The sequence below is a fragment of the Citrobacter sp. MNAZ 1397 genome, from assembly GCF_023613995.1.
Taxonomy (GTDB): Bacteria; Pseudomonadota; Gammaproteobacteria; order Enterobacterales; family Enterobacteriaceae; genus Phytobacter; species Phytobacter ursingii.
Genome location: NZ_JAKIVH010000001.1, coordinates 1,956,549 through 2,417,921, shown reverse-complemented (window position 1 = coordinate 2,417,921; position 461,373 = coordinate 1,956,549). Strand labels below are relative to the sequence as shown.

Genomic DNA, 461,373 nt, shown 5'->3' with positions numbered 1-461,373 from the left:
GCGCCTCGGCGAGCTGCTGTTGCCCGATAATACCCTGCTCGAAGACCAGTTTTTTTACCGCTGCGAGGCTATTACCCAGGTTGGCGATGCCCACCTGCAGGCCGGATACCCAGTCATACTTCGCGCCACCTTGTTTGATGCTTTTTGCCCGCTCAATGCAGTCATCCACCAGCGCGGAACAGAGAATATCGTGGACGTTCTCTTCGAGCATGGTGTCGACAACATACTCAATCTCAATTGATTTGCGGGTGTAGTAACGAATCTGCCTGTCCCAGTCGGCCATCACCTCGTCGAAGCGGGTGAAATTGCCTTTCGACAACGCATGTTCCTGCGGCAGGAAGATTTTGCCGCTGGTGGCATCGCGTCCACCTTCCAGCGCCGCCAGCATCACGCGGGCAAAGTTGATAAAACTCATCCCGGTGCAGCGATAACCCCATTTGCCGCCGACGGCGGTTTCGATACAACCAATCGCCGCGTAGTCGTACGCATCCTGCGGTTCGACGCCAAGCTTAATAAACTCAGGGATCACGATTTCATCATTGTTAAATGCCGGCATCCCGAAGCCGCAGCGGATCACCTGTACGCAGGCATCGAGAAAGTCGTTACTCATACCCGCGTGATAGCGCACGCTCAGGTTCGGCTGTGTGGAGCGCAGGCGGCCGCAGGACTCCAGAATCGCGTAAGAAAGCGGGTTGACGGCGTCCATCGGTGCACCGTTTACCAGCATCTGTCCACCAATGGTGACGTTCTGGTACAGCGGGCTGCCCGCAGAGGCTTTGGAGTGCGAGCCGGAGCGGATTTTGTTCACTTCTAACAGTTTCAGCCAGCAGCTGTGCAGCAGTTCAATGGCCGTTTCGCGATCGATGGACTGGTTCAGCTCTACGTCGCGGCGGTACCAGGGGTAGAGATACTGATCCATACGAGCGAAAGAAACCGAGTGGCCGTTGGATTCAATCTGCAGGATTAATTGAATGAAGTAGCACAGCTGCAGTGCCTGCCAGAACGTTTTTGGCGGCTCATGGGCAATCACATCGCAGTTTTCCGCTATCGCCAGCAGTTCATCCCGGCGGCTGGCGCGGGTTTCTGCACCGGCCATCTGGCGGGCGAGGTCGGCGAAACGTTCAATATGCTGGCTGACGGCATTCAGCACGATATCAATCGCTTTCAGGAACTGTTCGCCATGCAAATCTTCCAGCACGGTGAGGTTAATGCGGGAACGGCGCTCATCCACTTTATGGCGCAGGCCGTCCAGCCCTTTTTCCAGCAGCAGCGGGAAGTTCACCGCCAGATGCGCGTCGCCCGAGGTCATATTGCCTTCGGCCTTGATGATGCCGGTTTCCAGCAGCGCTTTTTGCTCATCGGTAAACATGCCATAGCAGCGATCCTGAACGGTCTGGCCACGCCACCACGGGCAGATGGCGTGCAGTACCCGTTTATTTTCTTCGCTCACCGCAAAGCCCGCACCAGGACGATCCGCCAGGTCATCAATCTCTTTTTCAATCCAGGCGACGGTATATTCCGGGAAAATAGGCGCGGCACGCACTTCGCTTGCCTGGTTGCCGACGATCAGTTCGTCGTGTTTGATCCAGATGGTGCGCTCCGCCAGATGATGGGCCAGTGCCAATGCGCGGCGAACCGGAATGGGCTTATCCATATGCTGCTGATACATCTCGGTGTAGTGCTGTGCGCGCTCAGTACAAACCGGCGGTTTTACAATATGCACCAGCGCGTTCTTGTGCGCTTTAATACGGTCGGTCAGGGTCGAGAGTTGCAAAGTTGTCATGAGATTATCCTCGTAATATCGCTGTCAGCCCTTTCTGGCAGGCGTAGTTTCGGGCGAATGCCAGTAACGCCGGTGCATCAAGCGGCTTGTCAGGAGCGGTGTAGGGTTGACTGAGTAAGGTGTATTTATTCATGCCCAGCGTGTGGTAGGGCAAAAAGTGAATCTCGCGAACGTTCAGTTCGTCAGCGGCGAAATTGGTGATATCGGAAATGGATTTTTCATCGGCATTGAAGCCTGGAATCAGTGGCACGCGGATGGTCATCTGTTTACCCGCACGCGCCAGCCGTTTCAGGTTATCCAGCACGCGTCTGGCGCTGCCGTCGGTCCACTGCCTGAACGCGCTACTCTCCACATGTTTCAGGTCGGCAAGAAACAGATCCACATAAGGCAGGGAGGGCTCAATGTAGTGCCAGGGCACATGCAGGCAGGTTTCAACGGCGGTGTGAATGCCCTGTTCATGGCTGGCTTTAAACAGGGAGAAGGCCAGCTCCGGCTGCATAAACGGCTCGCCACCGGAAAGCGTAATACCACCGCCGCTGCGGGTATAAAAGGCTTTGTCGCGCAATACCGTCGCCATGATGTCATCGACAGATTTTTGCTCCCCACAGACGTTCAGCGCCTGGGTCGGGCAGCAATCGGTCAGGGCGTCAAGGTCGGACTCCGTCAGATTTTCACGCGCTATCAGCAGGCCGTTAAGCGCCCGGGTGATGGCCTGTGGGGCGGCCTGCTGGCAAAGATTGCAGCCTTCCAGGCACAGCCTGGCATCAAACAGCACCTCGCGGCCACGAGCGCGGCTCTCCGGGTTTTGACACCAGCGGCAACCTAATGAACAGCCTTTCAGAAAGACGACGGTGCGAATCCCCGGGCCATCATGGGTTGAATAGCGTTGAATATTGAAAATCATAGGTTACCCTCACATTGCATATGAAGATTAAATTACTTTCGAATGAAAGTTATATTGATGAGGGTCAACTCTCGGGCAGATTCTGAACCGATTACACGTCCGCTGAATGCGGCAACCATTTATCAACGCGCCTGCGGCGAAGGTCGCTGTCGCGAAATTCGAACAAGGCTGCTGGCGGTGTTTGAACGGATAGTGATTGAGCCCGGTACGCTCTGTTGCTTCACGGAGAGTGGGCGCGAGGCTGGAGATTGCGCATTAACTTATTTCCCGGATGGCGGCGTAAACGCCTTGTCCGGGCTACAGGCAGTGCCGGTGCCAGGGTAGCCCGGCTAAGCGCAGCGTCAGCCGGGGCGGTGTCTAAAAAGGCAACTCACGTTGCCTTTTGCTGTTTTACCCCCCGCACACCTCACACTGGGGGTTGCGCATCAGCTTCATCTCACGGAACTGGCAGGTCATTGCGTCATACATCACGATTTTTCCCGTGGCGGGCACGCCATAGTGCGTCAGCACTTTTATCGCCTCCAGCGCCTGCAGTGAACCGATCACCCCGACCAGCGGTGCCATCACGCCCGCTTCAACACAGGTCAGCGCGTTTTCGCCAAACAGACGGCTCAGACAGCGGTAGCAGGGCTCGCCGTCCCCCCAGGTGAAAACACTGATTTGCCCCTCCATACGAATGGCGGCGCCGGAGACCAGCGGGATCTTATGCGCAAAACATCCGGCGTTAAGCTGGTTGCGAATGGCGACATTATCCGTGCAATCCAGCACCAGATCGTGGGCGGCAATCTGCGCTGCTAAGGCGCTTTCATCCAGCAGGGCGTTAAGGCTGTCGAGTTGAACATGCGGGTTGATGCGCGCCAGGGCGGTTTTGGCGGATGCCACCTTCGGCTCGCCAATCGTCGCGTCGCTATGCAGCGTCTGGCGCTGAAGATTGGAGAGCGCCACGGTATCGAAATCCAGCAGCGTCATCTGACCAATACCGGCTGCGGCCAAATATTGCGCAGCCGCGCAGCCAAGACCGCCCAATCCTACCACCAGCACGCGCGATGCTTTTAACCGCTCCTGCCCGTCAAAATCGAAGCCGCGCAGAATAATCTGTCGGTTATAGCGCAGCATCTCTTCATCGCTCAGCGCATCTGCCATCTTAGCCCCCGAAGAGATGGTTAAAGGTTTCAACCTCGACCCATTCGCCTGCTTCCACATGGCCACGCTCACGCTCCAGCACCACAAAGCAGTTGCCCTGACTAAACGAACTGAAGATATGTGACCCCTGTGGGCCGGTGGTGCTGACAATCAGCTCGCCGTCGTTATCGCGGCTGAGGATGCCACGCTGGAAATCAAGGCGCCCCGGCGTTTTCTTAAGGCGGGTTGCTGCGCGGGCGCGCAGACGAAGCGGAAGCGGGCTGGCGGTGTTTCCGCTCAGTTTCGCCAGTAGCGGCTGTACTAACTGATAGAAGGTCAGCGCGGCGGAGACCGGGTTACCGGGTAATCCACAGAACCAGCTATGACTGAGCTTGCCGAAGGCGAACGGTTTGCCGGGCTTGATGGCGAGTTTCCAGAAGGTGATTTCACCCACGTCATCAAGGATAGTTTTGGTGTAATCCGCTTCACCCACCGACACGCCGCCAGAACTGATCACCACGTCGGCCTGCCGATCGGCGGTGATAAAGGTCTCGCGCAGAATGGCGGGATCGTCACGCACGATGCCAAGGTTGATGACCTCGCAGCCCAGCTGTTCCAGCATCAGGTGCACCGTCAGGCGATTGGTATCGTAAATTTGTCCATCCGCCAGCGGCTGGCCTGGCAGTTGCAGCTCATCGCCAGTGGAAAAGAGCGCCACGCGGATTTTGCGGATTACCGCCACCTCGGCAATGCCCAGCGACGCGAGTACCGGCAGTTCGGCGGCGGTCAGTTTTTTTCCGGCGCTGAACACGGCGGCGCCCACGCGAATATCTTCACCCAACAGGCGGATGTTTTGCCCGGCTTTAACCTTACCGGTAAAGCGCACGCCGGCGTCGGTTTGCTCGGTATCTTCCTGCATGACCACGGCTTCACAGCCAGCCGGAACAGGGGCGCCGGTCATGATGCGCACGCAGGTGCCTGCTGGCCACTCGCCGTGAAATGGCTGGCCGGCGAACGCTTTTCCGGCAACCGGCAGCGGTTCACCTTTTGCGATATCGGCCAGACGGACGGCATAACCGTCCATCGCGGCATTGTCAAAACCCGGCACATTCAGCGGTGAAATCACGTCCTGCGCCACAATGCGACCAAAACAGCTCAGCAGCGGTAAGGTTTCGCTCTCTGTGAGTGGCGAAACGCGGGACAGCATTTGCGCCAGGGCCGAATCCAGCGGGATCAAGCCTGCGGTATATTCCATAATTTACTCCAGCACCACGCGAGAAAGGGGCCATTATGGCAGAAAACGAGGCATGACTGCATGTACTCCTCAAGTGCCATACTCAGATGCCTGCTTTACATCGCAGGATCGACTTTCTATATTCAAAAATTGTATGAAGCTGTGACGACGATAATGATATTTATAGAAAAAGCAGCAATCTATCCTGACCGGGCGATAAAAAATGACCAAAGCGGTAATTGTAATTCACGGTGGCGCAGGAACCATCTCCCGTGCGCAACGGAGTCCGGAAAAGGAACGGCAGTACATTGCCGCACTCTCGGCCATTGTCGAATCCGGCCAGAAGATGCTCAATGCGGGTGAAAGCGCGCTGGATGTGGTGACGGAGGCCGTACGCTTACTTGAAGAGTGTCCGCTGTTTAACGCGGGCATTGGTTCTGTTTTTACCCGCGATGAAACCCATGAGCTGGACGCCTGCGTGATGGACGGGTATTCGTTGCGCGCAGGTGCCGTGGCTGGTGTGAGCCGTTTACGCAATCCCATTCTCGCGGCGCGCCTGGTGATGGAGCGTAGCCCACATGTGTTGCTGGTGGGAGAAGGGGCAGAGAAATTCGCCTTTGCCGAGGGCATGGAGCCGGTGTCGCCCGATCTTTTTTCCACGCCGGAGCGTTATGCGCAGCTGCTTGCCGCACGCGCGGCCGGGCAAACCGCGCTGGATCACGGCGGTGCACCGCTGGATGAAACGAAAAAAATGGGCACCGTTGGTGCGGTGGCGCTGGATAAGCAGGGAAACCTGGCGGCGGCAACCTCGACAGGCGGGATGACCAATAAATTACCGGGGCGGGTAGGGGACAGTCCGTTGCCTGGCGCGGGGTGTTATGCCAATAACGCCAGCGTGGCGGTCTCCTGTACCGGAACCGGGGAAGTTTTTATCCGCGCGCTGGCTGCTTATGATATCGCCGCGCTGATGGATTATGGCGGTTTAAGTCTGCACGAAGCCTGTGAGGCGGTGGTCATGGAAAAATTGCCTGCGCTGGGCGGTAGCGGCGGGCTGATCGCCGTCGATCGTGAAGGAAATATTGCACTCCCTTTCAATAGTGAAGGGATGTATCGCGCCTGGGGTTATGCCGGAGATGCGCCCAGCGTAGGGATTTATCGTGAATAAGGAGAGTGGGGTGTCGCACGGGTATGAAACAGACGCTGATGTGGTGCTGGATGTCAGCAATCTGAATGTCGCGTTTCGCCATGAAAAACAACTCACCCAGGCGGTGCGTAACCTGTCGTTTACTCTCAAACGTGGTGAAACGCTGGCGATTGTCGGAGAGTCGGGATCGGGTAAATCGGTCACCGCTATGTCGCTACTGCGTCTGCTGGAACAAGCTGGCGGCGAAGTGAGCTGCGATCATATGCGTCTTTTGCGCCGTAACCGGGAGCGTGTTGATTTAGCGACGCTGACGAACTCTCGCCTGCGCGGCGTGCGCGGGGCCGACATCGCGATGATTTTTCAGGAGCCCATGACCTCGCTTAACCCGGTGTTTCCGGTGGGGGAGCAAATTGCCGAATCTATCCGTTTGCATCAGGGGCTGGGCAAAGAAGAGGCGTTAGCGGAAGCCCGGCGAATGCTGGATCTGGTACGTATCCCCGAATCCGAGTCCATTTTGTCTCGTTATCCGCACCAGCTTTCCGGTGGTATGCGCCAGCGGGTGATGATTGCGATGGCGCTCTCCTGCCGTCCGGCGGTGCTGATTGCCGATGAGCCGACGACGGCGCTGGATGTCACTATTCAGGCGCAGATTCTGCAACTTATCGCCGTGCTGCAAAAAGAGATGGCGATGGGGGTGATTTTTATCACTCATGATATGGGCGTGGTGGCGGATATTGCCGACCGCGTGCTGGTGATGTATCAGGGCGAAGCGGTGGAAACGGGTACCGTAGACCAGATTTTTAAGGCACCGCAGCATATCTACACGAAAGCCTTACTGGCGGCGGTGCCGCGCCTTGGGGCGATGAACGGCAGCGATCTACCACGTCGTTTCCCGCTGGTTTCGTTACAACATCCTGAACACCAGGAGCCGGAAACCGAGCAGGATACTGTGGTGCCGGGCGAGCCGATTCTGCAGGTTCGCGATCTGGCGGCGCGTTTTCCGCTCCGCAGCGGGATTTTAAACCGTGTGACCCGCGAAGTTCATGCGGTGGAGGGGGTGAGCTTCGACCTGTGGCCGGGCGAAACCTTATCGCTGGTGGGGGAATCCGGTTGCGGCAAATCGACCACCGGCCGGGCGCTGCTGCGTCTGGTGGAGAGCCAGAGCGGGATGATTACCTTTAAGGGCGAACGTATTGATACGTTGCCTGCCAGTAAGCTGCAGCCGCTGCGCCGGGATATTCAGTTTATTTTTCAGGATCCTTACGCCTCGCTCGATCCGCGTCAAACGGTAGGGTACTCCATTCTGGAACCACTGCGGGTACATGGGGTGATGAATGAAGAAGATGCCCGGCGGCGAGTGCTGTGGTTGCTGGAACGTGTAGGGCTGAAACCGGAACATGCGTGGCGTTATCCCCATGAGTTTTCCGGCGGCCAGCGCCAGCGTATTTGTATTGCCAGAGCGCTGGCTCTAAACCCCCGTGTGGTGGTGGCTGACGAATCGGTCTCGGCGCTGGATGTCTCGATTCGCGCCCAAATCATTAATTTGTTACTCGATTTACAACGGGAGATGGGGATTGCCTTTCTGTTTATCTCTCATGACATGGCGGTCGTGGAGCGAATCAGCCACCGGGTGGCGGTGATGTATCTCGGTCAGATTGTGGAAATTGGTCCACGCCGCGCCGTGTTTGAGAACCCGCAGCACCCGTATACCCGTAAACTTATGGCCGCCGTTCCGGTAGCCGACCCGTCTCACCCGAGGGCGCAGCGGGTGTTGTTGTCGGATGAAATCCCCAGCAACATCCATAAACGCGGCGAGACGGTACAGCGTGTGCAATTACAGAATATCGGCCCGGGTCATTTCGTCGCCCGTACGACGCCGGGCAGCACACAATCGCGTTTTTGACAGAAACAGGCAGGGACACTCAGGAGAACAACATGACACAAGCTTTACCCCGTAAATGGCAAATTGCGTTTGCAGTTGCCATCGCGCTGAGCGCCGCGCCAGCACTGGCTGCCAAAGATGTTGTGGTCGCAGTGGCGTCAAATTTCACCACGCTCGACCCCTACAATGCCAATGACACATTGTCACAGGCCGTCGCCAAATCGTTCTATCAGGGGCTGTTTGGCCTTGATAAAGACATGAAGCTGCATAATGTGCTCGCCGAAAGCTATACGGTGTCGGATGACGGCCTGGTGTATACCATCAAGTTGCGTCAGGGGGTGAAATTCCAGGACGGAACCGATTTTAACGCCCAGGCTGTGAAGGCGAACCTCGATCGCGCGAGTAATCCGGAAAATGCACTCAAGCGCTACAACCTCTATAAAAACATCGCCAAAACCGATGCGGTGGATGCGACAACGGTCAAAATCACTCTGAAACAGCCGTTCTCGGCATTTATCAATATTCTGGCCCACCCGGCGACGGCGATGATCTCGCCTGCCGCGCTGGAAAAATACGGTAAGGACATTGGTTTTCACCCGGTGGGGACCGGCCCTTATGAGCTGGACACCTGGAACCAGACCGATTTCGTGAAGGTGAAGAAATTCGCCGGGTACTGGCAAAAAGGGCTGCCGAAACTGGACACCATCACCTGGCGTCCGGTGGTCGATAATAATACCCGGGCGGCGATGCTGCAGACGGGCGAAGCGCAGTTCGCTTTCCCGATTCCTTATGAGCAGGCGGCGGTGCTGGAGAAAAACAGCAAACTGGAGCTGGTGGCCAGCCCCTCGATCATGCAGCGCTACATCAGCATGAACGTAACGCAAAAGCCGTTCGACAATCCGAAAGTGCGTGAAGCCATCAACTACGCCATTAACCGTCAGGCGCTGGTGAAAGTGGCATTCGCCGGGTATGCGACACCGGCAACGGGCATTGTTCCACCGTCGCTGGCGAATGCGCAAACCTACCAGCCGTGGCCTTACGATCCGGCAAAAGCCCGTGAATTGTTGAAAGAGGCGGGCTATCCAAACGGGTTCAGTACCACGCTGTGGTCATCACATAACCACAGCACCGCGCAAAAAGTGCTGCAGTTTACCCAGCAGCAGTTAGCACAGGTGGGCATCAAAGCACAGGTGACGGCGATGGATGCCGGGCAACGTGCGGCGGAAGTAGAAGCGAAAGGGCAGAAAGAGAGCGGCGTGAGAATGTTCTATACGGGCTGGTCGGCATCGACCGGAGAAGCGGACTGGGCGCTGTCGCCGCTGTTCGCTTCGCAGAACTGGCCGCCCACACTCTTCAACACGGCGTTCTACAGCAACCCGCAGGTTGATAAAGACCTGGCTGATGCGCTGAAAACCACCAATAATCAGGAAAAAACCAGACTCTACAAGGATGCGCAGGATATCATCTGGAAAGAGTCCCCCTGGGTGCCGCTGGTGGTGGAGAAGCTGGTTTCCGCTCACAACAAGAACCTGACGGGGTTCTACATCATGCCCGACACCGGCTTTAGTTTTGATGAGGCCGACCTGAAATAAGAGCGCATGTCCCCTCTCCACGCGGGAGGGGAGTGACGGAAGAGACAATGCTGAATTATGTTTTAAAACGCCTTCTGGGACTCATCCCGACGCTACTGATCGTGGCGGTGCTGGTGTTTTTATTTGTTCACCTCTTACCGGGCGATCCGGCACGGTTGATTGCCGGGCCGGAGGCCGATGAGCAGGTGATTGGACTGGTACGCCAGCAATTAGGTCTCGACAGGCCGCTGTATATCCAGTTCGGGCACTACATTATTAATGTTCTGCAGGGCGATTTCGGTATCTCGATGGCCTCCCGCCGTCCGGTCGTGGAGGAGATAGCCAGCCGCTTTTTCCCGACGTTCTGGTTGACCATTGCCAGTATGACCTGGGCAATGCTGTTTGGCCTGGTGGCGGGTATTGCCGCCGCGGTATGGCGCAACCGCTGGCCTGACAGACTGGGCATGGCACTGGCGGTGACCGGGATCTCCTTTCCGGCTTTTGCGCTGGGCATGCTGCTGATGCAGGTTTTTTCGGTGGAGTTGGGCTGGTTGCCAACGGTCGGGGCCGACAGCTGGCGGCACTATATTCTGCCGTCGATGACGCTGGGGGCCGCCGTGGCCGCCGTGATGGCGCGCTTTACCCGCGCGTCCTTTGTCGATGTGCTCAATGAAGACTACATGCGTACCGCGCGCGCCAAAGGGCTCAGCGAAAAATGGGTCATACTCAAGCATGGCCTGCGCAATGCGCTGATCCCGGTGATTACGATGATGGGGTTACAGTTCGGCTTTTTGCTTGGTGGCTCGATTGTCGTTGAGAAAGTGTTCAACTGGCCCGGCCTCGGGCGTTTACTGGTGGACTCCGTTGATATGCGCGATTACCCGGTTATCCAGGCGGAAGTTCTGCTCTTCTCGCTGGAGTTTATTCTTATCAATTTAGTGGTGGATGTGCTGTATGCCGCCATTAACCCCGCTATCAGGTACAAGTAAGGATGCGATTGTTAAACTGGCGTCGAGCGGCGATTTCAAACGCCATGCCTGGGCTGAAACCGGACCAGGTACGTACCCCGTGGCACGAGTTCTGGCGACGTTTTCGTCGTCAGCCCATGGCGATGACCGCCGGGTTGTTTGTGCTGATTCTGATTGTGTTGGCTATCGTCGCACCGTGGATTGCCCCCTTCGATGCGGAAAACTATTTCGATTATGACCGCCTCAATGACGGGCCATCGGCATTGCACTGGTTTGGCGTGGATTCCCTGGGCCGCGATATCTTCAGCCGTGTGCTGCTGGGGGCGAGGATCTCGCTGGCAGCCGGGGTTCTGGCGGTATTGATTGGCGCGCTGGCGGGGACGGTGCTGGGCCTGCTGGCCGGGTATTACGAAGGCTGGTGGGATCGCATCATCATGCGTATTTGCGATGTGCTGTTCGCCTTTCCCGGTATTTTGCTGGCGATTGCCGTGGTGGCGGTGATGGGCAGCGGAATGGCCAATGTCATCATTGCCGTGGCGGTGTTTTCCGTGCCTGCCTTCGCCCGGCTGGTGCGCGGCAACACGCTGGTCCTTAAACACCAGACCTTTGTCGAGTCGGCGCGCAGCATTGGCGCAAGCGATATGACCATCCTGTTTAGCCATATTCTGCCGGGCACGGTGTCATCGATCGTGGTCTATTTCACGATGCGTATTGGCACCTCTATTATTTCTGCGGCAAGCCTCTCTTTCCTCGGTCTGGGGGCGCAGCCGCCCACGCCGGAATGGGGCGCGATGCTCAATGAAGCGCGCGCGGATATGGTGATTGCTCCTCATGTGGCGCTCTTCCCTTCACTGGCGATTTTCCTGACCGTGCTCGCGTTTAACCTGTTGGGCGACGGGCTACGGGACGCGCTGGATCCCAAAATCAAAGGGTAATGAGTACCTCACTCAGGGCCTTGAGAAACGCGGGAAGGACCGGGTTTGGATTGGCCTTTGAATAGACCAAAAAGTTGTGTGCCTGAATATTGACCCCTTCGATATTCATAAAGGTAACATTAGCCATGCCCAGCGCACGCGATGATGCGGGCACGATGGCGCACCCGAGCCCGGCATTCACCATTCCGAGGATCGTATGGGTCTGGGCAAGCTGATACTTAAAATCCGGCGTGATGTCGTTAAAGACGAACAGGTCGGTAATACGGTCGTAAAAGTGGCGCGCTTCATCCGGGCTGTAAAGGAAAAAGGGCTCATTGTTAAAAGCGCTGAGCGGGATCTTGCGCTTGCGTGCCAGCGGGTGATCGCAATGAAACGCGGCAACAAACGTCTCCCCCTGAAGAGGTTGATACGCCAGCAGCGGGTTGGGTGGGACATGACGCACAAAACCAACGTCAATACTGTTATTTTCGACAGCGCTAATTTGTTTGTGCGAGACCTGTTCAAATAAGCGGAAATCCACCCCGGGTAATTTCACCGATAGCGCTTTGAGCAACTGGGGAATAAAACTCCAGGCAAATACCGCCGTAAATCCCATTGATAACGTGCCGATTTCGCCGGACGCGCATTGCTGAACGGAGGATTCAAGTCGGTCAGCTAATTTGAGTATTAATCGTGACTCTGTCAGCAAATGTTGACCCATATGGGTGAGCTGCACATGACGGTTATTTCGCTCAAACAGCGCCCCGCCCAGGCTCTTCTCCAGAAGTTGTATCTGGCGGCTCAGCGGCGGCTGGGTCATATGCAGGCGGGCGGCGGCGCGTCCGAAGTTCAACTCTTCAGCAACGGCGATGAAGCATCGCAACTGGTGTAAATCCATAATTCAATTCTTATATTAATGAATACCGGATTTATATTAGACATGAATTATTACCCTGTCCATCATCTGCTTAATAACTACTCGACGGAAGATGGACATGACAAATAATATTGCTCAACAAAAAGCACACATTTTATTAACCCAGGCGGTGCCAGCACCGATCGATGAAATATTACGGCGCGATTACGACGTGCATCGTCTTTACCAGACGAGCGAGCCGCAAAAAATGCTGGCTGATATTGGCCCATTGATTGAGGGGGTGGTGACCGGCGGCGCAAAAGGGCTTTCCCGGGAGATGATGGAATGCCTTCCGGCGCTCAAAATTGTCGCCATCAGCGGTATCGGCACGGATGCCGTCGATCTGGCGTATGCTGCGAAGCACGGTATCTATGTCACCACCACACCCGGCGTGCTGACCGACGACGTGGCGGATATGGCACTGGGTCTGTTGATTTCCACCCTGCGACAAATGAGCGAAGGCGAGCAGGTCGTCCGTGCGGGGCGCTGGCCGCAAACCAACCTGCCGCTGGCGCGCAAAGTCACTGGCACTGCGGTGGGGATTATCGGCATGGGGCGTGTTGGTCAGGCCATTGCCAGGCGCGTTGCCGCCTTCGATGCCCGCATTCTGTATACCGACCTTGCCCCGATTTCCGCCCTTGATTACACCTTTATTGCTGATATTCACGCGCTGGCGCAGGAAGTGGACGTGCTGGTGCTTGCGGCCTCTGCTGATAGCGGCAAAGTCATCATCAGTGAGTCGGTGCTGGAGGCGCTGGGGCCAGAGGGTTATTTCATCAATGTGGCGCGCGGCAAGCTGGTGGATGAAGCGGCGCTGCTCGACGCGCTGATCCACAAGCGTATTGCCGGAGCCGGGCTGGATGTGTTTGCTCATGAGCCGCACGTACCGGAAGGTTTTTTCACCCTCAATAACGTCACCCTGCAGCCGCATCGCGCCAGCGCGACCGTTCAGACTCGCCTGGAGATGGGCAACATTGTGTTGGCGAATCTGGCGGCCTGTTTTAGCGGCAACGTGCCGCCACACCGGGTATAGCCATCGTTTCTGAACCCTACAAATAAAAGTGAGAAAACAATGAGCAAACAAATGGATGTCTCGCTGGAGCAGGTCAAACGGGTCGGACATCACCGCTATTGGGTGCTGGGGTTGATTTTCATCATCACGGTTATCAACTATGCCGACCGTGCCACCATGTCGATTGCCGGAACCTCGGTGGTGAAAGAGCTGGGCCTCGATCCAATGATGCTGGGGATGATCTTCTCCGCCTTCGCCTGGGCCTACGCGCTGGGGCAGATCCCCGGCGGCTGGCTGCTGGACCGTTTTGGCGCTAAAAAAGTCTACGGCATGAGCCTGGTGCTGTGGTCCGTGTTCACCATGCTCCAGGGCACCGTGGGCTGGGTCGGGATGACCGGTAGTCTGGCGGCGATGACCCTGTTTCTGATGCGCTTTATGCTGGGGCTGGTGGAATCCCCCGCGTTCCCGGCAAACTCACGTATCGTCTCCAGTTGGTTCCCGACGCGTGAGCGTGGCGTGGCCTCGGCGCTGTTTAACTCCGGGCAATACATGGCGGTAGTGGTCTTCACGCCGATCATGGCGTGGCTGACCCATGCCTGGGGCTGGGAGCATGTCTTCCTGTGGATGGGGGGAGTAGGGCTGGTGCTGGCTGCGGCGTGGTTCGCCTGGTATAAGGAGCCGCATAAAGACCCGCGTCTGACGGAAGAAGAGAAAAACCTGATGCGCGAGGGCGGGGCGCTGGTGGATCTGGACAGTGAAGGGGCGGTAAAGGCGAAGAAAAGCTCACTGCGCGATGCCAAATGTCTGTTTACCAACCGCAACCTGTGGGCTATTTATCTTGGACAATATTGCATTACCGCGTTGACCTATTTTTTTATTACCTGGTTCCCCATCTACCTGATTCAGGGGCGCGGTATGACCATTATGCAGGCAGGGTGGGTTGCCGCACTGCCCGCCATCTGTGGTTTCACCGGCGGTCTGCTCGGGGGGTATCTCTCTGACATTCTGATTAGCCGGGGCATGCATCCTTCCCGTGCCCGTAAAACGCCGTTTGTGCTCGGGATGGGGCTGTCCACCATGCTGGTATTCGCCAACTTCGTTGACAGTAACAGCGCGGTGATTTTCCTGATGGCGATGGCGTTCTTCGGTAAAGGCTTCGCAGCGGTAGGCTGGGCCGTGTTGTCCGATGTTGCGCCGAAAACGATGATTGGCCTGTGCGGCGGCGTGTTCAACGGTATCGGTAATATTGCCGGGATCGTGACACCACTGGTGATCGGTTATGTGGTGACGGTAACCGGTTCGTTTAATAACGCGTTGTGGTTTGTGGCGGCGCACGGCGTGCTGGCGGTGGTGAGTTATGTGTTGATCGCGACACGCTTTGAACGTGTTGAAGCGCAATAACGAGGAAAGACGCCGCCTGGAGACAGGCGGCGGCAGGGTCAGACGCGGCTACCCCACAGATCGTACTCGTCGGCGTTTTCGACTTTCACGCGGAGGATATCGCCCGGTTTCACTTTCGTTTCCCCGTTCAGATAGACCGCGCCGTCGATTTCCGGCGCATCCGCCATGCTGCGACCGATGGCCCCTTCTTCATCGACTTCGTCGATAATCACCAGAATTTCGCGGCCCACTTTTTCCTGCAGACGCTCAGCGGAAATTTGCTGTTGCAGCGCCATAAAACGGTTCCAGCGCTCTTCTTTGATCTCTTCCGGCACCTGATCGGCCAGTTCGTTGGCGGTCGCACCGTCCACCGGGCTGTATTTGAAGCAGCCAACGCGATCCAGACGCGCTTCTTTGAGAAAATCGAGCAGCATCTGGAAATCTTCTTCGGTTTCACCCGGGAAGCCGACGATAAAGGTCGAGCGCAAGGTCAGTTCCGGGCAGATTTCGCGCCACTGTTTGATGCGCGCCAGTTGGCGGTCAACGGAGCCAGGGCGTTTCATCAATTTCAGGATACGCGGGCTGGCGTGCTGCAACGGGATATCCAGATACGGCAGGATTTTGCCTTCGGCCATCAACGGAATGACATCATCAACGTGCGGGTAAGGATAAACGTAATGCAGACGCGTCCAGATGCCCAGTTTTGCCAGTTGTTCGCACAGGCCGACCATGCTGGTTTTTACCGGTTCGCCATTATGGAAGCCCATACGGTGTTTCACGTCCACGCCGTAGGCGGAGGTGTCCTGGGAGATAACGAGAAGCTCTTTCACCCCGGCATCCGCCAGACGTTTGGCTTCACTTAAAACGTCGCCAATCGGACGGCTTACCAGATCGCCACGCATCGACGGAATAATGCAGAAGGTGCAGCGATGGTTACAGCCTTCGGAAATTTTCAGATACGCGTAATGACGTGGGGTCAGTTTCACGCCCTGTTCCGGTACCAGGCTCAGGAACGGGTTGTGTTTCGGTTTCGGCACATAGTGGTGCACATGCTCAAGCACCTGCTCATAGCTGTGCGGACCGGTGATTTCCAGCACTTTCGGATGGACTTCACGAATTTGATCGACTTTGGCGCCCAGACAGCCGGTGACAATCACTTTGCCGTTTTCATTAAGGGCTTCGCCAATGGCTTCCAGCGACTCTTGTACCGCGCTGTCGATAAAGCCGCAGGTGTTGACGATAACCATATCGGCGTCGTTGTAGCTCGGTACCACGTCATAGCCTTCGGTGCGCAGTTCGGTGAGGATGCGCTCGGAGTCAACGAGGTTTTTCGGGCAACCGAGAGAAACAAAGCCGATTTTCGGCTGCGGGGTCACATTGCTCATAGTTCAAAAAGTAATCAGTTATAGTATGTTCAGGGCAGGGATTGTACAGATAACGCCGGGAGATTTATAGAGGATTCTCGGCCGGGCAGAGTGAAAAAACGACTGCCCGCCTGGCAACGGCTTCGATATATTTGGATGTGATGAATATTGGCCGGGCCACCATCAAAATTCATCAATCGTATCCCGGTCAGCGTTAATAACGTTGAAGGCTAAATAGGGCGGATGAACATCGAAGCTGATGGTTGTGTCATAAATATCTTCAATATTCATGTCCTGGCATAAATTAAAGATGAAATAGTTAATTTGATAATAAAGGACGTAAGTATTGTCGTGTAAATACTCAACCTTGCTGATAACGAAATCGTTGGTTGAGCGCGCATGCGGGCTGATGAAGGTTAAATCCATGTTCAGAATGGGGATAAACATCGGATTTTGCCGGTTCTGTTCAAGGAAGTGCTGGAGTTGACGTGCCGATTCCGGACCCGGTTCGCCGATGGAAATTGTCAGGGGAAAAGTGTGCATATAGACCCTCAGAATACGTTGAGGCCTATTAACATAACATGCGTGCGGAGGTAATTCATAAGGCGTTGCTGGGGTATTTTCGGGGTACCAGAAAGGGTGCAAATGAATACGATGAAAGAGGTATTCTGATACCTTTTTATCATGTGGTTATTATCATGCAGGCGTATTTGATTACGCCCGAGGCAAAAAAAAAAGCCGCTCGGACGAACGGCATAGATACAACACGGAAACTATCCAGAAACATAATGATTTTCGAGCTAAATAATAGCTTGCTAATCATCTCGTGTCAGCTCTTTTGATCACAATTGTTAATTATCTGTGCGCGTGTGATATCCGTCAGTATTGAATGAAAATCAACCGAAAGCATGATGTATACCGGGTGACATTCCGGGAATAGTGGCAGCGTAACGCATCATGCACTTGCATGCCCCCATGAGTAGATCCTGGATTTCATGCTTATGGGGGTTTTTCTCTACAGCGGCTTATATCACGCGGTGCCGTTATTTCCGTAGCGCAGGAAGGCAGGGCGCAGATTTAAGCGTTCAAACCATGCGTTCACAGCCGGGAAATCCGGGTGTTCAAACGGCGTCATCTTCCAGCGATTCACCGACAATCCCAGCACGATATCAGCAAGGGTGAATGTCTCTCCGGCAGCCCACGCGCCCGTGCGTTGCAACTGTTGATCGAGAATACCAACGCAGTGATTCCACTCCCTGATACCGGCGGCAATCGCGTTCTTATCGTTGAAGTCAGGGTTTTTACGCACCAGCGCCGGAAAAACGTAGCGCCATGCGCTATTAAAGTCGGTGGCCTGCCAGTCCATCCAGTGCTCGACATTCGCGCAAGCTCGCGGTTCGCCAGGAAGCAGATCGTCACGGCCCGCTTTACGCGCCAGATAGCGGCAAATGGAGTTGGATTCCCAAAGAATAAAGTCACCATCAATGAGTACGGGCACCATCGCATTCGGGTTCATGGCCCGGAAGGCGTCCGTCTGCGTTGAGGCAAAGCCGCTGCCATAATCTTCCTGCGAATACGCCAGCCCGGTTTCCTCGCAGGTCCACAACACTTTACGCACGTTAATTGAAGACGTTTTACCCAATATTTTCAGCATGACGCGAATCGCCCTTTGCGACTTAATCGTTTAAAAACACTACACCAGCAGCGCATGACATGGCTACAGGGCCGTTAAGCACCAGTATGGTGCGCTGCCTCATTCTGGTTCACCAAAATGGGAGTGTTTGCCTCGAATTATCGCTAAGTTACTGAAATGTAATTAATCGCAATCTGGCATAGTGCTTGCAATAACGCTATCGCAGTGCAACACACAATTTGAAAATAGCTGGCTAGGGTTCCGGTTCGCCAAGGCGAATGTCTGGTCCAAGAGCTGGCGACCTCTGAGAGGTTACACGGCGGGACAAAAACCCGGGAGACAGCAGCACCAGTGGGTGTCGCGCTGCCCCCTTTTTTTGTACCAATCAGAGGTCAATAATGAAGAAATCTCCATTACTCCGCTCTCTCGTGCTGTCGCTGGTCATGCTGACCACTCTCCCAACTTTTGCCGCTGTGAAAAAAGAGTTCAATGTCTGCTGGACAATCTACGCAGGCTGGATGCCGTGGGGCACCATCAGCAACAGCAAAATCATTGATAAATGGGCAGACAAATACGGTATTAAAATCAATATCGTACAGCTCAACGACTATATCGAGTCCATTAACCAGTATACCGCGGGCCAGTTTGATGGTTGCACCATGACTAACATGGATGCGCTGACCATTCCCGCCGCCGGAGGCGTGGATAGCACCGCGCTGATTCTCGGCAGCTACTCTGAAGGCAACGACGGCGTGGTGATGAAAGGTGAGGGCAAAACCCTCAAGGATCTGAAAGGCCAGCAGATCTACCTGCCTGAATTGTCCGTTTCCCACTACCTGCTGGTGCGCGGCCTGGAAAAAGCGGGTCTGGCAGAAAAAGATGTCACCGTGGTGAACACTTCCGATGCCGATATCGTCTCTGCCTTCGCCACCCCGAAAGTGCAGGCAGCTGTCGCCTGGAACCCGCAATTGTCGGTTATTAAAGGCACGCCGAAAACCACCGAAGTCTTTAGCTCCTCACAGGTACCTGGCGAGCTTATCGACATGATGGTGGTCAACACCCAGACCCTGAAAGATAACCCGGCGCTGGGGAAAGCCCTCACTGGCGCATGGTACGAAATGATGGCGCAGATGAAGGCGCAGAATAAAGAGGCGCTGAGCGCCATGGCGGCGGCGTCCGGCACCGATCTGGCGGGCTACCAGGCACAACTCAAAACCACTCATCTCTTCTATACCCCGGCAGATAACCTGGCGTTTATCCGCTCGCCTGATTTACCGAAAACCATGCAGCGCGTGGCGACGTTCTCGTTTGAGAAAGGGTTGCTCGGCGACGGCGCGCAGAGTGCGGATTTTATCGGCATGGCCTTTCCTGGCAACCTGTCTGCCGGCGATGCCGCCAACGTGAAGCTGCGCTTTGACGACAGCTTCGTGAAGATGGCTGCCGACGGCAAGCTTTGAGCGAATGACAGGAATTGACGCCATGCGACACATTAACCGCCATCCGACCCGGGGCATGCGTTTGACGCTTGTTCTGCTGCCTTTTGTCATTTTGCTGGCGGCGTACTTTCTGGGCTCTGCGGTACGGCTGGAGGCCAACCCGCAGGATAAGCTGCTGCCTGGCATGCAGCAGATGCTGGACGCCATTTCGCGAATGGCGTTCACCCCGGATAAACGCAGCGGCGACTACCTCTTCTGGATGGATACGCTGGTTAGCCTGGCGCGCCTGTTGACGGGGCTGGCGATTGCCTCGTTGATTGGCCTGTGCCTGGGCATTACCGCCGGGGTTTTTCCGATGTGGCGCGCCTCGCTTTCTCCGTTGATGACCGTGCTGTCGATGATCCCACCGCTGGCAATCCTACCGGTGTTGTTCATCGTCTTCGGGCTGGATGAGCTGTCAAAAGTGATGCTGATTGTGATTGGCATTACCCCGATGCTGGCCCGCGACCTTGAACATCGCGCCTGTGAAATTCCTTCGGAGCTCCTGATCAAGGCGCAAACGCTGGGGGCATCAAGCTGGACGCTTATCCTGCGGGTGGTACTGCCGCAGCTTCTGTCCCGGCTGCTGACCTCGCTGCGCCTGCTGTTGGGATCGGCATGGCTGTTTCTTATCTCGGCAGAAGCCATCTCCTCGACGGCAGGGCTGGGCTATCGCATTTTTCTCGTGCGCCGCTATATGGCGATGGACGTCATCATCCCTTACGTGGTGTGGATAACATTGCTGGCATGGCTGATGGACCTCAGTCTGCGCCAGTTGCATAAAACCTGTTTTCCCTGGGCGGAAGGAGGGAAGGCATGAGTTTTATCGAAATCAACAACATCTGGCAGGAGTACGGCGCGCATGTGGTACTCGAACGCCTCAATTTGCAGGTTAAAGAAGGGGAGTTTTGCTCAATGGTGGGCGCATCCGGCTGCGGGAAGTCCACCTTCCTGCGTCTGTTGCTGGGCCAGGAAGCGCCAAGTCGCGGCACTATTTTGCTTGATGGCAAGCCATTGCAGGCAGAGCCGGACCGCAGCCGTGGGGTGGTCTTTCAGCGTTATTCGGTCTTTCCCCATTTAAGCGTGCTCGACAACGTCACCATCGGCCTTGAGCTGCCCAATGCGCGTTTGCTGGGGCGCTTGTTTGGCGCGGGTAAGCGTGAGGCGCGGGAACGAGCCGTGTGGATGCTGCAAAAAGTGGGTCTTGGACAGGCGCTGGATAAATACCCGGCCCAGCTCTCCGGCGGTATGCAGCAGCGTCTCGCTATTGCTCAGGCATTCATTATGCAGCCGCGCGTGTTGCTGCTGGATGAGCCCTTTGGCGCACTCGACCCCGGCATTCGCAAAGATATGCACGCCCTGTTGTTGCAACTGTGGGGCGAAACCCGGATGACAGTCTTTATGGTCACCCACGATCTCTCCGAGGGCTTTAACCTCGGCACCCGGCTGCTGGTATTCGACAAAGTGCGGATCGACCCGCACGAACCTAACGCATACGGCGCGCGCATTACCTATGACATTCCGCTCAATGAAGCGCGTCTGGCGGAAATGACCCACTCGCAGCCCGATAACGTCTACGCATTAAGGAGTTAACTTAATGACTTTACTCGATAAAGAAACATCACTACTGCGTGAAGAGACGCTGCCAGGCGGCGGCAGTCTCTCCTTTATCCTCAAGCGCGGGCAGATCCTGCGCATGACCGACCTGAAAGGTGGGGCAAATGTCAGCCTGATGATGCTTAATCCGCATGAAAAGAGCGAACGCCTGAACCTGCCTGATACCTTAAAAGGCCAGCACACCGCGCGCCTGACGGCAGGCCACTGTTTTTACTCCGATATGGGACGCGTGCTGGCGGGGATTATCGCCGACACCTGCGGCTGGCATGACCCGTTTGGCGGCGTGCTGAACGCTGCCGAAGTAAAGGAGAAATATGGCCTGGGGCGTTATCAGGATTTGCGTAACGGTTTTTATCGCAACGGCACAGATAACCTGCTCGTTGAAATGGGCAAGTGGGATTTAAACCTTGAAGACCTGCTGATGGTGGTGAATTTCTTTAGCAAAGTCACGGTCGATGAGCAGGGGGCTTTTACCTTCCATAGCGGTGCGTCGAAGGCCGGCAGCTATGTTGATCTGTTTGCGCCAATGGACGTGCTGGTGGTGCTTACCGCGCTGCAACACCCGATGGACCCCGCCGCAGACTATGCGCCGCGCCCGGTGCAACTGACCTGGCGACAGGCGGCAGACGAAAACGTTGCCATCGAGGCTTTGCTGACGCGCCCGGAAAACGAGCGTGCCTTCACTAACACCCGCTTATTTGCCCTGTAAGGAGCCCATGATGACTGTCACCAGCCAGAAACATCCCGACGAGGCCGTTTTTCGCCATGTGATCCCGGCCGGGGAACCGTATCTGTTTGAAGTGAAAAAGGGCCAGACCCTGCGTTTGCTGGATCTGGAAGGCAACCAGGCCGTGGATACGCTGTTTTATAACGCCGACAACGCCCGTGAACGCTACGATCCGCAGCGTACATTGCGCCGCCAGGGCAATGCGTATCTGACCACCGGCAGTGTGCTGTATTCCAATATCGGCAATCCGCTGTTGACGATTGTCGCCGATACCTGTGGCCGCCACGACACGCTCGGCGGCGCGTGCGCCCAGGAGAGCAACACCGTGCGCTATGCGCTGGATAAACGCCACATGCACAGTTGTCGCGATAACTTCCTCTGCGCCTGCCTGCACGATGGTCGTCTGCACAAACGTGATATTGGCGCCAATATTAACTTCTTTATGAACGTCCCGGTGACCCCGGAGGGCGGATTGACCTTCGAAGACGGTATCTCTGCGCCGGGGAAATACGTTGAATTGCGCGCCGAATGCAACGTTATCGTGCTCATCTCCAACTGCCCTCAGTTGAACAACCCGTGCAATGGCTGGAACCCGACCCCGGCAGAGGTGCTGGTATGGAACTGAGCCGTTCTGCGCGTCTGCGCCGCCTGATTTACCGCCTGTTTGCGGTGCGCGCGAACCGTTTACCGCTCAGTCAGACGCGCGAGACACCACCGCGTCCGTAAACGACCTGCCCCTTATGGACGGCCATAAGGCGAGCCGAATTTCGGCGGGACGACCCGCCACGATTGAGTCCTGACTATGTTTACGAAACTCCTTATCGCTAACCGTGGCGCGATTGCCTGCCGTATCCTGCGCACCTTGCGCGCACTCAATGTCACCGGTGTTGCCGTCTGGTCTGAGGCTGACGCCAGCAGTCTGCATATTCGTGAAGCCGATGAAGCCATGAGCCTGGGCGACGGCCCGGCGGCACAGACCTATCTGGTCAGCGAAAAAATTATCGCTGCGGCTCGTCAGAGCGGCGCGCAGGCGATTCACCCCGGCTACGGTTTTCTTTCCGAGAACGCCGCCTTTGCCGAAGCCTGCGAAGCCGCAGGGATTGCCTTTGTTGGCCCGACACCGGAGCAGCTACGGGTCTTTGGCTTAAAACACACGGCCCGTGCGCTGGCCAAAAAGCATGGCGTGCCGATGCTGGAAGGCACCGAACTGCTGGCTAATCTTGATGAGGCCCGGCAGGCGGCGAGCGTTGTCGGTTTCCCGGTGATGCTGAAAAGCACTGCGGGCGGCGGCGGTATCGGGATGCGGGTGTGCTACAGCGCCGATGAGCTGGCCGACGCCTTTGACGCGGTCGTGCGGCTGGGCAAAAACAACTTTAGCGATGCGGGTGTCTTTATCGAGAAGTACATCGAGCGCGCGCGCCATCTGGAAGTACAAATTTTTGGCGATGGCGAAGGCGAGGTAATTGCCCTTGGCGTGCGCGATTGCTCGGTACAACGCCGTAACCAGAAAGTACTGGAAGAAACTCCCGCGCCGAACCTGCCGGATGGCATGGAAGCCGCGCTGTGCGCGGCGGCCATCAAACTGGGAAAAGCGGTGAATTACCGCAGCGCCGGAACCGTCGAATTTGTTTATGACAGCGCGGCAAAACGCTTTTACTTCCTGGAGGTGAACACCCGTTTGCAGGTGGAGCATGGCGTCACCGAGCAGGTCTGGGGCGTGGATCTGGTGCGCTGGATGATTGAGCTGGCCGCCGGCGATCTCCCGCCGCTGAATGAGCTGGCTGCCGGGCTTACGCCGCAGGGGCATGCCGTACAGGCACGCGTCTATGCCGAAGATCCGGGTCGCCAGTTCCAGCCCTCGCCGGGGCTACTGACCGACGTGGCGTTTCCGCTCGACGATCGCCGCACGTTGCGCATTGACAGTTGGGTGGAAGCAGGCTGCGAAGTGCCGCCGTTCTTTGATCCGATGCTGGCAAAAATCATCACCTGGCAGCCTACGCGTGCACAGGCGATTGCGTGCCTGGATGCCGCGCTGGCGGCGACCCGTCTTTACGGCGTGGAGACCAACCGTCAGTATCTGCGCCAGATTTTAGCCTTCTCTCCGTTTGCCAATGGCGAGCCCTGGACGCGTTGTCTGGAAGGGTTGCGCTACGAGGCCACGACCCTTGAGGTTTTGAGCGCCGGAACCCAAACCACGATACAGGATTATCCTGGGCGCCAGGGCTACTGGGCGGTGGGGGTGCCACCGTCCGGCCCGATGGACGATCGCGCACTGCGTCTGGGTAATGCGTTGCTGGGGAATGCCGCCACCGATGCCGCGCTGGAAATCACCCTCACGGGCCCGACGCTGAAATTTAATACCGATGCCGTGGCGGTGGTGACCGGCGCGGCGATGAGCATCACCCTTGAAGATGACGACGTTGCCATGAACAGGGTCTTCACCATCCCGGCAGGCAGCACGCTGCGCCTGGGCGAAGTAAGCGGTGCCGGCGTGCGGAGCTATCTTTGCCTGCGTGGCGGCATTAATGTGCCGGATTATCTTGGTAGCAAAAGCACCTTCACGCTCGGGCAGTTTGGCGGTCACGCCGGGCGTGCGCTGCGTACCGGCGATGTGCTGCATCTCAATCCTCTGGTGGACCGCGCAAGCGGCGCGGTACTCACGCAGGCGTTGCACACCACACTGCCCGCCGTGCGTGAACTGCGCGTGATCTATGGCCCGCATGGGGCACCGGAATATTTCACCCGCGACTACATCAACACCTTTTTTGCCACCGACTGGGAAGTGCACTTTAATTCGAGCCGAACCGGGATCCGCCTGGTGGGGCCGAAGCCGGAGTGGGCGCGTGAGAGTGGTGGGGAAGCGGGGCTACACCCGTCCAATATCCATGACAACCCGTATGCCATCGGCGCGGTGGATTTCACCGGGGATATGCCAGTTATCCTCGGTCCGGACGGCCCAAGTCTCGGGGGCTTTGTCTGCCCGGTGACGGTTATCGAAGCCGACCTGCACCAGCTTGGGCAACTGAAAGCGGGCGACAAAGTGCGTTTCGTCCCGGTGGATGTGGCAACAGCCCGGCTGCTGGCGCAGACCCGTCGCCAGGAGGTGGAAACGCTGCGACCTGTGACCTTTAACTGGCATCCTGCCTCGCTGGCCTCACCGGTGGTGCTGGAGACCGGAGAAGGGGACAAACGGCTGGTGGCGCGTCTTTCTGGTGACACCCATTTATTACTGGAAATTGGCGAGCCGGAGCTCGACCTGGTATTGCGTTTTCGCGGTCACGCCCTGATGCAGGCGCTGGAAACCCGCGCGCTGGACGGGGTTATCGACCTGACGCCGGGGATCCGTTCATTGCAGGTGCATTATCAGCCGGAAACCCTGACGCTGAGCCGTTTGCTTGCGATCATTGGCGAGCTGTGGGCCGATGTGTGCGAGCGCGAAGATCTGGATGTGCCGTCGCGCGTGGTCTGGCTTCCGCTCTCCTGGGATGATCCGGCCTGTCAGAAAGCGATTGAGAAATATATGACCACCGTGCGCCGCGACGCGCCCTGGTGCCCGAGCAACCTCGAATTTATCCGCCGGATTAACGATCTGGAAAATATTGATGAGGTTTATAAAACCGTCTTTGATGCCCGCTATCTGGTGATGGGGCTGGGCGATGTTTACCTTGGCGCGCCGGTGGCGACACCGCTCGACCCGCGCCACCGTCTGGTGACCACCAAATATAACCCGGCGCGTACCTGGACGGCGGAAAACTCCGTCGGCATTGGCGGCGCATACCTCTGTGTGTATGGCATGGAAGGACCGGGGGGATACCAGTTTGTGGGCCGCACCCTGCAAATGTGGAACCGCTATCGCGATGTGGCCGATTTTGGCGGCAAGCCGTGGCTGCTGCGCTTTTTCGATCAGATCCGCTTTTATCCGGTATCTGCCGATGAATTGCTTACCATCCGCCGGGACTTCCCGCTCGGACGCTATCCGCTGCGCATCGAACAGACCACGCTGCGCCTGGCGGAATATCAACAGTTCCTTGCCGATGAAGCGCAAAGCATTGCAGCAAACCGCACCCATCAACAGCAGGCATTTGCCGCCGAGCGCGATCGCTGGATTGCCAGCGGCCAGGCCCATTTCGACAGCAGCGATGTGATTATCGGGGAAGGGGATGATGTCCCGCTCAAAGCCGGGGAACGGGGCGTTGACAGCCCGGTTTCCGGTAATCTCTGGCAGGTCAATGTGACGCCAGGCAGCATAGTGAAAGAGGGCCAGGTGCTGGTGGTGCTGGAGTCGATGAAGATGGAAATACCGTTAACCGCGCCGCATGACGGCGTGGTCAGTCAGGTTCGGGTGCAGCCGGGAACCTCCGTGCGCGCCGGGCAATGCGTAGTGGTGATGGAGAAAGCACAATGACACAGACCTTTGATTTACGCCTCGACACGCTGGCAAAACGCTATCGCAGCGGCGAGATAACGCCGCGTGCGCTCATCACGCAACTGCGTGAGCGGGCGATGGCGCTCAACCCGGAATTTCATCTGTTCATTCATATCCTCAATGATGCCGAGCTGGAGCCGTATCTGGCGGCACTGGAACAGCATCAGCCGGATGAGTTGCCGCTGTACGGCATTCCGTTTGCCATCAAAGACAACATCGATCTTGCAGGCGTCCCCACCACGGCGGCGTGTCCGGCATTTGCGTATATGGCGGAACAGGATGCTACCCTTGTGCGGCAGTTGATTGCTCTCGGGGCTATTCCGCTGGGTAAAACCAACCTCGATCAGTTCGCCACCGGTCTGAATGGTACCCGCTCGCCCTATGGCGCCTGTCGCAACAGCGTACATCCTGATTATCCTTCGGGCGGTTCCAGCGCCGGGTCGTCGCTGGCGGTGGCGCTGGGCGTTGCCAGCTTTTCGTTAGGCACCGACACCGCTGGCAGCGGGCGCGTCCCCGCGTCCCTGAACAATCTGGTGGGGCTGAAAGCCACCAAAGGACTGATTTCAACGGCGGGCGTCGTGCCAGCGTGTCGGACGCTGGATTGTGTCACCTTCTTTACCGCCACGGCCGCTGAGGCCAGCACCTTGCTGGCGCTGACGGCGATCCAGGATCCGGATGACGACTACAGCCGCCACAATCCGCTGTGGAACAGCAAGCAGGCGTTTGGCGTGCCGCAGGCCGGTTTCCGTTTTGGCGTGCCGGATAAGCTGGAGTTTCTGGGGTGTGCCGAGAGCGAAGCACTGTTTTATCAGGCCAAAGCACAGCTGGAAGCGCTGGGGGGAATACCCGTCGAGCTTGATTTCACCCCCTTCCTGGCCGCGGCAAAACTGCTTTATGAGGGGCCGTGGGTGGCAGAGCGCTACCATGTGGCAGGTCAACTGATAGCGCAGCAGCCGGATGCGGTACTGCCCGTTATCCGTGATGTTTTGCAAAAAGCGCCGACCACCGATGCCGTCAGCGCGTTTGACGGACTCTATCGGTTGCAGGGTTATAAACGGCAATGCGATGCCTTGCTCGACGGCCTGGATTGCGTATTGACACCGACCTATCCGCGCCCGGTCACATTGGCTGAGCTGCACGATGAGCCGGTGAAGCGCAATTCTGATCTCGGCTACTACACCAATTTCATGAACCTGCTCGATTACGCTGCCGTGGCGGTTCCGGTTGGGTTTATGTCCAGTGGCTTACCTTCCGGCGTGACCTTATTCGGCCGCGCCTTTACCGATCAATATCTGCTGAGCGTGGCAGATGCCTTGCAGCGCCAAAAACCGCTGAGCTTGCCCGGTGGCAGTACCATCGAGGCTGATTCCCCTACGCATGCCGCCGCAAATGACCGGGTAAACGTGGTGGTCTGCGGTGCACATCTGGACGGTCTTGCGCTCAATTATCAGTTGCGTCAGCGCGGGGGATATCTTGTGGAGGCCGCGCTGAGCGCACCTGCCTATCGTCTGTATGCGCTGGCGGATGGCAAACGTCCTGGCATGGTTCGCGTCGCCGAAGGCGGCAGGGCTATTGCCGTTGAGGTGTGGGCGCTGCCGTCCAGCGAGCTGGGATCGTTTCTGGCCGGTATCCCGGCGCCGCTGGGGTTAGGCAAGGTGGAACTTGAACAGGGACAGTGGTTGACCGGATTCATTTGTGAAAATAATGGATTAGAGGGCGCAACGGACATCACGGAATATGGCGGCTGGCGCGCATGGCTTGCCAGCCGGGAGAATGTTAAGCAGCTCTAAAGTGTAAAGAAGTTTCGTCAGCGGTTAATAATTGACGCCGCGCATGCTTTCGCTCAAAAAACAGCCATACTATAAGTTGTGCCTGATGGCTGACAAGGGGGGGAACGTATGACCGTTGACGAACTTACACAATGTCTGTTGGACAAACTGGTTGATGCCAGAGCTGATCTTGCGATCTATATCCAGATGCGAAAAGCGAAAGGGTATATGTCTGTCAGCGAAAACGATCAATTACGCGAGCACTTCTTCGATCTTGCCAGGGAAATACGTGATAACGGTGTGCAATTGAACACATTGCAGGATGCCGATACCCGAGGGGCATTGTATCGTGCGGAGGAGGCTATCTCCTCCGTGGCGGTTTGCCTGTTAAGCGGGCGTCAGGATTGCCCAACCTATATAGCGGTGAATGTCGAGAAACTGGAAAGAGCCTTTAATGTGCTGAATTTCAGTATCAAATATCTTTGCGAACATGTACCGCTCGCCGAAATCTAAACGAGGGGGAGGCCACTCCCCCCTTTCTTTTTAAGCTTTTGTAAAAATCCCCTTTGGCCCGGCCGTGCTGGCTACCCTTTATGCAAACCATGAATAAAGGAGTGCGTCATGCATCGTTCCGCTGCGTTTATTATTCCTGCGATATTCCTTTCTGCCTCTGTCATGGCGGCACCCGCACCCGTTAAGGTTGAGGTATTACAAACCAAACTCGATCACCCCTGGTCTCTGGCTTTTTTGCCCGGCGATCAGGGCATGTTGATAACGATGCGCGGCGGACAGCTACGGCAATGGCTACCCGGGAAAGGCCTTTCTGACCCGATAACCGGCATTCCGAAGGTATGGGCTAACGCGCAAGGCGGGCTGTTGGATGTGGTGCTGGCGCCGGATTTTCCCCAGTCGCGTCGGGTCTGGTTGAGCTATGCCGAAGCCGGGCAGGACGGCAAAGCGGGCACGGTTGTGGGATATGGCCGCCTTAGCGAGGATGCAAAACATCTTGATGCTTTTCAGGTGGTATTTCGCCAGCAGCCAAAATTGTCGACCGGCAATCACTTTGGCGGACGCATGGTATTTGACGGTAAAGGCTACCTGTGGATTGCGCTTGGGGAAAATAACCAGCGCCCCACCGCGCAAGATCTCGACAAATTGCAGGGCAAGCTGGTTCGCCTGACCGACGAGGGTAAAGTCCCGCCGGATAATCCCTTCGTCGGCAAGGCTGGCGCGCGACCGGAAATCTGGGCATACGGGCTTCGTAACCCGCAGGGGATGGCGCTCAACCCGTGGAGTCATGCCCTGTGGATGCATGAACATGGTCCGCGCGGCGGCGATGAAATCAATATTGCCGGGAAAGGGAAAAATTACGGCTGGCCGCTGGCGACCTGGGGAATAAATTACAGCGGATTGCCTATCCCCGAGGCGAAAGGCGGCAAGGTGGAGGGGACCGAGCAGCCCATTTTCTACTGGAAAAAATCTCCGGCTATCAGCGGCATGGCATTCTATAACGCGGATGTGTTTCCCGAATGGAAAAATAAACTCTTTATCGGTGCGTTGAAAGATGAAGATGTCATCGTGATGAGCGTAAACGGCAATACGGTGCGTGAAGACGGACGCATCCTTAAAGAGCGCAAGGCGCGCATTCGCGATGTGCGCGTCGGGCCGGATGGCTATCTGTATGTGCTGACCGATGCGTCAGACGGGGAACTGCTGAAAGTCAGCCCGGCGCGGTAAGTGGCACCGGGCAGGCTTATCAGGTTACCGGAATCATGACCACGTCACGAAACGCCGGGCGCTGCGTCAGCGTCTGGTACCAGCGCTCAAGGTGTGGGCGTGGCGTCCAGCTCAGACCGATGTTATAGAGGTTATAGATGAAGGGCGCGACGGCAATGTCACCCGGGCCGAATTCCGCGCCGGAGAGCCACGGCTGTTGAGCCAGCGCGTCGTCAAGCATGGCAAAGAGCGCTTCACAGGCGTTGATGCCCGCTTCGATGGCCGCATTGTCGCGTTTTTCGACGGGCGTACGCACCAGGCCTACCAGCAAAATACCGTGCTTCGGCGCCAGCGTGGACAGTGCCCAGTCCATCCATTTTTCCCCCTGCGCGCGTACGGCAGGTTCATCGTTCCACAGGCGACGTTGGCCGTACTGTGCGGCCAGGTAGCGAACAATGGTATTGGATTCCCACAGGAGGACATCCGTTTCGTCATCGCGCAGCAATGGCACCAGACCGTTAGGATTCATTGCCAGAAATTCTGCTTCCCGGTTCAGACCAAACGCACCGCCTGCGAGAATGTGTTCGTACGGCAGTTCCAGCTCTTCGAGTATCCAGCGCACTTTTTTGACGTTAGATGAGTTATTTCTTCCCCATAGCGTAATCATGTTACCCCCTTGCGTTTACCATCCTGTCTGAGGCCTTCCATGTTGAGATAAAGTTAACGTTCTGGCAACGATTTACAAAATTATCCACGCGCCAGAGCACAACAATATGTTATTGCATAAACTTTACTTTCCAGTGCTTTTATTCACGCTGGTTATGCGCTATTACTCACGGCTTGTTGCTGCACGGTGGTGCGACGTTGATTTCAGAATGGATACCTGGGTGGCCTATATGACGCATTTTTCTTTATTTTCACGCGGCCTGGCGGCGGGAGCCGCATTGATCGTTCTCTTTTCACCTTCTTCGTATGCAGTGGAACAAGCGCCGGAGGCTCCGCCTGTCGATGCCCGCGCCTGGATCCTCATGGATTACGCCAGCGGTAAGGTGCTGGCAGAAGGGAATGCCGATGAGAAACTGGACCCTGCCAGCCTCACCAAATTAATGACCAGTTACGTTGTCGGGCAAGCGTTAAAGGCAGGAAAGATTCACCTGACCGACACCGTGACGGTGGGTAAAGATGCCTGGGCCACCGGAAATCCTGCGTTACGTGGCTCTTCACTGATGTTCCTCAAGCCAGGCGATCAGGTTTCGGTGGCTGACCTCAATAAAGGGGTCATTATTCAGTCCGGTAACGACGCCAGTATCGCGATTGCCGATTTCGTGGCGGGTAGCCAGGATTCTTTCGTCAGCCTGATGAACAGCTACTCGCAAAAACTGGGCCTGACCAACACCACGTTTAAGACCGTCCACGGACTGGACGCGCCGGGGCAGTTCAGTACCGCACGTGATATGGCGCTGCTCGGTAAGGCGTTGATTCACGACGTTCCGGACGAGTATGCGATCCACAAAGAAAAAGAGTTTACCTTCAACAAAATTCGTCAGCCGAACCGCAACCGTCTGCTGTGGAGTACCAGCATGAATGTCGACGGGATGAAAACCGGCACGACGGATGGCGCGGGTTACAACCTGGTGGCGTCGGCAACGATGGGTGACATGCGCCTGATTTCCGTGGTACTGGGGGCGAAAACCGACCGCATTCGTTTTAACGAGTCGGAAAAGCTGCTGACCTGGGGTTTCCGCTTCTTCGAAACGGTTACGCCAATCAAACCTGACGCCACTTTTGTGAATCAACGCGTCTGGTTTGGCGCGCAAAGCGAGGCAAAACTGGGGGCAGGCGAGGCCGGCTCTGTCACCATTCCAAAAGGGCAACTGAAAAACCTGAAAGCCTCTTATACCTTAACTGAACCGCAGCTTACCGCGCCGCTTAAACAGGGACAGGTTGTCGGTACCATTGATTTTCAGCTTAACGGACAGACCATTGAGAAGCGTCCGCTTATTGTGATGGAAGCGGTGGAAGAGGCCGGGTTCTTTGGCCGGATGTGGGACTTTGTCCTGATGAAATTCCACCAGTGGTTTGGCTGGTTCGCCTGATATTTATGGCTTGAGCAAAATGCAAAACCCGCCGTCATTTCAGCGGGTTTTGCATGAGTTACTTAAGGGTCAAATGTGAAAGGCAACGCGTTTTCCGGTTGGAAGCTCAACATCTAAACTTAATTTCCCTCCCATTGCCTCGACATAGCGTTTAAGTGTGGCGATTTTGAGATCGTTCCCACGCTGTTCAATCTGAGCGATAGCAGGCTGACGAACGCCCATTGCATCGGCCAACGCCTTTTGTGATAACTGAAGTTCCTCACGAATCATTTGAAGCCCGACCTCTAAAACCCTTTCATCAGTCATTTCTTTAATTCGGGCCTGGCTCTCAGGGGAGCGACCCGCGATTACTTCATCTAAGGTTCTCATTGTTTGCTCTCCTTTTTCTGTTTAGCGAGGTGCGTTGTGAATTCATCATCAGCTATGCGTATCATTCTGTCGTAAAAGCGTTTGTCATTGCTCTTGTCGCCAGCGCACAGCACGATAGCCTGGCGAATGGGGTCAAAAGCATAAAATGCCCGAATGGGTTTGCCTGAAAACTGTACACGCGGCTCTTTCATATTCTTATATTGTGAGCCTTTGATTGTATCAGCATAGGGGCGGGGCAAATCCGGCCCGTACACCTTCAATATTCCCAAATCTGCTAATACCTTTTCCTGAAGATCTTCTTCTTGCTCCTTTAGCCAGTCATCGAAACGCTGGCTAAAAATCACAGTCCACATTTACCTCTCCCTGTATAAGCTGTAACTTATACATGAATATTATAAGCTACAGCTTATAATTTCAAGATGCATGGGGCTGTTTAACATCGACCAGACACCGTGCCCCTTGCGGGCACGGTCAGAAGACCAGTTTGATCTGCTCGGCTTTGGCGAACTCAACCAGCGCCTCGTCCGGGCGGCAGTCGCTGACGATGGCATTAAAATGGCGTAAATCGCCCATGCATGCCGGACGCACTTTGCCGAACTTACTGTGATCGACCACCAGCACATGAAATTGTGCACTGGCCATCGCCCACTGTTTAAGCGGCAACTCTTCCAGATTAAAGCAGGTAACGCCCTGCTCAACGTGAACCCCTGCGGCAGAATAAAAGGCCATATCCGGGCGCAGATAGCTCAGCGTCTCTTTGAAATTGAGCGGCTGAAAAATGGCATTACTGGCGTGAAATTCGCCGCCGCTTAAGATGGCGCGGCACAGCGGCTTTTCCTGTAAGGCAAGAAAAGTATTCAGGGAGTAGCACACCCCGGTGAACGGCAGGTCGGCCGGAATGGCTTCAATAATCCAGGGAGTAGTCGTGCCGCAGTCAAAGAACACCATCTGGTGAGGCTGCACCAGTTTCGCGGCTAACTCTGCCGCACGGCGTTTTTCATCGACCAGACGGGTTTTCTGATCGCTTAGCAGATAATGGCTGGCGATGCGCGGTTCAAGTACGATATAGCCGCCCAGTAGCACAACCGGCGCGCTGTTAGCGCTGAGATCGCGGCGAATCGTCATTTCTGAAACACCCAGAAGGGTGGCGGCTTCTTTCAGATGCAGCTTATCGCTGCGCTTGAGCGCCGACAGTAACTGGCTTATCCGTTCGTCACGTCTTGTTTCCATAGGACCCCTGAATAAAAGAAAGCCCCGCATTTAGCAGGGCGTTCATCTTACCTTTGCCGTCGGGCTTAGTCACGTACCCAGCCCCGGCGAATCGGAAAGGCAAAACAGAGGCGGTAAAGATGCTGTAACGTGCGGTGCAGTCCCGGGCCGAAGATCTGCCACAGTATCTGTGCGCTCAGACAACCACACAGGCCAACAAACAGACCGCCAACCATATCGAGTGGCCAGTGTACGCCCACGTAAACACGAGACCAGGCAATCGCCAGCGCAACCAGCATCAGCACCGCGCCGGACCAGGCCCGATGCCAGGCAATAAAGGCAATGGCAAAGGTAAAAATGACCGTACCGTGATCGCTCGGGAACGAGTAATCCGGTGAATGGGGTAGAAAGTTGTAACCGACATGATCGACAAATGGACGGTTGTGGGGGAAGAGATGCCCCAGCAATAGCGACAGACTCATGCTGATCGCCATCGCCATGGTGACTTTAATGACTAACTGGCGCTGTGCATTGAGCTGTTTACGCGGCCCCCAGAGCCAAAGCGCTACGGCGAGTAGCGGCACGATGCTGATGACATCGTTGGCGATAAACCGTGCGGCGGTAATCATCCATGCGGGGGAATCCGGCGTGGCGTTGATCATCGCGAACAGCGTGTAATTCAGATTTTCCAACATGCTCTTTATGACTCCGGGCCCTGGCTGATGTGAAGATTTGATGACAGCGCTCACCTTAAAAGCGGCGCGATAAACGGTAAAGTCGTTTCAGCTTATTTCACCGAGAGTTAGACGATTCTTAAGCCGTTTATTGCATTGATGTGACACGGTACGCGGGGATGATTAAGGTAACCTTAAGGTTGAAAAAAGTGCTTTCCACGGCGCGAGTAGCATTATTCGCTGTCGTCAACCGGCCGCTTTGATTACACTCTGCGCGATTTTTCACGTAAAAGAGATTGCATGCAAAACCATACCCTTACTGGCCGTCGCCTGGGACGTCAGGCACTGTTATTTCCCCTTTGTCTGGTCCTGTACGAATTCTCAACCTATATTGCCAACGATATGATTCAGCCAGGTATGCTGGCCGTGGTCGAACAATATCAGGCCGGGATTGAGTGGGTGCCGACATCGATGACCGCCTACCTTGCGGGCGGCATGTTTTTACAGTGGCTGCTGGGGCCGCTGTCGGATCGTATTGGCCGTCGCCCGGTAATGTTGACCGGCGTGGTGTGGTTCGTGGTGACCTGCCTGGCCACCTTACTGGCACAAAACATTGAGCAGTTCACGCTGCTGCGTTTTTTGCAGGGGATCAGTCTGTGCTTTATTGGCGCGGTCGGCTACGCGGCCATTCAGGAGTCTTTTGAAGAGGCGGTGTGCATTAAAATCACCGCGCTGATGGCTAACGTGGCGCTTATCGCGCCGCTGCTCGGTCCGCTGGTGGGCGCCGCGTGGGTTCATGCCGCGCCCTGGCAAGGGATGTTTGTTCTTTTTGCGCTGCTGGCCGCGGTGGCGTTTGTGGGTCTGCAGCGGGCGATGCCGGAAACCGCCACCCGGCTGGGTGAACCACTTTCGTTAAAAGCCCTGTGGCACGACTATGCGCTGGTGATGAAAAACATCCGTTTCGTTGCCGGATCGCTGGCTATCGGGTTTGTCAGCCTGCCATTGCTGGCCTGGATTGCTCAGTCACCGATCATTATTATTAGCGGCGAACAGCTCAGCAGTTACGAATACGGCTTGTTGCAGGTGCCGATTTTTGGCGCGTTGATTCTGGGTAATCTGCTGCTGGCGCGGCTTACTGCGCGGCGCACCGTGCGTTCGCTGATTATTCTTGGCGGCTGGCCGATTGTGGCCGGGCTTATCCTGGCGGCCACGGCAACGCTGTTCTCGTCGCATGCTTATCTCTGGATGACGGCAGGATTAAGCCTGTATGCGTTTGGCATTGGTCTGGCTAACGCCGGGCTGGTGCGCCTGACCCTGTTTGCCAGCGAGGTCAGCAAAGGGGCGGTTTCGGCGGCGATGGGTATGCTGCAAATGCTGATTTTCACCGTCGGTATCGAAGTCAGTAAACATGCCTATCTGGCGGGCGGCAATGGCCTGTTCAGCGTCTTTAATCTGCTCAACGGTCTGTTCTGGCTGGGGCTGATGGTAATTTTCCTGCGTGACAAAAGCGTCGGAAACTCGCTCGAAAGCTAAGGCTGTCCGCAGGGTGAAGGGAGAGCATCAATCTGCCCGTCATGATTTTCCTTCGCCCCTGCTAGCCTGAGCCGTTCTCCCGCCTGTGGTTATATCGACATATCTGTTATCACTTCCGGCGTGTCACCTTTACTGAAAACGCGTATCTTTGATAGCGATACCGCTGAGCACGACGCACCTGCCTGTTCGCAACACTATTCAAAGAAAACGTTGGGGATACCATCGATGACCTTCAGAAAGACGCTGATTTCTTTAGTGACCACATATACCCTTCTCCATTTAAGCCCTGTACTGGCTGCCTCTGCGCCGGTATTCACACCGGAACAAGAAGCGCAGATCGGGAAAATCGCCGCCGACTACCTTGTTGCCCATCCGGAGGTGCTGGTGCAGGTCAGCCAGAAATTGCAGCAGCAAGAGCAGGAGCGTCAACAGATGGCGCTGACGCAGAAGGTGATGGATAACCAGGATGCGCTTCTGCGTGACAAAGATACGCCGGTTATCGGCCCGCAGGATGCGAGCGTGGCGGTCATTGAATTCTTCGATTATCAGTGTATTTATTGCAGTAAGCTTGCCCCGGAGCTGGAAAAAGTAATGAAGGCCAGCCCGGATGTGCGTTATATCTTTAAAGAGTGGCCTATTTTCGCATCACGCTGGGAGAACTCAGAGAAAGCGGCGCTGCGCGGCCTTGATGTCTGGAAGCAGAAAGGCGCTGCCGGGTATGCCATCTATCACAACAGCATTTACCATACCGGGCATAATGAAGGTCAACTGACGGTCGAAGATATCAACGCTGCCGCGAAGGCGGCCGGCGCCACGGATAAGCCGCAGGCGGATTACAGCAACATACTTGAGAACACCAATACGCTGGCGCAGACCCTGGAACTCACCGGGACGCCAGGGCTGATTGTCATGCCGGTTAAAGGCGCAAACCCGGAGAACATTACCGTCTTCCCGGGGCTTGCCAGCGCGGAGCAGATTCAGGCCGCGATTAAAAAAGCCAGCCACTGATCTGCAACATTGCCGCCGGAAAACATGACCGGCGGCAATGCCAGGTATTTGTGGGGTGACGAATGAATAAAAAAAGTAAATGTAAAATGCCCTGTTAATTAACTTTATCGAAAAAGTATTCTCAGTGCTTCTGGGCGCGTTTGTCTGCTATTAACTCTTCTTTTTTCGCCATTATCCTGGCGGCGCATTATGGATTTTTTTAAAGTTCTTTGAGAGGCTTTGCTGATCATCAAACCCGTATTTAGAGGTTATTTCAATACCAGGCGTACGGGTTGTTTTTCGGTCTGATGTCAGTTCCATTATTTTTTCTTGTCTGTCTCCGTTTTTGAAGACGCATTATTAAAATGTATAAGTAATGGCACCGGTAAAAGAGAAGGTATTTTGTCTGAAAACGATAGGGCTATTTGCAACATCATCATTCAGCCAGTTATAACCCGCACTTAAGGTTGTCCCCCAATGCGGGTCAAATTGATGGTTCCACATCAGGCTTGTGTTTATTCCGTACAAACCTCCGCCAGGGGTAAAGGTTTCATATCCCGTGCGTTCGCTCTGTTTTTGACTGACGCCATAATTAATTTGCATATATCGACGATCGCCGAACAGGGCCGTGTTCTGCAGTGCAATAGTATCAATGTCATTCTGCAAAGGAATAAGCATAAAGGAAGCCTGATACGCCACCCCCTGGCTATCCGTAACGGGAAGAATCGCTTTTCCTTCAATATTTACCCAGGGGGCTATGGTCCAGCCTACTGCCAGAGCGGTATTCATAGCAGCTTTAATATTGCCCATTCCCTTTAATTCGTTTGCGCCTTCCCGCCAGTTAGAATTACGTTCTGAACGTCCCAGGCTATAACCCAGAGTGTGTTCTAAATACAGGCCGTTGTCAGCCTGAAGGTCATATCCCAGACCTTTTTCTGAATCCACAAAAAATGCACCTTTACGCCCCTGGATAACGGGGAAGACCTGGAAAAATTGCTGATTTGACCCGCTGTAACGTGGGGCATATTGCCCGGCGATACCCATGCTAAATGTGTTTAAATCAGCGGCAGTATCATCTGCAAATGAAGTTATCGGAATAAAGAGTAAACCTGCCATCAACGGTAGTGTTGTTTGGGTGAACATTAATCATCTCCGGATTGATTAAAAGCGTGTTATATCAACGCATGATTTGCTGATGGTTCAGTATGAAGTAATGATATCAATAAACAGTCAGGGAATTGTTAAGATACTGTCAAGTTACGCATTTTGCGGTGAGGTTTCTGATAAATTCAATCCTCGCTACGCAGTGTGTATAATTTGTCATTTTATCGATACGCATATACTGTCACGAAAAGGGTATTGTACGTATTGGCGTAACAGACCGGCAATTACTGTTCTCTAAAAAAACCAGGGTACACAGATGGTTTGTCGAAAAGTTTTGATAATTGAAGATGATACGGATGCTGCCGACGTTCTGGCAAACCTACGCGGCATTGAGTACAGGTTTCAGCAGCCATGAAAAGTCCCGTTCACCCGTCACTCTGGCGCTGGATTTGCGCCCGCATCCTTGCCCTTGCTATCGGGACTGTCATCATCATTGCCCTGTGCATGTGGCTACGTTATGCCATCCAAAATTACTGGGCTTTGCATGACATGCCTGCCAGTGTCAGAGCAGAATTTCTTGCGTTGCGGGACAACCCGCAGGTTAACCCGGAACGCTTCCATTACATTGTCGACACGTGGTGGGGGATCAGTTACTCGACCCCCTCTATTGCCTCGGCCGACTGGATCATGGTTGGCGTACTTGTTCTGGTGATGATCCCTTTTATCGTCATTCTGGGGTTACGCTACGCGCGGCCTTTATCCTCTCAGTTCAGCCGCTTACGAGAGGCGGCAGATAACGTCACGCAAGGGCAATTTGGCAGTCAGGCGGAACTCGTCAGGGATGCGCCGGCTGAAATGATACGTTTCGCCATAGATTTTAACGGCATGACGCAACAACTTGCCCTTTATGAACGCGAACTGCGCGCTTCGCATGTCGCGATGGCACATGAACTTCGTTCTCCTTTAACTGCGGCCATTGGTCGGCTACAGGGGATGCTGGATGGCGTATTTAGCCCTACAGAAGAGCAACTGAGGATGGTGATGAACCAGCTTTTGCTCCTGAGCCGTCTGACCGGGGAGTTACACTTACTTTCACTGGCGGATGCCGGGCAACTGACTCTCGATCGCCAACCTCTGTGCCTGGTGGAGCTATTGCGTGAGCGTGCTGCATGGCTTAAGTTGCAGGCGGATACGTCCGGCGTGAGGATTACGGTTGCGGATACGCCACCTTCTATTGTCAATGGGGATGCTCTACGCCTGGGTCAGGCCTTTACGATTATTATGGAAAATGCCTTGCGCTATGGGCGGCAGGGGGGACATCTGAACATAGGCATTCGTCGCTGTGCAGATGTGTTCAGCATCACCTTTGACGATGATGGTCCTGGTGTGGACCCCGCTTTCTTACCGATCATCTTCGATCGGTTCACGCGAGCCGATGCTTCGCGGGCGCGGCATTCCGGGGGCAGTGGTCTGGGGCTATCCATCGCCAGGGCTATTTGCCTTGCTCACGGCGGGAATATTGACGCGTTTTTACCTGAAAAAGGTGGCCTGCTGATAGAGATAACCCTGCCGTCTGAGGAGATATAAATGCATTCTTGATGAATCCTTGATGAAAAATGCAGAGAATCTCGACTTCATCCCGTTGTAATAACGCCATTACCATTCAGGAGTGGCGTTATGTCAGAACAGCTCACCGTCTTATTTCGTCAAAGCGCGCATCATCTTTTTCATGCCGCACGTCAATGTTCCATCCTTTCTTTGTTGCCGCTTATCGCCCCGGTGGTGTTCATTTTTTTACTGACCGGCTGTGGGGAGAAGGATACGCACAAGAGCGCTCCACCGAGGCCCGTTCGCTACGTTGTTGTTCAGACCTTATCCTCCTTTCCGGTCGATGTACGAACCGGAGAAATACGTGCCCATGATGAAACCTTACTCTCTTTCCGACTGAGTGGCCGAATGGTAAGCCGTCTTGTTGATATCGGCGATCATGTGCATACGGGGCAAGTGCTGGCGACATTAGAAAGCCAGACAGGAACCAATGAACTTGCCAGCGCCCGCGCCGATGTGGAAAGTGCCAAAGCAGCCGAACAGGTCGCGTTGCTGAACTTGAACCGAATGCAAAAACTCTTGCCCTCCGGCGCTATCGCCCGTACTCAGCTTGATAGCGCACGTGCTGACTGGCAAGCGGCGGCATCGCGCCTTAAAAGCAGCATGGCCGCTATGCGCAATGCACAGGATAATCTTGCCTGGACGCAACTGACGGCACCTGCGGATGGCGTGATTACCCGCGTCAGTGTTTCTGCAGGTCAGGTGGTGAGCGCCGGGCAAACGGTCTTTACCCTTGCGACCAGCGAGGCACGTGATGTGGTATTTGATATCGCTGATCCCCAGCGACTTTCTACACCCGATGCCAGGGCGAGGGAATTTCACGTTGCGCTGTTGTCGAATCCCGCCGTAAAAACCACCGGTATACTTCGTGATATCAGCCCCCAGGCCGACCCGCAAACCAGAACCTGGCAAGTCAGGGTTGCGCTTAACAACCAACCTGCCGGGATGGCGTTGGGGGCCAGCGCGACCATTGATATTCCGTCGTCTACGTTGCCCGGTTATCGGATTCCCGCCTCCGCACTGAGTCGTGCTGGCGATAAACCCGCCATCTTTGTTATTGCGGATAACGCACAGGCGCAGTTACGCGAGGTCACTTTATCCGGCTATGTTGCCTCTTCCGTGTTCGTTTCATCCGGCCTTCATCCCGGTGATAAAGTCATTACCGCAGGCGTGAATAAGTTACGTGATGGCGAAAAAGTCATTCCGGGGGAGCGTCAGTCATGAACGCCTCCGATAAAAAACAGCGCTTCAACCTTTCCGCATGGGCGCTTGAACATCAGCAACTGGTAAGCCTGTTTATGATGCTGATTCTTGTGGCGGGGGTCTTGAGTTATGAAAAACTTCCGCGTAATGAAGACCCGGCATTCACCATCAAAACGGCGGTGGTCTCCGCGCAGTGGCCAGGCGCCAATATTGAGGACACAACCCGGCTTGTAACCGATGTCCTTGAGAAAAAACTGCAGGAGACGCCCTGGCTCGATTATATAGAAAGTGAAACCCGGGCAGGCAGTAGCGTTATTTATGTGAACTTACGAGACGACACGCCACCTCAGCAAGTTCAGGGGATCTGGTATCAGGTGCGTAAAAAAATGCAGGATAGCGCAAGCTCTTTGCCTCAGGAGGCGCAAGGGCCAGCTGTGAATGATGAGTTTGATGATACGTTCGGCACTATTTATGCTTTCACTACAGAGGGTTACACTTCGCGGGAGTTACGCGATCGCGTAGAAGCGATCCGTCGTGATCTGATGTCGGTGAAAGATATTGGCAAGATTACGCTTCTGGGTGAACAGCAGGAACAGATTGTTATCGCCTTTTCCCCCCGACAGCTTGCCGGTATGGGTGTAGACGTTCAGCAGGTGAGCGAGGCATTAAAGGCCCAAAATGCCGTTGAACCCTCCGGCACGATCCGTACTGGAAACGATAACATTGCCTTGCGTGTGAGTGGCGCATTGACCTCCGAGGAGAGCCTTCGCGCCGTCACGCTGCATATCAATGACCGGTACATTCCCCTGACGGATATTGCTACCGTCACGCGTAACATTGCCGAACCGGCTACGCCAGCCTTTCGGGTGAACGGGCAGCCTGCGATAGGGCTTGCGATTTCGATGGCCTCAACCGGCAATATGTTGCTTTTCGGTAAGACGCTCAACGCCCGGATGGCGCAGGTCAAAAACCAGTTACCTCACGGTATTGAAATGGTAAAAGTGGCCGATCAGTCTGTTGTCGTGAGCGATGCCGTCAGCGGTTTTGTCCGTGTGCTTATCGAAGCTGTTCTGATCGTACTGGCCGTTTCCTTTATCTCGCTCGGTATGCGAGCCGGGCTGGTCGTTGCTGCTGCAATACCTCTGGTACTGGCAATGACATTTGTCGGCATGATGCTGGCCGGGATTGGTTTGCAGCGCATCTCTCTGGGTGCGCTCATTATTGCGCTCGGGCTTCTGGTCGATGATGCGATGATAACGGTAGAAGCGATGGTGGCGAGGCTTGAAGCTGGCGATACGCGTAAAAATGCCGCCACGTATGCTTTCAAAACCACCGCTTTTCCCATGCTGACGGGAACCCTGGTGATGATTGCGGGGTTTATTCCTGTCGGCTTTGCGGCTTCCAGTGCCGGAGAATACTGCTTCTCACTGTTTGCCGTTGTCCTGATGGCCCTGCTTAGCTCGTGGGTCGTCGCCATCCTGTTCTCGCCGCTGACCGGTACCTGGTTACTTCCTGCGCGTATTAAAAAACATGAAGGGAGCGCAGGCAGACTTGCCCAGGCCTATCGTGCGTTACTGGATCGCGTGCTGCGTTATCGGCTGACCACCATTGGTATTGCCTTGCTGACGCTTATGTTGTCATGCGTTGGGGCGACCTATATGCAGGGGGAATTTTTCCCGGCATCGGATCGCCCCGAATTGCTGGTGAGTCTTTCGCTCCCGGCGAATACGTCACAACCCGAAACCGAGCGGCAGGCTGAGCGTCTTGAACACGCGATAAGGGGCAATGACAATATTGATCATTACACGACGTATGTCGGATCGGGCGCCATACGCTTTTATTTGCCCATGGAAGTCCTGTTAGATAATGAAAATACAGCGCAACTCGTTATTGTGGCAAAGGATCTGGCAGCGAGAGATCGCTTACAACGGCAGCTCACGACGCTTTTAGCCAGTCAGTTTGGCGACCTGACGACGCGTGTTTCTCCCCTTGAGTTAGGGCCTCCGGTAGGCTGGCCGATAAAATACCGCGTGAGCGGGCCTGATTACGCCCAGGTGCGGTTAATCGCTCGTCGTGTTGCCTCTGAGACCGGAGCTTCGCCTTTCACGCGCGAGGTAAATCTGACCGCGGGCGAACCGGAAAGAGTGATCACACTTAATGTCAACCAGACGGCAGCACGGGCAGCAGGCGTCTCCTCAGAGGATATCGCTCAAACGCTGAACACTGTCTGGTCTGGTCGTACCGTCACCACGGTGCGGGATAATGATCGCCTCGTGGATGTGGTGCTACGGGCGAACGATAAGGAGCGTCTGGATATCAGTACGTTATCGTCACTGGTACTGACAACCGCGACGGGAAAGAAAATTCCGCTTAGCGAAGTCGCCACACCCGTCTGGGGTGTTGACGATCCGGTTATCTGGCGTCGCCAACGACTGCCTTTCATCACCGTGCAAACGGACCTGGCGCCGGGCCTTAATGCACAGACCGTATCGTCTGCATTGCGTGCGAAGATTGATCAATTACGCGCGCAGCTCCCTGAGGGATATCACATCGAAGAAGGGGGGACGGTAGCGGAAGCAGAGAAGGGAAATAGCTCCGTTTTTGCGGTATTGCCTGTGACGCTCATCGCAATGCTGATTCTGCTCATGATTCAGTTGCAGCGTTTTTCCCGTATGTTGCTTGCGCTATTTATGGCGCCTTTTGGCTTGCCCGGCATCGTATTAGCGATGCTGCCGACAAGAACGCCGATGGGATTTGTGGCATTGCTGGGCGTGATCGCGCTGGCAGGGATGATTATCCGCAATGCGGTCATTCTGATAAGCGAAGTGGATAACAACCTGGCGCAGGGGATGACCTCGTGCGAAGCTATTGTTGCGGCAGCGGAGCATCGTTCGCGTCCGATCATTTTAACGGCCTGCGCGGCAATACTGGGGATGATCCCTATCTCACACCAGGTTTTTTGGGGGCCGATGGCCTATGCCATTATCGGCGGCCTTCTCGTGGCCACGCTGGTCACGCTGACGGTATTGCCTGCTTCATTGAGCCTGCTGCTCGCCAGAGAAGAGGGGCGTAATAAACAGAAGTAAAGAGAAATGCGCGCGCGTTGTTCTTTTGAAGTTTTAGTGATGATCGTCAATCTGATGTTCGATAATCATCCCTTCACCGACGCTTGCCAGATGACGGGCCCGGGGCGCAACGCGAACAACTGGCGCAGGGGCAACGACCTGCGGGGCAACATACGTCGTTTGCGCTGTCGGGGTGTTGATGGGGACTAGCTCGATTTTGTAACCGTCCGGGACATTGACCGTCACGTTTTGCGCCAGAGCGCCGATGGAGAACGTGCTGAACAGCAGCGCCATGACCAGTTGAGTTTTCATTTTCGCCTCGATAATTGACGGTGGCTGGCAGTACGCCAGCCACACAGAGGGGCGAAGTATGCGTAATCGAACCCGGCGATGTGTTGCCGCGTGTGCGCATTATTCGGTTGCGGATTGCATGTCCCGATCCGGCTTTGCCACCGCTTTAGCAACCAGTGCGGCAACCAGCACGAGGCCTAAGACCACAAGCATTGCGCTGCGCAAACCGTAGTGTTCCCCTAAGAAACCAAGCAGCGGCGGCCCCACCAGAAAAGCCAGATAGCCTGTGGTGGCGACCACGCTGACGCGGGTTGGCGCATCGGGGCCGGTATCGCTGGCGGCAGAAATGGTCAGCGGGAAGCCCAGTGATGCGCCCAGTCCCCAGAAGATCACCGACATCCCGGCAATCCATGCATTATCGACGAAAATAATCAGCCCAATACCCAATGCGCCCATCATTGCGCTGGCGCGAACCACGGCGACGCGGCTGTAGCGGTCGATAAACCAGCCGCCGGTAAAGCGCCCAACCGTCATTCCGAGGGTAAAACCGGCATAGATCAACGAGCCGGAGGTGGGATTAAACCCGTGTCCGTCAACCATTAATAACGGCAGCCAGTCATTGGCAGAGCCTTCGGCAAAAGCCATTGCCAGCACCACTACCCCAATCAGCAGCAGTTGAATATCGCGATAAAAGGGCAGGCCCGCTTTGTTACGTGCTTTATCTTCCGGCGTGTCTTTGCCCGTCCCTTCGGGAATGGCAGAAATAGCCAGTACGATCGGCGTAATGGCGACTATGGCCGCCAGCAGAATATGCAAGGTTGCCGGCGTACTTAACGCCGTCAGGGTCATACCCACGCCTGCGCCAGCCAGCGTGCCAAGGCTGTAGAAGCCGTGCATCATCGGCAGAACGGTTTTGTTCATTTCGCGCTCGACCACGGCGCCTTCAATATTTATCGCCACTTCGCCGGCACCCATACTGCCGCCAAAAAACGCCAGTCCAACGGCAAACAGCAGCGGGGAAGCCAGCCACAGGGCCAGACTTAATACCAGCATGCCCGCGATGGCGGCAGTCATACTGGCACGAATGACTTTGCGCGTACCAAAGCGTTTCACCAGCCAACCGGATGAGAGAATGCCACTCATGGAGCCCACGGAGAGGCCAAACAGCACGGCGCCCATCTCCGCCGTTGAGACAGATAAGATGTCGCGAATAGCCGGAGTACGAGTCGCCCACGACGCCATCAGCAGGCCGGGGATGAAGAAGAAGGTAAATAGCGCCCAGAGCCGGTGTTTTAGCGCATTACGATGTGAAGTGCCTGGCATTACGTCGCATCCTGCAAGGAAAAAGAGAAGACAACACTAGCAAGCATGTGTACATTTGTACACATCTGATTGCGAGGATTTATGAGCCGACGACCGAACGACCCGCAACGGCGTGACCGCATCCTGGATGCCACGCTGGAGACCATCGCACTGCACGGTATTCATGCCGTTACCCACCGAAAGATTGCCAGTTGCGCCGACGTTCCGCTCGGCTCAATGACCTATTATTTTGCGGGTATTGATGCGCTGCTGGATGAAGCTTTTACCCGCTTTACGCAGCAAATGTCCGCACAATATGCGGCTTTTTTTACCCAGGTTGATAGCGCCGCAACCGCCTGTGATGCCGTGACTGAACTGATTTTCAGCGCTCAGGTGACAACACCGCACAATATGGAACTGATGTATCAGCTGTATGCCCTGATGAGCAAAAAACCGATGCTGAAAAGCGTAATGCAAAACTGGATGCGCACCAGTCAGACCACGCTGGAGCGATGGTTCGATCCGGTAACCGCCCGCGCGCTGGACGCCTTTATCGAAGGGATGACATTACATTTTGTGGTGGACCGGGAACCGCTGAGCCGTGCGGATATTCGCAAGATGGTGGGCAGGATCGCGGGCGAGTGAGGGAAGGGCTGATTTTCAGGCAACAAAAAACCCATCAACCTTGAACCGAAATGGCGGGGTTGATGGGCTCCACAAATTGGGGACATCAAAGAAAAGCAGTGGCACTAGTTATGACTAATGCTGAGAAAAAAAGTTCTCAGGGTGTTAAGAATTTTTTTAAGTTCGGAGTTATCCTAAGCCCGGCCAGACAATGATAATCAGGGTCCCCGCCAGCGTAAGCAGTACGTTCGCTATCGCATAGGTACCTGCATAACCCAATGCCGGAATGTTACTGCGCGCGGTATCGCTAATGATCTCCATGGCCGGCGCACAGGTACGTGCCCCCATCAGTGCGCCAAACAGCAGCGCACGGTTCATTTTCAGCACCCAGGCACCAAACAAGAAACAGATCATCACCGGCACCAGGCTGACAATCAGGCCTGCGATCAGCATCTGCCCGCCCACTTCTCCCAGGCTATTGCCAATGCCACTACCGGCGCTTAAGCCGACGCCCGCCATAAAGACCATCAGGCCAAACTCTTTCACCATATTCAGCGCACCCTGGGGGATATAGCCAAAGGTCGGGTGGTTGGCACGAAGAAAGCCGAGCATAATCCCGGCAAACAGCAGGCCCGCCGCGTTGCCGATACCAAAGCTGAACGAGCTGAACTGGAAGGTGATCATGCCGATCATCAGACCAACGATAAAGAAGGCGCAGAAGGCGAGAAGGTCTGTAACCTGACTATGAATAGAGATAAACCCGATGCGGTCAGCGATGGTTTTCACACGACGGGCATCCCCGCTCACCTGCAAGACATCGCCTTTATTGAGCAGGATGTTGTCGTCAATCGGCATCTCAATCTGGCTGCGGATAACGCGGTTGAGGAAACAGCCATGGTCGGTCAGCTTAAGCTGAGCCAGACGGCGGCCCACCACATTATGGTTTTTTACCACCACCTCTTCGGTGACAATGCGCATGTCGAGCAGGTCGCGGTCAAAAACCTCTTTTCCATTACGGAAACTGGGGTCGAGACGCGCATGCGCATCCGGATAGCCAACCAGCGCAATTTCATCGCCCATTTGCAGAACCGCATCGCCGTCCGGGTTCGCCAGAATACCGTTACGACGAATTCGCTCAATATAACAGCCTGTCTGGCGGTAAATACCCAGTTCACGCAGATTTTTGCCGTCCGCCCAGGCCACCAGCTCCGGGCCGACGCGGTAGGCGCGGATGACCGGCAGATAGACCTTCCGGTTGGTGTCAGTGTCGAGTCCACGCTCACGGGCAATCTGTTGGGCGCTGGTCTGCAGATCCTGGTGCTGCAATTTTGGCATATAGCGAGCGCCAACAATCAAACTGACCAGGCCAATAAGGTAGGTCAGGGCGTAGCCGAGGCTTAAGTGATCGAGTGCTTGTGAAAGTTGGCTACTGTCCATACCCGAATGCCGTAGCGTATCACCCGCGCCCACCAGTACGGGGGTCGACGTCATTGCACCTGCCAGCATCCCCGCCGTCAGGCCGATATCCCAGCCGAACAATTTGCCGAGGCCAAGCGCAATCAGCAATGCGCTGCCAACTAATACCAGCGCCAGCATCAGGTAATTTTTGCCGTCGCGAAAAAAAATAGAAAAAAAGTTTGGCCCGGCTTCCACGCCTACGCAAAAAATAAACAACATAAAACCTAAATTGAGGGCATCGGTGTTTATGCTGAAATGTTGCTGACCTAATAATAAGGAAACCACTAAAACGCCAATGGAATTACCGAGTTGTACAGAACCCAGGCGTAATTTCCCCAGACAGAGTCCGAGTGCCAGAACAACAAATAATAACAGTATGTAATTCCCGTTTAACAAATCTGCGACGTTTATATTCACGGAGGCTAACTTCTTGTTTACTTGTAAGCTATTGAAAGAATGGGTTATTTGGGCTACTGTTTTGCGAAGAATCTTAGGTTCAAAAACGCAGTAGTGCGTCTTAATTCCCGGCAACACAATAACTGGCCGCTAGTTTAATCGTATTGAATTGCAACGGCTAGTAAGAATCATCTATTCACGCGGGGGTTTTTCGGCAGGGAGTGCCATAACGCTTTATCTGACCGTTCGTTCTTTGGAACGGATGAAGAGTTTGATAGAGAAAAGTCAGGAGGATTGTTTGAAACATAAACGCGGACTTGCAGGCATAATTTGTTGTTTTTTACTTTTCATTGTCGTCTGTTTTTTAGAAGTGACGAATATGGAAGGTGCCTTTCGTTCGTCCGGGCATCCTGAGCTGGGGTTGCTGTTTTTTACTTTACCCGGCGCCGTTGCCAGTATTTTTTCACGTCGCCGTAAAGTGATGTTGCCGCTGTTTGGCGCGATCCTCGCTGCGCCGCTCTGCTTTGTTGTCATGCGCCTGTTTTTTACCCCAGTGCGTTCTGTCTGGCAGGAGCTGGCGTGGCTGTTTAGTGCAGTATTCTGGTGTGCGCTGGGCGCGCTCTGTTATCTGTTTATCAGCAGTTTTTTCAGCAATGGGGCACGTTAAGGCCGACGTCGTGCCGGGTGTGGCCTGTTTACCTTACTCTACCGAACTGTTTGCGAACGAACTTATCAAACTCGGTAAAGCTGCCAATGTGTTTTTGATCGACAAAAATCTGTGGCACCGTTTCGATGGGTTTGCCCGCAGCGTGTTCCAGCGCTGCGCGGGTGACGCCATCGGCGTGGATATCAACATAACGCCACTCAAAATTATCCTGCGATTTGCTGACTTTTTCAGCCAGCTCTTTTACACGTGCGCACTGCGGGCAGCCTGCGCGACCAAAGATGACGGTATACATACATTCTCCATAAACCAGACGGTAAGCAGGGGATATGATGTCGTTTTTGAGGTCAGGGATAAAACAGGTTGTGCCTGTTATGTTAATTTCCGCAACCTTTCAACACATATTGCTGATAATTCTCGTCGGGACTGTTCGCTATAATGGGGGTTTTGTTTTCAGGGAAAACGACTATGACGCCAGTTATCGATCTGCTCCGTGCCCACCGCTCGATCCGCCATTTCACCCAGGAACCCATTACCGCCGCGCAGCGTGAAGCGATTATCGCCGGTGCTCAGGCCGCCTCCAGTTCCAGCTTTTTACAGTGCAGCTCAATCATCCGCGTGACCGACCCGGCGTTGCGCCAACAACTGGTTACACTGACCGGCGGTCAACAGCACGTGGCCGAGGCCGCTGAGTTTTGGGTATTTTGCGCCGATTTTAATCGTCACCTGCAAATCTGCCCCCAGGCACAACTGGGACTGGCAGAACAACTGCTTCTCGGTGTCGTCGATACGGCCATGATGGCGCAAAATGCCATGACGGCGGCGGAATCACTTGGCCTTGGCGGCGTGTATATTGGTGGGATCCGTAACAGCATTGAGGCGGTGACGGAATTACTCCAACTGCCCCAGCATGTTTTGCCGCTCTTTGGGCTCTGTCTTGGCTGGCCCGCCGATGATCCGCAGGTGAAACCACGTCTACCGGCTGCGCTGGTGGTGCATGAAAACAGCTACCAGCCTGTCGATGCGGATATCCTTGCACAATATGATGAGCAGATTGCCGCGTATTATGCATCGCGGGGCAGTAATACCCGCCAGGATACCTGGAGCGATCATATCCGGCGCACCATCATTAAAGAGAACCGTCCGTTCATCCTCGACTATTTGCATAAACAAGGGTGGGCTGTGCGCTAATTCCCGTTCATCCTGTGTCTTGCTGCGTGTATGATACGCACGTTTTCTACTCGTCATACTTCACGTTGCCCGTGTTTTGGCTGCGTTAGTGCGCTCCGGCGACACAGTGAGCTATGCTCCTGAGGCGTTGACTTGCCGCCTGCCGGCAATGCGAAATATGTAGGGTATTGCCAGACTATTCAGAGAGGTGCAGGGTGAAAATCGCCATATTGTCCCGGGACGGAACGCTCTATTCATGCAAACGCCTGCGCGAAGCTGCCATAGCGCGCGGGCATCTGGTCGAAATTCTCGATCCGCTGTCGTGTTATATGAACATCGACCCCGCGGCCTCGTCGGTCCATTACAAAGGTCGCCAGCTACCCCATTTTGATGCGGTGATCCCGCGTATTGGCTCCGCGATTACCTTTTACGGCACCGCCGCGCTGCGTCAGTTTGAAATGTTGGGCAGTTACCCGCTGAATGAATCGGTGGCGATTACCCGCGCACGTGACAAATTGCGTTCTCTGCAATTACTGGCCCGCCAGGGGATTGATCTGCCGGTGACGGGTATCGCCCATTCACCGGATGACACCAGTGACCTGATTGCGATGGTCGGCGGCGCGCCGCTGGTGGTAAAACTGGTGGAAGGGACCCAGGGGATCGGCGTGGTCCTTGCCGAAACACGCCAGGCGGCGGAAAGTGTTATTGACGCCTTTCGCGGTCTTAACGCCCATATTCTGGTTCAGGAATATATTGAGGAAGCGAAAGGGCGGGATATTCGTTGTCTGGTGGTGGGTAATGAGGTTGTCGCAGCAATTGAACGGCAGGCGAAAGAGGGCGATTTTCGCTCCAATCTGCATCGCGGCGGCGTGGCCAGCGTGGCGACAATCACTCCGCGTGAGCGGGAGATGGCCATTAAAGCCGCACAGACACTCGGTCTGGATGTCGCCGGGGTGGATATCCTGCGCGCCAACCGTGGACCGCTGGTAATGGAAGTCAATGCATCGCCCGGGCTTGAAGGTATTGAAACCACCACAGGGGTGGATATCGCGGGTAAAATGATTGCCTGGATTGAGCATCATGCTACGCCTGGCTATTGTCTCAAAACCGGCGGCTAGTCGATTTTACGCGCTGCGCAATGGTATGCGGCCTGCTTTTTGCGTAAGCTATGACTCCACTTTTTACGTCAGAGGTTGTTTTGCGCATGAATTCACTCGTCGCCCCTGGTCTGGACACGCTTCGTCAATGGCTTGATGAGCTGGGTATCAGTTTCTTCGAATGCGATACCTGCCAGGCGTTGCACCTGCCGCATATGCAGAATTTCGACGGGGTGTTTGACGCCAAAATCGATCTGATTAACGACGTGATCCTCTTTACGGCGATGGCGGAAGTGAAACCCTCCGCATTGCTGGCGCTGGCTGCCGATCTTTCTGCCATCAATGCCAGTTCTTTGACGGTGAAAGCATTCCTCGACATTCAGGATGATAACCTGCCTAAGCTGGTCGTTTGCCAGACATTATCCTCAGGCGCCGGGGTGACGCTCGAACAATTTGCATGGTTCATGCGCCAGAGCGAAGAGCAAATTTCAATGGTGATCCTTGAAGCCCGCGCCCATCAGCTGCTGTTTGTTCCCGAAGATGAAGAGCTCAAAGCCGGCGATGATGCATACAATTTTCTTCACTAAACCTGCCTGACATTAGCGCAGTCGCTGCCAGAGCGGCTGCATAATGAATGTTTTAATTCTGCTTTTAACCTTCTTTTAAAGAATTTTTCACCGCTATTCCCGCCGTTTCGGCTTATCACATAGACAGAATCTGCATAAAAAATTGATAAAAGGCGTTTTTTAATCTGCCCTATAGCCTCTAACCCTGGCTACAGTTATTCTTGCGATGCTTTGATAAGCATGCGGCGTCGGCCGAAAGAATTTTCCTCTTCGACCAGTGCAGACTGACAAAATATGCATGAATTTTGCATATCTTAAATGCGTACACTTAGTTCGTATGGTAACGGACTTTCCAGAAGGAATGAGATATGACCGCTTTGAGTAAAAAATGGTTATCAGGTCTTGTTGCGGGTGCATTAATGGCTGTCTCTGCCAGCACTCTCGCCGCAGAGCAAAAGACGCTGCATGTGTATAACTGGTCTGACTATATTGCGCCGGATACGGTTGCGAACTTTGAAAAAGAGACCGGGATTAAAGTTGTTTACGACGTGTTCGATTCCAACGAAGTACTGGAAGGGAAATTGATGGCGGGTAGTACCGGTTTCGACCTGGTAGTGCCTTCTGCAAGCTTCCTTGAGCGCCAGTTGACTGCGGGTGTGTTCCAGCCGCTTGATAAGAGCAAGCTGCCGAACTGGAAGAACATGGACCCGGATGTGCTGAAAATGGTTGCTCAGCATGACCCGGGCAACAAATACGCGGTGCCGTACCTGTGGGCCACCACTGGCATTGGCTATAACGTTGATAAAGTTAAAGCGGTACTGGGCGATGTGCCGGTTAACAGCTGGGATCTGGTACTGAAACCGGAAAACCTGGAAAAACTGAAAAGCTGCGGTGTCTCCTTCCTTGATGCGCCGGAAGAGATTTTCGCTACCGTGCTGAACTACCTGGGTAAAGATCCGAACAGCACCAAAGCGGACGATTACTCCGGCCCGGCAACCGATCTGCTGCTGAAACTGCGTCCGAACATTCGCTACTTCCACTCCTCTCAGTACATTAACGATCTGGCAAATGGCGACATCTGCGTAGCCATCGGCTGGGCGGGGGATGTATGGCAGGCGGCTAACCGTGCTAAAGAAGCGAAGAACGGCGTGCATGTGAACTACATCATTCCGAAAGAGGGCGCTCTGGCGTTCTTTGACGTCTTCGCCATGCCCGTTGACGCGAAAAACAAAGACGAAGCGTATCAGTTCCTCAACTACCTGATGCGTCCTGACGTTATTGCACACATCAGCGACCACGTCTTCTATGCTAACGGTAATAAAGAATCCAAACCGTTGATCAGCGCAGAAGTGCGTGATAACCCGGCAATCTATCCGCCGGCGGACGTTTTCGCGAAACTGTACACGTTGAAAGTGCAGGATCCGAAAATTGACCGCGTAAGAACCCGTGCGTGGACAAAAGTAAAAAGCGGCAAATAATCAATCACCTGTACAGTGATTGAGTTGCACCAGGGCGGTGCAATTGCCCTAAACCTGGACAGAGGTCATTGGCCTCTGTCCGGTCATTTGTAATCAACTAGCTGGTACTGGTTGAGTTTTTTTGCCGGAGAGCACTTGAGTGAATGACGCTATCCCCCGCCCACAGGCGAAAACCCGTAAGGATTTGACGCCTCTGCTTGAAATCCGCAATCTGACCAAATCGTTTGACGGCCAGCACGCCGTTGATGACGTCAGTCTGACCATTTACAAAGGTGAAATCTTCGCGCTGCTGGGTGCATCTGGCTGCGGCAAGTCCACGCTGCTGCGCATGCTGGCAGGCTTTGAGCAACCGACGACCGGGCAAATTATGCTCGATGGCGTCGATCTGGCGCATGTGCCGCCTTATCTGCGTCCTATCAATATGATGTTTCAGTCCTATGCTTTGTTCCCGCATATGACCGTTGAACAAAACATCGCGTTTGGCCTCAAGCAGGACAGGCTGCCTAAGGCGGAAATCGCCAGCCGTGTTGCGGAGATGCTGAGCCTTGTGCACATGCAGGAGTTCGCGAAGCGTAAACCGCATCAGCTATCCGGCGGCCAGCGCCAGCGTGTTGCACTGGCCCGTAGTCTGGCAAAACGCCCGAAACTCCTGTTGCTTGATGAACCGATGGGCGCGCTGGATAAAAAACTGCGTGACCGTATGCAACTGGAAGTGGTGGATATTCTGGAGCGTGTGGGCGTGACCTGCGTGATGGTCACCCACGATCAGGAAGAGGCCATGACCATGGCCGGACGTATCGCCATTATGAATCGCGGTAAGTTTGTGCAGATTGGTGAACCCGAAGAGATTTATGAACACCCGACCACCCGCTACAGCGCAGAATTTATCGGCTCGGTTAACGTGTTCGAAGGTCTGCTTAAAGCGCGTGAGGATGACGGTCTGGTGATTGACTCGCCGGGGCTGGTTCATCCGCTGAAAGTGGATGCGGATGCCTCTGTTGTCGATAACGTGCCGGTCTATGTTGCGCTGCGTCCGGAGAAAATTATGCTCTGCGAAGAGCCGCCTGCTGACGGTTATAACTTCGCCGTGGGTGAGGTGGTGCATATTGCCTACCTCGGGGATCTGTCGATTTATCACGTTCGTCTGCAAAGCGGACAAATGATCAGTGCGCAATTGCAGAACGAGCACCGCTATCGTAAAGGCACCCCGACATGGGGCGACGAAGTTCGCCTGTGCTGGGATGCCGACAGTTGTGTGGTTCTCACGGTTTAAGGAGCGGTGATGAGTACACTTGAACCACCGACCCGTGTCGAAAAACCGGGCGGATTTAACCTGTGGCTGGCGCGTTTTCAGATGAAGCACGGGCGCAAGTTCGTTATTGCGCTGCCTTATATCTGGTTGATTTTACTGTTTTTGCTGCCATTCCTGATTGTCTTCAAAATCAGCCTGGCAGAGATGGCGCGCGCTATCCCACCCTATACCGATCTGGTGGAGTGGGCTGATAACCAGCTTACCATTTCGCTCAACATCAATAACTTCCTGCAACTGACCGACGATCCGCTCTATTTTGAAGCGTATCTCCAGTCATTACAGGTAGCGGCGGTGTCGACGATCTGCTGTCTGGTATTGGGGTATCCGCTGGCCTGGGCCGTTGCGCACAGTAAGCCATCGACGCGAAATATTCTGTTGTTGCTGGTCATCTTGCCTTCATGGACCTCTTTCCTGATTCGCGTCTATGCCTGGATGGGGATTTTGAAAAGCAACGGCGTGCTGAATAATTTCCTGATGTGGCTGGGGATTATCGATCAGCCGCTGACGATTCTGCACACCAACCTGGCGGTCTATATCGGTATTGTGTATGCCTATCTGCCGTTTATGGTGCTGCCTATCTATACCGCGTTGACGCGTATTGATTATTCGCTGGTTGAAGCATCGTTGGATCTGGGCGCCCGGCCGCTGAAAACGTTCTTTAGCGTGATCGTGCCGTTGACCAAAGGGGGCATTATCGCCGGCTCCATGCTGGTGTTTATCCCGGCGGTGGGCGAGTTCGTGATCCCGGAACTGCTCGGTGGCCCGGACAGCATTATGATTGGTCGTGTCCTGTGGCAGGAGTTCTTTAATAACCGCGACTGGCCGGTGGCCTCGGCGGTGGCGATTATTATGTTGCTGCTGCTGATAGTGCCGATCATGTGGTTCCATAAACATCAGCAGAAACAGATGGGAGATAACGCATGAACAACTTGCCGGTAGTGCGTTCCCCGTGGCGTATTTTGATTCTGGTGCTGGGGTTCACGTTCCTCTATGCGCCGATGCTGATGCTGGTCATTTATTCATTTAACAGCTCCAAACTGGTGACCGTGTGGGCCGGGTGGTCAACACGCTGGTATAGCGAGTTGTTCCATGATGACGCCATGATGAGCGCCGTGGGTCTGAGCCTGACCATTGCCGCCTGCGCCGCCACAATGGCGGCGATCCTTGGGACGATTGCGGCAGTAGTGATGGTGCGCTTTGGCCGTTTCCGCGGCGCCAACGGCTTTGCGTTTATGATTACCGCACCGTTAGTGATGCCGGATGTGATCACCGGGCTCTCGCTGTTGCTGCTGTTTGTTGCCCTTGGTCATGCGATTGGCTGGCCGTCGGATCGCGGCATGCTCACTATCTGGCTGGCGCATGTGACCTTCTGTACGGCTTATGTCGCGGTGGTTATCTCCTCTCGTCTGCGTGAACTCGACAGGTCAATTGAGGAGGCGGCGATGGACCTTGGCGCGACGCCGCTGAAAGTGTTCTTTGTTATTACGCTGCCGATGATCATGCCAGCGATTATCTCTGGCTGGCTGCTGGCGTTTACGCTGTCACTCGACGATCTGGTTATCGCCAGCTTCGTGTCTGGCCCGGGGGCGACAACGCTGCCGATGCTGGTCTTCTCCAGCGTGCGTATGGGGGTGAATCCGGAGATCAACGCCCTGGCAAGCCTGATTCTGGGCGTCGTGGGGATTGTTGGTTTAATCGCCTGGTATCTGATGGCGCGCGCGGAAAAGCAGCGAGTGCGCGATATCCAGCGTGCAAGACAGGGATAATGATTCTAGAATCTTAAACGTTGTGTCGCAGATGCCGCGCTTGTCGCGGCATTTTTCACAGGGAATACAGCACATTGGGATTCTTTACTAAAGCACATCAGTCGCACGCTCGTCCGAATGTACCCGCACTGGTACAGGTGGCGGCTATCGCCATTATTCTGATCCGCTGCGTGGATGTCTTCATGCTCTGCAATGTGCTGGGCGTACGGGGGATGATTGACTTCGTGGTACGCAGTGCGCAAACCTGGAGCCTGACGCTGATTTTCTTCGGCAGCCTGGTGCTGGTCTTCGTTGAAATTCTCTGTGCCTTTTCCGTGGTGAAGGGGCGAAACTGGGCGCGCTGGCTTTATCTGTTGACGCAAATTATTGCCACAGGTTACCTGTGGGCGGCCTCGCTGGGCTATGGTTATCCTGAGCTGTTCAGTATCGCTGGCGAATCGAAACGTGAGATTTTCCGTACGCTCATGATGCAGAAAATGCCCGACCTGCTGGTCCTGTTCCTGCTGTTTGTCCCTTCCCCCAGCCGACGCTTTTTCCGTCTGCAATAACGGGGTACAATCGCCGCCCCGCAATGAAGAAGGTTTTATTATGCAGTGCGCACTCTTTGACGCCAGGCGCTGTCACTCCTGTCAGTGGATTGAACAACCGACTGGCGACCAACTCTGTGCAAAAATGACCGATCTCCGCACCCTGCTGGCGGATTTACCGGTAGCGGAATGGTGCGCGCCGGTTAGCGGCCCGGAACAGGGGTTTCGTAATAAAGCCAAGATGGTAGTGAGCGGCAGCGTGGAGAAACCGCTGCTTGGTATGTTACATCGCGACGGCACACCGGAAGATCTGACCGATTGCCCGCTCTATCCCGCCTCGTTTCAGGCGGTTTTCGCCGTCCTTAAACCTTTTATTGCCCGCGGGGGGTTAACCCCTTATAACGTGGCGCGTAAACGCGGTGAACTGAAATACCTGCTCTTAACCGAAAGCCAGCACACGGGCGGTATGATGCTGCGCTTTGTGCTGCGCTCACAGGCCAAACTTGAGCAGCTACGTGCCGCGCTGCCGTGGTTACAAGCGCAGTTGCCGCAGCTTCACGTGATTTCGGTGAATATCCAGCCGGTACATATGGCCATTATGGAAGGGGAGACGGAAATCTTTCTGACTGAGCAGCAGGCGCTGGCGGAAAATTTCAACGGCGTGCCGCTGTGGATCCGCCCGCAGAGTTTCTTTCAGACCAATCCGGTCGTCGCCAGCGCGCTGTACGCCACGGCACGTGAGTGGGTGAGGGCGTTGCCGGTACGCCATATGTGGGACTTGTTTTGCGGCGTAGGCGGTTTTGGCCTGCATTGTGCCACACCGGAGATGACGCTTACCGGTATCGAAATTGCGCCGGAGGCGATTGCTTGCGCGAAGCAGTCTGCGGCTGAGCTGGGGCTGACCGATTTGCACTTTCAGGCGCTGGACTCCACCCAATTCGCGACCGCTCAGCCAGACGCCCCGCAACTGGTGCTGGTAAACCCGCCGCGTCGTGGGATTGGCCAGGCGCTTTGTGATTACCTGAGCCGGATGGCGCCCCCCTATATTGTCTACTCAAGCTGCAATGCGCAGACGATGGCGAAAGACCTGCAGGCGCTGGCGGGATATCGCATAGAGCGAGTGCAACTGTTTGATATGTTCCCCCACACGGCGCATTACGAAGTGCTGACACTTCTGGTGAAATGTTCTACGGTTTAAGGCATTCGCTCATCAGGGGGACTGACTATGCGCGTGCCATCTCGTTACTTATTTCCTCTTCAGCCTGCCGCACCGGGGGCTGGCGTGGTGGGATTCGCCGTTCTGTTTGCGCTGCTGGCCGGGGGGCTTTACGGTGTTTATTGCCTGGTGCGTGATTTTGTGAACACGGGCAATCCTGTTATTTTCGCCGTTGCGCTGTTTATTGTTCTGCTGAGCGTCTCCGGGGTGATACACGGGCGTAAGCGGCGTGCAAGGCTCGCGGCGCTGGCACAGGCGCGTCAGGGTGAAAGTATCTGTCAGTTTGCGCGGGCGTTTAATCTGCGCGACGTGGACGCCTGGGTCATTCGCGCCGTCTGGGATACGGTGATGGCGTGGGGCGGGAGCGAGCTTGCGCGGCTGAATTTCCCCCTGCAGGCAGATGACAGGCTGGAAATTTTTGCTTTAGACGATGAGGAAGAGCTTTTTGATGTGCTCTCTGATGCGGCGACGAGGGCCGGACGCACCCTCGATAATCTTGAGAATAACCCCTTTCAGCCACTCACTACGCTGCGCGATATGGTGATGGCCTTGAATGCACAGCCCATGACGCCAGAGCGGCAACAAAAAAGAGACGTCGCTCTGGATTAGGGTAAACCGTGGGTGCAGCCCGGCCAGTGACCCCCGGCAATGCTGTCAGGGGGGCAGGCGGAGAGATTATTCGCCCATGCTGTCCGATTTTTTCTTCATCATGTCGTCGTCTTTGCCCATGGTCCCTTTTTTCGCTTTATCGCCGTGCTTCATCGTGCTCTCTTTTTTGGCCATCCCGTCATGTTTCATCGGTGTCTTTTTCTTCATCATGGTGCTGTCATCCTGCTTTTTCATTCCGTCCTGGCTCATCGCGTCGGCGGCATGGGCGCCAGCCATCCCAAAGGCACAGAGGGCGGCGAGGGTGAGGATCATCTTTTTCATGGTGGTTTCCTTGCAAGGTGAGAGGGGTGTCACCTGACTCTCTTGCATGAACCGGGAAAGTATGGGTGACAGGCCGCAGCTTACGCCTGGACTGGTCACAACTTCCTCACGGAAATATAAATTATTTGTGATAACTCAATGCGCGACTATTGGGTAAGCTAATAAAGAGAGACGCTACCGGAACGGGCTATGGAAACCGCAAAAAAAATACTGCTGGTCGAAGATGATCGGGATATTGCTGGCCTGCTGCGGCTTAATTTGCAGGACGAGGGCTACCAGATTGTTCATGAAGAGGATGGGGCACGCGCGCTCGCCCAGCTTGAAAAGACCGACTGGGACGCGGTGATCCTCGATCTGATGCTGCCGAATGTCGACGGACTGGAGATTTGCCGCCGCATCCGCCAGATGACCCGCTATCTGCCGGTCATTATCATCAGCGCGCGAACCAGTGAGACACATCGGGTTCTGGGGCTGGAAATGGGGGCGGATGATTATCTGGCGAAGCCGTTTTCGGTACTGGAACTGGTGGCGAGGGTGAAGGCATTGTTTCGTCGCCAGGAGGCGATGGGGCGTAATCTTCGTCTGGATATGGGTAGCATTGCCTGTCACGGTTTAACCATAGACCCCCTTCCTCGCGAGGTACGTCTGCGCGGCGAGTTGATTGATCTGACGCCGCGTGAGTTCGATCTGCTCTACTGGTTTGCCCGTCACCCTGGCGAGGTTTTTTCCCGTCTGGCGCTACTCGATCAGGTGTGGGGATATCAGCATGAGGGCTATGAGCACACGGTTAATACCCATATCAATCGTCTGCGCATGAAGATCGAAAAGGACGCCGCCGCACCGGAAATTATTCTGACCGTCTGGGGTAAAGGTTATAAATTTGCCGTTTCGGAGCGTGAGGAAGAATGATGCGTCGTTTAAGCCTGACTCAGCGCCTGACGCTGGTTTTTACTGTACTACTCCTGCTCTGCGCCGCCGCAGCCTGTAGCGTGCAACTCTACAGTAGCACCCGTTATGGCGATGCGATGGTGCAACGGCTTTCTGCGGGGCTTGCTCAGCAAATTGCCAGCAGTGAGCCGCTGCTTGATTCGCAGGGCAAAGTGAATCGCCAGACGCTGAAATCCTTGTTTGATCGCCTGATGACGCTCAACCCCAGCGTCGAGCTGTATATGATCTCTCCGGAAGGCGACTTGCTGGCTGATGCCGCGCCACCGGGGCATCTTCGTCGCGAACATATCGATATTGCCCCGTTGCAGCGCTTTTTATCCGGTGCTGCCTGGCCGGTTTACGGCGACGATCCGCGCAGTGTCGACAAACAAAAAGTCTTTAGCGTGTCGCCGATTCGCCTGGATGGTCAGTTGCGGGGTTATCTTTATATTATTCTGCAGGGCGAGAACCTGAACGCGCTGGCGGATACGGCCTGGCAAAAAGCGCTGTGGAGCGCATTGCTGTGGTCTTTGCTGTTAGTGGCGGTGTTTGGCGCGCTGGCAGGCGGTCTTACCTGGTGGTGGGTGACGCGCCCGGTGAAGAAATTGACCCGCGAGGTGCGTGGGCTGGAGCAGGACAGCATCAGCGCCATCAAGCAACTGGCGGCGCGAGTGCCGGATCCGGGAGCGGGAAATGAAGTCGCGGTCCTGGAAAACGCCTTTATCGAGCTTTCCCGGCAGATAGCCAGCCAGTGGGATCAACTGGCGGACAATGACCGCCAGCGACGTGAGTTCGTTGCCAACATTTCGCATGATTTGCGTACCCCGCTGACCTCACTACTGGGGTATCTGGAAACCCTTTCAGTGAAGGGCGGACATGTAACGCCGGAAGAGTCGAAGCATTATTTGGGTATCGCCTTGCGCCAGGGCAACAAAGTCCGGCATCTGTCTCAACAGCTCTTTGAACTGGCGCGGCTGGAACATGGTGGCATCAAACCGCAGCCGGAACCCTTCTCGATGGCGGAGCTTTTGCAGGATGTGGCACAGAAATTCGATCTGATGGCGGAAACGCGCGACATCCGATTACTGCTGGAGTTGCCCACCAACCTGCCGCTGGTGTATGCCGATTTGTCGATGATGGAACGGGTGCTCACCAATTTGCTGGATAATGCGGTGCGCCATACGCCCAACGGTGGGAAGATTTATCTGCGCGCCCGTCAGCAGGATGACCAGCTTATTGTAGAGGTTGAGGACAACGGGTCCGGAGTACCGGGTGCGCTGCGGGCTACGTTGTTCCAGCGCCCGTCGGTGCTGGACAAGGCCAGTGCGGGAGAGTCGCGCGGCGGGCTGGGGCTGATGATTGTCCGGCGTATGCTGCAACTGCACGGTGGCGATATCCGTCTGGTGGATACGCAACCGGGTTCCTGTTTCCGCTTTACGCTGCCGTTTCAGGGAGCGTGAGAGCATAAAAAAAGCCGCAATATGCGGCTTTTTTCTGTTTGATTCTGATTACTGCGGGAACCACTGGTCGCTGATTTTCTGGTAAGTGCCGTCAGCCTTGATGGCAGCCAGGGCTGCATTCAGTTTTTCCAGCAGGGCTTTGTTATCCGGACGTACCGCGATGCCAAGACCCGTACCGAAGTACTGCGGATCGGTTACTTTCGGGGTAGCAATACCCAGTTGCGGGTTGGTTTTCAGCCACTCGTTGACCACTGCGGTATCACCGAACACCCCATCGATACGGCCATTTTTCAGGTCGATAATCGCGTTCTGATAGCTGTCATAAGCGACCGTTTTCACTTCCGGGTGTTTGTCCTGCAGGTATTTCTGATGTGTGGTGCCGTTTTCCATACCAATACGTTTGCCTTTCAGATCGTCGAAGGTTTTATACGCATCTTTTTTGGCGATAACCACGGCGGAGTTGGCGTAGTACGGCTCGGTGAAGGAGACCTGTTTGCTACGCTCCGGGGTGATATCCATGCCGGAGATGACCGCGTCATATTTCTTGAATTTCAGAGACGGGATCAGGCTGTCAAAGGCGTGGTTAGTGAAGGTACAGTCTGCTTTCATCTGCGCGCACAGCGCGTTTGCCAGGTCGATATCAAAACCGACAATCTTGTTATTCGCATCCATGGATTCAAACGGTGGGTAGGTAGCAGAGACACCGAAATTGATTTTGTCTGCGGCGGTTGCGCCAGCAGCGAAAGAGGCAAGCAGTGCGGCCAGAATCAGTTTTTTCATTTTTGGAACTCCTGTCTGTCAATCTTATTGTTTTGCGGTTGCCGTGTCTGAGGCATGAGGCTAACAATGCCATTTAATGAATTTATATGCAATATATTTGATTAATTATTTTATTTTTCACATAAAAAAAGCGAGCACTTAGTAAGTTACTCGCTTTCTTGGTTACTATTTATGCAGTTTCGCCTGATTTAGTTGCGGCGTTCAAATGCCAGTGCTTTACGCTCAATCAGACGCATCATCAGGGTCAGCAGACCATTAACGATAAGATAAATCGCCCCGGCCGCACCAAAGACCATTACGTCGTAAGTGCGTCCGTACAGCAACTGCCCGTGTCCCATCACTTCCATCAGCGTAATGGTATAGGCCAGCGATGTACTTTTGAACACCAGCACCACTTCGTTAGAATAGGACGATAAGGCGCGTTTGAATGCATACGGCAGCAGAATCGCCAGCGTGTCTTTCTTGCTCATCCCCAGCGCGCTACAGGACTGCCACTGGCCTTGCGGAATGGCGCGGATCGCCCCGTAAAACAGCAGCGTGGTATAGGCCGCGCTGTTCAACGAGAGCGCCAGCAAGGCACACAGCCAGGGTTCCGACAGCAGGTGCCAGATAACCGGATATTCCTGCAGCACCGGGAACTGCCCCGGACCGTAGTAAATCAGGAAGATCTGCACCAGCAGCGGGGTACCGGTAAACAGGGTGATGTACCCGCGCACAACCCATGACAGAACGGGCGTTTTCAGGGTCAGCACAATGGTGAAGAGCAGCGAGAGAATCAGCGCGGCAATCAGCGACGCCACGGTCAGCGTCAGACTGGTGTGCAGGCCTTTCAGCAGCTCAGGTAAGTACTCAAGCATCAGTCTGGTCTCCGTTCAAAGCGTGTAGCGCGCAGATCAATACGCTTAAGGATCCACTGACTGAGCAGGGTGACCACCAGATAAATCGCTGCCGCCACGATGTACCAGGTAAACGGCTCCTGAGTACGGGTGGCGATACTTTTGGTTTGCAACATCAGGTCATTAACGCTAATAAGCGACACCAGCGCGGTATCTTTCAACAGCACCAGCCACTGGTTGCCAAGGCCCGGCAACGCATGACGCCACATTTGCGGCATCACCAGACGGAAGAAAATGGCGCTTTTTGACAGCCCCAGCGCCTGGCCCGATTCCCACTGACCTTGCGGTACCGCTTTTAACGCGCCGCGCAAAGTCTGCGAAGCATAGGCGGAGTAGAGCAACGACAGGGCAATCACGCCGCAGAAGAACGGGCTGACGTCAAAATTCTCGATCTGCACCTGAATCGGGATCTGAACGAATCCGAGATTGAGGGTGAAACCGTCAGAAAGGAGTAACAATAGCTGTGACGAGCCGAAATAGATAAACAGCACGACCAGGATTTCTGGTAAGCCGCGCAAAATGGTGACCAGCGCTGAGCCAGCCCACGCAACGGGACGCCATTTGGCTGACTCCCATACCGCAAAGATCATCGCCAGAACCAGGCCGATGACCAGTGCGCAAACGGCAAGGCCGACGGTCATCCCGGCGGCGCTTGCTAATGGAAAAAGTTCATTCATCAAGGATTACTTCTGGAACCATTTGTTGTAGATGGTTTCGTAGGTGCCATCTTTCTTCACTTTTTCCAGCGCAGTGTTGAATTTCTGCTGCAACTCAGTGTTGCCCTGACGAACCGCGATACCCAGGCCGGTGCCGAAGTACTCTTTATCCGTGACTTTGTCGCCAACAGCGGCCAGCTTGTCGTTCGCTTTCAGCCATTCGGTAACAACCGCCGTGTCACCAAAGACGGCGTCGATACGGCCATTCTGCAGATCAAGTTTGGCATTCTGATAGCTGTCGTACGGAACGGTGGTGATTTCCGGGTGTTTATCGTTGATGAATTTCTGGTGAGTGGTGCCGTTCTGCACGCCCACTTTTTTGCCTTTCAGGGCATCAATACTGGTGTATTTCCCGGTTTGACCCACGAACAGCGCGGAGTTGTCATAGTACGGGGTGGTAAACAGAACCTGTTTCTCACGCTCCGGGGTGATGTCCATACCGGCCATCACGGCGTCGAAACGACGGAATTTCAGGCTGGGGATCAGGCTGTCGAACGCCTGGTTGGTGAAGGTACAGGTGGCATCAATCTCTTTACAGAGCGCGTTTGCCAGATCCACGTCAAAACCGACGATTTTGTTGTTGGCGTCGGTCGATTCAAACGGAGGGTAGCTTGCTTCGGTGGCGAAACGGATAGTCTGCGCTGCGGAAGCAGACAGGCTGACGCTTGCAAGCAGCGCGGCGATCAATACTTTTTTCATTGTCATTTCCCCGAGAACTCAGTGAGATAAATAATATTTAAACGCGTCGGTCTGCGGCGTGGCGAAGCAGCTCGCATCCCCTTGTTCGATAATGTGACCGTTTTCCATATAGACCACGCGGCTGGCGGTTTTGCGCGCCACTTCCACTTCATGGGTCACGATAACCTGCGTAATTCCGGTTTCTGCCAGTTCACGGATGATGCTGACGATTTGCGCGGTAATTTCCGGGTCCAGCGCGGCCGTCGGTTCATCAAACAGCAGTACCTGCGGCTCCATCATCAGGGCGCGGGCAATAGCGACACGCTGCTGCTGGCCGCCGGAAAGATGCAACGGATAACGATCGCTGTAGGGCTTAAGACGTAAACGTTCCAGCAGTTTGTCCGCACGGGCGAGCGCCTGATCTTTACTCAGACCCAGCACGCGGCAGGGGGCTTCAATCAGGTTCTGGGCTACCGTTAAGTGCGGCCAAAGATTGTATTGCTGAAACACCATGCCCACGTTTTGACGTAAATCGCGAATCGCTTTGTCAGAAGGGGCTTTAGCAAAATCGAAATGATTGCCTGCGATGCTTAACTGACCGGAGCGCGGCATCTCAAGCAGGTTCAAAACGCGTAATAAAGAGCTCTTACCCGCGCCGCTCGGGCCAAGCAGCACAAGCGTTTCACCCTGCGGGCAGTCAAGCGTAATGTCAAAGAGCGCCTGGTGTGCGCCATAGAAGCAGTTAATGCCGTTTAATTTTATACTCATCGAGGCAATCTAATAGCAATTGAGGCCGCAAATAGTAACGTTCACAGAATAGTTATGCAATATTTGTGCGTTAAAACTTAAATATAAACCGCATTCAGACTTAAACTTAGCACAAAATACCGGGGCGTGATGGAAGCAGGTATAAATGTCGGCATTCACGAGGGAATGCCAGACATTTTGCGGGGATTAATGCATATTCCCCCTTTTCATAGGCATAACGTTATCTATGTTCAACAGACTGACGTAATGTTCCGGCCGGAGCATGGGCTGCCCCGCCGAGGTAACGCACATCATCTACTGCCCAGCACTGACCTTCACGGATCATCAGCACTTCATCCTGCCAGCTCTGAGAACCCTGGGTCAGGGTGACCCGCAGTGGGATGTTTCGCGCATCGGTGTTCGGGATCGTGGAGGCGCTGGCGACGCTGGCTTTCTCTGGCATCACGGTTCTGCTGGAGAACGGATCGGATTTCAGCAGCGTGGTGTTGCGATTATCTTTGCTGGCTGCGGTGAGCGAAGCAGCCAGATCGTCGCTCAGGTAGGGACGCAGTGCGGAAAAATCATTACTGCGGTGCTCAATGCGATAATCGTAAAATTTTTGGGCAACAGTATCGGGGCCGCCTTCGATACAAGGGCCACTGCGGGTACCGATATCCTTAAACGCTGGTGTAACCGTGGTACAGGCGCTCAGCAGCAGCGCGCACGGTAAAACGAGAGTCAAAGCAGAGTAGCGCATATTGATTTCCTTATTTTCTCTTCGGATATAACCACCTTTCAAGAATAGTGTATTGCTTCGATAATGTGCTTTATAACGCACTGAGTATCAAAAAGGAGATAATGATGCAATTTTCAACAACACCCACCCTTGAAGGCCAGCCGATTATCGAATACTGCGGCGTGGTCACTGGCGAGGCGATTCTGGGGGCTAATATTTTTCGCGACTTTTTTGCGGGTATTCGCGATATCGTCGGCGGACGTTCAGGCGCCTATGAAAAAGAGTTGCGTAAAGCGCGTGAGATTGCGTTTTACGAGATGGGCGAACAGGCAAAAGCGCTGGGTGCGAATGCTATCGTGGGTATCGATATCGATTATGAAACGGTGGGCAAAGACAGCAGCATGCTGATGGTGAGTGTAAGCGGTACGGCGGTGAAAACACGTTGATGAGCCGTTTTTTATCCTTACTGCTATTGACGCTGCTCCTGGCGGGATGTGCGGGTGAGAAGGGGATCGTCGATAAAGACGGCTACCAGCTCGATACCCGCCGTCAGGCGCAGGCGGCGTACCCGCGTATCAAAGTGCTGGTGGTGCACTACACGGCGGATGATTTTGATGTTTCGCTGGCGACGCTCACGGATAAGCAGGTGAGTTCACACTATTTAATTCCGGCGCGCCCACCTGTACACCACGGTAAGCCGCGTATCTGGCAACTGGTGCCAGAAAGTGAGCTGGCCTGGCATGCGGGTATCAGCTACTGGCGTAACGCGATGCGAATCAATGACACCTCTATCGGTATTGAGCTGGAAAACCGTGGCTGGCAAAACGTGGCCGGAGTGAAGCGATTTACCCCGTTTGAGCCTGAACAAATTGCCGCGCTGGTGCCGCTGATGAAAGACATTGTCAGCCGTTACAATATCCCGCCGCAGAACGTGGTGGCGCATGCAGATATCGCCCCACAGCGCAAAGATGATCCGGGGCCGCTTTTCCCGTGGCGTGAACTGGCGGCACAGGGGATAGGGGCATGGCCGGATGCCGCGCGTGTGGCATTTTATCTGAATGGGCGCTCGCCGTATGAAGCGGTGGATACCGCCTCACTGCTCGATCTGCTGGCGCGCTATGGTTATGAGGTCAAACCAGACATGACCCCAGCGCAACAAAAAAGGGTGATCATGGCTTTTCAAATGCATTTCCGGCCCGCACTGTGGAACGGGGCTGCTGATGCGCAAACGCAGGCGATTGCCGAGGCGTTGCTGGAAAAATATGGTCAGGGGTGACGATGTGTATGGGAAGTCCGTTTAGCGCGGTAACTTGCCATGGTCGCGCAGCCAGTATGCGGTGCGCGAAATGCCTTCATCAACGCTGATAACCGGCTCATACCCCAGCTCGTCTTTTGCCCGGCGGATATCCAGCGTGAAATCAAAGTTCAGCTTGGATACCCCATAATGGGTGAGGGCAGGTTCTTTCGCTGATTTGTCGCCGAAACGTTCCATACTGCGTGCGATCATATCCAGCATCGCATAAGGCACGGAGCGGATGCGGCAGTCCATCCCCAAATCGTCAATCAACTTTTGCACGATGCTGCGTAAAGTGCGCGGCTCGCCGTTGGTGATGTTGTACGCTCGCCCGGAGGGGAGCGCATCACAGGCGGGCTGGCTTGCCAGCCACATCGCATGTACCGCGTTTTCGTAGTAGGTCATATCGACCAGCGCTTGCCCACCGCGCGGCAATAAGATACTGCGGTAGTGGTGCATCATCTGCGCCAGGCGGGGGATGAAAACTTTATCGTGCGGCCCGAACAGACTCTGCGGGCGTAAAACCGTAAATCGCGTGTTGGGGTTGGCCTGCGCGAGCAGTTGAATCACCTCTTCGCTGGCGGCTTTGCTGCGGGCGAACTCGTTGGCTAAACGCGCCGGACGGAAATCCTCACGGATGTCGTGATGATGGTGGTAGTCGAAATAAAGCGAAGGCGATGAAATATGGATGAAGTTGCGTACGCCCCAGGCCACGGCCCATTCGCCAAGGCGACGGGTTGCCCGGACATTCGCCAGGTCGAACGCTGCCTGAGTACCCCAGGGAGAGGTAAAACTGGAGCAGTGCCACAGGGTATCCACGCCGGCGAGCATCATTTTGGCCTGCGAAGAGACCAGCTCGGTCAGATCGGCGTGAATAAACTCAGCGCCCATTTTTGTCAGCAACTCACCCATGGCTTTGTTGCGGCCCGTTGCGCGTACGCTAATGCCTTTTTGACGCAAATATTCGACGGCGTTTCGGCCTAAACCGCTGGTTGCGCCTGTGACCAGAACCTTCATAGCAATCCACTATAGTGACCCGCAATCATTGCGTGCGCATTCTTCCGTGAAATACGGCGGTATGCAATGGGAAACGTGAAAGAATAATGTCTGAATTTACTTTTTTTCTGCGTTTTGTTCTGCCAGTCGCGCAATACGCCGTGCCATGCCCCGAAAAATAAACAGATGTGCGGGGATCATCAGTAACCAGTAGAGGAGCCCGGGCATACCGTGTGGATGCCACCAGGCGCGCACATCGAGCAGGCGGTGATGGCCTTTGTCCGTGAGGGTAAAGCTCAGGCGACCGAGCCCCGGCGCTTTCATCCCAAACAGCAGTGCCAGTTGCTCTTGCGGCTCGGCGATAATCACTTTCCAGCTATCGACCTGATCGCCAGGCTGCAAAAACGGACGTTGCGGACGGCCTTTCGCCAGACGATGGCCGATCAGATGGTCCAGCGCGGCGCGGGTTTGCCAGAGAATATTGCCAAAAAAGTAGCGCTCTTTACCGCCGATCTGGTTAACCACCGCCCACAGCGCGTCGAGGCTGGCGGCGGTTTCAACAGTAAAGCCCGCCTGTTTGGGAAAATAGCCGTATTGTGGACGCCAGCGCGCAAATGCCTGCGGGGAGTAGCCCCAGTCGCTGGAATTCACCAGTTTCTCTTCTTCGCGAAGCGTGCGACGAACCGCCTCATCGAAAGTGATCAGGGTTTGCGGGATGAGTTCGCGAAGGGGACCATCGTCAGCCAGCAAGTCGTGCTTTAAGCCCTGAATCAGCGCGCGCGCGATGGTCGGCGGCACCGACGTAATGACCTGTAAAAACCAGACAGAGATAAGCCGGGTGGGGAGAGGGATGGGGATCAGCGGCCGGGTCACGCCGCTGACCGCCATAAAGTGTTCAAACTGTTGCTGGTAGCTCAGCGTTTCGGGGCCGGCGGCCTCGAAAACCCGATGCTCCTGCGACGGGTGGTGGCGCAACTCCAGCAGATAGTGCAGCAGATTCTCCAGCGCAATAGGGGTCGTACGTGAACGTACCCACAGCGGCGGCGTCAATACCGGCAGGTTGTAAACCATATCGCGCATCACTTCAAACGCGGCCGAACCTGCGCCAACGATAATTCCGGCGCGCAGTTCCGTAACAGGAACACCCGCGTCACGCAGGATATCGCCGGTGAGCTGGCGGGCAATCAGGTGACTGGAATCACTGGATCCTTTGGCCTGCAGTGAGCTGAGAAAAATCACCTGCCGGACCGGGCATTGCCGCAGCGCATCGCGCACGTTGAGGGCTATTTGTCGCTCCTGGGCGACAAAATCGCCGCTCTCGCCCATGCTATGCACCAGGAAATAGAGCGTATCGATACCCTGAAGCAGCGCCGGCAGATTGTCCGGCCAGATAAGATCCGTTTCATGACAGCTTACCCCCGGCAACTGCTGCTTTTGCAGACGAGAGAGTTGGCGTGCCACCGCGAGAATCTCATGACCCTGCTGACTTAACGCCTGGATCAGGTGCTGACCAATGTAGCCACTGGCCCCGAGCACCAGAATACGTTGCGACACACCCGACTCCTTAACGCTGCAAAAATGCCTGCCAGTGCGAAACGACATTGGCAAGCTGCTCGCGGCTGACGTCCAGATGGGTCACCAGGCGTACAATCGGTGAAGCGTTAATCAGTACATCGCGTTCATGCATAAAGGCACCGAGCGCCGCCGCGTTTTCTTCCCCTACGCGGACAAACAGCATATTGGTGTCATTGCGCATCACGTCGGCGCCAATTTCACGCAACTGCGTCGCCAGCCAGGCTGCGTTGTCGTGATCTTCTTTCAGTCGCTGGACATTATGCTCAAGCGCGTAGAGACCGGCTGCCGCCAGTATCCCGGCCTGACGCATGCCACCGCCGGTCATTTTACGCCAGCGAATGGCGCGCCTGATGTAGTCCTTACTTCCCACCAGCAGTGACCCGACAGGCGTGCCAAGACCTTTGGAGAGGCAAATGGTGAACGAGTCGCAGTATTGAGTGATGTCGCGCAGCGCGCAGCCATATTCCACTACGGCATTGAAAATGCGTGCGCCATCAACGTGCAACGCAAGGTTATGCTGACGGGTGAATTCCCACGCCTGGCGCAGGTAGTCTCGCGGCAGGACTTTCCCGTTGTGGGTGTTTTCCAGGCTTAGCAGCCGGGTGCGGGCAAAGTGGATATCGTCCGGTTTGATCTTCATGGCCACTTTATCGAGCGGCAGGCTGCCGTCAGGCGCAGCGTCGATCGGCTGTGGCTGGATACTGCCCAGTACTGCGGCGCCACCGGCTTCGTAGAGGTAATTGTGCGCGGCCTGACCGACAATGTACTCTTCCCCTCGCTCGCAATGGCTGAGCAACGCCACCAGGTTTGCCTGGGTACCCGTAGGCAAAAACAACGCCGCTTCCTTGCCACCCAGTTCCGCCGCGTAACGCTGCAGTTCATTGACGGTCGGGTCATCCCCGTAAACATCGTCCCCGACCGGCGCTGTCAGCATCTGTTCCAGCATGGCGCGCCCCGGACGGGTAACGGTATCACTGCGTAAATCGATCACGATAATTTCCTTATTTACTGGCGGTAGTGCCTCCTGTTTTACCTGAGCCAGTTCGTTTTCGCCAGTTCCATCACCTCATCGCCGCGTCCGTTGATAATGGCGCGTAACATATAAAGGCTAAAGCCTTTGGCCTGTTCCAGTTTGATTTGCGGCGGGATAGCCAGCTCTTCTTTCGCTACCACCACATCCACCAGCACCGGGCCATCAATCGAAAATGCCCGCTGGAGCGCTTCATCCACATCGGCGGATTTTTCCACCCGGATACCGGTTATCCCGCATGCTTCGGCAATACGGGCGAAATTGGTATCGTGCAACTCTGTGCCATCGGTGAGATAGCCACCGGCTTTCATCTCCATCGCCACAAAACCGAGCACACTATTGTTAAAAACGATGATTTTGACAGGCAGCTTCATCTGCACCACGGAGAGAAAATCCCCCATCAGCATGCTAAAACCGCCATCGCCGCACATCGCCACCACCTGGCGTTGCGGATGCGTCGCTTTCGCCCCCAGCGCCTGCGGCATCGCATTGGCCATCGACCCGTGGTTGAACGACCCCAGCAGACGGCGCTTACCGTTCATTTTCAGATAACGTGCAGCCCAGACGGTAGGCGTGCCTACATCGCAGGTGAAGATGGCGTCGTCGCTGGCGAAGTGGCTAATCTGTTGCGCCAGATATTGCGGATGGATGGCTTTTTCACTGGGTTTTGCCAGATCGTCCAGGCCTTTGCGTGCATCACGGTAATGCTCCAGCGCTTTGTCCAGAAAGCGACGATCGGTTTTTTCTTCCAGCAGCGGAAGCAGGGCGGTGAGGGTGGCATTGATATCGCCCACCAGCGCCATATCTACTTTACTGTGTGCGCCAATGCTGCCCGGATTGATATCAATCTGAATAATTTTGGCATCCGTGGGATAAAAAGCGCGATAGGGGAACTGGGTACCGAGCAGGATTAACGTATCGGCATTCATCATGGTATGGAAGCCCGATGAGAAGCCAATTAACCCGGTCATACCGACATCGTACGGGTTGTCATACTCCACATGCTCTTTACCGCGCATGGCATGCACAACAGGGGCTTTCAGTTTGCCGGCAAATTCAATCAGCGCACGGTGCGCGCCCGCGCAACCGCTGCCGCACATCAGGGCAATATTGCTGGAATAACGCAGCAGCTGCGCCAGTTTTTTTAATTCTTCCTCCGTGGGCACCACGACTGGCTGCGGAGCCGGATACCAGTGGCTGCTGGCGGTCTCCGGCGCCGGTTTCAACGCCACATCGCCGGGTAAGACGACGACGGAAACGCCACGATTAAGCACGGCTTTGCGCATGGCGATGGCCAGCACCTGCGGGATCTGTTCGGGTGTGGAGACAAGCTCACAATAGTGGCTGCATTCACGGAACAACTCGTGCGGGTGGGTCTCCTGAAAATAACCGCTGCCGATTTCGCTGGAGGGAATATGGGCGGCAATCGCCAGCACCGGCACGTGGTTGCGATGACAGTCGAACAGCCCGTTAATCAGATGCAGGTTGCCAGGCCCACAGGAACCCGCACAGACCGCCAGCTCTCCGGTGAGTTGTGCTTCCGCGCCTGCCGCAAAGGCGGCGACCTCTTCATGACGTGTCGACATCCAGTCAATGGTGCCCATGCGGTTAAGGCTGTCACTCAATCCGTTTAACGAATCTCCGGTTACCCCCCAAATGCGTTTCACGCCTGCCTGTTCAAGTGTACTGGCGATATATGCGGCCACAGTCTGTTTCATCGTTACGCCTCCATGTTGTTGTTCCGTCTACAAGCGTAGTCGATGAAATGTCATTAATTGTGCGTAAATTGCCCCTAATTAGTTAGGGCTTTATTTATTTTCATATTAGGAATAATCTGCTTTTGTCGAATAAAAATAGGAATCATTTCAAATGGTTAAATCATTGTTAAATTCTGTTAATAAGATGTTGGCACATGAAGATTTTGGGCGTCTGCTGCTGCGTTTGACGGTGGGTGGATTAATGTTGTTCCACGGCCTTCATAAACTCATTGGCGGCATTGATGGCATTGCGGGGATGCTGGTGGCGAAAGGTTTACCGGGTTTTATCGCGTATGGCGTGCTGATCGGGGAAGTGGTTTGCCCGGCCCTGATTATTCTCGGCATTCTGCTGCGACCAGCGGCCCTGGTACTGGCCTTTACGATGGTGGTTGCATGGCTGATGGTCGACGTAAGCGCCACCTTTGAATTGGAAAAAACCGGCGCATGGGCGATTGAAAGCCTGGTCTATTTCTTTGTTGCGGCGCTGGCACTGGCCTTCCTGGGCGCGGGGCGTTACTCCGTTGCGCCAGCTGAGTGGCGTTGAGGCATAAAAAAAGCCCTTCCTGAAAAGGAAGGGCTTTCGCTTATCAGGATTCTGGCGTTTATGCCAGAACCAGATCGCTTTCCGGGTGGCAGGAGCAGGCCAGAACATACCCCTCAGCAATTTCCTGTGGTGTCAGTGTCATGGTGCTGGTGACGCTGTACTTACCGGATATCACCTTCGTTTTACACGAACCGCAGACACCTGCGCGACAGGCGGCATTGACCGGCACCTTGTTACTTTCGAATGCTTCCAGCAATGTGGTGCCAACCGGGCCGTAAAACGCTTTCGCGGGTTGCAGTTTCGTAAATTTCAGCCCGCTGGTTGCCGCTTCGGCCACGGGGGTGAAGAACTTCTCGTTAAAGAACTGCGTTACGCCCAGCGCCTTAACATCCTTCTCTACCTGGTCCATATACGGCGCAGGCCCGCAGGTCATGACAGTACGCGCGGCAAGGTCCGGGACGCTGCGCAGGATCTCTTGTGTCAGACGACCAGCAAGGTAGCCTGCGGTTGCGTTGTTTTCCGCCACCAGCGTTACCGGGTAGTTTTGCCACTCACCGGCAAAAATCACATCCTGCGGTGAGCGCACGCTAAAAATAACCTGCACATCAGCCTGCGGGCGGTATTTTGCCAGCCAGCGGCGCATCGACATGATCGGTGTTACCCCGCAGCCCGCCGCCAGCAAGAGCAATTTATCGCTGGCCTTGTTGTCGCAGGTAAATTCCCCTTGCGCATCAGACAGCCAGAGATAATCGCCGCGTTTGACGTCTCGCGTCAGCCACTCTGAGCCCAGACCGCCATCGAGACGACGGATAGTCAACGTGATGTACTCACTCACTCCCGGCGTGGAGGAGAGGGTATACGCACGCATCTGCTCAGCGCTGTTGCGAATACTCACCAGCGCATACTGGCCGGCACGGTACGGGTAATAATCATGGCATAACAGCGACAGCGTCCAGACATCCGGTGTTTCTTGTTGGATATGGTGAACCTGCATACGCCACGGACACTGCGGGGTTGGCATCGTCATTCTCTGCTCCTTATGCGCCCAGTAACTGCTGCATATCCTGCTCTACGGTCGTGATGGAACGCAAACCGAATTTCTCATTCAGTACCGCCAGCAGATCCGGTGTCAGGAAGCCAGGTGCGGTTGGCCCAGTCACGATATTAGTCACGCCCAAAGACAGCAGCGTCAGCAGAATGACGATCGCTTTTTGCTCAAACCAGGAGAGCACCAGCGACAGCGGCAGGTCGTTCACGCCGCAGCCCAGTTTCTCTGCCAGCGTGACGGCAAGAATAATGGCCGAGTAGGCGTCGTTACATTGACCGGCATCAATCAGGCGCGGCAGACCTTCGATAGTGCCGAAGTCCAGCTTGTTAAAGCGGTATTTTCCGCAGGCCAGGGTCAGGATCAAACAGTCATCCGGTACGCTGGTGGCGAAATCGGTGAAATAGTTACGTTCACCGCGTGCGCCATCGCAGCCGCCCAGCAGGAAGACGTGACGCAGTTTTTCGCGGCTTACCAGATCAATCAAGGTATCCACTGCACCCAGCAGTGTCTGACGGCCAAAACCAACGGTGATCAAATGTTCGATTTCACTGTACGGGAAGCCCGCCAGTTGTTTTGCCTGATCGATAACCGGAGTGAAGTCATCGCCTTCCAGATGGTTCACGCCCGGCCAGCCGACGATGCTGCGGGTCCAGATGCGGTCATCATAGGCACCGACGGTCGGGTCAATGATGCAGTTAGAGGTCATCACGATGGGGCCTGGGAAACGGGCAAATTCAACCTGCTGGTTCTGCCAGCCGCTACCGTAGTTACCGACCAGATGTTTATATTTGCGCAGTTCCGGATAGCCATGGGCTGGCAACATTTCGCCGTGGGTATAGACGTTAACACCCGTGCCTTCGGTCTGTTGCAACAGGTTATGCAGGTCTTTCAGGTCATGTCCGGAAATCAGGATGCATTTACCGGCAACAGCCTTCACGTTGACCTGAGTCGGGGTCGGGTGACCATAGGCGGTCGTTTCGCCCGCATCCAGAATGCTCATCACTTTAAAGTTCATCTGACCGATTTCCATCGAGCAGTTGAGCAGGACATTCATGTCAGCAGGCCAGGTGCCCAGCCACGCCATAATCTTATGGTACTGCGCGTAAATCTCGTTGTCGTACTGGCCGAGAACATGCGCGTGCTCCATATAGGCTGCGGCCCCTTTCAGACCGTACAGGCATAGCAGGCGCAGGCCGAGAATATTTTCGCCAATCACCGCTTTATCAATATTGGGTGTGAACGCAGCCGCCTGGCGCTGCAGGTCGCCCAGGTCATCGCTGACCAGTTGCAGATCTGCCATCGGGTTATCGACAGCGGCTGCCGGGTCTTTGCTCAGGCACTGTGTTTTTAACGCGTCACGATAAGCAATCGCTTCACGCGCATAGCCGACGATACGGACAGAATCGAAGTTGACGTTGGTCAGCGTGGAGAAGAATGCGCGCGGGGCAAAGTTATCGATTTCGTGATCGATAATGCCATATTCACGCGCTTTGCTGGCCCAGGCAGACAGCCCTTGCAGCGCGGCGATCAGAAGATCCTGGAGGTCCGATGTTTCGGCCGTTTTGCCGCACATACCCTGCGCATACGCGCAGCCGTCACCAGCCGGGGTACGGATGGTCTGTTCACATTGCACACAAAACATAGTCACACCCTATAAATTAAAGTTATATTTGAAATGCATGTTTAAGATTATGCCGCTCCCGAAAGGCTTAAAAGATGTTTTTTATGCAATGTGCAGGGAGATTGATTTAGCGCAATTTTCGTGTCGCCGATCTACCGCTTAGGGAGTAAATGTTAAAAGAGAAGGCGCACTGAATAATAAAGATAATGATTAGCGATACCGCAGATTGCGAAGATACCGGCATTTTTCTTGTGCGAAAAACGCCGGTTGCCGCTTCAATACAGAAGCGAGGGCTGAGATCAGGCAAAGTAAAACGTATACATAAATTAAGCCAATAATTTATTAGCTTAATTTGAATTAATCTCGTTTTTCCAGCAGCGTGCGATACAACATACCGCCAAGGATGCCGCCAATAATGGGCATTGCCCAAAATAGCCATAATTGATTCAACGCCCAGCCACCCTGAAAAAGTGCCACGGCGGTGCTACGAGCTGGATTAACAGAGGTATTTGTTACAGGGATACTGATTAAATGTATCAGCGTTAAAGCAAGACCGATGGCGACAGGAGCAAAGCCAGCAGGTGCATATTTATCCGTTGCACCAAGAATAACTAACAGGAATCCACAGGTGAGTACAATTTCAATAATGATGGCGGAGGTCATAGAATATTGACCGGGCGAATGTTCGCCGTAGCCATTTGATGCAAAGCCGCTGGCGGCAGCATCAAAGCCCGCTTTACCACTTGCAATCAGGTATAGCACGCCGGCAGCAATTATCCCGCCAACCAGTTGAGCAATGATATAACCGATAATCTCTTTTGCCGGGAAACGACCGCCAGCCCATAATCCCAGAGTTACGGCAGGATTAAAATGCCCACCAGAAATATGCCCGACAGCGTAAGCCATCGTTAATACGGTTAAACCAAATGCCAGCGCTACGCCGACAAAACCAATTCCCAGCTCAGGAAATGCAGCGGCTAATACCGCACTCCCGCAACCACCAAATACCAGCCAGAATGTACCGAAACATTCTGCCGCTAATTTTCTAAACATAATATCCTCAATAAATTTTTACGTCCTGTGAAGACAGCCATAAACATTTCGCTGGCTGTTGCGTCACAATTTTAGAAATAATGGCGAGTGAGAACCAGCCAAATAAATGGCTTTAATTTGATTTAGGGCAAGGTGATGATAATAGCGTTACGCTGCACGAAAAAACGCAGTGAATAATAATTTCGAATGAAAGGCCCAATTCGGTAAGAAATAAATCAGAAGCGCGTCGATAAGCTGAATCATGTTCATGGATGCTTAATCTATGATAAATACCGTGTTTTGCCCCGTATCATACCGCTATACTTGAGCTAACTTAATGGAAAAAAGAGATATTTCCTGGAGGGGCTATGATTCTGGAGCGCGTAGAGATTGTCGGGTTTCGCGGTATCAATCGGCTATCGCTGATGCTGGAACAAAACAATGTCCTGATCGGGGAAAATGCCTGGGGTAAATCAAGCCTGCTGGATGCGCTGACGCTGTTGCTCTCGCCGGAGACGGATTTATATCATTTTGTGCGTGAAGATTTTTGGTTTCCACCGGGCGATATCCAGGGGCGTGAACACCATTTGCACATTATCCTGACGTTTCGTGAATCAGAACCGGGACGATACCGTACACGCCGTTATCGACCACTCCTGCCGTGCTGGGTGGCCAGTGATGATGGTTATCAGCGTCTGTTTTATCGTCTGGAAGGAGAGCTGGCGCAAGATGATAGTGTGATGACGTTGCGCAGCTTTCTTGATGCTCAGGGACAGGCGCTGCTACTTGATGATATTGATGATATGGCACGCCATCTTATCCGTCTGATGCCAGTGCTGCGTCTGCGCGATGCGCGCTTTATGCGACGTATCCGCAATGGCTCGCTGCCGGAGACGCTGGAAGTGGAAGCAACGGCGCGTCAGCTGGATTTTCTCTCCCGGGAACTGGTAACCCATCCGCAAAATCTGACGGACGGGCAAATTCGTCATGGATTGTCAGCAATGGTACAACTGCTTGAGCACTATTTTGCTGAACAGGGCAGTGGTCCGTCCCATCAGCGCCTGATGCGCCGTCGTTCTCACGATGAGCAGCGTAGCTGGCGCTACCTCGATATCATTAACCGTATGATTGATAAACCCGGCGGACGTATGTACCGGGTTATCCTGCTGGGCTTTTTTGCGACGTTATTACAGGCTAAAGGGACCGTGCGCCTGGATCGCGATGCGCGACCGCTTTTGTTGGTTGAGGATCCGGAGACGCGACTGCACCCCATTATGCTTTCCGTCGCCTGGCAATTGCTTAACTTACTGCCCTTACAGCAAATTACGACCACCAACTCCGGGGAACTGCTTTCACTCACCCCGGTTGAGCATGTGTGCCGCCTTGTGAGGGAGTCGTCACGGGTTGCCGCATGGCGCCTGGGGCCGGGCGGAATGAACGCGGAGGAGGGACGGCGCATTGCCTTTCATATCCGGTTTAATCGCGCGTCGGCGTTGTTTGCCCGCTGTTGGCTTCTGGTAGAGGGCGAAACAGAGACCTGGGTGATTAACGAACTGGCGCGGCAGTGTGGGCATCATTTCGATGCGGAAGGGATTAAGGTGATCGAGTTCGCCCAGTCCGGGTTAAAACCCTTGATCAAATTCGCCAGACGCATGGGGATAGAATGGCATGTGCTGGTTGACGGTGATGAAGCTGGCAAAAAATATGCGGCTACGGTGCGCAGTCTGCTGAACGAGGAACGTGATCAGGTGCGCGAACACTTAACCGAGCTGCCGGCGCTGGACATGGAGCATTTTATGTTTCGCGAGGGGTTTGACGATGTGTATCGCCGTGTGGCGCAGTTGCCTGAAAATGTGCCGATGAATATGCGCCGCGTCATTATCAAAGCGATTCATCGTTCGTCGAAACCGGATTTAGCGATTGAAGTTGCGATGGAGGCGGGGCGGCGGGGCGTGGAGTCGGTGCCGCTACTCCTGCGTAAGATGTTCTCCCGCGTACTCTGGCTGGCACGCGGGAGAGCTGATTAGCGTTGCAAAATCTGACGCATCTGATTTTGTAATGAATCCAGTAATTCATAGCGGCGGCGGTACTCCGCGCGTTTTTTACTGGCGATCTCTTCCATGGTTTTACGCGCTATAAACATGGGCAGGCGGAAGGTCCCCTCGGCGGTATGCTCTCCGCTGAGCGATTCCCAGAAGCTGTCGTAGTCCGCGTGTAACTTGTCCTGTTTTTTCTTACGGTAGCGCCAGCTTTGATAAATATGCGTGTCATTACCGACGGCAATTATCTGCTCGATATCCAGGTAAGACGCCAGTTCCGTACATGCTTCCAACAGCAGGCGTTTCGGAAATAAGCCATGACAACTCTTGGTTGCGGCCTGGATAGCATCATGGGGAACATTCGCTTTTGCGCCCTGTAAGCCGCCGATAAACAGTGTGCGTTTCCCTTCATATTGACACAACGCGAAGGTCATTCCCGCCAGTTGGGTACGCTGTTCATCGCAGAAAACCAGTGTTGCTTCGCCTTCTTTATCCAGCATCGGGTCCGAATAAAAACGGATGGTGTACAGTTCCCCATTTTTGCCGGTTAATTCGGCAAAAGTGATGCCCTGCGGAGTAAAAAAGCTTGAACGCACAGCGGTGGGTAAGCGCGCACAAAGGGTTGTGTAATGATAATCGAGTGCGGCGAGTGTTTTTTTCTCATCGAAAGTTAATGACAGCCACGGGCGATGTAATCGACATGGCAGGCCAGGCTGTGCATTGAGCATGAGTAATAAATCAGGATGCTGCGCCAGGCTGGAGAGCAGTTTTGCGGTACCAAGCGGTTTGAGTAACGAACGCAGTACAAATTTTTGCCGGTAAGATGGATTTTTCCAGGCAAGGCCTGGCGTTAATTTGCCACTGGCAAGATGAAAAAAAAGTTGCCAGCCTGTTTTAACAGAGAGTACTGGTGAAGTAATTCCAGCGATAGTGGACATGACACAAAACTCGAATTGTTATCGTAGTGCCAATATTTCAACAAAATGTATTTCAACACCGAATAAATGAATTATGTGAAAAAAGAGAAGATTCAGTTTCGTTGAGTAAATGTTTAATGAATACTGGCATCAATAGAGTCAGTTTGGATATCTGGAAAAGTTATGAATTTGAAGGGAAGAAGTCGAAAAATCTGGCTGGTGCTGATAGTACTGTTCGTACTGACGGCAATATGGCTCTTTAAGCAGTTGAATGCACCGGTGCCTCACTATCAAACATTGATCGTTCGCCCGGGCGAGTTGCAGCAGAGCGTACTGGCGACCGGTAAGCTGGATGCGTTACGCAAAGTGGATGTTGGCGCTCAGGTTAGCGGGCAGCTCAAGACGCTGTCGGTCAACATCGGCGACAAAGTTAAAAAAGATCAACTGCTCGGCGTTATCGATCCGGAACAGGCAACAAACCAGATCAAGGAAGTGGAAGCGACCCTGATGGAATTGCATGCGCAACGCCGTCAGGCGCAGGCGGAGCGCAAACTGGCAGCGGTCACGCTCGCGCGCCAGCAACAACTGGCTAAAACGCATCTTATCTCGCGCCAGGATCTGGATACGGCGATTACCGATCTGGCAGTCAAAGAGGCGCAAATTGGCACTATCGATGCCCAGATTCAACGTAATCAGGCGACGCTCGACACAGCGAAAGCCAATTTTGATTACACCCGCATTGTTGCGCCTATGGCGGGCGAGGTGACGGAAATTACCACTTTGCAGGGCCAGACGGTTATCGCCGCTCAGCAGGCCCCGAATATTCTGACGCTGGCTGATATGAGTACCATGCTGGTGAAAGCACAGGTATCCGAGGCCGATGTCATTCACCTCAGGCCGGGACAGAAAGCCTGGTTTACCGTGCTGGGCGACCCGGAAACCCGCTATGAAGGCAAACTGAAGGATATCCTTCCCACGCCGCAAAAAGTGAATGACGCTATTTTTTACTATGCGCGTTTTGAGGTACCTAACCCGCAAGGTATTCTTCGCCTTGAAATGACGGCGCAGGTACATATTCAGTTAACAGGTGTGAAAAATGTCCTCACCGTGCCGCTAGCGGCATTAGGCGATCCGGTGGGTGATAACCGTTATAAAGTGAAAGTGCTGCGTAACGGTGAAGTACGCGACCGTGAAGTGACGTTGGGCGCCCGTAATGATACTGATGCTGAGGTGACAAAAGGGCTGGATGCCGGAGAGGAGGTGGTCATTTCGGAAATCAAACCCGGGGCTAATAAATGACGGCGCTGCTCGAGCTTAAAGATATTCGCCGTAGTTATCCTTCCGGCGACGGGCAGGTGGACGTTCTTAAAGGTATCACCCTTGATATTCACGCCGGTGAGATGGTGGCGATTGTCGGGGCTTCCGGGTCCGGCAAGTCGACATTAATGAATATCCTCGGCTGCCTGGATAAGCCGACCAGCGGCAGCTATCGGGTTGCCGGGATTGATATTTCAACACTCAATGGCGATGCGCTTGCCAGACTGCGGCGCGAACATTTCGGTTTCATCTTTCAGCGTTATCATCTGTTATCACATCTTACTGCTGCGCAGAACGTCGAAGTCCCCGCCGTCTATGCAGGCGTTGAACGTAAGGCGCGGCTGGCGCGGGCAAAGGAGCTGCTGGCGCGACTGGGGCTGGGCGAACGGATGGCGTATCCGCCTTCACAGCTTTCAGGTGGGCAACAGCAGCGCGTCAGTATCGCGCGCGCCCTGATGAACGGCGGGCAGGTTATCCTTGCTGACGAACCGACCGGCGCACTGGATAGCCATTCGGGTGAAGAGGTGATGGCTATCCTGCACCAGCTTCGCGATCGTGGCCACACGGTCATTATCGTCACCCATGATGCGGAAATTGCCGCTCAGGCTGAAAGGGTAATCGAAATCCGCGATGGCGAGATAATCACTAATCCTCCCTCTGCGAAGCATGACAACGCGCCGAAGACGATGCGTACTGGAGCGGAGCCCGGCAACTGGCGACAATTTTCCGGGCGTTTCCAGGAAGCGCTGATGATGGCGTGGCGGGCGATGGCGGCAAACAAGATGCGTACCTTGCTCACCATGCTCGGTATCATTATTGGCATTGCCTCGGTGGTATCGATTGTGGTGGTGGGTGATGCCGCGAAACAACTGGTACTGGCTGATATTCGTGCCATCGGCACCAACACCATTGATATCTATCCCGGTAAAGATTTCGGCGATGACGACCCGCAGTACCAGCAGGCGCTGAAATATGACGATATGGTTGCCATTCAGAAGCAGCCGTGGGTGCGGTCGGCCACACCTTCTGTCTCGCAAAACCTGCGTCTGCGCAGTGGAAATATTGATGTGGCGGCCAGCGCGAACGGCGTCAGCGGTCAGTATTTCAATGTCTACGGCATGACCTTTAGCGAAGGCAATACCTTTAACGGTGAGCAGGAAAAAGGTCGGGCGCAGGTGGTGGTGCTCGACAGCAACACGCGTCGACAGCTGTTTCCGAATAAAGCGCAGGTGACAGGTGAAGTGATTCTGGTGGGAAATATGCCCGCCACGGTGATCGGTGTAGCCGAAGAGAAGCAGTCCATGTTTGGCAGCAGTAAAATTTTGCGTGTCTGGTTACCTTATTCAACCCTCTCAGCACGCGTTCTGGGACAGTCCTGGCTGAACTCCATTACCGTGCGTGTCAATGAAGGTTACAGCAGTGAGCAGGCGGAGCAGCAGCTTACGCGGTTACTGTCGTTACGCCATGGAAAAAAAGATTTCTTTACCTGGAATATGGACGGTGTATTGAAAACGGCAGAAAAGACCACACGTACTCTTCAGCTGTTTTTAACGTTGGTTGCGGTCATCTCTCTTCTGGTTGGCGGTATTGGTGTAATGAATATTATGCTGGTATCAGTAACGGAACGTACCCGTGAGATTGGTATCCGTATGGCGGTGGGCGCAAGGGCGAGCGATGTGCTGGCGCAGTTTTTGATTGAAGCTGTGCTGGTGTGCCTGGTAGGGGGCGCGTTAGGTGTGGCGCTTTCTATGGCTATCGCCTTCACGCTGCAACTGTTCCTGCCGGGTTGGGAGATAGGTTTTTCGCCCGTCGCGTTGTTGACGGCGTTTATCTGTTCAACCTTTACGGGCGTGCTGTTTGGCTGGTTGCCAGCCCGCAATGCGGCGCGACTGGACCCGGTGGATGCGCTGGCGCGAGAGTAAATAAAAATGCCAGTCGACTGGACTGGCATTTTAACTGCGGCATGTACACAATGAAGAAAGCGCCGTCAGGCGACGGCTTCTGCTTCTACAGGCACGATGAGACTGGCATGATTGCCTTTAGGGCCCTGATGTACATCAAACCGGACAGTTTGCCCGGCTTTTAACGTTCTGTAACCATCCATCTGAATGGTGGAGTAATGTGCGAAGATATCTTCGCCGCCGCCTTCGGGGCAGATGAAACCAAACCCTTTGGCATTATTGAACCACTTGACAGTACCCGTTTCCATGCTTCGACATCCTTCGTAAATCTTATTTAAGTAAGATGGAATGAACCGGTGGCAGAGTGTGGGTTTGTTCAAAACCTCGCCAACTCTCGCCTGTACAATTTAGAGAAATCAGGCATCGCGTCAAGCGTTTGGCAGGGGTTCTGCGGGGTGCATCAATCAAAAATTTGAAGCAGTTAACGCTATTGGAGGGGTTTGTGACAGCCGTCGCGGATGACAACGATAGATGATAGTTATCTAACACCTGATGTAGATTAAAAATACATCTAGACTCATGTAATCGGCCGATTGATTTGGGTCGGAACCTGTAACCTAAGATGAAAACTGACGATGGGCAAGACCAATAACTGGCTGGATTTTGACCACCTGGCGGATGAAAAACTGCGTGACGCGCTAAAGCCGCCATCCATGTATAAAGTTATGTTAATGAACGATGATTACACGCCAATGGAATTTGTTATTGACGTGCTACAAAAGTTCTTTTCTTATGATGTAGAACGTGCAACGCAACTGATGCTTACTGTGCACTATCGTGGAAAGGCAATTTGTGGTGTTTTCACTGCAGAAGTCGCGGAAACGAAGGTGTCGATGGTAAATAAATATGCCAGGGAAAACGAACATCCGTTGTTGTGTACGCTGGAAAGAGCCTGAATGCAGGCATAAAACTTGGGGGAGGTGCCAATGCTCAATCAAGAACTGGAACTCAGTTTAAACATGGCTTTCGCCAGAGCGCGTGAGCACCGACATGAGTTTATGACCGTCGAACACCTGTTACTGGCCTTGCTCAGTAACCCCTCGGCCCGCGAAGCGCTGGAAGCGTGTTCTGTGGACCTGGTGGCGTTGCGACAGGAACTCGAAGCCTTCATCGAACAAACCACACCCGTCCTGCCGATGAGTGAAGAGGAGCGCGATACCCAACCGACGCTCAGCTTCCAGCGTGTCTTACAGCGCGCGGTGTTTCATGTTCAGTCCTCCGGCCGTAGCGAAGTCTCCGGGGCGAACGTGCTGGTTGCCATTTTCAGCGAGCAGGAGTCGCAAGCGGCTTATCTGCTTCGCAAACATGAAGTGAGCCGCCTTGACGTGGTTAACTTCATCTCTCACGGCACACGCAAAGACGAGCCGGGACAATCCTCTTCTGATTCAAGCAGTCAGGCGAATAATGAAGAGCAAGCAGGCGGGGAGGAACGTATGGAAAACTTCACCACCAATCTCAATCAGCTTGCTCGCGTCGGCGGAATTGATCCGTTGATTGGGCGTGACAAAGAGCTTGAGCGTACTGTCCAGGTTCTTTGTCGTCGTCGTAAAAATAACCCGCTGTTGGTGGGGGAATCCGGTGTCGGTAAGACGGCCATTGCTGAAGGTCTGGCATGGCGTATTGTGCAGGGTGATGTGCCTGAAATTATGGCTGACTGCACTGTCTATTCGCTGGATATCGGTTCTCTGCTGGCTGGGACAAAATACCGCGGTGACTTTGAAAAACGTTTCAAAGCGCTGTTGAAGCAGCTTGAGCAGGACAGCAACAGCATTCTGTTTATCGACGAAATCCACACCATCATCGGTGCGGGTGCCGCGTCAGGTGGACAGGTGGATGCCGCTAACCTGATCAAACCGTTGCTTTCCAGCGGTAAGATTCGCGTGATGGGGTCGACGACGTATCAGGAATTCAGCAACATTTTTGAGAAAGACCGCGCGCTGGCGCGTCGTTTCCAGAAAATTGATATTACTGAACCTTCTGTCGAAGAGACCGTGCAGATTATCAATGGGCTGAAACCGAAATACGAAGCACACCATGATGTGCGTTATACCGCGAAAGCGGTGCGTGCGGCGGTGGAGCTGGCGGTGAAATACATTAACGATCGTCATCTGCCGGATAAAGCGATTGATGTCATTGACGAAGCAGGCGCGCGTGCACGACTGATGCCCGTCAGCAAGCGTAAAAAAACCATCAACGTGGCGGATATTGAATCGGTTGTAGCCCGTATCGCGCGTATTCCTGAGAAAAGCGTGTCGCAAAGCGATCGCGATACGCTGAAAAATCTCGGCGATCGCCTGAAAATGCTGGTCTTTGGACAGGATAAAGCCATTGAGGCATTAACCGAAGCCATTAAGATGAGCCGTGCGGGGCTGGGCCATGAGCATAAGCCGGTCGGTTCTTTCCTGTTCGCCGGTCCTACCGGGGTCGGGAAAACCGAAGTGACGGTCCAGCTTTCTAAAGCCCTGGGCATCGAACTGCTGCGTTTTGATATGTCCGAATATATGGAACGTCATACGGTCAGCCGTTTGATTGGTGCACCTCCGGGATATGTCGGCTTTGATCAGGGCGGCTTACTGACGGATGCGGTCATTAAACATCCTCATGCGGTGCTGCTGCTTGATGAAATCGAGAAAGCACATCCGGATGTCTTTAACCTGCTGTTGCAGGTCATGGATAACGGTACGCTGACCGATAACAACGGGCGCAAGGCGGATTTCCGCAATGTGGTGCTGGTGATGACCACCAACGCCGGCGTACGTGAAACTGAGCGTAAATCCATCGGTCTTATCCACCAGGATAACAGCACCGATGCGATGGAAGAGATCAAAAAGATCTTTACGCCGGAATTTCGTAACCGTCTGGACAACATTATCTGGTTCGATCACTTGTCGACTGAGGTTATTCATCAGGTGGTCGACAAATTTATCGTCGAGCTCCAGGTGCAGTTGGATCAGAAAGGCGTGTCGCTGGAAGTTAGCCAGGATGCCCGCAACTGGCTGGCAGAAAAAGGCTATGACCGCGCGATGGGGGCTCGTCCAATGGGACGCGTTATCCAGGATAACCTGAAAAAACCGCTCGCTAATGAATTGCTGTTTGGTTTATTGGTTGATGGTGGCCAGGTGACGGTAACGCTGGACAAAGAGAAAGATGAGCTGAAATATGACTTCCAGAGCGCGCAGAAGCATAAACCGGAAGCAGCACATTAATCTTACCGCCTGAAATAAAAAACCGGACTGATGTCCGGTTTTTTTATGCGCAACATACTGACGTTGATGTTGGCTACATCCCAATAAAGTGGGGCGCATCGTATTCAGAAACGAAAAAAGCCGGACTGCGCGTCCGGCTCTCAAATTCTTGCACGTGCGTGCGTCAACAATTAACGGCTACGGAAGACAATGCGGCCTTTGCTCAGGTCGTACGGGGTCAGCTCAACTGTCACTTTGTCGCCCGTCAGAATGCGGATGTAGTTTTTACGCATTTTACCGGAGATATGCGCAGTGACCACGTGACCGTTTTCCAGTTCTACGCGGAACATAGTATTAGGCAACGTTTCCAGAACGGTGCCCTGCATTTCAATATTGTCTTCTTTGGCCATCTAATCCTCGGGGGTATCACTACCATATTTTTTTGAACCGGCAAGATAATGCCGAAGTTCGTCTGTTAAGTAAAGATTTGTGCGATAAAACGCAGCAAAGCGGCTTTTGCGCATTACCCTCACGCCACACTCACGGCACGCAATAAGCGCAACGTGTAAAGGGGAACGAAGAAGGAAATGAAGGACGTCCCTGATACAAGCTTTCCCGAATGGTGGCGGGGTAACAGGCAGAAGCTGCTCTGAGCGTCCATTATAACACCCTGATAAAAAATGTGCCGAAAACATTCATCAGGCGGGTAAAAACAGTTCCCTGGGGACCCAGAAATGGGACGGAAGCTTTTGCAGGCGTAGCTCTCTAAGCCATTCAAGGTACTCGCGTCGCGGGATTTCCACTGCTCCAAGCGAGGCTGTATGGGCGTTCAGCACCTGACAATCAATCAGTTGACCACCATCGCGAGCGAAGGCATGGCTGAATACCATCAACGCGGTTTTGGATGCGTTAACACGGCGACTGAACATCGACTCGCCGCAAAACAGTGTTCCCTGCGACACGCCGTACATGCCACCGACCAGTTCATCCTTCTCCCAGACCTCAATTGAATGGGCATATCCCAGCTCATGCAGACGGTGATAAGCGAGCACCACGTCCGGTGTTATCCAGGTTCCCTCATCGCGATCTTCTGTACAACCGTCGATTACCCGCCCAAAGGCATGATTGATCGTAACGCGATAGGGGGAGGACTTGTGAAAGCGTTTCATACTACGACTGACATGAAACTCTGCGGGCCACAGCACGGCACGTGGGTCCGGCGACCACCAGAGAATGGGATCGCCAGGCGAGAACCACGGAAAGATGCCGCGCTGGTATGCCATCAGTAGACGGGCAGGGCTAAGATCCCCGCCGAGTGCCAACAAGCCATTTGGTTCACGCAGCGCCGCTTCCGGCGAGGGGAACGCTAAGGTATGACGAGACAGCTGGACCAGGCGCATGACACAACGCTCCACAACGCAACAAGGAATACCCCATATATATCGTCACTTCCAGCACAGCACTTTAGCATCTTCCCATGAAGGGAGGCTGAAAAGGACGACATACATCGACTACAGACGTTGCTTAAACTGGTAGTATCGCCCCTGTTTTGCCATTAACGCTGCGTGATTACCTTGCTCAATTATTTGTCCGTTGTCCATCACAATTATCTGATCAAATCGACTCAGTCCGCGCAGGCGATGTGTCACCATGAGCACCGTTTTTCCCTGCATCACTTCTTCAAGCAACTCAAGAATTTGGCTCTCAGTGGCGGCATCAAGCCCTTCGGTCGGCTCATCCAGCAGGACCAGCGGCGCATCGTGTAATAACGCCCGTGCGATAGCCAGACGGCGAAGTTCGCCGCCGGACAGTTGACGACCGCCTTCACCCAGCCAGGCATTCAGGCCGCTGTCATCAAGTAATTTCTCAAGACCCGTGCGGTTAAGTACCTCAGTCAGGATTTCATCACTTGCCTGAGGGGCGGCCAGCAACAGATTATCGCGCAGCGTTGCGCTGAACAGATGTACACGCTGCGGCACCATGCTGATACTCGCACGTAGCGCCGTTTCACTATAGTGCGTAAGCGGCACTTCGTTGAGCAATACTTCCCCGTGCTGTGGATCCCAGGCACGCGTCAACAACTGAAGCAGCGTTGATTTACCGCAACCTGTGCGCCCCAGCACGGCAACATGTTCGCCAGCGCTGATAGACAGATTAATGCCATTGAGCGCCTTTTGCGGTTGCTCAGGATAGCTAAATGAGATCTCCTGCAGGCGTACATTGACCGCTGCAGGCACCATCATTGGGGACTGGGGAAACTGTACTTCGGGAGGGCAGTCGGTAATTTGCGTAATACGTACCGCTGAGGCGATAACCTGTCCAAGATGCTGGAATGCACCTGTGACCGGGGCCAGTGCTTCGAAAGCAGCTAAAGCACAGAACACGAAAAGGGCGATAAGCGCGCCTGGCTGAGTGTTATCACCTACGCTGCCTGAGGCAAACCACAGCATAGTCAGCACGGCAAGCGCACCAATCAGTAACATCACAGCCTGGGACGCAGCGGTCAGATCGGACTGACGGCGCTGGGCGTCATGCCAGCTCAATTCTGTATTTTCCATCTGTTCGCGGTAGCGCTGGCTGGCACCGAAAATTGCGAGTTCAGCTTGACCCTGCAGCCAGGTGGTTAATTGCTGGCGGTATTGCCCGCGAAGCTGCGTCAGACTTTCGCCGGTGGGTTTCCCGGCACGATAAAAGAGCGGCGGCAGGATAATCAGCGTGGCCAGCATAATGCCACCCAACATCAGCGCCAGTGAGACGTCCAGTACGCTGAGCCCCACGGTAACCACGGCAATCACAACGAGTGCGCCGACCAGAGGCGAGATGACGCGCAGATACAAGTGGTCAAGCGTGTCGACATCTGCAACCACGCGATTAAGTAACTCACCTTGGCGAAAACGTGACAGGCCGGCAGGAGAAAGCGGCAACAACTTGCTGAATGTGGTGACGCGCAAATGTTGCAGCACGCGGAATGTCGCGTCGTGACTGACCAGCCGCTCAAAATAGCGCCCGGCAGTACGGGTAATTGCGGCACCGCGGACTCCCGCTGCCGGGAGCATGTAATTAAAACTGTAGAGTCCGGCGGCACCGACCACCGCTGAGGCAGATAAAAACCACCCGGACAAGGTCAGCAGGCCGATACTGGCCAGCAGTGTAACAATCGCGAGGATCACACCCAGTAACAGCAACCAGAAGTGGCGTTTATACAAAGCGAGATAGGGCAGAAGTGCGCGCATTTAAATGTCCTCCTGGCGATGGGCGAGGAGCGCGGCAAAGGCACCCCGCGCAGCGGAGAGTTCCGCGAAAGTCCCTTGTTCGATGATCTTTCCATCATCCATGATCCAGATTGCGCTCCAGTCAGCCAGCCCTTCTAGCTGGTGCGTCACCATCAGCGTTGTCTGGTTCAGGGACGCGTCATTAAGTGCTTGCATCACGCGTTGTTCACTATGCGCGTCGAGACTTGCGGCGGGTTCATCCAGCATCAGTAACTGGCATCGGTTAAGCAGAGCGCGGGCAACGGCAACACGCTGGGCCTGGCCTACGGACAGACGCGTTCCCTGATCGCCACAAGCTGTCTCCAGCCCCTGGGGTAACAGCGGTAAAAATTCGCTCACCCAGGCTTTATCCAACACGGCCTGTAATTCAGCGGCGCTGGCATCCGGGCGTGACAGGAGGATATTTTCCCGTAATGTGGTGGCCGGAAGCTGCGGGTTTTGCCCGACCCAACTGATAAGCTGGCGCCAGCTATCCGGATTCACGTCTCGCAATTCAACGCCGTTCACCCGCAAAGAACCGTCATAGGGCAGGAATCCGGAAAGCGCATTCACCAGCGAACTCTTACCGGAGCCGCTTTTTCCTACCAGCACCACGCGCTGCCCGGCTGGCAGCGTAAAATTCAGTGGTCCGGCAAGTATGCTGCCTTCTGGCGATGTGATAACCAGGTCTTCCGCCGTAATGCTTATCGCCTCATCCGCTTTTAGCGTGATATCACCACGCTGCGGATGGGAAAGCGGAGCTTCCATAAAAGTTTTCAGGCTGTCAGCGGCACCAATAGCCTGGGCTTTCGCGTGGTAGAATGCCCCCAGATCGCGCAGCGGCTGGAAGAACTCTGGGGCCAGAATCAGGGCCAGGAAACCGGCAAACAGCGTTACCCCTGTGCCGTAATGACCAAAATTGAGTTCGCCCAGGTAAGAGAAACCAAAATAGACCGCTACCAGGGCAATGGACAAGGAGGTGAAAAACTCCAGTACACCGGAGGAGAGGAACGCCATACGCAGGACTTCCATCGTACGGCTGCGAAAATCCTCGGAGGCCTGACGAATATTTTCCGTTTCCGCTGCGCCACGATCGAAGATACGCAGCGTTTCCATACCGCGTAAGCGGTCAAGGAAATGGCCGCTCAGACGCGCCAGTGCTTTGAAATTGCGTCGGTTCGCATCGGCTGCGCCCATCCCCACCATCGCCATGAAGATCGGAATAAGAGGGGCGGTTGCCAGCAAAATCAGGGCGGCGGCCCAATTAATCGGAAAGAGAGTAATGACAATCAGTAACGGCACGCTGGCGGCCAGCGCCATTTGCGGCAGATAACGCGCATAGAAATCATGCATATCGTCAATTTGCTCAAGGATAAGCGTAGCCCAACTGCCTGCGGGTTTACCCTGAATCCAGGCTGGACCGGCTTGCTGGAGCCTGTCGAGCACCTGGCGGCGTATTTCGAAACGGATGTGTACGCCAGCATGAAAACCGACGCGCTCCCGCAACCAGACGACCCAACTGCGTAAAACAAAAATCAGCACCAACAAAGCAAAAGGCAGCAGCAATGCTTCGCGCGGGATATTTTCCATAATCATATGATTCAGGATTTTGGCGAGTATCCAGGCCTGGGCAACGATAAGAACGCCACTGACCACGCCCAGCAGGCGGGACATCATAAGCCAGCGACGGGAAATGACACTTTGCTGTTTTAGCCAGCGGGTTAACTCTTGTTGACGGGTTTTATTCATTGCGCGCTTTGCAGGTAAAGTTATCGAAATTTTTGAGCTTCGCAATGTTACATCGACGCAAAAATAAAGGCGACTTATAGTCGCCTTATTTACCTTTGTTACTGAGTTGTAACGATTATTTACTTTGCGCTAACCCATCGAGGTAGCGTTCAGCATCCAGTGCCGCCATACAGCCGGTACCGGCTGAGGTGATCGCCTGACGGTAAATATGATCCATCACGTCACCTGCAGCGAAAACGCCTGGAATACTGGTCTGGGTGGCGTTGCCATGAATACCGGACTGCACTTTGATGTAACCATTTTCCAGTTCCAGCTGACCATCAAAAATGGCAGTGTTCGGGCTGTGACCAATAGCGACAAACAGACCGGCGACATCGAGTGATTCAATGTTATCCGCATTTTCAGTATCGCGAATACGCAGACCGCTCACGCCCATCTGATCGCCCGTCACCTCTTCCAGGGTGCGGTTGGTATGCAGCACGATGTTGCCGCTGGCCACTTTGTCCATCAGGCGTTTAATCAGGATTTTTTCCGCGCGGAAAGAATCGCGGCGGTGGATCAGATGTACCTCAGAGGCGATGTTTGCCAGGTACAGTGCTTCTTCAACGGCGGTGTTACCTCCACCGATGACCGCGACTTTCTGATTGCGATAGAAGAAGCCATCACACGTGGCACAGGCAGAAACGCCGCGGCCTTTAAATGCTTCCTCAGACGGCAGACCTAAATAACGCGCGGAGGCGCCGGTGGCGATAATCAACGCGTCACAGGTATATTCGCCGCTATCACCGATAAGGCGGAACGGACGATTTTGCAGATCAACCTTATTGATATGATCGAACAGAATTTCGGTATCAAATTTTGCGGCATGTTCATGCATCCGCTCCATCAGGAGCGGCCCGGTCAGATCGTGCGGGTCGCCCGGCCAGTTTTCCACCTCAGTGGTCGTGGTGAGCTGACCGCCTTTCTCCATACCAGTAATTAATACTGGCTCCAGGTTTGCACGCGCAGCGTAGACCGCAGCGGTGTATCCCGCAGGCCCTGAACCAAGGATAAGCAGCTTACTGTGTTTGGCCGTACCCATGAGATCCTCATTATTGTTTGGCAGACATGGGGCTGGATTGTAGGGAATTTACTGACGTAAAAAAAGGGCACAGCAGTTTTGTTAACGATATGTGTAATAGATGGCACTAATCATTTAACACTGAGTGAGATCCTAAATATAACAATTTCTACTGAAAATCGGACCGTTATAAGGTGATTAAATGAGTATTGCCTAAGGGTGATGATGAATATCTGGCATGTTGTACTAAAAAAAGATGTTTTGCTTTGACAATCCCCTGCGCTTTTGCGAAAACATCAAAGGAAGAAAAAAAGCAGTGTTTCACGCGTGATGCAAATTCATGCATGTAAATACCATTTTTACCGGGCTAGCGAAATCTACGCATGGCGTGGACAGACGCCATTCGTGATGTCGATAGCTGCCGTAAGGCAACGGACTTCTTAATGCAGACCCTGGGATTACACGCGGTATTTTCATTTTCAACCCGCGAGTAAAGCGACGGGCAAAGACCCTGAACAGTGAAGTGCGCAGGGTCAAGACAGGAGTAGGGAAGGAATACAGAGAGACAATAATAATGGTAGATAGCAAGAAGCGCCCTGGCAAAGATCTCGACCGCATTGATCGCAATATTCTGAACGAATTGCAAAAAGATGGGCGTATTTCCAACGTCGAGCTTTCTAAACGAGTGGGACTTTCTCCTACGCCGTGCCTTGAGCGCGTGCGCAGGCTGGAAAGACAGGGCTTCATTCAGGGCTACACAGCGCTGCTGAACCCGCATTATCTGGATGCATCACTTCTGGTATTTGTTGAGATTACTCTGAATCGTGGCGCACCGGATGTGTTTGAGCAATTTAACGCCGCAGTACAAAAACTTGAAGAAATTCAAGAGTGTCATTTAGTATCCGGTGATTTCGACTACCTGTTGAAAACACGCGTGCCGGATATGTCTGCTTATCGCAAACTGTTGGGGGAAACCCTGCTGCGACTGCCGGGCGTGAATGACACCCGTACTTATGTGGTGATGGAAGAAGTCAAACAGAGCAATCGTCTGGTTATCAAGACGCGCTAATACGGAACAGGTGCAAAATCGGCTTTTTTTGATTACACTCCTGTTAATCCATACAGCAACAGTGCCGGGGTTACCCGGCGCTGTTGTCCGTTTTAGCTGGAGAGCCTTACTTGAGCCAGGAATACACAGAAGACAAAGAAGTCACACTAACCAAGCTAAGCAGCGGGCGTCGACTCCTTGAGGCGTTGCTGATCCTCGTTTCTCTGTTTGCCGTCTGGTTAATGGCGGCGCTCATTAGTTTTAATCCTTCCGATCCCAGTTGGTCGCAAACCGCATGGCATGAACCCATACATAATCTGGGTGGCGCGCCGGGTGCGTGGCTTGCGGATACCTTATTCTTCATTTTTGGCGTTATGGCTTACACCCTGCCGGTCATTATTATCGGTGGTTGCTGGTTTGCTTATCGACACCGTGCCAATGAAGACTTTATCGATTATTTCGCCGTTTCGTTACGTCTTATTGGCGCGCTGGCGCTGATCCTGACCTCTTGCGGCCTTGCGGCCATCAATGCTGACGACATCTGGTATTTCGCCTCTGGCGGCGTCATCGGTAGTTTGCTGAGCACGACGTTGCAACCGCTACTGCATAGCAGTGGGGGCACCATCGCCTTATTGTGCGTCTGGGCGGCCGGACTAACGCTGTTTACGGGCTGGTCCTGGGTGACTATTGCTGAAAAACTGGGCGGCATAATCCTCGGTATTCTCACTTTTGCCAGTAATCGCACGCGCCGTGACGATACCTGGGTTGATGAAGAAGAATACGAAGAAGAAGAGGAATACGACGACGAACCCGCGGCCCCGCGCGAATCGCGTCGTGCCCGAATTCTGCGTGGTGCACTGGCCCGCCGTAAGCGCGTCGCGGAGAAATTCGCCAATCCAATGGGGCGTAAAACCGACGCGGCATTATTCTCCGGAAAAAGGATGGATGATGATGAAGAGGACATTGCCTATAGCGCACGCGGTGTCGCAGCAGATGTTGATGATGTCCTGTTTTCAGGCCATCGCGCCACTGAGCCTGATATCGATGCTTACGATCCGCTTTTAAGCGGACAACGCGCAACCGAACCTGTTTCGGCCGCCGCGGCAGCCATGACAGCGGCACAGGCGTATGCTGCGCCAGCCGCTCCGGTGGTGCAGCCTCCGGTAGAAACCACACCATGGCAGCCCGCTCCCGCCGACTCTGCGGCGCAATATGAGCCCGAGCCAGAACAGGTTCCACTTTCACACTATGCTGCGCCAGCACAGAACAATGAGTGGCAGCCAGAAGCACCGCCGGTTGCGCCTCAGCCGCAGGCATATCAAGCATGGCAGGAGCGTCCATACGAAGAACCCGCTTACGAAGAGCCCGTGCCAGCGCCAGCGGTTGAGCCTCAGGCGGTCGAAGAGGTGAAGCAGACGCGCCCGCCGCTTTACTATTTTGAAGAGGTTGAAGCCCAGCGTGCGCGTGAGCGTGAGCAGCTTGCCGCCTGGTATCAGCCGATCCCGGAACCGGTAGAAGAACCGACACGCTCAGCCCCACCAGCGATGACCTCTGTTCCTGCCGCGCCGACAACGCCCGTTGAATCCAGGGTCATGCCAGCAGCGACCCCTGTTGCAGCGGGAGCAAAAGATGCCGCAGCGGCAATGGCTACTGCCCCGGTATTCAGCCTGGCGGATGGTGGTGCTGCCCGCCCACAGGTAAAAGAGGGCATTGGCCCACAATTGCCGCGCCCGAATCGCGTCCGCGTACCTACCCGGCGTGAACTGGCTTCCTATGGCATCAAACTGCCATCACAGCGCATGGCGGAAGAGCGCGCGCGTGAAGCCGAGCGCCAGCAACATGGTGCGCTGGATGATGACGATGCGGATATGTTGCATCAGCATGAGCTGGCACAACAGTTCGCGACCAGTCAGCAGAACCGTTATGGTGATGAGTATCAGCACGATACGACAGCCCCCATCCTTGATGAAAGTGAGGCCGAACAGGCTGAACTGGCGCGTCAGTTTGCCGCCAGCCAGCAGCAGCGCTATGCCGGTGAGCAGCCCAAAGGTGCGCATGCCTTTGCGGCCGATGATTTTGCGTTTTCGCCGTTTAAAGCGCTGGTGGATGATGGCCCAGGTGAGCCCTTGTTTACGCCAGGCGTGATGCCTGAGGCTGAACCACCAACACAGCAGCCCGCTGCAAATTATTCTGCACAGCCTTCCGCACCTGTACATGCGCAACCTGCCACTGCCAGACCGCAAGCGCCTGCGCCGCAGGAAAGCCTTATTCATCCGCTGTTGATGCGTAACGGTGACAGCCGCCCATTGCCCAAACCGACAACGCTGCTGCCTTCCCTGGATCTCCTGACGCCGCCTCCGGCTGAGGTCGAGCCGGTTGACACCTTTGCGCTGGAGCAGATGGCCCGTCTGGTAGAAGCGCGGCTGGCCGATTTCCGTATCAAAGCAGACGTAGTGAATTACTCTCCGGGTCCGGTTATTACACGTTTCGAGCTGAACCTGGCGCCGGGTGTTAAGGCCGCGCGAATTTCTAATCTTTCGCGTGACCTTGCGCGTTCACTGTCGACTGCGGCGGTTCGTGTTGTCGAAGTGATTCCAGGTAAACCTTATGTTGGTCTGGAGTTGCCAAACAAAAAGCGTCAGACCGTCTATCTGCGTGAAGTGCTGGACTGTGTGAAATTCCGCGAAAGCCCGTCGCCCTTGACTGTCGTGCTGGGCAACGATATCGGCGGTGAGCCGGTGATTGCTGATCTGGCCAAGATGCCGCATCTGTTAGTCGCGGGGACCACGGGTTCCGGTAAATCCGTTGGGGTTAACGCTATGATCCTCAGCATGCTTTATAAAGCACAGCCGGAAGACGTGAAATTCATCATGATCGACCCGAAAATGCTGGAACTTTCGGTGTACGAAGGGATTCCGCATTTGCTGACGGAGGTGGTCACCGACATGAAAGACGCCGCCAACGCATTGCGCTGGAGTGTTAATGAGATGGAGCGCCGCTATAAACTGATGTCGGCGCTTGGCGTGCGTAATCTGGCGGGTTATAACGAAAAAATTGCCGAGGCGGCGAAAATGGGGCGCCCGATCCCCGATCCATACTGGAAACCGGGTGACAGCATGGCGATTGAACATCCGGTGCTGGAAAAACTGCCGTATATCGTTGTGCTGGTAGATGAGTTTGCTGACCTGATGATGACCGTGGGTAAAAAGGTGGAGGAACTGATCGCTCGCCTGGCGCAGAAAGCGCGTGCCGCGGGTATTCACCTGGTGCTGGCGACACAGCGTCCCTCTGTTGACGTCATCACCGGTCTGATTAAAGCCAATATCCCGACCCGTATTGCTTTTACCGTGTCGAGCAAAATCGACTCCCGAACTATCCTTGACCAGGGCGGGGCTGAATCGCTGTTGGGCATGGGGGACATGCTTTACTCAGGGCCAAACTCGACAATGCCGGTACGTGTTCATGGTGCGTTTGTGCGTGATCAGGAAGTGCATGCCGTGGTGCAGGACTGGAAAGCACGCGGTCGCCCGCAATATATTGACGGTATTACCTCTGATAGCGAAAGCGAAGGGGGCGCAGGCGGTGGCTTTGACGGTGGAGAAGAGCTGGATCCGTTATTCGATCAGGCGGTTAATTTCGTCACCGAAAAACGCAAAGCCTCAATCTCTGGCGTGCAGCGTCAGTTCCGTATCGGTTATAACCGCGCGGCCCGCATTATCGAGCAAATGGAAGCGCAGGGCATCGTCAGCGAGCAGGGGCATAATGGCAACCGTGAGGTGTTAGCACCCCCGCCGTTTGAGTGATTGCAAAGATCGGTAAAGCCGTAAAAATTCAGTATTTTCTTCTGTCACTTGTGGCGATGAGCTTTTACAGTGACAGAAGTGTTCTCCCGTATCGGGAGCGACGTTTTTGAGGAAAAACAATGAAAAAAATCGCGATAACCTGTGCGTTACTTGGCAGCTTTATGGTGAGCAGCGTGTGGGCGGATGCTTCCGGCGATCTGAAAAGCCGTCTGGACAAAGTGAGCAGTTTCCACGCAAGCTTTACCCAAAAAGTGACGGATGGAAGCGGTGCGGCGGTGCAGGAAGGTCAGGGCGATTTGTGGGTCAAGCGTCCAAATCTGTTCAACTGGCATATGACGCAACCCGATGAAAGTGTCCTTGTTTCCGATGGCAAAACATTGTGGTTCTACAACCCGTTTGTTGAGCAGGCCACGGCAACCTGGCTGAAAGATGCCACCAGCAACACCCCCTTTATGCTGATTGCGCGTAACCAGAGTAGCGACTGGCAGCAGTACAATATTCAGCAGAACGGCGATGATTTTGTCCTGACACCAAAAAGCAGCAATGGCAACCTCAAACAGTTCACCATCAACGTTGACCGCGATGGCACCATCCATCAGTTCAGCGCGATTGAGCAGGACGACCAGAAAAGCAGCTACCAGCTAAAAGCCCAGCAAAATGGCTCGGTAGATGCGACTAAGTTTACCTTTACTCCACCCAAAGGCGTGACGGTCGACGATCAACGTAAGTAAGAGGCGTGCGTGAGCAATCTGTCGCTCGATTTTTCCGACAATGCGTTTCAACCACTGGCCGCGCGTATGCGGCCAGAAAATTTGGCGCAATATATAGGTCAGCAACATTTGCTGGCGCCGGGTAAACCCCTACCTCGGGCGATTGAAGCCGGCCATCTGCATTCGATGATTTTATGGGGGCCGCCCGGAACGGGAAAAACGACGCTGGCAGAGGTCATTGCACGCTATGCCAGTGCAGATGTTGAACGCATTTCTGCGGTCACGTCAGGTGTGAAAGAGATCCGCGAAGCTATTGAACGTGCACGGCAAAACCGCAATGCGGGGCGTCGCACGATCCTGTTTGTTGATGAAGTCCATCGCTTTAACAAAAGCCAGCAGGATGCCTTTTTACCCCATATTGAAGACGGCACGATCACTTTCATTGGCGCTACCACCGAAAACCCCTCATTTGAACTCAATTCCGCTTTGCTCTCCCGTGCGCGTGTTTATCTGCTGAAATCCCTGACTACAGAAGATATTGAGCAAGTATTAACGCAAGCGATGGAAGATAAGGCGCGGGGCTATGGCGGTCAGGATATCTCTCTGCCGGATGAAACCCGTCGCGCGATTGCGGAACTGGTCAACGGCGACGCGCGCCGTGCGCTCAATACGCTGGAAATGATGGCAGACATGGCCGAGCTGGATGATTCTGGTAAGCGCGTCCTGCAGCCATCGCTCCTGACGGAGATTGCGGGCGAGCGTAGCGCGCGTTTTGATAACAAAGGCGACCGTTTCTACGATTTAATCTCTGCACTGCATAAGTCGGTGCGCGGTAGCGCGCCGGATGCGGCGTTGTACTGGTATGCACGTATTATTACCGCTGGCGGTGATCCGCTGTATGTGGCGCGCCGCTGTCTGGCCATTGCATCTGAGGATGTTGGCAATGCCGATCCGCGTGCGATGCAGGTTGCCATTTCGGCCTGGGATTGTTTCACGCGTGTGGGGCCTGCTGAGGGTGAGCGGGCCATTGCGCAGGCGATCGTTTACCTGGCGTGCGCCCCGAAAAGTAATGCGGTCTATACCGCCTTTAAAGCCGCCATGGCTGACGCACGTGAGCGTCCGGATTATGATGTTCCCGTCCATTTACGTAATGCGCCGACCAAACTGATGAAAGAGATGGGATATGGTCAGGAATACCGCTACGCCCATGACGAACCCAATGCCTATGCGGCTGGCGAGTCATATTTCCCCGAAGAGTTAGCACAAACACGCTATTATCATCCGACAAACAGAGGCCTTGAAGGCAAGATTGGCGAAAAGCTCGCCTGGCTCGCTGAACAGGATCATAAAAGCCCCACAAAACGCTATCGCTGAGAGTGGCGTTGCGGTAATGTTGTCGGTGTATCTCTGTGGCCGCAGGCTGCGGTCGCTTTCTCATTTTTCAATTCGATAAGCACAGGATAAGCATGCTCGATCCCAATCTGCTGCGTACCGAGCCAGACGCAGTCGCAGAAAAACTGGCACGCCGGGGCTTTAAGCTGGATGTAGATAAATTGCGCGCTCTTGAAGAACGTCGCAAAGTTTTGCAGGTAAACACTGAAAACCTGCAGGCAGAGCGTAACTCGCGATCGAAATCCATCGGCCAGGCGAAAGCGCGCGGGGAAGACATTGAGCCATTACGCCTGGAAGTGAACAAACTGGGTGAAGAGCTGGATGCGGCAAAAGCCGAGCTGGAAACGCTGCAGGCGGAAATCCGTGATATCGCGCTGGCGATCCCAAACATTCCGGACGATAGCGTTCCGGTGGGTAAAGATGAAAACGACAACGTTGAAGTGAAACGTTGGGGTACGCCGCGTCAGTTCGACTTTGAAATTCGTGACCATGTTTCGCTCGGCGAGATGCACGCCGGTCTTGATTTTGCTGCAGCGGTTAAACTGACCGGTGCCCGTTTTGTCGTGATGAAAGGTCAGATAGCTCATCTGCACCGTGCGCTGGCGCAGTTTATGATCGATCTGCATACCGAACAGCACGGCTACAGCGAAACCTACGTTCCCTATCTGGTTAACCAGGATACGCTGTACGGTACGGGCCAGTTGCCGAAGTTTGCGGGCGATCTGTTCCATACGCGTCCACTGGAAGAAGAAGCTGACAGCAGTAACTATGCACTGATTCCGACCGCAGAAGTGCCGCTGACCAACCTCGTTCGTGATGAAATCATCGACGAAGATGACTTGCCGATTAAGCTCACAGCGCATTCACCGTGCTTCCGTTCCGAAGCGGGTTCTTATGGTCGTGATACGCGTGGTTTGATCCGTATGCATCAGTTCGACAAAGTCGAAATGGTTCAGATTGTTCGCCCGGAAGATTCTATGGCTGCCCTGGAAGAGATGACCGGTCACGCAGAAAAAGTCCTTGAGCTGCTCGGCCTGCCATACCGCCGTGTTGCACTGTGTACGGGTGACATGGGCTTTGGTGCGTGCAAAACCTTCGATCTGGAAGTGTGGGTGCCGGCGCAAAATACCTATCGCGAAATCTCCTCCTGCTCCAACGTCTGGGACTTCCAGGCACGCCGCATGCAGGCTCGTTGCCGTAGCAAATCCGATAAGAAAACCCGACTGGTACACACGCTGAACGGGTCCGGTCTGGCGGTTGGTCGTACGCTGGTCGCCGTGCTGGAAAACTACCAGCAAGCTGACGGTCGTATTGAGATCCCGGAAGTGCTGCGTCCTTATATGCGCGGGCTCGAGTACATCGGCTAAGCTCTTACATTATAAAAAGCGCCTGCGGGCGCTTTTTTTTTGCCCATCTTGATTTTCGACAATAAGCCTATTATCAATGAGGTTAATACTCACTTTGCCAGGTCAGAATAAAACGCTAAAAAAATGGAATTGCGCAATATAAGTAATTATATAACGGTTTCATATTCTTAATTCTGTAAGCAAAGTGAGAACATATGAAAATCAAGACCCCCGATACACTACTCGGTGTGGAGGTGAGTCGACGTGGGCTGATGAGAACAACCGCCATTGGCGGGCTCGCGGCGGCAGGAAGCGCCTTCACTTTACCTTTTTCCCGACTCGTCAGCGCCGCTGACGCAATCTCCCCACCTTCTACCAGTGAAAAAGTTATCTGGAGTGCATGTACGGTCAACTGTGGTAGCCGATGCCCGCTGCGCATGCATGTTGTGGATGGCGAAATTAAATATGTAGAAACTGACAACACCGGTGATGACAACTACGAAGGGCTGCATCAGGTTCGCGCCTGTCTGCGTGGCCGCTCAATGCGCCGTCGTGTTTACAACCCCGATCGTCTGAAATATCCGATGAAGCGCGTTGGCAAACGCGGTGAAGGCAAATTCGAGCGAATCAGCTGGGAAGAGGCTTACGACACCATCGCGCAGAATATGACGCGTCTTATTAAAGACTACGGCAACGAATCCATCTATCTGAATTATGGTACTGGCACGCTCGGCGGGACAATGACGCGCTCATGGCCGCCGGGAAAAACGCTGGTGGCACGCCTGATGAACTGTTGTGGCGGTTACCTTAATCATTATGGCGACTATTCCTCGGCACAAATTGCTGCGGGGCTCAATTACACATACGGTGGCTGGGCGGCGGGTAACAGTCCGTCAGATATCGAAAACAGCAAGCTGGTCGTGCTGTTTGGTAACAACCCTGGCGAAACACGCATGAGCGGTGGTGGGGTGACCTATTACCTTGAACAGGCGAGGGCAAAATCGAATGCCCGAATGATCATCGTCGATCCGCGGTATACCGACACCGGCGCCGGGCGCGAAGATGAGTGGATCCCCATTCGTCCTGGTACTGACGCTGCACTGGTAAACGGTATTGCATGGGTACTGATTACGGAAAACCTTGTTGATCAGCCATTCCTCGATAAGTACTGCGTTGGTTATGACGAAAAAACATTGCCTGCCAGTGCGCCTGCTAATGGTCATTACAAAGCCTATATCCTTGGACAAGGCAAAGATGGGGTGGCCAAAACGCCAGAGTGGGCCTCAACCATTACCGGTATTCCAGCAGAACGAATTGTGCAACTGGCTCGTGAAATCGGTAGCACCAAACCCGCGTTTATCAGCCAGGGATGGGGGCCACAGCGCCATGCCAACGGCGAGATGACGACCCGCGCGATTTCAATGCTCGCTATCCTGACGGGCAATGTCGGGATCCATGGCGGCAACAGCGGCGCGCGCGAGGGGTCATATGGCCTGCCATTCGAACGGATGCCGACACTGGACAATCCGGTTCAAACCAGCATTTCCATGTTTTTGTGGACGGATGCCATTGAGCGAGGGCCTGAGATGACGGCGCTGCGCGATGGTGTACGCGGCAAAGATAAGCTGGACGTACCGATTAAGATGATCTGGAACTATGCCGGTAATTGCCTCATCAATCAGCATTCGGATATCAACCGCACGCACGACATCCTGCAGGATGATAAAAAATGCGAGCTGATTGTGGTGATTGATTGCCATATGACGTCATCGGCAAAATATGCCGATATTTTGCTGCCAGATTGTACGGCGTCTGAGCAGATGGACTTCGCGCTGGATGCGTCCTGCGGCAATATGTCTTACGTCATTTTTAATGATCAGGTCATCAAGCCTCGTTTCGAGTGTAAAACCATCTATGACATGATGTCCGGGCTGGCAAAACGTCTTGGCGTTGAGCAGCAGTTTACCGAAGGTCGCACGCAGGAAGAGTGGATGCGCCACTTGCACGCACTTTCACGCAAAGCAATCCCGAATTTGCCTGATTTTGATACGTTCCGTCAGCAGGGAATGTTCAAACAGCGCGATCCGGATGGGCATTATGTTGCTTACAAAGGGTTCCGCGATGATCCTCAGGCCAACCCGCTGACCACTCCGTCAGGCAAGATCGAGATCTATTCAGAAGCGCTGGCAACGATCGCAGCAACCTGGGAATTGCCGGAGGGAGATGTTATCGACCCGTTGCCGATTTATACCCCAGGCTTCGAGAATTACAACGATCCACTGAATAAAACATTCCCCTTACAGCTTACTGGCTTCCACTACAAATCCCGCACGCACTCGACCTATGGCAACGTTGATGTATTGAAAGCGTCCTGTCGTCAGGAGATGTGGATCAACCCGATTGATGCGCGCAAACGTGAGATAAACAACGGTGACCGCGTACGTATTTTTAACGATCGCGGTGAAGTTCATATCGAAGCGAAAGTCACACCGCGCATGATGCCAGGTGTTGTCGCGCTGAGTGAAGGGGCCTGGTATGCGCCGGATGCGAAAGGTATAGACCAGGCTGGTAGCATTAACGTCCTGACAACGCAGCGTCCTTCGCCGCTGGCGAAAGGTAACCCGTCGCACACTAACCTTGTTCAGGTCGAGAAGGCGTAAGGAGTAAGAGATGGCTACGCAATATGGATTTTATATTGACTCCGCACGCTGCACCGGCTGCAAAACCTGTGAGCTGGCGTGTAAGGATTACAAGAACTTAACCCCGGATGTCAGCTTCCGCCGCATTTATGAATACGCGGGCGGAGACTGGCAGGAGGATAACGGCGTCTGGCACCAGAACGTTTTCGCCTATTACCTCTCCATCGCCTGTAACCACTGCGAGGATCCGGCCTGTACCAAAGTCTGCCCCAGCGGGGCGATGCACAAACGCGAAGATGGCTTTGTAGTGGTGGACGAAGATATCTGCATCGGTTGCCGTTACTGCCATATGGCCTGCCCGTACGGCGCGCCGCAGTTCAACGCCGAAAAAGGGCACATGACCAAGTGCGACGGCTGCTACAGTCGCGTCGCCGAGGGGCATAAACCCATTTGCGTGGAATCCTGTCCGCTGCGTGCGCTGGATTTCGGCCCGATTGAAGAGCTGCGCAAAAAACACGGTGAGCTGGCGGCTGTCGCCCCGCTCCCGGCGTCGCACTTCACGAAGCCGTGCATTGTGATTAAACCTAACGCCAACAGCCGCCCGACAGGAGATACCACCGGCTATCTGGCAAATCCGCTGGAGGTGTGAGATGGGAAACGGATGGCATGAATGGCCGCTGATGATCTTCACTGTCCTTGGTCAGTGTGTGGTGGGTGGGTTCATTGTACTGGCTGTGGCGCTTATGAAAGGCGATGATCATTTTCAGGCGCAGCAACGTATTGTTCGCGTGATGTTTGGTCTGTGGATACTCATGGGTATTGGTTTTATCGCATCAATGCTCCACCTCGGCACGCCAATGCGGGCGCTGAACTCCCTTAACCGGATCGGCTCTTCGGCGTTGAGCAATGAAATCGCCGCGGGGTCGTTGTTTTTTGCTGTTGGCGGTATCGGCTGGCTGCTGGCCTTGGCGGGTAAACTGTCACAGGGGGGGCGCCAGTTGTGGCTGATTGTGACGGCAGTGCTGGGGGTGCTGTTTGTCTGGATGATGGTGCGTGTATACAACACCATTGATACGGTACCGACCTGGTATACTGTCTGGACGCCGCTCAGTTTCTTCCTGACGCTGTTTATTGGAGGCCCGCTACTCGGTTATTTATTGCTGCGTATGGCGGGGGTTGAGGGGTGGGCAATGCGTCTGTTGCCAGTGATTACCTTACTCGCGCTGGTTGCCAGCACGGTTGTTGTGCTGATGCAGGGCAGTGAACTTGCCTCCATTCACAGTTCTATCCAGCAGGCCTCTGCGTTGGTGCCGGATTATGGATCATTAATGGCATGGCGCGTCGTTGCACTGATCCTGGCTGTGGGATGCTGGGTTGCGCCGCAGCTCAAAGGCCACTACCCTGCGATTCCGCTACTGAGTCTGGCATTTATCCTGGTCGTGGTGGGAGAGATGATTGGTCGCGGTGTCTTTTACGGCTTGCACATGACCGTGGGTATGGCAGTGGCAGGATAACGTTGTAACCGCCGGGGCGGAAGTCCCGGCTTTTCAGGCTTTTTTCGCTGAAAATCATCATGAATTTTTTCGACTGAACACTGCCAACGTATTTCAGACATAAGCCTTTCTAATCAATCAGGTAGTTAAACTTTTAACCTGACGGAAAGTCCGCTGGATTAGTTTTCTATATCGTCCCGCCGTAAAACCAGTCGACGGCCAAAAGTGGCAGATTGACAATGTTTTTACCAGTGGCATGATGCGCACGAATCTTGAACTTCCTCACGGTTTTTTATCCATGCCCACTTATACCCGCCCAGTGCTTTTGTTGCTCTGTGGCTTGCTGTTGTTGACGCTGGCGATTGCAGTATTAAATACGCTCGTCCCGCTTTGGCTCGCTCATGAAAATATGCCTACCTGGCAGGTTGGTATGGTCGGCTCTTCCTATTTTACTGGCAATTTACTGGGCACGCTGTTGACGGGTCGTTTGATCCAGCGGCTTGGGTTTAACCGCAGCTATTACATCGCATCCATTATTTTTGCGGTTGGCTGCGCTGGACTGGGGTTGAACGTAGGCTTCTGGAGCTGGCTTAGCTGGCGTTTCGTTGCGGGTATCGGTTGCGCAATGATTTGGGTTGTGGTGGAAAGTGCGTTGATGTGCAGTGGCACATCCCGTAATCGTGGCCGCTTACTGGCGGCCTATATGATGGTCTATTACGTGGGCACGGTGCTTGGTCAGTTGATGGTAAGCAAACTTTCTACTGAATTGATGCATGTACTGCCCTGGGCTGTGGGGTTAATACTGGCGGGGATTTTGCCGTTACTCTTCACACGCATTATGGAACAGCGCGATGAATCTCATGCAACTACGGCTATCTGGCCTATGTTCCGCTTGCGCCAGGCGCGCCTTGGCGTCAACGGTTGCATTATTTCCGGGATCATTCTGGGCTCCTTGTATGGGTTGATGCCGCTTTATTTGAACCATAAGGGCATCAGTGATGCGGGGATTGGGTTCTGGATGGCGTTAATGGTGAGTTCCGGTATCATCGGACAGTGGCCAATTGGCCGTCTGGCCGATCGTTTTGGCCGGCTGCTGGTGCTGCGCGTTCAGGTTTTTGTTGTGATCCTTGGCTGTTTCGCAATGCTGAGCAATGCGGCAATGGCTCCGGCATTATTTGTGTTGGGGACGGCTGGTTTTACGCTTTACCCGGTGGCGATGGCATGGGCTTGCGAAAAAGTCGAGTACCACCAACTGGTGGCGATGAACCAGGCTTTGCTGCTGAGCTATACGGTAGGCAGCCTTTCAGGACCAACGCTGACGGCGATGTTGATGCAAAGCTATTCCGATAGCCTGCTGTTTATCATGATTGCCAGCGTGTCATTTATCTATCTGCTGATGTTGATGCGCAAAGTGGGTCAGCATCCAACGCCAGTGGCCCATGCCTGATGTTAAGCCTGCATGCGCGGGCTTTTTCTCTTTGCAGATGAAAATCCTCCATTATGGGAGTTGTCCCTATTGTGACCCGTCGAATACCTCAGATATTCTGCGCCTGGATTCACTTTAAGAAGGCTTCCATCATGATGTCTTTACGTCGTTTCAGTACTGCCGCATTGGCTGTTTTTCTCGCGTGTTCCCTCGTATCAATACCTGCTATGGCTAATCCCGGTAATGGGAATGGTAATGGCGGAGGGCAGGGCAATAGCGGCAACCATGGTAATGCCGGCTCACATGGTGATAACGGAAATCATTCGTCAAATAATCAACACAAATCCGCTAAACAAAAAGACGGTAATGATGTTTCAGTGAATGTCAGCTACGACCGTGCACGTACGCTGGCTGTGAATTATGGCCTAACGGGCTATGATTCTTTGCCGCCGGGAATCGCAAAAAACGTTGCGCGCGGTAAAGCATTACCTCCCGGTATTGCGAAGAAGACGGTGCCTGCGCCGATGCTGGGGCAGTTACCTTCTTATCCGGGATATGAATGGCGTATTGTGGGCGACGATTTAGTGTTAGTGGCGCTGAGCACTGCCGTGGTAACGGCAATGATTAATGGTGTATTCAAATAAAATAATAACGCCCGGGAAAACCGGGCGTTATTATTGAAATCAGTACATCACCTTATGACCATATTGTTCCAGGATGCCTTTTACGCGTTCCATGGTCTCTTTCTTCGGTGGATGAACACCATCCAGTTTGTACTCTTCACCCATCGCCACCCATTTGTGTTTACCCAACTCGTGGTAAGGCAGCAGTTCGATTTTTTCGACATTGCCCATATCGCGGGTAAATTCACCGAGGCGGTGTGCAGAGTCGTCATCGTCAGACCAGCCTGGTACAACAACGTAGCGGATCCAGACCTTAATATTTTTATTCGCGAGATATTTTGCGAACTCCAGCGTACGGTGGTTAGAGACACCTACCAGATCCTGATGAATTTCATCGTTCATCTGTTTGAGATCGAGCATCACCAGATCAGTTACTTCCAGTAACTCATCAATCACTGGATCGTAACGGCGAACAAAGCCGTTAGTATCGAGACAGGTATGAATACCCTCTTTTTTGCAGGCTCGGAACCAGTCGCGGACAAACTCCGCCTGCAAAATAGCTTCCCCACCGGAAGCTGTCACACCGCCACCGGATGCATTCATAAAGTGACGATAGGTCACGACATCTTTCATCAGATCTTCGACGGTAATCTCTTTGCCGCCATGGGTGTCCCAGGTATCGCGGTTATGGCAATACAGGCAACGCATCAGGCAGCCCTGGAAGAAGGTAATAAAGCGGATACCCGGGCCATCAACGGTACCACAGGATTCAAAGGAGTGGATGCGACCAATAACTGACATTGCGGTGTTTTCTCCAGATGTGGCCCATCCGGGGCCTGTATTGATGCACAGCTCACCGGCTGTGTTTAAGTCTATTTTGGCTGATATCCATCGTTTTAGTATAGATATCTGGCAAAGCAGACTGGAGAGGGTGTTAAAAAGGCCCCACTTGCGTGGAGCCTTTATTGTACGCTTTTTAAATCGCGATTTCAGTCAATACCCATCGTCTTTCAGGCTGCATCTTTGTGGGCTTCGTTTACTCACCCGAATCACTTACGTGAGTAAGTTCATCGGGATTCGCGCCATTGCCGCCTTGATGTAACCCGAAATCCATTGGGTGACACCCATTACATGGTCTGAGTGAAAGTACGAGTGATAACGTCCTGCTGCTGTTCTTTAGTCAGGGAGTTAAAACGTACTGCGTAGCCAGATACACGGATGGTCAACTGCGGATATTTTTCCGGGTGTTCCATCGCATCGAGCAACATTTCGCGGTTCATCACGTTCACGTTCAGGTGCTGACCACCTTCGATGGACGCTTCGTGGTGGAAGTAACCATCCATCAGACCCGCAAGGTTAGTTTTACGCACTTCATCGTCTTTACCCAGCGCGTTCGGAACGATAGAGAAGGTGTAAGAGATACCATCTTTAGCGTAAGCAAACGGCAGTTTAGCAACGGAGGTCAGAGAGGCGACAGCACCTTTCTGGTCACGACCGTGCATCGGGTTAGCACCTGGTCCGAACGGCGCGCCTGCGCGACGACCGTCTGGGGTGTTACCGGTTTTCTTACCATACACAACGTTAGACGTGATGGTCAGAACAGACTGTGTCGGGATAGCGTTACGGTAAGTAGTCAGTTTCTGAATTTTCTTCATGAAACGTTCTACCAGGTCAACCGCCAGGTCATCTACACGTGCATCGTTGTTACCGAACTGCGGGTATTCGCCTTCGATTTCGAAGTCGACAGCCAGACCGTCTTCATCACGAATCGGTTTAACTTTCGCATATTTGATAGCAGACAGGGAGTCAGCAGCAACGGACAGACCTGCGATACCACACGCCATGGTGCGAATAACGTCACGGTCATGCAGCGCCATCAGAGAGGCTTCGTAGCTGTATTTGTCATGCATGTAGTGGATAACGTTCAGTGCAGTGACATACTGTTTAGCCAGCCAGTCCATGAAGTGATCCATGCGGTCCATCACTTCATCGAAGTGCAGTACATCGCCTTTGATCGGTTCAGATTTAGGACCAACCTGCATTTTCAGTTTTTCATCAACGCCGCCGTTGATGGCATACAGCATGGTTTTCGCCAGGTTAGCGCGAGCACCGAAGAACTGCATTTGTTTACCCACAACCATCGGGCTTACGCAGCAAGCGATAGCGTAGTCATCGTTGTTGAAGTCAGGACGCATCAGATCATCGTTCTCATACTGCAGAGAAGAGGTATCGATGGAGACTTTCGCAGCGAATTTTTTGAAGTTCAGTGGCAGTTTTTCAGACCACAGAATGGTGATGTTCGGCTCCGGAGACGGCCCCATGGTGTACAGGGTGTTCAGGAAGCGGAAGCTGTTTTTGGTCACCAGCGTACGGCCGTCAACGCCCATACCGCCGATAGATTCAGTTGCCCAAATCGGGTCGCCAGAGAACAGTTCATCATACTCAGGGGTACGCAGGAAGCGGACCATACGCAGTTTCATGACCAGGTGGTCAACCATTTCCTGCGCTTCTTGCTCGGTGATTTTGCCAGCTTTCAGGTCGCGTTCGATGAACACGTCGAGGAAGGTAGCGGTACGACCGAAGGACATTGCTGCGCCGTTCTGAGACTTAACAGCAGCCAGGTAGCCGAAGTAAGTCCACTGGATAGCTTCCTGAGCGGTAGTGGCCGGGCCAGAGATATCGCAACCGTATTTAGCGGCCATCTCTTTGATCTGACCCAGAGCACGATGCTGTTCAGCGATTTCTTCACGCAGACGGATGGTCGCTTCCAGGTTTACGCCGTTTTCCATGTCAGATTGCAGAGACAGGAACTGGGCGTATTTGTCTTTCATCAGGAAGTCGATACCGTACAGTGCAACGCGACGGTAGTCACCGATGATACGGCCACGGCCATAGGCATCCGGCAGGCCGGTCAGCACGCCAGATTTACGGCAGTTCAGGATGTCTTTGGTGTAAACATCAAAAACGCCCTGGTTATGCGTTTTGCGGTATTCAGTGAAGATTTTTTTCAGGGCAGGATCCAGCTCGCGGTTGTACGCTTTGCAGGAACCTTCAACCATTTTGATACCACCGAACGGGATAATCGCACGTTTCAGCGGTGCTTCAGTCTGCAGACCAACGATTTTCTCAAGCGCTTTGTTGATGTAGCCAGCATCGTGAGAGGTGATGGTAGAAGCAACAGAGGTGTCGAAGTCAACAGGCGCGTGAGTGCGGTTTTCCTGTTTAACGCCTTCCATTACTTTGTCCCACAGCGTGGTGGTCGCGTCGGTTGCGCCAGCCAGGAAGGACTCGTCACCCTCGTAAGGGGTATAGTTTTTCTGGATAAAGTCGCGTACGTTGACTTCTTTCTGCCAGTCACCTTTCGCAAAACCTTCCCAGGCTGTGGCTAACTTTTCATTAAGCTCGGACATGTAACACCTACCTTCTTAAGTGGATTTTTTATTTACTGCCTGAAACAACCATCAATTAATGATGATTATCGCCACGCAGGTAAATGACCCAGTATGTCAACCCAACTAACAATCCTCCACCAATGATATTCCCAATTGTTACCGGAATCAGATTATCGGTGATGAAATTTGCAATAGTCAGGTGAGAAAAACTTTCCGGGCTGGAACCGATAGCGGTCCAGAACTCCGGGCTCGCAAAGTGACGGATTACGACACCCATCGGAATCATAAACATGTTTGCGATACTGTGCTCAAAACCGCTGGCAACAAACATGGCCACCGGCAGAACCATAATCAGGGCTTTATCGGTCAGACTGCGACCTGAGTAGCTCATCCATACGGCCAGACAGACCATCAGGTTCGCCAAAATACCCAGTGCGACAGCTTCAATAAAGGTATGGTGCAGTTTGTGATCGGCTGTTTGCAGGACATTCAAGCCCCAGCCACCATTTGCTACCATATATTCGCCGGACAACCACATCAGCAGCACGAAGAGCAATGCACCAATCAGGTTACCGATGTAGACGTTTACCCAGTTACGAGCCAACTGGCCCCAGGTGATACGTCCACTGGCTTTCGCCACCACGATCAACACCGTTGATGTGAAAAGGTCTGCGCCGCAGATGACGCACAGAATTAACCCTAATGAGAAGCATATCCCACCAACCAGTTTAGCCATGCCGTACGGCATTGATGCTGTCCCAGTGGTGGCAGTAATATAAAAAACAAACGCGATAGAGATAAAGACACCTGCTGTAATCGCCAAAAAGAACGTTGTCAGCGGTTTCTTTGTTGCTTTGTAGACACCTGCTTCTTCGGCAACTTTGGCCATCGCAGCTGGAAGTATTAGATCAAAAGGGTTGTCAGCTTTCACACTAACTCTCTCTTTATTTAAGTCGGCGACGAGATACTAACAAAGCATTATAGAAGAGAATTTGATATGGATCATATCTCGCCTGGCTTATAGGACCGCAAAGTGCATGGTTTTTCAGCAAGTGCGGAGTAACTTGTTGATTATAAAAATAAAAATAAAGTTTAAAATTTGCAATTACAGTTGAATTTTTTTATAAGGCCTCCCGCACAACGGTTAATTAAAATGGAGTAATTGCCATAAAGAGTAACAATAATCCCTGGGTTTATATAAATATATTCACCCATGGTTAACTTAATTATTACAATTGGCACTCATTGCCGAAATATAAATAAAAAGGGGCAATGAAATTGCCCCGTAATATAACGTAGACCTGTGATTAAGCCTACAGATTGTCGTGTTACTTGTCGTTAATTCGACCAAAAGGCACGTTTGGCCCGTTGTAATTTTTCGTAAGCGGCTAACAACGCCTGATGCGCCGGGAACGCCTTCAACGACCCCTCCGCCGCCTGCAGACCATAGAAGGGCGCTTCACCGCTAAGTGCCGCGCTTGCAGCTTCAACCGCATCCGCGCCATACATGCGCACAAAAGCGTTCAGATATTGCAGCGGCTGGCGCTCTTCTTCCTGAGATAATTGCAGCAACGTTTGCAGGCAGCGGTAGTAATTGATGCGCTCAGCGGTGAATACCGAACCGTTGAATTCAATGGTCCACTCTGTCCAGGAGAGCGCCTGATCCAGGTCACCACCCGCCAGCGCGAGCATGGCTTTCAGTTCACCAATACGCAGCGTAAACCAGCCATTGTCTTTACCGGTCGCCATGCCAAGCAACTCACGTACGCGAGTGAAATCATCGTGGCCTTCTTCATCAAGCTGCTCGATAAGATTGAGATAATCTTCTTTTTCCCACTCGCTACCTGGCAGTGAGAGAATCGTTTCGCGCAGATGGCTACCCATGCTGTTGTTTGCCAGCCAGAGATCTTCTGCCGGATAAATATCGGACATACCCGGAACCAGAATACGGCAGGCATAGACGCCCAGATGCTCGTAGTCGGCGATGTACACTTCTTTATCTTCAGCCCTGAAGATAGCCATCAGGGTGGCAAACTCTTCTTCGGTTGTCCCGGCAAAGCTCCAGTCAGCAAACGGGTAGTCCGCATCTTGCTTAAAGAGGTCCCACGAGATCGAACCGCTGGAGTCGATAAAGTGCGTTTCGAGGTTGGTATGTTCTGCGACTTCTTCATCGTCAAACGTCGGCGGGGTAAAGACATCGAGATCTTTCAGGCTACGACCTTGCAGCAGTTCCGTCACGGTACGTTCCAGCGCCACGCCAAAGTCCGGATGTGCGCCGAAAGAGGCGAAGCAGGTACCGTTAGCCGGGTTAAACAGGACAACGCAAATGACCGGATATTGACCACCCAGCGATCCGTCATAAGCAAAGATCGGAAAACCTTCGGCTTCCAGCTTCTCAATGGATGCTACAACGCCTGGGTAACGTGCGAGAACATCTGCCGGGATTTCAGGCAAACTGATACGTTCGCTGATAATGCGGTTTTTAATATGACGTTCAAAAACCTCTGACAGTCCCTGTACGCGCGCTTCATTACGGGTATTACCCGCTGACATGCCATTAGATACATACAGGTTACCGACGATATTCATTGGAATATAGACGGTTTGTTCATCTGACTGGCGGGTAAAGGGGAGGGCGCAAATCCCGCGAGCTTCGTTGCCGGACTGCAGATCGATCAGCATACCTGCCGTCAGTTCGTTTTCCGGATCGTAAAATTCACGCAGGCGCGGATCGAGAATGCCTTCCGGCAGTGTGTCGTCTTCGGTCAGCGTGAACCACTTTTCATTCGGATAATGGACAAATGGACCGTTAGCCACGTCATCACCTAACCAAAAATCGGCAAAGAAATAGTTGGTGGACAGACGCTCAAAATATTCACCCAGCGCAGATGCCAGCGCTGCCTTTTTGGTTGCGCCTTTACCGTTGGTAAAGCACAGCGCGCAGTCTTTATCGCGAATATGCACGGACCAGACGTTAGGTACCGGGTTCAGCCAGGAGGCCTCTTCAATATTGAAGCCGAGGTCGAGCAGTTTTTGCTGGAAGCGAGCGATGGAATCTTCCAGTGCGGCGTCTTTGCCGGGGATATAGGTTTGCGTCATAGCAGTCACTTTTTTGTACGTAAAGCGGGCAATGATACGGGTTTTACGTGACTGACGCTATCTTTGGGGGCTGACCTGCGAAAATAAAACTTTTGACTATCATTAATGGATCTAACTTATTGTTCGGACATAAAAAAATGAAAGCGTTTGATCTCCACCGCATGGCGCTGGATAAGGTTCCTCTGGAGTTTCTTGGCGAAGTTGCGCTTCGTAGCCTTTATACCTTTGTTTTGGTCTTTATATTTCTCAAAATCACAGGGCGACGTGGTGTGCGTCAGATGTCGCTCTTTGAGGTATTGATCATTCTGACGTTAGGCTCAGCGGCAGGCGACGTTGCGTTTTATGACGATGTGCCAATGCTTCCGGTACTGGTGGTATTTGTTACCCTCGCGGTACTGTACCGCCTGGTGATGTGGTTCATGACGCACAGTGAGAAACTGGAAGATCTGCTGGAAGGAAAGCCCGCCATCATCATTCATGAAGGGGAATTTGTCTGGGAGAAATTAGATAAGCAGAACATGACGGAATTTGAATTCTTTATGGAGCTACGCATTCGCGGCGTTGATCATCTGGGACAGGTGAGGCTGGCCATCCTGGAGACCAATGGTCAACTGAGCGTCTTTTACTATACCGATGAAGATGTAAAACCGGGGCTGTGTATTTTACCGAAGGCGTTTTCTGAACGTTTCACTACCGTACCTGAGGCGGGAGACTACGCCTGTGTTCAATGCAGTAAAATCATGGTCATGCCGGCGGGCTGCCATCAATTGTGTCCACGCTGCGCAAATCCAGAATGGTCGAAGGCCAGCCGGGGAATTCGGGTAACGTGATAGCCATTATGTCGGTTTTATGACGATTAGGCGGAAGAATGTTTTGTGTGACAATGACCGCATTTTTCGGGTCATAAGTTTTAGACATTGCGGCGCGTGTCACTGAATGATAAAACCGATATCCACTGTTATAACTTATTGCTTTTAGCGTGGTGAGGGGAAATGGCTCAGGTCTTTAATTTCAGTTCAGGTCCGGCAATGTTACCGGCGGATGTGCTTAAACAGGCTCAACAGGAACTCTGTGACTGGCACGGTCTTGGTACATCGGTGATGGAAATCAGCCACCGTGGTAAAGAATTTATTCAGGTGGCTGAGGAAGCAGAAAAGGATTTTCGCGATCTGCTGAATATTCCCTCGAACTACAAAGTTTTGTTCTGCCATGGCGGTGGTCGTGGTCAGTTTGCCGGTATCCCGTTGAACATTCTGGGGAATAAAACCACTGCAGATTATGTTGATGCAGGTTACTGGGCGGCGAGTGCAATCAAAGAAGCAAAAAAATACTGCTCCCCAAATGTTATCGACGCAAAAATCTCTGTAGAGGGGCTGCGTGGCGTGAAGCCGATGAGCGAGTGGCAACTGAGCGATAACAGCGCTTACTTGCACTTCTGCCCGAACGAAACCATTGACGGTATTGCCATCAATGAAACGCCGAACTTTGCGTCCGATGTGGTGGTAACGGCAGATCTCTCTTCCACTATTCTGTCCACTCCGCTGGATGTTTCCCGCTACGGCGTGATTTATGCAGGTGCGCAGAAAAATATCGGCCCGGCAGGCTTAACGCTGGTTATCGTTCGTGAGGATCTGCTGGGTAAAGCGCATCAATCTTGCCCTTCCATTCTGGATTACACCATCCTTGCGCAAAACGATTCCATGTTTAACACGCCGCCGACGTTTGCCTGGTATCTGGCTGGCCTCGTCTTCAAATGGCTGAAAAACAATGGCGGCGTTGCAGCCATGGACCGTATTAATCAGCAAAAAGCTGACCTGCTGTACGGTGTGATTGATAAAAGTGATTTCTACCGTAACGATGTTGCCAAAGCGAACCGTTCTCGCATGAACGTTCCGTTCCAGTTGGCTGACAACGCGCTCGACAAAATTTTCCTGGAAGAGTCACTGGCGGCAGGGCTGCATGCACTGAAAGGCCACCGCGTTGTCGGTGGCATGCGTGCTTCTATCTATAACGCGATGCCGCTGGAAGGCGTAAAAGCGCTGACTGACTTTATGGCTGACTTTGAACGTCGCCACGGCTAAATTTGGCTTGCCTCATACCCCGTAGCCTGGCTGCGGGGTTTTTTATTCTGTTTGTTGAGAGTTGAGTTTTATGGAATCCCTGACGTTACAACCCATCGCGCGGGTAGATGGCACTATTAATCTGCCTGGTTCAAAAAGTGTTTCCAACCGCGCCTTGTTACTGGCCGCCTTCGCACAGGGCACCACCGTACTGACCAATCTTCTGGATAGCGACGATGTACGCCATATGCTCAATGCGCTCAGTGCGTTGGGAGTTTCCTTTACGCTGTCTGCGGATCGTACTCGCTGTGAAGTAACCGGCGTCGGCGGGCCGTTAACGACAGAAAAACCACTGGAGTTATTCTTGGGCAATGCAGGAACGGCAATGCGTCCGCTGGCAGCCGCGCTGTGCCTTGGCAGCAATGACATTGTCCTGACCGGCGAACCGCGCATGAAAGAGCGACCGATTGGCCATCTGGTGGATGCACTACGTCAGGGCGGCGCGCAGATTGATTATCTGGAACAGGAAAATTATCCGCCTCTGCGCCTGCGCGGCGGGTTCATCGGCGGCAGCGTTGAGGTTGACGGCAGCGTATCCAGCCAGTTTTTGACTGCATTGCTGATGACCGCTCCGCTTGCGACGCAAGATACCGTTATCTCCATTAAAGGAGACCTGGTTTCTAAACCCTATATCGATATTACGCTGCATCTGATGCACACCTTCGGTGTTGAAGTTGAAAATCAGCAATATCAGCGCTTTGTCGTGCGCGGTAATCAGCAGTATACCTCGCCCGGGCACTATCTTGTGGAAGGTGATGCTTCCTCTGCCTCTTATTTCCTTGCGGCCGGCGCGATTAAAGGCGGCACGGTGAAAGTCACCGGTATTGGTCGCAACAGCGTGCAGGGCGATATTCGTTTTGCCGATGTACTGGAAAAAATGGGGGCGGAGGTGGTATGGGGCGATGATTTTATTGCCTGTACGCACGGTGAGTTAAACGCCATTGATATGGATATGAACCATATTCCGGATGCGGCAATGACGATTGCGACGGCGGCGCTGTTTGCGCGTGGTACTACCACATTGCGTAACATCTATAACTGGCGCGTTAAAGAAACAGACCGTCTTTTTGCCATGGCGACAGAGCTTCGTAAAGTGGGCGCTGAGGTGGAAGAAGGCGAAGATTTTATTCGTGTGACCCCGCCTGCGCAGATCCAATACGCGGAAATTGGCACCTATAATGATCACCGTATGGCAATGTGCTTCTCGCTGGTGGCGCTATCGGATACCCCTGTCACTATCCTCGATCCGAAATGCACGACCAAAACCTTCCCTGACTACTTCGAGCAGCTGGCGCGTATCAGTACGCTGGGCTGATTCTTTTCCTGCAGTTTCTGACGCCGACATCTGTCGGCGTTGTAGATTTTTTCACCTTGCTGCCTTCTCCGTTGAATGCTATTTTTTGCGCATCAACTTATTTTAAGTTGATGATTTATATGTATTTTATATATTCAATCAACGGATGATTCACATGATAAATACAAAGAAATTCCTGGCATTAGCCGTGGCTGCGGTAGTGCTGGTAGGCTGTAAAAATATGAACGGGAATATGCTGGCAAGCTCAGGTGTTGCTGCCTTCAAAGCGGCGACATTATCGGATGCCGATGTCAAAGCGCTATCGAATGATGCCTGTAAGCAGATGGATGCCACCAACAAAGTGGCGGGCGCATCAAGTAAATATACAAAACGCCTGAATACAATCGCGAAAGCATTGGGTAACAATGCTGATGGCGCGCCCGTTAATTACAAAGTCTATCTGACGTCAGAAGTGAATGCGTGGGCAATGGCGAATGGTTGCGTCCGCGTTTACAGCGGCCTGATGGATCTGATGACAGATAACGAGGTTGAAGCGGTTCTGGGCCATGAACTGGGGCATGTGGCGCTGGGCCATTCGAAGAAAGCCATGCAGGCAGAATACGCGACGCTTGCCGCCCGTGACGCAATTTCTGCTACCAGCGGCGTTGCGGCCCAACTGTCCCACTCACAGTTGGGGGATTTGGCGAATGGCGTGATCAATTCCGCCTTTTCCCGCAGTCAGGAGTCGGATTCGGATGATTTTTCCTATGACTTGCTGAAAAAACGCGGCATTAAAACACAGGGGCTTGTGACCAGTTTTGAAAAACTGGCGAAAATGGGCTCCGGCCATGCAAAATCGTTATTTGATTCTCATCCGCCATCAGCGGAGCGCGCGCAGCATATTCGTGATCGTATCGCCGCAGATAAAAAGTAAATAATTGTCACTTTCGGGCTGGTATTCTTCCGGCCCTCTATAATTGCGCAAACCTTCTCCACTCAGAACGATTAATCCCGTTATTTATACCTGGTAGTAACGGTCATTGGCGTTGCAGCGTATAATGCGCGGCGTTCACGTTAACGGTATGCCTTTATGAAGGAGAAAAAGATGACGGCAATTGCCCCGGTAATCACCATTGATGGGCCTAGCGGTGCAGGGAAAGGCACTCTGTGCAAGGCAATGGCGGAAGCGTTGCAATGGCATCTACTGGATTCAGGCGCAATCTATCGTGTGCTGGCGCTGGCCGCGCTGCACCACCATGTTGATGTCACCTCAGAAGACGTACTGGTCCCGCTGGCAGCGCATCTCGACGTACGATTTGTCTCGACTGACGGCAACCTTGAAGTGATCCTTGAAGGTGAGGACGTGAGCGGTGAGATCCGTACGCAAGAGGTCGCTAATGCGGCATCGCAGGTTGCGGCGTTCCCTCGGGTACGTGAGGCGTTGTTACGTCGTCAGCGCGCTTTTCGCGAAGCGCCGGGCCTCATTGCAGACGGCCGCGATATGGGGACCGTCGTATTCCCTGATGCGCCAGTGAAAATTTTCCTTGACGCTTCCTCGCAAGAGCGTGCGCACCGCCGCATGCTACAGTTGCAGGAAAAGGGGTTTAGTGTTAATTTTGATCGCCTTTTATCCGAGATAAAAGAGCGCGATGACCGCGATCGCAACCGCGCCGTCGCCCCACTTGTTCCTGCAGAAGATGCCTTAGTGCTGGATTCTACCAGTTTAACTATTGAGCAAGTGATTGAAAAAGCGCTACAATATGCGCGCCAAAAACTGGCACTCGCGTAATTGCGACAGAATTAGCAGTACCCCCGCTGCAAAGGATTGACGGCGGGTATGTGAAACAACCCCATCCGGCACGGAGCCAGGTGGACGTTAATATTAACCTGAAGATTAAACATGACTGAATCTTTTGCTCAACTGTTTGAAGAATCCTTAAAAGAAATCGAAACCCGCCCGGGTTCCATCGTTCGTGGTGTTGTTGTTGCTATCGACAAAGACGTAGTACTGGTTGACGCCGGTCTGAAATCTGAGTCTGCCATTCCGGCTGAGCAGTTCAAAAACGCCCAGGGCGAACTGGAAATCCAGGTTGGCGACGAAGTTGACGTTGCTCTGGATGCAGTAGAAGACGGCTTCGGTGAAACCCTGCTGTCCCGTGAAAAAGCTAAACGTCACGAAGCGTGGATCACGCTGGAAAAAGCGTACGAAGAAGCTGAAACTGTTACCGGTGTTATCAACGGCAAAGTCAAAGGCGGCTTCACTGTTGAGCTGAACGGTATTCGCGCGTTCCTGCCGGGTTCTCTGGTAGACGTTCGTCCGGTTCGCGACACGCTGCACCTGGAAGGCAAAGAGCTTGAATTCAAAGTCATCAAGCTGGACCAGAAGCGTAACAACGTTGTTGTTTCTCGTCGTGCCGTTATCGAATCCGAGAACAGCGCAGAACGTGATCAACTGCTGGAAAACCTGCAGGAAGGCATGGAAGTTAAAGGTATCGTTAAGAACCTCACTGACTACGGTGCATTCGTTGATCTGGGTGGCGTTGACGGCCTGCTGCACATCACCGATATGGCATGGAAACGCGTTAAGCATCCGAGCGAAATCGTAAACGTTGGCGACGAAATCACTGTTAAAGTGCTGAAGTTCGACCGCGAGCGTACCCGTGTATCTCTGGGCCTGAAACAACTGGGCGAAGATCCGTGGGTTGCTATCGCTAAACGTTACCCGGAAGGTACTAAACTGACCGGTCGTGTAACCAACCTGACCGATTACGGCTGCTTCGTTGAAATCGAAGAAGGCGTTGAAGGCCTGGTACACGTTTCCGAAATGGACTGGACCAACAAAAACATCCACCCATCCAAAGTTGTTAACGTTGGTGATGTAGTGGAAGTTATGGTTCTGGATATCGACGAAGAACGTCGTCGTATCTCTCTGGGCCTGAAACAGTGCAAAGCTAACCCGTGGCAGCAGTTCGCGGAAACCCACAACAAGGGTGACCGTGTTGAAGGTAAAATCAAGTCTATCACTGACTTCGGTATCTTCATCGGCCTGGACGGCGGCATCGACGGTCTGGTTCACCTGTCTGACATCTCCTGGAACGTTGCAGGCGAAGAAGCAGTTCGTGAATACAAAAAAGGCGACGAAATCGCAGCGGTTGTTCTGCAGGTTGACGCAGAGCGTGAACGTATCTCCCTGGGCGTTAAACAGCTCGCAGAAGATCCGTTCAACAACTACGTTGCTCTGAACAAGAAAGGCGCGATCGTCACCGGTAAAGTCACTGCAGTTGACGCGAAAGGCGCAACCGTAGAACTGGCTGACGGTGTTGAAGGTTACCTGCGTGCTTCTGAAGCATCCCGTGACCGCGTTGAAGACGCAACTCTGGTTCTGAGCGTAGGCGACGACGTTGAAGCTAAATTCACCGGCGTTGACCGTAAAAACCGTGTAGTAAGCCTGTCTGTTCGTGCTAAAGACGAAGCTGACGAGAAAGATGCTATCGCAACTGTTAACAACAAACAGGAAGACGGTAACTTCTCCAACGCTATGGCAGAAGCCTTCAAAGCAGCTAAAGGCGAGTAATATTTCGCCATACTTTGGACTGCCAGACGGCTGTTAGTACATCGCCTCGGTAAATCACCGGGGCGATATTGCAAAGCAACCGTGTCTGACACGCGAAGTATGATGAGTATACTTGACAGATTACAGATTTCGTCCTGTAATCAAGCACAAAGGGCGGCTACGGCCGCCCTTGTTCAAGCTGTTAAGCTAATTTGCCTTGAAGGAAACCGGAGGAATCATGACCAAGTCAGAATTGATTGAAAGACTTGCCAGCCAGCAATCGCACATTCCCGCGAAAGCCGTGGAAGATGCGGTCAAAGAGATGCTGGAGCATATGGCCTCTACTCTTGCCCAGGGTGAGCGTATTGAGATCCGCGGTTTCGGCAGTTTTTCTCTGCACTATCGTGCACCCCGCACCGGACGTAATCCGAAAACGGGCGATAAAGTGGATCTGGAAGGGAAATACGTTCCACACTTTAAGCCGGGTAAAGAATTGCGTGACCGCGCCAATATTTATGAAGGTTAAGTTTCAATCTGTATTGAAACCTAATCATCGTGAAAAGCACCGACAGGTGCTTTTTTCATTTCTGCCCCCAGAGCCGTGGAAGACTGCTCGCATAATGCCTGTCTTTGGCTGCAAGTTCGTTTAAATCTGCCCACCTTCGCCGCAAAACAAGAAAATCATGCCAGACGGCTTGCGCAACGCCGGTCACACTTACCGCAACAAGGAGGTGGGCATGCCATTACCTGCGCTAGCGTTTTCCCTGAACGTAGGCATATTGCCACTATTATTTCTCCCAGTACTGCCTGAAATTGAACATGTCTGGATGATAATTGTTGCAGGGTGCCTGCTTGCCAGCAGACATCAGCGCTACATTCGTTATACCGGTTTTACGGTGCTGTTTTTCGCCTGGGGATTGTTAGCAGCATTGCAGGCTATCTGGCCAACTCAACATTTGCCGGGGGCGAATCGGCAGGTGAGGGTGGTGATAACCGGAACCGATCATGCAACAACACACTACGCTGAGATCACCCATCTGGACGGTAAGCGCATCATTCCTGCAGCAGGCATAACGCTCTACGGCGAATATTTGCCGCAGCCTGTGTGTGTTGGCCAGCAGTGGGATATGACTATCAGAGCGCGGCCTGTACACGGGCAACTGAATGATGGAGGATTTGATACTCAGCGTCATGCACTGTCGTCGCATTTACCGCTGACGGGTCGCTTCATTAATGCGCAGATTGCGGATGCCCAATGTAGCTGGCGCGGTCAGTACCTGGATTCGCTGAGCACGCAACTGGAAGCGTACCCCTGGAGGGCAGTCATTCTGGCGCTGGGGCTTGGCGAGCGTTCTGCATTGGATCGCGAGGTGAAAGATATTATGCGTCAGACGGGGACTGCCCATCTGATGGCGATATCCGGTCTGCATATTGCGCTAACGGCAATGCTTGGCGTGTTACTGGCAAGAGGGGTGCAGCGCTTTTTCCCCGCAAGACGAATTAACTGGCATTTACCGTTACTGATTGGCGTGGTCAGTGCTATCAGTTACGCCGGATTGACGGGAATGCAACCACCCGCTTTTCGAACGACGCTGTCCATTGGAATATGGGCGGCGCTACGTCTGTCGGGACGCCAGTGGACACCGTGGCAGGTTTGGCTGTGCTGCATTGCTGGCATACTGTTTATCGATCCTGTCGCTGTCTTGTCGCAAAGTTTATGGCTGTCTGCATTCGCCGTCGCGGCGCTGATCTTTTGGTATCAATGGCTCCCATTACGGATACACACTCTGTGCAGGTGGCAGCGGATTCTCATCGACCTTCTTTATATCCAGGCTGGCATGACATTATTGCTAATGCCGCTGCAGATTTTGTCTTTTCACGGTCTTAGCCTGAGCTCAATGGCGGCAAATTTAATTGCTGTACCGTTGGTTACTTTTATCACTGTCCCACTCGTCCTTTTCGGGATGCTACTGCATCCAACCGGCCTGCAAAGTGTTGAGGCAGTTGTCTGGTATCTGGCTGATGGTTCTCTTGCGATTCTGTTCTGGTTTCTGCAACGCCTGCCGAACGGTTGGCTTGATGTGGATGCACGCTGGCTTGGGTTAGCCTGGCTCCCCTGGCTTTTTCTTGTCATGGGAAAATTGCACTGCTGGCGCTCCTTTCCTGCAATCGGTTTTACAGCAATCATTCTACTGCTGTTCCCTTTTCGTCCGACCCAGCGCGACGGTGACTGGGCTGTTCATATGCTTGATGTAGGCCAGGGGCTGGCGATGGTCATTGAGCGCAATGGTAAGGCTATTCTGTACGACACCGGGCTTGCCTGGCCTGGCGGGGACAGCGCGCAGCAACTGATTACGCCCTGGTTACGTTGGCATCATCTGCAACCGGAGGGCATTATCCTCAGCCATGATCATCTTGATCATCGCGGTGGGCTTAATACGCTTCTCATCGACTGGCCATCGCTTTGGGTTAAAAGCCCATTAGGCTGGGCTGGTCATCAGCCCTGCTTTCGCGGTGAAAGCTGGCAATGGCAAGGGCTGACCTTCACAGCGCACTGGCCACTCAGAGATGCGCAAATGAAAGGAAATGATCGCTCATGCGTGGTCAAAGTTGATGACGGACAACAAAGCATACTGCTTACGGGAGATATTGAAACCGCAGGGGAAATGGGGATGATGAGCCATTACTGGCAGCATCTCCAGGCTACACTTATCCAGGTGCCTCATCATGGCAGCACCACTTCATCCTCGCTTCCTTTTATTCAAAGGGTTAATGGAACGGTCGCGCTGGTGTCTGCATCGCGTTACAACAACTGGCGTTTGCCGTCGGCAAAAGTGCAAAAACGCTATCAGCAACAGGCGTACCGGTGGTTTGATACACCTCATCATGGACAAATAACTGCCTTATTCTCGCGGCAAGGTTGGAAAATCTTGAGTTTACGTGAGCAAATTTTCCCACGTTGGTATCATCAGTGGTTTGGCGTACCTGGAGATAACGGGTAGAATATGCGGCTATTTCAACAAGTGCTGGTTTTTTGAATGCATAACGACAAAGATCTCTCAACATGGCAGACATTCCGCCGACTTTGGCCCATCATTGCGCCGTTTAAAACGGGTTTGATCGTGTCGGGAGTAGCGTTAATCCTCAACGCCGCCAGCGATACATTTATGTTATCGCTTCTCAAACCATTACTGGATGATGGTTTTGGTAAAACGGACCGCTCAGTGTTGCTGTGGATGCCACTGGTGGTTATCGGGCTGATGATTTTACGCGGCATCACCAGCTATATTTCTAGCTACTGTATTTCATGGGTTTCAGGCAAAGTGGTGATGACCATGCGCCGCCGCCTCTTTGGTCATATGATGGGGATGCCCGTATCCTTCTTTGACAAACAATCTACCGGGACACTCCTGTCCCGCATTACCTATGACTCTGAACAGGTCGCTTCTTCTTCTTCCAGTGCGCTGATCACTGTGGTACGTGAAGGGGCATCTATCATCGGTCTGTTTGTGATGATGTTCTATTACAGCTGGCAATTGTCCGCCATTTTGATTGTGCTTGCGCCGATCGTTTCTTTTGCTATTCGCGTTGTGTCAAAGCGTTTTCGCAATATCAGTAAAAATATGCAAAACACGATGGGGCAGGTGACGACCAGTGCCGAGCAGATGCTGAAAGGGCATAAAGAAGTGCTGATGTTTGGTGGTCAGAGCGTCGAGACCAGCCGTTTTGAGAAAGTCAGCAATAAGATGCGTCTGCAGGGAATGAAAATGGTGTCGGCGTCTTCAATATCCGATCCAATCATTCAGCTTATCGCTTCGCTGGCGCTGGCCTTTGTGCTTTATGCTGCAAGCTTCCCAAGCGTGATGGACACATTGACCGCCGGGACCATCACCGTGGTGTTCTCCTCCATGATCGCGCTGATGCGTCCACTGAAATCGTTGACCAACGTCAACGCGCAGTTTCAGCGCGGGATGGCGGCCTGCCAGACGTTATTCGCTATCCTCGATAGCGAGCAGGAAAAAGATGAAGGTACGTTGGTTATTGAACGAGCAAAAGGTGACGTTGAGTTCCGTGATGTCACTTTTACTTATCCGGGGCGCGAGACGCCTGCGTTACGTAATATCAATCTGAGCATTCCGGCAGGGAAAACAGTGGCGCTGGTGGGGCGTTCAGGGTCAGGGAAATCGACCATGGCAAGCCTCATCACGCGCTTCTATGACATTGATAAAGGCCAGATCCTGATGGATGGTCATGACCTGCGTGAGTATAAGCTGACGTCACTGCGTAACCAGGTTGCACTGGTCTCGCAAAACGTGCACCTCTTCAACGATACCGTGGCAAATAATATTGCTTATGCCCGTACGGAAGAGTACAGCCGTGAGCAGATCGAACAGGCGGCGAAAATGGCCTATGCCATGGATTTCATCAATAAGATGGACAATGGTCTGGACACCATTATCGGTGAAAACGGCGTATTGCTTTCCGGCGGCCAGCGTCAGCGTATTGCGATTGCTCGTGCGCTGCTGCGTGACAGCCCTATCCTTATCCTGGACGAGGCAACATCGGCACTGGATACGGAATCAGAGCGTGCGATTCAGGCGGCGCTCAATGAATTGCAGAAAAACCGTACCTCACTGGTGATTGCCCACCGCCTTTCTACGATCGAACAGGCAGATGAAATCGTGGTGGTAGAAGATGGGCGCATCGTTGAGCGTGGAAGCCATAGCGAGCTTCTGGCGCAGCGCGGTGTTTATGCGCAGTTGCATAAAATGCAGTTTGGCGAATGATTGCGCGCATCTGGTCCGGCGAATCACCGCTGTGGCTGCTGTTATTGCCGCTGTCCTGGCTCTATGGTCTGGTCAGCGGCATTATTCGTTTGTGCTGGCGGATGGGGTTAAAAAAAGCCTGGCGCGCACCCGTTCCCGTGGTCGTGGTCGGCAATCTGACCGCGGGCGGCAATGGCAAAACGCCGGTGGTTGTCTGGTTGGTTGAACAATTACAGCAGCGCGGTATCAGGGTCGGGGTAGTTTCCAGAGGGTATGGCGGTAAAGCCGCACACTACCCGCTGCTACTCACGCCTGAAACCACGACCGCCGAGGCGGGAGATGAGCCGGTGCTTATTTTTCAACGTACAGGGGCACCTGTCGCTGTGTCTCCCGCCAGGGTCGATGCCGTCAAAGCGCTTCTGACCGCTTCGCCAGTGCAGCTGATCGTTACCGACGACGGCTTGCAGCATTATCGCCTGCATCGTGATAAAGAAATTGTTGTTATTGATGGCGTGCGGCGTTTTGGCAACGGTTGGTGGCTTCCTGCAGGGCCGATGCGTGAACGGGCATCCCGACTTAAATCCGTCGATGCTGTGATCACGAACGGTGGTATTGCTCAGCCTGGCGAGATAGCCATGCGATTGCAGCCAGGGCTGGCCGTGAATTTGCTCACTGGTGAGCGCCGCAGTGTCAATGCGTTGCAAAATCTGGTTGCGATGGCCGGCATTGGTCATCCTCCGCGTTTCTTTGCTACGCTGCATGAAGCCGGTGCGCATCCGGTGAAAACCGTTGCCCTGGCCGATCACCAGGCGCTTTCCCCGCAGGATGTCTCAGCACTGATTGAGCCGGATCAAACACTTATCATGACGGAAAAAGATGCCGTCAAGTGTCGCCCCTTTGCGGAGCAAAACTGGTGGTATCTGCCTGTGGATGCGCATCTTGAGGATAAGCGAGCAGAGAAGTTGTTGCAGGAACTCTTAATTCTGGTGCGCTGACACTCTTGTCGGGGCGCGCCGTGTTCTACAACCGGGAAGCCTATGTCTGTGCCACAAATCACGCTGCAAACTGCCCGTCATCTTCACCTCGCTGCTCAGGGGTTACTGAGAAAACCATCCCGTCGCGCCACCCCTGGTGACGTCCTGAAGACAATTCAGCGTATGTCATTGCTGCAAATTGATACCATCAACATTGTGGCACGTAGCCCCTATCTGGTGTTATTCAGCCGTCTTGGCAAATATCCTGCGCAATGGCTTGATGACGCGCTGAAAAATGGCGATCTGATGGAATACTGGGCGCACGAGGCCTGTTTTTTACCGCGCAGCGATTTTGCCTTATTCCGTCACCGTATGCTTGCCCCTGATAAGATGGGCTGGAAATATCGCCAGGCGTGGATGCAAGAGCATGCGCAGGAAATTGAGGCGCTCGTCGCACATATTCAGCAAAATGGCCCCGTTCGGTCGGCTGATTTTGAACATCCGCGTAAAGGGGCCAGCGGCTGGTGGGAATGGAAGCCACATAAGCGCCATCTTGAAGGGTTGTTTACCGCAGGGAAAGTGATGGTTATCGAGCGTCGCAATTTCCAGCGCGTTTATGATCTCACCCATCGGGTGATGCCAGACTGGAATGACGAACGCGACTTATTGACGCAGGTAGAAGCCGAGCACCTTATGCTTGAAAAAAGTGCGCGTAGTCTGGGCCTCTTTCGTGCCGAATGGCTTGCGGACTATTACCGTCTGCGCCGACCTGCGTTACCACTGCTGCTTGAGCGCCTGGAGGAAGAGGGCAAGATTGTCCCGGTGGACGTCGAAAAACTGGGCCCCGCCTGGCTACATACAGACCTTTTGTCACAGCTTGACCTCGCGACCGTTGGAAAACTGACAGCAACGCATAGCGCTGTGCTCTCACCTTTCGACCCGGTCGTGTGGGATCGCAAACGGGCGGAGCAATTGTTTGATTTTAGCTATCGTCTGGAGTGCTATACGCCTGCGCCAAAACGCCAGTACGGTTATTTTGTGCTGCCGCTGCTGCATCGTGGCCGTCTGGTCGGGCGAATGGATGCCAAAATGCATCGCAAAGCGTCGATACTGGAGGTCATTGCGCTCTACCTTGAAAACGGTGTAAAACCGGGGCGCACGCTTGAAAAAGGGCTCATCAACGCAATTGGTGATTTTGCGCACTGGCAAGGTGCACAGCGGGTTACCTTTGGGTCTCTGCCGGAAGGGCTTTTTATTGATCATCGCCAGGGGCTGGAAATAGACGCAGCCTGACCACTGAATATGTTAAAATTTACGGATCACGCGTCAGGTTCATCAGGAGGAAATATGGATCATCGGTTACTGGAAATCATTGCCTGCCCGGTTTGTAACGGCAAACTCTATTACAGCCAGGATAAACAAGAATTGATTTGTAAAGTGGATAGCCTCGCTTATCCCGTGCGCGAGGGCATTCCTGTACTGCTGGAAAACGAAGCCCGTTCATTAACAGAAGAAGAGAGTCGGCCATGAGTTTCGTTGTCATTATTCCAGCGCGTTATGCGTCCACCCGTTTACCAGGAAAACCCCTGGTTGATATCAATGGGAAACCCATGGTGGTGCATGTGCTGGAACGTGCTCGTGAGTCAGGGGCGGCGCGCGTGATTGTTGCGACCGACAATACTGATGTTGCGCGTGCGGTAGAAGCAGCGGGGGGAGAGGTCTGCATGACCCGCGCCGATCATCACTCCGGAACGGAGCGCCTGGCCGAAGTCGTCGAAAAATGTGGTTTCAGCGATGATACCGTGATCGTCAATGTGCAAGGTGATGAACCGATGATCCCGCCGGCGATTATTCGTCAGGTAGCTGAAAACCTGGCCGCGCGCGACATCGGTATGGCTACGCTGGCCGTGCCGATTCATCATGCCGAAGAAGCATTTAACCCTAACGCGGTGAAAGTGGTGACCGACGCGCAAGGTTATGCGCTCTATTTCTCCCGGGCAACCATCCCGTGGGATCGCGACCGTTTTGCGGCTTCTCGTGAGACAATTGGCGATACTTTCCTGCGTCATATCGGTATTTACGGCTATCGCGCCGGTTTTATCCGCCGTTATGTAAACTGGGAAGCCAGTCCGCTGGAAAATATCGAAATGCTGGAGCAGCTGCGCGTACTGTGGTACGGCGAGAAAATCCACGTGGCCGTAGCGACGGAAGTTCCCGGTACGGGCGTTGATACGCAGGAAGATCTGGTGCGCGTGCGCGCTGAAATGCGTTAATTTCCCTTCTTAGTCCCCTCGCTCTGAGGGGATTTGCGTTTTTCCCGCAAATTCTCGTAATGATTTGATCTCATCAGGGTGACATCCCGGCATCCGGCGCTCATTATAAAAGCAGTAGTCTTCATGAGGGCAATCTGATATGGAACAACTGCGCGCTGAATTGAGCCACCTGCTGGGTGAAAAGCTGAGCCGCATGGAATGTGTCAGCGAGAGACCTGATACAACGTTATGGTCCTTGTATGACAGCCAGGGAAATCCGATGCCGCTACTGGCGAGGAGTTTTTCCACCCCTGGCCTTGCACGTCAACTGGCATGGAAAATCTCAATGCTGGCACGCAGTGGTACGGTACGTATGCCTGTCGTGTATGGCGTAATGACCCATGAAGAGCATCCAGGGCCAGATGTCCTGCTAATGGAACGCTTGCGCGGCGTACCGGTGGAAGCGCCTGCACGTACCCCCGAACGCTGGGAGCATCTGAAAGATCAAATCGTGGAAGGGCTATTGTCCTGGCACAGACAGGACAGCCATGGCTGTGTGGGAATGGTGGACAATACGCAGGAGAATATCTGGCCCTCCTGGTATCGCCAGCGGGTAGAAGTGCTATGGACCACTCTGAATCAGTACCATAATACGGGGCTCACGATGCAGGATAAACGTATCCTGTTCCGCACCAGGGAGTGCCTGCCGTCGCTGTTCGAAGGTTTTAACGACAACTGTGTGCTGGTGCACGGCAACTTCAACCTGCGTAGTATGTTGAAAGATGCCCGAAGCGATCAGCTTCTGGCTATGGTTGGGCCGGGCATTATGCTCTGGGCACCACGAGAATATGAGCTGTTCCGCCTGGCGGATGGCCCCCTGGCTGAAGGCTTGTTCTGGCATTACCTTCAGCGGGCGCCCGTTGCGGAATCCTTCATGTGGCGACGCTGGCTCTACCTGCTGTGGGATGAAGTGGCGAACCTGGTAAATACGGGCCACTTCAGTCGCCCCAGTTTTGACCTGGCGTCTAAGTCACTCCTGCCCTGGCTGGCCTGAGTCACCTTTCAACCATTGCCAAATCCGTCCAAGCGTTTCATACCCCACCCGGTCGCTGTGCATGAGCCAGACCGGGGAAGGGATGACGCGTTCCCACGGATTAAGAGGGGAAACGATAGCCATCTGGTTCGCGGGAGCGGGAAGAGGATGCAGCCCTGCATTACGGAAGAAAACCATTGCTCTGGGCATATGCGATGCGGATGTCACCAGTAAAAAGGGGACATCGCCAATGGCCTGCCTGACTGCTGTGGCTTCCTCTTCGGTATCTTTCGGTGAATCCAGGGTGATGATATCGCTGCGCGGAACGCCCAGGCTCTCTGCCACTCTGGCCCCGGCTTCTGCTGTACTGACCGGGTTCGTTTTTGCCGCCGCCCCCGTAAAGATCAATTTCGCCCCTGGGTTCAGATGCAACAGACGAATGCCTTCATTCAAACGTGGCAGGCTGTTATTAATAAGATTTGAGCTGGGCGCCCATGCGTCATTCCAGGTATATCCGCCCCCCAGTATCACGATATATTTAACCTTTTCTTCGCCGTGCCAGGTGGGATAACTGTCCTCGATGGGTTTGAGCATGTTATCCGCGACGGGTTGCAAACTCAGTAGCAGAAGAACCAACCAGCTTGCGCTGATAATACCTTTGCCTGTTTTCTGCCAGCGGCTGAACCAGACGAGCAATAGCCCAATTCCAATCAATATGAGCAACGCAGGCAGCGGCAGCATCAGGCCGCCAATGTATTTCTTGAGCGTAAAAAGCACGCGTCCGTCTCCTTTTTAACCATACAGCAGGCGTTTTGCGTGGATCTTACACCAGATGGGTTCATTCTGAGCACGGCTGTGACAAAATAGCGGTTTTGTCAGGATCGCGGAGCGGCCATGCAGGATCGTAATTTCGACGACATCGCGGAAAAATTCTCCCGCAATATCTATGCCACGACCAAAGGTCAACTGCGTCAGGCGATCCTCTGGCAGGATTTGGACAGAGTTCTTGCCGAAGTAGGCGATCGCACGCTTCGTGTACTGGATGCGGGCGGCGGCGAAGGGCAAACTGCGATTCGCATGGCCGAACGTGGTCATCATGTGACGCTGTGCGATGTGTCGCAGGAGATGATTACGCGTGCTACCGCAGCTGCAGAAGAGAAAGGTGTGAGCGGTAACATGCATTTTGTACAATGCCCTGCTCAGGACATTGCGCAACATTTGGAATCGCCTGTCGATCTGATATTGTTCCATGCTGTGCTCGAATGGGTCGCCGAACCGGTGGACGTTTTGCGAACATTGTGGTCGTTTTTGAAGCCCGGAGGGACGTTGTCGCTGATGTTTTACAACGCTAACGGCCTGTTGATGCACAATATGGTGGCGGGGAATTTCGACTATGTGCTGGCAGGTATGCCGAAAAAGAAAAAGCGCACACTGTCCCCGGATTATCCGCGAAATCCGGATGACGTCTATAGCTGGCTGAGTGCGATTGGCTGGCAGATCACGGGGAAAACGGGGGTTCGGGTCTTTCACGATTACCTGCGCGAAAAACACCAACAACGTGACTGTTTTGACTCCTTGCTTGAACTTGAAACGCAATATTGTCGTCAGGAGCCGTATATCAGCCTGGGGCGTTATATCCATGTGACCGCGCTCAAGCCGCAGAGAGATGAAAGGATGAACGATGAGTGAATTTTCCCAGACAGTTCCCGAACTGGTTGCCTGGGCCAGGAAAAACGATTTCTCTATCACGCTTCCGGTAGACAGATTGTCGTTTTTGCTGGCGGTTGCCACGCTGAACGGTGAACGCCTGGACGGCGAAATGAGCGAAGGAGAGCTTGTTGATGCGTTTCGCCACGTCAGCGATGCATTTGAACAAAGCGGCGAAACCATTGCTCAGCGTGCGAACAATGCCATAAACGATATGGTGCGTCAGCGCCTGTTAAACCGTTTTACCAGCGAACTGGCTGACGGTAATGCCATTTATCGTCTGACGCCGCTCGGCATTGGTATTACCGATTACTATATTCGCCAGCGCGAGTTTTCGACGCTGCGCCTGTCCATGCAGTTATCTATCGTGGCGGGAGAGCTGAAACGTGCTGCTGATGCCGCAGATGAAGGTGGGGATGAATTCCACTGGCATCGTAATGTCTATGCGCCGTTGAAATACTCGGTGGCTGAAATTTTTGACAGCATCGATCTCACCCAGCGTGTGATGGATGAGCAGCAGCAGTTAGTCAAAGATGATATCGCGCAATTATTGAATAAAGATTGGCGTGCGGCTATCTCAAGTTGTGAGCTGTTACTCTCCGAAACCTCCGGTACGCTGCGTGAATTGCAGGATACGCTGGAGGCGGCCGGGGATAAGCTGCAGGCTAACTTGTTACGTATCCAGGATGCGACGCTGGCGCATAACGATCTGGAGTTTGTTGACCGACTGGTTTTTGATTTACAGAGCAAGCTGGACCGCATTGTCAGTTGGGGACAACAGGCTATCGATTTATGGATTGGCTATGATCGCCACGTCCACAAGTTTATTCGTACCGCTATCGATATGGATAAAAACCGCGTTTTTGCCCAGCGTTTACGCCAGTCAGTCCAGGCCTTCTTCGATTCACCCTGGGCGCTGACCTACGCCAATGCCGACAGGCTACTGGATATGCGCGATGAAGAGATTGCGTTGAGCGATGCCGAGGTCACAGGTGAGCTTCCGCCTGACCTGGAGTATGAAGAGTTCAACGAAATCCGCGAACAACTTGCGGCCATGATCGAAGAACAGTTGGCGATATATAAAACCAGACAAGCTCCACTGGATCTTGGGCTGGTTGTACGCGAATATCTGGCGCGGTACCCGCGCGCGCGGCATTTTGATATCGCGCGGATCGTCATTGATCAGGCGGTACGCCTCGGCGTAGCGCAAGCAGATTTCACCGGCCTGCCAGCTAAATGGCAGCCGATTAATGATTACGGAGCCAAGGTACAGGCGCATGTCATTGACAAATATTGAACAAGTGATGCCGATCAAATTGGCCCAGGCGCTGGCTAACCCACTCTTTCCGGCACTCGACAGCGCGTTGCGCTCAGGTCGCCATATTGGGCTTGATGAGCTGGATAACCACGCCTTTTTAATGGATTTCCAGGAATTTCTGGAGGAGTTTTACGGACGTTACAACGTTGAGTTAATCCGTGCGCCGGAAGGTTTTTTCTACCTGCGTCCACGTTCAACGACGCTGATCCCGCGCTCCGTGCTGTCTGAACTGGACATGATGGTCGGTAAGATCCTTTGTTACCTCTATCTCAGCCCGGAACGTCTGGCCAATGAAGGCATCTTCACGCAGCAAGAGCTGTATGACGAGCTGCTGACGCTCGCCGATGAAACCAAACTGTTGAAGCTGGTGAATAACCGTTCAACAGGTTCTGACCTGGATCGCCAAAAATTACAGGAAAAAGTGCGCTCCTCCCTGAACCGCCTGCGTCGTCTCGGCATGATTTGGTTTATGGGTAACGACAGTAGCAAGTTTCGTATTACCGAGTCTGTTTTCCGCTTCGGCGCGGATGTGCGTACCGGAGACGATGCGCGTGAAGCCCAGCGGCGTTTGATCCGTGACGGTGAAGCCATGCCTGTTGAAAATCACCTGCAGCTCAATGATGAGAATGAAGACAATCAGCCGGATAGTGGAGAGGAAGAATAATGATTGATCGCGGTAAATTTCGCTCACTGACGCTGATTAACTGGAACGGTTTTTTTGCCCGTACGTTTGACCTGGACGAACTGGTGACCACCTTGTCCGGAGGTAACGGTGCTGGTAAATCCACCACCATGGCGGCGTTCGTCACCGCGCTTATCCCGGACTTAACGCTGCTGCATTTCCGTAACACCACTGAGGCTGGCGCGACGTCCGGCTCTCGCGACAAAGGTCTGCACGGTAAACTGAAAGCCGGGGTCTGCTACTCCGTTCTGGATGTGATCAACTCTCGTCATCAGCGTGTGCTGGTGGGGGTGCGCCTGCAGCAAGTGGCTGGTCGCGATCGTAAGGTCGACATCAAACCGTTCGCTATTCAGGGGCTACCTACTGCTGTTCAACCGACACAACTGCTGACAGAAACGCTTAATGAGCGTCAGGCGCGGGTGCTGCCGCTGCAGGAAGTGAAGGATAAGCTGGAGGCGATGGAAGGGGTGCAGTTTAAGCAGTTCAACTCCATCACCGATTATCACTCTTTAATGTTCGATCTGGGCATCGTGGCACGCCGCCTGCGCTCAGCATCGGACCGTAGCAAATTCTACCGCCTTATCGAAGCGTCACTGTATGGCGGTATCTCCAGTGCGATCACCCGTTCGCTGCGTGACTATCTGTTGCCGGAAAATAGCGGCGTACGTAAAGCTTTCCAGGACATGGAAGCGGCGTTGCGAGAAAACCGCATGACGCTGGAAGCGATTCGCGTTACCCAGTCGGATCGTGATCTGTTCAAGCATTTAATCAGTGAAGCGACCAACTATGTGGCGGCGGATTATATGCGCCATGCCAACGAACGACGTATTCATCTCGATCAGGCGCTGACATTCCGTCGCGATCTGTTCAGTTCACGGCAAAAGCTGGCGGCTGAGCAATACAAACACGTCGATATGGCACGCGAGCTGGCAGAACACAGCGGGGCAGAAGGCGATCTTGAGGCTGACTATCAGGCCGCCAGCGATCACCTGAACCTGGTACAGACCGCGCTGCGCCAGCAGGAAAAAATTGAGCGCTACGCATCGGATCTGGATGAACTGCAAATCCGCCTTGAAGAACAAAATGAAGTAGTGGCGGAAGCGGTCGATCAGCAGGAAGAGAACGAAGCGCGCGCCGAGGCCGCTGAACTGGAAGTGGATGAGCTGAAAAACCAGCTTGCCGACTACCAACAGGCTCTGGATGTGCAGCAAACCCGCGCGATTCAGTACAACCAGGCACAACAGGCCCTACAGCGCGCCAAAGAACTTTGTCAGCTACCTGACCTGACGGCAGAAACGGCGGACGAATGGCTGGAAACCTTCCAGGCGAAAGAGCAAGAAGCCACAGAGAAACTCCTGTCGCTTGACCAACGTATGAGCGTGGCACAAACCGCGCACAGCCAGTTTGAGCAAGCTTACCAGTTGGTCGTCGCTATCAATGGTCCGCTGGCCCGTGATGAAGCCTGGGATGTCGCCCGTGACCTTTTACGTGAAGGGGTAAACCAGCGCCATCTGGCGGAACAGGCGCCATCGCTACGTGCGCGTCTGAACGAACTGGAACAACGTCTGCGTGAGCAACAGGATGCTGAACGCATGCTGGCGGAATTCTGCAGGCGGCAGAATAAACAGTACGACGCCGACGAACTTGAGTCTCTGCATCATGAGCTGGAGGCGCAAATCGCCGCGCTTTCCGAAAATGTGGCAATGGCTGGCGAGCAGCGTCTGGCGCTACGCCAGGAGCTGGAACAGCTACAGTCACGTATTCAAACGCTGACCCAGCGCGCACCGATTTGGCTGGCAGCGCAAAGCAGCCTGACCCAGTTGTGTGAGCAGAGCGGCGAGCAATTTGAATCCGGTCAGCAAGTGACGGAGTACCTGCAACAACTGCTGGAGCGTGAACGCGAAGCGATTGTCGAGCGTGATGAAGTCGGGGCGCGTAAGCGAGCCGTGGACGAAGAAATCGAGCGTCTGAGTCAGCCGGGCGGCTCAGAGGACGGGCGTCTGAATACGCTGGCAGAACGCTTTGGCGGTGTGCTGCTCTCTGAGATTTACGATGATGTCAGCCTGGAAGATGCGCCGTATTTCTCCGCTTTATACGGCCCATCACGTCATGCGATTGTGGTCCCTGACCTTTCCCTTATTGCTGAACAGCTTGAAGGTCTGGAAGATTGTCCGGAAGACCTCTATCTGATTGAAGGCGATCCACAGTCTTTTGATGACAGTGTGTTCAGCGTCGATGAGCTGGAAAAAGCGGTGGTGGTTAAGATCGCCGATCGCCAGTGGCGTTACTCCCGTTTCCCGTCGGTGCCGCTGTTTGGTCGCGCTGCACGTGAAAGCCGTATCGAAGGGCTTCACACTGAGCGTGAAGAGCTTGCTGAGCGTTTTGCCACATTATCATTCGACGTACAGAAAACGCAGCGCCTGCATCAGGCCTTCAGCCGTTTTATCGGTAGTCATCTGGCCGTCGCGTTTGATGCAGACCCGGAAGCCGAAATACGCACTCTCAGTGGCCGCCGTGGCGAACTGGAACGCGCGCTGAGCAATCATGAAAATGATAACCAGCAAAACCGCATGCAGTTCGAGCAGGCGAAAGAAGGGGTCGCTCAGCTTAACCGCCTGCTGCCGCGCCTGAGCCTGCTGGCAGACGAAACGCTTGCCGATCGCGTTGATGAAATCCAGGAGCGTCTGGACGAAGCGCAGGAAGCGGCGCGTTTTGTTCAGCAGTTTGGCAACCATCTGGCGAAACTGGAGCCGATCGTCTCTGTACTGCAAAACGATCCGGAACAGTATGAGCAATTGAAAGAAGATTATGCCTATTCCCAGCAAGTGCAACGTGAAGCACGCCAGCAGGCATTTGCGCTAACCGAAGTTGTGCAACGTCGGGCGCACTTTAGCTATTCCGATTCTGCGGAAATGCTCAGCGGGAATAACGATCTCAACGAGAAGCTGCGTCAGCGGCTTGAGCAGGCAGAACGTGAACGTAGCCGTACGCGTGAGGCGCTGCGTAGTCATGCTGCCCAGCTCAGTCAGTACAATCAGGTATTGGCATCGCTGAAAAGCTCATTCGATACCAAGAAAGAGCTGCTCAACGATTTGCAAAAAGAGCTGCAGGAAATTGGTGTCCGGGCCGACAGCGGTGCTGAGGAGCGCGCGCGAATTCGTCGTGACGAGCTGCATGCTCAGTTGTCAGGCAATCGCGCTCGTCGCAATCAACTGGAAAAAGCGCTGACCTTCTGCGAAGCGGAAATGGATAACCTGACCCGTGCGTTGCGTCGCCTTGAACGTGATTATCACGAGATGCGCGAACAGGTCGCCACGGCGAAAGCGGGCTGGTGTGCGGTGATGCGGATGGTGAAAGATAACGGCGTTGAACGTCGTTTGCATCGTCGTGAGCTGGCTTATCTTTCTGCAGATGAACTGCGTTCCATGTCGGATAAGGCGCTAGGCGCGCTGCGTCTCGCCGTGGCGGACAACGAGCATCTGCGCGATGTGCTACGTATGTCGGAAGATCCGAAACGCCCGGAACGTAAGATCCAATTCTTTGTCGCGGTCTACCAACATCTGCGTGAGCGTATCCGTCAGGATATTATTCGTACTGACGATCCGGTAGAGGCTATCGAACAGATGGAGATTGAACTCAGCCGATTGACGGAAGAGTTGACCTCCCGCGAGCAGAAACTGGCGATCAGCTCACGTAGCGTGGCGAATATCATTCGCAAGACGATTCAGCGTGAGCAGAACCGTATTCGTCAACTTAACCAGGGGTTGCAAAGCGTCTCCTTCGGTCAGGTACACAGCGTCCGTTTGAATGTTAACGTGCGTGAAAGCCATGCCATGCTGTTGACGGTGCTGTCTGAGCAGCATGAACAGCATCAGGACCTGTTTAACAGCAATCGCCTGACCTTCTCAGAAGCGCTGGCGAAACTGTATCAACGCCTGAACCCGCAAATCGATCTGGGCCAGCGCACGCCGCAAACCATTGGTGAAGAGCTGCTTGATTACCGCAACTACCTGGAGATGGAAGTGGAAGTCAATCGTGGTTCGGATGGTTGGCTGCGTGCGGAATCCGGGGCGTTGTCGACCGGTGAGGCCATCGGTACCGGGATGTCTATCCTGGTGATGGTCGTCCAGAGCTGGGAAGACGAGGCGCGGCGTCTGCGTGGTAAAGATATTTCCCCATGCCGCCTGTTGTTCCTCGACGAGGCAGCACGTCTGGATGCCCGCTCCATCGCAACATTGTTTGAACTCTGCGAACGCCTTGAAATGCAACTGATTATTGCAGCGCCGGAGAACATCAGTCCGGAAAAAGGCACCACGTATAAACTGGTGCGTAAAGTCTTTCAGAACCACGAGCATGTTCACGTTGTGGGTCTGCGTGGCTTCGCGGCTCAGCTACCGGAGACATTACCCGGGACGGCAGACGCGTCTTAGCGATTCACCTAAAAAATGAGGGCGGCAGAGATGCCGCCCTTTTTCTTTTCTGAAACACCCCATCCGGCAATCGGTCCCTCTTTAAACTTCTTTACATTTGGCAAGGCAAATGCTTTTTTGTCTTTATATACTGATAGAAAGAGCGTTGTGAGTGTAATGAAGAAACAGGGGGCAAGGGATGTTGCTTAAGAAATCGTATGGTCGTCGGATGTCGACATTAAGTTTATGTCTGGCATTCGCATTTGCTCCGCTGTTTAGCGCTCAGGCCGACGAGCCTGAGGTGATACCGGTTGACAGCTCCGCCACACAGGGCGATCAACCCACGGCTTTATCGCAGCCGCTGGAACAGTCGCCTGCAACGGCGATGATGGCAGGTTTGCAGCCTTATCCAACGGCAGATGCGCCTGCCAACGCGCGTATCGCGTTGCAGGCACTCTTACCTGCTAACTGGACACCCGTCTACATGGATTCGCTCTCCGCGTTGTATGCCGCGCGTGCAATGAAGCCGATGTGGGATAACCGTGAGGCAGTTCAGGCTTTCCAGCAACAGCTCGCCGAAGTTGCGATCGCCGGTTTTCAGCCGCAATTTAACACCTGGGTAGAGTTGCTGACCGATCCGAATGTCTCCGGTATGGCGCGAGACATGGTGCTGTCGGATGCCATGATGGGGTATCTGCATTTTGTCGCCGGTATTTCGGTGAAAGGTAGCCATTGGCTCTACAGCAGTAAACCGTACACGCTGGAGACACCGCCGCTGTCTGTCATTAATCAGTGGCAATTAGCATTGGATAAAGGCAACCTGCCGCAATTTATCGATACCCTTGCGCCTCATCACCCGCAGTATGCGGCGATGCATCAGTCTTTATTAACGGTGGTGGCAGACAATTCACCGTGGCCGCAGTTGACCAGTACCGTTTCGCTGCGCCCCGGACAGAAGAGCAGGGATGTGCCAGCGCTGCGTGAGATTCTGCAGCGTAGCGGCATGATGGAAGATGAACCGAAAATCGCGCTGCCTGGCGATGACGCAACGAGTAGCGTCGTCAGTCCTTCTGCCATTGCGGTTGATACGGTGGGTACAAAAACGGCGCAGTTGAGCAAAAGAACGAAACCAGCCAGCCTGGTCAGTAGCGACTACGATCGCCAGTTAGTTGCCGCGGTCAAACGCTTTCAGTCTGCTCAGGGGCTACACGCTGACGGCGTGATAGGGCAATCGACCCGGGACTGGCTGAATGTTACGCCTGCCCAACGTGCAGGGGTTCTGGCACTCAATATCCAGCGTCTGCGTTTGCTACCGGGGAAACTCTCCACAGGGATTATGGTCAACATCCCGGAATATTCGCTGGTCTATTATCTGAATGGCAATCAGGTGCTGGCGTCCCGCGTCATTGTCGGCCGACCGGATCGCAAAACGCCGATGATGAGTAGCGCGCTGAACAACGTGGTCGTCAACCCGCCGTGGAATGTTCCGCCAACGCTGGCACGCAAAGATATTCTGCCGAAAGTGTGGAATGACCCCGGCTATCTCGAGCGCCATGGTTATACCGTGTTGCGCGGCTGGAACAGTAAAGAAGCGATTGATCCGACGATAGTGGACTGGGCGACAATCACACCGTCGAATCTGCCTTTCCGCTTCCAGCAGGCACCGGGCGCACAAAACTCCCTGGGCCGCTATAAGTTCAATATGCCGAGTTCTGACGCTATCTATCTGCATGACACGCCTAACCATAATCTTTTCCAGAAAGAGGCGCGAGCGTTGAGCTCAGGCTGTGTGAGGGTGAATAAAGCCTCTGAGCTTGCCAATATGCTATTACAGGATGCGGGTTGGAACGATACGCGGATTTCCGATACCTTAAAACAAGGAGATACCCGTTACGTTAATATTCGTCAAAATATACCGGTGAATCTTTATTATTTGACCGCATTTGTTGGTGAAGATGGCCGTACTCAATATCGTACAGATATTTACAATTATGATCTGACGGCGCGATCTGGCGCACAAATTCTGGCGAAAGCCGAACAATTAATCAGGTAAATGAAGCAGTTCGGGAAATAACATTGTCGTAATATTTAGCGAAAACGGGCCGGATCTGCTGTAAGGCCCGTCTTTGCTGGGGTTGGGCTACCTTGACGCCGACGTTTTTGCCCGGTAAGGTGCCTCTCGTGCGCAATAAAAGTGCATAAATTACGATCACTTTGTTATCTTGCAGACCTGATTATCATGGACAAATTTGACGCTAATCGCCGCAAATTGTTGGCGTTAGGTGGTATTGCCCTTGGTGCAGCCATCTTACCTCAACAAGCATTTGCAACCCTTTCCACCCCACGTCCGCGTATTTTAACGCTGAATAATCTCCATACTGGAGAAACAATTAAGGCGCAGTTTTTCGATGGCCGGGGCTATATTCAGGATGAATTAGCAAAACTCAATCATTTTTTCCGTGATTATCGCGCGAATAAAATTACAACCATCGATCCAAAACTGTTTGATCAACTTTATCGCTTGCAAGGTTTGTTAGGAACGAGCAAACCCGTGCAATTGGTTTCAGGATACCGTTCTGTCGATACGAATAACGAACTCCGGGCCCACAGTTCTGGGGTAGCTAAAAAGAGCTATCACACCAGGGGACAGGCGATGGATTTTCATATCGAAGGGATTTCTCTGAGTAATATTCGCAAAGCTGCGTTATCTATGCGTGCAGGTGGTGTAGGATATTACCCCAGCAGCAACTTTGTGCATATTGATACCGGGCCGCTAAGGCACTGGTAAAACTCAGTTAAAAGAGACAGGAGCAGTATGAACTATCGTATTATTCCGGTTACCGCCTTCTCCCAGAACTGTTCGTTAGTCTGGTGTGAGCAAACCCGGCTGGCAGCAATAGTGGATCCCGGTGGCGATGCTGAACGCATCAAACAGGAAGTTGAAGCCTCCGGCGTGACGTTAACGCAAATCCTGCTTACGCATGGTCATCTGGACCATGTCGGTGCGGCTGCCGAGCTGGCGCAGCACTATGGCGTGCCAGTGATTGGCCCGGAAAAAGAAGATGAGTTCTGGCTGCAAGGGCTACCTGCCCAAAGTCGCATGTTTGGTCTGGATGACTGCCAGCCGCTGACGCCGGATCGTTGGTTAAATGAAGGCGATACAGTGAGCGTAGGCAATGTGAAGCTGGAGGTTTTGCACTGCCCCGGGCATACGCCAGGTCACGTGGTTTTCTTTGATGCGCAATCACGGCTGCTGGTGTCCGGCGACGTAATCTTTAAAGGCGGCGTAGGGCGCAGTGATTTTCCGAAAGGCAATCATGGGCAGTTGATTGATGCCATCAAAACTAAACTGTTGCCGCTGGGTGATGATGTAACCTTCATCCCTGGTCACGGCCCGATGTCTACCCTGGGCAACGAGCGGCTACATAATCCTTTCCTGCAGGATGAACTGCCGGTCTGGTAAAACAAAAAAGGTCGCATATGCGACCTTTTTTATTTCGCTTGTCTTTTATAACACTGCGACGATAGCTTCACACAACGGCGACATGTTATCCGGCGTCATACCCGCAACGTTAATACGTCCGGATGCAACCGCGTAGATAGCGAACTCTTCACGCAGGCGGAGCACCTGCTCTTTAGTCAGACCGCTGAAAGAGAACATTCCGTTCTGACGGGTGATAAAGCTGAAATCGCGATCCGCCCCTTTTTCTTGCAGGGTATTCACAAACAGCAGACGCATACGCTGGATACGCTGGCGCATGTCAGTCAATTCTTGTTCCCAGATGGCACGCAGCGCATCATTGCTCAGAATCGTCGCCACTACAGACGCACCGTGAGCCGGTGGGTTAGAGTAGTTAGCGCGAATGGTCGATTTCATCTGGCTAAATGCACGGTCCACGGTCTCCTGATCCGCGGCCACCAGCGTACAGGCGCCGACACGCTCGTTGTACAGACCGAAGTTTTTCGAGAAAGAGCTGGCGATGATCAATTCTTTATGCAGCGCAGCAAACGCGCGCAGACCTTCCGCATCTTCTTCCAGACCGCGAGCGAAACCCTGATAGGCAAAATCGAACAGCGGCAGCCAGCCTTTTTCTATGGATAATTTCGCCAGCGTCTCCCACTGCTCAAGCGTTGGATCGATACCGGTCGGGTTATGGCAGCAACCGTGGAACAGCACGATATCGCCCGCTTGTGCGGCTTCGAGGCTTGCAACCATGCCGTCGAAATCCAGCGCATGGTTTTGCGCGTCATAGTAAGCGTAATCACAGACCTCAAGACCCGCGGAGTTAAACACGCCTTTATGGTTCGGCCAGCTTGGATTACTTACCCAGATACGTTTTGCTGAGGTATTTTTCGCCAGGAAATCAGCGGCAACTCGCAGGCCACCCGTACCGCCCGGGGTCTGCGCGGTGCGCGCACGTTTGTCGTTAATAATCGCACTGCCTTTGCCGAACAGCAGTTCCTGCGTGCAACGACCAAACTCAGGAATACCGTCGATGCCGAGGTAATTTTTTGTGTTTTCGTTTTCCAGCAGATACTGCTCCGCTTTTTTAACGCTGGTCAGTACCGGTGTTTTCCCGGTTTCGTCTTTATAGACGCCAATACCAAGGTTGATTTTGCCAGGACGTTCGTCGGCGCGAAACAGATCGGCCAAACCCAGAATAGGGTCAGCAGGGGCAGCGGTAATATTCTCAAACATGACGAGGTTCCATTATGATGACAGAAGGGAGATCCGCTATCAGGTTAACGGTTGATGTGCCAATTGCCAACCGTTTGCGATAAAAAGCGTGCGTCTTTTTAGCAGTCGGTATATTTGGCGGCGAGAGAATAAAAAAACAGGGCCGAAGCCCTGTTTCTCATGCATATAATAACGAGGTGTGCTGATTAGAACTGGTAAGTCACAGCCATCGCAACCTGGTCGTTACGACCATTCACGATACCAACGCTGTCGCTGTAGTCGCTCTTGTCGATCAGGTTCAGCTGGTAATCAACATAGATGTTGAAGTTTTTGTTGAAGTAGTAGTACGCACCGATTTCAACATATTTCTGCAGATCTTCGTTGCCGCCAGCGAAGGTACCACGTGCAGCCAGGTCCTTGCCTTTAGACTGAACGTAGGACAGGGACGGACGCAGACCGAAGTCGAACTGGTACTGAGCCATTGCTTCGAAGTTCTGAGTTTTGTTAGCAAAAGTACCGTCAGCTTCGCGAGTCATGTTGCGAGTTTCAGCGTAAACAGTTGCCAGGTAGATGTTGTTTGCATCGTATTTCGCACCAACAGCCCATGCTTCTGCCTTCTCACCTTTACCGTCTGCAGTCTGCAGGTTAGTACGGTCAGAGTTGCTGTAAGCGCCGATTACGCTAAAGCCTTCTGCGAAGGAGTAACCCAGAGAGTAACCAACGCCGTCGCCATTAGAGGTTCTAATGTCATTGCGCTCGTTTTTACCCTGATACTGGATACCCATGCTCAGACCATCAACCAGACCGAAGAAGTCGGTGTTACGGTAGGTCAGGACGCCAGTGGTACGGCCAGTCATGAAGTTATCAGCGTAGTTAGCCCAGGTCATGCCAGAATAGGATGGGGCAACGTCAGTGTAAGATTCTACGTCGTAGACGATACCGTAGTTACGACCGTAGTCCAGAGAACCTACGTTGTTAACTTTGATACCAGCAAAAGCCAGACGGTTACGGGTACCCTGTGAACCTTCTGGATCGCTTGCCAGCGCACGGTATTCCCACTGACCGTAACCGGTTACATCGCTGTTGATCTGAGTTTCGCCTTTGAAACCAATCTGAGCGTAGGTGCTGTCGTTGCTGCCAGTGCTGTCACCAGAGGTCACGAAGTCGTGCTCACCAACAACTTTACCGTACAGGTCCAGTTTGTTGCCGTTTTTGTTGTAAACTTCTGCAGCGTTAGCTGCACCAGCTACCAGCAGGGCAGGGATAACCACTGCCAGGATATTGCGCTTCATCATTATTTATTACCCTCATTGGTTTTTTTGTACACCTGCCACTGCCGCCAATAAATTCCGTCAATAAAAATTTACGGAACTATTGATGAGAGTTTGGTGTCTTTCTGTGTCTGAAAGGCATCTTTCCATTCATATAATCGTTTCGCTAGCCTGAAAGTGCTACAAATGTCTTAAAGAGGTTACAGAAAGCAATTATGTGTAAGAATTTATGTATTTTGAGGAACTTTGTGAACCACCTCAAAATTCAGAACCAATCGCTGTCAAAAAGATCGGCTTTATAACTATATATATGAATTGCTTATGTTTAATTAAGATAAGGGTAAATCTTGTACAGGAATTATTCTCATCTTACTTTTTCCTGGCAGGCGTTTAAGCCGTCCGGAATGCTGTGTGATTTTTATCCAGACGTGCTATCAGATGAGGAATTACTAACCCACAATACCGCTGTGGATTATTTTTTGTTCAGTAATATTTCAGCGCGATCTCGCCCAGGAATGGGTAGAAGCGTAAGCCGGGTGAGCCCGGCTACGGTGAAGAAATAAGAAAGAGCGTAAAAAAGCCAGCAAATGCTGGCTTTTATTGTTAAAACGTGGCGCTACGAGGGGTGCGAGGGAACGGGATGACATCACGTACATTTTGCACGCCGGTGACATAAGCGATCAGACGTTCAAAGCCCAGGCCAAAACCGGAGTGCGGCACGGTGCCATAACGGCGCAGATCGCGATACCACCAGTAGTCTTCTTTATTAAGACCCATTTCAGCCATACGCGCATCGAGCACATCCAGACGTTCTTCACGCTGAGAGCCACCGATGATTTCACCAATGCCGGGGGCCAGAACGTCCATTGCGGCAACGGTTTTACCGTCGTCATTAAGACGCATATAGAAGGCCTTAATGTCTTTCGGATAGTTTTTCACCACGACCGGTGCTTTAAAATGTTTCTCGGCCAGGTAGCGCTCGTGCTCAGAAGAGAGGTCAACGCCCCAGTAAACCGGGTTTTCAAACTTCTCACCGCAGGTTTCAAGGATGGCTACGGCGTCGGTGTAGTCCACCTGTGCGAAGTCTGCCGCAACGAAACGTTCCAGACGGGCAATCGCGTCTTTATCTACGCGTTCAGCGAAGAACTTCATGTCGTCCATACGCTCAGTCAGAACTGCGTTGAAAGCATATTTCAGCATTGCTTCCGCCAGACGGGCGTTATCTTCCAGATCGGCAAAGGCCACTTCCGGCTCCAGCATCCAGAATTCCGCCAGGTGACGGCTGGTGTTGGAGTTTTCCGCGCGGAACGTTGGGCCAAAGGTGTAGATTTTGGACAGCGCACAGGCGTAGGTTTCGCCGTTCAACTGACCAGATACGGTCAGGAATGACTCTTTACCGAAGAAATCTTTGTCGAAATCAACTTTGCCCTGATCGTTACGCGGCAGGTTTTCCAGATCCAGCGTGGAAACGCGGAACATTTCACCTGCGCCTTCGGTGTCAGATGCAGTAATCAGCGGCGTGGAAACCCAGAAGAAACCCTGCTCATCAAAGAAGCGGTGCAGAGCCTGCGCCAGCGTATGACGAACACGGGCGACAGCGCCGATCAGGTTGGTACGCGGACGCAGGTGCGCCACTTCACGCAAATACTCGATGCTGTGGCGTTTCGCCGCCATCGGGTAAGTGTCCGGATCTTCAACCCAGCCGGTGACTTCTATCTGAGTCGCCTGCAACTCGAAGCTCTGGCCTTCGCCAGGGGATTCCACCACTTTGCCGGTGACAACAACGGAGCAGCCTGTCGTCAGGCGAAGAACTTCTTCATTGTAATTGGGCAGAGAATTATTAATGACAGCCTGTACAGGATCAAAGCAGGAGCCGTCATAAACGGCGAGGAAGGAGATGCCAGCTTTTGAATCTCGGCGGGTACGTACCCATCCGCGCACGGTGACTTCTTGGTCAACGGTGACGCGGCCCTGGAGTACGTCGGCTACAGGCACAACGCTCATAATATTCTCTCTGTTAATTGTCTGGAAAAGATCATCGTTTGTCCGCCCACAAAGGGGGGATACCTATGTTACCTGGCAAGCGCCATCAGACAAGTAGAATTCGCAGCGAAAAGGGGTATTTCGGAAATTAATCTTTTGCCAGCGCTGAGATAGTGAGCGGTGGGGGGGAAACAGCTCGCAGGTTAGCTTTATATTTATGGCTAAATCGCAAACATTCATCACAAATAAAAAACGCCCCGATTGGGACGCTTTTTAACCTTTCCGGCGATGATTAACTGGCCTTTTTAACCTGCGGCAGGTCGAACGCTTTGCGCAACGCACGCACAAAGGCTTTATCGTGGCAAATGGTTTTGCCGGGGCTGTCAGATAACTTCGCTACCGGTTTGCCATTACACTCAACCAGCTTTATCACGATGTTCAGCGGTTTCACATGTGGAATATCGCAGGTCAGACGCGTACCAATACCGAAGCCCAGCTTGATGCGGGAGGCAAAATGGCAATAGAGATCCAGCGCTTTATTGAGATCAAGATTGTCAGAAAAAATCAGCGTCTTCGACAGGGGATCGATACCAAGCTTTTCATAATGCGCGATGGCTTTTTCGCCCCATTCCACCGGGTCGCCAGAATCATGACGCAAACCCTGGTAACGTTGCGCAAACACAGGCCCGAAATCACGCAGGAAGGCATCCATGGTGATACAGTCTGTCAGGGCAATACCGAGTTGCTCCGGGTACTCTTCCAGCCACGCGGCGAGTGCGGCACGTTGACTGGTAGCCAGATCCGGGCTGATTTGCTGGTGTGCCTGGAACCATTCGTGAGCCTGGGTACCCATTGGCGTGAGCGACAGGCGACGTGCAAGATCGTAATTGCTGGTGCCGATAAACCAGGGCTCTTGCTTGAGGCGTGCCACGATAGCGTACTGCACATCGCGTGAGAAACGGCGGCGCGTGCCGAAATCCATCAGACGGAAACCTGACATATCCAGCTCTGCAGTGCGGGTAGCAAAATCCGCCAGTTTTGTTTCAAGATGCAGCAGGGCCTGCTGAACACCCACCTGCGGAGAGCGGCAGCGATGCACAAGCTCGCTAATCACTGCCAGTAGCGGCACTTCCCACATAATGACTTCACGCCATGGCCCGGACATGCGAATGTTCAACTTGCCATTATCATTTATGACGGTCACTTGCGACGGGTCATAACGGAAATTACGCAGCCACTGCAGGTAATCCGCTTTGAAGAAGGGGAGGCCGGACAGCCACTGGTATTCGTCTTCCTGCAGGCGCAGATGTTGCATTGCGTCAATTTCTTCGCGAATTGCGCTGGCATAAATGCCGAGAAGATCGTCGCCGCGGCAGCGAAATTCAGCTGTAACATGCACATCGTAGTAGTGATGGAACACCGCCTGTTGCATATGCAATTTGTAGGCATCAGTATCCAGCAGCGTCTGCAGAGCAGGGGGAGCGAGTCGTGTCATGGTGCGCCGTAGCATCCTCTCACAGGAGCGTTTAGTACAATAAACAAAGCAGGTGGAAACCGCTGGAGTATACCTTGTTTATTGATTTATTGAACCCCGATCACACCATATCGCGCAAAACGGGTCGAGGGCATTTCGTGCCGCATGTTACTAAAATGTAGCATAGTGAGCTTTTCTCCCTGAAAAGATGAACATTCTGCGTGGCGGGAATTACGCAACAGGAATAGACTGGAGACGTAACCAAACAGAAGATGCTAAAGGTTTTTTATGACACAACAGCCACAAGCCAAATACCGCCACGACTACCGTGCGCCGGATTACCTGATTAGCGATATTGACTTGACCTTTGACCTGGATGCCGCAAAAACCGTTGTCACTGCGCTGAGCACTATTTCACGTCATAGCGCCTCGCCAGTGCCATTGCGTCTGAATGGCGAAGACCTGACGTTAGTGTCAATCCATGTTAACGACCAGCCGTGGACACAATATAAAGAAGAAGACAATCACCTGGTCATTGACGGCCTGCCTGAGCGATTCACATTGCGTATCGTTAATGAAATCAGTCCGGCTGCGAACACTGCACTTGAAGGTCTCTATCAGTCCGGCGATGCGCTCTGTACTCAATGTGAGGCGGAAGGTTTCCGCCATATTACCTGGTATCTGGACCGCCCGGATGTTCTGGCGCGATTTACCACTAAAATCATTGCCGACAAAACCGCCTATCCGTTCCTGCTTTCTAACGGTAACCGTGTGGGCCAGGGCGATCTGGAAAACGGTCGTCACTGGGTACAGTGGCAGGATCCCTTCCCGAAACCTTGTTACCTGTTTGCACTGGTAGCGGGCGACTTTGATGTTCTGCGCGATACCTTTACCACCCGCTCCGGGCGTGAAGTTGCGCTTGAGCTCTTTGTCGACCGTGGCAACCTTGACCGCGCGCCGTGGGCGATGACCTCGCTCAAGAACTCCATGAAATGGGACGAAACCCGTTTTGGCCTCGAATACGACCTCGACATCTATATGATTGTCGCCGTGGACTTCTTTAATATGGGCGCGATGGAGAATAAAGGCCTTAACGTCTTTAACTCCAAATATGTGCTCGCCCGTACAGATACCGCGACCGACAAAGACTATCTCGATATCGAACGCGTCATTGGTCATGAATATTTCCATAACTGGACCGGTAACCGCGTGACCTGCCGCGACTGGTTCCAGCTCAGCCTGAAAGAAGGGCTGACCGTGTTTCGTGACCAGGAGTTCAGCTCGGACCTGGGTTCCCGTGCGGTAAACCGTATCAATAATGTTCGCACCATGCGCGGGCTGCAATTTGCCGAAGACGCCAGCCCGATGGCGCATCCGATTCGCCCGGATAAAGTTATTGAAATGAATAACTTCTACACCCTGACGGTGTATGAGAAAGGGGCTGAAATCATCCGCATGATCCATACCCTGCTGGGCGAAGAGAATTTCCAGAAAGGGATGCAGCTCTATTTTGAACGTCACGATGGCAGCGCTGCAACCTGCGATGATTTTGTTCAGGCAATGGAAGATGCGTCAAATATCGATTTGTCACATTTCCGTCGCTGGTATAGCCAGGCGGGGACGCCGATTGTTACGGTACACGACGATTATAATCCGGCGACCGAGCAGTACACGCTCACTATTAGCCAGCGTACGCCGCCTACAGCGGAACAGCACGAGAAACACCCGCTGCATATCCCGTTTGACATTGAGCTTTATGATAATGAAGGAAAGGTCATCCCATTGCAGAAAGACGGTCATCCTGTGCATCACGTGCTGAACGTTACCCAGCCGGAACAGACCTTTGTCTTTGATAATGTCTACTTCCAGCCGGTACCGTCCCTGCTGCGTGAATTCTCTGCACCGGTGAAACTGGAATATAAATGGAGTGACCAACAACTGACGTTCCTGATGCGTCATGCCAGCAATGATTTCTCTCGCTGGGATGCCGCGCAGAGCCTGCTGGCGACACATATTAAGCTCAACGTTGCCCGCCATCAGCAGGGGCAGGCACTCTCATTGCCACTGCATGTTGCCGATGCATTCCGCGCGATCCTGCTGGATGAACACATCGATCCGGCGCTGGCTGCGGAAATTCTGACATTGCCGTCGGCGAATGAGATCGCCGAATTGTTCGACGTTATCGATCCGGTTGCCATCGTGGCGGTACGCGAAGCGCTGACCCGCACGCTGGCTACCGAGCTGGCAGATGAAGTGCTGGCCGTTTATAACGCCAACAAGCTTGATACCTACCGCGTGGAACATGCGGATATCGGCAAGCGTGCATTACGTAACACCTGTCTGCGTTATCTCGCCTTCGGCGACGCGCAACTGGCCGATAAACTGGTAAGCGAGCAATATCACCATGCTGACAACATGACGGATGCGCTGGCGGCGCTCTCCGCCGCTGTTGCCGCACAACTGCCGTGCCGTGACGCGCTGATGCAGGAATACGATGACAAATGGCATCAGGACGGTCTGGTAATGGATAAGTGGCTGATTCTACAGGCGACTAGCCCGGCAGAGAACGTGCTTGACACCGTACGCGGTCTGCTAAAACACCGTTCATTTACAATGAGCAACCCGAACCGTGTGCGTTCGCTGATTGGCGCGTTTGCCAGCAGCAACCCGGCAGCATTCCATGCGCCAGACGGTAGCGGCTATCAGTTCATGGTCGAAATGTTGACAGAATTGAACAGCCGCAACCCGCAGGTGGCCTCGCGTCTGATTGAACCGCTGATTCGTTTAAAACGTTATGATGCGAAACGCCAGGAAAAAATGCGTGCGGCGCTGGAGCAACTCAAAGCATTGCCGAATCTGTCGGGCGATCTGTTTGAGAAGATCAGCAAAGCGCTGGCATAGCGTTCAGCGGGCAGATCATGCGTGATAACAAGCCGGGTTAGCGTGTACAGCGCGACCCGGTTTTTTATTACGACGCCCTGGCGACATTTGCAATATGAGCGCCGATCGTGGGCACTTGCGTGTCGCGGCGATGTAAGGCCTGCCAGAATGTTTCCAGCGCACCGTCCAGCCGCGTCTGCAAATTCGCTGTGAAGTGGGGTTTATGTTGATAATCCACCACCTGGCTGTCATCGGCGAAGACGCCATGCAAAATTTCCTGGGCTTTCAATGCGCTCAAAACCGGCTTGAGCGCATAATCCACCGCCAGCATATGTGCAATGGTGCCGCCGGTCGCGAAAGGGAGGACGACTTTGCCTTCCAGCGCGCGTTCAGGGAACAGATCAAGCAGGGTTTTCAGCGCGCCGGAAAAGGACGCTTTGTACACCGGGGTGGCGATGATCAGCCCGTCAGCCTCGGTTAATTGTTCGAGCAGTGTCTGCAAGGCAGGGCTGTCGAAGCGGCCATAAAGCAAATCTTCCGGGACAAAGTTATGCAAATGCCAGTGGCATACTTCAACATCAAGGGCCGCCATGCGTTCACGCGCATATTCCAGTAGAGCGCTTGAGCGGGAAGGGTAGCGCGGGCTTCCCGCCAGGGTAACAACTCGCATATTCACTCCTTATAACCATTTGCTTCGCTTTATCAAGCATTGATAACAATATGCTCAGTGTCGCAGAGGTTTTATATTCCGCTAAATGATTTTTTCAGCGAAAAATCGTTAAAAAAAGAATATACGGCAACGATGAGAAAACGATTGCGTCCAGTTGACCTTTTTTTGCCCCAGGTCAATTCCATTTCTTCACTTAATCAAAGATAATACGCCCCCGGTTTGCACACCGGGAATCCAGGAGAGTTCATGTACTACCCCTTCGTTCGTAAAGCCCTTTTCCAGCTCGACCCCGAGCGCGCTCATGAATTTACTTTTCAACAACTACGCCGCATTACGGGTACGCCGCTGGAAGCACTGGTGCGTCAGCGTGTGCCGGAAAAACCGGTACAATGCATGGGACTCACGTTTAAAAATCCGCTGGGACTTGCCGCTGGCCTCGATAAGAATGGTGAATGTATCGATGCGCTGGGTGCGATGGGATTTGGCGCGATCGAAATAGGTACCGTGACGCCGCGTCCGCAGCCTGGCAACGACAAGCCGCGTCTCTTCCGCCTGGTCGACGCCGAAGGGTTGATCAACCGCATGGGCTTTAACAATCTGGGCGTTGATAACCTGGTTGAGAATGTGAAAAAAGCGCATTTTGATGGCGTGCTGGGTATTAATATTGGCAAAAATAAAGATACGCCAGTTGAAAACGGCAAAGATGACTATCTGATTTGTATGGAAAAAATCTATGCCTATGCCGGTTATATCGCTATTAATATTTCCTCGCCAAACACGCCGGGCCTGCGAACATTACAATATGGCGAAGCTCTGGATGACCTTCTGAGCGCCATTAAAAATAAACAGCAAGCTCTTCATCAGACCCATCATAAATATGTTCCTGTTGCCGTGAAGATCGCTCCGGATCTTTCCGAAGAAGAATTGATCCAGGTGGCCGACAGTTTAGTTCGTCACAATATTGACGGCGTCATTGCCACCAATACAACGCTGGACAGGAAACTGGTTCGGGGAATGAAAAATTGCGATGAAGCGGGTGGATTAAGTGGCCGTCCGCTGCAATTAAAAAGCACAGAAATTATTCGCCGCCTGTCTCAGGAATTAAATGGCCGCCTGCCGATTATCGGCGTGGGGGGTATCGATTCTGTGATTGCTGCGCGTGAGAAGATGGACGCAGGGGCATCTCTGGTGCAAATTTATTCAGGCTTTATATTTAAAGGCCCGCAATTGATTAAAGAAATCGTTACCCATATCTGATCTTTTACCCACTATCAGACAACCAGGGCTTTATTTCCGGTCCTGGTTGTTTTATATTCCGTGATTGTTGCTAATTTGTACATTTTAGTCTTTGCTTATTTAGCGTAATAAGCGAAACGGCACAGGATGAAAAAGGCAAAAGGATGTTTACGGGGAGGGGAGAAAGAAATGCGAATTAAACCTGACGATAATTGGCGTTGGTATTTTGATGACGAGCACGATCGTATGATGCTCGATCTGGCCAATGGCATGTTATTTCGCTCGCGCTTTGCCCGCAAAATGTTGACTCCGGATGCGTTTTCTCCCTGCGGGTTTTGCGTAGACGATGCCGCCTTATACTTCTCCTTCGATGAAAAATGCCGCGACCTGATGCTCTCAAATGAGCAACGTGCCGAACTGGTGCTTAATGCACTGGTGGCCATTCGTTTTCTGAAGCCGCAAATGCCTAAAAGCTGGCACTTTACCAGCTACAATACGCCGTGGTCTCCCTGTGCGGGCGAAGCCGCGAGCGTCGTAATGAGTGACAGCGGCGAAGAGGTTAGTTTGCTGGTGGTTGAACCGGGTGATAATGCCGCACTTTGCCTGCTGGCGCAGCCGGGGGTTGTTATCGCCGGTCGTACCATGCAATTAGGCGATCCCATTAAGATCATGAATGACAGGCTGAAACCGCAGCTCAGTGCCGCCAGTTTCAGCTTTGAACAGGCCGTTTAACTTTCCAGGCGAACTGAGGTTTTCGGTACGCAGCTGCAACTCAGGATGGAGCCATCTTGCGCGATAGCTGATTTTTTCAACGGGCTGACCTCACCCTCAATCAGGCGAATGCGACAGCAGCCGCAAATGCCCGCCCGACAGGAATAGGGCACGCGTATCCCCTGATTCTCCAGTTGCTCAAGCAAGATTTGCTGATTGTTCCCGCGAAAACTTTGCCCCTGCCAGACAATATCCACCACGTCCTCTGTTTGCTGTTCTTGTTCTACAGACTCAACAGACTGTCCTGCGCCATAGGGTTTAGCGGGTGCGCGGGAAAGGACCACTACCTCATCACCTACCCGAACGACCCCACTATTGCGGGCAATTAAGTTCTGACCGAAATCAACGTCGCCATTATCTTGCGCAGTGCGAAAACGGGCGAGTGTCGCCAGCGGTTCACCAGTGGGATGTTTTTGCCCACGTTCGGGACTCACAGTGGTAAAAACACAACGGCTGCACGGTTTCACCACGTCAAAGACGACGTCGCCGATGCGTATTACTTTCCAGGTGTCTTCTTCCCATGCACTGGCGCCGGTGACCACCAGGTTGGGGCGAAACTGCTCCATCTGTACACTTGCCGGGCAACGGTTTTGTAAATCACGCAATGAGGCTTCGTTGGTCAATAAAAACGGAAAGCCATCGGCAAACGAGAGCGGAACATCCTCGTAACGTTTTACCCGGCGCGTGGTTTGCGGCCCCACCCAGCGAAGCTGAACGTCTCGTGCAAAAAAGCCGCTGAGCCACTGATTGATGGGTTCTGGCGCAACCCGGGCAGTAAAATGATTCCCCCACACTTCCGTTGGCTCACTCTGAGGCGCAAAATCATTAAAACGCACCACGGCGCTGCTGCCATCGGGTGCGGTTAAATGCAGTCCATCCGTCAGGGGAGAGGGAATAAAGCGTACCATCTGCGGGAATTGTCGCGCAGTAATAAAGGTGCCATCCGCATCGGTCACCATAAAAATGCGATCAAACGATAATCCGCTGGAGTCTGCCAGGGCATGCGTCAGGCCAATACCACGCATGGACTTCACTGGATGGATAAAAAGACGCGAAAGGGTTGCCACGTCATTTCCTCTGTGAACGAAAATAAGCCCTCAACTTTATGACATGAACGCCAGATTGGCTATAATGCGCAACAATTTTCTTCATCGATAAGTGATTTTATGATTTCTCTGTTTGCCAGTACGGCCCGTGGGCTGGAAGAGCTATTAAAAACTGAACTGGAGAACCTGGGCGGGCAAGAATGCCGGGTGGTTCAGGGGGGCGTCCATTTCCATGGTGACACACGGCTGCTTTACCAAAGCCTGATGTGGAGTCGTCTGGCCTCGCGCATCATGATGCCGCTCAGTGAGTGTAAGGTTTACAGCGATCTGGACCTTTACCTCGGCGTGCAGGCGATTCCGTGGACGGAGATTTTCAGCCCGAATGCCACCTTTGCGGTCCATTTTAGCGGCCTGAATGAAGAAATTCGCAACAGCCAGTATGGCGCGTTGAAAGTAAAAGACGCCATTGTCGATAGCTTTACGCGCAAAAATCTGCCGCGTCCGAATGTTGATCGTGAATCACCGGATCTACGCATCAACGTCTGGCTGAATAAAGAGACGGCCAGTATTGCGCTCGACCTGAGTGGGGAAGGCCTGCACTTGCGTGGTTACCGTGACGGCACAGGTATGGCGCCAATCAAAGAAAACCTCGCTTCGGCGATTGTGATGCGCTCTGGCTGGCAGCCGGGTACGCCCCTGCTTGATCCGATGTGCGGTTCCGGCACCTTGCTGATTGAAGCGGCCATGTGGGCGACCGATCGTGCGCCAGGCTTACACCGCAGCCGCTGGGGCTTTGGCGGCTGGGCTCAACATGATGAGGCAATCTGGCAGGACGTGAAAGCCGACGCACAGACCCGTGCACGGGCTGGGCTGGCCAATTACACGTCGCATTTTTATGGCTCCGATAACGATCCTCGCGTCATTGAGCGCGCGCAGCGTAACGCCCGTCGTGCCGGGGTTGGCGAGCTGGTCACTTTCGACGTAAAAGATGTGGCGCAGTTAAGCAATCCGCTGCCGAAAGGGCCGTATGGCACCGTTATCAGCAACCCGCCGTACGGCGAGCGTCTGGAAAGCGAACCGGCGCTGATTGCCCTGCACAGCCTGCTGGGACGGACATTGAAATCGCAATTTGGCGGCTGGAATCTGTCGCTGTTCAGCGCCTCTGTCGATTTACTTAACTGCCTGCAATTGCGCGCTGACCGCCAGTTCAAGGCTAAAAACGGCCCGCTGGATTGTGTGCAGAAAAACTATCACCTGACGGAAAACACGGGCGAAGCAAAAGCGCCGGCAATGGCCGAGGATTACGCCAACCGCCTGCGTAAGAATCTTAAGAAGCTGGAAAAATGGGCGCGTCAGGAAGGCATTGAATGCTATCGCCTGTACGATGCCGATCTGCCGGATTATAACGTGGCTGTCGATCGCTACGGTGACTGGGTGGTGGTGCAAGAGTACGCGCCGCCCAAAACCATCGATGCGCAAAAAGCGCGTCAGCGTCTGTTTGACATTATTGCCGCGACCATTGCCGTGCTGGGGATTGCGCCGAACAAGCTGGTGTTGAAAACCCGTGAACGGCAGAAAGGCAACAACCAGTACCAGAAGATGAGTGAAAAGGGTGAATTCCTCCAGGTTAGTGAATACAACGCCAAACTGTGGGTGAACCTGACGGACTATCTGGATACGGGGCTGTTTCTCGATCACCGTATCGCGCGTCGTATGCTGGGTCAGATGAGCAAGGGCAAAGATTTCCTCAATCTCTTCTCTTATACCGGTAGTGCGAGTGTTCACGCCGGGCTTGGCGGCGCGCGCAGTACCACGACGGTGGATATGTCGCGTACCTATCTGGAGTGGGCGGAACGCAACTTGCGTCTCAACGGCCTGACCGGTCGTCCACACCGTCTGCTGCAGGCTGATGTACTGGCATGGTTACGCGAAACCGATGAACAGTTCGATCTGATTTTTATCGATCCGCCTACATTCTCGAACTCAAAACGCATGGAAGACTCTTTCGACGTTCAGCGCGATCACCTGACGCTGATGAAAGACCTTAAACGTTTGCTGCGCAAAGGCGGCACGATCATGTTCTCAAACAACAAACGCGGTTTCCGTATGGATACTGAAGGGCTGGCTACGCTTGGGCTCAAAGCACAAGAAATTACCCAAAAAACGCAGTCGCAAGATTTCGCCCGTAACCGTCAGATCCACAACTGCTGGCTGATTACCGCAGCCTGAAAGGATAAATAGATGTCATTAATTAGTATGCATGGCGCCTGGCTGTCGTTCAGCGATGCGCCCCTTCTCGATAATGCCGAACTGCATATTGAGGATAACGAACGCGTCTGTCTGGTAGGGCGTAACGGCGCGGGTAAATCGACGCTGATGAAAATCCTCAATCGCGAGCAGGGGCTGGATGATGGCCGCATCGTGTATGAACAGGATTTGATCGTGGCACGTTTGCAACAGGATCCGCCGCGCAACGTCGCGGGCAGCGTTTACGACTTTGTCGCCGAAGGGATTGAAGAGCAGGCGGAGTACCTCAAGGGCTATCACGACATTTCACATCTGGTGATGACCGACCCAAGCGATAAAAACCTCAATGAGATGGCACGCTTACAGGAACTGCTGGACCACCATGGCCTCTGGCAGCTCGAAAACCGTATCAATGAAGTGCTGGCGCAACTGGGGCTGGAAGCCGACATGCCGCTGGCGTCGCTCTCTGGCGGCTGGTTGCGTAAGGCGGCGCTGGGACGTGCGCTGGTCAGTGGACCGAAAGTGCTGCTGCTTGATGAACCGACAAACCACCTTGATATTGAAACCATCGACTGGCTGGAAGGGTTCCTGAAAACCTTCAGCGGCACCATTATTTTTATCTCGCATGACCGTTCCTTTATCCGCAATATGGCGACCCGTATTGTCGATCTGGATCGCGGCAAACTGGTGACCTATCCCGGCGATTACGACACTTATCTGCTGGAAAAAGAAGAAAACCTGCGCGTTGAAGAACTGCAAAATGCGGAGTTTGACCGCAAGCTGGCGCAGGAAGAAGTCTGGATCCGCCAGGGCATCAAGGCCCGCCGTACCCGTAATGAAGGCCGCGTACGCGCATTGAAAGCCATGCGTCGCGAACGTAGCGAGCGCCGCGAGGTGATGGGTAGCGCGAAGATGCAGGTTGAGGAAGCAAGTCGCTCGGGCAAAATCGTCTTTGAGATGGAAAACGTCAACTATCAGGTGGACGGCAAAGTACTGGTCCAGGACTTCTCTGCTCAGGTTCAACGCGGCGACAAGATTGCGCTGATTGGGCCGAATGGTTGTGGTAAAACCACGCTGCTCAAGTTGATGCTTGGCCAATTGCAGGCCGACAGTGGGCGCATTCATTGCGGTACCAAACTGGAAGTGGCCTACTTTGACCAGCACCGTGCGGAGCTCGATCCGGACAAAACGGTGATGGATAACCTGGCTGAGGGCAAACAGGAAGTGATGGTAAACGGCAAGCCGCGCCATGTGTTGGGCTACCTGCAGGATTTTCTCTTCCACCCGAAACGGGCGATGACACCGGTGCGCGCGCTCTCCGGCGGTGAACGTAACCGACTGTTGTTGGCACGTTTGTTCCTGAAACCCAGTAACTTATTGATTCTCGACGAACCCACTAACGATTTGGATGTCGAAACGCTGGAGCTGCTTGAAGAGCTTATTGATAGCTACCAGGGGACCGTCATGCTGGTCAGCCACGATCGCCAGTTCGTCGACAACACCGTGACGGAGTGCTGGATTTTCGAAGGCGCGGGACGGATTGGCCAATACGTTGGCGGTTATCATGATGCTCGTGGTCAGCAAGCGGCATCGCAGGCGCATAAAGCCGCATCCGGGAAGAAAGTTGCCGAAGTATCGGTTAACAAGGCAGAAACTGTTAAACGAGCCAGTAACAAACTAAGCTATAACCTGCAACGTGAGCTTGAACAACTGCCGCAAAAGCTGGAAAAGCTGGAGGCGGAACTGGAGACATTGCAGGCGCAGGTGGCAGATGCCAGCTTTTTCAGCCAGCCTCACGACCACACGCAGAAAGTACTAGCCGAACTGGCTTCGGCGGAGCAGGCGCTGGAGGAAGCGTTTGAACGCTGGGAGTATCTGGAGGCTCTAAAAAACGGCGCATAACTCAGGAAGTCTGTATGTGTGAACATCACCACGCCACCCGACATATTTTGTGCACCCAGTGCGATTTATTGGTGGCTTTGCCACCAATGCAGCATGGTCATAAAGCGGCTTGTCCGCGTTGCGGGGCGACATTAACCACACAGTGGGATGAACCCAGACAGCGTCCCACCGCGTATGCGCTGGTGGCGCTGTTCATGCTACTGCTTTCCAATCTGTTCCCCTTTGTGAATATGAAAGTGGCAGGCGTCACCAGCGAGGTGACGCTGCTGGAGATCCCCGGTGTGATGTTCTCGGAAGATTACGCCAGCCTCGGGACAATTTTTTTACTCTTCGTTCAGATGGTCCCGGCGTTTTGCCTGGTGACCATATTGCTGTTGGTCAATCGCGTGCGGATGTCGCTCCGGGTCAAAACGTTTCTGGCGCGTATCCTTTTCCAGCTCAAGACCTGGGGTATGGCAGAGATTTTTCTGGCCGGCGTGCTGGTGAGCTTTGTCAAACTGATGGCCTATGGCGACGTGGGCATTGGCAGCAGCTTTATTCCATGGTGTCTGTTTTGCCTGTTACAACTGCGTACCATGCAGTGTGTGGACCGTCACTGGCTTTGGGATGATATTTCCCCTGCACCGCTGCCGGTGGCACCATTGCGTGTTGGTGTGGCGGGTATTCACCAGGGATTACGCAGTTGTCCATGTTGCACCGCCATTGTGGCGGCGGACGAACCCCTCTGCCCGCGTTGTCATACCAAAGGCTATGTCAGACGCAGACACAGTCTGCAGTGGACGATGGCACTACTGGTGACGTCTATCCTGCTGTATCTGCCTGCCAATATTTTGCCGATCATGATTACCGATCTGTTGGGTGATCAGATGCCATCGACGATCCTTGCCGGGGTGATTTTACTCTGGAGCGAGGGGTCGTATCCGGTCGCGCTGGTGATTTTTATTGCCAGTATCATGGTGCCAACCTTAAAAATGATCGCCATCGCCTGGTTATGCTGGGATGCAAAAGGTCACGGTCGACGAGACAGTGAACGCATGCACTTTATTTATGAAATCGTAGAATTTGTTGGGCGCTGGTCGATGATTGATGTATTTGTCATCGCGGTGCTCTCCGCGTTGGTGCGCATGGGAGGATTAATGAATATTTATCCAGCCATGGGGGCGCTGATGTTTGCGCTGGTCGTCATCATCACAATGTTTGCGGCAATGACGTTCGATCCCCGCCTGAGCTGGGATCGCGAGCCTGAATCGAGCCATGAGGAGTCGTAAGAACATGGAGAAAACGAGTGGGGAGGCGAAAGTGCAGAAAGTCAAAAACTGGTCGCCGGTATGGATATTCCCGATAGTCACGGCCCTCATCGGCGCGTGGATCCTCTTTTACCATTACAGCCATCAGGGGCCGGAAGTGACGCTCATTACCACCAATGCCGAAGGCATCATCGGGGGTAAAACGACGATCAAAAGCCGCAGCGTGGATGTCGGCGTGGTGGAGAGCACGACACTGACGGACGATCTTACTCATGTTGAGATTAAAGCGCGCCTGAATACAGGGATGGAAAAGTTGCTCTACAACGACTCTGTTTTTTGGGTGGTCAAGCCACAGGTTGGGCGAGAGGGGATCAGCGGGCTGGGGACATTACTTTCTGGCGCCTATATTGAACTGCAGCCAGGAAAAAAGGGCAGCCAGCCGGACAGATATAACCTGCTCGATTCGCCGCCGCTGGCACCACCGGATGCAAAAGGGATTCGAATCATCCTGGACAGCAAAAAAGCAGGGCAACTCTCTCCAGGCGATCCGGTACTTTTCCGTGGCTACCGCGTCGGATCTGTTGAGACCAGCACTTTCGATACGCAAAAGCGTACGATCACTTATCAGCTTTTTATTAACGCGCCAAACGATCGTCTGGTCACCAGCAACGTGCGTTTCTGGAAAGACAGCGGCATCGCCGTGGATTTAACCTCTGCAGGAATGCGGGTTGAAATGGGATCACTCAGTACCCTTTTTGGCGGCGGTGTGAGTTTTGATGTGCCTGAAGGGAATGAACTGGGAGAGCCAGTTGCCGAAAAAACAGCGTTTATGCTCTATGACGATCAGCGCAGTATTCAGGAGTCCCTGTATACCGAACATATCGATTACCTGATGTTCTTCAAAGATTCGATTCGAGGTCTGCAGCCAGGCGCCCCGGTCGAATTTCGCGGTATTCGCCTGGGCACCGTGGCGAAAGTACCGTTCTTCACGCCAGAAATGCGACAGAAATTGAATGACGATTACCGGATACCTATCCTGATTCGTATTGAGCCTCAGCGTCTGATAAGCCAGTTTGGCGGCGATCCGAACGTGGATGAACATCTTACTGAGTTAATGAAACGCGGCCTGCGTGCGGCGCTGAAAACAGGCAACATTGTGACAGGTGCCCTGTATGTCGATCTCGATTTTTATCCGAAAGCACCACCCGTAACCGATATGCCGGAATTTGGTGGCTATCGCATCATCCCGACGGTCAGCGGCGGTCTGGCGCAGATCCAGCAAAAACTGATGGATACGCTGGATAAAATTAACAATCTGCCGCTTAACCCAATGATCGAGCAGGCAACCAATACCTTAACGACGAGCCAGCAGACGATGCGCCGTCTGCAGACGACACTTGATAATCTGAATAAGCTGACAGCCAGTCAGTCTATGCAGCAACTGCCAGCAGATATGCAGAATACTCTGCGTGAGCTTAATCGCAGTATGCAAGGCTTCCAGCCAGGTTCGGCGGCGTACAACAAGATGGTGGCGGATATGCAGCGTCTTGATCAGGTGTTGCGCGAGCTGCAGCCAGTGCTCAAAACGCTGAACGATAAGAGTAATGCTCTGGTGTTTGAAGCGAAGGACAAAGACGATCCGCAGCCGAAGAGGGCGAAAGAATGAAAAAAGGAACAATAGCGCTTCTGGCAGTGCTTCTGACGGCTTGTAGCACGAGTGGTGATAAGAAGAGCTACTATCAGCTACCGTCACCGCCGCAGCCAACGGTGGTGCAAAGCGATGCGCGTGGGCAACACCTGTTGTGGGTTGAGCAGGTGACGGTGCCGGATTATCTTGCAGGCAATGGCGTGGTCTACCAGACAAGCGATGTGCAATACGTGATTGCCACCAACAATCTGTGGGCAAGCCCGCTGGACCAACAGTTGCGCACGACGCTGGTGGCGAATTTAAGCAATCAGTTGCCGGGCTGGGTTGTGGCATCGCAACCGTTAGGTACAGAGCAGGACACGCTGAATGTTACGGTAACAGGTTTTCACGGTCGTTATGACGGGCGGGTTATCGTAAGTGGTGAATGGCTGGTGAATCATCGCGGCCAACTGATTAAACGTCCTTTCCACATTGAGCTCAGGCAACAGCAAGACGGTTATGACGAGATGGTGAAAATGCTGGCCGTGGCCTGGCAACAGGAAGCGGCAAGTATCGCCAGCGAGCTAAAACGTCTGCCATAGTAAAATTAACTGCATTATCTACGCCGTCAGGTCATTTTTGTCTGACGGCTTTTTTTATTTTGGTGCTCAATTCATTACCTGTGCTGGTTCACAGTTTTTGTACAAATGAACTTCTGTTTAGGTCACATTTATGACACTGGCGTGAATTTTGCGCATTGACGACAAACGGTATCCAGGGTATTCGTAGCCTGTGGTTGCATACTTAGTAACCACTGTTTTCTTTTCCACCAGACCAAAAAATGAGGGAAACGAGGCATGAAGAGACAAAAGCGAGATCGCCTGGAACGGGCACATCAACGTGGGTATCAGGCCGGCATCACGGGACGGCCAAAAGAAATGTGTCCTTATCAGACGCTGAATCAGAGATCCGAATGGATGGGAGGCTGGCGAGAAGCCATGGAGGACAGGGCCGTCATTGCCTGATTCTGTCTCTTTAAACAAGAAACCTCCGCATTGCGGAGGTTTCGCCTTATCTGCCCTGAGTCATTCTTTCTGGCTCGTTTACGCGGCAATCAGCATTAGAATGCAGATGTGTCCTGGAACAGGCCCACTTTCAGGTCAGTCGCGGTGTAGATAACACGGCCGTCAACCAGTACTTCACCATCGGCCAGACCCATCACCAGACGACGGTTAATAACGCGTTTGAAATGGATGCGGTAGGTGACTTTTTTCGCGGTCGGCAGAATCTGACCGGTAAATTTCACTTCGCCTACGCCCAGCGCACGGCCTTTGCCTTCACCACCGAGCCAGCCAAGGTAGAAACCAACGAGCTGCCACATGGCGTCCAGTCCGAGGCATCCTGGCATTACCGGATCGCCGATAAAATGGCAACCGAAGAACCACAGGTCCGGATTAATATCTAATTCAGCTTCAACATATCCTTTGTCGAAATTCCCACCGTTTTCGGTCATTAATACCACACGGTCCATCATCAGCATGCTTGGAGCTGGTAATTGTGGGCCTTTTTCGCCAAACAGCTCTCCGCGACCAGAGGCAAGAAGATCTTCTTTTGTATAGGATTCGCGTTTATCTACCATGTTCTATGTAAGCCTTATTGTGAGTTTCGGACGCAGGATAGCTAACACGTGTACGCTGAACAAGTCCGATCAGTTCGGACTGAACCAGCTAAGCCAACGAAGCGGCCACGGATAACGGTGACGAGCGTCTTGTTGCGTCGCCTGGGCGATACGCTCCAGGATGGTCTGCTTCAGTGTAGTTTGTCCTTCTGCATCCCAGACCAGTCTGGTCAATAAGGGGAGTGCATCCATGACATCATCAATGGCCCAGATAGAGAATTGACCTGCCTTAACGGCATCCAGCAACGCCTGGTGTAAACAAAGATGACGCACATTGGCAACGGGTATGATCACGCCCTGGTTGCCGTCCAGGCCACGATTCTGGCAGATAGCAAAGAACCCTTCGATCTTTTCATTGAGCCCGCCAACAGGCTGGGCGCGACCAAATTGATCTACCGAGCCGGTGATAGCGATACTTTGGCTGACAGGAACATCCGCCAGGGCGCTGATCAGGGCGCAAAGTTCAGCCATCGATGCGCTGTCACCGTCCACTTCGCTGTAAGATTGCTCAAAAGTCAGCGAGGCGGAGAAGGGGATTTGTTGCTCAAGCTCCAGCTCGGCCATCAGGAATGACTGCATAATCATCATGCCTTTTGCATGAATGTTGCCGCCCAGTTCCGCTTTACGCTCAATGTCGTTAAATTCACCATCGCCGATGTGCACAACACAGCTGATACGTGAAGGTTCGCCAAACGCACGCGGATGCCCAGGAAACTCAACAACTGACAGGGCGTTGATTTGACCTGTCTGTTCACCTTCCGTCTCAATGAGGATCTGCTCTAACAGAATTTCATCTTGCATGCGCTCGGCCAGATAGCCTTCGCGCCATTCACGCTGAGTAAGCATGGTAGTTAGCTGTTCAGCGTCAAAAGTCTGCGCGTCAGTCATCGCGGAAACTTCACCTAACTGACGGGTCAACCAGAGCGGGCAGAGCGGCAGTGTTTCTTGATCGCCCGTATAACGAACGGCTTCCCGAATCAGGATCGGCCAGGCATCTGCCGACGGGGAGGGCAATTCAGCCTCCCGGGCAACCAGTTGAACCCACTGACACCATTGTGCCAGGGTTTCTGCGTCGCTAACCTGCAGGTTGTCTTCATATTCGCTATAGATAGACTGTTCAGCGAGCTCTGGTTCCATCTCCTGAAAATCCGCCAGAGAATCCCGTTCACCGACGAGGATGACACGAAGATCGAGTGGCAGTGATGGGACTGAAACGGGCAGGGGGCGTGATTCATCAAAGGCGACCCAGTCAAAACGACGACGCGTCACCATGGTTTTTAAACGCATCCACAGCAAAGGCTGCGCCAGCAGGGTGCGCAGAGAGATAATCAGCGTACCGCCATTGGCCTGATGTACCAAGCCTGGCTGCAAGGAAATCTCATTATTGAATTGGCGCAAACAACCAAATAATTGCTCGGCCTCGACCCAGTCAGCAATAACAACCTGGTTTTTACCGGCAAAATTGGCTTCTGTGTTTTGCGCAGGGGTAAGCGTAATCGTCGCGCCATTAACCTGATAGTCGCCGCCGACAACGTCGAATTCCTCGGGCTGTAACGCTGACACAGCCCCGGCGAGGATCTTAAGGTACTCTTCCTCTTCTGGCGCTTTTGCCAACATAAAGCGTGACGTCGCCATAGGATGGAGCAATTGCTCCAGCGCATACTGTAATCGGGGTTGGGTATCGCCCAGTAAGAAGACCGTCTCGTCAGTGAGTGCGGACTGCTTAAACACATCCTGATAGCTTTCGGTATCCGGAGTCAGTTCATTCCATTCAAGTTTTGTAATGGTCAAAGTCGTTTTTTTAGTCTGATGTAAAAGGCGGGATTATACCGTAAACGCCTGTGTAGCACACAGGGAATACTCGTTTTCCCGTTGCAGATGTGTTGTTGGAATAGACAGAATGTGATTTCTTTTCAGCAGAGCAAGAAAAAACTGATATTCTGAACAGAGTTACACGGTAACGTTGAGATCGCAATGAAATATCAACAACTGGAAAATCTTGAAAGCGGCTGGAAATGGAAGTATCTGGTGAAAAAACACCGGGAAGGTGAGCTTATTACAAGATATATCGAAGCCAGCGCGGCCAAAGATGCCGTCGATTTATTGCTAACCCTCGAAAATGAACCCGTACAGGTTAATGCCTGGATTGAGCAGCATATTAATCCGTCTCTCATGAACCGCATGAAGCAGACCATCCGGGCGCGGCGCAAGCGGCATTTTAATGCTGAGCATCAGCATACGCGTAAGAAATCAATCGATCTGGAGTTTGTTGTCTGGCAACGTCTGGCAGCGCTGGCACAGCGTCGGGGGAAAACCCTTTCCGAGACCATTGTGCAGTTGATCGAGGATGCTGAGCATAAAGAAAAATACGCCACGACCATGTCCTCACTTAAACAGGATTTGCAGGCGCTTTTAGGCAAAGAGTGATTTTCTGTGCAAATGCGGTTTATTACCGGCAATAAAAAACCCCGCGATGCGGGGTTTTTTTACAGCACGTGAACTTAAGCCTGAGGCTGAGTTACAACGTCTTTGCTGCCACGAACTTCGATTTCTACGCGACGGTCCGGCGCCAGGCAATCGATCAGCGCAGGGCGCGCTTTCACGTTGTCACAGGTGCTGCCAGTAACCGGCTGGGATTTGCCCATGCCACGTGCGGAGATTTTGTTCGCCGGGATACCTTTAGAAATCAGGTAATCAACAACGGACTGAGCACGTTTCTCAGACAGACCCTGGTTGTAAGCGTCAGAACCGATACGGTCGGTGAAGCCCAGAACCACTACGGAACCGTCTTTCGGATCCAGGTTGCTCAGCTGACCATACAGCTGATCCAGTGCCTGCTGACCTTCCGGTTTCAGGGTTGCTTTGTTGAAGTTGAACAGAACGTCAGACTTCAGAGTGAAGTGCTTGGTCTGTACTTCCGGAGCCGGAGCCGGAGCAGGCGCTACTACCGGCGCTGCTTCTTCCTGCTGGCCGAAACGGTAGGAAACACCTACGCTCAGCATGCCGTTGTCCGGACGGGTACCAACGGTGTTTGCATCACCGATGTTGTTAACCCACTGGTATTCCAGACGGGTAGCGATATCACGGGTAACAGCCCACTCAAGGCCACCAGCGAATACCGGGGAAACACCGGTGTCGTGGTCTTTGAAGTGAGCGTCAGCGCCAGGGACGTTAGCTTTAGCGTCTGCACGCCATACCATGCCGCCCAGACGGGTGTAGATATCCAGATCGTCAGTGATCGGGTAACCCAGTTTAGCGGTCAGCTGTACGCCTTGAGCTTTGAACGCACCGTTTACAGTGTCGCCTTTGTACGGCATACGACCTAACCAGTCGTAACCCATTTCAAAACCAACGTACGGGTTAACCTGATAGCCACCGAACGCACCTGCACCAAGCTGACTTGAATGGGTCGGGCCGTCGTTCGGGATGAAGCCGGTGTCGTGGAACTGAGACCAGCCCAGTTTGCCACCTGCATACCAGGTATTATCTTTCGGAGCGGCCTGCGCTACGGTAGCGAAACCAGCCAGTGCCACTGCAATCGCGATAGCTGTCTTTTTCATTTTTTGCGCCTCGTTATCATCCAAAAATCGCCATGAAAATCTCGATGAGAAGTCACGGTTAAATCCTTCACCGGGGGCATTGCTCATCAGTCCCTATAGAGATATCTTCACGATATCTTTGGCTTATGCCGAGCACCCCTGGCGATGTAAAGTCTACAACGTAGTTGGAAACTTACAAGTGTGAAGTCCGTCAGGCATATGAAAAAAAAGGCTTTGTATACACAATATTTAACACTTTTGCGGAACTATTCGCCAATACAGTTGCCTTGCAAGTCGCCTGAATCGGGCGTTGGCGGCGTATTTCGCTGATTACACGGCAATGCTTGTCAGACAGAAAAATAATACCAGGATTTATCTTAATTTTACTCAATGATACAAATTTGAGTGAATTTTTATCCCCGAATGCTGTCTCGCAGCGAGAGGATTGCATTGTACTGGCCGCATCACGAAGCCAATTGCGTTCCCTTCTTCTGCTGCTAAAGCCAGACGGTGATGTTCGTCTTCGGTTAATTCTTCGGCATGCCAGCCAATCACAACGCTATAGTTACCGGTACGTAATGCGCGAATCATAGATTCCAGAGTGAGGCAGGGAGACAGTTGGCTGATTTGCATAACTTTGGTCAGCGGCAGGCCTGCAGACAACACCCATTCACGGCTTAATTTTTGTTGCGGCGTTAACCAGAGCTGCCAGCGCGATTGTTGACCCAATTGCTGTAATAACGGCAACAGCAGCAATTGCGTCATGCCGGGCTGATCTTCGCGATAAACAACTTCACTGACCAGACCCGTAGAAGCCTCAACGGCCCCTGCGCTGTGTGCGGAAAGAAATTGTGTTGAACGATTTGCACGGTTTAATGAATGGTACATGATCAACCCAGCCCTGTTAGTTACTGTATAAACATACAGTAACCCCTGGACGTTCAAAGATCAACCTCATTTTCTGAAAGCATCTCGCAATTTTGTCTTGTATTGCGATGAAGCCGCAAAATTTTCTTGCCGTGTTGCGCGCACTTGCCTATGTTCCTCTGTAGCGGATCGGTTAACAGAATTAATGTTTTTACTCCATGATTTACAAGGGAATAATCATGAAAAACATATCGTATCAAAGGATCTATCAGTCACGGGAATACCTCGCGCCTTTGGGAAAAATTCGCTTTCGCGCGCATTTTGGCGGCTACAGTTTATCGATAGACAACACGGTGTTTGCGATGATTTCAGAGGGTGAATTATACCTGCGTGCCTGCGAGGAGAGTGCCCAGTATCGGGTAACAACACGTTCACCCCTTCTGACAATCCAGAAGCGTGGTCGCGCCGTTTCCCTTAACTACTACTTTGTTGATGAGCATCTCTGGCGTGACTTGCCAACACTGTTGCGGCTTTCATCGCAATCACTCGCGGCGGCCCGGCAGGAAAAAACGGCGCGCGATACGCCTCATCGTCTTAAGGATCTACCAAACATGAACTTCCAACTTGAGATGATGCTTTTCGATGCCGGTATACCGGACGAACATATGCTGCGACAACTGGGTGCCAAAGCGTGTTGGTTGCGTTTGAAGGCGATGAACAAACACATGGGCATCAAGGTACTCCTGGGCCTGGAAGGTGCGATCATCGGTCTGCACGAAGCCGCACTCCCGGCGTTGAGACGCCAGGAGTTAATCGACTGGTACCACGAGATTGGCCAGAAATAAAAACAGGATAGTCAGGTCATGATCTGCCGCTGTAAACGGCACATTTCTGGCAGAAGTGCGATAAGTAATCCTATTTGTTGCAATACAAGTGGCTCTTTGCTGTCAGGTCGTGGCTCAAGATGCTTAATGCGTCGCGACAAATCTGCCAGCGTTGACTGGACGCGCTCTTCATCAGCGGGCTGGTGGTGAAGGGCGTCATCAACATAACAGACCGCATCATCCAGCAAACGAAGGATGGCAGGGTGGGTAAGTTGTTCGCGATGTGCGCCAAGGGCAGAGATATAGCTGGTACAGGTATGATTCAGGCAAAGTAAACGAAATGCTACTTCACGCAATTCAGGTGTGGCGCCAGGTTCTGACGCCATATTGGAAACTACCGACGCCAGCTCGGCGTCTCTGTTATAGGCGTTTCTGCGGGCAACACGGTACGCCAGGCGGTTGTCGCGGCCCTGATGATATTGTTCAAGAATCGCATCCAGATAACGACAATTGGCATTGAATGCTTGCTCAGTCACACGTGCCAGATTACGAAAACGCCAGTCAGGCCAGATAAAACTCACCGCCGCCCAGGCGATGGCGCACCCGATGAGGGTATCAATCACTCGTGGTATGGCAACTTCAAAACCTTCACCAAGCAAATTAAAGCACAGCAGCACCAGCAATGTGATGAACATAGTGGCCTGCGCGTATTGTACAAGACGAAAGGCGAAAAAAAGTACGCCCGTAACGACGATTAGTATCAACTGCCCTTCCTGCGAGGGAACAAAATAGAGTACGGGAAGGCCGAGGGCGATTCCTGCAATGGTTCCGACGATACGCAGCGTGAGACGGTGGCGCGTGGCGTTATAGTTAGGCTGGCAGACAAACAGACTGGTGAGCAGAATCCAGTATCCGTGATGCAGACCGGTAATTTGGATGATGGCGTAGCCTGCACACAGTACAACAGACATCCGCACAGCATGGCGAAACAGTGCCGATTCCGGTGTAAGGTTATTGCGTAAACGCAGCCAGATATCGCTCAGTCCATGCAGGCTATCATCTGCCAGTAAGTTTTCTGTTTCGTTTCTCTGCGGCGTTGGCGGTTGTCCGGACTCTATACTCGCCAATTGTGCGTCGATAGCGCGAAGATTATCGAGTAAAAACCCCAATGCTTTCAGTTGTTCAGCCGAAGTTGTACCGCTGGCACGAATGCGATCTAGCGCTGCATCAAGGTGTATAAATGCACGCTCGAAGCGGTGGTCATGCTGGTAAGGTGTACGAAGCAGGATGGCGTGAGCGAGCCTGGAGCAGGCCTGAGATTGCAAAGTGATCAACCGCTGAAAACGGAACATCACATCGCTGTAGCGAAAATGTTCCCTCAGTGCCTGGTACTGTATATGAGAAGAACTGGCGCGTTCATGAATATCCTGTGCGGCAAAATAGTAATGCAACGTACGCCGGGTTCCCCGTTGTCCGCGATCGCCGCGAAGGCGGGTTAATAGTGACGCTTTGGTCTGGTTTAGTGTTGACACCAGCTGACCGTTGGCTAAAGCCAGCTCATAAAGCGGGGCCTGGCTTTCCTCCTCGATATCTGGATCAAACAGCCGCGCTTTGAGCTCCAGATACTGAGATAACTGCTCGTAACAGCGAGCCAGATTATCCTGTAGCGGACGGATAGGGAAAACGAGGTGCCCGACCAGCGTCAACACGTTAAACCAGATGGCGCCCGCCAGAAGCAAAAGAGGCTGCTGATACCATGCGGTATATAACGTGGTGCCAAGCATTGTATAAATGGCGATAAGCAATGCGCCAAACGCAATGGTGGCGTAGCGTTGCCCCAGCCCTCCCAACAAAATAAACCCAATGGTCGACGTGATAAGCCCAATGGCAAATAACCACGGCCAGGGGAATAAAAGCTCGACCGATGCCGAGGCGATAAAAAAAGAAATCAGGGTAATGATTAAATTGCGTAGACGGCCGGTCAGACGATCATCGAGATCCGCCAGCGCCGCGGCAACAACGCCCAGGGTTAAAGGAATCGTCAGTTTCGCGTCGCCAAGCAGCCATGGCAAGGCCGCTGTTCCACTCAGCGCAAGGAAGATTCGAATGTTATAAAGCCAGGCACTATTCCAGGTGTACCGGCGAAGAAGGGGGCTTAGCATAGTATTCGTGACTCGTTTACGGGAAACGACGGCGGGCATTGGCTTCGCGCGCGGCACGGGCCACTTCAACCGACACAACACGGCGACCAACCGGCCATATGGCGATTGCCGCAATCTTAAAATTGGCGATACCGACCGGGATTCCGATGATAGTGATGCACTGAGTAATACCTGCCACAATGTGCATCACGCAGAGCCACCAGCCAAAGAGCACGAACCAGAGAATGTTGAGCACGGTCCCGCCAGCATTCATGAGGGTATTTTTACTATCAGGGTTCAGCTCATCGACATGCACAGCTTCATTGCCCCAGGGGATAAGCGAAAGTTTAGTGATTTCCCAACAGGAGCGTGTAAGCGGCAGGGTAATAACCAGGACAACACTCAAAATGGTTGCCAGTAGCCAGCCAAGAGTGGTGGCAAAACCGCCAAGGACAAAGTTCAGTATATTCAGAACGGTACGCATATTACCTCAATGCTATTCTGTCAGGGAATTGACCTGACAATTGTAACGATTTTTTGGGCTGGAGCACGTATTCTCTGGCGGTTAAACTGGCAATCACAGTCATAAGCTGAAAAAGGATGTGTGATGGAACTAAAAGCGACTTCATTGGGAAAGCGGCTGGCGCAGCATCCATATGATCGAGTGGTCATCCTCAATGCGGGCGTGAAGGTTTCAGGCGATCGACATGAATACCTTATTCCCTTTAATCAGTTGCTGGCAATCGAGTGCAAGCGTGGCCTGGTATGGGGCGAACTGGAATTCGTTCTCGCAGATAATAAAGTCGTTCGTTTGCACGGTACTGAATGGAATGAAACTCAGCGTTTTTATCAGCATCTGAATGATCGTTGGGTGACCTGGAGCGCGGAGATGAGCGAGGTGGCTGCGAGAGTGCTCTCTGAACAACTCGCGGACATTTCCGGGCGTATGGATCAGGAAAAATGGCTCACTCGCGCGCAGCTTAAAGGTGTTCAGAAACAACTTCGCCAGGCATTCGATGCGTTGCCTGTCCCCACCAGCCGCCTTGAGTCTTTTAGTAACTGCCGGGATCTGTGGCGGCAGTGCCAGGCCTGGTTAAAAGATACCGAGACTGGCCGGGCGAAACATAATCAAGACTGGACCGACAAAATGCTGGTTCAGTACGAGACATTTTTCAAAAACATCGAAAGCTCTCCGCTCAACCCGGCGCAGGCAAGGGCAGTGGTCAATGGTGAAAACGCGCTGCTGGTGCTCGCCGGGGCAGGCAGTGGTAAAACCTCGGTTCTGGTAGCGCGTGCAGGCTGGTTGTTGCTTCGCGGCGAGGCGGCAGCGGATCAGATACTGCTGTTAGCCTTTGGCCGAAAAGCCGCGCAAGAAATGGATGAGCGCATTCGTGAGCGATTGCACACGGATGACATCACTGCCCGCACGTTTCATGCGCTGGCGTTATACATCATCCAGCAGGGTGGTAAAAAAGCGCCTGAGATTAGCAATCTTGAGAACGATACCCGGGCGCGACAAGCGCTCTTGCTGAAAGCCTGGCAAACCCAGTGTGCAGAGAAAAAAGCGCAGGCTAAAGGCTGGCGACAGTGGCTGGAAGAGGAGTTGCAGTGGACGCTTCCGGAAGGCAGTTTCTGGAATGATGAAAAAATACAGCGTCGAATGGGTACCCGACTGGATCGCTGGGTTAGCCTGATGCGCATGCATGGTGGCAGCCAGAGTGAAATGATAGATTCGGCGCCGGAAGAGGTACGCACGCTTTTCAGCAAGCGGGTCAAACTAATGGCACCTCTGTTGAAAGCCTGGAAAACCGCGCTTAAAGCGGAAAACGCCGTCGATTTTTCCGGATTAATTCATCAGGCGATTAACGTGCTGGATAAAGGACGTTTTGTCAGCCCCTGGAAGCATATCCTGGTGGATGAGTTTCAGGATATCTCACCGCAACGCGCTGCGCTGTTGGCGGCATTACGGCGACAAAACTCACATACCACCTTGTTTGCGGTCGGTGATGACTGGCAGGCTATTTACCGTTTCAGCGGCGCGCAATTATCTCTGACCACCGCGTTTCATGACTATTTTGGCGAAGGCGATCTCTGCGCGCTGGATACCACCTATCGCTTTAACACACGCATTGGCGAAGTCGCAAATGGATTTATTCAGCAGAACCCCCATCAGCTCAATAAACCCCTGAACAGCCTGAGCGCCGGCGATAAAAACGCGGTGACATTGCTGGCGGTGGACCAACTGGATGCGCTTCTTGATAAGCTCAGCGGCTATGCCACGCCGGAAGATCGCATTCTGGTACTGGCGCGTTATCACCATGGCAAACCCGCCAGTCTGGATAAAGCCGCCACCCGGTGGCCCAACCTGCAGCTCGATTTTATGACTATTCATGCCAGTAAAGGGCAGCAGGCGGAGTATGTCATTGTGCTGGGTTTACATGAAGGGCAGGACGGTTTTCCGGCTCCCGCCCGTGAATCCATTATGGAGCAGGCGTTGTTGCCGGTGCCGGAGGACTTCCCTGACGCCGAAGAGCGTCGCTTGTTGTATGTCGCCATTACGCGACCACGTAAGCGCGTATGGCTGCTGTTTGATAAAGAAAACCCGTCGCGATTCGTTGAGGCGCTCAGGCAGCTTAATGTGCCGGTGGCGAGAAAACCCTGAAAACAGGCGGCTTAAGCCGCCTGCAAAAGATTACTTCAGACGTTCAGCGAGGTAGCGCTGGTAATCCGGAATCAGAATTTCCACGCTTTCCGCGAAACCGGGTGACTGGATAATGAAATCAGCGGTGGAAAGGTTCGTAGCCACCGGAATATTCCACACGGTCGCAAGACGCAGCAGCGCCTTAACATCCGGGTCATGTGGTACTGCATTCAGCGGATCCCAGAAGAAAATCAGCACATCAATTTTCCCTTCCGAGATGAGTGCGCCAACCTGCTGGTCACCGCCCATCGGGCCGCTCAACATGGCATTCACTTCAAGACCGGTAGCGCGCTGAATTAAGTTTCCGGTTGTCCCGGTGGCATAGAGCACATGATTGGCCAGTTTGGGCTGATGGCGTTCAACCCATGTCATCAGCATCTGCTTGCAGTGGTCATGCGCAACCAGTGCGATGTGCTTACGCACGGGTAACGAACGTGTTGTGAGTTCCATAATCCGATTCCGTTAATGTAATTTCGCTACAGATTACTGGAAGCGCCTGATGCTGCAAGAGAATGGCGTAAAAAATTATGGGCTAATGCGCGTAATGTTAACTGGCGCGGATCATGACGGGGGTTGTTGCCTGATCCATTGCATAAAACGGTCGCGGGTTTGCGGATCGGCCTGCTGGTACCAGAATTTTAACCGCTGCTCTGTGAGCGTTTGTGAGTGCGTCTGTGGGGTGTCCAGTTCGGAGGCGCCGGAGAGCAAAGCGCTGTCATCGGCCACTATCGTCGCAAATTTGGGTAGCGAAGCATATTTCCCTGCTTTATTGTATTGCTCTGTCTCACGTTCGTAGTCAATGACTTTCGCGTTTGCACTGATCTCAAGAATATCGAGTTTCACCGGAATCGGTGTGGCGTTACCATCCAGCAAAGCCAGATGAGGCGTGGCATTAAATAACTCGGCTGCCTTTTGCGTGTCGATAGCGGGAAGGTTGAAGTTCACCTGGCTTATGCGCTGTGTATCAAAGGTGGCAATCAGTGGTACAGAAATAAAGAGCCGGGGTTCGCGATTCCCGGGCTCCACATTTTTTTCAACCCGGAATACCACCTGATGAACCCCGTTTTCCAGTTCAATACTTTCCGCCCCACGCAGCAGTGAGCTGGATACCTTTTTGCCATCAAGGACTAACAAATCAATATCGCCCGACAGACGAAGCGATGTGGCCAGTACATTAACCGGTATCAAACACGTGATAATGAATACTTTCCACCCGCACTTCATTGCGCGCTCCCATGATCTCTTTGCTAATTCACCTTTCAATATATTTATTAACTTATAGACATATAACCTGTTCTCGCACTCATACTTCTGTATGGGATACATGGTTGTAGCGGAATGTTTGGCATACACTTTGGAAAACCGCAGGAGGAAACCATGAAAGAGACCGATATCGCCGAGATCCTGAAATCGACACGTACCATCGCGCTGGTGGGGGCGAGTGACAAACCTGACCGACCGAGTTACCGCGTCATGAAATATCTGCTTGACCAGGGCTACCATGTTATTCCGGTATCGCCGAAAGTAGCGGGGGAAACGCTTCTGGGACAGCAAGGATATGCCACGCTGGCTGACGTGCCGGAAAAGGTGGATATGGTTGACGTATTCCGTAATTCCGAAGCGGCATGGGGGGTTGCTCAGGAGGCTATTGCCATCGGCGCAAAAACATTGTGGATGCAACTTGGCGTCATCAACGAACAGGCCGCCGTGCTGGCCTGTGAGGCTGGACTAAAAGTTGTGATGGACAGATGTCCTGCTATTGAAATCCCGCGTTTAGGACTCGCAAAATAAAAACACCCCGCAGCGCGGGGTGTTGTCAGTTACGCAGGCGCGGGGCCTGTAGTTGCCTGCGGATCGTCCGCGCCAGCTCATCCATCGAAGGTTGTTCAGGATGTTCTTGCTGGATCTCGCTGGTTAACTGCGCTTCGGCCAGATAGGTATGAACCGGCTGGCCGTCATCATCTTCCATCACCACATGGTACCAGGGCGCAGCCCGTAGTTCATCGTTCACCGCCAGTTCGTCAACTGATGGTTCGTCGAGTGAATACTCAGGGTCAATATCCACCACTACGCCAAGGTAGCCCAGCAGCGAGTGGCGAACCTGCTGACCAATACCGTATTTGCTGGCAATCATTGTCACCTCCCGGGAACCTGTACATAACCCAGATATGCGGGCGAGGCTCCAAAAATCAAGTTACATGACGCGACAGGCAAACCCTTTCAGGTACAGTCCTTCCGGGTAGGGAGCGATCACCGGGTGATCGGCGGCCTGACGGAACTGCTCTATAAATTGTACATCACGACCAGCATCTATTGCGGCGTCGGCGATGATTTTCTGAAATAAATCTGTGGTCATCAGGCCAGAGCAGGAGAACGTCAGCAACACGCCGCCAGGATTCAACAACTGGATAGCAAGCATGTTGATATCTTTATAGCCACGGCACGCGCCCTGCAGCTGACTTTTATTTTCCACGAATTTTGGCGGATCCATGACGATGACATCAAACTTCTCGCCCTGATCGCGAAATTTGCGCAACAGTTTGAAAACGTCATCACGGATGAAGTCAGCCTTGCTGAGGTCAAGCTGGTTTAACTCAACGTTCTTTCTGGCAACATCCAGTGCTTCCTGTGAGGTGTCCACGCTCACCACCTGACGGCAATTGCCCATCAGTGCAGACACGGCGAAACCGCCGGTGTAAGAGAAACAGTTAAGGACGCGTTTGTCGGCGACATAACGGCGGGTCGCCAGGCGACTGTCGCGCTGATCGAGGTAGTATCCGGTTTTGTGGCCGGCCTTGATATCGACATACAGTTTCATGCCATTTTCTTCGATAGGCAGCAGTTCCGGCGGCAATTCACCCACAACCGGACCCTGTGCGAGCTCCAGACCTTCTTTTTTACGTACTGCGACATCGCTGCGATCATAGATGGAGCATTGCGGGTAGAGCGTCTGCAGCGCAGAGATGATGGCTGCACGCTGATATTCTGCACCCGCGCTCAGCAACTGTAGCACCAGGAAATTGCCGAAGCGGTCGATGGTGACACCGGGTAATCCATCGGATTCACCTGCGATGAGGCGATAGCTGTCCAGCCCGTCGCGTTGTGCCAGCCAGTCGCGCCATTGCTGTGCCTGCTGCAGGCGGCGAGTGAAGAACGCGATGTCAATGACCTCGTTTTTGTCGAAAGTCCAGACGCGAGCACGAATTTGTGACTCTGGCGAAAAGGCGCCGCGCGCCAGCCATTTTCCCTGCGCATCGACGATGTCGATAGTCTCACCGAGACGGGCTTTTCCTTCCATACGGCTTACGGCGCCGGAGAACACCCAGGGATGGCGGCGCAGCAAGGACTTCTCGCGCCCTTTGGCTAACACTAAACGGGGAAACCTTGCACTTGTAGATTCGGTCATACCGGGGAACCTCTGACGAACGTCAATATTAACCGGGGATATCGGCCCGGCTCTTGATAATTAAACGGCGCGTAGGGTAGCACACATGCCCGGACCAGGCACCAGCCTGAAGGGGTGAGCGTTTCGGCACAAAATCAAAACGTTCAGGCACAACGTTCATGAACGCTAAACCTTAAATTGTCTTCCTCAACGTCAGCGAGGAAATACAATGAAAAAAATGACCTTCACTATTTTAGCTATTTTGGCCGCCGGGAGCGTCAATGCTTTTGCGAAGGAGACATTTAGCCTCAGTAGTGCGGATATTCAGAACCATCGCTTATCACAACAACATGTTTTTGCCGGATTTGGCTGTCATGGCGGCAATAAATCACCGCAGTTGAGCTGGCATAATCCACCTGCAGGGACCAAAAGTTTTGCTGTGACCGTCTATGATCCCGCAGCCCCAACGGGCAGTGGCTGGTGGCACTGGACAGTAGTGAATATACCGGCGCAGATACAGACACTGCCCACAGGCGCGGGAGAAGCACAGAGCCATACGTTGCCCGCCGGGGCAGTTCAGGGACGAAACGATTATGGTTATGCGGGCTTTGGTGGCGCGTGTCCGCCCGTTGGCGATAAGCCGCATCCGTATCAATTCACCGTATGGGCGTTAAGTACTGATAAACTGCCTATTGATAGTAATGCAAGCGGCGCTTTGGTTGGCTACATGCTCAACAGTAACGTCATAGCGAAAGCAAATTTAACAGCCACATACGGAAGATAAAGGTGACGCGGTGCAGACAGTTCAGTTTCAGCATAAAACGTTAACGGCGGCAGAAGTCCGTTCAAACCATATGCATCGTCTGCATCGTGTAAAGCTTTTCAGCGCTGCCCTTTGCCATATTACCCAGGGAAGCAAGGTTATTATCCAGGAAGAGAATCGGGTTGTCGCCACACCTGATGAGCTTATTATCATTCCGGCGAATACCGCCCTCGAAATCATTAATCAGCCTGTGCAGGGGCAGTTTCGTTCCGATTTATTATTGTTATCGCCAGACCTGCTCGCAGAATTTAAAACGCAATATGTACGCGATTTTCCTGCTGCCAGGTCTGCGTCCGTCTGCGCACCTCTGAGTAATGGCCTGACATTTATGTGGGACAATTTATTGCATGCGGTTCGCCATAATTTAGCGGAAAAATTACAAAAACATCAGGCGATGGGGCTATTACTGGCACTGCTTGAAGAGGGGATGGCGGGGCCACTTCTTATTGAGCGTCGCTTTAGCCTGACCGAACAGGTGCGACAAATTGTCATGCTGTCTCCGGCAAAGAACTGGAGTGTGCAGGAGATAGCAGGGCAACTTGCTGTCGGCGAATCCACTTTACGCAGACGGCTTAAAGGTGAATCTCAAAGCTACCGGCAAATTGTCGAGGAGGTTCGCATGTCGCTTGCATTGTCACAATTACAATCGACCACCTTGCCCATTGGTGAAATCGCCTCCCGGTGTGGATATCTTTCGGGTTCGCGTTTTACCGCCAGATTCAGAGAACATTATGGATGTTTACCCAAAACTGTACGCTGATGATTAACGTTTCTATTATTAAAAAAGAGACTGATTGTGCGTTAGAGGAGGTCACTATGACGAACGAGACAACATCGCATTGCGTAATATGCTGGGTTCATGGCATGGTCCAGGGCGTTGGGTTTCGTTATAGCACGCAACGTGAGGCGCAGCGCCTGGGGTTAACCGGCTACGCGCGCAATATGGACGACGGCAGCGTAGAGGTTGTCGCCTGTGGTAATAACGAGAAAGTGGAAGCGCTGATTACCTGGCTGAAAGCGGGCGGGCCGCGTAGCGCCAGGGTTGAAAAGGTTTTAACAGAGCCTCATCAACCCGGCAGAGAATGGACGAATTTTGGCATTCGCTATTAAATGCACTTGACTGGTTTTGGCAGGCCAGCAATTTTTGTTGCCTGCTTTGCCGGTCCTTTAGGGAAGAGGCGATACAGATAACGGCTGTTGCCTTTTTCTTCACCAAATTTGTTAGCCATCGCTTTTACCAGCATGCGGATAGCGGGCGACGTATTGAATTCCAGATAAAACTCGCGCACAAAGCGCACCACTTCCCAGTGCTCTTCTGCGAGGGTGATACCTTCATTTTCGGCAATCGCCGACGCCAGTGCTTCACTCCATAGAGTCGTATCTTTCAGATAGCCTTCGCTATCGGTTTCAATTTCTTTACCGTCAAAGATCATGGTCGTTCGCAAGGTCAGTCAATAACGCGGGGGAGTGTAGCAAAAAACAAAGCCCCGCATAAGCGGGGCCTTATCATGCACGTCAATGCGACTAGTCGCGGCTGGCGAAGCCCAGGATGCTCAGCAGGCTTACAAAGATATTGTAGAGCGATACATACAGGCTCACGGTAGCACGAATATAGTTTGTCTCGCCGCCGTGAATGATATTGCTGGTTTCGAACAGGATGGCGCCTGAAGAAATCAGGATGAAGACTGCGCTAATGGCCAGATGCAGCGCCGGCAGTTGCAGGAAGATATTGGCAACCATTCCGACCAGCACGACCACGATACCTGCCATCAGCATACCGCCGAGGAAGGACATGTCTTTACGTGTTGTCAGTACATACGCCGAGCAACAGAAGAACACCAGCGCGGTTCCCCCCAGCGCCAGGCCGATGATATCGCCCATGCCCGCAGAAAGATACGCGTTAAGGATGGGGCCCAGGATATAACCCAGGAAACCGGTAAAGGCGAAAGCAGAAAAAATACCCGCCGGTGAGTTCGCCGTTTTATACGTCAGGAACATCAGTCCATACATGCCCACCAGCGTCAAAATCAGACCCGGAGACGGCAGCATCAGTACAGTACTTGCCGTTGCGGTGATGGCGGAAAAGGCCAGCGTCAGGCTCAGTAAGAAATAGGTATTGCGCAGCACCTTATGGGTGCTAAGCAACGATGTACGGTCGCGCGAGGAGGTAATAATACGATCCATGAGGCACTCTCTTTTAACATAACAGATGTCATTAAACGTCGAGGATAGGAAATCCCCGTTTCCTTACAAAGTTGTTTTACCCATCTTTACTCAAAAAGCAAGTTAATCCATTTGGTTAAATATACTACAAATGTTCAAATATTAAGCATAAGTGCGCATTTGAAGAAAATAACCATACCAGTGTCTTATATGTCACTGAAAAATATTGCCCTGATGACTGTAGCGCGCTAAGAAAGAAGTCGCGTCGTCATCAGGAATATAATCAGGGCGAAAAAGATGAAATCACGATATTTTACCCGCATGACCCTTAGCGCCTTAACGTTAGGCATTATGAGCGCCTCCGCGTCGTTAAACGCAGCGACAGTCCCCGCAGGAACAGAGCTGGCGGCTCAGCAGGAACTGGTGCGTAACAATGGCAGTGAACCTGCATCCCTCGATCCGCATAAAGTAGAAAGCGATGTCGAATTCGGCATTATCAGAGATTTATTCGATGGCCTTGTGGCGGTAAAGAAAGATGGCTCTGTTGAGCCCCGTCTGGCGCAATCATGGGAAAATAAAGACAATACGGTGTGGGTGTTTCATCTGCGCCCCAACGTAACATGGTCTGATGGAACGGCCATTACCGCGAAAGATTTCGTCTGGAGCTGGCAGCGACTTGTCGATCCGAAAACCGCGTCACCCTATGCCAGCTATCCCGGCAATATGCATATCGAAAATGCTGCCGACATTGCTTTGGGTAAGAAAACGCCTGATACGCTCGGTGTTAAGGCGCTGGACGATAATACGCTGGAGATACGCCTCACGCAGCCGACATCCGCCTTCCTCGCGATGTTGGGGCACCCGTCACTGGTGCCGTTGGATAAAATACTTATCAGCCGTTTTGGTGATAAATGGACTAAGCCTGAGCATATTGTGACCAGTGGTGCCTACAAGCTTAGTGACTGGGTGGTGAATGAGCGCATTGTCGCGGTACGCAATCCGCGCTACTGGGACAACGACGCCACGGTGGTGAATAAAGTCACCTATCTGCCCATCTCCTCTGAAACTGCCGATGTAAACCGCTATAAAGCTGGCGAGATAGACATTACCTACACCGTGCCAGTGAACCAGTTTGCCCAGTTGAAAAAGACGCTGGGCGATCAGGTCAGCGTCTCGCCGCTGCTGGCGACCTATTACTACGAATTTAATACCACAAAAGCACCGTTCAACGATCCGCGGGTGCGCCGTGCGCTCAATATGGCGCTGGATAAAGATATTATTGCCGATAAGGTGATGGGACAGGGGCAGCGACCGGCCTGGTTAATCAGCCAGCCGGAAATCGGTGGCGTAACCTTGTCTGCACCGGACTATGCCGCCTGGCCACAGGAAAAACGGATTGCAGAAGCGAAGCGATTGCTTAACGACGCCGGGTTTAATGAGGCGCATCCACTGTCTTTTAATCTGCTTTATAACACCATGGAAACCCATCAGCGCATCGCCATCGCTGTCAGTTCGATGTGGAAGAAAAATCTGGGGGTAGAGGCGAAGCTGCAAAACCAGGAATGGAAAACGATGCTCGATGCCATGCATACCGGTCATTTCGATCTGGTGCGCTATGCCTGGAATGCCGACTATGATGATGCGGCAACCTTTTTAAACAACTTCCGCACGGGCGACAGCGAGAATACTTCGCAATACAGTAATCCGGCTTACGATGACGCTCTGCGCAATGCCGCCAAAGCGAGCGATCTCACCCAGCGAAGCAAATATTATCAGCAGGCGGAAGAAATCCTTGGGCAAGATGTTCCGGCGATTCCTGTCTACCATTATGTCCGTGTGCATCTTGTGAAGCCGTGGGTCGGCGGGTTTGATCCGGACAAACTTGGCTATTATTTAACGAAGGATATGTACATCAAAAAACATTGAGGTGCTGTAGCAAAAAAACGGTTGTAAAGTGGTCATGGTGCTGTTATTTCAGGCGATTAACGCACTTTTGATTGTTTTTCAGGCAGATGAACATTTCAGGGCTTTACAGATGCATCGGGGATGTTTATAGTGCGCCTCATTCCGGAAGTGTGGCCGAGCGGTTGAAGGCACCGGTCTTGAAAACCGGCGACCCGAAAGGGTTCCAGAGTTCGAATCTCTGCGCTTCCGCCAGATTAAACAAGGGCCTACCATTTGGTAGGCCCTTTGTTTTTCTGGTTTCTGGTACAGTGTTAGTTTATTTCTCAACATAGCCCTCTCAATCTTTCTCTGCATCACTCAAAAAAGCATCTTACGAGACGCGGAAATTTTAATCTTTCTGTCGTAACCCAATACCTGACCTTCTGTCTTGTAAGCGCTGAAAAGCTGTTTATCTCAGCTGTTTACTGCAAAGCCTGAAATCGCGTACACCGTAATATCGTGGAATACGGAGTCCAGTTGACGATCCAGTTCATTTTGAGCAGCGCGCAGAGCTTTAAGCCACCGATTGTTGAATGGTTTACGGATAAATAATCCCAGGTTGTTGTTGTAAATTACCAGTGCCTGCTGCCAACGGTTTTGGTGGGCGAAAACGCGCTTGCCAGAATTACGGGGGCTACACGCGATAAGTGACGATGATAAACCAGAACTACCCTCTGACGGGCTTGTTCTCGTTCGAAATGCTAATAGTAAGCGCCGGGAGATAATCGCAGTTGATGCATGGAATAGTAAAAATCAGCGTCCGATAAGGGTGCTCAGCCATTCTGTGAAGTACTTATATTGGCAACGCAAGACTCTGCGTTACTCGCAGCCTGGGAAAAGTATCGTGCGCTGCTGAGTCGTTTGGACGTAATCCCAGTGTCTGGTATTTCATCGCTCGAAAACTGGCGAGCAAAAGAGTCAGGCTAATTATTTTAAAGAGATTTTTTATTAAGACCCCCAACCTGTTAGTGAGTTGGGGGCTTAACTATTTTGTAACTTCCTTTCTTCTATAAAAGTTTATGAAAGGTTGCTCTATGTACTTATAACTAGCATTTGAAAAGATCGCAGTTATTAAACAAAAAACAGCTATGTACAAAATCGATGAGCCAGCAAAAATGCTGCCAGAAAGTAAATGGTCAAGGGATAATCGTGTTATAATCATCACAGGAATATGGCAGAGGTAGATGCTATATGACCTGTCACCAATCCAATCGAGATATCTTGATTTAAATGGGGGCATGTTTATCGCTACGAGCATGAATATAGCCGCACCGAGAATACCCACGTAAGCGAGTTTATATGTGGGGCTGACTAGTGATGTATAAAAAACCAGGGAATAAACAGCAGTGCAACCTAGTAGTAGGTTAAGGAATTTATTTATCACTATCTTCTTAATTAAATGATTGAGTAGATATAACAAAGACCCCAAAAAGAATGCCTGCGGGCGTATCCACCACCCAATAGTTTCTTGATGATTTACTCCATTGGGTAAAAATATTGATGAGAAAATTATTACCGCAATTAAAGATAGGCAGAAAAATGGTTTTTTGAGGACAATTGCAAGCAAAGACAACACCAGATATAACTGCCACTCGAGGCTTAAAGACCATGTTACAGAAAGCAATGGGTCATAGGGGTGTCCTAGCGTGGTTTCATTAAAATAATATATGTTTGACACGCCAAGCAATGAATATATGAATGTGTTTATTGATTTATCTATGCCAGCATTGCCATATGGGGATATTAGATATGCTATAAATATGCATATGATCGCCCATGTTAATAATGCAGGGATTAACCTAAACACTCTTTTCATGAAAAAATAATAAAAGGCTGTATGTGTTCTTCCATGCTTTCTTATTTCATTATCCAGGCTTTTACACATTAAAAAACCTGAGATCGCAAGGAAAATATCGACGCCACCCCAGTATGAAGCAGAGCTATAAGTTGACATCAACCATTCAGGAACCGGGAGTCTATGTAGATGTTGTATGATTACCAGCAGTATTGCCAGAGCGCGCAAAGCCTGGATATTGTGATTTGTTATTTTATTTTCCATTAGAACCTTGAACTATTCTGAAACAGAATAATAAGCATGTTTTGATTCTATACCGTAACATAAACGAACGTTTCAGAAAATCCCCGATACAGGGCATTTGCTGATTTACGATAGCGAGGAATCAGCTCTGACAGATGCTCAGCAACTGACTGAAATACGGCAATGAGAGGATATTGATCTCACTGTGGAGAATTGGGGGCGCCTCACTTAAGGCCGTCCGGGACATGAGTTCTGCCAGAATACGCATCAGTGCGTGGCCTGGGATGTGTCGGCACCAGAATTTTGGGAGTGAAGAATTGTGTGCCAAAATTCAGAGGGTAATCATCATTGATTCGTCTCACGGAATCAGTAGACCTCCCAATCTGGCTATTCGCCACCCGACGCGGGTAAACCGCATTTTTTCCTTTGCCCCTGGCACCAAAACCAGCGGTGTGAAACCTGATACAGAGAAAAACCCGACCTTTATCAGCTATATCGAGTGGAGGGAATGAATATCGTAAGCTGTCCAAAGCCCCGGGCCAGTACGATGCCTTTGTTGATCAGATAAGCCATATTTGGGCGACGCAGCCCAACTGGAGCGATGAGGATCTCAAGAAAATCTCCAACCGAGTACTGATTGTCGATGGCGATCATGACGGGGGCATTGTGCGCGAACATCTGGAATACATCGCCTTTTGCGTGCTGATCTGCGTCCACTACAGCTATTTGGCCCCAACTGACAAAAAAATTATGCTTTAACAAAACGTTGCCGATAACAATTTCACTGAAACTCTCTGGACAGGGAAAAGGCGTAAATGAATCTGGCAACCTTTCTTGGTAAACAGGTGCTTGGCATATTAGCGGGTTACCAACAGGACAACGTGGTTATCCACGTCTGCGGTGTTTATATTCAGTCGGATAACAGCCTGCGGGTTTATTTTCCGAAAGGGCATACATTTTCGGCAGGGGACTTAGTGACCCTGCATCTGGATAACCGTTCGGGTGTTGATGAGTTCGATGCGGAAATCAGCGTATACCGCGCCTCATATAAAGGCCGCGTTATCAGCCAGGAAGAAGACTGGGTGGTTGTCGTACCACGGGAATGTCAACTGATTCACGGGATGAGCGTCGTGCTTGAGATCCGCGAAGAAGGGTATCAGTTCCCGGCTGATGACAGGCCTGAACTGCCCGTGCCGTTTACCATGCTACGTGATATGCCTGAACCTGAATCGAAAGATGCGGTGAATAAAGTGGGCGTATTGATCACGATGGCTAACGAGCAGCCCCACACGACGGTGCTGGCGTTTTTATCGTCGGTCGATGATGATATTTTCCTCATCACCTTCCCGCAAATGTTCAAATCCCGACTGCTGAAACGTAATCCTCACTGCTTTTTTGCCATGGATGAACGTGCTCACTATACGTTTGAGCGCGCGATAGAATGGAACTATACCATTGTGGAAGGCGAGGCCTCTCTGGTGCCGTCAGATAGCCCGCTCTATGAGACCATTCGGGAGGCATTTATCCGCAAAAATCCCTGGGAAATGGGCTTCTTCTTGCAATCGAATATTGAGATGTACCACATCAAACGTCGGCAACTGGTGTGCTCCGGTTCACAAGGAACGTCGCACTAGTTTTGCGATACTGCCATCGGGCCTGAAAGTTCGAACATATTCAGGCCCGTCTGAGGAAGAGGGGGCTTTTGCGTTATGTGCTAAGGACGTACCGCGATATAAAAAACGACGTATACTCACCAGACTCGCCAATATTCCCTTCTGATTGCAGATCGTCATGACCCCGATTAAAACCCTTTGCCTGTGTATTCTTTGCATCATCGTGCTCTCTCTTATTGCCAGTCTTGTTCAGGCAATGCACCAGCGAGAATCGCGAGCGCAGGATGGGTGGTGGGCCGCCAGGCGCGATTCTTAGGCATGGCGCCCGATGCCCGGCAATATGCTCAACTGGCGATTGTTCAGGTTTATGCCGCGCCGACGTGGGGCTGGAAAGGCGTGGTGGCCGTCCATCCGTGGATCGTCTTTAAGCGCGCGGGTGAAACGGAATACAACCGCTACGAGGTTATAAGCTGGGGGGGCGGCGAAAACGTACGGCGTAACCGCAATACACCGGATGGCTACTGGTACGGGGCGAAACCCCGTCTGCTTGTTGAACACCGCGGCGCGCAAGCCGAGGCGATGATCCCGCAGATTGAGGCGGCTATCGCCTCCTGGCCGTGGCCGGATACCTATCACGCCTGGCCCGGTCCAAACAGCAACACGTTCATTGCTCATATTGGTCGCCAGGTGCCTGCGCTGAAACTGGATATGCCCGCTAATGCGGTGGGTAAAGATTTTCGCTCGTTGCTCAATCCTGTCGGTTTACCACCGTCCGGGCGCGGCATACAGGTGTCACTGCTGGGGGTTGCGGGCATCACCCTGGGGGCCGAAGAAGGATTTGAGCTTAACGTCCTTGGTCTGAGTATGGGAGTGGATTTCACGCCGTTGCGGTTACGTCCGCCGTTTATTGGCGGGGTGGGTCGCGATAACCTGCAAAACAGCGAGTCGTGAGGCATCAGATAACTCACTGTCCTGGACTGGCGCGAACCGTTTTCGGAATATTATCTTTACTACCCCTACCGCAGGCAGCCAACCCCGGCCTTTACCCGGTTAATTGAAACCTTGCGCTGAGGCATATGTCGTCTTCGTTCACCTATTCTCTGCTCTCTGCATCGCACGGTCTCTTATCAATGATTAAAAAATAGTTACAACATACTGCCGTTTCAGGCTTTTACGCCAGCCAATGATCCTTTATCTGGAAAATGCCGTTTTTGCTGATGCTTGCCGTCACGTTTGGCAAAAGATCACTACGCTTATTAAGCGCGTTCAGTTTCCCGGAAAATACCTAAAATTTATGTTCTGTTTAATGTGTGAAATGTAGGGTTTATCCCCATAAAATGACTCACTGAAAGTAGACAATGATGTTTGTTTCAGAATGATAAATGTATTACGAGGTGTTTGATGTTAAGGCTATTCATTGTGTGTTGGGCTGTGGTGTGGGCCGCTTTCGACCCGACTTATGTAAACGCGGCCATATATGGCGAACAACGGATAGCGGAATGGTGGGACTGGTTTAAACAGGATGTAACAGACACCTGGGAGCAGCCACAGAATTACGATCTCTATTTACCCTTTCTCACCTGGCATAACCGTTTCACCTACGACAAAGAGAAAACGGACCGCTATAACGAGAGACCCTGGGGCGGCGGTTTTGGTGTTTCGCGCTATAACGCCGACGGAAACTGGAGTTCGCTGTATGCCATGGTCTTTAAGGACTCACACAACAACTGGGAGCCTATTATCGGCTATGGCTGGGAGAAGGGCTGGTATCTGGATCAAAACCGTGATTTTCGTTTGGGGCTGGGTTTGACGGCGGCGGTGACCGCGCGACAAGATTTCGCCAATTATGTTCCTTTACCCGTCGTGCTGCCGCTGCTTTCTGCAAGCTATAAACAGGCCAGCGTGCAATTAACCTATATTCCCGGTACGTATAATAATGGCAATGTACTTTTCGCCTGGTTCCGCTACGGCTTTTAACCGGAAGTGGATTACGCATAAGGCTCAATAGCCGTCGTATGTCTTCACTGTGCCTTGCGGGATAGAGCGCCGTTGTTTATCGCTATGGCGATAAACAACAGGTTTGACGAATAAGCGATAGGCCCTCAAATTTCGTCACGCTGTTGACGTTGCATTGCGCTGTGGAATGTTATTTTATAACATTCCCTGGCGGTAGCGGACTGCCGACCTGTAGCGACTTATCATAACGACGTCTTCCTTTTGAGGGCATTACCCCATGAAAATCAGTCAGATCTTAGCTATTTCGTTGTCGGTTGTTTCTGGTAGCGCCATGGCGTTTCAGGCGAAAGATAAAGACCCCGCTGAATTTTCCCGTCAGCAGATCCGTGGGGCAGAGTTCGCTATCTATGATCAGGCCATCAGCACGCAAGGAGTGTCTGGTTTTAGCCAGCCAGGCAGTTGCGCGGCGACCCCCGTAAGCGGCTGTAATTGTCCTTTCTGCACCATGTTGCGCAGCCAGCGCGTCTGATTAAGGCATCATCGGGCATCAACATGCCAGGCAAAACGGTTCAGGCGTGCCTGCCGCGTCTGAACTGCGCGCCTTAGACTGTCACGATTCCATTTCTGCCAGCCTGTCTTTATCTTCGATACATTTGAGCGGGAATACCTTTATTGTGTATTTTCGTCAGAAATAATTCCCGTCGTTAAAAGGAATGCCCGAAATGCTAACGGATGCCGGAGTGTATATGGAGTGGTTGAACAGCCTGCTTGCCCATTTTGCATCACACCCGGTGCAGATGTTTGCATTGCTGTTTATGGTGGCATTTATCAAATCCACGGTGCTCATTTCCACCGTACTTCCTCCGGCGTCGGTGATGTTAGTCGCGGCGCTCTCTGCAAGTCAGTTAAGCCTGCCGCCGGTTAGCGCGTGGCTGGCAGTGACTATTGGGGCGACGCTCGGTTCGGTGCTGAGCTACCATCTGGGCTTACTGATGACCCATAGCGCTCGTTTTCATCGCTTAACATCCCGGCATGAGGAAACTCTGCTACGTATTCGCAGTAAATTGCAGCGCAATGCCGCTGTGGTGCTGTTTACTTCCCGTTTTATCGCTTTGCTGCGCTATCTCGTTCCGCTTGCAGCAGGAATGCTGCGCCTGAGTCCGGGTAAGGTCTATAGCATCTGCCTGCTTTCGTCCGCGGTATGGGCCGCGCTGTTCGTCGGGGTCGCCGCAGGCGTTAACGTATTCCTGCCGCTGCTTTTTTGATGCAAAGCGGAACACGTTCCGCTTTGCTCAGGCTTACAAACTGCCGTTGCTGCCAGCCACCAACAGCACCTGTCGATGGTATAGCCGGATACGGCGGGTACAACGGCGTCAAGTAACTGCGTCATGGGGCGAGGGTTCGCCAGGGGAGGTTTCAACGGGCAAACCGGACGTCACTTTCAGGCCAGAGGGTAACGAGAGGCCGGTGTCCCGTTACGTGACGCGTTAAACAGCGTCAGACGCGCCTCTTCCCAGCGCTGCCACAGGTTAAGATCTTCCACCGGTGGAATAGTTACCAACTCTCCCTGGTCCAGACCAGCCAGCGCCGCATCCACCAGATTTTCAGTAGTCATTACCGAACCGGCTGGCAGTGAGTCCAGCGTTACGCCGGAATGCCCCCAGATTTCTGTCGCCGTCGCGGCAGGTAACACCGCCTGAATACGTACCGCACTTTCCGCCAGTTCTTCCTGTAAGCCTCGGGTGAAATTCAGTACCCAGGCTTTGGTCGCGCTGTAAACGGCGCTCCCAGCCCGGGCGTGAAACGCCAGTACGGAAGCAATATTGATGATGGTTCCTCGATTTTGTTCAACAAAGCGCGGCAGGACTGCCAGCGTAAGGCGCATCAACGCCGTGGTGTTGAGAGTATTGAGCGCCTCATGCGAGTCGGCATCCGAAGCAAGAAACGGGGCGAGGTTGGCGGCGCCGGCATTATTTACCAGCAGTTCGATGGCGCTGTTTTGTCGTAACGCATCTTCTACACGCGCAATACCGTCTGTTTTGCTGAGGTCGGCAACCAATGTTGTCACGCTGACGCCGTAGCGTTTTTCCAGCGCACCGGAGAGGGCCTGTAAGCGGTCAGCGCGTCGTGCGACCAGTACCAGATCGTAATTGCGCGCCGCCAGTCGGTCGGCATAAACCGCACCAATGCCGGATGATGCGCCAGTGATAAGCGCGGTAATGCGTTGCGTAGTCATTGTCATACCTCATCAAAACGAAAGGGAGATAAAAGGTTTTATAATGAAACCAAATTCAGCATGAAATATTTGGTTTTATAATGCAACCATTTTAGAGGGCAAAATGTGCGATTCGGGGATATACGATGTTAACTTTTTGATTTATCAGGATAGCGGGGAGCAATCTCATCGGGTTGCAGGACGCGGCCATCTTCTGCCAGTAGTTGTAATTTTTGCAATGGCTGGCGTGAACGGGCATCAACCAGCACGGTGCCATGCTCACCCTCGGCAAAAAGATGGTCGTTGCCCCATTGTGACAGGGCAACCAGCACGGTTTGCAGAGTGCGGCCTTTCGCCGTCAGCACGTATTCCTGCCAGGCGCTACCATCAGAGGCAGGTTGCAATTGCAGGATATCCTCATCGACCAGCAATTTCAGGCGCGCGGTGAGCATATTTTTGGCGATACCCAGACTTTTTTGAAATTCACCGAAACGCGTCACGCCGCGCAGCGCATCACGCACGATAAGTAAAGACCACCAGTCGCCAATCACATCCAGTGAACGGGCAACGGGACAGGTGCTGGCTTCAAGACGGGTACGTTTCATCATCACTCTCCGGTTAATGGTTTTATTATAAAACTACATAAGCGTGTGGGAAAGCGATGTTGCGACAGGTCACTTCTGTGCCGTAATTCACTGCAAAGCGTCACAAATGTGTCACACTTTCACTTCACCAACATCAGGATGAGGAAGTCACGATGAAGCAGTCACTATGGACACTCACGTTTGCTGCAATGCTACCGTTCACCACGGCCGCGATGGCAGAGACCGTGCCGCAAGGCTATCAGCTTGAACAAGTGCTGATTATGAGCCGTCATAACTTACGAGCACCGCTGGCAAACAATGGTAGCGTACTGGAACAATCCACCCCCAACACATGGCCGGAATGGGAAGTGCCAGGTGGGCAATTAACCACTAAAGGTGGGGTGCTTGAGGTGTATATGGGCCACTATATGCGTGAGTGGCTGGCGGAGCAGAAACTGGTCACCTCAGGAGAATGCCCGGCGCCGGGCACCGTTTATGCTTATGCCAACAGTCTGCAACGTACGGTCGCGACCGCGCAGTTCTTTATCACCGGCGCGTTTCCGGGGTGTGATATTCCCGTGCATCATCAGGATAAAATGGGGGTAATGGACCCGACATTTAATCCGGTTATCACCGATGGATCCGCCGAGTTTAGCGAGAAGGCAATTAAAGCGATGGAGGCCCGGCATCAGCAGGATTCGCTGGGTGAAAGCTATCAATTACTGGAAAAAATCGTCCGCTATGACCAGTCACCTTCTTGTAAAGAGAAGCAGGTCTGCTCACTGACGACGGCCAGTGATACCTTTAGTGCGCCTGTACAACAGGAGCCCGGTGTTTCCGGACCGCTGAAAATCGGCAATTCCCTGGTGGATGCCTTCACATTACAGTATTACGAAGGCTTCCCGTTGGATCAGGTTGCGTGGGGGGAGATCACTACCGCGCAGCAATGGCGTTTGCTCTCGAAGATCAAAAATAGCTATCAGGATGCCCTGTTCACGTCACCTGATGTGGCGCGTAATGTGGCGAAACCCCTGGTGAAATATATCGATAAAGCGCTGGTAACCGACGCAGCAAACACGCCGAAAGTGACACTGCTGGTGGGTCATGATTCCAACATTGCATCGTTACTGACCGCGCTTGATTTTGCGCCGTATCAGCTTCATGACCAGTATGAGCGCACCCCTATTGGGGGCAAGATTGTCTTCCAGCGCTGGTATGACAGCCAGCGCAAGCGCGAACTGATGAAAATTGAGTATATCTACCAGAGCAGCATCCAGTTGCGTAATGCGGACGTACTGACCCTGAAAGCCCCGGCGCAACGTGTGACGCTGGCGCTGAAAGCGTGTCCGATTGATAAAGAGGGTTTTTGTCCGCTGGAGAAATTCAATGCGGTGGTGAACGCTGCGGCGAAATAAAAAAATCCCCCGCGCAGGCGGGGGAAGGTTCTTATCAAACGTTTTGCCGCTCAATCGTTTGTTCACCCCAGAAGAGCGAATCTTTGTCGGTTTTTTCGAAGGCACGAATCAGTACCTCGTCGCTGCCTTCCTCCCAAATTTTTTCCGCCAGCGCCTCGTCATAACCTGCAACCTCGAAGATCGCTTCTGCAATTTCCGGTGAGGTGTTGCGTAAGCTGGCCCATTCCCCAACGTGGTGGGCTTTAGTTTCTTGATTAGGCATTCATCTCCTCCTTTGGAAGCTTAGCCGTTCAGTTTGACTGCCAGACCGGCAACGTATTCACCCTGGTAGCGGGCAATCGCCAGTTCTTCGGGGCTTGGCTGACGCGAACCGTCGCCTCCGGCGATGGTCGTTGCGCCGTAGGGAGTGCCGCCGCGTACCTGAGAAACGTCAAACAGCTCTTGCGCAGCGTAACCGATGGGCACAATGACCATGCCATGATGCGCAAGGGTAGTCCATGTGGATGAAATGGTGTGCTCCTGGCCACCGCCGGTTCCCGTAGAGCTAAAGACGCTGGCCAATTTGCCGTAAAGTGCACCGGAGGCCCACAGCCCGCCAGTCTGGTCAAGGAAGGTACGCATCTGGCCGGACATATTGCCAAAGCGGGTAGGGGTACCAAAAATGATGGCATCGTACTCAGCCAGCTCCTGGGGCGTGGCGACTGGCGCGTTCTGGGTTTTGCCGCCGGCTTTCAAAAACAGTTCGGCTGACATCGTTTCGGGCACACGCTTGATAACCACCTCTGCGCCTGACACTTTCTCTGCGCCTTCTGCTATTGCATGGGCCATGGTTTCGATGTGTCCATACATGGAATAATAAAGCACCAGTACTTTAGCCATTTTCATCACTCCTCGTTTTGACGTTATCAGGCGGCATTTTGCCGCGTCCACTTAAGCGTATGCCCTCGCGGGCAGAGTGCAAATTTGAACGACATTTCCTTGATTGATAACAAGTTGACTGGCGGCTTTGCGATAAGCGCTTGCGGCCTCCATTTCCGCAAGCACTGAGCAATTAAATAACACGCCAAAATGCCCCTTATGATGACGACCAGATATCCGACACTCCGTTTGTTTTTTGTCGTACAGAGGGGGTGAGCATGTTGAAATCACCCTGTGCCGGGATGTTATCGGACGGTGAGTCGTTGTGTTTCACAGATGCGGATGACAACAGGGCGGACAAGCGCTGGCTCTGTATTCCATTGATTAATATCTTATTCATGGCGCTGATTTTGTCTGTTGCAATTTGATACATTTCAAACGGAGCCGTTTTTTAAAGCATAAGAGCGGCTTAACATTTTTCCGCTGAAAAATTCAACAATTTGCCTGATTTCCTGTTGCAGAATATTACGATTCACTGGCTGATCAACCTTATTCTACTAAGCTTAGTTTCACGTGGCGAAGACATCGGTACATCGGTGTCGCCGCGCGGTGAAAGAATCCTCTTTTACTGAATGCAGTATGATGTCTAATGTTTCACAAAACCGGAGGTCAGAAATGGCAAACCATCGTGGTGGTTCAGGTAATTTCGCTGAAGACCGTGAAAGAGCATCAGAAGCAGGTCGTAAAGGTGGCCAGCATAGTGGGGGTAATTTTAAAAATGACCCACAACGTGCCTCGGAAGCTGGTAAGAAAGGGGGCAAAAGCAGTCACGGTAGCCGCAGCAGCTAGGGTGTAAGTGTTGTGGTCACGGTTAATGATTATACCGTCACCGTCTGCTCGCCGCCGGGTTTTGCCCGGCGGTTTTTTTTGAGTTGAAGAAATGTGCCGCAGGTCGCAAACTAGGCGGTTTCCGTTAACCGGTTTGCAACATGCGTACTTCGCGATTTCAGTTCTCCGTTAAGCCTCAGGAAGCACTCCTGATCCTCATCACCATGTTCTGGGGCGGGACATTCCTGGCCGTGCAATATGCGGTCACCATGAGCGGCCCGTTCTTTTTTGTCGGCCTGCGTTTCGCGACAGCTGCGCTGGCGGTGGGGTTACTCTCCTTTAATGTCCTGAAAGGCATCACCTGGCTTGAGGTTAAAGCCGGTGTTGCCATCGGTGTGGCGATTGCGTTGGGTTACAGCCTGCAAACCTGGGGATTACAGTCTATTCCCAGCAGTAAATCGGCTTTTATTACCGCCATGTATGTCCCGCTGGTACCGCTGTTGCAGTGGCTATGCCTGGGACGGATTCCGGGTCTGATGTCCTGCGCTGGCATTTTGCTCGCGTTTATTGGACTGATTTTACTGGCCGGGCCGGATGGCAATATGTTGGCACTGGGGAAAGGCGAAATCATTACGCTGGTGGGCGCGGTGGCGATTGCCGCTGAGATCATTTTAATCAGCGCCTGGGCCGGTAAGGTAGATGTGCGCCGCGTGACGGTTGTGCAGCTGCTGACCGCTTCGCTGGTGGCGTTCGCGGCAATGGCGCCTGCCGGAGAATCCCTTCCTGAGATCTCTGTGCCGCTACTGGGACTGGCGGCGGGGCTGGGCATTTTCAGCGCGATTATTCAGGTCACCATGAACTGGGCGCAGCGCAGCGTCTCGCCAACCCGCGCCACGGTTATCTACACCGGGGAACCGGTGTGGGCAGGTATTTTTGGCCGCATGGCCGGAGAACGCTTGCCGCTGCTGGCGATTCTTGGCGGCGTGTTTATTGTCATCGGTGTGCTGGTCAGCGAGCTGAAATTAAAAAAGAAAACGGCGCCGATTAAAGCGCCGGAAACGTCGGCTGAAGCGGAGTCCTGATCAGCAGGCAGGGCGCATCAGCGTGTGGTAATGACGATTAAACCATACCAGGCCTTCCGGAGCAGGGTGGTGGACGATAGCCTGAATCTCACAAAACAGGATATCGTGCGTTCCTACACTCACCACTTGCGTAATGTGGCAATCGAAGGAGGCCAGCGCCCCTTCCAGGCGTGGGCATCCCGTTTCACCGGTTTGCCATCGCGCGGCGGCAAAGCGCTCCGCCATCGCCGTTTTACCGCCAAATAAGTTCGACAGCGACTCCTGGCCCGCTGCCAGCGTATTCACGCACAGCGCCCGGTTCTGATTAAACACCGGCCAGACCGATGCTGCACGATTGAGGCAGACCAGAAGCGTGGGCGGTGAATCGGTCACGCTGCACACGGCGCTGGCTGTAAACCCCGCCTGGCCTGCGTCGCCGTCGGTGGTGATAATATTGACCGCTGCCCCTACACAAGCCATGGCGTCGCGGAATGTCTGTTGATTAATCGCCATCATCACCTCTCAAATAAGCTGGCAAGCGTCGTTGAACGCCAGTCGCGGCAGGCGGCCAAACAGTTTGCCGGGATCGCCATAGCCAATATTGACCAGCAAATTACTGCGCCAGGGGGTATCGCTGAAAAATGTCTTATCCACCAGCGCACGGTCGAAGCCGGACATCGGCCCGGTATCCAGCCCCAACGCCCGGCAGGCGGCAATAAGGTAAGCTGCCTGCATGCTGCTGTTACGAAACGCGGTCTCTTCTGCCAGTTCCGGGCTTGAGGTAAACCAGCTTCGCGCATCACCGTGGGGGAAGAGTTCCGGCAGCCGCTCATAGAATTCAGCGTCCCAGGCGACAATGGCCGTCACCGGAGCGCTGAGGGTTTTAGCGAGATTGCCACTCGATAATGCCGGACGCAGCCGCTCTTTGCCTTCTTCGCTGCGGATAAATACAAAACGTGCCGGGCTACAGTTAGCCGACGTCGGTCCCATTTTGACCAGTTCATAAATCTCGGCGAGTGTTGCATCGCTTACCGGTCTCTCCTGCCAGCCGTTGTGGGTGCGGGCGTCATAAAACAGGGTATTCAGCGCGCTCTGGCTCACGGCTTCACTCATAACAACTCCTTTTCGGCAATGGGCAGTAAGGTTTCCAGCCCGCTGAGTAACAGGGTATTAAAGGCGTCACTGTCGGTGACATTGCAGGCGTGTCCGCCACGTTCCATCAGTCGAATCTCACTGTGGGGTAACGCGTCGTGCAGCGTTTGTGAACAGGTCCAGGGCACCAGCAGATCGTCCCGTGAACAGATAATCAATGCAGGGCAGCGGATCTGCGCTGCCGTGGCGCTAAAATCGGCGCGTTTCAATGCGTTAAGGCGGCGGCGCAGGTTGTGCTCTCCCTGAAAATGGGCCAGCGCGAGGGCTTCCTCCGCCTCCACGCGCGGAGCGTGCTCCTCCAGCCAGTCGGCGGGGTAAAGAAACAGCGGCTGCGCTTCAATCCACGCCTGTGCGCCGCCTGACTGTAATAAGCGCTCGCGGACGTGAAAACAGCGGCGGGTATGATCGCTCAGTTGCAGCCAGCCGTTGACCAGTACCAGTGCGCTGATGCTGCGGGGGTAATCCTGCGCCAGTTGCAACCCCACTAACGCCCCCAGCGCGTGGCCAATCACACAAAAACGGTTGATGCCCGCCTCTTGCAGTGCGCTTAGCAGCTCTGCGGCCATATCCGCCATACTGTAGCCGTCCGGCAGTGTCGCCGGGTTATTGCCGGTGCCACTTTGATCGTAGCTGACCACCTGAAAGCGGTTTTGCAGGGCCGCCATTTGCGCCAGCCAGTAGCTGCCATTGCCGCCCAGGCCGGCAATTAACACCACCACGGGGGCACCCGCAAAGGGCGGGTCACTGAGGATCAATTTCATGCCTGCCTCACTTTGCGATATGCGCGACGGTGGCGATTTCGACCAGTGCCTCCGGCTTAACCAACCCGCACTGGATACAAAAACGGGCGGGCTTATCGCCGGGGAAGAATTCTGCATAGACTTCGTTAATCGCGGCGTAATTTTTCCAGTCGGTGATAAAAATACTGTTGAACGTCACGTCCTCCATCGAGCCGCCCGCCGTTTCGATAACGGTACGAATCGTCTCCAGCACGTGACGGGTTTGCGCCTTTGGGTCGCCGGGGTAAACCACATTGTTTTGCTTATCAAACGGCAGCGTCCCGGAGACGTAGACCACACCATCTGCCAGCGTACCGGGCACAAACGGTGCGATCGGGGTGGTGGTTCCGGGAGGAATAATGACCTGTTTTGGCATGGTGTTCTCCTTAAGCAATTTTGACCCGAGGCTGAGGGGAAAGGGCATTGCAGAATGTCCCGACATCGCTGACCCAGCCAAAGAACGTTTCGATGTTAAAAAGCGCGGCCTGTTGGGCGAAGGCCGGGCCAGCCTGATGGGTGGCGTCTTCCAGCACGACGCCGAAATACTCAAGGAAAAAGCCATCGCGCAGCGTCGATTCGACGCAAACATTGGTGGCGATCCCGGTAAACACCAGATGACGAATGCCACGGCTGCGCAAGATGCTGTCCAGTGGGGTATTAAAAAAGCCGCTGTAGCGGGGCTTTGGCAGCACAATATCGCCTTCTTGCGGTATCAGTTCATCCACCAACTGATAATCCCAGCCGCCTTTCGCCAGTAGTTTTCCCTGTAACTCAGGACGCTTGCGCATGGTTTTGAGCGCATTGGATTTGTGCCAGTTCGGTGAACCTGGCCCACCGGCTTCCACATACTGCTCATCCCAGCCATTCTGGAACCAGATAATGAGCATGCCCGCGTCGCGCGCGGCGGCAACGGCGGTCTTAATCTTCTCAATCACCGGCGCGGTGGCGGAAACATCAAACCCTGCGAGGTCGAGATACCCCCCTTTCGTGGCATAGGCATTTTGCATATCCACCACAATCAGCGCGCTCTGCGCCGGGTCGAAATGTAGCGAATCGGGGCGGGCATTAAGCGTAATCATCAGGCGACCTCACGAGTGGGGGCAGGGATCTGGCTGCGGCAGTTCATCAGTGGCTGGATGCGCTCACCGAAGGCTTCGATGCCAGTCAGGAAATCATCAAATGTCAGCAGCACGCCGTCGGTGCCAGGAACGGTAGCGACCTCATCAAGCAGACGCGCGACGGTGGCATAGGAGCCGACCAGCGTCCCCATATTGATATTGACGGCGGAGGTGGGGTCGGCCATCTGGCGCACGTTCGTATCGCTGCCCGAGCGGGTGTCTTTCTGACTTTGCTCGGTCAGCCACGCCAGGGCTTCATCATCCGCGCCTGCCTTGTAGTGTTCCCATTTGGCGCGTGCGGCTTCGTCAGTTTCGTCTGCGATGACCATAAACAGCACGTATGAGCCCACCTCACGCCCGGTCTTTTGTGCCGCTTCGCGCATCCGCTCTGCGGTAGGCGCAAATGCCGTTGGGGTATTAACCCCTTTGCCGAAGCAGAAGTTGTAATCAGCGTATTGCGCTGAAAATGCCATCCCGGCATCGCTTTGCCCCGCGCAAATCACTTTCATCGGCTGCGACGGCTGCGGGCTGACGCGACAGTCATTCATGGTGAAAAACTCACCTTTGAAATCACTTTTCCCGGTGCCCCACAAATCCCGCAGGACCTGGACATACTCGGTCAGGTAGTCATAACGGCGAGCGAAGTACTCATCGCCGGGCCAGATGCCCATCTGGTCATACTCTGGCTTTTGCCAGCCTGTGACCAGGTTGACGCCGAAACGACCGCCTGAAATAGAGTCGATGGTGGAGGCCATGCGCGCCACAATGGCGGGCGGCAGCGTTAAGGTGGCGGCAGTGGCGTAGATCTGAATCCGTGATGTCACCGCAGCCAGTCCGGCCATCAGGGTGAAGGACTCCAGATTGTGATCCCAGAATTCTGTTTTGCCGCCAAAACCACGCAGCTTGATCATCGACAGAGCAAAGTCGAAGTGATAATGCTCGGCCTTTTGCACAATCGCCTTATTGAGTTCAAAGGTCGGTTTGTATTGCGGCGCATGGGTGGAAATCAGCCAGCCGTTGTTGCCAATCGGAACGAAAACACCAATTTTCATCTCGTACCTCGCGTTGTCGGTTGAACGTCGGGCGTGGCATTGCATCCTGCACTCTCCTGTGAGCCTCGCATCAACGATTTAGCAAAGGGAATGCCAGGTTTGAAAATTGCATTGTTATTAGTGTGTTAAACAAAAGTTGATGAAATGCAGATTAAAAAAGTGGACTAAATGGTCAAAAACGGTGCACAAAAAACAGGCGCACTTGCGCCATGGCTGTGCAGGGGTCGAGTCGGCTCGCGCCATTTGATATGCTGAGAAAAATCAGTAAGGAGAAAAGCATGGCGCAGGATACGGCGAAAAAAACGGGCAAACGGACCCGGGCGGTGAACGAGAAAAAAGAGGCCATTCTGGCTGCGGCGCTCGAGACCTTTTCCCTGTATGGCATTCACGGCACGCGCATTGAGAAGGTGGCGGAGCGGGCGGGGGTGTCAAAAACCAATCTTCTCTACTATTACCCGTCAAAAGAAGCGCTCTACCTTGCCGTGTTGCGCCACATTCTCGCTATCTGGCTGGCGCCGTTAAAAGCGTTTCGCGAAGACCTTACCCCGCTGGTGGCGATTCAGGAGTACATTCGCTTAAAGCTTGAAGTCTCGCGTGACAATCCCCAGGCGTCACGTCTGTTCTGCATGGAGATGCTGCAAGGCGCGCCGGTGCTGAAAGAAGAGTTGGAAGGTTCGCTGAAAGCGCTGGTGGAGGAGAAATCGGCGATCATTGCCGGCTGGGTAGCCAGCGGCAAGCTGGCGCCGATCGACCCGCATCATCTGATCTTTATGATTTGGGCCTCAACCCAGCATTATGCCGATTTCGCCACGCAGGTAGAGGCGGTGACCGGCACAACGCTACAGGATGAGGCCTTTTTTCAGCGCACGGTAGAAAACGTGCAGCGGATGGTGACCGAAGGCATCCGCGTGCGTTAGTTGGCGGGCGGGAAAGGGCAGCTCAGGTCGCCCTCGCCGCACTGTAGCAGAGACGAAAGCCAGGCTTCGCGTTCGTTGGTTTTATCGGTCAGGCACTGGTTGATGACCATGGGCTGTGCGCTGCCTTCTTCGGCGCCGGAGCCGATAAACGCGCAGTCGGCATCGCGCACGGCAATCCAGTTTTTCTGCGCTTTTTTAAGTAACTCACGCTGTTGCGGCGCAGCGCGTTTCAGTGCCGTCTGCCAGGTCTGGTTGAGCTTTTTGTCCGCCGTCTGGTATTGACCGGCGCTACACATGTTCATTTCTGTCTGCGAGGTGGCATTGTCGCAGTCCTCCGCCAGTGCGCTGGCGCTGACCAGCAAAACCACCCCTGCAATCAATAAACGTTTCATATTTTCTCCGTATAAAAAAATGCCGGATAGCATTGTGCGTATCCGGCATACGGTACTACGGCATCGCGCTGAATTGTAGCCCCGGTATAAAGTACATTACCGGGAAATTTTCCATCCTCAGCCGATGGTCATCAGGCTGGCATTCCCGCCGGCGGCCGCGGTGTTAACGCTCAGCGAACGCTCCAGCCATAAACGCTCCAGCAAAATATTGCTCTCACCGCGGGCGAAGCCCTGCACCGAGATAATGGCGCCATCGCGCGTGGCGATATGTCCACACAGTTCGCGTAGCTGATCGGAATCGCCGTGATAGATAACTGCGTCAAACGGCTGCGAAAGCAGGCCATCGACCGCGGCCAGCGTAATCCTTGCGCGGACTATCTCCGGCAATGCGTCATGCAGGGTGCGGTGGAGTTCGTCATCCGACCACAGCACCCGGCAGCCGCTGGCGAGCGCCGCCGCAAGCTGAGTCAGGCTATCCTCCGGGTTATCGGCCATGCAGAGAACCGACTCGCGAGGCAATAATGTCCAGGTATTGCGTTCGCCGGTAGGACCGGGTAAGACGCGCTGGATCCCGGTCTGGGCCAGTTCGCCAAACTGCCGGCAAATCGCCTGCAACGCAGGTTTATCTTCGGCCCATTGTGTCAGCGCATCCAGCGGTTGGATCAGGGTCGGTTTAAGCTGCGCATCAAGCGGGAAGCGGGCATCATGACGTGACAGTGTCTGCCTGATGGCCGTTTCCGGGCGGCTGGCGAGCAGGCGATACAGGTACAGCGGCCCGCCAGCTTTTGGCCCGGTGCCTGAAAGGCCTTCGCCGCCAAAGGGCTGCACGCCCACGACCGCGCCGACCATATTACGGTTGACATACAGATTTCCGACGTGCGCGCTACCGGTGACCTGGGCGATGGTCTCATCAATACGGGTGTGAACACCCAGCGTCAGGCCATATCCTGCGGCATTAATCTGGCCCACCAGTTTGTCGAGATCGCTGCGGCGGTAGCGCACCACATGCAGCACCGGACCAAAGACCTCGGTTTTCAGTTCGTCAACGCTCTCAAGCTCAATCAGCGTTGGCATCACAAAGGTACCGCTTCGCCATTCACGGGCATCCAGAGTATTTTCATGGGCCGTCTGGAATACCGGGCGGCCTTTCTCGCGCATCGCCTGAATATGCTTCTCGATATTCTCTTTGGCTTCGCGGTCAATGACCGGGCCGATATCCGTTGTCAGGCGTCCCGGATTGCCCATTCGACATTCCGCCATCGCGCCGCGCAGCATGGTGAGCGTATGTTCGGCGATCTCTTCCTGCAGGCAGAGTAGGCGCAGTGCCGAGCAGCGCTGTCCGGCACTATCAAAGGCCGAGGCGAGCACATCGACCACCACTTGCTCGGTCAGCGCCGACGAGTCGACAATCATCGCATTAAGCCCACCCGTTTCGGCGATAAGCGGCGTCGGGCGCCCTTGTGCATCCAGCCGTGTCGCAATGTTGCGCTGCAACAGACTGGCCACTTCGGTTGAGCCGGTGAACATCACGCCGCGCACGCGGTTATCCGCCGTCAGTTGCGCGCCTACGGTTTCGCCACGGCCTGGCAGCAGTTGCAGCACGCCCGGCGGCACGCCCGCTTCACGCAGAATAGCGACGCCCTGTGCGGCAATCAGCGGCGTCTGTTCTGCCGGTTTTGCCAGCACGGTGTTACCGGCCGCCAGCGCGGCAGCGATTTGCCCGGTGAAAATAGCCAGCGGAAAGTTCCACGGGCTGATACAGACTACTGGACCCAGCGGACGGTGGGTTTCGTTGGCGAAATCTTCCCGAACCTGGCCTGCGTAATAGCGCAGGAAATCAACCGCCTCGCGGACTTCGGCAATCGCATTACTGAACGTTTTTCCCGCTTCGCGTACCAGAATGCCGAGCAGCGCTTGCATCTGATCTTCCATCAGCACCGCTGCACGCTCCAGGATAGCCGCGCGTTCCTGAGGCGGGGTAGCAAACCAGATGGGCGCGTTATTCACCGCGCTTTCCAGCGCGCGCGCCACTTCACTGCCGGTGGCTTCACGGACATAGCCGACAATATCTTTCGGCTCTGCCGGGTTCACTACGGCTTCCATTTCACCCTCCGCTACCGGGGTTTCCAGCAGCGGTCTGGCCTGCCATTTCTGCGTGGTGCTGTTCAGCAGGGAAGAGGAGAGGGAGGCCAGTCGATGTTCATTGGCCAGATCCAGGCCTGCCGAGTTGATGCGACCCTGACCGTAGAGCCAGCGCGGCAGCGGGATTTTCGGATGCGGCAGGCCAACATGGCCTTCTTGCGTCGCCAGTTTCTCTACCGCCAGTACCGGGTCGGCCACCAGTTCGTCCAGCGGCAGCGAGGTATCGGCAATGCGGTTAACAAAGGAGGTATTGGCCCCGTTCTCCAGCAGGCGGCGTACCAGATAAGCCAGCAGCGTTTCGTGTGTGCCCACCGGGGCATAGATGCGGCACGGGCGGTTCAGTTTGCCGTCAGAGATTTTGCCTACCACTTGCTCGTAGAGCGGTTCGCCCATGCCGTGCAGACACTGGAACTCATATTGGCCTGGATAGTAGTTCTGACCCGCGAGCTGATAGATGGCGGCCAGGGTGTGGGCGTTGTGGGTGGCGAATTGCGGATAGATCAAATTCGGTACGGCGAGTAATTTTTTCGCGCAGGCCAGATACGAGACGTCGGTGTAGACTTTGCGCGTATAAACCGGATAGCCCTCCAGTCCTTCCATTTGCGCGCGTTTGATCTCACTATCCCAGTATGCGCCTTTCACCAGACGAATCATCAGGCGACGGCGGCTACGCGATGCCAGATCTGTCAGGTAATCGATGACGAACGGACACCGTTTCTGGTAGGCCTGAATCACAAAACCGATGCCATTCCAGCCTGCGAGTTCCGGTTCGAAACAGAGTTTTTCCAGCAGATCGAGGGAGATCTCCAGCCGGTCGGCCTCTTCGGCGTCGATATTGATGCCGATATCATACTGGCAGGCCAACAGCGCCAGCGATTTCAGGCGCGGGTAGAGCTCATCCATCATTCTGTCGTACTGGGCGCGGTTGTAGCGCGGGTGCAGGGCAGAGAGCTTAATGGAGATCCCCGGCCCCTCATAAATGCCGCGGCCATTAGAGGCTTTGCCAATGGCGTGGATCGCCTGCTGGTAAGAGACCATATAGGCTTCTGCATCGGCGGCCGTCAGCGCGGCCTCGCCCAGCATATCGTAGGAGTAGCGGAACCCTTTTTCTTCCAGTTTGCGGGCGTTAGCCAGCGCTTCGGCAATGGTTTCCCCGGTGACGAACTGCTCGCCCATCAGACGCATTGCCATGTCCACACCTTTGCGGATCAGCGGCTCGCCGCTTTTGCCGATAATGCGGTTCAGCGAATGCGACAGGCTGGCTTCGTTATGGGTTGAGACCAGCTTTCCGGTAAAAAGCAGGCCCCAGGTGGCGGCATTGACAAACAGCGAGGCGCTGCGGCCAATATGCGACTGCCAGTTACCGTTGCTGATTTTGTCGCGGATAAGCGCATCGCGGGTGGCCTTATCGGGAATGCGCAACAGCGCTTCTGCCAGGCACATCAGTGCCACCCCTTCTTGCGAAGAAAGTGAAAATTCTTGCAGCAAACTCTGTACCATACCCGCCCGGCCCGAGGCGGTCTTTTGGTTACGCAGCTTCGCCGCCAGTTGGCTGGCTAACTGCTGGGTATTTTCTGCGATCGGCTGAGGAAGACGCGCCTGTTCAAGCAGCATGGGAACCGCATCGGTTTCCGGGCGACGCCAGGCGGCGGTGATCGCAGCACGTGAAACCGACTGCGGCAAAATATTCTCGGCGAATTCGAGGAAGGGCTGAGCGCTCTCATCAGCGTTGCTATCAACCTCGTCGCTTTCGGTGTACTGACCAGCATGGGTTGCAGGCAGCTCAGGAATCATTTCGTTATTTTCGAGTTTTTCCAGATAGCTAAAAATAGCCTGCTTAATCAGCCAGTGTGGTGTGCGGTCAATTGATGCAGCAGCGGCTTTCAGTCGCTCACGCGTCGCATCATCAAGTTTAACGCCCATGGTGGTGGTACCCATGTTTTTCTCCTGCAATTTTTGTTGTGAGCAGACTATCCGTCATGTTGCAACTTTGTGCAACCTTGTTAAATGTGACAGGGTTAACAAGGTGAATATTGAACGATAAGTTAATTGTATGTGACCGAAATTTGCATGCTGGATTACTGTTAAAGACGAGTTAGTTTGCGGTAGATAACACTTTTTTAAGGTGCAACCATCAAAAGTGTGACATGGTGCAACCTGGTAGAAAATTGTGACGGTTTCGGGATGAAATTAATGTAAATGCTGTGTTAAATCATTTGTGAATAACCGGGGCTTCCGGCAGGATACGGTCGCTTCATAACAACAATCACATCGCTACCCCGTTCCGGTGGTGTAGATAACGGGTAAAATCCTGGAGACTTTTATTGATGGCAATTAGCACACCGCTGCTGGTGACTTTTCTCATTTATATCTTTGGCATGATTCTCATCGGGTTCTTTGCCTGGCGTTCGACGAAAAACTTTGATGACTATATTTTAGGCGGTCGCAGTCTGGGGCCGTTAGTGACGGCGTTATCGGCAGGGGCATCGGACATGAGCGGCTGGTTGCTGATGGGGCTGCCTGGCGCCATTTTCATCTCCGGCATTTCTGAAAGCTGGATTGCCATTGGCCTGACGCTCGGTGCGTGGGTTAACTGGAAGCTGGTGGCAGGCCGTCTGCGCGTGCATACCGAAGTCAATAATAATGCCCTGACGCTGCCGGATTATTTTACTGGTCGTTTTGAAGATAAAAGCCGCCTGCTGCGTATTATCTCGGCGGTGGTCATTCTGCTGTTCTTCACTATTTACTGTGCTTCCGGCATCGTGGCGGGCGCGCGTCTGTTTGAAAGTACCTTTGGCATGACATACGAACATGCGCTGTGGGCGGGTGCTGCAGCAACCATCCTCTATACCTTTATTGGCGGTTTCCTGGCGGTAAGCTGGACCGATACCGTACAGGCGAGTCTGATGATTTTCGCCCTGATCCTGACCCCGGTGATTGTGATCCTCTCTGTTGGCGGCCTTGCGGATTCGCTGGAGGTTATCAAACAGAAAAGCATCGAAAATATCGACATGCTGAAAGGGCTGAATTTTGTCGCCATTATTTCGCTGATGGGCTGGGGGCTGGGATACTTTGGTCAGCCGCATATTCTGGCGCGCTTTATGGCAGCGGACTCTCACCACAGCATCGTCCATGCACGCCGTATCAGTATGACCTGGATGGTTCTGTGTCTTGCCGGCGCCGTTGCCGTGGGCTTCTTTGGGATTGCTTATTTTAATAACCACTCTGAGCAGGCTGGCGCGGTCAATCAGAACGCCGAGCGCGTGTTCATTGAACTGGCGCAGATCCTGTTTAATCCGTGGATTGCCGGGGTGTTGCTGTCGGCGATTCTGGCGGCAGTCATGTCTACCCTGAGCTGCCAGTTGCTGGTGTGCTCCAGCGCACTGACGGAAGACTTCTACAAGGCTTTCCTGCGTAAAAACGCGGGGCAGACTGAGCTGGTCTGGGTTGGCCGCGTGATGGTGCTGCTGGTGGCGCTGGTGTCGATTGCGCTGGCGGCGAACCCGGACAACCGCGTGCTGGGCCTGGTCAGCTACGCATGGGCCGGTTTCGGTGCGGCCTTTGGTCCGGTAGTACTGTTCTCGGTCATGTGGTCGAAAATGACCCGCAACGGTGCGCTGGCCGGGATGGTTATCGGTGCGGTGACGGTTATCGTCTGGAAGCAGTTTGCCTGGCTGGGGCTGTATGAAATTATCCCTGGCTTCGTGTTTGGCAGCATCGGCATTGTGGTGTTTAGCCTGCTGGGTAAAGCGCCGTCCGCAGAAATGGAAAAACGCTTCGCTGAAGCGGATGCCCATTACCGCTCCGCGCCACCGTCGCGTTTACAGGCTGAGTAAGTGTTGATGCGTTCCCTCTCCCTGTATAAGGGGGAGGGCGCTGCGATGAAATTGTTACAGAAGACATTTCGGATTTTCACGCTCATATCTGCACAAGCCCGTTTCTCCCTGCAATATCAACAGGCAGTTGCCTTATCCGGCGCGGACATCATAAACCCACGCCTGGAATACGCCCCTTGCATCCGGTATCCTTCGCGAATACAAAATATCCCCAGCGACAATTCCCTTCTTTATAACTGCGCGTCAGCAATATTGTTTTTCCATGGAGGGAAATATGTTCAGACACGCAGTCTGCTTTTCAGTCATATTGCTCACTTCCGTTTCCGTTGCTTATGCGGGCATTACGCTTAACGCCACCCGGGTGATTTACCTGGAAGGGAAAAAAGAGGCGACGCTGGGAGTTAAAAATGATTCCTCTGCGCCACGTCTTATTCAGGCGTGGATGGACGCAGGCGAAGGCAGTGAGGTAACTCCACCGTTTATTATCGTACCGCCCATCTTTCGCGTTGATCCAGGAAAGGGGCAGTCGCTGCGCATTCATTTTACCGGCGGCAATATTCCCCGTGACCGGGAGTCGGTGTTCTGGATAAACGTGCTGGAGGTCAGCCCGACGCCTCCGGGTAAAAAGGCCGGGACGCAGAACGTCATACAGTTCCCGGTGCGTTCGCGGCTGAAATTATTTTACCGACCGAAGGATTTACCGGGTTCGCCGCAACAGGCCGTTTCAATGCTGCAATGGCGACGGTTGCCGGGGAAAGAGGGGGGTGAACTCGAATGCACGAATCCCTCGGCGTTTAATATCTCTTTTCACGATATCCGGCTGACCCCACCCTCTGATATGGATAAAACAAAACAGAGTGGCATGTGCCCGGCGAAGGGGCGGGTGATATTTAAACTATCTACTACCGGACAATTAACTCAAGAGAAAGTCTTTTTCTCCACCATTGATGATAACGGCGGTTTTGATATTCGTGAAACCCGCTATCGTAATTAATGTTTGTTTGAATTCAAGGAAGATCATATGAAATCAGCAAGGGTGCTATTGACGGCAATAGCGGTACTGTCGGTTATGATGTTTAGCAGACTCGCTCTGGCAAGTTGCACAGCTTATGGCTACAGCTATAGGTATACGACGTTTGCAACCCAAAACTATACAGTAGCGAAAAATCAAGCACCTAATACGCCAATAGGGAATGCTATCACTTTAATACCCACATCTGCTTCAACTATAGGAACTTACACGTGTACTGGGTCAACCTGGCATTTTTATCAAGGCATTTCGGGACTTCAGGAATCGAAATATCCGGGCATATTCAAGACTGGCGTGCCAGGGATCGGGATGAAACTTACAGCATCTAATGGGGCAGTTGTTGGCGTAAACCCTAACCGATTTTTTGGACCTTATTATTGTCCCGGCTGTCACCATTTTTCATCAACCGACAGTTATTATACTCTGCAATTTTATGTTATTGATCCGGTGCAAACGGGGGATGTGGTTCTGAATGGGACCTATATCAGCGGATGGGTAAATGATGCTAACTCGCGAGGAATATATTCAGGCTCCATGAGTATCAGTGGAACCGTTAAATTCAAATCCGGCTCCTGCACCACCCCAAATATTAACGTTAATCTCAATAATCATGCTGCCTCAGATTTTGCCTCGGTGGGGGCAACCAGTGCCCCCGTGCCCTTTAATTTTGAAATTAACAATTGTGACCCTGGCCTGACCTCGGTGAGCTATACCTTCCAGCCCGCCTCAGGGGTAACGCTGCAGGGCTCCGGTAATAATCAGTATCTGACGCTCGACAGCAGTTCAACAGCCAGCGGTGTTGGGGTGCAGGTGCTGTATGACGATGGCATCACTGCCGTGCCGTTTAACACGAAAACGGCATTTTCAGGCTACAACACCTCGACGGGCGGCAGTTACACCATTCCAATGAAAGCCCGCTATGTGCGCACGGGCACCATCAGCCCGGGCTCGGCCAACTCGGCGGCAGAGTTTGTGATGGCCTATGAATAAGCAAAGATATTCCAGTCGCTTGATTAAACGCGGTATTTACGCTCTTATCTCTGTGCTTATAACAATGAGGATAGCGAAATGAAGATTAAGACAGGGGTCACTGCACTGGTGTTCGCGGGTTTACTGGCAGGCTGCGTCGCACAACCGACAAAACAGACCATATCCGCCCAGAGCTGCAAAGCGGACAACCAGACGGAACAAACCACGCTCTACTTCGGTTTAAGTCGCCCGGCAGGGAAAGACATCACCACCCAGGAGTGGCAGCAGTTTGTCGACACGGACGTGACGCCGCGCTTTCGTGATGGCCTGACGGTGTTTGATGCGCGCGGACAGTGGCTGGGCAATGACGGCAAAGTGGCTCGCGAGCCGAGCAAAGCGCTGATGTTGATCCATGGGAAAGATGTTCAGAGTGAAAAGAATATCGAAGCGTTACGGGGAATTTATAAATCGCGCTTTGCGCAGGAGTCCGTGATGCGAGTCGATCAGCCGGTTTGCGTACAGTTCTGATGAAAGAAACGGCGGGTGAGAAGCCCGCCGTGACTTATTACAATACGACGCCTGCAAAGGCGGCAGAAAGCAGACTCACCAGCGTGGCGCCATAGACCAGGCGCAAACCGAAGCGGGAGACAACATTCCCTTGCTGCTCGTTAAGCCCTTTAATGGCGCCCGCCACGATACCGATAGACGCGAAGTTGGCGAACGACACCAGGAAGACGGAGAGGATCCCAAGCCCACGCGGCGTCATTCCAGCGGCAACTTTCTGCAGTTCGATCATTGCGACAAACTCGTTCGCCACCAGTTTGGTCGCCATAATGCCACCTGCATGCAGAGCATCCGAAAGCGGAATGCCGACCAGCCACGCCAGCGGGTAGAACACATAGCCAAGAATTTGCTGGAAGCTGATGCCAAACAGGGCAGAGAACAGGGCATTGACCGCGCTAATCAGGGCAATAAAACCAATCAGCATCGCCAGAATAATCATCGCGACTTTAAAACCGGCCAGAATATATTCCCCCAGCATTTCAAAGAAACTTTGCGATTCATGGAGCTTTTCTAGTTTAATTTCCGGCTCGGCTTCCGGGCGCGCTGGATTAATGATCGACAGGATAATAAAGGTGCTGAACATATTCAGGATTAACGCCGCCACCACATATTTGGCATCCAGCATCGTCATGTAGGCGCCGACGATCGACAGCGATACCGTCGACATCGCCGTTGCTGCCATGGTGAACAGGCGACGTGAGGAGAGGTCGGCCAGAATCCCTTTATATGCAATGAAGTTTTCCGACTGGCCAAGGATCAGCGAGCTGACCGCATTAAACGACTCCAGCTTGCCCATGCCGTTGAGTTTTGACAGCAGCGTGCCGATAAGACGAATAAAAATCGGCAGAATACGCCAGTGTTGCAAAATACCGATCAATGCGGAAATAAAGATGATAGGGCACAGGACGCCAAGGAAAATAAACGCCAGCCCTTTTTCACTCATACCGCCAAAAACAAATCCGGACCCTTCGCCTGCGAATTTAAGCAGTGTTTCAAAAAAGCCAGAGACATATTTAATCAGGGTCAGCCCGCTTTGCGCATGCAAAAAGAACCATGCCAGCGCCAGCTCAATAATCACCAGTTGCAGAATAAAACGTATGCGAACGTTGCGGCGGTCGAAGCTGGTAAGCCATGCCAGAGCCAGTATGACGACCAGCGCCAGCAGAAAATGTAGAAAGTTGATCATAATGGAAAATGTGCAGGTAATTGGGGCGCTCATTTAGCCACAGCCCGTATACTCAGTAAACAAAAAGTTAATGATTTGTAAGCTAACTTTTTGCCATGCAACCGCTGATTCTGCATAACCTGCGTGGCTATCCTTGCTCACCTGCGGTCTGGTTACATCCATTCATTATTCCGATCATTTTTCGCTTGAGTTTCCTTTTGCCGTAATGATAATCACTATCAAAGAAATTTACTTTTCTTTTCAGCAATTGACCATTGATGACAGCAGAGGCGTCCGGATGTTTGTTCCATTTCTCATTATGTTACGTGAAGGTCTCGAAGCGGCACTGATCGTAAGTTTGATTGCCAGTTATCTCAAGCGCACCCAGCGCGGACGCTGGATTGGCGTGATGTGGATAGGCGTATTCCTCGCCGCAGCGCTATGTCTGGCGCTCGGCATCATCATTAACGAAACCACCGGTGAATTCCCGCAGAAAGAGCAGGAATTATTTGAAGGTATTGTCGCGGTGATAGCCGTGGTGATCCTGACGTGGATGGTCTTCTGGATGCGCAAAGTCTCCCGTAACGTCAAAGTGCAACTGGAGCAGGCAGTGGATAACGCTCTCGCAAGCCGTAACAACCACGGCTGGGCGCTGATCATGATGGTCTTCTTCGCCGTGGCGCGCGAAGGGCTAGAATCGGTCTTCTTTCTGCTGGCGGCATTCCAGCAAGATGTGGGGATTTGGCCGCCGGTGGGCGCGGTTCTCGGGCTGGTGACGGCGGTGGTACTGGGTTTCCTTCTCTACTGGGGCGGTATTCGCCTCAACCTTGGCGCATTCTTTAAATGGACCAGCCTGTTTATTTTGCTGGTTGCTGCGGGGCTGGCGGCGGGGGCGATTCGCGCCTTTCACGAGGCTGGACTGTGGAACCACTTCCAGGATGTGGCGTTTGATCTGAGTAACGTGCTGACCACGCACTCCCTGACGGGCACGCTGCTGGAAGGCATTTTTGGCTATCAGGAAACACCGAGCGTCAGTGAAGTGGGTGTCTGGATCCTCTACTTAATTCCTGCGCTGGTGCTGTACGTGATGCCAACGCGCTCAGGTTCGCAGCCTTCCAGAGCTGCACAATAAATAGCGGTACCGGGTGAGTTTTAGTTACAACATACTTTTAAGAAGGGAAGGGTCATGGCAATTCATTTTCGTCGTAGTGCGTTACAGGCAGGGATCGCAACGCTGCTTTCTTGTGCGTTTGCTGCCCATGCAGCGGATGTTCCTCAGGTCAAAGTGACCGTCACGGACAAGCAGTGTGAGCCGATGAGTTTGACGGTCAATGCGGGGAAAACACAGTTCCTGATCGTCAACCAGAGCCAGAAGGCGCTGGAATGGGAAATCCTGAAAGGCGTGCTGGTGGTTGAAGAGCGCGAAAATATCGCGCCGGGCTTTAGCCAGAAGCTGACCGCTAACCTGCAGCCGGGTGAATATGACATGACCTGCGGCCTGCTGACCAATCCGAAAGGCAAACTGATAGTCAAAGGCCAGGCAACGGCGGATGCGGCAAAAAGCGAAGCGCTGCTAAGCCTTGGCACTGCCATCACCGACTACAAAGCCTATGTGACGGCGGAAACGGCGGATTTGGTGAAAAACACAAAAGCATTCACCGACGCAGTGAAAGCGGGGGACATTGCGAAAGCGAAAACGCTGTATGCACCGACCCGTCAGCACTATGAACGTATCGAACCGATTGCTGAACTGTTCTCCGATCTGGATGGCAGCATTGATGCCCGCGAAGACGATTACGAGAAGAAAGCCGACGATCCGAAATTTACCGGCTTCCACCGTCTGGAAAAAGCCCTGTTTGGCGACAACTCAGTTAAAGGTATGGACACCTATGCTGAGCAGCTCTACACCGACGTGCAGGAACTGCAAAAACGCATTAGCGAGCTGGCTTTCCCGCCGTCAAAAGTGGTGGGTGGCGCGGCAGGTCTGATCGAAGAAGTCGCAGCGACCAAAATCAGCGGTGAAGAAGACCGTTATAGCCATACCGATCTGTGGGACTTCCAGGCAAACGTCGATGGCGCGCAAAAAATTGTGAACCTGTTGCGTCCGCAGTTACAGAAAAACAACGCCGAACTGCTCGGCAAAGTGGATGCGAACTTTAAGAAAGTCGATGCTATTCTGGCGAAATACCGGACCAAAGACGGCTATGAGACCTATGACAAGCTGACGGATGCTGACCGAAACGCGCTAAAAGGGCCGATTACGACACTGGCGGAAGATCTCGCTCAATTGCGCGGTGTGCTGGGTCTGGACTAACTATCATGAATGACAAAGAACAGTACGGCGTCAGCGAGCCTTCGCGTCGCCGTTTATTAAAAGGCATGGGCGCGCTGGGAGGCGCGCTAGCCCTGGCCGGAGGATGTCCGGTGGCGCATGCGGCCAAACCGCAAAGTGCGCCAGGCACGCTTTCACCGGATGCGCGCATGGAGAAACAGCCGTTTTACGGTGTGCATCAGGCGGGGATTTTGACGCCGCAACAGGCGTCAATGATGCTGGTGGCGTTTGATGTGCTGGCGACGGACAAAGCCGATTTGCAACGTCTGTTTCGTCTGTTAACGCAGCGCATCGCGTTTCTGACCGAAGGCGGCCCGGCGCCGGAAACGCCCAATCCGCGCCTGCCACCCATGGATTCCGGTATTCTCGGGCCGTTTATCGCGCCGGATAATCTGACCATCACCGTTTCGTTGGGCGATTCGCTGTTCGACGATCGGTTTGGCCTGCGTGCGCAAAAACCGAAAAAATTGCAAAAGATGGAGCGCTTTCCCAACGATGCGCTGGTCTCTTCATTGAGCCACGGCGATCTGTTGGTACAAATCTGCGCCAACACCCAGGATACGGTGATACATGCTCTGCGCGATCTGATTAAGCACACGCCTGATTTATTGAGTGTTCGCTGGAAACGAGAAGGGTTTATCTCTGATCATGCCGCGCGCAGTAAAGGAAAAGAGACGCCGGTCAACCTGTTGGGCTTTAAGGATGGTACGGCAAACCCGGACAGCAGTGATAACGGGCTGATGGATAAGGTCGTATGGGTGACCAACGATCAGGCGGAGCCTGCATGGACCGTTGGTGGCAGCTATCAGGCTGTGCGTATCATTCAGTTCCATGTTGAGTTTTGGGATCGTACTCCGCTTAAAGAGCAGCAGACTATTTTTGGTCGCGATAAGCAAACCGGCGCACCGCTGGGGATGCACAATGAACATGACGTCCCGGATTATGCCAGCGATCCTGGCGGCGAGGTGATTGCCCTGGACAGCCATATTCGTCTGGCCAATCCACGTACGCCAGAGACGCAGTCCAGCCTGATGATGCGTCGGGGCTATAGCTATTCCCTGGGGGTCACCAACGCCGGACAGCTTGATATGGGACTGCTGTTTGTCTGCTACCAGCACGACCTGGAAAAGGGCTTTCTGACCGTGCAAAAACGTCTCAATGGCGAAGCGCTGGAGGAGTATATTAAGCCCATCGGCGGCGGCTACTTTTTCGTGCTGCCAGGTGTTAAAGACCAAAATCACTATCTCGGGCAAGCGCTGCTCGAAGCCTGAAAAAGAATCCTGCCTGAAGCCAGGCAGGATAATCTCTTATCTGTAGTATCTGTTCACACTTTTTCTGCCATCAAACTATCGATTTTTCGTATGAGAAAGTATCTGTTATTTTTCTGTAATATTCTTCGTGGACACTCTTTTCCATAGCGCAGGGTAAACGCTCGTTACCTTTTGGTGAAAATAATGTTGCGTTTATGCTAATTCCTGATGTACTTATTACATAGATTGGCTGCCCTGCGGTGATGTCGTCACCTGGAGATCGCGGATGGTAAAGTCCTCTACTGGACGTAACACCAACAAACAGCGCAACACCCGGTTCGGGGATACACACTCCGGCAGTAAACGCTTCACCTCTGAATTTCTCTCCTTCATTCCTGTTTCTGATTTAACCGACATGGCAGGCGCTGATAGCAGCTGCTTTGTTATGTCAATTTCAAAGGCAAGACATGGCTTACAAGGAAGCCAAACCTCAGACGTTCGTGCGCATAATCGTGCCGATTTTGGTGCGTGTGATGTAAACCAACAACTCAAGGTGCTATCCATGGGAAGACAGAAAGCAGTGATCAAAGCTCGTCGTGAAGCTAAACGTGTGCTGAGACGCGATTCGCGCAGTCACAAACAGCGTGAAGAAGAGTCGGTCACCTCGCTTGTGCAGATGAGTGGCGTTGAAGCAATCGGAATGGCAAGGGATAGTCGTGATAATTCACCGATTGTTGCGCGTAATGAAGCTCAGGCGCAGTACCTGAATGCTATCGAGAGTAAACAACTGATATTCGCAACCGGAGAAGCCGGCTGCGGTAAAACATGGATCAGCGCGGCGAAAGCGGCGGAAGCCCTGATTCATAAGGATGTGGACAGGATTATTGTAACCCGACCGGTTCTGCAGGCCGACGAAGATCTCGGCTTCTTACCTGGTGATATTTCGGAGAAGTTCGCCCCTTATTTCCGGCCCGTCTATGATGTTCTGGTTAAACGGTTGGGTGCGTCCTTCATGCAATACTGCCTGCGACCAGAGATTGGTAAGGTAGAAATCGCGCCGTTCGCCTATATGCGCGGACGTACCTTTGAAAATGCGGTTGTCATTCTTGACGAGGCTCAGAACGTGACCGCTGCGCAAATGAAAATGTTCTTAACGCGCCTCGGGGAAAATGTGACGGTCATCGTCAACGGTGATGTGACTCAGTGTGACTTGCCCCGCGGGGTGCAGTCCGGTCTGAGCGACGCGCTGTCGCGTTTTGAGGAAGATGAGATGGTAGGTGTGGTGCGTTTCACCACAGACGATTGCGTCCGCTCCGCACTCTGCCAGAGAACGCTGAAAGCCTATTACTAAGAATTTTAGCGCATGAAAAAGCCCGGGAAACCGGGCTTTTTTTTTAAATAAAATCAAAAGGGTTATCGAAATATTACGGCAATGCCTGTTACGCCCGAATTAAAGCCGGGCTGGTCCCGGTTTTTCTACGATTATCGTTTCTGTGGTACCCTTCTTTTTTTATTCCTTATGCCATCAGGAGAGTCGTAAATGACCGAAGGCCCGTTAAATGAAAATGAATTGCAGTGGCTGGAAGAGACATTAGTCGCTTATGGTCACAGCGATGAGTCCGTACTCGATGTGGCGGAGCTGGACGGTATGCTGACAGCGGTATTGTCCGGCCCGGTGGTTGTCGAGCCGGATCGCTGGCTGGTGGCCGTATGGGGCGGCGAAAAAAACATACCGCGCTGGAAAAACGATCGCGAGATGAATCGTTTTATCGATCTTTGCTTTAAGCATTTGAACGATATTGCTGAGCGCCTGAGTGATTATCCGGATCAGTTTGAACCCGTCTTTGGTTACAACGAAGTGGACGGCCAGAGCTATACCGTTGTTGAAGAGTGGTGTTTTGGCTATATGCGCGGCGTGGCGCTAACCGACTGGTCAGGCTTACCGGAGGAACGTAAGGCCGATCTGGATGTTATTGCTTTGCACGGACTGGAAGACAACTTCGCGCGTCTGGATGAATTCACTGAAGAGGAATTCAATGAAAGCGTAGAGGCTATCCGACCGGCAGCCCTGCGGCTGTATGATTACTGGTCGGCTAATCCACAACAAGCCATTGCTCAGCAACCGCAGGTGAATGGCGTAAAAGTCGGGCGTAACGATCCCTGCCCGTGCGGCAGCGGCAAGAAATTCAAAAACTGCTGCCTGCACTAAAAATTCGGGCTCCTGATGAGCCCGATTTACTATCCCACTTCCGGTAACATGCCTGCTGAAATCGCAAACTGCACCGCGATAATCGTTATACCGCAGAGCATGACCAGGCAGAGCGCGGGTTTACCACCGACAACGCGATACGCTGCCGATGGGTGAGCTTTACGGCTCTGCCACGTCAGCAGCGCGGGTATCAGCAGTGCCAGTACCGCAAGAGCCACGCCAGCATAACCGAGCGCCATCACAAAACCACGCGGATAGAAGAGAGCGAATGCCAGCGGAGGCAAAAAGGTAATCGCGCCGGTTTGCATACGCCCGGTGGCCGTGTTGCGGCGCTGGAAGAGGTCAGCCAGATAATCAAATAGCCCAAGTGACACACCTAAGAATGAGGTCGCCAGCGCCAGATCGGCGAACAGATGGACCGCCAGTTCCACATGCGCAGAAGCAACCACTTCGCGCAGCGCCTCAAGAAGCCCATTGAGCCCGGCATGGTTGGCCAGCATTCCCATAAAGGTGGACGATTCGATGCTGCCAAGGGTGGCCAGTTGCCAGAAAATATACGCCACCAGCGGGATCGCGCTGCCGGTAATAAAAATCCCCCGCAGTCTGCGTACGTTACCGCCCATATAGCTGACAATGCTCGGCACGCTGCCATGAAAGCCAAAAGAGGTAAAAATGACTGGCATGGCAGAAAGGGCCAGCCCTTTTTCGAGCGGTAGGGTGAGTAAATTCACTTGATGGACATGTGGTAGTAACAGCGCGAGCATCACCACCAGGAAGATTATCTTGGCACTAAACAGGAAGCGGTTGAACAAATCGACCAGCGATGTGCCAATACAGACCACGCCACCGGCGACAAAGGTAAACAGAAATACGCCGCCTGCTGGTGAGACGTTTATGCCCGTCCATGCGGTGAGGCTTGATGCCAGCAGCTCACCAGCGCCGCTGATATAGGCCGCCGTCAGAGCGTACATCAGAAACATCATGCTAAAACCGGTGACCCACTGTCCGTAGCGTCCCAGGTAGCGCCGCGCCAGGCTACCGAGACCTGTATCGGCGGGGACGTGCTGATAGACTTCAAGCAATAACAGCGCGGTATAACACATCAGTCCCCACAAGGTGAAGAGTAAAACCAGCGTTACACTAAATCCGACCCCGGCGGCAGCCAGTGGCATGGCGAGCATACCTGCGCCAATCGTGGTTCCTGCCACAATAAAAACACTACCAAGTGTTCGATTTTTCACACTTTCCTCTGTATTTAAACCACATTCTTTAGTAAATGTGCGGCGCAGAGTATGTGAAAAACGGATCTTCGTCAAACCGGGCTTACAAGAAGTGTATATTAAACTTTACACTTATCCAGGAGTGGCAAGGGATGCATCGAAACCTGTTATAACGCAAAAAACTATCCTAAAGATGTGTTTATCATGCACCTTTTAAGCGGAGGGTATATGGCGTCAATTCATGGTCACGAAGTACTTAATATGATGCTGGAATCAGGGGAGCACTATTCCGGGGAGAGTCTGGAAGCGGCAATCTGTACGCGCTTTGGTAAGGATGCTCGTTTTCATACCTGTTCAGCAGAAGATATGACAGCAGCGGAGTTGGTGGCGTTTCTGGCATCGCGGGGAAAATTCATTCCCGCCGCAGATGGGTTTTCAACCCACGAAAGTAAAATTTGCCAGCACTAAAAAATAATGCGGTAATGAGATTTCATTACCGCATTTTGCTTAATTTGCCGTGTCGAGAGTAGACAGTTCTTTATCAATAAAATAGAGGCCTTCGCCGCTTTTACCTGCCAGTGTCAGTTTATCAATAACGGATTTAAACAGTTTTTCTTCTTCATGTTGTTCCGCGACATACCACTGCAGGAAATTAAACGTCGGATAATCCTGTGAGGTCATCGCCACGTGCGCCAGTTCATTAATTTTCTGGGTGATCAACTGCTCGTGTTCGTAAGTTGCACGGAACAATTCATCCAGCGAGGCATATTCGGCAAACGGCGACTGGATAGTGTTAATGCGCGGTAAGCTGCCGGTATCTGCCAGATAATCAAACAGACGCTGCATATGCGTCATCTCTTCTTGCGCATGGCGGCGCAGAAATGCGGCGGCACCTTCAAAGCTGTTATAGCTACACCAGGCGCTCATTTGTTGATAAAGCAGAGACGAAAAAAGTTCGAGGTTCATCTGCTCATTTAGTTTTTCAATCATTTCAGCTTTAAGCATGGCGCCGCTCCGGAAAATAATAAAAGAAGTAAGAAGCGGTCACTATAATTTGTTATTTAATTATTTGCAAAAGGTAAAATAAAAAAGAATTTTTATTAACAATGAGAATGGGAATAACACGCATTGCAGGGAAATAATTGGGTAAATGATAATTATTCTTTAATTTAAATAAATATTAATGCCAGCGGTGGTGCGCTGGCATTAACCGTTACCAGGCCCTGGCGGCCGGCACGTTATTGAGCGCCATACCGCGGCACTGGTACTGAATGGTGATGGTCGTGTTCATGCAGACGGAGCCACTGATCAGGCTACAGGTCGAAATTGGCTGACCATAAGCCACTGCTGTTGCATAGCCCATCTGTTGGCACTGTTTATTGGCAGTCCCCTGCGTGGTGTATTCGTCATAATGCGCGTTTTGCATCATCGCCTGATTGAAGCTAAGACGGATCAGACCATTGGTCGTATCGACATTGCTGACTTTGGGTTCTTTTGTAATTGAGCACCCGGCGAGCAGTAGCAGCGAGGCGGCAACAAGGATTTTGTTCATGAAATCGCTCTGAATCTTATGGGCATTGTGGCATCTTACCGACTTATTTCGCGGGCAATCGGCGGAATAGCCTGCGTAACTGGCCTTTTTACGCACAACGGCGCTCAGTCTGCGAGAGTGTCAAAAATCCTGGCAAACAGGTGTTGTTGCTGACGAAATAAAGCGACCAGACGTGGATCGAAATGCCGACCGCTGCCAGCCTCGATGATTTGCATTGCCTGTTCATGTGTGAAGCTGGGTTTATAGATGCGTTTTTGTCGTAGCGCGTCATAAACATCGGCCAGAGCAAGAATGCGTGCTTCGAGCGGGATCTGCTCACCTCGCAGACCGTCCGGATAACCGCTTCCGTCCCACTTTTCGTGGTGGAAATGGATAATATTCTCTGCCACTGGCCCCAGTGATAGCCCCTGAATGATGCGCCAGCCTTTAAGAGTATGCAGTTTCATCTCTTCAAACTCATCCTCAGTGAGGGGGCCTTCTTTACGCAAGATGCGCTCGGGGACGGCGATTTTGCCGACGTCATGCAATGAGGCAAAATTTTCAATATCCCGAACGGTACGTCGTGGGAGTTTTAGCGCCCGGCCGAGCAGTCCACAGTATTTCGCTACACGCTGAATGTGGCTGCCCGTTTCGTCATCATGGGCGCGGTTCACCTTTTCCAGTACCTTCACGATATTCCGGTTCACAATCCGGTTTTGTCTCATGTGTCGCCACATTATTACCAGCAGGCATAGACTAAAAATGGCCGTAATCAGCAACAATACGCTGATGATTTTTAGCGTATTGCGCGTTAATCCGGAGAAATGTGGGGGCTCATCAGACCCTTCGGACAGTGTGCGGTAACCTGACAGCCGATGAACCTGCGAGAGCAAATTATGCAATGGATGCGCACTATCGGCCCATGGCCCCATCTGCAATTCCGACCGGGTTATCCCCGCCACTTTCAGAACACCGCGAAATAATTCATTGCCACGCAAAGCGCTTTCAAGGCTACTCAGATCGCCAAGAATGTAATCCACTCTGTCATTTTCGATGCCGCTGATCAGTTGTTCATGGGTACCGAACGTGACGAGGGTAATCTCACTGGCATAACGTTGCTGGAGATAAAATTGCGAGAACGAGCCCTTAATCACGCCGATGCGCTGGTGGCGAATCTGATCTTCATCCCAGATAAAGGGCTGACCAATGCGGTTGTAATAAACGTTATGCCAGGAGACAACCGGGCCAATCATGCCGGGGAGTTGTGATCTGTCGGGGGGCGCTATAACGTTAACAAGACGCACCGGCCAGTTCTGGCTTTGCAATGACTCGTAGTAGTTATCAATGTAATGTACGTTGACATCGACATGCAGCAGGTCACGCATATCGTTGATCATATCTATGGCCGAGCCGTGGTAACCCTGCCGATCGTGCCAGATTAGCGGTGCGTAGTTTTCATTAGCCGGTAGCCAGACATCCAGTTTATTTTGCGCCAGCCAGTGACGTTCAGTATCGCTGATGGTAACCCGGCTCAGCAGGAATTGCCGTTTGTTATCGAGGATCAACTGACGCATTTTACCGCTACGATACTCATCATTTATCAACTGATTGATGTCATCCCGCATGGTATGTAATGCCGGGCTGAAGGCAAAAACACGGGTAATGCGTAGCCCGGGAAAGGGGAGGGACAGTTGATAATAACGCGCTGTGTTGTCCATTTCGCTGGCGTCATTAATGTAGAAATCCGCCTGGCCGTCACTCAGTAGCCTGAACGCCTCTTCACCATTTTCGACCCGGCGCAATTCACGGAATTTCAGGTTCGGATAACGCTGCTGCACACGATCCTGCGTGGCGTCATCACGCAGAAAGAGTACACGGCTATTGTGCAAATCCTCTGGTTTGTAGATACGCTGAGTCGTGCTGGCTGCAACGACTTCATTATCGAACAGCCGGGAAGATAATATCCGGTTGCGCGCAAGGTCATCAGTGCGAATCACGCCAGCGTACAGGCCATAATCATCATTAGCAAAACGCCGATCCATTTCCTCTGCATCAATGGGGCGTATCTGCACGTTATAGCCATAGCGCTCATGGAGCATGGCCGCGAGGCGTGGGTATAACCCTTGATAATTCCCCTGTGCGTCGCGCCAGAATGCGAAACTTTCTGCGTCATAGACCCATACAGGTATTGTCTCTGGCGGCTTTTGTTGCACGGACGGTGCAGCGCTGGCAGGTCTGAGCCAGAAAAGAGCACAACCCAGTAATAAGAGAAAGAAAAGCGAGGAGGTCAGCGCCTTCCGACAGCACCATTTCAACAGGGCATCCTCTGTAGGTGTCACGACTGTTTTATATGCAGTTTATGTAAGCCTCTACAATCCGGCATTTTTTTTCTTCGTTTTGCGAAGCGGCGGAGCATTCAGACTAATAACAGGCAAAACTGTGAACGCACTTTGCTTTTTTAAAACAATTTTTCATTAAATTTGAAAGTGTGTTTGTCAGGTAGTAAGGTTTATTCAATTGCCTACTCGATGCATTAACCAGGAGATGAATATGAAGATTGCACTGATGATGGAAAACAGCCAGGCAGGGAAAAACGCCATCATCCTTAAAGAATTGAAAGCGGTTGCGGATGAAAAAGACTTTCCGGTCTTCAACGTGGGCATGAGTGATGAAAACGATCATCACCTGACCTATATCCACCTTGGTATTATGGCCAGCATTCTGTTGAATGCCAAAGCGGTCGACTTTGTGGTGACAGGTTGTGGTACCGGGCAGGGGGCTCTGATGTCGCTGAACATTCACCCGGGCGTTATCTGCGGTTACTGTATTGATCCGGCTGATGCTTTTCTGTTTGCCCAGATTAACAACGGCAACGCGCTTTCATTGCCGTTCGCTAAAGGCTTTGGCTGGGGGGCGGAACTCAATGTGCGCTTTATCTTTGAAAAAGCGTTCACGGGCGGCAAAGGTGAAGGCTACCCGCCTGAACGTAAAGAGCCGCAGGTCCGTAATGCCGGCATCCTTAACCAGGTGAAAGCCGCTGTGGTAAAAGAGAATTACCTTGATACTTTGCGTGCCATTGATCCTGAACTGGTGAAAACCGCCGTTTCCGGCCCGCGCTTCCAGCAATGCTTCTTTGAAAACTGCCAGGATAAAGCCATCGAAGCCTTTGTGCGTGAGATCCTCGCCTGATACACCCGGGGCCAGCAAAGTCTGGCCTCTGCTTTCCCGCCTGTGTTAACCCGCCACGTTTTTTGTCTTCACACTCTAAATTATTTTTAAAAATACTAAAAAAATTTTAGTTGGTAAGTTTCAGATTTAACACCAATTTTTAACAAAAACGAAATTCCTTAAAAAATAAAACGTGATTTCTATCACGTAAATATTGCTTTTTGTGATGGAGGTCATATTATATGCACATCAACCGATAACACCTGCATAACAAATCGCCGGAGCAAAACATGAAACTGCGTAAAATCCTGAAAAGCATTTTTGAAACTTACTGCAAAACATTCAAAGACGTACCGCCGGGCGCCATGTTCTGATGATAAAAAAACCTGCCACGGCAGGTTTTTTTACGTCCGAAGAGACGACAAAAGCGGCGATCCTCGCCGCTTTTTGCTTATCAGAAGAAGGCCGAGACCAACATGTAGCTGGCAGCACAGGCGCAACTGACACCAATCAGGCCCGGAATGATAAAGCTGTGGTTAATGATAAATTTGCCGATACGCGTGGTGCCCGAACGGTCAAAACCGATACAGGCGAGGTCACTTGGGTAGGTCGGCAGGACAAAATAGCCGTACGAGGCCGGGAAGAAAGCGATCAACATTTTAGGTTCGACGCCCAGCATCAGCCCCATCGGCGCAACGGCGGTCAGCGCGGCGGCCTGGCTGTTTACCAGTTTGGAGACGAGGAACAGGACGATAGCGTAGGTCCATGGATGGCTTTTCACGACCCCTTCCAGCGCCATTTTCAGCTCATTCAGATGCGCCTGGAAAAATGTATCACTCATCCATGCAACACCAAACACCGAGAAAATCGCCACCATTCCCGCTTTGAAAACCGCACCACCTGAAATCGCAGAAGCGTTGACCTTACAGACCATCAGCATGACGGCACCGGCAATCAACATCATCATCTGAATGACCAGATTCATTGAAAGCGGCGAGAGTTTACCTTTGACATCAAAGGCCGGACGTAATTGCGGGAGCGCGCCGAGTAACACCACGACAAGGATGCCGGCAAAGAAGATCCATGTTGACCAGTAGGCCTCTTTTGGGAAGCGCTGGTTCATCAGGGTTTCGCTACTGCCGTAGATGAATTCGCGCTGTTTAGGATCTTTTAATTTTTCCTGAAAATCCTTGTCATCTGCCAGATCTTTACCGCGACGCAGGCTCCACAACGCCGCAATAGCGACACCGAAAAGCGATGCCGGAACAGAGACGGCCAATATTTCAAGAATGCTCCATGCATGGCCAATACCGTGCTGCGCGCCAAGAATGGAGACCAGCGATACGACCGCAACGGAAACCGGCGACGCGGTAATGGCCATTTGTGAGGCAATTGACGCTACGGCCATCGGGCGTTCCGGACGGATATTTTTCTTAAGCGCGATGTCGGCGATAATGGGAAACATCGTATATACCACATGCCCGGTGCCGCAGAGGAAGGTTAAAGTCCAGGTGGTGAATGGCGCCAGTAACGTAATATGCTGGGGGTGGCGACGTAATAACCGCTCCGCAAATTGCATCATCACGTTCAGACCGCCTGCGGTTTGCAGCGTGGCCGCACAACCAATAACGGCAAGAATCGTGAGCATAACATCTACTGGCGGCTTACCCGGTTCCAGACCAAATACAAAACTCAGGAGAAAAAGACCAATACCGCTGATTAAACCCAGCCCCATCCCGCCAAAACGTGTCCCTATTAATAAACAGAGAATTATAATGATAAATTCAATGGTAATCATGACTCACCTTGTCCTTGACATTAATACATTGAATAAATCATTACATTTTGTAACGTCTCTCAATGAGAGCCAGATCCAATTTGAGCAAAATTAATAAAAGCAATAACTTATATACCTTTTATTAACATTTAATTCATACCATGGCAAAGTAGTGGGTCAGCCGATGAGATGAAAATTAAACATCTGCTGACCTTTTTTCGATGGGGAAGGGAAATATTAGCAGGCGACGGAAACGGATGCGCAATAGTGTACGGTGAGCGCTTTTTTTAATTCGTGGTTATTGTTTTGATATTCGGTATGAATAATTTTTAACAGATCCAGAATAGCTATACCCTCATGCAAAGACGTCTCTTCGGCCAGACATTCCAGCGCACAGATGCGCAGCGCCTGATTTTCCATAAGTTGCCGGATAACATCCTCAACAGAGACAACATTATTGTCCGTCATAGTGACGGGCTTAATAACCGGCCAGCCTCCCGAAGCCTTGATATAGTCGAATAACCGCATCATTCGGGTCACGCATTGTTGCGCCTGAATGCGCAGTAACGCCCCCACGCCAGGCAGGTTACGTGTCATACACCCGTTACCAAGGGAGAGATAAAGATGTGACGCATGAAACTCAAGATTCATTTGTGTATTCAGTTTCTGCGTCATTGCACAGGTCATCATAATAATATCCTTATTAAAGAGTGATTTTTTGCCTGTAATAAAAGTAAAACGGCAAACTATTCAGGTATCCCTCTACCTCAATACGCGTAGCATAGCGAGTCCGGAATAATAAGAATATCCTAACTTATATTAAGTTACTGTTCGTTACAGCCGTATGACATATGGATGATAGTTTTTTATTCTGACATGGCTACTCATTTTCTCTTATCCCTGAGGCAAATATTACTGCAAGTAAAAACAGATTTTTTGTGCATCAGGATGAGGTTCTTCTGCCTGTCTGAAAAGTAACAAAGCGTACACATCAGGCGGCAAGAATGTGATTTGAGAGTTATTTTGAAACACTGTTTTGATTTATGATAGGGGTAATTGTAGACAACAACAGGGATCAGGAGGACGTAATGAAAAAAGTGGCCGTATTGTTAGCGCCAGGGTTTGAAGAGGCAGAAGCGATTATTACTATCGACATTCTGAGGCGCCTGCATATCGAGGTTGAAACGCTGGCCTGTGCGGAATCGCGGGCGGTAGTCAGTTATCACAACATTCCGATGGTGGCCGACAGCACGCTGAGCGAGCGCGCGGAAACACTTTACGATGCCGTCGTGCTGCCGGGCGGCCCGCAAGGTAGTGTGAACCTTGCCGCGAACGCGGGTGTTATCGCTTTTGTTAAGCAGCATGATGCGCAAAATAAGCTGATTTGCCCGATTTGTTCAGCCGCCGCGAGGGTGCTTGGCGGCAATGACCTGTTGAATGGTCGCCGCTACGTCTGCTCCGGCGATCTGTGGCAAGGGGTCCAGAACGGTGAGTACGTTGATGCCCCGGTTGTCGAAGACCGCAACCTGCTGAGCGGCAAAGGCCTGGGGCACGCGTTTGATTTTGCCTTCGCTCTCTCGGCGCGCTTGCTGGGAAATGAAGACCCCGTTCGCGATCACGCGGACCACATTTATTACCGTTGGTAATTTGTACACCCCGATGCGCCTTGTATCGGGGACAAGGATAACCGAGCTGGAGCTATGGATTATTCTGCTAGTGCCTTTCTCATTTGTATGATAAATACCTCCATTTTTATGTCTAAATCCGCTGAATTTATGTACGGAATTACTGTAATTCTGCGGTGTGATGTTGCTCTCCTATGGAGAATCAATTTCCCGCTAAAACTACTGCCAGCACAGGTATCCAGGGAAGTACGGATCCTAATGCCTTGTTTTATGACCTTTTAAGTGAACCGGTAGTTATTTTTCCCTACAGAAAAGAAAGTCAAAGCTGGAGTTAACCATGCACAAATTCACTAAAGCGTTGGCAGCCATCGGTCTGGCTGCCGTTATGTCACAATCCGCTATTGCTGAAACGATGAAACTGGGTTTTTTGGTCAAACAACCTGAAGAACCCTGGTTCCAGACTGAATGGAAATTCGCCGATAAGGCGGGCAAGGATTTAGGGTTTGAGGTAATTAAAATTGCCGTTCCGGATGGTGAAAAAACGCTCAACGCTATCGACAGTCTGGCAGCAAGCGGAGCAAAAGGCTTCGTTATTTGTACTCCGGACCCGAAATTAGGTTCCGCGATTGTCGCTAAAGCGCGCGGTTATGACATGAAAGTCATTACCGTGGACGATCAGTTCGTCAACGCGAAAGGCGAACCGATGACCAGTGTTCCTCTGGTTATGATGGCGGCCAGCGAAATCGGCGCGCGTCAGGGTCAGGAACTCTATAAAGAAATGCAGAAACGCGGTTGGGATGTCAAAGCAACCGGCGTGATGGCGATCACCGCAAATGAGCTGGATACCGCGCGTCGTCGTACCACCGGTTCCATGGATGCGCTGAAAGCGGCCGGTTTCCCGGAAAAACAAATCTACCAGGTCCCGACAAAATCAAACGATATCCCCGGCGCATTTGATGCCGGTAACTCCCTGCTGGTGCAACATCCGGAAGTGAAACACTGGCTGGTGCTGGGTATGAACGATAACACCGTCCTTGGCGGCGTACGCGCCACCGAAGGTCAGGGTTTTAAAGCTGCTGATGTGATCGGCATTGGTATTAATGGCGTGGATGCGGTCAGCGAACTGTCTAAAGCACAGGCGACCGGCTTCTACGGTTCTCTGCTGCCAAGCCCGGATGTTCATGGCTACAAAACCAGCGAGCTGCTCTACAACTGGGTCACCAAAGGTGTTGAGCCGCCGAAATTTACTGCGGTTACCGATGTGGTGCTGATCACACGCGATAACTTCAAAGAAGAGCTGGCGAAAAAAGGATTAGGCGTGAAGTAAATCTCTGATGGTTGTGCCCTCCCTTACCAGGGAGGGCCAGAAGTACACTGAACTGATTCACGGAGACGTTATGCAAGACTCTACTCCTTATCTTTCCTTCCGCGGCATCGGCAAGACGTTCCCCGGCGTCAAGGCCCTGAGCGATATCAGCTTTGACTGTCATGCCGGACAGGTCCACGCGTTGATGGGGGAGAATGGCGCGGGTAAGTCGACCCTGTTGAAAATTCTCAGCGGTAATTACGCGCCCACGACCGGTACGCTGGCCATTAAAGGACAGGAAGTTAGCTTCGCGGATACCACAGCGGCGCTCAATGCCGGTGTGGCTATCATCTACCAGGAACTGCATCTGGTACCGGAAATGACGGTGGCGGAGAATATCTATCTCGGCCAGTTACCCCATAAAAGCGGCATCGTTAACCGCTCACTTCTTAATTACGAAGCGGGTCTGCAATTGAAACACCTGGGTCTGGATATTGATCCGCAGACACCGCTCAAATATCTCTCCATCGGCCAGTGGCAGATGGTTGAAATCGCGAAGGCGCTGGCACGCAATGCCAAAATTATCGCCTTTGATGAACCGACAAGCTCGCTATCGGCGCGCGAAATCGACAACCTTTTCAGGGTCATTCGCGAGCTGCGCAAAGAAGGGCGCGTCATCTTATATGTTTCGCACCGCATGGAAGAGATCTTCTCCCTCAGCGATGCCATCACCGTGTTTAAAGATGGACGTTATGTCCGTACGTTCACGGATATGCAACAGGTGAACCATGACCAGTTGGTGCAGGCGATGGTTGGCCGCGACCTGGGCGATATCTACGGCTGGCAGCCGCGCGACTATGGTGATGAGCGCCTGCGCCTCGATCAGGTCAAAGCACCGGGTGTTCGCACACCGATTAGCCTGACCGTGCGCAGCGGTGAGATTGTTGGCCTGTTCGGTCTGGTGGGAGCAGGGCGCAGCGAGTTAATGAAAGGCTTGTTCGGTGGTACGCGAATTACCGAAGGGAAGGTCTTTATTGACGGTGCTGAGGTTAATATCCAGAAACCCTCCCATGCCATTCGCGCCGGGATGATGCTCTGCCCGGAAGACCGTAAAGCCGAGGGGATTATTCCTGTCCACTCCGTACAGGAGAATATCAATATCAGCGCCCGGCGTAAGTTTATCCATGCAGGGTGTTTGATCAATAACGGCTGGGAGGCGCAGAACGCTGAGCATCATATTCGCAGCCTGAATATCAAAACGCCCAGTGCCGATCAGTTAATTATGAATCTTTCCGGGGGGAATCAGCAGAAGGCCATTCTGGGACGCTGGTTATCGGAAGAGATGAAAGTCATTTTGCTCGATGAACCCACGCGCGGGATTGATGTGGGGGCCAAGCATGAAATCTATAACGTTATCTATGCGCTGGCAGCCCGCGGTGTCGCGGTGTTGTTTGCCTCCAGTGACCTGCCGGAAGTACTTGGCGTCGCCGACCGTATCGTGGTGATGCGCGAAGGTGAAATTGCCGGTGAACTGCTTCATGGTCAGGCCGATGAACAGCGAGCGCTCAGCCTCGCGATGCCTAAAGTTAGCCAGGCTGTCGCCTGAGCAAGGAGAATATGATGTCATCTGTAACTTCTTCTGGCGCACCGAAGACGCCATCGCAATTTAGCCTGGGCCGCATCTGGGATCAGTTCGGCATGCTGGTCGTGTTTGCCGCACTGTTCATTGGCTGTGCGGTCTTTGTGCCAAACTTCGCCTCGTTTGTGAATATGAAAGGGCTGGGCCTTGCCATCTCCATGTCCGGCATGGTCGCCTGCGGGATGTTGTTCTGTCTGGCCTCCGGCGATTTCGACCTTTCAGTCGCCTCTGTTATTGCCTGTGCGGGCGTCACCACCGCCGTGGTGATTAACATGTCGGGTAGCCTGTGGCTGGGCGTGTTTGCTGGCCTGATGTTGGGCGTGGTGAGCGGGTTTATTAATGGTTTTGTGATCGCCCGCCTGAAAATTAACGCCCTGATCACGACCCTTGCCACGATGCAAATCGTGCGCGGGCTGGCTTATATCATTTCTGATGGGAAAGCGGTCGGTATTGAAGATGAGAGCTTCTTTACGCTCGGTTATGCTAACTGGCTGGGGCTGCCTGCGCCGATCTGGCTGACTGTCGCGTGCCTGATCATTTTTGGCTTCCTGTTAAACAAAACGACGTTCGGTCGCAACACGCTGGCGATTGGCGGCAATGAAGAAGCGGCTCGTCTGGCGGGCGTTCCGGTGGTTCGCACCAAGATCATTATCTTTGTGCTGTCCGGGCTGGTCTCCGCGGCGGCCGGGATTATCCTCGCCTCGCGTATGACAAGCGGTCAGCCGATGACGTCTATCGGTTATGAGCTGATTGTTATTTCAGCCTGCGTATTGGGTGGGGTATCGCTGAAAGGCGGCATCGGCAAGATCTCTTATGTGGTTGCCGGGATCCTGATTCTCGGAACGGTAGAAAATGCGATGAACCTGCTGAATATCTCGCCGTTTGCCCAGTATGTGGTGCGTGGTTTGATCTTGCTGGCTGCGGTGATTTTTGACCGTTACAAACAAAAGGCTAAACGGACGGTTTAATCCCCTCTACATCACTATGTAGCGTGATCTTTAAGCATACCTCCCATAACCCATCAACCGCCAGAATGGTTGATGGGTTATGCATAAAATGGCGAGCAGCGTCACACTGTCTATACTTACATGGCTAATGATAATGAAAGGTTATCCGAGGAGACCTTTCACCGATGACCATTTAAGGAGGAAACCAGGGTGGCTGACCTGTTATCTGAACCGCCTGTCTTTTCCGGTAATTTTGCATTTTTCTTCGATCTTGACGGAACCCTCGCCGATATCAAACCTCACCCTGACCAGGTTTTTGTACCGCCGGATGTTCTCAAGCGGCTCGCACGCCTTGCTGAAATGAATGATGGCGCGGTGGCGTTGATCTCAGGGCGCTCAATGGCAGAGCTGGACAAGCTTGCCAGACCTTACCGTTTTCCCCTCGCTGGGGTTCATGGGGCGGAACGTCGCGATATCAACGGTCAAACCCACCGGGTGACGTTGCCAGAAGAGATAGTCCAGCCGCTGGAACAGGCCCTCAAGACGGGAATGGCCGCACTTAAAGGTGCCGAGCTTGAAACCAAGGGGATGGCGTTTGCGCTGCATTATCGGCAGGCACCGGAGCATGAAGAGGCAATCTTCGCACTGGCGCGCAAAATGGTGGAAAACTGGGGCCAGCTGGCGATGCAGCCGGGCAAATGTGTGATTGAACTTAAACCGTCTGGCATCAACAAGGGTGCTGCGATTGACGCGTTTTTACAGGAATCGCCGTTTAAGGGCAGAAAACCGATATTTATCGGCGATGACCTGACGGACGAGCACGGCTTTGAAGTCGTGAATGCGAAATCAGGTATTTCAGTGAAAGTCGGGACGGGTACCACTCACGCGCAATGGCGTCTGGGTTGTGTGAATGATGTCCATCAGTGGCTTAAACGTATTACTGACCATCAAGAACAAGAAAAAAAGGCGCTAACAAACAGGAGAGATGGCTATGAGTCGCTTAGTCGTAGTATCTAATCGTATTGCTCCGCCTGATGATAAAAAGACCAGCGCAGGTGGGCTGGCCGTAGGGATTCTGGGAGCATTAAAAGCCACGGGTGGATTGTGGTTCGGCTGGAGTGGTGAAATTGGTGATGAGGATGCACCGCTCAAAAAGGTTTCTCGTGGAAATATCACATGGGCATCCTTTAACCTCAGCGAAGAGAATTACGAGCAATATTATTCTCAATTTTCCAACGCCGTATTATGGCCGGCTTTCCATTACCGTCTGGACCTGGTGAAATTCCAGCGTGAGGCATGGGAAGGCTATCAGCGGGTAAATTCTCTGCTGGCGGATAAATTGTTACCGCTGGTGGAAGATGACGACATTCTGTGGATTCACGATTACCATCTGTTGCCGTTTGCCAGTGAGTTACGCCAGCGCGGCGTGAACAACCGTATTGGTTTCTTCCTGCATATTCCTTTCCCTACGCCGGAAATCTTCAACGCGCTGCCGCCGAATGCCGATCTACTTGAGCAGTTGTGCGACTACGATCTGCTGGGCTTCCAGACTGAAAGCGATCGTCTGGCGTTCCTTGACTGCCTGTCTCTGCAAACGCGACTGACAACCCGAGGCGGTAAGCACCACAGCGCATGGGGGAAAACCTTCCAGACCGAGGTTTACCCTATCGGTATCGAACCGAAAGAGATTGCCCAGCAGGCCGCGGGGCCGTTGCCGCCGAAACTCGCTCAGATCAAAAATGAGCTGAAAAATGTGAAGAACATCTTCTCCGTCGAGCGTCTGGATTACTCTAAGGGCTTGCCGGAACGTTTCCTCGCTTATGAAACGTTGCTGGAGAAGTATCCGCAGCACCACGGTAAGATTCGCTATACGCAAATTGCGCCGACCTCACGTGGCGAAGTACAGGCCTATCAGGACATTCGTCATCAACTGGAAACGGAAGCAGGGCGCATTAACGGGAAGTATGGTCAGCTTGGCTGGACGCCGCTCTATTACCTTAACCAGCACTTTGATCGCAAAGTGTTGATGAAGGTCTTCAGATATGCGGAGGTCGGGCTGGTTACACCATTGCGTGACGGGATGAATCTGGTAGCGAAAGAGTATGTCGCCGCGCAGGATCCTGCCAATCCGGGCGTACTGGTGCTTTCGCAATTTGCCGGTGCGGCCAACGAGCTTACCTCGGCGCTGATTGTTAACCCCTATGATCGGGATGATGTGGCCGCCGCAATGGACAGGGCATTGACGATGCCGCTGGCTGAACGTATCGCTCGCCATGCAGAAATGCTTAAGGTGATTGAGCAAAATGATATCAACCACTGGCAAGAAAGGTTTATCAGCGATTTAAAGCTTATCACGCCACGTAGTGCTCAGAGCAGCCTACAGAACAAAGTGGCGACCTTCCCGAAAATGGCCTGACCGTAGCCCCTTCCGTAGTGCGGGAGGGGTTATTCGCTTAAAGGCACCAGTAAGACATCCACTTTACACGAACCGACTATCGCTTTCGCGGAGCAGGCTGCCCGCGCAAAGAAACTCTGATTGTGATTGCCACAGATAACCAGGTCTACACCTTGTGTACGACAGGTATGCAGGACGTGCTCACTGAGCTCACCAGAGGTAATAATCACCTGTTCAATAGGGTAGCCAGCCTGGCTTACCAGTTCGTTCATAAACTGCTGTGTCTCTTCCTGCAATATTTCACGCACATTTTCCATCATCGGCGCTGCAAGCTGATTATACATTTCGGGATCGGACGTTAGGGTGATGAGGGTTAAGCGGGAGTGAAACGGACGTGCTATTGACACCGCTTTTGCCACCAGCGCGTGACTTTCCGGAGAGGCCGATACCGCAACCAATAGATGCGTGTAACCCATGACTGACTCCTTATCGACGAGGTTCACATATCACCATTACTCCGTTTGCGCCAACGTAGCAATAGACCAATATGACAAACTTGTGAAGAAAGTCATAAATATTCATTAATTAAACTTATGAAATGGACAGCGTGAAGTTTGACCATCTTAATTAGAATGAAGCGCTTAAGTAAAATTTTAAGAATTTAAAGTTAAATCCCTAAATTATTAATCGTCTTGATTAACAACTTTAAAATGATCCCATAAGGTAATTAATAAGCAGAGCTGTATTTCTAATTTCTTGTTTTATATAGACATTTATTATCGTCTCTTTATTAGAAACGTATTCGGCATTTTAAACGCGTAAAGATAGTACACATCTGACCACTGTGCCGCATTTTGATATGTCATATGAATGAGTATTCGCATTAAAAGAATAGAAAAAGGCATTGTTAGAACAAAAAATAATCAATTCAGAAGCGGGACTGATAGATTTCTTACCAGGAAATGCGTAAATTATGTGATGTGGATCACATTTTTTCCAAAATTTCACTCTGGTCACATTGTATGTCTCAGCACCTACGAGTACAGTTGCGTCGAATTAGGAAAAATCTTAGTTCTTTGTAAGAAATGATTAAGAGTGTGGCAAGGTAAAAACATTTGATCGATAGACCTGCCGCACGAGATCCTAAGTCTGTTATGCATTTAGCCTTTCTTTTTTACCGGGTTTTTCCCGGCGACATCACGGGGTGCGGTTTGTCCGCATAAGATACAAGTTGGTTATTCGGGATGGGAAAAATGCATACATCCGAGTTGCTGAAACACATTTATGACATCAACCTGTCATATCTGCTCCTTGCTCAGCGTTTAATTAGTCAGGACAAACCGTCCGCCATGTTCCGCTTAGGCGTTAACGAAGAAATGGCTAATACCCTGGGAGAGTTAACACTTCCGCAGATGGTCAAGCTGGCTGAAACAAATCAAGTTATTTGTCAGTTCCGCTTTGACAATCATCAGACTATCACGCGTCTGACTCAGGAATCCCGTGTGGATGATTTACAACAAATCCATACTGGCATTCTGCTCTCTACTCGCCTGCTGAATGAATCCAGCCAATCAGGTGAACCAGCCCGGAAGAAAAGGGCGTAATCATGAGCGAGAAAAGTATTGTTCAGGAAGCCCGCGACATTCAGTTAGCAATGGAACTGATCACGCTGGGCGCACGTTTGCAAATGTTGGAGAGTGAGACGCAACTGAGCCGTGGTCGTCTCATCAAGCTTTACAAAGAGCTGCGTGGTAGCCCGCCGCCGAAAGGTATGCTGCCATTCTCCACCGACTGGTTTATGACGTGGGAGCAAAACATTCATGCTTCAATGTTCTGTAATGCCTGGCAATTCTTACTAAAAACCGGGTTATGCAGCGGCGTTGATGCGGTAATCAAAGCCTATCGACTCTATCTCGAACAATGCCCTCAGCCTGAGGAAGGGCCTCTGCTGGCTCTGACTCGCGCCTGGACTTTGGTACGTTTCGTGGAAAGCGGAATGCTGGAGTTGTCTCGCTGTAACTGCTGTGGTGGTAACTTTATCACCCACGCGCATCAGCCTGTTGGCAGTTTCGCCTGTAGTTTATGCCAGCCGCCTTCTCGTGCGGTAAAAAGACGTAAACTTTCCCGGGACGCTGCCGATATTATTCCACAACTGCTGGAAGAACAGATCGATCAGGCTGTTTGACCGAACAAGGTGTGGGACAAACTCCAGCAGCGGTGAAGTTATACCGCTGCTTTTTTTTTCCCTGCCTTTCGCGAAAATCCTGCGATTTGTCTTCCTTGCCATAGTCATTAGCGGAAGGATGATGTCGTGCTTATCGTATTAGGTTACATAGTGGTTGTGGGTGCTGTCCTTGGCGGGTATATGATGACCGGCGGGCACCTTGGCGCACTTTATCAACCGTCCGAGCTTATCATCATTGGTGGCGCTGGCATCGGTGCGTTTATCGTTGGTAACAATGGTAAAGCCATCAAGGGCACCATTAAGGCGTTACCTTTGCTGTTTCGCCGCTCTAAATACACAAAAAGTATGTACATGGATTTGCTGGCGTTGCTCTATCGCCTGATGGCGAAGTCTCGCCAGCAAGGGATGTTCTCCCTCGAACGGGATATTGAAAACCCGAAAGAGAGTGAGATTTTTGCCAGCTACCCGCGCATCATCGCCGATGCCACCATGCTCGAATTTATCGTTGATTATCTGCGCCTTATCATCAGCGGCAATATGAATACCTTCGAAATTGAAGCGCTGATGGACGAAGAGATCGAAACCCATGAAAGCGAAGCGGAAGTCCCGGCAAACGCCCTGGCGGCGGTGGGGGACTCATTGCCGGCATTTGGTATCGTTGCGGCGGTTATGGGCGTGGTTCACGCACTCGCCTCGGCGGACCGTCCTGCGGCGGAGCTTGGTGCGCTCATTGCCCACGCGATGGTAGGAACCTTCCTCGGTATTTTATTGGCGTACGGCTTTATTTCTCCACTGGCCAGCGTGTTGCGGCAGAAAAGCGCCGAAACCACCAAAATGATGCAGTGCGTCAAGATCACATTGTTGTCGAATCTTAACGGCTATGCGCCGCCGATTGCCGTCGAGTTTGGGCGTAAAACGTTGTACTCAACCGAACGTCCGTCGTTTGTCGAACTGGATGAACACGTGCGTGCGGTAAGAAACCCTAACCAACAGACAACGACTGAGGACGCATGAAAAATCAGTCCCATCCTATCGTCGTCGTAAGACGCAAGAAACATAAAGGACATGGCGGGGGAGCGCACGGCTCCTGGAAGATTGCCTATGCCGACTTTATGACGGCGATGATGGCTTTTTTCCTGGTTATGTGGCTTATCTCAATTTCTAGCCCTAAAGAACTGATTCAGATTGCCGAATACTTTCGTACACCCCTTGCAACAGCAGTAACGGGTGGGCCAAGAATTTCGAATAGCGACAGTCCGATTCCGGGCGGTGGCGATGACTACACACAGCAGCAGGGTGAAGTTAAAAAACAGCCGAACATTGATGATCTCAAGCAACGTATGGAACAAGCGCGGCTGAAAAAATTACGCGGCGATCTGGACCAACTGATCGAAGCCGATCCGAAATTGCGTGCGTTGCGCCCGCATCTCAAGATCGATCTTGTTCAGGAAGGGCTGCGAATCCAGATTATCGACAGCCAGAATCGCCCGATGTTTAAGACCGGACGTGCAGAAGTGGAGCCTTATATGCGTGACATTTTGCGGGCTATCGCACCGGTACTGAATGGTATACCGAACAAAATTAGCATTTCCGGACACACCGATGACTATCCCTACGCCAACGGTGAGAAAGGATACAGCAACTGGGAACTTTCAGCGGATCGTGCAAACGCATCGCGAAGAGAACTGGTTGTTGGGGGTCTCGACGATGGAAAAATGCTTCGAGTCATTGGCATGGCAGCCACAATGAGGCTGGCAGAGCGCGGACCGAATGAGGCGATCAACCGCCGTATCAGCCTGTTGGTGCTAAACAAACAAGCAGAAGAAGCCATTCTGCATGAGAACGCCGAAAGCCAGAATGTGCCAATAAGCGTCATTACACAGCCGGAGGCAGAAGCGGCGCCAGCGCCAGCATCCGCGCCTGCGGCGGCAGTTACAACATCGCCACAACCCGAGTCGAGGTGATTGCGTGAGCATGGATATTAGCGATTTTTATCAGACGTTCTTTGATGAAGCTGACGAGTTGTTGGCCGACATGGAGCAGCATTTGTTAGATCTGGTGCCAGAGGCGCCGGACTCTGAACAACTCAATGCCATCTTTCGTGCCGCCCACTCTATTAAAGGCGGTGCGGGCACGTTTGGCTTCACCATTTTGCAGGAAACCACGCACCTGATGGAAAACCTGCTGGATGAAGCCCGCCGTGGGGAAATGCAGCTCAACACTGACATCATTAACCTGTTTTTGGAAACCAAAGATATTATGCAGGAACAGCTCGATGCCTATAAAAGCTCTACGGAGCCGGATGCCGCCAGCTTTGAATATATCTGCAATGCGTTGCGTCAGTTAGCGTTGGAAGCCAAAGGGCAAGCTGTTCCGGCCGCGACCAATAGCGCCAAATTGTCCGTTGTTGAAAGCGCCGTACAGGACGCAGAGGCTGCCGCTCCGGCGAGCGCCGCCGATGACGGAAAACTGCGTATTGTGCTGTCGCGTCTTAAAGAAAACGAAGTCAGCCTTCTGGAAGAAGAGCTGGGTAACCTCGGCACGCTCACTGACGTTGTTAAAGGGACCGATACCTTAAGCGTCACGCTGGATGGCGGTGTAAGCCAGGATGATATCATTGCGGTGCTGTGTTTCGTCATAGAAGCAGATCAGATCGCCTTTGAAAACGCCAGCGTAGCTGTGGAAACCGCCGCTGCGGAAAGCGCGCCGGTCGAGGTCGTTGAAGAAGCCGTACCGGCTGCGACAGCGGCACCGGCTCCGGTTGTCCAGGCGGCCCCTGTCCCGGCGCTGAAAGCCGTCGCCAAAGAGCAACCCGCAGGCCGTGAAAAACCGGCACGCGGCAGTGAGTCAACCAGTATTCGTGTTGCGGTAGAGAAAGTTGACCAACTGATTAACCTCGTCGGCGAGCTGGTTATTACGCAGTCGATGCTGGCGCAGCGCTCTAATGAGCTGGACCCGGTCACCCACGGCGATCTCATTACCAGCATGACGCAGTTGCAGCGTAACGCACGCGATCTGCAAGAGTCGGTAATGTCTATCCGTATGATGCCGATGGAATACGTATTCAGCCGCTTCCCGCGTCTGGTGCGTGACCTCGCGAGCAAGCTGGATAAACAGGTTGAACTGACGCTGCAGGGTAGCTCAACGGAACTGGATAAGAGTCTGATTGAGCGCATCATTGACCCGTTAACTCACCTGGTGCGTAACAGCCTTGACCATGGGATCGAAGTGCCGGAAAAACGCGTTGCAGCAGGCAAATCGCCGATCGGCAACCTGACCCTTTCCGCCGAACATCAGGGTGGGAATATCTGCATCGAAGTCACCGATGATGGTGCGGGTCTGAACCGTGAGCGTATCCTGGCAAAAGCCATATCGCAGGGCATGCCTGTGCACGAAAACATGAGCGATGAAGAAGTCGGCATGTTGATCTTCGCACCGGGCTTCTCCACCGCGGAGCAGGTAACCGATGTTTCAGGGCGTGGCGTGGGTATGGACGTGGTGAAACGTAACATCCAGGAGATGGGTGGACACGTTGAGATCAAATCACGTCAGGGCGCAGGTACGACGATTCGCATTCTGCTGCCGTTGACGCTGGCAATCCTTGACGGCATGTCCGTTAAAGTGAGCGGTGAAGTGTTTATCCTGCCGTTGAACGCGGTGATGGAGTCACTGCAACCGCGCGAAGAAGATTTGCACCCACTGGCGGGGGGTGAGCGCGTACTTGAAGTGCGTGGCGAGTACCTGCCATTGGTCGAGTTGTGGAAAGTATTTGATGTTAATGGCGCGAAAACCGAAGCTACGCAGGGCATTGTCGTCATTCTGCAAAGTGCGGGTCGTCGCTATGCATTGCTGGTCGATCAGCTGATTGGGCAGCATCAGGTAGTAGTGAAAAACCTTGAAAGCAATTACCGCAAAGTGCCGGGAATTTCTGCGGCAACTATCCTTGGTGATGGTAGCGTTGCGCTGATTGTTGATGTTTCGGCACTACAGGGATTAAACCGTGAACAACGTGTGGCGCACACTGCCGCCTGACTGAGTTAAAAGAAGGTAAAAACATGACCGGTATGAGCAATGTAACAAAACTGGCTGGCGAGCCATCGGGCCAGGAATTCCTGGTATTTACCCTGGGCGATGAAGAATACGGTATCGATATTCTGAAAGTGCAGGAAATTCGTGGCTATGATCAGGTCACCCGTATCGCCAATACGCCTGATTTTATCAAGGGTGTCACTAACTTACGCGGCGTTATCGTTCCTATCGTCGACCTGCGCGTGAAATTCAGCCAGGGTGAAGTTGAATACAACGATAACACGGTGGTTATCGTATTGAACTTTGGTCAGCGCGTGGTTGGGATTGTTGTCGATGGCGTATCTGACGTACTGTCGCTGGCGGCAGATCAAATCCGCCCGGCGCCGGAATTCGCCGTTACCCTCTCCACCGAGTACCTGACAGGTCTTGGCGCACTGGGCGAGCGTATGCTGATTCTGGTGAATATCGAAAAACTGCTGAACAGCGAAGAAATGGCGCTGCTGGATATCGCCGCTACCCACGTCGCGTAATCGCCTCGTCCCTTAAAACCCCTGCGCCATTGCGTGGGGGTTTTTTATTTCCGTTCTATTGCCCGCCTTTTTTTCTGAACCCGCCCTGTAGTCCGGGCTGCGTGTCACTATTTTTGATGCCTGATAGCGTACTAACCCAACGTTATTGGCCTGTAACGCTACCTGCGGCGTAGATACCAGGGAATCAGTCACCCTTGCCAACGACCTGAATGGACAGGTAATGACATATTTTTCGACCTGACTTCTTGTTAAATAACACGTTGTTAACATTCGTGTGGCGAGATATTCCCCGGCTGACGTTAGTGAGACGGTTTAATTCCTTTTCGCAAATGTAAAGTTCTGTTGCCCCTTGCCGATAACACCGTTAATGAGTTTTCAGGAAGGTGTAGCATGTTGAACCGTATTCGCGTTGTCACAATGCTGATGAGTGTACTGGTAGTGTTTGCGCTGCTGCAGTTGCTCTCGGGCGGGCTTTTATTCTCTTCTCTTAATCACAATCAACAAAGCTTTGCGGTGTCCAACGATCTGCGCATGCAACAGACCGAATTGACGAAAACCTGGGAATTGATGCTGCAAACACGTATCAACCTGAGCCGTTCGTCTGCCCGTATGATGATGGACCCCAACAATCAACAAAGTAGCGCCAAAACTGAATTATTAAAAAGCGCGAAATCCAGCCTGGCGGATGCCGCAAAACACTACGATGCTTTTCGTGCCATGCCATCGGTCCCCGCTATGGACGAGGCGCGCCAGGTGCTGGATGAAAAGTATAAAACCTATGCGGCTGGCCTTACGGAACTGGTGCAGTTTCTGGAAGGCGGCAACATGGATGGTTATTTTGCCCAGCCAACGCAGGGCATGCAGAACGGTCTCGGTGACGCGATGGGTAAATATGCCCAGTTAAGCGAATCGCTGTACCGCAAAGCCTATGACGAAAGCGTGAGTGATTATAACTTTGCAAAATGGCAAATGGCGGCACTCGCGCTGGCCCTGGTCGTGGTGCTGGCGTTGGTCTGGTACGGCATTCGCCGCATTCTGCTGGCCCCGTTAACTGCCGTCATTAAACATATTCGCGAAATCGCCAGCGGCAACCTGACCGACAAGCTGGTGGTTGAAGGGCGCAGTGAGATTACCGATCTGGCCGAGAGCGTCGACCATATGCAACGCTCGTTGATTGATACGGTGACCAATGTGCGCGCCGGTTCCGACGCTATCCATTCCGGCACCAGCGAAATTGCGGCGGGCAATAATGATTTGTCATCCCGTACCGAAGAACAAGCCTCGGCGCTGGAAGAGACGGCGGCAAGTATGGAAGAGCTGACCGCAACGGTGAAACAGAACGCCGAAAACGCCCGTCAGGCATCGTTGCTGGCGAAGAGCGCCTCTGATACCGCTGAGCGCGGCGGTAAAGTGGTGGATGGGGTGGTAAAAACAATGCACGACATTGCCGCCAGTTCGCAAAAAATTGCTGATATTACCGGGGTCATCGACGGTATTGCTTTCCAGACCAATATTCTCGCACTCAACGCGGCTGTTGAAGCCGCCCGCGCCGGTGAGCAGGGGCGTGGATTTGCGGTAGTTGCTGGCGAAGTGCGTAACCTTGCCAGCCGTAGCGCCCAGGCGGCTAAAGAAATCAAGGCACTGATTGAAGACTCTGTCTCACGCGTGGATACCGGTTCGGTACTGGTTGAAAGCGCCGGTGAGACGATGGGCGATATTGTGAATGCGGTAACCCGGGTAAATGACATTATGGGTGAGATTGCTTCGGCATCTGATGAACAGAGCCGTGGCATCGATCAGGTTGCGCTGGCGGTGTCCGAAATGGATCGCGTCACGCAGCAAAACGCCTCGCTGGTACAACAATCTGCAGCCGCTGCGGCCGCATTAGAAGAACAAGCCAGCAGGTTGACGCAAGCGGTTTCTACTTTCCGTCTCTCTTCTGTCCCTACAAAAAACGCGCATGGAGCGCTTAATCCGGCGGCAGACATTACCACGGCTCCTTCCAGAGCCCGTCAACTCACTACCGGACAAAACGATAACTGGGAAACTTTTTAACTGCTTTAACCCGCGGCAATTTGCCGCCTGATGGGAGCGTTGATGTTAAACCGTATTCGAATTTCTACGACACTTTTTTTGATCTTGATTGTTTGTGGCGTTTTGCAGGTAGGGAGTAATGGGTTGTCGTTTTGGGCGTTTCGTCAAAGCACTGCCCATTTAGCGGAAGTTGAAAAAAGTAATATCCAGCGCAACGCACTTATGCAAACTCGCGCCTGGTTATTACAGGCCAGTACATCACTGAATAAAGCCGGTACGTTAACGGCGCTGAGTTATCCGCCGGACGATATCAAGGCGCTAATGAAACAGGCGAAAGATAATCTGAACGATGCCGATAACAGTATAAATGAGTTTTTGAATATCCCGGCGTTGACCGATGAAGGTAAGCGCCTGCAGGACGGGACAAAAGCCGCTTACATCGCATGGCATGGCGATCTGGAACACCAGGCCGCGTGGCTTGAAAGTAATCAGCTATCCGACTTTATGTCGGCACCGGTTCAGCAGTCGCAGGATGCGTTTAATCAAAACTTTACGGCCTGGCAGCAGCATATTAACCACTTTGTGGAGATAGCTAAGGCAGAGGGGCAAAACAACTATCAGCGCTCGGCGGTGATTTTTGTGGTGGTAGTGATTCTGGCCGCGTTGCTGACATCGGCCGCGCTGTGGTGGGCGCGCAAAATGATTGTTCAGCCACTGGCCATTATCAGTAGTCATTTTGACAGTATTTCCGAGGGCAATCTGGCGCGATCGATTGCGGTATTTGGTAAGAATGAAATTTCGGCCATTTTTGCCAGCCTCAAAAAGATGCAGACTGCACTGCGTTCTACTGTGACCGATGTTCGTCAGGGCAGCTATGCGATGCATACCGGTATTTCGGAGATTGCCGAAGGCAACAACGATCTGTCGGCGCGTACCGAACAACAGGCCGCGTCTCTGGCGCAAACGGCAGCCAGTATGGAAGAGTTGACGGCCACGGTAGGGCAAAACGCTGACAATGCCCGTCAGGCATCTGGCCTGGCGCAGAGCGCAGCGGAAACAGCGCGTAAGGGCGGACAGCAGGCGTCGAATGTGGCAAGCACTATGCATGAGATCGCCGCCAGCTCGCACAAGATTGGCGATATTATCAGCGTGATTGACGGTATTGCCTTCCAGACCAATATCCTGGCCTTGAACGCGGCGGTAGAAGCGGCGAGGGCAGGGGAGCAGGGACGTGGTTTCGCCGTGGTGGCCGGTGAGGTGCGTAATCTCGCCAGTCGAAGCGCGCAGGCCGCAAAAGAGATCAAAGGCCTGATCGAAGAGTCGGTATCACGCGTTCAACAAGGCTCGGTGCTGGTAGATACCTCTGCCAAAACTATGATGGAGATCGTCCACTCTGTTACGCAGGTGAACGATATTATGGGCGAAATTGCCTCTGCTTCGGATGAACAGCGCCGGGGTATTGAGCAGGTCGCACTGGCTGTAAGCCAGATGGATCAGGTGACGCAACAGAATGCTGCGCTCGTTGAAGAAGCCGCCGCGGCCACCGATCAGTTAGCGCACCAGGCAGATCATCTGACCTCCCTGGTGGCGGTGTTTAAGTTAGAAGAGCATGCCGTAATATCAGACGTGGCACTCCCCAAAGGGGTGCCAGTTGTATCATAAATCAGAATGAGAAGGCGCTATGACATCATCAATGCCTACCGGGCAAACGTCATCACTCATGCAACAGATGACTCAGCGTCTTGCGCTGTCTGACGCGCATTTTCGTCGAATATGTCAGTTGATCTATCAGCGTGCAGGGATCGTGCTCGCCGACCATAAGCGGGACATGGTCTATAACCGCCTGGTTCGTCGCTTGCGTACCCTTGGGCTGGATGATTTTGGTCGCTACCTGAGCATGCTGGAAGCGAACCAGAATAGCGCCGAGTGGCAGGCTTTTATAAACTCGCTGACCACTAACCTCACTGCCTTTTTCCGGGAAGCTCACCACTTCCCGGTGCTTGCGGAGCATGCACGCAAGCGTACCGGCGAATACCGCGTCTGGAGTGCCGCGGCATCGACCGGCGAAGAACCTTATTCCATTGCGATTACCCTGGCGGATTCACTGGGTATGGCGCCGGGTCGTTTTAAAGTGATTGCCAGCGATATCGACACCGAAGTGCTGGAAAAAGCGCGTAACGGCGTTTATCGCCAGGATGAATTGAAAACGCTGTCGCCGCAACAGTTACAGCGTTATTTCATGCGCGGAACCGGACCCCATGCCGGGCTGGTGCGCGTGCGTCAGGAACTGGCGAATTACGTTGATTTCACGTCAGTGAACCTGCTGGATAAACAATATAACGTCCCCGGACCGTTTGACGCGATTTTTTGCCGTAACGTAATGATTTATTTTGATAAAACGACGCAGCAGGATATCTTGCATCGTTTTGCACCATTGCTTAAGCCTGACGGACTACTTTTTGCCGGGCATTCGGAGAATTTCAGCAACCTCGTGCGTGAGTTTAGCCTGCGTGGGCAAACCGTTTACGCGCTGAGTAAGGATAAAGCATGAGTAAAATCAGGGTAATGTCCGTCGATGATTCTGCATTGATGCGTCAAATCATGACCGAAATTATCAATAGCCACAGCGATATGGAAATGGTGGCGACGGCGCCGGATCCGTTGGTTGCACGGGATTTAATTAAAAAATTTAACCCTGATGTGCTGACGCTTGATGTGGAAATGCCGCGGATGGACGGTCTGGATTTCCTGGAAAAACTGATGCGTCTGCGCCCGATGCCGGTGGTGATGGTGTCTTCCCTGACGGGAAAAGGGTCAGAAGTCACGCTGCGCGCGCTGGAATTGGGGGCGATTGATTTCGTTACCAAGCCTCAGCTCGGTATTCGCGAAGGGATGCTGGCTTACAGCGAAATGATTGCCGAAAAAGTGCGTACCGCTTCGCGCGCGCGCCTTGCGGCACATAAACCGATGGCGGCAGCACCGGCAGCGCTGAAGTCGGGTCCGCTGTTAAGTTCGGAAAAATTGCTGGCCATTGGCGCTTCAACCGGAGGAACAGAGGCAATTCGTCATGTACTCCAGCCATTGCCGCTTTCAAGTCCCGGTATTCTTATTACTCAGCACATGCCGCCAGGCTTCACCCGTTCGTTTGCTGAACGCCTGAATAAGCTGTGCCAGATCACCGTGAAAGAGGCGGAAGATGGTGAGCGTGTCCTGCCGGGGCATGCGTATATTGCGCCGGGCGACAAGCATATGGAGCTGGCGCGTAGCGGGGCAAACTATCAGATTAAAATCCACGATGGGCCGCCGGTGAATCGTCACCGTCCTGCTGTGGACGTACTGTTTCATTCGGTCGCGAAATACGCCGGGCGAAATGCCGTGGGGGTTATCCTCACCGGGATGGGCAACGACGGTGCGGCCGGAATGTTAGCGATGCACCAGGCTGGTGCCTGGACCATTGCACAAAATGAGGCAAGTTGTGTGGTGTTCGGCATGCCGCGCGAAGCTATCAATATGGGTGGCGTCAGCGAAGTGGTCGATCTTAGCCAGGTAAGCCAGCAGATGTTGGCAAAAATTAGTGCCGGACAGGCAATACGTATTTAACGAGGAGTGATGTTTTATGGCGGATAAAGAGCTCAAATTTCTGGTTGTGGACGACTTTTCCACGATGCGTCGTATCGTGCGCAACCTGTTAAAAGAGCTGGGGTTCAACAACGTCGAGGAAGCCGAAGACGGCGTTGACGCGCTGAACAAACTCCAGACCGGTGGTTTTGGTTTCGTCATTTCCGACTGGAACATGCCGAACATGGACGGACTGGAACTGCTTAAGACGATTCGTGCTGACGGCAACATGTCTTCGCTGCCGGTGCTGATGGTCACGGCAGAAGCGAAAAAAGAAAACATTATCGCGGCGGCTCAGGCTGGCGCGAGCGGCTATGTAGTGAAACCTTTCACTGCTGCAACCCTGGAAGAGAAACTCGGTAAGATTTTCGAGAAACTCGGCATGTGAGGACTGGACGATGATTCAACCTTCAATTAAACCTACGGAAGAACATTCAGCCAGCGATATCATTGCCCGTATCGGTAGCCTGACACGTATGTTGCGTGACAGTTTGCGTGAGTTGGGATTGGATCAGGCGATTGCTGAAGCGGCGGAAGCCATCCCGGATGCCCGTGATCGTCTTGATTATGTGGTACAGATGACCGCGCAGGCCGCTGAACGCGCACTTAATAGCGTTGAGGCGTCGCAACCGCACCAGGATGCGATGGAAAAAGGGGCTAAAACGCTGTCGAAGCGTTGGGATGAGTGGTTTGAAAATCCTATCGAGCTCAAAGATGCCCGTGAACTGGTGACCGATACCCGCAAATTCCTCGGGGATGTACCGGGGCACACCAGCTTCACCAACGCGCAGTTATTAGACATCATGATGGCGCAGGATTTCCAGGACCTTACCGGTCAGGTTATCAAGCGTATGATGGATGTGATTCAGGAAATTGAACGACAGCTGCTGATGGTGCTGATCGAAAATATTCCCGATCAGTCTGCGCGTCCGAAACGTGAGAACGAAAGTCTGCTTAATGGGCCGCAGCTTGATGCGACGAAAGCGGGCGTAGTGGCAAGCCAGGATCAGGTTGACGATCTGCTCGACAGCCTCGGTTTCTGATGCCTCTGCACTGAGCCATATTGAGAAACGGGAAGCGGCGATGCTTCCCGTTTTTTTAGCTCATGGTGGACAAGGAAAAAGAGGCGGCGTTATTCAGCATATGCAGCAGCATTGGCAGCAGCAGCCCACCTGAGGCCATTCTTACCACGCACAGCAGGGCCGAAAACGTAAACAGCCAGATAAAGGTGGCTGGCGCATGGTATTGGGTGTGCATAAGCGCAAACACGACTGATGTCACCACGATACTCTGCTGCCTGGCAAAGCGCCCGGCGCGTATAAATGCATTAAGTAAGAATCCGCGAAAGATGACTTCTTCACAAAACGGGGCAATAAAACAAATCGCGAACGCCAGTCCCCAACGCGCAGAAAGCGAGTAATCCTTTAACGATGCCACCCACTCTTCTTCGATCCCCAGAAACTGCCAGGCAATATTCAGTACGATGATGGCCAGTAAGCCCAATGAGAAATAACCGACGTTAAATTGCCCCAACGGCATAAATGGGTAGCGGTGGTTATAGTGTCGCCAGAGCAATAGCGTGCAAGGCAGACTGACGATCAGGCCGACAAACAGCGCAGCAAAACCTGAATGATAGAGTGCGGCATAATTGGGTAGCAGCGCCACAATAAAGAAAAAACAATGATAAATCAGTACCGCTGCGAGACAGATCAAGGTGTGATGGCGTCTCTGCGCCTGATTGGACAGCATGGGTATCATCCTTGTATTAATGATGTTTTATGCCTTTTTAAAAGCTTACGCCGCAAAAAGCAGGGTTTCTGCGCTGTGCGGTAGTATATCGCTGGCGGATAAGTACATGCACTTTGCCTTTTCTCAAATCGCGAAAACCCCGCGTTTTTATGCCTTACTCTGCCCATTAGACCGACTTGACTCTGGCATTATGTCATCAAACATCTACCCGTGGATTTGAGCCGTGGCAGACGATAGCGACGACAAAACAGAAGCCCCCACACCCCACCGAAAAGAGAAGGCCCGTGAGGAAGGGCAAGTTCCCCGATCGAAAGAGCTGACATCAATACTGATGCTCTTTGTTGGGGTGGGTGTGCTCTGGATGGGCGGGGACGCGTTTGCCCGCAAACTGTCGGGCATTATGTCGTCGGGTTTACGTTTTGATCATGCCATCATCAATGACCAAAAAATGATCCTTGGTCACCTGATTGAGTTGCTCAAGAATGCCGTGCTGGCGCTGCTACCGCTGGTGACAGGCGTGGTGCTGGTGGCGCTAGCGGCACCGCCGGTACTGGGTGGTCTGGTATTAAGCGGTAAATCGGTACAGTTTAATTTTTCCAAGATTAACCCGTTGAGCGGCCTCAAGCGTCTGTTTTCAGCGCAGGTCGTGGCGGAGCTGGTCAAGGCCATCATGAAAACGGCCCTGATGGGCAGTGTGGCCGCATTTTATCTGTGGCATAAATGGCCGGAAATCATGCGTCTGATGATGGAAGCACCGGTCACCGCGATGGCCAGCGCCCTGAATCTGGCCGGGATGTGTTGTCTGCTGGTTGTGCTGTCGATAATCCCGATGGTGGGGTTCGACGTCTTCTGGCAGATCTACAGCCATCTGAAAAAATTGCGTATGTCCAAACAGGATATTCGCGACGAATTTAAACAGCAGGAGGGGGACCCGCATGTTAAGGGGCGTATCCGCCAGCTGCAACGCGCCGCGGCGCGCCGTCGTATGATGGCTGATGTGCCAAAAGCCGATGTGATTGTAACGAACCCGACGCACTACTCCGTCGCGCTGCAATATGACGAAAATAAAATGAGTGCGCCGAAAGTGATTGCGAAGGGTTCCGGTTTGATTGCGCTGCGTATTCGTGAAATTGGCAGCGAAAACCGTATCCCGATTCTTGAGGCGCCGCCGCTGGCGCGCGCCCTGTATCGCCATGCTGAAATCGGTCAGCAGATCCCAGGACAGCTTTACTCGGCCGTGGCTGAGGTTCTTGCCTGGGTATGGCAATTGAAACGCTGGAATCTTGCCGGGGGCAAACGCCCGGCAAGACCTGAAAATCTCCCAGTGCCAGAGTCGCTGGATTTTATGAACGAGAAGGACACTGATGGCTAATCTGGTGGCAATGTTGCGTCTGCCCGGCAACCTGAAATCTACACAATGGCAAATTCTGGCGGGGCCGCTGCTGATTTTGTTGATTCTGTCGATGATGGTTTTGCCGTTGCCGGCATTCGTGCTCGACCTGCTTTTTACCTTCAACATTGCGCTCTCGATTATGGTGCTTCTGGTGGCGATGTTCACCCAGAAAACCCTTGAGTTCGCGGCATTTCCCACCGTGTTGCTGTTTACCACCTTGCTACGCCTGGCGCTGAACGTCGCTTCTACCCGTATCATTCTGCTCGAAGGCCATACTGGTACGGCAGCGGCGGGTAGAGTGGTTGAAGCCTTTGGTCACTTCCTGGTTGGCGGTAACTTTGCCATCGGTATCGTGGTGTTCATCATCCTCGTGATCATCAACTTTATGGTTATCACCAAAGGTGCGGGGCGTATCGCGGAAGTCGGCGCGCGCTTCGTACTGGATGGAATGCCCGGTAAACAGATGGCGATCGACGCCGACCTTAACGCCGGCCTTATCGGGGAAGATGAGGCAAAACGTCGTCGTTCTGATGTGACCCAGGAAGCTGACTTCTACGGCTCCATGGACGGTGCGAGCAAGTTTGTGCGCGGTGACGCCGTCGCGGGCATTCTTATCATGGTTATTAACGTCATTGGCGGCCTGCTGGTGGGGGTATTGCAGCATGGCTTGTCGATGGGCGACGCGGCGCAAAGTTATACCCTGTTGACCATCGGTGACGGTCTGGTTGCGCAAATCCCGGCACTGGTCATTTCTACCGCTGCGGGTGTGATTGTGACCCGCGTGGCAAATGATGAAGATGTCGGTCAGCAGATGGTTAGCCAGCTGTTTACTAACCCACGCGTAATGGTGCTCAGCGCCGCAGTACTGGGGCTGTTTGGCCTCGTGCCAGGTATGCCGAACTTTGTCTTCCTGCTCTTCACCGTGGGTCTGCTGACGCTGGCCTGGTGGCTGCGTGGCAAAGAAGAGAAGGCGCCGACGGAAGTCACGCCAGTCAAAATGCCAGAAAACAACCAGGCGGTGGAAGCCACCTGGAATGACGTGCAACTGGAAGATTCACTGGGCATGGAAGTGGGCTATCGCCTGATTCCGATGGTGGATTTCCAGCAGGATGGCGAGCTGTTGGGACGTATCCGCAGTATTCGTAAAAAATTCGCCCAGGACATGGGGTTCCTGCCGCCCGTGGTGCATATCCGCGACAATATGGACTTGCCGCCCGCCCGTTACCGCATCCTGATGAAAGGGGTGGAAGTGGGGAGCGGTGATGCGTATCCGGGACGCTGGCTGGCGATTAACCCGGGGACCGCGGCAGGTTCATTACCCGGTGAGCAGACTGTCGATCCGGCCTTTGGCCTGGCGGCTATCTGGATTGAGAGTGCGCTGAAAGAGCAGGCGCAGATCCAGGGTTTCACCGTGGTGGAGGCCAGTACGGTTGTCGCAACACACCTCAACCACCTGATTGGTCAGTTTGCGCCGGAACTGTTTGGTCGTCAGGAAGCACAACAACTGCTGGACCGCGTAACCCAGGAAATGCCAAAACTCACCGAAGACCTGGTACCGGGTGTTGTTACGCTGACAACGCTGCATAAAGTGCTGCAAAACCTGCTGGCAGAAAAAGTACCGATCCGCGATATGCGTACCATTCTTGAGACGCTGGCAGAACACGCACCGCTGCAAACCGATCCTTACGAACTGACCACCGTTGTTCGCGTCGCGCTGGGCCGTGCGATCACCCAGCAATGGTTCCCCGGCAGCGGCGAAGTGCAGGTTATTGGTCTTGATACGCCACTGGAGCGTCTGCTGCTACAGGCATTGCAAGGCGGCGGTGGGCTGGAGCCGGGCCTTGCCGATCGTCTGCTGGAGCAAACTCAGGAAGCGTTGCAGCGTCAGGAGATGCTTGGCGCGCCGCCCGTACTGCTGGTCAACCATGCGTTGCGTCCGTTGCTGTCTCGTTTCCTGCGTCGCAGCCTGCCGCAGCTGGTGGTGTTGTCGAATATGGAAATGTCCGATAACCGTCCCATCCGGATGACAGCGACCATTGGAGGCAAATAATGCGTAAGCTGGCCGGGTTACTCCTTGCGTTACCCTTGTTTGTCCACGCTGCCGGAAACGGTGCGTGGCAGGCAAGCAATATCGGGGTTATTCTCAGCAATCGTGGGCAGGCCATGTCATCGCGTATTCTTGCGCCTTCACAGCCGGTTAATGGCCTGATGACCGTGGTTTCATGGCGTTATGAGCTAAACGGCCCGACGCCGGCGGGGTTGAACACACGTTTGTGTAGCCAGACACGCTGTGTGCAACTCGACGCCCAAAGCGGCACCACTGTCGCCTTCGCCGACGTGCCCGCGATTGAGCCGTTACGCTTTATCTGGGAAGTCCCTGGCGGAGGGCGATTGATTCCCGCCCTGAATGTCCTCAGTATCCAGGTTATTGTTAACTACCAATAGCCGCTCGTCTTTTCGCCGGTCATCGCCGTTCCTCTCAGGAATATGATGGCTGGCTCTCAAATTATGACCCCTCCTTTTGAGTCAAAAGAAACACTGTTTTATAAATCAGTGAGGCGTGTTGCGGCACTCTTTGTGTTTTTGCCATCTGCCCCCCGGTTGTGGCAGAAACAGAAAGGTAACCCAAAGCACATACTCTTACTTTAGCCGTGTAAGCATTACCTTTGGCGAGGCCGGATTGCCAGAGGTCCCTCACTAATAAACAGGGTTAACGGCAATGAAAACACGTAAAATTGGGTTGGTTAACTACCTCGCCTATGGCTCAGGCGACTTCCTGGGGGCGGGCACGACAGCACTTACCGCTGCATGGCTACTCTATTTCTACACCACCTTCTGCGGCCTGACGCCTATCGAAGCGACGTTTATTTTTGCGGCCGCCAGGGTACTGGATGCGGTAGTCAGCCCACTGATGGGCTTTTTAACCGACAACTTCGGCTCCACCTGGCTGGGTAAACGTTTTGGTCGGCGTAAATTCTTTATCATGCTGGGTATTCCGTGTGTGTTCAGCTACTCCATTATGTGGGTAGGTGACATGAGCTTCTGGTATTACCTGCTGACATATCTGCTGTTTGATGTGGTCTATACCATGATCCTGGTGCCCTACGAAACGCTGGTGCCGGAAATGACCGATGATTTCAAACAGAAAACCAAATTCTCCGGTGCGCGTATCTCTATGGCGCAGATGTCCGCGATCCTGGCCTCGTTCCTGCCTGGCCTGCTGCTGGCCCACTTCGGTAAAGACAACCCGGTCTCCTTCTTCTACGCAAGCCTGGTGTTCTCTGTATTGTGCGCATTGATGCTGACCTTTGTCTGGTGCTTCACCTGGGAGCGTCCGCGCGAAGACTGGACCGAAGCCGCGCTGCGTGCCGAAGCCGAGAAAAAACATCTGACCCTGGGCCAGAGCCTGCGTCGCCTGTTTGTTGAGCTGAGCTCAACGCTGCGCATTAAGATTTTCCGTCAGCACCTGGGGATGTACCTGGGCGGCTATATTGCACAGGACGTCTTTAACGCCGTCTTTACCTACTACGTTGTTTTCGTGCTGATGCAGGAAGCGTCTGTCGCGTCTAATTTGTTGGGCACGATGGCTATCTTCCAGTTCATCGCCGTTATCGCCATGATCCCGCTGTGTATCCGTTTTGGGCCGGCGCCGTCTTACCGTATGGTTGTGGTGCTGTTTGGTCTGAGCGCGGCATCTTTCGCCATCCTTTACTGGGCGGGCCTGAGTGACATCTATGCCTTGTTGCTGCTGGTATCTGCCGTTGCGGGTCTGGGCCGTGGCGGGATCAACTACGTTCCATGGAACACCTATACCTATATCGCCGACGTGGATGAAGTGGTTACCGGTCAGCGCCGTGAGGGTATCTTTGCGGGCATCATGACCCTGACCCGTAAAGCCTCTCAGGCCGGTGCGGTCATGCTGGTCGGGATCGTGATGCAGACCTCCGGGTTTGTCTCCGGCCAGAAAACGCAGGTTCCGGAAGTTAGCCACACCATCCTGATGATCATGTGTTTTGGTACGTTGCTGGTTCTCGCCTGTGGTTTCCTGGTCTCTCTGCGCTTCAAACTGAACCTGAAAACGCACAGCATTCTTCGTGCAGAGACGGCCAAAATGCGCGAATCCGGTCGTGTGGTGCCGGAAAGCGCAACGCCGGAAGCGCGTGCCACCGTTGAGATGCTGGCAGGCATGCCGTTTGAGTCCCTGTGGGGCAATAACAACATCGGCTATCTGAATCGTAATAAACCTGCCGCGCCTTCCCTGAAAGAAAACGCGTCACTGAAATCGACTTACAACTGAGGTTAAGAATATGAAGGTTTGGCCTGTCAAACATAGCCCATTACTTTGTCAGCCAGAGCGTTTTATCGCCCGCGACGAGCTGAAATCATTGATTCAGAAGGTAACGCATAATCTGGTCAATATTCACGACACCACCGGCGAGTTTTTACTGCGGCTTGACGACGGGCGTGTGATTGACACCAAAGGATGGGTGGGCTGGGAATGGACCCATGGCGTCGGTCTGTATGGGATGTACCAGTATTACCAGCAGACCGGCGACCAGACGGTACGTGATGTGATTGATAGCTGGTTCGCTGATCGCTTTGCCGAAGGTGCGACGACCAAGAACGTGAACACCATGGCGCCGTTTCTGACGCTGGCGTATCGCTACGAAGAGACCCGCAATCCGGGCTACCTGCCGTGGCTGGAGAGCTGGGCCGAGTGGGCAATGAATGAGATGCCGCGTACGGAGCATGGCGGTATGCAGCACATCACGCTTGCTGAAGAGAACCATCAGCAGATGTGGGATGACACCCTGATGATGACCGTTCTGCCGCTGGCGAAAATCGGTAAGCTGCTTAATCGTCCTGAGTATGTGGAAGAGGCGACTTATCAGTTCCTGCTGCATGTGCAGAACCTGATGGACAGGGAGACAGGTCTGTGGTTCCACGGCTGGAATTACGAAGGTTGCCATAATTTTGCACATGCTCGTTGGGCGCGCGGCAACAGCTGGCTGACCATTGTGATCCCGGACTTCCTGGAACTGGTGGATTTACCGGCAAACAATGCGGTACGCCGTTATCTGGTGCAGGTATTAAACGCGCAAATCGCTGCGCTGGCGAAATGCCAGGACGAGAGCGGGCTGTGGCATACGCTGCTTGACGATCCGACATCGTATCTTGAAGCGTCAGCAACCGCCGGGTTTGCCTACGGCATGCTGAAAGCGGTACGTAAGCGCTATGTTGGTCAGGAGTATGCGCAGGTTGCCGAGAAAGCAATCAAAGCCGTGGTGAAGAACATTTCACCGGAAGGTGAACTGCTGCAGGTCTCTTTCGGCACGGGGATGGGCAGCGATCTGGATTTCTACCGCCAGATTCCCCTGACTTCCATGCCCTATGGTCAGGCAATGGCGATGCTGTGTCTGACTGAGTATCTGCGTAAGTATTTCTAAGCTTCCCCCGGTGGCGCTGACGCTTACCGGGGCTACGGCCGGTGCGGTTGGTAGCTGGATAAGGCGCAGCCGCATCCGGGAATTCTTAGGCTTCCCCCGGTGGCGCTGACACTTACCGGGGCTACGGCCGGTGCGGTTGGGAGCCCGGATATGGCGCAGCCGCATCCGGGAATTCTTAGGCTTCCCCCGGTGGCGCTGACGCTTACCGGGGCTACGGCCGGTGCGGTTGGTAGCCTGGATAAGGCGCAGCCGCATCCGGGAATTCTTAAGCTTCCCCCGGTGGCGCTGACGCTTACCAGGGCTACGGCCGGTGCGGTTGGTAGCCCGGATAAGGCGTAGCCGCATCCGGGAATTCTTAAACTTCCCCCGGTGGCGCTGACGCTTACCAGGGCTACGGCCGGTGCGGTTGGTAGCCTGGATAAGGCGCAGCCGCATCCGGGAATTCTTAAGCTTCCCCCTATGGCGCTGACGCTTACCGGGGCTACGGCCGGTGCGATTGGTAGCCCGGATAAGGCGCAGCCGCATCCGGGAATTCTTCCGATAGTATGAAAAAACAAAACCCGGCATTTGCCGGGTTTTTTACAGACCTTCAACTTACATACGTTCGATGGTTTCAATACCGAGCGTATCCAGACCCAGTTTCAGCGTCTTCGCGGTCAGCAGCGCCAGTTTCAGGCGGCTGTTGCGGACCTCTTCACTCTCAGCACTCAGAATCGGGCAATGTTCATAGAAGCCAGAGAACAGGCCAGCCAGATCGTACAGATAGGCACACATCACGTGCGGCGTACCCTCACGGGCAACCACATTCAGCGTCTCTTCAAATTGCATCAGGCGTGCGGCCAGTTGGGCTTCGCGATCTTCACTGATCACCACGTTCGCGGCGAGGAGGGCGCTTTCGTCGACATCGGCTTTACGGAACACTGACAGAACGCGCGTATAGGCGTATTGCATATATGGCGCGGTGTTTCCTTCAAACGCCAGCATATTGTCCCAGTCGAAAACATAATCAGTGGTACGGCTCTTAGACAGATCCGCATATTTCACCGCACCGATACCCACCGCGTTAGCCAGTTTCTCCAGCTCATCTGCTGGCATATCCGGGTTTTTCTCAGCAACCAGACGACGGGCGCGTTCCAGTGCTTCATCAAGCAGGTCGGCCAGTTTCACCGTGCCGCCCGCACGGGTTTTGAACGGCTTGCCGTCTTTACCCAGCATCATGCCGAACATATGATGTTCGAGAGAGACAGAATCCGGGACATAACCGGCTTTACGCACGATAGTCCAGGCCTGCATCAGGTGTTGATGCTGACGGGAGTCGATGTAGTAAAGCACGCGGTCTGCATGCAGGGTTTCATAGCGGTATTTGGCGCAGGCAATATCAGTGGTGGTGTAGAGGTAGCCACCATCTTTCTTCTGGATGATCACACCCATCGGCTCGCCTTCTTTGTTCTTGAACTCGTCCAGGAACACCACGGTTGCGCCTTCGCTCTCTACCGCCAGTCCTTTAGCTTTCAGATCGGCCACGATACCCGGCAACATCGAGTTATACAGACTTTCGCCCATCACATCTTTACGCGTGAGGGTCACATTCAGACGGTCATAAGTAATCTGATTCTGGGACATGGTGATGTCGACCAGTTTGCGCCACATCTGCAGGAAGTATTCATCGCCGCCTTGCAGTTTCACGACGTAGCTACGGGCACGCTCGGCGAAGACTTCATCTTCGTCGTAATGTTTTTTGGCTTCGCGATAAAAACCTTCGAGATCCGCCAGCGCCATTTCGCCCGCGTTTTCCTGCTGTTGCAATTCCAGATACGCAATCAGCATACCGAACTGGGTACCCCAGTCACCCACGTGGTTCGCGCGGATAACGTTATGACCCAGGAACTCCAGGGTACGCACGGATGCGTCGCCAATGATGGTTGAACGCAGGTGACCAACATGCATCTCTTTCGCCACGTTTGGCGCCGAATAGTCGACAACGATGGTTTGCGCTTGCGGCTTCGTGATACCCAGACGGTCAGACTGCAACGCCAGGTTTACCTGTTCTGCCAGAAATGCCGGGGCAAGGAAGATATTGATAAAGCCCGGTCCGGCGATTTCAACTTTGCTGGCGATCCCGCTGAGATCGAGATGAGTCAGTACCTTCTCGGCCAGTTGTCGCGGTGCCATGCCCAATTTTTTAGCAATTGCCATCACGCCATTAGCCTGATAGTCGCCAAACTGGACTTTTGCAGACTGGCGGACTTGCGGTTCGCAATCCGCATCCGCACCTGCGGCAATGAGCGCCTGACCGACTTTTTCTGAGAGTAGAGCCTGAATATTCACCGGGATACCTTACATTGATGACGCAGCACATAAGGGCTGGCCGCGTCCGGGTGTTGATTATGAAAGGCGGGAGTATACTGCAAATGCCCGCAGGCGTCAGCACCGGAACCTGGAGGTTCACGCCAAAAAGCATGGCCTGTTCGCGGGCAGATTAACGCTTTGCACCTTCGAGCGCGGCGGTCTGTTCAGGTTCATCATTCGAACCGCCAGGCGCCTGATCTTACTCGCTATCCTGCGTGCGGGATGTATCCGTAGTATAGTAAGAAGAGTTTATTTCTTTGAGCGTACTATGACTTATTCCATTGGCGAATTTGCCCGGCTTTGCGGGATAACGGCGACCACACTTCGCGCCTGGCAGCGCCGCTACGGTTTACTCAAACCGATGCGCACGGAGGGCGGGCACCGGCTTTACAGTGATGACGACGTGCAACAGGCGCTCAAAATACTCGACTGGGTGAAAAAAGGGGTCCCTGTCAGCCAGGTCAAACCGCTGCTGGCCAGGCCGGAAATGCGGCGCACCAATAACTGGGTCACCCTGCAAGAGAACATGCTTTCGCGGCTAAAAGAAGGGAAGATTGACTCTCTGCGTCAGCTCATTTACGACTCCGGACGCGAGTATCCTCGTTCGGAACTGGTCACAGAAGTGTTGCGCCCGTTGCGCAGTAAAATGTCGGCCAATATTGCCGCTATGATGACACTCCGTGAAATCCTCGACGGCATTATCATCTCCTACACCTCATTTTGCCTTGAAGGGGACAAACGCGCGCCGGGCGATAATTATTTAATCACCGGCTGGCATCTGACCGACCCTTGTGAAATCTGGCTTGAAGCGCTTCGGCTAACGGGGCAGGGGCATCGCATTGATATCCTTCCGGTTCCGCCTGCGGCACTGGCGCCGGAGGTTTTGCCGACAAGAAAATGGTTGCTGGTCACCAGCGGTAAATTATCTGCCGCGCGAAAAAAACAAATTGAACTGTGGCAATCGCAGGTCAGTTCCCTCGACGTTATCACGCTCTAAATCCTCTCTTCTTTCCATCTCCATGGTCGCTATATTGCGGCCTGGACGGGTATGCCTTTCTCTTTTTTTGCTCTGATTTAATACAAAAACCAATCTAAATAACTATTTGATATTTATTAAATATAAAAAATTTACGCAATAAAACTTGGACAAATATAAGTAATTGTGTAAGTTTTAGAGAAGGCGATCTCCGCATTAGGTCAACGGTAAGGGTAGGACGATGAGCACCATACAGTCCGTTATCGATCGGTTTATTCATTACTATGCAGAACTGGACAGCCAGCCGCCGTCGGCGCTAAGCGCGCTCTATCATCCCGATGCCGTATTGCAGGATCCGTTTGGCGAGCATCAAGGGTTCGTCGCTATCCATCGTTACTTCACCCATCTGCTGGCGAATGTTGAACAGTGTCGTTTCTCTATTGATCCCCCGCTTTGTGACGGTCAGCGTTTTGCGGTGACCTGGACCATGCACTGGTCGCATCCTCATATCCGCGGGAACGAACTTCTATCTCTGCCAGGGTGTTCGGTAGTGTCCGTTCAGGGGGAGCACGTCCTGCATCAGCGTGATTATTACGACGCCGGAGAGATGCTTTATGAGCATCTTCCCTTACTGGGTTGGGCGGTTCGCGGTGTGAAAAAGAGGGTCCGCGCATGAAAACGGTGCTTATTACGGGCGCCAGCTCAGGTATTGGTGCCGGGCTGGCTAAATCCTTCGCTGCAGATGACTACCTTGTCATCGCCTGCGGGCGCGATCCATCGCGTCTGAACGCACTACAACAATTCAGCCCCAACATCAGTGTGCGTCTTTTCGACATGACAGGCAGGGACGCTAGTCGCCACGCATTGGCGGACTGCCATCCCGATCTGGTTATTCTCTGTGCGGGTACGTGCGAATACCTGGAAAATGGGGTGGTAGATGCCGCCCTTGTCGAGCGGGTGATGAGCACCAATTTTCTTGGGCCGGTGAATTGCCTTGCCGCGCTCCAGGCACAGCTCAAGCCTGGAAGTCGCGTTGTGCTGGTCAGTTCGATGGCCCACTGGCTGCCTTTCCCCCGTGCCGAAGCTTACGGCGCGTCAAAAGCTGCGCTCAGTTGGTTTGCTGACAGTTTACGCCTGGACTGGGAGCCGAAAGGGGTCGCCGTCACCGTTGTCTCACCGGGGTTTGTCGACACACCGCTGACCCGTAAAAACGATTTTGCTATGCCTGGTCAGGTGAGCGTCGGGCAGGCGGTTACGGCCATTCGCCGGGGTCTGGCAAAGGGCAAGAAACATATCGCGTTTCCGGGCGCTTTTGGGTTGCTGCTACGCACGCTCTCTTCTCTTCCCGCGTTTATGCAGCGGGCCTTGTTGCGCAGGATGGTACGGTCATGAACATTGCAATTATTGGTAGCGGCATTGCCGGGCTGACCTGCGCATGGCGGCTGACCGGTCATCACAAGGTGACGCTGTTTGAAGCGCAAAACACCCCCGGTGGCCACACGGCAACCGTGGATGTCGCTACTCCCCAGGGGATCTGGGCCATTGATACCGGTTTTATCGTTTACAACGATCGCACCTATCCACGTTTCATGGGGCTGCTCAGCGAATTAGGTATTACCGGGCAAAAAACGCAAATGAGTTTTTCCGTCCACAATCCACAAAGCGGGCTGGAATATAACGGACACACTCTTGCTTCGCTGTTTGCCCAGCGCCGAAATCTTGTTAACCCGGCTTTCTGGCATCTGCTCAGCGATATCGTGCGTTTTAACCGTCAGGCAAAACAAGCTCTGGCAGGCAACATCGATGAAAAAGCCACACTGCAAAACTTTCTCGATGAACACCGTTTCAGCGCCTTTTTTGCCCGCCATTACATTCTGCCGATGGGCGCTGCCATCTGGTCATCATCCCTGCAAGAGATGCGGCGTTTCCCGTTGCCGCTGTTTCTGCGCTTCTTTGAGAATCACGGTCTGTTGGACGTGGCCCACCGTCCGCAGTGGTATGTGGTACCTGGTGGTTCACGTGAGTATGTCCGCGCCATCCTCGATCAACTCGGCGACCGCCTGACGTTGCGCCTCAATACGCCCGTACAGCGTATTACCCGCCACGATACGCGCGTGGAAATCCATCTTGCCGACGCGACCCATACGTTTGACCACGTTATTTTCGCCTGCCACTCCGCACAGGCGCTGGCGATGCTGGCGGACCCAACGATTGCGGAAACAGACATTCTGGGTGGCATTGGCTGGCAGCGTAACGAGGTGGTTTTGCACAGTGACCGGCGCTGGCTTCCGAAACGCGAACGCGCCTGGGCAAGCTGGAACTACCGCCTGAGCGAACATGATCAGGCCAGCGCGTGCGTGACCTACAACATGAATATTCTGCAAGGTCTGCCCGAGGGCGCGCCTTTATTCTGCGTCACCCTGAACCCGGACATGCCCATTGACGATCGCTACGTCTGGAAACGCTTTGTTTATGAGCACCCGCTGTTTAACCCGCAAAGCTGGCGGGCGCAGGCGCGGCGCAGTGAGATTAATGGTCGTCAGCGTAGCTGGTACTGCGGCGCTTACTGGTACAACGGCTTTCATGAGGATGGCGTTCGCAGCGCGCTGGATGTGGTACACGGCATCGCATCCGGGGAGGGGCAGTAAAATGAACAGCTGCCTTTATGAAGGCGTTTTACGCCATCGGCGTCATCAGCCCAGGGCGCACCATTTCCACTATCGCGTATTTATGGCGTGGCTCGATCTCGATGAGCTGGACACGCTACCGATGGCTGGCATCCGTCGTAACCGCTTTGCCGCAGCCGCCTTTTATGACGAGGATTACCCTCTGGGATCGCCGCTTAAGGCGAAGGTTCTCGAACGGCTGGAAGCGTTGACCGGTGATCGACCACAGGGGCGCGTTATGTTGCTCACTCAACTGCGTTATTTCGGCTTTCATTTTAATCCGGTCAATTTCTATTACTGCTACGACCAGAACGAAACCCTGCGTTGGGTACTGGCGGAGGTGCGCAATACGCCCTGGAATGAACGGCATTATTATGCCGTAAACGGACAACATGCTTCTCCGCTGGAAAAAGCGTTCCACGTTTCCCCGTTTAACCCGATGGATATGGTCTATCACTGGCGCTTCAACCGCCCCGGCAAAACGTTGCATATGCATATCGAAAACCATCAGGAGGAGAAGGTCTTCGACGCGACGCTGCTTCTGGCCCGACGCCCTTTGACACGCGCGACACTCACTTCTTTGCTGTTGCGTATTCCGCTTATGACGCTCAAGACCGTGATGGCTATTTATTGGCAGGCGCTGCGTCTGTGGCTTAAACGCGTACCCCTTTACAATCATCCCGTTAGCAGGAGTGAACGCTCATGACCGATCCCGTGTTTGCGCTTGAACCCGATATCCCGCGTAATGCCCGTGTCGCGCGCTGGTTGCTCTTTCGCCTTCTGCAGGGTTTACGTGTGGGATCTCTCACGCTCCGTGAAGGCGGGCAGACTTTTCATTTTGGCGACACGGCTGCAGCGTTGCGCGCAGAAGTGCAGATCCTCTCCCCGGTCGTTTACTGGCGTTTGCTGACCGGTGGGAGTCTTGCGGCGGCGGAAGCCTGGATGGATGGTGAGTGGGAGACGCATCAGCTTACCCCGCTGTTGCAGATTTTAGCGCTCAATAGCCCGGTTTTGGGGAAGCTCGAAAGCGGCTTTCGTCTGCTGGGGCGCCCGATAGAGCGGCTACGCCACTGGACGCGACGCAACGGGCGTCAGCAGGCGCGGGAAAATATTGCCGCTCACTATGATCTGGGGAATCTTTTTTACGCCCATTTCCTTGATGAGCAGTTGCTCTATTCCAGCGCGCTGTTCACCGCGCCCGATCAGGATCTCGCCAGCGCGCAGCAGGCAAAAATGGCGCGATTGTGTGAACAACTGGCGCTAACGCCTGACGATCACCTGCTGGAGATTGGCACCGGATGGGGGGCAATGGCCGAGTATGCCGCACGTCATTATGGCTGCCGGGTGACCACCACCACGCTGTCACGTGAGCAGTACAAATGGGCTCAGACGCGAATTATTCAGGCGGGTTTACAGGACAGGGTTGAGGTTTTGCTCTGTGATTATCGCGACCTGACCGGACAGTTCGACAAGCTGGTTTCGATTGAGATGATTGAGGCGGTAGGAAAACACTATCTCCCGACCTTCTTCCGGACTTGTCAGGCACGCCTGCGCGCGGGGGGGAAAATGGCGATTCAGGCTATCACCATTCAGGATCAGCGCTACAGCGATTACAGTAAAAGCGTCGATTTCATCCAGCGTTACATCTTTCCCGGCGGTTTCTTACCGAGCATAACGGTGATGAATAACCTGATGACCCGCCATACCGATTTTGTGGTGCGTAATATCTTTGATATGGGGCCCGATTATGCCCGCACCCTTGCCCAGTGGCGTCAGCGTTTCGTTCATGCCTGGCAAGACATTGAAAAGCTGGGGTTTGATGAGCGTTTCCGCCGCATATGGCTTTACTATTTCGGTTACTGTGAAGCGGGTTTCAACGCACGCACTATCAGTGTGGTGCAATTGACTGCGGAGCGGGTATGAACCGCCATCTGCAGATCTTCCTGATGGCAATAGCGTTCGATCTTTACTGGACGCTGGTGGTGCTGTTTCGTGAGCGCGGCGTTGTTGTCTGGCTCGCACTGGCGATGCTGGCCTGCGTCATGCTCGCGCCCGCGCTTCGCGTGTATGCCCTGCTGCTGGCCGTCGCTGGTAGCTCGCTGGATGCCGCCTGGGCGCTTACGGGACTAATCAGTTTCAGTGGCGATGGGGTATTGCCGCTGTGGATGGTGGCGCTCTGGCTGATGTTTGCCGTCGTCTGGACCCGGCTTACTCGCGCCAGTGCATTGCCGGGCTGGACGCTGGCGCTACTGGCAACGCTCGGTGGCCCGGTTGCTTACTATATGGGGGAACGTCTGGGCGCGATGACGTTCTTGCAACCGAACTTTATCGTGTTGAGTTGGCTCGGACTTGGATGGCTGATACTGGCGCTTTTTTTCCATTTATTAATGGGGAGGCGGCAATGAAGTCTCTGCGCTTTGCTCTGCTTTTGCTGATAGCCGCCGCTCCCTTAGCCAGTGCCGCTGACTGGTTAAACTGGCGCAAAACCGGTGACGCTACCTTAACCTGGGGTCCCTTTACCGTTTATACCTCGCAACTACGCACCCCGCAGGGGCGGTATATCGCAGCAGATCAGGACCAGGCGTTAATCCTTACTTACGCACGGGATATTACGCGCGATGAACTGGTCGATGCGACGCGCGAACAGTGGCGGGCGCTGGGAATACTGACGCGGGAAGCGCAGAGCGAGACCTGGCTACACACCCTTGCCACCCTCTGGCCGGATGTCAGTTCCGGCACGCAACTGGCGTTTGTTCTTCGTGAGAAGCGAGGACAGTTCTGGTATCGCGCATCGGCGGCGGAAAAAACCTTTACTCCGCTGGGCCCTCAGCAATCCCTGGCGTTCAGTATCAACTTTCTTGCCATCTGGCTCGATCCGCATACGCAATACCCCACGCTGCGTCAGCAGCTCATCGGAGGTGAAAAATGAAACGCATTCTGGCGCTTGGGTTGACGCTGCTCTTAATGCTGACAGGCTGTAGTAGCGAGATAAATGACTACCAGCATCAACAGCCACAGCTCGATATCTTTCACTATTTTCGTGGCAAGACCGAAGCCTGGGGCATGGTACAAGACCGCAGTGGCAAACAGTTGCGTCGTTTCCATGTTGACATACAGGGCGACGTGGTGGGCGATACGCTGACGCTCAACGAAAACTTTGTCTATGACGATGGCGAAAAACAGCAGCGGGTGTGGCATATACGGCGTATCGGTAACGATCGCTACGAAGGGACGGCCGGAGATATTGAAGGTGTCGCACGCGGTCAGGCGGCAGGCAATGCCTTCAACTGGCGCTACAGCATGAACGTGAAGGCTGACGGGAGTACCTGGCTGCTACACTTTGATGACTGGATGTATCTGCAGGACGATACACACCTCTTCAACAAAACTGCCATGAAGAAATTCGGCATTACCGTAGCAACGGTCACGCTCTTTTTCACCCGAAAAGCACAATAAAAAGGAGAGGGGTATGAAAACTCAACCGACGATTGGTATCAGTGGCTGTTTGACCGGCTCGGCTGTGCGTTTCGATGGCGGGCATAAGCGCATGGGCTTTGTGATGGACGAACTTGCCCAGTGGGTGACGTTTAGCCCTGTTTGCCCGGAAATGGCCATGGGGCTACCCGTTCCCCGACCGGCATTGCGTCTGGTTCAGACCGCCAGCGGAGAGACCCGGATGCGCTTTAGCCAGGCGCCGAATGAGGACGTCACACAAAAAATAGATGACTTCACCGCGGCGTATCTGCCACGGGTGGCTGAACTGGCTGGCTTTATCGTCTGCGCGAAATCACCGAGTTGCGGTATGGAACGTGTGCGACTGTATGATGAAAAAGGGGGGCGAGGGCGCAAAGAGGGCGTGGGGCGTTTCACCGGTGCGTTACTCGCAGCATACCCGTGGCTGCCGGTCGAGGAAGACGGTCGCCTGCACGACCCGGTATTGCGTGAGAACTTTGTGGAGCGGGTATTCGCTTTGCATGAGCTCAATACCCTGCGGGAACGAGGCCTGACCCGTCACAGCCTGCTCGATTTTCACAGTCGCTACAAACTCCAGCTACTGGCGCATCATCAGGCAGGATATCGTGAAATCGGACCGTTTGTCGCGTCACTTTCTCAGTGGGACAATCTGGATGCGTTTTTCGACGCTTACCGGGAAAAGCTGATGGCGATCCTCAAACATCCGGCGTCCCGCAAAAACCATACTAACGTGCTGATGCACATTCAGGGCTATTTTCGCAACCAGCTTACGCCGCGTCAGCGTGGCGAGCTGCGAGAGGTGATTCTGCATTACCGCGCAGGGTTGCTGCCGATCCTGGCCCCCATAACATTGCTCAAACATTATCTTGGTGAATATCCAGACCAGTATCTGCTGGCACAAAACTATTTCAATCCCTATCCCAACGATTTAGGGCTTCGCCTCAATCTGAAATGATATTCGGCAGTGGCGTTTATGTCCGGCGGCGCCACTGCACGACCTGAGTTGGTGACAGGCGCATAACACGGTAAAGTATCGCCCGAATTCATCGCATGGGAATAAATAATGGCTGGCTGGCAACATATCGACGAACTGCAGGATATTGCTGCAGATCTCCCGCGTTTCATTGAGGATCTGACACACCTTGTAAGCCGACTGGGCCTGGATATCCGTGACCTCAATGCTGACCATATCTCGCTGCGCTGCCATCAGAATGCGACGGCTGAACGCTGGCGTCGCGGCTTTGAACAGTGCGGCGAGCTGCTCTCAGAAAACCTTATCAATGGCCGACCTATCTGCCTGTTCACCTTATCTCAGCCAGTGCAGGTAGCGCACTGGGCATTTACCGTGGTCGAACTGCCATGGCCTGGGGAAAAACGTTATCCGCATGAGGGATGGGAGCATATCGAAATAGTCCTGAGGGGTGAGCCGGAAACCCTCAATGCCCGCGCACTGGCGCTGCTATCGGATGAAGGGTTGAGCCAGCCGGGGATTGTGGTGAAGACCAGTTCGCCAAAGGGCGATCGTGAGCGTCTGCCAAACCCCACGCTTGCCGTGACGGATGGTAAAGTCACCGTCAAATTTCACCCCTGGTCGATAGAAGAGATTGTCGCCAGCGAGCAATAGAATTTCGCTCTGTGAGGCGGCTCCGTATGCAGGTTGTCAGAAAATGCCATGCTGAGAAGGCTACATCTTAAAGGGAGAAGAGATGACATTACTGGAAATATGTTGCTACAGCGCAACCTGTGCGGAGATCGCGCAGAAAAATGGGGCCGACCGCATTGAACTGTGCGCCGCGCCGAAAGAAGGGGGGCTGACCCCCTCGCTCGGGATGCTTAAAGCCGCCCGTCAGCGGGTGACCATCCCTGTGCATCCGATTGTGCGTCCGCGCGGAGGCGATTTTTGCTACGCCGACGATGAGTTCTCCGCCATGCTTGACGATATCCAGACCATCCGCGAACTGGGTTTCCCGGGAATGGTGACTGGCGTACTGGATGAGGACGGCAATGTTGATATGCCGCGTATGCAGCAGATTATTGAGGCGGCAGGGGACATGGCGGTGACTTTTCATCGCGCTTTCGATATGTGTGCAAAACCGCGTGAAGCTGCTGAAAAATTAGGGGATTTAGGGATTTCCCGCATCCTGACATCGGGTCAGCAGGCGAGCGCAGAAAAAGGTCTTTCATTAATTATGGAACTAAATACCCATTCAGGTGTTCCAATCATTATGGCTGGTGCGGGTGTCCGTGCAGCGAACCTGCAGCGTTTTCTTGACGCGGGTGTGAAAGAAGTTCACAGCTCGGCAGGTATCTGGACACCGTCGCCCATGCGTTATCGCAATAAAGGATTGTCCATGTCGTCGGACGCCGCCGCGGATGAGTATTCGCGCTATGGTGTGGACGGCGAGGCAGTGGCGGTGATGAAGACAATGATTGTTCAGCATCGCCCATAACCCGTTTTTACCGCGCATCATGTCGCCCAATATGATGCTTGCTCGTACCAGGCCCCTGCCATTAACAGGGGCCTTTTTTTGTCTATATATTTTGGAGAAAGGCTTTGTCGCTCGTCACGGTTTACGTGCAATTAACACGGCGCGCACCGGAGCCGGGTAGCCTTCAATGGTCTTCGTGTTGTCATTTGGATCAAGGAAATCAGCCAGCGATTCCGTCACCATCCAGGACGTACCGCGCTGTTCTTCTGTGGTGGTCGGGCAGATATCGGCGATACGGACATCAACAAAGCCGCACTTCTCAAGCCAGTTTTTCAGCGCCGCCGCCGAAGGAATAAAGTAAACATTACGCATTTGTGCATAGCGGTCACCCGGCACCAGAACAGTATGCTCATCACCTTCGACCACCAGCGTTTCCAGAACCAGTTCACCTTCTTTCACCAGTTGATCTTTCAACTGCCAGAGGTGTTCCAGCGGCGAGCGGCGGTGATACAGCACACCCATTGAAAAAACGGTATCGAAGGCGTTCAGCGCCGGAAGTTGCTCAATACCCAACGGCAATAAATGGGCGCGACGATCATCACCTAACAGCTTACGCACTGCTTCAAACTGACACAGGAACAACTGTGTGGGGTCGATACCCACCGCCAGCTTTGCCCCCGCGCCAATCATGCGCCACATATGATAGCCACTGCCGCAGCCTACATCGAGGATCGTCCGACCCTGCAAATCGGACAGATGCGGCAGCACGCGATCCCATTTCCAGTCGGAACGCCATTCAGTGTCGATATTGATGCCATAAAGAGAGTACGGCCCTTTACGCCATGGCATCAGGTGGCGCAGCAGGGTTTCCATGCGCGTCAGTTGACCCGCGCTTAACGGCATTTCGCTTTCAGCAGTGACGCTATTAAGCAAATCGAGATGCGATGGTGTCAGCTCCGGTAAGAAATTGACGGCGTTAGTCCACTGTTTGAACTGACCATGAAGCTGTTCACGTTGCCAGGCGGCAATCTGTGCTGGCAGGGTTTCTAACCAGTGCGACAGGGGACTGACGGCGATTTGCTGATAAAAACGGTCGAACGTAATCATGCCGCGTCACCCGCTTTCAGGGCAATCAGCGAACCAAAATTGAAGCACTGGAACCAGACTTCACTGTGTTCAAAACCGGCCTGTTGCAGGCGGTATTTATGCTTTTCGACCGAATCCGTCAGCATCACATTTTCCAGCATGCTACGCTTCTGGCTGATTTCCAGCTCGCTGTAACCGTTGGCGCGTTTAAAGTCATGGTGCATGTTGAATAACAGCTCGCCAACGTTGGCATCTTCAAAACTGAATTTTTCCGACAACACCAGCGCGCCGCCAGGATTCAGCCCCTGATAAATCTTATCCAGCAGCGCCTGACGTTCATCTGGCACAAGGAACTGCAGGGTAAAATTCAGCACTACCATGGACGCGTTTTCAATAGCGATATCGCGAATATCACCATCGATAACTTCGACCGGCGTCGGCGCTTTATACGCATCAAGATGACGGCGGCAGCGTTCAACCATAGCAGGCGAGTTATCAACGGCAATAATTTTGCAGCCGTCGTGATGGATATTACGGCGCACGGAAAGTGTCGCAGCACCTAAAGAGCAGCCCAGGTCGTAAATCTGCGTCTGCGGCTGAACGAAACGCTCCGCCAGCATGCCGATCATCGAGATAATATTGGAGTAACCCGGTACGGAGCGCTGGATCATATCCGGGAAGACTTCGGCAACCCGTTCGTCAAAGGTCCAGTCGCCCAGGCTGGCGATAGGCGCGGAAAAAAGCATGTCGCGGTTAGACATAATGTAAACATCCGGGAAAACAAAGTGGCGTATTGTGCGCTAATGCAGGGAGAAAACCAACTCCCAGGGCATATACCACAAGTTTGCAACCACCATCAGCAGTAGTGAACTCCAGGTCGCGCTCATACCGGAACGGCGCCAGCTCAGCTGTCGGTGATGAAGCCCGTAGTAATGCATTAAGCGTCCGGCAATAAGCAGGATGCCGCACACGTGAACCATCCAGGTTTCAGCGCCGTTCATCTCCATAAATAACAGCAACACCAACGCCAGCGGAATGTATTCCACCGCGTTGCCGTGAATACGGATGGCGCTTTGTAACTCGCTGAATCCACCGTCGCCATAGCTGACGCGGTATTGCATGCGCAGACGCACAACATCAAATGAAAACTTAATGAGCAGTAACGCACCCAGCACGGCATACAGCGCGCTTACCATACAAACTCCCTTTATACGCGGATGGCTTTACAATGATAAGTAATCCATTCAGAAAAGAGAAGATTGCAGCGGAATGGACGGAGCAGTGCCGAGCGACGGCATTACCTGTTGCAGATCTTTCCACAGCGCGTCCACGAGTTCTGGCGACTGACCGTTATCGGGAGTATGCAAAAACAGATATGGCGTGCTCTGCTGTTCCCATTGCGGCAGCTTCTCCAGCCAGACGCTGAATAATTGACGGTTCTGTTCCATGTCGTCACTACCGATAAAGCGGATTAATGGGTTTTGCGCAGTCACCAGGGCATGTACCGGCAATTTGGGCTTCTTGCGTTGTGCATCAATCACCGCTTCGCTATTCGGGATGGCGCTGTGAATGGGGCGGCTATCAAGAATAACCCGGTTGACGCCGCGCTGGTGCAGGCCGCGGTTAAGCGACAGTTCCGTCTCGCCTTTGGCGAAAAACTCCGGGTGACGCACTTCAACGCCGTAGGTGAAATCAACCGGAAGGCTATCCAGAAATGCCCACAATGCCGGCAGATCGCGCGGACCAAAGGTAGCGGGCAGTTGTAACCAGTACTGACCGATCCGTGTTTCCAGTGGCGCAAGACGGGTGAAAAATTCCTGCGTCAAATCGCTACACTGGCGCAGCGAGGCCTGATGAGAAATGGTCGCCGGAAATTTAAAGCAAAAGCGAAAAGCATCGTGGGTTTGATGGTACCAGCGCTGGACAATCTCGGCCTTCGGCAGTGCATACAGCGTGGTGTTGCCCTCCACGCAATTAAAGTGGCGGGCGTACTCTTCAAGGCTGGTGATGCCAAGGCGCACCCATTTCGGGTGCGACCATTGCGGCAGGCCAAGATAAATCATAATGCGCTCAGGATCTCCTGGGTGCTGCGCACGCGGCCAATCCGCGGGAAGATATTTTTCATACTGCCCTGGTGCTGTTCGCTGCCGGCAGCAGAGCAGGCGTCTTCCGCAACCACCAGCTTAAAGCCCAGTTCCCAGGCGTTGCGGGCGGTGGATTCCACACCGATGTTCGTGGAAATCCCGCACAGGACGATGGTGTCGATACCGCGACGGCGTAGTTGCAGCTCAAGGTCGGTACCGTAGAATGCGCCCCACTGGCGCTTAGTGACCTCAATGTCACTCTCTTTCTTGCCCAGCGCCAGCGGATACGTCCACCAGTTTTCCGGCAGCGCGTGGCCGCCCGCCTGCACATCGACCGGCTGTTTTAGCGCTTCGGCAAAATCGGCGGACCAGCCAACGCGAACCAGAATCACCGGTGCATTATTGGCGCGAAACGCCTCAGCCAGCGTCGCTGCACGTTTCACCACATCCTCAGCGCTGTGCGGACCACCGGCAAACGGCAGAATACCTTCCTGTAAATCGATAACCACCAGGGCGGTGTGGGCAGCATTAAGTTCAAGCATGATAACTCCTGAAAAAAGAATGAGGTCGCACTTACCTTACGCGGTATCCTGCTGCACCCGGTTTACAAATTTTGTTAATTTTTGTGAGAATACGCACTAAGCGTGCGCAGCAAACGCGCGTACAGGCGGTATCGGGCTTATCGTGTGCCATTATTTCCAGTATAATAGCCGCCTTTTTTCATCCAGTTGTGACATTCAGCTAAAGCTGCGACATCGTCGCCTGCACGGCAGGCAACAATCAGCCTGCGGCAAAGTTAAGGGATATCTCATGCGTACAGAATATTGCGGACAGTTGCGTAAGTCCCACGTGGGGCAGCAGGTGACTCTGTGTGGTTGGGTCAATCGTCGTCGTGATCTCGGCAGCCTCATTTTTATTGATATGCGTGATCGTGAAGGCATCGTCCAGGTGTTCTTCGACCCGGACGCCGAAGCCTTCAAACTGGCTTCCGAACTGCGTAATGAGTTCTGCATCGTGGTGACCGGCACCGTGCGTGCTCGTGACGAAAAAAACGTCAACAGCGATATGGCGACTGGCGAAGTGGAAGTGTTTGCCACCGAACTGACCATTATCAACCGCTCTGAGCCGCTGCCGCTGGATTCCAACCAGGTCAATACCGAAGAAGCGCGCCTGAAATATCGCTATCTGGACCTGCGTCGTCCGGAAATGGCGCAGCGCCTGAAAACCCGCGCCAAAATTACCAGCTTCGTGCGTCGTTTTATGGATGACCACGGTTTCCTTGATATCGAAACCCCGATGCTGACCAAAGCGACGCCGGAAGGCGCGCGCGACTATCTGGTGCCTTCACGCGTACATAAAGGTAAATTCTACGCGCTGCCGCAGTCTCCACAGCTGTTCAAACAGCTGCTGATGATGTCCGGCTTCGATCGCTACTATCAGATTGTGAAATGCTTCCGTGATGAAGATCTGCGCGCTGACCGTCAGCCAGAATTCACCCAGATCGACGTGGAAACTTCCTTCATGACCGCACCGCAGGTGCGCGAAGTGATGGAAGAACTGATCCGCAACCTGTGGCTGGACATTAAAGGTGTGGACCTCGGCCAGTTCCCGATCATGACTTTCGCCGAAGCGGAGCGTCGTTACGGTTCCGATAAACCGGACCTGCGTAACCCAATGGAACTGGTGGACGTGGCCGACCTGCTGAAAAACGTTGAGTTCGCGGTGTTTGCCGGCCCGGCTAACGATGCGAAAGGCCGTGTTGCCGCACTGCGCGTTCCTGGCGGTGCGTCTCTGACCCGTAAGTTGATTGATGAATACGGCAACTTTGTGAAGATCTACGGCGCGAAAGGCCTGGCTTACATTAAAGTGACCGAACGCGCGAAAGGCATGGAAGGTATCAACAGCCCGGTGGCGAAATTCCTGACTGCGGACATTGTCGAAGCGATTCTGGAGCGTACCGGCGCGCAAGATGGCGATATGATTTTCTTCGGCGCAGACCACAAGAAAGTGGTTGCCGATGCGTTGGGGGCGCTGCGTCTGAAACTCGGTAAGGATCTGAACCTGACCGATGAGAACAAATGGGCACCGCTGTGGGTTATTGACTTCCCGATGTTTGAAGATGACGGCGAAGGCGGCCTGACCGCGATGCACCATCCGTTCACCTCACCGAAAGACATGACGGCGGATGAGCTGAAAGCCGCACCGGAAGATGCGGTCGCGAACGCGTACGACATGGTGATTAACGGCTACGAAGTGGGCGGTGGTTCTGTGCGTATTCACCGTGGTGACATGCAGCAGACCGTGTTCGGCATTCTGGGCATTACTGAACAGGAACAGCGCGAGAAGTTCGGCTTCCTGCTGGATGCGCTGAAATTTGGTACCCCGCCGCACGCAGGTCTGGCATTTGGTCTGGATCGTCTGACCATGCTGCTGACCGGTACCGACAACATTCGTGACGTTATTGCCTTCCCGAAAACCACCGCGGCTGCGTGTCTGATGACCGAAGCACCGAGCTTTGCTAACCCGGCCTCCCTGGCGGAACTGGGTATCGAAGTGGTCAAGAAAGACGGGCTGGAGAACAAGTAATATGACATTCAAGCATCCCGTTTCTGTGCTGGTCGTTATTTATGCTCAGGACACAAAGCGGGTGCTGATGTTGCAGCGACGCGACGATCCCGATTTCTGGCAGTCGGTTACCGGCAGCCTGGAGGAGGGAGAGTCTGCATCGCAAGCCGCCGCGCGTGAAGTAAAGGAAGAGGTCGCCATTGACGTTGCGACTGAGCAACTGGCCTTAATTGACTGTCAGCGCACGGTGGAGTTTGAAATTTTTGAACATTTACGTCATCGCTATGCCCCTGGCGTGGTGCGCAATACCGAATCCTGGTTCTGTCTTGCGCTACCTCATGAACGGTCGGTCGTGTTCACTGAACATCTGGCTTACCGCTGGGTTGATGCGCCGCAAGCGGCCGCGTTAACCAAGTCATGGAGCAACCGGCAGGCGATTGAAGAATTTGTAATTCATGCCGTATAAATCAACGGTTAAGTGGAGAGTTTCTTATGGCAGGTCACAGTAAATGGGCCAACACCAAACACCGCAAAGCGGCACAGGATGCCAAGCGCGGTAAAATCTTTACCAAAATTATTCGTGAGCTGGTTACCGCAGCGCGCCTTGGCGGCGGCGATATCGGTTCCAACCCGCGTCTGCGTGCGGCCGTGGATAAAGCGCTGTCGAACAACATGACCCGTGACACCCTGAACCGTGCTATCGCACGTGGCGTGGGCGGTGATGAAGACGCGAACATGGAAACCATCATTTATGAAGGTTACGGTCCTGGTGGCACAGCGGTGATGGTGGAATGTCTGTCTGACAACCGTAACCGTACCGTTGCCGAAGTGCGCCATGCCTTTACCAAAACCGGTGGTAACCTGGGCACTGACGGCTCCGTTTCCTACCTGTTCAGCAAAAAAGGCGTGATCTCTTTCGAGAAAGGCGACGAAGACACTATCATGGAAGCCGCCCTGGAAGCGGGCGCAGAAGACGTTGTGACCTTCGATGACGGTGCCATTGACGTTTATACCGCATGGGAAGAGATGGGCGCTGTGCGCGATGCGCTGGAAGCCGCAGGTCTGAAAGCCGACAACGCCGAAGTCTCCATGATCCCGTCAACCAAAGCAGATATGGATGCAGAAACCGCGCCGAAACTGCTGCGTTTGATCGACATGCTGGAAGATTGCGACGATGTGCAGGAAGTTTACCATAACGGTGAAATTTCTGATGAGGTTGCGGCTACTCTGTGATGAGGCCACTTATCGCAATAACCGGAGACGCGTGATGGCTGTCATTCTCGGTATCGACCCGGGTTCACGCGTAACCGGTTACGGTGTGATTCGCCAGGTAGGCAGGCAACTGACCTACCTGGGCAGCGGATGCATCCGTACCAAAGTTGATGATTTACCGTCGCGCCTGAAATTAATATATGCCGGTGTGACGGAAATCATCACCCAGTTCCAGCCTGATTTTTTCGCGATTGAACAAGTCTTTATGGCAAAAAACGCCGATTCTGCGCTTAAGCTTGGGCAGGCTCGCGGCGTGGCCATTGTGGCTGCTGTAAACCAGGATCTGCCCGTGTTTGAATATGCGGCCCGCCAGGTCAAACAAACCGTAGTGGGAATTGGCAGCGCCGAGAAAAGCCAGGTTCAGCATATGGTGCGCACCTTGCTGAAACTTCCGGCGAACCCGCAGGCGGATGCCGCCGATGCGCTGGCGATTGCTATCACCCATTGCCATGTCAGCCAGAACGCAATGCAAATGAGCGATACCCGGCTTAATCTGGCGCGCGGCCGGCTGCGCTAAGTAATGCGCTGATCTTTTGGGCATCCTCTGGCGTTGAGGGGTTGTAAACGATCATCGTCAGGTCCGGCTGCCCTTCAACGGCAAAACTCGAATACTCCAGCGATAATCTCCCCGCCTCGCGATGGATCAACACTTTTGTGCCTTCACCCATCGTGTCGATGGTATTACTGCGCCAGAGCTCGGCAAACAGCGGCGATGCGGCCATCAATTCATCTATGAGCGGTTTCACTTCTGCTGTTGCGCCTGAGCGGGTGGCATCCGCGCGAAAAGCGGCGACCAGCGACTGTGCCAGGCCTTCCCAGTCTGCCTGGACCTCACGCACCTGCGGGTCGAGAAAGATACGCCGCAAAATATTGCGCTCGGTATGCGGCAACTTTGCATAATCGGTCAGCACTACGGCGGCGGGCTGATTCCACGCCAGAACACACCAGGTCGCGGTGCGGATCATCGCCGGGCTGAGCGTCATGCAATCCAGCACTTTTTGCAGCCGCGCCGTGACGGCCAGCGACGGGGTATAACGCACCTCAGGGGCGCGACCGAGCGCCAGATGGAAAACATGCTCACGTTCGGGTGGGCTAAGTTGTAAGGCGTGGCATAAGCGCTCCAGTACCTCTGCTGAGGGCGTACCGCCGCGCCCCTGTTCGAGCCAGGTGTACCAGGTGGCACTAATACAGGCCAGGTGCGCCACCTCTTCACGGCGTAATCCGGGGGTGCGGCGTCGACCGGTATGAAAGCCAAGCGCATCCGGGTCAAGACGCGCACGGCGGTGTTTGAGGTAATCGCCTAACTCTGTGGGACGGGTATCGCGCTGCATCCTGTTAGTCCTTATACCACGATAATGTCACTACTTTTCACCTCTGAGGATATTCATCACTATCACGTGATGAGTCAACAAAAGGGGAGTGAGCTATGCATGTTTTTCTGACGGGGGCGTCTGGCTGGGTCGGTTCAGCCGTCGCTGAGGATCTGCTGGCCGCCGGGCATCACGTGACCGGGCTGGTGCGCAATGCGGAAAAAGCGCAGGCGCTGGTGGCGTTGGGCGCACAGGTGGTGACCGGAACGCTGGACGATCATCAACTATTGCATAACGGCGCAGACCGTGCGGATGCGGTTATCCATACCGCCTTTAACCATGATTTTTCACGCTTTAGCGAGAATTGCGCACAGGATGAGCGTGCCATCCAGGTTCTGGGGGATGCGTTACGCGGTAGCGACCGTCCTCTGCTGGTGACCTCCGGGCTGGCGATGATTGCCCCGGGGCGTCTGGCGACAGAAAATGACCTGCCGTTTGTGGCACCGTCATATCCACGCCGCTCTGAGCCTGCGGCACGTGCACTGGCGGAAAAGGGCGTGCGGACAGCAACGGTACGGCTGTCACCCACGGTCCACGGCGTGGGCGATCACGGATTTATTCCCATCCTGATGGGGCTTGCGAAGCAAACAGGCGTCTCGGCCTGGCCTGAGGACGTGGAGAACCGCTGGGCGGCTGTGCATCGCCGGGATGCCGCCAGGCTTTATCGGTTAGCGCTGGAGACGGGGGTTACCCAGGCGGTCTATCATGCGGCGGCGGAAGAGGGGATCCTGTTTCGCGATATTGCGCAGGCTATCGGTAACCACCTGGGGATACCTGCTGAGCCGCGGGCGAGGGACCATTTTGGCTGGTTTGCTGATTTTGCTTGTCTCGATATGGCCGCAAGCAGTGAACAGACGCGTACGGTATTGGGCTGGAACCCGACGCATCCGACGCTGTTTGCCGACCTCGCCCAGGCGGAATATTAGGCCAGTAAGTCAACGCACTTCGCTTTTCATCAATAAGCGGCTGGATATCTATCCAGCCTTTTTTTATGATACAGCATTCTTACTTCGGCCATTAACGCAGGAGCGTCATGTGATAGGCAGACTCAGAGGCATTATTCTGGAAAAACAGCCCCCTTTAGTCCTGATGGAAGTCGGAGGCGTGGGCTACGAAGTGCATATGCCGATGACCTGCTTCTATGAACTGCCGGAGGCGGGAAAGGAAGCCGTTGTCTTCACCCATTTTGTGGTGCGTGAAGATGCGCATCTGCTGTTTGGTTTTAACAATAAGCAAGAGCGCACGCTATTTCGTGAACTGATTAAGACCAACGGCGTAGGGCCAAAACTGGCGCTGGCTATCCTTTCCGGCATGAACGCGCAACAATTTGTGAATGCCGTGGAACGCGAAGACCCTGCGGCGTTGATTAAACTGCCGGGTATCGGCAAGAAGACGGCAGAGCGACTGATTGTCGAAATGAAAGACCGCTTTAAAGGTTTACATGGCGATCTGTTCACGCCAGCTGCCGATCTGGTGCTGACATCCCCCGCCAGCCCGAATACAGATGATGCGGAACAAGAAGCGGTTGCCGCACTGGTGGCGTTGGGCTATAAACCTCAGGAAGCCAGCCGGATGGTGAGCAAAATCGCTAAACCGGGCGCCAACAGTGAAACTCTGATCCGCGAAGCATTACGCGCCGCGTTGTGAGGTAAAGGATGATTGAAGCAGACCGTCTGGTCTCCCCCGACAGCGTTATTAATGCAGAAGAGGTTGCAGATCGCGCTATCCGGCCAAAATTACTGGCGGAGTACGTCGGGCAGCCGCAGGTGCGCTCGCAAATGGAAATTTTTATTCAGGCGGCGAAGCTGCGTGGTGACGCGCTGGATCACTTGCTGATATTTGGCCCCCCGGGGTTGGGTAAAACTACTCTCGCGAACATTGTTGCTAACGAGATGGGCGTCAATCTGCGAACCACCTCAGGCCCGGTGCTGGAAAAAGCGGGCGATCTCGCGGCGATGCTCACCAACCTCGAACCGCATGACGTACTGTTTATCGATGAAATACACCGTCTCTCGCCGGTGGTTGAAGAAGTCCTCTACCCGGCAATGGAAGATTATCAGCTTGATATCATGATCGGTGAAGGCCCGGCAGCGCGCTCAATCAAGATTGATTTGCCCCCCTTTACGCTAATTGGCGCAACCACGCGTGCCGGTTCATTAACCTCACCGTTGCGCGATCGTTTCGGTATTGTGCAGCGGCTGGAGTTTTATCAGGTGGCGGATTTACAGCACATTGTCGGGCGTAGCGCACGCTACATGGGGCTGGAGATGAGCGAAGACGGCGCGCTGGAAGTGGCGAGACGTTCGCGCGGTACGCCGCGTATTGCTAACCGTCTGCTACGTCGGGTGCGCGATTTTGCCGAAGTGAAACATGATGGCGCAATTACGCATGATATCGCTTCCCAGGCGCTGGATATGCTGAACGTGGACGCGGAAGGGTTTGATTACATGGACCGCAAGCTGCTGCTGGCGGTCATCGACAAGTTCTTTGGCGGGCCGGTGGGGCTGGATAACCTTGCTGCCGCGATTGGTGAAGAACGCGAAACCATTGAAGATGTACTGGAGCCTTTTCTCATTCAGCAAGGCTTCCTGCAACGTACCCCGCGTGGCCGCATGGCGACGGTCAGGGCATGGAACCACTTTGGTATTACACCGCCTGAGATGCCCTGAGATTTTCCTGCATCCGTCGTCATTAGCGATATTCTGCATGGCAGAAAGGCCGAAACACGCGTTTCGGCCTTAGACGAAAGCTCAGGTGGCGCTTTTTTTCATCATGCTGAAAATGAATAGCAGCGCGGCACACAGCACAACAGACGGTCCTGCTGGCGTGTCATAAAAAGCGGAGAACGTTAGCCCACCGGTGACAGCGATCATGCCGACGCCCACGGCGATACCCGCCATTTGTTCTGGCGTTCGGGCAAAGCGGCGCGCGGTGGCTGCGGGTATTATCAGCAGAGACGTGATAATCAGCGCCCCGACAAACTTCATCGCCACCCCAATTGTCAACGCCGTGACCAGCATTAACAGCAACTTCACACGCTGCAACTTCACGCCATCGACAAATGCCAGTTCCGGACTGATCGTCATCGAAAGCAGGTTACGCCACTGCCAGAACAGGATCCCGATAACCAGCACGACACCCGCAGCAATGGAGAGCAGGTCCGTGGGGGTGACTGCCAGCAGGTCACCAAAAAGGTAGGCCATCAAATCGACGCGTATATTCGACATCAGGCTGACAACTACCATGCCAAGGGATAAGGCGCTATGAGCCATAATCCCCAGCAATGTATCAATGGCAAGGTGAGGGCGTTTTTCCAGCCAGACCAGTCCGGCGGCAAGCAGCAGCGTGACAGCAATCACCGCATAAAAAGGGTTAATGTCGAGCAGCAGACCGAAAGCGACACCCAGCAACGAGGCGTGGGCGAGGGTATCGCCAAAATAGGACATGCGGCGCCAGACCACAAATGAGCCCAAGGGGCCTGCGGCGCAGGCGAGCATCATCCCGGCCAACCAGCCGGGCAACAGTAATTCAATCATCCGCGTCCATTTCCCTGACGTAATATAATGCGCCCCTGCAAATCATGACGGTGATTATGGCGGTGGCGATAAATACCCAGTTGTTCCGCGCCGCGAGGGCCGAACATGGAGATAAATTCAGGGTGCGTGGAGACCACTTCTGGTGCGCCGGAGCAGCAAATATGGTGATTCAGACAGAGGACTTCATCCGTTTTAGCCATCACCAGATGCAGGTCATGGGAGACCATCAATACGGCGCAGTCGAGTTCGCGGCGTAATTGATCGATGAGATCGTACAGGGCGACCTGACCGTTAACATCGACCCCTTGTGTCGGCTCATCCAGTACCAGCAACTGAGGCTGATTGAGCAGCGCACGCGCCAGCAATACGCGTTGCGTTTCACCACCGGATAATTTTTGCATCGGGGCATCGACAAGGTGTGCGGCATTCACACGTTTAAGTGCCGGAACAATGTCATCTTTTCGGGTACCCGGACGCAGACGCATAAAGCGACCCACGGTCAGCGGCAGTGTGGCGTCGAGATGCAGTTTTTGCGGCACATAACCAATACGCAGGGCATTGCCGCGCTTGATCGTCCCGGTATCGGGTGCTACCAGTCCCAGTACCACGCGCACCAGCGTCGATTTACCCGCGCCATTAGGGCCGAGCAGGGTAAGAATTTTACCGGGTTGTAGAGTGAGCGAAATGTCAGACAGCACGCGTCTTTGACCGAAACTGACGGAGACATTTTCCAGCGTTACCAGATTAGTCATAGCATTTAAAGGGTTGCACAAGTTGTCGAATGTTATAATATCACATTCCACATATTCATTACGATAATTAGTCGCATTATGTTACATAAAAATACGCTTCTTTGCGCAGCGCTTTTCACCGCACTGGCAGGCGGGGTAACCGGCACCGCAAACGCTGCTGTTGTCGCGTCGCTCAAGCCTCTGGGCTTCATCGCATCCGCCATTGCGGATGGTGTCACTACAACGGAAGTACTCCTCCCCGACGGGGCTTCTGAGCACGATTATGCCCTGCGCCCGTCTGATGTAAAACGCTTGCAGAACGCGGACTTAGTCTTTTGGGTCGGTCCGGACATGGAAGCGTTCATGGACAAGTCCGCGCAGCAGATTCCGGCGGCAAAACAGGTGCTCATGCAGGCACTACCAGGCGTGAAACCGCTACTCATTAAGGGCAGTGATGATGACGAGCACGATCATGACGCAGACCATCCCGGCGACGAAAATAGTGACGAACATCACCATCATGGTGATTACAACATGCATCTGTGGCTTTCACCAGAGATTGCACGGCTATCGGCGGTTGCAATCCACGATAAATTAGTAGAAGTTATGCCCCAAAGCCGAGCACGGCTGGACGCCAACCTGCAAGCGTTTGAGGCCAGTCTGGCACAAACCGACAAAGAGGTTGGCAGCGAGCTGGCACCAGTGAAGGGTAAAGGTTATTTCGTATTTCATGATGCCTACGGTTATTTTGAAAGGCATTACGGGCTGACTCCGTTAGGTCACTTTACCGTCAACCCTGAAATTCAACCTGGTGCGCAGCGTTTACATCAAATCAGAACACAGTTGGTTGAGCAAAAAGCAGCCTGCGTTTTTGCTGAGCCACAGTTCAGGCCAGCGGTCGTTGAAGCTGTTGCCAGAGGGATATCCGTTCGAATGGGAACGTTGGATCCACTCGGTACCAGTATCAAGCTTGGCAAAGAGAGCTATTCGCAGTTCCTTGCCCAGTTATCTAACCAGTATGCGAGCTGCCTGAAAGGAGATTAACGAGGAAGTGGATACGTGCAACAGATAGCCCGCTCTGTCGCCCTGGCATTTAATAATCTGCCCCGACCCCATCGCGTTATGCTGGGGTCACTTACAGTTCTCACCTTTACGGTTGCCGTCTGGCGACCGTATGTCTACCACCCCGAATCCACGCCGACACCCATCGTCAAAACCATCGAGCTGGAAAAGAAAGAGATTCGTTCGCTGCTGCCTGAGGCCAGTGAACCTATTGATCAGTCCATGCCCGACGAAGTCGAAGACATTCCACAGGATGAACTCGATGATAAGACGGCTGGCGAAGAGGGCGTGCACGAATATGTCGTGTCGACCGGCGATACGCTGAGCAGCATTCTGAATCAGTACGGCATTGATATGGGTGATATCAGCCAGCTCGCGGCGGCGGATAAAGACCTGCGTAACATGAAAATTGGTCAGCAGATCTCCTGGACGCTGACCGCAGACGGCGATCTGCAGCGTATGACCTGGGAAGTCTCCCGCCGTGAAACCCGCACTTATGACCGCGTTGATGGCGGCTTTAAAATGACCAGTGCGATTCAGGAGGGCGACTGGGTCAACTCGGTACTGAAAGGCACGGTTGGCGGCAGTTTTGTCAGCAGCGCGAAAGAGGCCGGATTAACCAATGTGGAAATCAGTGCGGTCATTAAAGCGATGCAGTGGCAAATGGATTTCCGTAAGCTGAAAAAAGGGGACGAGTTCTCGGTACTGATGTCCCGCGAAATGCTGGAAGGGAAACAGGAACAGAGCCAGCTGCTGGGCGTTCGTCTGCGCTCTGACGGAAAGGATTATTTTGCGATTCGCGCCGACGACGGTAAATTTTACGACCGCAACGGTACCGGGCTGGCGAAAGGCTTTATGCGTTTCCCGACATCGAAACAGTTCCGCGTCTCCTCCAACTTTAACCCGCGTCGCCTGAACCCGGTAACGGGCCGCGTTGCGCCGCATAAAGGTGTCGATTTCGCCATGCCGCAGGGGACACCGGTTCTCTCTGTGGGTGACGGCGAAGTGGTTGTTGCCAAACGCAGCGGCGCGGCGGGGTATTATGTCGCGGTGCGTCATGGGCGTACCTACACCACCCGCTATATGCATCTGCGCAAACTGCTGGTCAAAGAAGGGCAGAAAGTTAAACGTGGCGATCGCATCGCGCTCTCCGGCAATACTGGCCGTTCAACTGGTCCGCATCTGCATTATGAAGTGTGGATCAACCAGCAGGCAGTGAACCCCTTAACGGCGAAATTACCAAGAACCGAAGGTCTGAGCGGCACCGATCGCCGCGATTACCTGGCACAAGTGAAGGACATCGTTCCGCAACTGAAATTCGATTAACGCCTACAGAGTACAAGCCGGCGTCAGCACGCGCCGGCTTTTTCTTTTGTAGGAATTGACGCACCTCGTTACACTATTCTCACTTTGCTTATTGAAATACTTGCCTGCGGAACATGCATGGAAACGAAGAAAAACAATTCAGAATACATTCCCGAATTTGAAGAAGGCTTTCGTCACCCGCGCTACTGGGGCGCGTGGATAGGTGTTTTCGCGTTTGCGGGCGTAGCGCTGCTCCCTGCGTCTTTACGCGATCCGTTGCTGGGGACGCTTGGGCGCCTTGCCGGTAAATTCGGTAAGAGTGCGCGTCGGCGTGCCCAGATCAACCTGTTGTACTGCTTCCCGGAGAAACCAGAAGCGGAACGTGAAGCGATCATTGACGAGATGTTCGCTACTGCGCCGCAGGCGATGGTTTTGATGGCGGAGCTGGCGATGCGTGGGCCAGAGAAGATCCTGTCGCGCGTTGAGTGGCAGGGGCGCGAGATTATCGATAGCCTGCACGACAATAATGAAAATGTGATTTTTCTGGTCCCGCATGGATGGGGGGTGGATATCCCGGCAATGCTGATGGCATCGCAGGGGCAGAAAATGGCGGCGATGTTCCATAATCAGGGCAACAAAGTATTCGATTATGTCTGGAATACGGTGCGCCGCCGCTTTGGCGGACGTCTGCATGCGCGCAACGACGGTATCAAACCGTTTATTCAGTCCGTGCGCCAGGGGTATTGGGGCTACTACCTGCCCGATCAGGATCATGGTGCCGAGCAGAGCGAATTTGTTGATTTCTTTGCGACCTATAAAGCGACGCTACCGGCGATTGGGCGTTTGATGAAGGTGTGCCGTGCGCGCATTGTGCCGCTTTTCCCGGTTTATGATGCGACGACGCATCGGCTGATCGTTCAGGTACGTCCACCGATGGACGATCTGTTGACTGCGGATGACGTCACTATTGCGCGCCGAATGAACGAAGAGGTTGAAGTGTTCGTCGGACCGAGGCCAGAGCAGTACACCTGGATTTTGAAATTGCTGAAAACGCGCAAGCCGGGTGAGATTGAACCGTACAAGCGCAAAGAGTTATTCCCGAAGAAATAAAAAAACCCCGCCTGGCGGGGTTTTGCTTTTCTGGTTTATTTATTCCACGGTCAGAATACGTGTGGTGTTAGTTGTACCCACGGTACTCATCACATCGCCCTGGGTAACGATCACCAGATCGCCGGAAATCAAATAGCCTTTGTCACGCAGCAGATTTACCGCGTCATTAGCCGCTACCACACCTTCGTTTACGCTGTCGAAATAGACCGGTGTCACGCCGCGGTACAGTGCGGTCAGGTTCAGGGTGCGCTCATGACGGGAGAGCGCGAAAATCGGCAGACCGGAACTGATACGTGAAGTCATTAGCGCGGTACGGCCAGACTCTGTCATAGAGATAATCGCGGTTACCCCTTTCAGGTGGTTCGCGGCATACATCGCCGACATTGCGATCGCTTCTTCCACATTATCGAACTGAATATCGAGGCGGTGTTTTGACACGTTGATGCTCGGGATCTTCTCGGCGCCCAGGCAAACACGCGCCATCGCGGCAACAGTTTCTGCCGGGTACTGACCCGCAGCGGTTTCCGCAGAGAGCATAACTGCATCGGTGCCATCCAGCACGGCGTTTGCCACATCCATGACTTCTGCACGGGTTGGCATCGGATTGGTGATCATCGATTCCATCATCTGCGTGGCGGTGATGACTGCACGGTTAAGCTGACGCGCACGACGAATCAGCGCTTTCTGGATACCCACCAGCTCCGGGTCACCAATTTCCACGCCGAGGTCGCCACGGGCAACCATCACCACATCGGAGGCAAGGATGACATCATCCATCGCTTCCTGGCTGCAGACTGCCTCAGCGCGTTCTACTTTGGCGACAATCTTTGCGTCACAACCCGCGTCGCGCGCCAGACGGCGGGCATAATTGAGGTCTTCGCCGCAGCGCGGGAAGGAGACGGCCAGGTAATCCACACCAATCAGCGCAGCGGTCACAATATCTGCTTTGTCTTTGTCGGTCAGCGCCTCTGCCGAGAGACCGCCGCCCAGTTTGTTAATGCCTTTATTGTTAGACAGCGGGCCGCCCACCGTGACTTCGGTGAACACTTTCATGCCCTGAACTTCCAGTACTTTCAACTGCACGCGGCCATCATCCAGCAGCAGAATGTCGCCAGGTACCACGTCAGCAGGCAGGCCTTTATAGTCGATACCGACTTTTTCTTTGTCGCCTTCGCCTTTGCCGAGATTGGCATCGAGCAGGAATTTATCGCCAATATTGAGGAATACTTTGCCTTCCTTGAACGTGGACACGCGAATTTTCGGTCCTTGTAAATCGCCAAGAATAGCAACATGACGTCCCAGTTTTGCCGCAATTTCACGCACTTTATCCGCACGTAATTTATGATCTTCCGGTGTGCCGTGTGAGAAGTTCATGCGTACCACGTTGGCGCCTGCGGCGATAATTTTCTCAAGGTTATTATCGCGATCGGTGGCCGGGCCTAAAGTGGTCACGATTTTGGTTCTGCGAAGCCTTCTGGACATGTAATACTCCGTTGTCTAAAACAACCAGGTGTTGCGTGAACATGGATTCAGCTAAATTGCCAAAGTGAGAATTTAACCGAACAGCGTAAGATGTTACAACTTTGTTATTACTATCGGTCTATTAATGTTTATCGCTCCGGATGAGGAACTCCTTATCAAAGCGCGATTCTTTCAGTGCTTCTTTGACACGCTTCAAGTTATCCCTGAATTTTGCGCCACGTCGCAATGTGAAGCCGGTAGCGAGAACGTCAATAACCGTGAGCTGTGCAAGACGTGACACCATGGGCATATAAATGTCGGTATCTTCCGGAACGTCGAGAGTAATAGCCAGTGTCGCTTCCCGGGCAAGTGGTGTCTCTGCCGACGTCAGCGCGATGACCATGGCGTCGTTTTCACGTGCCAGTTGTGCCAGTTCAACCAAACTTTTGGTGCGTCCGGTATGCGAAATCAGCACAACCACGTCATCGTCACTACAATTCATACAACTCATGCGTTGCAACACGATGTCGTCGGTATAAATAACGGGTACGTTGAAGCGGAAAAATTTGTTCATCGCGTCGTGCGCGACGGCGGCAGACGAACCGAGACCAAAAAAAGCGATTTTCTTTGCCTGAGTCAGCAGATCAACGGCGCGGTTGACCGCCGCCATATCGAGCGACTGACGTACATGGTCAAGGCTTGCCATCGCCGACTCGAAAATTTTGCCGGTATAGGCCTCGACGCTGTCATCTTCATCGACGTTGCGATTAACATAGGGCGTGCCGTTTGCCAGACTTTGCGCCAGATGCAATTTAAAATCCGGAAACCCGCGGGTATCGAGACTGCGGCAAAATCGGTTCACCGTGGGTTCGCTGACCCCCGCTTGCTGGGCGAGGGCGGCGATACTGGAATGAATGGCTTGATCGGGGAAGGCGAGAATCACTTCCGCCACTTTGCGCTCGGATTTGCTAAGGTGTTCCAGTTGAGACTGGATTTTTTCCAGCATATTCATTTTTAACGAATCGCTCATCAGTGAAACGATTCCACAGAAAGGTGAAATCGTGATGCGTTTTAGCAAGAATATACCTTTCTGCCGCAAAGAGAGGTAAGTGACAACGTTAAATGTTGTTGTTTTTTTTCATTACATGATCGCAGTCGGATTTTATTCGCTGCGAATCAGGCAAACATCCAGCATTTTCACGGTGAAAAAGCAGATTTTCGCCGAAGAGCCCTACAGCGCACAGGTAGACAAGCGTTAGCGGTTTCGATAATTACGTAAAAGCAGTACAGTGCAGTGTAATAAAATTACAACTAAAACCTGGCATAAGCACCAGGATAGCCAACTGAGGAGAATGACATGGCGGTAACGCAAACAGCCCAGGCATGTGACCTGGTCATTTTCGGCGCGAAAGGCGATCTCGCACGCCGGAAATTGCTGCCTTCCCTGTATCAACTGGAAAAAGCGGGTCAGATCCATCCGGATACGCGTATCCTGGGTGTCGGACGCGCCGACTGGGATAAAGAAGCCTATACAAAAGTGGTGCGTGAAGCGCTCGAAACTTTCATGAAGGAAAAAATCGATGAAAGCTTATGGGACACGCTGAGCGGCCGCCTGGATTTCTGCAACCTGGATGTCAATGACACCAAAGCGTTTAAGCGCCTTGGCGCTATGCTCGACCAGAAGAATCGCACCACTATTAACTACTTTGCGATGCCGCCAAGCACCTTTGGCGCTATCTGCAAAGGTCTGGGTGAGGCGAAGCTGAATGCGAAACCTGCCCGTGTCGTGATGGAAAAACCATTAGGCACCTCGCTTGCCACCTCACGTGAAATTAACGATCAGGTTGGCGAGTATTTCGAGGAATGCCAGGTCTACCGCATCGACCACTATCTGGGTAAAGAGACTGTACTCAATCTGCTGGCGCTGCGCTTTGCCAACTCCCTGTTCGTCAATAACTGGGATAACCGTACGATTGATCATGTGGAAATCACGGTGGCGGAAGAGGTGGGTATCGAAGGTCGCTGGGGATACTTTGACCAGGCGGGTCAAATGCGCGACATGATCCAGAACCACCTGCTGCAGATCCTTTGCATGATCGCTATGTCTCCGCCGTCAGATCTGACTGCGGACAGTATTCGTGATGAAAAAGTGAAGGTACTGAAATCTCTGCGTCGTATCGATCGCTCGAACGTGCGTGAGAAAACCGTCCGTGGGCAGTACACCACCGGGTTTGCCCAGGGCAAAAAAGTTCCGGGCTATCTGGAAGAAGAGGGGGCGAACAAATCCAGCAACACCGAAACGTTCGTCTCTATTCGCGTGGATATCGATAACTGGCGCTGGGCGGGCGTGCCGTTCTACCTGCGTACCGGTAAACGTCTGCCGACGAAATGTTCAGAAGTCGTGGTGTATTTCAAAACGCCTGAACTCAACTTGTTCAAAGAGTCCTGGCAAGATTTGCCGCAGAACAAGCTCACCATCCGTCTGCAGCCGGACGAAGGTGTGGATATCCAGGTCCTGAACAAAGTGCCGGGGCTGGATCACAAACATAACCTGCAGACCACTAAGCTGGACCTGAGCTATTCTGAAACCTTCAACGAAACGCACCTGGCCGATGCCTATGAGCGCCTGCTGCTGGAAACCATGCGTGGCATTCAGGCACTGTTCGTGCGCCGTGATGAAGTAGAAGAAGCCTGGAAGTGGGTTGACTCTATCACCGAAGCCTGGGCGATGGACAACGACTCGCCGAAACCATATCAGGCCGGGACCTGGGGACCGGTTGCCTCTGTGGCGATGATTACCCGTGATGGCCGCTCCTGGAATGAATTTGAGTAATCAGGTTGTTGCGAATGTTACGTAGTTTTACCGGTAACATGATCTAACTCAGAAATCAGGCCAATATTTCAACTTTCAAGCTCCGACTGGATTCACCAGCGGAGCTTTTTTTATTACACTGGCTACAGTGATTTTGCCTTTGGGCGCGGTGTGACGGCGTTTTTTGCTGAATTTCAAATGCTGAAACCTCCTGTATACCGTTGTCCCGGACAGATAAATTTCAGGAGCCTTTATGAATCCAGTATTGTTACGCGTAACAAATCGCATTACAGAACGCTCGCGCGAAAGCCGGACGGCCTATCTAAAACGCATCAATCAGGCGAAGAGTGAAACCGTACACCGTTCCTCGCTGGCATGTGGCAATCTGGCCCACGGTTTTGCCGCCTGTCAGCCTGATGACAAAGCCTCGCTCAAAAGTATGCTGCGTAACAATATCGGCATCATCACCTCCTACAACGATATGCTTTCTGCACACCAGCCTTACGAAACCTATCCGAATATCATTCGCAAGGCGTTGCACTCTGTGAATGCGGTTGGTCAGGTGGCAGGCGGCGTTCCAGCCATGTGTGACGGGGTTACGCAGGGTCAGGACGGGATGGAACTTTCACTGCTCAGCCGTGAAGTGATCGCCATGTCAGCGGCAGTCGGCCTGTCGCATAATATGTTTGACGGGGCGTTGTTCCTGGGCGTCTGCGACAAAATCGTCCCCGGCCTGGCGATGGCTGCGTTCTCGTTTGGTCATTTGCCCGCCGTATTTATCCCGTCAGGTCCCATGGCCAGCGGCCTGGCAAATAAAGAAAAGGTACGCATTCGTCAACTTTATGCAGAAGGTAAAGTCGATCGTATGGCGCTTCTGGAATCCGAAGCCGCTTCTTACCACGCGCCGGGTACGTGCACTTTCTACGGTACGGCCAATACTAACCAGATGGTTATCGAATTCATGGGCATGCAACTGCCCGGCTCTTCCTTCGTGCATCCGGATGCACCGCTGCGAGAAGCGCTGACCTCGGCTGCCGCACGCCAGGTGACACGCTTAACCGGTAACGGTAGCGAATGGATGCCGATCGGCAAAATGGTCGATGAAAAAGTGGTGGTCAACGGTATCGTGTCATTACTGGCAACAGGTGGTTCCACTAACCACACTATGCATCTGGTGGCGATGGCGCGTGCTGCGGGCATTATTATTAACTGGGATGACTTTTCTGAACTGTCGGACGTAGTGCCGCTGCTGGCGCGACTCTATCCGAACGGTCCGGCGGATATTAACCACTTCCAGGCGGCGGGCGGTGTACCCGTGCTGATGCGTGAGTTGCTCAAAGGCGGTTTGCTGCATGAAGATGTGAATACGGTAGCCGGTTTTGGCCTCTCCCGTTACACCATGGAACCCTGGCTTAATAACGGTGAGCTGGACTGGCGTGAAGGGGCCGCAGCGTCACTGGATGCGGATGTCATCGCCACGATTGAAAAGCCTTTCTCTCGCCATGGCGGTACCAAAGTGCTCAGCGGCAATCTTGGGCGCGCGGTGATGAAAACCTCTGCCGTACCGGTTGAATATCAGGTCATTGAAGCGCCGGCCGTGGTATTTGAGAGCCAGCATGACGTGTTGCCGGCTTTTGATGCGGGCTTATTGAACAAAGATTGTGTCGTGGTGGTCCGTCATCAGGGACCAAAAGCGAACGGCATGCCAGAATTACATAAACTTATGCCGCCACTTGGTGTATTATTGGACCGCTGTTTCAAAATTGCGTTGGTTACAGATGGACGACTCTCCGGCGCATCAGGTAAAGTGCCCTCAGCGATTCATGTGACACCCGAAGCGTATGACGGTGGATTGCTGGCGAAAGTACGTGATGGCGACATCATCCGTGTAAACGGACAGACTGGCGAATTGACGCTGCTGGTCGATGATAATGAGCTTGCTGCACGTCAGCCGCATATTCCTGACCTGAGCGCTGCTCGCGTGGGTACCGGGCGCGAACTGTTTGGCGCACTGCGAGAAAAACTTTCCGGTGCGGAGCAGGGCGCAACCTGCATTACTTTTTAAAACGACAAGATTTTTAGTTCAGGCGAGAGAATAATTCTGATGAAAAATTGGAAAACGAGTGCAGAAGCAATCCTGAAAACTGGCCCGGTAGTGCCGGTTATCGTTGTCAACAAACTGGAGCACGCAGTCCCGATGGCGAAAGCACTGGTTGCTGGCGGCGTGCGCGTTCTTGAAGTAACACTGCGTACTGCCTGTGCCATCGATGCGATTCGCGCGATTGCGAAAGAAGTGCCGGATGCCATTATCGGCGCAGGCACCGTACTTAATCCCCAGCAGTTGAAAGAGGTCACTGAAGCGGGTGCGCAGTTCGCGATAAGCCCGGGTCTGACTGAGCCGCTGCTGAAAGCCGCGACCGAAGGCACTATCCCGTTGATTCCGGGTATCAGCACGGTTTCGGAACTGATGCTGGGTATGGACTACGGCCTGAAAGAGTTCAAATTCTTCCCGGCAGAAGCGAACGGCGGCACCAAAGCGCTGCAGGCTATCGCGGGTCCGTTCTCTCAGGTACGTTTCTGCCCGACTGGCGGTATCTCTCCGGCTAACTACCGCGATTACCTGGCGCTGAAAAGCGTGCTGTGTATCGGTGGCTCCTGGCTGGTTCCGGCCGACGCGCTGGAAGCAGGCGACTATGACCGCATCACCAAACTGGCTCGCGAAGCGGTTGAAGGCGCGAAGTAAATAGTTTCACTGGGCGGCGTATTGCTGGCTGCCTGGAAAATAAAAATGAAAAGCCCGGTAAGCGTCACTGCAACCGGGCTTTTTTGTCACCACATTATTACTTAACCCGTAACCTTCACCGCCGCCGCTGCCGCTTTTGCGCGCTCAACCGCCTCTTCAACGGTATCTGCTGTTGCCAGCGCCACGCCTAAACGGCGTGTGCCGTCAATTTCAGGCTTGCCAAACAGACGTACCTGCAGACCCGCGCCGACGGCATGTTGCAGGTTATCAAACGTGACGTTCTGGCTTTTCAGCGCAGGCAGGATCACCGCAGAGGCAGACGGTCCGTACTGGCGAATTTGCCCAACGGGCAGACCGAGGAAGGCGCGAACGTGCAGGGCGAATTCTGAAACATCCTGCGAAATCAGCGTGACCATCCCGGTATCATGCGGGCGCGGAGAGACTTCGCTAAAGACCACCTCATCGCCGCAAACAAACAATTCAACGCCGAATAAGCCATAGCCGCCCAGGGCTAATACCACTTTACGCGCCACATCCTGCGCACGCTCCAGCGCCAGGTCGGTCATAGATTGCGGTTGCCAGGATTCGCGATAGTCTCCGTCTTCCTGACGATGACCTACCGGAGAGCAGAAATGTACGCCATCTGATGCGCTGATGGTCAGCAGGGTGATTTCGAAATCAAAATTCACCACACCTTCGACGATAACGCGACCGGCACCCGCACGACCACCCTGTTGCGCGTATTCCCAGGCTTTCGCCAACTGATCGGCACTGCGAATGAAACTCTGGCCTTTACCGGAAGAACTCATTACGGGTTTTACGATGCAGGGCAGGCCTATCTCATCAACGGCCTGACGGAACGCCTCTTCACTGTCGGCAAAGCGGTAGCTTGACGTCGGAAGAGCCAGTTCTTCGGCCGCCAGACGACGAATACCTTCGCGATTCATGGTCAGTTTGGTTGCCCGCGCGCACGGGACAACATGCTGACCCTGGGCTTCCAGTTCCAGCAGCGTATCGGTGGCAATCGCTTCAATTTCCGGCACGATAAAGTCGGGCTTTTCCAGCGCTACCAGTGCTTTTAACGCCTCACCATCAAGCATATTGATAACATGCGAGCGGTGGGCCACATGCATGGCGGGCGCGTCGGCATAACGGTCTACGGCAATGACTTCAATGCCAAGCCGCTGGCATTCAATCGCCACTTCTTTGCCTAATTCCCCCGAACCCAATAACATTACGCGAGTAGCCGCCGGACGCAGCGCAGTACCTAATAGAGTCATAGCAAGTCGACCTTCATAAAAAAAATCTGGCGGCAGTATATACGAAAACGTTTGCGTCTGTCTTTTACGACTTGCGCTCTGGCGAAGGGTGCAGTAAAATACTGTATATAAATACAGTTAAAAGGGGCTGCATCATGGCGGTTGAAGTCAAGTATGTTGTGATTCGTGAAGGTGAGGAAAAAATGTCTTTTGCCAGCAAAAAGGAAGCTGACGCTTACGATAAAATGCTCGACCTGGCCGAGGTACTGGAAGGCTGGCTGGGCGAAGCGCCAGTGACGCTTGAAGAAGACCAGCGCGATCAAATGGCGCTCTGGCTGGCTGAACAAAAAGAGGTGCTCAGCCATATCCTCAAATCCGGTAAGTTACCCGGTGCGGATAGCCAGGAGGGCGCACCAGAAGCGGCTCAGGATGATGCAGACGTGGGAGCATCAGAGGCGGTTGATATTAAGTCAAAAGCGAAACGCTCTGCTGCCTGATCCCGGCTTGCGCTGCCTGTAATTTGTACCATGCTTTGATTGGGCTCTATGCACAGGAGAAAAGCATGAAAATAGCAGGAGTGTTGCTGGGTACACTATTACTGGCGGGCAGCGTAGTCGCATCGGCTTCCACTGACAAATCGGTTAAATTTCCCTCTTGCGAAGGAATGAATGCAGAGGGGATCGCTGCGAGCGTCAAACGTGATTACTTGCAAAACCGCATCGTACGCTGGGCTGACGATCAAAAAAAACTTGGCCAGGCGGATCCCGTTGCCTGGGTTACTCCGAAAGACATTCGGGGTAAGCACGATCAATGGGATGTTCCCTTAACGGTTCGTGGTAAGAGCACAGACATTCATTATCTCGTCAAAATCGATTGTAAAGCAGGAAAAGCGGAGTATCAGCCTCGTTAACACCACGACCTTTTCTCATCTTTTGCTGTTTTAGACATTTCCTGACACCCCCTCGCTTAGGCTTCTCGTTTACGAAACGATTAAGTGAGGGGAATCATGGCAAACTGGTTAAACCAATTACAGTCTCTTCTTGGCCAGCAAGGCCAGTCATCGTCATCTTCCGGTGGGCAGGATCTCGGCAAATTACTCGTGCCCGGAGCCTTAGGTGGGCTTGCCGGTTTGCTGGTTGCCAGTAAATCTTCGCGTAAATTACTGACCAAATACGGTACCGGCGCGCTGCTTGTGGGTGGCGGGGCTGTGGCGGGTACCGTCCTGTGGAATAAGTACAAAGACAAAGTGCGCACTGCCCATCAGGAAGAGGCGCAGTTTGGCCAACAGAGCTCGTCTATTGATGCGCGCACCGAACGTCTGATTCTGGCCCTGGTGTTCGCCGCGAAGAGCGACGGACACATTGATGACAGAGAACGTACCGCTATCGAACAACAACTGAACGAGGCCGGTATTGAAGAAAAAGGGAGAGAGCTGATTGCGAAAGCGATCGAACAACCGCTGGATCCACATCGGCTTGCGGCTGGCATCAAAAATGAGGAAGAGGCGCTGGAAGTCTATTTCCTGAGCTGCGCAGCAATAGATATCGACCACTTTATGGAGCGCAGCTATCTTGCTGCCTTAGGCGATGCGCTTAAGATCCCGCATGATGTTCGGGACGGTATCGAAGAAGACCTTCGACAACAGAAAAAGAGCCTTATCGACTAACGCGACTTTCTCGTTTCGCTTGCATCACGCGCGGCTTTTGCCAACCTTATAGTGTGTTAAACAAATAAGAACAGAGCTATGCCGCCGAAAGCTAAACAAGTTCCCCACGCTATGACAGTTCATGGCGATACACGTCTGGACAACTATTACTGGCTGCGCGACGACACCCGTTCGCAGCCAGACGTACTTGATTATCTGCAACAAGAAAATGAGTACGGTCGCTGCATTATGGCTTCTCAGCAGGCACTACAGGATCGTCTGCTGGAAGAGATCATTTCACGTATCCCGCAGCGTGAGATTTCAGCGCCTTATGTTAAGAATGGCTATCGCTATCGCCACATCTTCGAGCCGGGGTGTGAATATCCGATTTATCAACGCCAGTCCGCGCTCTCGGCTGAATGGGATGAGTGGCAAGTGCTGCTGGATGCGAACCAGCGTGCTGCGCATAGCGAATTTTATACTCTGGGAGGGATTGCCATCTCTCCGGATAATACGCTGATGGCCATTTCCGAGGATTACCTTTCGCGCCGCCAGTATGGTGTGCGCTTTCGTAATCTGGAAACCGGGAACTGGTATCCGGAGATGCTCGATAATGTTTCACCGGGTTGTGTGTGGGTGAACGATTCAGAGACACTTTATTATGTGCGTAAGCATGCCACGACCTTGCTCCCTTATCAGGTCTGGCGTCACACCATTGGAACTCCATCTACCCATGATGAATTGATTTATGAGGAGACGGACGACACCTTTTACGTCAGCCTGAGCAAAACCAGTTCACAGCACTACATCATTATTCATCTTGCGAGTGCGACGACGAGTGAGGTGCTGCTGCTGGATGCAGAATTGCCTGATGCCCAGCCGCTCTGCTTTTTACCGCGTCGTAAAGATCACGATTACAGCCTCGATCATTTTCAGCACTCGTTTTATTTGCGTTCCAACCGGGATGGCAAAAATTTCGGCTTATATCGCACCAAAGTACGTGATGAACGACGTTGGGAAGTGCTGATCCCCGCCAGAGAAAATGTCATGCTGGAGGGATTTACCCTGTTTACCGACTGGCTGGTGGTTGAAGAAAGGCAGCGCGGCCTCACCAGCCTGCGGCAGATCAACCGGAAAACGCGAGAAGTCACCGGAATCGCCTTTGACGATCCGGCATATGTTACCTGGCTTGCTTATAACCCTGAACCGGAGACCTCGCGGCTACGTTATGGTTATTCGTCCATGACGACGCCGGATACCTTGTTTGAACTTGACATGGACACCGGCGAGCGCCGCGTGATCAAACAGACGGAAGTAGCCGGATTTGACGCCAGTGATTATCGTAGCGAGCATCTTTGGATCCGGGCGCGGGACGGTGTGGAAGTCCCGGTATCGCTGGTCTATAACCACAAACATTTCCGCAAAGGGGAAAATCCGTTACTGGTTTACGGCTATGGCTCGTATGGCGCCAGCATGGATGCTGATTTCAGCAGTAGCCGGTTAAGTTTGCTCGATCGTGGCTTTGTCTATGCCATTGCCCACATCCGCGGCGGCGGTGAGCTGGGGCAGCAGTGGTATGAGGACGGGAAATTCCTGAAAAAAAGAAACACCTTCAACGACTTTATCGATGTTACGGATGGGCTGCTGGCGCTGGAGTATGGCTCTCCGCTTTTCTGCTATGGCATGGGCGGTAGTGCCGGAGGATTGTTGATGGGGGCCGTTATCAACGAGCGACCATCACTGTTTCACGGAATTATCGCGCAGGTACCGTTCGTGGATACGCTCACAACAATGCTGGATGAATCCATTCCTTTGACCACCGGCGAGTTTGAAGAGTGGGGAAATCCGCAGGACGAAACCTACTATCACTACATAAAGCGCTATAGCCCGTACGATAATATCGGTACCCATGACTATCCGCATATGCTGGTCACAACAGGCCTGCATGACTCCCAGGTGCAATACTGGGAGCCAGCCAAATGGGTGGCGAAACTGCGCGAACTTAAAACGGACAACAACCTGCTTCTGCTCTGTACCGATATGGATTCCGGTCACGGCGGCAAATCAGGCCGTTTTAAATCCTACGAGGGAGTGGCGCTTGAGTTCGCTTTCCTGGTCGCACTGGCGCAAGGCACGCTTCCTGGCAACAAAGCAGATTAATGATCGTCGAGATAATGTTTCAACGTCAGCCGCAACTCCGGACTCATGCGATCCAGATTGTTGTACAACCAACGCAAGTAGCCGGGGTCGCGTTCCGCGACTTCGGCGACGGCTTTCCCCCGATACTTACCGAAGGTGAAGGTTGTCAGCAGTGCGGGTCTGCCGGTGACCGTTGCCATTTGATCCGGCGTCCAGCCTGATGTTTTCATAATATCAATCAGCAGGGCTGCGGTGATATAGCAGTCATAAAGCGCCCGGTGATGGTGCAATCCTGCTGGCGTTTGTACGCTAAGTTTGCGTGATTTATACAAAGCCATATTGCTGTATTTAATACCGGGCCAAAGCCGACGAGCCAGCTTCATAGTACAAATCCATTCGCCTGGCATTTCGGGTAAGACGCGTCTGTCGAAGCTGGCATTATGGGCGACATACCAGTGACTACCGTAATATTGGGGAATAATTTCTTCAATCCACGGCTGATTGGCGACCATTGATTCGGTTATCCGATGGATAGCCATCGCCTGAGGGCTGATAGGGCGGTCCGGGCGAACAAGATGGCTCATGGGATTAATAATCTGCCCGTTCACCACATCTACGGAAGCAATCTCGACGACCCCGCCTTGCAAATCGCAGGTTTCGGTATCGATGACGCGAAGTACGGTTTCAGCGGTCATTTGCTTTTCGGCTCGTACGGCAGACGCGACAGATTCACAGACGCCAGGCGGTGAGCAATAAGCCGTTCGCGAAACCAGTTGCGCAGGTGTTCGGGTTGCTCACGTTCGACGACCTCAGCGACCACCGGCATGTTATAGCGCTCTTTAAAAGCAACACCGGCCGCTGCCAAATCGACGTTGACTTTGTCCATCTCTTCCTGTGAAAGGCGGGCCAGATTGGTATTCATGCGTTTCTCCTGAGGTTATGCCGCAAAAGTTACTAAGCCTGTTGCAGAAAGACAAGTCTGCCGATGAGACTCGACGAGGCCATTATACAGAGTTATCCTCGTCGCTTTAAACATAACAAAAAGGAATGCCAGACATGCTATTCACCGCACCCCGCCTGTCACGTACATTGGCTCTTGTCGCTGCTGTCGTCACTGCACCCGCAGCTTTCGCTCATGCCCATCTGAAAAACCAATATCCTGCAGCGAACGCCGACGTCACGGCCTCCCCGCAGGCGTTAACGCTAAATTTCTCCGAAGGCATTGAACCCAAATTCAGCGGCGTCACGCTCACCGGGGCACAGCAGCAGAGCATCAAGACCGGCGCCGTTAAACGTAACGAACAGGACAAAACACAAATGCTCGTTCCTCTGGAGCAGACGTTGCAGCCGGGCAATTATACCGTTGACTGGCATGTCGTCTCTGTCGATGGCCACAAAACCCGTGGTACCTATACGTTTTCAGTGAAATAAGATGTTAACGGCAGGCTATATTGGGTTGCGCGGCATCCATTTTGCCGCCTTGATGCTGCTTTTCGGCTGCGCGCTCTTTATTAGTCGGCTGGCGCCTCGCCATCTGCTCCTTGTCATGGTAACGCGTTTTACCGGATTAATACGCCTTTGCCTGTGCATGGGCGCTTTAAGTGCCGTCTTCATGTTTGCCCTACAGGGCGGGATTATGGGCGATGGCTGGAAAGATGTTTTTAGTCCGCAAACCTGGCGGCTGCTTGCCGGGACGCAGTTCGGCAGTATCTGGTTATGGCAGATGTTCATTGCTGTTATGACGATGTTTGTCGGCTATCTGCAACCCAAACAGCAGGGAAGGCTGGTGTTGCTGACAGGCGCGCAACTGATCCTGCTCGCTGGCGTCGGCCACGCCGCCATGCATGAAGGCATCGCGGGCATACTACAACGTGCAAACCACGCACTCCATTTGCTGTGTGCTGCCACCTGGTTGGGTGGGTTATTACCCGTACTATTTTGTATGCGATTAAGCCAGGCTCGCTGGCGAGAATATGCCGTTAGCTCAATGATGCGTTTTTCTCGATACGGGCATGTCGCAGTGGCAGGCGTTCTTGTGACAGGTATGATTAACTCCCTGTTTATTCAGGGCACCTTATGGTCTATGCAAACCGGCTATGGCCGCATGCTATTGATCAAATGTGCGTTGGTGGCGCTAATGGTGGCAATTGCGCTAGCGAACAGGTATGTTCTGGTGCCACGCTTAGGCCTGAAAAACTCCCAGGCACGACATTTCCTGATTTGGATGACATGGACCGAAGTGGTTCTGGGTGCGCTTGTGCTGGCGGCGGTCAGCCTGTTCGCAACCTGGGAACCCTTCTGATTAACCGGGCGAAAATGATGAAAAAAACCATACTGACGATGCTTTTACTGGCATGTTCCGCTGGCGCCTTTGCCGCGCCGTCGGTGATTACCGTAAGCCGCTTTGAAGTGGGTAAGGACAAATGGGCATTTAACCGGGAAGAGGTCATGCTCACCTGCCGACCCGATCATGCGCTTTATGCCATCAATCCGAGCACACTGGTGCAATATCCGCTCAATCAAGAGGCGCAACAGCAGGTGGCCAGTGGTAAAACATCCGCGCAACCCATCAGTGTTATCCAGATTGACGACCCGTCCAGACCCGGTGAAAAGATGAGTCTTGCGCCCTTTATCGCTCGGGCGGAAAAACTTTGTTAATAAAAGAATGCATCTGACTGATTTTAAATAAAAAACCGCAAGTCTGATTGAACAGGTCTTGCGGTTTTAACATTTTTAAGCGTGACGATAACCGAATTTTTCAGAGCGGATTTGCCGCAAACTGGAAAACCTGGCGCCGTCATCTATTCTTAAAGTGCAAGGCGACTTAGCCTGCATTAATGCCAACTTTTAGCGCACGGCTCTCTCCCAAGAGCCATTTCCCTGGACCGAATACAGGAATCGTATTCGGTCTTTTTTTGGAACCCTTTCCAGACAGGCACTTAAGTGGCTCCGTCGGAAAATGTCCGAAAATTGTCCGAATTTCCATATTCGGCAACCTAACCCTTATACCAGAATAAATTCCTTTTTGCGCGGATCTCAAATCTTTTTCGTTCTTGCCTCAGATGCATATCCCCGGCACGGCTATATGAATCCTGACCTTTCTCTTTTGGCCGAGAGATTGTGCGTATGCAACCTAACTCGCGGAATAATTCACTCTGCGATGGCGAAGCAAAATCATCGGGAAACTGGCGGGGATGCAGGTGTTAGTACAGAAGTGGTGTTTGAAATAAAAATCCCTCAGGAGAGGGAAATCCGCTCTTCTCCTGAGGGAAGCAATTGCTTGAAAGTTAATAAATTCTTCGTTACGACCATTAGTTTGCTAATTATAAAGAATATATGCTTTGAGAATCATCCTGGTTTTCAATCTGCAACGATTAGCCAGCTATAGTCATTGCATCCATGCTTCATTATTATTCCCTGGTAAGCTTCATTCGCCGCTCTGTCCGAGCGGCTTTTTTTTGCTCACACAAATAATGCCATCCTGGCTGTCCGGGCAGCCTTCTGTTGTCCCTTCATACAGGGGGGATGAGGATGTGCATTGTCAGTTCTCATTAGCCCCGCAACCGACGAGACATCGGGGTATATCGCCCTGTTAAAGTACATGTCGGTGGCTAATTCATTCTCAGACCGTTCTCCCTGTTTCTGCAGGGTAAAGAGCGCAGCAATAATTTCCATCCAGCGGGGAGATAAGTTGAGATAAAAGTAAAAGTTCGCTGAATGTCTGTGATAACACTTTATTAAGATTAATCTTAAGGGTAATCTGCGTTCTCAATTTATGAAAAGGAGGTTGTAATGCTGGACAGATATTCCACAAAGACAGACGAAGAGAATAATCGCGTAGAAGTAGTAAAAGCAGCGTTAGACATTGCAAAGGCTTCTGTTGGAAGCTATGACGCGGCCGCAGCATGCAAAACAGATACAGAAATGCAATATGTCGCACAGCAAATTAAAGCTCTTGCCGATGCAATTGAGGATGCTTTGAAAGTGTCCTGAGGCCATTTCGATCTTAACAGCCTCGCCTGAGCGGGGCTTTTTATTGCCCCTCGTCCACGCAGTCTGACGATATATTTTCCGGGTGAACTCTTTTTGAAATGAAGATGTTGCCAGTAAGCATTCTGACTGACACAACGCACGGCGACAAACTCAGAGTTATGACCTCCCCCTGGTCGCCTGCCATAGGCCCGGCCTGGCCTATGGTGCGGGTTAATGAGTAAAGAAGCGCTCGACTAACCCGGTACCGCCGGCATGCGGGTTAATTGACTCGCGTTCTTATCAGAACCGCAAAGGCGCCATGTTTTTTGCCGAACATTAGCTATTCCACCACCGATCAACAGGCGTTATCCGCGCACTGTTGCTGGCAAAGCATCGAAGAAAAATATGAGAACGGTGAGTGGGTTATTGCTATGGCATAGCCGCTTTCTTTCCCGGACTTGCCATGATGTCTAAACATAACAAGAGACGATGACCGAAAGGCTGTGCTAATGTCGTATGCAATTTAAACAACTGAGGATAACGACATGAGCAAAGATGTTGTGGTAATACTCCCCGGTGGAAAGGTCGATCACATCTCGGTGGCGGATGACCTAAAGAAGGTCAGCTACAGAAATGATCAGCGCTCTTTTCTTGATATGCCGATCGAAACGTATGTGCTGGATGGAAAAGAGTTCCTGATAGCGAAGTTTTCGGAATTAGTCAGTACGCGTGAAACTGAACAGGCCATTCGTCAGTTTTATTAACCTGCCACCATCAACTGGACTTAGCCGTGGCCAGCGCGGGAAAACGATTTTCCCGTGTTGTATCGATGGCGCATAAATGATTTTGCAAGTCTTACAAAGGCCTCATCTTGAGGCCTCTCATCAGGACGCTTTTTTAGGCCACCTTCGTCTGACTGGAATACATGTTTTTGCCGTAAGACGAGATCCACACACTGAACAAATTGCACCGTGAGGGTAATTTTTATCCGGGCAAAGTTGCGTGAAAAAGAATGTATTTCCTTTGCAGACAGGACAAACGAATCTTAGAGTTGGAATAGCCCCTCCTGGCCGTTAGATGGAAAAACCACACTAACATGAAAAGTATGGCTTGAAAGATATATCGTTATGTTTTAATTGGTTCGTCTCTTCTTTTTCAGGCAACATATGCGCTATATCAATTAGTAGTGAGAACTCGCAGGCTGGAAGATATACGGATGACATCAGCGAGTGAGATAATGAATTCAGGTATGGGGATTTTTAGCCAGTAACGAGATGAAATAATAATTGCTGGTAATGAAAATAAGAATAAATAATATATTAGCAGCGACAGTAATAAGCAAGAGCAGTGGTAATTCCACTGCTCTCAATATTTAGCGGAAAAAATCTGTCAGGCTGTTATTCATGTCATCAAGTAGCTGGAAGCGTCGACGATATTCGGCACGCTTCTTACTTGGAATACTCTCAAGCGGTTTACGTGCCAGCATTAATGGCAAACGCCAGCGCCAGGCATTATCTTTTTCGCCATCAATAGATGCCCAGAACTCATCATAGCTGGCATGGAAATGGCGACCTTTACTAAAGCGATAACGCAATGCGCGAAAGACATGACCATCATCGCTCACGCCATAAACCGCACTAATGCCAGTGTGTGCGCACATCTGCCACAATACTTCGATCAGCAAGCGTTTAGGAAAAATACCGTAGCAAGCACGTGTAGCCACCTTGATGACTTCATGCGAGATGTTTTTTCGGGGGCCCTGCAGACCGCCAATCACTAATGCACGCTGGCCTTTTTCCTCGATCACGCTGAATGTGGCGCTCGCCAGCAGGACATGGTCGCCATCGTATAACCACAGGGTGCTTTCGCCTTCACGTTCCGCTTTATGGGCGCAGGAGGCAAAAACATTAAATTCGGCGTCATCTTTGCCTTTGCACTGCAAAATGTGCTGAGGGCTAACGGCGGTCATTGCATCGGCTGCTCTGGCAGACAAACAAGTGTCAACCCACTGGTAGTGGCTGACGACCGCATCGGCACGCTTCGCTGCATTGAGCCCCAGCGTCAGATATTGGCGATGTGATTTGCTCGGCAGTGTTACCTGGGCATTCAGTAAACGTTCAAATCCCGGGCGTTGTGATAACGCGCTCAGCATTTTTACCGTTGAAGGCCAGAACAACAGCGAACGGAGCAGGAACTTAAGGCGATAATTGCGTTTTGTCCAGATAGGGCCAGGCACCAGACGCCCGGAGACCAGTTCGCGAATAATATGTTGATGGTGATTTTGCAGGTGTTTTTCTTGCAGACTGATATTCGACACGGTAGGGCCCTCTGAATGTTCACTGTCTATTCTAGGGACTACGCTGTGGCAAATTAACCTGCGCGGTGGTTTATTTCGGGTTCGTTTAACGATGATTTAAGTTGAACCAAATTGGGCCCTGATTACGCAGAGTCAAGCCTCCTTTCTATACTAAAAATAAGGGGGAGATATGTATCAACGTATTGATGGGAATACCTGGCGGCATATCTGGATCGCAGGCGATCTGCACGGCTGCCATCAGCGTCTATTGAATGAACTGCGTGAGCGCCATTTTGATCCCTATAAGGATTTGCTGATCTGCGTTGGCGATTTGATTGACCGTGGACCTGACAGCCTGCATTGCCTGCAATTGCTTAAAAGATCGTGGTTTAAGACGGTCCGTGGGAACCATGAGCAGATGGCTATTGACGCGCTCAATGCAGGGGATATGACCCTGTGGTCATTCAATGGCGGTGCCTGGTTCAATCATCTCAGCGGAAAGGAACAGCACACGGCTTGTGAGGCGCTACGGGAATGTGATCAATTGCCTTATATTATTGAGCTGCACTGCGCCAGCGGGGTCAATATTATCGCCCATGCCGATTACCCGTCCGATCACTACGCCTGGCAAAAACCCGTAGACAAAGAATCGGTACTCTGGCGTCGTGAGCGTTTGAGTGAACATCTGGCAGGGAAAGGTGAAGCCATTTCCGGCGCGGACCATTTCTGGTTTGGTCATACGCCGCTTAAACATCGTGTGGATGCAACCAATCAGCATTATATTGATACTGGCGCCGTCTTCGGCGGTGAAATGACATTAGTACAGGTGCAGTAGTTAAAAATCACTGTATTCCTGGGCAGGGCGCCAGAAGCCATCAATAAAATCTTCTACCGGATAGCATCCGCCATAGCGCAGGCGTTGTACTTCCATAGCGACAAGACACTGTTGTTCGGTATTAAAGACATCCACGACGATGTCATCACACCCACCATCCAGGTAGCAAACAAACAAGACCAGAGCGAACATTCCATCCTCGGTTCATTACAGCATGATGTAATTGTAGGGGATGATTAGAGGCAGGGGAAATCAGGCGGGTAAATAACCCGTCTCATGGACGGGTTCCCATTGAATCAGGCAAGACGCATGACCCAGGTATCAGATTTCTGATCGTAATGTTCGCGGTATAAAACGGAATGTTCGCCGTCAAGGATCGCCGGAATGCTGGTTTCCGCGTCCCAGGCATCAAGTTGCATACATAAATCCGGGTCTGATGAGCAAGGAATGCGTAATGTTCGCTCTCCCTGATTCTCGCCCTGCAACTCGGCATCATCGATTTCGAAGGCGCCGATACGCACGCTGGTTTTCGTCATAATGCTCTCCGTTGATGGTAGTTATGTGGTACGACCAGTACAGCCGCCCATCATTCAGCCTGGTACAACACAGAGCAAGATGCCAGTCAGAAAATGCTGTTTTTTTGCTCGCCGTCACGTATTGCTGGCGAACAGACGGCCATCCCTTACCAGCTCGCGTGGATAACTGTTTTTCAGGCGGCTGCCCACTTTTTTCGCCAGGCCCAGTGGCTGACGCTGGTAGGTAACGATAACATCGTCTTTTATCGGTGGTGTTTGCGGATAAACATCACGCCCACGGTACCACTCTTCCGCTTCCTGATGCGTGAGTTCAAATGAAAGCGGGTTATCCACTCCAGCCAGGGCGATGACGGCTTCATGCTGCCAGCGATAGCCTTTATTGTGGCTTTCAGCGAGCTTGATGCCAGGGCGCGAAAAACGCACTTTGCCAATAAGGGGCGCGATGTGTGCCGGGAAGAGCCAAATTTCTTTATCACGCTGCCACAGGTGTAGATCGTCGTGCCATTGCAGGCCAACAGCGGCCGCTGCGTTAATCAGCAGAGCCTCTTCTTTCGGCTTCATACGGCTAAACGGGAAGTTACCCACTTTGTAGCCAGGAGAAGGCATCGGCGCGATTGCCGCGGTTTTTCGTAACCGCGCGACAAAGAATCCTTCGCAGTCATAAATTTGCGGAAAAACATGCAAAAAGCCCTCATCCGTCAGCGCTTGTTTTGCGCCTGTAAACAGGGTATCAAGCGGCAAAAACTCGACTGCGTCAGGATATTGCGCTTTTAGCCAGTGGCATATCGCTTCATTCTCTTCGCGATTGAGCGTACAGGTTGAATAGACCAGCGTGCCGCCCGGACGCAGCGCATGAAAAGCGCTATCGATCAATTCCCGTTGGGTGGCGGCAATCTCAAGATTACTGGCGTGCGACCAGTTCTTTAATGCATCCGGATCTTTACGCACCACCCCTTCACCAGAACAAGGCGCATCAAGCAAGATGGCATCAAACATCTCTGGCAACGCCGGACCGAAGACGCGGCCATCAAAATGGGTTAGCGCGACATTCGAAACGCCGCAGCGGCTGATATTGGCGTGCAGCACTTTTACGCGACTGGCGGAATACTCATTAGCGAGAATAGCGCCGCGATTGCCCATGCACGCAGCGATCTGGGTGGTTTTCGAGCCCGGTGCCGCTGCAACATCCATAACCCGTTCGGGCATTTCGCCATCAGCAAACAGGGCGCTAACCGGCAGCATGGAGCTGGCTTCCTGGATATAAAACATTCCGCTTAAATGTTCTGCGGTGCTACCGAGCGGTAGCGCCTCTTCATCATCCCGCTCAATCCAGAACCCTTCGGCACACCACGGAATCGGTGTCAGCTGCCAGCCATAAGGCGCAACAAGCCTCAGGAAGTCTTCAACGGTAATTTTGAGCGTATTAATTCGTAGACTGCGCCGCAAAGGCCGCTGACAGGCCGCGATGAATTCGTCGAAAGAGAGATGGGCTGGCAGCAGGTCACGCATTTGTGCCAGAAATTCGTCAGGAAGATAAACAGCGTTTTGAGCCACAGGTTATACCACAGGAAAGCAGGGAGGGGCGCAGTGTAACATACTCGCTCCGGCGCGGGCACGCCGGAGCGGTAAGGCATTAGCGTGGCAGGGCGGTGCCCCACTGACGCCACTCTTTAGGCTCGCTTTCCTGCAACAGGAAATGTTTACCTGGCTGCGCTTGCGGTGCCAGTGGAATACCCGGAGGCGTGGCAAAGGCCACCCCACCGCGAATAAACTGGTTAAAGGTACCCGTTTTCACCACGCCTCCGGTCAGGCCAAAGTCCAGCGAATAGCCGGAAGCCAGCCAGAACACGGAATTATTTCGCACGAGGTGCTGATAACGTTTGCTGATCCGCATCCCAACCATTACGCGGTCTGACAGGGAACCGAGCATCAGGCCGGTGACGGTGCCCACTTCGATCCCACGGAACAGAACGGGTGTGCCAATATTCAGCGAACCGGCTTCCGGTGCTTCAACCACTACGTTCAAACCATCAAGATAACGGGAATCGGTGATCGTGGTTTCCTGTATTTCAAAATCACGGCGCGCCTCGCCATGGCCAGGTTCAACATTGATATAGGGCTGCAGGATAGTATCAAGGTGCTCAACACCCGCTGCAGAGATTTGCGGTGTGACAACGGAGAATCGTGTGCCGCCACGGGCAAACGTCTGCACATATTCAGGGTAGAGCACCCCGGTTGCCTGTACTTCGCTCTTGTCGGCAATGAGCTGGAGGTTAGAAATCTGGCCGATATCGATACCCAGATAGCGAATCGGCATTCCCGCCGCCAGTTTTCCGGCATCATAGGCATGCAGGGTGATCTGACTCCCGACGGCGCGTGCGGCGGTCTCAGAGGCGTAAAGGATACGTTTATCGCCCTTGCGTGCGCTGGCGCTGGCGCCGCTGAGATTATCGAAACTGATCGCGCCTTTGAGGGCACGAGACAATGGCGACGCCTGAACCGTCAGGCCGCTACCGTTCAATTGAACTTTCGCCCCCCCTTCGGCCCAAAAAACGCTATTACTGGTCAACAGTGAGCGATACTCCGGCTTGATATGCACTTCGATATCAAACGCATCTGCCCGGGGGCGCACGGTAATGATTTCACCCACTTCAAATTTACGGTAGAGCACCACTGAACCTGCCTGCACATCCGGCAGGGTATCTGCGGTCAGCGTCAGGGTGGTTGTCGGCAGGTCGCTAAGACTGTTTTCCAGCGCTTTATCGAGATTGGCGAACAGAGGATAGCTGGTTTTCATCTCGCCTTTGCTACCAGGGAGAATGCGAATACCACCGCTGAGCCATTCGTTGGCGCTGGCGGCGAGAAACTCAACGCCATCAATGCCCATTTTGACGTCAATACGGCTGTTGACCACAAACTTGCTGTCACCGTGCACGAGGTCGCGGTATTGCGGGTCGATAGCCAGCGCAAACGAAACCCCTTTACTGGTTAAATTTCGCTCCAGCACCTGGCCGACTTGCACGCCATGTAAGATCAGCGGTTGTCCCGCGTCAATACCATAGCTTTCCGGCGCGGTGAGCGTCAGTGTGATAACGCCAGGCTGCTGCAACAGATTTTTTGTGGCCGGCAGCACCACAAAATGATTACGAGGCTCGCCTTCACCAGGCACCAGCTCCAGCGTCGTACCTGTTAGCAGCGAACTGACATTGGGATTATCAAGTGAAATTTTGGGACTACGCATTTCGATACGCGTATTGTCGCGCAATAAATTAACGACGCCCGGATCCACCGTCATTTCGCCGGTCACTGCGCCACCGGGGTTGAGATTGAGTTTGGTTAACTGACCAACCTGCAGTCCCTGATACATCAGGGCTGTCGACCCCGCTTTCAGGCCGTCACCGCCCGGGAGGTCGAGTTTGACCAGCACCCCACGTTGGCTATGGGCGAGATCTTCGTAAAGACCGTACTCATCGTCCTGCGTCGCGGGTTGTGAGGAGTCCGGAGAGTCGAAAGCGATGGCGCCATTGACCAGCGCCGCGAGGCTTTCAAGCTCGACTTTTGCACCACTCAGGCTGACATCCGCTTTGACGCCGGAAATGTTCCAGAAGCGGCTACCTTTTTTCACCAGGTTGGTAAAACGGCGCTCTATCAGCACATCGATGGTGACGCCTTGTTTATTGTTATTGATGGAATAATCATAAACGCGCCCGACCGGAATTTTCCGAAAATAGACCAGCGACCCGCTGTTGAGTGAGCCCAGGTCCGGGGCATGAAGATGAATCATCAATTCGCCATTATTCAGCCGATACTTGGGCTGGGTGTCGAGCGCAGTAAAATGCTCTTGCGGTTCCCCTTTACCGGGCATCATGCCGATATAGTTACCTCCGACCAGCGCATCCAGCCCGGAAACGCCCGCCAGCGAGGCTTTTGGCGTGACAAGCCAGAACTGCGTCTCACTGCGCAAAGCATCTTTCATATTGGCTTTAATACTGGCGCGTACCTCGATTTTTTTCAGGTCGTCGCTCAGGCGAATATCCTGCACGGTGCCCACTTCAACACCCTGATAACGAATCGGCGTTCTGCCGGCGACAATACCGTCAGCGGACATAAAATCGATGGTTATCGTGTTACCGCGATCTTTATAGCTTCCCCAGACCAGCCAGCCTGCAATCAGCAACGCAATGACCGGCAGCAGCCAGAAAGGTGAAATGCGGCGTTTTGTTTTTATACGCGCTTCAGTCGGCGAAGCGGGGGTTTCCTGACTCATGTGCATCCCAAAGTAAGCGGCTGTCCAGCCATTCCACAGCAAGAATAGTCAATATTACGGCTGCGCCGAAATAAAACGCAGCCGGTCCCATAGTAAAAGCAAGTAACTGGTCGCGGTTAATTAGTGACATTGTCAGTGAGATGACAAACAGATCGAGCATGGACCAACGCCCAATCCAGGTCACAAAGCGCAGAAGCAGGATGCGTGTACGTAACCCCTGTTCAAATTTGAAGTGGATGCTAAGCAGCAGTGTAAACAGCACAATAACTTTGGTAAATGGCACCAGAATACTGGCAATAAACACGACGCCTGCCACGGCGATATTGCTGTTTGCCAGGGACATAATGCCGGACAAAATAGTATCTTCCTGTCGCGCGCCATTGACGTAAACCACCGAGATGGGGAGCAGATTAGCCGGAAACAGAAATATCATCGATGCGATAAGCGCAGCCCAACATTTTTGTACGCTCTGACGGCGGCGATAGCGCAGGGGGATATGGCATCGCGGGCAGCGACCTCGCGGATCCGGGAAGCCGGTGAAGTGACATCCGAGACAGATACGCAACTTCTCATCTGGGCGTTTTGCTGGTCGCTGAGGGTAGAAACGCTCCCAGAGCTGCTCTACGTTCAAGTGAATCAGCGTCAGAATACTTAAAATCACCAGGGCAACAAAAGCGATAAGGCCAATACCGGGCTGCAGAAAAGCATAATCCTGCACTTTGATCGAGGCAACGCCAATGCCCACCAGGTAAATATCCAGCATTACCCACTCTTTTAGTTTTTCCAGCATCAGCAGAACCGGGCGAAGATTCATCCCCAGTATGTTACCGAACCATAAGTAGGCAATTGCGGCGACCAAAATCAACGGGGCTCCCACCGTACAAAATAACACCATGGCGGCTGTAAGCGGATCGCCCTGCGCGGTCATCTGCCAGATCCCCTGGAACAGGTTTGCGTCAATGCGTACGCCCAGCAGGTAGAGGTGGAGCAGCGGCTCGCTCCATGCGAATGGCATGAGCAGTAACATCGTCACGGCCATCGCCGCCAGACGGGTTAATGACCAATCTCTACCGTCGCGAATTTTCGCATCACAACAGGGACAGAATGCACTTTGGTGCGATTTCATCACCGGAAGGGCAAAAAGCGTATCGCATTGCGGACATCGCTGATAATGTGCGCGGGGCAAGGCGTCGCCAATGGTGTGGACGGCCATTTTTTTAGCAGGCGTTATCTGTCGGTTTTTCAGGGCCATTGCATGCATATGAATAAATCAGGAATAAATCTATCTTAACTCATGATGGGAACTTCTTGAGCATCAACGCATTTAATGCTTATTTTAATAGGCTAGACTGCATTACCGAAGTAAGACATAAAGTGATTGGATAATGAACAAAATAGAATTTTACGCGGATTTGAACCGTGATTTTCAGGCGTTAATGGCAGGTGAAACCAGTTTTTTAGCGACACTCGCTAACACCAGTGCGTTGCTTTTTGAGCGACTGAGCGATGTGAACTGGGCCGGTTTCTATCTCCTTGAAGGAGATACGCTGGTACTGGGACCCTTCCAGGGCAAAATTGCCTGCGTACGTATTCCGGTCGGACGCGGCGTTTGCGGTACTGCGGTGGCACAAAACAGCGTGCAACGCGTGGACGATGTGCATCAGTTCTCCGGGCATATTGCCTGCGATGCCGCCAGTAATGCTGAAATCGTACTGCCTATTACACTGAATAATCAGATTATTGGTGTCCTTGATATCGACAGCATTGCGTTCGCGCGTTTTGCTGCTGAGGATGAAGAGGGGTTGCGTGAGCTGGTATCGCACCTGGAAAACACGCTGATACAGACCGATTATAAAAAATTCTTTGCGGGCGTCGCAGGATAATCAACGGATAACGTAGCATTTACGGATAGCGTCATTATAATGACGCCTGTTCATGCCTGCGGCTTGTTGGCAACGTCCGTTGTAATCAGGAAATTTCATGGAAAATCAACCTAAGTTGAATAGCAGTAAAGAAGTTATCGCCTTTCTGTCCGAACGTTTTCCTCACTGTTTCAGTGCAGAAGGCGAAGCGCGTCCCCTGAAAATCGGTATTTTTCAGGATTTAGTTGCACGAGTTGAGGGCGAGATGAATCTCAGCAAAACTCAGCTTCGTTCCGCTTTACGTCTTTACACTTCAAGCTGGCGTTACCTTTATGGTATCAAAGCTGGTGCGACCCGTGTCGATCTCGACGGTAACCCGTGCGGCGTTCTGGATGAGCAGCACGTTGAGCACGCGCGTAAACAGCTTGAAGAAGCCAAAGCTCGCGTTCAGGCGCAACGCGCTGAACAACAAGCGAAAAAACGAGAAGCAGCTATTGCTGCCGGTGAGACGGAAGAGGCTCCGCGTCGTGAGCGTAAACCCCGTCCAGCACCGCGTCGTAAGGAAAATGGCGAGCGCAAACCTCGTACTGACAAACCTGCTGCGAAACCCCAGCGCGCGCCGCGAGAAGAACGTCATACGCCAGTTTCAGATTTATCTGCACTGACTGTAGGTCAAAACCTTAAGGTTAAAGCGGGTAATAATGCGATGGACGCCACCGTACTGGAAATCACCAAAGACGGCGTTCGCGTACAGCTTACTTCGGGTATGTCGATGATTGTACGCGCAGAACATTTGATGTTCTGAAACGGAGGCCTGGCCTGGCATGAACACTTTGTTTAAGCGCACAGCGTTGGCTGGTCTGTTATTAATAACAGGCCAGGTTTTCGCGGTGGAAGATATTACCCGTGCCGATCAAATTCCGGTATTAAAGGAAGAGCCTCAGCACGCGACGGTCAGTGAGCGAGTGACTTCGCGGTTTACCCGTTCTCACTACCGTCAATTCGATTTGGATCAGGCCTTTTCGGCAAAGATCTTTGATCGTTACCTCAATTTGCTGGACTACAGCCATAATGTGCTTCTGGCCAGCGACGTTGCACAATTTGCGCAGAAAAAAACGCAGTTAGGTGATGAACTCCGCACCGGTAAACTGGATGTTTTCTACGATCTCTACAATCTTGCGCAAAAACGCCGTTTCGAACGTTACCAGTACGCACTGAAAGTGCTGGAGCGGCCGATGGATTTTTCTGGCAACGACACCTTCAACCTTGACCGCAGTAAAGCGCCGTGGCCAAAGGATGAATCCGAGCTTAACGCCCTTTGGGATGGCAAAGTCAAATATGACGAGTTGAGTCTCAAGCTCACCGGTAAAGATGAGAAAGAGATCCGCGACACCCTGACGCGTCGTTATAAATTTGCCATTCGTCGGCTGGTGCAAACGAATAGTGAAGATGTGTTCTCACTGGCGATGACGTCGTTTGCCCGTGAAATTGATCCGCATACTAACTATCTGTCGCCGCGCAACACTGAGCAGTTCAACACCGAGATGAGCCTTTCTCTGGAAGGTATCGGCGCCGTTTTGCAGATGGATGACGACTATACCGTTATCAATTCGATGGTGGCGGGCGGTCCGGCAGCGAAGAGCAAAGCCATCAGCGTGGGCGATCGTATCGTAGGTGTCGGGCAGACGGGCCAGAATATGGTTGATGTCATTGGCTGGCGTCTTGATGATGTTGTTGCGTTGATCAAAGGTCCAAAAGGCAGCAAAGTTCGCCTCGAAATTCTGCCTGCGGGTAAAGGAACGAAGACGCGGATTGTGACGCTGACCCGTGAGCGTATTCGTCTGGAAGACCGTGCGGTGAAAATGTCGGTGAAAACGGTCGGCAAAGAAAAAGTTGGCGTACTGGATATTCCTGGTTTCTATGTGGGTCTGACCGATGACGTCAAGGTTCAGTTGCAGAAACTCGAAAAACAGAACGTTAGCAGCGTCGTGATTGATCTGCGCACCAACGGTGGCGGCGCATTAACGGAAGCCGTTTCCCTTTCCGGTCTGTTTATTCCGTCAGGTCCTGTGGTTCAGGTTCGCGACAATAATGGCAAAGTCCGTGAAGACAGCGATACCGATGGCGTGGTCTATTACAAAGGCCCGCTGGTGGTGCTGGTCGACCGCTTCAGTGCCTCGGCATCCGAAATATTTGCTGCTGCGATGCAGGATTATGGACGTGCACTGATCGTCGGTGAGCCCACCTTCGGTAAAGGCACTGTTCAACAGTATCGCTCGCTGAACCGTATTTACGATCAGATGTTGCGCCCGGAATGGCCAGCGTTGGGTTCCGTACAGTACACCATTCAGAAGTTCTATCGCGTTAATGGCGGCAGTACACAGCGTAAGGGCGTCACGCCGGATATCATTATGCCGACGGGGACGCAAGAGACGGAAACCGGCGAGAAGTTTGAAGATAATGCACTGCCGTGGGATAGCATCAATGCGGCCAACTTTACGAAGTATGGCGACATGAAACCGTTTGGCCCGCAGCTGCTGCAGGAACATGATGAGCGCATTGCGAAGGACCCGGAATTCCAGTACATCATGAAGGACATTGCTCGCTTCAATGCCCTGAAAGAGAAAAAGAATATCGTGTCGCTAAACTATGCGCAGCGTGAAAAAGAGAACGCCGAAGACGACGCTATTCGTCTCAGTCGCCTCAACGATCGCTTCAAACGTGAAGGCAAACCGCAGCTGAAAAAACTGGAAGATCTGCCGAAAGATTACCAGGAGCCGGATCCTTATCTTGATGAGACCGCCCATATTGCTTTGGACCTTGCCCATCTTGAAAAAGATACCCCGGCGGCTGACCCCGCTCCCGCAAAATAACCTTCCAACAGGCACAAGAAATTGTGCCTGTTTTTTTAACAAGCTCCAGATGGCGTAAGCATTATGCTACAAAATGTAAAGTTGTGTCTTTCTGGTGACTTACGGCGTTCTGGTGCTTGAAAATAGCCGGATTAACCATACGATGTGGGTAATCGCATAGTGCGTTTTGTTAATTAGAGGTTAAAAGAAAATTATGATGCGTATCGCGCTCTTCCTGTTGACTAACCTTGCCGTCATGCTGGTGTTCGGCCTGGTGCTTAGCCTGACGGGCATTCAGTCGAGCAGCGTGCAGGGATTGTTGATTATGGCGCTGCTGTTTGGTTTTGGCGGCTCTTTTGTTTCACTGCTGATGTCTAAATGGATGGCACTGAAATCCGTAGGCGGTGAGGTTATTGAACAACCACGTAACGACATGGAACGCTGGTTGATGAATACAGTTGCGAATCAGTCTCGTCAGGCCGGTATCGCTATGCCGCAGGTGGCAATCTACCATGCACCGGATATCAACGCATTCGCGACAGGCGCCCGCCGTGATGCATCGCTGGTCGCGGTCAGTACCGGGCTTCTGCAGAATATGAGCCGTGATGAAGCCGAAGCGGTGATTGCCCACGAAATTAGTCACATCGCAAATGGCGATATGGTCACGATGACCCTGATTCAGGGGGTGGTGAACACCTTCGTTATCTTCATCTCGCGCATTCTCGCACAGATTGCATCAGGCTTTCTCAGCGGCAACCGCGATGACGGCGAAGAGAGCAACGGTAACCCGCTAATCTACTTGGCCGTGGCCACCGTACTGGAACTGGTGTTTGGTATTCTGGCCAGCATTATCACCATGTGGTTCTCACGTCATCGTGAATTCTATGCTGATGCGGGTTCTGCAAAACTCGTTGGTCGTGAAAAAATGATTGCCGCGCTCCAGCGCCTGAAAACCAGCTATGAGCCGCAGGAAGCCAGTAGCATGATGGCATTTTGCATCAACGGTAAGTCTAAATCGTTAAGCGAACTGTTTATGACTCACCCGCCGCTCGACAAACGTATCGAAGCGCTGCGTAGCGGGGCTTATCTCAAATAAGGCGTGAGCCTGAAATGAAAAAGCGCGTCATATGACGCGCTTTTTTTATGCAGTGCGCGGCTGTGTGATCCGCAAACCGCTGATGATAGCTGCGACGGTTGCCAGTATGCCTGCGAGCAGGAGTGATGTATGTGTCCCGTTTTTATCAAACAGGTTCAAGAGTAACGCCACCAGTGCCGCGCCGAAACTCTGCCCTAACAGACGGGCGGTACCCAGCATGCCACTGGCTCCACCGCTACGCTGACGCGGTGCGGAGCTGATGATGGTATGGTTGTTGGGTGACTGGAACAGGCCAAATCCTGCCCCGCAAAGGGCCATTCGCCAGATAATATCCACATCGGCAGGCGCTGCTGGCAGCATCGCCAGCGCAAATAAGCCGCATGCCATCATAGCCAACCCCAGCGCACCTAATAGCCCGGCATGGACACGTTCAATCAGATAACCTGCCAGCGGCGCCATCACCATGGTGGCTAACGGCCACGGCGTTAACAGCAGACCCGTTTCCACTTCGCTGCGCCCAAGTATCGATTGCATAAAGAAGGGCAGGGAAACGAGAGCCAGCATTTGTGCGCAAAAAGAGCAGATTGACGTACAAATCGATAATGAGAACAGTGGGATACGCAACAGGTCTATGGGTAACAGCGGCACCGGCAAATGCAGTTGCCGACGTACAAAGAAAATACCGATCACCAGCATGGCAGCAATTTCAGCGAGCACCAGGGGGGTGGATTGCCCCTGGGCAAATCCGCTCATCGCGGTTATCAGTAAACCAAACGTTAATGCGTTCATCACCGCGCTGGGGAGATCAAATTTCGGCATCGCGCTGCGTGAGCCATTGGCGGGCAAATAACGCAGCGCCAGTACCAGCGAGAGTATTCCCAGCGGCACATTAATCAAAAACAGCCACTGCCAGGAGGCGATAGAGAGAATGGCGGCGGCAATCGTCGGGCCTGCTGCCGAGGAGACGGCAACCACGAAAGAGTTGATCCCCATTCCACGCCCCAACTGGCGCTGTGGGTAAATCAGGCGAATTAATGCGGTATTCACACTCATCAGCGCCGCGCCACCGAAACCTTGCGCGACACGAGCAAGCGTCAGCGTGAGTAACGAATCTGACAGCGCGCAAAACAGGGACGTCAGCGTAAAGAGCACCAGCCCGCACTGGTAGACGCGACGGTAGCCGAACATATCGCCGAGGAAGGATAGCGTCAGCAACGAAATGACAATCGCTATCTGGTAAGCATTGACGACCCAAATTGAACTGGCCGCTGAGGCGTGCAGATCCCGGGCAATCGTTGGTAGTGCGACGTTAGCGATGGCGCCGTCTAGTACGGCCATGGTAATGCCAATAACAATCGTTAATATTGCGCCGTAGCGCTGTGGAACCGGTAAGCCGTCTGGCGTGGATTTATTCATGAGAAAAGCTGGGTTTTGCTTGTTCAATGATTTGTATAATGATTCTATCATCCGTATTTCGGTTTTATATCGCAGATTTGTAACGAAGTTGCGAAACTCGGATTGCGACGCACAGGCGAGAAATTTATAATAAAAAACTATTCTGATTTTTATAAAACACGGGCGATGAGGTGACTAATGGCTATTGCAGATTTGGACAAACAGCCAGACTCTGTGTCTTCTGTACTGAAGGTATTTGGCATTCTGCAGGCGCTTGGCGAAGAACGTGAGATCGGGATCACCGAACTTTCGCAGCGCGTCATGATGTCTAAAAGCACCGTATATCGCTTTTTGCAGACGATGAAATCACTGGGTTATGTTGCGCAGGAAGGGGAATCAGAGAAGTACTCTCTGACTCTTAAACTGTTCGAGCTCGGTGCGCGTGCGCTGCAAAACGTCGATCTGATCCGCAGTGCCGATATTCAGATGCGTGAACTGTCTCGACTGACCAAAGAGACTATCCATCTGGGCGCGCTGGATGAAGACAGCATTGTCTATATCCACAAAATCGACTCTATGTACAACCTGCGCATGTATTCGCGCATTGGTCGTCGCAACCCGCTGTATAGCACCGCGATTGGCAAAGTATTGCTGGCGTGGCGTGACAAAGAAGAAGTGGTGCAGATCCTTGAGGGGGTAGAGTACAAACGCAGTACCGAGCGCACCATTACCAGTACCGAGGATTTATTGCCGATGCTCGATACTGTTCGCCAGCAGGGCTATGGCGAAGATAATGAAGAACAGGAAGAAGGGTTACGTTGCATCGGTGTGCCCGTGTTTGACCGTTTCGGCGTAGTTATTGCCGGGCTGAGTATCTCCTTCCCGACGCTGCGTTTCTCCGAGGAACGCCTGCATGAGTATGTCAGTATGCTCCACCATGCTGCGCGTAAGATTTCTGAACAGATGGGTTATAACGACTACCCGTTCTGAGTGTGAAAACGCCGCCTTGATGGCGGCGTTTGTTTATCCGTTATCGACAACCGTTTCGCTTTTGCGCAGTACCGGACATTGCGTGAGTCCGATAATACCGCTGCTTGAGTGAACATATTGTGCTGTGCTGACGCCCCGGGCTGTCAGGTATTTACATTGTAATCCCAGACCGGCGGCATTTTCATGGCTGCCAATCAGCACGCCATATCCGCTGAGCAAAACACCAACCCAGACCAGCGCTACGACAATAATTGCCCGAATAAGAGTGCGCATCTTCATTCCTTGCGTTTGGATACTGTTTTCAGGCTACCGCTTCGGCGAGAGACCGCACACCCGAGCATTCCTAAAAACGCCGATTAGAGATACAGTTAGTCGCGGTTTAAGGAACTAATGTTAACCTGGCAACATAGAGTGGAGTATCGGAGAGTGGAGTGAAAAAGTTTAGATGGCTAATACTGATCGCCGTACTGGTGGTCTGCCTGTTACTCTGGACTCAAATGCTAAATGTAATGTGCGACCAGGATGTTCAATTTTTCAGCGGCATTTGCGTCATCAATAAATATATCCCCTGGTAGGGGCTTTTTTGTCGTTAATGATGTCCTTCCGTCTTGCCAGTGGTAAAATGTACCTCTTTGGTTGAGGTGGTAAAATGAACGAATTAATGAGTTCAGGCGCGCTTAACATCGCGTCTTTTGTTGTGTCGGTGGTGGTGTTGCTGGTCGGGTTGGTGCTGTGGTTCTTTATCAATCGCGCAAGTTCGCGGACTAATGAGCAGATCGAATTGCTCGAAGCATTGTTAGATCAACAAAAACGTCAGACCGCATTGTTGCGTCGTTTGTGCGAATCTAACGAACCGGAAAAAGAGGTTGCCCCGACGCCGGTCGCTGAAGAAGAAGGCAAAGGCGATGAATTTATCCGTCTGGTAGCAGAGCGTTAAATTCACCAAGGTGAGGGCAGCATGGCGCGTAAAAATCCCTGGTTTAATGCCGCGTTCCCTCACCATCGTCCCGACGGATTTACTAATCTAACGCCACGCGGTCATGCGTCTGGCGACGTAAAGCGTTGGCGGCAGGAGCGCAAAGCCGCAGGGTTGCCGCGTCCGCCTGCAGAGGGATATGCCAGCTTTATTGCCCAATGGTGGCAGCATGCAGAAATTAACGGTGACGATGACAGAGTCTGGTGGTTAGGTCACTCATCAATCCTGCTACGCCTGATGGGACAGTATATTTTGACCGACCCGGTTTTCTCTGACCGGGCATCGCCTCTACGTTTTGTCGGCCCACAGCGACGAACACCGCCTGCGCTGGCCATTTCCGAACTTCCTTCGCTTGATACTATCGTTATCTCGCACAATCACTACGATCATCTTGACGTCAGGACAATGCGCGCGCTCATACAGCGTTTTCCACACGTGACGATTTTTGTGCCGCTCGGTCTGGGAAGCTGGTGCCGTCGTTTGGGCGCACGTAATGTGATAGAACTCGACTGGTGGCAAAGCGTGGTATTCCAGGGACTTGTGTATACGGCGGTGCCCGCGCAACACTGGAGTATGCGTACCCCATGGGATCGCAATTCCGTCTTGTGGTGTGGTTGGGTCATCGAAAATAGCGCGCAACGGTTCTGGTTTCCTGGCGATACCGGTTACAGCGAAGACCTGCTGGCGATCCCACAGCGTTTGGGGCCGTTAAGCCTGGCAGCGCTCCCGATTGGTGCATACGCTCCTCGTTGGTTCATGGCCTACAACCATATGGATCCACAACAGGCGGTAACGTTATGGCAGCAGTTGGGTAAACCTTTGTCGTTTCCTGTTCACTGGGGTGTTTTTGAACTGGCGGATGAATCACTGGATGAGCCGCTGCGCGAGTTAGATAACGCATTAAGCGAAACGGCAGATGACGTTACTAACTTCATGACGCTGAAAATTGGTCAGTATTTATCTTTGCAAAATACAGGCGAATAGCACTGCTACTAATTTATTATTTAGAACAAGTTAAATATTTTTTATTTTTATCGAAACGTTTTTATTGCCTTTTTATGAGGCACTGTCATCAGACTTTCATTATTTTGGTGCACACTTCTGCTTAATTGCACAACAAATATTCGATGGTAAACCACCGCATTTGATTAGTTGCGAGAGGGGCGCATTTCAGGCGTTCCTGATGTGCGAAAAATGGCATACCTATGCGTTAATGCAGTAAGTGATATAAGCTATGCCGTAATATTTTTATCCCCCCACGTGGACGAATGGAACTCATTGAGCTATGGTAAAAAAGATGGGTTATCAACGTGGGCCAGAAGGCTGGTTGCCTGTCGTAATGAGGTTACCTTCTATGCATAAATCTGCATTGGTTGTATTGATAACTTTAGAATTTGTGCGACGGATCCAGGCCTTTTTAAAAATGGCTTGCCATAATTTACGTTGTGTGTGATAACACGTTTTGGGTCAAACGAGGTACAGTTCTGTTTATGTGTGGCATTTTCAGTAAAGAAGTCCTGAGTAAACACGTTATCGTTGAATACCGCTTCTCTGCCGAACCTTATATTAGTGCCTCAAGCAGTAATGTCTCAGTTTTATCTCAGTTAATGCCTACGGGCGAAGTATATACATTAAGGAATATTGCAAATGGCAAAGATTAAAGGTCAAGTTAAGTGGTTCAACGAGTCCAAAGGTTTTGGTTTCATTACTCCTGCTGACGGCAGCAAAGATGTATTCGTACACTTCTCTGCAATCCAGGGTAACGGCTTCAAAACTCTGGCCGAAGGCCAGAACGTTGAGTTTGAAATTCAGGACGGCCAGAAAGGCCCGGCAGCTGTTAACGTAACTGCTATCTAATTTCAAAACCACTGGTACTTGAGACGCCACCGGCGTATCAATGTCAGCGAAAAGCCTCGCCATTGTGCGGGGCTTTTTAATTTCTGCTTCGCATTCCCCGATGCGATGATTGGCGGTAAACTTGCGTCCTTTAAAGAGTTACGGAGTTGCCATGCCCTTCAGTTGCCCACTTTGTCACGCCCCCTTAACGCGTTCCGAACAGAGTTTTTCATGTTCACAACGCCACCAGTTCGACATAGCAAAAGAAGGGTACGTCAATCTACTGCCCGTACAGCACAAGCGTTCGCGCGATCCGGGTGACAGCGCGGAAATGATGCAGGCGCGTCGGGCATTTCTTGATGCCGGACACTACCAGCCGCTGCGCGATGCGATCGCGCTACAGCTACAGATGCGCCTGTCTGCGCCAGCAGAGGCAATACTTGACATTGGCTGTGGGGAGGGGTACTACACCCGGTCCTTTGCCGGCGTAGCGCAGAGCAAAGAAGCCCGGATGTTTGGACTCGATGTTTCAAAAGCGGCCATACGTGCAGCCGCAAAACGTTACTCCGATGTGATGTTTTGCGTTGCCTCCAGCCATCGCCTGCCTTTCCAGAATGAGAGCATTGACGCTATCGTACGCATTTATGCGCCGTGCAAAGCCGAAGAACTGGTACGTGTGGTAAAACCGGGTGGATGGGTTATCACCGCCGCGCCTGGGCCGCGCCATTTGATGGAGCTGAAAGGGTTAATTTACCGCGAAGTGCAGTTACATACGCCTGATACGGGTGAGATAGAAGGGTTTCGTGTCGTAGAGCAGCAATCGCTGAGCTATGAGATGGAATTAACGGGGGCTGAGGCTGTCGCGTTACTACAAATGACGCCCTTTGCCTGGCGGGCAAAACCGGATGTCCGGGAGAGACTGGCAGCAAAAGAGCGCTTTATCTGCCAGACCGATTTTACCCTGCATTGTCTGCAACGCGTTGATTAAGGCGCGAAGTGCGACCAGAGGATCTCAATACCGATCCCAATAAGCACAATACCGCCAAGAATTTCCGCCCGTTTGCCCAGCAGCGGGCCAATGTAACGCCCAATCATCATGCCGAGTGTGGACATCATGAGTGTCGCACAGCCAATCGCCAGCGCAGTGGCCAGAATATTCACTTGCAAAAATGCCAGGCCGACACCGACAGCCATCGCATCAAGGCTGGTGGCAATGGCGGTGGTAACTAACAACCAGAAGCCGTGACGGCAGGGCGCCTGCGTCTGTTCGTCGGTTTCACCGCGAAATCCTTCCAGCACCATCCGCCCGCCAAGAAAGATCAGCAAAATAAAGGCAATCCAGTGATTCCACTCCAGCACAAACTGGCTGGCAAGCATCCCCAGGCCCCAGCCAATAAGCGGCGTCAGGGTTTCAATTGCGCCAAAGATCAGGCCAGTACGGAGTGCTTCTGAGAATTTGGGTTTGTGCAGCGTCGCCCCTTTACCGATTGATGCAGCGAAGGCATCCATCGACATGCCGAAGGCGAGAAGAATGGTGGCGGATAAATTCATGCGAGCGTCCTGACCGGGAGTTCCATATAACACACCACTGCCCCCAGTAAACAGCAGTTGATGTGTCAATGGTCTCGCCTGACTGCATTGCATTCAGTCCGTACGCGCCACGTTTTGCAACGAGTATGTTGACACGTACATTTCCAGTAAACGGAAATCGGCTACTCCCCAACGACGGGCGCAACCTTAACATATTTTGAGAATATAAAACAACAGCAGAGAATTATTAATCCATTTGCCAGTTGATAACGATTAACATTTAGATTTATAGGTGAATATTACGTTAAAATCTTGAGCAATTTCTCGATCGCAATATAGCAAAGGCTATAATTGTGCTTATTTAATATACATCAAAAATTGCCGGGAGGGTTTCTGTAATTTATTGAATATTAATAAATAATTTATATATCCTCTCCAGGTCATCAATATTCTTTACCCGGATAAGCAGGCGCCGTTGTTCTAATTGCATTACCAGTACACCATCTTCAGATAAATTCATCTCCTTAATACGGTTATATTCTATCCAGACGCTGGAAAAGAAAAATCCCTGCGATTTGAAGATGATTTTGGGTATACGAATCCAAAAAAGATAAATGGCCAATAATGCAAGAGCAGATAATAACCATGTGGTTAATGACGTACCGTTATTTGTGACATTGTTGTAAATAAGGATAACCAGCAGGCCAACAAAAATAGTCGCATCAACACGGCTGCGGCGCAGTAAGGGGAGGGCGAGCAGAGTATCGCCGTGACGGCGGGGCAGGATAAGTTCATCGTAAATGGCAAATGCCAGCAGGGCGGCGATAAACAACATCAGTATGCTGTCCGTAAGCGTCATGGTTCCTCCTGAGAATAAAAAACCGGGGCAAGGCCCCGGTTATAACACAACAGATTACAGACCTAACAGGCCAATTGCATATCCCACAATACCGATGACAAAGAAGCCAACGATGATCCACAGCGGGTTAACTTTCTTACGTAACAACCACATACAGGCAAAAGTCAGCAGCAGAGGAACCAGACCCGGCATCAACTGATCGAGGATGGTTTGCACTGTCGTGACGTTTTGTTTACCGGTCTGGTCGGTTATACGCGAGACCACCAGCGGAATGTTTACGTGCGTCCACTTGTTGACCAGCGCCCCCATGACAAAGAGACCGAGAATGGATGCCCCTTCCGTCAGCTTCTGCAGAAAACCGCCGCCCATATCCTGAACGATATCGATACCTTTGCGGTAACCATACGCCACGCCGTAATAGCGGGTTGCCAGACGCACCAGGTTAAACAGGAAGAAGAACAGCAGTGGCCCAAGCAGGCTGCCACTCATGGCGATACCCGCGCCAAGTGCTGCGAAGACCGGACGTACGGTACCCCAGAAAATCGGGTCGCCAACGCCCGCTAATGGCCCCATCAGACCGACTTTGATACCGTTGATAGCACCATCGTCAATCTCTGCCCCGTTTGCACGTTGTTCTTCCATCGCCAGGGTTACGCCCAGTACCGGTGCCGCCACATAAGGATGGGTGTTAAAAAATTCCAGGTGACGCTTGATAGCTTGTTTACGCGCGTCGTTGTTCTCTGGATACAGGCGTCTGATAGCCGGTACCATAGAGAAGCAGAAACCCAGCGCCTGCATACGTTCGAAGTTCCATGAACCCTGAAACAGGTTAGAACGGATGAACACGCCACGAATATCACCCGGAGTGAGTTTTTTCTCAGTGGTAGTTTTAGTCGTCATATCAACCATTTCGCTCACCTGTTAGTCCAGTTCGTTATCGAGATCGTTATTACCAGCAGCCTGTGCAGGCGCGCCAGCAGAGCGGTTATATTTCGGGCTCAGTTGGATATAGAGGATGGCCATTACGGCACCAATTACACCGAGCGCAACAAGGTTGAAGTTAGTAAACGCCGCTGTCACGAAACCGAGGTAGAAGAATGGCATCAGATAGCCTGCGCGCATCATGTTGATGACCATCGCATAACCAACCACCACGATCATGCCGCCAGCGATATTCAGACCGCTTGTTACGACTTCCGGAATGGCATTCAGCATCCCCTGAACTTCACTGGTCCCTACAGAAATGGCAACGATAACGGCCGGGATAGCGATACGCATTGCTTGCAGGAACAGGGAAGAGACATGGATCCAGGACAATGCCGTAAGGTTGCCGTTCTCTGCCGCCTTATCCGCCGCGTGCTGGAATGCCACGGTAATCGTACGCACGATGATGGTCAGCACCTGACCTGCCGCCGCCAGCGGGATAGCCAGGGCGATACCGGCGCCGATGCTTTGATGTCCTGCAATAACCAGAACGGTTGAAATGATAGAGGCCAGCGCGGCATCGGGGGCAACCGCCGCACCGATGTTCATCCACCCCAGAGCGATCATTTCCAGGGTACCACCGATGATGATACCGGTTTTCATATCACCCAGGACGATACCCACCAGCGTACAGGCCACTAACGGACGGTGAAACTGAAATTCATCGAGTACCGATTCCATACCGGCAATACACGCGACGACGAACACCAGCACAATCTGAAGAGTGGTAATCTCCATTGTACTTCTCCTATGCTAAACAAACGTAAGTGTGAAACTGAGTCAACCAACCCGGCGCGATTACTTCGCTGCCTTGTTAATCAAATCCATCATTTTCAGTTTCGGGTCGTTAGAAACTTTGCGAACTTCGAGCTCAATATTGCGTTCATTGAGCTTCCTGAAGGCTGCAATGTCTTTGTCATCCACCGAAACCGCGTTGTTCACCTGAGTTTTCCCCTGCCGGTAGGCCATGCCGCCGATGTTAACCGAGGTGATTTTCACCCCTTCTTCGACAATGCGCAGTACGTCAGTAGGATTGGTAAACAACAGCATCACCCGCTCACCCGCATATTTCGGGTTGTTGTAAACACGGATCATCTTGGCAACGTCAACCACGTGCGCCGTCACCCCGGGAGGCGCAACCTGTGTAAGCAGCGTTTTACGTACGTTATCCGCCGCAACTTCATCACTGACGACGATAATACGCGTCACGTTTGTTTCTTTGGTCCAGCGTGTAGCGACCTGACCATGGATCAGACGATCGTCGATACGGGCAAGGCCAATGACCATATAGTCATTCGGTCCCATCGGTTTTACGGGAGCCGCCGGTTTAGGGGGCGCGATGGGTGTCGGTTTTTCCACAGGTTTGGCTTTAAGCGCTTTCACGCCTTCGCGTCCCGTTTCCACAGCGACCGCCACCAGCTCATCAAAGGTTGGGTTGTCGTCACGCGCCATCAGCGTTTCTACAAGCATAGGAATGTTGACGCCAGCCACCACTTCATAATGCTCTTTATCGACGACAATGCGGCTGGCAGCATTGAATGGGCTGCCACCCCATGTATCAACGAGAAATAGCACGCCCTGATGTGTATCGAGCTTTTCCAACTGCGCGTTGTATTTCTCGATTAACGTTTCGGCGTTTTCACCGGGAACGAAATCGATCCAACCGACGTTTTCTTGCTCGCCCAGGAGCATTTCGGCGGTTTTGAGTAACTGTTCCGCAGCCCAACCATGTGTGCCTATCACAATAGCAATGGTCACTTGCTACCTCCTTCGTTTTTGTCGTTAACACATCATTAACTGATGTATTGGGAATCTCCCCACCAGCCCGAATCGATTCAGACAGGGCTTAGAGAGAAAAAACTAAGACTTCCGGGAATTATTTTAGATAGTGAAAAAATAATTTATGTGATGAACATCCGTAATTTAGCTTTAGCGTACGGGAAATTTCGAAGCGAAAAATATCTCTCAAAATGCAAATTCAGGTAAATCTTTGCAAAATCCAAAGTCTCTCTGATATGTTTAGCATCCGTTTAAATTATCAGGAGTATAGGGCAGTAGCCCGCCGTATGGACCGTCACCGACGTCAGTTCCCCCTTTGGCCTGTTTGCGCCAGCCATGCTTTATCCTTGAACCCCCTTGTTGTCATTATGCCTGCGCAATCTTACGCGCGGACTCATCATGCCTTTAGCCGGAGCTTGCCATGGAATTCTTAATGGACCCCTCGATATGGGCGGGGTTGTTGACACTTGTCGTTCTGGAAATCGTTCTTGGTATTGATAACCTGGTGTTTATCGCGATCCTTGCCGATAAACTGCCGCCAAAGCAGCGAGATAAAGCACGCCTGATTGGTCTTTCCCTGGCGCTGGTGATGCGCTTAGGCCTGCTGTCTCTCATCTCCTGGATGGTAACACTGACAAAACCGCTCTTCTCCGTCTGGGATTTCACCTTCTCCGGCCGTGATTTGATCATGCTGCTCGGGGGGATATTCCTGCTGTTTAAAGCAACGACCGAGCTACATGAACGGCTGGAAAATCGTCAGCACGATGAAGGACAAGGTAAAGGATATGCCAGTTTCTGGGTGGTGGTAGTACAGATTGTTATTCTTGATGCCGTGTTCTCGCTTGATGCGGTGATTACTGCGGTCGGGATGGTGAATCATCTCCCGGTCATGATGGCGGCTGTGGTGATAGCCATGGCGGTGATGCTGCTGGCCTCCAAACCGCTGACACGCTTTGTTAACCAACATCCTACCGTGGTGGTGCTCTGTCTGAGCTTCCTGCTGATGATTGGTCTAAGCCTGGTGGCAGAAGGGTTTGGCTTCCATATTCCGAAAGGCTATCTGTATGCGGCGATTGGCTTCTCGATCATCATCGAGCTGTTCAACCAGATTGCGCGGCGTAACTTTATTCGTCATCAGTCGACGCTGCCGCTGCGTGCGCGGACTGCCGATGCGATTTTGCGTCTGATGGGGGGCAAACGCCAGGCCAGCCAAACACAGGATAACGATAACCAGTCGCCTGTGCCGGTGCCGGAAGGGGCGTTTGCCGATGAAGAACGCTACATGATCAATGGCGTACTGACGCTGGCCTCGCGCTCGCTGCGCAGTATTATGACACCCCGCGGTGAAATCAGCTGGGTCGATGCCAACCTGAGCGTAGAAGAGATCCGCCAGCAGCTTCTCTCCTCGCCGCACAGCCTGTTTCCGGTCTGCCGTGGTGAACTCGACGAAGTACTGGGTATTGTTCGCGCCAAAGAGATGTTGGTCGCACTGGATGAGGGGACGGATGTGGCTGCCATGGCCTCTGAGTCACCGGCGATTGTGGTGCCGGAAACGCTCGATCCGATCAAACTGCTCGCTGTGTTACGTCGTGCGCGCGGCAGCTTCGTCATCGTGACCAATGAATTTGGCGTAGTGCAGGGGCTGGTCACGCCGCTGGACGTCCTGGAGGCGATTGCGGGTGAGTTCCCGGATGCAGATGAAACCCCGGAAATCGTCGCGGATGGCGATGGCTGGCTGGTGAAAGGCACCACCGATTTGCATGCGCTCCAGCACACGCTTGGCCTGGATACGTTGGTCAATGACCAGGAGGATATTGCGACGGTAGCGGGGCTGGTGATCGCCATTAATGGTCAGATCCCCCGTCCTGGCGACAGGCTGGAGCTCGCGCCGCTGCATATCAGCGTTATCGAAGCCAACGATTATCGTGTCGACCTGGTACGTGTTGTTAAAGAGCGAACGCTTCATGACGAAGAAGAGTAATCTCACTATGGCATAAGCGGCATCATCAGGCCGCGACGCCGTGCCGGCGGGGAAGCCCATCCCGCCAGCCAGCGGGGAAACTCTTTAATCGGCATGGGGCGGGCGTACAAAAAACCCTGCAATATATGCACCCCCTGCTGGCGCAAATGCTGCGCCTGGCGGGGGTTTTCTACCCCTTCCGCAACCAGTTCAATATTCAGACGCTGACCGAGTGCGATAATCATATCTGTTACGGTGGAGTTCACCGCATCCGTGCCAATCGCCATCGTGAACGATTTATCGATTTTCAGCACATCCGGGCGCAGCCGTTCAAGCCAGGACAGCGAACTGTTCCCAGTGCCGAAATCATCGATGGCAATTTTGGCGCCTTTCCGGTGGAGTTCGCGCACCATACGGTAATCCACATCCTGCAGCGCATCGCGCTCGGTAATTTCAATCACGAGCTGTTGTACGGGATTGGCGCTATACCAAAAAAGATTAAGATCCTTGAGTAATTCGCCCTGGCGCAGATGGCTGGGGGCAACATTGATACCAATCTGAAACCGGCTGTCCGCCGGGAAAAATCCCAGCTGACGCTGCGTTTCGGCCATCACATAGCGTGTCAGCGGGGCGATCAAATGGTGCTCTTCGGCAATAGGAATAAAGACCTCCGGGGATATCCAGCCCTGACGGGGATTATTCCAGCGCAGCAGGATCTCAACGCCGACGCATTTTTGGGTGTCGGCATTGAGCAACGGCTGGCAAAACAACTCAAATTCGCGCGCGGCGAGGCCGAGATTGATCTCCCAGGAGAAACTCATGCGACTGGCCGTCGCCAGCCAGGCAAGATAGCCAATCAGCAGACTCAGCATGAGCGCCAGCGGTAATTGCGACGGCAGGTGACGTAAAGCCAGTGTGCCTGCGCCAGGCCCGGTTGCGCTGATAACAAATGGGAAATGCCCGGAGGCGAGTTGAAAGCGATCTTCATTGTTCAGCGCCGGCAGGCTGTTGGTGACGCCATGGCCATAGACAAGATGTCGGTTCTCCACACTCAGGCTGGCAGAGGTGATCAAGGGTTCATCGGGCTCCAGCATTAAATTGCTCAGTAAATCGATGTTCACCACCTCCGTGATGCCGCTCTGACCATCTGCCGAGGTGGGATACCACATAATCATTACCGGGCTGTTTTTCAGGAGTGACTGATCGGTGGAAAGAACCATAACTGGCTTTGTTGACGGTAATGCGGGCTGGAGTTGGTGGATTGGGATATCCCGATTTCCAAAAATACTGGAACAATACAATATACCGTCCTTGACCAGGCCGATTGAACGCACGGTCTGTAAGCTTGCAGCCTGTTTACGTAATGACAAATGCGCGCTGGCGCAGGGAAGGCCAACAAGCGGCATGACCACCTCCCGCTGAAGTTCGAGGGGGAGCAATAATTTGTCGAAGGATTCGACGGCATGGGAGGTGAACGCGACGATTTTTTGCTGATTAAAATTGCGCTCCGAAATAAATCGGACGGCAAGGGTGCAAATGAGCGTAATAAGTGCCATGGCTATGCAAATGATCAGCCTTTTGCGTCGATAGCTTTTTATAATTCTCTGTGCTGTTTGCATGCCGTGACCGCCTTAAAAGCCACTGACCTGGAATTTCTGCCAGAACAAAGAAAGTGTAGTTGGGAAAGCGGAAAGACGATGAGAAAAGGCAGAGAATTTAGCCCTTCTGTCGTAGAAGGGCTATAAACGGGTATTAGTCGCACTGAACTTTGATGGCAAGGCCGCCGCGAGAGGTCTCGCGATATTTCGCGTTCATATCTTTGCCGGTTTCGTACATGGTTTCGATAACCTTATCCAGCGAGACGCGCGGCGCGCTGGTGCGGCGCATTGCCATCCGCGAGGCATTAATCGCTTTCACGGAGGCGATCGCATTACGCTCGATACAAGGCACCTGTACCTGTCCTGCGACCGGGTCACAGGTTAAACCTAAGTTGTGTTCCATGCCGATTTCCGCTGCCACACACACCTGCTCCGGGCTGGCGCCCAACAGCTCGGCAAGGCCTGCCGCCGCCATGGAACAGGCGACGCCCACTTCGCCCTGGCAGCCCACCTCAGCGCCGGAAATTGACGCATTCATTTTGTACAGCGCGCCAATGGCCCCGGCGGCCAGGAAATAGCGGATATAAATATCCGGGCTGACGGATTCGATAAAGTGGTCATAGTACGCAAGGACAGCCGGAACGATACCGCAGGCGCCGTTCGTCGGTGCCGTGACCACACGTCCCCCCGCTGCGTTTTCTTCGTTAACTGCCAGTGCGAACATATTGACCCAGTCCACGACGTTCATCGGATCGTTAGACAGCTTATCGCTGGCAACCAGCATCCGGCGCAGCGCTGACGCGCGCCGCGGTACGCGCAACGGGCCAGGGAGTACACCTTCCGTGTTCATGCCACGATCGATACAGGCACGCATAGTCGCCCAGACATGGCCGAAATACGCTTCAATCTCTTGCTTGCTGTGCAGCGCCAGTTCGTTTTGCATCACCATGCCAGAGAGAGACAGGCCGGTCTCTTTGCAATAATTCAGCATATCGCTGGCGGATTTGAACGGGTAGGGAACGGTAACTTCATTGAGCACTTCTTTACCAAAATGCTCCTCATCGACAATAAAACCGCCGCCGATGGAGTAATACGTCTTGCTGTAGACTTCACGCTCGCCATTCCACGCGTGGATGCTCATGGCATTTTCGTGCAGCGGCAGATTGTCGCTGTGAAAACGCATGCCATTATCCTGTGGAAAATCCACTTCCCGGCGGCCCTGAGCGAGCAGCAGGCGACCCCGATTTTCCACATCGCGGATAAAGGCCGGGATGGAGTCGATGTCTACCGTGGCCGGCTCATTGCCAGCCAGACCCATAATAATGGCGATATCGGTATGGTGGCCTTTACCTGTCAGCGACAGTGAGCCATAAACATCCACCGCAACGCGGGTGACGCTTTCCAGTAATCCTTTTTCGACCAGGTCATCGACGAACTGCTTCCCGGCTTTCATCGGGCCAACAGTGTGGGAGGAAGAGGGACCGATCCCCACCTTAAACATGTCGAATATACTAATCACATTAACACTCCTGACAGGGTTACCAGAGGTTCCAGTAACGATGTAATAACTGCGCATAGTGTAAGAGGGAAGCGTGCGGTCAGCTTAATTATTCACATGAATTAAACTAATGCCTAACCTCGATTTTACTAATAGCGCGCGGCCACATTCCGCTGTCTTAAGAATGCTTCATGCTAAGTATAGTCAAGGGCGAAGCCCCACCTGCAGCGCCAGTTCACGAATTATGCCGGCGGTCATACCCCAGACAAAATAATGCTGATACCAGGAGAGCCACACCCGGTGGGCATTGCCCTGGCGGTGGATATCCAGGGGATGATAGCGTCCCAGGCGTAGCGCCTCCGCCAGCGGCATTTCAAACACCGAAGCCACTTCGTCTTCGCTGGCATGGTAATGCAGGTCGGGAGGAATGATCCCCACAACGGGCGTTACGCGAAATCCGGTGACGCTGTCTACGGGAGGGAGCACGCCAATAACGTCAACGGCCTCAGGCGGTATCGCCACCTCTTCTTGCGCTTCGCGCAGGGCCGCGGCAATCAGCGAGGCATCGGTATCATCAACGGCGCCGCCGGGGAAGGCCACCTGCCCGGCGTGTTTTCGCAATCGTGGCGAACGCTGTGTTAACAGTAACCCAGGCTGCTCACGCCGCACCACCGGCACCAGCACTGCCGCCTGCCGCGCATGTTCGGCTGTGGGGTGTAGCTGGGGTCGTAAAAGCTGAAAACGCGAGAGAAAGTCATCCAGGGTTAAGTTTGGCTGCGCCACGGTTTAGCTCTCCAGTTGCTGCAAGATACGGTTAACTTTATCAAACGTTTCCTGATATTCCGCTTCTTCGTTGCTGTCCGCCACGATCCCGCCCCCCGCTGAGCAGAATATCTGACCCGCCCACGCCGTCAGGGTACGAATGGTGATGCTGGTGTCCATGGCGCCGCAAAAACTGATGTACCCAATGCTGCCACACCAGGCATTACGCCGCTGTGGTTCAAGCTCATCAATGATCGCCATCGCGCGAATTTTAGGCGCGCCAGTGATCGACCCGCCCGGAAACGCGGCGCGCAGCACATCGCTGGCGTGCAACGCGGCAGGAAGCGTTGCTGTCACGGTACTGACCAGATGGTGAACCGCCGGGAAAGGTTCGACGACAAACAGTTCCGGCACGCGTACGGAACCGGGCACGGCCACCCGACCAATATCATTGCGCATCAGGTCGACAATCATCAGATTTTCGGCCCGATCTTTCGTTGATGCGGCCAGCTTTTGCGCCTGTTGCGCATCATCCTGCGCATCAGGCAGGCGCGGCAGTGTGCCTTTAATCGGGCGTGTCTCGATAACATCATCCGAAAGCTGAATAAACCGCTCCGGCGACAGACTTAAAATCGCACCTTCTTCCAGGCGTAAAAACGCACTGAATGGGGCGCGATTTGAGCGGTTCAGATGGCAAAACGCCTGCCACTCATCGCCGACATACTGTGCCTGAAAACGCTGGGCGAGATTGACCTGATAACAGTCGCCGCTGTGCAGCCAGGCCTGTACCTGACGAAATTTCTCACCATATTCAGAGCGCGTCATATTAGCCTGCCAGGGGGCGGTCAGACTAAACGGGATGACCGATGGCGGCGTCTGGCCGTTAAGCCAGGCCAGACGTGCCTGCGGATCCTGGTAGCTCAATAGCGTGACGCGCTGTTTGTGGTGATCGACCACCACGGCCCAGTCATAAATACCTATCGCCATATCCGGCAGTAAGATGTCTTGTTGCGCAAAGGAGGGCAGTTTTTCGAAACGGCGCCCTAAATCGTAACCGAACAGACCGAGCGCGCCACCCTGAAACGGCAGAAAATCGTCAGCCTGCGGGCGAATCCCTGCTTTGTCGATAGCCTGCTTCATCAGGGTAAACGGGCAGTCTATGGATAGTTGCTCTCCCTCAGCGTCGGTGATAACGGTCTGTTCACCCCGTGTGACAAGCGTCGAGAGAGGATCGGCAACCAGAATATCAAAACGGTTGCAGGCGTGATCCGCGTGACCTGAATGCAACAGCATCGCCCATGGCAAATGATTTATCAGGGAAAAATAGTGTTCTGCGGCATCAGGCTGCCACGGCAAGGGGACAACATTGGGGGAAAACGTCTTCATCAGTCCTGGCTCTTTGCGCTATCGCTGGCGCATCGCCACGGCGCATGAAATAATCAGCGCCCATAATTTAGCAGGAGTTCACGATGTTTGCAGGTTTACCTTCCCTCAGCCATGAGCAGCAGCAAAAAGCGGTCGAACGCATCCAGGAATTAATGGCACAGGGCATGAGCAGTGGACAGGCCATCTCTCAGGTGGCAGATGAACTGCGCGTCAGCCACACGGGCGAACGTATTGTGGCGCGCTTCGAAGACGAAGACGAAGACGAATAATACCCTTACCGGAGGCGGTGAATGGATAACACGATGCCTGAGACGATACCGGATGCGATCCTTGCGTTTATCACCGCGGCCGTTATCCCCGGCGACCTTACGCTTCCTTTTCACTACCCACAGCCAGAACAATGGCACGCGTGGCATTGCGGTTTTCGCTGGCACGGCGTCACCGGAGAAAGTCTGGTAGCGGACACCCCCGGGATGTGGCAACCAGGCTGGTATCTGCTGGCGCTTAATGGCCTGGACGATCCTTTCTTTATCGATCTGGGCGAAGCGGCGGACGGCTACCCGGTCTATTATGCCGCACACGGCGCTGGCTGCTGGCAGGCAGAACGCATCGCGCCTGACTTGCACACTTTTCAGACTCTTTTAGAACAATTAAGCCGTGCCGATGAGGCGGCTGTGCTGGCGTTGCTTGATGCGCATACCGAACCGGACAGTCCGTTCTGGCTTGAGCTTCGGGAAGCAAGGCAGGCGCGTGATGATGACGACGATAACGCCGTGGATGTGGATCCGCTGGACTGGCAGGCGGGGCGACTGCTCATAACCGATATCGGCCCCCAGAAACTCAAGGTCGTTCACGTCCTCAGAAAAACGCTCAATTTACCGTTAGCAGATGCGCTGCGTTTTGTCGCCTCTCCACCGATTTGTGTCGGTGAGGATTTTCGCCTGCGTTTGCGCCCGCTTGAGCGAGAATTACTGGCCACTGGCGCAACCGTTACCTTTGCGCCTGCCGGCCCGGTGCTGGAAACCCTGCGGCTGAATAGGGCGATTGGCATTGAAGCGCTGATTGCCTGCGTGAAGGCCGGACAGGGTAAAACGCTTTATTACGATCTCTATTCAACGCGCGACGGGGCTTTTCAGGCGGGCGACGTGCTCTATGTGGCTGGCAGCGATGACGACGAAGCCGCAGCATCGACGGGGCGTTACCGCCATTTCGCCTGTATGGGCGAGCATTTTCAGTCCGTTGTGGAACTGGCTATTCAGCAAAAACCTAACGCCAGCGATGACGAAATTATTCGTGCACTCAACCATTATCTTGAGTACGACGATTTTCTGGATATGGAATAAATTCCGACGCGGGATGCGCGCCGGAATGCGTTCTGTCAGATGGCGGCAATAATTTTAATTTCGACTTTATATTTCGGGTTCATCAACCCGGCCTGGACCGTACAGCGTACAGGTGCATGACCAGCCACCACCCACGCATCCCAGGCTTTGTTCATCGCCGCGAAATCACTTTTCTCCACCAAAAAGATTGTCGCATCCAGAATGCGCGTCTTATCGCTACCCTGTTTGGCCAGCACGGCATCAATCTGTGCCAGGGTGTTGGCGGTTTGTTCAAACGCGTCGGCATCCAGATTTTCCGGCACGCCGGTATAGTAGAGCGTTTGATTATGGATAACGGCGTCAGACCAGCGGGCGTCAGCATCAATGCGGGTAATGGTCATTCTTTGTTCCTCATGGTTTTCCTTATGATTGCCCGCAAGACTGCCACAGACTGGCGAAAAACCCAATGCCCTGACATAATCGCTGGCGATTTATCCAGTGTGGGGGCAGTGTGACGGACGATTTTGCAACAGACGGTCAGTTGGCCAAAGCGATACCGGGTTTTAAACCCCGTGAACCACAGCGTCAGATGGCCCATGCCGTCAGTGACGCGATTGCCCGTACGCAGCCGCTGGTGGTCGAAGCGGGCACCGGGACCGGGAAAACCTACGCCTATCTGGCCCCGGCGTTGCGCTCCGGCAAAAAAGTGATCATCTCAACGGGATCCAAAGCCCTGCAGGATCAGCTTTACAGCCGCGACTTGCCGACAGTGGCAAAAGCCCTCGAATTTACCGGCCATACCGCACTGCTCAAAGGGCGTTCGAACTATCTCTGCATCGAACGTCTGGAACAACAGGCGCTGGCGGGGGGCGATCTGCCGGTACAAACTCTGAGCGACGTGATTTTGCTGCGTTCCTGGTCAAATCAGACCAAAGATGGCGACATCAGCACCTGTGTCAGCGTGGCGGAAGATTCTGCCGCCTGGCCGCTGGTGACAAGTACCAATGACAACTGTCTGGGCAGCGACTGCCCGATGTACAAAGACTGCTTTGTGGTGAAGGCGCGTAAAAAAGCGATGGATGCCGATGTGGTGGTGGTCAACCATCACCTGTTCCTGGCCGATATGGTGGTGAAAGAGAGCGGCTTTGGTGAGTTGATCCCGGAAGCCGAAGTGATGATCTTCGACGAAGCGCACCAGCTCCCGGATATTGCCAGCCAGTATTTCGGCCAGTCGATCTCCAGCCGGCAGTTACTGGACTTAGCCAAAGACTTCACCATCGCCTATCGCACCGAACTACGTGATACCCAGCAGCTGCAAAAATGCGCCGACAGGCTGGCGCAGAGTGCGCAGGATTTCCGCCTGCAACTCGGCGAGCCGGGGTATCGCGGCAACCTACGTGAACTACTGGCCGACCCCCACATCCAGCGGGCGCTGCTATTGCTCGATGACGCGCTGGAGCTGTGCTATGACGTGGCGAAACTGTCGCTCGGGCGTTCGGCGATTCTCGATGCTGCCTTTGAGCGTGCGACGACGTACCGCGCGCGGCTTAAACGGCTGAAAGAGATCAATCTGCCCGGTTTTAGCTACTGGTATGAGTGCACCTCGCGCCACTTTACCCTCGCGCTGACGCCGCTCACCGTGTCGGACAAATTTAAAGAGGTGATGGCGCAGAAAAGTGGTAGCTGGATTTTCACCTCGGCGACACTGTCGGTGAACGACGATCTGCATCACTTCACCGCGCGCCTCGGCATTGATGAAGCGCGAACGCTGCTGCTACCCAGCCCGTTTGATTATGCCCGCCAGACGCTGCTTTGCGTACCGCGCAATCTGCCGCAGGCCAACCAACCGGGTGCGGCGCGCCAGCTGGCGGCGATGCTCAAACCGATCATTGAAGCCAACAATGGCCGCTGCTTTATGCTCTGCACTTCCCACGCCATGATGCGCGGGCTTGCAGAGGAATTTCGCGCCACCATGACACTGCCCGTTTTGCTGCAGGGAGAGACCAGTAAAGGGCAGTTGTTACAGCAGTTTATTACCGCAGGAAATGCCTTACTGGTGGCGACCAGCAGTTTCTGGGAAGGGGTGGATGTGCGTGGCGACACGCTGTCGCTGGTGATTATCGACAAACTGCCGTTCACCTCGCCGGACGATCCGCTGCTGAAAGCACGCATGGAAGACTGCCGCCTGCGCGGTGGCGATCCCTTTGATGAAGTCCAGCTTCCGGATGCGGTCATTACCCTGAAACAGGGCGTCGGACGCTTAATCCGTGACGTGGATGACCGGGGCGTGCTGGTTATCTGTGACAACCGTCTGGTGATGCGTCCGTACGGCGCGGTGTTTCTGGCAAGCCTGCCGCCCTCGCCGCGCACACGGGATATCCGCCGCGCGGTTGCGTTTCTTGCGGCCTCGCCAGCGGAGTAATTTGGCGCAGACTGTGTTAATATGCGCGCCATTTTGTTTTACCGGGACTGCGATTACCCATGCGAATTCTGGCCATTGATACCGCCACTGAAGCCTGCTCCGTCGCGCTGAACAGCGACGGAACCCTCTTTGCTCATTTCGAACTCTGCCCACGTGAACATACGCAACGCATTCTGCCGCTGGTGAAGGATGTTCTCACCGAAGGCGGCGTTGCGCTGTCTGAACTGGATGCGCTGGCCTTTGGCCGTGGTCCGGGAAGCTTTACCGGTGTACGTATCGGTATTGGCATTGCGCAGGGGCTGGCGCTGGGAGCAGAACTGCCGATGATTGGCGTCTCAACGCTGGCGACCATGGCTGAAGGTGCCTGGCGTAAAGCGGGGGCTACCCGAGTGCTGGCGGCCATTGATGCCCGTATGGGCGAAGTCTACTGGGCAGAATATCAGCGTGATGCCGACGGCGTCTGGCACGGTGAAGAGACCGAAGCGGTTCTCAAACCGGATGCGGTGACAGCGCGCCTCACTGCGCTTTCTGGCGAGTGGGCGACCGTCGGCACCGGCTGGCAAGCGTGGCCGGAAATGGCAAACGACACTGGCCTGACGCTGACAGACGGCGGGGTCTCGCTGCCGGAAGCGCAAGATATGCTGCCCATCGCGGAGTATCAACTTTCGCAGGGACGTACCGTGGCCGTTGAGCATGCCGAGCCAGTTTATTTGCGTAACGAAGTAGCCTGGAAGAAACTTCCGGGCCGGGAATGAATCTCAGTAATTACAAGGCTGAGTGAGGGAGTCGCATCATGGCGAGTCAAAAAAGAGGTATGCGCTGGTTACTGGCGGGCGTAGTCGCCGCAGCGTTGAGTGGGTGTGTGTCTGTGCCTGACGCGATCAAAGGAACCACGCCGACGCCGCAGGATGATCTGGTGCGCGTGATGAATGCGCCAAATCTCTATATCGGCCAGGAAGCCCGTTTCGGCGGTAAAGTGGTGAAAATTGACAATCAGCAAGGGAAAACACGTCTTGAGATAGCCACCGTACCGTTAGATGACGGAGCGAGACCGATTCTGGGTGCAACCTCTGTCGGGCGCATTATGGCTGAGGTGAATGGCTTCCTTGATCCGGTGGACTTCCAGAACCAACTGGTGACCGTCGTCGGGCCGATTACCGGCACCTATGATGGTCAGGTAGGGGGCGCTGCTTACAAATTCGCGGTGATTCGTGCTGACGGCTATAAACGCTGGCATATCACCCGGCAAGTCGTGTTGCCGCCACAGCCGATGGATCCATGGATGATGGGGCCGCACCCGTGGCATCGTGGATACGGCGGATGGGGCTGGTATACTCCCGGCCCCGCGTATGAAGAAAGTGTTGTAACAGAGTAACGCTCTGTTCTGTATGAAAATAGAAACAGCGGCTGGTCCGCTGTTTCTTTATTTGCACGACCATAACAAAAATAATTAGTGATGCGCTTCGCAACCTTCAATCCGAACAATAAATAAACTGGTACGCTGAGTTAATATTATGTTAACGACTTGTTTATTAACTGGGGTTGTGATGACGACAAATACACATTTCAGAGGTGATGCATTGAAGAAGGTTTGGCTAAACCGTTATCCCGCCGATGTGCCTGCGGATATTAATCCCGATCGTTATCAATCCCTGGTTGAACTCTTTGAACACGCGACGGCGCGATACGCCGACCAACCTGCGTTCGTCAACATGGGGGAGGTAATGACCTTCCGCAAGCTGGAAGAGCGTAGCCGCGCTTTTGCCGCATACCTGCAACAGGGATTAGGCTTGCAAAAGGGTGACCGTGTGGCGCTGATGATGCCTAACCTTCTGCAATATCCGGTGGCGTTGTTCGGTATTTTGCGCGCGGGCATGATTGTCGTGAATGTCAACCCGTTGTATACGCCGCGCGAACTGGAGCATCAGCTTAACGACAGCGGCGCATCTGCCATTGTCATCGTCTCCAACTTTGCCCACACCCTGGAAAAAGTGGTCGACAAGACTCAGGTTCGCCATGTGATACTGACGCGCATGGGTGATCAGCTCTCGCCGGCGAAGGGAACGCTGGTTAACTTTGTTGTCAAATATGTGAAGCGCCTGGTGCCGAAATACCATCTGCCTGACGCCATCTCGTTTCGCCGTGCGCTGCAGGCGGGCTACCGCTTGCAGTATATCAAGCCGGAAGTCACAACAGACGATCTGGCTTTTTTGCAATACACCGGTGGGACGACGGGGGTGGCCAAAGGGGCGATGCTCACGCACCGTAATATGCTGGCCAACCTGGAACAGGTGCATGCGACCTACGGCCCGTTGCTTCATCGCGGCAAAGAGCTGGTGGTCACCGCCTTACCGCTCTACCACATTTTTGCCCTGACCATGAACTGCCTGTTGTTTATTGAACTGGGCGGACAAAACCTGCTCATTACCAACCCTCGCGACATTCCGGGGCTGGTGAAAGAGCTGGCGAAATATCCTTTTACCGCAATGACCGGGGTAAACACCCTGTTTAACGCATTGCTGAACAACGACGATTTTCACAAACTTGATTTTTCCTCACTGCACCTTTCTGCGGGGGGCGGCATGCCCGTACAGCAGGCTGTTGCTGAGCGCTGGGTGAAACTTACCGGCGAATACCTGCTGGAAGGTTACGGTCTGACGGAATGTTCGCCGCTGGTGAGCGTCAACCCGCACGATATTGATTACCACAGTGGTAGTATCGGTTTGCCGGTTCCGTCGACAGAAGTGAAACTGGTGGATGACGCGGGCAATGAAGTGCCTCCGGGCGAACCGGGTGAACTATGCGTTAAAGGCCCGCAGGTGATGCTGGGTTACTGGCAGCGTCCGGCAGCGACCGATGAAATCATCAAAGATGGCTGGTTGTACACCGGCGACATCGCGGTGATGGATGAAGAAGGCTTTATGCGTATCGTCGATCGCAAAAAAGACATGATTCTGGTCTCTGGCTTTAACGTCTATCCGAACGAAATCGAAGATGTTGTGATGCAGCATGAAGGCGTCAAGGAAGTTGCAGCGGTGGGTGTGCCGTCGGATGCAAGCGGCGAAGCGGTCAAAATCTTCGTGGTGAAAAAAGACGATTCGCTGACTGAGGAAGCGCTTATCGCATTTTGCCGCCGCCAGCTCACAGGCTATAAAGTGCCGAAACGGGTGGAATTCCGCGCCGAGCTGCCGAAATCGAACGTCGGCAAAATTTTACGACGAGAATTGCGTGACGAAGCGCGCGGCAAAGTGGACAATAAAGGCTGAGCTATGCGTTAGTCGCCAGAACGCCGGTTAATCCGGCGTTTTTTGTGGGCGCAAACTAAAGAGAAGACGATTTGAATTACCAGATGATCACGACGAACGAGGCGCTGGCAGCGCTGTGTGAAGCTGCGGCTGGCACTGATGCTATTGCGCTTGATACTGAATTTGTCCGCACGCGCACCTATTATCCCCAGCTTGGTTTAATCCAGCTCTATGACGGGGAACGTGTGGCGTTAATCGACCCATTAACCATCACTGACTGGGCACCGTTCCGCGATCTGATTACCAATACCCGTGTAACCAAATTCCTCCACGCCGGTAGCGAAGACCTTGAAGTCTTCCTCAACGCCTTCGGCGTGATGCCGCAACCGATGATCGATACGCAAATTCTCGCGGCTTTCTCTGGGCGTGCTCTCTCCTGGGGCTTTGCGGCAATGGTGGAGCAGTACACCGGTGTGGTGCTGGACAAAAGCGAATCGCGCACTGACTGGCTGGCGCGTCCGTTAACAACGCGTCAATGCGATTATGCGGCAGCCGATGTCTGGTATCTGCTACCTATCGCCCGGACATTGCTGGCTGAAACCGACGCAGCAGGATGGCTCAATGCCGCGCTGGACGAATGTCGCCTGATGATGCAGCGTCGCAGCGAAATTCTGGCGCCGGAAGAGGCGTGGCGTGACATCAGCAACGCCTGGCAGTTGCGTACCCGCCAGTTGGCGTGCCTGCGTTTGCTGGCAGACTGGCGTCTGCGTAAAGCCCGTGAGCGTGACCTGGCGGTCAATTTTGTTGTGCGTGAAGAGAACCTGTGGGCCGTGGCGCGTTATATGCCAGGCAGCATGGGCGAGCTGGACAGCATTGGGCTTTCCGGCAGCGAAATACGTTTTCATGGTAAAACGCTGTTGTCTCTGGTCGCACAGGCGCAGGCGCTACCGGAAGATGCACTGCCAGAACCGCTTTTGAATCTGGTGGATATGCCCGGCTATCGTAAAGCTTTTAAAGCTATTAAGGCGCAGGTGCAGGAAGTCAGCGAGAGCAAAGGACTGAGCGCAGAATTGATTGCTTCACGTCGGCAAATTAATCAGCTACTTAACTGGCACTGGCAATTAAAGCCGCAGACAAATTTACCTGAATTAATCAGTGGCTGGCGTGCGGAATTGATGGCTGAGCAGCTCAAAGCTTTATTAACAGAATACCCGCGCTAATGCCTGTATATAAAAACAGGGTTTGAGCATTAATAAAAGAAAAAGGCAGAGGATTTCTGCCTTTTTTATTACTTCTGACGCAGCGATAAGCCGCCGGGTTATTTCGTCTCTTCTGGTTCCGGCAAGGTAACGTTGAGTTCCAGAATGGAAATATCGTCACCCCGTTGTTCCAGTTGGACTGAAACCATTTCCGGATCGATTTGAACATATTTACAAATCACCTCCAGAATATCCCGCTTTAGCTGCGGTAAATAATGTGGTTCAGCGTCACTGCGACGGCGTTCCGCAACAATAATTTGCAGACGCTCTTTGGCGATGCTGGCGGTGTTCTTTTTTCTGGAGAGAAAAAAGTCGAGTAATGCCATAACTTATCCTCCGAACAGGCGTTTGAGGAAACCTTTCTTCTCTTCATCAATGAAGCGGAAAGGACGATCTTCTCCCAGTAGACGTTCAACGGTATCTGCGTACGCTTTGCCTGCATCGGCAGTGGTATCCAGAATAACCGGTTCCCCCTGGTTGGATGCGCGAAGGACTGACTGATCTTCGGGGATCACGCCAACCAGCTTAATGCGCAGGATCTCCAGCACGTCTTCCATGCTGAGCATATCACCTTTATTAACGCGCCCCGGGTTGTAGCGGGTCAACAGCAGGTGTTCTTTAATCGGTTCCTGGCCGTTTTCGGCACGGCGCGATTTGGACGCCAGGATGCCGAGGATACGGTCAGAGTCACGGACGGAAGAGACTTCCGGGTTGGTGGTGATGATCGCTTCATCCGCGAAATAGAGGGCCATCAGCGCGCCGGTTTCAATCCCCGCCGGTGAGTCGCAAATAACAAAGTCGAACTCCATTTTCTGCAGCTCATCAAGCACCTTCTCTACGCCTTCGCGGGTTAACGCGTCTTTGTCGCGAGTCTGCGAAGCCGGGAGAATATAAAGGTTTTCCGTCCGTTTATCTTTAATCAGCGCCTGATTCAGCGTCGCATCGCCCTGAATGACGTTCACGAAGTCATACACGACGCGACGTTCACAGCCCATGATGAGGTCGAGGTTACGCAGGCCGATATCAAAATCAATAACGACGGTTTTCTTTCCCTTCTGGGCCAAACCGGTTGCGATGGCCGCGCTGGAGGTGGTCTTACCCACGCCCCCTTTACCCGAAGTAACAACAATAATGCGTGCCATAGGAGTTCCTTGTTAAAAGGGCTTAATCTAATGGTTGAATAGTCAAAGCGTTATTCGCTAAACGTAAGCGCGCCGCTTTGCCATAAAAATCGGCCGGGATTCGATCGCTCAGCCAGTATTCCCCTGCGATGGATACCAGCTCCGCCGTGAGGTGAGTACAAAATATTTGCGCATCTTTGTCGCCGCCTGCGCCAGCCAGCGCGCGGCCACGCATCATGCCGTAAACATGGATATTGCCATCGGCAATTAACTCCGCGCCAGCACTGACATGGCTGGTGACAATCAGATCACAGTTTGGCGCATAAACACGCTGTCCGGAACGAACAGGGAGATCAATCAAGCGTGTTTTTGTGACCGGAGTAACAACAGGAGCGACGGGGGCAGGGGTGGCAACCTGACGTTGCGGCTTTTCTTTGCCTTCGGTCAGAAGCGGCAACCCGGCACGTTCGATATCGGCTTTCAGCTCGCTGTCTTTACAGCCGCTGATACCCACAACCCGTAACCCTGTCTCCAGAATGGTCTGCTGAATCGGCGACCAGTTTACCGGGCCCTCAAGATCAGAAACGTTAATAACAACAGGAGCATGTTTTAAAAAAGCGGGGGCCTGAGCGATTTTGTCTTCTAACGCCTGGCGAATAACCTCGGGTTTTGCATCATGCAAGTGAACCACAGATAAGGTAAAACTACTGCCTTTTAGCTCGATGGGCGTGTTTGACATCCTGACCTTACTCATTTTGCTATTATCACTCATGAGTGAGTGATATTCCGAAGACTATCAAGCATGTTATAGTCACTATTATATTCAGGCAAGTAACCACCCCTTAATTCAGAGCAAAAGTCTATTCCTGAAATAATTAACTTACTTTTTCGATATTAAAAATACACTTTATATCAGTAGTTTGCCGCATTTTTTCTTTTCCTTATGGCCTCTATCTCATTTTCCTGTGCCAAAAACGTGACAGAACCAACGAATTTGTTTAAATGTTCGGCGCTGAGATGGGCGTACTTTTTCACCATTTCCAGCGTTTCCCATCCGCCCATTTCTTTTAACATCATCAGCGGTGTTCCGTTCTGAACATGCCAGCTTGCCCAGGTGTGTCGCAAATCGTGAAACCTGAAATCAGTCAGATTTGCCCGGGTAGTTGCCTGCTCAAAATCCTTCCTGTAGATATCGCTGAGTTTTTCCCCGTTTACAGAGAAAACAAAATCGCACGTTTTTTCGCACTCACGTAAAATGCTGATTGCCTCATCATTCAGCGGTAATGCGCGGGCGCGACCTGATTTCGCGTTTTCTGCTGTGACAACCGCATTCCTGTTTTCGATGTCCACGTTTTCCCATGTCAGTGAAAGAATCTCTCCTCGCCTTGCTCCGGTAAGCAGGGCGAAGGAGACAATTCTCCGCATGATATCTGTGGACAGCCCATCAATAAGCTCTCTCGCCTGCCACTTCCTGATCCAGCGTATACGCACCTTTGGTTCCCTCAGTGAGGGAACGTATGGCCTGTGCTCAATCCATCCATGCTTAAATGCCAGAGATAATGCCCGTACTATAAATGCCCTGTACCGGTTCACCGTTCCATTAGCCAGCGGTTTGCGCGATTTATGAAGCGAGTGAGTCGGCATCATCCGCGCTATCTCATCCCCTTTAATAGAAGAAACCGAGCGGCCTTTGAAAACAGAAAGCCAGTATTTTGCATACCCCTTTTTGGTTTCATAAAGCGCCTGGTCTTCTGCATCTTTCATCGCAAGGAGAATGATGTCCTCGAATGCGTGATCAGGCTTCTTCTCAAGCTTCGTGATATCCCACAGCTCATGCTTTATCTTGTCATGGTATTGCTGCGCCTTTTTCTTGTCTTCGGTGCCAGCAGAGCGTCTAATTCGCGTTCCGTCTGGAGACGAGATATCAACCCAGTAGTTTTTCCCTCTTTTGTAGATCGGCATTCTGTAAACTCCTTACCGACCACAGCCAGCCGGATGACATTGTTAGGTGTACAAGAAAAATTTGCGACACTTTCTTCGTTAGCTCGCCATGCTCCGCCGACTTTAAACATGTTGTAGCGGGCAGGGTTTCGGTAAATCGTGGAAGGAGAAATCTGTAGCCGCGCTGCCAGCTCTGACACCTTCATTAATTTTTCCATGATTCCGCTCTTTTGGCCCCAGCCGGGGCCAGTCAATTTAACGTTGATGTTTCCCGCGTTTTTCTGCGTCAGCCTGGCAGTCCGCACACATCCGGCAACCAGGCATTGCCTGGCGCCGCGCCTCTTCGATTTCATCACCGCATTCGTCACAGTGAGTCGCTGATACGGCGTTGCGGTCAATGCGGTGCTTTTGTATGGCCGCTTGTCGCTGGAGTTCTTCAAGCTCGCTGGCGGCGTCGATAGTGTCTGGTCTCATGCTTCACGCTCCGGATCGAATTTGTCCCAGCAGTTGATTTCGATATTCCGCTGCAGGCGACGTTCCGCGACTTCTTCCACGTTGCGGCCAGTCAGTTCTGAAACAACCGGGTTACTGTGACGGGCCAGCAAAGCAAGTTCCTCAATACTCCATTCCATAAATTCTCCTGTGCGGGAGGGTTTCCCCTCCCGACGTTGCTTAGCCCACGTATTCCGGTTTCATATCCAGCAGCGTTACGCTGTATTTTTCGTACAGCTCATCGCCGAGGTGCCGCCTGGCCGCCGTCAGTGATTTTTCAACATCAAGAAAACGGGTTTCTGCGTCCGGTTCATCTGGCTGTGGCAGAGAGTTGATCGCCGCTTCCACTTTGTTGCGGGCATCGACCAGGTAATAGCGTTTGACTGCTTTGTTTTTCAGCTCGGTGAACAATGCTGAGCCCAGTACCGCTTTTTGCGATTCGATATCAGCGCGAACGGCTTTGGCGCTGTCGACATCCTCGGCAGCATCAATGCGATCACGGAAGTCATCGGCCAGCGCGTCGATGGAATGTGTGGACTCTTGCGCGCTGGTGGTCGTTTCCACCTCGGCAGTGATCTCCTGCACGGTCTTTCTAGCCCCAGAGACCGGATTAATTTCTTTCTCCGTTCGTTCTTCAACTTCATCAGGGCTGTAAACACCTAAAATCACATCCGGGCAATACAAACGCGCCCAGCGTTTTACGGCGAGATAAGCAAGCTGCTGACGCGGGTCGCTGGCCCATAAGGTTGAATTACGCACCTGAGCCTGAGACAACATCAAAACCAGTTCACGCGGTTCATCCTCGCCCTTCATGGTTGCCCAGACACGGATCCCTACATCTGCCTCATCTTTTAAATCCCAGCCTGGGGCAATGTACTTATTGCCCTTGGAACTGGTTTTCTCTACGAAACGACCAACGATGTTTTCCCATGCTCCGAACCATTCGTAATGCAGACGGTCTTTCGTCGGTGACATGTTGGTGACGACGGCATTTACCAGTTGCGCTTCGTAACCCAATACGCCGCTATTACCAACAATGTGGGTTTTCTGGGCGACCGCGAACGGATCCATGCCCCATCGTGCTGCCTGCATTACCACTGCCATGCAGGCATCAGGTTTGCCGCGAAAATGTTCGGGCACAAATGCGCCGCTGTTTGCCATCACCGTTGATAAGGTCCGTAGACGGTCGAATAACTCACCATTGGTAAGAATGGAAATGTTGTCGATCATCTGTGTTTTATTTTCGCTGGTTGAAATTGCTGTAGACATGTTCATTCCCCCCTTAAGCCTGTTCGCGCAGCGCTTCAAGGCGGCGCATATCGAAGTCATTCAGTTCGTCGGCGTAATCGTCGACAATCGGTGCCGGCCATTCGCCAGTGTCGAAAGCGTTGGCAATAGCTCGCATGGTTGTCTGGTATTCCAGCGCGCCCAGCTCGAGCAATTCTGGGCTGGCTTCAACGATTGCGATCCAGTGGTAGCCCTCATCTTTGTTGACGAAAATCCAGAAGAACTGGTCAAGCGATGCCGTATTCATGTACATCGCCGCGCTCAGGTGGTAATCGCGATCGATAATTTCCCGGTGTAGCTTCGCTTTCAGGCCTGGCTGCTTCACGTTAAACATGCTGATGGTTTTCAGGTCAAAGCCGATGCGGACGCCGTTCATATCGATTTCAAGATCGGGACGTACACGAATTTCCAGCCCGGTCTCATCGTCAAACCCGAAGTAACTCACTTCTACGGCGCGGCTTGGGTGCGTCAGGAATTTGCCGGCGGTAGGGTGAGCAAGCAGCGCAGACTGAATTGCTAGTGCGGTCGCCAGTTGCGCGCGGGTGACCAGGATTTTGTCATCCGGGTTTTCGCGCCAGGCATCAAGTAGTTCGTCAGCGAATACCGCAGCCGGTTTTACAGATTTTACGGAATGAATGAGATCCGCTTTGGTACCGGACACTTTCAGCGGCGCAGGTTTCTGCGCTTCCTGTGCTACAAGGTCAGGATTGATAATGGCCAGTTGCTCGAGTAGGGCATCACGGCTGCCAGTGGTTTTCACCTGAGCGGGCAGGATGGCGTTGTACTCTTTGATGCAGGCCTTCATGGCTGCTGCGGTTTGCTTCTGACCGTCTTCAATGAGCTGGAACTCAGCGGGTAATGACATATAGCTTTGCCCGGTTTCGTCGGCGGATGCGCCCATTGGAACCTGAGCGGGCAGGGTGGCGTTGTGGGCTTCCAGCAGTGCTTTGATATCGTCAGCACTGAGCTGCGGCGGCAGCGCTGCGTTGTACTCATCGATAAAAGCCCGGAGCGTTGCCGTGGTGGTAAATGCGCCCTCCGGAATAACCGGTTCGATGCTGAATTCAGCTTCCAGATTGTCCGGCTGGAGCGCCAGCGCATGCACCAGGTTCCCCATATCCAGCACTTTGGACTGTTCGCGCGCAATGGTTTTGGCAACGTGCCGCGCATTGAAGTACATCAGCGAAACGCGCGCGTCTTTAACCTGCGTGCTGCTTATGCCGTTCGCTGCGTGGTAAACGTTGTTCGGCAGACCTTCATAGCGGCCCGGTTCGAAATAGGCCGGGTATTCCGGTGCTGACTCTTCTGTATTCTCCGTATCTGATGATTCTGAAAACGCCTTAGCAAGCTCCGGTGCCGCGTTCGCCAGAATCTGAGCATTGGTCAGGGTAATTGCTGGCGCACCAGTGTCATCAGCGCTCTGGCCTGTTGATATTTCGCTATCAATTTTGCTTTCGACCGTGATAGTCGTTTCCATCTGCACATCGTTGGCAGCCTCTTTGGTTGTGCTGGTGGTGGATTGCTGGCTCATCAGGCCGTCAATAGAGAACATGCCGCCGCCGAGATTAGCGACCTCCGGTTGTGCTGGTTTGGCGTCGACAGGGTTAGCTGCAGTTGCTGCCAGTTTCCCCACAACAGAAAATTCAGTTGAGAGCTTATCCAGGCTTTCGACGGGCTCAGTACGCTGAATCACTCCTGCAACCACAGCAGCGCTATCTAACTGGCGTGCAGCGGACAGTGTTTCGGCGGTAGGTCTGGCGTGATCGGTCTCGGTAAGGTTTGCTGATATCCAGACCTGCAATTGCGCGGATGAAGTGTGCAGATTGTTATCAGCAGTTCGAATCACAGCAAAAATCGCCGCGCGGGAATAATCGAGAATGCCAGGCGTTTTGCGCAACACTGCCGACCACTCTTTCCATGGGCTTTCTTTTCCGGAGATGATTTCTTTTGCCCTGCGATAGATACCGCCGGGGATGTTATAGATATCAAAATCCATCGGCAGAGTTGCGGCCGCAATTTCGATATCCAGCGTGTCCAGTATGTGCTCGTAGTCGGCGCTGCGATCAGTGGTATTGCCGCCGCCCGCGTTCGTGCCCGAATCGGTGCGCTGAATCGAAGTGATGCGCTTGCCGCTTGCCCACTCTTTAACGAGCAGACCACGATCAATATGCGGAGTAGAAACCCATGCTTTGGTGAAAGTAACTACAGCGCCGAGTTCGTGACGTTTATCCTGTGCGAAGATTGTCTTAACGGCCTGGGTGTATTTCCAGACGTCGTGAGTGGAGAGGCTTTTAAACCCATCGGCATTTTCAGCGGCAAGAAGCATGTTCTGGACGTAGCTGTTATCCGTGTCCATAGCCAGCGCTGAGATCTGCTTGCGCTGTTCTGCGGTTACATGGTGAGTGAATTCTTCACTGATGAACTGAGAAAGCAAAAGAGAACGCATCGGCATCTGCGCGACGGGCCATTGCATGGCGTCATCAACTTTTTGATCAATGGCGTCGGCGTTGGTTTCAACTGGTGCCGCAGGTTCTTCTATTACCACAGGTGATACCGTGGCGATTTTCTGCCAGGTAAGTCCGTCTTCGGCCAGGGCATAGCGTTTGCACCATTCGAAATCCAGTACACCTTCTTCTGGCAGGTCGTCATACACAGGAAAATCTGTGCGGATGGGTTTCATGTAGTCTTTCCCACGCCCGGTTTCGATACCGGCATCTTCAAGGTCAACATCGAGTTGCAGATTTGCGCGGGATTCAGACTTCGCAGAACGCCAGATAACGGCATCTGCTTTGCCTGATTTTTGAGTGGCCCTTATGAGATTGAAATATTCCATGTGTTAGCCTCAATTTTGGGTGATAGAATCCCGGGGCCATTGATAGCGCCCATTGGGTTATTCATTGGTTTTGGTAATTTCCGGTGGAACTTTGGTCGGTGTCACCGGACGTACAGCCCGCTTCGGCGGGTTTTACGATTCGTGCGCCATCTGGTCATGCTCGGCGCATTGCTTTGAGCAATAGTCGTTTTCTTTGCGCGCCAATTGGGCGCCGTGGACGTAGACGATGGTTGCTTTGATAGCAGCGTCATTCGTCAGCGGTTTTCCGCAATAGGCGCATTTGATGTGCGAGTTGTGTTTCCCCTGAATCATCGGATCCCCTTTTCCGTTAAGCAGAACCTCTACCAGGCAATCGCTAATGCGTGTCGTTTCGCGAAGGGTGCGTAGATAGACATTGCGACCTCGAACTGCTGAAACATTCCAGGTGCGTCCCTGATGCATGGCCAGCATGCCGGGTGCCACACACTGGCGGATGATATGCATCGTGCCGTAGTGTTGATTAACCATCTCATCTCCCCAGTCTTTCCCGGTGTCAGAACGTTGAGCCTGTGCGCTAATTGGTGGGCTTCGCTGGCGGCGCCAGGTGCTTGTCTTCTGGTTGTCTCGGTGGACTGCAATTCTCCGTCGCGAAGCCCGCTGTTTGGATGAGTCAATTAAAAACTATAGTTGTTTTATCGTCAACAACAATAGTTGTTTATCTGGTTGTTTTTATATTACATGGTTGTTTTTACAGTGTTTTTATTTTTCGACTGTTGGGGATATGCTCAAAAAATATCAAATATCACGTATGAACGAAGACAAAGCGGGGTTAATTGTTAACGCGATAGGGGCTGCCATTCTGGAATTGGTAGGGGAGTGTGCCGATCCCCATAGATAGCCTGTTCGATAAGCTGGAACATGACCGACGCGAGACTGTGAACGTGATAGGGGAAGGTGAGAAAAGGGATTCGGCGGATATGATCAGGAAAGGCTTGTAAAAACCCGGCGCGGTGGCCGGGAGGCTGGGCGAGGATTTATGCAGCTAACCTCTTGATCCAAGAATCTCTTTTCGAGAATGGCAAAACATGACTGGATTCATTGAAGAGCAATGACAATTGTTGCATTTGATCACCAATGGCATCGCTATCCACTATCACATAGCGATTATTGAGGGCATCATTAGCGTTCTTTAAATCGATCAGCTTTCCAAGTAAAGAATATGCACCATTCCAACTTCCTCCATGCTTTATGCTTGAAGTAAATAGGTATTTTGGTTCTGCTGTTTTTATTGTCACTGGAATTGTGATCTGATGCCCACTCATCCCTACGACGTTGTCTCGGAGTGAGATGACGTTAGGAGCCATGATGTGGAAGAGGTAATCAATCACAATGCTTTCAAATTTTTCTGATTGAACAGGCTGGTACCAGTCAGTTGAAAGTGTTGAAGCCAATATTCCTGCTCTAATGATGTCAGATGTGACAGCCCCAACATTATTCTCAGTGGCCCATCCAATTATTTCGCCTCGGTCGTTCAAATCCGCACCTTCCCTTTTGAGAAGGTATCTAATTTCATCAAGACGCTTTTTGGTGAGAGATATCCCTCTAGATTCCATGTTCATAAGGGCATCACATCTATCGCTAACAAGAAATTTCCCGTTAATTTCTCTCACGAACGCACCAACATGCTCTCCATCATCACAATAAGTGAATGGACTAATAATTCTCATGGTTTCGCCAATTGGGTAGCATTCGAAACCAAGTTGTGAGATGACAGTTGAGCACATCATAATCCAAGTCCTATCTGTCCAGATTCATCCTCAAGAGGGATAGGGATTCTTCCAGTATAAGTTACATTAAGTTGGTTACAAAAGTAGTTCCAGTATCCTACCAAGTCATCTGGTTTAATGTCAGATGTGATGGGAAATGCAATTTTCTCACTATAGTATCCAGCCTCTTCATAGTACACATGATAGTGAGGTCCAAAAACGCTGTCCTGATAATCCGGTCTGTTGATTCTGTAGTTATTTTTATGTCTATCATATGGATACGTATCTACCGCAAAAACTCTTTTCTTGTTGTAAAGGGCAACTAAGTTGATTTTTGGATACGTGATACCGGATTCTGTTAGCGACTCTTGATCTGGCTTCCATTGAAGAAGGAAAGACAATCCCTGTATAGGAATATCATCCATATCAAAAGGAATTATATGGATTTGCAGCCACATTAAAGGCCTGTTTGGTGGTGGTTTCGGTCCCCACTTTATCCCAGAAAAGTTAACTTTCTTTTTACAATATAGTGCGTGATCAACCTCAGCTTGGCTGGGTAAGTAATCGTCTGTTTTAGCCACAAATTAAACTTCCATTTTCATAAGCTGCCCAAACCAATCTCTTTGTAAAATCACATTTTTTACAAACGGTAATAACTATTTATCAAACCACCAAAACGACTCTTTCCCACACAAACTCACATTACTGTGCCGATCCGTCATTACCACAGCATTGAAGACCAGAACATGCGCCCGATAATCTCAATCTCAGACAAAGGATGCTCTTCGTCAGGATGCTCTTGGCTGTTGTAGCTGCGAAGACTGATACGATCTGGACCGACGCGGTAAAGCATTTTGAGGCGCTTCCAGCCATCCTGGTTAACGGCATAGACTTTGCCATCCACGATGCGTTTATCGTTGCAGTTAATCGCCACAGTGGCGCCATCAGGTATTAACGGCTCCATGCTGTTTCCTACTGCCGGAAAACACAACACGCCAGTACCATCCGTATTAGCTCCCACCCGGCGCAGTGTCGCTTTTGAAAACCTCAGCTTGAAACCGTTGTGATCTTCATCCTGGACACGCCCATTGCCACAAGCAAATTCAATATCCTTCAAGAAAGGCACTTCCACCTCATCAGATGGTAGCGGCGTATTTTTGTCCCACGCGTCTACAATGCCCCATTCTTTTTCCGGCGGCAGGGAATCGCTACTAACTTTCATTTCGCCCAAACCTGACCCCAGCCATTCAGGTCGGACTTTCAGCGCGCGAGCAATATCAACTAATTTTGTTGTTTGTTCAGCTTTGCCTGCCTCTATTTTTTGAATAGCGGCCTGGCTTACTCCTACAAGTTCTCCCAGTGCCTTTTGAGTAAGGCCCTGCGCGTTCCTGGCTTCTTTAAGTCTTTCTGCAAGTGTCGTTTTCATTATCTCAATTTACAACCCTAGTTGTACATCATCAAACGAAAATGGTTGTTGACTAAGTACAACCATGGTTTTATTCTTCGAGTGTACTAACTACGGAGGTTGTTATGAACCAAGCCATAAAAACCGCCATTGCCATCGTTGGCTCTCAAAAGAAACTTGGAGATGCCTGCAACGTTTCTCAGCAGGCAGTTTTTAAGTGGCTGCACGGCAAGGCAAAAGTTTCTCCGGAACATGTGGACAGTATTGTCAGTGCCACTAAGGGAAAAATTCCGGCTTACGTAATTCGCCCCGACTTGCCGCAGTTGTTCCCACAACCGGCTGAATAGCATCGCCGCCTGACCGGCGGCAATACTCACGAAAGGGAAAGCAATGCACACGCAATCACTTACGTATCAAAAGAATAACGCTTTTAAACCAGATCCGGTGATTTACCGAAATCATGGGAAAAGTCAAAAAGCGTTACCCGACCATAAGGTTATTCGTTGCGCAGTACGCGCCTGGGCAGCTGATTGCCGCAGTCGGGAATTTGTCGCAGCACTTATCGCGGACGAATGGCGTCGTACTGGCAACGACGAACTGGTAATTCCCACCGAACCACAGCGGCAGATGCAAAAAATCTTTCGTTGGCTTGATGCTGATACAGGATATGCACAAGCCAATGTGCGCCTTCTTACCCCGGCAATTCTTGCCGTTCTTCCGCTTGAGTACCGATCACGGTTAGTACCGCAAGAAGACATGATGTCCCGCATTGCTGCAGCGATGAAAGAATGTTCCGAAGCAAAGCAGGCGGTGCTGCTCGGCGCGCCAGAACATCAAAAATTGAAGGAGGTAAGCGAAGGCATTGCATCGCTATTCAGGCTTATGCCGGAGCAGGTAGGGCCGCTGATGTCGATGGTTACTTCGATGCTGGGGGCAATGTGAAAACTACAGAAAGGGTGAAGACCGGACTGCTCGAACAGTACCGGCCTTCGGTGCAAAAACGGAGAAGTATTTGCGAGGTCATTATGACAAACAGTAATTCAAAACACCAGGCGCGGGAGGCATAGCTATGTCGAACGTCGCCTATGCAAATTTCGCGGCGCATTCCGCCGCCAGGAGCAACCGGATGGAGAACCAGAAAACCGGATTCATCCCGTTGTACCGGAGCGTGCTTAAGCAGCCATGGTCGAGAGATGTTTTCCTGCGCACTTTGTGGGACAACCTTTTGCTCAGCGCTGCCCGCCAGCCGTACACAGCGAACTTCAAAGGGCGCCAGTGGCCGCTGCAGACCGGACAACTGGTAACCACCTCAGCCGATCTGGGGCTGAATTTATGCGACAGAGAGGGTAAGCCATGCAGCCGTCACGCCGTCGACAGAATGCTGGACGTTTTTGAGCGAGAAGGGATGATTTCCCGGTCAGGAGAGAAGCGAAAAGGCAGTGTGATAACCATCACAAATTATGCTGAATATGCTCAAAAAATGGACGATTTACCCGCGCATTATCCCGCGCAAATCTCCGAGCTTAAGCCCGCGCATGACGAAGCCAGTAACGGTGCGGCTTCGGAAGGTGATGCCGCGCATTCAGGCGAGCATAACGGCGAGCGTTTCCCCGAGAATCATGAACAACAAGGTAATAACAACAATAAAAACATTAAAAGATCTTCGTCGAAGAATTCTCGCGAATCCTCCGACGACGCTACAGAAAAATTTCTTTCCCGACATCCCGAAGCGGCAGGGGGGATCTACACGCCAGCAGGTAAATCCTGGGGAACTGCCGAAGACTTGTTGGCTGCCCGCTGGATTTACGATCGGCTGCTGGTGGTTAACGCCAGCCTCACTGAGCCCAGGTGGGTTGAATGGGCTAACACCATCCGACTGATGCGCCTGCAGGACAAACGAACTCATCGTGAAATTTGCGATCTGCTGCGCTGGGCCAGCCAGGACCACTTCTGGAGTGAAAATATTCTTTGCCCAAGCAGTCTGCGTAAGCAGTGGAACAAGCTCACCACAAAACGACAGGGTCGTAACAGCCATGTCAGCCACGCACAGCCTATCGACTTCAACAACACCGACTGGATCAATGGGGTGCTCGATGAAAAGTCTCTCTGAACAGCTTCAAAACTTCGATCGCGAAAACTTCCGCCGTATTGCTCACAACCTTCCGGAAGTGCAGGACGCCCGCGAACCGGTTCGTGAAGCTCAGCAGGTAGCCGAGGTCTTCAACGGTTTGTTTGCTCAACTGCGCGCTGCGTTCCCGGCTGCGATCGCCAATTTTCGTACCCAGGAGGAACTGAACGAGTTCCGCCGTCAGTGGCTGCTGGCATTCCGGGAGAATGGGATCACCACCCTGGAGCAGGTTGCCGCAGGTATGCGCGTAGCACGCCAGCAGGCGAAGCCGTTCCTGCCATCGCCGGGCCAGTTTATCGCCTGGTGCCGCGCCGAAGAGAGCGCTGCTATCGGCCTGCCGGATGCCGCTGAGCTCGTGGACATGGTTTATCAGTACAGCCGCACACGTGGGCAGTACCCGGATGCTGAATCCTACCCATGGCCGAATCACGCAACCTACTGGATGGTCACCACACTGTACCAGGTGATGCGCTCTGCTGGTCTCAGCGATGCAGAGTTGCGCCGCCGGGCCGCTGAGGAACTGGCGAAGATGGTCAAACGTATTCGCAATGGTGAGCAAATCCCGGCTCCTGTGGCACGTCTTCCTGTTCTGGGTACAAAGCCCCTGACGCGTGAGCAGAGCATGTCGAAGGTGCAGGAAATTCGGGCAAAGTTCGGTTTCAAAGGGGGGAGAGCGTGACTATAGCAAGCCAATCACTATGGTCGATTATCGAATTTTTGCGCATTAACCAGACCATAACACTCCGACAGGTTCAGACGCTGCTGGGGTGCAACTGTAAGAAATTGCACAACCTGCTGTCGCACCTGAACCGCAAGCCGGTCGTATTACGCGTTGGCGTTCCAAATCATCCAGTCTATCCTGGTATGAATAAGAGGAGGGGGAAATGGAGCGTAAACGTGCCTCTTTATGAGGTTTTGTTAGTTGTCGCCAGATTATGTTGTTTGCTTATATGAGGATTTATACAGCATGAAAATATGGTAAATTGATGAGTATGACAGTCCCGGCTATGGTGCGATGATGAATGAAGTTAATAGATTCAAGGTGATAGATCTCTTTTGTGGCGCTGGAGGATTATCCTACGGCTTTTGCAGTGGAGAAATGTCCAACTACTTTGAAAGCATCCTTGCCATCGATAATGATGCGGCTGCTATAGATACTTACAATGCAAATTTCGACTCGCATGGAATTCAGGCAAACATTGAAGAATGGGTGGCCAGTAACTCTGTTCCGAAAGCGGACGTGGTAATCGGCGGCCCTCCATGTCAGGGGTTCAGTTTGTTGAATAAGAACCGTGATGGCGACCATCGAAGAGCTCTTTGGGAACCTTACATGGACGTTATTGAACGTTCCGGAGCCCGAATGTTTGTTATGGAAAATGTTCCTGGACTTCTGGCAAGCGATGAATTTTCTGATATTACGTTCAGAGCAGAATCCATGGGCTTTATCCTGCTTAATCCGACGGTGCTTAATACAGCAGATTATGGAGTTCCGCAAACGAGAAAACGTACGATAGTTGTTGGGGTTAGACAAGAATTATTTAACGTAGATACTATTCCAGTTTTTCCTCCTGCGCCGAGTCATCGTTCGCCTGATAAAGAGGGTGATCTTCCCGAGTGGATCTGTACCCGCGATGTAATCAGTGACTTGCCAGCGCCTGTGGGAACGGAGATTCGCAATGAATTACCACCGCTGAATTTGCATTTTGGCCGTAATCCAACTGCAATATCAATGGAACGATATAAAGCAGTCCCCCCTGGCGGTAATCGTTTTGATTTGCAGAAAAACCGACCTGATATAACACCAGCCTGCTGGATTAAAAAGAAATCGGGAGGAACTGATTTGTTTGGCCGTCTTTGGTGGGAGAGACCTTCCGTAACCATCCGCACTGAATTCTTTAAACCAGAAAAAGGTCGGTATTTGCACCCAGAGGAAGATCGGCCGATAACCCATCGTGAAGCTGCGAGACTAATGTCATTCCCTGATAGTTTTATTTTTACTGGATCTAAAACTGAAATTGCCCGACAAATAGGTAATGCAGTCCCTCCAGCATTTGCTGCAAAAATTGCTGAATATGTTTACAGGGTTCTGCAAGAACAGAAAGAGAAGCTTAGTAACGCTGATAAAGCCGCCTGAAGGATAAGAAGAAATGTATGGAGATTCGATAGCTAACATGGCTGGCTTCGCCGAAGCACGCCGAGCATTTCATGCTCAACTATTGCTGAACACTCTCACAATCAATGCTGCTGGAGTGGTTAGTAATGCGGATAGCAGCAACAAGAACAGCAAGGCTATTGCGAGAGAAATAGCGCGTCTCTTACAGGCGGAGACTATTGGTGAGCGTGTAGCTGGCCAGACATCAGGTAATCAATTTGAAAATATTTGCGCACAGTTTGTTCAACAAACATTTCTAAAACTCGGTCATTTACGGCCTGGCAAATGGAATGTGCACCAGGTTTCTGCTAGAAACAGGCTTGAAATCGCGAAATATGAGCAATATGCCCACCTTATAGCATTGGATCATGCTGCGAAAAGCAATGCTCAACTTGCTGCTGCTTTGGGCAGTGATTATACGATTACGCCTGATATTGTCGTAGAACGAGAACCTGAAGATGATCATGTCATCAACCTGCCCGAGATACTTGTGGATGATTCAGTTACTCGAATGTCAGCTCTAAGGCGTTCCAACAGTGGCAAGCCCATATTACACGCAAGCATATCCTGTAAGTGGACAATAAGAAGCGATAGAGCTCAGAATGCCCGTTCAGAGGCATTAAATCTTATTCGTAACCGAAAAGGAACTCTGCCACATGTGATGGTTGTTACTGCAGAACCTACCCCCAGTCGCCTTGCGTCAATAGCGCTTGGTACTGGTGATATTGATTGTGTTTATCATTTTGCACTCTATGAACTTATATCAGCAGTTGAAATACTAGGGCTAAGTGATGCTAAGGACATGCTTTCAGTGATGGTTGATGGTAAACGATTGAAAGATATTTCGGATCTTCCTCTTGACCTTGCTATCTGAAATTTAGGAGCCGATAAGTAAAGTTTAATGCCCCAATGGGCTCTAAGCGGTACATCATCAACCAGGACTAAAACGGTACAAAGTATGTGTAAGACATGCATATGCCCGCTGCGGCAACACCGTTCCGCCGCAATTCACTAAGGGGTTGGTGAGGGCCAATTTGCCTGAGATATGCATTGCAAAATAGGTGGGCGCCGCGTAGCTCTACGGGCAATTCCATCTAAGGCTTAATTTCATAAGTGACAACAATGTTTAGGTTGTCACTTATTTTTGAAAAGTAAACTTGGAAGCTTTTAAGGGCCGCCATCTTTACAGAATCTGGAGCAGAAGTAATGGGGCTAGTGTACTGCTCCAGCTTTGATGCAATTAAGTTCAAGTACTGTGCGGCTTCAATGACTTTATTGTAAGGCGGTAAAAGTCCTGTCGTTGAAAATGATGAGTAGCAAGGTATTGCTTTAGATTTTGCGATTAATAACGCTGCGGCTTCTTTTAAGGCAAACACTAGTTCGTTATTTGCATTTCCATTTGTTATCTTTGCCTGTTCCCGCAAAAGAAGTGATGAAATTTTACCAGTTTGCTCTTTGAAGGCGACGTATGGTTCCAAAGCGCATTTCATAATGATTTGACCCACAATGAACACAGTGACACCGCTGAGGATTGTGATAAAAAGAGATGAATTCATGTGATGCAGTATCCCTTCTGATTTAGGCTTAATTATCCTACCGTAAGGTGTCAGGCAAAACGAGGGGGTAAATTGTCAGAGGGGATTTAGTAGCCAAAATACAAGATGCTCTTGTCGAGACCAATCTGTGAGAGTTGATAGACATTCATAACGACAAACAATTCTTGTAATCGACCTTTTTCAGGAGCCATTATGAGTCATGGAAATAAGGAACCAACCAACCCGGAAGCTGCGGACTTCAAAATTTACGCCAGACTGGATGCGGGGGAGTCACTTGAAGATATCTTAGCCAGCCCTCCAACGACTATTCATAACAAAATAACATCTGAAAGCAATATTCGGCAGGAACATGGGTTTTGGCGTAGATGGAGACGTATCTCGCCAAAATCTGGCGACTGCCGCGACATCGAATTGACTGAGGTGTGTGAAAATGATCGGTCCAAGTAACAAAGTCACCAAAAAGGTGTATGAAGATATCGAAAGGGCGCTTTTGAACGCTTCGAATGCCAGAACAAAAGCCGCAGCCAAACCTTATCTGGATCTCGCAAAATACTTCCATCATACAATTCGACACGATCTTGACGATTATGTTGAAGAACAACTCAGTTCAGCAATTATTTACGCGGATGATGCTTCCGGCAGGGTTGATGAAAAAGAAAGAAAAATAGATAGCGTTAAGCATTTTCTCTATAAATTCAAAGGCCAGATTACTTTAGAGTGAGTGTTTGATTTTCTATAATCACCTGTTCATAATACCAGTATCAGCCTGAACAACTGACGACCTGTGCGCATTTGAGGGGACTTAAATGCGCGAACAATCTAAACATGCCTCTTTGCCGTCAGTGTCATTCGATGCTGAGGTTTTTCTGCATTCTGCGTTTAGCCTCTTTGGAGGTGAAGCGTGAACTTTCCTCAAGACGGCATCAAACTCCACCGCGGCAATTTTGCTGCTGTCGGTCAGCAACTCCAGCCGTTCCTTAACGATGGTCAGTGCTATCGCCTCCATATAAAGCCCTGGCGCGAGAAGCGCAGCATTTCTCAGAACAGCCTCAGTCATATGTGGTACTCCGAAATCAGCGAGTATCTCATCAAATCCGGGCGTACTGACGCGACACCGGAATGGGTTAAGCGAAATCTCAAGAAAACCTATCTCGGCTGTACAGAGGTCACCTACACCGACTTTATTACCGGAGAGAAAACGACTCACTGGGAGCCGCGGCATACCTCCGATCTGGATACCGGGGAAATGCACGATTTCCTCTGTAAAGTCGAAGCCTGGTGCGCGCAATTTGGCCTGGCCCTGACCATTCCACAGAATTGCGAGTTTCAGCAATTACGCGATAAGCAGGAGGCGTAATGACTAACTTATGCAAAGCAGCTCGCGGACGTGAATGTCAGGTGCGCATACCCGGCGTCTGTAACGGCAACGATGAAACCAGCGTTCTGGCACATGTTCGCCTCGCCGGCTTATGCGGCACAGGTATTAAACCGCCTGACCTCATTGCAACTATCGCATGCTCAGCCTGCCATGACGAAATCGATCGCCGCACCCGGCTGGTCGATGCCGAATATGCGCATGTCTGCGCACTGGAGGGGATGGCCCGCACGCAGGTTATCTGGCTGAAAGAGGGTAAGGTGAAAGCGTGAGCATCGACCATTACATACGGTACCAGTTTGAAAGCGTAGCTCGGGCGAAACTGCCCGCTATAAAGCGCCACAGCAAGCCAGTTAAACAGACCACACAGCAAACAGCGGGAGCAGCAGCATGAACCTCGAATCATTGCCGAAATTCTATTCGCCAAAATCACCGAAGCTCAATGATGAAACTCCGGCGACCAACACTGATGCTTTATCAATAACCGATGTCATGGCCGCTCAGGGAATGGTTCAGTCAAAGGCTCCTTTGGGATTCTCGCTGTTCCTGGCAAAGGTTGGAATCAGCGATCCGCAGACAGCGATAGATGGTCTGATGCGTCACGCACAATCTCTTAGAAATCCCGTACTGATGAAACTCAGCGATAAAGCACGCACCGAAATATTGGCTGTTCTGGTGCAGTTTGCGTATACCGATTATTCCCGGTCTGCGGCCAGTAAATCAATCTGTCCTCACTGTGATGGAAAGGGGATCCTCCGCTCTGAAATGGATGTTGTTAAGCATCCGGGAGTTAAGGGCGTCGAGCCAAAAATTAAAAATGAACAGGTTGAGGACATCTGTAAGCCATGTGATGGAAAGGGGGTTATCAGTACAGCCTGTCGCGGATGCAAAGGGAAGGGAACTGTCATCGATGAGAAGCGCACAAAGCTGATTGGTGTCCCTGTCATGAAGGTTTGCGGTCGCTGCAATGGAAACCGGTTCAGCCGTGTGCCTAGCACCCTGGCGCGTGTCATTGTGGAAAAGATAGTTCCTGACCTTACTCAATATCAGTGGTACAGCGGATACGCAGAGGTGATAGATAAGCTGGTGACGAAATGCTGGCAGGAAGAGGCTTACGCAGAGGCACAATTACGGAAAGTGACACGTTAGCACCATCTTTGCGAATTTTACCGACACGATGCTTGCAATGTTCAAAATAAGTGGTTAGGATTATTCCAATGATGGGATTTTCTACCTGTTCGTAAGCAACAAATTCAGAGCCTCGCATTTCGCGGGGCTTTTTTGTATTCAGCCGCTTGCGCAGAGGCCGCTTTCTTCGGTCGCTGGACCATTCCTTCAACTGGTTTGGTTGTGATTATTTTGGCGGCCGAAGCTCAATTGTTGACGCTATATTAATGTAAAGTTACATTACCTGAGTGGTGAATCCCCCTCTGCGGTGGGGCATTACTGGTAGCCTTGTTTATATGCATGCGGAACGTTGCAGCCAGTCAGCGTTTCACCGGGAGGCACCCGGCGCCACATGATAGAAGTCTTTTCCTGATATTTTGTAGCCTGTTCGTCCGAGCAGGCTTTTTTTAATTGCGAAAGCTGCTATTTCGGATAGTGAAATGACCATACGTGTTTTTCATCGTCTGAATCTGTTCCTAAATTTTCGCTTCGACAGATTGTTAGCCTAAGCGCGTTGGTAAGTTCTGCAAAATCACTCTTTTTCCAACAACCATTGCAATTTATCATCAGCTTGTCTGTATCAATAGCATCAGTGTTAACTTCATAATCCACGTTAAGGGCTTTGAAAAGATATTCTTTTCTGTGAATAACCCCTTTGGGAAAAACGAAAATTACATCTGCCATAATTACCTCCAGATACTTTTGCTGCTTGCTTATCGGCGGCTAGCGGACAAGTTTAAGTGCAGGTAAAAAATTGAGTACTTGTACTTAACATAGGCGATATCAGGTTCCTGCATAGTGAACCAGGTCTCAAAGAACACCTGCTGTTTTTTCGACTTAAGTATTTTCAGGTTAGATGTAACAAGCCTTGCAACCAAATCAAGCGCAATGCACCTCAACCAGATTGAAGTTGAGTATGCCATGAGTTATGGCTATGCCATCTGAGCGAAAGGGTTGACACTGAATCCCCATGTACAGGGAACATTGTTCATGAGTTTGTAGACGCTGCACGTGCTGGGTATAGAAGCTAGTTAGTTTTCGCCGAGGGGATGCTTTTGGCACCACAGCTTAAAGACAGAATCCGCCGCATTTTTGAACCGGGTCTAATTGAATTACAAATTATTCTGCACGCAGTGTTTTAAATGCTTAAAAATAGGGGAGCATCGACATCTGACACTCCCTAAATATTACTACACACGGTTATTCTTATTTACTAACCTTAATTAAACTATGGCATCCTCCACCTAAATGTCTAATGTTTTGTTGCTTTTATTTTTGGTTTGAATTTTCGGTTGTGGTTTTATTTAGCGTGGCTGAATTATGTATTTAGCCCGGCTTAATGTTTTATTGCTGTTTGGCTATTTGCAGATCGCGAGTGTAGTGATGTTTTTGTAGAGTGATGGATTATAAGGTGGTTTAATTAATAAATTACTTTCAGGGATTCCTTTATTAAGGTTTCTTTAATCTCGAAAGTTTTCTGGATGATTTTTAACTGTTTTAATTTTCTGGTAATCACATGATGAAAATCAATTTTTCGCAACAGAAAAATTTTTGGATTGTAGCGGAGTGGTTTTTTTAAAAATTACAATCAGAAATGTGTCATTTATTCTGGTGGGTTTTTTATTATCTTAAGTGCTGATTCATATAGCAAAATTTCCTCTATGGAAGTGCTGTTTTCATAAATATATAAATATTTGCGCGTGAGAGACTCAATGAGCAAGGCTTTAGTTACGCGTTGTTCTGAGCCTGATTCGAGAATGTCAAAGGCAGTTCTCCCGATAATCCAGTCTTCATCTTTCATGACACATCTCGTATATCAAAAACGCATCATGACAGTTTTATAAATGGTTTGACAGGATTAATTCTGCATAATTTATTGACCTATCGATAAATGCAGATATGCAGAATCGTTTCCTCATGTTTGTTCCTTTCACAACTATATGCCCAGCACCCGCTGATCAGCGAGGTGAGAGACCATGAAAATGAATGACCAACCCGGAAACATTGTCACGCAATTTTTCGCGTGGCTGGCAACGATTGCCGCTGGCCTAGGACTGGCGACACAGGATGTCGTGTACATGGCCTTTGGTTTGATCGGTGTTGTTATTTCTCTTGCATCATACGTGAACGGTCGGATTGATGCTCGCCGCCGACGTAAAGAGGACGAAAAGCGAACTCAGATGCTCAGTAGCTATCTCGACGAGGTGAAAGACAAGCCTCACAGCGAGCGCCCGGCGGCGGTTCAGGTGGCAGTATCTGCTCTGGAAAAGGTGGGTGAATAATGGCGATGTCTCCGGCGTTACGAAACAAATTACTGGCGATGGCTGGTGCTGGTTCTCTGGCAATAGCCGGTACGATGATCCCCGACCTTGAGGGGGTGAAATACGCACCTTATTACGATGTGGCTGGCATCCTCACCGTTTGCTACGGGCACACTGGTCCCGATATTAAGCCGGGTAAAAAGTACAGTGATACAGAATGCCGTGCGCTACTGCAAAAAGACCTGGTGCCTTTTGCTCGTTCTGTTGACCGCTCTGTTAAGGTCCCGGTCAGTGAATACCAGAAAGCAGCTCTTATCACGTTCAGCTACAACGTTGGTGTAACGGCGTTTGAGCGGTCTGCCGTTCTGCGTCACCTCAACGCCGGGAATTACCAGGCGGCCTGCGATGGCCTGCGTCAGTGGATTTATGCTGGTGGCCGCAAATGGCAGGGATTAATCAATCGGCGCGATCTTGAGCGTGAGGTTTGCATGTGGGGCCAGAAATGAGCCGCGTAACTGCCATTATTATAACTGCCATCATCCTGCTGATTGTCTCGCTTGCATGGGGTGTTAATCACTACCGTGACAATGCACTGAACTACAAAGAGCAGCGCGACAAGGCAACCAGCGCGCTGACGCTGGCGAATGAAACTATTAGCGATATGACAACGCGTCAGCGAGACGTTGCCACTCTCGACGCTAAATACACCGGAGAACTGGCAGATGCTAAAAAGCAGCTTGAAGATCTGCAGCGTTGCGTTAGCACTGGTAAGTGTGGGCTGCACATCAACGCAACATGTCCAAAGAACGGAACGACCAGCGCCCCCGGCGTGGATGATGCAACCAGCCCCCGACTTACTGACGCCGCTGAACGGGATTATTTCACCCTCAGAGAGAGAATCGAAACCATCACCAGCCAATTAACTGGTCTGCAAGCGTATGTGCGTGAGCAGTGTCTGAAATAAAAAAGCCCCATCGTGTAGGGCTAAATATGCAGAACAACTTTTTTGGGCTTGAAGCGTGCATGCCTGAACTGATTAGAGGAGTTAAAACTCATCCTTGAGATCAGCCCTAGCGAGGCGCTTTTGCCTTATGATTCGTAACAAGTGTTGTAAGGAACCAATATTTAACAAGCGTAAGCGTGGGATAAATTCAAAGCATTAAGCGTATTAAGATTTATCTTACGACATCTTTGCCTGTGTTAGGCATTATTACAGGTATTCCCTGAGTGCCTGTGATAATGTCATTCATGGCTAGGATAGCTCCCGAACGGCGAAACCGTCGCGCCTGCCATTGGTAACATGACGAGCAACTTAGTCGAGGTTGTTATGGATATGCCAAAGATATGGCACTTGCGAAAGCAAAAGTGCCATCTCGTTCAAATCATAAAAGACGGTGACGATGAGATCGTTGTATATAAGAACTGGATAAGAAGCAGTCAGCGATGGAATTACGTCGTAGAAGAAAGATGGCAGGTTGAAGTCATGATTCAGCAAGAATAAATCACAGGTCGCTAAGGCGGCCTTTTTTATTGTTATTATGAAGCCCTTATCTGATGAGCATCGAAAATGCGAAAGACACCGCTGCGGGATTTCACCCTCATAGAGCAAATCGAAACAGTCCTCCAATGACAGATGCGGCTTTAAAGAGTATGTGCGCGGGCAAAGTCTGAAAGTTGTTTCGCAAAAAAGTCAATAACTCATTGATTTTAATATTTATTTCAATAAATATGAATGGAATCAATCTGTTGATAAATTTTACCGATTGGTTTGATAAATAAAATTTGCTAATTCCTATTAATGCAATAGTCTCAATAATGGTTCTGTCAGCAAAGCCAACACCAGATGGCAGAGCCTGTTACCCCGGCCAGATTTCCTGTCTCCTTCTGGGTGGCTCCAGGGATACAGGTTGCATCTTGCCCGGCTAACATTAATCAAGGCCGCACTCATTTTGTGCGGCCTTTTCTGATGATATTTATCAGATGCTCAATTACATGCAGCAGACCTGTAGCAAGGTACAAAATGAAAAAAGTACTGGTGTTCTTCAATGCGCAGCCGGTTGTGGTGATACAGACAATCAAAGCTGTGACAACAATAATGCGCAATTATCCAAATGGGGAAGAAACCCATCTCAATATCATGCGCTTAGGAGCTCACTCGATAGCGGGCGATCATACTGAAATTTATGTCGCTTCCGACAGAGAGCTTTCTACAGAAGAGATAGTCAGTGCGGCTAACCGGCTTCTTTAGGAAATATCCGTGATGATGATTCCTAAGCGCCTTCCAGGAAGATAACCTATGATTTATAAAAGGTTGTGTGTGAAAAAGGAGATCGTGCATGAAACACGAAGAACTGGAGCGTAAAGCTGAGGAAGAAATTTCTGCTCTTATTACTAAAAAAATTGCTGAGCTGCGCAAAAAAACAGGCAAAGAGGTTTCTGAGATCGAGTTTATACCGAATGAGACCATGTCTGGTCTTGAGGGGTATAAAGTAAAAATAAAGCTTATGTAAAGTAGAAGGGGCTGCTTAGGCGGCCTTTTTTATTGGCATTACAGCAGGCATTCACTGAGTGCCTGCGATAATGCAAGAATGAGCATGGGTTTGCAGTCTGCCCGACTTACTGACGCCGCTGAACGGGATTATTTCACCCTCAGAGAGCGAATCGAAACAGTCACCAAACAACTGACGGGCCTGCAACAATATGTCCGTGAGCAGTGCAAGGACTGACTGAACAAGACTTAATTAAGTGCTGGGATTTCTGCTCTCTGCGGCTTTATAACGAAATGATTTTCATGTCGTGATATTTTTGCTCCGTGCTCGCAATACCCAGAAGAAAGTGCAAAAAAGGCATCAGCATCAACATCGAAATCTAACTCGACCGCCTTGTGCTTTCCGGACTTAAGCAGCTCATGAGCTTGCTCTAAACTAATAGCTTTCACTGTAGGCATGACAGTCTTTCCTCGTGAAGAAACGTTTGTACTAAATTCGAGTGGGGTGAACCCACTGGGGCTGACACGGCGACTTATACCGTTAAGAGCTAAGAATTTGAACGACCAAAAATAACAGCGAGAATGCCTGAAATAGCGATAGCGCCTCCAAAAATCATCAACCAGGCAGTACCTGTCGGCTTTTCCGACGAAAAGATTTTCGATAGGCCATCAGCCATAACATAGAGCATACAAATCCCCCCTACCCAGCGAAAAATGATTCTTACTCACGATAAGCACCAGAAGGCAGTGGTCTGATTGCTCGATGGTACTACGGTAGTTTTGCATCCAAAGCATGCGTTAGTATGAGAATTTGCCCATAGTGTTAGTGAACAGTTTGTGTATACCGGTGGTCTCTCATCAGTGTTTAATCTTTATCTGAAAAAAAAGCCCCATCGTGGCAGGGCTAAATAATCAATAATGCAGATCAGCTTTTATGGGCTTTAGGCGGGTCAGCCAGAACTGATTAGAGGAGTTCAATCTCATCCTTGAGATCAGCCCCGGCGAGGCGCTCTTGCCTTATGAGTCGACTTAAGTTTTGGTGGATATGCATATTTAACAAGCGTAAGCGTGGGATAAATCTTATCTTGCCGTTCTATCCAGATTTATCTTAGTGTGCGCATATCGTTATCGTTATCGTTAGAGCAGACTTTCACCGAATACTGGTGACGATGCAGGAAAGCGCACGGGTTGATGATGCGACGTTGACGCTTACCGACGCTGCTGAACGGGATTTTTGGCGTCTCAGAGAGTAAATTGAAACCGTTACAAGCCAATTAACTGGCCTGCAGAGGTATGTTCGTCAACAGTACCTGGAATAAAAATCTCTTTGAATGGGAAATCCATCTATTTCGAGTATGGTACAATAAGCACCATTCGTTACGTTCTAAGTTTACGAGTATGTGCTTTTCAGAGCGAATGGATATGAGTATAAGAATTTATATTAAATAATCATGATTAAGCTAGTTTGCTAATGACGAACGAAAGGTGGAATATTCTTATTAATTATGCTGTTAACTGGTTAAACGAGACTAAGGAGCGCTTTTTATTTTATTTAATTATGAATAACAAATTTGAAAAACACCTTAATTTTTATTTAAAAAACGCCATAAATAAAAGCTCAATTGAATTAATAAGTAAGGTGTGTTTTTGGAAGTGTGCGCAGTTTTTGGTTTGAATGGGAAGGGGATTTTGTTCTTTTATTTCATCGTCGAAGCGGTTTTTAAGTCAAAAATAGCACCAGCCGTGACGCTCGCATTATTTCACTTTGCCAGCTACTATCAAATGGCGGTAAAATACTGCAACCACAAATGGAGTTAACCATGAATATCCACGGCTCGAATATTGCCCATGAAAAAGAAAAAGAAAAAGAATCTGATAAGCGTTCCGATTCTGATAAACGAAATCACTCGGAAAACAATAAACCTAACCGCGATAAAAAATAACGGTCTGGTTTTCACGTAAAGAAATTTAAAGATGCTGGAGGTATTATGTCTCAGCAATCCAATTACGATGACCCACTGCCATCAGACAAACCAGTACCGGATGATCCCGAATGGTTACCTCCAGATGAGGAGCCTTTCGAACCTGATTTGCCTGACATTAATGATCCAGATAAACCCTTAAAGCCTTTTTAGCATAGCCGCCTTCGGGCGGTTTTTTTCTCTTTACCGACATAAATTTGTAGAACAGTCATACCACTCCATGCGAAGGATTGTAATTGTACACTCTTCTCGTTATGAACCTTATCCTTATTACATCTGGCAAGGATTAAACACTCCATCTGGAGAAACTATGTCGATGAGAGATATGATAATTACCCCAGTTTGGCAGCAAATCACTGATGGGACTCAGGACGTAAAAATTCATGTGCTTAGGGGTGTAATGTACTTATGCGAGGTACCCCCGCAACAGGACAAAACAGAAACATATTATGTAGTAACCGACATGATTATGGTTACTTTACCTCATCAAATATGGTGCCGTTCTCCATGGAGATGCACTTGCATTCTTGTGACGATGAAAGACCATAAGTTTGGTATTTGCTGACTTAAACTTACAATTCAGCTATTGCATAGCACCAAATGCTAGGTCTGTTTTGGTTAAATAATGACCAAGTCATGATATGATGAGTCCCATTCATTGAAAGGTAAGTCATCATGTCATTTTTCGATTACGCAATGAAGCGTGTTGGCTTGGTAGCGAACACAAGTGTTATGTGTCCGATATGTGGGCATTATTCCAACCAGTCAACCGCGAAAGTACGCCTGCAATCACCACTGCTTTGTCCTAAATGTAAATCGCTCTTTGTCATTCACAGGTAGTATGTCGTGGTTCGTGAATCTGCTGATTCTGGGCATTTTCATTGCATTCACAATAGGTATTACAACAGGCATTCACTAGGTGCCAGTGATAATGATCCTAACGAAAGAACAGCCGAGAATGTTATGACAAGCAGAGAAATTGATTTGGAGCAGGCTCTTATCGCTGTGATCGGAGCCTACCGAAAAGCTGGTGGTGATGTTAATAAATTACTGCGAGAGGCTCAGGGATTAATTATTGGAAACACTGAGTATCGCAAAGTCGAACATGAACACGTCACGCAAGCGTGCAAAGAAATAGAAAAAGCAGTTAATTTCATAAAATAGCGTCGTATTAGCATCTCTGAGTAATAGCGCCTCGCAATTGCGGGGCTTTTTTATGCTCGTTGCACGTGCACATCTTAATGATAAGTTTCAGTCGTGAGCATTACGCTTTATCGGGCGGAATTCCCGTGGGGCAGGCTCACATCTAAAAGGAAAAACCCATGAACAAAGAACTTTCCGGCGCTGCTGGCGATGTCCTGCATGCGCTTTTCTTCCGTGGCGCGCTGGAGGATGGTGACTTGCCGTCAAAATCTGGCGTTGCTGAACTGCGTGAACTCGGTTATGTGATGGCGCAGGACACGGTAACACCGTTCGCTGGTGAGCATCATTTCAACTTTCTCACACCTGCCGGGCAAGAATTCGCCATCAGCTATCTGGTAGACAGCCGCTTTGGTAAACGACCACCGATGGAGGATAAAGATGGGCAGGTGTTCATCAATGATGCCTTTATTTCCTGCGACATCGCCACCAAGACTGTGAAGACCTGGGAACAGACTGTTGAAGACCGTTTAAACGAACAGTCAGTCAGCCTTGCCAACCTGTCGACATCCATTGGAGAGGTGGTCAAAGCTACCATCGAGAAAGAACTACGGCCTGGTGGAATGCTACACACGGCCTGGCGTGGGCGGTAGTTATGGCCGTTTAGACGGCCAAAATGGGGCGCTTGGTGAAATTTCATGCAAATGATAATCTTTATCATTTGGTGGGTCCTTTCCGGCGAACCGACAGGCTACGGGGCGGCAGACTCGCAGGATTTCGCTATTTATGAGATTTTCCCGGTTTTTGTCGTTTCCGTTCTTCTTCTGCCCCCAGGCCTTTTGATATCAGCAAATTCACCTTTTTAGAACGGAAATGGGAGTGGCGATTTTTCCGCAAATATCACGCTAACGCTTCCTTACCCCTTTTATCCCGGAGTGGCATATGGAGGTGACGAAAAAACAGCTCGCCGACATATTTGCGGTCAGTGTCAGAACAATCCAGAACTGGCAGGAGCAGGGCATGCCTGTTGCCAGCGGCGGCGGCAAAGGCAATGAAGTGAAATATGATTCTGCCGTCGCAATCGCCTGGTTTTCCGCACGTGATGCCGAGATTGAAAACGAGAAACTTCGCAGGGAAGTTGAGGATCTTCGCAGGGCGGAAGAAGCCGATCTCAAACCCGGCACAACCGAATATGAGCGTTATCGCCTGACACGCGCACAGGCAGATGCTCAGGAACTTAAAAATGCAAAAGATACCGCTGAGGTAGTTGAGACCGCATTCTGCACGTTCGTGCTGTCGCGGATAGCCGGTGAAATTGCCAGTATCCTGGACGGGATCCCTCTGTCGGTTCAGCGGCGTTTCCCGGAACTGGAGAACCGCCACATTGATTTCCTCAAGAAGGACATAATCAAAGCCATGAACAAAGCAGCTGCGCTCGATGAAATGATACCGGGGTTGCTGAGTGAATACATCGAACAGTCAGGTTAAGGGATTACAGCATTCGGCACGCGCGGGGCTTCGCTCACTGCACCGACCGGAACCGCAGACAGCGGTAGAATGGGCTGATAATAACTATTACCTTCCCAAAGAGTCCGCATACCAGGAAGGGCGCTGGGAGACCCTGCCTTTTCAGCGGGCGATCATGAATGCTATGGGCAATGACTATATTCGCGAGGTTAATGTCGTTAAATCTGCCCGCGTTGGCTATTCCAAAATGCTCCTGGGTGTGTACGCCTATTTCATCGAACATAAGCAGCGCAATTCCCTGATCTGGTTGCCTACCGACGGCGATGCAGAGAACTTCATGAAGTCGCATGTTGAGCCGACAATTCGTGATATTCCGAAACTACTCTCGCTGGCACCGTGGTACGGCAAAAAGCACCGGGATAACACACTCAGCATGAAGCGCTTTTCGAATGGGCGGGGATTCTGGTGCCTCGGGGGGAAAGCGGCGAAAAACTACCGTGAAAAATCGGTGGATGTTGCCGGGTATGATGAACTGGCCGCGTTTGATGAAGATATTGAGAAAGAAGGTTCTCCCACCTTTCTCGGGGATAAGCGTATTGAAGGGTCTGTCTGGCCTAAATCTATTCGCGGTTCAACACCGAAGGTCAGGGGAACCTGCCAGATAGAGCGTGCCGCCAGCGAGTCAGAACACTTCATGCGATTTCACGTTGCCTGTCCGCATTGTGGGGAAGAGCAGTATTTAAAGTTTGGCGATAAGGAAACACCCTTCGGATTTAAGTGGACGCCTGGCGAGCCTTCCAGTGTGTTTTATCTCTGTGAACATAACGCCTGCGTTATCAGGCAGCAGGAACTGGTTTTTACGGATGCCCGGTATATTTGTGATTCCACGGGCATCTGGACACGTGACGGGCTGAGCTGGTTCTCTTCATCAGGTTCGGAGATCGATCCGCCGGATAGCGTGACGTTTCATATCTGGACCGCGTACAGCCCGTTCACTACCTGGGTACAAATCGTTAAGGACTGGATCAAAACAAAAGGGGACACCGGGAAGCGAAAAACCTTCGTCAATACGACGCTGGGTGAAACCTGGGAAGCAAAAATTGGTGAACGGCCTGATGCCGATTTGCTGGCTGAACGTAAGGAGCATTTCACCGCTGCGGTACCTGAGCGTGTCGCTTACCTTACTGCCGGTATTGACTCCCAACTAGACCGTTATGAGATGCGTGTCTGGGGATGGGGGCCGGGTGAAGAAAGCTGGCTTATCGACAGGCAGATCATTATGGGGCGCCATGACGATGACGCCACGCTTCTCAGGGTGGATGAGGCGATCGATAAGCGTTATTCACGCCAGAATGGTGTTGAAATGTCGATATCCCGCATCTGCTGGGATATAGGCGGTATTGATCCCACCATTGTCTATAACCGCTCCAAAAAACATGGTTTATTTCGTGTGATCCCGATTAAAGGGGCATCGGTTTATGGTAAGCCAGTCGCGAATATGCCGCGTAAACGCAACAAAAACGGCGTTTATCTTACAGAGGTGGGTACTGATACCGCCAAAGAGCAGATTTATAACCGGTTCTCTCTCATACCGGAAGATAACGTTCCCCTCCCCGGGGCAGTGCATTTTCCTAACAACCCGGAAGTCTACGATCTCGCAGAAGCGCAGCAGCTAACCGCCGAAGAACTTGTCGAAAAATGGGTTGCGGGTGAGAGAAAAATCCTCTGGGACAGTAAAAAGCGGCGCAATGAGGCGCTCGACTGCTTTGTTTATGCCCTTGCAGCGCTGCGTATCAGTATTTCCCGCTGGCAACTCAACCTGGATTCACTGCTTGCGAGCCTGCTTGAAGAGCAGGGGGGCCAGAAACCCAACAAAACCCTGGCGGATTATGGCCGGGCATTATCTGGAGAAGAATAATGGCGACACAGGCTGATCTGGATGCCGCCCGTGCTGCACTGCATGACCTGATGACCGGGAAGCGGGTGGCAACCGTGCAGAAAGATGGCCGCCGGGTGGAGTTCACTGCCACGTCGGTTGCAGACCTTAAAAAATACATTGCCGATTTAGAATCTCAGATCGGTATAAGTCAACGGCGCCGGGGACCGGCAGGGTTTTATGTATGAAAATGCCAGCATTAGTAGGTCCGGATGGTACAACGTCGCTTCGCGAATATGCCGGGTATCACGGTGGTGCGGGTGGTTTTGGCGGGCAGCTTCGCGCCTGGAACCCACCCACAGAAAGTGCCGATGCTGCGTTGCTGCCCAATTTTGCCAGGGGAAACGCCCGCGCCGATGACCTGGTGCGTAACAATGGATACGCCGCAAATGCCGTTCAGCTCCATCAGGATCACATCGTCGGGTCTTTTTTCCGTCTCAGCCACCGCCCGAGCTGGCGTTTTTTAGGCATCGCGGAAGAGGAGTCACGGGCATTCTCCCGCGAGGTTGAGGCGGCCTGGAAAGAGTTTGCGGAGGACGATAACTGTTACGTCGATGTGGAACGAAAGCGCACCTTCACCATGATGATCCGTGAAGGGGTTGCCATGCATGCCTTTAACGGCGAATTGTGCACGCAACCGACATGGGACACTGGCGCCTCCCGCCTGTTCCGCACCCAGTTCAAGATGGTCAGCCCGAAGCGCATCAGCAATCCGGGTAACACGGGAGACACCCGCAACTGCCGCGCCGGGGTCTCGGTCGACAATAACGGTGCGGCGGTGGGGTACTACGTCAGTGAGGATGGCTATCCCGGCTGGATGCCACAAAAGTGGACATATATCCCCCGCGAACTGCCGGGAGGCCGGGCATCGTTTATTCATGTATTTGAACCCATGGAAGATGGTCAGACACGCGGTGCCAATGTGTTCTACAGCGTCATGGAACAGATGAAAATGCTCGATACGCTGCAGAATACCCAGTTGCAAAGCGCCATCGTCAAAGCCATGTACGCCGCAACCATCGAGAGTGAACTCGACACCCAACAGGCGATGGATTTTATCCTCGGTGCCGATGGTTCGCAGCAGAATAAGCTGACCGGGTGGATTGGTGAGATAGCCTCCTACTATTCCGCTGCGCCGGTTCGCCTCGGCGGGGCGAAGGTTCCGCATCTGATGCCCGGCGATTCGCTGAATCTCCAGTCTGCCCAGGACACGGATAACGGCTATTCAACATTTGAACAGTCGTTGCTGCGCTATATCGCCGCCGGGCTCGGGGTGTCGTATGAGCAGCTTTCACGCAACTACTCGCAGATGAGCTATTCGACGGCGCGCGCCAGTGCTAATGAATCGTGGGCTTATTTTATGGGGCGCCGTAAGTTTGTTGCCTCGCGTCAGGCCTGCCAGATGTTCCTGTGCTGGCTTGAAGAGGCGGTCGCACGGCGTGTTGTCACGCTGCCGTCAAAAGCCCGGTTCAGTTTTCAGGAGGCAAGGAGTTCATGGGGAAACTGTGAGTGGATCGGCTCCGGCCGTATGGCCATTGATGGTCTTAAGGAGGTTCAGGAAGCGGTGATGCTGATTGAAGCCGGGTTAAGCACTTACGAAAAAGAGTGCGCGAAACGCGGTGAAGATTATCAGGAGATATTCGCCCAGCAGGTGCGTGAATCTCTTGAACGGCGGGCTGCAGGCCTTAAGCCTCCCGCATGGGCTGCCGCTGCATTTGAATCAGGGCTGAAAAACAACACGAAGGAGGAGACCAATGACGCCAGAGCTGCGTAATCTCCCGCATATCGCCAGCATGGCTTTCAATGAGCCGCTTTTACTGGAACCCGCCTACGCGCGGGTTTTCTTTTGCGCGCTCGCGGGCCAGATGGGGATCACCCGCCTGACGGACGCTGTCGCCGGGATAAGCCTGGATGCCGGGCAAATGGCTGAGCCTCTGGCTCTTTTCGGTGATGACGAGGATGCGGAGCCTCGCCCCGTGCGGTCCTACCAGGTCACCAACGGTATTGCCGTGCTCCCTGTATCGGGCACGCTCGTCAGCAAAACCCGTTCCCTGCAGCCTTACTCAGGCATGACGGGGTACAACGGCATTGTTGCCCGTCTTCAGCAGGCCATGAGTGATCCGGGCGTCGACGGTATTTTGCTGGATCTTGATACACCCGGCGGCACGGTGGCCGGCGCGTTTGACTGTGCCGACATCATCGCCCGCGTCCGGGATATTAAACCTGTCTGGGCGCTGGCTAATGATATGAACTGCAGTGCAGGGCAACTGATTGCCAGCGCTGCATCGCGACGGCTGGTCACCCAGACTGCCAGAACAGGGTCAGTTGGCGTGATGATGGCGCACAGCAATTACGGTGAAGCGCTTAAGACTAATGGCGTTGAGGTCACGCTGATTTACAGCGGTGCCCATAAAGTCGACGGCAACCCTTACGGCAAAATCCCGAAGGCCGTCCGGGACGATTTTCAGTCGAAAATCGATGCCACACGTCAGTTATTTGCCGAAAAGGTCGCCGGGTATATGGGGGTGTCAGTTCAGGCCATTCTGGATACAGAAGCTTCGGTATTTACCGGGCAGGAATCCGTTGAGCAGGGTCTGGCTGACGAACTCGTCAACAATATCGATGCACTGGGCGTCATGCGCGAGGCACTCGATAAACGAAAAGTCACTTTCTCAGGAGTCAATATGTCTTCAACCACTGCATCTGCAGCAGCACTTCCGGCACAGGCGGCCAGCACCTCAGATACTGCAACGGTGAGTAGTGCCACAACGGTGGCCACGCCTGAAACGATCAGTACTACTGCCACCACGGCGTCTGTCGATATTAGCGCAGAGATTGCCGCCGCGGTTTTGGACGAAAATGCCCGAATTATGGGCATTCTCAACTGCGAAGAAGCGAAAGGTCGTGATTCCACTGCCCGCGCACTGGCCGAAACGCCGGGCATGACCGTTGAAGCCGCACAGCGCATTCTCGCGACAGCGCCACAAAGCGCCCAGATGCGCTCCGACACCGCGCTCGATCAACTTATGGCTACCTCACCAGGTGCGCTTTCCGCTGGCTACGCGTCAGATGAAGCTGGTGATGATTTGTTAAACACTCCCGTATAAGAGGCTCTCATGGCTATTACTGAAAACTTTGAACACGTTCAGCCGCTCGGCAACAGTGATCCGGTGCATACCGGTTATGCCCCTGGCGAACTGACCGCCGCAACCCCTGCGATGACACCGCTGATGCTGGATGCGACTTCCGGAAAGCTGGCGGTGTGGGACGGTGCACATGCGGGCGCGGCAACCGGCGTCCTGGCGATTGCCGCAGATCAGAACAGTACTGAGCTTTGCTATTACAAGTCAGGCTCTTTCCGCTATGAGGATGTGCTCTGGCCGACCGCTGTCACGGATGAAAACATCAAACGTAATGCATTTGCGGGTACGGCGATCAGCATCGTTTAACCCTTACCTGAACAGCACTCACCAACCATAAGGGCCGCAGACGCGGCTTTTTTTTCGGGAAAAATCTATGTCCATCTACACTACTGCTCAACTGCTGGCGGTCAATGAGAAGAAATTCAAGTTTGATCCGCTGTTCCTGCGGATTTTTTTCCGCGAAAGCTTTCCGTTCACCACTGAAAAAGTGTATCTCTCCCAAATCCCGGGCCTGGTGAATATGGCGCTTTACGTGTCGCCGATTGTCTCCGGCAAGGTCATCCGTTCACGCGGTGGCGCAACATCCGAATTTACCCCCGGGTATGTCAAACCAAAACATGAAGTTAACCCGCAGATGACCCTGCGGCGTCTGCCTGATGAAGACCCGCAGAACCTCGCTGACCCTGCCTACCGTCGCCGTCGTATCATTCTGCAGAATATGAAAGATGAAGAGCTGGCGATTGCACAGGTGGAAGAAAAACAGGCCGTTGCGGCGGTTCTTAGCGGCAAATACACCATGACGGGCGAAGCTTTCGAACCGGTTGAGGTGGATATGGGCCGCAGCGCCGCAAATAACATCACCCAGGCGGGCGCAGCGGCGTGGTCCACCCGGGACAAGGAGACGTACGACCCGACTGATGATATTGAAGCCTACGCGCTGAATGCCAGTGGTGTGGTCAACATCATTGTCTTTGACCCGAAAGCCTGGTCTCTCTTCCGTTCATTTAAACTCGTCCGTGAACGGCTGGATACCCGTCGCGGGTCAAACTCCGAGCTGGAAACAGCGCTGAAAGACCTTGGCGAAGCGGTGTCTTACAAGGGCATGTATGGTGATGTTGCCATTGTGGTCTACGCAGGGCAATACGTTGAGGACAATGTCAAAAAGAGCTACCTGCCGGATTTGACCATGGTTCTGGGCAACACCCAGGCCCGCGGCCTGCGAACCTACGGCTGTATTCAGGATGTGGATGCCCAGCGGGAAGGCATTAATGCTTCCACCCGTTATCCGAAAAACTGGGTACAAACGGGTGATCCGGCGCGCGAGTTCACCATGATCCAGTCAGCGCCGCTGATGCTGCTGGCAGACCCTGATGCGTTTGTTTCTGTGAAACTTGCCTGATACCGGCCCTTCGGGGCCGTTTCTTTTATGGAGTCATCCCGATGTCAAAAAAAGAAGACCTGATTGCACGCCTGAAAGCGCTTGGCGCTGAACTGGGGCGGGAAGTGAATTTGTCAGGCTCAAACGAAGAAATGGTACTTCGAATCGCCGAGCTTGAAGAGGAACTTAATGATGACGATGCGCTGCCGGGGCCAGATGTGGTTACTGGTGGAACAGTGGATGCCATCAGTATTAATACCGCCCCTGTCACGAAAGAGCCCGGCCTTGCTGTGCAGGATATTGCAGATCTGGTGACTGTTAAAGCGCTGGTGACCCTGCATATCAATGCTTTGCATGAGACATCAAATGAGCTGGTGGCGATCGCCGAAGCAGGTGTAACGGTCCGTGTGACAAAGGATATCGCCGCCGACCTGGACCGGAGCGGACTCGCCACTATTGAGTGAACAGGGGGCGGTGTGGCTGATTTCGATAATTTCTTTGATGCTGCAATGGCGCGTGCTGATGACACTGTGCGCAGCACGATGGGAACTGACGCCATCGTCACATCGGGCGCTCAGCAGGGCGATATTTTAAAGGGTGTCTTCGACGATCCTGAAAATATTGGCTATGCAGGCGCGGGTATCCGTGTGGAGGGCTCCAGTCCCTCCTTTTTTGTGAAAACGTCAGCGCTGCATGGGCTCCTGCGCCTTGATACGTTGAGCATCAACTGCCAGCAGTACTGGGTTGATCGCATCGGTCCTGATGATTGCGGTTCATGTCATATCTGGCTCGGTAGCGGCGAGCCGCCTGCAACATCCCGCCGTGCTGGCAGGGAGGGAGCAAATGTCCGTCAAAGGCCTTGAACAGGCAATAGCCAATCTTAATGCCATCAGTAAAACAGCGGTTCCCCGCGCATCTTCCCAGGCCATCAACCGAATTGCCACGCGTGGCGTCTCCAGGAGTGTGAAAGTTGTTGCTGCTGATACCCGGGTGCCGCGCAAACTGGTTAATCAGCGAGCCCGTGTAAAAAAAGCCAGCGTATCAAAACCGGTGGCAACTATCCGTGTGAATCGTGGGAATTTGCCCGCCATCAAGCTGGGTGTTGCCAGCGTGAGGCTGTCGCGGCGTAAACGCGACAAACAGGGGGCAAACAGCGTGCTGCGCATCAGTGCATTCCGCTTCCCCAATGCGTTTATCCAGCAGCTTAAAAACGGGCGCTGGCACGTGTTACGCAGAACGGCAAAACCGCGTTACCCCATAGAGGTTGTCAGCATCCCACTTGCTGACCCCCTGACGACCGCATTCAGGAAAGAACTGCCGAAGCTTATGGAGTCCGATTTACCGAAAGAGCTACAGGCAACCCTCAAAAATCAACTCAGGTTAATTTTGACACGATGAAAAACAGTGACATCCGGCTGGCTGTTATCGATGCCCTTGAGGCAGAAATCGGTGACGCAGCCCTGTATTTCGACGGACGGCCTGCCGTTTTCGAGGAAACTGATTTTCCTGCCATTGCGGTGTATCTGACAGATGCAGCACCAACAGGCGAGGAAGTGGACTTCGAACTGTGGCAGGCCGTACTGCATATTGAAGTGTTTCTTCCGGCCCAGGTCCCTGATTCTGAACTTGATGAGTGGGTCGAAACGCGTATTTTCCCTGCGCTGAATGATGTCCCGGCGCTACGAGAGCTGCTGACGCTGATGAATATTCAGGGATATGACTACCAGCGGGATGACGTTCTCGCGCTGTGGGGCTCTGCAGACCTTAAATACACCATTACTTACGAAATGTGAGGCAACTATGGCAACACCTAATCCGCTGGCACCCGTTAAAGGTGCCGGGACAACACTCTGGCTGTATACCGGTTCAGGCACAGCGAATCCGCTGGTCGATACCGACTGGACGCGCCTGGCTCAGGTCAAGGAACTGACCCCCGGCGAACTGACGGCAGATTCATTTGACGACACGTATATTGATGATGCCAATGCCGACTGGACAGCTACCGGGCAGGGGCAGAAATCTGCGGGTGACACGTCTTTTACCCTGGCCTGGAAACCCGGCGAACAGGGACAAATTGCGCTGGTGCAGTGGTTTGATGACGGCTCGAATCGCACGTACCGCATCAAATACCCTAACGGAACGGTGGATGTGTTTTACGGGTGGGTCAGCAGCCTGGGGAAAGCCGTGACCAACAAGGAAAACATCACCCGCACGGTCAAAGTCACGAATAGCGGCAAACCGACGCTGGCCGAAGACATCACAACCCCGGTCATTGCTGTTTCGGGTGCGTCTTTTGATAAATCGACAGCGGCTGTGGCCGTGGGGGCAACCACAACCCTGAACCTGTCCGTTCTGCCTGCCAGTGCGACCGATAAATCATTCCGCCTGGCGTCATCCGACCCGTCAAAAGCGACAGTCAGCGTGGCCGGCAGTGTTGTCACCGTCACGGGTGTTGCTGCCGGGATTGCCGAAATTCTCGCGATTACGAATGACGGCTCGTTCGCGGCTGTCAGCAAAATCACCGTATCCTGATCGGAGTCATGCATGTTTCTGAAAACTCAGCCGCTGGAATACAACGGCGAAACCGTCACGCTTTATGAACTCTCAGCACTGCAGCGTATTGAGTTCATCGGCTATATCGCCGACGTGAATAAAGACGTTCCTGCGGACGACACAGAAGTCAGCCCGGAAGCGCTCAACGGCATCGTGACAACCCTCAATGTGAAAATTGGCGCGCGGATCGTTGCTATGTCTCTGTGGCAGAAGGAAGGGCAAAAAGGCCCCTCCGTTGATCAACTGCAGGAGGAGGTACTTTCCGGCTGGCCGTTGCCTGCCATTGGTCAGGCGGATTTTATCGTGCGGGAACTCTCAGGAATGTTGCCCGTTACACCTGATGCAGGATCCAATGCCGATACGGAACCCCACTCCCCGGAAAAGCCCACGCCGCAGCCCTGAAATTCGCCCTTAAACTTGCCCGTGAGTTCCGCAGACCTGACTGGCGTGTGATGCTGGCGCAGATGTCCTGCACCGAACTGAGCGAGTGGGAACAATTTTATGCCGACGAATACTTCGCCACGGATTTAATTGATGCCCATTTCTCGCGCCTGAGCCATCACATCACCGATATGGTCTGCAAGTCCCACGGGCTTACCATCGCAGATTTCAGCCTTCTCAATCCCCAGAAACGTCCGGAAGCGGACACCGAAACGTCCGACGAGGCCATGATGCTGGCTGCCGAAGGCATTACAGGAGGAATACGTTATGGCCCAGGCGGTGGGTGATCTCATTGTCAATCTGGATTTAAACGACGCTAAATTTACCGAGCGGTATAACTACGTCAAACGGGGACTTGAAGGGATCGGGTCTGCGGCAAACGATGCGGCTCTGGAAGTGCAAAGCGCCTTCACCCGGCAGGAGCTTTATGCGAGAAAAGCCGGAATTTCGATTGGTCAGTACAATGCCGCCATGCGCAGCCTGCCTGCGCAGTTTACTGATATTGCGACGCAGCTTGCTGGCGGCCAGTCTCCGTTTCTGATTCTGCTCCAGCAGGGCGGGCAGATCAAAGACCAGTTCGGTGGCGTAAAAGGGGCACTGCTGGGTGTTGCTGATTATGCCAAAACGCTGGCCGGGTTTATCACCCCGACCACCCTCGGGATTACTGCGCTGGTATCCGGCGTGGGGCTCCTCGCTTATAACTGGAATCAGGGGCGCTTACAGGCGAATGCGTATAACCAGGCTATCGCGTCCACCGGGAATATTAGCGGCCAGACAGCCGACAGCCTGGCGCGCATCACCGCTCAGATAGTAAAAAACGCTGATGCGGGTAAATCAGCGGTTGCGGCAGCGGTCGCGCAGGCCACCGGGCTGGGCCTGACAGTTGATCAGATCCGACAGGTGAGCGAGACGGCTATCCTGCTGTCAAAAAATACGGGAGCCAGCGTAAAAGACCTGGTGGCAGAGCTGGGAAAAATCCCTCAGGACCCGCTGAAAGCATTTGTCGATATTAACCAGCAGTACAACTTTGCGAACCTGGCACTGTATGAACAGGTCAGGCATATGGTTGACCTGGGTGATAAAGCCGGTGCCACGAAACTGATCATCGACTCACTTGGTGACAGCCAGAAAAGTTTCAAAGACGCCTCTAAGTCAGACCTGGACGAGCTCGCAGGCTACTGGCAGGGGCTTATCGATAAACTTAAAAATTACAAATTCTGGTCTGATACGGTTGCGGATAACGCCACGACAGTGAAGCTTCCGCAATTCAACCCGGGTACCGGCTCTGCGGTTTTCGATAATATCAACCAGCAAATGCGTGATCAGTCTGCTGGTATTGCTACGAACTGGGCGAATATTAACGACAGCGCCGGAAACCTGTTAGGGTTCGTCACGCAGACAAATGCTAAAAGTCGTGAATACAACCGTGAACAGGTATCTGCCAATATAGAGGCAGATCGGTTTCTGGAAACGGCAAGGACAAACGCACAGATCCGTAACGACCTGCAGGCGAAATATCAGCGGCAACTCCAACAGGGGCTTATCACACAGGACAAATTCAATAAGCTAACCGCCGCGATCAATGAAAAATATAAGGATCCCAAAACCCCTAAAACGACTGTTCCGGCAGGTGACAAAGCAAGCGACCTGGAAGCGGCTGAACTTATCGCCCTGCAGGCACAGCTTAAAGTGTTGCAGCAGCACACAGGCTTAAATGACGTCATCAGTCAGCAGCGTAAAGACCTCTGGAAAACCGAGGCTCAGTTCTCTGTGCTGGAAGAGGCGGCAGGCCAGCGCAAGCTGTCAAAAGAGGAAGAATCGCTGCTGGCCAATAAAGAGCGCATTCTTGCCCTTGCACAGCAAAAAGCCCTTTTAGGCGACCAGATCACCGCGCAGGAACAGCTTAACAAGCGGATGGACACCGCGACGAAATACACCAACCAGATGTCGGCGAAGCAGTCGGCCTTAACCGATTCTGCGACATTAAGCGACCGCGCCGCCGGGCGTAACCTTGCGTATGCACAACTCAGGAGCGGATGGGAAAATGCCGGGGGCAAGACGACTGACGTCGATTATCAGCGTGAACTCGCCGCATTGAATCAGTATTACGCCGCTGAGGACAGTCTTCGCGGTGACTGGCTCAGCGGGGCTAAAAAAGGGTTTGCCGAGTATCTGGATTCAGCAACAAACGTGTATTCCGCCATGCAGAACGCCGCATCCAGTGCTCTTGGCGGCATGAGCGATATGCTGACTGATCTGGTGACTACCGGGAAGACTTCCTTCAAAAGTTTCACTGTTTCCATCCTCAAATCGATTATTCAAATCACCAATCAGTTGCTGGTGGCGTATGCCATTCAGAAAGCCATGGGATGGGTTGCAGGTTCATTCGATGGTCCGCAGGGCGGTGGCATTGGCAGTCGCAGTTTTGTTGGCCCGGTACAGGCCTGGAAGGGGGGATATATCCCTGAATATGATGGCGGCGGTTATACCGGGCCCGGCGGGAAATACGAGCCAAAGGGGATTGTTCATGGTGGTGAGTTCGTCTTCACCAAAGAATCGACAGCGCGCCTCGGCGTGGGAAACCTTTATCGCCTGATGCGAGGATACGCAACCGGAGGGCTGGTGGGTGCCGGTAATGTGTCGGTACCGACTATGGGAGGGATCAGTGTTTATGCCCCGGTCAGTATCAGCCAGCAAAGCGGTGGCGGCGAAGTCAGCCAGGCGAACACCGCCGACACGGCACGACTGGTCCAGGGCGTTGTGCAGCAGAGCATCACTGATCGCCTGAAAAAGGAGATGAGTCCGGGTGGAATACTTTACTCCAGGGGGTAAGCGGTGACAGATACATTTACCTGGCGTACGCGCAAGACGGCACAGGGAACTGAAAGCGTCCGAACACTGCAGGCGCAGTTTGGTGACGGATATAAACAGGTCAGCGGAACGGGGATTAATGATAAGTCCGAAACATGGGATCTTGACTGGACGGGAAAACGAAGCGATGCCGCAGTACTGCGTGCTTTTCTTCTTTCTCACGTCACCACGTCTTTCTGGTGGACCAACCCCTGGGGAGAGAAAAAGCTCTACCGGGTGAAGGCTGATTCATTCAGCGTCTCCTTCCCTTCCGGAACAAAAGCGACGGTAGCATTCACGTTTGAACAGGCATTTGCGCCCTGATCTTTTCGTCCCCAATTAACTGCTGCCTCAGGGCAGCTTTTTTTATGGTGAATTTATGAGCTTTACCAGCGACATACAACAACTCGAGCCCGGCAACCTTATTCAGCTTATTGAGATTGACGGGACAGGCTTTGGCATGGAAAACGTACTGCGCTTTCACGCTCACAATATCCAGGAAGAAGGCTGGGCGTCATTTGCTGGTGAAAATCTGCCGGCAATTATCTGGCAGGGAAATCAGTACGATCCTTATCCCTATGAGCTGAAAGGGGTGGAGCTTTCCAGCGCCGGTTCGCAACCGACACCCACACTCTCTGTCGGGAATGTCGGTAACTACGTGACAGCGCTGTGCCTTGAATATGATGACCTGGTTAAGGCAAAGGTTAAAATCCACACCACGCTGGTTAAATACCTCGATGCGGCTAACCGGGTTTCCGGGAATCCTGCCGCTAACCCGAACGAAGAGCGGGTACAGGTATTTTATGTTAATGCCAAAAAAGCCGAGACACGGATTCAGGTTGATTTTGAGTTGTGCTCCCCCTTCGATATACAGAGCCTGCAGTTACCCTCGCGACAGATAACCCCTGTCTGTACCTGGTGCCTCCGGGGGCTATACCGGAGTGGAACGGGGTGTGATTACGCCGGAACGCTGTATTTTCTGAAAGACGGCACCCCGACAACCAATCCCGCGTTAGATGTCTGTGGAGGACGACTCCCTGACTGTGAAGCACGTCATGGCCCCGGAAATCCTCTGCCGTTTGGCGGGTTTCCGGCGGCAAACCTGCAGGGTAAATAATATGCGCGAAAAACTGATGGCGGCCATTCGCGAACATGCCGCTGCGGAATATCCCCGTGAATGCTGCGGTGTCGTCGTTCAGGCAGGACGAAAACAACGTTATATTCGTTGTGAAAATATCTCTGATAAACCAGAAGATTATTTCACCCTCTCGCCAGCCGATTATTTAAATGCCGAAAAACAGGGTGAGATTATTATGGTTGTTCATTCGCACCCGGATGTGGCTCAGTTAATCCCCTCAGAGACTGACCGTATTCAGTGTGATCACTCGGGGCTGGAATGGGGCATTATTTCATGGCCGGAGGGTGACTGGTGTACGTTTTCGCCGCGCGAAAATCGTGATTACACCGGAAGACCATGGGTACTCGGTCATGCGGATTGCTGGTCGCTAATCCGTGAATACTATCGTCGCGAGTTTAATCTTTCTCTCGGTGATTACTCTGTCCCGCGTGAGTGGTGGAATAACGGCGAAAATCGGTACGATGATAACTGGCAGTCAGAACGCTTTATTCAGGTTGAATTAAATCAGATGCAACCCGGCGACATTATTATGATGCAGCTCAGCGCCCCCGTAACCAACCATGCCGCCATCTGGCTAGGTAACAATATTATTCTTCATCATTCTTCCGGCAATCTTTCTGCCCGCGTTCCCTACGGCCAGTATTATCGTGAGCGTACAGTCAGAATTGTCAGGCATAAGGAACTCATGACATGCTGAAAACGCTGACGCTGAAAGGTGTGGCCGCAAAGAAATTTGGCAGGGTTCATCGCTTTCACGTTGCTGACATTCGCGAAATGCTTCGGGCAATGTGTTCACAGGTGCCGGGTTTCAAAAAATACATGTCCAATGCGCATAACAGCGGCGTGCGCTTCGCCTTTTTCCGGGATGGTGAAAATATTGGGGTGGAAGAGTTTGAACTCACGTCCACGGCCAGCGAATTTACCATGATGCCTGTTACTGAAGGCGCCAAGCAGGGCGGTGTTCTCCAGATTGTTATTGGCGCGGTGGCGCTGGTTGCCGCATTCTTCACAGCTGGCGGCTCACTCGCCCTGTGGGGGGCTGCGATGTCAGCCGGTGCGATATCCGCCACGACAGTCTTAACCGGCATCGGTCTGTCCATGATGCTGGGCGGCGTGGTGCAGATGCTGACACCTCAACCCAAAATTAATATCGGTGCCAGCAGTAGCACAGACAATAAACCCAATTACGCCTTCGGTGCACCCGTGAATACGGTGGCGATGGGTTACCCGGTTCCGCTGCTCTATGGGCAGCGTGAAATTGGCGGGGCAATCATCAGTGCCGGGTTGTTCTCCAGCGATCAGCAATAGGCACGTTTGTTCAGGTACAGCCGCCGCCGGGCGGCTTTTTTATGGGTGAATTATGCATATTCAGGGCAGGAAAGGCGGGGGCGGAAGTGCACATACGCCAGTTGAAGCACCTGACGATCTGTTGTCGACCGCAAAATTAAAAATGCTGCTGGCCATCGCCGAAGGTGAAATTCAGGGCGAACTGACGGCACAACAAATTTTCCTCAATGATACAGCGCTGGCTAACGCTGACGGCAGTTACAATTTCTCCGGCGTTGTCTGGGACTGGCGACGCGGCACACAGGATCAGACGTATATTCCGGGGATGCCGGAAATAGATAATGAACTGGCCGTGGGTGTTACGGTCACGCAGTCAGTACCCTGGACCCGCCAGTTTACAAACCTGACGCTGGATGCGGTTCGTATCAAGCTTTCCCTCCCGGTTCAGTATCGCTACAAAGACAACGGCGACATGGTAGGCACCGTTACGGCTTATGCTATTGATTTATCGACTGACGGTGGTGCCTTTCAGACTGTGATTGATGCGACGTTTGACGGTAAAACCACCTCTGAATACCAGCGCGATCATCGTATTAATCTGCCAGAAGCTATCACCGGATGGGCTGTTCGTGTCCGACGGATCACGGCAGATTCGACTGGCAACTCAAAGCTGGTGAATGCATTTAAGGTATTCTCGTGCGCTGAGGTCATCGACAGCAAACTTCGCTATCCGAATACCGCCTTACTCTATATTGAAGTGGATGCGAGTCATTTTAACGGCAGTGCCCCTAAAGTGACGTGTATTCCTCAGGGCCGCCGGATCCGTGTACCATCAAACTATGATCCTGTTACCCGCGAAAGTTCCGGCGCGTGGGCTGGCGACTTCAAATGGGCATACAGCAATAACCCGGCATGGATTTTTTACGATCTGGTGCTGGATAAAATTTTCGGCATGGGCAACCGTGTGGATGCTTCCATGATTGATAAATGGGAAGTCTACGCCATTGCTCAGTATTGCGATGAAAGGGTATCTGACGGTGCGGGCGGCACTGAACCGCGTTTTACCTGTAACGTTTACATCCAGAGCCAGCAGGATGCATACACCGTTCTGAAAGATCTGGCGGCAATATTCCGGGGCATTACGTTCTGGGGTAATGAACAGATTTACGTAAACGCTGATGTTCCGGTGGGAGATCTGGATTTTGTTTATACCGCCTCTAACGTGGTGGACGGTCTGTTTAACTACGCAGGTGGCTCCTATAAAAACCGCTACAGCTCCTGCCTGGTTTCATGGTCTGATCCGCAGAACCATTACAGCGACACCATCGAGGGCGTTTACGACAGCGATCTGGTGGCACGTTACGACATTAATCAGACGCAATTGACTGCTATTGGCTGCACCTCGCAAAGTGAGGCGCACCGCAGGGGGCGCTGGGTCTTACTGTCCAACGCAAAAGACGGCACAATCTCGTTTAACGTCGGTCTTGACGGGCATATTCCACTGCCTGCATCCGTTATTGGTGTTGCGGACCCGTTCCGTGCCGGAATGCAGAACGGAGGGCGTATCAGCGCGGTAAATGGCAGGAATATTACGCTGGATCGCGCTGTTGAATATGCGCCCGGTGACAGGCTGGCGCTTAATCTCCCCGACGGCACGACGCAGACACGCACCATCAGTGCGATCAGCAGTGATAAAAAGAACGTCACGGTCAGCACCGATTACCGGATGGCTCCCGTTGCTGGTGCAGTGTGGGCCATTGACAGCGACAGGCTGGCTATTCAGCAATTTCGTGTGACATCCGTTGCTGCAAACGACGACGGGACATTTAACGTTTCCGGTGTTCAGCACGACCCCAATAAATACCGGTTTATTGATGATGGTGTACGGATCACGCCTGCACCGATTACGGTAACGCCGATATCTGTACTGCCTTCGCCGAAAAATATACTTATCAGCCAGACTGATTTTATCGATCAGGGGCTGACGGTCGCCAGCCTGAACAGTACCTGGGACAAGGTTGATGGTGCTGTCAGGTACCAGGCGCAATGGCGCAAGGACAATGGCGACTGGATTAACGTTCCGGTTGCCAGTGCCCAGGGCTTTTCCGTTCAGGGCATTTATTCCGGCAATTATGATGTGCGCGTGCGAGCCCTGAATGCGCAGGATTCGTCGTCGCCCTGGGGTTATGCCGATACGACCCACCTGACGGGGAAAAATGGTACACCGGGCACGCCGCAGTCACTCCTCGCTTCAAATGATGTGGTCTGGGCTATCGACATTACCTGGGCGTTTCCTGACGGAGCCGGTGATACTGCATACACCGAGCTACAGCGCGCCACCACGGACGATAAGGCAAATCCCGAACTGCTGACACTGGTGCCTTATCCGGCGGCCAGCTATCAGCACGGCCCAATGCTGGCGGGTGTGCGGCAATGGTACCGTGCACGGCTGGTGGACAGAATTGGCAATGTCGGCGAGTGGACCACCTGGGTAATGGGGCAGTCATCGGTTGATGTCAGTGCCATTTCTGCTGAGATTCTGGAGCAGATGAAGGACACTGCGGTATTTAAAGACATCATCGAAAATGCAGTTGAAACCAGCAAAACCGTTGCTGAGCTTGCCGCAACAATTACCCAAAATGCGGACCAACTGGCGGCGGCAGTGGGGGCGAATCGGCAGACGGCAGAGGCCATCATTGGTAATGCCCTGGCTATCGCTGATGTGGTGGTGCGGCAGTCGGCGCAGAACGGCGTAAACAGTGCCTCATTCACTCAATTGCGGGAGGTGATTGCCACCGAAACACAGGCCCGCGTTACGGACGTGACGCGCCTGGAGGCGAAAACCGACCAGAACGCGGCACAGGTAACGCAACTCACGCAGGCGCTCGCCGATGAGACACAGGCCCGCGCGACGGCGGTTGATACGCTGACGGCACAGACGGAGGACAATACCGCTGACGTAACGCAGCTCACACAGGCTGTGTCCACCCTCGACAGTTCTACCGCATCCCGTTTCGACGAACTGTCAGGGAAAACGGCTAACGCGGCTGGTGGGGTGCAAAACACGGCGATTGCACTGATCCAGGAGACGCTGGCGCAGGCCAATACACGGATGACAATGAGCGTTCAGTTTGGCGCTAACGCGGCGGGTATCCAGCGCGTTGATAATGTGATGGCCGATGCAACGAAAGCGCTCAGTGAGTCCCTGAAAGCGCTGGATGCAAATGCTGGCGGTAATGCCTCAAACGTGACCGACTTTTCAAAAGCGATGGCTGATTTCAGCCAGGCGTCCGCAACGAAAATTAACTCACTGAGCGTCACGGTAAACGGCCAGGCTGCGGCCATCACCACTAACGCCCAGGCGGTAGCGGATATCAACGGCAACCTGAACGCGATGTACTCGATTAAGGTCGGCGTGGATGTCAACGGCGTGCAGTACGCGGCAGGTATGGGACTGGGTGTGCAGAACACACCCAACGGCATGCAGTCACAGGTTATTTTCCTTGCTGACCGCTTTGCTGTTATGTCTCAGGCTGGCGCTGCGGTTACGCTACCGTTTGTTATTCAGAACGGCCAGACATTTATTCGTGACACGTTTATCCAGGACGGGACTATCACCAATGCGAAGATCGGAAGTTTCATTCAATCGAGTAACTACGTTGCAGGTTCAGTTGGGTGGAAGCTGGATAAGTCCGGGACTTTCGAAAATTACGGCTCAACTGCTGGCGAGGGCTCGATGAAGCAAACAAATCAGACAATCAGCGTCAGGGACTCCAGTAATGTCCTGAGGGTACAGATCGGGAGGATTACCGGTACATGGTAAACATGGGGCCTCATATGAGGCCTTGATTTTTAGGGTGAAAAGTATGGCTGAATACGGTGTTCAAACATGGGACGCATCCGGCAGGGTTAACAACTACGGCATCAAACCAGTCAGCGTGAGTGGCACTCTCCAGCTGGCCGTTAACCAGAAAACAGGCTCTTATTCTGTGCCACTTCCCCCTGGCTGCAAGCTGACTTATTTCCAGATCATGAATGATGATCAGTGGGGGACGGGGCGGAGAAAGATCACCATCTCAGGCGGTACCGCAACTGTTTCGGCGGTCAGTGATACTGACTACTCAGCAGGAACGGAACCCGCAGCGGCGGCCTATTTAATATTCCAGATAGAGAAGGCTTAAATGGCGCAGTATGGGGTTTTACTGGCGACAACAAGCGGAGAAGTGTGGGTGACATCAAACAGCACACCCATCGCATTACAGGCTCGCAAAACGGCTGCTTTGCAAGGTACATCGGGATTTAACACTCAGGTTACACATACTTTCACCGCAGGCCAGCCGGTTGTGGCTTTTGTCCATTGCACGGTAGAAGTGGAGATCACCCAGAAGATTAGCGGAAACACCATCACCGTTGATTTTCTCAGACCTGGCGGTACGGGTACGGCCTATGTGTATTTTTTCTCGATCTTCCCACAGACAAAGCCGGATTATGGCCTGGCCGTATGGGATGCCTCAGGGACGCTAATTTTAACAAACGAGACACGCACACTGAGTGACGTAGTCACTCTCGGAACCGCGGGGGTAGATGCCAGTTCAGGCTATAACATCAATACAACCAGGGCGGGGAAATGGGCCTGTATGCCTGTGATGCTCGGGCTGATCACAGGGGTAATTTCATCAGGAGGGCAGCCCCTGCCGTACGCAGCAATATACAAGAGCATGGCAAAACTTGAAGGCAGCAATACGCGTATTTACGCCCGGACGCAGACGACACCCACTGGAAGTCTTCAAAATGTTGCGTACTCAAACATGAGAAACGTGATTATGGCTATCAACTGCGCAAACTATGATTGATCGTTTAAAACGATCGATAACTGAAAATTGATCTATCGAATCAATTATATCCTTCTGATTCATATTGCTATTGTGTCTTTTCATGAATACCTCTGGGATATCATAAATATGAAAAATCTAATTTTCTGCCTGACGGCGGTTATCTTGCTGTCCGGCTGCACTGGCGTACTGGAGAGACAGCAACCCGTATGCACAGGAACGGCCATGATTGGCGGGCAGGAAAATACCGTGCAGATTTACGGCGTCCGAAAGCAAAATAATCAGACGCAGTATCGTGCCGGATACCCCTTCAACTGGAACTGGATGAGTGCCAACACGTTCACCAGCACCACCTGTAAATAAACCATTCTGGTTAATATCAACCCCGCCCCGGCGGGGTTTTTTATGCCCGGAGAAAATATGATTTACACAACTGGCACCATAGCCATCAGCGGCAATACGCTGACGGGTACTGGCACGAATTTTACAGCCGCAGGGTCACTGATCCGCGTTGGATGCACTCTGTTCACCATGGCAAACCCGGTACAGGTATTCCAGGTAACGGCAATCAACAGCGCCACCCAGCTCACCGTAACGCCAGCGGCGAGCCCGGCAATTGCAGCGGGTACCGCTTACGCTATCCTGCTGAGCGATTCGCTGAGCGTTGATGGTCTGGCTCAAAATATTGCTGAGACGCTGACGCTGTATCAGCGGAATATGAGCGGCTTCGCCGATGTGATGAACGGGGCGGGTGACGTCACTATCACGACTAACGGCGTAGCCGTCACGGTTCCCGGCCAGAAAGCTCTGGCAAAAAAAGGGGCCAACAATGACATCACCTCACTGAGTGGGTTAACAACACCGCTCAGCCAGGGGCAGGGTGGGACGGGACTAACAAGCCCGTTTGGCGCCGTCGCCGGATCGTTTTGCCAGGGCAATGATACACGCCTGAGTACAATAGACGCTAAGTCCGGCGGTATAGTGAATGGTTCCGTGAAAGCGTCTGCAGTTTCTCCCGCCGCAACACCGACGAACGGCACAGCTACTAACGCGGAGCTAATCGGCTCCAGATTTCGAAGTGGTGTGTATGCCGGGATTGATTTTTCTGCCTACGCGCAGGTTGTTCAGGGAAATGGCTCATACGGGATACTGCAACTGGCCTATGGCGGCACCCCTGCTTACTGGTCATTCGCACAGTCTGGTGTGGCAACCGGCGTTTCATGGACTCCAACATGTGACGAGCGCCTGAAAGACCTGGACGGGCCTGTTCCCGAACCGCTGGATAAAATGCGGCTTATGCGTGGGCAGTCCTGGCGCTGGAAAACGAACGGTAATTACGGGATAGGCCTGACCGCGCAGGATGTGCAGCGTGTGTTCCCGGATGCTGTTGTGGAGACCCATGATGTGACACTGCCGGATGGTAGCGTGGTGAAGAATGTATTGTCTCCGGACTCGTACGGCGTTGCAGCAGCGCTTCATCATGAGGCTATTCTGGCGCTAATGGCTCAGGTTGACGCCTTGACCGCGCGCGTAGCGGAACTGGAGCCAACAAAATCTGAGGAATCAGAAACAGAGTAATCAAGCTGAGCTGTAGCATTATCGGTTTAGGGGGTGTAACACCCCCTAAATGAATTATCATTTCAGCATGTACGTTTATAAACAATTCTGCTTAATTTCACTGATGGCTTATCTATTATTATAGTAAAAAAGTAAGCAAGAATAATGCTGACTGGAATAGTGTAAGCCCAGACTGCGATTGCTCCAAATTTGGGTAGTAATGTTATCAAGGCCATCGAAAGCACTGTGAAATGCGTTAAATATAATGAGAAAGAAATCTTTCCGAGGAATACCCCAAGCTTAAAGAACCATCCGCTCTCTTTCAATGCGGTTGATACGATAAGTAAACCAATAGCTCCAAAAGAAGTTACTATATCACCAATTCCTCGCTGCGCCAGCGTCCATGGGTTATTAAAAGGATAACAGTAGACTAATATAGAAATGATAAATAGCAATAACTGCATTTTTGCACTAATACTCATTAGTATCGTTTTTATCTTTTCTATGTGAAACGACAAAATACAGCCCATTGCAAAAAACAAAGAATAATGCCCGGTTAACATTGTTGTGCCAAAATAGTCATACCCTGTAGATTGTGGGCTCTTATATAACCCATATATGCAAAGCAGGGAAAGTAATGTGAAAAATAAAATTCCATAAAATCTAAATTTCTTTATTATAAGGAAGATTAGTGGAAAAAATATCGATATCCTTGCTTCATATACAAGAGACCACAATGGAGGGTTTACTGAGTAGTAATTATATGAGCCAATTAACCCAAAATGTGGGAGCAGTTCCTTTAAGTTAAATGTCGGATTAACTACACCATTCCATCCCTGCTCCCAAGTAAACCCGAATTTTTTTAAACATCCAAAAATAGTAAAAACAAAAAAGATGGATAATATACAGGGAATAAATAGTCTTATGATTCTCGCGGCTAAGAATCGCGTGTAATTGTAGTTTAAACATGAGTCAATCATCTTGGTTAGAGCAAAACCGCTAAGCACAAAAAATACAATAACAGCCTGATGCCCAGCCCATAGAAATCTTAACGGCGTCCATAAAATAAACGGCCAAATGTTAGGATTATTATATAAACCAGCAATAGTTGTATGAGCAATCACTACTGTCAGAGCCGCATAACCACGGACTAGATCTAAAGATTGATATCGCATTAAGCATCCATGTAACGTCATAAAATACTATTGGTTAATGATACAGTTTTTCGATCGTGGTTCAATAGGTCTGACTTGCTCCCTGTTCATTAATACATCGTGATGCTAACAGTGCCTTCATTCGTTATGAGAATAATTGTGAATGCGAAACTTATGGGTCAGTCCTTCATTACAGAGGATGGCGAGGCGATTGAAAGTGAGGCGCTGGAGGACGTGCTCGTTGTTGGTCGCGTAACGTATTTCGTCAATCGGGCAGGGGAGGACGACTGCCCGGTGATGTAAAAAGTAATTAATCAGCAACCATCCACATATCTGCTTCTTCAAACATCTCTTCAAGCATGCGGTTTAGTCTTTCCTTCTCAGTTTTCGTACAATCACTGTTCAGCGCGTTCGCCTGCATTGGCTTTACTCTCACATCCGCATCGGGGAAAAGTCGGTGCACCCTCTTGGTCAGTTCAGCCAGAATGATGCCTTTCGCATCCGGCAAACCCTCAACATTTCTCTTGTCGTAAACGAGCTCAACGAACATAGCTACCTCAGTAAAATTACTGTTTGGATATACAGTTATTATTGGCCTCTTATTTTTAAGGTGTCAAGGGAGGATGGCTTTGGCGAAGCGTTAGTGGACGTGATCGTTGTTGCTCGGGTGACGTATTTCGTTAACCGTGCCGACGAAGACGACAGCCCGGTGATGTGACAGGTTTGTGCCAGAAAATTGACACACAGATGCAGGAAACGACAAAAATCCGCAAATCCAAAATGCTATGGCTGGCTTGTGGCGCGGGTTTGATTGATGTTAGCTTATGCCAAAATTTGGCGTCAAAAAGAGCAAAAGTATGTTTTGTGTGATCTACCGAAGTTCCCGACGTGAACAGACTTATCTGTATGTCGAAAAAAAAGACGATTTTTCACGCGTGCCGGAAGAATTAATGAAAAGCTTTGGTCAGCCCCAGCTAGCCATGTTATTGCCCCTCGACGGGCGTAAAAAACTGGCCAGTGCGGATTTGGAAAAAGTAAAAGAGGCGTTGCGCACACAGGGATATTATTTACAGATTCCACCGCCGCCAGAAAATTTACTCAAACAGCATTTAGACAGCGAAAGATAACGCTTCGCGAATTTTACCTGGGCGGATCGATTCCGCCATTTGCCTTTCTCCCGCCAAATCGTTGAATATAAAGTTTGTTATTTGACAAACCACCATGTGGCGCGGATAGTCATTTTTCGCACTTGTTCAATGTGTTACTTAGGGGAAAGTCATGTACCAACATCATAACTGGCAGGGCGCACTCCTGGATTACCCGGTGAGTAAAGTCGTGTGCGTTGGCAGCAACTATGCGAAACATATTAAAGAGATGGGCAGCGCCACGCCGGAAGAGCCGGTGCTGTTTATAAAACCGGAAACCGCATTATGCGACATTCGCCAGCCGCTGGCGTTGCCGCAGGATTTCGGTTCCGTGCATCATGAAGTTGAACTGGCCGTACTAATTGGCGCCACCCTGCGTCAGGCTACCGAAGATCACGTACGAAAAGCCATTGCGGGTTATGGCGTGGCGCTGGATCTCACGCTTCGCGACCTGCAGGCGAAAATGAAAAAGGCCGGGCAGCCGTGGGAAAAAGCGAAAGGCTTTGATAATTCCTGTCCGATCTCCGGCTTTATTCCGGCCGCAGAGTTTACCAGCGATCCGCAGAACACGACGTTGGGGCTTAAAATCAACGGCGAAGTCCGCCAGCAAGGGACGACGGCCGATATGATCCATAAAATTGTGCCGCTGATTGCTTATATGAGCCGCTTCTTCACGCTCAAAGCGGGGGATGTCATTCTGACGGGGACGCCGGAAGGGGTAGGGCCACTGCACGGCGGGGACGAACTGGAAGTGAGCTTTAACGGCCTCTCCCTTAAAACCCGCGTGTTATAAGTCGATTTGCCGCCATTATGGCGGCAAAACTTGCATCCCCATGCCAGACTGGTTATAAGGTGCTCCCTGGTTTTAAATGGTGAACTGATTTATGAGCGACACACCTTTCTGGCAAAGCAAAACGCTTGAGCAAATGACGGACGCGGAATGGGAGTCGCTGTGTGACGGCTGCGGTCAGTGCTGCCTGCATAAGCTGATGGATGAAGATTCCGACGAGATCTATTTCACCAACGTGGCCTGTCGCCAGTTGAACATCAAAACCTGTCAGTGCCGTAACTACGAGCGCCGCTTTGAGTATGAGCCGGACTGCATCAAACTGACGCGTGATAATTTGCCTACCTTTGAATGGTTGCCGCCCACCTGCGCCTATCGTCTGCTGGCCGAAGGGAAGGCGCTGCCGGTGTGGCATCCGCTGCGTACCGGCTCGAAAGAGATGATGCACAAACAGCGCATCACGGTTCGCCATATTGCGGTAAAAGAGTCCGAAGTCCGCGACTGGCAGGATCATATCCTCAACAAACCTGATTGGGCGCAATAATCTCTTTTGTTATACCGCTACTCGTCTGAGATGAATAAAAAGTGATTTAAAACAAGACCCTAAAATGTTTGTATGTCTTAAATAAGCTAAAACATTAACGGGGTCTGTAATGAATAAATTCATTGTGATGGTAGCGTCAGGTGTTCTGCTTGCAGGGTGTACCGCGTCTAAACCCTCTCCTGAACGGCATGCTATTGCCTTTACGGAAAACCACAGCTCTACGGACGGCGGGGTCCGTTTCTCGCCACAAGGTACATACCGCAATATCATTCCCACCTTTGAAAAAATGTACGATCAAGGAAAACTGGACCGCATCGTTGGTCATGATGTGCATTACGCGATCAAATATGCCGGGATGCTCAAGGAGCAGGCCGGCCGTCATCTCACCGAAGCATACGACAGAACTGGTGATAAGATGCCGGCGGATCCGAAAGATGCCGACTTGATAGGCAATGAATTATCGGCGACTTATCTGGATGGTTATAACGGGGTGTATTAAAGACCTGTCTGAGTAAAGGCGGTCGCTCCGGTTAGCGAATACGCTACCGGGAGGCCTCATGCATTGCGGCAATAAAAAAACGCTCCCGAAGGAGCGTTTTTTTAACGACCGAAGAGGTCGCGTTTTTTCGGTTTGAAGGGCTGGGCGATGAGCACCAGCGCTGCGACAACAAAGTAAGCGACAAAAATACCTAACAGCCATTGCGGCATTTCCAGTGACAGGAACTGCCACTGTTTTTCAGCACAATCGCCCGAAGCCACGAAGACCTGCGGAAGCCATTTATCCAGCGGCAGCCACGAAGGGAAACGCGCAGCAAAATCGCAGGTCATAAAAGGAGAAGGATGAAGCTGAATCATGGTGTGCTCATACGCCAGCTGGATCCCACGCCAGGCGCTGTACAACCAGATTAAGATAGCGACGAAGCGCAGCGGCGTTTTCGGCGCAATCGCCCCGACAATACCCGCACCCATCACACCAAAAAGGGCAGAACGTTCATAGATGCACAGGACACAGGGTTTCAGCAGCATGACGTGCTGGAACCACAACGCCACCAATTCAAGTGCGAGTGCGGTGAACGCCATTAATAGCCAGGCGCCGCGCCCGTGAGAGCACTTGTTCAAATATCGCAACATAATCATTTCCCTGGGACATGCGTAGACACAGCAGTGTAAACGAAATCACTTAGCAAGCCACTATTGCATAAGAAAATAATACGTAATCGGATGTTTATCATGCGAAAAGTCAAATCTTGCTGTCAGGAATGTAAGCAAAGCGCTAACAGGGAAAACATTTATGATTAATGTGGTAAATGATTTTCAGTCAAGAGGGAATAGTCGTGAATAAAATGGGGGTAAAAAGTACAACGGGTGAATCTTTCAAATTGGATCGGCGATCCCCTTTTTCTTCAATTCGCCTGCTATCTGCCCCCGAGGCGGTCTGGTATGATGAGTGATCTTTGCTTAGTTGTATAATGGAAATCTCACTATGGTCATAAAGGCGCAGAGCCCGGCGGGTTTCGCGGAAGAATACATTATTGAAAGTATCTGGAATAACCGTTTCCCTCCGGGGTCGATTCTTCCGGCAGAACGCGAACTCTCCGAACTGATTGGCGTCACTCGTACCACATTGCGTGAAGTGTTACAGCGTCTGGCTCGCGATGGCTGGCTGACCATTCAGCACGGTAAACCCACCAAAGTAAACAATTTCTGGGAAACTTCCGGGCTCAATATTCTGGAAACCCTGGCGCGTCTGGACCATGAGAGCGTTCCGCAGCTCATCGATAACCTTCTGTCCGTACGTACCAATATCGCGACCATCTTTATTCGTACGGCGTTCCGTCAACACCCGCAAGACGCACTGGCGGTACTGGCTAACGCACGTGAAGTTGAAGATCACGGCGATGCGTTTGCTGAGCTTGATTACAACATCTTCCGCGGGTTGGCTTTTGCCTCCGGCAATCCGATTTACGGCCTGATCCTCAACGGGATGAAAGGGTTGTATACCCGCATCGGGCGTCATTACTTCGCCAGTCCGGAAGCACGTAGTCTGGCCCTCGGTTTCTACCATCGCCTGGCAGAAATCTGTGAGAAAGGCTTACATGACCAGGTGTACGAAACGGTGCGTCGTTATGGGCATGACAGTGGTGAGATCTGGCATCGCATGCATAAAACGCTGCCTGGGGATTTAACGATTCACGGGCGTTAAGCAAAGCGAAGCCCCTCCGCGGAGGGGCTTTTCGTTATTAAAACGTATTGTTATCAAAGAGTATTGTTACGGGCAGGGCAACGATCCAGCAGCTCCACACTGCCATCTTCGTTTTGCTGTTCCAGCAGCACATCAAACCCCCACAGCCGATGCACATGTTTGAGCACTTCCCGGCGACCTTTATCCAGCGGCGCGCGATTATGCGGAATGTAACGCAGCGTCAGAGAACGATCGCCGCGTAAATCCACATTCCACACCTGAATATTGGGCTCCAGGTTGCTCAGATTGTACTGGGAGGACAATTTCGAGCGGATCTCGCGATAGCCTTCCTCGTTATGAATCGCCGCAATCTCCAGATAATTATTGCGATCATCATCCAGCACGCTAAAGAAGCGAAAATCACGCATGATTTTTGGCGACATGAACTGGCTGATAAAGCTTTCATCTTTAAAATCGCGCATGGCGAAATGCAGCGTTTCCAGCCAGTCGGAACCGGCAATATCCGGGAACCAGTATTTGTCTTCGTCAGTCGGGGACTGACAAATGCGTTTGATGTCCTGGAACATCGCAAACCCAAGGGCATAAGGGTTAATACCACTGTACCAGGGGCTATTGTAAGGCGGCTGGAACACCACATTGGTGTGGCTGTGAAGGAACTCCAGCATAAAGCGGTCTGTCACTTTACCTTCATCGTACAGATGATTGAGGATGGTGTAGTGCCAGAAGGTTGCCCAGCCTTCGTTCATGACCTGAGTCTGTTTCTGTGGGTAAAAATACTGGCTGACTTTACGCACGATGCGCAAAATTTCACGCTGCCAGGACTCCAGCAGCGGGGCGTTTTTTTCCATAAAATAGAGCAGGTTTTCCTGCGGCTCAGAAGGATAGCGGCGCGCTTCCACAACGGCTTTCTCTTCTTCACGTTTTGGCAGGGTACGCCACAGTGTGTTGACCTGGCTTTGCAGGTACTCTTCACGGCTTTTCTGGCGGGCTTTCTCCTCCTGCAGCGAGATTTTTTGCGGACGTTTATAACGGTCAACGCCATAATTCATCAGCGCGTGGCAGGAATCGAGCAGCTTTTCCACCTCTTCCACACCGTATCGCTCTTCACAATCGGTGATGTACTTACGGGCGAAAATCAGGTAGTCAACAATCGAGCTGGCATCCGTCCAACTGCGGAACAAATAATTATTTTTAAAGAAAGAGTTATGCCCATAGCAGGCATGCGCCATCACCAGCGCTTGCATGGTGATGGTGTTCTCTTCCATCAGATAGGCGATACAGGGATTGGAGTTAATAACAATCTCGTAGGCCAGACCTTGCTGTCCATGCTTATAAAGCCGCTCGGTTTCAATAAATTTTTTACCAAACGACCAGTGGGGGTAGTTAATGGGCATCCCTACGCTGGAGTAGGCGTCCATCATCTGTTCGGAGGTGATGACTTCGATTTGATGCGGGTAGGTATCCAGGCGGTAAAGTTTCGCCACCCGGTCGATCTCTGCGAGATACACATCCAGTAGATCGAAGGTCCAGTCAGGTCCATCACTGAGACGTATGGTGTCCTTATTCATGGAATCAATCGTAGCCATTAGCGCGCCCTCGTTGTTAGCAACTCTCTCTGTATGGAGAGTCTCATTTCAAGCATAGAACACACAATAAAAACTGTACGCAACGTCGGTTTTTTTCTTCGCGATAACACCTTGCAAGAGAGGGGTAAAAATCGTCATTGGTAGAATTTTATTCTGTGGCGAAATGTCGCGCAGCAGGAGATTCTAAATATTCTGACGCCTTTATTTAGGGAAAGGTGTGAGTAGTGTCACCATAAAAAAGCCATATGTTGAATAACATTTTCATCTGAGTTATCAATTTGTAATCAGATGATTGTGCTTTACACATGGGAGCAGGTTATGCGAGTCGTTGTACTGGGAAGTGGCGTAGTGGGGGTTACCAGTGCCTGGTATCTGAGCCAGGCTGGACATGAGGTGACGGTCATTGACAGGGAGTCTGGCCCGGCGCTGGAGACCAGTGCGGCGAACGCAGGGCAAATCTCGCCTGGTTACGCAGCGCCCTGGGCGGCGCCAGGCGTACCGCTGAAAGCGATCAAGTGGATGTTCCAGCGTCATGCGCCGCTGGCGATCAGTCTCGATGGCACCTCTTCTCAACTCAAATGGATGTGGCAGATGCTGCGTAACTGCGACACTCGCCATTATATGGAAAACAAAGGCCGCATGGTGCGGCTGGCAGAATACAGTCGTGACTGTCTGAAGCTGTTGCGTGAAACCACGCATATTCAGTACGAAGGCCGTCAGGGCGGGACGTTACAGCTTTTCCGTACCCCGGAGCAGTACGAAAACGCGACCCGGGATATCGCCGTGCTGGAAGATGCCGGGGTACCTTATCAACTGCTGGAATCAGCGCGTCTGGCGGAAGTAGAACCGGCGCTGGCCCAGGTCGCCCATAAACTCAGTGGCGGCCTGCGTTTACCCAACGATGAGACCGGGGATTGTCAGCTTTTTACTCAGCAACTGGCACAGATGGCGGCGCAGGCGGGTGTCACATTCCGCTTCAACACCCCGGTCGACAGGCTTCTGTACGAAGGTGAGCAGATTTACGGCGTGAAATGCGGTGATGAAGTGGTGAAAGCCGATGCCTATGTAATGGCTTTTGGTTCCTATTCCACGGCGATGCTAAAAGGGATTGTCGATATCCCGGTCTATCCCCTGAAAGGGTATTCGTTGACTATACCCATTGCGGAGGAGGCGGGCGCGCCAGTTTCGACTATCCTCGATGAAACCTACAAGATTGCGATTACCCGTTTTGATAACCGCATTCGCGTCGGCGGAATGGCCGAGATCGTCGGCTTTAATACTGACCTTCTCAAGCCGCGCCGTGCCACGCTGGAAATGGTGGTCAAAGATCTCTTTCCGCGCGGCGGTCACGTGGAGCAGGCAACGTTCTGGACCGGGCTGCGTCCAATGACGCCAGATGGTACGCCGGTTGTCGGACGTGCCCCGTTTAAAAACTTATGGCTGAATACCGGGCATGGCACGCTCGGCTGGACGATGGCCTGTGGTTCAGGTCAACTGTTGAGCGATCTGATTTCCGGTCGCACACCGGCCATTCCATGGGAGGATTTGAGCGTGGCGCGCTATCAACCGGGTTTTACCCCATCGCGGCCACAACATTTGCATGGTGTTCATAACTAAGCTGCCCATCTGAAACAAGGAGATCGTATGTCTCGTCCTGTCCAGGCGACTGTCGACTTACACGCACTTCGGCAGAACCTGCAGGTAGTCAGGCGTGCTGCACCACACTGCCGCGTCTGGTCAGTGGTGAAGGCTAACGCTTACGGCCATGGAATCGATCGTATCTGGCGCGCCCTGGAAGGCACCGACGGTTTTGCGCTGCTCAATCTGGAGGAGGCCATCCTCCTGCGCGAGCGCGGCTGGAAGGGACCGATTCTGATGCTGGAAGGCTTTTTCCACGCCGATGAGCTGCCGTTATTTGATAAATATCGCCTCACGACCAGCGTCCATAGCAACTGGCAGGTTAAGGCCTTGCAGGATGCCAGGCTGCACGCGCCGCTGGATGTTTACCTGAAAATGAACAGTGGGATGAACCGGCTTGGCTTTCAGCCAGAGCGTGTGCAAACGCTCTGGCGACAACTGCGGGATCTGGGCAATGTGGGCGATATCACCCTGATGGCCCACTTCGCAGAGGCGGAAAAAACGGACGGAATTGCCCCGGCGATGGCGCGTATTAACCAGGCGTCGGAAGGGCTTGATTGCCCCCGTTCGCTTTCCAACTCCGCCGCCACGCTTTGGCACCCGGAAGCCCATGGCGACTGGGTGCGACCCGGTATCGTACTCTATGGCGCGTCGCCGTCCGGCGAGTGGCAGGATGTGGCAGGCAGTGGCATCAAACCGGTTATGAGCCTGACAAGCCAGATTATTGCCGTGCAAACGTTGCGTGCGGGAGACTGTGTGGGGTACGGCAGCCGTTATCGTGCTACGCAGGAGCAGCGCATTGGCATTGTCGCCTGTGGTTATGCTGATGGTTATCCTCGCCTTGCGCGAACAGGTACTCCGGTGCTGGTAGACGGTATTCGGACCGGGACGGTGGGGGCCATATCGATGGATATGTTGACGGTTGACCTGACGCCGTGCCCGCAAGCGGGCATCGGTACGCCGGTCGAATTATGGGGTAACGAGATCAAAATCGATGAGGTGGCCGCTTCGGCAGGGACCGTGGGTTATGAATTGATGTGCGCGCTCGCCCCACGTGTCCCAGTTGTGACGGTGTAACTATGATGAGGCGGTCACTCCGCCTCATCATCCGCGACCCGGACCCCGACCTTACGTACCGTGTCCTCTTCTTTCTCTGCGACTGTCCAGATCATGCCGGCAAACTCAACCTGATCCCCCACTACCGGGGCCGCGCCCAGCAGTTGCTGGACAATCTCACCCAGTGTCTGCTGTTTATCCCGGTACTCCAGGCCATCTTCCAGACCATAAATCAGCGCCACATCGGCAAACTTCGCATCAGCTTCGAGAATAAAATCGCCGAAGAAACGCTGATCCAGCGAGACCGGGGGCGACTGACTAAACAGCTTACCCAACGCGGGCAGGTCGCGTTCACGACCAATCACGCACAGCACGTCGCCTTCGCGCAGTCGGGTGCTGCCGGTAGGATGCAGAAGTGAATTATCGCGAAACAGGGCGGCGATGCGCGTTTCCGATGGCATATGCAGGTCGCGCAGAGCGGCCCCCACACACCATTTATCGGCGCTCAACTGGTAGACAAACTGCTCCCACGGATTTTCCGGGTGAATATCCAGTCCGACGCGAGAAACCGGCCATCCCACGGGGGGGACGACGACTCTGGCTTTTTTGGCGGCCCAGGACAGCGATGTCCCCTGGAAGAGTAGCGAAATCAACACCACAAAGAAGGCGACATTAAAAAACAGCCTTGCATTGTCCAGACCGGCCATCATCGGGAAGACGGCAAGAATGATCGGCACCGCGCCACGCAATCCCACCCAACTGATGAAAATGCGCTCGCGCAGATTGAAACCGCGAAAGGGCAGCAGGCCGGCGAAAACCGACAGCGGACGAGCGAAAAAGATCATCCACGCCGAGAGCAGAAGCGCCGGAATGGCAATCGGCAGTAAATCAGACGGCGTGACCAGCAGCCCAAGGACGAGGAACATGCCGATTTGCGCCAGCCAGGCCAGGCCATCAAAGTTTTGCTGAATGGCGTAGCGATTACGTATCGGGCGATTACCCAGCACAAAACCGCACAGATAGACTGCCAGGATCCCGCTGCCTTCAATGGCGGTGGTCACCGAGAACACCAGGATGCCGCCGCTTAACGCCAGCAGAGGATAGAGTCCTGCGGGGAGGGCGATGCGATTGATCATCTGTTGCAGCAAATAGCCACCCGCGAGACCTAACACGATCCCCAGGCCAAACTGCTGAATAATGTGCACGACAAACATCCAGCTCAGGCCAGCATGATGTTGTTGAATCATCTCGATTAGCGTGATGGTCAAAAAGACCGCCATTGGATCGTTGCTGCCCGACTCAATTTCCAGCGTCGAACCAACACGTTCGTTCAACCCTTTTCCGCCAAGCAGCGAAAACACCGCGGCCGCATCCGTCGAGCCGACAATCGCACCGATCAGCAACCCTTCCATAATGTTAAGGTGGAACAACCATGCCGCCATCATCCCGGTCAGCCCGGAGGTGATAAGCACACCCACCGTCGCCAGAGAAAGGGCGGGCCACAGCGCCACGCGAAAGGAACTTGCCTGGGTACGCATTCCGCCATCAAGCAGAATCACCGCCAGCGCGAGGTTACTGACCATATAGGCGAACGGATAGTTATCGAACGGAATACCGCCAATACCGTCAATGCCTGCCAGCATGCCAATGGCCAGAAAGATAACAAGGATCGGGATACCGAGACGGGAAGAGAAAGAACTTAATAAAATACTGCAGGTTACAAGTACAGAACCCAGAATAAACAGACTAATTACCGCCGCTGCATCCAATGTCGTGCTTCTCCTCTTGCCCGAAAAACAGTGAAATCCTTGGCCGCTCAGAGCCAGGACGCGCTGAGCGGTAACAATTTAAAACCCAATTTATATTAACGGCAGAAATACAGATTTAATCAGTCGGTTAAATGTTTTTTTTATGCACCCAATACGGGATGACCGGAAAGGGTCAGCCGTGTACGTTTATCATGCTCTAATATGGCATGCGCACCCAGAGGTAGCGTGACGGTCTCTTGCTCGTGACCAAACGCCAGTCCTGTTATCACCGGGATCGAGAGCCTTTTTCGCAGGTACTCCACCATCGTATTAAGATTGTAGCCTGCATCGTATTCATTGGGGTCGGCGCTGGTGAAACTGCCCAGTACGAGCGCCTTCTGGCGCGCGAGAATGCCGCAATGCATCAACTGCAATAGCATACGTTCCACGCGGAAAGGATGTTCATTGATATCCTCAACCACCAGAATGCCCTCATCAATGGCCGGAAGCCATGGGGTGCCAATAAGCGAAACCAGCATCGCCAGATTTCCGCCCCAAAGTGTACCTTGCGTATGGCAGCGGGGGCCTTCGCCGTTCCACTCGACGACCAGTTCAGGCTGACGCAGCGCCTGCCAGAAATGGCGCTCGGTAAAATCATTGAGAGTGGGGGCGCCGAAATTGCCAGCCAGCATCGGGCCGCTAAAGGTGATAACGCCGCCACGGGCTAATAATCCCATCTGCACGGCCGTAAAGTCACTGTGTCCGCAGATAAGCAGCGGTTGGGATTGTTGGCGACGGACAAGACCCGGCCAGTCAATCATTTCCAGCAGGCGGCTTGCGCCATAACCGCCGCGAACGGGGAGAACGATAATATCCGCGCCTTCGAGCGCAACCAGGGCATTAAGGTCATTGAGACGCTCGCGGTCGTCACCTGCAAAGCGCTGATCGCGGCGGGTAATCACCTCACGGTTATCCACCTGATGTCCCTGTAACGCCAGTCGTTGAACCCCAAGCGCTGCGGCCTGCTGATTAATGCAGTAGCCGGAGGGCGCGATCAAATGAAACCTGGACATGGCAATTCCTTGCTGACATCTAATTGGAAACGGTTATCATGCCGCTAACCCTGTTCGTTGTCATCCGTAGTGATGCGTTCACCAAAGAAGGATTGCGTGTGAAATTGAGATGGTTTGCTTTTTTAATTGTATTGCTGGCCGGGTGTACCTCGAAACGCACGGATTACCGTAACCCGGACTGGAATCCGGAAGTCCCGGTAAAGCGGGCGATGCAGTGGATGCCAGTCAGTGAAAAAGCGGGGGCGGCGTGGGGCGTCAGTCCGCGTCTGATTACCGCGATGATTGCGGTTGAGTCAGGCGGTAACCCCAACCTTATCAGTAAATCAAATGCCGTGGGGCTGATGCAGTTGAAAGCGTCCACCTCCGGGCGCGAAGTGTATCGCTATATGGGCTGGAGCGGTGAGCCTTCGACCAGCGAGCTGAAAAACCCGGAGCGTAATATCTCCATGGGGGCCGCGTATTTGAGCATCATGGAGCACGGTGTACTGGCGGGAATCAAAGATCCTCAGGTGATGCAGTATGCTCTGGTGGTCTCGTATGTGAACGGCGCTGGCGCCCTGCTGCGGACATTCTCATCCGACAGGAAAAAGGCGATCGACAAGATTAACGACCTGAGTGCCGACGGCTTTTTTGAGCACGTGGTAGAAAACCACCCGGCACCCCAGGCGCCGCGTTATATCTGGAAGGTACAGAAAGCAATGAACGCCATGTAAATGGCAAAAGACCCGCCTGTTTAGCGGGTCTTTTTTTAGCGTACGCGACTGGCGCGTTCGCGGGCCTCGCGCTCAAGCGCAAAGATAATTCGCTGGAGTTCGCGCTCAACGCCGGGGCTGACGTTAAGAAAGCGAAAACTCAGACGCGGCGTAGTAATGGTTTCGTTTTTGCCATCTACCACTTTTCGCTCACCGATAGCGATAAGCTGAGCGTCAAAATAGAACTGCCCCCACGAGGCCATATCCAGTTCTATCTGGGAAAAGCGCATACCTGCCTGCAAACCTTCCGGTACGGTGCCATCCAGTAACGCACCCATACCGCCAAGTGAAAGGTCAAACAGGCGAAAACGCAGTTCCGTCTTTTTGTCCGGCATTTTTGCCTTGCAGAAATAAGCAGGGTGCAGCGGAGCGTTAATGCGAAAGTATTCGCGACGCTGAATAAAATAGAGACTTTCCGGCAGTTCGGAAATAAAAGCAGGCAAAGCCTGATAATCGCCGCTGTGCAGTGTGGGAAGGGTAAATTCAACTTTCGCGCCCTGGGTTTCGGCGGTGATGGTCACTTTTGTGGCGCGTTGCACTGCCGTGTTGTCAAACTCCTGACTACCAAAGTCCATGATCAGCTCATCGGGATTCACTTCGAGGATCTTACTGATGAATTGCCCGCTCGACCATGCAATGCACACGGGTACCTGGCTCTTTTGCAAATCGCGTAAGACGCCAAGTACGGCTAAGGGACTATTTTTCAGGAACTGCTCACTGTACTTACTCACGCCAAAAGGCTCCTTGATCACTGACAGACAGTCTTGATGCACTATCGGCAATTCCAGCGAATTCTTAATACAAATTTGTAAAAATTTTCTGAGGAATTGCAATTAAGTCTGTGAGATGAAAATGCTTTTCACGCTATCGCCTATACTTCACACAACGTGCGGGCATTATGCCCGATACGTACATATCAGGTTGTAGCAGGAGAAAAGAAAATGGGCATCATCGCGTGGATTGTTTTTGGTCTGATTGCAGGCGTTATCGCAAAATTAATCATGCCTGGCCGGGATGGCGGCGGATTCATTTTGACCTGTATCCTTGGGATAGTCGGGGCTGTGGTGGGTGGTTGGCTGGCGACCCGCTTTGGTTTTGGCGGCGATGTAACGGGTTTTAACCTTCATAGCTTCATGGTTGCGGTGGTGGGTGCGATCATTGTACTGGCAGTTTTCAGGCTGCTACGGCGGGGTTAATTGTATTCGTGAATGAATAAGGCCGGTGAGTTTGTACACCGGCCTTTTCTTTTATTGCGCTGCAGCTTTTTGCGGTTCTGTTGTCGTTTGCGTGACCGGCTCTTTGGCTGGCAGGCTGTCACAAGGCTGTTCTTTCGGACAGACCAGATCGAGCATTTTCAGCGTGACGCCGTTTGTCCAGCCGAAACCGTCCTGCAACGGATATTCGCCACCGCCGCCACCTGTTCCGGTACTGCTGACATCATATTTCTCCACCAGCTTCTTCTCGCGATCATAGGTATGTTGCACGTTCGAGAGGAAACGCCAGGTAACATCCATTGACAGCTTTTTCTGGTCGTAGTTTTGCAAACCGGCGACCGCCACCCATTGCAGGGGGGCCCAGCCATTCGGCGCATCCCATTGTTGGCCACTGTTGACGGTGGTCGTGGAAATTCCGCCGGGTTTCAACAACCGCGACTGTGTTGCCGTTGCGACCTTCGCTGCGCGATCTTTTGCCGCCGCATTGACATACAGCGGGAAGAGGGCGGCTGCCGTCAACTGATTACGAACCTTTTTGGTTTTCAGGTCGTAATCGGCATACCAGCCCTCTTTATCATTCCATAGATTCGCTTCTATGGCTTTCTGACGGGCTGAGGCCAGCGCTTCATACTGGCTCGCTTTGGCGTTGTCGCCAGACGCCTGGCTGGCGCGGGCAATCATTTTTTCCAGTTTGTACATCAGCGCATTCAGATCCACCGGTACGATGCTGGTGGTGCGAATCGTCCCCAGTTGTTCAGGGTTATCCATCCAGCGTGAGCTGAAATCCCAGCCCGATGCCGCCGCGGAACGCAGGTCTCGGTAGATCTCTGTCGCCGGGCGGTTCGGGTTATTCTTCGCGGTGGTGACATCATCCAGCCAGGATTCCGGACGCGGTGTGTCTTTATCATCCCAGTAGCGGTTGAGCACCGAACCGTCATCAAGCTTCGCGACCCGCTTGTTAGCCTGACCGTTTTGCAGCCCCTGCACGCCGTCCATCCAGTAGTTGTACTCTTTTTCCATTTGCGGCAGGTAGGTCTTGAGTACATCGTCGCCGTCATGGGATGCCAGTAATTCCACCATAAATGCAAAGAACGGAGGTTGTGAGCGGCTCAGATAGTAACTACGGTTGCCGTTGGGGATGTGGCCCCAGGTATCGATTTCGTAAGCAAAGTTAGCCACCATATCTTCGATTTTGTCCCAGTGTCCGCTCTCAGCAAGACCCAGCATGGTGAAATAACTGTCCCAGTAATAGACCTCGCGGAAGCGGCCGCCCGGTACCACATAAGGCTTTGGCAGGGGGAGCAGAGAATCCCACTTTCCGGCTTTATCCGTCGTGCGCGTCAGCACGGGCCACAGACCATCAATGTGTTCACGCAGGTTTTCCCCTTCCGGGGGAACATACTTTTCCCCTTCCTTTGGCAAATCAAAGTTGACGTTGACGAAGTGGCGGAGATCAAAGCTGGTCTGGTTTCGCTGCATACGGTAATCCGCCAGGATCATCAAGGGATCCCCCTTGGGCACGGCATCGGCGAAGGTTTTCTGATCGGGAAAAAGTTTGGCGCTTTGTACATCGCTAAACAACGGGCCGAGCAGGATATCCGGCGACTGAGGTGTGTTGGGCGCGTCTGCCGCCAGAGCAGACGGGATAAGTGAAAGCAGGGCGCCGCCCAGTGCGATGTGCATTGCAAGATACAAGGTGCGCTGACGGCGCAAATCTGGTCTTGTCATTAACTGTTCTCCTTAGCGGGTAAAAAGCGAGGCCGCAGTAGCCAACCTTGTGAAAACCTTAGTCGAATATCAGCCGAACGGCGTGCCCTGTGTGGCATTTTCCGCGCTTCCAGATAATTTACCTTGCCGCCTTTTCGTATAAGTTAAAGTTATGACTCAAAGCACCATTGCACACATTTTGATCATTTTTTTAACCCAAATTGGGTAGCAAACCGCTATTTCGGTAAATAAATAAGATTTCCGTCAAATAAAATAACGGTGATTGATCAGTTTTTCTTATTGAAAACAAAGTGTCATATTTGTTTTGTATCAAATAAGCTGAATTGATTCATTTACTGCCCATTCACACTCAGTTAGCAGTGCTAAATAGTGTTGCCTCGGAAATACTTTATTTAGCGAGAATAAAATATTTTCACTGTTGATTATTTCATTATGGTCAGACCAGGTGAGTAATATTCACTTTGTTCGGCCGTTTTATTTCAATTTATTGGTTTTTCGCTCCTTGACATTTCATACTCTGTGAATCATTCCCTTCACTAAATGTGGTTTTTGACCTACCAGGAATAAGGGGTAAATCAAATGAATATTACCTTTTCGGATTAATCCTATAACGAGTTTGCAATGACATGTATCTGAAGTGTCTTGATCGATAACATCATAAAATACAGTGGGTTGATCCGTTTTTGATGGGGCTTTAAGCTAATGCTGAGCGTAATTTTTATCATCGTGGTCCCAAAGTGAAATTATTTCTTGAGAATTATCTTATTTTGCATGATTCTTGAATATTCCTTTTTCATTCAGGCCGAGATGATATTGAATTGTATCGTCTCGTCTGTAAGATTTAGACACGATTATCATTGATGAAGTCATATTCTCGCTGCCTTGCTGGTGCAACGGCTCGTGCGGTAGCTATGCCTTTAATTAATTATTCGACTGTTTTACAGGCTTAGGGAGAGACTTATTTTGAAAGAATGAAAAAGTTCTTTCCTAAACGTTCCAGTTCCACACAGTAATATATTTGCAATGGAAATCACCGCTATGAAAATGCGAAATGTATTAGCTCTTCTGTTTGTTTTTGCGCTCTCCGCATGTAAAGCACCACCGCCGGCGACTCCCACAGACGATACGATTGTGACCAGCGAGGTGAATGGCACCACGCTTACCCACCGCTATGCGGTAAAACCGCCGAAAGAGTTTCAGCCCATCAAAGAGAACTACCGTGCTCTCTATCCTGCGTCGCTGATGAGCACGCCGGATTACGGCGGCAAAATGATCCGCCAGCTGCAAACCGGTAAAACCTATGTGGTACTCGGTCAGGTTGAGCACTTCTGGATGGCGCTCGCCGATGAAGGTCAGGAAGAGTTGATTGGTTATGTCCCGATGCGCGCAGTAGTGAAAAGCGAGCTGTACGACGAAACCGTACGTAAACAAACCCCGCGCCTGAGAGCCCGTCAAAAACAGACCTGTGTGTCGGTGGATGGCAGCAGTAAAGCGTGTAAAAACAGCAACTCAGGTACGTGGATTCTCAACTAACTCGCCATCATGAGCGATGGATATGAAAACTTACTTCGTGGTACGCCAGTTAATCCTGGCGTTTTTCCTTACGCTGACCACCCTGGTCAGCGGTTGTGGATCGACTTCACATAGCGTACCTGCCAGCTACACCCTCCAATTTCAGGCGCACCCGCAGGTCAACGCATCCGCGCCGCTCAAAGTCAGGGTTCTGCTGTTGAAATCCGACGCGACATTTATGTCCGCCGATTTCTGGTCGCTACAAAACAATGCGGGAAGCACCCTTGGCGCTAACCTGCTCAACAGCGATGAGTTTTTCTTACTGCCCGGTCAACTGACAAAAACGCTCACCGGCCAGGCTACCCCGGAAGCACGCTATATCGGTGTGATGGCGGAGTACCAGGCGCTGGATGGCAAAAAGTGGCGGATCTCCATTCCGCTTCCCGTGCAGGGTGAAAGTCGCTTTTACGAATTCTGGAAAGGGTCGTCTGACTCACTTGAAGCCAGCGTTTTTCTCGACGTGAACGGGATTCGCGTCGTTTCCAGATAGCGCCCAGTCTTAACAGGAAAACAGCATGAACAAAGCAGAAAAGGTCGTCTGGACCGAGGGTATGTTTCTGCGTCCTCATCATTTTCAACGTGCGGAAAGCCACCTGCATAGCCATATTCGTGAATGGGGGGCATTACAGCGGCCCTTTCTATGGGGCTTTCTGGACCTTGAACTGGATGACGCAATGTTACGTCAGGGCTGTATCGCGCTGAGCTATGCCAGTGGCCTGCTACCGGATGGCACGTTTTTTTCCTTTCACGATCCTCGCCATGCGCCCGCGCCATTAGCCATTGGGGATAACGTTACCAATGAACGCGTCGTGCTGGCCTTACCTGCCCGCAGGGGAGGGCGTGAAGAGGTTATTTTCAGCGAAGATAAAGAGTCACTGGCACGTTACATTGCCTGGGAAGCAGAAGTGGATGATGACAACGCCATTTCGGTCGGTCCGGCGGCCGTGCAATTTGGTCGTTTACGCCTGAAACTGATGCTGGAAAAAGATCTCACTGCCGAGTGGACGGCGATGGGTGTGGTTCAGATACTGGAAAAACGAAACGATAATCACATTCGTCATGATTCGGCCTATATTCCGCCGATGCTCAACGCCACGAACAGCGCGCCGCTGTACGCGATGATCAATGACCTCCAGAGTTTGTTATCCCAGCGCAGCCAGCAGTTTGCCCAGCGTCTACGCCAGCCTGGCCGCTTCAATACCACGGAAATGGTCGAATTCTCTCTTCTGGCGTTGATCAACCACCATGTAGGGCTGATTTCGCATCTGAAAACCTTGCCGTTGCTGCATCCGGAAGAACTCTGGCGCGAATGGCTGGCGTTTGCCACGGAATTAACGACCTGGACCTCTGCGCGCGCGCCGGAAGAGGTGTTGCCGGTTTATGACCACGACAACCTCGCTGGCTGCTTTAACCGTCTGGTGCTGATGTTACGTCAGGGGCTGTCGCTGGTGCTGGAAGAGCATGCCATTCAACTGCCGCTCACTGAACGCACCCACGGCCTCAATGTCGCGACGCTGCCGTCAACCAGTATGGCGCGCGAATTTGGTTTCGTTCTGGCGGTGAAAGCCAATGTGCCGGGCGAGATGCTGCAAACCCATTTCCCGGCGCAGATGAAAGTCGCACCGGTCACCAAAATCCGCGATCTGGTGCAACTCCAGCTCCCCGGTATGAAGCTGCGGGCAATGCCCGTCGCGCCGCCGCAAATTCCCTGGCATGCGGGCTACAACTACTTCGAACTGGAAAAAGGGGGCGAGCTCTGGAGCGAAATGGAGAAATCCGGCGCCTTTGCGCTGCATCTGGCAGGTGAATTTCCAGGACTGGACATGGAATTTTGGGCTGTCCGTAGCCCGAAAGATTAATAGCGAGCGCAAGATATGCAGGAACAACACGCTAACGGCCGTGATGCCGATGTTGCGGGCGCGGGGGGAAATAACCCTCTGGTGACCGCCGCCAACCCGCTGCTTAACGCGATACCGCAGATTCGCCACTCTGTTTCTCACGATGACCAGGCAGGCCTGCGCCAGCAACTGATTGATGAAATTCGTCGTTTTGAAGTGCGCTGCCAGCAATCGGGTCTTGCATATGAAGTGATTGTCGGGGCGCGTTATTGCCTGTGTACCGCACTGGATGAAGCGGCGGCGTTGACCCCCTGGGGGAGCCGTGGCGTCTGGTCCGGTAGCGGGCTACTGGTGACTTTTCACAATGAAACCTGGGGAGGCGAGAAATTTTTCCAATTGCTGGCGCGCCTGTCGCAAAACCCGCGTGAACATATCGTCCTGCTTGAGCTCATTAATTTTTGCCTGCTGCTGGGTTTCGAAGGTCGCTATCGGGTCATGGACAATGGCCGTACCCAGCTTGAAACCATCAAGCAGCGTCTGTGGCAAATGATTCGCGGCGTACGGGGAAATTATCCGCCGCCGTTATCGCCGCATCCGGAGGATCAACCGGTTCTGCGTAAACTCTGGCGTCCGATGATCCCACTGTGGGCCTGCGTGGCCCTGGCCGGGTTTCTTGCCTGCCTGTTTTACATCGTTCTTAACTGGCGACTTGGCGACAACACTAACCCGGTATTGGCAAAAATTTACCAGACCACCTTGCCCGAAGCGGCAATTGCCCAACCCGCGCCATCGCTGCCCCCGGTGCTTAACCTGCGTGGCTTCCTGAAACCGGAAATTGACGCCGGGCTTGTCGCGGTACGCGATGAAACGGATCGCAGCGTTGTCACGCTCAAAGGTGATGGGCTGTTTGCTTCGGGTTCAACGGTGGCACGTGAAAACTACGCTCCGGTGATTGACCGCGTAGCGCAGGCGATGAACAACGTCAGCGGCAAAATCCTGGTGGTGGGCTACAGCGATAACGTGCCTATTCGCAGTGCGCGCTTTGCTTCCAACTATGAATTGTCACTCGAACGTGCGCGCTCCGTACAGTCGCTGTTGCAAAAACACTTAAGCCAGCCGGATCGCGTCAAAGCGGAAGGGCGGGGTGAAATGAACCCCATCGCGCCGAATAACTCGGCGGAAAACCGCGCCCGCAACCGCCGCGTGGAGATAACGTTACTGGTTTCGCCGGGTAATACGGCAGCCGAACTGAACGGATTGCCACAAGGAAACTAAGGATGAATAGTCTGCTTTCAATTCTGACGAACCGCATATTGTGGGGTTTTCTTGGGATGACGGCGCTGGCGGCGGTGATCTGGATGATAGGTCCGCTGCTCTCTGTCGTTGATTCACGCCCGCTGGAGTCTGAACAAAACCGGGTAATCACCATCGCGGTGATGTATTTCATCTGGGTGCAAAGCCACATTATTCCGCGTCTTTACAACGCGTGGCTGAACCGCAAACTGATGGACAATCTGAAAAGCGACAATGCGCCGAAAGAGACGGCAGATCACAAACGGTTGAACAGCGAAGAGCAAATCCTGGCTGATCGTTTTGAAGAAGCGTCTCAGGTGCTGAAAAAAGCGCATTTCAACCAGCCGGGTCAGCGTGGCGGGCAGTGGACGCAGCGCTTTAGTACCCAATATCTGTATCAGTTACCCTGGTATGTGGTGATTGGCGCGCCAGGCGCCGGGAAAACCACCGCACTGGTGAATTCCGGGCTGCAATTTCCGCTGGCCGACAAATTTGGCAAAACGGCGCTGCGTGGCATTGGCGGTACGCGCAACTGCGACTGGTGGTTTACCAATGAAGCGGTGCTACTGGATACCGCCGGGCGTTACAGTACCCAGGAAAGCGAGCAGGCGCAGGATGCCAGCGAATGGCTGAAATTCCTTGGTCTTTTGCAAAAATACCGCCGCCGTCAGCCCATCAACGGGGTGATTGTGACGGTGAGTGTTGCCGATTTGCTCACTCAGTCGGCTGACGCCTCACGCGAACAGGCACTTAACTTGCGTAAACGCCTGACCGAACTGCATGAACAACTGGGCATCCGTTTTCCGGTCTATCTACTGGTCACCAAAGCGGATCTCCTGAAAGGTTTTCGCGCCTATTTCGCCGGGTTCGATAAAGCCCAGCGTGACCAGATCTGGGGTTTTACCTTCCCATGGCAGGAGGGTAAACAGGCCGATTTTGACCTGATGGGGCGTTTCACCCAGGAGTACGCGCTACTGCAACAGCGACTGGACGCGGCCTTACCGGATATTTTACTTCACGAAAGCGATCCGAAGGCGAGAGCTGAAAGCTACCTGTTCCCTCAGGAGTTTGCCGCGCTGCGACCGCTATTGGCCGACTATCTGCACACACTGTTTGCCCGCTCCAACTTTGAAACCGAGTTCTCGCCGCGCGGTATCTATCTGGCGAGCGGTACTCAGGAAGGGTTGCCGTTTGACCGGGTGATGGGAGAACTGGGCCGTTCGCTCTCGCTTCCCCGTGGTAACACTGGCGATAGCTGGGATAGCGTCAGCAAAGAGGAGCCGGTACCTGGCGGTAAAGGGCAAAGCTTCTTTATCAAGAATCTGTTGCAGAACGTCATTTTCCAGGAAGCCGGTATCGCCGGGCAGAATCGCTGGTGGGAAATGCGCAACCGGGCGGTGATGTGGGCCGGTTATGCCGCGCTGCTGGTTCTGCTGGTGGTGATTAGCGGCCTGTGGCTGACAAGCTACAGCAACAACAAAACGTATCTGCAGGAAGTCGAAGCCAAAGTGCCGGGCATCAGCCAGGAGATCAAAGCGCTACGCGAGCGCCCGCAAGGGGATGTGTTCGCTCTGCTACCGCTGCTGAACAGTCTCTCGGCACTGCCGCAAAGTGAGGACTTCGACGTTAACAGCCCGCCATTGACTCGCCGTATGGGCTTATACCGTGGCTATGACGTCTCCGACGCGTCGCAGGCGTTGTACCAAAAAGCGTTACAAGAGTTGCTGTTACCGGATGTAGCGACACGCATCACCACCTGGCTGCGTAACGATAACGGCAGCGATGTGGAATACAGCTATGAAGCGTTAAAAGCGTATCAGATGCTCTACCAGCCGAAACATTACGACGGTAAGTTCCTGCATCAGTGGGTCATGCTCAACCTGGAGCGTAACCTGCCGCAGAACATGACGCAGGCTCAGCTTCGTCGTCTGGAATGGCATTTGACCCAACTGCTGGAACCACAGATTCAGTCGTCGCCGTTTGCCAAAGACGAGGCGCTGATCGCAAGGGAACAGGCGTTAATTAACCAACAACCCCTTGCGGCACGCGTCTACGGACGGCTGAAACGCCTGCTTGCGGCGGATGAAAACCTTAAACCGGTTTCGCTGGCCTCACTGGCTGGCCCGCAAAGTGAACTGGTGTTTTCGCGCAAAAGCGGTAAATCGCTGAATGATGGCATCCCCGGTTTATATACCCCTGATGGTTACTGGCAGCATTTCGATAAGCAGATTGGCACCGTGACCAATGCGTTGCATACCGATGATGCCTGGGTACTCGGTTCTACCGTCAAACAGGAAGATCAACAGCAGACGGATAACGCAGTACGCCAGCTTTACGCGCGGGATTTTATCAACCAGTGGGATAGCTTCCTCGGCGACATTGCGCTCAACAACAGCGCCAACCTTTCACAGCGCATTAATGCTGCGCGGCTGCTCTCAGGCAACAGTTCGCCGCTACGTCAGTTGGTGGTCAATTTAAGCCAGATGCTGACGCTGACCCGTGATACGCCGGAAGAGGGCGAAAAAAAGCCGGATGAAGGCAGCAGCACCAGCCGCACGCTAAATGTGTTATTCGGCAATCGCGACAGTAATACCTCCGCACCTGCAGCCGCTTCGGTTCAGACGCCGGAACAGCGGGTAACGGAACACTACGCGCCGATTATCGAGCTGGCTCAGCCGCTGGAAAAAGGCGGCAAAACTATCGTGTTTGATGATTTTCTTAAACAGATTGATGAACTTTATCGCTACCTGACGGCGGTACAGGATGCGGCGAACAGCGGTATGCCGGCCCCCGGCGGTGAAGCCATCAGCCGCCTGCAGGCCAGCGCAGGGCGTCTGCCCGGCGGGCTGCAGTCAATGTTCAGTAATATGGCGGTGGGGGCCAGTAGCGATACGCAAAGTCGCGAGCTGGAAAATGTCCGCAAGCGTATCAGCGTGGAAGTGGGCGGTTTTTGCCGCCAGGCCATCGCCGGACGTTACCCGCTGGTGCGCAATGCCAGCAGTGAAGTGACGCCAGACGATCTGGCGCGCATGTTTGCCCCAGGCACCGGTCTGATGGACAGTTTCTTTCGCGACAATCTGACCAGCAAAGTGGATACCACCCAGTCACCCTGGCGCTTTATGCCGGGCATTGATGGTAAGACCTTACCGGGTAGCGAAGGATTACTGGCGCCGTTCCAACAGTCGCAATCTATTCGCGATGCTTTTTTCGCCGGGGGAAGCGCAACGCCCTCTTATCGTGTGACGGTACGTACCGTGAGCATGGACAACGCGATCTTGAACCTGACGCTGGATGTGGATGGGCAGATTCTCCGTTACAGCCACGGTCCGCAGGCGGTGCAACTGGTGAACTGGCCAGGGCCGGGCGGAACCAACCAGGTACGGATGCAGCTTGGGCTGACGAATGGCACGACCTCGACGCTGGTAACGAATGGCGCATGGGCGCTGAACCGCTTTGTTGACAAGGCGCGAGTGACGCCGGGCAGCAGTAGCCTGAGCCGCCAGGCAACGTATAACGTTGATGGACACCAGGTCACGCTTGAGTTCATCCCTGGCAGCATCCGCAACCCGTTTCAGCTTCCCCGTTTCGCATGCCCTTAACCGCAAGGAAAGTCGAATGACTACGACGAGTGCAATTAGCTGGTATGGAAAATTGCCCAGTGCCGGCGACTTCTTACAGCGACGTTTCCCGGACGCGCTCCAGCGTCAATGGTCCCATTGGTTTCAGGTGGGTCTGATGAACTGGCAAAAAGAGGAAGAGCGTGCGGCGGACAGGCAATTCGGCAATGCGCCGATATGGAATTTTGTCGTGCCGCCAATGTTAGGCGGGCAGCAGGTGCAAATGGGCTGTTTGTTACCCGGTCGCGATAGCGTCGGGCGGCAATATCCACTGTGCGCTCTGCTGGCCATAAACCCGCTGGAGTGGTCCGCACGGCAACTTGCGCAGTCGGGTGACTGGTATCAGCAATTGGGGCGAACCCTGCTGCATGCGATGCGTAACGGTTACTCCGCAGAGCAACTCGATCAGTCGCTGCTCTTGATTCCCACACCGCAGCCTGTGGTGGAAGAAAGCCGCTCGGAAATTCTTGATGTTATTGGTTACGAAGGCGACGCGGCGCCAACGCTTGGCTGGCGTCAGGCCGCGGAATGTTTTGACCCGTTGCGCCAGACCAGTTTCTGGTGGACTAACCGTAGCGATGGCTATCCGCTTTACACCCACGTGCATAGCGGCAACTTCACCGGGCAGCTTTTTACCATGCTGTTCGATCCGGCAGGCGGCGCGCGACCGGGTCGTCATGGTCTTTATCCTCCGATGTTTGATTAAGCGAATCTGTGTATGACTCTTGAAACCTTACTTGAGCCCGTCAGCCCGACGCAGCCCTGTGGTGAAAACCTGGAGTATGACGCTGAATTTCAGGCGCTGGAACAGGCAAGCCAGGGCAAAGCAGAACAGCAATTTGGCGATACCATCATTCCCGCAGAGCCGGCAGACTGGACGCGCGTTGAAAAGCTCGCCACCGCCCTGCTGTCACGGACCAAAGATCTGCGCGTCATGCTGGCGCTGACCCATGCCTGGACGCGTCGCCGTGGTCTGGAAGGCTATGCAGACGGGCTTTCACTTATCGGTCAGGCGCTGGCCCTGTACTGGGATGATCTATGGCCTGCGTTGACAGAAAACGGCGAAGAAGATCCGTTTTATCGTATCAACGCACTGGCAGAGCTCAGTGATAAATCTACGCTCACCGCCACACTCCGCCAGTCCATTTTACTGCGTAGCAATGGCGATGAGCTGACCGTCCGCGACGCGCAGGCGCTACTGGACGGCAGCAAAACCGAGTGTCCAAATTTCCCCGGCGGACGAGTAAGACTGGTTGATGAGCTGGCCCGCGCCGGAAAAGAGGCCACCAGCGTGATGATGCAAATCGAAGGGCGGCTGCATACTATCCGTAGCTGGCTGGTGGAACGTCTTGGGGAGAGTGGTGCGCCGGAAATGGAACAACTCATTAAGACCGCAACTTTGATTAACCGCGCGGGTCGCACAGGCGACGACGCGCAGCCCGACGAGACAGCGACCTCTTCACCCTCTCAGGCGTCGGCGACGACACCCGCCGCAGCGCCTGTTAATTATACAGACTGGCGGAGCGTGCAGCTTAACAGCCGCGCCGATGCGCAGCTCATGCTGGAAAAAGTGAAGCTCTATTTTGCCCAGCATGAGCCAAGCCATCCCGCTCCGCTGATGATTGACCGCGTACAGCGGCTGATCGAACTGGATTTTATGGCGATCGTTCGCGATCTGGCGCCAGATGGCGTACAGCAACTGGAAAATATATTTGGGCGTCACCCCTAACCTTTGACGACAGGGTGAAACAATCCCGATAGCGTCACCGCGCATCTTCGATGGAGAACATCATGGCAACGAGTAACAGTGGACAAAAATTTATCGCGCGTAACCGCGCGCCACGCGTTCAGATTGAATACGACGTGGAAGTGTACGGCGCGGAGCGCAAAATTCAGCTTCCGTTTGTGATGGGGGTGATGGCTGACCTGGTGGGTAAACCGGTTGAGAATCTGCCTTCTGTTGACGAACGCAAGTTCCTTGACATTGATATCGACAACTTCGATGAGCGAATGAAGGCACTGAAACCGCGCGTGGCCTTCCAGGTGGACAATACCCTGACCGGGGAAGGCAAATTGAATGTCGACTTGACCTTCGACAGCATGGAAGATTTCCTGCCGGATGCGGTGGCACGCAAAGTCGAGCCGCTGAATTCGCTGCTCGAAGCCCGTACCCAGCTTTCCAATCTACTGACGTATATGGACGGCAAAAACGGCGCGGAAGAGCTGATTGCTAAAATTCTCAAAGATCCGACGTTGCTGAAATCGCTGAGCCAGATGCCGGACAATCGCGATAGCACCAGCACCTCAGGTAAAGAGGAGTAAATCATGAGCAATGTAACCCAACAGCAAGCGCTGCAGCAGGGCGAAGCATTCAGCCAGGACGAGTTCAGCGCGCTGCTCAATAAAGAGTTTCGCCCGAAAACGGAACAGGCGCGCTCTGCGGTCGAGTCTGCGGTACAAACGCTGGCTCAGCAGGCGCTGGCCAATACCGTCACTTTCTCCTCGGACACGTACCGCACGATTCAGAATCTGATTGCCGGGATTGATGAAAAACTCTCTCAGCAGGTGAATGAGATTATTCATCACGAAGAGTTCCAGAAACTGGAAAGTGCATGGCGCGGACTGAGCTACCTGGTCAACAACACTGAAACCGACGAAATGCTGAAAATCCGCTTTATGAGCATTTCGAAACCGGAACTGGGGCGCGTTCTGAAACGCTACAAAGGTGTTGGCTGGGATCAGAGTCCTATCTTCAAAAAAATCTACGAAGAAGAGTACGGCCAGTTCGGTGGCGAACCGTTTGGCTGCCTGGTGGGAGATTACTACTTCGATCACAGCCCGCAGGATGTGGAACTGCTGGGTGAAATGGCACGCATCGGCGCGGCGGCGCACTGTCCGTTTATTACCGGCACCGCGCCGAGCGTCATGCAGATGGAATCCTGGCAGGAACTGGCGAACCCACGCGACCTGACCAAAATTTTCCAGAACACCGAGTACGCCGCCTGGCGTTCGCTGCGTGAATCGGAAGACTCCCGCTACCTGGGGCTGGTGATGCCACGCTTCCTGTCACGCCTGCCATACGGTATCCGTACTAACCCGGTTGATAGCTTCGATTTTGAAGAAGAGACCGATGGCGCTAACCACAGCAACTATTCGTGGGCGAACGCGGCTTATGCGATGGCGACGAACATCAACCGCTCTTTCAAAGAGTATGGCTGGTGTACCTCGATTCGTGGTGTCGAATCCGGCGGGGCGGTGGAAAACCTGCCATGCCACACCTTCCCGAGCGATGACGGCGGCGTGGACATGAAGTGCCCGACCGAAATCGCGATCAGTGACCGTCGCGAAGCCGAGCTGGCGAAGAATGGCTTTATGCCTCTGATTCACCGTAAAAACTCAGACTTCGCCGCGTTTATCGGCGCCCAGTCGCTGCAAAAACCGATGGAATATCATGACGCCGACGCGACCGCCAATGCGCGTCTGGCCTCGCGTTTGCCATACCTCTTCGCCTGCTGCCGTTTTGCGCATTACCTCAAGTGCATTGTGCGCGACAAAATTGGCTCATTCCGCGAGCGTGATGAAATGGAGCGCTGGCTGAACGACTGGGTGATGAACTATGTCGATGGCGACCCGGCAAACTCTTCTCAGGAGACCAAAGCGCGCAAACCGCTGGCCGCCGCCGAAGTACAGGTGCAGGAAATTGAAGATAACCCCGGTTACTACACCGCGAAATTCTTCCTGCGTCCGCATTATCAACTGGAAGGACTGACTGTCTCGCTGCGTCTGGTATCAAAACTGCCGTCGCTGAAAACCAAAGAGGCATAAGCGCAGGCACGCCGCAGGCTGTCAACACGCCTGCGGCATCGCGCTAATCCATAGGTAAGCTCACTATCTGGTTCACCTGTTGATTTTATTTTTGTAAATCCGCCGGACAATAAGACATAGCCCACTGACCACCAGGAGAAATATGACTTTCCCTGCTAATACGCCGGTAGAATAAGCATTGAGTGATTCATATTTAAGAACCAACCAAAGCGAGCTGAAGATATCGACAAGGGCATACACCCCAACAAGCAGTAAAATAATCATTGTAAACAACGCGAGGATTCTTTTCATTTTCAATCCTTGACCTTGATAAAGCGGGAAGTTAACGGATATTAACACGTCATTCGATGTGGTAAAAATCAGCGCTACAGTAAGCTGTGTTATTCGTCCCCCACGCTTTGCTGCTTGCCAGATAAATACTTTTTCGAAAGCAATAAATATCATCGAATAATAGACAGTAGGCTTATTGAGATCTTTTTTAAGGGCGACGGTCATATTTTCCCCGGTAGCGCTGCGCTTACCGGGGCTATACAAGGAACAGGCTTCGGTGCTTTTTGCCGAATCGGGAACAGGGAGCTGGACATGAAAAAATTCTACATCGCACTCAGCCTGCTCTGTGGTTTCGCGACGGGGCTGGCAAATGCTGAGACCTACGAATACCCGCGGGCAGCGCCGCTACCTCAGGACGACACTGCGAATTTGCTGCGTGATAGCGATTTATTGACGGGCTTTGACGTCAATATGAGCAGTGAACGCTTTGCGAACGCCTGGTTCTCGAAAACGAACGAGCGGGAGCGGATCAAGGCTGAAATGTATTTACTTGGCGTGATGGATGCGACGGAAGGAAAAAACTGGTGCAGCTATCGACGGCTACTTCCCTCATCGGCCCATGAAAATCTCTCTTCCCGTTTTGCGAATTTAACACCGCAGGAGCGTAAAACCCGGGCATCAGCCCTTATTGTTGCGTCGCTGGCAGCCATATTCCCATGCAAAAAGCAGATCAAAAAATAAGCGCATTATGCGCAAAGAAGATGCACCCTTAGTTTTATTTTTTAGACAATTCACAGCGTTAATCTTCGCGATCCTTGTTGTTCAGGGAACGCAAAGCATATCCGGCAGGGTCATGATGGCGGATATGAGGGAGAGGTAAAATATGGACGGTTTTAGCTGGCCCCATATTTACCCATTTGTTCTATACCATCAGTAATGACGGGTATATACACGCTTTTTCGAAAGCAATAATCATCATCAACGAAGAGTAAATATTATGGCTATTGATATGTTTCTGAAGGTCGATGGCGTTACGGGTGAGTCGAAAGATTCTAACCACACCGGCTGGACTGATATTACATCTTTTTCCTGGGGCGCTTCACAGCCAGGGAATATGAGCGTCGGCGGTGGCGGTGGTGCCGGTAAAGTTAATTTCAATGACCTGCATGTAAACGCATTAATTGACAAATCCACAACGGCAATACTGAAACACTGCGCCAGCGGCAAGCATTTGACCAAAGTTGAGCTTTCCGTCTGCAAAGCGGGCGGCCAGCAGGTTGAATATGCACGCATTACGCTGGAAGAGGTATTAGTGACCTCCGTGCAGTACACCGGTGCGGATAATGGCGATACCGTTGGCGTAACTTACGCATTCCAGGCTGCGAAAGTGAAACAGCAGTACTGGGAACAGTCTTCTTCTGGTGGTAAAGGCGCTGAAACCAGTGCTGGCTGGAATATCAAAGAAAACAAAGAAGCGTAAGGTCTTTTGCAGCGATCCCGAAAGGGATCGCTGAAAGAGCTAAAGGGAGCGTATGGCACATTACTTCATCTCCATAAAACGTCTCTGGTAGTCATTAGAAAGGGACGAGTCATGCTCAAGACATTCGTTATTATTACCACGGTATTTTTTGCTTCACTTTCCACAGCCGCAGAACAGACCCTGCATCAGGGTATTCTTCAGGCTTATTGGTTACCCATATGGAGCGATGATGGTCAGCGGAATACGCCAGAACTGAAATACCGTTATTTCGTGACTACGGATGGTGATACTGTTGAGAAAGTCATCAATCTTAATGTTGATAAAAAAGACGCTGAATCTGAGCCACTCACGCGTTACTTTTCCCCTATTCCATCGGAATTTTTGACCTGGAAAGAGGGGCACATCGAGCGTGCTGGTGCTATCACGGTTGATAAACTTACGGGGTCGACAGAGTGCGAACATCGTTACTTTACTGGTGAGTTGACGCATTTCAAACCTGCGGATAAAAACGCTATTGATACCGATAAACTTGAAAAAAACGCAGGTTGTGAAGCCGTTCCATGGATGATGACCTATACCCTGAAATCTGGGATAGAGAATAAATATTTCAAGCAGCAACCTGATGCCGGGGCGAAAGATTTACAGCCTGCCACTCCCGGAACGCCACTGGTAAAAATCAAAACAATCAACCCTACCTGGATTGAGGTTGCGGTACGTGATGAAGACAAACCCGGCCTGCTGGGCGAGGCGCGGGGATTTATTAAACTTAATGATCTACAACCCATTAATTAAGCCACTGATTCCTGGCTTCACTGGCATTTTTATTTTCCAGCACCAGCGTTATCAGAATTGACCCTTTTCGGAACGCTAATAACTCCAGCAGGAATACGCTATGCGATTCACAATAGTTACCAATAAACCCGGTCATCAACCTCCGCAAAGCCGCTGCGATTTTTATCCGCCGGGAGGCACCATTGGACGCGGAACGGACAATAACCTGGTGCTGCCGGACAACGAGCGCGCCATATCGCGCCTGCAGGCGATCGTACATATCGCCGGGAACGGGGAATGCCGCATTACTAACCGTGGCAACGTGACCCGAGTCGTGCTCAACGACATTCCGCTGGAGCGGGGCCGCCAGGTTGAATTGCAGGATGGCGATATCCTGGATATTGACGAATACCGCATTGAAGTCACCGACCTGATTCTTGACACCCAGCCGGTCAGCCGTATGGCGGCGAATGTGCAGGCAGGACTTACGCCAGATCCGACTCCGGTGGAGAAAAAAGAGAACGCCACCACCGCCGTGCCAACGGAGATCTGGGATAGCCTGATGCAGGAATTTTCCATTTCCGACAGCATCTCCAGTAACCGTGCGAAACCAGAGCCCCAGGCGCTCAATCCGTTTGCCGCGCCGAAAGAACCGGAGCGTAACCCGGAAGACCCGCTGGCCTTATTGAGTAAAAACGATGCCGCCGCTGCGCCGCGCTCGATCGACACGGACAAACTGTTTAACGACGAACCGCTGTTTAAAAATGACAGTATCTTCGCCGATGCCACGCCGTCAACGCTGGTGCCACCCGTAGAACCCACTGTCAAACAGGACGCCCCCGCGCCGGATGAACTGGATCCGTTAGCCCTGTTTGGCGGTAGCGGCGCGAGCACGCAGCAGGCACGTGATGACGACCCGCTGGGATTACTCAGTGGCGCCGTGCCGCTAAGCCATGCAGACGATATTGCCCCGTCTGAGTCGAAGAAAACGGAACCGGCCTGGCAAGCGCCGCTCCCGCCGCAGCCTGAACCGATAGTACCCCATGACGACATTGTGCCGCACTCCGCGCCAGAAGATGTACAGCCGTTGTTTGTTGCTCCGGAACCCGTGGTACCGGAAGCCAGCAGCGAGGTGCCGGAATATGTCGCCATCACGTTACCTACGCCGCAGACCGTACAGCGTGCCGCCGCGCAGACGCCGAAAGGGCGCTTGCGGATCGATCCGGTGCAGAGCGAAAGCGCGCAATCCGCAACGACCAGCAGCGGCGAGGGCAGCGGTGATGTGCTTAAAGGCGAACTACTGGATGCGCTGCTTGAGGGGATGGGGCTCAGTGATATGCAGCCCACGCCACAGTTTGATCGGGAAAACATGCGCCAGCTCGGACAGATGCTGAGCATGTTTTCGCAAGGGACAGTGGCGCTGTTGTCATCACGCTCAATCCTTAAACGTGGGGTCAAAGCGGACATGACGATGGTACTCGACGACGCCAACAACCCGTTTAAATTGCTGCCTTCCGGCAAAACCGTGCTGATGCAGATGTTCGGTACCCGTATGCCTGGCTTTATGCCGCCGAAAAAATCGGTGCGCGATGCGCTGATCGACTTGCAGGCTCACCAGTTGGGGATGATCTCCGGCATTCGCGCCATTATTGCCGCCATGCTGCAATCCTTTAACCCGGAACTGCTGGAAGAGGACGCCAAACGCGACGGGGCGACGGCGCGCCTTGGCATGCTCTCTAATCGCAAAGCGGCGCTGTGGGACTATTTTGTGCGGTCTTACGCACAAACGGCCGGTGAAATCGATGACGACTTCCACACGCTCTTTGGCGAAGCTTTCCTGCACGCTTACGACATGGAAGTAAACCAGTACAAAGACTCACAAAGCGCATCGGAAGAACAACAATGAATATCAGCACCGCCTCAATGTCCCGACAGGGCGCGCGTGCGAGTAACCAGGATCAAACCGGTGAAAGCATTGGCGAACGCGCCGCATGTTTCGTGGTATGCGACGGTATTGCCGGGCTTCCCGGCGGCGATGTGGCGGCCGAGCTCGCCCGCAATGCCATCATTACCCGCTTCGATGGCGACCAGCATCTGAATGCGCAATACATTCGCGAGTATATCTACGAAGCCAACAACGCCATTCGCACCGAACAAAAAGCGGCTGAGCAATTTCAGCGTATGGGCACCACCATGGTAAGCCTGTTTATTGACCGCGATTACCATCTGGCCTACTGGGTGCATGCGGGAGACAGCCGACTTTACCTCTTTCGCCGCGGTTGGCTGTACCACGTCACGACCGATCATAGTCTGGTACAACAGATGAAGGACGCCGGACACCAGACCGATGGCATCAACAGCAACTTACTCTATTTCGCGTTGGGACTGGGTGACGATGAACGCGAAGCCAGCTACAGCGATGTGGTGCCGATTGAAGATGGCGATGTGTTTTTGCTCTGCACTGACGGTTTCTGGCACGGAGTGAGCGAAGAGCAGATGAAACAGTCCCTTCATATGGTGAACACCCCCCATGAATGGCTGACATTAATGAATCAGATACTGCTGCGTACCAACGTGGAAAGTCGTGATCAGCAGGACAATTACAGCGCTGTGGCAGTGTGGGTAGGTGCCCCGCAGGACACCACGCTTCTGCACTCGCTGGCGCAAGCGTCGCAGTTTTTCCCTCTTCGTGATTGATACAGGCTTACAAGGAATTTTATGAAACTTTGGCTTCCGGGGCTGGCGCTGTTCGCGGTCTGTTTTGGCGCTCAGGCTGAAAACTACCGTATCGTGCAGTCTCCTACACAAAAACTGGATATCTGGATCGACGACATCGCGGATAACTCGCCGAAAAGCTGGTGCGCACGAGAATTACCGCTGCGTATCGTGGCGAATGGCGATAAAAAAGTCACCGTGCTCGATAGCTTTATGCCGCGTCTGGGCGCGCTGCTGGAAAACCAGTGCGGCACCTTAACGCTGGTGCGCTGGAAATTAACCGATGCGCAAAACAACACGCTGGCCCAGGGGACCGCAAGCAAAGCGAAAGACTGGGCGCCTGTTGTGACACCGGCGGCTGCGACGACCACTACGCCGCCAGCGGCAAATAGCACCAGTGGATTACAACTGCCGGAAGGACGACCGGAAGATAACTCGCCTGTGGCGAACCGCACGCCGTGGCAGGAGTTTACTCTCCAGGATGGCTGTCATCTGCGTACCTTCTGGCAGGGCGACAGCAGCAGTCCGGCGCTATTTATCCCGGCTAAAGACGACGGTAAATGTGAGAAGGGTGGCTGGCTAAATGGCCGCAGTGATGTAAGCCAAATCAGCAACGGCATTGAGCGTAAAACCACGATGACCTTTGTTCATGGTTTCCCGGTAAGCGGTCTGAGCGACAGTGCGGATGCCGACCGTTTATTGATAACCACCGTCAATAACGAGCGGATGGTCGCCAGCGAAGGCAGCCTCGGTCAAAGCTGGATGATCCTGCCTTATGTCCCTTCTCTGAGCGGCTGGCAGGCGAACGGTACTGTGGCGGTCGAAGTTTCGCGCGAACTGGTGAACGATCAGGCCCGGCTGCAGGCACGGCTTGATGAGGTCCGCAAAGTCTGGACCCCGTGGTTCGCCCCGGGTACGACGCTCAATATTTTGCTGATTGACTCCCTGCGCCCGCAACTGCGCGACCCGGCGGTCGGCACCTATAAGGCTGTGCATTAATTTTCCCCCTCACCCTAACCCTCTCCCTCAAGGGAGAGGGGACCGCTCGGGTAACTCGCCGCGTAGCCCGGATAAGGCGTCTGCGCCGCCATCCGGGAGAATCCCCGGTGGCGCGATGCTTACCGGGGCTACGGTGCCGCCAGGGGAGAGGGAACCAATCTGGCGCTTTACCGCGTAGCCCGGATAAGGCGTCTGCGCCGCCATCCGGGAGAATCCCCGGTGGCGCGATGCTTACCGGGGCTACGGTGCCGCCAGGGGAGAGAGAACCGATCGGGCGCTTTACCGCGTAGCCCGGATAAGGCGTCTGCGCCGCCATCCGGGAGAGTCCCCGGTGGCGCGATGCTTACCGGGGTTACGGTGCCGCCAGGGGAGAGGGAACCAATCGGGCGCTTTGCCGCGTAGCCCGGATAAGGCGTCTGCGCCGCCATCCGGGAGGGTCCCCGGTGGCGCGATGCTTACCGGGGCTACGGTGCCGCCAGGTGAGAGGGAACCAATCGGGCGCTTTGCCGCGTAGCCCGGATAAGGCGTCTGCGCCGCCATCCGGGAGAATCCCCGGTGGCGCGATGCTTACCGGGGCTACGGTGCCGCCAGGGGAGAAGGAACCAATCGGGCGCTTTGCCGCGTAGCCCGGATAAGGCGTCTGCGCCGCCATCCGGGAGAGTCCCCGGCGGCGCGATGCTTACCGGGGCTACGGTGCCGCCAGGTGAGAGGGAACCAATCGGGCGCTTTGCCGCGTAGCCCGGATAAGGCGTCTGCGCCGCCATCCGGGAGGGTCCCCGATGGCGCGATGCTTACCGGGGCTACGGTGCCGCCAGGTGAGAGGGAAACAATCGGGCGCTTTACCGCGTAGCCCGGATAAGGCGTCTGCGCCGCCATCCGGGAGGGTCCCCGATGGCGCGATGCTTACCGGGGTTACGGTACGAGGGGGTGCGGTGAGAGGAAAACCCCCACCATTTCATTTGTCTTACACTGAGGAGCGGTGATGAACACACTAGAGCAACAACTCGCGGGAGAATCACTCCGGGAGAGTCTGGGGCAACTGGAAAACCGCATTCGCAAGCAGCCAGGCGATGCCGACCTGCGTGCGGCCTTTACGCAAATGCTTTGCCTTGAGGGCAACTGGCCGCGCGCGCTGGCGCAGCTCAAAAGCTGGCTGGCGCTGACGCCACAGGCGCAACCGACCATTACATTGCTTGAGCAGACCATCAATGGCGAACGTCAGCGCGTGGAAGTGATGGCCGGACGGGCGCGTCCAACAATGCCGGACAAACACTGGCCATGGCTGGCGACAATGGTTGCCGCCCTCGATCTCTCCGCCACCGAAGCCTGCTCGCATCGCATTGGCGCGCTGGAACAGGCCGAAGCGATTCCCGGTGAACTGACCTTACAGGATGGCACCACCCACAGCTTCGACTGGTTGATGGATGGCGACTGTCGCTTTGGCCCGGTCTGCGAAGCCATCGTCAACGGGCGCTATTTCTGGCTGCCATTCAGCGCGATTGAAGAGATGGAGTTTCAGCCCCCGGCGAGCGTCATCGACCTGGTCTGGCGGCACACACGTATCCGCCTGCATGACGGCAGCGAGCAAGTTTGTCAGATCCCGGCGCGCTATCCTCTGGACAATCAGGTGGAAGACCGTTTCCTGCTGTCGCGCACGACCGAGTGGCAACCGCTGCCAGGCGAGGAGCCCCATTACATGGGACGCGGCCAAAAGGTATGGCTTAACGATACGGCGGAATACCCGCTGCTCGATTTAGTCAGCCTGCGTTTTGCACGAGGCGAAGTCCATGAGTAGTCAGCCCCAGGACGACCGCGATCTGTTGCGCAGCGGCTGGCGCGCCAGAACCGGCAAAGAATCGCCGGGGGCGCGCGACAAAATGCAGCCGTCATTGCTGGACCGCCTGACCGATGACGCGCCGGATAAAAAGCAGGAACCGGTCAACAGCAATCTGGTCTCGCACAATGCGCTGCGTCGCCACGTACTGCGTGACCTGCAGTGGTTGTTCAATACCATCAATAACGAGGCGCAAAACGATCTCTCAAGACTGAGTCACGTGCGCCGCTCGGTCGCCAATTTTGGCGTGGCACCGCTGGCCGGTCAGCGCATGTCCGACATTGAATGGCAGGATATCCAGCGCAAGCTCACCGACGCTATTTTGCATTTCGAACCACGAATTTTGCCGCAGGGGCTGATGGTGCGCTGCATCTCCGATACAAAGTCGCTGGATCTGCACAACGTCTTGTCGATTGAAATCAAAGGCCGCCTGTGGTGCGTGCCGTATCCGTTATCCTTTTTGTTTCGCACCGATGTCGACCTGGAAAATGGCCATTTCGAGTTAAAAGATGTGGGGTAAGCGTGGAGAGTAAATTACTCGAGTATTACAACCGCGAACTGGCCTGGCTGCGAGAAATGGGCCAGGAGTTTGCCGGCCGCTATCCGAAAGTGGCGGGGCGGTTGGGGATGCAGGGCATGGACGTCGCCGACCCGTATGTCGAGCGTCTGATGGAAGGGTTCGCCTTTTTGACCTCCCGCGTGCAGCTCAAGATGGACGCCGAGTTTCCCCGCTTTTCTCAGCGTCTGCTGGAGATGATCGCGCCAAACTACCTTGCGCCCACCCCGTCAATGGCCATTGCCGAACTACAGCCTGACCCGGCGAAAGGGGATTTAAGTAAAGGCTTTGTGGTGCCGCGCGGCACCATGATGGACAGCCAGACGCTCAAGAAAAATGGCGTCACCTGCAGTTACACCACCGCGCATGACGTGACACTCCTGCCGCTGAGCATTAGCGCGGTCGAACTGGGCGGCGTGCCCGCCGACCTGCCGCTGTTGCGTATCGGCCTCGGCCAGAGCGGCGCGGTGAGCGCGCTGCGGATCCGGCTGCGCTGTGACGGTCCGGTGAAGCTCTCACACCTTGATTTTGACCGCGTGGAGTTCTTTTTAAGCGGCCCGGATATGCAGGCACTGCAACTGCTGGAGCTGCTGATGGCGCATCAGGTCGGAGCGCTGGCGCTGATTCCCGGTACCTCAACTGCGCCGCTGGTTCTGCCGGAAGATGCTGTACGCCAGGAAGGGTTCGAGTCCGATCAGGCGCTGTTGCCGGACGATTTGCGTAACTTTGACGGTTACCGTCTGCTACAGGAATATTTTGCTTTTCCGTCGCGCTTCCTCTTTTTCAGCCTGAAAGGGCTGCGTCCGCTGCTGGCGCAGAGCGGTGATGCCACCACCTTTGACATCATCATCCTGCTGGATAAAGCTGATGATCAGCTTGAGCGTGTGGTGGATAAAAACCATCTGGCGCTGCACTGCACCCCGGTGGTGAACCTGTTCGCCAAAGTGGCGGAACGACAAAAACTCAGCGACAGCCAGCACGAATACCATCTGGTGGTCGATAACATTCGTCCGATGGATTACGAAATTTACGCCGTCACCCGCATTCATGCCAGCGTCGACGGGCAGCGTGATGAACAAGAGTTCCGCCCGTTCTGGCGTAGCCAGAGCCAGGATAATGGCAACTACGGCGCTTACTTTTCACTGCGCCGCGAACAGCGTGGCCTGTCAGAACATGCCCAGCGCTACGGTACGCGTACCGGGTATATCGGCTCGGAAGTGTTTGCCTCGCTGGTGGATGAACAACACGCCCCCTGGCGCGACGACCTGCGTTACATCACCGCTGAGGTGCTGTGTACCAGTCGCGACCTGCCGTTAATGCTTCAGCAGGAGATGGGCAAATTTGTGCTGCCGGACTCACTGCCGGTTAAAAATCCATATTTGCGTAAAGGGCCAACGCCCCCGCGTCCGGCGCTGGCGGAAGGGTTCAGTACCTGGCAACTGGTCAGTCAGCTACAGATGAATTACCTGAGCCTGATGGACGGCGAAGAAGGGCAAGGGGCAGCGGCACTTCGGCAATTGCTGGGCCTCTATACCCGGCTGGCGGAAGCCCCGGTGGCCAGACAAATTGACGGTGTCCGCCAGTGCGTATTGCGGCCGGTACACCGCCGGGTACCGGAACCGGGGCCGATTGTTTTCGCCCGTGGTGTGAGTATCTCGTTGACGGTAGATGAACAAGCCTTTTCCGGTTTTAGTCCGTGGCTGTTCGGCAGCGTGCTGGAACGCGTGTTCGCACGGCTGGTGGCGATCAACAGCTTTACCGAATTCACACTCAACAGTCAGCAGCGCGGCGAAGTGGGCTACTGGCCTCCGCGCATGGGCAAAAGGGCGCTGATATGAGTGAAACGCTGGCTCGTTTGGCTCCCGTGAAGCGGGCAACCGCCATGCCGCCGTCATTCTGGCAGAACGTGATGGCGGCACCCTGGCGCTACGATCTGTTTACCCTGTTACGCCGTGTTGACGCCCAGGGTGGCGAACGTTATCCGCTCGGTCGCGCGCCGCTGCCGCGCTTTGAACCTCTGCGTATTGGTCAGAAACCGTCGCTCGGGTTTGCCCCTTCAACACTGGCAGAGGTGCGTCAACGCGACCAGTCATCTCTGTATGATGTGTCGATTTTAAGTTTTGGTCTGTTCGGGCCGAACGGGCCGCTGCCGCTGCATCTGACAGAGTATGCGCGCGAGCGGCTGGATCACCATCAGGATGAGAGTCTGACGGCGTTTGCTGACCTGTTTCATCACCGCCTGACGCTCCTGTTTTATCGTGCCTGGGCGGATGCGCAGCCAACGGTTTCACTCGATCGCGCGGACAACAAACGTTTCGAACGGTATATCGCTTCGCTTATCGGCATGGGGCAGCCGGGACAACTGGAAAAAGGCTCGCTGAGTCCGCATGCCCGTTTCGCCCTGGCCGGACATTTAACGCGTAACGGTCGCGACCCGGAAGGGCTGGAAAAAATCCTGCGCGCCTACTTCAATGTGCCCGTGAAAGTCGTGACCAACATTCCACAATGGATGCCTCTGGGTGAGCGAGAAAGAGCGCGGCTACAGGGCGGGCGGCGTGCGCCGCGCCTGGGTGAATCGGCCTTTCTGGGCGCGGCGGTACGCGATGTCGCGCATAACTTTCGTATTGAACTGGGGCCGCTGGATGCCGAAACCTATCGTCATTTTCTGCCCGGCGAGGACTGGGTAACCCGGCTTCGCGACTGGGTTCGTCAGTATCTCGGCATTGAGTATCAATGGTCACTGCGCGTGTTGTTACAGCGTCAGGATGTGACCGGTGCGGCGCTGGGCGGCTCAGGGCGCCTGGGCTACAGCGCCTGGCTGGGTATGCAGCCGCAGCCGCTTGCACGCGGTGATTTGGTTTTCAGTCCGGAGCGGTGATCCCTCACTGTCTCCCAGGCGTTATCTCTTACATTCACGGAATCGATCATGTCAGAAATTAGCCGTGCCGTGCTCTTCGGCAAACTGGATACGCTGTTATTTTCCTCGCTGGAAAGCGCCACCGCCTTTTGCAAGCTGCGCGGTAATCCGTATGTGGAACTGGTTCACTGGTTGCATGCGTTAATGCAACAAGACCAGGGGGATCTCCAGCAGGTGATTCGTCATTTTTCATTGAGCGAGGAAGCCTTAACGAAGGATATCGTCCACGCGCTGGATAGCCTGCCGCGCGGTGCAAGTTCCGTCTCCGATCTGTCTGAGCATATTGATAACGCGGTCGAACGCGCCTGGGTCTACGGTTCGCTGAAATTTGGCGTCAACCGTATTCGCGGCGGTCACTTGCTGATTGGCTTATTAAAAACCTGGAGCCTGGCAACGGTATTAAAAGGTATCTCCTCGCAGTTTGAACGGGTGCGTGTTGATGCGCTGCTCGATGATTTTGATGCCATTTTTGCCGACAGCAAAGAAGCCTCGCAGTCTGTCGCTGTGCCGGAAAATGCAGCCGCCGCGCCAGCACGTCAGGTAAGTCTGGCGCAGTATGGGCAGGACCTCACCGCACGGGCGCGTGACGGCAAAATCGATCCGGTGGTCGGGCGTGATGAGGAGATCCGCCAGATGGTGGATATCCTGATGCGCCGCCGTCAGAACAACCCGCTGCTTACTGGCGAAGCCGGGGTCGGTAAAACCGCGGTGGTTGAAGGGCTGGCGCTACGCATTGCCGCAGGCGACGTGCCGGAACCGCTGCGTGATGTGCAGTTGTGGTTGCTCGACATTGGTATGTTGCAGGCTGGCGCGAGCATGAAAGGGGAATTTGAGGCCCGTTTGCAGGCGCTGATCAACGAAGTGCAGTCCAGCCCCGTGCCGATCATGCTGTTTATTGATGAGATCCACACCCTGATTGGCGCGGGGGGGCAGCAAGGAACGGGCGATGCCGCTAACCTGCTCAAACCTGCGCTGGCGCGTGGCCAGTTGCGCACCATCGGCGCGACGACCTGGGCTGAATATAAAAAATACATCGAAAAAGACCCGGCGCTGACCCGTCGCTTCCAGACAGTGCAAGTAGCTGAGCCGGATGAAGAAAAAGCGGTACTGATGCTACGTAGTACCGTCTCGGCGCTGGAAACACACCATCGGGTGCTGTTGTTAGATGAAGCCGTGGTCGCGGCGGTGAAGTTATCCCATCGTTATATCCCGGCACGCCAGTTGCCCGATAAAGCCGTGGCGCTGCTCGATACCGCCTGTGCGCGTGTTGCGGTAAGCCTTAGTGCGCCGCCACCGCAACTGGAAGATTGTCTGCACCGCATTGCCGGGCTGGATGTCGAGATAGAGATCGCCGGGCGCGAGGCGCGCATGGCGGCCGGTGATGAAAGCCGCGTGGCAACGCTACAGGCCGAACGCCAGCGTCTTGGCGACGTGCGCGATGCCCTGACCCAGCGCTGGCAGCAGGAGCAGGAGCATGTGGATGAGATTATCCGCCTGCGTCGCGCGCTCAGCCAGGCGGCGGAGGAGGAACATCCGGCGCTGCGTAATGAACTGGAACAGCAACAGCAGGCGCTGCGCGAGGTTCAGGGCGATGCGCCGCTGCTGTTTGCCGCCGTCGATGCCAATATTGTTGCCGCGGTGGTCTCTGACTGGACCGGGATCCCGCTGGGTCGGATGGTGAAAAATGAAATCGACGCGGTGCTGAAACTGGCGGATACCCTCAATGAGCGGGTCATTGGTCAGCGCCACGGTCTGGAGGCCATTGCCCGCCGGGTGCGTACCTCCCGTGCCCGGCTGGATGATCCGAATAAACCGGTTGGTGTATTTATGTTGTGTGGCCCCTCAGGTGTCGGGAAAACCGAAACCGCACTGGCGCTGGCGGAGTCGCTCTACGGGGGTGAACAGAATGTGATCACCATTAATATGAGTGAATTCCAGGAGGCGCATACCGTCTCCACCCTGAAAGGCGCACCTCCGGGCTACGTGGGTTACGGTGAAGGGGGCGTGCTAACCGAGGCCGTGCGCCGTCGTCCGTATAGCGTGGTGCTGCTCGATGAAATCGAAAAAGCGCACCCGGATGTCCATGAAATCTTCTTCCAGGTATTTGATAAAGGCTGGATGGAAGATGGCGAAGGGCGACATATCGATTTCCGTAACACCATCATTATTCTGACGTCGAATGTGGGGACCGATCTTATCAGCGGTATGTGCGCCGACCCGGAACTGTTGCCGGATCCCGACGCGCTGCGTGATGCATTGCGTCCCCCATTACTTAAGGTTTTCCCCCCTGCGCTGTTAGGCCGCCTGTTGGTGGTACCGTACTACCCCTTAAGCGAAGCGATGCTCGCGTTGATTGTGCGTCTGCAAATCAAACGCATCCAGCGTCGTCTTGAGGAGAACCACGGTATTATTTCTGAGGTGGATGAAAGCGTCATCACGCAAATCGTCCAGCGCTGTACGGAGGTTGAATCGGGCGGCCGAATGGTCGATGCGATCCTGACCAACACGTTGTTGCCACAAATGAGTCAGCTTTTGCTCGACGCCAGCGCGCGCGACGAGAAATACCGACGTTTACACGTCACCTTTGCACAGGGCGAGTTTCACTGTCAGTTTGCGGCGTAATGCCATTATCAAGAGAGTTTTCCATTATGACGGATCACGAAAACAACCGGACTGTACCGAACGCACTGCCGACGGGATACCGCTTTAATGAGTTCGAAATCAAAGAGGTGATTGGCGGTGGCGGTTTCGGCATTGTCTACCGTGCCTGGGATCATCAACTCGAACGCACTATAGCCATTAAAGAGTTCATGCCCTCAACGCTTGCGGTACGCAATGACGACATGACGCTGGTGTTGCGTAGCGAGCGCTTTGGTAAGGCCTTTTCCGCCGGACTGAACAGCTTTATCCAGGAAGCGCGTCTGCTGGCGCGTTTTAATCACCCAAACCTGCTGCACGTATTGCGTTTCTGGGTGCAAAACGACACCGCCTACATGGGGACGGTTTTTTACAGCGGTACCACGCTCTCCCGTTTGCGCGAAAAGAACCCGCAGATGATCAACGAAGCATGGATCCGTCGTACGTTGCCGATGCTGCTCGGGGCGATCAAAACCATCCACGACGAAGGGTATCTGCACCGCGATATCTCGCTGGATAACATTCAGATTCAGGATAACGGTCTGCCGGTTCTGCTGGATTTCGGCTCTGCCCGCCGCAGTATTGGCTCGGTATCCGACGAAACCGAAACCATGCTGCGCCCAGGCTATGCGCCGATTGAACAATACACTGACGATAACGAAAGTGAGCAGGGGCCATGGACAGATATCTACGCCCTTGGCGCCGTGCTCCATACGCTGATCGTGGGTTCACCGCCGCCCGTGAGCGTGGTGCGTAGCATTCAGGATGGCTATCAGCCGCTGGCGCATCGCCATCTGCCCGGCTACTCCCCGTCATTGTTGCAGGCGGTGGACAAGGCGCTGGCGCTGAAAATGGAAGACCGCCCGCAGACTATAGATGAGTTTGCAGCGCTGCTCGAAATGCCGGTCGCCGGACTTGATGACGTGCTGAGCGTGAAAAAGCCAGGGACCATGCTGGTTCCCATTGAGGAAGTGGAAGAGAAACCGGGCGTGCTGGACTGGCGGCGTTACAAAGTGCCAGGGCTGGTGGCGGCCGGGGTGCTGGTTGGCCTGATCGCCGGCGGCGTACTGTTCCATCAGAGCGATGCGCCGCAGGAGAATGCGGATCAGAGTACCAGCGCCGGGGTTGCCAATAACTCTGTCGCGCCAGCCACACCAGCCACGCCAGCCGCCCCGCCTGCGCAAAACACGGCGCCGGCTTCGACGCCGCCGGCGGCAACGCCCGCCACAACAGCCCCTGCACGCGATACGGCGTCGACTGCTCCGGCGCAAACCGCACCTGTCGCGGCAGATAAACCCGCCGCAACCACGCCGCCTGCGGCGATTGCACAGGTCTATGTGCGCATGAATGAGGGGGAAAAACTGACCCTTAACGGGGAATCACAGTCGATAACACCGGCCAGCAATGGTTTTGCGACTCTGAAACTGCAGCCGGGCCAGTATGCGCTGGTGTTGCAGGGTAACGGTCAGACCCGTCATCAGACGTTAAATATCACCAGTGCAGGTACCTGGCTGGTAAATCCGCAACCGTAAGTTCTTCTCTGCCGGTACGCAAGAGCGGGCCGGCAGACCATCGGTTGCATAAAAATAAATGTGGCAATGCCCTATACAGCCAAAGACCGAACTATGAATGCATTTACACACACTGTTGATGGTGGCAATGAATTTACGTTTGTCGTGTCTCGCGCCAGTGCAAATGCCGACGATAAAGTACATGCTGTCGCCGCCAGAACGCTTCGCGAACTAAAAGATACGCTTACGGATTTTTATCTTGAATCGACGCAAATGTTGACGGTTGACGGCTACCCGGCCGTTGAGCTTTTCTATCAATTTAAAAATGATAACCGCGTTATCTTCCAGCGTCAGACCCTTATTTTACTGGACGCAGCACCTGCCGGAAAAAAACTGGTGAGCTATGTGGCGACCTGCCCGGGGGAATTTAACGAATGTCATCAGCAGCAATATCAGGAAATTATTCAGAGTATTAAGTTTCATCGTGGGAAGTAGTACCTGAAACGCAACGTGGCCGCATAATGAACATTACCGGAACGAGTTCCTATATAATTCTGGATATGGATGGCAGGAAAATTAAAGCGCAAGGGGAGAAGGTTATCGGCGGTTTTTACGCCGAGATAAAAAGCATGCAGCAGTTTGAACCGCCGCATGAAAAAACACCGCTCACTGATGAAATAAAACGGCAATATATGGATGAGGCGATTAAAAAAACGGCAGGCTCACAAATGGTGATCCATTTCGTTTAATTGCCATTGCGCTATGCTGTCATATTCGCCAGGAGTTTTCCGAAAATAAATGCCTGTTGGCCTTTCCTGATATTAATTAACAGGCAAAACGGTAGCCATCGCCCACTTTTGTAATATCCTCACAGACTGACTGGTTGATTATATTTGTCGCTCGGGCACGATAATTAATGATTGCACCTGGTTCTTCATGCTTTTTGTAACGGAATTAACCTTATGCACAATCGTATTACCGTACAGCTCCCCGTAGATGGGCTACTGTTCTGGAAACTGTCAGGGCGTGAAGCGCTGTCAGAACCTTACGCGCTTGGCCTGACGCTGCTGGGCACCGATGCCCGAATGGACCGCAGCCAACTGCTGGGGAAATCCGTCACCGTCACCATTCCCGGGCAGGATATGACGACGCCAAGGTACCTGAACGGCAAAGTGACCCGTGTGGCCGTCAGCGCCGTGGAACTGTCCGGCACCCGTTATGCGGTCTACCAGCTTAATGTTGAATCCGACTTGTGGCCGATGCAGCGCGACCGTAACCTGCGTATTTTCCAGGGGCAGACGGTACCGCAAATCGTCAAAACCCTGCTTTCTGAAAGCAAGGTTAATGTTGAAGACAAACTCAGCGAGAGTTACCGCGTCTGGGATTACTGCGTACAGTATCAGGAGAGCAGTTTCGACTTTATCAGCCGCCTGATGGAACTGGAGGGGATCAGCTACTTCTTCCGCCACGAATCCGGTCGGCACGTCATGGTGCTGACAGATGCCGCCAGCCAGCATCAACCGTTTGCCGGTTATGAATCCATTCCCTACCATGTGACGCCATCCGGCGGCAGCACCGATGAAGAAGGGATCAGCCAGTGGGCGCTGACCGACAGCGTGACGCCGGGGATCTACAGCCTGGATGATTATGATTTCCGCAAGCCGAATGCCTGGCTGTTTCAGGCGCGCCAGAATCCGAACTCGCCAGAACCCGGCAGCATTAATGTTTATGACTGGCCGGGACGCTTTGTTGACCATGGACACGGTGAATTCTATGCCCGCATTCATCAGGAACGCTGGCAGGTTGAGCACCAGCAGATACAGGGTAGTGCCACCGCGCTGGGTATCGCGCCAGGACATACTTTTACCCTTTATAACGCCCCCTTTTTCAGCGATAACGCGGAATACCTGACCACGGAAGCCAACTACTGGCTGGAAGAGAATGCCTACGCCAGCGGTGGGGGGACGGAAACAATGCACCGTATTGATTTCACAGTCATTCCCTCTTCGGTCACGTACCGTCCGGCGCAAAAAACGGCCTGGCCGCGTACCTATGGGCCACAGACCGCGAAAGTCGTCGGTCCGCAGGGAGAAAGTATCTGGACCGATCGCTATGGCCGGGTGAAGGTGAAATTTCACTGGGACAGGCAGGCAAAAGGCGACGATACCAGTTCTTGCTGGGTGCGTGTTTCCAGCGCATGGGCAGGTCAAGGCTTTGGCGGCGTGCAGATCCCGCGTGTCGGCGATGAAGTGGTGGTCGATTTTATTAACGGTGACCCTGACAGACCTATCATTACCGGGCGTGTTTATAACGAAGCCAGTATGCCGCCGTGGGATCTGCCCGGCGATGCCACCCGCATGGGCTTTATGACCCGCAGCAAGGATGGCAGCATCGATAATGCCAGCTTCCTGTTTTTTGAAGACAGTCCGGGTAATGAATCGGTGCAGATGCACTCCGAGAAAGACATGATGGTGTCGGTCGAGAATGATCAGACGGTCAATATCGACGGTAACCGGACGACGACGATCAAAAAGACGCAGACGGATGATGTGACGGGCGATGCCACGTTCTACTACCGGAAGAAAAGGACGACCACGGTGGATGATGTTGAGCAAAAAAACTTCAATAACAGTGAAGTTATCAATATCAAAGAAGGACGTCATATGACGATTCTGAGCAAGGGAGAATTAAATGAAATCACGGGCGATCAGACTACAAAAATAGCGCAAGGGAATCAGTCCACAACCATAAAAGATGGAAAACAAGAAACGTTTATCCAGACAGGTGGGCGTAATACTGAAATTCGTAATGGTGATCGTTTAATTGTTAGCTCTGGTGGTCAGCATAATGAGATAACGGGTGAGGTCAACACCACAATCAATGGGGGATGGACCCAGACCATTGCATCAGGAGAAACGCTGATCCAATCTCCGAATAAAATCACAATACATTCTGATACAGAAGTGAATATTGATACTCCGTATTGGGTGACAAATGCTCATGGTCATCAGGAAAGTTATATCGGCGCCTCTTTAGGAATCACCGGTGCTGGAGTAGATATTAAAGGCCTAAATATTTCAGTGACGCCCTTGAGCTTTGGTCTTACCGGGATGAAGATGGAAAATAATCCAGTGACCATCCATATTGATAATGGTATAAAAACCCGGGTTGCCGGGGTGGAGTTTGATTCACTAGCAATGAGCCTTCATGCCGCTGGTGTTTTTATGTTTATATAAGAGGGATGTATGAGATTTTTTACCAATATTATCGTGTTCGCTGTCCTGGCTTTCTTTGCCTATGTTATTGTGTCTTTGCTCATCAGGGATGCCAAAAATAAGAAAATCAAAGAGGGGATAGCGGCGGATGGCGTCAATACTACGGGGCTTATCACGGATGTCTCCAGTCGTTCTGGCGGGAACTCAGGGTTTATTAACATCACGGTAAGTTTTGACTATGAGATTGAGACGGGTAAAAAAATCAGTGGTAAAGCTGATGCGGTAATTGATGTAATGAGTATCAATAAATATCAGCCCGGTGAAACCATTGCTTTGAGATATTCGAGAAAAGAACCTGAAAAAGTGATTGTGGATATTCCAAATCCTCTTCTGAAACGTCGCTGATTATCATTGTGGGAAAAGCCATGGTTAGCTAAGCGGCTTACCCACAAATCGATAAGGTAATATATTCAATGAATAAATCAAATTAGCATAAATAGCCAATGCTTATCGAGTCCAGATGATGACTGTTTTATCAGAACATTCAAATTTAATAGCACTGAGCGTGATGCTGGTTTTTATCTTTGTTTGCCTGAGAGGATTAAAGGGACAAAAAACTGATGTTATGGAAATTAAGTACTGGTTATCGAGAGACAAATGGCAAGGTGAGGTGACGACGGCGACATTGCGGGAATGGAAACAGACTTCCACAATGCATAACTTTAATCATTTCTTTATCGTTACCTTTGATGCAAATCTGGAGGGTAGGGTGAAACAATATAAAGCGGCTGCCGCGCTAAAAGTATCTGAAATCCCCCAGCTTAAAAAAGGGATGCCCATTATGATTAAATATCAGGGTGTTCCGCCAAAGAAAATAGCAGTACTGAGCATGCAAGCCGAGCATTGATGATAAATATGAGAATTGTTAATGACATCATTATGTTCACCATCCCGGTTTTATTTTCCTGTGTTATTGTGTCTTTGCTTATCAGAGATATCAGGAATGCAAAATTAAAATCCAATATCCGTAAAAATGGCGTGCTTGCACAGGCTGAAATCTTGAATGTTGAAGCCTATACTGGAAAAATTTCAGACTATACAAATATTAAACTACATTACAAATTTACCACTGATGAGGGTATTGATATCCTTGGAACAGGAAGTGCGGTTATTTATACTTCTGATTTAAGACAATATCAAATAGGGAAGTTTTTTGATGTTACATACAATAAAGATAATCCGTCTCAAGTTATTGTGGAAATAGAGAATGCATCTTTAAAACGTCGGCGGCGATGATTTTAATAAAATTATTGGTTGCAAAGGTACTGAAAAGATTCCTGGCGTGCAGTCTGGCCCTTAAGATGGAAATAAAGAAAACATCTGGCTGCATGCGATTGTGCATCAATAAAATGGTAAATTGGTTGGCCATTAAAACAAGATTCCTGTGAACATTCTTATCAATGTTATGAGTGACCCTTTCTTTATCTCTGGAATGATTATCACCCTTGCGGGACTGTGGTTTGCCGTTGTGTCATTCAGGCAGTATGGGATACAAATGCGGTTACTCCGCGACTGGGTATCACGCGAAGAATGGGCCGGGAAAATTATGCATGTTCCTCTGGAGTCCTGGTTACGAACAGGTACGACGCGTGGCGAGTATTCTCTTTATGAATGCCACTTCTTTGCAGATCTCGGTAACAAGAGGAAAAAACACCGTGCCCATGTCGCTGTCAAATCCAATGATATTCATAGACTGAAAAAAGGCTTAACCCTGACGGTAAAGCACAGTGATGATAACCCTCCACGGATGGCAGTAATGAGCGTGTTTAACTAAGCTTTTATGCTTTCTTTTATTCTGGAAATCACTCTGCGTATACACGAAAGGTCCAAATAAATGGAATTTTTTGACACTTACTGGTATCTGCTGCCTATTGGGATATTTTCAGCCGTCTTTTATCTTATCTACCTTAGCTTGCGCGATAACCTTATTGTTTATATTAAAGACTCCTTTAAGCAAGCATCAGTGCTTAAAACCGGTATTGGTGCCAATGCGGACATTATTGTTGCCAGGCAAACGGGGATGTGGGATGCAGAAAATCCTGTTTATTTGATGACGGTAAACTTCAAAACCCGTGAAGGACTGGATGTGCAGGCAAGCTTTTATACATCGCTAAACTTTGAAGAAAGAGAACGTTTTAAAGTTGGTAATGGCACCACCATTAAATACGATCCCAACGATCCGAAAAGAATTGCGTTGTACGATCGGCCACTCATATTAGGCGAATAAGGTATTACGGATGAAGATTATTAAACCCTTGCGCCTGAGCGTACTCCATCGCCCCTTTCGTTGGCAGGGTAAGAATCATCTTGGCGTGTCGGTGATGGCGCTGACCGATATGGGTGAGACCCCGACACTGCGTCCGGAGATGGAACTCTGGCAGCTTGCCGCCAGTGAACTACAAACCAGCGGCGGCGTCATTGATATGGCGATGCCGAAAACCCGTGCAGAATTCCTTGCCACCGGGTATGCCTATACTCACCACCAGCAGGAAAAAACGGCGGTGATGGCGCGGGTGGATATCGACAATCTCAGTAAATCACTGGTGGTGTTTGGCGACCGTTTTTGGTCAGGTAGCAAAATGACCTCGCCGCAGCCTTTTGCCGATATGCGTCTGGACTGGACACGCGCCTGGGGGGGCGCGGGCTGTGAAGAAAACCCGCATGGCATGGGATTTGGTGCGGAAAATCATCAGGGACACAGCGTCCACCGCTTGCCGAACATTGAACCCCTCCACGGGCGCATGACCTCGCCAAAACAAAAGCCGGAGCCTGCGAGCTTTGGGCCGCTTGATCTTACCTGGCCGCGCCGCTTTCGCCGCATGGGCAAAAACTATGACGCCGGTTGGTTGCAGAACGATTTTCCCGGCTTTGCCCGCGACATCGACTGGACGGTGTTTAATGCCGCCAGTCCCGACCAGTGGTGGGACCGGGATACCCTGCCTGAACAGGCGTCGTGGCGCATCTGGAATATGCACCCGCAAAAACCTGTGCAGGAAGGCACCTTGCCGCCCTGGCATGCGCGCTGCTTTATCAGCCGGTTGCGCCAGGAAGAGACCCTGTTTGAAGAGATATCCCTGCGTGCAACCACCGTCTGGTTTTTCCCGCATCTGGAGCAGATGGTGCTTATCTGGCAGGGGCATATCCGTATAAATGAAGACGACGCAGCGGATGTGTTGCACCTGATGCCTGCGCTCGAAAAACACGGCGCCACCCGTTCCGTTAACCACTATCGCAAAGTCCTCAGCCAGCGGCTGGATAAAGAAAAAGGGGCGTTGTTCGCGTTTCGCGAAAAGGATCTTCTGCCGGAATCGCTTATCGGCCCGTGGCTTGACAGCGAGGTGCAGCAGACGCCGAGCCCGATGCGCGACAACATAAAGAATCGCGAAAAGCTGCTGCGCGAACAGTACCGGGAAAGGCTGGAAGCAAACGGGCGCGACATTGGCGATCTGCTCGACAACATCGAAGAGCCTGACATGCCTGCGCTCGATGAATTGCCTGAGTTTATGGAAAAGATGGAGCGTCAGGCGCAGCAGATACAGGCCGACGCAGAGCAGCGCAAACGCGAAATGGAAGCGAAGTATCCGCACAGGGATGACCAAATGCCGCGCGGGCCGGAATCACTGCATCGGATGCAGGAAATGCTTCACCGCAACAGCGACCTGATGAGTGAGAAAAAGCGCCAGCAGGCGAGCGAGGCGCTGCATCAGATGTATCTTGCGGCGGTTTCCCAACAGCCTCCCGCCGTGCGCCTGACGGGCGACCTTGCGCAGATCATCCGCCAGCGTGCCGGGCGTACCCTTGCGCAAGGGGGGGATTTTAGCGGTATGGATCTCACTGGCGCGGACTTTTCCGGTATGGACCTCAGCGGCGCGAATTTCACAAAGGCGCTGCTGGAATGTGCTGATTTTCGCAACAGTAAGCTGGATGACGCCTGTTTTGCCGGGGCGATGCTTGCCCGTACGCAATTTGAGCGCACCTCATTGCAACGATGTGATTTTACCGGGGCGAGCCTGGCACTTGCTCAGTGTCAGGAGAGCGATTTTAGCGGTGCACGCTTTAAAGAGACGCAGACACAAAATGCCTTATTCGAGGCGTGCATCTTTGATAACGCCAGCCTGGATGGACTGCTGCTGCGCGAAACCGGGCTGAGCCGCTGCCGTTTCCACCACGCCTCGCTGGACGGCTGCATCTTCCTGGAACTTACCCTGGCAGAACCTGATTTTCACGGTGCGCGGCTGCATAAATGCGCGTTTATGCAATCGGTGCTGGTGGCCGCAGTGTTTAGCGACGCGCGGCTGGATAGCTGCTCTTTTGTCCAGACTCAGGCGGAACAGGCGAGTTTTGCCGGGGCCACTTTAATCGCTACCGCGATAGCGGCCGAAAGTACTTTAGCGGGCGCCGACTTTCGCCAGGCTTCGCTCATCCAGTGCAACCTGCGTCAGACGCCGCTCGCCGGCGCGCAATTCACCCTGGCGAAGCTGGAGAATTGCGATCTCAGCGAAGCGGATTGCCGCGCCAGCCACTTTGGTCAGGCAAACCTGATGGGAAGCCTGTTTGTGCGCACCGATTTTCGCGAGACCGATTTCACCGATGCCAACCTGATGGGGGCGCTGTTGCAAAAAAGTCAGCTTGGCGGGGCCAATTTTAGCGGGGCGAATCTTTTTCGCGCCGATCTCTCGCAGGCGTTTATCAGTGATACCACCCGCCTTGACGGGGCATGGACGAAACGCATCAAAACGCTGCCGAAGCGCGATGGAGAAGTGATATGACGATGCTCACCGCAGCACAATTGCAACAGCGGGTGAAAGGCGGCGAGCCGGTCAGCGAAATCTCCCTCGACGGGCTGGATTTGCAGGGCTGCGATCTCTCCGGCGGTATTTTTCAGGAGGTCTCGCTGGAGGGTGTAAACCTGCAAGGGGCCAATTTGCAGGAAACGGCGTTCACCGAATGTGCGTTAAACGGGGTAAATCTGCGGGGAGCCCGGCTAACACAGACGGTGTTTAATCAGTGCGAAATGGCAAACCTGCGGGTGGAGGAAACGCCACTTGATGGATGCATCTTCAACCACTGCACGTTGACGGGTAGCCATTTTACGGGCTGCTCGCTGCAGACCGTGCAATTTATGCACTGCGCGCTGGAAGACAGCCACTTTGACAGGGCAATACCTGAACGCAGCGTCTTTTTTGAATCACCGTTGACGCATGCCCGCTTTGCCGGGTGCCGTTTTTTGCTGACCACCTTTTATGGCATTGATCTGCGTACGACGGTGCTTGAGGGCAGTCAGTTTGAACGGGTGGTCTTTTTCAACTGCGATCAGCGCGGGAAAAATTACGCCCGGCACGGCTTTACCGGCTGCCAGTTTACCGAAAACCAGTTAGACGGCGCGGATTTTAGCGGCGCACAACTTACCCAGTGCAATTTTAAAGGGGCGTCGTTACAGACTGCGCAACTTAACCAGGTGAATGCGACCCAGGCACTGTTTATGGAAGCGAATCTGCGTGGCGCGCAGTGTCGTGGCAGCGTTTTCGATCAGGCTATTTTCGTGGGTGCCACGCTCGAACAGGCCGATTTCAGCCAGAGTCGCCTGTTTCAAAGCATTCTGCAGCAGGTGAATGCCGCCGGGGCGTGTTTTACGCTTTGCGACCTGACCTACAGCGATTTTACCGGTGCCGACCTGCGTCTGGCGGACCTGCGCGGCGCGACCTTTTCCCGCACCCGGATGCACCGGGCGAATCAGGAGAATGCCCGGTTCACCGGGCGTCAGGGCATTCTCGAATATGACGAAGAATTATTGGCTGCTGAGGCCTGGAGCCTGCAGCGCCAGAGCCGCCGTTGAGGAGACCAAATGAGTAAAGTGAATCATTTACTGACACAACCCATACTGCCGCCTGCACAGGCATCGGCGGTGGTGACCCATTGTTTTGCTGACGGCAGCCTGACGGTAGAAAGCGAAGGGCGCGGCTGGCATTGTCGCCGGGCAGCGAGTTGCGTTATCGCACCGCAGACGGGCGATACGGTACTGATTGCCAGCGTAGAGCGCCAAATCTGGCTGCTGGCGGTACTGGAACGAGCTAACCCGCAAGTGGCGGAGCTCAGCGTGCCGGGCGATCTGCATATTCATAGCGAAGGGGAGCTAAGCCTGAGTAGCGATGCGCTTCGCGTCACTGCCGGGCAGGGAGACTGCCATATCGACGAGATGAAATACAGCGGCGAGAAACTCTCGGCCTGGGTCAGCCTGTCGCGCGTTGTCGGCAAGCGGGCAGAATCTGTCTGGCAGACCGTCACCCAAATCAGCCATAGCCTGTTTCGTACGACCAGACAGACCGAGCAGGTCCGCGCCGGGCAACTGGACATGAAAGCGGAGGACTATGCGCGCCTGCATGCCCACAACACGGTGATCACGTCCAAAGCGATCACCAAAGTCGATTCTGAACAGATTCATATGGGGTAAGGAACTGCCATGTTTGCAAACTGCCAGCTTTTTGGGGTCGATTTGGCCTTTCCGGATGTCTGCCTAACGCCAATGCCTGCCCCCACGCCCATTCCCTATCCGGATATTGCGCTGGGGCCGACGGCAATCCCTAATGCGATGAATATCCTGTTTATGGGGATGCCTGCCCACAATATGGCGACCATCACGCCACTGACCAACGGCGATAACCCCGGCGTGGCGACAGGCGTGGCCTCCGGTACAGTGATGGGGCCATCCCGGCATTTAACCGGAGCATTTACCGTGCTGTTAAAAGGTACCCCCGCCACGCGATTGACCAGCGTGAGTCTGCAAAATTCCACCAATGCGATTGGAATGCGTATCGTGCCGAGCCAGTTCAAAGTGCTGATGCTGGCGCCGTAATAACAGGACAGGAGTACATTCAGGCGTGAATATCTCGACGTTTGATATTGTGAATGTGGTTGCCACACTGGTGCTGATAGTGATTGGTTTCGGGCTGGCAAAAAGAGTCGTGCGTAATTCTCAGCGCAAAGAGCAGGACATTCTCGCCAACGGCAGCGATGTCAATATCACCATTTTATCCATGAAGCAAAGCGGGTTGTTTATTAATAACAACCCGGTCATTGAAATGTCATTACGGGTGGAACAACCACAGTTTAATAAAAGCTGGCTGGTCGAAAAACATAATGAAACGGCGTGGTTAATCGCCGTTGCGGCTTATCAATCAGGGAATGTTTATCAGGGCAAGCTCGGGCAAGATGATAAAAGCCTGGTCTTCGTAAAAGACGGCAGCGGTAAACCGTTACCTGCGATGCAGCAGTAAGTATCCTAAATCACGGCTGGGTTAAAAGTATTTTTTTCTCATCAGGAAGATCCTGAATCTCAAGTCATGGACTTATCCAAATCAGGCTAAAGGAACTTAATGATCGACTTGCACGCTGATGATTCAGCCATTAATAATTATGTCACCCGTTATATGGAATATCTTCCTTATTCTACGCGTGGACTGACACAGGAAGAGCTGGATAGTCTCGAACCAAAATATAGATATTGGGATCGTACACTTGAGCTTAATGTTAGCGAGGATATATCCCGTGATAAAGCAATAGGTGCTTTGGTCGGACTCGCTGTAGGCGACGCAGTGGGTACAACGCTTGAGTTTCAGCCCCGAGACGTTCAGCACGTTCAGGATATGGTTGGCGGTGGGCCGTTTCGCCTGCGTCCTGGTGAATGGACCGATGATACTTCCATGGCACTCTGTCTGGCACAGACCTATCAGCAGGCTAATCGTTTTGATGCTGATCTATTTTGCCAGTTAATGCTCCGATGGTATAGATTTGGTGAAAATAGCAGCAATGGCCGCTGTTTTGATATTGGTAATGCTACGCGTTATGCGTTGGAACAATATTCGCTGCATGGTCTGAAATGGGACACAAAACCAGCTAATAATTCTGCTGGGAATGCACCCATTATTCGTATTGCACCTGTCTCAATATTCAGACGAAAATCTCATCGAACGATTTATTTTGATTCTAAAGCGCAATGCCATGCGACACATTATGCACGTGATGCGTTAGACGCCAGCCAGTTTATGGCCCTTATGCTCCACTATCTGATTAGTGGTTACGATAAAGAAACTGCTTTTGCACCGCATATTTACCCGCTACTTTCACGTGTAGCAATTATAAACGCCGGTGAATATAAAGAAAAAAGCCGCGATCAAATTCGCTCCAGCGGTTATGTCATCGATACCCTGGAAGCGGCCATGTGGGCGGTATGGAACACCGATAATTTCCGTGATGCCATCTTGCTGGCGGCGAACCTTGCCGATGATGCCGACAGCGTGGCGGCGACGGCCGGGCAGCTTGCCGGCGCGTTATATGGCTGGTCGGGGATTCCGCAGGAATGGAAAGAGAAGCTGGTGCAGCATGACCGCATTGCCTCTTTGGCCGCGGCGTTGTTTGACCAGGCGCCGGATGACGAAACATCGCCGGAATCAGTGTCGGTATGACTGGCAGATACACTTTACCTCACCAGACATCAAATTTTAGTAAAAACACCGCATTTGTAGCGGGTGGATTTTCTCTATCGAATGGCATTTGCGCTGACGATTTCAGCGCGTTGCTACTTTTAACGGAATGAACCTTATGCTCAACCGTATTACCGTGCAGCTTCCGGTCGAAGGGCTGCTGTTCTGGAAACTGTCAGGGCGTGAAGCGCTGTCAGAACCTTATGCACTTGGCCTTACCGTGCTGGGCACCGATGCGCGCATGGATCGCAGCCAGTTGTTAGGAAAGGCCGTCACCGTGACGGTCCCGACGCAGGACATAACATCGCCGCGCTACTTCAACGGCAAAGTGACCCGCGTTGCGGTAAGCGCCGTGGAACTGTCCGGCACCCGCTATGCAGTCTACCAGCTTAATGTTGAATCCGACTTGTGGCCGATGCAGCGCGACCGTAACCTGCGCATCTTCCAGGGGCAGACGGTACCGCAAATCGTCAAAACCCTGCTTTCTGAAAACCAGGTTAACGTTGAAGATAAGCTGACCGGCAGCTATCGCGTCTGGGACTACTGCGTACAGTATCAGGAGAGCAGTTTCGATTTTATCAGCCGCCTGATGGAACTGGAGGGGATCAGTTACTTCTTCCGCCACGAGGCAGAACGGCATGTTCTGGTACTGACCGATGCGGCAACCCAGCATCAGCCGTTTGCCGGTTACGAAACCATTCCTTATCACGTGACACCGTCCGGTGGCAGTACGGATGAAGAGGGGATCAGCCAGTGGGCGCTGACGGACAGCGTGACGCCGGGGATCTACAGCCTCGATGATTATGATTTCCGCAAGCCGAATGCCTGGCTGTTTCAGGCCCGCCAGAATCCGGTCTCACCACAACCGGGCAGTATTGATGTGTACGACTGGCCGGGGCGCTTTGTCGAACACGATCATGCGGATTTCTATGCCCGTATCCGCCAGGAGCGCTGGCAGGTGGAGCATCAACAGATTCATGGTAGCGCTACGGCACTCGGCATCGCGCCGGGTAACACATTTACTCTCTATAACGCCCCCTTTTTCAGCGATAACGCGGAATACCTGACCACCGAGGCCAACTACTGGCTGGAAGAGAACAATTACGCCAGCGGTAGTGGCTCGCAAACGATGCACCGCATTGATTTCACAGTAATCCCCTCCACAGTTACATACCGTCCGGCGCAAAAATCAGCCTGGCCGCGTACCTATGGGCCACAGACCGCAAGAGTCGTCGGCCCGCAGGGGGAAAGCATCTGGACCGATCGCTATGGCCGGGTGAAGGTGAAGTTTCACTGGGACAGACTGGCGAAGGGGGACGATACCAGCTCCTGCTGGGTGCGTGTCTCCAGCGCCTGGGCGGGACAAGGTTTCGGCGGCGTACAGGTGCCACGCGTGGGCGACGAAGTGGTGGTCGATTTTATTAACGGTGACCCGGACAGGCCGATCATCACCGGACGCGTCTATAACGAAGCCAGCATGCCGCCGTGGGCGCTCCCCGCTGCCGCCACGCAAATGGGGTTCCTCAGCCGTTCGAAAGACGGTTCTTCTGATACCGCCAACGCCCTGCGTTTTGAAGATAAGGCGGGGGAGGAGCAGGTGTGGATCCAGGCCGAACGGAATATGGACACCAACGTTAAGAATGACGAAACGCATACTATTGAGAAGAATCACACTCAGTTCGTTGGTGAGAATGAAACCTTGCGGGTAGTGCAAGATCAGAATACAGGCGTTAAGGGAAGCCTCACGAGTCTGACGGGTAATAACCGCGACGATAAGGTTGTGAACAATTTTACGCTTGCAGCTGGCGAAATGTTGCGTATTGAGTGCGGACAAAGCGCAATTGAACTGCTCAAGGACGGGACGGTCAGCATAATCGGCAATAATTTTAATTTTACGGCGGCAGAGAGTGCACAAATAAATACTCTTAGTGGCGATCTTCACCTGAATCCCGCCGATGGCAGTGCTGGAACCCTGGCGGTTGGAACGAATCAACAAACTATCATACAGCAAGAAATAGATAGCTTTTTTACCGTAAAGGCAAATAAATAAAGGGTGCACGATGGCTGATTATATTCTCCAGGAGGCGACACTCGCTTTACCTGATGTATTCAAAGACCGTACGATGAATCTTTTTACCCTCAATGATACAGGTGCCAGTGAATTTACCTTTGTTGTATCTCGTGCAGGGGCGAAAAACGGGGAGACCGTACAGGCTGTTGCGGCGCGTATTGCCCGCGAGCTGGAAGTCACAGTGCCAGAATTTCACATGGAATCGACGCAGCAGAAGTTAATAGATGGCGAGCCAGCCGTTGAGCTTTTTTACCGATTTAAAAATGGCAACGTGTTAATTTTCCAGCGCCAGACAATTATTATTCTGGATGAACCTTCGGGTGGGAAAAAAGTTGTTTGTTACATTGGCACCTGCCCTGGTGAATTTAATGAGCTTTATCAGAAACAATATCAGGATATTATTGCGAGTATCCGCTTTCACCATAATCAACATGAGGCGACGCTGGGGGAAATGATCCGCCCGGATAATCCGGATCTCTTTTTCGCGCTAGATACGGAAAGTTGTAATCTGGACGTTTTTTCCGGTGTGCAAGCGTTATATCGAAGCCTACCTTTGCAGCGTGCCCGTGAAGGCCTCTATTTGCTCTACGCCCAGGACGGTTCGCCGCTGCGTATTGCACCTGTCCCCGACACGCAGCCGATACGCTACGCCTTATGGTCTGTTGCCACAATTCCTGGACATCATCTGGAACAACAACTCAGCATCTGTCGCACGGTTAACGGGCCGCAGGGACTCGCTTCCCCTGAGCAGATACTGGCGTTTCTTACACGGCAACGGACATCGTCGTAATGACTGCGCTACAGGCTGCAAGGGTCGATGATCCTATTGCCCACACTGCATCAAAATCCTGGATGATTGTTGGGCTTATCGGTGGTGCCATACTGGGGGCTGCGACGGTAGCTACCGGCGGGCTGGCGCTGGTTGTGGCGTCGGCTGCTGTAGGTGCCTGCGCCGCAGGCGGATTGGGAGAGGTGCTGGGAAGTATGTCCTGGGCACCCCGGCATGTCACTGGAATGCTCACTGAAGGATCGCCAAATGTATATGTGAATAGCCGTAAGGCGATTCGCGCGCATCTGTCTTTGGGCAAATGCGATGAGCATAGCGGTTCGCCAAAGCGGGTCGCTGAAGGTTCCATTAAGATCTATATCAATAATTATCCTGCTGCACGTCTGGGAGACAAACTCACTTGTAGTGCCGAGATTTTTGCCGGATCGCCCAACGTTTTTTTTGGTGGCGCGAAAGTACAAACAGACGAGATAAGTCCTGAGGTTCCGGGCTGGGTGAACTGGGTCATGCTGGGGGTTGGTACCGCGGCTCTCGCTGTGATCGCAACGCCAGCCATTGCTGTGCTCAGTACTGCAGGCGCCTTATTGGGGGGGACTGGAGGGAACTGGGCGGGGGGATGGTTGTTTGGTGAGGGCAGTGACGGGCAAAAATGGAGCATGCTGTTCGGCAGCTTGATAGGTGGCGGTATCGGCATGAAAGGCGGCGCGAAATTTGATGCCGTGCGTGCTGCGCGACTCAGCGCAGAGCCAGTGGCTCCGGATGCTGCTGTGTCAGCAATAAACCCGGTAAAACCGGCAATGCCACTCGAAGAAGCGATGCCCGGTTGGGGAGAGGCATGGATTAAGAATGGCAGAGAATATGCCGAATTACGCGATCCTTATCTGTCATCTAAACTCACGGATGATCAGGTTGGCGCGCTCTATGGCTATACAACTAACGAAGGCTATACCATGCTTAACCCTGCGTTACGTGGAACGGAGCCTATGACGCCAGGGCTGGAGGCTTATTCGCAGCATCTCTCTGAGGCGATGGATGTGCTTCCACCAACATCCGGTACGTTCGTACGTGGCGTAAGGAGTTTGCCACCTGAGGTCCTTGATCAGCATGTGCCGGGAAATATTGTCTCCGATCCGGGTTATTTCAGCACAGATATGGTAAAACCCTTTAAAGGAAAAATTCAAATGCAGGTGGAGGGGTATTCTGGCAAACAAATTGACTTTGTGTCTGAGTTTAAAGATATTAATTTAGAGAACGAAGTTCTGTTTAAACCTAACACCAAATTCGAAGTTATCGACAGGGTTGAAAGTCATGGGTTTATCCATATCAAGCTTAAGGAAGTTCAATGATCGATTTACATGCCGATGATTCAGCGATTAATAATTATGTCACCCGTTATATGGAATATCTTCCTTATTCTACGCGTGGACTGACACAGGAAGAGCTGGATAGTCTTGAACCAAAATATAGATATTGGGATCGTACACTTGAGCTTAATGTTAGCGAGGATATGTCCCGTGATAAAGCAATAGGTGCTTTGGTCGGACTCGCTGTAGGCGATGCAGTGGGTACAACGCTTGAGTTTCAGCCTCGTGACGTAAACCATGTTCACGATATGGTCGGTGGAGGACCGTTTCGTCTGAGTCCTGGTGAATGGACTGATGATACGTCCATGGCATTATGCCTGGCACAGACCTATCTGCAGGCTAATCGTTTAGATGCTGATCTATTTTGCCAGTTAATGCTTCGATGGTATAGATTTGGTGAAAATAGCAGCAATGGCCGCTGTTTTGATATTGGTAATGCTACGCGTTATGCGTTGGAACAATATTCGCTGCATGGTCTGAAATGGGACACAAAACCAGTTAATAATTCTGCTGGGAATGCACCCATTATTCGTATTGCACCTGTCTCAATATTCAGACGAAAGTCTCATCGGGCGATTTATTTTGATTCTAAAGCGCAATGCCATGCGACACATTATGCACGTGATGCGTTAGACGCCAGCCAGTTTATGGCCCTTATGCTCCACTATTTGATTAGTGGTTACGATAAAGAAACTGCTTTTGCGCCGCATATTTACCCGCTACTTTCGCGTGTAGCAATTATAAACGCTGGTGAATATAAAGAAAAAAGCCGCGATCAAATTCGCTCCAGTGGTTATGTCATCGATACCCTGGAGGCGGCCATGTGGGCGGTGTGGAACACCGATAATTTCCGTGATGCCATCTTGCTGGCTGCGAACCTGGCCGATGATGCCGACAGCGTGGCGGCGACGACCGGGCAACTTGCCGGCGCTTTATATGGCTGGTCAGGTATTCCCCAGGAATGGAAAGATAAGCTGGTACAGCATGACAGAATTGCCACACTAGCAGCTCAATTGTTTGATCGCGCACCGGATGACTATCCAGAATAGTTCGTTAACGGGGAAACCTTTTTGCAGATAACCTGATACGACGATGACGATATAGCGCAGCTAACAAGCTGCGCTAGCAATAATTTTATATTTCTGAGCATCCTTGCACGTTGATAGCCTCGATGGAGGGCGGAGCAAGACAGCCCCGGCAGACAGATGATTGAGCTTATCAGTGCTCCAGAACGAAAAAGTGATGTTCGGAGCCAGCAAATGAATAAAGAGCATTACTCCGTGCTTGATTATATTAAAGATATTTTTTCTGAAGCCGAAAAAATAAAAATGTATTACATACAATGATTTCGGTAACATTAGAACCAAAAGAGTTTGAGAAGACCGAACCTGAACCGTCAAAACATTTATCTAACGCTAACCGTATCTCTTCGCAAATTGCTTATGGATTAAAAGCCATTTTTTCCACATCAGGAAAAACATGATTATGTGAAAAGAAATAAATGCTCAAAAATAAAATATGCCAGGTGAGTTGAGCAGGATGTCAGTTTCTTGTATGTCAGAGAGCAACCCAGGATAATGCCATGACTGATGTCTTTTTACTGTTAAGGGAACCATGGGATTACGACATATATTCCCAAGGCTCCGCATTGGTGATAACTGTTGTTTTTTCTGAATACAATTTGCATTCGCAAATGGATGTATTCCGTTCTTTTACTATATCGAAAGAGACACTTATCCAATATGGAGAGGGGGGTAATCTTTCAGCATTAGCCAATAAAATCAGAGAGACTTCACATCGTCACATCTGGAATGAAGTAAAACCTCATGTTTTTATCTCAGGGAAAGATACGGTGGCTAAGTATGAGGATTCAATAGCATTGATTGCCTCTATTTGTTAGCCTGATATTCTTTTACGTAATATTTTGAATGCGAATCCGCCATATTTTTGAACAGGGAATGACCAAACACATGGTAAAACACCTCCGGAAGCAAAAAAGCAGCATCTATGGTGCGGTTGCGTTACTGATAACTGCCCCTGCTGTGGCGAAAACACCAACAAACAATCTCTGGGATTTTATTGTTTACATTAAGGCGGCAACCCGGCATCTGACCGTTGATACCGTTTCGCAGTTTCCGTTGTCATTAAACCTGAATAATCAAAATGAGTACGTTAATTTTTATCAGTCGGATGCGATTGTATTGGATGATGGTAGCCAAATTGACGATATCGACGTGCGTCTGAGGCGAATTTCGAAAGAGCAATCCGCCTTTATCAGCTTTTCACTCAAGGGACAGTGCATTACTCTTGCACAGGTCCGTCAGCATTATTCACCGCTAAAGATTACCGATACACCGCGCGGGCATTCGGTTTATGAAGTCACCAGCTATACCGCTATGCTAAATGACGATCAGGACGTGTCGTTCAGTTTTGCTGAAATTAATCCTAAGTGTCTAAGTGGTGTCGTGATCGACCATCGCGAATAAAACAATACAGCCAAGGCTACCATTTCCGGTGCGAGGCATTATGCGTTTAACCCTAAGTCTATAATCTCTGCCTGGTGCTTTCACAAAATATTTTTCAGCGCAGCGCCGTCCTCCCCATTCACATATTATCATTGATATGCTTTTCTCCCCTGTACAAGATTATTGCTTCCATGCGTCTTTTACTCAGCTGAAGAAGCTGCCATAAAATAATCGCTGTATTTCTTCATGTGGGCCTTTTGAAGATTTCTATTCCATTGGTAAAACTTTACGGAGCTGATTTTTACCTATGACGCGTTAGGGCGTGTTATCAGTGAAGAGGGTGAAAACGGCAGGCTGGGCTGGACTTATGATGCGCTGAGCAACCGTACGTCGGTGGAGCTGCCCGACGGGCGTCATCTGAAATATTTCTATTACGGCAGCGGGCATCTGCTGAGCCTGGCGCTCGATAATCTGCCGATAAGCGACTTTACCCGCGATGAGTTACACCGGGAAGTTGGCCGTACGCAGGGCTTGCTGACAAGCCGCAATGAATACGATCGTCTCGGACGCATCCATCGCCGGGATGTGTTCACCGGCAATGCACAGCGCCCGGCGCCCGCACGCTGGTCACGTCGCTGGGATTACGACTACCGCAACAATCCGGTGCGCGAAGAGCGTGATGATGATCCGTTCAACGGGTGTAACTGGAAATATGACAGCGCCGGGCGTCTGCTGGAACAGGACGGCACGCTCCCCGGAAAAGAGCAATGGCGCTGGGATGCGGCGGGTAACCCGCTGGATAACAGCCTGCAGCAGTCTGTTCGTCATAACCGTCTCACCCGCTTAAATGGCATTCAGTGGAGCTATGACATTCATGGGCGGACCACTGAAAAAGACAACGGTCAGACGCGCTGGCTCTATCGTTACGACGGCGAGCACCGGTTAACCGATGTGGTGGCAGTCCCGAGGGACAGGAACAAACCACAAACGCAGGTCAGTTTCCGCTATGACCCACTCGGCCGGCGTATCAGCAAAACACGCCAGCAGACGCTGGGGGGCAGGCCGGTCGGAAAGCAGGTGACGACACGTTTCCTGTGGGAAGGTTTTCGCCTGATGCAGGAAATTCACGACGACGTGCCCCTGACTTATGTCTATAGCGACGCGGACACTTATGAACCGCTGGCGCGTATCGATGGCACAGGGGATCCGGATATTTACTGGTTCCACTGTCAGCCGAACGGTACGCCGGAACGGATGACAGACCGTGAAGGGCATATCCGCTGGGAAGGGCAGAACAGCGCGTGGGGGAAACTGCTGCACGAGTCGATACCGCAGGAGACGGGCTATGCGCAGAACCTGCGTATGCAGGGGCAATACCTGGATCGTGAGACCGGGTTGCACTACAATTTGTTCCGGTATTACGACCCGGATAGCGCCAGGTTTACCCAGCAGGACCCGATAGGGCTGGCGGGGGGGATTAATCTTTATCAGTATGCGCCGAATGCGTTGGGTTGGGTGGATCCTTGGGGGTTGAGTAGGTGTTCTGGAGGTACCCGCTTAACTGTCAATAAACCGAAGATTTTAAGCAGCACAAAGCTGTCATCAACTGAGAGAAAATTCCTCGAAAGACAGTTTATGAAAAAAATGAATGCCTTAAACCGAGCGGCTCAAAGAGGAGAGTTAGTTTGGTCTCCTGGCACCCATGAGGTTAGGATTTCATCTTTGCAAAGTTCTTACAGGCAGGCTGTTTCTGCACGCTTTGAAAAAATGTTTGGCTCAGCACCTGATCTAAGTAAGTTAAACGCTGATCATCCTGTTGATTTAATTGTTGGAGGTTCGCCTACACAAAGATTACAAATGCTGAATGAAACTATTAATAAAAGTGTCGGTAGTTCTTTGAAAAATGCAGGCAGAAAGGCGGGGCTTCAGCCCGGAGATGCCATCAGTGAGATAATATTTCAATAGGGGGTAAAATGAATAAATCTATTAATATACAGACGGATACTGCCACATTAGTAATTTATGATTTGATATCATTAAAGCATAGGATTAATGATGATGCAGATTGGTGGAGTCTTCCAGAAGATGAAGTTGAAGAAATAAATAAAGGGAATGTGTTATTTCTCAATCTTGGAGATGATGGTAACTATAAAGTTGATATTAAAAATGATATTGGTGAATATACCGGATCATTATTTTTAAACGTACCTGCTGGAAAGGTTTTCATAGGGGCGGGAGAAGATGTCACTGGCGGAGATCTGGAGCCAGATGATTCAGATGCTATTTCAGGCGAGTTTATTACTTTAGAACCAGGTAGTTACGAGGTTAAATATAAAAAGCATGGTTCAGATGTGCTAATTTCCTTTACAAAAGCAACGTTTACTGAAAACTCATTAGAAGAGGGTGTTTATCTCTGAATGAAAATCCACGCCCTGGCGTGGATTTTTTCATCCAAAAAAATGTTAAATAATTAATTAGTTCACCACGTAGCTATTTTTAACACTATTCTTTTTTTCCTTCTGCACGCATCTTGCTTATATCGCGCCTTGCTTACCCTTGTCTTCAATAAGCTGTCAATATACTCGCGACGAACAACTTTAACCTGAGAAAAGCCCACAGTGGCGGCTGATCCCCGCAGCGAGTAAGACCTCCTTGGGCGACGGCATCGCCGGGACGTTTTTCCCTGTAATGCCAGGTGCCGTCACCGCGCCGCTGGTCTCGCCGCAGGGATTACTGCTACCCAGCTACGATCCGCTGGCGAGTATTGATGCCCCGGAGGTTTTCTGGTTCCGATGCCAACTCGACGGAACGGATGACGGATATCGAAGGTCAATAACTGTGGTGCAGGTTCAATTATTAGTAATACTTTTATCAGAACTACCAGGTAGAACGAGAATAAAAGTCGAGATAATGTAATGAGTGATAAAAAACTACAAATAGTTGATCTGCTGATTTCTCATAGTCAAATATTATTGCGTTCCCGATACTATGATGAGAAACTAAGTCAGTGGGGGAAAGGAAATGTTTCGCAAGGTGCTGTACTTTACAAGGATTATGTTATATTCGATCCATTACCAGAGGACGCGTTTGGAGCAAACGTAAATATCAAAGTAGAGAATGTTTTCGCATTGGATAAAAATGCTCAACGCTGTATTGTTGTACCATTTTTTATTACGAATAAACATAAGTTGCAGATCGCTTCCGCTACTGAGAAATTCGATTTAAATATAGATGTGAAACATAAATTTTATTCGCTATTTTATGAGGTGTGTGAAGGACGAGAAATTTACTACAATTTTACTCTTGTCCCAGCAAAAGAAACCATTATTGCCAGGTTTTTGTTAGACGATCCATGGGGAGGAGTTAAAGACAATCCTCTCAAAGAAGGTATTTTCTAAAATTAATAAAAACTAAGTTAAAATTGGAATCTAAAAATCCACGCTATGGCATTGAATTTTCGTGCAAAATAAATCAAACGTTAAACAACTAGTTAATCACATAGCTGCCTTTGACGGTGTAATCTTTCCCTCCGCACACAGGGCTGCTGACCACCCGCCGCGAATACGACCGACTTGATGAACTGCATCGCCGGGACGTCTTTACCGGCAATGCCCAGCGCCAATCACCGCGTCGCTGGCCCTGCCGCTGGGATTATGACATCCACGGCCGCACCGTGGAGAAAGATAACGGACAGACACGCTGGCACTACCGCTACGACGGCGAGCACCGTCTGACTGAGGTGATCAGCCAGCCGCGGGACCGCAACAAACCACAAACGCAGGTCAGTTTCCGCTATGACCCGCTCGGCCGGCGTATCAGCAAAACACGTCAGCAGACGCTGGGGGGCAGGCCGGTAGGAAAGTAGGTGACGACACGTTTCCTGTGGGAAGGTTTTCGCCTGTTGCAGGAAATTCACGACGATGTGCCCCTGACTTATGTCTATAGCAACGCGGAAAGTTATGAACCGCTGGCGCGTATCGATGGCACAGGGGATCCGGATATTTACTGGTTCCACTGTCAGCCGAACGGTACGCCGGAACGGATGACAGACCGTGAAGGGCATATCCGCAGGGAAGGGCAGAACAGCGCGTGGGGGAAACTGCTGCACGAGTCGATACCGCAGGAGACGGGCTATGCGCAGAACCTGCGTATGCAGGGGCAATACCTGGATCGGGAGACCGGGTTGCACTACAATTTGTTCCGGTATTACGACCCGGATAGCGCCAGGTTTACCCGGCAGGACCCGATAGGGCTGGCGGGGGGGATAAATCTCTACGCGTATGCGCCGAATCCTCTAAAATATATAGATCCGCTTGGGTTGTGCAAAACGTCTGGAAATAATGGTTCAGATAATTATGTAGATCTTGCCAGCCCTCAACGCCGTAGACATATTTTAGATGGTGATGCGACTGGTGGTGGTCATCGCCCTGGCACAGGGCATCCCGGTAAAAGTGAATTTCCAACAGGATGGTCTGATGACAAAATAATGCACGAAATTTCAGATATAGCTACAGATCCTTCACTGACATCTACGACAGGACGTGGAGGAAGAACGGTTACAAATGGAACACGAGACGGTATTGATATTAGAGTAGTTCAAGAAAAAAATGGTGATATTGTATCCGGTTTCCCAACAAACGTTCCCAGGAATCCTCGCTAATGGATATAAAATATAAAGAAATAGAAGCTAAGTTATTTGAGTTAATAGATATGTTGAAAACATGTTTCACGCAAACAGAACTTGATGAGGTTATTGAGTTTATTAAATATAATGAATATGGTTTGGCATTAGATACTGTGATCGATATTATAATTGAAGAAGATAAAAAAATAAATAATGACATTTTAAATATGATGATTAAATTGTCGAATATTATGAATTTAGATTCGGAAAGTCTTAATAAAAAAATGATTGCATATATACTTTAATTTATTAAAACCGGGAAGATTTAACTCATCCCGGTTTTATTTTTAGACTTCACACAGTACGCCTGATATCCCGCTCTTCACCCCCTTAACTACCTGTTTAAAATAGTAAAATTCCTTTCGCAGTTCCTGCCCCTCGTTGGATTCTGCAATCATAATCAAACATCCCTCCGAGATCTTCACAGTAACGCCCGTCCCGGTATCAAACCACGCATCTCTCAGCCACTTACCGGACACGTGGTGTGGGAGACGCACTATCAGGTATGGGGGAACAAGGTCAGGGAAGTGTACGCCGAAACAGAGCACACCCCGGTGGAGCAGAACCTGCGTTACCAGGGACAATATCCGGATAGGGAGACCGGGTTGCACTACAATTTGTTCCGTTATTACGACCCGGATAGCGAAGGTTTACCCAGCAGGATCCGATAGGGCTGGCGGGGCGATAAATCTTTATCAGTATGGCGTAAATGGGCTCTCTAGAAGAGACCCCCTCGGATTAAAGCAAGAAGAGGTTATACGTTATATGAGTAAGGACGAAGCTATTGCATCAGCCTCGGAACGCGGTGGTAAAGGTGGATTAGTTCCTAATAATCGTGGTGATAAAGCCATATGGGTTAACCATGATAGTCGACCTGGATTTAACCCCGGAAATGAAAAATATCGAGCAGTTATAACGGTTAATGACTCTGGAGTAGAACTCCTTCATCAGCATGGTGATATATCTAAAGTTGATTATAAAGAAACAGAATTAAAAGACGGCGTTCTCTCAAAGAGAAATGAACCTGGAGCAAAGGGTATTGGTGAAAATATTCTTGCCAAGTTTAATTATAAAATTACTTCATTCCAGACTGAAAGCAAAGATGCTAAAGGAAATTGGAAGAAATGCGGTAAGAGGATTATTTAATGAATTTTGAAATGTATTTGCATAAGATTGAACATTTTATCAATTCGAGAGCCGAGATGAAAAGCTTTGGCGAGTATGTTTATGTACAGGACGAGCCAAATTTGTTTCCTGTTTTTTTAAAAAAAGAAAATGGAAAACTCGCAGAATTGAGCCATTGGCAAACTTGTTTTCCCAAAGGAATGCCATTGCGTGCGTTGAAGGGATTAGGTTTAAGTGAAGATGAAAGCTATGCGTTCGAAGTTTTCCTCTCGCGACTAGGTTATCTGTTTCAAATTGATAACCGACAGCGTATAGATAAAGATATTTTTATCTTGTTTTATATATACCAACTCGTTTCTTTAAAAAATAACAATGAAGATTACGCAATAAAAGCAAAAAATTTCTTTTTGAGATTTTTATGTTTTGAAGTGGGAATGGATTATGATGTTTATGACAAACTATGCGTTACCAGTGACGGGTTCTGTATAAATACTACTCGCAATGATAATGTACCAGTATTGCCTTTGATAGAGCACTTTTATGAACTGGTTGCAAAAGAGAAAAACTACGGCGATATTAAATCAATAAAGAATTATCAAATATCGGTATTGAATTTCTTGTTCGTTGAGGATGGTCGGGATAATTATCTACATTTCAATGATACAAATTGCTATCTTAGCGACCCTAATGGTTTTGTATATACTTATAAAAAATCTCAGAAAACCATATATATAGCCCTGGGGCAGTGCTTTGATAAATATCAGTCTACAGGAAATTTATTAATATCAAATTTCATACTGATGAACTACTCATATTACATCATTAGGGGTAATCCGGCTGATCTTATATTTTTAAGAAGAAACGTTCCTTCTGAAGTGTTCCAAAAAATTATTTCGGCTATAATATATAGAGGTTTTTTTGTTGATGAGGATGAAATATTTAAATTGATTGGTGAGGAATACAGGATTATTCCTAAAAGAGATGAAGGGATGTTGTTTAATTTAATCTATTCGATTTAACCTGCTCGCTTTAATATATTAATATTCGACAGCAATAGGGGGTGCCATCATTTCAACGTTGAAGCAGGTGAAGAGGCCTTGCTGTTCAAAGGGGAAGGCATGGTTAATAAAGAACTTTACGGTATTCAATATTGAAAAAAACTCATGCAGAGCATGAATGGATGCCTGTATTAATCGTGCGGATCTTTCGCTTAACCAAAAGTTCCATGTGACCTTTCGTTGGTGCCCGGCGTCGGAGGTTATGCCAATAAACGCTTGGTGAACCGGAGCGACATTCGCTGGCGTTACGACATTCACGACCGCACCGTGTAGAAGAATAATGGTCAGACGCGCTGGCACTATCGTTACGACGGCGAGCACCAGTTAACCGATGTGGTGGCAGGCCGGTAGGAAAGCAGGTGACGACACGTTTCCTGTGGGAAGGTTTTCGCCTGTTGCAGGAAATTCACGACGATGTGCCCCTGACTTATGTCTATAGCGACGCGGACAGTTATGAACCGCTGGCGCGTATCGATGGCACAGAGGATCCGGATATTTTCTGGTTCCACTGTCAGCCGAACGGTACGCCGGAACGGATGACAGACCGTGAAGGGCATATCCGCTGGGAAGGGCAGAACAGCGCGTGGGGGAAACTGCTGCACGAGTCGATACCGCAGGAGACGGGCTATGCGCAGAACCTGCGTATGCAGGGGCAATACCTGGATCGTGAGACCGGGTTGCACTACAATCTGTTCCGGTATTACGACCCGGATAGCGCCAGGTTTACCCAGCAGGACCCGATAGGGCTGGCGGGGGGGATAAACCTTTACCAGTATGCGCCGAATCCGCTGTCATGGATCGATCCAGTAGGTCTTAAATGTTTAGAATTTGCTGATAATGAAAAGTTAACTTCGCATTTTAAAAAGCATGGCGGTGAGTTTAGAGCAAAATCTGAGGCTGAATATCTGGCGATCGGTAATGATATTATAAAAAATGGTCATAAAGTCCAGTATCTCTATAAAGGAGAAATAAGGACTGGCTATGTAATGTATATGGGGAATACATCGAAAGGGGCAACAAAGGTGGGCTTCGTTGGAACAAATTCTAGTGGAAATATAACAACTATTCACACGAAAAGCGGCAAAGATATCTGGAAGACGCTTAACGGGGACGCCAAAGATACAACTATCAAACTAGTTCCAAGAGATGAGGGTGGATTGTAGGTATGAAATATTATGCTAAAGTCATTGAAACCAATGATGACATAGATGAAGAGGTTTTGTTATCTTTCGGTGAGATCAATATTTATTGTTTTATTGTCTCTTGTCCATATGAAATAATTAAAGGAAATGTTTACCTTGTTGAAATTGAGCTTTCCTTTTTAGACTCTGAAATAATTGAACCTCAATCCGAAAGCGATTTATCAATAATCAGACAGGGAGATAGTTTTTCATATGAAATTAGAGGGTTTAAGATTGACGATAAAATAATTGTCAATGGGTTAGCTTTTATGGATGATTTATATACTCAAGAATATGGTTATATCAATCATGAATATGTCTTAATAAAACCTGATAGAATTAGTGTGTCATTTCTTTAGGTTTATATAAAAAGCCGTGGAAGACTTTAAATCTTCCCGGCTCATTTTTATTTGCCTGCCGCCGTTCAGCCCACTAAACAACCGCCTCCTTAATCCCCTTCACCACCTGCCGCACCTGATAAAGCTGCTCGCGCAGCTCCTGTACCTCGTCGCAGTTGGCAATCAGCACGATGCACCCCTCCAAAATCCGCACCGTCACGCCGCGCCCGGTGTCAAAACCCGCCTCACCCAGCCAGTTGCCTTTAAGGTAGATGCCGGGGCTATGGGAATAATGGGTGGGGACTTTGGTTTTACGGTTGGTGTGGCAGATGCTGACATAACCGACTTTAAGACAGCGCTGTGATTTTTGTATGATATTCTTGTATTTAACCTGTTGATAAGATAATAAAATAGGCATTGTTCAGATAAAGCGAAAGCAAAAGGTGGGAATAATACCTATGTTTATATGGGGTATAAAGATGGTAAACCCGTGAATGTGGGTATAAGTAAGGATGTGTATATTCGTGTTGGATAACATGGTGAAAGATTCGATAAATTAGTTCGAATTACCGAAGAACCACTGAATTGAGGGCATGCGCGGAGTGTAGAACCGGCAATTATTCATAATAATTCACACTTTGGAAATTCCATCAATAGTATTAGTCCGACGAGGAAGTTATATTCTGATGCTGTTTCGTGGGGCGAAAATGGGCTTAATACCAACGGAGTTACTATAAAATGGCCGACAAGTTAACTGTAATGTCAGGAAATAAAAAGCAAAAAAAATGGCCAGAGGCAGGTGATATTTTTTATTTTCAATTGAGCGATGGTCGGTTTGGTTATGGCATGGTCGCTTTAGGGAAAATAGATGTCGGCCCATTTAAAAATGCTATTGTCATATATATATATGATAATTTCACATCATCTCTCGGTGAAGATATTATATTGAATAAAGGAAAATTGTTATTTCCGCCAATTATTACTGATGCTTCATGCTGGAAAAATGGATATTTTGCAACATTAAAAAATATAGATCCAAATAGTATGGATATCTATCCTGAACATTATTTCAAAAATCCGATAAGAAATAAGGTTTATGATCATCATGGTACAGTAACTAACTTTTTAATTGATAGTATACCTGTAGGTGAAGAGTCAATTCAATTCTATAGAAGTATTATAAAGTCTATAGAATATGTATTAAATTAACACGAAAAGCTGGGACGGATTTTGAATCTTCCCGGCTTCTTATTATTTAACCCTCAAGCAAAAACACTAAAGTTCTCGCGCAGTTCTTGTATTTTGCTGTTATCCTCCGGGGGATAGTACATTTCTCAGAAACTACTATGATGACGGTCCAGCCGGTCTCAAGTCCTGCCGCTTTTGGCCAGTTTGTTTGAGAAGCTGGCTGTGTCTGAATGAATAACCGACGGGGACTCTGTTATTACGCCCCGGATAGCGCCAGGTTTATCCAGCAGGACCCGATAGGGCTGGCGGGGAGATAAACCGTTATGCGTATGCGCCGAATGCGTTGAGTTGGGTGGATCAGTGGGGGTTATTATGGAAGTCCGCATATAGCGGAAGACGAGGTATAATTAAAGCTAAAGCAGATTTGAAAAAATTTTTTTTACTGTAATTACTGAAGAAGTCACAATGAAAGTGAATGCCAAGAGGATTAGAGCTGATATTGTGGCGAAAGATGCAAATGGAAATTATCATGTCTTTGAAGTAAAAAATGGTAAAGGCAGGTTGACGAGGGGACAGAAAGGTGCGGGTGTATACGATAAAGGGGCTGCGAATACGAATGGTGGTTTAGGTGGTGGTGGAATCAGTCCATCAAAAGGCACTAAAGGGCAATTTGAAGTCTCTACAAATGGGCCTAATGGTATACCTGTAGATGGAAAGGGAAATATTGTCGATGCAACGTTCTGGCTTCTCCGATATTAAAATAAAGGTAACCCATGTCATTGAAAGAGTTAAGATATGAATTTGAGAGTCGATTTGATTTTTATCTGAAAAGTATGTTTGATGGACAAGAAGGCGTTAAGCTTGGGAAAAATAAGGTCACAATAAAAAAGGGTAAATCTACTGCTCATATTGATTTTGTTTATCTTAATAATTTACATGCTTATGGAACTATAATTGTAGTTAAATCACCGACTTTAAAATCAGAACTCGATACATTTCATCCACCATACAAATCAAATTTACCGAATGATGAATATATTTACTGTATTTCTACAATGGGTGAAAAAGATGGTTGTCCATTATTGCCATCGACAGAAGATGGGATTGAAAAAACCTGTAAATTATTACTGGATAAATTAAAAAACGCTCAGCTTCCGGCTGTTTTTAATTTATTGGATGTGAATAAAGATTTGGTGGGGGATATAATTGGTGATCCTAAATATTATTCATATCCATTCTTGCTCATATTGCTAGCAATTAAGAGAAATAATATATCTAAAAATGATATAAATGGTGATGTATTATTCAGTGAAAAAACATTAGGGTTTAATAATGATAAGGATATTAAATTGGAATTTAATAAAAAAATCTTTCAAGAATATTTATAATAAAAGCCGGATAAGAAATTAAAATTTTCAGCTTGAATGTACGAACGAAATTCATAGCCTGATCTGCCAATAAGGGGGATCCATAGCCCTGATCCGATAGAGTCGGCGGGGAGGATAAACCATTCGCTGGCGTTACGACATTCGCGGCCGCACCGTGTAGAAGAATAATGGTCAGACGCGCTGGCATTATCGTTACGACGGCGAGCACCGGTTAACCGATGTGGTGGCAGTCCCGAGGGACATGAACAAACCACAAACGCAGGTCAGTTTCCGCTATGACCCGCTCGGCCGGCGTATCAGCAAAACACGCCAGCAGACGCTGGGGGGTGACGCGCACAGTTATGAACCGCTGGCGCGTATCGATGGCACGGAGGATCCGGATATCTTCTGGTTCCACTGTCAGCCGAACGGTACGCCGGAACGGATGACAGACCGTGAAGGGCATATCCGCTGGGAAGGGCAGAACAGCGCGTGGGGTAAACTGCTGCACGAGTCGATACCGCAGGAGACAGGCTATGCGCAGAACCTGCGTATGCAGGGGCAATACCTGGATCGTGAGATCGGGTTGCACTACAATTTGTTCCGTTATTACGACCCGGATAGCGGCAGGTTTACCCAGCAGGACCCGATAGGGCTGGCGGGGGGACTGAATCTCTATCAGTACGCGCCTAATCCGTTGTCATATATTGATCCACTGGGACTAAAATGTGGCTTCGCGGAAAAGAACAAGATAACCAAAAGGTGGGTAAATAAATTAACGGGTAAAACTCCGGCTGAAATAGATTCCCTTTTAACATCTAAAGGTTGGACCAAGATCTACCCACAAGCTGGCAGGCCTGATGCTATTCAACATATACAATATGTGAAAACGACAAAATCTGGCACAACATATAAATTAGATTATCATCCTGGTGGTAATGCAAAGCAGCCAAATATACATGGAAATGATTACTGGAAAGTTTATAGAACCAATGGTAAAGGTGAAGATGTTGTATATGGGCGCATAGGTCATGATGGTTTTGAAAATTATGATCTAATAAAGGATTCACCTGTTTATGTCGATGGTGTATTAGTAAATGGTGGAATGTAAGATGTTTGATTTTTCAGCAGAAATAAAATCATTTCATTCGTTGGGTAATGTATTGTTAAATACAAATATATCGGTATATCTTGCTGAAATGTATTCTGATCATTGTGTTGAGTACAAGGAATACCTTCTACCTGACGCGAGCAAGAGATTTGCCTATGTATTAGATGAAACTTTAACTGTATCAACCGAACCTGATGGAAATATATTTTCCATAGGATGTAATCAAAATTACAGGGGGTTATACAAAAAATTATTATATGCAGGGCAAGAAATTGGTGAGATAAAAACACTCACTTCTCGGCAAAGGATATTTAATGGTTCCATTGTTATAGACGAGGATTTCGGTTTTATATTTATATTGCCGCCACCATTTGATGAAATAGCTGATACTATAGATAGTATTCCATTAAACTTGAAACTGAATGAAATATATATAGGCGATTATTCGCTTTGGAATCCATGTAAATAATAAAATAAAGCCGGGAATGAAAATTAACTCTTCCCGGCTTGTTTTTTATTGAGTTGCCATCGTTCAGCACACTAAACAACCGCCTGCTTAACCCTCTTCACCACCTGCCGCACCTGGTAAAGCTGCTCGCGCAGTTCTTGTATTTTGAGAGCCGTGCATTACCATTGGATGCGCTGAATAAACCATATAAAGTCTATGAAGTTCTCGCCCCTATCCATGCTGATGCTGGGCCAGCAATACCCTGGTTTAACCCGCCAGGTAAGGGAACACAGTTAGAGCTTTCTGAACCGATTAGTCAGCTTCTTGCAGAAGGTAAGATAAGAGAGATAGGAGGTTGAAATGACTAGGGAGTTTTATAATTTTAAGCCAAAGAAAAATTTATATGATGGAGCGGAGGATGGATTTTATAAATTTAACATGGGAATAATCATTCCCAAAATTGGCAAGCATATTATATTTAATAATATAATAGTTAGGCCTATATGGGAATTTGATTCAGTCTTCCAAAAACAAATTTCCGATGAAATCAGTGGTGTTGAAATAATTTTTTATAAAAATGATAATTTGCCTTCATATAAATATATGAATTTAGATGTGTATGTATATAGTGATAACGTTGATGGTTGTGCTGTAAATATTATTGTTGCGGCAGGTGAAAGCCAACCATCCAGGTTTAAAATAGTCTTATTAGGATATGCGTTCGAAAAATAATTCTTTAAAGAAAAGTGTACATTTTTTGTATCTATAAAAATGATTGAGTAAATGTTAGAGGATCCGATATTTTCTGATTCCACTGTCGGCCGAACGGTACGCCAAACCGGATGACGGACCGTGAAGGACATATCCGCTGGGAAGGGCAGAACAGCGCGTGGGGGAAACTGCTGCACGAGTCGATACCGCAGGAGACGAGCTATGCGTAGAACCTGCGTATGCAGGGGCAATACCTGGATCGGGAGACCGGGTTGCACTACAATTTTTTCCGTTATTACGACCCGGATAGCGGCAGGTTTACCCGGCAGGATCCGATAGTGCTGGCGGGGGGGGATAAACCTTTATCAGTTGCGCCTAACCCTCTTAGTTGGATAGATCCGCTGGGGTTAACGAATTATGGTATCAAATATGGTGAACTGGATAGCTTAGTTCGGCCAACAGATGTTAAGGCTCGATTAAATGCAAGCCATATATGCAGCATTTTGTGAATCCTCTATACCCCACACAACCATCCATCCCCGACGAATTTCCTCGCCTCGCCATACTGCGGGCTACCTGATCCTGGCTTTCACTCTATGGCGGCAACTGCTAAAATCCCTGTCCAAACAGCGACCTGACCTGACCCAGGGTAACCCTGGCTATTCTTATGCTAAAACTGTTCGTCCGATACACCTCCGTGGGCGTGATCAATACGCTTCTCCACTGGCTGGTGTTCGCCATTCTGTTCTTTGCCGGTGCCAGCCAGACAATAGCCAATCTTGCTGCCTTTTGTGTCGCCGTGACGTTTTCATTTTTCGTCAACGCCCGCTGGACATTCAAAGCCCAGGCGACGACCGTTCGCTATGTGTTGTATGTCATTTTTATGGGGGCTATGGCGGCGGGCGTCGGTAAACTGGCCGACCGTGCACATATTAACCCCGTGATTACACTCGTAGCGTTTTCTGCTATCAGTCTGGTTTTCGGTTTTATCTACTCCAGATTCATTGTCTTCAGGGTGAAAAAGTGAAGATTTCTTTGGTTGTTCCCGTCTTTAACGAAGAAGACGCCATTCCTGTTTTCTATCAGGCGGCAAAAGAGACGCTTTCTGAATACGATCTTGAAATTGTCTTTATTAATGATGGCAGTACAGATGCCACGGAGCAGATTATCAATGCGCTTGCGAAGGCAGATCCTGGCGTTAATGCGGTTAGCTTTATCCGTAACTTTGGCAAAGAACCTGCATTATTGGCAGGGCTTGAATATGCCACGGGGGATGCGATTATCCCGATTGATGTCGATCTCCAGGATCCGTTAGAGGTTATTCCTGCGCTTATTAACAAATGGCAGGAAGGCTGGTCCGTGGTCCTCGCCAAGCGTAGCGACAGAAGCAGTGACAGCCGTTTCAAACGTAAAACTGCCGGCTGGTTTTATCGGATCCATAATAAAATCAGCTCACCGAAAATCGAAGAGAACGTAGGCGATTTTCGTCTGCTATCACGCGAAACCGTCGAGAATATTAAGCTGCTACAGGAACGCAATTTGTTCATGAAGGGCTTACTGAGTTGGGTTGAGGGCGAGGTAGCGGTGGTGGAGTATACCCGTTCAAAACGGGTTCGCGGAGAGTCAAAATTTAATGGCTGGAAATTGTGGAACCTGGCGCTGGAAGGCTTTACCAGCTTTTCTACCTTACCGCTCAGGGTCTGGACCTATATTGGTTTTCTTGTTGCCGCGCTCTCGTTTCTTTACGGGACATGGATGATTATCGACAAACTGATATGGGGAAATGCGGTGGCCGGTTATCCATCGTTACTTGTATCGATCCTGTTCCTCGGTGGTGTGCAATTGATTGGTATTGGGGTTTTGGGTGAGTATATTGGCCGAATTTATATCGAGACCAAAAAAAGACCTCGCTATATCGTAAAAGGCGCAAAAAAGGATAAGTAATGTTTAAGTTTAGCCTGAAAGACGTTGGCTTTTTTCTGTTATTGTTAATTATTGCCATTGGTGGCTCTTACTTTTTGACCATGCGTTATTTTGCGCTGGACCCGGATTCAGCCAATAGTCCTCTGGTCTGGCGGGCGTTTCTCACCGAGGGGTTTTCCGCTTTTAAAGACTGGGCGCCCACGCCGGATAACTGGTATTTCACCACTTATCCTGTCAATTTCCTCTTTTTTGCATTGATGGGGAACGACGGCATTCATCCGCTGGTTCTGTCTACGTCAGTTTTTGTGGGGCTAAGCGCGTTTATT

General features: G+C 52.5%; 451 protein-coding genes, 1 tRNA gene, 11 pseudogenes and 2 riboswitches (2 of these 465 running past the window's edge). Of the genes and pseudogenes, 315 read left to right on the top strand and 148 right to left on the bottom strand.

The annotated features are described in order from the left end of the window. A protein-coding gene (locus L2097_RS11325) for a formate C-acetyltransferase/glycerol dehydratase family glycyl radical enzyme (RefSeq protein ID WP_250352855.1) crosses the window boundary here: on the bottom strand, positions 1-1,783 show its 5' portion. Its footprint begins 650 nt before the window's first position; the window shows 1,783 of its 2,433 coding nt (coding positions 1-1,783); its start codon is at positions 1,781-1,783; the stop codon falls past the left edge of the window. Positions 1,784-1,787: 4 nt separating this feature from the next. After that, positions 1,788-2,687, bottom strand: a complete 900-nt coding sequence (locus L2097_RS11320; protein WP_250352854.1) for a glycyl-radical enzyme activating protein — start codon at positions 2,685-2,687, stop codon at positions 1,788-1,790. Between the two features lie 57 nt (positions 2,688-2,744). Here L2097_RS11320 and L2097_RS11315 point away from each other — a divergent pair, with 57 nt between their 5' ends. Continuing rightward, on the top strand, positions 2,745-3,011 hold the full coding sequence (locus L2097_RS11315) for a hypothetical protein (RefSeq protein ID WP_250352853.1): 267 nt from the start codon (positions 2,745-2,747) through the stop codon (positions 3,009-3,011). A gap of 66 nt (positions 3,012-3,077) precedes the next feature. Here L2097_RS11315 and moeB read toward each other — a convergent pair whose 3' ends face one another. Then, a complete protein-coding gene (moeB, locus tag L2097_RS11310; protein WP_085006554.1) occupies positions 3,078-3,830 on the bottom strand; it encodes a molybdopterin-synthase adenylyltransferase MoeB in 753 nt (250 codons plus the stop codon). 1 nt (position 3,831) lies between these two features. After that, positions 3,832-5,064 (bottom strand): molybdopterin molybdotransferase MoeA, encoded by a 1,233-nt coding sequence (gene moeA, locus L2097_RS11305; protein ID WP_085006555.1) that lies wholly within the window; start codon positions 5,062-5,064, stop codon positions 3,832-3,834. A 202-nt stretch (positions 5,065-5,266) separates the two neighbouring features. Between moeA and iaaA the strand changes: the two genes are divergently transcribed. The 5 genes from iaaA to gsiD are packed head-to-tail and all read left to right on the top strand — an operon-like array spanning position 5,267 to position 11,543. Beyond that, positions 5,267-6,208, top strand: coding sequence for a beta-aspartyl-peptidase (iaaA, locus tag L2097_RS11300; RefSeq protein WP_047371139.1), 942 nt, complete (start codon positions 5,267-5,269; stop codon positions 6,206-6,208). Positions 6,209-6,218: 10 nt separating this feature from the next. Then, the gene (gene gsiA, locus L2097_RS11295; RefSeq protein WP_142519378.1) at positions 6,219-8,090 is read left to right on the top strand and encodes a glutathione ABC transporter ATP-binding protein GsiA; all 1,872 of its coding nucleotides are present in this window, start codon (positions 6,219-6,221) and stop codon (positions 8,088-8,090) included. Between the two features lie 32 nt (positions 8,091-8,122). After that, positions 8,123-9,661 carry a glutathione ABC transporter substrate-binding protein GsiB gene (gene gsiB, locus L2097_RS11290; protein ID WP_047371137.1) on the top strand — a complete coding sequence of 513 codons (1,539 nt, stop codon included), beginning with the start codon at positions 8,123-8,125 and terminating at the stop codon, positions 9,659-9,661. Between the two features lie 47 nt (positions 9,662-9,708). Continuing rightward, on the top strand, positions 9,709-10,629 hold the full coding sequence (gsiC, locus tag L2097_RS11285; RefSeq protein ID WP_047371136.1) for a glutathione ABC transporter permease GsiC: 921 nt from the start codon (positions 9,709-9,711) through the stop codon (positions 10,627-10,629). A gap of 2 nt (positions 10,630-10,631) precedes the next feature. After that, the gene (gsiD, locus tag L2097_RS11280; protein WP_142519144.1) at positions 10,632-11,543 is read left to right on the top strand and encodes a glutathione ABC transporter permease GsiD; all 912 of its coding nucleotides are present in this window, start codon (positions 10,632-10,634) and stop codon (positions 11,541-11,543) included. Here the strand turns inward: gsiD and L2097_RS11275 are convergent. Continuing rightward, a complete protein-coding gene (locus tag L2097_RS11275; RefSeq protein WP_047371134.1) occupies positions 11,533-12,420 on the bottom strand; it encodes a LysR family transcriptional regulator in 888 nt (295 codons plus the stop codon). The two genes, gsiD and L2097_RS11275, sit on opposite strands and share 11 nt — an antisense overlap. Positions 12,421-12,517: 97 nt before the next feature. Between L2097_RS11275 and L2097_RS11270 the strand changes: the two genes are divergently transcribed. Together L2097_RS11270 and L2097_RS11265 are read left to right on the top strand one after the other, a co-directional pair. Continuing rightward, a complete protein-coding gene (locus tag L2097_RS11270; protein WP_250352852.1) occupies positions 12,518-13,471 on the top strand; it encodes a 2-hydroxyacid dehydrogenase in 954 nt (317 codons plus the stop codon). 39 nt (positions 13,472-13,510) lie between these two features. After that, the gene (locus L2097_RS11265; protein WP_047371132.1) at positions 13,511-14,851 is read left to right on the top strand and encodes an MFS transporter; all 1,341 of its coding nucleotides are present in this window, start codon (positions 13,511-13,513) and stop codon (positions 14,849-14,851) included. A gap of 38 nt (positions 14,852-14,889) precedes the next feature. Here the strand turns inward: L2097_RS11265 and rimO are convergent, their stop codons facing one another. From rimO to L2097_RS11250, 3 genes are all read right to left on the bottom strand, one after another. Next, on the bottom strand, positions 14,890-16,215 hold the full coding sequence (gene rimO, locus L2097_RS11260) for a 30S ribosomal protein S12 methylthiotransferase RimO (protein WP_047371131.1): 1,326 nt from the start codon (positions 16,213-16,215) through the stop codon (positions 14,890-14,892). A gap of 162 nt (positions 16,216-16,377) precedes the next feature. Further along, entirely contained in the window at positions 16,378-16,737 is a 360-nt protein-coding gene (locus L2097_RS11255; protein WP_250352851.1) for a hypothetical protein, read from the bottom strand. Between the two features lie 487 nt (positions 16,738-17,224). Beyond that, a complete protein-coding gene (locus tag L2097_RS11250; RefSeq protein WP_250352850.1) occupies positions 17,225-17,848 on the bottom strand; it encodes a glutathione S-transferase family protein in 624 nt (207 codons plus the stop codon). Positions 17,849-18,069: 221 nt separating this feature from the next. Next, positions 18,070-18,168: riboswitch (guanidine-I (ykkC/yxkD leader) on the top strand. Positions 18,169-18,225: 57 nt separating this feature from the next. On the opposite strand from L2097_RS11250, the gene L2097_RS11245 reads away from it, so the two are divergent. The 9 genes from L2097_RS11245 (at position 18,226) to L2097_RS11205 (ending at position 29,578) form a co-directional block, all read left to right on the top strand. Continuing rightward, positions 18,226-19,284, top strand: a complete 1,059-nt coding sequence (locus tag L2097_RS11245) for a putative urea ABC transporter substrate-binding protein (RefSeq protein WP_250352849.1) — start codon at positions 18,226-18,228, stop codon at positions 19,282-19,284. A gap of 22 nt (positions 19,285-19,306) precedes the next feature. After that, complete coding sequence (locus L2097_RS11240) at positions 19,307-20,122, top strand: ABC transporter permease (protein ID WP_250352848.1); 816 nt, start codon at positions 19,307-19,309, stop codon at positions 20,120-20,122. Beyond that, on the top strand, positions 20,119-20,895 hold the full coding sequence (locus L2097_RS11235) for an ABC transporter ATP-binding protein (RefSeq protein WP_250352847.1): 777 nt from the start codon (positions 20,119-20,121) through the stop codon (positions 20,893-20,895). The genes L2097_RS11240 and L2097_RS11235 overlap by 4 nt, the downstream gene beginning before the upstream one ends. A 4-nt stretch (positions 20,896-20,899) precedes the next feature. Then, positions 20,900-21,628, top strand: coding sequence for an urea amidolyase associated protein UAAP1 (locus L2097_RS11230; protein ID WP_085006564.1), 729 nt, complete (start codon positions 20,900-20,902; stop codon positions 21,626-21,628). Between the two features lie 10 nt (positions 21,629-21,638). Then, positions 21,639-22,271, top strand: a complete 633-nt coding sequence (locus L2097_RS11225) for an urea amidolyase associated protein UAAP2 (protein ID WP_120785398.1) — start codon at positions 21,639-21,641, stop codon at positions 22,269-22,271. Between the two features lie 177 nt (positions 22,272-22,448). Then, on the top strand, positions 22,449-26,051 hold the full coding sequence (gene uca / locus L2097_RS11220; RefSeq protein ID WP_250352846.1) for an urea carboxylase: 3,603 nt from the start codon (positions 22,449-22,451) through the stop codon (positions 26,049-26,051). Continuing rightward, entirely contained in the window at positions 26,048-27,862 is a 1,815-nt protein-coding gene (gene atzF, locus L2097_RS11215; RefSeq protein WP_250352845.1) for an allophanate hydrolase, read from the top strand. Before uca ends, atzF begins: the two co-directional genes overlap by 4 nt. A 108-nt stretch (positions 27,863-27,970) precedes the next feature. Further along, the gene (locus tag L2097_RS11210) at positions 27,971-28,354 is read left to right on the top strand and encodes a biofilm formation regulator BssR (RefSeq protein ID WP_250352844.1); all 384 of its coding nucleotides are present in this window, start codon (positions 27,971-27,973) and stop codon (positions 28,352-28,354) included. A 108-nt stretch (positions 28,355-28,462) separates the two neighbouring features. Beyond that, complete coding sequence (locus L2097_RS11205; protein WP_250352843.1) at positions 28,463-29,578, top strand: PQQ-dependent sugar dehydrogenase; 1,116 nt, start codon at positions 28,463-28,465, stop codon at positions 29,576-29,578. 19 nt (positions 29,579-29,597) lie between these two features. Here L2097_RS11205 and L2097_RS11200 read toward each other — a convergent pair whose 3' ends face one another. After that, the gene (locus L2097_RS11200; protein WP_085006571.1) at positions 29,598-30,224 is read right to left on the bottom strand and encodes a glutathione S-transferase family protein; all 627 of its coding nucleotides are present in this window, start codon (positions 30,222-30,224) and stop codon (positions 29,598-29,600) included. A 229-nt stretch (positions 30,225-30,453) separates the two neighbouring features. On the opposite strand from L2097_RS11200, the gene dacC reads away from it, so the two are divergent. Continuing rightward, positions 30,454-31,653 carry a serine-type D-Ala-D-Ala carboxypeptidase gene (gene dacC / locus L2097_RS11195; protein ID WP_047373336.1) on the top strand — a complete coding sequence of 400 codons (1,200 nt, stop codon included), beginning with the start codon at positions 30,454-30,456 and terminating at the stop codon, positions 31,651-31,653. A gap of 69 nt (positions 31,654-31,722) precedes the next feature. Here the strand turns inward: dacC and L2097_RS11190 are convergent, their stop codons facing one another. From L2097_RS11190 to ybjG, 4 genes are all read right to left on the bottom strand, one after another. Further along, entirely contained in the window at positions 31,723-32,022 is a 300-nt protein-coding gene (locus L2097_RS11190; RefSeq protein ID WP_047371118.1) for a helix-turn-helix domain-containing protein, read from the bottom strand. Beyond that, positions 32,019-32,375, bottom strand: a complete 357-nt coding sequence (locus L2097_RS11185) for a type II toxin-antitoxin system RelE/ParE family toxin (RefSeq protein WP_250352842.1) — start codon at positions 32,373-32,375, stop codon at positions 32,019-32,021. Before L2097_RS11185 ends, L2097_RS11190 begins: the two co-directional genes overlap by 4 nt. A gap of 118 nt (positions 32,376-32,493) precedes the next feature. Further along, positions 32,494-33,252, bottom strand: a complete 759-nt coding sequence (deoR, locus tag L2097_RS11180; protein WP_085006573.1) for a DNA-binding transcriptional repressor DeoR — start codon at positions 33,250-33,252, stop codon at positions 32,494-32,496. 65 nt (positions 33,253-33,317) lie between these two features. After that, positions 33,318-33,926, bottom strand: a complete 609-nt coding sequence (gene ybjG / locus L2097_RS11175) for an undecaprenyl-diphosphate phosphatase (protein WP_047371115.1) — start codon at positions 33,924-33,926, stop codon at positions 33,318-33,320. Between the two features lie 279 nt (positions 33,927-34,205). On the opposite strand from ybjG, the gene L2097_RS11170 reads away from it, so the two are divergent. Together L2097_RS11170 and L2097_RS11165 are read left to right on the top strand one after the other, a co-directional pair. Continuing rightward, on the top strand, positions 34,206-35,438 hold the full coding sequence (locus tag L2097_RS11170) for an MFS transporter (protein WP_047371114.1): 1,233 nt from the start codon (positions 34,206-34,208) through the stop codon (positions 35,436-35,438). A 225-nt stretch (positions 35,439-35,663) separates the two neighbouring features. Beyond that, the gene (locus tag L2097_RS11165) at positions 35,664-36,446 is read left to right on the top strand and encodes a DsbA family protein (RefSeq protein ID WP_047371113.1); all 783 of its coding nucleotides are present in this window, start codon (positions 35,664-35,666) and stop codon (positions 36,444-36,446) included. A 171-nt stretch (positions 36,447-36,617) separates the two neighbouring features. Here the strand turns inward: L2097_RS11165 and L2097_RS25700 are convergent, their stop codons facing one another. Further along, positions 36,618-36,746 (bottom strand): helix-turn-helix transcriptional regulator, encoded by a 129-nt coding sequence (locus L2097_RS25700; RefSeq protein ID WP_284453932.1) that lies wholly within the window; start codon positions 36,744-36,746, stop codon positions 36,618-36,620. 39 nt (positions 36,747-36,785) lie between these two features. Further along, complete coding sequence (locus L2097_RS11160; RefSeq protein ID WP_250352841.1) at positions 36,786-37,568, bottom strand: MipA/OmpV family protein; 783 nt, start codon at positions 37,566-37,568, stop codon at positions 36,786-36,788. 372 nt (positions 37,569-37,940) lie between these two features. Here L2097_RS11160 and L2097_RS11155 point away from each other — a divergent pair, with 372 nt between their 5' ends. From L2097_RS11155 to L2097_RS11145, 3 genes are all read left to right on the top strand, one after another. Further along, positions 37,941-39,116, top strand: a complete 1,176-nt coding sequence (locus tag L2097_RS11155; protein WP_250352840.1) for a sensor histidine kinase — start codon at positions 37,941-37,943, stop codon at positions 39,114-39,116. Positions 39,117-39,206: 90 nt separating this feature from the next. Then, the gene (locus tag L2097_RS11150) at positions 39,207-40,361 is read left to right on the top strand and encodes an efflux RND transporter periplasmic adaptor subunit (RefSeq protein ID WP_250352839.1); all 1,155 of its coding nucleotides are present in this window, start codon (positions 39,207-39,209) and stop codon (positions 40,359-40,361) included. Beyond that, complete coding sequence (locus L2097_RS11145; protein WP_250352838.1) at positions 40,358-43,426, top strand: efflux RND transporter permease subunit; 3,069 nt, start codon at positions 40,358-40,360, stop codon at positions 43,424-43,426. The genes L2097_RS11150 and L2097_RS11145 overlap by 4 nt, the downstream gene beginning before the upstream one ends. Positions 43,427-43,459: 33 nt before the next feature. Here L2097_RS11145 and L2097_RS11140 read toward each other — a convergent pair whose 3' ends face one another. Beyond that, positions 43,460-43,717 (bottom strand): hypothetical protein, encoded by a 258-nt coding sequence (locus L2097_RS11140; RefSeq protein WP_085006583.1) that lies wholly within the window; start codon positions 43,715-43,717, stop codon positions 43,460-43,462. A 99-nt stretch (positions 43,718-43,816) separates the two neighbouring features. Next, a complete protein-coding gene (locus L2097_RS11135; protein WP_250352837.1) occupies positions 43,817-45,019 on the bottom strand; it encodes an MFS transporter in 1,203 nt (400 codons plus the stop codon). Between the two features lie 81 nt (positions 45,020-45,100). On the opposite strand from L2097_RS11135, the gene L2097_RS11130 reads away from it, so the two are divergent. Continuing rightward, positions 45,101-45,643, top strand: coding sequence for a TetR/AcrR family transcriptional regulator (locus L2097_RS11130; RefSeq protein WP_250352836.1), 543 nt, complete (start codon positions 45,101-45,103; stop codon positions 45,641-45,643). 168 nt (positions 45,644-45,811) lie between these two features. On the opposite strand, the gene L2097_RS11125 is transcribed toward L2097_RS11130, so the two are convergent. Beyond that, the gene (locus tag L2097_RS11125; protein WP_047371105.1) at positions 45,812-47,497 is read right to left on the bottom strand and encodes an aspartate:alanine antiporter; all 1,686 of its coding nucleotides are present in this window, start codon (positions 47,495-47,497) and stop codon (positions 45,812-45,814) included. A 277-nt stretch (positions 47,498-47,774) separates the two neighbouring features. On the opposite strand from L2097_RS11125, the gene L2097_RS11120 reads away from it, so the two are divergent. After that, positions 47,775-48,143, top strand: a complete 369-nt coding sequence (locus tag L2097_RS11120) for an inner membrane protein YbjM (RefSeq protein ID WP_047371104.1) — start codon at positions 47,775-47,777, stop codon at positions 48,141-48,143. Between the two features lie 28 nt (positions 48,144-48,171). Here the strand turns inward: L2097_RS11120 and L2097_RS11115 are convergent, their stop codons facing one another. Beyond that, a complete protein-coding gene (locus L2097_RS11115; protein ID WP_047371103.1) occupies positions 48,172-48,435 on the bottom strand; it encodes a GrxA family glutaredoxin in 264 nt (87 codons plus the stop codon). Positions 48,436-48,608: 173 nt separating this feature from the next. On the opposite strand from L2097_RS11115, the gene nfsA reads away from it, so the two are divergent. The 10 genes from nfsA (at position 48,609) to L2097_RS11065 (ending at position 57,881) form a co-directional block, all read left to right on the top strand. Then, entirely contained in the window at positions 48,609-49,331 is a 723-nt protein-coding gene (gene nfsA / locus L2097_RS11110; protein ID WP_047371102.1) for an oxygen-insensitive NADPH nitroreductase, read from the top strand. Positions 49,332-49,525: 194 nt separating this feature from the next. Further along, on the top strand, positions 49,526-50,428 hold the full coding sequence (gene rimK / locus L2097_RS11105) for a 30S ribosomal protein S6--L-glutamate ligase (protein ID WP_047371101.1): 903 nt from the start codon (positions 49,526-49,528) through the stop codon (positions 50,426-50,428). An 86-nt stretch (positions 50,429-50,514) separates the two neighbouring features. Beyond that, positions 50,515-50,994: a type III secretion system chaperone family protein gene (locus L2097_RS11100; protein ID WP_047371100.1), complete on the top strand. Its 480-nt coding sequence runs from the start codon at positions 50,515-50,517 to the stop codon at positions 50,992-50,994. A 347-nt stretch (positions 50,995-51,341) separates the two neighbouring features. Beyond that, positions 51,342-52,451 (top strand): spermidine/putrescine ABC transporter substrate-binding protein PotF, encoded by a 1,110-nt coding sequence (potF, locus tag L2097_RS11095; protein WP_047371099.1) that lies wholly within the window; start codon positions 51,342-51,344, stop codon positions 52,449-52,451. Between the two features lie 139 nt (positions 52,452-52,590). Next, a complete protein-coding gene (gene potG / locus L2097_RS11090) occupies positions 52,591-53,724 on the top strand; it encodes a putrescine ABC transporter ATP-binding subunit PotG (RefSeq protein ID WP_047371098.1) in 1,134 nt (377 codons plus the stop codon). A 9-nt stretch (positions 53,725-53,733) separates the two neighbouring features. Continuing rightward, complete coding sequence (gene potH / locus L2097_RS11085; RefSeq protein WP_039078497.1) at positions 53,734-54,687, top strand: putrescine ABC transporter permease PotH; 954 nt, start codon at positions 53,734-53,736, stop codon at positions 54,685-54,687. Next, positions 54,684-55,529 carry a putrescine ABC transporter permease PotI gene (gene potI, locus L2097_RS11080; protein WP_039078498.1) on the top strand — a complete coding sequence of 282 codons (846 nt, stop codon included), beginning with the start codon at positions 54,684-54,686 and terminating at the stop codon, positions 55,527-55,529. Before potH ends, potI begins: the two co-directional genes overlap by 4 nt. Before the next feature lie 50 nt (positions 55,530-55,579). Beyond that, positions 55,580-56,077: a YbjO family protein gene (locus L2097_RS11075; protein WP_223883631.1), complete on the top strand. Its 498-nt coding sequence runs from the start codon at positions 55,580-55,582 to the stop codon at positions 56,075-56,077. A gap of 40 nt (positions 56,078-56,117) precedes the next feature. After that, complete coding sequence (gene rlmC, locus L2097_RS11070) at positions 56,118-57,254, top strand: 23S rRNA (uracil(747)-C(5))-methyltransferase RlmC (protein WP_250352835.1); 1,137 nt, start codon at positions 56,118-56,120, stop codon at positions 57,252-57,254. A 27-nt stretch (positions 57,255-57,281) separates the two neighbouring features. Continuing rightward, positions 57,282-57,881, top strand: coding sequence for a hypothetical protein (locus L2097_RS11065; protein WP_250352834.1), 600 nt, complete (start codon positions 57,282-57,284; stop codon positions 57,879-57,881). Between the two features lie 66 nt (positions 57,882-57,947). Here L2097_RS11065 and L2097_RS11060 read toward each other — a convergent pair whose 3' ends face one another. Next, positions 57,948-58,202 (bottom strand): hypothetical protein, encoded by a 255-nt coding sequence (locus tag L2097_RS11060; protein ID WP_085006594.1) that lies wholly within the window; start codon positions 58,200-58,202, stop codon positions 57,948-57,950. A 189-nt stretch (positions 58,203-58,391) separates the two neighbouring features. Between L2097_RS11060 and L2097_RS11055 the strand changes: the two genes are divergently transcribed. Next, positions 58,392-59,111 (top strand): response regulator, encoded by a 720-nt coding sequence (locus L2097_RS11055; protein WP_047371092.1) that lies wholly within the window; start codon positions 58,392-58,394, stop codon positions 59,109-59,111. Beyond that, complete coding sequence (locus L2097_RS11050) at positions 59,108-60,589, top strand: sensor histidine kinase (RefSeq protein ID WP_250352833.1); 1,482 nt, start codon at positions 59,108-59,110, stop codon at positions 60,587-60,589. The genes L2097_RS11055 and L2097_RS11050 overlap by 4 nt, the downstream gene beginning before the upstream one ends. Positions 60,590-60,637: 48 nt before the next feature. Here the strand turns inward: L2097_RS11050 and artJ are convergent, their stop codons facing one another. The 6 genes from artJ to L2097_RS11020 form a co-directional block, all read right to left on the bottom strand. Continuing rightward, the gene (artJ, locus tag L2097_RS11045) at positions 60,638-61,369 is read right to left on the bottom strand and encodes an arginine ABC transporter substrate-binding protein ArtJ (protein WP_047371090.1); all 732 of its coding nucleotides are present in this window, start codon (positions 61,367-61,369) and stop codon (positions 60,638-60,640) included. Between the two features lie 188 nt (positions 61,370-61,557). Beyond that, positions 61,558-62,226: an arginine ABC transporter permease ArtM gene (gene artM, locus L2097_RS11040; RefSeq protein WP_047371089.1), complete on the bottom strand. Its 669-nt coding sequence runs from the start codon at positions 62,224-62,226 to the stop codon at positions 61,558-61,560. Next, positions 62,226-62,942 carry an arginine ABC transporter permease ArtQ gene (gene artQ, locus L2097_RS11035; protein WP_047371088.1) on the bottom strand — a complete coding sequence of 239 codons (717 nt, stop codon included), beginning with the start codon at positions 62,940-62,942 and terminating at the stop codon, positions 62,226-62,228. The genes artM and artQ overlap by 1 nt, the downstream gene beginning before the upstream one ends. 6 nt (positions 62,943-62,948) lie before the next feature. Then, positions 62,949-63,680 carry an arginine ABC transporter substrate-binding protein ArtI gene (gene artI, locus L2097_RS11030; protein ID WP_047371087.1) on the bottom strand — a complete coding sequence of 244 codons (732 nt, stop codon included), beginning with the start codon at positions 63,678-63,680 and terminating at the stop codon, positions 62,949-62,951. Between the two features lie 18 nt (positions 63,681-63,698). Then, positions 63,699-64,427, bottom strand: a complete 729-nt coding sequence (artP, locus tag L2097_RS11025) for an arginine ABC transporter ATP-binding protein ArtP (protein ID WP_085006597.1) — start codon at positions 64,425-64,427, stop codon at positions 63,699-63,701. A gap of 220 nt (positions 64,428-64,647) precedes the next feature. Beyond that, on the bottom strand, positions 64,648-65,163 hold the full coding sequence (locus L2097_RS11020; protein ID WP_047371085.1) for a lipoprotein: 516 nt from the start codon (positions 65,161-65,163) through the stop codon (positions 64,648-64,650). Positions 65,164-65,267: 104 nt separating this feature from the next. Between L2097_RS11020 and L2097_RS11015 the strand changes: the two genes are divergently transcribed. Together L2097_RS11015 and L2097_RS11010 are read left to right on the top strand one after the other, a co-directional pair. Next, positions 65,268-65,588 carry a heavy metal-binding domain-containing protein gene (locus tag L2097_RS11015; RefSeq protein ID WP_142519377.1) on the top strand — a complete coding sequence of 107 codons (321 nt, stop codon included), beginning with the start codon at positions 65,268-65,270 and terminating at the stop codon, positions 65,586-65,588. Continuing rightward, positions 65,588-66,418 (top strand): N-acetylmuramoyl-L-alanine amidase, encoded by an 831-nt coding sequence (locus L2097_RS11010; RefSeq protein ID WP_250352832.1) that lies wholly within the window; start codon positions 65,588-65,590, stop codon positions 66,416-66,418. Before L2097_RS11015 ends, L2097_RS11010 begins: the two co-directional genes overlap by 1 nt. Positions 66,419-66,439: 21 nt before the next feature. On the opposite strand, the gene L2097_RS11005 is transcribed toward L2097_RS11010, so the two are convergent. The 4 genes from L2097_RS11005 to poxB all read right to left on the bottom strand — a co-directional run bounded on the left by L2097_RS11005 (position 66,440) and on the right by poxB (position 71,755). Beyond that, complete coding sequence (locus L2097_RS11005; protein WP_047371082.1) at positions 66,440-67,453, bottom strand: 3-beta-hydroxysteroid dehydrogenase; 1,014 nt, start codon at positions 67,451-67,453, stop codon at positions 66,440-66,442. 96 nt (positions 67,454-67,549) lie between these two features. After that, entirely contained in the window at positions 67,550-68,986 is a 1,437-nt protein-coding gene (locus tag L2097_RS11000) for a DUF2867 domain-containing protein (protein WP_250352831.1), read from the bottom strand. A 10-nt stretch (positions 68,987-68,996) separates the two neighbouring features. After that, on the bottom strand, positions 68,997-69,998 hold the full coding sequence (ltaE, locus tag L2097_RS10995; RefSeq protein WP_085005998.1) for a low-specificity L-threonine aldolase: 1,002 nt from the start codon (positions 69,996-69,998) through the stop codon (positions 68,997-68,999). 38 nt (positions 69,999-70,036) lie between these two features. Then, complete coding sequence (poxB, locus tag L2097_RS10990) at positions 70,037-71,755, bottom strand: ubiquinone-dependent pyruvate dehydrogenase (protein ID WP_250352830.1); 1,719 nt, start codon at positions 71,753-71,755, stop codon at positions 70,037-70,039. A 151-nt stretch (positions 71,756-71,906) separates the two neighbouring features. Between poxB and L2097_RS10985 the strand changes: the two genes are divergently transcribed. Beyond that, the gene (locus tag L2097_RS10985) at positions 71,907-72,338 is read left to right on the top strand and encodes a DoxX family protein (protein ID WP_085005999.1); all 432 of its coding nucleotides are present in this window, start codon (positions 71,907-71,909) and stop codon (positions 72,336-72,338) included. 58 nt (positions 72,339-72,396) lie between these two features. On the opposite strand, the gene hcr is transcribed toward L2097_RS10985, so the two are convergent. The 3 genes from hcr to aqpZ form a co-directional block, all read right to left on the bottom strand. Beyond that, the gene (hcr, locus tag L2097_RS10980) at positions 72,397-73,365 is read right to left on the bottom strand and encodes an NADH oxidoreductase (protein ID WP_250352829.1); all 969 of its coding nucleotides are present in this window, start codon (positions 73,363-73,365) and stop codon (positions 72,397-72,399) included. A gap of 10 nt (positions 73,366-73,375) precedes the next feature. Further along, on the bottom strand, positions 73,376-75,028 hold the full coding sequence (gene hcp / locus L2097_RS10975) for a hydroxylamine reductase (protein WP_250352828.1): 1,653 nt from the start codon (positions 75,026-75,028) through the stop codon (positions 73,376-73,378). A 336-nt stretch (positions 75,029-75,364) separates the two neighbouring features. Next, complete coding sequence (aqpZ, locus tag L2097_RS10970; RefSeq protein ID WP_142519107.1) at positions 75,365-76,060, bottom strand: aquaporin Z; 696 nt, start codon at positions 76,058-76,060, stop codon at positions 75,365-75,367. A 347-nt stretch (positions 76,061-76,407) separates the two neighbouring features. Here aqpZ and L2097_RS10965 point away from each other — a divergent pair, with 347 nt between their 5' ends. After that, entirely contained in the window at positions 76,408-78,066 is a 1,659-nt protein-coding gene (locus L2097_RS10965) for an ATP-dependent endonuclease (protein ID WP_047371074.1), read from the top strand. Here L2097_RS10965 and L2097_RS10960 read toward each other — a convergent pair. Next, the gene (locus tag L2097_RS10960; RefSeq protein WP_047371073.1) at positions 78,063-79,016 is read right to left on the bottom strand and encodes a VirK/YbjX family protein; all 954 of its coding nucleotides are present in this window, start codon (positions 79,014-79,016) and stop codon (positions 78,063-78,065) included. The two genes, L2097_RS10965 and L2097_RS10960, sit on opposite strands and share 4 nt — an antisense overlap. A 162-nt stretch (positions 79,017-79,178) precedes the next feature. Here L2097_RS10960 and macA point away from each other — a divergent pair, with 162 nt between their 5' ends. Both macA and macB read left to right on the top strand, forming a co-directional pair. Continuing rightward, positions 79,179-80,294, top strand: coding sequence for a macrolide transporter subunit MacA (gene macA / locus L2097_RS10955; RefSeq protein ID WP_047371072.1), 1,116 nt, complete (start codon positions 79,179-79,181; stop codon positions 80,292-80,294). Next, positions 80,291-82,234, top strand: a complete 1,944-nt coding sequence (gene macB / locus L2097_RS10950) for a macrolide ABC transporter ATP-binding protein/permease MacB (protein ID WP_250352827.1) — start codon at positions 80,291-80,293, stop codon at positions 82,232-82,234. Before macA ends, macB begins: the two co-directional genes overlap by 4 nt. A 65-nt stretch (positions 82,235-82,299) precedes the next feature. Here the strand turns inward: macB and cspD are convergent, their stop codons facing one another. Further along, positions 82,300-82,521: a cold shock-like protein CspD gene (gene cspD, locus L2097_RS10945; RefSeq protein WP_039078525.1), complete on the bottom strand. Its 222-nt coding sequence runs from the start codon at positions 82,519-82,521 to the stop codon at positions 82,300-82,302. Between the two features lie 327 nt (positions 82,522-82,848). Here cspD and clpS point away from each other — a divergent pair, with 327 nt between their 5' ends. Both clpS and clpA read left to right on the top strand, forming a co-directional pair. Further along, positions 82,849-83,169: an ATP-dependent Clp protease adapter ClpS gene (gene clpS / locus L2097_RS10940; RefSeq protein WP_039078526.1), complete on the top strand. Its 321-nt coding sequence runs from the start codon at positions 82,849-82,851 to the stop codon at positions 83,167-83,169. 30 nt (positions 83,170-83,199) lie between these two features. Further along, positions 83,200-85,479: an ATP-dependent Clp protease ATP-binding subunit ClpA gene (clpA, locus tag L2097_RS10935; RefSeq protein WP_085006005.1), complete on the top strand. Its 2,280-nt coding sequence runs from the start codon at positions 83,200-83,202 to the stop codon at positions 85,477-85,479. A 170-nt stretch (positions 85,480-85,649) separates the two neighbouring features. Here clpA and infA read toward each other — a convergent pair whose 3' ends face one another. From infA to trxB, 5 genes are all read right to left on the bottom strand, one after another. Next, entirely contained in the window at positions 85,650-85,868 is a 219-nt protein-coding gene (infA, locus tag L2097_RS10930) for a translation initiation factor IF-1 (RefSeq protein ID WP_001040187.1), read from the bottom strand. Between the two features lie 288 nt (positions 85,869-86,156). Beyond that, a complete protein-coding gene (gene aat / locus L2097_RS10925; RefSeq protein ID WP_085006006.1) occupies positions 86,157-86,858 on the bottom strand; it encodes a leucyl/phenylalanyl-tRNA--protein transferase in 702 nt (233 codons plus the stop codon). A gap of 111 nt (positions 86,859-86,969) precedes the next feature. Continuing rightward, positions 86,970-88,691 (bottom strand): heme ABC transporter ATP-binding protein/permease CydC, encoded by a 1,722-nt coding sequence (gene cydC / locus L2097_RS10920; RefSeq protein ID WP_250352826.1) that lies wholly within the window; start codon positions 88,689-88,691, stop codon positions 86,970-86,972. Continuing rightward, entirely contained in the window at positions 88,692-90,458 is a 1,767-nt protein-coding gene (gene cydD, locus L2097_RS10915; RefSeq protein WP_250352825.1) for a heme ABC transporter permease/ATP-binding protein CydD, read from the bottom strand. A gap of 115 nt (positions 90,459-90,573) precedes the next feature. Then, a complete protein-coding gene (gene trxB, locus L2097_RS10910; RefSeq protein ID WP_039078531.1) occupies positions 90,574-91,539 on the bottom strand; it encodes a thioredoxin-disulfide reductase in 966 nt (321 codons plus the stop codon). Positions 91,540-92,092: 553 nt separating this feature from the next. On the opposite strand from trxB, the gene lrp reads away from it, so the two are divergent. The 10 genes from lrp (at position 92,093) to L2097_RS10860 (ending at position 106,019) form a co-directional block, all read left to right on the top strand. Continuing rightward, a complete protein-coding gene (lrp, locus tag L2097_RS10905) occupies positions 92,093-92,587 on the top strand; it encodes a leucine-responsive transcriptional regulator Lrp (RefSeq protein WP_000228469.1) in 495 nt (164 codons plus the stop codon). Positions 92,588-92,697: 110 nt separating this feature from the next. Beyond that, the gene (locus tag L2097_RS10900) at positions 92,698-96,369 is read left to right on the top strand and encodes a DNA translocase FtsK 4TM domain-containing protein (RefSeq protein WP_250352824.1); all 3,672 of its coding nucleotides are present in this window, start codon (positions 92,698-92,700) and stop codon (positions 96,367-96,369) included. Positions 96,370-96,488: 119 nt separating this feature from the next. Then, entirely contained in the window at positions 96,489-97,100 is a 612-nt protein-coding gene (gene lolA, locus L2097_RS10895) for an outer membrane lipoprotein periplasmic chaperone LolA (RefSeq protein WP_085006010.1), read from the top strand. A 9-nt stretch (positions 97,101-97,109) separates the two neighbouring features. Beyond that, positions 97,110-98,453: a replication-associated recombination protein RarA gene (gene rarA, locus L2097_RS10890; RefSeq protein ID WP_142519098.1), complete on the top strand. Its 1,344-nt coding sequence runs from the start codon at positions 97,110-97,112 to the stop codon at positions 98,451-98,453. 92 nt (positions 98,454-98,545) lie between these two features. Continuing rightward, positions 98,546-99,838, top strand: coding sequence for a serine--tRNA ligase (serS, locus tag L2097_RS10885; protein WP_047371063.1), 1,293 nt, complete (start codon positions 98,546-98,548; stop codon positions 99,836-99,838). A gap of 194 nt (positions 99,839-100,032) precedes the next feature. Next, complete coding sequence (gene dmsA, locus L2097_RS10880; RefSeq protein ID WP_250352823.1) at positions 100,033-102,477, top strand: dimethylsulfoxide reductase subunit A; 2,445 nt, start codon at positions 100,033-100,035, stop codon at positions 102,475-102,477. A gap of 10 nt (positions 102,478-102,487) precedes the next feature. Further along, entirely contained in the window at positions 102,488-103,105 is a 618-nt protein-coding gene (locus L2097_RS10875; RefSeq protein ID WP_047371061.1) for a DMSO/selenate family reductase complex B subunit, read from the top strand. Between the two features lies 1 nt (position 103,106). Beyond that, positions 103,107-103,970 carry a dimethyl sulfoxide reductase anchor subunit family protein gene (locus L2097_RS10870; RefSeq protein WP_250352822.1) on the top strand — a complete coding sequence of 288 codons (864 nt, stop codon included), beginning with the start codon at positions 103,107-103,109 and terminating at the stop codon, positions 103,968-103,970. Positions 103,971-104,247: 277 nt separating this feature from the next. Beyond that, complete coding sequence (locus L2097_RS10865; RefSeq protein ID WP_047371059.1) at positions 104,248-105,396, top strand: MFS transporter; 1,149 nt, start codon at positions 104,248-104,250, stop codon at positions 105,394-105,396. A gap of 134 nt (positions 105,397-105,530) precedes the next feature. After that, complete coding sequence (locus tag L2097_RS10860; protein ID WP_047373335.1) at positions 105,531-106,019, top strand: anti-virulence regulator CigR family protein; 489 nt, start codon at positions 105,531-105,533, stop codon at positions 106,017-106,019. Positions 106,020-106,058: 39 nt separating this feature from the next. Here the strand turns inward: L2097_RS10860 and pflA are convergent, their stop codons facing one another. The 4 genes from pflA to ycaO form a co-directional block, all read right to left on the bottom strand. Beyond that, positions 106,059-106,799: a pyruvate formate lyase 1-activating protein gene (gene pflA, locus L2097_RS10855; protein WP_039078540.1), complete on the bottom strand. Its 741-nt coding sequence runs from the start codon at positions 106,797-106,799 to the stop codon at positions 106,059-106,061. A 326-nt stretch (positions 106,800-107,125) separates the two neighbouring features. Further along, positions 107,126-109,408 carry a formate C-acetyltransferase gene (gene pflB / locus L2097_RS10850; RefSeq protein WP_047371058.1) on the bottom strand — a complete coding sequence of 761 codons (2,283 nt, stop codon included), beginning with the start codon at positions 109,406-109,408 and terminating at the stop codon, positions 107,126-107,128. 55 nt (positions 109,409-109,463) lie between these two features. After that, a complete protein-coding gene (focA, locus tag L2097_RS10845; RefSeq protein ID WP_250352821.1) occupies positions 109,464-110,321 on the bottom strand; it encodes a formate transporter FocA in 858 nt (285 codons plus the stop codon). A gap of 407 nt (positions 110,322-110,728) precedes the next feature. Then, positions 110,729-112,489 carry a 30S ribosomal protein S12 methylthiotransferase accessory factor YcaO gene (ycaO, locus tag L2097_RS10840; protein ID WP_250352820.1) on the bottom strand — a complete coding sequence of 587 codons (1,761 nt, stop codon included), beginning with the start codon at positions 112,487-112,489 and terminating at the stop codon, positions 110,729-110,731. A gap of 137 nt (positions 112,490-112,626) precedes the next feature. On the opposite strand from ycaO, the gene L2097_RS10835 reads away from it, so the two are divergent. The 14 genes from L2097_RS10835 (at position 112,627) to L2097_RS10770 (ending at position 128,502) form a co-directional block, all read left to right on the top strand. Next, positions 112,627-113,319 (top strand): DUF421 domain-containing protein, encoded by a 693-nt coding sequence (locus tag L2097_RS10835; RefSeq protein WP_250352819.1) that lies wholly within the window; start codon positions 112,627-112,629, stop codon positions 113,317-113,319. Between the two features lie 162 nt (positions 113,320-113,481). Then, entirely contained in the window at positions 113,482-114,570 is a 1,089-nt protein-coding gene (gene serC, locus L2097_RS10830; protein ID WP_085006016.1) for a 3-phosphoserine/phosphohydroxythreonine transaminase, read from the top strand. 70 nt (positions 114,571-114,640) lie between these two features. Beyond that, the gene (aroA, locus tag L2097_RS10825) at positions 114,641-115,924 is read left to right on the top strand and encodes a 3-phosphoshikimate 1-carboxyvinyltransferase (protein ID WP_250352818.1); all 1,284 of its coding nucleotides are present in this window, start codon (positions 114,641-114,643) and stop codon (positions 115,922-115,924) included. A gap of 154 nt (positions 115,925-116,078) precedes the next feature. Further along, complete coding sequence (gene loiP / locus L2097_RS10820; protein WP_250352817.1) at positions 116,079-116,837, top strand: metalloprotease LoiP; 759 nt, start codon at positions 116,079-116,081, stop codon at positions 116,835-116,837. 171 nt (positions 116,838-117,008) lie between these two features. Beyond that, positions 117,009-117,692: a (d)CMP kinase gene (gene cmk / locus L2097_RS10815; protein ID WP_047371053.1), complete on the top strand. Its 684-nt coding sequence runs from the start codon at positions 117,009-117,011 to the stop codon at positions 117,690-117,692. Positions 117,693-117,803: 111 nt separating this feature from the next. Continuing rightward, positions 117,804-119,477 (top strand): 30S ribosomal protein S1, encoded by a 1,674-nt coding sequence (gene rpsA, locus L2097_RS10810; RefSeq protein ID WP_047371052.1) that lies wholly within the window; start codon positions 117,804-117,806, stop codon positions 119,475-119,477. Between the two features lie 217 nt (positions 119,478-119,694). Continuing rightward, entirely contained in the window at positions 119,695-119,982 is a 288-nt protein-coding gene (ihfB, locus tag L2097_RS10805; RefSeq protein ID WP_039078549.1) for an integration host factor subunit beta, read from the top strand. Between the two features lie 211 nt (positions 119,983-120,193). Continuing rightward, positions 120,194-122,458 (top strand): ComEC family protein, encoded by a 2,265-nt coding sequence (locus L2097_RS10800; RefSeq protein ID WP_250352816.1) that lies wholly within the window; start codon positions 120,194-120,196, stop codon positions 122,456-122,458. 36 nt (positions 122,459-122,494) lie between these two features. Further along, complete coding sequence (gene msbA / locus L2097_RS10795) at positions 122,495-124,243, top strand: lipid A ABC transporter ATP-binding protein/permease MsbA (protein WP_047371050.1); 1,749 nt, start codon at positions 122,495-122,497, stop codon at positions 124,241-124,243. Beyond that, positions 124,240-125,217: a tetraacyldisaccharide 4'-kinase gene (gene lpxK, locus L2097_RS10790; protein ID WP_250352815.1), complete on the top strand. Its 978-nt coding sequence runs from the start codon at positions 124,240-124,242 to the stop codon at positions 125,215-125,217. The genes msbA and lpxK overlap by 4 nt, the downstream gene beginning before the upstream one ends. A gap of 42 nt (positions 125,218-125,259) precedes the next feature. Then, a complete protein-coding gene (locus tag L2097_RS10785) occupies positions 125,260-126,489 on the top strand; it encodes a winged helix-turn-helix domain-containing protein (RefSeq protein WP_250352814.1) in 1,230 nt (409 codons plus the stop codon). Between the two features lie 54 nt (positions 126,490-126,543). Then, positions 126,544-126,726, top strand: a complete 183-nt coding sequence (locus L2097_RS10780; RefSeq protein WP_039078554.1) for a Trm112 family protein — start codon at positions 126,544-126,546, stop codon at positions 126,724-126,726. Continuing rightward, complete coding sequence (gene kdsB, locus L2097_RS10775; protein WP_047371047.1) at positions 126,723-127,469, top strand: 3-deoxy-manno-octulosonate cytidylyltransferase; 747 nt, start codon at positions 126,723-126,725, stop codon at positions 127,467-127,469. Before L2097_RS10780 ends, kdsB begins: the two co-directional genes overlap by 4 nt. Positions 127,470-127,608: 139 nt before the next feature. Beyond that, a complete protein-coding gene (locus L2097_RS10770; RefSeq protein WP_047371046.1) occupies positions 127,609-128,502 on the top strand; it encodes a YcbJ family phosphotransferase in 894 nt (297 codons plus the stop codon). Here the strand turns inward: L2097_RS10770 and elyC are convergent. Then, entirely contained in the window at positions 128,479-129,258 is a 780-nt protein-coding gene (gene elyC / locus L2097_RS10765) for an envelope biogenesis factor ElyC (protein ID WP_250352813.1), read from the bottom strand. The two genes, L2097_RS10770 and elyC, sit on opposite strands and share 24 nt — an antisense overlap. Before the next feature lie 117 nt (positions 129,259-129,375). Between elyC and cmoM the strand changes: the two genes are divergently transcribed. The 7 genes from cmoM to L2097_RS10730 all read left to right on the top strand — a co-directional run bounded on the left by cmoM (position 129,376) and on the right by L2097_RS10730 (position 140,060). Further along, the gene (gene cmoM / locus L2097_RS10760) at positions 129,376-130,170 is read left to right on the top strand and encodes a tRNA uridine 5-oxyacetic acid(34) methyltransferase CmoM (RefSeq protein ID WP_250352812.1); all 795 of its coding nucleotides are present in this window, start codon (positions 129,376-129,378) and stop codon (positions 130,168-130,170) included. Then, positions 130,163-131,485, top strand: coding sequence for a chromosome partition protein MukF (gene mukF / locus L2097_RS10755; RefSeq protein WP_047371043.1), 1,323 nt, complete (start codon positions 130,163-130,165; stop codon positions 131,483-131,485). The genes cmoM and mukF overlap by 8 nt, the downstream gene beginning before the upstream one ends. Next, the gene (gene mukE, locus L2097_RS10750; RefSeq protein ID WP_047371042.1) at positions 131,466-132,170 is read left to right on the top strand and encodes a chromosome partition protein MukE; all 705 of its coding nucleotides are present in this window, start codon (positions 131,466-131,468) and stop codon (positions 132,168-132,170) included. The genes mukF and mukE overlap by 20 nt, the downstream gene beginning before the upstream one ends. Beyond that, positions 132,170-136,618 (top strand): chromosome partition protein MukB, encoded by a 4,449-nt coding sequence (gene mukB / locus L2097_RS10745; RefSeq protein WP_250352811.1) that lies wholly within the window; start codon positions 132,170-132,172, stop codon positions 136,616-136,618. Before mukE ends, mukB begins: the two co-directional genes overlap by 1 nt. A 178-nt stretch (positions 136,619-136,796) precedes the next feature. Next, a complete protein-coding gene (ldtD, locus tag L2097_RS10740; protein WP_250352810.1) occupies positions 136,797-138,650 on the top strand; it encodes a L,D-transpeptidase in 1,854 nt (617 codons plus the stop codon). A gap of 186 nt (positions 138,651-138,836) precedes the next feature. Continuing rightward, the gene (gene mepK, locus L2097_RS10735) at positions 138,837-139,385 is read left to right on the top strand and encodes a peptidoglycan L,D-endopeptidase MepK (RefSeq protein ID WP_047371039.1); all 549 of its coding nucleotides are present in this window, start codon (positions 138,837-138,839) and stop codon (positions 139,383-139,385) included. A 27-nt stretch (positions 139,386-139,412) separates the two neighbouring features. Beyond that, positions 139,413-140,060, top strand: a complete 648-nt coding sequence (locus L2097_RS10730) for an MBL fold metallo-hydrolase (RefSeq protein WP_047371038.1) — start codon at positions 139,413-139,415, stop codon at positions 140,058-140,060. Positions 140,061-140,105: 45 nt separating this feature from the next. Here L2097_RS10730 and L2097_RS10725 read toward each other — a convergent pair whose 3' ends face one another. From L2097_RS10725 to pncB, 4 genes are all read right to left on the bottom strand, one after another. Then, positions 140,106-141,296 carry an amino acid aminotransferase gene (locus L2097_RS10725; RefSeq protein WP_047371037.1) on the bottom strand — a complete coding sequence of 397 codons (1,191 nt, stop codon included), beginning with the start codon at positions 141,294-141,296 and terminating at the stop codon, positions 140,106-140,108. Positions 141,297-141,481: 185 nt separating this feature from the next. After that, positions 141,482-142,570, bottom strand: coding sequence for a porin (locus L2097_RS10720; protein WP_085006026.1), 1,089 nt, complete (start codon positions 142,568-142,570; stop codon positions 141,482-141,484). Between the two features lie 579 nt (positions 142,571-143,149). Beyond that, a complete protein-coding gene (gene asnS, locus L2097_RS10715; RefSeq protein ID WP_085006027.1) occupies positions 143,150-144,550 on the bottom strand; it encodes an asparagine--tRNA ligase in 1,401 nt (466 codons plus the stop codon). Between the two features lie 271 nt (positions 144,551-144,821). Continuing rightward, the gene (gene pncB, locus L2097_RS10710) at positions 144,822-146,024 is read right to left on the bottom strand and encodes a nicotinate phosphoribosyltransferase (RefSeq protein WP_142519082.1); all 1,203 of its coding nucleotides are present in this window, start codon (positions 146,022-146,024) and stop codon (positions 144,822-144,824) included. A gap of 267 nt (positions 146,025-146,291) precedes the next feature. Here pncB and pepN point away from each other — a divergent pair, with 267 nt between their 5' ends. Beyond that, on the top strand, positions 146,292-148,904 hold the full coding sequence (gene pepN, locus L2097_RS10705) for an aminopeptidase N (RefSeq protein ID WP_047371012.1): 2,613 nt from the start codon (positions 146,292-146,294) through the stop codon (positions 148,902-148,904). 67 nt (positions 148,905-148,971) lie between these two features. Here the strand turns inward: pepN and ssuE are convergent, their stop codons facing one another. Then, on the bottom strand, positions 148,972-149,553 hold the full coding sequence (ssuE, locus tag L2097_RS10700; RefSeq protein WP_047371011.1) for an NADPH-dependent FMN reductase: 582 nt from the start codon (positions 149,551-149,553) through the stop codon (positions 148,972-148,974). A gap of 246 nt (positions 149,554-149,799) precedes the next feature. Between ssuE and pyrD the strand changes: the two genes are divergently transcribed. Both pyrD and zapC read left to right on the top strand, forming a co-directional pair. Continuing rightward, a complete protein-coding gene (gene pyrD, locus L2097_RS10695) occupies positions 149,800-150,810 on the top strand; it encodes a quinone-dependent dihydroorotate dehydrogenase (protein ID WP_047371010.1) in 1,011 nt (336 codons plus the stop codon). A gap of 168 nt (positions 150,811-150,978) precedes the next feature. Further along, entirely contained in the window at positions 150,979-151,521 is a 543-nt protein-coding gene (gene zapC, locus L2097_RS10690) for a cell division protein ZapC (protein WP_250352809.1), read from the top strand. On the opposite strand, the gene L2097_RS10685 is transcribed toward zapC, so the two are convergent. Next, positions 151,518-152,627 carry a YcbX family protein gene (locus tag L2097_RS10685; RefSeq protein WP_250352808.1) on the bottom strand — a complete coding sequence of 370 codons (1,110 nt, stop codon included), beginning with the start codon at positions 152,625-152,627 and terminating at the stop codon, positions 151,518-151,520. The two genes, zapC and L2097_RS10685, sit on opposite strands and share 4 nt — an antisense overlap. Before the next feature lie 99 nt (positions 152,628-152,726). Here L2097_RS10685 and rlmKL point away from each other — a divergent pair, with 99 nt between their 5' ends. The 6 genes from rlmKL (at position 152,727) to rmf (ending at position 160,654) form a co-directional block, all read left to right on the top strand. Continuing rightward, positions 152,727-154,835 (top strand): bifunctional 23S rRNA (guanine(2069)-N(7))-methyltransferase RlmK/23S rRNA (guanine(2445)-N(2))-methyltransferase RlmL, encoded by a 2,109-nt coding sequence (gene rlmKL / locus L2097_RS10680; protein WP_047371007.1) that lies wholly within the window; start codon positions 152,727-152,729, stop codon positions 154,833-154,835. Between the two features lie 12 nt (positions 154,836-154,847). Next, a complete protein-coding gene (locus tag L2097_RS10675; RefSeq protein ID WP_047371006.1) occupies positions 154,848-156,755 on the top strand; it encodes an ABC transporter ATP-binding protein in 1,908 nt (635 codons plus the stop codon). Between the two features lie 14 nt (positions 156,756-156,769). Then, complete coding sequence (gene pqiA / locus L2097_RS10670) at positions 156,770-158,023, top strand: membrane integrity-associated transporter subunit PqiA (RefSeq protein ID WP_047371005.1); 1,254 nt, start codon at positions 156,770-156,772, stop codon at positions 158,021-158,023. A gap of 4 nt (positions 158,024-158,027) precedes the next feature. Next, complete coding sequence (pqiB, locus tag L2097_RS10665; RefSeq protein WP_142519000.1) at positions 158,028-159,668, top strand: intermembrane transport protein PqiB; 1,641 nt, start codon at positions 158,028-158,030, stop codon at positions 159,666-159,668. Continuing rightward, positions 159,665-160,231, top strand: a complete 567-nt coding sequence (gene pqiC, locus L2097_RS10660) for a membrane integrity-associated transporter subunit PqiC (RefSeq protein ID WP_250352807.1) — start codon at positions 159,665-159,667, stop codon at positions 160,229-160,231. Before pqiB ends, pqiC begins: the two co-directional genes overlap by 4 nt. A gap of 255 nt (positions 160,232-160,486) precedes the next feature. Continuing rightward, the gene (gene rmf, locus L2097_RS10655) at positions 160,487-160,654 is read left to right on the top strand and encodes a ribosome modulation factor (protein ID WP_039078582.1); all 168 of its coding nucleotides are present in this window, start codon (positions 160,487-160,489) and stop codon (positions 160,652-160,654) included. A gap of 95 nt (positions 160,655-160,749) precedes the next feature. Here the strand turns inward: rmf and fabA are convergent, their stop codons facing one another. After that, positions 160,750-161,268 (bottom strand): bifunctional 3-hydroxydecanoyl-ACP dehydratase/trans-2-decenoyl-ACP isomerase, encoded by a 519-nt coding sequence (fabA, locus tag L2097_RS10650; protein WP_039078583.1) that lies wholly within the window; start codon positions 161,266-161,268, stop codon positions 160,750-160,752. Between the two features lie 69 nt (positions 161,269-161,337). Beyond that, a complete protein-coding gene (locus L2097_RS10645; protein WP_250352806.1) occupies positions 161,338-163,098 on the bottom strand; it encodes an AAA family ATPase in 1,761 nt (586 codons plus the stop codon). Between the two features lie 183 nt (positions 163,099-163,281). Here L2097_RS10645 and matP point away from each other — a divergent pair, with 183 nt between their 5' ends. Then, positions 163,282-163,734, top strand: coding sequence for a macrodomain Ter protein MatP (gene matP, locus L2097_RS10640; protein WP_047371001.1), 453 nt, complete (start codon positions 163,282-163,284; stop codon positions 163,732-163,734). A gap of 74 nt (positions 163,735-163,808) precedes the next feature. On the opposite strand, the gene ompA is transcribed toward matP, so the two are convergent. Both ompA and sulA read right to left on the bottom strand, forming a co-directional pair. After that, complete coding sequence (gene ompA, locus L2097_RS10635) at positions 163,809-164,867, bottom strand: porin OmpA (protein ID WP_047371000.1); 1,059 nt, start codon at positions 164,865-164,867, stop codon at positions 163,809-163,811. 366 nt (positions 164,868-165,233) lie between these two features. Next, positions 165,234-165,734: an SOS-induced cell division inhibitor SulA gene (gene sulA / locus L2097_RS10630; RefSeq protein ID WP_047370999.1), complete on the bottom strand. Its 501-nt coding sequence runs from the start codon at positions 165,732-165,734 to the stop codon at positions 165,234-165,236. A 218-nt stretch (positions 165,735-165,952) separates the two neighbouring features. Here sulA and L2097_RS10625 point away from each other — a divergent pair, with 218 nt between their 5' ends. Continuing rightward, on the top strand, positions 165,953-166,558 hold the full coding sequence (locus L2097_RS10625) for a TfoX/Sxy family DNA transformation protein (RefSeq protein ID WP_047370998.1): 606 nt from the start codon (positions 165,953-165,955) through the stop codon (positions 166,556-166,558). Between the two features lie 11 nt (positions 166,559-166,569). Here the strand turns inward: L2097_RS10625 and yccS are convergent, their stop codons facing one another. Then, positions 166,570-168,699: a YccS family putative transporter gene (yccS, locus tag L2097_RS10620; protein WP_250352805.1), complete on the bottom strand. Its 2,130-nt coding sequence runs from the start codon at positions 168,697-168,699 to the stop codon at positions 166,570-166,572. A gap of 16 nt (positions 168,700-168,715) precedes the next feature. After that, the gene (locus L2097_RS10615; RefSeq protein ID WP_047370996.1) at positions 168,716-169,162 is read right to left on the bottom strand and encodes a YccF domain-containing protein; all 447 of its coding nucleotides are present in this window, start codon (positions 169,160-169,162) and stop codon (positions 168,716-168,718) included. 123 nt (positions 169,163-169,285) lie between these two features. On the opposite strand from L2097_RS10615, the gene helD reads away from it, so the two are divergent. Then, on the top strand, positions 169,286-171,340 hold the full coding sequence (gene helD, locus L2097_RS10610) for a DNA helicase IV (RefSeq protein WP_250352804.1): 2,055 nt from the start codon (positions 169,286-169,288) through the stop codon (positions 171,338-171,340). Positions 171,341-171,370: 30 nt separating this feature from the next. On the opposite strand, the gene mgsA is transcribed toward helD, so the two are convergent. Next, entirely contained in the window at positions 171,371-171,829 is a 459-nt protein-coding gene (gene mgsA, locus L2097_RS10605; protein WP_039078592.1) for a methylglyoxal synthase, read from the bottom strand. 111 nt (positions 171,830-171,940) lie between these two features. After that, positions 171,941-172,603, bottom strand: coding sequence for a curli synthesis inhibitor (gene csgI, locus L2097_RS10600; RefSeq protein WP_250352803.1), 663 nt, complete (start codon positions 172,601-172,603; stop codon positions 171,941-171,943). Positions 172,604-172,756: 153 nt separating this feature from the next. Here csgI and L2097_RS10595 point away from each other — a divergent pair, with 153 nt between their 5' ends. Continuing rightward, entirely contained in the window at positions 172,757-173,170 is a 414-nt protein-coding gene (locus L2097_RS10595; protein ID WP_047370993.1) for a CoA-binding protein, read from the top strand. A 25-nt stretch (positions 173,171-173,195) separates the two neighbouring features. Here the strand turns inward: L2097_RS10595 and hspQ are convergent, their stop codons facing one another. After that, positions 173,196-173,513 carry a heat shock protein HspQ gene (gene hspQ, locus L2097_RS10590; RefSeq protein ID WP_039078594.1) on the bottom strand — a complete coding sequence of 106 codons (318 nt, stop codon included), beginning with the start codon at positions 173,511-173,513 and terminating at the stop codon, positions 173,196-173,198. A gap of 60 nt (positions 173,514-173,573) precedes the next feature. After that, positions 173,574-174,785, bottom strand: a complete 1,212-nt coding sequence (gene rlmI / locus L2097_RS10585; protein ID WP_085006037.1) for a 23S rRNA (cytosine(1962)-C(5))-methyltransferase RlmI — start codon at positions 174,783-174,785, stop codon at positions 173,574-173,576. A gap of 217 nt (positions 174,786-175,002) precedes the next feature. Between rlmI and L2097_RS10580 the strand changes: the two genes are divergently transcribed. The 3 genes from L2097_RS10580 (at position 175,003) to yccX (ending at position 176,697) form a co-directional block, all read left to right on the top strand. Continuing rightward, positions 175,003-175,548: a kinase inhibitor gene (locus L2097_RS10580; protein ID WP_502799308.1), complete on the top strand. Its 546-nt coding sequence runs from the start codon at positions 175,003-175,005 to the stop codon at positions 175,546-175,548. Positions 175,549-175,618: 70 nt separating this feature from the next. Further along, complete coding sequence (locus tag L2097_RS10575) at positions 175,619-176,347, top strand: helix-turn-helix transcriptional regulator (protein ID WP_120785457.1); 729 nt, start codon at positions 175,619-175,621, stop codon at positions 176,345-176,347. A gap of 56 nt (positions 176,348-176,403) precedes the next feature. Next, complete coding sequence (yccX, locus tag L2097_RS10570) at positions 176,404-176,697, top strand: acylphosphatase (protein ID WP_047370989.1); 294 nt, start codon at positions 176,404-176,406, stop codon at positions 176,695-176,697. Here yccX and tusE read toward each other — a convergent pair. Continuing rightward, positions 176,694-177,020: a sulfurtransferase TusE gene (gene tusE / locus L2097_RS10565; protein WP_047370988.1), complete on the bottom strand. Its 327-nt coding sequence runs from the start codon at positions 177,018-177,020 to the stop codon at positions 176,694-176,696. The two genes, yccX and tusE, sit on opposite strands and share 4 nt — an antisense overlap. Positions 177,021-177,111: 91 nt before the next feature. Beyond that, positions 177,112-177,771 (bottom strand): FtsH protease modulator YccA, encoded by a 660-nt coding sequence (gene yccA / locus L2097_RS10560; protein WP_085006039.1) that lies wholly within the window; start codon positions 177,769-177,771, stop codon positions 177,112-177,114. Between the two features lie 276 nt (positions 177,772-178,047). Here yccA and L2097_RS10555 point away from each other — a divergent pair, with 276 nt between their 5' ends. Beyond that, positions 178,048-179,676: an ABC transporter substrate-binding protein gene (locus L2097_RS10555; protein ID WP_250352801.1), complete on the top strand. Its 1,629-nt coding sequence runs from the start codon at positions 178,048-178,050 to the stop codon at positions 179,674-179,676. A gap of 143 nt (positions 179,677-179,819) precedes the next feature. Further along, positions 179,820-179,907: transfer RNA gene (locus tag L2097_RS10550), tRNA-Ser, on the top strand. Between the two features lie 772 nt (positions 179,908-180,679). Here the strand turns inward: L2097_RS10550 and L2097_RS10545 are convergent. Further along, positions 180,680-181,753: an acyltransferase family protein gene (locus L2097_RS10545; protein ID WP_250352800.1), complete on the bottom strand. Its 1,074-nt coding sequence runs from the start codon at positions 181,751-181,753 to the stop codon at positions 180,680-180,682. A 465-nt stretch (positions 181,754-182,218) separates the two neighbouring features. Next, positions 182,219-182,560: a hypothetical protein gene (locus L2097_RS10540; RefSeq protein WP_250352799.1), complete on the bottom strand. Its 342-nt coding sequence runs from the start codon at positions 182,558-182,560 to the stop codon at positions 182,219-182,221. Between L2097_RS10540 and L2097_RS10535 the strand changes: the two genes are divergently transcribed. From L2097_RS10535 to L2097_RS10510, 5 genes and pseudogenes are all read left to right on the top strand, one after another. Then, positions 182,548-183,366 carry a hypothetical protein gene (locus L2097_RS10535; protein ID WP_250352798.1) on the top strand — a complete coding sequence of 273 codons (819 nt, stop codon included), beginning with the start codon at positions 182,548-182,550 and terminating at the stop codon, positions 183,364-183,366. The two genes, L2097_RS10540 and L2097_RS10535, sit on opposite strands and share 13 nt — an antisense overlap. Before the next feature lie 157 nt (positions 183,367-183,523). Next, positions 183,524-184,296, top strand: a pseudogene (locus L2097_RS10530) (DUF3750 domain-containing protein). A 450-nt stretch (positions 184,297-184,746) separates the two neighbouring features. Beyond that, positions 184,747-185,322, top strand: a complete 576-nt coding sequence (gene pagP, locus L2097_RS10520; RefSeq protein WP_502799298.1) for a lipid IV(A) palmitoyltransferase PagP — start codon at positions 184,747-184,749, stop codon at positions 185,320-185,322. 256 nt (positions 185,323-185,578) lie between these two features. Further along, on the top strand, positions 185,579-185,830 hold the full coding sequence (locus L2097_RS10515; protein ID WP_085006069.1) for a hypothetical protein: 252 nt from the start codon (positions 185,579-185,581) through the stop codon (positions 185,828-185,830). 217 nt (positions 185,831-186,047) lie between these two features. Continuing rightward, complete coding sequence (locus tag L2097_RS10510; protein ID WP_250352797.1) at positions 186,048-186,566, top strand: DedA family protein; 519 nt, start codon at positions 186,048-186,050, stop codon at positions 186,564-186,566. Positions 186,567-186,742: 176 nt separating this feature from the next. Here the strand turns inward: L2097_RS10510 and L2097_RS10505 are convergent, their stop codons facing one another. Together L2097_RS10505 and L2097_RS10500 are read right to left on the bottom strand one after the other, a co-directional pair. Further along, a complete protein-coding gene (locus L2097_RS10505; protein WP_250352796.1) occupies positions 186,743-187,537 on the bottom strand; it encodes an SDR family NAD(P)-dependent oxidoreductase in 795 nt (264 codons plus the stop codon). Between the two features lie 128 nt (positions 187,538-187,665). Next, positions 187,666-188,121 (bottom strand): winged helix-turn-helix transcriptional regulator, encoded by a 456-nt coding sequence (locus tag L2097_RS10500; RefSeq protein WP_085006071.1) that lies wholly within the window; start codon positions 188,119-188,121, stop codon positions 187,666-187,668. 152 nt (positions 188,122-188,273) lie between these two features. On the opposite strand from L2097_RS10500, the gene agp reads away from it, so the two are divergent. Then, a complete protein-coding gene (gene agp / locus L2097_RS10495; RefSeq protein WP_284453929.1) occupies positions 188,274-189,515 on the top strand; it encodes a bifunctional glucose-1-phosphatase/inositol phosphatase in 1,242 nt (413 codons plus the stop codon). A gap of 34 nt (positions 189,516-189,549) precedes the next feature. Here agp and L2097_RS10490 read toward each other — a convergent pair whose 3' ends face one another. Next, a complete protein-coding gene (locus tag L2097_RS10490) occupies positions 189,550-189,777 on the bottom strand; it encodes a YccJ family protein (protein WP_085006073.1) in 228 nt (75 codons plus the stop codon). 20 nt (positions 189,778-189,797) lie between these two features. After that, on the bottom strand, positions 189,798-190,394 hold the full coding sequence (gene wrbA, locus L2097_RS10485) for an NAD(P)H:quinone oxidoreductase (protein ID WP_085006074.1): 597 nt from the start codon (positions 190,392-190,394) through the stop codon (positions 189,798-189,800). Between the two features lie 654 nt (positions 190,395-191,048). Between wrbA and L2097_RS10480 the strand changes: the two genes are divergently transcribed. After that, complete coding sequence (locus tag L2097_RS10480) at positions 191,049-191,222, top strand: con-10 family general stress protein (RefSeq protein ID WP_071845896.1); 174 nt, start codon at positions 191,049-191,051, stop codon at positions 191,220-191,222. A gap of 140 nt (positions 191,223-191,362) precedes the next feature. Continuing rightward, a complete protein-coding gene (locus L2097_RS10475; protein ID WP_250352795.1) occupies positions 191,363-192,283 on the top strand; it encodes a DMT family transporter in 921 nt (306 codons plus the stop codon). On the opposite strand, the gene rutF is transcribed toward L2097_RS10475, so the two are convergent. From rutF to rutA, 6 genes are read right to left on the bottom strand one after another with little or no spacing between them, the layout of a single operon-like run. Beyond that, positions 192,284-192,778 (bottom strand): NADH-dependent FMN reductase RutF, encoded by a 495-nt coding sequence (gene rutF, locus L2097_RS10470; RefSeq protein WP_047370973.1) that lies wholly within the window; start codon positions 192,776-192,778, stop codon positions 192,284-192,286. It lies immediately after the preceding gene. 6 nt (positions 192,779-192,784) lie between these two features. Continuing rightward, positions 192,785-193,375, bottom strand: coding sequence for a malonic semialdehyde reductase (locus L2097_RS10465; protein ID WP_047370972.1), 591 nt, complete (start codon positions 193,373-193,375; stop codon positions 192,785-192,787). Continuing rightward, complete coding sequence (gene rutD, locus L2097_RS10460) at positions 193,372-194,175, bottom strand: pyrimidine utilization protein D (protein ID WP_047370971.1); 804 nt, start codon at positions 194,173-194,175, stop codon at positions 193,372-193,374. Before rutD ends, L2097_RS10465 begins: the two co-directional genes overlap by 4 nt. 7 nt (positions 194,176-194,182) lie before the next feature. After that, positions 194,183-194,569: a pyrimidine utilization protein C gene (gene rutC, locus L2097_RS10455; RefSeq protein ID WP_039078653.1), complete on the bottom strand. Its 387-nt coding sequence runs from the start codon at positions 194,567-194,569 to the stop codon at positions 194,183-194,185. Between the two features lie 10 nt (positions 194,570-194,579). Further along, positions 194,580-195,272, bottom strand: coding sequence for a pyrimidine utilization protein B (gene rutB / locus L2097_RS10450; RefSeq protein ID WP_047370970.1), 693 nt, complete (start codon positions 195,270-195,272; stop codon positions 194,580-194,582). Beyond that, complete coding sequence (rutA, locus tag L2097_RS10445) at positions 195,272-196,363, bottom strand: pyrimidine utilization protein A (protein ID WP_047370969.1); 1,092 nt, start codon at positions 196,361-196,363, stop codon at positions 195,272-195,274. Before rutA ends, rutB begins: the two co-directional genes overlap by 1 nt. A gap of 278 nt (positions 196,364-196,641) precedes the next feature. Between rutA and rutR the strand changes: the two genes are divergently transcribed. Continuing rightward, entirely contained in the window at positions 196,642-197,280 is a 639-nt protein-coding gene (rutR, locus tag L2097_RS10440) for an HTH-type transcriptional regulator RutR (RefSeq protein WP_047370968.1), read from the top strand. Here rutR and L2097_RS10435 read toward each other — a convergent pair. Both L2097_RS10435 and putA read right to left on the bottom strand, forming a co-directional pair. Further along, positions 197,277-197,672 (bottom strand): lysozyme inhibitor LprI family protein, encoded by a 396-nt coding sequence (locus L2097_RS10435; RefSeq protein WP_250352794.1) that lies wholly within the window; start codon positions 197,670-197,672, stop codon positions 197,277-197,279. The genes rutR and L2097_RS10435 overlap by 4 nt on opposite strands. A gap of 117 nt (positions 197,673-197,789) precedes the next feature. Continuing rightward, positions 197,790-201,752, bottom strand: coding sequence for a trifunctional transcriptional regulator/proline dehydrogenase/L-glutamate gamma-semialdehyde dehydrogenase (putA, locus tag L2097_RS10430; RefSeq protein ID WP_250352793.1), 3,963 nt, complete (start codon positions 201,750-201,752; stop codon positions 197,790-197,792). Between the two features lie 389 nt (positions 201,753-202,141). On the opposite strand from putA, the gene putP reads away from it, so the two are divergent. The 4 genes from putP (at position 202,142) to L2097_RS10410 (ending at position 206,177) form a co-directional block, all read left to right on the top strand. Continuing rightward, positions 202,142-203,650, top strand: coding sequence for a sodium/proline symporter PutP (gene putP / locus L2097_RS10425; RefSeq protein WP_250352792.1), 1,509 nt, complete (start codon positions 202,142-202,144; stop codon positions 203,648-203,650). A 274-nt stretch (positions 203,651-203,924) separates the two neighbouring features. After that, complete coding sequence (locus tag L2097_RS10420) at positions 203,925-204,644, top strand: fimbrial biogenesis chaperone (RefSeq protein WP_047370964.1); 720 nt, start codon at positions 203,925-203,927, stop codon at positions 204,642-204,644. 27 nt (positions 204,645-204,671) lie between these two features. Further along, on the top strand, positions 204,672-205,670 hold the full coding sequence (locus L2097_RS10415) for a fimbrial protein (protein WP_250352791.1): 999 nt from the start codon (positions 204,672-204,674) through the stop codon (positions 205,668-205,670). A 78-nt stretch (positions 205,671-205,748) separates the two neighbouring features. Continuing rightward, positions 205,749-206,177 (top strand): DUF3574 domain-containing protein, encoded by a 429-nt coding sequence (locus tag L2097_RS10410; protein ID WP_250352790.1) that lies wholly within the window; start codon positions 205,749-205,751, stop codon positions 206,175-206,177. 37 nt (positions 206,178-206,214) lie between these two features. On the opposite strand, the gene L2097_RS10405 is transcribed toward L2097_RS10410, so the two are convergent. After that, positions 206,215-207,399 (bottom strand): NupC/NupG family nucleoside CNT transporter, encoded by a 1,185-nt coding sequence (locus L2097_RS10405; RefSeq protein ID WP_250353158.1) that lies wholly within the window; start codon positions 207,397-207,399, stop codon positions 206,215-206,217. A 277-nt stretch (positions 207,400-207,676) separates the two neighbouring features. Between L2097_RS10405 and efeU the strand changes: the two genes are divergently transcribed. The 5 genes from efeU to L2097_RS10380 all read left to right on the top strand — a co-directional run bounded on the left by efeU (position 207,677) and on the right by L2097_RS10380 (position 213,169). Beyond that, complete coding sequence (gene efeU / locus L2097_RS10400; protein ID WP_085005994.1) at positions 207,677-208,510, top strand: iron uptake transporter permease EfeU; 834 nt, start codon at positions 207,677-207,679, stop codon at positions 208,508-208,510. Positions 208,511-208,564: 54 nt separating this feature from the next. After that, complete coding sequence (gene efeO, locus L2097_RS10395) at positions 208,565-209,692, top strand: iron uptake system protein EfeO (protein ID WP_250352789.1); 1,128 nt, start codon at positions 208,565-208,567, stop codon at positions 209,690-209,692. Between the two features lie 5 nt (positions 209,693-209,697). Continuing rightward, positions 209,698-210,981 (top strand): iron uptake transporter deferrochelatase/peroxidase subunit, encoded by a 1,284-nt coding sequence (gene efeB / locus L2097_RS10390; protein WP_250352788.1) that lies wholly within the window; start codon positions 209,698-209,700, stop codon positions 210,979-210,981. A 541-nt stretch (positions 210,982-211,522) separates the two neighbouring features. Beyond that, positions 211,523-212,311: a phosphate starvation-inducible protein PhoH gene (phoH, locus tag L2097_RS10385; RefSeq protein WP_039078777.1), complete on the top strand. Its 789-nt coding sequence runs from the start codon at positions 211,523-211,525 to the stop codon at positions 212,309-212,311. 189 nt (positions 212,312-212,500) lie between these two features. Next, the gene (locus L2097_RS10380) at positions 212,501-213,169 is read left to right on the top strand and encodes a YecA/YgfB family protein (RefSeq protein WP_085005919.1); all 669 of its coding nucleotides are present in this window, start codon (positions 212,501-212,503) and stop codon (positions 213,167-213,169) included. Positions 213,170-213,198: 29 nt separating this feature from the next. Here the strand turns inward: L2097_RS10380 and tyrP are convergent, their stop codons facing one another. Next, positions 213,199-214,410, bottom strand: a complete 1,212-nt coding sequence (tyrP, locus tag L2097_RS10375) for a tyrosine transporter TyrP (RefSeq protein ID WP_229220684.1) — start codon at positions 214,408-214,410, stop codon at positions 213,199-213,201. Positions 214,411-214,617: 207 nt separating this feature from the next. Here tyrP and L2097_RS10370 point away from each other — a divergent pair, with 207 nt between their 5' ends. After that, on the top strand, positions 214,618-214,857 hold the full coding sequence (locus tag L2097_RS10370) for a YecH family metal-binding protein (RefSeq protein ID WP_047370956.1): 240 nt from the start codon (positions 214,618-214,620) through the stop codon (positions 214,855-214,857). A gap of 39 nt (positions 214,858-214,896) precedes the next feature. On the opposite strand, the gene ftnA is transcribed toward L2097_RS10370, so the two are convergent. The 3 genes from ftnA to L2097_RS10355 all read right to left on the bottom strand — a co-directional run bounded on the left by ftnA (position 214,897) and on the right by L2097_RS10355 (position 218,235). Further along, on the bottom strand, positions 214,897-215,394 hold the full coding sequence (gene ftnA, locus L2097_RS10365) for a non-heme ferritin (RefSeq protein WP_039078667.1): 498 nt from the start codon (positions 215,392-215,394) through the stop codon (positions 214,897-214,899). Positions 215,395-215,602: 208 nt separating this feature from the next. Continuing rightward, positions 215,603-215,941 carry a YecR family lipoprotein gene (gene yecR / locus L2097_RS10360; RefSeq protein ID WP_039078778.1) on the bottom strand — a complete coding sequence of 113 codons (339 nt, stop codon included), beginning with the start codon at positions 215,939-215,941 and terminating at the stop codon, positions 215,603-215,605. Positions 215,942-216,045: 104 nt separating this feature from the next. Beyond that, the gene (locus L2097_RS10355; RefSeq protein WP_250352787.1) at positions 216,046-218,235 is read right to left on the bottom strand and encodes an HD domain-containing phosphohydrolase; all 2,190 of its coding nucleotides are present in this window, start codon (positions 218,233-218,235) and stop codon (positions 216,046-216,048) included. A 235-nt stretch (positions 218,236-218,470) separates the two neighbouring features. Here L2097_RS10355 and L2097_RS10350 point away from each other — a divergent pair, with 235 nt between their 5' ends. Both L2097_RS10350 and azuC read left to right on the top strand, forming a co-directional pair. Next, the gene (locus tag L2097_RS10350; RefSeq protein ID WP_250352786.1) at positions 218,471-219,109 is read left to right on the top strand and encodes an RpiB/LacA/LacB family sugar-phosphate isomerase; all 639 of its coding nucleotides are present in this window, start codon (positions 218,471-218,473) and stop codon (positions 219,107-219,109) included. Between the two features lie 269 nt (positions 219,110-219,378). Continuing rightward, positions 219,379-219,462 carry a stress response protein AzuC gene (gene azuC / locus L2097_RS10345; RefSeq protein WP_088218881.1) on the top strand — a complete coding sequence of 28 codons (84 nt, stop codon included), beginning with the start codon at positions 219,379-219,381 and terminating at the stop codon, positions 219,460-219,462. Positions 219,463-219,542: 80 nt separating this feature from the next. On the opposite strand, the gene L2097_RS10340 is transcribed toward azuC, so the two are convergent. Further along, positions 219,543-220,886: an anaerobic C4-dicarboxylate transporter gene (locus L2097_RS10340; protein ID WP_047370954.1), complete on the bottom strand. Its 1,344-nt coding sequence runs from the start codon at positions 220,884-220,886 to the stop codon at positions 219,543-219,545. 216 nt (positions 220,887-221,102) lie between these two features. Then, positions 221,103-221,555 (bottom strand): ferritin-like domain-containing protein, encoded by a 453-nt coding sequence (locus L2097_RS10335; RefSeq protein ID WP_085005923.1) that lies wholly within the window; start codon positions 221,553-221,555, stop codon positions 221,103-221,105. A 398-nt stretch (positions 221,556-221,953) separates the two neighbouring features. On the opposite strand from L2097_RS10335, the gene L2097_RS10330 reads away from it, so the two are divergent. The 6 genes from L2097_RS10330 to otsA all read left to right on the top strand — a co-directional run bounded on the left by L2097_RS10330 (position 221,954) and on the right by otsA (position 228,798). Continuing rightward, complete coding sequence (locus L2097_RS10330; RefSeq protein ID WP_085005924.1) at positions 221,954-222,511, top strand: DJ-1/PfpI family protein; 558 nt, start codon at positions 221,954-221,956, stop codon at positions 222,509-222,511. 316 nt (positions 222,512-222,827) lie between these two features. Next, positions 222,828-223,817 (top strand): arabinose ABC transporter substrate-binding protein, encoded by a 990-nt coding sequence (locus L2097_RS10325; protein ID WP_047370951.1) that lies wholly within the window; start codon positions 222,828-222,830, stop codon positions 223,815-223,817. A 70-nt stretch (positions 223,818-223,887) separates the two neighbouring features. Continuing rightward, the gene (gene araG, locus L2097_RS10320) at positions 223,888-225,402 is read left to right on the top strand and encodes an L-arabinose ABC transporter ATP-binding protein AraG (RefSeq protein ID WP_047370950.1); all 1,515 of its coding nucleotides are present in this window, start codon (positions 223,888-223,890) and stop codon (positions 225,400-225,402) included. 14 nt (positions 225,403-225,416) lie between these two features. Next, positions 225,417-226,403, top strand: coding sequence for an L-arabinose ABC transporter permease AraH (araH, locus tag L2097_RS10315; protein ID WP_047370949.1), 987 nt, complete (start codon positions 225,417-225,419; stop codon positions 226,401-226,403). Between the two features lie 189 nt (positions 226,404-226,592). Next, positions 226,593-227,399, top strand: a complete 807-nt coding sequence (gene otsB / locus L2097_RS10310) for a trehalose-phosphatase (RefSeq protein ID WP_085005925.1) — start codon at positions 226,593-226,595, stop codon at positions 227,397-227,399. Then, positions 227,374-228,798, top strand: coding sequence for an alpha,alpha-trehalose-phosphate synthase (otsA, locus tag L2097_RS10305; protein WP_250352785.1), 1,425 nt, complete (start codon positions 227,374-227,376; stop codon positions 228,796-228,798). Before otsB ends, otsA begins: the two co-directional genes overlap by 26 nt. 29 nt (positions 228,799-228,827) lie before the next feature. Here the strand turns inward: otsA and uspC are convergent, their stop codons facing one another. Continuing rightward, entirely contained in the window at positions 228,828-229,253 is a 426-nt protein-coding gene (gene uspC, locus L2097_RS10300; RefSeq protein ID WP_047370946.1) for a universal stress protein UspC, read from the bottom strand. A 777-nt stretch (positions 229,254-230,030) separates the two neighbouring features. Here uspC and flhD point away from each other — a divergent pair. The 12 genes from flhD (at position 230,031) to cheZ (ending at position 242,216) form a co-directional block, all read left to right on the top strand. Beyond that, positions 230,031-230,381, top strand: a complete 351-nt coding sequence (gene flhD / locus L2097_RS10295; RefSeq protein WP_047370945.1) for a flagellar transcriptional regulator FlhD — start codon at positions 230,031-230,033, stop codon at positions 230,379-230,381. Positions 230,382-230,383: 2 nt separating this feature from the next. Next, positions 230,384-230,962 (top strand): flagellar transcriptional regulator FlhC, encoded by a 579-nt coding sequence (flhC, locus tag L2097_RS10290; protein WP_039078678.1) that lies wholly within the window; start codon positions 230,384-230,386, stop codon positions 230,960-230,962. 126 nt (positions 230,963-231,088) lie between these two features. After that, on the top strand, positions 231,089-231,976 hold the full coding sequence (motA, locus tag L2097_RS10285; protein ID WP_047370943.1) for a flagellar motor stator protein MotA: 888 nt from the start codon (positions 231,089-231,091) through the stop codon (positions 231,974-231,976). Further along, the gene (gene motB / locus L2097_RS10280) at positions 231,973-232,926 is read left to right on the top strand and encodes a flagellar motor protein MotB (protein WP_039078680.1); all 954 of its coding nucleotides are present in this window, start codon (positions 231,973-231,975) and stop codon (positions 232,924-232,926) included. The genes motA and motB overlap by 4 nt, the downstream gene beginning before the upstream one ends. Before the next feature lie 10 nt (positions 232,927-232,936). Then, a complete protein-coding gene (cheA, locus tag L2097_RS10275) occupies positions 232,937-234,994 on the top strand; it encodes a chemotaxis protein CheA (RefSeq protein WP_177328627.1) in 2,058 nt (685 codons plus the stop codon). Positions 234,995-235,017: 23 nt separating this feature from the next. After that, the gene (gene cheW / locus L2097_RS10270) at positions 235,018-235,521 is read left to right on the top strand and encodes a chemotaxis protein CheW (RefSeq protein WP_047370941.1); all 504 of its coding nucleotides are present in this window, start codon (positions 235,018-235,020) and stop codon (positions 235,519-235,521) included. A 390-nt stretch (positions 235,522-235,911) separates the two neighbouring features. Further along, positions 235,912-237,576, top strand: coding sequence for a methyl-accepting chemotaxis protein II (gene tar, locus L2097_RS10265; RefSeq protein ID WP_047370940.1), 1,665 nt, complete (start codon positions 235,912-235,914; stop codon positions 237,574-237,576). A gap of 42 nt (positions 237,577-237,618) precedes the next feature. After that, positions 237,619-239,217, top strand: a complete 1,599-nt coding sequence (tap, locus tag L2097_RS10260) for a methyl-accepting chemotaxis protein IV (RefSeq protein ID WP_250352784.1) — start codon at positions 237,619-237,621, stop codon at positions 239,215-239,217. Between the two features lie 19 nt (positions 239,218-239,236). Continuing rightward, positions 239,237-240,106, top strand: a complete 870-nt coding sequence (gene cheR, locus L2097_RS10255) for a protein-glutamate O-methyltransferase CheR (RefSeq protein WP_085005932.1) — start codon at positions 239,237-239,239, stop codon at positions 240,104-240,106. After that, positions 240,103-241,155: a protein-glutamate methylesterase/protein-glutamine glutaminase gene (locus tag L2097_RS10250; RefSeq protein ID WP_047370937.1), complete on the top strand. Its 1,053-nt coding sequence runs from the start codon at positions 240,103-240,105 to the stop codon at positions 241,153-241,155. Before cheR ends, L2097_RS10250 begins: the two co-directional genes overlap by 4 nt. Positions 241,156-241,171: 16 nt before the next feature. Then, positions 241,172-241,561, top strand: a complete 390-nt coding sequence (cheY, locus tag L2097_RS10245) for a chemotaxis response regulator CheY (RefSeq protein WP_039078693.1) — start codon at positions 241,172-241,174, stop codon at positions 241,559-241,561. A 10-nt stretch (positions 241,562-241,571) separates the two neighbouring features. Beyond that, the gene (gene cheZ / locus L2097_RS10240) at positions 241,572-242,216 is read left to right on the top strand and encodes a protein phosphatase CheZ (RefSeq protein WP_085005933.1); all 645 of its coding nucleotides are present in this window, start codon (positions 241,572-241,574) and stop codon (positions 242,214-242,216) included. 55 nt (positions 242,217-242,271) lie between these two features. Here cheZ and L2097_RS10235 read toward each other — a convergent pair whose 3' ends face one another. After that, positions 242,272-242,922, bottom strand: coding sequence for a type II CAAX endopeptidase family protein (locus L2097_RS10235; protein ID WP_172399048.1), 651 nt, complete (start codon positions 242,920-242,922; stop codon positions 242,272-242,274). A 223-nt stretch (positions 242,923-243,145) separates the two neighbouring features. Between L2097_RS10235 and flhB the strand changes: the two genes are divergently transcribed. The 7 genes from flhB to L2097_RS10200 all read left to right on the top strand — a co-directional run bounded on the left by flhB (position 243,146) and on the right by L2097_RS10200 (position 250,311). Then, positions 243,146-244,294, top strand: a complete 1,149-nt coding sequence (gene flhB / locus L2097_RS10230; RefSeq protein WP_047370934.1) for a flagellar biosynthesis protein FlhB — start codon at positions 243,146-243,148, stop codon at positions 244,292-244,294. Then, positions 244,287-246,365 (top strand): flagellar biosynthesis protein FlhA, encoded by a 2,079-nt coding sequence (gene flhA, locus L2097_RS10225; protein ID WP_047370933.1) that lies wholly within the window; start codon positions 244,287-244,289, stop codon positions 246,363-246,365. The genes flhB and flhA overlap by 8 nt, the downstream gene beginning before the upstream one ends. Next, positions 246,365-246,760, top strand: a complete 396-nt coding sequence (gene flhE, locus L2097_RS10220; RefSeq protein ID WP_250352783.1) for a flagellar protein FlhE — start codon at positions 246,365-246,367, stop codon at positions 246,758-246,760. The genes flhA and flhE overlap by 1 nt, the downstream gene beginning before the upstream one ends. A 274-nt stretch (positions 246,761-247,034) precedes the next feature. Then, positions 247,035-248,612: an MFS transporter gene (locus tag L2097_RS10215; protein ID WP_250352782.1), complete on the top strand. Its 1,578-nt coding sequence runs from the start codon at positions 247,035-247,037 to the stop codon at positions 248,610-248,612. A 10-nt stretch (positions 248,613-248,622) separates the two neighbouring features. Next, a complete protein-coding gene (gene bglB, locus L2097_RS10210; RefSeq protein ID WP_250352781.1) occupies positions 248,623-249,762 on the top strand; it encodes a beta-galactosidase BglB in 1,140 nt (379 codons plus the stop codon). A 99-nt stretch (positions 249,763-249,861) separates the two neighbouring features. Continuing rightward, complete coding sequence (locus L2097_RS10205) at positions 249,862-250,101, top strand: hypothetical protein (RefSeq protein ID WP_250352780.1); 240 nt, start codon at positions 249,862-249,864, stop codon at positions 250,099-250,101. Positions 250,102-250,131: 30 nt separating this feature from the next. Next, positions 250,132-250,311, top strand: coding sequence for a hypothetical protein (locus L2097_RS10200; protein WP_250352779.1), 180 nt, complete (start codon positions 250,132-250,134; stop codon positions 250,309-250,311). A 45-nt stretch (positions 250,312-250,356) separates the two neighbouring features. Here L2097_RS10200 and argS read toward each other — a convergent pair whose 3' ends face one another. After that, positions 250,357-252,090 carry an arginine--tRNA ligase gene (gene argS / locus L2097_RS10195; protein WP_250352778.1) on the bottom strand — a complete coding sequence of 578 codons (1,734 nt, stop codon included), beginning with the start codon at positions 252,088-252,090 and terminating at the stop codon, positions 250,357-250,359. A 289-nt stretch (positions 252,091-252,379) separates the two neighbouring features. On the opposite strand from argS, the gene L2097_RS10190 reads away from it, so the two are divergent. The 12 genes from L2097_RS10190 to cutC all read left to right on the top strand — a co-directional run bounded on the left by L2097_RS10190 (position 252,380) and on the right by cutC (position 261,677). Further along, a complete protein-coding gene (locus L2097_RS10190) occupies positions 252,380-253,108 on the top strand; it encodes a MerR family transcriptional regulator (protein ID WP_047370927.1) in 729 nt (242 codons plus the stop codon). Positions 253,109-253,328: 220 nt separating this feature from the next. Beyond that, positions 253,329-253,763 (top strand): nuclear transport factor 2 family protein, encoded by a 435-nt coding sequence (locus tag L2097_RS10185; protein ID WP_047370926.1) that lies wholly within the window; start codon positions 253,329-253,331, stop codon positions 253,761-253,763. Then, entirely contained in the window at positions 253,760-254,479 is a 720-nt protein-coding gene (locus tag L2097_RS10180; protein WP_047370925.1) for an SDR family NAD(P)-dependent oxidoreductase, read from the top strand. Before L2097_RS10185 ends, L2097_RS10180 begins: the two co-directional genes overlap by 4 nt. Beyond that, positions 254,476-255,735 (top strand): NAD(P)/FAD-dependent oxidoreductase, encoded by a 1,260-nt coding sequence (locus tag L2097_RS10175; protein ID WP_085005939.1) that lies wholly within the window; start codon positions 254,476-254,478, stop codon positions 255,733-255,735. Before L2097_RS10180 ends, L2097_RS10175 begins: the two co-directional genes overlap by 4 nt. Before the next feature lies 1 nt (position 255,736). Beyond that, positions 255,737-256,459 (top strand): DUF1365 domain-containing protein, encoded by a 723-nt coding sequence (locus tag L2097_RS10170; RefSeq protein ID WP_047370923.1) that lies wholly within the window; start codon positions 255,737-255,739, stop codon positions 256,457-256,459. Then, positions 256,456-257,676 (top strand): class I SAM-dependent methyltransferase, encoded by a 1,221-nt coding sequence (locus tag L2097_RS10165; RefSeq protein WP_250352777.1) that lies wholly within the window; start codon positions 256,456-256,458, stop codon positions 257,674-257,676. Before L2097_RS10170 ends, L2097_RS10165 begins: the two co-directional genes overlap by 4 nt. Further along, a complete protein-coding gene (locus L2097_RS10160; RefSeq protein WP_250352776.1) occupies positions 257,673-258,158 on the top strand; it encodes a DUF2878 domain-containing protein in 486 nt (161 codons plus the stop codon). The genes L2097_RS10165 and L2097_RS10160 overlap by 4 nt, the downstream gene beginning before the upstream one ends. Before the next feature lie 5 nt (positions 258,159-258,163). Then, the gene (locus L2097_RS10155) at positions 258,164-258,682 is read left to right on the top strand and encodes a hypothetical protein (protein ID WP_085005995.1); all 519 of its coding nucleotides are present in this window, start codon (positions 258,164-258,166) and stop codon (positions 258,680-258,682) included. Further along, positions 258,679-259,209 (top strand): DUF3833 domain-containing protein, encoded by a 531-nt coding sequence (locus tag L2097_RS10150; RefSeq protein WP_047370920.1) that lies wholly within the window; start codon positions 258,679-258,681, stop codon positions 259,207-259,209. Before L2097_RS10155 ends, L2097_RS10150 begins: the two co-directional genes overlap by 4 nt. A gap of 13 nt (positions 259,210-259,222) precedes the next feature. Then, positions 259,223-260,182, top strand: coding sequence for a YbgA family protein (locus L2097_RS10145; RefSeq protein ID WP_047370919.1), 960 nt, complete (start codon positions 259,223-259,225; stop codon positions 260,180-260,182). A gap of 108 nt (positions 260,183-260,290) precedes the next feature. Next, the gene (locus tag L2097_RS10140; protein ID WP_250352775.1) at positions 260,291-260,851 is read left to right on the top strand and encodes a VOC family protein; all 561 of its coding nucleotides are present in this window, start codon (positions 260,291-260,293) and stop codon (positions 260,849-260,851) included. 82 nt (positions 260,852-260,933) lie between these two features. Then, positions 260,934-261,677 carry a copper homeostasis protein CutC gene (cutC, locus tag L2097_RS10135; protein ID WP_085005944.1) on the top strand — a complete coding sequence of 248 codons (744 nt, stop codon included), beginning with the start codon at positions 260,934-260,936 and terminating at the stop codon, positions 261,675-261,677. Between the two features lie 114 nt (positions 261,678-261,791). On the opposite strand, the gene cmoB is transcribed toward cutC, so the two are convergent. From cmoB to L2097_RS10110, 5 genes are read right to left on the bottom strand one after another with little or no spacing between them, the layout of a single operon-like run. Beyond that, positions 261,792-262,763: a tRNA 5-methoxyuridine(34)/uridine 5-oxyacetic acid(34) synthase CmoB gene (gene cmoB / locus L2097_RS10130; protein ID WP_250352774.1), complete on the bottom strand. Its 972-nt coding sequence runs from the start codon at positions 262,761-262,763 to the stop codon at positions 261,792-261,794. Beyond that, complete coding sequence (gene cmoA, locus L2097_RS10125) at positions 262,760-263,503, bottom strand: carboxy-S-adenosyl-L-methionine synthase CmoA (RefSeq protein ID WP_250352773.1); 744 nt, start codon at positions 263,501-263,503, stop codon at positions 262,760-262,762. Before cmoA ends, cmoB begins: the two co-directional genes overlap by 4 nt. A 39-nt stretch (positions 263,504-263,542) precedes the next feature. Continuing rightward, positions 263,543-263,938: an MAPEG family protein gene (locus L2097_RS10120; RefSeq protein WP_047370914.1), complete on the bottom strand. Its 396-nt coding sequence runs from the start codon at positions 263,936-263,938 to the stop codon at positions 263,543-263,545. 48 nt (positions 263,939-263,986) lie between these two features. Continuing rightward, on the bottom strand, positions 263,987-264,805 hold the full coding sequence (locus tag L2097_RS10115; RefSeq protein ID WP_250352772.1) for a DUF72 domain-containing protein: 819 nt from the start codon (positions 264,803-264,805) through the stop codon (positions 263,987-263,989). Next, complete coding sequence (locus L2097_RS10110; protein WP_250352771.1) at positions 264,802-265,368, bottom strand: hydrolase; 567 nt, start codon at positions 265,366-265,368, stop codon at positions 264,802-264,804. Before L2097_RS10110 ends, L2097_RS10115 begins: the two co-directional genes overlap by 4 nt. 268 nt (positions 265,369-265,636) lie before the next feature. Between L2097_RS10110 and aspS the strand changes: the two genes are divergently transcribed. Genes aspS through ruvC form a run of 4 tightly spaced genes read left to right on the top strand, consistent with a single transcriptional unit; the run spans position 265,637 to position 269,180 of the window. Continuing rightward, a complete protein-coding gene (aspS, locus tag L2097_RS10105) occupies positions 265,637-267,412 on the top strand; it encodes an aspartate--tRNA ligase (RefSeq protein ID WP_250352770.1) in 1,776 nt (591 codons plus the stop codon). Position 267,413: 1 nt separating this feature from the next. After that, positions 267,414-267,857, top strand: coding sequence for a dihydroneopterin triphosphate diphosphatase (gene nudB, locus L2097_RS10100; protein ID WP_085005949.1), 444 nt, complete (start codon positions 267,414-267,416; stop codon positions 267,855-267,857). 26 nt (positions 267,858-267,883) lie between these two features. After that, the gene (locus L2097_RS10095; protein WP_047370910.1) at positions 267,884-268,624 is read left to right on the top strand and encodes a YebC/PmpR family DNA-binding transcriptional regulator; all 741 of its coding nucleotides are present in this window, start codon (positions 267,884-267,886) and stop codon (positions 268,622-268,624) included. Between the two features lie 34 nt (positions 268,625-268,658). Continuing rightward, positions 268,659-269,180, top strand: a complete 522-nt coding sequence (ruvC, locus tag L2097_RS10090) for a crossover junction endodeoxyribonuclease RuvC (RefSeq protein ID WP_085005950.1) — start codon at positions 268,659-268,661, stop codon at positions 269,178-269,180. Here the strand turns inward: ruvC and L2097_RS10085 are convergent. Then, a complete protein-coding gene (locus L2097_RS10085; protein WP_047370908.1) occupies positions 269,152-269,994 on the bottom strand; it encodes a helix-turn-helix transcriptional regulator in 843 nt (280 codons plus the stop codon). The two genes, ruvC and L2097_RS10085, sit on opposite strands and share 29 nt — an antisense overlap. Positions 269,995-270,089: 95 nt before the next feature. Here L2097_RS10085 and L2097_RS10080 point away from each other — a divergent pair, with 95 nt between their 5' ends. The 3 genes from L2097_RS10080 to ruvB all read left to right on the top strand — a co-directional run bounded on the left by L2097_RS10080 (position 270,090) and on the right by ruvB (position 272,702). After that, positions 270,090-270,959 (top strand): SDR family oxidoreductase, encoded by an 870-nt coding sequence (locus L2097_RS10080; RefSeq protein WP_250352769.1) that lies wholly within the window; start codon positions 270,090-270,092, stop codon positions 270,957-270,959. A gap of 109 nt (positions 270,960-271,068) precedes the next feature. Then, the gene (gene ruvA, locus L2097_RS10075; RefSeq protein WP_047370906.1) at positions 271,069-271,680 is read left to right on the top strand and encodes a Holliday junction branch migration protein RuvA; all 612 of its coding nucleotides are present in this window, start codon (positions 271,069-271,071) and stop codon (positions 271,678-271,680) included. Positions 271,681-271,688: 8 nt separating this feature from the next. Beyond that, a complete protein-coding gene (gene ruvB, locus L2097_RS10070; RefSeq protein WP_047370905.1) occupies positions 271,689-272,702 on the top strand; it encodes a Holliday junction branch migration DNA helicase RuvB in 1,014 nt (337 codons plus the stop codon). Positions 272,703-272,783: 81 nt separating this feature from the next. Here the strand turns inward: ruvB and znuB are convergent, their stop codons facing one another. After that, positions 272,784-273,569, bottom strand: a complete 786-nt coding sequence (gene znuB, locus L2097_RS10065; RefSeq protein WP_047370904.1) for a zinc ABC transporter permease subunit ZnuB — start codon at positions 273,567-273,569, stop codon at positions 272,784-272,786. Next, the gene (gene znuC, locus L2097_RS10060; protein WP_047370903.1) at positions 273,566-274,321 is read right to left on the bottom strand and encodes a zinc ABC transporter ATP-binding protein ZnuC; all 756 of its coding nucleotides are present in this window, start codon (positions 274,319-274,321) and stop codon (positions 273,566-273,568) included. Before znuC ends, znuB begins: the two co-directional genes overlap by 4 nt. Positions 274,322-274,399: 78 nt before the next feature. On the opposite strand from znuC, the gene znuA reads away from it, so the two are divergent. The 3 genes from znuA to lpxM all read left to right on the top strand — a co-directional run bounded on the left by znuA (position 274,400) and on the right by lpxM (position 277,777). Beyond that, the gene (gene znuA / locus L2097_RS10055; RefSeq protein ID WP_250352768.1) at positions 274,400-275,344 is read left to right on the top strand and encodes a zinc ABC transporter substrate-binding protein ZnuA; all 945 of its coding nucleotides are present in this window, start codon (positions 274,400-274,402) and stop codon (positions 275,342-275,344) included. A 15-nt stretch (positions 275,345-275,359) separates the two neighbouring features. Then, positions 275,360-276,688, top strand: coding sequence for a murein DD-endopeptidase MepM (gene mepM, locus L2097_RS10050; RefSeq protein ID WP_085005954.1), 1,329 nt, complete (start codon positions 275,360-275,362; stop codon positions 276,686-276,688). A 117-nt stretch (positions 276,689-276,805) separates the two neighbouring features. Further along, the gene (lpxM, locus tag L2097_RS10045) at positions 276,806-277,777 is read left to right on the top strand and encodes a lauroyl-Kdo(2)-lipid IV(A) myristoyltransferase (protein ID WP_250352767.1); all 972 of its coding nucleotides are present in this window, start codon (positions 276,806-276,808) and stop codon (positions 277,775-277,777) included. Positions 277,778-277,816: 39 nt separating this feature from the next. Here the strand turns inward: lpxM and pyk are convergent, their stop codons facing one another. Together pyk and L2097_RS10035 are read right to left on the bottom strand one after the other, a co-directional pair. Beyond that, positions 277,817-279,259, bottom strand: a complete 1,443-nt coding sequence (gene pyk, locus L2097_RS10040; RefSeq protein ID WP_047370899.1) for a pyruvate kinase — start codon at positions 279,257-279,259, stop codon at positions 277,817-277,819. Between the two features lie 121 nt (positions 279,260-279,380). Next, entirely contained in the window at positions 279,381-280,250 is an 870-nt protein-coding gene (locus tag L2097_RS10035; protein ID WP_047373323.1) for a MurR/RpiR family transcriptional regulator, read from the bottom strand. 345 nt (positions 280,251-280,595) lie between these two features. Between L2097_RS10035 and zwf the strand changes: the two genes are divergently transcribed. The 3 genes from zwf (at position 280,596) to kdgA (ending at position 284,793) form a co-directional block, all read left to right on the top strand. Next, positions 280,596-282,071, top strand: a complete 1,476-nt coding sequence (gene zwf / locus L2097_RS10030; protein WP_047370898.1) for a glucose-6-phosphate dehydrogenase — start codon at positions 280,596-280,598, stop codon at positions 282,069-282,071. Positions 282,072-282,303: 232 nt separating this feature from the next. Next, positions 282,304-284,115, top strand: a complete 1,812-nt coding sequence (gene edd / locus L2097_RS10025; protein ID WP_250352766.1) for a phosphogluconate dehydratase — start codon at positions 282,304-282,306, stop codon at positions 284,113-284,115. Positions 284,116-284,154: 39 nt separating this feature from the next. Then, positions 284,155-284,793 carry a bifunctional 4-hydroxy-2-oxoglutarate aldolase/2-dehydro-3-deoxy-phosphogluconate aldolase gene (kdgA, locus tag L2097_RS10020; protein ID WP_039078734.1) on the top strand — a complete coding sequence of 213 codons (639 nt, stop codon included), beginning with the start codon at positions 284,155-284,157 and terminating at the stop codon, positions 284,791-284,793. A 101-nt stretch (positions 284,794-284,894) separates the two neighbouring features. On the opposite strand, the gene purT is transcribed toward kdgA, so the two are convergent. Beyond that, positions 284,895-286,073, bottom strand: coding sequence for a formate-dependent phosphoribosylglycinamide formyltransferase (purT, locus tag L2097_RS10015; protein WP_250352765.1), 1,179 nt, complete (start codon positions 286,071-286,073; stop codon positions 284,895-284,897). Positions 286,074-286,207: 134 nt separating this feature from the next. Between purT and L2097_RS10010 the strand changes: the two genes are divergently transcribed. The 4 genes from L2097_RS10010 to ptrB all read left to right on the top strand — a co-directional run bounded on the left by L2097_RS10010 (position 286,208) and on the right by ptrB (position 289,857). After that, positions 286,208-286,549 (top strand): YebG family protein, encoded by a 342-nt coding sequence (locus L2097_RS10010; protein ID WP_047370893.1) that lies wholly within the window; start codon positions 286,208-286,210, stop codon positions 286,547-286,549. Positions 286,550-286,614: 65 nt separating this feature from the next. Beyond that, a complete protein-coding gene (yebF, locus tag L2097_RS10005) occupies positions 286,615-286,962 on the top strand; it encodes a protein YebF (RefSeq protein ID WP_250352764.1) in 348 nt (115 codons plus the stop codon). Between the two features lie 96 nt (positions 286,963-287,058). Beyond that, a complete protein-coding gene (locus L2097_RS10000) occupies positions 287,059-287,718 on the top strand; it encodes a tellurite resistance TerB family protein (RefSeq protein WP_250352763.1) in 660 nt (219 codons plus the stop codon). Between the two features lie 78 nt (positions 287,719-287,796). After that, positions 287,797-289,857, top strand: coding sequence for an oligopeptidase B (gene ptrB / locus L2097_RS09995; protein WP_047370890.1), 2,061 nt, complete (start codon positions 287,797-287,799; stop codon positions 289,855-289,857). On the opposite strand, the gene exoX is transcribed toward ptrB, so the two are convergent. Then, positions 289,854-290,531, bottom strand: a complete 678-nt coding sequence (gene exoX / locus L2097_RS09990; RefSeq protein ID WP_250352762.1) for an exodeoxyribonuclease X — start codon at positions 290,529-290,531, stop codon at positions 289,854-289,856. The two genes, ptrB and exoX, sit on opposite strands and share 4 nt — an antisense overlap. After that, positions 290,528-290,758 carry a DNA polymerase III subunit theta gene (locus L2097_RS09985; protein WP_039078743.1) on the bottom strand — a complete coding sequence of 77 codons (231 nt, stop codon included), beginning with the start codon at positions 290,756-290,758 and terminating at the stop codon, positions 290,528-290,530. The genes exoX and L2097_RS09985 overlap by 4 nt, the downstream gene beginning before the upstream one ends. Positions 290,759-290,892: 134 nt before the next feature. Here L2097_RS09985 and yobA point away from each other — a divergent pair, with 134 nt between their 5' ends. The 5 genes from yobA (at position 290,893) to L2097_RS09960 (ending at position 294,572) form a co-directional block, all read left to right on the top strand. Beyond that, entirely contained in the window at positions 290,893-291,267 is a 375-nt protein-coding gene (gene yobA / locus L2097_RS09980) for a CopC domain-containing protein YobA (protein WP_047370888.1), read from the top strand. 1 nt (position 291,268) lies between these two features. Then, a complete protein-coding gene (gene copD, locus L2097_RS09975; protein ID WP_085005964.1) occupies positions 291,269-292,138 on the top strand; it encodes a copper homeostasis membrane protein CopD in 870 nt (289 codons plus the stop codon). A 14-nt stretch (positions 292,139-292,152) separates the two neighbouring features. Continuing rightward, a complete protein-coding gene (locus L2097_RS09970; protein WP_120785394.1) occupies positions 292,153-292,494 on the top strand; it encodes a YebY family protein in 342 nt (113 codons plus the stop codon). A 1,134-nt stretch (positions 292,495-293,628) separates the two neighbouring features. Then, positions 293,629-293,829: a hypothetical protein gene (locus L2097_RS09965; protein WP_047370885.1), complete on the top strand. Its 201-nt coding sequence runs from the start codon at positions 293,629-293,631 to the stop codon at positions 293,827-293,829. A 524-nt stretch (positions 293,830-294,353) separates the two neighbouring features. After that, positions 294,354-294,572, top strand: a complete 219-nt coding sequence (locus tag L2097_RS09960) for a hypothetical protein (RefSeq protein ID WP_047370883.1) — start codon at positions 294,354-294,356, stop codon at positions 294,570-294,572. A 608-nt stretch (positions 294,573-295,180) separates the two neighbouring features. Here L2097_RS09960 and L2097_RS09955 read toward each other — a convergent pair. After that, positions 295,181-296,125 carry a VirK/YbjX family protein gene (locus tag L2097_RS09955; protein WP_250352761.1) on the bottom strand — a complete coding sequence of 315 codons (945 nt, stop codon included), beginning with the start codon at positions 296,123-296,125 and terminating at the stop codon, positions 295,181-295,183. A gap of 169 nt (positions 296,126-296,294) precedes the next feature. Here L2097_RS09955 and pphA point away from each other — a divergent pair, with 169 nt between their 5' ends. Beyond that, positions 296,295-296,939 (top strand): protein-serine/threonine phosphatase, encoded by a 645-nt coding sequence (pphA, locus tag L2097_RS09950; RefSeq protein WP_085005965.1) that lies wholly within the window; start codon positions 296,295-296,297, stop codon positions 296,937-296,939. Here pphA and L2097_RS09945 read toward each other — a convergent pair whose 3' ends face one another. The 5 genes from L2097_RS09945 to yebS form a co-directional block, all read right to left on the bottom strand. Next, positions 296,940-297,131 carry a YdfD/YebW family protein gene (locus L2097_RS09945; RefSeq protein ID WP_047370880.1) on the bottom strand — a complete coding sequence of 64 codons (192 nt, stop codon included), beginning with the start codon at positions 297,129-297,131 and terminating at the stop codon, positions 296,940-296,942. It abuts the gene before it with no gap. A 104-nt stretch (positions 297,132-297,235) separates the two neighbouring features. After that, positions 297,236-297,475: a YebV family protein gene (locus L2097_RS09940; protein ID WP_047370879.1), complete on the bottom strand. Its 240-nt coding sequence runs from the start codon at positions 297,473-297,475 to the stop codon at positions 297,236-297,238. A gap of 114 nt (positions 297,476-297,589) precedes the next feature. Then, a complete protein-coding gene (rsmF, locus tag L2097_RS09935) occupies positions 297,590-299,029 on the bottom strand; it encodes a 16S rRNA (cytosine(1407)-C(5))-methyltransferase RsmF (RefSeq protein ID WP_250352760.1) in 1,440 nt (479 codons plus the stop codon). Between the two features lie 79 nt (positions 299,030-299,108). After that, complete coding sequence (locus tag L2097_RS09930) at positions 299,109-301,742, bottom strand: PqiB family protein (protein ID WP_047370877.1); 2,634 nt, start codon at positions 301,740-301,742, stop codon at positions 299,109-299,111. Continuing rightward, positions 301,711-302,994 (bottom strand): membrane integrity lipid transport subunit YebS, encoded by a 1,284-nt coding sequence (gene yebS, locus L2097_RS09925; RefSeq protein ID WP_250353157.1) that lies wholly within the window; start codon positions 302,992-302,994, stop codon positions 301,711-301,713. Before yebS ends, L2097_RS09930 begins: the two co-directional genes overlap by 32 nt. Before the next feature lie 133 nt (positions 302,995-303,127). Here yebS and msrC point away from each other — a divergent pair, with 133 nt between their 5' ends. From msrC to htpX, 4 genes are all read left to right on the top strand, one after another. Beyond that, entirely contained in the window at positions 303,128-303,625 is a 498-nt protein-coding gene (gene msrC / locus L2097_RS09920; protein ID WP_047370876.1) for a free L-methionine (R)-S-oxide reductase MsrC, read from the top strand. Positions 303,626-303,722: 97 nt separating this feature from the next. Next, on the top strand, positions 303,723-304,409 hold the full coding sequence (proQ, locus tag L2097_RS09915) for an RNA chaperone ProQ (RefSeq protein ID WP_047370875.1): 687 nt from the start codon (positions 303,723-303,725) through the stop codon (positions 304,407-304,409). Positions 304,410-304,428: 19 nt separating this feature from the next. Beyond that, entirely contained in the window at positions 304,429-306,477 is a 2,049-nt protein-coding gene (gene prc, locus L2097_RS09910; RefSeq protein ID WP_250352759.1) for a carboxy terminal-processing peptidase, read from the top strand. A 193-nt stretch (positions 306,478-306,670) separates the two neighbouring features. Then, positions 306,671-307,552 (top strand): protease HtpX, encoded by an 882-nt coding sequence (htpX, locus tag L2097_RS09905; RefSeq protein ID WP_250352758.1) that lies wholly within the window; start codon positions 306,671-306,673, stop codon positions 307,550-307,552. A gap of 45 nt (positions 307,553-307,597) precedes the next feature. On the opposite strand, the gene L2097_RS09900 is transcribed toward htpX, so the two are convergent. Next, on the bottom strand, positions 307,598-308,968 hold the full coding sequence (locus tag L2097_RS09900) for an MFS transporter (RefSeq protein ID WP_085005970.1): 1,371 nt from the start codon (positions 308,966-308,968) through the stop codon (positions 307,598-307,600). Positions 308,969-309,145: 177 nt separating this feature from the next. Between L2097_RS09900 and kdgR the strand changes: the two genes are divergently transcribed. Continuing rightward, positions 309,146-309,937, top strand: coding sequence for a DNA-binding transcriptional regulator KdgR (gene kdgR, locus L2097_RS09895; RefSeq protein WP_250352757.1), 792 nt, complete (start codon positions 309,146-309,148; stop codon positions 309,935-309,937). 33 nt (positions 309,938-309,970) lie between these two features. On the opposite strand, the gene L2097_RS09890 is transcribed toward kdgR, so the two are convergent. Then, on the bottom strand, positions 309,971-310,210 hold the full coding sequence (locus L2097_RS09890; protein WP_085005971.1) for a YobH family protein: 240 nt from the start codon (positions 310,208-310,210) through the stop codon (positions 309,971-309,973). Between the two features lie 158 nt (positions 310,211-310,368). Between L2097_RS09890 and mgrB the strand changes: the two genes are divergently transcribed. The 6 genes and pseudogenes from mgrB to rlmA all read left to right on the top strand — a co-directional run bounded on the left by mgrB (position 310,369) and on the right by rlmA (position 313,737). Continuing rightward, on the top strand, positions 310,369-310,512 hold the full coding sequence (gene mgrB / locus L2097_RS09885; RefSeq protein ID WP_072039749.1) for a PhoP/PhoQ regulatory lipoprotein MgrB: 144 nt from the start codon (positions 310,369-310,371) through the stop codon (positions 310,510-310,512). Positions 310,513-310,586: 74 nt separating this feature from the next. Then, positions 310,587-310,874: a YebO family protein gene (locus tag L2097_RS09880; RefSeq protein ID WP_047370870.1), complete on the top strand. Its 288-nt coding sequence runs from the start codon at positions 310,587-310,589 to the stop codon at positions 310,872-310,874. Positions 310,875-310,895: 21 nt separating this feature from the next. Beyond that, positions 310,896-311,897 carry an MBL fold metallo-hydrolase gene (locus L2097_RS09875; protein WP_250352756.1) on the top strand — a complete coding sequence of 334 codons (1,002 nt, stop codon included), beginning with the start codon at positions 310,896-310,898 and terminating at the stop codon, positions 311,895-311,897. Between the two features lie 506 nt (positions 311,898-312,403). After that, positions 312,404-312,548 (top strand): annotated as a pseudogene (locus L2097_RS09870) (DUF2627 domain-containing protein). Positions 312,549-312,560: 12 nt separating this feature from the next. Next, positions 312,561-312,770: a transcription antiterminator/RNA stability regulator CspE gene (cspE, locus tag L2097_RS09865; RefSeq protein ID WP_001062678.1), complete on the top strand. Its 210-nt coding sequence runs from the start codon at positions 312,561-312,563 to the stop codon at positions 312,768-312,770. 151 nt (positions 312,771-312,921) lie between these two features. Continuing rightward, positions 312,922-313,737: a 23S rRNA (guanine(745)-N(1))-methyltransferase gene (gene rlmA / locus L2097_RS09860; protein ID WP_085005973.1), complete on the top strand. Its 816-nt coding sequence runs from the start codon at positions 312,922-312,924 to the stop codon at positions 313,735-313,737. Here the strand turns inward: rlmA and mntP are convergent. From mntP to manX, 5 genes are all read right to left on the bottom strand, one after another. Further along, complete coding sequence (mntP, locus tag L2097_RS09855; RefSeq protein ID WP_047370867.1) at positions 313,734-314,300, bottom strand: manganese efflux pump MntP; 567 nt, start codon at positions 314,298-314,300, stop codon at positions 313,734-313,736. The genes rlmA and mntP overlap by 4 nt on opposite strands. Positions 314,301-314,306: 6 nt before the next feature. After that, positions 314,307-314,482, bottom strand: a riboswitch (yybP-ykoY riboswitch). A gap of 197 nt (positions 314,483-314,679) precedes the next feature. Beyond that, positions 314,680-315,138 carry a DUF986 family protein gene (locus tag L2097_RS09850; RefSeq protein ID WP_250352755.1) on the bottom strand — a complete coding sequence of 153 codons (459 nt, stop codon included), beginning with the start codon at positions 315,136-315,138 and terminating at the stop codon, positions 314,680-314,682. 54 nt (positions 315,139-315,192) lie between these two features. Then, a complete protein-coding gene (locus L2097_RS09845) occupies positions 315,193-316,047 on the bottom strand; it encodes a PTS mannose transporter subunit IID (protein ID WP_047370865.1) in 855 nt (284 codons plus the stop codon). A gap of 12 nt (positions 316,048-316,059) precedes the next feature. Then, positions 316,060-316,860 carry a PTS mannose transporter subunit IIC gene (gene manY / locus L2097_RS09840; RefSeq protein ID WP_047370864.1) on the bottom strand — a complete coding sequence of 267 codons (801 nt, stop codon included), beginning with the start codon at positions 316,858-316,860 and terminating at the stop codon, positions 316,060-316,062. A gap of 60 nt (positions 316,861-316,920) precedes the next feature. After that, on the bottom strand, positions 316,921-317,880 hold the full coding sequence (gene manX, locus L2097_RS09835; RefSeq protein ID WP_085005975.1) for a PTS mannose transporter subunit IIAB: 960 nt from the start codon (positions 317,878-317,880) through the stop codon (positions 316,921-316,923). 442 nt (positions 317,881-318,322) lie between these two features. Between manX and yoaE the strand changes: the two genes are divergently transcribed. Further along, a complete protein-coding gene (yoaE, locus tag L2097_RS09830; RefSeq protein ID WP_085005976.1) occupies positions 318,323-319,882 on the top strand; it encodes a CNNM family cation transport protein YoaE in 1,560 nt (519 codons plus the stop codon). Positions 319,883-319,887: 5 nt separating this feature from the next. On the opposite strand, the gene pdeD is transcribed toward yoaE, so the two are convergent. Continuing rightward, complete coding sequence (gene pdeD, locus L2097_RS09825) at positions 319,888-321,423, bottom strand: cyclic di-3',5'-guanosine monophosphate phosphodiesterase PdeD (RefSeq protein ID WP_250353156.1); 1,536 nt, start codon at positions 321,421-321,423, stop codon at positions 319,888-319,890. Between pdeD and L2097_RS09820 the strand changes: the two genes are divergently transcribed. Beyond that, positions 321,325-321,606 carry a hypothetical protein gene (locus L2097_RS09820; RefSeq protein WP_229222378.1) on the top strand — a complete coding sequence of 94 codons (282 nt, stop codon included), beginning with the start codon at positions 321,325-321,327 and terminating at the stop codon, positions 321,604-321,606. The two genes, pdeD and L2097_RS09820, sit on opposite strands and share 99 nt — an antisense overlap. A gap of 7 nt (positions 321,607-321,613) precedes the next feature. Here L2097_RS09820 and sdaA read toward each other — a convergent pair whose 3' ends face one another. The 3 genes from sdaA to pabB form a co-directional block, all read right to left on the bottom strand. After that, positions 321,614-322,978, bottom strand: coding sequence for an L-serine ammonia-lyase (gene sdaA, locus L2097_RS09815; protein WP_085005978.1), 1,365 nt, complete (start codon positions 322,976-322,978; stop codon positions 321,614-321,616). A 183-nt stretch (positions 322,979-323,161) separates the two neighbouring features. Further along, a complete protein-coding gene (locus L2097_RS09810; protein WP_250352754.1) occupies positions 323,162-323,740 on the bottom strand; it encodes a CoA pyrophosphatase in 579 nt (192 codons plus the stop codon). 3 nt (positions 323,741-323,743) lie between these two features. Further along, on the bottom strand, positions 323,744-325,105 hold the full coding sequence (gene pabB / locus L2097_RS09805) for an aminodeoxychorismate synthase component 1 (protein ID WP_250352753.1): 1,362 nt from the start codon (positions 325,103-325,105) through the stop codon (positions 323,744-323,746). An 83-nt stretch (positions 325,106-325,188) separates the two neighbouring features. Here pabB and L2097_RS09800 point away from each other — a divergent pair, with 83 nt between their 5' ends. Further along, entirely contained in the window at positions 325,189-325,374 is a 186-nt protein-coding gene (locus tag L2097_RS09800; protein WP_250352752.1) for a YoaH family protein, read from the top strand. Positions 325,375-325,395: 21 nt separating this feature from the next. Continuing rightward, positions 325,396-326,448: a DUF7716 domain-containing protein gene (locus tag L2097_RS09795; RefSeq protein ID WP_052958846.1), complete on the top strand. Its 1,053-nt coding sequence runs from the start codon at positions 325,396-325,398 to the stop codon at positions 326,446-326,448. A gap of 35 nt (positions 326,449-326,483) precedes the next feature. Here the strand turns inward: L2097_RS09795 and L2097_RS09790 are convergent, their stop codons facing one another. Next, positions 326,484-326,828, bottom strand: a complete 345-nt coding sequence (locus L2097_RS09790; RefSeq protein WP_047370856.1) for a RidA family protein — start codon at positions 326,826-326,828, stop codon at positions 326,484-326,486. Positions 326,829-326,938: 110 nt separating this feature from the next. Here L2097_RS09790 and yoaA point away from each other — a divergent pair, with 110 nt between their 5' ends. The 5 genes from yoaA (at position 326,939) to rnd (ending at position 333,314) form a co-directional block, all read left to right on the top strand. Beyond that, positions 326,939-328,849, top strand: a complete 1,911-nt coding sequence (yoaA, locus tag L2097_RS09785; protein ID WP_085005983.1) for a DNA repair helicase YoaA — start codon at positions 326,939-326,941, stop codon at positions 328,847-328,849. Between the two features lie 59 nt (positions 328,850-328,908). Further along, complete coding sequence (gene tsaB, locus L2097_RS09780; protein WP_047370854.1) at positions 328,909-329,604, top strand: tRNA (adenosine(37)-N6)-threonylcarbamoyltransferase complex dimerization subunit type 1 TsaB; 696 nt, start codon at positions 328,909-328,911, stop codon at positions 329,602-329,604. A gap of 38 nt (positions 329,605-329,642) precedes the next feature. Beyond that, entirely contained in the window at positions 329,643-330,224 is a 582-nt protein-coding gene (locus L2097_RS09775) for a Slp family lipoprotein (RefSeq protein ID WP_142518904.1), read from the top strand. Between the two features lie 205 nt (positions 330,225-330,429). Then, positions 330,430-332,115, top strand: a complete 1,686-nt coding sequence (gene fadD / locus L2097_RS09770) for a long-chain-fatty-acid--CoA ligase FadD (RefSeq protein WP_139153743.1) — start codon at positions 330,430-330,432, stop codon at positions 332,113-332,115. A 71-nt stretch (positions 332,116-332,186) separates the two neighbouring features. Then, on the top strand, positions 332,187-333,314 hold the full coding sequence (gene rnd / locus L2097_RS09765; RefSeq protein ID WP_250352751.1) for a ribonuclease D: 1,128 nt from the start codon (positions 332,187-332,189) through the stop codon (positions 333,312-333,314). 98 nt (positions 333,315-333,412) lie between these two features. Here the strand turns inward: rnd and minE are convergent, their stop codons facing one another. The 13 genes and pseudogenes from minE to L2097_RS09700 all read right to left on the bottom strand — a co-directional run bounded on the left by minE (position 333,413) and on the right by L2097_RS09700 (position 344,198). Continuing rightward, a complete protein-coding gene (gene minE, locus L2097_RS09760) occupies positions 333,413-333,679 on the bottom strand; it encodes a cell division topological specificity factor MinE (RefSeq protein WP_039079511.1) in 267 nt (88 codons plus the stop codon). A 3-nt stretch (positions 333,680-333,682) separates the two neighbouring features. Further along, positions 333,683-334,495, bottom strand: a complete 813-nt coding sequence (gene minD, locus L2097_RS09755) for a septum site-determining protein MinD (protein WP_039079510.1) — start codon at positions 334,493-334,495, stop codon at positions 333,683-333,685. 22 nt (positions 334,496-334,517) lie between these two features. After that, entirely contained in the window at positions 334,518-335,213 is a 696-nt protein-coding gene (gene minC / locus L2097_RS09750) for a septum site-determining protein MinC (RefSeq protein WP_047370849.1), read from the bottom strand. A 173-nt stretch (positions 335,214-335,386) separates the two neighbouring features. After that, positions 335,387-336,436, bottom strand: coding sequence for a tyrosine-type recombinase/integrase (locus L2097_RS09745; RefSeq protein WP_250352750.1), 1,050 nt, complete (start codon positions 336,434-336,436; stop codon positions 335,387-335,389). Between the two features lie 234 nt (positions 336,437-336,670). Next, positions 336,671-336,889: a TraR/DksA family transcriptional regulator gene (locus L2097_RS09740; protein WP_250352749.1), complete on the bottom strand. Its 219-nt coding sequence runs from the start codon at positions 336,887-336,889 to the stop codon at positions 336,671-336,673. Further along, positions 336,886-337,047 carry a hypothetical protein gene (locus L2097_RS09735; protein ID WP_250352748.1) on the bottom strand — a complete coding sequence of 54 codons (162 nt, stop codon included), beginning with the start codon at positions 337,045-337,047 and terminating at the stop codon, positions 336,886-336,888. The genes L2097_RS09740 and L2097_RS09735 overlap by 4 nt, the downstream gene beginning before the upstream one ends. A gap of 40 nt (positions 337,048-337,087) precedes the next feature. Further along, positions 337,088-338,176, bottom strand: coding sequence for a RecT family recombinase (locus L2097_RS09730; protein ID WP_250352747.1), 1,089 nt, complete (start codon positions 338,174-338,176; stop codon positions 337,088-337,090). A gap of 13 nt (positions 338,177-338,189) precedes the next feature. After that, the gene (locus L2097_RS09725; RefSeq protein ID WP_250352746.1) at positions 338,190-341,027 is read right to left on the bottom strand and encodes a RecE family exodeoxyribonuclease; all 2,838 of its coding nucleotides are present in this window, start codon (positions 341,025-341,027) and stop codon (positions 338,190-338,192) included. Between the two features lie 132 nt (positions 341,028-341,159). After that, on the bottom strand, positions 341,160-341,339 hold the full coding sequence (locus L2097_RS09720; protein WP_250353155.1) for a YdaE family protein: 180 nt from the start codon (positions 341,337-341,339) through the stop codon (positions 341,160-341,162). Between the two features lie 33 nt (positions 341,340-341,372). Continuing rightward, a pseudogene (locus tag L2097_RS09715) lies at positions 341,373-341,510 on the bottom strand (cell division protein FtsZ); the annotation flags it as partial. A 530-nt stretch (positions 341,511-342,040) separates the two neighbouring features. Continuing rightward, positions 342,041-342,793: a DUF1828 domain-containing protein gene (locus tag L2097_RS09710; RefSeq protein ID WP_250352745.1), complete on the bottom strand. Its 753-nt coding sequence runs from the start codon at positions 342,791-342,793 to the stop codon at positions 342,041-342,043. Continuing rightward, a complete protein-coding gene (locus L2097_RS09705) occupies positions 342,790-343,353 on the bottom strand; it encodes a hypothetical protein (RefSeq protein ID WP_250352744.1) in 564 nt (187 codons plus the stop codon). The genes L2097_RS09710 and L2097_RS09705 overlap by 4 nt, the downstream gene beginning before the upstream one ends. A gap of 140 nt (positions 343,354-343,493) precedes the next feature. After that, a complete protein-coding gene (locus L2097_RS09700) occupies positions 343,494-344,198 on the bottom strand; it encodes a S24 family peptidase (protein ID WP_250352743.1) in 705 nt (234 codons plus the stop codon). Positions 344,199-344,302: 104 nt separating this feature from the next. Here L2097_RS09700 and L2097_RS09695 point away from each other — a divergent pair, with 104 nt between their 5' ends. The 6 genes from L2097_RS09695 (at position 344,303) to L2097_RS09670 (ending at position 349,331) form a co-directional block, all read left to right on the top strand. After that, complete coding sequence (locus tag L2097_RS09695; protein ID WP_250352742.1) at positions 344,303-344,524, top strand: transcriptional regulator; 222 nt, start codon at positions 344,303-344,305, stop codon at positions 344,522-344,524. Positions 344,525-344,567: 43 nt separating this feature from the next. After that, positions 344,568-345,119, top strand: a complete 552-nt coding sequence (locus L2097_RS09690) for a toxin YdaT domain-containing protein (protein WP_250352741.1) — start codon at positions 344,568-344,570, stop codon at positions 345,117-345,119. 184 nt (positions 345,120-345,303) lie between these two features. Further along, on the top strand, positions 345,304-346,287 hold the full coding sequence (locus L2097_RS09685; protein ID WP_250352740.1) for a phage replication protein O: 984 nt from the start codon (positions 345,304-345,306) through the stop codon (positions 346,285-346,287). Continuing rightward, the gene (locus L2097_RS09680) at positions 346,271-346,984 is read left to right on the top strand and encodes a replication protein P (protein ID WP_250352739.1); all 714 of its coding nucleotides are present in this window, start codon (positions 346,271-346,273) and stop codon (positions 346,982-346,984) included. Before L2097_RS09685 ends, L2097_RS09680 begins: the two co-directional genes overlap by 17 nt. 336 nt (positions 346,985-347,320) lie before the next feature. Beyond that, on the top strand, positions 347,321-348,439 hold the full coding sequence (locus L2097_RS09675; protein WP_250352738.1) for a DNA cytosine methyltransferase: 1,119 nt from the start codon (positions 347,321-347,323) through the stop codon (positions 348,437-348,439). 13 nt (positions 348,440-348,452) lie between these two features. Then, positions 348,453-349,331: an NgoMIV family type II restriction endonuclease gene (locus L2097_RS09670; protein WP_250352737.1), complete on the top strand. Its 879-nt coding sequence runs from the start codon at positions 348,453-348,455 to the stop codon at positions 349,329-349,331. Positions 349,332-349,551: 220 nt separating this feature from the next. Here L2097_RS09670 and L2097_RS09665 read toward each other — a convergent pair whose 3' ends face one another. Continuing rightward, complete coding sequence (locus tag L2097_RS09665; protein WP_250352736.1) at positions 349,552-350,013, bottom strand: hypothetical protein; 462 nt, start codon at positions 350,011-350,013, stop codon at positions 349,552-349,554. Between the two features lie 192 nt (positions 350,014-350,205). Here L2097_RS09665 and L2097_RS09660 point away from each other — a divergent pair, with 192 nt between their 5' ends. The 6 genes from L2097_RS09660 (at position 350,206) to L2097_RS09640 (ending at position 352,537) form a co-directional block, all read left to right on the top strand. Then, positions 350,206-350,460: a hypothetical protein gene (locus tag L2097_RS09660; protein ID WP_250352735.1), complete on the top strand. Its 255-nt coding sequence runs from the start codon at positions 350,206-350,208 to the stop codon at positions 350,458-350,460. Beyond that, a complete protein-coding gene (locus tag L2097_RS09655; protein ID WP_250352734.1) occupies positions 350,444-350,734 on the top strand; it encodes a hypothetical protein in 291 nt (96 codons plus the stop codon). The genes L2097_RS09660 and L2097_RS09655 overlap by 17 nt, the downstream gene beginning before the upstream one ends. A gap of 180 nt (positions 350,735-350,914) precedes the next feature. Then, entirely contained in the window at positions 350,915-351,370 is a 456-nt protein-coding gene (locus L2097_RS09650) for a YbcN family protein (protein ID WP_250352733.1), read from the top strand. Further along, positions 351,370-351,660, top strand: a complete 291-nt coding sequence (locus L2097_RS09645) for a DUF1364 domain-containing protein (RefSeq protein ID WP_250352732.1) — start codon at positions 351,370-351,372, stop codon at positions 351,658-351,660. Before L2097_RS09650 ends, L2097_RS09645 begins: the two co-directional genes overlap by 1 nt. Then, the gene (locus tag L2097_RS25900) at positions 351,657-351,782 is read left to right on the top strand and encodes a PPVAKH motif-containing phage-derived small protein (protein ID WP_502799297.1); all 126 of its coding nucleotides are present in this window, start codon (positions 351,657-351,659) and stop codon (positions 351,780-351,782) included. The genes L2097_RS09645 and L2097_RS25900 overlap by 4 nt, the downstream gene beginning before the upstream one ends. Continuing rightward, a complete protein-coding gene (locus L2097_RS09640) occupies positions 351,779-352,537 on the top strand; it encodes an antitermination protein (RefSeq protein ID WP_250352731.1) in 759 nt (252 codons plus the stop codon). Before L2097_RS25900 ends, L2097_RS09640 begins: the two co-directional genes overlap by 4 nt. A gap of 441 nt (positions 352,538-352,978) precedes the next feature. Here L2097_RS09640 and L2097_RS09635 read toward each other — a convergent pair whose 3' ends face one another. Continuing rightward, positions 352,979-353,239, bottom strand: a complete 261-nt coding sequence (locus L2097_RS09635) for a hypothetical protein (RefSeq protein WP_250352730.1) — start codon at positions 353,237-353,239, stop codon at positions 352,979-352,981. Between the two features lie 919 nt (positions 353,240-354,158). Further along, positions 354,159-354,356: a hypothetical protein gene (locus tag L2097_RS09630; RefSeq protein WP_250352729.1), complete on the bottom strand. Its 198-nt coding sequence runs from the start codon at positions 354,354-354,356 to the stop codon at positions 354,159-354,161. Positions 354,357-354,531: 175 nt separating this feature from the next. On the opposite strand from L2097_RS09630, the gene L2097_RS09625 reads away from it, so the two are divergent. The 6 genes and pseudogenes from L2097_RS09625 to L2097_RS09600 all read left to right on the top strand — a co-directional run. Further along, complete coding sequence (locus tag L2097_RS09625) at positions 354,532-354,837, top strand: hypothetical protein (protein WP_250352728.1); 306 nt, start codon at positions 354,532-354,534, stop codon at positions 354,835-354,837. After that, positions 354,837-355,322: a lysozyme gene (locus L2097_RS09620; RefSeq protein ID WP_502799296.1), complete on the top strand. Its 486-nt coding sequence runs from the start codon at positions 354,837-354,839 to the stop codon at positions 355,320-355,322. The genes L2097_RS09625 and L2097_RS09620 overlap by 1 nt, the downstream gene beginning before the upstream one ends. Next, entirely contained in the window at positions 355,319-355,780 is a 462-nt protein-coding gene (locus L2097_RS09615; RefSeq protein WP_250352727.1) for a lysis protein, read from the top strand. The genes L2097_RS09620 and L2097_RS09615 overlap by 4 nt, the downstream gene beginning before the upstream one ends. A 1,056-nt stretch (positions 355,781-356,836) precedes the next feature. Further along, positions 356,837-357,064, top strand: coding sequence for a hypothetical protein (locus L2097_RS09610; RefSeq protein WP_250352726.1), 228 nt, complete (start codon positions 356,837-356,839; stop codon positions 357,062-357,064). A gap of 88 nt (positions 357,065-357,152) precedes the next feature. Beyond that, positions 357,153-357,326, top strand: a complete 174-nt coding sequence (locus tag L2097_RS09605) for a GnsA/GnsB family addiction module toxin (protein WP_250352725.1) — start codon at positions 357,153-357,155, stop codon at positions 357,324-357,326. A 96-nt stretch (positions 357,327-357,422) separates the two neighbouring features. Beyond that, positions 357,423-357,542, top strand: a pseudogene (locus L2097_RS09600) (lysis system i-spanin subunit Rz); the annotation flags it as partial. A gap of 11 nt (positions 357,543-357,553) precedes the next feature. On the opposite strand, the gene L2097_RS09595 reads toward L2097_RS09600, so the two are convergent. Further along, entirely contained in the window at positions 357,554-357,763 is a 210-nt protein-coding gene (locus L2097_RS09595) for a hypothetical protein (protein WP_250352724.1), read from the bottom strand. 1,361 nt (positions 357,764-359,124) lie between these two features. On the opposite strand from L2097_RS09595, the gene L2097_RS25695 reads away from it, so the two are divergent. The 29 genes from L2097_RS25695 (at position 359,125) to L2097_RS09455 (ending at position 383,029) form a co-directional block, all read left to right on the top strand. Beyond that, positions 359,125-359,247, top strand: coding sequence for a hypothetical protein (locus L2097_RS25695; protein ID WP_277922283.1), 123 nt, complete (start codon positions 359,125-359,127; stop codon positions 359,245-359,247). Between the two features lie 45 nt (positions 359,248-359,292). After that, entirely contained in the window at positions 359,293-359,439 is a 147-nt protein-coding gene (locus L2097_RS09590) for a hypothetical protein (RefSeq protein WP_250352723.1), read from the top strand. Between the two features lie 522 nt (positions 359,440-359,961). Further along, a complete protein-coding gene (locus tag L2097_RS09585; protein WP_284453927.1) occupies positions 359,962-360,126 on the top strand; it encodes a YnfU family zinc-binding protein in 165 nt (54 codons plus the stop codon). Positions 360,127-360,132: 6 nt separating this feature from the next. Then, a complete protein-coding gene (locus L2097_RS09580; RefSeq protein WP_250352722.1) occupies positions 360,133-360,450 on the top strand; it encodes a hypothetical protein in 318 nt (105 codons plus the stop codon). A 158-nt stretch (positions 360,451-360,608) separates the two neighbouring features. Then, on the top strand, positions 360,609-361,079 hold the full coding sequence (locus tag L2097_RS09575; protein WP_250352721.1) for a hypothetical protein: 471 nt from the start codon (positions 360,609-360,611) through the stop codon (positions 361,077-361,079). 289 nt (positions 361,080-361,368) lie between these two features. After that, positions 361,369-361,914 carry a terminase small subunit gene (locus L2097_RS09570; RefSeq protein ID WP_250352720.1) on the top strand — a complete coding sequence of 182 codons (546 nt, stop codon included), beginning with the start codon at positions 361,369-361,371 and terminating at the stop codon, positions 361,912-361,914. Continuing rightward, positions 361,889-363,811 carry a phage terminase large subunit family protein gene (locus L2097_RS09565; RefSeq protein ID WP_250352719.1) on the top strand — a complete coding sequence of 641 codons (1,923 nt, stop codon included), beginning with the start codon at positions 361,889-361,891 and terminating at the stop codon, positions 363,809-363,811. The genes L2097_RS09570 and L2097_RS09565 overlap by 26 nt, the downstream gene beginning before the upstream one ends. Next, the gene (locus tag L2097_RS09560; RefSeq protein ID WP_103279705.1) at positions 363,811-364,017 is read left to right on the top strand and encodes a phage head-tail joining protein; all 207 of its coding nucleotides are present in this window, start codon (positions 363,811-363,813) and stop codon (positions 364,015-364,017) included. The genes L2097_RS09565 and L2097_RS09560 overlap by 1 nt, the downstream gene beginning before the upstream one ends. Then, complete coding sequence (locus L2097_RS09555; RefSeq protein WP_250352718.1) at positions 364,014-365,603, top strand: phage portal protein; 1,590 nt, start codon at positions 364,014-364,016, stop codon at positions 365,601-365,603. The genes L2097_RS09560 and L2097_RS09555 overlap by 4 nt, the downstream gene beginning before the upstream one ends. Further along, positions 365,584-366,936: a S49 family peptidase gene (locus tag L2097_RS09550; RefSeq protein WP_250352717.1), complete on the top strand. Its 1,353-nt coding sequence runs from the start codon at positions 365,584-365,586 to the stop codon at positions 366,934-366,936. Before L2097_RS09555 ends, L2097_RS09550 begins: the two co-directional genes overlap by 20 nt. A gap of 9 nt (positions 366,937-366,945) precedes the next feature. Then, a complete protein-coding gene (locus L2097_RS09545) occupies positions 366,946-367,278 on the top strand; it encodes a head decoration protein (protein ID WP_103279703.1) in 333 nt (110 codons plus the stop codon). A 67-nt stretch (positions 367,279-367,345) separates the two neighbouring features. After that, positions 367,346-368,371 carry a major capsid protein gene (locus tag L2097_RS09540; protein ID WP_103279702.1) on the top strand — a complete coding sequence of 342 codons (1,026 nt, stop codon included), beginning with the start codon at positions 367,346-367,348 and terminating at the stop codon, positions 368,369-368,371. Between the two features lie 41 nt (positions 368,372-368,412). Continuing rightward, complete coding sequence (gene gpFI / locus L2097_RS09535) at positions 368,413-368,814, top strand: DNA-packaging protein FI (RefSeq protein WP_250352716.1); 402 nt, start codon at positions 368,413-368,415, stop codon at positions 368,812-368,814. A gap of 12 nt (positions 368,815-368,826) precedes the next feature. Continuing rightward, a complete protein-coding gene (locus L2097_RS09530) occupies positions 368,827-369,213 on the top strand; it encodes a head-tail joining protein (RefSeq protein ID WP_250352715.1) in 387 nt (128 codons plus the stop codon). Continuing rightward, entirely contained in the window at positions 369,194-369,748 is a 555-nt protein-coding gene (locus L2097_RS09525; RefSeq protein WP_250352714.1) for a phage tail protein, read from the top strand. The genes L2097_RS09530 and L2097_RS09525 overlap by 20 nt, the downstream gene beginning before the upstream one ends. Next, the gene (locus L2097_RS09520; protein WP_250352713.1) at positions 369,745-370,143 is read left to right on the top strand and encodes a phage minor tail U family protein; all 399 of its coding nucleotides are present in this window, start codon (positions 369,745-369,747) and stop codon (positions 370,141-370,143) included. Before L2097_RS09525 ends, L2097_RS09520 begins: the two co-directional genes overlap by 4 nt. Positions 370,144-370,150: 7 nt before the next feature. Further along, positions 370,151-370,882, top strand: coding sequence for a phage tail protein (locus tag L2097_RS09515; protein ID WP_250352712.1), 732 nt, complete (start codon positions 370,151-370,153; stop codon positions 370,880-370,882). A 12-nt stretch (positions 370,883-370,894) separates the two neighbouring features. Beyond that, entirely contained in the window at positions 370,895-371,305 is a 411-nt protein-coding gene (gpG, locus tag L2097_RS09510) for a phage tail assembly chaperone G (RefSeq protein WP_250352711.1), read from the top strand. 50 nt (positions 371,306-371,355) lie between these two features. Next, positions 371,356-371,631: a phage tail assembly protein T gene (locus tag L2097_RS09505; RefSeq protein WP_250352710.1), complete on the top strand. Its 276-nt coding sequence runs from the start codon at positions 371,356-371,358 to the stop codon at positions 371,629-371,631. Beyond that, positions 371,612-374,176: a phage tail tape measure protein gene (locus tag L2097_RS09500; protein ID WP_250352709.1), complete on the top strand. Its 2,565-nt coding sequence runs from the start codon at positions 371,612-371,614 to the stop codon at positions 374,174-374,176. The genes L2097_RS09505 and L2097_RS09500 overlap by 20 nt, the downstream gene beginning before the upstream one ends. Before the next feature lie 3 nt (positions 374,177-374,179). Then, positions 374,180-374,518 (top strand): phage tail protein, encoded by a 339-nt coding sequence (locus L2097_RS09495; RefSeq protein ID WP_250352708.1) that lies wholly within the window; start codon positions 374,180-374,182, stop codon positions 374,516-374,518. A gap of 55 nt (positions 374,519-374,573) precedes the next feature. Continuing rightward, positions 374,574-375,311 (top strand): phage minor tail protein L, encoded by a 738-nt coding sequence (locus L2097_RS09490; RefSeq protein WP_250352707.1) that lies wholly within the window; start codon positions 374,574-374,576, stop codon positions 375,309-375,311. A gap of 1 nt (position 375,312) precedes the next feature. Continuing rightward, positions 375,313-376,029: a C40 family peptidase gene (locus L2097_RS09485; protein ID WP_250352706.1), complete on the top strand. Its 717-nt coding sequence runs from the start codon at positions 375,313-375,315 to the stop codon at positions 376,027-376,029. Then, entirely contained in the window at positions 376,023-376,640 is a 618-nt protein-coding gene (locus L2097_RS09480; RefSeq protein ID WP_250352705.1) for a tail assembly protein, read from the top strand. The genes L2097_RS09485 and L2097_RS09480 overlap by 7 nt, the downstream gene beginning before the upstream one ends. Positions 376,641-376,692: 52 nt before the next feature. Then, on the top strand, positions 376,693-380,442 hold the full coding sequence (locus L2097_RS09475; protein WP_250352704.1) for a TipJ family phage tail tip protein: 3,750 nt from the start codon (positions 376,693-376,695) through the stop codon (positions 380,440-380,442). A 43-nt stretch (positions 380,443-380,485) separates the two neighbouring features. Continuing rightward, positions 380,486-380,800 (top strand): hypothetical protein, encoded by a 315-nt coding sequence (locus L2097_RS09470; RefSeq protein WP_250352703.1) that lies wholly within the window; start codon positions 380,486-380,488, stop codon positions 380,798-380,800. Beyond that, positions 380,801-381,472 (top strand): hypothetical protein, encoded by a 672-nt coding sequence (locus L2097_RS09465; RefSeq protein ID WP_250352702.1) that lies wholly within the window; start codon positions 380,801-380,803, stop codon positions 381,470-381,472. Between the two features lie 108 nt (positions 381,473-381,580). Next, a complete protein-coding gene (gene cor, locus L2097_RS09460) occupies positions 381,581-381,814 on the top strand; it encodes a phage exclusion lipoprotein Cor (RefSeq protein ID WP_250352701.1) in 234 nt (77 codons plus the stop codon). Positions 381,815-381,871: 57 nt separating this feature from the next. Next, positions 381,872-383,029 carry a tail fiber domain-containing protein gene (locus tag L2097_RS09455; protein WP_250352700.1) on the top strand — a complete coding sequence of 386 codons (1,158 nt, stop codon included), beginning with the start codon at positions 381,872-381,874 and terminating at the stop codon, positions 383,027-383,029. A 62-nt stretch (positions 383,030-383,091) separates the two neighbouring features. Here the strand turns inward: L2097_RS09455 and L2097_RS09450 are convergent, their stop codons facing one another. Further along, on the bottom strand, positions 383,092-384,183 hold the full coding sequence (locus L2097_RS09450; RefSeq protein WP_250352699.1) for an acyltransferase family protein: 1,092 nt from the start codon (positions 384,181-384,183) through the stop codon (positions 383,092-383,094). A 289-nt stretch (positions 384,184-384,472) separates the two neighbouring features. After that, a complete protein-coding gene (locus L2097_RS09445; protein ID WP_250352698.1) occupies positions 384,473-384,712 on the bottom strand; it encodes a DinI family protein in 240 nt (79 codons plus the stop codon). Positions 384,713-385,019: 307 nt separating this feature from the next. On the opposite strand from L2097_RS09445, the gene L2097_RS09440 reads away from it, so the two are divergent. From L2097_RS09440 to L2097_RS09425, 4 genes are all read left to right on the top strand, one after another. Then, positions 385,020-385,289: a YcgL domain-containing protein gene (locus L2097_RS09440; protein WP_039079508.1), complete on the top strand. Its 270-nt coding sequence runs from the start codon at positions 385,020-385,022 to the stop codon at positions 385,287-385,289. Positions 385,290-385,440: 151 nt separating this feature from the next. Next, complete coding sequence (locus tag L2097_RS09435; RefSeq protein WP_047370848.1) at positions 385,441-386,100, top strand: fumarylacetoacetate hydrolase family protein; 660 nt, start codon at positions 385,441-385,443, stop codon at positions 386,098-386,100. A 91-nt stretch (positions 386,101-386,191) separates the two neighbouring features. Continuing rightward, positions 386,192-386,638, top strand: a complete 447-nt coding sequence (gene ycgN, locus L2097_RS09430; RefSeq protein ID WP_039079506.1) for a cysteine cluster protein YcgN — start codon at positions 386,192-386,194, stop codon at positions 386,636-386,638. A gap of 109 nt (positions 386,639-386,747) precedes the next feature. Further along, on the top strand, positions 386,748-387,137 hold the full coding sequence (locus L2097_RS09425) for an Exc2 family lipoprotein (protein ID WP_250352697.1): 390 nt from the start codon (positions 386,748-386,750) through the stop codon (positions 387,135-387,137). A 101-nt stretch (positions 387,138-387,238) separates the two neighbouring features. Here the strand turns inward: L2097_RS09425 and dsbB are convergent, their stop codons facing one another. Continuing rightward, the gene (dsbB, locus tag L2097_RS09420; RefSeq protein WP_047370846.1) at positions 387,239-387,769 is read right to left on the bottom strand and encodes a disulfide bond formation protein DsbB; all 531 of its coding nucleotides are present in this window, start codon (positions 387,767-387,769) and stop codon (positions 387,239-387,241) included. A gap of 352 nt (positions 387,770-388,121) precedes the next feature. Here dsbB and fadR point away from each other — a divergent pair, with 352 nt between their 5' ends. Beyond that, positions 388,122-388,841, top strand: a complete 720-nt coding sequence (gene fadR, locus L2097_RS09415; protein WP_047370845.1) for a fatty acid metabolism transcriptional regulator FadR — start codon at positions 388,122-388,124, stop codon at positions 388,839-388,841. A 53-nt stretch (positions 388,842-388,894) separates the two neighbouring features. Here fadR and L2097_RS09410 read toward each other — a convergent pair whose 3' ends face one another. Beyond that, complete coding sequence (locus L2097_RS09410; protein WP_047370844.1) at positions 388,895-390,427, bottom strand: SpoVR family protein; 1,533 nt, start codon at positions 390,425-390,427, stop codon at positions 388,895-388,897. 318 nt (positions 390,428-390,745) lie between these two features. Here L2097_RS09410 and L2097_RS09405 point away from each other — a divergent pair, with 318 nt between their 5' ends. Continuing rightward, positions 390,746-392,044, top strand: coding sequence for a D-amino acid dehydrogenase (locus L2097_RS09405; RefSeq protein WP_085005990.1), 1,299 nt, complete (start codon positions 390,746-390,748; stop codon positions 392,042-392,044). Between the two features lie 27 nt (positions 392,045-392,071). Continuing rightward, positions 392,072-393,142 carry a catabolic alanine racemase DadX gene (gene dadX / locus L2097_RS09400; protein WP_047370842.1) on the top strand — a complete coding sequence of 357 codons (1,071 nt, stop codon included), beginning with the start codon at positions 392,072-392,074 and terminating at the stop codon, positions 393,140-393,142. Positions 393,143-393,156: 14 nt separating this feature from the next. Here the strand turns inward: dadX and L2097_RS09395 are convergent, their stop codons facing one another. Then, on the bottom strand, positions 393,157-394,890 hold the full coding sequence (locus tag L2097_RS09395) for a potassium/proton antiporter (RefSeq protein ID WP_047370841.1): 1,734 nt from the start codon (positions 394,888-394,890) through the stop codon (positions 393,157-393,159). 140 nt (positions 394,891-395,030) lie between these two features. Then, positions 395,031-395,942, bottom strand: coding sequence for a muramoyltetrapeptide carboxypeptidase (gene ldcA, locus L2097_RS09390; RefSeq protein WP_085005991.1), 912 nt, complete (start codon positions 395,940-395,942; stop codon positions 395,031-395,033). A gap of 98 nt (positions 395,943-396,040) precedes the next feature. On the opposite strand from ldcA, the gene emtA reads away from it, so the two are divergent. Beyond that, positions 396,041-396,655: a membrane-bound lytic murein transglycosylase EmtA gene (gene emtA / locus L2097_RS09385; RefSeq protein ID WP_047373320.1), complete on the top strand. Its 615-nt coding sequence runs from the start codon at positions 396,041-396,043 to the stop codon at positions 396,653-396,655. Positions 396,656-396,690: 35 nt separating this feature from the next. On the opposite strand, the gene ycgR is transcribed toward emtA, so the two are convergent. Next, the gene (ycgR, locus tag L2097_RS09380) at positions 396,691-397,425 is read right to left on the bottom strand and encodes a flagellar brake protein YcgR (protein ID WP_250352696.1); all 735 of its coding nucleotides are present in this window, start codon (positions 397,423-397,425) and stop codon (positions 396,691-396,693) included. Positions 397,426-397,635: 210 nt separating this feature from the next. Between ycgR and L2097_RS09375 the strand changes: the two genes are divergently transcribed. Continuing rightward, positions 397,636-397,890 carry a GlsB/YeaQ/YmgE family stress response membrane protein gene (locus L2097_RS09375; protein ID WP_085005992.1) on the top strand — a complete coding sequence of 85 codons (255 nt, stop codon included), beginning with the start codon at positions 397,636-397,638 and terminating at the stop codon, positions 397,888-397,890. A 51-nt stretch (positions 397,891-397,941) separates the two neighbouring features. On the opposite strand, the gene L2097_RS09370 is transcribed toward L2097_RS09375, so the two are convergent. Next, positions 397,942-399,636 carry an alpha,alpha-trehalase gene (locus L2097_RS09370; RefSeq protein WP_284453925.1) on the bottom strand — a complete coding sequence of 565 codons (1,695 nt, stop codon included), beginning with the start codon at positions 399,634-399,636 and terminating at the stop codon, positions 397,942-397,944. Positions 399,637-400,674: 1,038 nt separating this feature from the next. On the opposite strand from L2097_RS09370, the gene L2097_RS09365 reads away from it, so the two are divergent. From L2097_RS09365 to tssC, 9 genes are all read left to right on the top strand, one after another. Beyond that, entirely contained in the window at positions 400,675-401,169 is a 495-nt protein-coding gene (locus L2097_RS09365; RefSeq protein WP_047370836.1) for a hypothetical protein, read from the top strand. 22 nt (positions 401,170-401,191) lie between these two features. Continuing rightward, positions 401,192-401,698, top strand: coding sequence for a type VI secretion system lipoprotein TssJ (tssJ, locus tag L2097_RS09360; RefSeq protein ID WP_047370835.1), 507 nt, complete (start codon positions 401,192-401,194; stop codon positions 401,696-401,698). Between the two features lie 25 nt (positions 401,699-401,723). Beyond that, positions 401,724-403,067 carry a type VI secretion system baseplate subunit TssK gene (tssK, locus tag L2097_RS09355; RefSeq protein ID WP_047370834.1) on the top strand — a complete coding sequence of 448 codons (1,344 nt, stop codon included), beginning with the start codon at positions 401,724-401,726 and terminating at the stop codon, positions 403,065-403,067. A 15-nt stretch (positions 403,068-403,082) separates the two neighbouring features. Continuing rightward, complete coding sequence (locus L2097_RS09350; RefSeq protein ID WP_047370833.1) at positions 403,083-404,321, top strand: DotU family type VI secretion system protein; 1,239 nt, start codon at positions 403,083-403,085, stop codon at positions 404,319-404,321. A gap of 2 nt (positions 404,322-404,323) precedes the next feature. Further along, positions 404,324-407,938 carry a type VI secretion system membrane subunit TssM gene (gene tssM / locus L2097_RS09345; protein WP_250352695.1) on the top strand — a complete coding sequence of 1,205 codons (3,615 nt, stop codon included), beginning with the start codon at positions 404,324-404,326 and terminating at the stop codon, positions 407,936-407,938. Positions 407,939-407,954: 16 nt separating this feature from the next. Beyond that, complete coding sequence (tagF, locus tag L2097_RS09340; RefSeq protein ID WP_047370831.1) at positions 407,955-408,662, top strand: type VI secretion system-associated protein TagF; 708 nt, start codon at positions 407,955-407,957, stop codon at positions 408,660-408,662. 12 nt (positions 408,663-408,674) lie between these two features. Next, entirely contained in the window at positions 408,675-409,685 is a 1,011-nt protein-coding gene (tssA, locus tag L2097_RS09335) for a type VI secretion system protein TssA (protein WP_250352694.1), read from the top strand. A gap of 62 nt (positions 409,686-409,747) precedes the next feature. Then, on the top strand, positions 409,748-410,278 hold the full coding sequence (gene tssB / locus L2097_RS09330) for a type VI secretion system contractile sheath small subunit (RefSeq protein WP_047370829.1): 531 nt from the start codon (positions 409,748-409,750) through the stop codon (positions 410,276-410,278). A gap of 3 nt (positions 410,279-410,281) precedes the next feature. After that, the gene (gene tssC, locus L2097_RS09325) at positions 410,282-411,781 is read left to right on the top strand and encodes a type VI secretion system contractile sheath large subunit (protein WP_047370828.1); all 1,500 of its coding nucleotides are present in this window, start codon (positions 410,282-410,284) and stop codon (positions 411,779-411,781) included. Between the two features lie 72 nt (positions 411,782-411,853). Here tssC and L2097_RS09320 read toward each other — a convergent pair whose 3' ends face one another. Continuing rightward, the gene (locus tag L2097_RS09320; protein ID WP_250352693.1) at positions 411,854-412,276 is read right to left on the bottom strand and encodes a hypothetical protein; all 423 of its coding nucleotides are present in this window, start codon (positions 412,274-412,276) and stop codon (positions 411,854-411,856) included. An 87-nt stretch (positions 412,277-412,363) separates the two neighbouring features. Here L2097_RS09320 and L2097_RS09315 point away from each other — a divergent pair, with 87 nt between their 5' ends. From L2097_RS09315 to L2097_RS09290, 6 genes are all read left to right on the top strand, one after another. Then, positions 412,364-412,792 (top strand): Rap1a/Tai family immunity protein, encoded by a 429-nt coding sequence (locus tag L2097_RS09315; protein WP_250352692.1) that lies wholly within the window; start codon positions 412,364-412,366, stop codon positions 412,790-412,792. 256 nt (positions 412,793-413,048) lie between these two features. Further along, positions 413,049-413,531, top strand: a complete 483-nt coding sequence (locus tag L2097_RS09310) for an Hcp family type VI secretion system effector (protein ID WP_039079483.1) — start codon at positions 413,049-413,051, stop codon at positions 413,529-413,531. 111 nt (positions 413,532-413,642) lie between these two features. Beyond that, positions 413,643-414,323, top strand: coding sequence for a hypothetical protein (locus L2097_RS09305; protein ID WP_250352691.1), 681 nt, complete (start codon positions 413,643-413,645; stop codon positions 414,321-414,323). A gap of 100 nt (positions 414,324-414,423) precedes the next feature. Then, positions 414,424-416,208, top strand: a complete 1,785-nt coding sequence (gene tagH, locus L2097_RS09300; protein ID WP_250352690.1) for a type VI secretion system-associated FHA domain protein TagH — start codon at positions 414,424-414,426, stop codon at positions 416,206-416,208. Beyond that, the gene (locus L2097_RS09295) at positions 416,205-416,999 is read left to right on the top strand and encodes a PP2C family protein-serine/threonine phosphatase (RefSeq protein WP_047370823.1); all 795 of its coding nucleotides are present in this window, start codon (positions 416,205-416,207) and stop codon (positions 416,997-416,999) included. The genes tagH and L2097_RS09295 overlap by 4 nt, the downstream gene beginning before the upstream one ends. A 21-nt stretch (positions 417,000-417,020) precedes the next feature. Next, a complete protein-coding gene (locus tag L2097_RS09290; protein ID WP_250352689.1) occupies positions 417,021-418,016 on the top strand; it encodes a hypothetical protein in 996 nt (331 codons plus the stop codon). Between the two features lie 27 nt (positions 418,017-418,043). Here the strand turns inward: L2097_RS09290 and L2097_RS09285 are convergent, their stop codons facing one another. From L2097_RS09285 to L2097_RS09275, 3 genes are read right to left on the bottom strand one after another with little or no spacing between them, the layout of a single operon-like run. Next, positions 418,044-418,220, bottom strand: a complete 177-nt coding sequence (locus tag L2097_RS09285; RefSeq protein WP_250352688.1) for a hypothetical protein — start codon at positions 418,218-418,220, stop codon at positions 418,044-418,046. Then, on the bottom strand, positions 418,184-418,444 hold the full coding sequence (locus tag L2097_RS09280) for a hypothetical protein (RefSeq protein ID WP_250352687.1): 261 nt from the start codon (positions 418,442-418,444) through the stop codon (positions 418,184-418,186). The genes L2097_RS09285 and L2097_RS09280 overlap by 37 nt, the downstream gene beginning before the upstream one ends. Before the next feature lie 36 nt (positions 418,445-418,480). Further along, positions 418,481-418,780 (bottom strand): hypothetical protein, encoded by a 300-nt coding sequence (locus L2097_RS09275; RefSeq protein WP_250352686.1) that lies wholly within the window; start codon positions 418,778-418,780, stop codon positions 418,481-418,483. Between the two features lie 218 nt (positions 418,781-418,998). Here L2097_RS09275 and L2097_RS09270 point away from each other — a divergent pair, with 218 nt between their 5' ends. The 37 genes and pseudogenes from L2097_RS09270 (at position 418,999) to L2097_RS09090 (ending at position 454,320) form a co-directional block, all read left to right on the top strand. After that, positions 418,999-419,811, top strand: a complete 813-nt coding sequence (locus tag L2097_RS09270) for a type VI secretion system accessory protein TagJ (RefSeq protein WP_250352685.1) — start codon at positions 418,999-419,001, stop codon at positions 419,809-419,811. Then, positions 419,804-420,370, top strand: coding sequence for a type VI secretion system baseplate subunit TssE (gene tssE / locus L2097_RS09265; protein WP_047370820.1), 567 nt, complete (start codon positions 419,804-419,806; stop codon positions 420,368-420,370). The genes L2097_RS09270 and tssE overlap by 8 nt, the downstream gene beginning before the upstream one ends. A gap of 2 nt (positions 420,371-420,372) precedes the next feature. Continuing rightward, a complete protein-coding gene (gene tssF, locus L2097_RS09260) occupies positions 420,373-422,244 on the top strand; it encodes a type VI secretion system baseplate subunit TssF (protein WP_250352684.1) in 1,872 nt (623 codons plus the stop codon). Then, the gene (gene tssG / locus L2097_RS09255) at positions 422,241-423,284 is read left to right on the top strand and encodes a type VI secretion system baseplate subunit TssG (RefSeq protein WP_250352683.1); all 1,044 of its coding nucleotides are present in this window, start codon (positions 422,241-422,243) and stop codon (positions 423,282-423,284) included. The genes tssF and tssG overlap by 4 nt, the downstream gene beginning before the upstream one ends. A gap of 48 nt (positions 423,285-423,332) precedes the next feature. Then, on the top strand, positions 423,333-425,945 hold the full coding sequence (tssH, locus tag L2097_RS09250) for a type VI secretion system ATPase TssH (RefSeq protein ID WP_250352682.1): 2,613 nt from the start codon (positions 423,333-423,335) through the stop codon (positions 425,943-425,945). 26 nt (positions 425,946-425,971) lie between these two features. Next, positions 425,972-427,492, top strand: coding sequence for a serine/threonine protein kinase (locus L2097_RS09245; RefSeq protein ID WP_250352681.1), 1,521 nt, complete (start codon positions 425,972-425,974; stop codon positions 427,490-427,492). 66 nt (positions 427,493-427,558) lie between these two features. Then, entirely contained in the window at positions 427,559-427,966 is a 408-nt protein-coding gene (locus tag L2097_RS09240; protein ID WP_502799295.1) for a DcrB-related protein, read from the top strand. 26 nt (positions 427,967-427,992) lie between these two features. Beyond that, positions 427,993-428,220: an Imm74 family immunity protein gene (locus tag L2097_RS09235; RefSeq protein ID WP_250352679.1), complete on the top strand. Its 228-nt coding sequence runs from the start codon at positions 427,993-427,995 to the stop codon at positions 428,218-428,220. 213 nt (positions 428,221-428,433) lie between these two features. Next, positions 428,434-430,707: a type VI secretion system Vgr family protein gene (locus tag L2097_RS09230; protein WP_250352678.1), complete on the top strand. Its 2,274-nt coding sequence runs from the start codon at positions 428,434-428,436 to the stop codon at positions 430,705-430,707. Positions 430,708-430,716: 9 nt separating this feature from the next. Then, positions 430,717-431,091 carry a DUF3592 domain-containing protein gene (locus L2097_RS09225; RefSeq protein WP_250352677.1) on the top strand — a complete coding sequence of 125 codons (375 nt, stop codon included), beginning with the start codon at positions 430,717-430,719 and terminating at the stop codon, positions 431,089-431,091. 115 nt (positions 431,092-431,206) lie between these two features. Next, on the top strand, positions 431,207-431,593 hold the full coding sequence (locus tag L2097_RS09220) for a hypothetical protein (protein ID WP_250352676.1): 387 nt from the start codon (positions 431,207-431,209) through the stop codon (positions 431,591-431,593). A 32-nt stretch (positions 431,594-431,625) separates the two neighbouring features. Beyond that, a complete protein-coding gene (locus L2097_RS09215; protein WP_250352675.1) occupies positions 431,626-431,982 on the top strand; it encodes a DUF3592 domain-containing protein in 357 nt (118 codons plus the stop codon). 148 nt (positions 431,983-432,130) lie between these two features. Continuing rightward, complete coding sequence (locus tag L2097_RS09210) at positions 432,131-432,520, top strand: hypothetical protein (protein WP_250352674.1); 390 nt, start codon at positions 432,131-432,133, stop codon at positions 432,518-432,520. Between the two features lie 60 nt (positions 432,521-432,580). After that, positions 432,581-432,973: a DUF3592 domain-containing protein gene (locus L2097_RS09205; protein WP_229222137.1), complete on the top strand. Its 393-nt coding sequence runs from the start codon at positions 432,581-432,583 to the stop codon at positions 432,971-432,973. A 10-nt stretch (positions 432,974-432,983) separates the two neighbouring features. After that, entirely contained in the window at positions 432,984-435,515 is a 2,532-nt protein-coding gene (locus L2097_RS09200) for a DUF2169 family type VI secretion system accessory protein (RefSeq protein WP_250352673.1), read from the top strand. Then, the gene (locus L2097_RS09195; protein ID WP_250352672.1) at positions 435,512-436,582 is read left to right on the top strand and encodes a pentapeptide repeat-containing protein; all 1,071 of its coding nucleotides are present in this window, start codon (positions 435,512-435,514) and stop codon (positions 436,580-436,582) included. The genes L2097_RS09200 and L2097_RS09195 overlap by 4 nt, the downstream gene beginning before the upstream one ends. A gap of 9 nt (positions 436,583-436,591) precedes the next feature. After that, complete coding sequence (locus tag L2097_RS09190; RefSeq protein ID WP_250352671.1) at positions 436,592-437,197, top strand: DUF3540 domain-containing protein; 606 nt, start codon at positions 436,592-436,594, stop codon at positions 437,195-437,197. A 9-nt stretch (positions 437,198-437,206) separates the two neighbouring features. Further along, positions 437,207-437,599 carry a DUF4150 domain-containing protein gene (locus L2097_RS09185; RefSeq protein WP_039079463.1) on the top strand — a complete coding sequence of 131 codons (393 nt, stop codon included), beginning with the start codon at positions 437,207-437,209 and terminating at the stop codon, positions 437,597-437,599. Positions 437,600-437,624: 25 nt separating this feature from the next. Then, entirely contained in the window at positions 437,625-438,020 is a 396-nt protein-coding gene (locus tag L2097_RS09180; RefSeq protein WP_242430068.1) for a hypothetical protein, read from the top strand. Between the two features lie 99 nt (positions 438,021-438,119). After that, positions 438,120-439,208, top strand: a complete 1,089-nt coding sequence (gene tri1 / locus L2097_RS09175; RefSeq protein ID WP_250352670.1) for an ADP-ribosylarginine hydrolase Tri1 — start codon at positions 438,120-438,122, stop codon at positions 439,206-439,208. A gap of 136 nt (positions 439,209-439,344) precedes the next feature. Then, positions 439,345-441,276: a type VI secretion system Vgr family protein gene (locus L2097_RS09170; RefSeq protein ID WP_250352669.1), complete on the top strand. Its 1,932-nt coding sequence runs from the start codon at positions 439,345-439,347 to the stop codon at positions 441,274-441,276. Between the two features lie 10 nt (positions 441,277-441,286). Further along, the gene (locus L2097_RS09165; protein WP_250352668.1) at positions 441,287-442,087 is read left to right on the top strand and encodes a DcrB-related protein; all 801 of its coding nucleotides are present in this window, start codon (positions 441,287-441,289) and stop codon (positions 442,085-442,087) included. Then, positions 442,087-443,430, top strand: coding sequence for a PAAR domain-containing protein (locus tag L2097_RS09160; protein WP_250352667.1), 1,344 nt, complete (start codon positions 442,087-442,089; stop codon positions 443,428-443,430). The genes L2097_RS09165 and L2097_RS09160 overlap by 1 nt, the downstream gene beginning before the upstream one ends. Beyond that, on the top strand, positions 443,427-444,497 hold the full coding sequence (tri1, locus tag L2097_RS09155) for an ADP-ribosylarginine hydrolase Tri1 (RefSeq protein ID WP_047370804.1): 1,071 nt from the start codon (positions 443,427-443,429) through the stop codon (positions 444,495-444,497). Before L2097_RS09160 ends, tri1 (L2097_RS09155) begins: the two co-directional genes overlap by 4 nt. A gap of 156 nt (positions 444,498-444,653) precedes the next feature. Beyond that, positions 444,654-444,794, top strand: coding sequence for a hypothetical protein (locus L2097_RS09150; RefSeq protein WP_167337885.1), 141 nt, complete (start codon positions 444,654-444,656; stop codon positions 444,792-444,794). 236 nt (positions 444,795-445,030) lie between these two features. Continuing rightward, on the top strand, positions 445,031-445,348 hold the full coding sequence (locus L2097_RS09145; RefSeq protein ID WP_047370803.1) for a hypothetical protein: 318 nt from the start codon (positions 445,031-445,033) through the stop codon (positions 445,346-445,348). A 70-nt stretch (positions 445,349-445,418) separates the two neighbouring features. Further along, positions 445,419-445,934 carry a hypothetical protein gene (locus L2097_RS09140; protein ID WP_047373314.1) on the top strand — a complete coding sequence of 172 codons (516 nt, stop codon included), beginning with the start codon at positions 445,419-445,421 and terminating at the stop codon, positions 445,932-445,934. A 270-nt stretch (positions 445,935-446,204) separates the two neighbouring features. Then, positions 446,205-447,878 (top strand): annotated as a pseudogene (locus L2097_RS09135) (RHS repeat-associated core domain-containing protein); the annotation flags it as partial. A gap of 8 nt (positions 447,879-447,886) precedes the next feature. After that, positions 447,887-448,330: a DUF6386 family protein gene (locus L2097_RS09130; protein WP_047370802.1), complete on the top strand. Its 444-nt coding sequence runs from the start codon at positions 447,887-447,889 to the stop codon at positions 448,328-448,330. A gap of 498 nt (positions 448,331-448,828) precedes the next feature. Then, entirely contained in the window at positions 448,829-449,311 is a 483-nt protein-coding gene (comJ, locus tag L2097_RS09125; RefSeq protein ID WP_047370801.1) for a competence protein ComJ, read from the top strand. Positions 449,312-449,451: 140 nt separating this feature from the next. Further along, a pseudogene (locus tag L2097_RS09120) lies at positions 449,452-450,573 on the top strand (RHS repeat-associated core domain-containing protein); the annotation flags it as partial. Then, a complete protein-coding gene (locus L2097_RS09115; protein ID WP_047370798.1) occupies positions 450,573-450,842 on the top strand; it encodes a MafI family immunity protein in 270 nt (89 codons plus the stop codon). The pseudogene L2097_RS09120 and the gene L2097_RS09115, both read left to right, overlap by 1 nt. 306 nt (positions 450,843-451,148) lie before the next feature. After that, positions 451,149-451,338 (top strand): annotated as a pseudogene (locus L2097_RS09110) (RHS repeat-associated core domain-containing protein); the annotation flags it as partial. 24 nt (positions 451,339-451,362) lie between these two features. Beyond that, positions 451,363-451,743, top strand: coding sequence for a hypothetical protein (locus L2097_RS09105; RefSeq protein WP_047370797.1), 381 nt, complete (start codon positions 451,363-451,365; stop codon positions 451,741-451,743). After that, entirely contained in the window at positions 451,743-452,741 is a 999-nt protein-coding gene (locus L2097_RS09100) for a hypothetical protein (protein WP_047370796.1), read from the top strand. The genes L2097_RS09105 and L2097_RS09100 overlap by 1 nt, the downstream gene beginning before the upstream one ends. A 246-nt stretch (positions 452,742-452,987) precedes the next feature. Next, positions 452,988-453,943, top strand: a pseudogene (locus tag L2097_RS09095) (RHS repeat-associated core domain-containing protein); the annotation flags it as partial. Between the two features lie 2 nt (positions 453,944-453,945). Further along, complete coding sequence (locus L2097_RS09090) at positions 453,946-454,320, top strand: UCP019853 family protein (protein ID WP_047370793.1); 375 nt, start codon at positions 453,946-453,948, stop codon at positions 454,318-454,320. Positions 454,321-454,393: 73 nt separating this feature from the next. Here L2097_RS09090 and L2097_RS09085 read toward each other — a convergent pair whose 3' ends face one another. Further along, positions 454,394-454,717, bottom strand: a complete 324-nt coding sequence (locus L2097_RS09085) for a SymE family type I addiction module toxin (protein ID WP_250352666.1) — start codon at positions 454,715-454,717, stop codon at positions 454,394-454,396. Between the two features lie 320 nt (positions 454,718-455,037). Between L2097_RS09085 and L2097_RS09080 the strand changes: the two genes are divergently transcribed. The 12 genes and pseudogenes from L2097_RS09080 to L2097_RS09035 form a co-directional block, all read left to right on the top strand. Continuing rightward, complete coding sequence (locus tag L2097_RS09080) at positions 455,038-455,508, top strand: Imm26 family immunity protein (protein WP_250352665.1); 471 nt, start codon at positions 455,038-455,040, stop codon at positions 455,506-455,508. 233 nt (positions 455,509-455,741) lie between these two features. Continuing rightward, positions 455,742-455,857 (top strand): annotated as a pseudogene (locus tag L2097_RS25895) (RHS repeat-associated core domain-containing protein); the annotation flags it as partial. 95 nt (positions 455,858-455,952) lie between these two features. After that, entirely contained in the window at positions 455,953-456,246 is a 294-nt protein-coding gene (locus tag L2097_RS09075; protein ID WP_250352664.1) for a hypothetical protein, read from the top strand. A gap of 14 nt (positions 456,247-456,260) precedes the next feature. Then, positions 456,261-456,875, top strand: a complete 615-nt coding sequence (locus L2097_RS09070; RefSeq protein ID WP_047370790.1) for a hypothetical protein — start codon at positions 456,261-456,263, stop codon at positions 456,873-456,875. Positions 456,876-456,996: 121 nt separating this feature from the next. Next, a pseudogene (locus L2097_RS25890) lies at positions 456,997-457,965 on the top strand (RHS repeat-associated core domain-containing protein); the annotation flags it as partial. Between the two features lies 1 nt (position 457,966). Beyond that, positions 457,967-458,434 (top strand): hypothetical protein, encoded by a 468-nt coding sequence (locus L2097_RS09060; RefSeq protein ID WP_250352663.1) that lies wholly within the window; start codon positions 457,967-457,969, stop codon positions 458,432-458,434. Between the two features lie 38 nt (positions 458,435-458,472). Beyond that, positions 458,473-458,772, top strand: a complete 300-nt coding sequence (locus tag L2097_RS25775) for a TNT domain-containing protein (RefSeq protein ID WP_350028996.1) — start codon at positions 458,473-458,475, stop codon at positions 458,770-458,772. Position 458,773: 1 nt separating this feature from the next. Next, positions 458,774-459,145, top strand: coding sequence for a hypothetical protein (locus L2097_RS09055; protein ID WP_250352662.1), 372 nt, complete (start codon positions 458,774-458,776; stop codon positions 459,143-459,145). Between the two features lie 77 nt (positions 459,146-459,222). Continuing rightward, a pseudogene (locus L2097_RS09050) lies at positions 459,223-459,537 on the top strand (RHS repeat domain-containing protein); the annotation flags it as partial. 254 nt (positions 459,538-459,791) lie between these two features. After that, positions 459,792-460,151 carry a GtrA family protein gene (locus L2097_RS09045; RefSeq protein WP_103245679.1) on the top strand — a complete coding sequence of 120 codons (360 nt, stop codon included), beginning with the start codon at positions 459,792-459,794 and terminating at the stop codon, positions 460,149-460,151. Next, positions 460,148-461,068 carry a glycosyltransferase family 2 protein gene (locus L2097_RS09040; RefSeq protein WP_250352661.1) on the top strand — a complete coding sequence of 307 codons (921 nt, stop codon included), beginning with the start codon at positions 460,148-460,150 and terminating at the stop codon, positions 461,066-461,068. The genes L2097_RS09045 and L2097_RS09040 overlap by 4 nt, the downstream gene beginning before the upstream one ends. Next, on the top strand, positions 461,068-461,373 hold the beginning of the coding sequence (locus L2097_RS09035; protein ID WP_052958836.1) for a hypothetical protein. The gene runs 1,206 nt beyond the window's last position; the window shows 306 of its 1,512 coding nt (coding positions 1-306); the start codon lies at positions 461,068-461,070; its stop codon lies beyond the right edge, outside the window. Before L2097_RS09040 ends, L2097_RS09035 begins: the two co-directional genes overlap by 1 nt.

What these genes read in the sequence shown, in the direction of transcription:
- L2097_RS11320 (WP_250352854.1), bottom strand. Translation starts at nt 2,687, where the DNA reads ATGATTTTCAATATTCAACGCTATTCAACCCATGATGGCCCGGGGATT.
- L2097_RS11315 (WP_250352853.1), top strand. Translation starts at nt 2,745, where the DNA reads ATGAGGGTCAACTCTCGGGCAGATTCTGAACCGATTACACGTCCGCTG.
- moeB (WP_085006554.1), bottom strand. Translation starts at nt 3,830, where the DNA reads ATGGCAGATGCGCTGAGCGATGAAGAGATGCTGCGCTATAACCGACAG.
- moeA (WP_085006555.1), bottom strand. Translation starts at nt 5,064, where the DNA reads ATGGAATATACCGCAGGCTTGATCCCGCTGGATTCGGCCCTGGCGCAA.
- iaaA (WP_047371139.1), top strand. Translation starts at nt 5,267, where the DNA reads ATGACCAAAGCGGTAATTGTAATTCACGGTGGCGCAGGAACCATCTCC.
- gsiB (WP_047371137.1), top strand. Translation starts at nt 8,123, where the DNA reads ATGACACAAGCTTTACCCCGTAAATGGCAAATTGCGTTTGCAGTTGCC.
- gsiC (WP_047371136.1), top strand. Translation starts at nt 9,709, where the DNA reads ATGCTGAATTATGTTTTAAAACGCCTTCTGGGACTCATCCCGACGCTA.
- gsiD (WP_142519144.1), top strand. Translation starts at nt 10,632, where the DNA reads ATGCGATTGTTAAACTGGCGTCGAGCGGCGATTTCAAACGCCATGCCT.
- L2097_RS11275 (WP_047371134.1), bottom strand. Translation starts at nt 12,420, where the DNA reads ATGGATTTACACCAGTTGCGATGCTTCATCGCCGTTGCTGAAGAGTTG.
- L2097_RS11270 (WP_250352852.1), top strand. Translation starts at nt 12,518, where the DNA reads ATGACAAATAATATTGCTCAACAAAAAGCACACATTTTATTAACCCAG.
- L2097_RS11265 (WP_047371132.1), top strand. Translation starts at nt 13,511, where the DNA reads ATGAGCAAACAAATGGATGTCTCGCTGGAGCAGGTCAAACGGGTCGGA.
- rimO (WP_047371131.1), bottom strand. Translation starts at nt 16,215, where the DNA reads ATGAGCAATGTGACCCCGCAGCCGAAAATCGGCTTTGTTTCTCTCGGT.
- L2097_RS11255 (WP_250352851.1), bottom strand. Translation starts at nt 16,737, where the DNA reads ATGCACACTTTTCCCCTGACAATTTCCATCGGCGAACCGGGTCCGGAA.
- L2097_RS11250 (WP_250352850.1), bottom strand. Translation starts at nt 17,848, where the DNA reads ATGCTGAAAATATTGGGTAAAACGTCTTCAATTAACGTGCGTAAAGTG.
- L2097_RS11245 (WP_250352849.1), top strand. Translation starts at nt 18,226, where the DNA reads ATGAAGAAATCTCCATTACTCCGCTCTCTCGTGCTGTCGCTGGTCATG.
- L2097_RS11240 (WP_250352848.1), top strand. Translation starts at nt 19,307, where the DNA reads ATGCGACACATTAACCGCCATCCGACCCGGGGCATGCGTTTGACGCTT.
- L2097_RS11235 (WP_250352847.1), top strand. Translation starts at nt 20,119, where the DNA reads ATGAGTTTTATCGAAATCAACAACATCTGGCAGGAGTACGGCGCGCAT.
- L2097_RS11230 (WP_085006564.1), top strand. Translation starts at nt 20,900, where the DNA reads ATGACTTTACTCGATAAAGAAACATCACTACTGCGTGAAGAGACGCTG.
- L2097_RS11225 (WP_120785398.1), top strand. Translation starts at nt 21,639, where the DNA reads ATGACTGTCACCAGCCAGAAACATCCCGACGAGGCCGTTTTTCGCCAT.
- uca (WP_250352846.1), top strand. Translation starts at nt 22,449, where the DNA reads ATGTTTACGAAACTCCTTATCGCTAACCGTGGCGCGATTGCCTGCCGT.
- atzF (WP_250352845.1), top strand. Translation starts at nt 26,048, where the DNA reads ATGACACAGACCTTTGATTTACGCCTCGACACGCTGGCAAAACGCTAT.
- L2097_RS11210 (WP_250352844.1), top strand. Translation starts at nt 27,971, where the DNA reads ATGACCGTTGACGAACTTACACAATGTCTGTTGGACAAACTGGTTGAT.
- L2097_RS11205 (WP_250352843.1), top strand. Translation starts at nt 28,463, where the DNA reads ATGCATCGTTCCGCTGCGTTTATTATTCCTGCGATATTCCTTTCTGCC.
- L2097_RS11200 (WP_085006571.1), bottom strand. Translation starts at nt 30,224, where the DNA reads ATGATTACGCTATGGGGAAGAAATAACTCATCTAACGTCAAAAAAGTG.
- dacC (WP_047373336.1), top strand. Translation starts at nt 30,454, where the DNA reads ATGACGCATTTTTCTTTATTTTCACGCGGCCTGGCGGCGGGAGCCGCA.
- L2097_RS11190 (WP_047371118.1), bottom strand. Translation starts at nt 32,022, where the DNA reads ATGAGAACCTTAGATGAAGTAATCGCGGGTCGCTCCCCTGAGAGCCAG.
- L2097_RS11185 (WP_250352842.1), bottom strand. Translation starts at nt 32,375, where the DNA reads ATGTGGACTGTGATTTTTAGCCAGCGTTTCGATGACTGGCTAAAGGAG.
- deoR (WP_085006573.1), bottom strand. Translation starts at nt 33,252, where the DNA reads ATGGAAACAAGACGTGACGAACGGATAAGCCAGTTACTGTCGGCGCTC.
- ybjG (WP_047371115.1), bottom strand. Translation starts at nt 33,926, where the DNA reads ATGTTGGAAAATCTGAATTACACGCTGTTCGCGATGATCAACGCCACG.
- L2097_RS11170 (WP_047371114.1), top strand. Translation starts at nt 34,206, where the DNA reads ATGCAAAACCATACCCTTACTGGCCGTCGCCTGGGACGTCAGGCACTG.
- L2097_RS11165 (WP_047371113.1), top strand. Translation starts at nt 35,664, where the DNA reads ATGACCTTCAGAAAGACGCTGATTTCTTTAGTGACCACATATACCCTT.
- L2097_RS25700 (WP_284453932.1), bottom strand. Translation starts at nt 36,746, where the DNA reads ATGGAACTGACATCAGACCGAAAAACAACCCGTACGCCTGGTATTGAA.
- L2097_RS11160 (WP_250352841.1), bottom strand. Translation starts at nt 37,568, where the DNA reads ATGTTCACCCAAACAACACTACCGTTGATGGCAGGTTTACTCTTTATT.
- L2097_RS11155 (WP_250352840.1), top strand. Translation starts at nt 37,941, where the DNA reads ATGAAAAGTCCCGTTCACCCGTCACTCTGGCGCTGGATTTGCGCCCGC.
- L2097_RS11150 (WP_250352839.1), top strand. Translation starts at nt 39,207, where the DNA reads ATGTCAGAACAGCTCACCGTCTTATTTCGTCAAAGCGCGCATCATCTT.
- L2097_RS11145 (WP_250352838.1), top strand. Translation starts at nt 40,358, where the DNA reads ATGAACGCCTCCGATAAAAAACAGCGCTTCAACCTTTCCGCATGGGCG.
- L2097_RS11140 (WP_085006583.1), bottom strand. Translation starts at nt 43,717, where the DNA reads ATGAAAACTCAACTGGTCATGGCGCTGCTGTTCAGCACGTTCTCCATC.
- L2097_RS11135 (WP_250352837.1), bottom strand. Translation starts at nt 45,019, where the DNA reads ATGCCAGGCACTTCACATCGTAATGCGCTAAAACACCGGCTCTGGGCG.
- L2097_RS11130 (WP_250352836.1), top strand. Translation starts at nt 45,101, where the DNA reads ATGAGCCGACGACCGAACGACCCGCAACGGCGTGACCGCATCCTGGAT.
- L2097_RS11115 (WP_047371103.1), bottom strand. Translation starts at nt 48,435, where the DNA reads ATGTATACCGTCATCTTTGGTCGCGCAGGCTGCCCGCAGTGCGCACGT.
- nfsA (WP_047371102.1), top strand. Translation starts at nt 48,609, where the DNA reads ATGACGCCAGTTATCGATCTGCTCCGTGCCCACCGCTCGATCCGCCAT.
- L2097_RS11100 (WP_047371100.1), top strand. Translation starts at nt 50,515, where the DNA reads ATGAATTCACTCGTCGCCCCTGGTCTGGACACGCTTCGTCAATGGCTT.
- potF (WP_047371099.1), top strand. Translation starts at nt 51,342, where the DNA reads ATGACCGCTTTGAGTAAAAAATGGTTATCAGGTCTTGTTGCGGGTGCA.
- potH (WP_039078497.1), top strand. Translation starts at nt 53,734, where the DNA reads ATGAGTACACTTGAACCACCGACCCGTGTCGAAAAACCGGGCGGATTT.
- potI (WP_039078498.1), top strand. Translation starts at nt 54,684, where the DNA reads ATGAACAACTTGCCGGTAGTGCGTTCCCCGTGGCGTATTTTGATTCTG.
- rlmC (WP_250352835.1), top strand. Translation starts at nt 56,118, where the DNA reads ATGCAGTGCGCACTCTTTGACGCCAGGCGCTGTCACTCCTGTCAGTGG.
- L2097_RS11065 (WP_250352834.1), top strand. Translation starts at nt 57,282, where the DNA reads ATGCGCGTGCCATCTCGTTACTTATTTCCTCTTCAGCCTGCCGCACCG.
- L2097_RS11060 (WP_085006594.1), bottom strand. Translation starts at nt 58,202, where the DNA reads ATGAAAAAGATGATCCTCACCCTCGCCGCCCTCTGTGCCTTTGGGATG.
- L2097_RS11055 (WP_047371092.1), top strand. Translation starts at nt 58,392, where the DNA reads ATGGAAACCGCAAAAAAAATACTGCTGGTCGAAGATGATCGGGATATT.
- L2097_RS11050 (WP_250352833.1), top strand. Translation starts at nt 59,108, where the DNA reads ATGATGCGTCGTTTAAGCCTGACTCAGCGCCTGACGCTGGTTTTTACT.
- artJ (WP_047371090.1), bottom strand. Translation starts at nt 61,369, where the DNA reads ATGAAAAAACTGATTCTGGCCGCACTGCTTGCCTCTTTCGCTGCTGGC.
- artM (WP_047371089.1), bottom strand. Translation starts at nt 62,226, where the DNA reads ATGCTTGAGTACTTACCTGAGCTGCTGAAAGGCCTGCACACCAGTCTG.
- artQ (WP_047371088.1), bottom strand. Translation starts at nt 62,942, where the DNA reads ATGAATGAACTTTTTCCATTAGCAAGCGCCGCCGGGATGACCGTCGGC.
- artI (WP_047371087.1), bottom strand. Translation starts at nt 63,680, where the DNA reads ATGAAAAAAGTATTGATCGCCGCGCTGCTTGCAAGCGTCAGCCTGTCT.
- artP (WP_085006597.1), bottom strand. Translation starts at nt 64,427, where the DNA reads ATGAGTATAAAATTAAACGGCATTAACTGCTTCTATGGCGCACACCAG.
- L2097_RS11020 (WP_047371085.1), bottom strand. Translation starts at nt 65,163, where the DNA reads ATGCGCTACTCTGCTTTGACTCTCGTTTTACCGTGCGCGCTGCTGCTG.
- L2097_RS11015 (WP_142519377.1), top strand. Translation starts at nt 65,268, where the DNA reads ATGCAATTTTCAACAACACCCACCCTTGAAGGCCAGCCGATTATCGAA.
- L2097_RS11010 (WP_250352832.1), top strand. Translation starts at nt 65,588, where the DNA reads ATGAGCCGTTTTTTATCCTTACTGCTATTGACGCTGCTCCTGGCGGGA.
- L2097_RS11005 (WP_047371082.1), bottom strand. Translation starts at nt 67,453, where the DNA reads ATGAAGGTTCTGGTCACAGGCGCAACCAGCGGTTTAGGCCGAAACGCC.
- poxB (WP_250352830.1), bottom strand. Translation starts at nt 71,755, where the DNA reads ATGAAACAGACTGTGGCCGCATATATCGCCAGTACACTTGAACAGGCA.
- L2097_RS10985 (WP_085005999.1), top strand. Translation starts at nt 71,907, where the DNA reads ATGGTTAAATCATTGTTAAATTCTGTTAATAAGATGTTGGCACATGAA.
- hcr (WP_250352829.1), bottom strand. Translation starts at nt 73,365, where the DNA reads ATGACGATGCCAACCCCGCAGTGTCCGTGGCGTATGCAGGTTCACCAT.
- hcp (WP_250352828.1), bottom strand. Translation starts at nt 75,028, where the DNA reads ATGTTTTGTGTGCAATGTGAACAGACCATCCGTACCCCGGCTGGTGAC.
- aqpZ (WP_142519107.1), bottom strand. Translation starts at nt 76,060, where the DNA reads ATGTTTAGAAAATTAGCGGCAGAATGTTTCGGTACATTCTGGCTGGTA.
- L2097_RS10965 (WP_047371074.1), top strand. Translation starts at nt 76,408, where the DNA reads ATGATTCTGGAGCGCGTAGAGATTGTCGGGTTTCGCGGTATCAATCGG.
- L2097_RS10960 (WP_047371073.1), bottom strand. Translation starts at nt 79,016, where the DNA reads ATGTCCACTATCGCTGGAATTACTTCACCAGTACTCTCTGTTAAAACA.
- macA (WP_047371072.1), top strand. Translation starts at nt 79,179, where the DNA reads ATGAATTTGAAGGGAAGAAGTCGAAAAATCTGGCTGGTGCTGATAGTA.
- macB (WP_250352827.1), top strand. Translation starts at nt 80,291, where the DNA reads ATGACGGCGCTGCTCGAGCTTAAAGATATTCGCCGTAGTTATCCTTCC.
- cspD (WP_039078525.1), bottom strand. Translation starts at nt 82,521, where the DNA reads ATGGAAACGGGTACTGTCAAGTGGTTCAATAATGCCAAAGGGTTTGGT.
- clpS (WP_039078526.1), top strand. Translation starts at nt 82,849, where the DNA reads ATGGGCAAGACCAATAACTGGCTGGATTTTGACCACCTGGCGGATGAA.
- clpA (WP_085006005.1), top strand. Translation starts at nt 83,200, where the DNA reads ATGCTCAATCAAGAACTGGAACTCAGTTTAAACATGGCTTTCGCCAGA.
- infA (WP_001040187.1), bottom strand. Translation starts at nt 85,868, where the DNA reads ATGGCCAAAGAAGACAATATTGAAATGCAGGGCACCGTTCTGGAAACG.
- aat (WP_085006006.1), bottom strand. Translation starts at nt 86,858, where the DNA reads ATGCGCCTGGTCCAGCTGTCTCGTCATACCTTAGCGTTCCCCTCGCCG.
- cydC (WP_250352826.1), bottom strand. Translation starts at nt 88,691, where the DNA reads ATGCGCGCACTTCTGCCCTATCTCGCTTTGTATAAACGCCACTTCTGG.
- cydD (WP_250352825.1), bottom strand. Translation starts at nt 90,458, where the DNA reads ATGAATAAAACCCGTCAACAAGAGTTAACCCGCTGGCTAAAACAGCAA.
- trxB (WP_039078531.1), bottom strand. Translation starts at nt 91,539, where the DNA reads ATGGGTACGGCCAAACACAGTAAGCTGCTTATCCTTGGTTCAGGGCCT.
- lrp (WP_000228469.1), top strand. Translation starts at nt 92,093, where the DNA reads ATGGTAGATAGCAAGAAGCGCCCTGGCAAAGATCTCGACCGCATTGAT.
- lolA (WP_085006010.1), top strand. Translation starts at nt 96,489, where the DNA reads ATGAAAAAAATCGCGATAACCTGTGCGTTACTTGGCAGCTTTATGGTG.
- serS (WP_047371063.1), top strand. Translation starts at nt 98,546, where the DNA reads ATGCTCGATCCCAATCTGCTGCGTACCGAGCCAGACGCAGTCGCAGAA.
- dmsA (WP_250352823.1), top strand. Translation starts at nt 100,033, where the DNA reads ATGAAAATCAAGACCCCCGATACACTACTCGGTGTGGAGGTGAGTCGA.
- L2097_RS10875 (WP_047371061.1), top strand. Translation starts at nt 102,488, where the DNA reads ATGGCTACGCAATATGGATTTTATATTGACTCCGCACGCTGCACCGGC.
- L2097_RS10870 (WP_250352822.1), top strand. Translation starts at nt 103,107, where the DNA reads ATGGGAAACGGATGGCATGAATGGCCGCTGATGATCTTCACTGTCCTT.
- L2097_RS10865 (WP_047371059.1), top strand. Translation starts at nt 104,248, where the DNA reads ATGCCCACTTATACCCGCCCAGTGCTTTTGTTGCTCTGTGGCTTGCTG.
- L2097_RS10860 (WP_047373335.1), top strand. Translation starts at nt 105,531, where the DNA reads ATGTCTTTACGTCGTTTCAGTACTGCCGCATTGGCTGTTTTTCTCGCG.
- pflA (WP_039078540.1), bottom strand. Translation starts at nt 106,799, where the DNA reads ATGTCAGTTATTGGTCGCATCCACTCCTTTGAATCCTGTGGTACCGTT.
- pflB (WP_047371058.1), bottom strand. Translation starts at nt 109,408, where the DNA reads ATGTCCGAGCTTAATGAAAAGTTAGCCACAGCCTGGGAAGGTTTTGCG.
- ycaO (WP_250352820.1), bottom strand. Translation starts at nt 112,489, where the DNA reads ATGACGCAAACCTATATCCCCGGCAAAGACGCCGCACTGGAAGATTCC.
- L2097_RS10835 (WP_250352819.1), top strand. Translation starts at nt 112,627, where the DNA reads ATGAAAGCGTTTGATCTCCACCGCATGGCGCTGGATAAGGTTCCTCTG.
- serC (WP_085006016.1), top strand. Translation starts at nt 113,482, where the DNA reads ATGGCTCAGGTCTTTAATTTCAGTTCAGGTCCGGCAATGTTACCGGCG.
- aroA (WP_250352818.1), top strand. Translation starts at nt 114,641, where the DNA reads ATGGAATCCCTGACGTTACAACCCATCGCGCGGGTAGATGGCACTATT.
- loiP (WP_250352817.1), top strand. Translation starts at nt 116,079, where the DNA reads ATGATAAATACAAAGAAATTCCTGGCATTAGCCGTGGCTGCGGTAGTG.
- cmk (WP_047371053.1), top strand. Translation starts at nt 117,009, where the DNA reads ATGACGGCAATTGCCCCGGTAATCACCATTGATGGGCCTAGCGGTGCA.
- rpsA (WP_047371052.1), top strand. Translation starts at nt 117,804, where the DNA reads ATGACTGAATCTTTTGCTCAACTGTTTGAAGAATCCTTAAAAGAAATC.
- ihfB (WP_039078549.1), top strand. Translation starts at nt 119,695, where the DNA reads ATGACCAAGTCAGAATTGATTGAAAGACTTGCCAGCCAGCAATCGCAC.
- L2097_RS10800 (WP_250352816.1), top strand. Translation starts at nt 120,194, where the DNA reads ATGCCATTACCTGCGCTAGCGTTTTCCCTGAACGTAGGCATATTGCCA.
- msbA (WP_047371050.1), top strand. Translation starts at nt 122,495, where the DNA reads ATGCATAACGACAAAGATCTCTCAACATGGCAGACATTCCGCCGACTT.
- lpxK (WP_250352815.1), top strand. Translation starts at nt 124,240, where the DNA reads ATGATTGCGCGCATCTGGTCCGGCGAATCACCGCTGTGGCTGCTGTTA.
- L2097_RS10785 (WP_250352814.1), top strand. Translation starts at nt 125,260, where the DNA reads ATGTCTGTGCCACAAATCACGCTGCAAACTGCCCGTCATCTTCACCTC.
- L2097_RS10780 (WP_039078554.1), top strand. Translation starts at nt 126,544, where the DNA reads ATGGATCATCGGTTACTGGAAATCATTGCCTGCCCGGTTTGTAACGGC.
- kdsB (WP_047371047.1), top strand. Translation starts at nt 126,723, where the DNA reads ATGAGTTTCGTTGTCATTATTCCAGCGCGTTATGCGTCCACCCGTTTA.
- L2097_RS10770 (WP_047371046.1), top strand. Translation starts at nt 127,609, where the DNA reads ATGGAACAACTGCGCGCTGAATTGAGCCACCTGCTGGGTGAAAAGCTG.
- cmoM (WP_250352812.1), top strand. Translation starts at nt 129,376, where the DNA reads ATGCAGGATCGTAATTTCGACGACATCGCGGAAAAATTCTCCCGCAAT.
- mukF (WP_047371043.1), top strand. Translation starts at nt 130,163, where the DNA reads ATGAGTGAATTTTCCCAGACAGTTCCCGAACTGGTTGCCTGGGCCAGG.
- mukE (WP_047371042.1), top strand. Translation starts at nt 131,466, where the DNA reads ATGTCATTGACAAATATTGAACAAGTGATGCCGATCAAATTGGCCCAG.
- mukB (WP_250352811.1), top strand. Translation starts at nt 132,170, where the DNA reads ATGATTGATCGCGGTAAATTTCGCTCACTGACGCTGATTAACTGGAAC.
- ldtD (WP_250352810.1), top strand. Translation starts at nt 136,797, where the DNA reads ATGTTGCTTAAGAAATCGTATGGTCGTCGGATGTCGACATTAAGTTTA.
- mepK (WP_047371039.1), top strand. Translation starts at nt 138,837, where the DNA reads ATGGACAAATTTGACGCTAATCGCCGCAAATTGTTGGCGTTAGGTGGT.
- L2097_RS10730 (WP_047371038.1), top strand. Translation starts at nt 139,413, where the DNA reads ATGAACTATCGTATTATTCCGGTTACCGCCTTCTCCCAGAACTGTTCG.
- L2097_RS10725 (WP_047371037.1), bottom strand. Translation starts at nt 141,296, where the DNA reads ATGTTTGAGAATATTACCGCTGCCCCTGCTGACCCTATTCTGGGTTTG.
- L2097_RS10720 (WP_085006026.1), bottom strand. Translation starts at nt 142,570, where the DNA reads ATGATGAAGCGCAATATCCTGGCAGTGGTTATCCCTGCCCTGCTGGTA.
- asnS (WP_085006027.1), bottom strand. Translation starts at nt 144,550, where the DNA reads ATGAGCGTTGTGCCTGTAGCCGACGTACTCCAGGGCCGCGTCACCGTT.
- pncB (WP_142519082.1), bottom strand. Translation starts at nt 146,024, where the DNA reads ATGACACGACTCGCTCCCCCTGCTCTGCAGACGCTGCTGGATACTGAT.
- pepN (WP_047371012.1), top strand. Translation starts at nt 146,292, where the DNA reads ATGACACAACAGCCACAAGCCAAATACCGCCACGACTACCGTGCGCCG.
- ssuE (WP_047371011.1), bottom strand. Translation starts at nt 149,553, where the DNA reads ATGCGAGTTGTTACCCTGGCGGGAAGCCCGCGCTACCCTTCCCGCTCA.
- pyrD (WP_047371010.1), top strand. Translation starts at nt 149,800, where the DNA reads ATGTACTACCCCTTCGTTCGTAAAGCCCTTTTCCAGCTCGACCCCGAG.
- zapC (WP_250352809.1), top strand. Translation starts at nt 150,979, where the DNA reads ATGCGAATTAAACCTGACGATAATTGGCGTTGGTATTTTGATGACGAG.
- rlmKL (WP_047371007.1), top strand. Translation starts at nt 152,727, where the DNA reads ATGATTTCTCTGTTTGCCAGTACGGCCCGTGGGCTGGAAGAGCTATTA.
- L2097_RS10675 (WP_047371006.1), top strand. Translation starts at nt 154,848, where the DNA reads ATGTCATTAATTAGTATGCATGGCGCCTGGCTGTCGTTCAGCGATGCG.
- pqiA (WP_047371005.1), top strand. Translation starts at nt 156,770, where the DNA reads ATGTGTGAACATCACCACGCCACCCGACATATTTTGTGCACCCAGTGC.
- pqiB (WP_142519000.1), top strand. Translation starts at nt 158,028, where the DNA reads ATGGAGAAAACGAGTGGGGAGGCGAAAGTGCAGAAAGTCAAAAACTGG.
- pqiC (WP_250352807.1), top strand. Translation starts at nt 159,665, where the DNA reads ATGAAAAAAGGAACAATAGCGCTTCTGGCAGTGCTTCTGACGGCTTGT.
- rmf (WP_039078582.1), top strand. Translation starts at nt 160,487, where the DNA reads ATGAAGAGACAAAAGCGAGATCGCCTGGAACGGGCACATCAACGTGGG.
- fabA (WP_039078583.1), bottom strand. Translation starts at nt 161,268, where the DNA reads ATGGTAGATAAACGCGAATCCTATACAAAAGAAGATCTTCTTGCCTCT.
- matP (WP_047371001.1), top strand. Translation starts at nt 163,282, where the DNA reads ATGAAATATCAACAACTGGAAAATCTTGAAAGCGGCTGGAAATGGAAG.
- ompA (WP_047371000.1), bottom strand. Translation starts at nt 164,867, where the DNA reads ATGAAAAAGACAGCTATCGCGATTGCAGTGGCACTGGCTGGTTTCGCT.
- sulA (WP_047370999.1), bottom strand. Translation starts at nt 165,734, where the DNA reads ATGTACCATTCATTAAACCGTGCAAATCGTTCAACACAATTTCTTTCC.
- L2097_RS10625 (WP_047370998.1), top strand. Translation starts at nt 165,953, where the DNA reads ATGAAAAACATATCGTATCAAAGGATCTATCAGTCACGGGAATACCTC.
- yccS (WP_250352805.1), bottom strand. Translation starts at nt 168,699, where the DNA reads ATGCTAAGCCCCCTTCTTCGCCGGTACACCTGGAATAGTGCCTGGCTT.
- L2097_RS10615 (WP_047370996.1), bottom strand. Translation starts at nt 169,162, where the DNA reads ATGCGTACCGTTCTGAATATACTGAACTTTGTCCTTGGCGGTTTTGCC.
- helD (WP_250352804.1), top strand. Translation starts at nt 169,286, where the DNA reads ATGGAACTAAAAGCGACTTCATTGGGAAAGCGGCTGGCGCAGCATCCA.
- mgsA (WP_039078592.1), bottom strand. Translation starts at nt 171,829, where the DNA reads ATGGAACTCACAACACGTTCGTTACCCGTGCGTAAGCACATCGCACTG.
- csgI (WP_250352803.1), bottom strand. Translation starts at nt 172,603, where the DNA reads ATGAAGTGCGGGTGGAAAGTATTCATTATCACGTGTTTGATACCGGTT.
- L2097_RS10595 (WP_047370993.1), top strand. Translation starts at nt 172,757, where the DNA reads ATGAAAGAGACCGATATCGCCGAGATCCTGAAATCGACACGTACCATC.
- hspQ (WP_039078594.1), bottom strand. Translation starts at nt 173,513, where the DNA reads ATGATTGCCAGCAAATACGGTATTGGTCAGCAGGTTCGCCACTCGCTG.
- rlmI (WP_085006037.1), bottom strand. Translation starts at nt 174,785, where the DNA reads ATGACCGAATCTACAAGTGCAAGGTTTCCCCGTTTAGTGTTAGCCAAA.
- L2097_RS10580 (WP_502799308.1), top strand. Translation starts at nt 175,003, where the DNA reads ATGACCTTCACTATTTTAGCTATTTTGGCCGCCGGGAGCGTCAATGCT.
- L2097_RS10575 (WP_120785457.1), top strand. Translation starts at nt 175,619, where the DNA reads ATGCATCGTCTGCATCGTGTAAAGCTTTTCAGCGCTGCCCTTTGCCAT.
- yccX (WP_047370989.1), top strand. Translation starts at nt 176,404, where the DNA reads ATGACGAACGAGACAACATCGCATTGCGTAATATGCTGGGTTCATGGC.
- tusE (WP_047370988.1), bottom strand. Translation starts at nt 177,020, where the DNA reads ATGATCTTTGACGGTAAAGAAATTGAAACCGATAGCGAAGGCTATCTG.
- yccA (WP_085006039.1), bottom strand. Translation starts at nt 177,771, where the DNA reads ATGGATCGTATTATTACCTCCTCGCGCGACCGTACATCGTTGCTTAGC.
- L2097_RS10555 (WP_250352801.1), top strand. Translation starts at nt 178,048, where the DNA reads ATGAAATCACGATATTTTACCCGCATGACCCTTAGCGCCTTAACGTTA.
- L2097_RS10545 (WP_250352800.1), bottom strand. Translation starts at nt 181,753, where the DNA reads ATGGAAAATAAAATAACAAATCACAATATCCAGGCTTTGCGCGCTCTG.
- L2097_RS10535 (WP_250352798.1), top strand. Translation starts at nt 182,548, where the DNA reads ATGAATCTGGCAACCTTTCTTGGTAAACAGGTGCTTGGCATATTAGCG.
- pagP (WP_502799298.1), top strand. Translation starts at nt 184,747, where the DNA reads ATGTTAAGGCTATTCATTGTGTGTTGGGCTGTGGTGTGGGCCGCTTTC.
- L2097_RS10515 (WP_085006069.1), top strand. Translation starts at nt 185,579, where the DNA reads ATGAAAATCAGTCAGATCTTAGCTATTTCGTTGTCGGTTGTTTCTGGT.
- L2097_RS10510 (WP_250352797.1), top strand. Translation starts at nt 186,048, where the DNA reads ATGGAGTGGTTGAACAGCCTGCTTGCCCATTTTGCATCACACCCGGTG.
- L2097_RS10505 (WP_250352796.1), bottom strand. Translation starts at nt 187,537, where the DNA reads ATGACTACGCAACGCATTACCGCGCTTATCACTGGCGCATCATCCGGC.
- L2097_RS10500 (WP_085006071.1), bottom strand. Translation starts at nt 188,121, where the DNA reads ATGAAACGTACCCGTCTTGAAGCCAGCACCTGTCCCGTTGCCCGTTCA.
- agp (WP_284453929.1), top strand. Translation starts at nt 188,274, where the DNA reads ATGAAGCAGTCACTATGGACACTCACGTTTGCTGCAATGCTACCGTTC.
- L2097_RS10490 (WP_085006073.1), bottom strand. Translation starts at nt 189,777, where the DNA reads ATGCCTAATCAAGAAACTAAAGCCCACCACGTTGGGGAATGGGCCAGC.
- wrbA (WP_085006074.1), bottom strand. Translation starts at nt 190,394, where the DNA reads ATGGCTAAAGTACTGGTGCTTTATTATTCCATGTATGGACACATCGAA.
- L2097_RS10480 (WP_071845896.1), top strand. Translation starts at nt 191,049, where the DNA reads ATGGCAAACCATCGTGGTGGTTCAGGTAATTTCGCTGAAGACCGTGAA.
- L2097_RS10475 (WP_250352795.1), top strand. Translation starts at nt 191,363, where the DNA reads ATGCGTACTTCGCGATTTCAGTTCTCCGTTAAGCCTCAGGAAGCACTC.
- rutF (WP_047370973.1), bottom strand. Translation starts at nt 192,778, where the DNA reads ATGATGGCGATTAATCAACAGACATTCCGCGACGCCATGGCTTGTGTA.
- L2097_RS10465 (WP_047370972.1), bottom strand. Translation starts at nt 193,375, where the DNA reads ATGAGTGAAGCCGTGAGCCAGAGCGCGCTGAATACCCTGTTTTATGAC.
- rutD (WP_047370971.1), bottom strand. Translation starts at nt 194,175, where the DNA reads ATGAAATTGATCCTCAGTGACCCGCCCTTTGCGGGTGCCCCCGTGGTG.
- rutC (WP_039078653.1), bottom strand. Translation starts at nt 194,569, where the DNA reads ATGCCAAAACAGGTCATTATTCCTCCCGGAACCACCACCCCGATCGCA.
- rutB (WP_047370970.1), bottom strand. Translation starts at nt 195,272, where the DNA reads ATGATTACGCTTAATGCCCGCCCCGATTCGCTACATTTCGACCCGGCG.
- rutA (WP_047370969.1), bottom strand. Translation starts at nt 196,363, where the DNA reads ATGAAAATTGGTGTTTTCGTTCCGATTGGCAACAACGGCTGGCTGATT.
- rutR (WP_047370968.1), top strand. Translation starts at nt 196,642, where the DNA reads ATGGCGCAGGATACGGCGAAAAAAACGGGCAAACGGACCCGGGCGGTG.
- L2097_RS10435 (WP_250352794.1), bottom strand. Translation starts at nt 197,672, where the DNA reads ATGAAACGTTTATTGATTGCAGGGGTGGTTTTGCTGGTCAGCGCCAGC.
- putA (WP_250352793.1), bottom strand. Translation starts at nt 201,752, where the DNA reads ATGGGTACCACCACCATGGGCGTTAAACTTGATGATGCGACGCGTGAG.
- putP (WP_250352792.1), top strand. Translation starts at nt 202,142, where the DNA reads ATGGCAATTAGCACACCGCTGCTGGTGACTTTTCTCATTTATATCTTT.
- L2097_RS10420 (WP_047370964.1), top strand. Translation starts at nt 203,925, where the DNA reads ATGTTCAGACACGCAGTCTGCTTTTCAGTCATATTGCTCACTTCCGTT.
- L2097_RS10415 (WP_250352791.1), top strand. Translation starts at nt 204,672, where the DNA reads ATGAAATCAGCAAGGGTGCTATTGACGGCAATAGCGGTACTGTCGGTT.
- L2097_RS10410 (WP_250352790.1), top strand. Translation starts at nt 205,749, where the DNA reads ATGAAGATTAAGACAGGGGTCACTGCACTGGTGTTCGCGGGTTTACTG.
- L2097_RS10405 (WP_250353158.1), bottom strand. Translation starts at nt 207,399, where the DNA reads ATGATCAACTTTCTACATTTTCTGCTGGCGCTGGTCGTCATACTGGCT.
- efeU (WP_085005994.1), top strand. Translation starts at nt 207,677, where the DNA reads ATGTTTGTTCCATTTCTCATTATGTTACGTGAAGGTCTCGAAGCGGCA.
- efeO (WP_250352789.1), top strand. Translation starts at nt 208,565, where the DNA reads ATGGCAATTCATTTTCGTCGTAGTGCGTTACAGGCAGGGATCGCAACG.
- efeB (WP_250352788.1), top strand. Translation starts at nt 209,698, where the DNA reads ATGAATGACAAAGAACAGTACGGCGTCAGCGAGCCTTCGCGTCGCCGT.
- phoH (WP_039078777.1), top strand. Translation starts at nt 211,523, where the DNA reads ATGGGAAGACAGAAAGCAGTGATCAAAGCTCGTCGTGAAGCTAAACGT.
- L2097_RS10380 (WP_085005919.1), top strand. Translation starts at nt 212,501, where the DNA reads ATGACCGAAGGCCCGTTAAATGAAAATGAATTGCAGTGGCTGGAAGAG.
- L2097_RS10370 (WP_047370956.1), top strand. Translation starts at nt 214,618, where the DNA reads ATGGCGTCAATTCATGGTCACGAAGTACTTAATATGATGCTGGAATCA.
- ftnA (WP_039078667.1), bottom strand. Translation starts at nt 215,394, where the DNA reads ATGCTTAAAGCTGAAATGATTGAAAAACTAAATGAGCAGATGAACCTC.
- yecR (WP_039078778.1), bottom strand. Translation starts at nt 215,941, where the DNA reads ATGAACAAAATCCTTGTTGCCGCCTCGCTGCTACTGCTCGCCGGGTGC.
- L2097_RS10350 (WP_250352786.1), top strand. Translation starts at nt 218,471, where the DNA reads ATGAAGATTGCACTGATGATGGAAAACAGCCAGGCAGGGAAAAACGCC.
- azuC (WP_088218881.1), top strand. Translation starts at nt 219,379, where the DNA reads ATGAAACTGCGTAAAATCCTGAAAAGCATTTTTGAAACTTACTGCAAA.
- L2097_RS10340 (WP_047370954.1), bottom strand. Translation starts at nt 220,886, where the DNA reads ATGATTACCATTGAATTTATCATTATAATTCTCTGTTTATTAATAGGG.
- L2097_RS10335 (WP_085005923.1), bottom strand. Translation starts at nt 221,555, where the DNA reads ATGATGACCTGTGCAATGACGCAGAAACTGAATACACAAATGAATCTT.
- L2097_RS10330 (WP_085005924.1), top strand. Translation starts at nt 221,954, where the DNA reads ATGAAAAAAGTGGCCGTATTGTTAGCGCCAGGGTTTGAAGAGGCAGAA.
- L2097_RS10325 (WP_047370951.1), top strand. Translation starts at nt 222,828, where the DNA reads ATGCACAAATTCACTAAAGCGTTGGCAGCCATCGGTCTGGCTGCCGTT.
- araG (WP_047370950.1), top strand. Translation starts at nt 223,888, where the DNA reads ATGCAAGACTCTACTCCTTATCTTTCCTTCCGCGGCATCGGCAAGACG.
- araH (WP_047370949.1), top strand. Translation starts at nt 225,417, where the DNA reads ATGTCATCTGTAACTTCTTCTGGCGCACCGAAGACGCCATCGCAATTT.
- otsA (WP_250352785.1), top strand. Translation starts at nt 227,374, where the DNA reads ATGAGTCGCTTAGTCGTAGTATCTAATCGTATTGCTCCGCCTGATGAT.
- uspC (WP_047370946.1), bottom strand. Translation starts at nt 229,253, where the DNA reads ATGGGTTACACGCATCTATTGGTTGCGGTATCGGCCTCTCCGGAAAGT.
- flhD (WP_047370945.1), top strand. Translation starts at nt 230,031, where the DNA reads ATGCATACATCCGAGTTGCTGAAACACATTTATGACATCAACCTGTCA.
- flhC (WP_039078678.1), top strand. Translation starts at nt 230,384, where the DNA reads ATGAGCGAGAAAAGTATTGTTCAGGAAGCCCGCGACATTCAGTTAGCA.
- motB (WP_039078680.1), top strand. Translation starts at nt 231,973, where the DNA reads ATGAAAAATCAGTCCCATCCTATCGTCGTCGTAAGACGCAAGAAACAT.
- cheA (WP_177328627.1), top strand. Translation starts at nt 232,937, where the DNA reads ATGGATATTAGCGATTTTTATCAGACGTTCTTTGATGAAGCTGACGAG.
- cheW (WP_047370941.1), top strand. Translation starts at nt 235,018, where the DNA reads ATGACCGGTATGAGCAATGTAACAAAACTGGCTGGCGAGCCATCGGGC.
- tar (WP_047370940.1), top strand. Translation starts at nt 235,912, where the DNA reads ATGTTGAACCGTATTCGCGTTGTCACAATGCTGATGAGTGTACTGGTA.
- tap (WP_250352784.1), top strand. Translation starts at nt 237,619, where the DNA reads ATGTTAAACCGTATTCGAATTTCTACGACACTTTTTTTGATCTTGATT.
- cheR (WP_085005932.1), top strand. Translation starts at nt 239,237, where the DNA reads ATGACATCATCAATGCCTACCGGGCAAACGTCATCACTCATGCAACAG.
- L2097_RS10250 (WP_047370937.1), top strand. Translation starts at nt 240,103, where the DNA reads ATGAGTAAAATCAGGGTAATGTCCGTCGATGATTCTGCATTGATGCGT.
- cheY (WP_039078693.1), top strand. Translation starts at nt 241,172, where the DNA reads ATGGCGGATAAAGAGCTCAAATTTCTGGTTGTGGACGACTTTTCCACG.
- cheZ (WP_085005933.1), top strand. Translation starts at nt 241,572, where the DNA reads ATGATTCAACCTTCAATTAAACCTACGGAAGAACATTCAGCCAGCGAT.
- L2097_RS10235 (WP_172399048.1), bottom strand. Translation starts at nt 242,922, where the DNA reads ATGCTGTCCAATCAGGCGCAGAGACGCCATCACACCTTGATCTGTCTC.
- flhA (WP_047370933.1), top strand. Translation starts at nt 244,287, where the DNA reads ATGGCTAATCTGGTGGCAATGTTGCGTCTGCCCGGCAACCTGAAATCT.
- flhE (WP_250352783.1), top strand. Translation starts at nt 246,365, where the DNA reads ATGCGTAAGCTGGCCGGGTTACTCCTTGCGTTACCCTTGTTTGTCCAC.
- L2097_RS10215 (WP_250352782.1), top strand. Translation starts at nt 247,035, where the DNA reads ATGAAAACACGTAAAATTGGGTTGGTTAACTACCTCGCCTATGGCTCA.
- bglB (WP_250352781.1), top strand. Translation starts at nt 248,623, where the DNA reads ATGAAGGTTTGGCCTGTCAAACATAGCCCATTACTTTGTCAGCCAGAG.
- L2097_RS10190 (WP_047370927.1), top strand. Translation starts at nt 252,380, where the DNA reads ATGACTTATTCCATTGGCGAATTTGCCCGGCTTTGCGGGATAACGGCG.
- L2097_RS10185 (WP_047370926.1), top strand. Translation starts at nt 253,329, where the DNA reads ATGAGCACCATACAGTCCGTTATCGATCGGTTTATTCATTACTATGCA.
- L2097_RS10180 (WP_047370925.1), top strand. Translation starts at nt 253,760, where the DNA reads ATGAAAACGGTGCTTATTACGGGCGCCAGCTCAGGTATTGGTGCCGGG.
- L2097_RS10175 (WP_085005939.1), top strand. Translation starts at nt 254,476, where the DNA reads ATGAACATTGCAATTATTGGTAGCGGCATTGCCGGGCTGACCTGCGCA.
- L2097_RS10170 (WP_047370923.1), top strand. Translation starts at nt 255,737, where the DNA reads ATGAACAGCTGCCTTTATGAAGGCGTTTTACGCCATCGGCGTCATCAG.
- L2097_RS10165 (WP_250352777.1), top strand. Translation starts at nt 256,456, where the DNA reads ATGACCGATCCCGTGTTTGCGCTTGAACCCGATATCCCGCGTAATGCC.
- L2097_RS10160 (WP_250352776.1), top strand. Translation starts at nt 257,673, where the DNA reads ATGAACCGCCATCTGCAGATCTTCCTGATGGCAATAGCGTTCGATCTT.
- L2097_RS10150 (WP_047370920.1), top strand. Translation starts at nt 258,679, where the DNA reads ATGAAACGCATTCTGGCGCTTGGGTTGACGCTGCTCTTAATGCTGACA.
- L2097_RS10145 (WP_047370919.1), top strand. Translation starts at nt 259,223, where the DNA reads ATGAAAACTCAACCGACGATTGGTATCAGTGGCTGTTTGACCGGCTCG.
- L2097_RS10140 (WP_250352775.1), top strand. Translation starts at nt 260,291, where the DNA reads ATGGCTGGCTGGCAACATATCGACGAACTGCAGGATATTGCTGCAGAT.
- cutC (WP_085005944.1), top strand. Translation starts at nt 260,934, where the DNA reads ATGACATTACTGGAAATATGTTGCTACAGCGCAACCTGTGCGGAGATC.
- cmoB (WP_250352774.1), bottom strand. Translation starts at nt 262,763, where the DNA reads ATGATTACGTTCGACCGTTTTTATCAGCAAATCGCCGTCAGTCCCCTG.
- cmoA (WP_250352773.1), bottom strand. Translation starts at nt 263,503, where the DNA reads ATGTCTAACCGCGACATGCTTTTTTCCGCGCCTATCGCCAGCCTGGGC.
- L2097_RS10120 (WP_047370914.1), bottom strand. Translation starts at nt 263,938, where the DNA reads ATGGTAAGCGCGCTGTATGCCGTGCTGGGTGCGTTACTGCTCATTAAG.
- L2097_RS10115 (WP_250352772.1), bottom strand. Translation starts at nt 264,805, where the DNA reads ATGATTTATCTTGGCCTGCCGCAATGGTCGCACCCGAAATGGGTGCGC.
- L2097_RS10110 (WP_250352771.1), bottom strand. Translation starts at nt 265,368, where the DNA reads ATGCTTGAACTTAATGCTGCCCACACCGCCCTGGTGGTTATCGATTTA.
- aspS (WP_250352770.1), top strand. Translation starts at nt 265,637, where the DNA reads ATGCGTACAGAATATTGCGGACAGTTGCGTAAGTCCCACGTGGGGCAG.
- nudB (WP_085005949.1), top strand. Translation starts at nt 267,414, where the DNA reads ATGACATTCAAGCATCCCGTTTCTGTGCTGGTCGTTATTTATGCTCAG.
- L2097_RS10095 (WP_047370910.1), top strand. Translation starts at nt 267,884, where the DNA reads ATGGCAGGTCACAGTAAATGGGCCAACACCAAACACCGCAAAGCGGCA.
- ruvC (WP_085005950.1), top strand. Translation starts at nt 268,659, where the DNA reads ATGGCTGTCATTCTCGGTATCGACCCGGGTTCACGCGTAACCGGTTAC.
- L2097_RS10085 (WP_047370908.1), bottom strand. Translation starts at nt 269,994, where the DNA reads ATGCAGCGCGATACCCGTCCCACAGAGTTAGGCGATTACCTCAAACAC.
- L2097_RS10080 (WP_250352769.1), top strand. Translation starts at nt 270,090, where the DNA reads ATGCATGTTTTTCTGACGGGGGCGTCTGGCTGGGTCGGTTCAGCCGTC.
- ruvB (WP_047370905.1), top strand. Translation starts at nt 271,689, where the DNA reads ATGATTGAAGCAGACCGTCTGGTCTCCCCCGACAGCGTTATTAATGCA.
- znuB (WP_047370904.1), bottom strand. Translation starts at nt 273,569, where the DNA reads ATGATTGAATTACTGTTGCCCGGCTGGTTGGCCGGGATGATGCTCGCC.
- znuC (WP_047370903.1), bottom strand. Translation starts at nt 274,321, where the DNA reads ATGACTAATCTGGTAACGCTGGAAAATGTCTCCGTCAGTTTCGGTCAA.
- znuA (WP_250352768.1), top strand. Translation starts at nt 274,400, where the DNA reads ATGTTACATAAAAATACGCTTCTTTGCGCAGCGCTTTTCACCGCACTG.
- lpxM (WP_250352767.1), top strand. Translation starts at nt 276,806, where the DNA reads ATGGAAACGAAGAAAAACAATTCAGAATACATTCCCGAATTTGAAGAA.
- pyk (WP_047370899.1), bottom strand. Translation starts at nt 279,259, where the DNA reads ATGTCCAGAAGGCTTCGCAGAACCAAAATCGTGACCACTTTAGGCCCG.
- L2097_RS10035 (WP_047373323.1), bottom strand. Translation starts at nt 280,250, where the DNA reads ATGAATATGCTGGAAAAAATCCAGTCTCAACTGGAACACCTTAGCAAA.
- zwf (WP_047370898.1), top strand. Translation starts at nt 280,596, where the DNA reads ATGGCGGTAACGCAAACAGCCCAGGCATGTGACCTGGTCATTTTCGGC.
- edd (WP_250352766.1), top strand. Translation starts at nt 282,304, where the DNA reads ATGAATCCAGTATTGTTACGCGTAACAAATCGCATTACAGAACGCTCG.
- kdgA (WP_039078734.1), top strand. Translation starts at nt 284,155, where the DNA reads ATGAAAAATTGGAAAACGAGTGCAGAAGCAATCCTGAAAACTGGCCCG.
- purT (WP_250352765.1), bottom strand. Translation starts at nt 286,073, where the DNA reads ATGACTCTATTAGGTACTGCGCTGCGTCCGGCGGCTACTCGCGTAATG.
- L2097_RS10010 (WP_047370893.1), top strand. Translation starts at nt 286,208, where the DNA reads ATGGCGGTTGAAGTCAAGTATGTTGTGATTCGTGAAGGTGAGGAAAAA.
- yebF (WP_250352764.1), top strand. Translation starts at nt 286,615, where the DNA reads ATGAAAATAGCAGGAGTGTTGCTGGGTACACTATTACTGGCGGGCAGC.
- L2097_RS10000 (WP_250352763.1), top strand. Translation starts at nt 287,059, where the DNA reads ATGGCAAACTGGTTAAACCAATTACAGTCTCTTCTTGGCCAGCAAGGC.
- ptrB (WP_047370890.1), top strand. Translation starts at nt 287,797, where the DNA reads ATGCCGCCGAAAGCTAAACAAGTTCCCCACGCTATGACAGTTCATGGC.
- exoX (WP_250352762.1), bottom strand. Translation starts at nt 290,531, where the DNA reads ATGACCGCTGAAACCGTACTTCGCGTCATCGATACCGAAACCTGCGAT.
- L2097_RS09985 (WP_039078743.1), bottom strand. Translation starts at nt 290,758, where the DNA reads ATGAATACCAATCTGGCCCGCCTTTCACAGGAAGAGATGGACAAAGTC.
- yobA (WP_047370888.1), top strand. Translation starts at nt 290,893, where the DNA reads ATGCTATTCACCGCACCCCGCCTGTCACGTACATTGGCTCTTGTCGCT.
- copD (WP_085005964.1), top strand. Translation starts at nt 291,269, where the DNA reads ATGTTAACGGCAGGCTATATTGGGTTGCGCGGCATCCATTTTGCCGCC.
- L2097_RS09970 (WP_120785394.1), top strand. Translation starts at nt 292,153, where the DNA reads ATGATGAAAAAAACCATACTGACGATGCTTTTACTGGCATGTTCCGCT.
- L2097_RS09965 (WP_047370885.1), top strand. Translation starts at nt 293,629, where the DNA reads ATGCTGGACAGATATTCCACAAAGACAGACGAAGAGAATAATCGCGTA.
- L2097_RS09960 (WP_047370883.1), top strand. Translation starts at nt 294,354, where the DNA reads ATGAGCAAAGATGTTGTGGTAATACTCCCCGGTGGAAAGGTCGATCAC.
- pphA (WP_085005965.1), top strand. Translation starts at nt 296,295, where the DNA reads ATGTATCAACGTATTGATGGGAATACCTGGCGGCATATCTGGATCGCA.
- L2097_RS09945 (WP_047370880.1), bottom strand. Translation starts at nt 297,131, where the DNA reads ATGTTCGCTCTGGTCTTGTTTGTTTGCTACCTGGATGGTGGGTGTGAT.
- L2097_RS09940 (WP_047370879.1), bottom strand. Translation starts at nt 297,475, where the DNA reads ATGACGAAAACCAGCGTGCGTATCGGCGCCTTCGAAATCGATGATGCC.
- L2097_RS09930 (WP_047370877.1), bottom strand. Translation starts at nt 301,742, where the DNA reads ATGAGTCAGGAAACCCCCGCTTCGCCGACTGAAGCGCGTATAAAAACA.
- yebS (WP_250353157.1), bottom strand. Translation starts at nt 302,994, where the DNA reads ATGGCCCTGAAAAACCGACAGATAACGCCTGCTAAAAAAATGGCCGTC.
- msrC (WP_047370876.1), top strand. Translation starts at nt 303,128, where the DNA reads ATGAACAAAATAGAATTTTACGCGGATTTGAACCGTGATTTTCAGGCG.
- proQ (WP_047370875.1), top strand. Translation starts at nt 303,723, where the DNA reads ATGGAAAATCAACCTAAGTTGAATAGCAGTAAAGAAGTTATCGCCTTT.
- prc (WP_250352759.1), top strand. Translation starts at nt 304,429, where the DNA reads ATGAACACTTTGTTTAAGCGCACAGCGTTGGCTGGTCTGTTATTAATA.
- htpX (WP_250352758.1), top strand. Translation starts at nt 306,671, where the DNA reads ATGATGCGTATCGCGCTCTTCCTGTTGACTAACCTTGCCGTCATGCTG.
- L2097_RS09900 (WP_085005970.1), bottom strand. Translation starts at nt 308,968, where the DNA reads ATGAATAAATCCACGCCAGACGGCTTACCGGTTCCACAGCGCTACGGC.
- kdgR (WP_250352757.1), top strand. Translation starts at nt 309,146, where the DNA reads ATGGCTATTGCAGATTTGGACAAACAGCCAGACTCTGTGTCTTCTGTA.
- L2097_RS09890 (WP_085005971.1), bottom strand. Translation starts at nt 310,210, where the DNA reads ATGCGCACTCTTATTCGGGCAATTATTGTCGTAGCGCTGGTCTGGGTT.
- L2097_RS09880 (WP_047370870.1), top strand. Translation starts at nt 310,587, where the DNA reads ATGAACGAATTAATGAGTTCAGGCGCGCTTAACATCGCGTCTTTTGTT.
- L2097_RS09875 (WP_250352756.1), top strand. Translation starts at nt 310,896, where the DNA reads ATGGCGCGTAAAAATCCCTGGTTTAATGCCGCGTTCCCTCACCATCGT.
- cspE (WP_001062678.1), top strand. Translation starts at nt 312,561, where the DNA reads ATGGCAAAGATTAAAGGTCAAGTTAAGTGGTTCAACGAGTCCAAAGGT.
- rlmA (WP_085005973.1), top strand. Translation starts at nt 312,922, where the DNA reads ATGCCCTTCAGTTGCCCACTTTGTCACGCCCCCTTAACGCGTTCCGAA.
- mntP (WP_047370867.1), bottom strand. Translation starts at nt 314,300, where the DNA reads ATGAATTTATCCGCCACCATTCTTCTCGCCTTCGGCATGTCGATGGAT.
- L2097_RS09850 (WP_250352755.1), bottom strand. Translation starts at nt 315,138, where the DNA reads ATGACGCTTACGGACAGCATACTGATGTTGTTTATCGCCGCCCTGCTG.
- L2097_RS09845 (WP_047370865.1), bottom strand. Translation starts at nt 316,047, where the DNA reads ATGGTTGATATGACGACTAAAACTACCACTGAGAAAAAACTCACTCCG.
- manY (WP_047370864.1), bottom strand. Translation starts at nt 316,860, where the DNA reads ATGGAGATTACCACTCTTCAGATTGTGCTGGTGTTCGTCGTCGCGTGT.
- yoaE (WP_085005976.1), top strand. Translation starts at nt 318,323, where the DNA reads ATGGAATTCTTAATGGACCCCTCGATATGGGCGGGGTTGTTGACACTT.
- L2097_RS09820 (WP_229222378.1), top strand. Translation starts at nt 321,325, where the DNA reads ATGGGAGGTGAACGCGACGATTTTTTGCTGATTAAAATTGCGCTCCGA.
- pabB (WP_250352753.1), bottom strand. Translation starts at nt 325,105, where the DNA reads ATGAAGACGTTTTCCCCCAATGTTGTCCCCTTGCCGTGGCAGCCTGAT.
- L2097_RS09800 (WP_250352752.1), top strand. Translation starts at nt 325,189, where the DNA reads ATGTTTGCAGGTTTACCTTCCCTCAGCCATGAGCAGCAGCAAAAAGCG.
- L2097_RS09795 (WP_052958846.1), top strand. Translation starts at nt 325,396, where the DNA reads ATGGATAACACGATGCCTGAGACGATACCGGATGCGATCCTTGCGTTT.
- L2097_RS09790 (WP_047370856.1), bottom strand. Translation starts at nt 326,828, where the DNA reads ATGACCATTACCCGCATTGATGCTGACGCCCGCTGGTCTGACGCCGTT.
- tsaB (WP_047370854.1), top strand. Translation starts at nt 328,909, where the DNA reads ATGCGAATTCTGGCCATTGATACCGCCACTGAAGCCTGCTCCGTCGCG.
- L2097_RS09775 (WP_142518904.1), top strand. Translation starts at nt 329,643, where the DNA reads ATGGCGAGTCAAAAAAGAGGTATGCGCTGGTTACTGGCGGGCGTAGTC.
- minE (WP_039079511.1), bottom strand. Translation starts at nt 333,679, where the DNA reads ATGGCATTACTCGACTTTTTTCTCTCCAGAAAAAAGAACACCGCCAGC.
- minD (WP_039079510.1), bottom strand. Translation starts at nt 334,495, where the DNA reads ATGGCACGCATTATTGTTGTTACTTCGGGTAAAGGGGGCGTGGGTAAG.
- minC (WP_047370849.1), bottom strand. Translation starts at nt 335,213, where the DNA reads ATGTCAAACACGCCCATCGAGCTAAAAGGCAGTAGTTTTACCTTATCT.
- L2097_RS09745 (WP_250352750.1), bottom strand. Translation starts at nt 336,436, where the DNA reads ATGCCGATCTACAAAAGAGGGAAAAACTACTGGGTTGATATCTCGTCT.
- L2097_RS09740 (WP_250352749.1), bottom strand. Translation starts at nt 336,889, where the DNA reads ATGAGACCAGACACTATCGACGCCGCCAGCGAGCTTGAAGAACTCCAG.
- L2097_RS09735 (WP_250352748.1), bottom strand. Translation starts at nt 337,047, where the DNA reads ATGGAATGGAGTATTGAGGAACTTGCTTTGCTGGCCCGTCACAGTAAC.
- L2097_RS09730 (WP_250352747.1), bottom strand. Translation starts at nt 338,176, where the DNA reads ATGTCTACAGCAATTTCAACCAGCGAAAATAAAACACAGATGATCGAC.
- L2097_RS09725 (WP_250352746.1), bottom strand. Translation starts at nt 341,027, where the DNA reads ATGGAATATTTCAATCTCATAAGGGCCACTCAAAAATCAGGCAAAGCA.
- L2097_RS09720 (WP_250353155.1), bottom strand. Translation starts at nt 341,339, where the DNA reads ATGATTCAGGGGAAACACAACTCGCACATCAAATGCGCCTATTGCGGA.
- L2097_RS09710 (WP_250352745.1), bottom strand. Translation starts at nt 342,793, where the DNA reads ATGATGTGCTCAACTGTCATCTCACAACTTGGTTTCGAATGCTACCCA.
- L2097_RS09700 (WP_250352743.1), bottom strand. Translation starts at nt 344,198, where the DNA reads ATGAAAACGACACTTGCAGAAAGACTTAAAGAAGCCAGGAACGCGCAG.
- L2097_RS09695 (WP_250352742.1), top strand. Translation starts at nt 344,303, where the DNA reads ATGAACCAAGCCATAAAAACCGCCATTGCCATCGTTGGCTCTCAAAAG.
- L2097_RS09690 (WP_250352741.1), top strand. Translation starts at nt 344,568, where the DNA reads ATGCACACGCAATCACTTACGTATCAAAAGAATAACGCTTTTAAACCA.
- L2097_RS09685 (WP_250352740.1), top strand. Translation starts at nt 345,304, where the DNA reads ATGGAGAACCAGAAAACCGGATTCATCCCGTTGTACCGGAGCGTGCTT.
- L2097_RS09680 (WP_250352739.1), top strand. Translation starts at nt 346,271, where the DNA reads ATGAAAAGTCTCTCTGAACAGCTTCAAAACTTCGATCGCGAAAACTTC.
- L2097_RS09675 (WP_250352738.1), top strand. Translation starts at nt 347,321, where the DNA reads ATGATGAATGAAGTTAATAGATTCAAGGTGATAGATCTCTTTTGTGGC.
- L2097_RS09670 (WP_250352737.1), top strand. Translation starts at nt 348,453, where the DNA reads ATGTATGGAGATTCGATAGCTAACATGGCTGGCTTCGCCGAAGCACGC.
- L2097_RS09665 (WP_250352736.1), bottom strand. Translation starts at nt 350,013, where the DNA reads ATGAATTCATCTCTTTTTATCACAATCCTCAGCGGTGTCACTGTGTTC.
- L2097_RS09660 (WP_250352735.1), top strand. Translation starts at nt 350,206, where the DNA reads ATGAGTCATGGAAATAAGGAACCAACCAACCCGGAAGCTGCGGACTTC.
- L2097_RS09655 (WP_250352734.1), top strand. Translation starts at nt 350,444, where the DNA reads ATGATCGGTCCAAGTAACAAAGTCACCAAAAAGGTGTATGAAGATATC.
- L2097_RS09645 (WP_250352732.1), top strand. Translation starts at nt 351,370, where the DNA reads ATGACTAACTTATGCAAAGCAGCTCGCGGACGTGAATGTCAGGTGCGC.
- L2097_RS09640 (WP_250352731.1), top strand. Translation starts at nt 351,779, where the DNA reads ATGAACCTCGAATCATTGCCGAAATTCTATTCGCCAAAATCACCGAAG.
- L2097_RS09635 (WP_250352730.1), bottom strand. Translation starts at nt 353,239, where the DNA reads ATGGCAGATGTAATTTTCGTTTTTCCCAAAGGGGTTATTCACAGAAAA.
- L2097_RS09630 (WP_250352729.1), bottom strand. Translation starts at nt 354,356, where the DNA reads ATGAAAGATGAAGACTGGATTATCGGGAGAACTGCCTTTGACATTCTC.
- L2097_RS09625 (WP_250352728.1), top strand. Translation starts at nt 354,532, where the DNA reads ATGAAAATGAATGACCAACCCGGAAACATTGTCACGCAATTTTTCGCG.
- L2097_RS09620 (WP_502799296.1), top strand. Translation starts at nt 354,837, where the DNA reads ATGGCGATGTCTCCGGCGTTACGAAACAAATTACTGGCGATGGCTGGT.
- L2097_RS09615 (WP_250352727.1), top strand. Translation starts at nt 355,319, where the DNA reads ATGAGCCGCGTAACTGCCATTATTATAACTGCCATCATCCTGCTGATT.
- L2097_RS09610 (WP_250352726.1), top strand. Translation starts at nt 356,837, where the DNA reads ATGAAAAAAGTACTGGTGTTCTTCAATGCGCAGCCGGTTGTGGTGATA.
- L2097_RS09605 (WP_250352725.1), top strand. Translation starts at nt 357,153, where the DNA reads ATGAAACACGAAGAACTGGAGCGTAAAGCTGAGGAAGAAATTTCTGCT.
- L2097_RS09595 (WP_250352724.1), bottom strand. Translation starts at nt 357,763, where the DNA reads ATGCCTACAGTGAAAGCTATTAGTTTAGAGCAAGCTCATGAGCTGCTT.
- L2097_RS25695 (WP_277922283.1), top strand. Translation starts at nt 359,125, where the DNA reads ATGAATATCCACGGCTCGAATATTGCCCATGAAAAAGAAAAAGAAAAA.
- L2097_RS09590 (WP_250352723.1), top strand. Translation starts at nt 359,293, where the DNA reads ATGTCTCAGCAATCCAATTACGATGACCCACTGCCATCAGACAAACCA.
- L2097_RS09585 (WP_284453927.1), top strand. Translation starts at nt 359,962, where the DNA reads ATGTCATTTTTCGATTACGCAATGAAGCGTGTTGGCTTGGTAGCGAAC.
- L2097_RS09575 (WP_250352721.1), top strand. Translation starts at nt 360,609, where the DNA reads ATGAACAAAGAACTTTCCGGCGCTGCTGGCGATGTCCTGCATGCGCTT.
- L2097_RS09570 (WP_250352720.1), top strand. Translation starts at nt 361,369, where the DNA reads ATGGAGGTGACGAAAAAACAGCTCGCCGACATATTTGCGGTCAGTGTC.
- L2097_RS09560 (WP_103279705.1), top strand. Translation starts at nt 363,811, where the DNA reads ATGGCGACACAGGCTGATCTGGATGCCGCCCGTGCTGCACTGCATGAC.
- L2097_RS09555 (WP_250352718.1), top strand. Translation starts at nt 364,014, where the DNA reads ATGAAAATGCCAGCATTAGTAGGTCCGGATGGTACAACGTCGCTTCGC.
- L2097_RS09550 (WP_250352717.1), top strand. Translation starts at nt 365,584, where the DNA reads ATGACGCCAGAGCTGCGTAATCTCCCGCATATCGCCAGCATGGCTTTC.
- L2097_RS09545 (WP_103279703.1), top strand. Translation starts at nt 366,946, where the DNA reads ATGGCTATTACTGAAAACTTTGAACACGTTCAGCCGCTCGGCAACAGT.
- L2097_RS09540 (WP_103279702.1), top strand. Translation starts at nt 367,346, where the DNA reads ATGTCCATCTACACTACTGCTCAACTGCTGGCGGTCAATGAGAAGAAA.
- gpFI (WP_250352716.1), top strand. Translation starts at nt 368,413, where the DNA reads ATGTCAAAAAAAGAAGACCTGATTGCACGCCTGAAAGCGCTTGGCGCT.
- L2097_RS09525 (WP_250352714.1), top strand. Translation starts at nt 369,194, where the DNA reads ATGTCCGTCAAAGGCCTTGAACAGGCAATAGCCAATCTTAATGCCATC.
- L2097_RS09520 (WP_250352713.1), top strand. Translation starts at nt 369,745, where the DNA reads ATGAAAAACAGTGACATCCGGCTGGCTGTTATCGATGCCCTTGAGGCA.
- L2097_RS09515 (WP_250352712.1), top strand. Translation starts at nt 370,151, where the DNA reads ATGGCAACACCTAATCCGCTGGCACCCGTTAAAGGTGCCGGGACAACA.
- gpG (WP_250352711.1), top strand. Translation starts at nt 370,895, where the DNA reads ATGTTTCTGAAAACTCAGCCGCTGGAATACAACGGCGAAACCGTCACG.
- L2097_RS09505 (WP_250352710.1), top strand. Translation starts at nt 371,356, where the DNA reads ATGCTGGCGCAGATGTCCTGCACCGAACTGAGCGAGTGGGAACAATTT.
- L2097_RS09500 (WP_250352709.1), top strand. Translation starts at nt 371,612, where the DNA reads ATGGCCCAGGCGGTGGGTGATCTCATTGTCAATCTGGATTTAAACGAC.
- L2097_RS09490 (WP_250352707.1), top strand. Translation starts at nt 374,574, where the DNA reads ATGAGCTTTACCAGCGACATACAACAACTCGAGCCCGGCAACCTTATT.
- L2097_RS09485 (WP_250352706.1), top strand. Translation starts at nt 375,313, where the DNA reads ATGCGCGAAAAACTGATGGCGGCCATTCGCGAACATGCCGCTGCGGAA.
- L2097_RS09480 (WP_250352705.1), top strand. Translation starts at nt 376,023, where the DNA reads ATGCTGAAAACGCTGACGCTGAAAGGTGTGGCCGCAAAGAAATTTGGC.
- L2097_RS09475 (WP_250352704.1), top strand. Translation starts at nt 376,693, where the DNA reads ATGCATATTCAGGGCAGGAAAGGCGGGGGCGGAAGTGCACATACGCCA.
- L2097_RS09470 (WP_250352703.1), top strand. Translation starts at nt 380,486, where the DNA reads ATGGCTGAATACGGTGTTCAAACATGGGACGCATCCGGCAGGGTTAAC.
- L2097_RS09465 (WP_250352702.1), top strand. Translation starts at nt 380,801, where the DNA reads ATGGCGCAGTATGGGGTTTTACTGGCGACAACAAGCGGAGAAGTGTGG.
- cor (WP_250352701.1), top strand. Translation starts at nt 381,581, where the DNA reads ATGAAAAATCTAATTTTCTGCCTGACGGCGGTTATCTTGCTGTCCGGC.
- L2097_RS09455 (WP_250352700.1), top strand. Translation starts at nt 381,872, where the DNA reads ATGATTTACACAACTGGCACCATAGCCATCAGCGGCAATACGCTGACG.
- L2097_RS09450 (WP_250352699.1), bottom strand. Translation starts at nt 384,183, where the DNA reads ATGCGATATCAATCTTTAGATCTAGTCCGTGGTTATGCGGCTCTGACA.
- L2097_RS09445 (WP_250352698.1), bottom strand. Translation starts at nt 384,712, where the DNA reads ATGTTCGTTGAGCTCGTTTACGACAAGAGAAATGTTGAGGGTTTGCCG.
- L2097_RS09440 (WP_039079508.1), top strand. Translation starts at nt 385,020, where the DNA reads ATGTTTTGTGTGATCTACCGAAGTTCCCGACGTGAACAGACTTATCTG.
- L2097_RS09435 (WP_047370848.1), top strand. Translation starts at nt 385,441, where the DNA reads ATGTACCAACATCATAACTGGCAGGGCGCACTCCTGGATTACCCGGTG.
- ycgN (WP_039079506.1), top strand. Translation starts at nt 386,192, where the DNA reads ATGAGCGACACACCTTTCTGGCAAAGCAAAACGCTTGAGCAAATGACG.
- L2097_RS09425 (WP_250352697.1), top strand. Translation starts at nt 386,748, where the DNA reads ATGAATAAATTCATTGTGATGGTAGCGTCAGGTGTTCTGCTTGCAGGG.
- dsbB (WP_047370846.1), bottom strand. Translation starts at nt 387,769, where the DNA reads ATGTTGCGATATTTGAACAAGTGCTCTCACGGGCGCGGCGCCTGGCTA.
- fadR (WP_047370845.1), top strand. Translation starts at nt 388,122, where the DNA reads ATGGTCATAAAGGCGCAGAGCCCGGCGGGTTTCGCGGAAGAATACATT.
- L2097_RS09410 (WP_047370844.1), bottom strand. Translation starts at nt 390,427, where the DNA reads ATGGCTACGATTGATTCCATGAATAAGGACACCATACGTCTCAGTGAT.
- L2097_RS09405 (WP_085005990.1), top strand. Translation starts at nt 390,746, where the DNA reads ATGCGAGTCGTTGTACTGGGAAGTGGCGTAGTGGGGGTTACCAGTGCC.
- dadX (WP_047370842.1), top strand. Translation starts at nt 392,072, where the DNA reads ATGTCTCGTCCTGTCCAGGCGACTGTCGACTTACACGCACTTCGGCAG.
- ldcA (WP_085005991.1), bottom strand. Translation starts at nt 395,942, where the DNA reads ATGTCCAGGTTTCATTTGATCGCGCCCTCCGGCTACTGCATTAATCAG.
- L2097_RS09375 (WP_085005992.1), top strand. Translation starts at nt 397,636, where the DNA reads ATGGGCATCATCGCGTGGATTGTTTTTGGTCTGATTGCAGGCGTTATC.
- L2097_RS09370 (WP_284453925.1), bottom strand. Translation starts at nt 399,636, where the DNA reads ATGACAAGACCAGATTTGCGCCGTCAGCGCACCTTGTATCTTGCAATG.
- L2097_RS09365 (WP_047370836.1), top strand. Translation starts at nt 400,675, where the DNA reads ATGAAAATGCGAAATGTATTAGCTCTTCTGTTTGTTTTTGCGCTCTCC.
- tssJ (WP_047370835.1), top strand. Translation starts at nt 401,192, where the DNA reads ATGAAAACTTACTTCGTGGTACGCCAGTTAATCCTGGCGTTTTTCCTT.
- tssK (WP_047370834.1), top strand. Translation starts at nt 401,724, where the DNA reads ATGAACAAAGCAGAAAAGGTCGTCTGGACCGAGGGTATGTTTCTGCGT.
- L2097_RS09350 (WP_047370833.1), top strand. Translation starts at nt 403,083, where the DNA reads ATGCAGGAACAACACGCTAACGGCCGTGATGCCGATGTTGCGGGCGCG.
- tssM (WP_250352695.1), top strand. Translation starts at nt 404,324, where the DNA reads ATGAATAGTCTGCTTTCAATTCTGACGAACCGCATATTGTGGGGTTTT.
- tagF (WP_047370831.1), top strand. Translation starts at nt 407,955, where the DNA reads ATGACTACGACGAGTGCAATTAGCTGGTATGGAAAATTGCCCAGTGCC.
- tssA (WP_250352694.1), top strand. Translation starts at nt 408,675, where the DNA reads ATGACTCTTGAAACCTTACTTGAGCCCGTCAGCCCGACGCAGCCCTGT.
- tssB (WP_047370829.1), top strand. Translation starts at nt 409,748, where the DNA reads ATGGCAACGAGTAACAGTGGACAAAAATTTATCGCGCGTAACCGCGCG.
- tssC (WP_047370828.1), top strand. Translation starts at nt 410,282, where the DNA reads ATGAGCAATGTAACCCAACAGCAAGCGCTGCAGCAGGGCGAAGCATTC.
- L2097_RS09320 (WP_250352693.1), bottom strand. Translation starts at nt 412,276, where the DNA reads ATGACCGTCGCCCTTAAAAAAGATCTCAATAAGCCTACTGTCTATTAT.
- L2097_RS09315 (WP_250352692.1), top strand. Translation starts at nt 412,364, where the DNA reads ATGAAAAAATTCTACATCGCACTCAGCCTGCTCTGTGGTTTCGCGACG.
- L2097_RS09310 (WP_039079483.1), top strand. Translation starts at nt 413,049, where the DNA reads ATGGCTATTGATATGTTTCTGAAGGTCGATGGCGTTACGGGTGAGTCG.
- L2097_RS09305 (WP_250352691.1), top strand. Translation starts at nt 413,643, where the DNA reads ATGCTCAAGACATTCGTTATTATTACCACGGTATTTTTTGCTTCACTT.
- tagH (WP_250352690.1), top strand. Translation starts at nt 414,424, where the DNA reads ATGCGATTCACAATAGTTACCAATAAACCCGGTCATCAACCTCCGCAA.
- L2097_RS09295 (WP_047370823.1), top strand. Translation starts at nt 416,205, where the DNA reads ATGAATATCAGCACCGCCTCAATGTCCCGACAGGGCGCGCGTGCGAGT.
- L2097_RS09290 (WP_250352689.1), top strand. Translation starts at nt 417,021, where the DNA reads ATGAAACTTTGGCTTCCGGGGCTGGCGCTGTTCGCGGTCTGTTTTGGC.
- L2097_RS09285 (WP_250352688.1), bottom strand. Translation starts at nt 418,220, where the DNA reads ATGGCGGCGCAGACGCCTTATCCGGGCTACGCGGTAAAGCGCCAGATT.
- L2097_RS09280 (WP_250352687.1), bottom strand. Translation starts at nt 418,444, where the DNA reads ATGGCGGCGCAGACGCCTTATCCGGGCTACGCGGCAAAGCGCCCGATT.
- L2097_RS09275 (WP_250352686.1), bottom strand. Translation starts at nt 418,780, where the DNA reads ATGGCGGCGCAGACGCCTTATCCGGGCTACGCGGCAAAGCGCCCGATT.
- L2097_RS09270 (WP_250352685.1), top strand. Translation starts at nt 418,999, where the DNA reads ATGAACACACTAGAGCAACAACTCGCGGGAGAATCACTCCGGGAGAGT.
- tssE (WP_047370820.1), top strand. Translation starts at nt 419,804, where the DNA reads ATGAGTAGTCAGCCCCAGGACGACCGCGATCTGTTGCGCAGCGGCTGG.
- tssG (WP_250352683.1), top strand. Translation starts at nt 422,241, where the DNA reads ATGAGTGAAACGCTGGCTCGTTTGGCTCCCGTGAAGCGGGCAACCGCC.
- tssH (WP_250352682.1), top strand. Translation starts at nt 423,333, where the DNA reads ATGTCAGAAATTAGCCGTGCCGTGCTCTTCGGCAAACTGGATACGCTG.
- L2097_RS09245 (WP_250352681.1), top strand. Translation starts at nt 425,972, where the DNA reads ATGACGGATCACGAAAACAACCGGACTGTACCGAACGCACTGCCGACG.
- L2097_RS09240 (WP_502799295.1), top strand. Translation starts at nt 427,559, where the DNA reads ATGCCCTATACAGCCAAAGACCGAACTATGAATGCATTTACACACACT.
- L2097_RS09235 (WP_250352679.1), top strand. Translation starts at nt 427,993, where the DNA reads ATGAACATTACCGGAACGAGTTCCTATATAATTCTGGATATGGATGGC.
- L2097_RS09230 (WP_250352678.1), top strand. Translation starts at nt 428,434, where the DNA reads ATGCACAATCGTATTACCGTACAGCTCCCCGTAGATGGGCTACTGTTC.
- L2097_RS09225 (WP_250352677.1), top strand. Translation starts at nt 430,717, where the DNA reads ATGAGATTTTTTACCAATATTATCGTGTTCGCTGTCCTGGCTTTCTTT.
- L2097_RS09220 (WP_250352676.1), top strand. Translation starts at nt 431,207, where the DNA reads ATGATGACTGTTTTATCAGAACATTCAAATTTAATAGCACTGAGCGTG.
- L2097_RS09215 (WP_250352675.1), top strand. Translation starts at nt 431,626, where the DNA reads ATGTTCACCATCCCGGTTTTATTTTCCTGTGTTATTGTGTCTTTGCTT.
- L2097_RS09205 (WP_229222137.1), top strand. Translation starts at nt 432,581, where the DNA reads ATGGAATTTTTTGACACTTACTGGTATCTGCTGCCTATTGGGATATTT.
- L2097_RS09200 (WP_250352673.1), top strand. Translation starts at nt 432,984, where the DNA reads ATGAAGATTATTAAACCCTTGCGCCTGAGCGTACTCCATCGCCCCTTT.
- L2097_RS09195 (WP_250352672.1), top strand. Translation starts at nt 435,512, where the DNA reads ATGACGATGCTCACCGCAGCACAATTGCAACAGCGGGTGAAAGGCGGC.
- L2097_RS09190 (WP_250352671.1), top strand. Translation starts at nt 436,592, where the DNA reads ATGAGTAAAGTGAATCATTTACTGACACAACCCATACTGCCGCCTGCA.
- L2097_RS09185 (WP_039079463.1), top strand. Translation starts at nt 437,207, where the DNA reads ATGTTTGCAAACTGCCAGCTTTTTGGGGTCGATTTGGCCTTTCCGGAT.
- tri1 (WP_250352670.1), top strand. Translation starts at nt 438,120, where the DNA reads ATGATCGACTTGCACGCTGATGATTCAGCCATTAATAATTATGTCACC.
- L2097_RS09170 (WP_250352669.1), top strand. Translation starts at nt 439,345, where the DNA reads ATGCTCAACCGTATTACCGTGCAGCTTCCGGTCGAAGGGCTGCTGTTC.
- L2097_RS09165 (WP_250352668.1), top strand. Translation starts at nt 441,287, where the DNA reads ATGGCTGATTATATTCTCCAGGAGGCGACACTCGCTTTACCTGATGTA.
- L2097_RS09160 (WP_250352667.1), top strand. Translation starts at nt 442,087, where the DNA reads ATGACTGCGCTACAGGCTGCAAGGGTCGATGATCCTATTGCCCACACT.
- tri1 (WP_047370804.1), top strand. Translation starts at nt 443,427, where the DNA reads ATGATCGATTTACATGCCGATGATTCAGCGATTAATAATTATGTCACC.
- L2097_RS09150 (WP_167337885.1), top strand. Translation starts at nt 444,654, where the DNA reads ATGATTGAGCTTATCAGTGCTCCAGAACGAAAAAGTGATGTTCGGAGC.
- L2097_RS09145 (WP_047370803.1), top strand. Translation starts at nt 445,031, where the DNA reads ATGACTGATGTCTTTTTACTGTTAAGGGAACCATGGGATTACGACATA.
- L2097_RS09140 (WP_047373314.1), top strand. Translation starts at nt 445,419, where the DNA reads ATGGTAAAACACCTCCGGAAGCAAAAAAGCAGCATCTATGGTGCGGTT.
- L2097_RS09130 (WP_047370802.1), top strand. Translation starts at nt 447,887, where the DNA reads ATGAATAAATCTATTAATATACAGACGGATACTGCCACATTAGTAATT.
- comJ (WP_047370801.1), top strand. Translation starts at nt 448,829, where the DNA reads ATGAGTGATAAAAAACTACAAATAGTTGATCTGCTGATTTCTCATAGT.
- L2097_RS09115 (WP_047370798.1), top strand. Translation starts at nt 450,573, where the DNA reads ATGGATATAAAATATAAAGAAATAGAAGCTAAGTTATTTGAGTTAATA.
- L2097_RS09105 (WP_047370797.1), top strand. Translation starts at nt 451,363, where the DNA reads ATGAGTAAGGACGAAGCTATTGCATCAGCCTCGGAACGCGGTGGTAAA.
- L2097_RS09100 (WP_047370796.1), top strand. Translation starts at nt 451,743, where the DNA reads ATGAATTTTGAAATGTATTTGCATAAGATTGAACATTTTATCAATTCG.
- L2097_RS09090 (WP_047370793.1), top strand. Translation starts at nt 453,946, where the DNA reads ATGAAATATTATGCTAAAGTCATTGAAACCAATGATGACATAGATGAA.
- L2097_RS09085 (WP_250352666.1), bottom strand. Translation starts at nt 454,717, where the DNA reads ATGCCTATTTTATTATCTTATCAACAGGTTAAATACAAGAATATCATA.
- L2097_RS09080 (WP_250352665.1), top strand. Translation starts at nt 455,038, where the DNA reads ATGGCCGACAAGTTAACTGTAATGTCAGGAAATAAAAAGCAAAAAAAA.
- L2097_RS09075 (WP_250352664.1), top strand. Translation starts at nt 455,953, where the DNA reads ATGAAAGTGAATGCCAAGAGGATTAGAGCTGATATTGTGGCGAAAGAT.
- L2097_RS09070 (WP_047370790.1), top strand. Translation starts at nt 456,261, where the DNA reads ATGTCATTGAAAGAGTTAAGATATGAATTTGAGAGTCGATTTGATTTT.
- L2097_RS09060 (WP_250352663.1), top strand. Translation starts at nt 457,967, where the DNA reads ATGTTTGATTTTTCAGCAGAAATAAAATCATTTCATTCGTTGGGTAAT.
- L2097_RS09055 (WP_250352662.1), top strand. Translation starts at nt 458,774, where the DNA reads ATGACTAGGGAGTTTTATAATTTTAAGCCAAAGAAAAATTTATATGAT.
- L2097_RS09045 (WP_103245679.1), top strand. Translation starts at nt 459,792, where the DNA reads ATGCTAAAACTGTTCGTCCGATACACCTCCGTGGGCGTGATCAATACG.